336 protein-coding genes, 1 tRNA gene, 8 pseudogenes and 3 riboswitches (2 of these 348 only partly in view) are annotated in these 392,058 nt (G+C 74.2%); of the genes and pseudogenes, 197 read left to right on the top strand and 148 right to left on the bottom strand.

All coding sequences use genetic code 11. From position 1 onward, the window contains the following. The 5 genes from GQS52_RS20445 to GQS52_RS20465 form a co-directional block, all read right to left on the bottom strand. A protein-coding gene (locus GQS52_RS20445; RefSeq protein WP_182314803.1) for a DUF3320 domain-containing protein crosses the window boundary here: on the bottom strand, positions 1 to 2,507 show its 5' portion. 2,473 nt of this gene lie to the left of the window's left edge; only the first 2,507 of its 4,980 coding nucleotides appear in the window; its start codon is at positions 2,505 to 2,507; its stop codon lies off the left edge, out of view. Positions 2,508 to 2,714: 207 nt separating this feature from the next. Continuing rightward, positions 2,715 to 3,257, bottom strand: coding sequence for a hypothetical protein (locus GQS52_RS20450; protein WP_182314804.1), 543 nt, complete (start codon positions 3,255 to 3,257; stop codon positions 2,715 to 2,717). Further along, positions 3,254 to 4,447, bottom strand: coding sequence for an ImmA/IrrE family metallo-endopeptidase (locus GQS52_RS20455; RefSeq protein WP_182314805.1), 1,194 nt, complete (start codon positions 4,445 to 4,447; stop codon positions 3,254 to 3,256). The genes GQS52_RS20450 and GQS52_RS20455 overlap by 4 nt, the downstream gene beginning before the upstream one ends. Before the next feature lie 239 nt (positions 4,448 to 4,686). Next, positions 4,687 to 5,964: an NAD(P)/FAD-dependent oxidoreductase gene (locus GQS52_RS20460; protein WP_259370880.1), complete on the bottom strand. Its 1,278-nt coding sequence runs from the start codon at positions 5,962 to 5,964 to the stop codon at positions 4,687 to 4,689. Between the two features lie 265 nt (positions 5,965 to 6,229). Continuing rightward, complete coding sequence (locus GQS52_RS20465) at positions 6,230 to 7,117, bottom strand: TIGR01777 family oxidoreductase (RefSeq protein ID WP_182314807.1); 888 nt, start codon at positions 7,115 to 7,117, stop codon at positions 6,230 to 6,232. 96 nt (positions 7,118 to 7,213) lie between these two features. Here GQS52_RS20465 and GQS52_RS20470 point away from each other — a divergent pair, with 96 nt between their 5' ends. Further along, entirely contained in the window at positions 7,214 to 7,714 is a 501-nt protein-coding gene (locus GQS52_RS20470; RefSeq protein WP_182314808.1) for a GNAT family N-acetyltransferase, read from the top strand. 76 nt (positions 7,715 to 7,790) lie between these two features. On the opposite strand, the gene GQS52_RS20475 is transcribed toward GQS52_RS20470, so the two are convergent. Then, positions 7,791 to 8,306, bottom strand: coding sequence for a DUF4240 domain-containing protein (locus GQS52_RS20475; protein WP_182314809.1), 516 nt, complete (start codon positions 8,304 to 8,306; stop codon positions 7,791 to 7,793). 142 nt (positions 8,307 to 8,448) lie between these two features. Between GQS52_RS20475 and GQS52_RS20480 the strand changes: the two genes are divergently transcribed. After that, positions 8,449 to 9,375: an SDR family oxidoreductase gene (locus tag GQS52_RS20480; protein ID WP_182314810.1), complete on the top strand. Its 927-nt coding sequence runs from the start codon at positions 8,449 to 8,451 to the stop codon at positions 9,373 to 9,375. Positions 9,376 to 9,465: 90 nt separating this feature from the next. Here GQS52_RS20480 and GQS52_RS20485 read toward each other — a convergent pair whose 3' ends face one another. The 3 genes from GQS52_RS20485 to lpdA all read right to left on the bottom strand — a co-directional run bounded on the left by GQS52_RS20485 (position 9,466) and on the right by lpdA (position 13,802). Beyond that, a complete protein-coding gene (locus GQS52_RS20485; RefSeq protein ID WP_182314811.1) occupies positions 9,466 to 10,431 on the bottom strand; it encodes a YafY family protein in 966 nt (321 codons plus the stop codon). A 105-nt stretch (positions 10,432 to 10,536) separates the two neighbouring features. Continuing rightward, positions 10,537 to 12,360: a 2-oxoglutarate dehydrogenase, E2 component, dihydrolipoamide succinyltransferase gene (gene sucB, locus GQS52_RS20490; RefSeq protein WP_182314812.1), complete on the bottom strand. Its 1,824-nt coding sequence runs from the start codon at positions 12,358 to 12,360 to the stop codon at positions 10,537 to 10,539. Positions 12,361 to 12,413: 53 nt separating this feature from the next. After that, positions 12,414 to 13,802: a dihydrolipoyl dehydrogenase gene (gene lpdA, locus GQS52_RS20495; protein ID WP_182314813.1), complete on the bottom strand. Its 1,389-nt coding sequence runs from the start codon at positions 13,800 to 13,802 to the stop codon at positions 12,414 to 12,416. 292 nt (positions 13,803 to 14,094) lie between these two features. Between lpdA and GQS52_RS20500 the strand changes: the two genes are divergently transcribed. Beyond that, entirely contained in the window at positions 14,095 to 14,436 is a 342-nt protein-coding gene (locus tag GQS52_RS20500) for an oxidoreductase (RefSeq protein WP_182314814.1), read from the top strand. Between the two features lie 97 nt (positions 14,437 to 14,533). On the opposite strand, the gene GQS52_RS20505 is transcribed toward GQS52_RS20500, so the two are convergent. The 4 genes from GQS52_RS20505 to GQS52_RS20520 form a co-directional block, all read right to left on the bottom strand. Further along, on the bottom strand, positions 14,534 to 16,084 hold the full coding sequence (locus tag GQS52_RS20505) for a leucyl aminopeptidase (RefSeq protein WP_182314815.1): 1,551 nt from the start codon (positions 16,082 to 16,084) through the stop codon (positions 14,534 to 14,536). 315 nt (positions 16,085 to 16,399) lie between these two features. Continuing rightward, positions 16,400 to 17,287 carry an adenosylcobinamide-GDP ribazoletransferase gene (locus GQS52_RS20510; RefSeq protein WP_182314816.1) on the bottom strand — a complete coding sequence of 296 codons (888 nt, stop codon included), beginning with the start codon at positions 17,285 to 17,287 and terminating at the stop codon, positions 16,400 to 16,402. A gap of 177 nt (positions 17,288 to 17,464) precedes the next feature. Then, positions 17,465 to 18,616 (bottom strand): nicotinate-nucleotide--dimethylbenzimidazole phosphoribosyltransferase, encoded by a 1,152-nt coding sequence (gene cobT / locus GQS52_RS20515; RefSeq protein ID WP_182314817.1) that lies wholly within the window; start codon positions 18,614 to 18,616, stop codon positions 17,465 to 17,467. A gap of 87 nt (positions 18,617 to 18,703) precedes the next feature. After that, a complete protein-coding gene (locus GQS52_RS20520; RefSeq protein ID WP_182314818.1) occupies positions 18,704 to 19,903 on the bottom strand; it encodes a bifunctional adenosylcobinamide kinase/adenosylcobinamide-phosphate guanylyltransferase in 1,200 nt (399 codons plus the stop codon). 96 nt (positions 19,904 to 19,999) lie between these two features. Between GQS52_RS20520 and GQS52_RS20525 the strand changes: the two genes are divergently transcribed. After that, positions 20,000 to 20,206: a hypothetical protein gene (locus GQS52_RS20525; RefSeq protein ID WP_182314819.1), complete on the top strand. Its 207-nt coding sequence runs from the start codon at positions 20,000 to 20,002 to the stop codon at positions 20,204 to 20,206. A 115-nt stretch (positions 20,207 to 20,321) separates the two neighbouring features. On the opposite strand, the gene GQS52_RS20530 is transcribed toward GQS52_RS20525, so the two are convergent. The 3 genes from GQS52_RS20530 to GQS52_RS20540 all read right to left on the bottom strand — a co-directional run bounded on the left by GQS52_RS20530 (position 20,322) and on the right by GQS52_RS20540 (position 22,944). Further along, positions 20,322 to 21,326, bottom strand: coding sequence for an aldo/keto reductase family protein (locus GQS52_RS20530; protein WP_182314820.1), 1,005 nt, complete (start codon positions 21,324 to 21,326; stop codon positions 20,322 to 20,324). Positions 21,327 to 21,487: 161 nt separating this feature from the next. Beyond that, positions 21,488 to 22,345 (bottom strand): methyltransferase domain-containing protein, encoded by an 858-nt coding sequence (locus GQS52_RS20535; protein WP_346268255.1) that lies wholly within the window; start codon positions 22,343 to 22,345, stop codon positions 21,488 to 21,490. 2 nt (positions 22,346 to 22,347) lie between these two features. Beyond that, positions 22,348 to 22,944, bottom strand: coding sequence for a DUF3043 domain-containing protein (locus tag GQS52_RS20540; RefSeq protein WP_182314821.1), 597 nt, complete (start codon positions 22,942 to 22,944; stop codon positions 22,348 to 22,350). Positions 22,945 to 23,174: 230 nt separating this feature from the next. On the opposite strand from GQS52_RS20540, the gene GQS52_RS20545 reads away from it, so the two are divergent. The 5 genes from GQS52_RS20545 (at position 23,175) to GQS52_RS20565 (ending at position 29,834) form a co-directional block, all read left to right on the top strand. Beyond that, complete coding sequence (locus GQS52_RS20545; protein ID WP_182314822.1) at positions 23,175 to 23,975, top strand: PspA/IM30 family protein; 801 nt, start codon at positions 23,175 to 23,177, stop codon at positions 23,973 to 23,975. A 61-nt stretch (positions 23,976 to 24,036) separates the two neighbouring features. Further along, positions 24,037 to 24,315 carry a hypothetical protein gene (locus GQS52_RS20550; RefSeq protein ID WP_182314823.1) on the top strand — a complete coding sequence of 93 codons (279 nt, stop codon included), beginning with the start codon at positions 24,037 to 24,039 and terminating at the stop codon, positions 24,313 to 24,315. 121 nt (positions 24,316 to 24,436) lie between these two features. Then, positions 24,437 to 25,711: a histidine kinase gene (locus GQS52_RS20555; RefSeq protein WP_182314824.1), complete on the top strand. Its 1,275-nt coding sequence runs from the start codon at positions 24,437 to 24,439 to the stop codon at positions 25,709 to 25,711. Then, a complete protein-coding gene (locus GQS52_RS20560) occupies positions 25,708 to 26,382 on the top strand; it encodes a response regulator transcription factor (protein WP_182314825.1) in 675 nt (224 codons plus the stop codon). The genes GQS52_RS20555 and GQS52_RS20560 overlap by 4 nt, the downstream gene beginning before the upstream one ends. Positions 26,383 to 26,654: 272 nt before the next feature. Next, positions 26,655 to 29,834 carry an efflux RND transporter permease subunit gene (locus GQS52_RS20565; protein ID WP_182314826.1) on the top strand — a complete coding sequence of 1,060 codons (3,180 nt, stop codon included), beginning with the start codon at positions 26,655 to 26,657 and terminating at the stop codon, positions 29,832 to 29,834. 106 nt (positions 29,835 to 29,940) lie between these two features. On the opposite strand, the gene nadA is transcribed toward GQS52_RS20565, so the two are convergent. After that, a complete protein-coding gene (gene nadA, locus GQS52_RS20570) occupies positions 29,941 to 31,110 on the bottom strand; it encodes a quinolinate synthase NadA (RefSeq protein ID WP_259370881.1) in 1,170 nt (389 codons plus the stop codon). A 261-nt stretch (positions 31,111 to 31,371) separates the two neighbouring features. Between nadA and erpA the strand changes: the two are divergent. Continuing rightward, a pseudogene (erpA, locus tag GQS52_RS20575) lies at positions 31,372 to 31,724 on the top strand (iron-sulfur cluster insertion protein ErpA). 112 nt (positions 31,725 to 31,836) lie between these two features. On the opposite strand, the gene GQS52_RS20580 reads toward erpA, so the two are convergent. Then, positions 31,837 to 33,393, bottom strand: coding sequence for a hypothetical protein (locus GQS52_RS20580; RefSeq protein WP_182314828.1), 1,557 nt, complete (start codon positions 33,391 to 33,393; stop codon positions 31,837 to 31,839). Positions 33,394 to 33,546: 153 nt separating this feature from the next. After that, entirely contained in the window at positions 33,547 to 33,759 is a 213-nt protein-coding gene (locus GQS52_RS20585; RefSeq protein WP_182314829.1) for a hypothetical protein, read from the bottom strand. 162 nt (positions 33,760 to 33,921) lie between these two features. Between GQS52_RS20585 and GQS52_RS20590 the strand changes: the two genes are divergently transcribed. Then, positions 33,922 to 34,896: a carbohydrate kinase family protein gene (locus tag GQS52_RS20590; protein WP_182314830.1), complete on the top strand. Its 975-nt coding sequence runs from the start codon at positions 33,922 to 33,924 to the stop codon at positions 34,894 to 34,896. Positions 34,897 to 34,917: 21 nt separating this feature from the next. Here GQS52_RS20590 and GQS52_RS20595 read toward each other — a convergent pair whose 3' ends face one another. Next, complete coding sequence (locus GQS52_RS20595) at positions 34,918 to 36,402, bottom strand: cysteine desulfurase/sulfurtransferase TusA family protein (RefSeq protein ID WP_182314831.1); 1,485 nt, start codon at positions 36,400 to 36,402, stop codon at positions 34,918 to 34,920. 251 nt (positions 36,403 to 36,653) lie between these two features. Here GQS52_RS20595 and coxB point away from each other — a divergent pair, with 251 nt between their 5' ends. The 4 genes from coxB (at position 36,654) to GQS52_RS20615 (ending at position 41,139) form a co-directional block, all read left to right on the top strand. Then, complete coding sequence (coxB, locus tag GQS52_RS20600) at positions 36,654 to 37,628, top strand: cytochrome c oxidase subunit II (RefSeq protein ID WP_182314832.1); 975 nt, start codon at positions 36,654 to 36,656, stop codon at positions 37,626 to 37,628. Next, positions 37,625 to 39,427 carry a cytochrome c oxidase subunit I gene (gene ctaD, locus GQS52_RS20605; protein WP_259370882.1) on the top strand — a complete coding sequence of 601 codons (1,803 nt, stop codon included), beginning with the start codon at positions 37,625 to 37,627 and terminating at the stop codon, positions 39,425 to 39,427. The genes coxB and ctaD overlap by 4 nt, the downstream gene beginning before the upstream one ends. Beyond that, positions 39,424 to 39,822, top strand: a complete 399-nt coding sequence (locus GQS52_RS20610; protein WP_182314833.1) for a cytochrome c oxidase subunit 4 — start codon at positions 39,424 to 39,426, stop codon at positions 39,820 to 39,822. Before ctaD ends, GQS52_RS20610 begins: the two co-directional genes overlap by 4 nt. Before the next feature lie 120 nt (positions 39,823 to 39,942). After that, positions 39,943 to 41,139, top strand: a complete 1,197-nt coding sequence (locus GQS52_RS20615) for an Ig-like domain-containing protein (RefSeq protein WP_182314834.1) — start codon at positions 39,943 to 39,945, stop codon at positions 41,137 to 41,139. A gap of 67 nt (positions 41,140 to 41,206) precedes the next feature. Here the strand turns inward: GQS52_RS20615 and GQS52_RS20620 are convergent, their stop codons facing one another. Beyond that, positions 41,207 to 41,611 carry a hypothetical protein gene (locus GQS52_RS20620; protein ID WP_182314835.1) on the bottom strand — a complete coding sequence of 135 codons (405 nt, stop codon included), beginning with the start codon at positions 41,609 to 41,611 and terminating at the stop codon, positions 41,207 to 41,209. A gap of 244 nt (positions 41,612 to 41,855) precedes the next feature. Here GQS52_RS20620 and GQS52_RS20625 point away from each other — a divergent pair, with 244 nt between their 5' ends. From GQS52_RS20625 to trpD, 6 genes are all read left to right on the top strand, one after another. After that, entirely contained in the window at positions 41,856 to 42,476 is a 621-nt protein-coding gene (locus GQS52_RS20625) for a heme-copper oxidase subunit III (RefSeq protein WP_182314836.1), read from the top strand. A 56-nt stretch (positions 42,477 to 42,532) separates the two neighbouring features. Continuing rightward, entirely contained in the window at positions 42,533 to 43,342 is an 810-nt protein-coding gene (locus GQS52_RS20630; RefSeq protein WP_182314837.1) for a c-type cytochrome, read from the top strand. After that, complete coding sequence (locus GQS52_RS20635; protein ID WP_182314838.1) at positions 43,339 to 44,403, top strand: Rieske 2Fe-2S domain-containing protein; 1,065 nt, start codon at positions 43,339 to 43,341, stop codon at positions 44,401 to 44,403. Before GQS52_RS20630 ends, GQS52_RS20635 begins: the two co-directional genes overlap by 4 nt. Then, the gene (locus GQS52_RS20640; RefSeq protein WP_182314839.1) at positions 44,400 to 46,037 is read left to right on the top strand and encodes a ubiquinol-cytochrome c reductase cytochrome b subunit; all 1,638 of its coding nucleotides are present in this window, start codon (positions 44,400 to 44,402) and stop codon (positions 46,035 to 46,037) included. Before GQS52_RS20635 ends, GQS52_RS20640 begins: the two co-directional genes overlap by 4 nt. 136 nt (positions 46,038 to 46,173) lie before the next feature. Continuing rightward, positions 46,174 to 47,178 (top strand): hypothetical protein, encoded by a 1,005-nt coding sequence (locus GQS52_RS20645; protein WP_259370883.1) that lies wholly within the window; start codon positions 46,174 to 46,176, stop codon positions 47,176 to 47,178. A gap of 195 nt (positions 47,179 to 47,373) precedes the next feature. Beyond that, positions 47,374 to 48,438, top strand: a complete 1,065-nt coding sequence (gene trpD, locus GQS52_RS20650) for an anthranilate phosphoribosyltransferase (protein WP_182314840.1) — start codon at positions 47,374 to 47,376, stop codon at positions 48,436 to 48,438. A gap of 108 nt (positions 48,439 to 48,546) precedes the next feature. Here the strand turns inward: trpD and GQS52_RS20655 are convergent, their stop codons facing one another. Continuing rightward, positions 48,547 to 48,828 carry an Lrp/AsnC ligand binding domain-containing protein gene (locus tag GQS52_RS20655; RefSeq protein ID WP_182314841.1) on the bottom strand — a complete coding sequence of 94 codons (282 nt, stop codon included), beginning with the start codon at positions 48,826 to 48,828 and terminating at the stop codon, positions 48,547 to 48,549. A gap of 248 nt (positions 48,829 to 49,076) precedes the next feature. On the opposite strand from GQS52_RS20655, the gene GQS52_RS20660 reads away from it, so the two are divergent. The 6 genes from GQS52_RS20660 (at position 49,077) to GQS52_RS20685 (ending at position 56,373) form a co-directional block, all read left to right on the top strand. Then, positions 49,077 to 49,331 (top strand): hypothetical protein, encoded by a 255-nt coding sequence (locus tag GQS52_RS20660; RefSeq protein ID WP_182314842.1) that lies wholly within the window; start codon positions 49,077 to 49,079, stop codon positions 49,329 to 49,331. 256 nt (positions 49,332 to 49,587) lie between these two features. Beyond that, positions 49,588 to 50,889, top strand: a complete 1,302-nt coding sequence (locus GQS52_RS20665) for an NYN domain-containing protein (protein ID WP_182316602.1) — start codon at positions 49,588 to 49,590, stop codon at positions 50,887 to 50,889. Positions 50,890 to 51,148: 259 nt separating this feature from the next. Beyond that, positions 51,149 to 51,306, top strand: a riboswitch (cyclic di-AMP (ydaO/yuaA leader). 10 nt (positions 51,307 to 51,316) lie between these two features. Continuing rightward, a complete protein-coding gene (locus GQS52_RS20670; protein ID WP_182314843.1) occupies positions 51,317 to 52,342 on the top strand; it encodes a C40 family peptidase in 1,026 nt (341 codons plus the stop codon). A 323-nt stretch (positions 52,343 to 52,665) separates the two neighbouring features. Further along, positions 52,666 to 53,709 (top strand): C40 family peptidase, encoded by a 1,044-nt coding sequence (locus GQS52_RS20675; RefSeq protein ID WP_182314844.1) that lies wholly within the window; start codon positions 52,666 to 52,668, stop codon positions 53,707 to 53,709. A 61-nt stretch (positions 53,710 to 53,770) separates the two neighbouring features. Continuing rightward, a complete protein-coding gene (locus tag GQS52_RS20680) occupies positions 53,771 to 55,054 on the top strand; it encodes a hypothetical protein (RefSeq protein ID WP_259370884.1) in 1,284 nt (427 codons plus the stop codon). Then, on the top strand, positions 55,051 to 56,373 hold the full coding sequence (locus GQS52_RS20685; RefSeq protein WP_259370885.1) for a M48 family metalloprotease: 1,323 nt from the start codon (positions 55,051 to 55,053) through the stop codon (positions 56,371 to 56,373). Before GQS52_RS20680 ends, GQS52_RS20685 begins: the two co-directional genes overlap by 4 nt. Before the next feature lie 8 nt (positions 56,374 to 56,381). Here the strand turns inward: GQS52_RS20685 and GQS52_RS20690 are convergent, their stop codons facing one another. Beyond that, positions 56,382 to 57,569, bottom strand: coding sequence for a glycosyltransferase 87 family protein (locus GQS52_RS20690; RefSeq protein WP_259371167.1), 1,188 nt, complete (start codon positions 57,567 to 57,569; stop codon positions 56,382 to 56,384). 308 nt (positions 57,570 to 57,877) lie between these two features. Here GQS52_RS20690 and GQS52_RS20695 point away from each other — a divergent pair, with 308 nt between their 5' ends. Continuing rightward, positions 57,878 to 59,029 (top strand): glycosyltransferase family 4 protein, encoded by a 1,152-nt coding sequence (locus GQS52_RS20695; RefSeq protein ID WP_182314845.1) that lies wholly within the window; start codon positions 57,878 to 57,880, stop codon positions 59,027 to 59,029. A gap of 111 nt (positions 59,030 to 59,140) precedes the next feature. Here the strand turns inward: GQS52_RS20695 and GQS52_RS20700 are convergent, their stop codons facing one another. Continuing rightward, on the bottom strand, positions 59,141 to 60,937 hold the full coding sequence (locus tag GQS52_RS20700; RefSeq protein ID WP_182314846.1) for an AMP-dependent synthetase/ligase: 1,797 nt from the start codon (positions 60,935 to 60,937) through the stop codon (positions 59,141 to 59,143). Positions 60,938 to 61,263: 326 nt separating this feature from the next. On the opposite strand from GQS52_RS20700, the gene GQS52_RS20705 reads away from it, so the two are divergent. From GQS52_RS20705 to GQS52_RS20730, 6 genes are all read left to right on the top strand, one after another. Further along, positions 61,264 to 62,025: a metallophosphoesterase gene (locus tag GQS52_RS20705; protein WP_182314847.1), complete on the top strand. Its 762-nt coding sequence runs from the start codon at positions 61,264 to 61,266 to the stop codon at positions 62,023 to 62,025. 74 nt (positions 62,026 to 62,099) lie between these two features. Next, the gene (locus GQS52_RS20710; protein ID WP_182314848.1) at positions 62,100 to 62,537 is read left to right on the top strand and encodes an SRPBCC family protein; all 438 of its coding nucleotides are present in this window, start codon (positions 62,100 to 62,102) and stop codon (positions 62,535 to 62,537) included. A gap of 38 nt (positions 62,538 to 62,575) precedes the next feature. Next, a complete protein-coding gene (locus GQS52_RS20715) occupies positions 62,576 to 63,919 on the top strand; it encodes an ArsA-related P-loop ATPase (RefSeq protein WP_275946493.1) in 1,344 nt (447 codons plus the stop codon). Between the two features lie 188 nt (positions 63,920 to 64,107). After that, entirely contained in the window at positions 64,108 to 64,596 is a 489-nt protein-coding gene (locus GQS52_RS20720) for a DUF5304 domain-containing protein (protein WP_182314849.1), read from the top strand. A 75-nt stretch (positions 64,597 to 64,671) separates the two neighbouring features. After that, positions 64,672 to 65,613, top strand: a complete 942-nt coding sequence (locus GQS52_RS20725; protein WP_182316607.1) for an ROK family glucokinase — start codon at positions 64,672 to 64,674, stop codon at positions 65,611 to 65,613. Positions 65,614 to 65,633: 20 nt separating this feature from the next. Further along, a complete protein-coding gene (locus tag GQS52_RS20730) occupies positions 65,634 to 66,476 on the top strand; it encodes an endonuclease/exonuclease/phosphatase family protein (RefSeq protein WP_259370886.1) in 843 nt (280 codons plus the stop codon). 64 nt (positions 66,477 to 66,540) lie between these two features. Here the strand turns inward: GQS52_RS20730 and GQS52_RS20735 are convergent, their stop codons facing one another. Together GQS52_RS20735 and GQS52_RS20740 are read right to left on the bottom strand one after the other, a co-directional pair. After that, positions 66,541 to 67,296, bottom strand: a complete 756-nt coding sequence (locus GQS52_RS20735) for a hypothetical protein (protein WP_182314850.1) — start codon at positions 67,294 to 67,296, stop codon at positions 66,541 to 66,543. Next, positions 67,283 to 68,065 (bottom strand): alpha/beta fold hydrolase, encoded by a 783-nt coding sequence (locus tag GQS52_RS20740; protein WP_182314851.1) that lies wholly within the window; start codon positions 68,063 to 68,065, stop codon positions 67,283 to 67,285. Before GQS52_RS20740 ends, GQS52_RS20735 begins: the two co-directional genes overlap by 14 nt. Positions 68,066 to 68,211: 146 nt before the next feature. Between GQS52_RS20740 and GQS52_RS20745 the strand changes: the two genes are divergently transcribed. The 3 genes from GQS52_RS20745 to GQS52_RS20755 all read left to right on the top strand — a co-directional run bounded on the left by GQS52_RS20745 (position 68,212) and on the right by GQS52_RS20755 (position 71,156). Then, positions 68,212 to 68,994: a lysophospholipid acyltransferase family protein gene (locus GQS52_RS20745; RefSeq protein ID WP_182314852.1), complete on the top strand. Its 783-nt coding sequence runs from the start codon at positions 68,212 to 68,214 to the stop codon at positions 68,992 to 68,994. A 90-nt stretch (positions 68,995 to 69,084) separates the two neighbouring features. Further along, a complete protein-coding gene (locus GQS52_RS20750) occupies positions 69,085 to 70,452 on the top strand; it encodes a DUF5931 domain-containing protein (protein ID WP_182316609.1) in 1,368 nt (455 codons plus the stop codon). After that, on the top strand, positions 70,449 to 71,156 hold the full coding sequence (locus tag GQS52_RS20755; protein WP_182314853.1) for a response regulator transcription factor: 708 nt from the start codon (positions 70,449 to 70,451) through the stop codon (positions 71,154 to 71,156). Before GQS52_RS20750 ends, GQS52_RS20755 begins: the two co-directional genes overlap by 4 nt. A 68-nt stretch (positions 71,157 to 71,224) precedes the next feature. Here the strand turns inward: GQS52_RS20755 and GQS52_RS20760 are convergent, their stop codons facing one another. Beyond that, entirely contained in the window at positions 71,225 to 73,294 is a 2,070-nt protein-coding gene (locus tag GQS52_RS20760; protein ID WP_182314854.1) for an anthranilate synthase family protein, read from the bottom strand. A gap of 287 nt (positions 73,295 to 73,581) precedes the next feature. Here GQS52_RS20760 and GQS52_RS20770 point away from each other — a divergent pair, with 287 nt between their 5' ends. Then, positions 73,582 to 74,931 carry a 3-deoxy-7-phosphoheptulonate synthase class II gene (locus GQS52_RS20770; protein ID WP_182314855.1) on the top strand — a complete coding sequence of 450 codons (1,350 nt, stop codon included), beginning with the start codon at positions 73,582 to 73,584 and terminating at the stop codon, positions 74,929 to 74,931. A 134-nt stretch (positions 74,932 to 75,065) separates the two neighbouring features. Next, positions 75,066 to 75,338, top strand: coding sequence for a (2Fe-2S)-binding protein (locus GQS52_RS20775; RefSeq protein WP_259370887.1), 273 nt, complete (start codon positions 75,066 to 75,068; stop codon positions 75,336 to 75,338). A gap of 81 nt (positions 75,339 to 75,419) precedes the next feature. Here the strand turns inward: GQS52_RS20775 and bfr are convergent, their stop codons facing one another. Beyond that, positions 75,420 to 75,914, bottom strand: a complete 495-nt coding sequence (bfr, locus tag GQS52_RS20780) for a bacterioferritin (RefSeq protein ID WP_182314856.1) — start codon at positions 75,912 to 75,914, stop codon at positions 75,420 to 75,422. A gap of 165 nt (positions 75,915 to 76,079) precedes the next feature. On the opposite strand from bfr, the gene GQS52_RS20785 reads away from it, so the two are divergent. Beyond that, on the top strand, positions 76,080 to 76,703 hold the full coding sequence (locus tag GQS52_RS20785; RefSeq protein WP_182314857.1) for a sulfite oxidase-like oxidoreductase: 624 nt from the start codon (positions 76,080 to 76,082) through the stop codon (positions 76,701 to 76,703). 59 nt (positions 76,704 to 76,762) lie between these two features. Here the strand turns inward: GQS52_RS20785 and GQS52_RS20790 are convergent, their stop codons facing one another. The 5 genes from GQS52_RS20790 to thiO form a co-directional block, all read right to left on the bottom strand. Then, entirely contained in the window at positions 76,763 to 77,638 is an 876-nt protein-coding gene (locus tag GQS52_RS20790; RefSeq protein WP_259370888.1) for a deoxyribonuclease IV, read from the bottom strand. Between the two features lie 23 nt (positions 77,639 to 77,661). Beyond that, positions 77,662 to 79,677: a Stk1 family PASTA domain-containing Ser/Thr kinase gene (gene pknB, locus GQS52_RS20795; protein ID WP_182314859.1), complete on the bottom strand. Its 2,016-nt coding sequence runs from the start codon at positions 79,675 to 79,677 to the stop codon at positions 77,662 to 77,664. Positions 79,678 to 79,848: 171 nt separating this feature from the next. Next, positions 79,849 to 80,670, bottom strand: coding sequence for a thiazole synthase (locus tag GQS52_RS20800; RefSeq protein WP_182314860.1), 822 nt, complete (start codon positions 80,668 to 80,670; stop codon positions 79,849 to 79,851). 6 nt (positions 80,671 to 80,676) lie between these two features. Next, positions 80,677 to 80,877, bottom strand: coding sequence for a sulfur carrier protein ThiS (thiS, locus tag GQS52_RS20805; protein WP_182316612.1), 201 nt, complete (start codon positions 80,875 to 80,877; stop codon positions 80,677 to 80,679). A gap of 41 nt (positions 80,878 to 80,918) precedes the next feature. Then, complete coding sequence (gene thiO, locus GQS52_RS20810; RefSeq protein ID WP_182314861.1) at positions 80,919 to 82,127, bottom strand: glycine oxidase ThiO; 1,209 nt, start codon at positions 82,125 to 82,127, stop codon at positions 80,919 to 80,921. Beyond that, positions 82,124 to 82,238, bottom strand: a riboswitch (TPP riboswitch). (Overlaps the previous gene by 4 nt.) Before the next feature lie 50 nt (positions 82,239 to 82,288). Here thiO and GQS52_RS20815 point away from each other — a divergent pair. From GQS52_RS20815 to GQS52_RS20840, 6 genes are all read left to right on the top strand, one after another. Beyond that, complete coding sequence (locus GQS52_RS20815) at positions 82,289 to 82,636, top strand: hypothetical protein (protein WP_182314862.1); 348 nt, start codon at positions 82,289 to 82,291, stop codon at positions 82,634 to 82,636. Positions 82,637 to 82,704: 68 nt separating this feature from the next. Then, positions 82,705 to 83,907, top strand: a complete 1,203-nt coding sequence (locus GQS52_RS20820; protein ID WP_182314863.1) for an FAD-dependent oxidoreductase — start codon at positions 82,705 to 82,707, stop codon at positions 83,905 to 83,907. Positions 83,908 to 83,977: 70 nt separating this feature from the next. Next, positions 83,978 to 84,343, top strand: coding sequence for an Rv2175c family DNA-binding protein (locus tag GQS52_RS20825; RefSeq protein WP_182314864.1), 366 nt, complete (start codon positions 83,978 to 83,980; stop codon positions 84,341 to 84,343). A 68-nt stretch (positions 84,344 to 84,411) separates the two neighbouring features. Further along, positions 84,412 to 85,062 carry a thiamine phosphate synthase gene (gene thiE, locus GQS52_RS20830; protein ID WP_182314865.1) on the top strand — a complete coding sequence of 217 codons (651 nt, stop codon included), beginning with the start codon at positions 84,412 to 84,414 and terminating at the stop codon, positions 85,060 to 85,062. 97 nt (positions 85,063 to 85,159) lie between these two features. After that, complete coding sequence (metF, locus tag GQS52_RS20835) at positions 85,160 to 86,080, top strand: methylenetetrahydrofolate reductase [NAD(P)H] (RefSeq protein WP_182314866.1); 921 nt, start codon at positions 85,160 to 85,162, stop codon at positions 86,078 to 86,080. A gap of 45 nt (positions 86,081 to 86,125) precedes the next feature. Beyond that, positions 86,126 to 87,106, top strand: a complete 981-nt coding sequence (locus tag GQS52_RS20840) for a hypothetical protein (RefSeq protein WP_182314867.1) — start codon at positions 86,126 to 86,128, stop codon at positions 87,104 to 87,106. Here the strand turns inward: GQS52_RS20840 and GQS52_RS20845 are convergent. The 4 genes from GQS52_RS20845 to GQS52_RS20860 all read right to left on the bottom strand — a co-directional run bounded on the left by GQS52_RS20845 (position 87,100) and on the right by GQS52_RS20860 (position 92,690). After that, positions 87,100 to 88,665, bottom strand: a complete 1,566-nt coding sequence (locus GQS52_RS20845; RefSeq protein ID WP_182314868.1) for an NAD(P)/FAD-dependent oxidoreductase — start codon at positions 88,663 to 88,665, stop codon at positions 87,100 to 87,102. The two genes, GQS52_RS20840 and GQS52_RS20845, sit on opposite strands and share 7 nt — an antisense overlap. A 311-nt stretch (positions 88,666 to 88,976) precedes the next feature. Continuing rightward, entirely contained in the window at positions 88,977 to 89,594 is a 618-nt protein-coding gene (locus GQS52_RS20850; protein WP_182314869.1) for a TetR/AcrR family transcriptional regulator, read from the bottom strand. A 77-nt stretch (positions 89,595 to 89,671) separates the two neighbouring features. Next, positions 89,672 to 91,903: a YhgE/Pip domain-containing protein gene (locus GQS52_RS20855; RefSeq protein WP_182314870.1), complete on the bottom strand. Its 2,232-nt coding sequence runs from the start codon at positions 91,901 to 91,903 to the stop codon at positions 89,672 to 89,674. Next, positions 91,890 to 92,690 carry an ATP-binding cassette domain-containing protein gene (locus tag GQS52_RS20860; RefSeq protein ID WP_182314871.1) on the bottom strand — a complete coding sequence of 267 codons (801 nt, stop codon included), beginning with the start codon at positions 92,688 to 92,690 and terminating at the stop codon, positions 91,890 to 91,892. Before GQS52_RS20860 ends, GQS52_RS20855 begins: the two co-directional genes overlap by 14 nt. Before the next feature lie 185 nt (positions 92,691 to 92,875). Here GQS52_RS20860 and GQS52_RS20865 point away from each other — a divergent pair, with 185 nt between their 5' ends. From GQS52_RS20865 to GQS52_RS20875, 3 genes are all read left to right on the top strand, one after another. Further along, entirely contained in the window at positions 92,876 to 93,370 is a 495-nt protein-coding gene (locus GQS52_RS20865; protein WP_259370889.1) for an SAV_6107 family HEPN domain-containing protein, read from the top strand. A 59-nt stretch (positions 93,371 to 93,429) separates the two neighbouring features. Beyond that, the gene (locus tag GQS52_RS20870) at positions 93,430 to 94,209 is read left to right on the top strand and encodes a methyltransferase (RefSeq protein WP_182314873.1); all 780 of its coding nucleotides are present in this window, start codon (positions 93,430 to 93,432) and stop codon (positions 94,207 to 94,209) included. Between the two features lie 226 nt (positions 94,210 to 94,435). Beyond that, entirely contained in the window at positions 94,436 to 94,834 is a 399-nt protein-coding gene (locus GQS52_RS20875; RefSeq protein ID WP_182314874.1) for a DUF3040 domain-containing protein, read from the top strand. A 232-nt stretch (positions 94,835 to 95,066) separates the two neighbouring features. Here GQS52_RS20875 and GQS52_RS20880 read toward each other — a convergent pair whose 3' ends face one another. The 5 genes from GQS52_RS20880 to GQS52_RS20900 all read right to left on the bottom strand — a co-directional run bounded on the left by GQS52_RS20880 (position 95,067) and on the right by GQS52_RS20900 (position 100,648). Then, positions 95,067 to 95,381 carry a hypothetical protein gene (locus tag GQS52_RS20880; RefSeq protein WP_182314875.1) on the bottom strand — a complete coding sequence of 105 codons (315 nt, stop codon included), beginning with the start codon at positions 95,379 to 95,381 and terminating at the stop codon, positions 95,067 to 95,069. After that, entirely contained in the window at positions 95,339 to 97,573 is a 2,235-nt protein-coding gene (locus tag GQS52_RS20885; protein WP_259370890.1) for a transglutaminaseTgpA domain-containing protein, read from the bottom strand. Before GQS52_RS20885 ends, GQS52_RS20880 begins: the two co-directional genes overlap by 43 nt. Further along, positions 97,570 to 98,994 (bottom strand): DUF58 domain-containing protein, encoded by a 1,425-nt coding sequence (locus tag GQS52_RS20890; protein ID WP_182314876.1) that lies wholly within the window; start codon positions 98,992 to 98,994, stop codon positions 97,570 to 97,572. The genes GQS52_RS20885 and GQS52_RS20890 overlap by 4 nt, the downstream gene beginning before the upstream one ends. Then, complete coding sequence (locus GQS52_RS20895; RefSeq protein WP_182314877.1) at positions 98,991 to 99,995, bottom strand: MoxR family ATPase; 1,005 nt, start codon at positions 99,993 to 99,995, stop codon at positions 98,991 to 98,993. The genes GQS52_RS20890 and GQS52_RS20895 overlap by 4 nt, the downstream gene beginning before the upstream one ends. 125 nt (positions 99,996 to 100,120) lie before the next feature. Next, complete coding sequence (locus GQS52_RS20900; RefSeq protein ID WP_182314878.1) at positions 100,121 to 100,648, bottom strand: carbonic anhydrase; 528 nt, start codon at positions 100,646 to 100,648, stop codon at positions 100,121 to 100,123. A gap of 318 nt (positions 100,649 to 100,966) precedes the next feature. Here GQS52_RS20900 and mraZ point away from each other — a divergent pair, with 318 nt between their 5' ends. The 17 genes from mraZ to GQS52_RS20985 all read left to right on the top strand — a co-directional run bounded on the left by mraZ (position 100,967) and on the right by GQS52_RS20985 (position 119,757). Beyond that, entirely contained in the window at positions 100,967 to 101,407 is a 441-nt protein-coding gene (gene mraZ / locus GQS52_RS20905; protein ID WP_259370891.1) for a division/cell wall cluster transcriptional repressor MraZ, read from the top strand. A 278-nt stretch (positions 101,408 to 101,685) separates the two neighbouring features. Next, entirely contained in the window at positions 101,686 to 102,645 is a 960-nt protein-coding gene (gene rsmH / locus GQS52_RS20910; RefSeq protein ID WP_259370892.1) for a 16S rRNA (cytosine(1402)-N(4))-methyltransferase RsmH, read from the top strand. Further along, complete coding sequence (locus GQS52_RS20915; protein ID WP_182314880.1) at positions 102,642 to 103,139, top strand: cell division protein FtsL; 498 nt, start codon at positions 102,642 to 102,644, stop codon at positions 103,137 to 103,139. Before rsmH ends, GQS52_RS20915 begins: the two co-directional genes overlap by 4 nt. Before the next feature lie 302 nt (positions 103,140 to 103,441). After that, on the top strand, positions 103,442 to 105,445 hold the full coding sequence (locus tag GQS52_RS20920) for a penicillin-binding protein 2 (protein WP_182316614.1): 2,004 nt from the start codon (positions 103,442 to 103,444) through the stop codon (positions 105,443 to 105,445). A 44-nt stretch (positions 105,446 to 105,489) separates the two neighbouring features. Next, a complete protein-coding gene (locus GQS52_RS20925) occupies positions 105,490 to 107,142 on the top strand; it encodes a UDP-N-acetylmuramoyl-L-alanyl-D-glutamate--2,6-diaminopimelate ligase (protein ID WP_259371169.1) in 1,653 nt (550 codons plus the stop codon). An 82-nt stretch (positions 107,143 to 107,224) separates the two neighbouring features. Beyond that, positions 107,225 to 108,628 (top strand): UDP-N-acetylmuramoyl-tripeptide--D-alanyl-D-alanine ligase, encoded by a 1,404-nt coding sequence (gene murF, locus GQS52_RS20930; RefSeq protein WP_182314882.1) that lies wholly within the window; start codon positions 107,225 to 107,227, stop codon positions 108,626 to 108,628. After that, a complete protein-coding gene (gene mraY, locus GQS52_RS20935; RefSeq protein ID WP_182314883.1) occupies positions 108,625 to 109,689 on the top strand; it encodes a phospho-N-acetylmuramoyl-pentapeptide-transferase in 1,065 nt (354 codons plus the stop codon). The genes murF and mraY overlap by 4 nt, the downstream gene beginning before the upstream one ends. Beyond that, positions 109,686 to 111,131: a UDP-N-acetylmuramoyl-L-alanine--D-glutamate ligase gene (gene murD, locus GQS52_RS20940; protein WP_182314884.1), complete on the top strand. Its 1,446-nt coding sequence runs from the start codon at positions 109,686 to 109,688 to the stop codon at positions 111,129 to 111,131. Before mraY ends, murD begins: the two co-directional genes overlap by 4 nt. Positions 111,132 to 111,181: 50 nt before the next feature. Further along, positions 111,182 to 112,513 carry a putative lipid II flippase FtsW gene (gene ftsW / locus GQS52_RS20945; RefSeq protein WP_182314885.1) on the top strand — a complete coding sequence of 444 codons (1,332 nt, stop codon included), beginning with the start codon at positions 111,182 to 111,184 and terminating at the stop codon, positions 112,511 to 112,513. Between the two features lie 6 nt (positions 112,514 to 112,519). Further along, positions 112,520 to 113,614, top strand: coding sequence for an undecaprenyldiphospho-muramoylpentapeptide beta-N-acetylglucosaminyltransferase (gene murG / locus GQS52_RS20950; protein WP_182314886.1), 1,095 nt, complete (start codon positions 112,520 to 112,522; stop codon positions 113,612 to 113,614). Between the two features lie 170 nt (positions 113,615 to 113,784). Then, the gene (locus tag GQS52_RS20955) at positions 113,785 to 114,654 is read left to right on the top strand and encodes an FtsQ-type POTRA domain-containing protein (RefSeq protein ID WP_259370893.1); all 870 of its coding nucleotides are present in this window, start codon (positions 113,785 to 113,787) and stop codon (positions 114,652 to 114,654) included. Between the two features lie 282 nt (positions 114,655 to 114,936). Next, positions 114,937 to 116,190 (top strand): cell division protein FtsZ, encoded by a 1,254-nt coding sequence (gene ftsZ / locus GQS52_RS20960; RefSeq protein WP_182314887.1) that lies wholly within the window; start codon positions 114,937 to 114,939, stop codon positions 116,188 to 116,190. After that, positions 116,187 to 116,945 (top strand): peptidoglycan editing factor PgeF, encoded by a 759-nt coding sequence (gene pgeF / locus GQS52_RS20965; RefSeq protein WP_182314888.1) that lies wholly within the window; start codon positions 116,187 to 116,189, stop codon positions 116,943 to 116,945. Before ftsZ ends, pgeF begins: the two co-directional genes overlap by 4 nt. Continuing rightward, a complete protein-coding gene (locus GQS52_RS20970) occupies positions 116,942 to 117,670 on the top strand; it encodes a YggS family pyridoxal phosphate-dependent enzyme (protein ID WP_182314889.1) in 729 nt (242 codons plus the stop codon). Before pgeF ends, GQS52_RS20970 begins: the two co-directional genes overlap by 4 nt. A gap of 66 nt (positions 117,671 to 117,736) precedes the next feature. Next, positions 117,737 to 118,318: a cell division protein SepF gene (sepF, locus tag GQS52_RS20975; protein WP_182314890.1), complete on the top strand. Its 582-nt coding sequence runs from the start codon at positions 117,737 to 117,739 to the stop codon at positions 118,316 to 118,318. Between the two features lie 65 nt (positions 118,319 to 118,383). Continuing rightward, complete coding sequence (locus GQS52_RS20980) at positions 118,384 to 118,668, top strand: YggT family protein (RefSeq protein WP_182314891.1); 285 nt, start codon at positions 118,384 to 118,386, stop codon at positions 118,666 to 118,668. A 48-nt stretch (positions 118,669 to 118,716) separates the two neighbouring features. Further along, complete coding sequence (locus GQS52_RS20985; protein ID WP_182314892.1) at positions 118,717 to 119,757, top strand: DivIVA domain-containing protein; 1,041 nt, start codon at positions 118,717 to 118,719, stop codon at positions 119,755 to 119,757. A 126-nt stretch (positions 119,758 to 119,883) separates the two neighbouring features. Here the strand turns inward: GQS52_RS20985 and GQS52_RS20990 are convergent, their stop codons facing one another. Then, entirely contained in the window at positions 119,884 to 121,107 is a 1,224-nt protein-coding gene (locus tag GQS52_RS20990; RefSeq protein WP_182314893.1) for a DUF1266 domain-containing protein, read from the bottom strand. Positions 121,108 to 121,172: 65 nt separating this feature from the next. Next, positions 121,173 to 124,337, bottom strand: a complete 3,165-nt coding sequence (gene ileS, locus GQS52_RS20995; RefSeq protein WP_182314894.1) for an isoleucine--tRNA ligase — start codon at positions 124,335 to 124,337, stop codon at positions 121,173 to 121,175. Between the two features lie 452 nt (positions 124,338 to 124,789). Between ileS and GQS52_RS21000 the strand changes: the two are divergent. The 5 genes and pseudogenes from GQS52_RS21000 to GQS52_RS21020 all read left to right on the top strand — a co-directional run bounded on the left by GQS52_RS21000 (position 124,790) and on the right by GQS52_RS21020 (position 129,529). After that, positions 124,790 to 125,492 (top strand): annotated as a pseudogene (locus GQS52_RS21000) (TraR/DksA family transcriptional regulator). 174 nt (positions 125,493 to 125,666) lie between these two features. Then, the gene (lspA, locus tag GQS52_RS21005; protein WP_259370894.1) at positions 125,667 to 126,326 is read left to right on the top strand and encodes a signal peptidase II; all 660 of its coding nucleotides are present in this window, start codon (positions 125,667 to 125,669) and stop codon (positions 126,324 to 126,326) included. A gap of 72 nt (positions 126,327 to 126,398) precedes the next feature. Continuing rightward, positions 126,399 to 127,340, top strand: a complete 942-nt coding sequence (locus tag GQS52_RS21010; RefSeq protein ID WP_182314896.1) for an RluA family pseudouridine synthase — start codon at positions 126,399 to 126,401, stop codon at positions 127,338 to 127,340. Then, positions 127,340 to 127,843, top strand: coding sequence for a GNAT family N-acetyltransferase (locus tag GQS52_RS21015; RefSeq protein ID WP_182314897.1), 504 nt, complete (start codon positions 127,340 to 127,342; stop codon positions 127,841 to 127,843). The genes GQS52_RS21010 and GQS52_RS21015 overlap by 1 nt, the downstream gene beginning before the upstream one ends. A 99-nt stretch (positions 127,844 to 127,942) precedes the next feature. After that, entirely contained in the window at positions 127,943 to 129,529 is a 1,587-nt protein-coding gene (locus GQS52_RS21020) for a Na+/H+ antiporter (protein ID WP_182314898.1), read from the top strand. Positions 129,530 to 129,610: 81 nt separating this feature from the next. Here GQS52_RS21020 and GQS52_RS27960 read toward each other — a convergent pair whose 3' ends face one another. Beyond that, positions 129,611 to 130,027 carry a DUF3817 domain-containing protein gene (locus GQS52_RS27960; protein WP_182314899.1) on the bottom strand — a complete coding sequence of 139 codons (417 nt, stop codon included), beginning with the start codon at positions 130,025 to 130,027 and terminating at the stop codon, positions 129,611 to 129,613. Beyond that, the gene (locus GQS52_RS21030; RefSeq protein ID WP_182314900.1) at positions 130,024 to 132,240 is read right to left on the bottom strand and encodes an MMPL family transporter; all 2,217 of its coding nucleotides are present in this window, start codon (positions 132,238 to 132,240) and stop codon (positions 130,024 to 130,026) included. The genes GQS52_RS27960 and GQS52_RS21030 overlap by 4 nt, the downstream gene beginning before the upstream one ends. Before the next feature lie 138 nt (positions 132,241 to 132,378). Between GQS52_RS21030 and GQS52_RS21035 the strand changes: the two genes are divergently transcribed. Then, a complete protein-coding gene (locus GQS52_RS21035; RefSeq protein ID WP_182314901.1) occupies positions 132,379 to 132,981 on the top strand; it encodes a TetR/AcrR family transcriptional regulator in 603 nt (200 codons plus the stop codon). 60 nt (positions 132,982 to 133,041) lie between these two features. Here GQS52_RS21035 and GQS52_RS21040 read toward each other — a convergent pair whose 3' ends face one another. Next, positions 133,042 to 133,638 carry a dihydrofolate reductase family protein gene (locus tag GQS52_RS21040; RefSeq protein ID WP_182314902.1) on the bottom strand — a complete coding sequence of 199 codons (597 nt, stop codon included), beginning with the start codon at positions 133,636 to 133,638 and terminating at the stop codon, positions 133,042 to 133,044. 83 nt (positions 133,639 to 133,721) lie between these two features. Continuing rightward, positions 133,722 to 134,978, bottom strand: coding sequence for a mechanosensitive ion channel domain-containing protein (locus tag GQS52_RS21045; protein ID WP_182314903.1), 1,257 nt, complete (start codon positions 134,976 to 134,978; stop codon positions 133,722 to 133,724). A 162-nt stretch (positions 134,979 to 135,140) separates the two neighbouring features. Between GQS52_RS21045 and GQS52_RS21050 the strand changes: the two genes are divergently transcribed. The 3 genes from GQS52_RS21050 (at position 135,141) to GQS52_RS21060 (ending at position 136,695) form a co-directional block, all read left to right on the top strand. Further along, complete coding sequence (locus GQS52_RS21050) at positions 135,141 to 135,722, top strand: dienelactone hydrolase family protein (RefSeq protein ID WP_259370895.1); 582 nt, start codon at positions 135,141 to 135,143, stop codon at positions 135,720 to 135,722. A 132-nt stretch (positions 135,723 to 135,854) separates the two neighbouring features. Next, positions 135,855 to 136,037, top strand: a complete 183-nt coding sequence (locus tag GQS52_RS21055; RefSeq protein ID WP_182314905.1) for a hypothetical protein — start codon at positions 135,855 to 135,857, stop codon at positions 136,035 to 136,037. A gap of 97 nt (positions 136,038 to 136,134) precedes the next feature. Further along, positions 136,135 to 136,695, top strand: coding sequence for a DUF2231 domain-containing protein (locus tag GQS52_RS21060; RefSeq protein WP_182314906.1), 561 nt, complete (start codon positions 136,135 to 136,137; stop codon positions 136,693 to 136,695). A 47-nt stretch (positions 136,696 to 136,742) separates the two neighbouring features. Here the strand turns inward: GQS52_RS21060 and GQS52_RS21065 are convergent, their stop codons facing one another. Continuing rightward, positions 136,743 to 137,192, bottom strand: a complete 450-nt coding sequence (locus GQS52_RS21065; RefSeq protein WP_182314907.1) for a VOC family protein — start codon at positions 137,190 to 137,192, stop codon at positions 136,743 to 136,745. A gap of 174 nt (positions 137,193 to 137,366) precedes the next feature. On the opposite strand from GQS52_RS21065, the gene GQS52_RS21070 reads away from it, so the two are divergent. Further along, a complete protein-coding gene (locus GQS52_RS21070) occupies positions 137,367 to 137,870 on the top strand; it encodes an FBP domain-containing protein (protein WP_182314908.1) in 504 nt (167 codons plus the stop codon). A 55-nt stretch (positions 137,871 to 137,925) separates the two neighbouring features. Here the strand turns inward: GQS52_RS21070 and GQS52_RS21075 are convergent, their stop codons facing one another. From GQS52_RS21075 to GQS52_RS21090, 4 genes are all read right to left on the bottom strand, one after another. Then, positions 137,926 to 138,480, bottom strand: coding sequence for a hypothetical protein (locus GQS52_RS21075; RefSeq protein WP_182314909.1), 555 nt, complete (start codon positions 138,478 to 138,480; stop codon positions 137,926 to 137,928). A gap of 44 nt (positions 138,481 to 138,524) precedes the next feature. Continuing rightward, a complete protein-coding gene (locus GQS52_RS21080) occupies positions 138,525 to 140,222 on the bottom strand; it encodes an alkaline phosphatase D family protein (protein ID WP_182314910.1) in 1,698 nt (565 codons plus the stop codon). A 189-nt stretch (positions 140,223 to 140,411) separates the two neighbouring features. After that, the gene (locus GQS52_RS21085; protein WP_182314911.1) at positions 140,412 to 141,200 is read right to left on the bottom strand and encodes a thioredoxin domain-containing protein; all 789 of its coding nucleotides are present in this window, start codon (positions 141,198 to 141,200) and stop codon (positions 140,412 to 140,414) included. Between the two features lie 126 nt (positions 141,201 to 141,326). Then, positions 141,327 to 142,034 carry a hypothetical protein gene (locus tag GQS52_RS21090; RefSeq protein ID WP_182314912.1) on the bottom strand — a complete coding sequence of 236 codons (708 nt, stop codon included), beginning with the start codon at positions 142,032 to 142,034 and terminating at the stop codon, positions 141,327 to 141,329. 250 nt (positions 142,035 to 142,284) lie between these two features. Here GQS52_RS21090 and dnaE point away from each other — a divergent pair, with 250 nt between their 5' ends. Continuing rightward, entirely contained in the window at positions 142,285 to 145,914 is a 3,630-nt protein-coding gene (gene dnaE / locus GQS52_RS21095) for a DNA polymerase III subunit alpha (RefSeq protein WP_182314913.1), read from the top strand. A 73-nt stretch (positions 145,915 to 145,987) separates the two neighbouring features. On the opposite strand, the gene GQS52_RS21100 is transcribed toward dnaE, so the two are convergent. Both GQS52_RS21100 and GQS52_RS21105 read right to left on the bottom strand, forming a co-directional pair. Further along, entirely contained in the window at positions 145,988 to 146,440 is a 453-nt protein-coding gene (locus GQS52_RS21100) for a DUF1801 domain-containing protein (RefSeq protein WP_182314914.1), read from the bottom strand. A gap of 232 nt (positions 146,441 to 146,672) precedes the next feature. Then, the gene (locus tag GQS52_RS21105) at positions 146,673 to 146,837 is read right to left on the bottom strand and encodes a hypothetical protein (RefSeq protein WP_182314915.1); all 165 of its coding nucleotides are present in this window, start codon (positions 146,835 to 146,837) and stop codon (positions 146,673 to 146,675) included. A 222-nt stretch (positions 146,838 to 147,059) separates the two neighbouring features. On the opposite strand from GQS52_RS21105, the gene GQS52_RS21110 reads away from it, so the two are divergent. From GQS52_RS21110 to GQS52_RS21140, 7 genes are all read left to right on the top strand, one after another. Further along, positions 147,060 to 148,346 (top strand): NYN domain-containing protein, encoded by a 1,287-nt coding sequence (locus GQS52_RS21110; protein WP_182314916.1) that lies wholly within the window; start codon positions 147,060 to 147,062, stop codon positions 148,344 to 148,346. 173 nt (positions 148,347 to 148,519) lie between these two features. Beyond that, complete coding sequence (locus GQS52_RS21115) at positions 148,520 to 149,566, top strand: LacI family DNA-binding transcriptional regulator (RefSeq protein WP_182314917.1); 1,047 nt, start codon at positions 148,520 to 148,522, stop codon at positions 149,564 to 149,566. A 357-nt stretch (positions 149,567 to 149,923) separates the two neighbouring features. Further along, a complete protein-coding gene (locus tag GQS52_RS21120) occupies positions 149,924 to 151,219 on the top strand; it encodes an extracellular solute-binding protein (protein ID WP_182314918.1) in 1,296 nt (431 codons plus the stop codon). Between the two features lie 157 nt (positions 151,220 to 151,376). Further along, on the top strand, positions 151,377 to 152,324 hold the full coding sequence (locus GQS52_RS21125) for a sugar ABC transporter permease (protein WP_182314919.1): 948 nt from the start codon (positions 151,377 to 151,379) through the stop codon (positions 152,322 to 152,324). Continuing rightward, positions 152,321 to 153,235, top strand: a complete 915-nt coding sequence (locus GQS52_RS21130) for a carbohydrate ABC transporter permease (protein ID WP_182314920.1) — start codon at positions 152,321 to 152,323, stop codon at positions 153,233 to 153,235. The genes GQS52_RS21125 and GQS52_RS21130 overlap by 4 nt, the downstream gene beginning before the upstream one ends. A 54-nt stretch (positions 153,236 to 153,289) precedes the next feature. Continuing rightward, entirely contained in the window at positions 153,290 to 154,735 is a 1,446-nt protein-coding gene (locus GQS52_RS21135; protein WP_182314921.1) for a GH1 family beta-glucosidase, read from the top strand. A gap of 159 nt (positions 154,736 to 154,894) precedes the next feature. Then, a complete protein-coding gene (locus tag GQS52_RS21140; RefSeq protein WP_182314922.1) occupies positions 154,895 to 155,566 on the top strand; it encodes a hypothetical protein in 672 nt (223 codons plus the stop codon). Positions 155,567 to 155,692: 126 nt separating this feature from the next. Here GQS52_RS21140 and ybaK read toward each other — a convergent pair whose 3' ends face one another. The 4 genes and pseudogenes from ybaK to GQS52_RS21160 form a co-directional block, all read right to left on the bottom strand. Continuing rightward, positions 155,693 to 156,193 carry a Cys-tRNA(Pro) deacylase gene (ybaK, locus tag GQS52_RS21145; RefSeq protein ID WP_182316617.1) on the bottom strand — a complete coding sequence of 167 codons (501 nt, stop codon included), beginning with the start codon at positions 156,191 to 156,193 and terminating at the stop codon, positions 155,693 to 155,695. Positions 156,194 to 156,263: 70 nt separating this feature from the next. Next, positions 156,264 to 156,984 (bottom strand): annotated as a pseudogene (locus GQS52_RS21150) (LON peptidase substrate-binding domain-containing protein). Between the two features lie 11 nt (positions 156,985 to 156,995). Continuing rightward, positions 156,996 to 159,125, bottom strand: a complete 2,130-nt coding sequence (locus GQS52_RS21155; RefSeq protein ID WP_182314923.1) for a hypothetical protein — start codon at positions 159,123 to 159,125, stop codon at positions 156,996 to 156,998. A gap of 248 nt (positions 159,126 to 159,373) precedes the next feature. Beyond that, complete coding sequence (locus tag GQS52_RS21160) at positions 159,374 to 160,885, bottom strand: oxidoreductase (RefSeq protein ID WP_259371170.1); 1,512 nt, start codon at positions 160,883 to 160,885, stop codon at positions 159,374 to 159,376. A gap of 252 nt (positions 160,886 to 161,137) precedes the next feature. On the opposite strand from GQS52_RS21160, the gene hisD reads away from it, so the two are divergent. The 13 genes from hisD to GQS52_RS21225 all read left to right on the top strand — a co-directional run bounded on the left by hisD (position 161,138) and on the right by GQS52_RS21225 (position 171,917). Beyond that, positions 161,138 to 162,457 carry a histidinol dehydrogenase gene (gene hisD, locus GQS52_RS21165; protein ID WP_182314925.1) on the top strand — a complete coding sequence of 440 codons (1,320 nt, stop codon included), beginning with the start codon at positions 161,138 to 161,140 and terminating at the stop codon, positions 162,455 to 162,457. Beyond that, positions 162,454 to 163,578: a histidinol-phosphate transaminase gene (locus tag GQS52_RS21170; RefSeq protein WP_182314926.1), complete on the top strand. Its 1,125-nt coding sequence runs from the start codon at positions 162,454 to 162,456 to the stop codon at positions 163,576 to 163,578. The genes hisD and GQS52_RS21170 overlap by 4 nt, the downstream gene beginning before the upstream one ends. After that, the gene (gene hisB, locus GQS52_RS21175; protein WP_182314927.1) at positions 163,575 to 164,168 is read left to right on the top strand and encodes an imidazoleglycerol-phosphate dehydratase HisB; all 594 of its coding nucleotides are present in this window, start codon (positions 163,575 to 163,577) and stop codon (positions 164,166 to 164,168) included. The genes GQS52_RS21170 and hisB overlap by 4 nt, the downstream gene beginning before the upstream one ends. Beyond that, positions 164,165 to 164,323: a hypothetical protein gene (locus GQS52_RS21180; protein ID WP_182314928.1), complete on the top strand. Its 159-nt coding sequence runs from the start codon at positions 164,165 to 164,167 to the stop codon at positions 164,321 to 164,323. The genes hisB and GQS52_RS21180 overlap by 4 nt, the downstream gene beginning before the upstream one ends. Before the next feature lie 26 nt (positions 164,324 to 164,349). Then, positions 164,350 to 164,988: an imidazole glycerol phosphate synthase subunit HisH gene (gene hisH, locus GQS52_RS21185; protein ID WP_182314929.1), complete on the top strand. Its 639-nt coding sequence runs from the start codon at positions 164,350 to 164,352 to the stop codon at positions 164,986 to 164,988. 118 nt (positions 164,989 to 165,106) lie between these two features. Further along, a complete protein-coding gene (priA, locus tag GQS52_RS21190; protein WP_182314930.1) occupies positions 165,107 to 165,850 on the top strand; it encodes a bifunctional 1-(5-phosphoribosyl)-5-((5-phosphoribosylamino)methylideneamino)imidazole-4-carboxamide isomerase/phosphoribosylanthranilate isomerase PriA in 744 nt (247 codons plus the stop codon). After that, positions 165,847 to 166,251, top strand: coding sequence for a Rid family hydrolase (locus GQS52_RS21195; RefSeq protein ID WP_182314931.1), 405 nt, complete (start codon positions 165,847 to 165,849; stop codon positions 166,249 to 166,251). Before priA ends, GQS52_RS21195 begins: the two co-directional genes overlap by 4 nt. Next, a complete protein-coding gene (gene hisF, locus GQS52_RS21200; RefSeq protein WP_182314932.1) occupies positions 166,248 to 167,018 on the top strand; it encodes an imidazole glycerol phosphate synthase subunit HisF in 771 nt (256 codons plus the stop codon). Before GQS52_RS21195 ends, hisF begins: the two co-directional genes overlap by 4 nt. 121 nt (positions 167,019 to 167,139) lie before the next feature. Next, positions 167,140 to 168,471, top strand: a complete 1,332-nt coding sequence (locus GQS52_RS21205) for an MFS transporter (protein WP_182314933.1) — start codon at positions 167,140 to 167,142, stop codon at positions 168,469 to 168,471. A gap of 202 nt (positions 168,472 to 168,673) precedes the next feature. Then, entirely contained in the window at positions 168,674 to 169,504 is an 831-nt protein-coding gene (locus GQS52_RS21210; protein ID WP_182314934.1) for a DUF4397 domain-containing protein, read from the top strand. 239 nt (positions 169,505 to 169,743) lie between these two features. Next, positions 169,744 to 170,412 carry a class F sortase gene (locus tag GQS52_RS27965; protein WP_259370896.1) on the top strand — a complete coding sequence of 223 codons (669 nt, stop codon included), beginning with the start codon at positions 169,744 to 169,746 and terminating at the stop codon, positions 170,410 to 170,412. A 46-nt stretch (positions 170,413 to 170,458) separates the two neighbouring features. Further along, on the top strand, positions 170,459 to 171,022 hold the full coding sequence (locus GQS52_RS21220; RefSeq protein ID WP_259370897.1) for a sigma-70 family RNA polymerase sigma factor: 564 nt from the start codon (positions 170,459 to 170,461) through the stop codon (positions 171,020 to 171,022). Further along, positions 171,009 to 171,917 carry an anti-sigma factor gene (locus GQS52_RS21225; protein WP_182314936.1) on the top strand — a complete coding sequence of 303 codons (909 nt, stop codon included), beginning with the start codon at positions 171,009 to 171,011 and terminating at the stop codon, positions 171,915 to 171,917. The genes GQS52_RS21220 and GQS52_RS21225 overlap by 14 nt, the downstream gene beginning before the upstream one ends. Before the next feature lie 38 nt (positions 171,918 to 171,955). Here GQS52_RS21225 and GQS52_RS21230 read toward each other — a convergent pair whose 3' ends face one another. Together GQS52_RS21230 and GQS52_RS21235 are read right to left on the bottom strand one after the other, a co-directional pair. After that, positions 171,956 to 172,588: a TIGR03085 family metal-binding protein gene (locus GQS52_RS21230; RefSeq protein ID WP_182314937.1), complete on the bottom strand. Its 633-nt coding sequence runs from the start codon at positions 172,586 to 172,588 to the stop codon at positions 171,956 to 171,958. A gap of 20 nt (positions 172,589 to 172,608) precedes the next feature. Then, positions 172,609 to 173,580 carry a hypothetical protein gene (locus tag GQS52_RS21235; RefSeq protein WP_182314938.1) on the bottom strand — a complete coding sequence of 324 codons (972 nt, stop codon included), beginning with the start codon at positions 173,578 to 173,580 and terminating at the stop codon, positions 172,609 to 172,611. A gap of 132 nt (positions 173,581 to 173,712) precedes the next feature. On the opposite strand from GQS52_RS21235, the gene hisI reads away from it, so the two are divergent. The 13 genes from hisI (at position 173,713) to GQS52_RS21300 (ending at position 190,169) form a co-directional block, all read left to right on the top strand. After that, entirely contained in the window at positions 173,713 to 174,078 is a 366-nt protein-coding gene (gene hisI, locus GQS52_RS21240; RefSeq protein ID WP_182314939.1) for a phosphoribosyl-AMP cyclohydrolase, read from the top strand. 129 nt (positions 174,079 to 174,207) lie between these two features. Then, positions 174,208 to 175,725: an anthranilate synthase component I gene (locus GQS52_RS21245; protein ID WP_182314940.1), complete on the top strand. Its 1,518-nt coding sequence runs from the start codon at positions 174,208 to 174,210 to the stop codon at positions 175,723 to 175,725. Between the two features lie 280 nt (positions 175,726 to 176,005). Next, on the top strand, positions 176,006 to 176,587 hold the full coding sequence (locus GQS52_RS21250) for a TIGR02234 family membrane protein (RefSeq protein WP_182316619.1): 582 nt from the start codon (positions 176,006 to 176,008) through the stop codon (positions 176,585 to 176,587). Positions 176,588 to 176,677: 90 nt separating this feature from the next. After that, entirely contained in the window at positions 176,678 to 176,890 is a 213-nt protein-coding gene (locus tag GQS52_RS21255; RefSeq protein ID WP_182314941.1) for an HGxxPAAW family protein, read from the top strand. Between the two features lie 181 nt (positions 176,891 to 177,071). Then, the gene (locus tag GQS52_RS21260; protein ID WP_259371171.1) at positions 177,072 to 177,452 is read left to right on the top strand and encodes a DUF2752 domain-containing protein; all 381 of its coding nucleotides are present in this window, start codon (positions 177,072 to 177,074) and stop codon (positions 177,450 to 177,452) included. Between the two features lie 132 nt (positions 177,453 to 177,584). Further along, positions 177,585 to 178,394 carry an indole-3-glycerol phosphate synthase TrpC gene (gene trpC, locus GQS52_RS21265; protein ID WP_182314942.1) on the top strand — a complete coding sequence of 270 codons (810 nt, stop codon included), beginning with the start codon at positions 177,585 to 177,587 and terminating at the stop codon, positions 178,392 to 178,394. Positions 178,395 to 178,678: 284 nt separating this feature from the next. Continuing rightward, the gene (gene trpB / locus GQS52_RS21270; protein WP_182314943.1) at positions 178,679 to 179,947 is read left to right on the top strand and encodes a tryptophan synthase subunit beta; all 1,269 of its coding nucleotides are present in this window, start codon (positions 178,679 to 178,681) and stop codon (positions 179,945 to 179,947) included. Then, positions 179,944 to 180,762: a tryptophan synthase subunit alpha gene (gene trpA, locus GQS52_RS21275; RefSeq protein WP_182314944.1), complete on the top strand. Its 819-nt coding sequence runs from the start codon at positions 179,944 to 179,946 to the stop codon at positions 180,760 to 180,762. The genes trpB and trpA overlap by 4 nt, the downstream gene beginning before the upstream one ends. Before the next feature lie 185 nt (positions 180,763 to 180,947). Then, positions 180,948 to 181,712 carry a thioredoxin domain-containing protein gene (locus tag GQS52_RS21280; RefSeq protein ID WP_182314945.1) on the top strand — a complete coding sequence of 255 codons (765 nt, stop codon included), beginning with the start codon at positions 180,948 to 180,950 and terminating at the stop codon, positions 181,710 to 181,712. Positions 181,713 to 181,801: 89 nt separating this feature from the next. Next, positions 181,802 to 182,905, top strand: a complete 1,104-nt coding sequence (gene lgt, locus GQS52_RS21285; RefSeq protein WP_182314946.1) for a prolipoprotein diacylglyceryl transferase — start codon at positions 181,802 to 181,804, stop codon at positions 182,903 to 182,905. A gap of 175 nt (positions 182,906 to 183,080) precedes the next feature. Beyond that, complete coding sequence (locus tag GQS52_RS21290; protein ID WP_182314947.1) at positions 183,081 to 183,833, top strand: VIT1/CCC1 transporter family protein; 753 nt, start codon at positions 183,081 to 183,083, stop codon at positions 183,831 to 183,833. A 299-nt stretch (positions 183,834 to 184,132) separates the two neighbouring features. After that, positions 184,133 to 188,713: a glutamate synthase large subunit gene (gltB, locus tag GQS52_RS21295; protein ID WP_182314948.1), complete on the top strand. Its 4,581-nt coding sequence runs from the start codon at positions 184,133 to 184,135 to the stop codon at positions 188,711 to 188,713. Further along, positions 188,706 to 190,169 (top strand): glutamate synthase subunit beta, encoded by a 1,464-nt coding sequence (locus tag GQS52_RS21300; RefSeq protein WP_182314949.1) that lies wholly within the window; start codon positions 188,706 to 188,708, stop codon positions 190,167 to 190,169. The genes gltB and GQS52_RS21300 overlap by 8 nt, the downstream gene beginning before the upstream one ends. Positions 190,170 to 190,256: 87 nt before the next feature. On the opposite strand, the gene GQS52_RS21305 is transcribed toward GQS52_RS21300, so the two are convergent. Together GQS52_RS21305 and GQS52_RS21310 are read right to left on the bottom strand one after the other, a co-directional pair. Further along, entirely contained in the window at positions 190,257 to 190,637 is a 381-nt protein-coding gene (locus tag GQS52_RS21305; protein ID WP_182314950.1) for a VOC family protein, read from the bottom strand. Positions 190,638 to 190,724: 87 nt separating this feature from the next. Next, entirely contained in the window at positions 190,725 to 191,894 is a 1,170-nt protein-coding gene (locus GQS52_RS21310) for an amidohydrolase (RefSeq protein WP_259370898.1), read from the bottom strand. 279 nt (positions 191,895 to 192,173) lie between these two features. Between GQS52_RS21310 and pepN the strand changes: the two genes are divergently transcribed. The 3 genes from pepN (at position 192,174) to pyk (ending at position 197,054) form a co-directional block, all read left to right on the top strand. Beyond that, positions 192,174 to 194,612 carry an aminopeptidase N gene (pepN, locus tag GQS52_RS21315; protein ID WP_346268278.1) on the top strand — a complete coding sequence of 813 codons (2,439 nt, stop codon included), beginning with the start codon at positions 192,174 to 192,176 and terminating at the stop codon, positions 194,610 to 194,612. 91 nt (positions 194,613 to 194,703) lie between these two features. Further along, positions 194,704 to 195,417 carry an SIMPL domain-containing protein gene (locus GQS52_RS21320; protein WP_182314952.1) on the top strand — a complete coding sequence of 238 codons (714 nt, stop codon included), beginning with the start codon at positions 194,704 to 194,706 and terminating at the stop codon, positions 195,415 to 195,417. Between the two features lie 197 nt (positions 195,418 to 195,614). Then, entirely contained in the window at positions 195,615 to 197,054 is a 1,440-nt protein-coding gene (gene pyk / locus GQS52_RS21325; protein ID WP_182314953.1) for a pyruvate kinase, read from the top strand. Positions 197,055 to 197,154: 100 nt separating this feature from the next. Here pyk and GQS52_RS21330 read toward each other — a convergent pair whose 3' ends face one another. Beyond that, a complete protein-coding gene (locus GQS52_RS21330; RefSeq protein WP_182314954.1) occupies positions 197,155 to 197,919 on the bottom strand; it encodes a transcriptional regulator in 765 nt (254 codons plus the stop codon). A gap of 109 nt (positions 197,920 to 198,028) precedes the next feature. Next, positions 198,029 to 198,101, bottom strand: a tRNA-Leu gene (locus tag GQS52_RS21335). A gap of 160 nt (positions 198,102 to 198,261) precedes the next feature. Between GQS52_RS21335 and GQS52_RS21340 the strand changes: the two genes are divergently transcribed. Beyond that, a complete protein-coding gene (locus tag GQS52_RS21340; RefSeq protein WP_182316621.1) occupies positions 198,262 to 198,840 on the top strand; it encodes a response regulator in 579 nt (192 codons plus the stop codon). A gap of 115 nt (positions 198,841 to 198,955) precedes the next feature. Here the strand turns inward: GQS52_RS21340 and GQS52_RS21345 are convergent, their stop codons facing one another. The 7 genes from GQS52_RS21345 to GQS52_RS21375 form a co-directional block, all read right to left on the bottom strand. Then, entirely contained in the window at positions 198,956 to 199,672 is a 717-nt protein-coding gene (locus GQS52_RS21345) for an ABC transporter ATP-binding protein (RefSeq protein ID WP_182314955.1), read from the bottom strand. After that, positions 199,669 to 200,553: an ABC transporter ATP-binding protein gene (locus GQS52_RS21350; RefSeq protein ID WP_182316622.1), complete on the bottom strand. Its 885-nt coding sequence runs from the start codon at positions 200,551 to 200,553 to the stop codon at positions 199,669 to 199,671. Before GQS52_RS21350 ends, GQS52_RS21345 begins: the two co-directional genes overlap by 4 nt. Positions 200,554 to 200,561: 8 nt before the next feature. Further along, complete coding sequence (locus GQS52_RS21355) at positions 200,562 to 202,277, bottom strand: branched-chain amino acid ABC transporter permease (protein ID WP_182316623.1); 1,716 nt, start codon at positions 202,275 to 202,277, stop codon at positions 200,562 to 200,564. 5 nt (positions 202,278 to 202,282) lie between these two features. Then, positions 202,283 to 203,212, bottom strand: a complete 930-nt coding sequence (locus GQS52_RS21360) for a branched-chain amino acid ABC transporter permease (protein ID WP_182314956.1) — start codon at positions 203,210 to 203,212, stop codon at positions 202,283 to 202,285. 90 nt (positions 203,213 to 203,302) lie between these two features. Next, entirely contained in the window at positions 203,303 to 204,535 is a 1,233-nt protein-coding gene (locus GQS52_RS21365; RefSeq protein WP_259370899.1) for a branched-chain amino acid ABC transporter substrate-binding protein, read from the bottom strand. Between the two features lie 666 nt (positions 204,536 to 205,201). After that, positions 205,202 to 205,684, bottom strand: coding sequence for a hotdog fold thioesterase (locus tag GQS52_RS21370; protein ID WP_182314958.1), 483 nt, complete (start codon positions 205,682 to 205,684; stop codon positions 205,202 to 205,204). Positions 205,685 to 205,731: 47 nt separating this feature from the next. Next, positions 205,732 to 208,050 (bottom strand): FdhF/YdeP family oxidoreductase, encoded by a 2,319-nt coding sequence (locus GQS52_RS21375; protein ID WP_182314959.1) that lies wholly within the window; start codon positions 208,048 to 208,050, stop codon positions 205,732 to 205,734. Positions 208,051 to 208,212: 162 nt separating this feature from the next. Here GQS52_RS21375 and polA point away from each other — a divergent pair, with 162 nt between their 5' ends. Next, positions 208,213 to 210,942 (top strand): DNA polymerase I, encoded by a 2,730-nt coding sequence (polA, locus tag GQS52_RS21380; RefSeq protein ID WP_182314960.1) that lies wholly within the window; start codon positions 208,213 to 208,215, stop codon positions 210,940 to 210,942. Here the strand turns inward: polA and GQS52_RS21385 are convergent. After that, on the bottom strand, positions 210,873 to 211,850 hold the full coding sequence (locus GQS52_RS21385) for a DUF4184 family protein (RefSeq protein WP_182314961.1): 978 nt from the start codon (positions 211,848 to 211,850) through the stop codon (positions 210,873 to 210,875). The two genes, polA and GQS52_RS21385, sit on opposite strands and share 70 nt — an antisense overlap. A 199-nt stretch (positions 211,851 to 212,049) precedes the next feature. Between GQS52_RS21385 and GQS52_RS21390 the strand changes: the two genes are divergently transcribed. Then, positions 212,050 to 213,432: a lytic transglycosylase domain-containing protein gene (locus tag GQS52_RS21390; RefSeq protein ID WP_182314962.1), complete on the top strand. Its 1,383-nt coding sequence runs from the start codon at positions 212,050 to 212,052 to the stop codon at positions 213,430 to 213,432. Between the two features lie 274 nt (positions 213,433 to 213,706). On the opposite strand, the gene GQS52_RS21395 is transcribed toward GQS52_RS21390, so the two are convergent. Then, positions 213,707 to 216,430: an ATP-dependent helicase C-terminal domain-containing protein gene (locus GQS52_RS21395; RefSeq protein ID WP_182314963.1), complete on the bottom strand. Its 2,724-nt coding sequence runs from the start codon at positions 216,428 to 216,430 to the stop codon at positions 213,707 to 213,709. A gap of 67 nt (positions 216,431 to 216,497) precedes the next feature. Next, positions 216,498 to 217,403, bottom strand: coding sequence for a class I SAM-dependent methyltransferase (locus GQS52_RS21400; RefSeq protein WP_182314964.1), 906 nt, complete (start codon positions 217,401 to 217,403; stop codon positions 216,498 to 216,500). A gap of 322 nt (positions 217,404 to 217,725) precedes the next feature. On the opposite strand from GQS52_RS21400, the gene rpsA reads away from it, so the two are divergent. The 3 genes from rpsA to coaE all read left to right on the top strand — a co-directional run bounded on the left by rpsA (position 217,726) and on the right by coaE (position 221,114). Continuing rightward, positions 217,726 to 219,222: a 30S ribosomal protein S1 gene (gene rpsA / locus GQS52_RS21405; protein WP_182314965.1), complete on the top strand. Its 1,497-nt coding sequence runs from the start codon at positions 217,726 to 217,728 to the stop codon at positions 219,220 to 219,222. Positions 219,223 to 219,495: 273 nt separating this feature from the next. Further along, the gene (locus GQS52_RS21410; protein WP_259371172.1) at positions 219,496 to 220,407 is read left to right on the top strand and encodes a PAC2 family protein; all 912 of its coding nucleotides are present in this window, start codon (positions 219,496 to 219,498) and stop codon (positions 220,405 to 220,407) included. 92 nt (positions 220,408 to 220,499) lie between these two features. Further along, positions 220,500 to 221,114 carry a dephospho-CoA kinase gene (coaE, locus tag GQS52_RS21415; protein ID WP_182314967.1) on the top strand — a complete coding sequence of 205 codons (615 nt, stop codon included), beginning with the start codon at positions 220,500 to 220,502 and terminating at the stop codon, positions 221,112 to 221,114. Positions 221,115 to 221,301: 187 nt separating this feature from the next. On the opposite strand, the gene GQS52_RS21420 is transcribed toward coaE, so the two are convergent. The 3 genes from GQS52_RS21420 to GQS52_RS21430 form a co-directional block, all read right to left on the bottom strand. Beyond that, positions 221,302 to 221,586, bottom strand: coding sequence for a DUF6343 family protein (locus tag GQS52_RS21420; protein ID WP_182314968.1), 285 nt, complete (start codon positions 221,584 to 221,586; stop codon positions 221,302 to 221,304). 137 nt (positions 221,587 to 221,723) lie between these two features. Then, a complete protein-coding gene (locus tag GQS52_RS21425) occupies positions 221,724 to 221,894 on the bottom strand; it encodes a hypothetical protein (protein WP_182314969.1) in 171 nt (56 codons plus the stop codon). A 48-nt stretch (positions 221,895 to 221,942) separates the two neighbouring features. Then, positions 221,943 to 222,299 (bottom strand): PRC-barrel domain-containing protein, encoded by a 357-nt coding sequence (locus GQS52_RS21430; RefSeq protein WP_182314970.1) that lies wholly within the window; start codon positions 222,297 to 222,299, stop codon positions 221,943 to 221,945. Positions 222,300 to 222,488: 189 nt separating this feature from the next. On the opposite strand from GQS52_RS21430, the gene GQS52_RS21435 reads away from it, so the two are divergent. Further along, the gene (locus tag GQS52_RS21435) at positions 222,489 to 223,397 is read left to right on the top strand and encodes a helix-turn-helix domain-containing protein (protein WP_182314971.1); all 909 of its coding nucleotides are present in this window, start codon (positions 222,489 to 222,491) and stop codon (positions 223,395 to 223,397) included. A gap of 248 nt (positions 223,398 to 223,645) precedes the next feature. On the opposite strand, the gene GQS52_RS21440 is transcribed toward GQS52_RS21435, so the two are convergent. Next, the gene (locus tag GQS52_RS21440) at positions 223,646 to 224,539 is read right to left on the bottom strand and encodes a trypsin-like serine protease (protein ID WP_182314972.1); all 894 of its coding nucleotides are present in this window, start codon (positions 224,537 to 224,539) and stop codon (positions 223,646 to 223,648) included. Between the two features lie 175 nt (positions 224,540 to 224,714). Here GQS52_RS21440 and GQS52_RS21445 point away from each other — a divergent pair, with 175 nt between their 5' ends. The 7 genes from GQS52_RS21445 to GQS52_RS21475 all read left to right on the top strand — a co-directional run bounded on the left by GQS52_RS21445 (position 224,715) and on the right by GQS52_RS21475 (position 235,277). Then, positions 224,715 to 225,176: a type II toxin-antitoxin system PemK/MazF family toxin gene (locus tag GQS52_RS21445; protein WP_182314973.1), complete on the top strand. Its 462-nt coding sequence runs from the start codon at positions 224,715 to 224,717 to the stop codon at positions 225,174 to 225,176. Positions 225,177 to 225,334: 158 nt separating this feature from the next. Next, on the top strand, positions 225,335 to 227,464 hold the full coding sequence (locus GQS52_RS21450; RefSeq protein ID WP_182314974.1) for a SpoIIE family protein phosphatase: 2,130 nt from the start codon (positions 225,335 to 225,337) through the stop codon (positions 227,462 to 227,464). After that, complete coding sequence (locus GQS52_RS21455; protein ID WP_182314975.1) at positions 227,461 to 229,146, top strand: ribonuclease J; 1,686 nt, start codon at positions 227,461 to 227,463, stop codon at positions 229,144 to 229,146. Before GQS52_RS21450 ends, GQS52_RS21455 begins: the two co-directional genes overlap by 4 nt. A 102-nt stretch (positions 229,147 to 229,248) precedes the next feature. Further along, the gene (gene uvrB, locus GQS52_RS21460; RefSeq protein ID WP_275946481.1) at positions 229,249 to 231,339 is read left to right on the top strand and encodes an excinuclease ABC subunit UvrB; all 2,091 of its coding nucleotides are present in this window, start codon (positions 229,249 to 229,251) and stop codon (positions 231,337 to 231,339) included. Between the two features lie 228 nt (positions 231,340 to 231,567). Further along, positions 231,568 to 232,140 carry a TerD family protein gene (locus tag GQS52_RS21465; RefSeq protein WP_182314976.1) on the top strand — a complete coding sequence of 191 codons (573 nt, stop codon included), beginning with the start codon at positions 231,568 to 231,570 and terminating at the stop codon, positions 232,138 to 232,140. 123 nt (positions 232,141 to 232,263) lie between these two features. Continuing rightward, a complete protein-coding gene (locus tag GQS52_RS21470) occupies positions 232,264 to 234,027 on the top strand; it encodes a TerD family protein (protein WP_182314977.1) in 1,764 nt (587 codons plus the stop codon). Between the two features lie 272 nt (positions 234,028 to 234,299). Beyond that, positions 234,300 to 235,277: a TerC family protein gene (locus tag GQS52_RS21475; protein ID WP_182314978.1), complete on the top strand. Its 978-nt coding sequence runs from the start codon at positions 234,300 to 234,302 to the stop codon at positions 235,275 to 235,277. An 89-nt stretch (positions 235,278 to 235,366) separates the two neighbouring features. Here the strand turns inward: GQS52_RS21475 and GQS52_RS21480 are convergent, their stop codons facing one another. Further along, entirely contained in the window at positions 235,367 to 236,023 is a 657-nt protein-coding gene (locus tag GQS52_RS21480) for an MBL fold metallo-hydrolase (protein ID WP_182314979.1), read from the bottom strand. Between the two features lie 307 nt (positions 236,024 to 236,330). On the opposite strand from GQS52_RS21480, the gene uvrA reads away from it, so the two are divergent. The 11 genes from uvrA (at position 236,331) to GQS52_RS21535 (ending at position 248,865) form a co-directional block, all read left to right on the top strand. Then, on the top strand, positions 236,331 to 239,177 hold the full coding sequence (gene uvrA, locus GQS52_RS21485) for an excinuclease ABC subunit UvrA (RefSeq protein WP_182314980.1): 2,847 nt from the start codon (positions 236,331 to 236,333) through the stop codon (positions 239,175 to 239,177). A gap of 136 nt (positions 239,178 to 239,313) precedes the next feature. Beyond that, the gene (locus GQS52_RS21490; RefSeq protein ID WP_182314981.1) at positions 239,314 to 239,736 is read left to right on the top strand and encodes a Rieske (2Fe-2S) protein; all 423 of its coding nucleotides are present in this window, start codon (positions 239,314 to 239,316) and stop codon (positions 239,734 to 239,736) included. Positions 239,737 to 239,746: 10 nt separating this feature from the next. Further along, entirely contained in the window at positions 239,747 to 241,762 is a 2,016-nt protein-coding gene (gene uvrC, locus GQS52_RS21495) for an excinuclease ABC subunit UvrC (protein WP_182314982.1), read from the top strand. Continuing rightward, positions 241,759 to 242,676 carry an RNase adapter RapZ gene (rapZ, locus tag GQS52_RS21500; protein ID WP_259370900.1) on the top strand — a complete coding sequence of 306 codons (918 nt, stop codon included), beginning with the start codon at positions 241,759 to 241,761 and terminating at the stop codon, positions 242,674 to 242,676. Before uvrC ends, rapZ begins: the two co-directional genes overlap by 4 nt. A 17-nt stretch (positions 242,677 to 242,693) precedes the next feature. Beyond that, the gene (gene yvcK, locus GQS52_RS21505) at positions 242,694 to 243,704 is read left to right on the top strand and encodes a uridine diphosphate-N-acetylglucosamine-binding protein YvcK (protein WP_259371173.1); all 1,011 of its coding nucleotides are present in this window, start codon (positions 242,694 to 242,696) and stop codon (positions 243,702 to 243,704) included. Then, positions 243,695 to 244,672: a DNA-binding protein WhiA gene (gene whiA / locus GQS52_RS21510; protein WP_182314985.1), complete on the top strand. Its 978-nt coding sequence runs from the start codon at positions 243,695 to 243,697 to the stop codon at positions 244,670 to 244,672. The genes yvcK and whiA overlap by 10 nt, the downstream gene beginning before the upstream one ends. A 203-nt stretch (positions 244,673 to 244,875) precedes the next feature. Continuing rightward, the gene (gene gap / locus GQS52_RS21515; protein WP_182314986.1) at positions 244,876 to 245,880 is read left to right on the top strand and encodes a type I glyceraldehyde-3-phosphate dehydrogenase; all 1,005 of its coding nucleotides are present in this window, start codon (positions 244,876 to 244,878) and stop codon (positions 245,878 to 245,880) included. A 108-nt stretch (positions 245,881 to 245,988) separates the two neighbouring features. After that, positions 245,989 to 247,191 (top strand): phosphoglycerate kinase, encoded by a 1,203-nt coding sequence (locus tag GQS52_RS21520; protein WP_182314987.1) that lies wholly within the window; start codon positions 245,989 to 245,991, stop codon positions 247,189 to 247,191. Between the two features lie 9 nt (positions 247,192 to 247,200). Next, positions 247,201 to 247,980 carry a triose-phosphate isomerase gene (tpiA, locus tag GQS52_RS21525; RefSeq protein WP_182314988.1) on the top strand — a complete coding sequence of 260 codons (780 nt, stop codon included), beginning with the start codon at positions 247,201 to 247,203 and terminating at the stop codon, positions 247,978 to 247,980. A gap of 131 nt (positions 247,981 to 248,111) precedes the next feature. Further along, a complete protein-coding gene (gene secG, locus GQS52_RS21530; RefSeq protein WP_182314989.1) occupies positions 248,112 to 248,348 on the top strand; it encodes a preprotein translocase subunit SecG in 237 nt (78 codons plus the stop codon). 181 nt (positions 248,349 to 248,529) lie between these two features. Beyond that, positions 248,530 to 248,865, top strand: coding sequence for an RNA polymerase-binding protein RbpA (locus GQS52_RS21535; protein WP_182314990.1), 336 nt, complete (start codon positions 248,530 to 248,532; stop codon positions 248,863 to 248,865). A gap of 151 nt (positions 248,866 to 249,016) precedes the next feature. Here GQS52_RS21535 and pgl read toward each other — a convergent pair whose 3' ends face one another. The 5 genes from pgl to tkt all read right to left on the bottom strand — a co-directional run bounded on the left by pgl (position 249,017) and on the right by tkt (position 255,869). After that, the gene (pgl, locus tag GQS52_RS21540; RefSeq protein ID WP_182314991.1) at positions 249,017 to 249,820 is read right to left on the bottom strand and encodes a 6-phosphogluconolactonase; all 804 of its coding nucleotides are present in this window, start codon (positions 249,818 to 249,820) and stop codon (positions 249,017 to 249,019) included. Then, positions 249,817 to 251,010 (bottom strand): glucose-6-phosphate dehydrogenase assembly protein OpcA, encoded by a 1,194-nt coding sequence (gene opcA / locus GQS52_RS21545; protein ID WP_182314992.1) that lies wholly within the window; start codon positions 251,008 to 251,010, stop codon positions 249,817 to 249,819. The genes pgl and opcA overlap by 4 nt, the downstream gene beginning before the upstream one ends. After that, positions 251,007 to 252,530: a glucose-6-phosphate dehydrogenase gene (zwf, locus tag GQS52_RS21550; RefSeq protein WP_182314993.1), complete on the bottom strand. Its 1,524-nt coding sequence runs from the start codon at positions 252,528 to 252,530 to the stop codon at positions 251,007 to 251,009. The genes opcA and zwf overlap by 4 nt, the downstream gene beginning before the upstream one ends. Positions 252,531 to 252,618: 88 nt before the next feature. Then, on the bottom strand, positions 252,619 to 253,737 hold the full coding sequence (gene tal, locus GQS52_RS21555; RefSeq protein WP_182314994.1) for a transaldolase: 1,119 nt from the start codon (positions 253,735 to 253,737) through the stop codon (positions 252,619 to 252,621). A 29-nt stretch (positions 253,738 to 253,766) separates the two neighbouring features. Next, entirely contained in the window at positions 253,767 to 255,869 is a 2,103-nt protein-coding gene (tkt, locus tag GQS52_RS21560; protein WP_182314995.1) for a transketolase, read from the bottom strand. Positions 255,870 to 256,323: 454 nt separating this feature from the next. Here tkt and GQS52_RS21565 point away from each other — a divergent pair, with 454 nt between their 5' ends. Together GQS52_RS21565 and GQS52_RS21570 are read left to right on the top strand one after the other, a co-directional pair. Continuing rightward, the gene (locus GQS52_RS21565) at positions 256,324 to 257,265 is read left to right on the top strand and encodes a heme o synthase (protein ID WP_182314996.1); all 942 of its coding nucleotides are present in this window, start codon (positions 256,324 to 256,326) and stop codon (positions 257,263 to 257,265) included. Between the two features lie 96 nt (positions 257,266 to 257,361). Continuing rightward, positions 257,362 to 257,709, top strand: a complete 348-nt coding sequence (locus tag GQS52_RS21570; RefSeq protein WP_182316625.1) for a hypothetical protein — start codon at positions 257,362 to 257,364, stop codon at positions 257,707 to 257,709. Positions 257,710 to 257,812: 103 nt separating this feature from the next. Here GQS52_RS21570 and GQS52_RS21575 read toward each other — a convergent pair whose 3' ends face one another. The 3 genes from GQS52_RS21575 to GQS52_RS21585 all read right to left on the bottom strand — a co-directional run bounded on the left by GQS52_RS21575 (position 257,813) and on the right by GQS52_RS21585 (position 260,560). After that, positions 257,813 to 258,805, bottom strand: a complete 993-nt coding sequence (locus GQS52_RS21575) for a COX15/CtaA family protein (RefSeq protein WP_182314997.1) — start codon at positions 258,803 to 258,805, stop codon at positions 257,813 to 257,815. A gap of 61 nt (positions 258,806 to 258,866) precedes the next feature. Next, entirely contained in the window at positions 258,867 to 259,637 is a 771-nt protein-coding gene (locus tag GQS52_RS21580; RefSeq protein WP_182314998.1) for an ABC transporter permease, read from the bottom strand. Further along, positions 259,634 to 260,560, bottom strand: a complete 927-nt coding sequence (locus GQS52_RS21585) for an ABC transporter ATP-binding protein (protein WP_182314999.1) — start codon at positions 260,558 to 260,560, stop codon at positions 259,634 to 259,636. Before GQS52_RS21585 ends, GQS52_RS21580 begins: the two co-directional genes overlap by 4 nt. Positions 260,561 to 260,740: 180 nt before the next feature. Here GQS52_RS21585 and GQS52_RS21590 point away from each other — a divergent pair, with 180 nt between their 5' ends. The 9 genes from GQS52_RS21590 to dapD all read left to right on the top strand — a co-directional run bounded on the left by GQS52_RS21590 (position 260,741) and on the right by dapD (position 268,559). Next, positions 260,741 to 261,463 (top strand): helix-turn-helix domain-containing protein, encoded by a 723-nt coding sequence (locus GQS52_RS21590; protein ID WP_259370902.1) that lies wholly within the window; start codon positions 260,741 to 260,743, stop codon positions 261,461 to 261,463. Then, on the top strand, positions 261,460 to 262,872 hold the full coding sequence (gene sufB, locus GQS52_RS21595; RefSeq protein ID WP_182315001.1) for a Fe-S cluster assembly protein SufB: 1,413 nt from the start codon (positions 261,460 to 261,462) through the stop codon (positions 262,870 to 262,872). Before GQS52_RS21590 ends, sufB begins: the two co-directional genes overlap by 4 nt. Positions 262,873 to 262,932: 60 nt before the next feature. Next, positions 262,933 to 264,156: a Fe-S cluster assembly protein SufD gene (gene sufD, locus GQS52_RS21600; protein ID WP_182315002.1), complete on the top strand. Its 1,224-nt coding sequence runs from the start codon at positions 262,933 to 262,935 to the stop codon at positions 264,154 to 264,156. Continuing rightward, the gene (locus tag GQS52_RS21605; RefSeq protein ID WP_182315003.1) at positions 264,153 to 264,479 is read left to right on the top strand and encodes a non-heme iron oxygenase ferredoxin subunit; all 327 of its coding nucleotides are present in this window, start codon (positions 264,153 to 264,155) and stop codon (positions 264,477 to 264,479) included. Before sufD ends, GQS52_RS21605 begins: the two co-directional genes overlap by 4 nt. 7 nt (positions 264,480 to 264,486) lie before the next feature. Next, positions 264,487 to 265,251 (top strand): Fe-S cluster assembly ATPase SufC, encoded by a 765-nt coding sequence (gene sufC, locus GQS52_RS21610; protein ID WP_182315004.1) that lies wholly within the window; start codon positions 264,487 to 264,489, stop codon positions 265,249 to 265,251. 5 nt (positions 265,252 to 265,256) lie between these two features. After that, a complete protein-coding gene (locus GQS52_RS21615) occupies positions 265,257 to 266,516 on the top strand; it encodes a cysteine desulfurase (RefSeq protein ID WP_182316626.1) in 1,260 nt (419 codons plus the stop codon). Between the two features lie 19 nt (positions 266,517 to 266,535). After that, positions 266,536 to 266,982: a Fe-S cluster assembly sulfur transfer protein SufU gene (gene sufU / locus GQS52_RS21620; protein ID WP_182315005.1), complete on the top strand. Its 447-nt coding sequence runs from the start codon at positions 266,536 to 266,538 to the stop codon at positions 266,980 to 266,982. Continuing rightward, positions 266,979 to 267,389: a metal-sulfur cluster assembly factor gene (locus tag GQS52_RS21625; RefSeq protein ID WP_182315006.1), complete on the top strand. Its 411-nt coding sequence runs from the start codon at positions 266,979 to 266,981 to the stop codon at positions 267,387 to 267,389. Before sufU ends, GQS52_RS21625 begins: the two co-directional genes overlap by 4 nt. Before the next feature lie 180 nt (positions 267,390 to 267,569). Continuing rightward, on the top strand, positions 267,570 to 268,559 hold the full coding sequence (gene dapD, locus GQS52_RS21630) for a 2,3,4,5-tetrahydropyridine-2,6-dicarboxylate N-succinyltransferase (RefSeq protein ID WP_182315007.1): 990 nt from the start codon (positions 267,570 to 267,572) through the stop codon (positions 268,557 to 268,559). Between the two features lie 160 nt (positions 268,560 to 268,719). Here the strand turns inward: dapD and GQS52_RS21635 are convergent, their stop codons facing one another. The 4 genes from GQS52_RS21635 to GQS52_RS21650 all read right to left on the bottom strand — a co-directional run bounded on the left by GQS52_RS21635 (position 268,720) and on the right by GQS52_RS21650 (position 273,275). Continuing rightward, on the bottom strand, positions 268,720 to 269,865 hold the full coding sequence (locus tag GQS52_RS21635; protein WP_182315008.1) for a YihY/virulence factor BrkB family protein: 1,146 nt from the start codon (positions 269,863 to 269,865) through the stop codon (positions 268,720 to 268,722). Between the two features lie 159 nt (positions 269,866 to 270,024). After that, complete coding sequence (locus tag GQS52_RS21640) at positions 270,025 to 270,381, bottom strand: SH3 domain-containing protein (protein WP_182315009.1); 357 nt, start codon at positions 270,379 to 270,381, stop codon at positions 270,025 to 270,027. 88 nt (positions 270,382 to 270,469) lie between these two features. Beyond that, positions 270,470 to 271,144 (bottom strand): RNA polymerase sigma factor, encoded by a 675-nt coding sequence (locus GQS52_RS21645; protein WP_182315010.1) that lies wholly within the window; start codon positions 271,142 to 271,144, stop codon positions 270,470 to 270,472. A gap of 289 nt (positions 271,145 to 271,433) precedes the next feature. Next, entirely contained in the window at positions 271,434 to 273,275 is a 1,842-nt protein-coding gene (locus tag GQS52_RS21650; protein WP_182315011.1) for an endonuclease/exonuclease/phosphatase family protein, read from the bottom strand. A gap of 242 nt (positions 273,276 to 273,517) precedes the next feature. On the opposite strand from GQS52_RS21650, the gene GQS52_RS21655 reads away from it, so the two are divergent. Beyond that, the gene (locus GQS52_RS21655; protein ID WP_182315012.1) at positions 273,518 to 275,164 is read left to right on the top strand and encodes a hypothetical protein; all 1,647 of its coding nucleotides are present in this window, start codon (positions 273,518 to 273,520) and stop codon (positions 275,162 to 275,164) included. A 229-nt stretch (positions 275,165 to 275,393) separates the two neighbouring features. Beyond that, entirely contained in the window at positions 275,394 to 276,890 is a 1,497-nt protein-coding gene (locus tag GQS52_RS21660) for an alkaline phosphatase PhoX (RefSeq protein WP_182315013.1), read from the top strand. A 149-nt stretch (positions 276,891 to 277,039) separates the two neighbouring features. On the opposite strand, the gene GQS52_RS21665 is transcribed toward GQS52_RS21660, so the two are convergent. Continuing rightward, a complete protein-coding gene (locus GQS52_RS21665; RefSeq protein ID WP_182315014.1) occupies positions 277,040 to 278,200 on the bottom strand; it encodes a S8 family peptidase in 1,161 nt (386 codons plus the stop codon). 488 nt (positions 278,201 to 278,688) lie between these two features. Between GQS52_RS21665 and GQS52_RS21670 the strand changes: the two genes are divergently transcribed. After that, positions 278,689 to 279,792 (top strand): LuxR C-terminal-related transcriptional regulator, encoded by a 1,104-nt coding sequence (locus GQS52_RS21670; RefSeq protein ID WP_182315015.1) that lies wholly within the window; start codon positions 278,689 to 278,691, stop codon positions 279,790 to 279,792. A 206-nt stretch (positions 279,793 to 279,998) separates the two neighbouring features. Here GQS52_RS21670 and GQS52_RS21675 read toward each other — a convergent pair whose 3' ends face one another. From GQS52_RS21675 to GQS52_RS21685, 3 genes are all read right to left on the bottom strand, one after another. Continuing rightward, positions 279,999 to 281,243, bottom strand: a complete 1,245-nt coding sequence (locus GQS52_RS21675) for a TerD family protein (RefSeq protein WP_182315016.1) — start codon at positions 281,241 to 281,243, stop codon at positions 279,999 to 280,001. A gap of 122 nt (positions 281,244 to 281,365) precedes the next feature. Next, complete coding sequence (locus GQS52_RS21680) at positions 281,366 to 282,331, bottom strand: pseudouridine synthase (protein WP_182315017.1); 966 nt, start codon at positions 282,329 to 282,331, stop codon at positions 281,366 to 281,368. A gap of 180 nt (positions 282,332 to 282,511) precedes the next feature. Continuing rightward, on the bottom strand, positions 282,512 to 283,282 hold the full coding sequence (locus GQS52_RS21685; protein ID WP_182315018.1) for a hypothetical protein: 771 nt from the start codon (positions 283,280 to 283,282) through the stop codon (positions 282,512 to 282,514). 283 nt (positions 283,283 to 283,565) lie between these two features. On the opposite strand from GQS52_RS21685, the gene GQS52_RS21690 reads away from it, so the two are divergent. Beyond that, positions 283,566 to 284,777 (top strand): right-handed parallel beta-helix repeat-containing protein, encoded by a 1,212-nt coding sequence (locus GQS52_RS21690; protein WP_182315019.1) that lies wholly within the window; start codon positions 283,566 to 283,568, stop codon positions 284,775 to 284,777. Positions 284,778 to 284,974: 197 nt separating this feature from the next. On the opposite strand, the gene thpD is transcribed toward GQS52_RS21690, so the two are convergent. From thpD to GQS52_RS21720, 6 genes are all read right to left on the bottom strand, one after another. Next, positions 284,975 to 285,883 carry an ectoine hydroxylase gene (gene thpD, locus GQS52_RS21695; RefSeq protein WP_182315020.1) on the bottom strand — a complete coding sequence of 303 codons (909 nt, stop codon included), beginning with the start codon at positions 285,881 to 285,883 and terminating at the stop codon, positions 284,975 to 284,977. A gap of 83 nt (positions 285,884 to 285,966) precedes the next feature. Beyond that, complete coding sequence (locus GQS52_RS21700; protein WP_182315021.1) at positions 285,967 to 286,416, bottom strand: ectoine synthase; 450 nt, start codon at positions 286,414 to 286,416, stop codon at positions 285,967 to 285,969. Between the two features lie 84 nt (positions 286,417 to 286,500). Beyond that, positions 286,501 to 287,769 (bottom strand): diaminobutyrate--2-oxoglutarate transaminase, encoded by a 1,269-nt coding sequence (gene ectB, locus GQS52_RS21705; RefSeq protein WP_182315022.1) that lies wholly within the window; start codon positions 287,767 to 287,769, stop codon positions 286,501 to 286,503. 170 nt (positions 287,770 to 287,939) lie between these two features. Next, positions 287,940 to 288,482: a diaminobutyrate acetyltransferase gene (ectA, locus tag GQS52_RS21710; protein WP_182315023.1), complete on the bottom strand. Its 543-nt coding sequence runs from the start codon at positions 288,480 to 288,482 to the stop codon at positions 287,940 to 287,942. Between the two features lie 264 nt (positions 288,483 to 288,746). Beyond that, the gene (locus tag GQS52_RS21715) at positions 288,747 to 289,100 is read right to left on the bottom strand and encodes a hypothetical protein (RefSeq protein ID WP_182315024.1); all 354 of its coding nucleotides are present in this window, start codon (positions 289,098 to 289,100) and stop codon (positions 288,747 to 288,749) included. A gap of 1,125 nt (positions 289,101 to 290,225) precedes the next feature. Further along, the gene (locus GQS52_RS21720) at positions 290,226 to 291,368 is read right to left on the bottom strand and encodes an aminotransferase class V-fold PLP-dependent enzyme (RefSeq protein WP_182315025.1); all 1,143 of its coding nucleotides are present in this window, start codon (positions 291,366 to 291,368) and stop codon (positions 290,226 to 290,228) included. A 194-nt stretch (positions 291,369 to 291,562) separates the two neighbouring features. Between GQS52_RS21720 and GQS52_RS21725 the strand changes: the two genes are divergently transcribed. From GQS52_RS21725 to GQS52_RS21735, 3 genes are all read left to right on the top strand, one after another. Next, on the top strand, positions 291,563 to 292,654 hold the full coding sequence (locus tag GQS52_RS21725; RefSeq protein ID WP_182315026.1) for an amidohydrolase family protein: 1,092 nt from the start codon (positions 291,563 to 291,565) through the stop codon (positions 292,652 to 292,654). A 497-nt stretch (positions 292,655 to 293,151) separates the two neighbouring features. Continuing rightward, positions 293,152 to 294,126, top strand: coding sequence for a hypothetical protein (locus GQS52_RS21730; RefSeq protein ID WP_182315027.1), 975 nt, complete (start codon positions 293,152 to 293,154; stop codon positions 294,124 to 294,126). Between the two features lie 658 nt (positions 294,127 to 294,784). Beyond that, entirely contained in the window at positions 294,785 to 295,906 is a 1,122-nt protein-coding gene (locus tag GQS52_RS21735) for an SCO1860 family LAETG-anchored protein (RefSeq protein ID WP_182315028.1), read from the top strand. 99 nt (positions 295,907 to 296,005) lie between these two features. Here GQS52_RS21735 and cobC read toward each other — a convergent pair whose 3' ends face one another. The 18 genes and pseudogenes from cobC to GQS52_RS21825 form a co-directional block, all read right to left on the bottom strand. After that, positions 296,006 to 297,145, bottom strand: coding sequence for an Rv2231c family pyridoxal phosphate-dependent protein CobC (gene cobC, locus GQS52_RS21740; RefSeq protein WP_259370903.1), 1,140 nt, complete (start codon positions 297,143 to 297,145; stop codon positions 296,006 to 296,008). Continuing rightward, positions 297,129 to 298,079 (bottom strand): sirohydrochlorin chelatase, encoded by a 951-nt coding sequence (locus GQS52_RS21745; RefSeq protein WP_182315030.1) that lies wholly within the window; start codon positions 298,077 to 298,079, stop codon positions 297,129 to 297,131. The genes cobC and GQS52_RS21745 overlap by 17 nt, the downstream gene beginning before the upstream one ends. Next, positions 298,076 to 298,672, bottom strand: coding sequence for a precorrin-8X methylmutase (locus GQS52_RS21750; protein ID WP_182315031.1), 597 nt, complete (start codon positions 298,670 to 298,672; stop codon positions 298,076 to 298,078). The genes GQS52_RS21745 and GQS52_RS21750 overlap by 4 nt, the downstream gene beginning before the upstream one ends. After that, positions 298,669 to 300,426, bottom strand: coding sequence for a precorrin-3B C(17)-methyltransferase (gene cobJ / locus GQS52_RS21755; RefSeq protein ID WP_182315032.1), 1,758 nt, complete (start codon positions 300,424 to 300,426; stop codon positions 298,669 to 298,671). The genes GQS52_RS21750 and cobJ overlap by 4 nt, the downstream gene beginning before the upstream one ends. Next, positions 300,423 to 301,675, bottom strand: a pseudogene (cbiE, locus tag GQS52_RS21760) (precorrin-6y C5,15-methyltransferase (decarboxylating) subunit CbiE). The gene cobJ and the pseudogene cbiE overlap by 4 nt, the downstream one beginning before the upstream one ends. 180 nt (positions 301,676 to 301,855) lie before the next feature. Then, the gene (cobM, locus tag GQS52_RS21765) at positions 301,856 to 302,683 is read right to left on the bottom strand and encodes a precorrin-4 C(11)-methyltransferase (RefSeq protein WP_220472856.1); all 828 of its coding nucleotides are present in this window, start codon (positions 302,681 to 302,683) and stop codon (positions 301,856 to 301,858) included. 101 nt (positions 302,684 to 302,784) lie between these two features. Beyond that, positions 302,785 to 303,515: pseudogene (gene cobI / locus GQS52_RS21770) on the bottom strand (precorrin-2 C(20)-methyltransferase). Continuing rightward, positions 303,512 to 304,876, bottom strand: coding sequence for a cobyrinate a,c-diamide synthase (locus GQS52_RS21775; RefSeq protein WP_346268279.1), 1,365 nt, complete (start codon positions 304,874 to 304,876; stop codon positions 303,512 to 303,514). Before GQS52_RS21775 ends, cobI begins: the two are co-directional and overlap by 4 nt. 73 nt (positions 304,877 to 304,949) lie before the next feature. Further along, a complete protein-coding gene (gene cobO / locus GQS52_RS21780; RefSeq protein WP_182315035.1) occupies positions 304,950 to 305,546 on the bottom strand; it encodes a cob(I)yrinic acid a,c-diamide adenosyltransferase in 597 nt (198 codons plus the stop codon). Further along, positions 305,546 to 307,780, bottom strand: a pseudogene (locus GQS52_RS21785) (putative cobaltochelatase). Before GQS52_RS21785 ends, cobO begins: the two are co-directional and overlap by 1 nt. Continuing rightward, positions 307,777 to 311,435, bottom strand: a pseudogene (cobN, locus tag GQS52_RS21790) (cobaltochelatase subunit CobN). The pseudogenes GQS52_RS21785 and cobN overlap by 4 nt, the downstream one beginning before the upstream one ends. Before the next feature lie 113 nt (positions 311,436 to 311,548). Then, positions 311,549 to 313,078, bottom strand: coding sequence for a cobyric acid synthase (locus GQS52_RS21795; RefSeq protein ID WP_259370904.1), 1,530 nt, complete (start codon positions 313,076 to 313,078; stop codon positions 311,549 to 311,551). Further along, on the bottom strand, positions 313,075 to 314,121 hold the full coding sequence (locus GQS52_RS21800) for a cobalamin biosynthesis protein (RefSeq protein ID WP_182315036.1): 1,047 nt from the start codon (positions 314,119 to 314,121) through the stop codon (positions 313,075 to 313,077). The genes GQS52_RS21795 and GQS52_RS21800 overlap by 4 nt, the downstream gene beginning before the upstream one ends. A 138-nt stretch (positions 314,122 to 314,259) precedes the next feature. Further along, positions 314,260 to 314,394, bottom strand: a riboswitch (cobalamin riboswitch). 245 nt (positions 314,395 to 314,639) lie between these two features. Continuing rightward, on the bottom strand, positions 314,640 to 315,665 hold the full coding sequence (locus GQS52_RS21805) for an IS30 family transposase (protein ID WP_182316161.1): 1,026 nt from the start codon (positions 315,663 to 315,665) through the stop codon (positions 314,640 to 314,642). Positions 315,666 to 316,131: 466 nt separating this feature from the next. Further along, on the bottom strand, positions 316,132 to 316,353 hold the full coding sequence (locus tag GQS52_RS21810; RefSeq protein ID WP_182315037.1) for a hypothetical protein: 222 nt from the start codon (positions 316,351 to 316,353) through the stop codon (positions 316,132 to 316,134). A gap of 14 nt (positions 316,354 to 316,367) precedes the next feature. Continuing rightward, entirely contained in the window at positions 316,368 to 317,642 is a 1,275-nt protein-coding gene (locus GQS52_RS21815; protein ID WP_182315038.1) for an inorganic phosphate transporter, read from the bottom strand. A gap of 482 nt (positions 317,643 to 318,124) precedes the next feature. Beyond that, entirely contained in the window at positions 318,125 to 318,346 is a 222-nt protein-coding gene (locus GQS52_RS21820; protein WP_182315039.1) for a hypothetical protein, read from the bottom strand. 183 nt (positions 318,347 to 318,529) lie between these two features. Then, the gene (locus tag GQS52_RS21825; protein WP_182315040.1) at positions 318,530 to 319,927 is read right to left on the bottom strand and encodes an FAD-dependent oxidoreductase; all 1,398 of its coding nucleotides are present in this window, start codon (positions 319,925 to 319,927) and stop codon (positions 318,530 to 318,532) included. Positions 319,928 to 320,019: 92 nt separating this feature from the next. On the opposite strand from GQS52_RS21825, the gene GQS52_RS21830 reads away from it, so the two are divergent. From GQS52_RS21830 to GQS52_RS21840, 3 genes are all read left to right on the top strand, one after another. Beyond that, positions 320,020 to 320,688, top strand: a complete 669-nt coding sequence (locus GQS52_RS21830) for a class II aldolase/adducin family protein (protein WP_182315041.1) — start codon at positions 320,020 to 320,022, stop codon at positions 320,686 to 320,688. Positions 320,689 to 320,744: 56 nt separating this feature from the next. Continuing rightward, positions 320,745 to 321,848: a hypothetical protein gene (locus GQS52_RS21835; RefSeq protein WP_182316629.1), complete on the top strand. Its 1,104-nt coding sequence runs from the start codon at positions 320,745 to 320,747 to the stop codon at positions 321,846 to 321,848. A 223-nt stretch (positions 321,849 to 322,071) separates the two neighbouring features. Continuing rightward, positions 322,072 to 323,430, top strand: coding sequence for a hypothetical protein (locus tag GQS52_RS21840; RefSeq protein WP_182315042.1), 1,359 nt, complete (start codon positions 322,072 to 322,074; stop codon positions 323,428 to 323,430). 164 nt (positions 323,431 to 323,594) lie between these two features. On the opposite strand, the gene ligD is transcribed toward GQS52_RS21840, so the two are convergent. Continuing rightward, positions 323,595 to 324,512 carry a non-homologous end-joining DNA ligase gene (gene ligD / locus GQS52_RS21845; protein WP_182315043.1) on the bottom strand — a complete coding sequence of 306 codons (918 nt, stop codon included), beginning with the start codon at positions 324,510 to 324,512 and terminating at the stop codon, positions 323,595 to 323,597. A gap of 145 nt (positions 324,513 to 324,657) precedes the next feature. Here ligD and abc-f point away from each other — a divergent pair, with 145 nt between their 5' ends. From abc-f to GQS52_RS21860, 3 genes are all read left to right on the top strand, one after another. Beyond that, a complete protein-coding gene (gene abc-f / locus GQS52_RS21850; protein ID WP_182315044.1) occupies positions 324,658 to 326,256 on the top strand; it encodes a ribosomal protection-like ABC-F family protein in 1,599 nt (532 codons plus the stop codon). A gap of 440 nt (positions 326,257 to 326,696) precedes the next feature. Then, positions 326,697 to 326,921 carry a helix-turn-helix domain-containing protein gene (locus GQS52_RS21855; protein WP_182315045.1) on the top strand — a complete coding sequence of 75 codons (225 nt, stop codon included), beginning with the start codon at positions 326,697 to 326,699 and terminating at the stop codon, positions 326,919 to 326,921. 136 nt (positions 326,922 to 327,057) lie between these two features. Further along, a complete protein-coding gene (locus GQS52_RS21860; RefSeq protein ID WP_182315046.1) occupies positions 327,058 to 327,864 on the top strand; it encodes an enoyl-CoA hydratase/isomerase family protein in 807 nt (268 codons plus the stop codon). A gap of 151 nt (positions 327,865 to 328,015) precedes the next feature. Here the strand turns inward: GQS52_RS21860 and GQS52_RS21865 are convergent, their stop codons facing one another. The 6 genes and pseudogenes from GQS52_RS21865 to GQS52_RS27975 form a co-directional block, all read right to left on the bottom strand. After that, positions 328,016 to 328,777 carry an SDR family oxidoreductase gene (locus GQS52_RS21865; protein WP_182315047.1) on the bottom strand — a complete coding sequence of 254 codons (762 nt, stop codon included), beginning with the start codon at positions 328,775 to 328,777 and terminating at the stop codon, positions 328,016 to 328,018. 4 nt (positions 328,778 to 328,781) lie between these two features. Beyond that, positions 328,782 to 330,584: a glycoside hydrolase family 15 protein gene (locus tag GQS52_RS21870; RefSeq protein ID WP_182315048.1), complete on the bottom strand. Its 1,803-nt coding sequence runs from the start codon at positions 330,582 to 330,584 to the stop codon at positions 328,782 to 328,784. Positions 330,585 to 330,773: 189 nt separating this feature from the next. Next, positions 330,774 to 331,577: an SURF1 family protein gene (locus GQS52_RS21875; RefSeq protein ID WP_182315049.1), complete on the bottom strand. Its 804-nt coding sequence runs from the start codon at positions 331,575 to 331,577 to the stop codon at positions 330,774 to 330,776. 51 nt (positions 331,578 to 331,628) lie between these two features. Continuing rightward, the gene (locus GQS52_RS21880; RefSeq protein WP_182315050.1) at positions 331,629 to 331,880 is read right to left on the bottom strand and encodes a hypothetical protein; all 252 of its coding nucleotides are present in this window, start codon (positions 331,878 to 331,880) and stop codon (positions 331,629 to 331,631) included. 138 nt (positions 331,881 to 332,018) lie between these two features. Beyond that, complete coding sequence (locus tag GQS52_RS27970; RefSeq protein WP_259371174.1) at positions 332,019 to 332,882, bottom strand: TerD family protein; 864 nt, start codon at positions 332,880 to 332,882, stop codon at positions 332,019 to 332,021. A 213-nt stretch (positions 332,883 to 333,095) separates the two neighbouring features. Continuing rightward, positions 333,096 to 334,106, bottom strand: a pseudogene (locus GQS52_RS27975) (DEDDh family exonuclease); the annotation flags it as partial. 106 nt (positions 334,107 to 334,212) lie between these two features. On the opposite strand from GQS52_RS27975, the gene GQS52_RS21890 reads away from it, so the two are divergent. Beyond that, the gene (locus GQS52_RS21890; protein WP_182315052.1) at positions 334,213 to 335,067 is read left to right on the top strand and encodes a sterol desaturase family protein; all 855 of its coding nucleotides are present in this window, start codon (positions 334,213 to 334,215) and stop codon (positions 335,065 to 335,067) included. Then, positions 335,064 to 335,735, top strand: coding sequence for a lysoplasmalogenase (locus GQS52_RS21895; RefSeq protein WP_182315053.1), 672 nt, complete (start codon positions 335,064 to 335,066; stop codon positions 335,733 to 335,735). The genes GQS52_RS21890 and GQS52_RS21895 overlap by 4 nt, the downstream gene beginning before the upstream one ends. A gap of 225 nt (positions 335,736 to 335,960) precedes the next feature. Here GQS52_RS21895 and GQS52_RS21900 read toward each other — a convergent pair whose 3' ends face one another. Next, entirely contained in the window at positions 335,961 to 337,499 is a 1,539-nt protein-coding gene (locus tag GQS52_RS21900; RefSeq protein ID WP_182315054.1) for a S8 family serine peptidase, read from the bottom strand. A gap of 481 nt (positions 337,500 to 337,980) precedes the next feature. Here GQS52_RS21900 and GQS52_RS21905 point away from each other — a divergent pair, with 481 nt between their 5' ends. The 4 genes from GQS52_RS21905 to GQS52_RS21920 all read left to right on the top strand — a co-directional run bounded on the left by GQS52_RS21905 (position 337,981) and on the right by GQS52_RS21920 (position 341,562). After that, positions 337,981 to 338,379, top strand: a complete 399-nt coding sequence (locus tag GQS52_RS21905; protein ID WP_182315055.1) for a DUF485 domain-containing protein — start codon at positions 337,981 to 337,983, stop codon at positions 338,377 to 338,379. Positions 338,380 to 338,387: 8 nt separating this feature from the next. Beyond that, positions 338,388 to 339,998 carry a cation acetate symporter gene (locus GQS52_RS21910; protein ID WP_182316630.1) on the top strand — a complete coding sequence of 537 codons (1,611 nt, stop codon included), beginning with the start codon at positions 338,388 to 338,390 and terminating at the stop codon, positions 339,996 to 339,998. Between the two features lie 134 nt (positions 339,999 to 340,132). After that, on the top strand, positions 340,133 to 341,122 hold the full coding sequence (gene moaA / locus GQS52_RS21915) for a GTP 3',8-cyclase MoaA (RefSeq protein ID WP_182315056.1): 990 nt from the start codon (positions 340,133 to 340,135) through the stop codon (positions 341,120 to 341,122). A gap of 92 nt (positions 341,123 to 341,214) precedes the next feature. Continuing rightward, on the top strand, positions 341,215 to 341,562 hold the full coding sequence (locus GQS52_RS21920; protein WP_182315057.1) for a hypothetical protein: 348 nt from the start codon (positions 341,215 to 341,217) through the stop codon (positions 341,560 to 341,562). 72 nt (positions 341,563 to 341,634) lie between these two features. Here the strand turns inward: GQS52_RS21920 and GQS52_RS21925 are convergent, their stop codons facing one another. Both GQS52_RS21925 and GQS52_RS21930 read right to left on the bottom strand, forming a co-directional pair. Beyond that, positions 341,635 to 341,853 carry a hypothetical protein gene (locus GQS52_RS21925; protein WP_182316631.1) on the bottom strand — a complete coding sequence of 73 codons (219 nt, stop codon included), beginning with the start codon at positions 341,851 to 341,853 and terminating at the stop codon, positions 341,635 to 341,637. A gap of 216 nt (positions 341,854 to 342,069) precedes the next feature. Next, complete coding sequence (locus GQS52_RS21930) at positions 342,070 to 342,399, bottom strand: DUF3099 domain-containing protein (RefSeq protein WP_182315058.1); 330 nt, start codon at positions 342,397 to 342,399, stop codon at positions 342,070 to 342,072. 203 nt (positions 342,400 to 342,602) lie between these two features. Between GQS52_RS21930 and GQS52_RS21935 the strand changes: the two genes are divergently transcribed. Next, positions 342,603 to 342,884, top strand: coding sequence for a GlsB/YeaQ/YmgE family stress response membrane protein (locus tag GQS52_RS21935; RefSeq protein WP_182315059.1), 282 nt, complete (start codon positions 342,603 to 342,605; stop codon positions 342,882 to 342,884). Between the two features lie 104 nt (positions 342,885 to 342,988). Here the strand turns inward: GQS52_RS21935 and GQS52_RS21940 are convergent, their stop codons facing one another. Genes GQS52_RS21940 through GQS52_RS21950 form a run of 3 tightly spaced genes read right to left on the bottom strand, consistent with a single transcriptional unit; the run spans position 342,989 to position 346,542 of the window. After that, positions 342,989 to 343,567 (bottom strand): RNA 2'-phosphotransferase, encoded by a 579-nt coding sequence (locus GQS52_RS21940; protein ID WP_182315060.1) that lies wholly within the window; start codon positions 343,565 to 343,567, stop codon positions 342,989 to 342,991. A 3-nt stretch (positions 343,568 to 343,570) separates the two neighbouring features. Continuing rightward, the gene (locus GQS52_RS21945; protein ID WP_182315061.1) at positions 343,571 to 345,022 is read right to left on the bottom strand and encodes a metallopeptidase TldD-related protein; all 1,452 of its coding nucleotides are present in this window, start codon (positions 345,020 to 345,022) and stop codon (positions 343,571 to 343,573) included. After that, the gene (locus GQS52_RS21950; RefSeq protein ID WP_182315062.1) at positions 345,019 to 346,542 is read right to left on the bottom strand and encodes a TldD/PmbA family protein; all 1,524 of its coding nucleotides are present in this window, start codon (positions 346,540 to 346,542) and stop codon (positions 345,019 to 345,021) included. Before GQS52_RS21950 ends, GQS52_RS21945 begins: the two co-directional genes overlap by 4 nt. 182 nt (positions 346,543 to 346,724) lie before the next feature. Here GQS52_RS21950 and GQS52_RS21955 point away from each other — a divergent pair, with 182 nt between their 5' ends. Continuing rightward, the gene (locus tag GQS52_RS21955) at positions 346,725 to 347,879 is read left to right on the top strand and encodes a PP2C family protein-serine/threonine phosphatase (protein ID WP_182315063.1); all 1,155 of its coding nucleotides are present in this window, start codon (positions 346,725 to 346,727) and stop codon (positions 347,877 to 347,879) included. 57 nt (positions 347,880 to 347,936) lie between these two features. Here GQS52_RS21955 and GQS52_RS21960 read toward each other — a convergent pair whose 3' ends face one another. Further along, positions 347,937 to 348,995, bottom strand: a complete 1,059-nt coding sequence (locus tag GQS52_RS21960) for a helix-turn-helix domain-containing protein (RefSeq protein ID WP_182315064.1) — start codon at positions 348,993 to 348,995, stop codon at positions 347,937 to 347,939. Positions 348,996 to 349,210: 215 nt separating this feature from the next. On the opposite strand from GQS52_RS21960, the gene GQS52_RS21965 reads away from it, so the two are divergent. Together GQS52_RS21965 and GQS52_RS21970 are read left to right on the top strand one after the other, a co-directional pair. Beyond that, positions 349,211 to 350,158 (top strand): hypothetical protein, encoded by a 948-nt coding sequence (locus GQS52_RS21965; RefSeq protein WP_182315065.1) that lies wholly within the window; start codon positions 349,211 to 349,213, stop codon positions 350,156 to 350,158. 75 nt (positions 350,159 to 350,233) lie between these two features. Next, positions 350,234 to 350,722, top strand: a complete 489-nt coding sequence (locus GQS52_RS21970) for a peptidase inhibitor family I36 protein (protein ID WP_182315066.1) — start codon at positions 350,234 to 350,236, stop codon at positions 350,720 to 350,722. Between the two features lie 75 nt (positions 350,723 to 350,797). Here the strand turns inward: GQS52_RS21970 and GQS52_RS21975 are convergent, their stop codons facing one another. The 3 genes from GQS52_RS21975 to GQS52_RS21985 all read right to left on the bottom strand — a co-directional run bounded on the left by GQS52_RS21975 (position 350,798) and on the right by GQS52_RS21985 (position 353,024). Next, on the bottom strand, positions 350,798 to 351,769 hold the full coding sequence (locus GQS52_RS21975) for a hypothetical protein (RefSeq protein ID WP_182315067.1): 972 nt from the start codon (positions 351,767 to 351,769) through the stop codon (positions 350,798 to 350,800). Between the two features lie 164 nt (positions 351,770 to 351,933). Further along, positions 351,934 to 352,158 (bottom strand): DUF397 domain-containing protein, encoded by a 225-nt coding sequence (locus GQS52_RS21980; RefSeq protein ID WP_182315068.1) that lies wholly within the window; start codon positions 352,156 to 352,158, stop codon positions 351,934 to 351,936. Continuing rightward, a complete protein-coding gene (locus GQS52_RS21985) occupies positions 352,155 to 353,024 on the bottom strand; it encodes a helix-turn-helix transcriptional regulator (protein ID WP_182315069.1) in 870 nt (289 codons plus the stop codon). Before GQS52_RS21985 ends, GQS52_RS21980 begins: the two co-directional genes overlap by 4 nt. Before the next feature lie 197 nt (positions 353,025 to 353,221). On the opposite strand from GQS52_RS21985, the gene GQS52_RS21990 reads away from it, so the two are divergent. Further along, positions 353,222 to 353,719 (top strand): ATP-binding protein, encoded by a 498-nt coding sequence (locus GQS52_RS21990; protein WP_182315070.1) that lies wholly within the window; start codon positions 353,222 to 353,224, stop codon positions 353,717 to 353,719. 185 nt (positions 353,720 to 353,904) lie between these two features. Continuing rightward, positions 353,905 to 354,189, top strand: a complete 285-nt coding sequence (locus GQS52_RS21995; protein WP_182315071.1) for a hypothetical protein — start codon at positions 353,905 to 353,907, stop codon at positions 354,187 to 354,189. A 95-nt stretch (positions 354,190 to 354,284) separates the two neighbouring features. Here the strand turns inward: GQS52_RS21995 and GQS52_RS22000 are convergent, their stop codons facing one another. Together GQS52_RS22000 and GQS52_RS22005 are read right to left on the bottom strand one after the other, a co-directional pair. Further along, positions 354,285 to 355,172, bottom strand: coding sequence for an MBL fold metallo-hydrolase (locus GQS52_RS22000; RefSeq protein ID WP_182315072.1), 888 nt, complete (start codon positions 355,170 to 355,172; stop codon positions 354,285 to 354,287). Between the two features lie 238 nt (positions 355,173 to 355,410). Beyond that, a complete protein-coding gene (locus GQS52_RS22005; protein WP_220472785.1) occupies positions 355,411 to 356,616 on the bottom strand; it encodes an RNA-guided endonuclease TnpB family protein in 1,206 nt (401 codons plus the stop codon). A gap of 144 nt (positions 356,617 to 356,760) precedes the next feature. Here GQS52_RS22005 and GQS52_RS22010 point away from each other — a divergent pair, with 144 nt between their 5' ends. From GQS52_RS22010 to GQS52_RS22025, 4 genes are all read left to right on the top strand, one after another. After that, positions 356,761 to 357,714: a hypothetical protein gene (locus GQS52_RS22010; protein ID WP_259370905.1), complete on the top strand. Its 954-nt coding sequence runs from the start codon at positions 356,761 to 356,763 to the stop codon at positions 357,712 to 357,714. 142 nt (positions 357,715 to 357,856) lie between these two features. Beyond that, positions 357,857 to 359,635: a DUF885 domain-containing protein gene (locus tag GQS52_RS22015; protein ID WP_182315073.1), complete on the top strand. Its 1,779-nt coding sequence runs from the start codon at positions 357,857 to 357,859 to the stop codon at positions 359,633 to 359,635. 235 nt (positions 359,636 to 359,870) lie between these two features. Beyond that, positions 359,871 to 362,252 (top strand): lamin tail domain-containing protein, encoded by a 2,382-nt coding sequence (locus GQS52_RS22020; protein WP_182315074.1) that lies wholly within the window; start codon positions 359,871 to 359,873, stop codon positions 362,250 to 362,252. 209 nt (positions 362,253 to 362,461) lie between these two features. Further along, positions 362,462 to 363,328: a peptidoglycan-binding protein gene (locus tag GQS52_RS22025; RefSeq protein ID WP_182316634.1), complete on the top strand. Its 867-nt coding sequence runs from the start codon at positions 362,462 to 362,464 to the stop codon at positions 363,326 to 363,328. Between the two features lie 78 nt (positions 363,329 to 363,406). Here the strand turns inward: GQS52_RS22025 and GQS52_RS22030 are convergent, their stop codons facing one another. Both GQS52_RS22030 and GQS52_RS22035 read right to left on the bottom strand, forming a co-directional pair. After that, positions 363,407 to 363,610, bottom strand: coding sequence for a DUF397 domain-containing protein (locus tag GQS52_RS22030; RefSeq protein ID WP_182315075.1), 204 nt, complete (start codon positions 363,608 to 363,610; stop codon positions 363,407 to 363,409). Further along, entirely contained in the window at positions 363,611 to 364,462 is an 852-nt protein-coding gene (locus GQS52_RS22035) for a helix-turn-helix transcriptional regulator (RefSeq protein ID WP_259370906.1), read from the bottom strand. It lies immediately after the preceding gene. A 353-nt stretch (positions 364,463 to 364,815) separates the two neighbouring features. On the opposite strand from GQS52_RS22035, the gene GQS52_RS22040 reads away from it, so the two are divergent. From GQS52_RS22040 to fabI, 5 genes are all read left to right on the top strand, one after another. Next, positions 364,816 to 365,943, top strand: a complete 1,128-nt coding sequence (locus GQS52_RS22040; protein WP_182315077.1) for an ABC transporter permease — start codon at positions 364,816 to 364,818, stop codon at positions 365,941 to 365,943. Beyond that, positions 365,940 to 366,668, top strand: a complete 729-nt coding sequence (locus GQS52_RS22045; protein ID WP_182315078.1) for an ABC transporter ATP-binding protein — start codon at positions 365,940 to 365,942, stop codon at positions 366,666 to 366,668. Before GQS52_RS22040 ends, GQS52_RS22045 begins: the two co-directional genes overlap by 4 nt. 92 nt (positions 366,669 to 366,760) lie before the next feature. Then, on the top strand, positions 366,761 to 367,366 hold the full coding sequence (locus GQS52_RS22050; protein ID WP_182315079.1) for a TetR/AcrR family transcriptional regulator: 606 nt from the start codon (positions 366,761 to 366,763) through the stop codon (positions 367,364 to 367,366). Between the two features lie 277 nt (positions 367,367 to 367,643). Then, a complete protein-coding gene (gene fabG, locus GQS52_RS22055; RefSeq protein WP_182315080.1) occupies positions 367,644 to 368,363 on the top strand; it encodes a 3-oxoacyl-[acyl-carrier-protein] reductase in 720 nt (239 codons plus the stop codon). A 5-nt stretch (positions 368,364 to 368,368) separates the two neighbouring features. After that, positions 368,369 to 369,136: an enoyl-ACP reductase FabI gene (fabI, locus tag GQS52_RS22060; protein ID WP_182315081.1), complete on the top strand. Its 768-nt coding sequence runs from the start codon at positions 368,369 to 368,371 to the stop codon at positions 369,134 to 369,136. A 107-nt stretch (positions 369,137 to 369,243) separates the two neighbouring features. Here the strand turns inward: fabI and GQS52_RS22065 are convergent, their stop codons facing one another. Beyond that, the gene (locus GQS52_RS22065; protein WP_182315082.1) at positions 369,244 to 369,924 is read right to left on the bottom strand and encodes an FCD domain-containing protein; all 681 of its coding nucleotides are present in this window, start codon (positions 369,922 to 369,924) and stop codon (positions 369,244 to 369,246) included. A gap of 110 nt (positions 369,925 to 370,034) precedes the next feature. Here GQS52_RS22065 and GQS52_RS22070 point away from each other — a divergent pair, with 110 nt between their 5' ends. The 4 genes from GQS52_RS22070 to GQS52_RS22080 all read left to right on the top strand — a co-directional run bounded on the left by GQS52_RS22070 (position 370,035) and on the right by GQS52_RS22080 (position 373,885). Next, entirely contained in the window at positions 370,035 to 371,441 is a 1,407-nt protein-coding gene (locus GQS52_RS22070) for an MFS transporter (RefSeq protein WP_182315083.1), read from the top strand. Positions 371,442 to 371,465: 24 nt separating this feature from the next. Beyond that, the gene (locus GQS52_RS27980) at positions 371,466 to 371,588 is read left to right on the top strand and encodes an SGM_5486 family transporter-associated protein (protein ID WP_259370907.1); all 123 of its coding nucleotides are present in this window, start codon (positions 371,466 to 371,468) and stop codon (positions 371,586 to 371,588) included. Between the two features lie 208 nt (positions 371,589 to 371,796). Continuing rightward, the gene (locus GQS52_RS22075) at positions 371,797 to 372,315 is read left to right on the top strand and encodes a histidine phosphatase family protein (RefSeq protein WP_182315084.1); all 519 of its coding nucleotides are present in this window, start codon (positions 371,797 to 371,799) and stop codon (positions 372,313 to 372,315) included. A 334-nt stretch (positions 372,316 to 372,649) separates the two neighbouring features. Then, the gene (locus tag GQS52_RS22080) at positions 372,650 to 373,885 is read left to right on the top strand and encodes a PQQ-binding-like beta-propeller repeat protein (RefSeq protein WP_259370908.1); all 1,236 of its coding nucleotides are present in this window, start codon (positions 372,650 to 372,652) and stop codon (positions 373,883 to 373,885) included. Positions 373,886 to 374,109: 224 nt separating this feature from the next. Here the strand turns inward: GQS52_RS22080 and serB are convergent, their stop codons facing one another. Next, positions 374,110 to 375,381 carry a phosphoserine phosphatase SerB gene (gene serB, locus GQS52_RS22085; RefSeq protein ID WP_182315085.1) on the bottom strand — a complete coding sequence of 424 codons (1,272 nt, stop codon included), beginning with the start codon at positions 375,379 to 375,381 and terminating at the stop codon, positions 374,110 to 374,112. Positions 375,382 to 375,698: 317 nt separating this feature from the next. Between serB and GQS52_RS22090 the strand changes: the two genes are divergently transcribed. Then, positions 375,699 to 378,443, top strand: a complete 2,745-nt coding sequence (locus GQS52_RS22090; RefSeq protein WP_182315086.1) for an FHA domain-containing protein — start codon at positions 375,699 to 375,701, stop codon at positions 378,441 to 378,443. Positions 378,444 to 378,563: 120 nt separating this feature from the next. Here GQS52_RS22090 and GQS52_RS22095 read toward each other — a convergent pair whose 3' ends face one another. Further along, positions 378,564 to 379,316, bottom strand: coding sequence for a transglycosylase SLT domain-containing protein (locus GQS52_RS22095; protein WP_182315087.1), 753 nt, complete (start codon positions 379,314 to 379,316; stop codon positions 378,564 to 378,566). A gap of 420 nt (positions 379,317 to 379,736) precedes the next feature. On the opposite strand from GQS52_RS22095, the gene GQS52_RS22100 reads away from it, so the two are divergent. Both GQS52_RS22100 and GQS52_RS22105 read left to right on the top strand, forming a co-directional pair. Then, positions 379,737 to 380,915, top strand: coding sequence for a GAF domain-containing sensor histidine kinase (locus GQS52_RS22100; protein ID WP_182315088.1), 1,179 nt, complete (start codon positions 379,737 to 379,739; stop codon positions 380,913 to 380,915). Beyond that, the gene (locus tag GQS52_RS22105; protein WP_182315089.1) at positions 380,908 to 381,594 is read left to right on the top strand and encodes a response regulator transcription factor; all 687 of its coding nucleotides are present in this window, start codon (positions 380,908 to 380,910) and stop codon (positions 381,592 to 381,594) included. The genes GQS52_RS22100 and GQS52_RS22105 overlap by 8 nt, the downstream gene beginning before the upstream one ends. Before the next feature lie 141 nt (positions 381,595 to 381,735). Here the strand turns inward: GQS52_RS22105 and GQS52_RS22110 are convergent, their stop codons facing one another. Further along, positions 381,736 to 382,545, bottom strand: a complete 810-nt coding sequence (locus tag GQS52_RS22110) for a hypothetical protein (protein WP_182315090.1) — start codon at positions 382,543 to 382,545, stop codon at positions 381,736 to 381,738. 115 nt (positions 382,546 to 382,660) lie between these two features. Between GQS52_RS22110 and GQS52_RS22115 the strand changes: the two genes are divergently transcribed. The 6 genes from GQS52_RS22115 (at position 382,661) to GQS52_RS22140 (ending at position 388,951) form a co-directional block, all read left to right on the top strand. Further along, positions 382,661 to 383,452 (top strand): ABC transporter ATP-binding protein, encoded by a 792-nt coding sequence (locus tag GQS52_RS22115; protein ID WP_182315091.1) that lies wholly within the window; start codon positions 382,661 to 382,663, stop codon positions 383,450 to 383,452. Between the two features lie 160 nt (positions 383,453 to 383,612). Then, positions 383,613 to 384,035: an NfeD family protein gene (locus GQS52_RS22120; RefSeq protein ID WP_330166971.1), complete on the top strand. Its 423-nt coding sequence runs from the start codon at positions 383,613 to 383,615 to the stop codon at positions 384,033 to 384,035. Between the two features lie 149 nt (positions 384,036 to 384,184). Beyond that, positions 384,185 to 385,135: an SPFH domain-containing protein gene (locus GQS52_RS22125; RefSeq protein ID WP_182315092.1), complete on the top strand. Its 951-nt coding sequence runs from the start codon at positions 384,185 to 384,187 to the stop codon at positions 385,133 to 385,135. A gap of 107 nt (positions 385,136 to 385,242) precedes the next feature. After that, positions 385,243 to 386,049: a sulfite exporter TauE/SafE family protein gene (locus tag GQS52_RS22130; RefSeq protein ID WP_182315093.1), complete on the top strand. Its 807-nt coding sequence runs from the start codon at positions 385,243 to 385,245 to the stop codon at positions 386,047 to 386,049. A 127-nt stretch (positions 386,050 to 386,176) separates the two neighbouring features. Next, complete coding sequence (locus GQS52_RS22135; RefSeq protein WP_182315094.1) at positions 386,177 to 386,365, top strand: DUF1272 domain-containing protein; 189 nt, start codon at positions 386,177 to 386,179, stop codon at positions 386,363 to 386,365. 207 nt (positions 386,366 to 386,572) lie between these two features. Next, entirely contained in the window at positions 386,573 to 388,951 is a 2,379-nt protein-coding gene (locus GQS52_RS22140; protein WP_259370910.1) for a phosphoketolase family protein, read from the top strand. On the opposite strand, the gene GQS52_RS22145 is transcribed toward GQS52_RS22140, so the two are convergent. The 3 genes from GQS52_RS22145 to GQS52_RS22155 all read right to left on the bottom strand — a co-directional run bounded on the left by GQS52_RS22145 (position 388,952) and on the right by GQS52_RS22155 (position 391,232). After that, positions 388,952 to 389,539: an HNH endonuclease gene (locus GQS52_RS22145; protein WP_182315096.1), complete on the bottom strand. Its 588-nt coding sequence runs from the start codon at positions 389,537 to 389,539 to the stop codon at positions 388,952 to 388,954. Between the two features lie 232 nt (positions 389,540 to 389,771). Continuing rightward, positions 389,772 to 390,305, bottom strand: a complete 534-nt coding sequence (locus GQS52_RS22150; protein WP_182315097.1) for a YbhB/YbcL family Raf kinase inhibitor-like protein — start codon at positions 390,303 to 390,305, stop codon at positions 389,772 to 389,774. A gap of 144 nt (positions 390,306 to 390,449) precedes the next feature. Next, entirely contained in the window at positions 390,450 to 391,232 is a 783-nt protein-coding gene (locus GQS52_RS22155) for a sporulation protein (RefSeq protein WP_182315098.1), read from the bottom strand. Between the two features lie 353 nt (positions 391,233 to 391,585). Between GQS52_RS22155 and GQS52_RS22160 the strand changes: the two genes are divergently transcribed. After that, positions 391,586 to 392,058: the 5' portion of a DNA-3-methyladenine glycosylase gene (locus tag GQS52_RS22160; protein ID WP_182316637.1), read on the top strand. It continues 145 nt past the right edge of the window; only the first 473 of its 618 coding nucleotides appear in the window; the start codon lies at positions 391,586 to 391,588; the stop codon falls past the right edge of the window.

A 392,058-nucleotide genomic window follows, 5' to 3' on the forward strand; every position in this document is an offset into this window, starting at 1 on the left:
GCGAGGAGGCCGTCGACGACCTGCTGGGCCTGCTCGAAGCCGCCCAGCAGCAGGGGGGACAGCCGGGTCCTGCGGGCGGTGTCGAACAGCCCGCCCAGCGCGGTGGCGGCCTCGGACCAGCGGGCGGCCCGCTTCTCCGCCGCGCCGCACCAGGCCGCCAGGCTCTCCCGGGCGCTGCGGGCGAGCAGGGCCGGCAGGCCGTCGGAGTCGGTGCCGTCGGCCAGGTGGGCGGCCTGCCGCTCCCGGTCCCCGGCGCCGCGGGTCAGCTGCGCGATGCGGTCGGCGGTGGCCAGAGCCTCGTCCAGGGCGGGCAGGTCGTCCTGGGACCGCGGGGTCCAGCGGTCCAGCAGGGGCGCGTGCTCCTGCGCCAGGCGCGCCACCTCGGCGGCGGCCTCCTGCCAGGCCAGGGCCTGCTCCAGCCGCCCGGGCAGCGACTTGTGCCAGGCCCCGTCACGGGCCAGCGCGGCCACGGCCGCCCGGTCGGTCTTGAACTGTGCGGAGAACCGGGCCATCAGGCCGCGGTGCTGCTCGGCGAAGCGCCGGACCAGCCCGGGCAGGCCGTCGGCGGTGAGGACCTGCTCGCCGAAGGCGTCCCCGGCCGCGGCCCGCGCGCCGGCCTCGGCGTCGAGGGCCCCGCGCATCTCCTGCGCCGCCCGGTGGGCCCGGTCCAGGGCTCCGGCGCCGAACCACGCCGCCGGAGGACGCCGGACGGCCGAGGCCAGGTCGGCCAGTTCGAGGAGCGCGAACGCATCCTCGGGGGCCTCCGGTTTCGGCATGCCGAGCAGGTCGGCGAGCTGGGCCAGGGCCCCGGACAGGTCCTCCGGCAGGGCGGTGTCCGGCGCGGGGACGTCGTCCGGCAGCCCGGCGCGCAGGGTCCGGACGAGCTGCTCGACCTCCTTGGCCGTGCGCGGTTCGCCCAGCGCCGCGGGGAAGGGGCGCCGCCCGGCGGCGGTCCGCACGGCCTCCAGCGCGTCGGCCGCCTCCTCCGCCACGGAGATCGCCGAGGCGCCCGTCAGGCCGCGCCAGGCGAACCCCTCGCCCTCGGCCGCCGGACGCCAGGCACGGGCGACGGCCCCGGCGGCGGTCAGCAGCTCCTGCAGCACCCCGGCGCTCAGGCCGCGTGCCGCCTTCGCGTTCCCGGCGCTCAGCGTCAGCTGCGGCGTGCCCTTCTGCTCCAGGAGCACCAGCCGGCCCAGGACGTCGTGCAGGGTGCGTCCGAGCGGTTCGCGGACCGCGTTCATCGCGGCGGAGTAGGCGGACAGTTCCTCGCGCAGCCTGCGGGCCCGGTCCAGCTCGTGCTCGGCCGCGCCGGTCACCGGGACCTCGGTGGTCAGCACCCGGGCCAGTTCCGTGGCGACGCCCTTCTTGGAGGTGTTGCCGCTGTGCAGGGCCATGACGAAGTCGCCCAGGCCCACGCCGTGCAGGCGGTTGCGGACCACGTCCAGCGCCGCCGCCTTCTCGCTGACGAACAGCACGCTGCGGCCCGCGTGCATCAGGGCGGCGATCATGTTGGTGATCGTCTGGCTCTTGCCGGTGCCGGGCGGGCCGCTCATCACGAACGAACGCCCGTCCAGGGCGGCGGCCGTGCACTGGCGTTGCGAGGCGTCCGCGTCCAGGACCAGCGGCGTGCGCTCGGGCAGCTGGACCTCGTCGATCAGCTCCGGCGCCACCGGCTCGAAGCCGATCAGGTCCTCGGGCAGGCCCGCGTCGGGGCCCAGCGCGACGGCCCGCACCAGCGGGTGCGCCAGGATCCTCTCCTCGTTCTGCTGCAGGTCCTGGTACATCGCCTCCTTGTGGGAGGCGAACAGGCCGAGCACCACCCGCTCGTCGACCGACCAGCCGGCCCTGGCCGCGGCGACCCCGCGGGCGGCGGCGAGCACGGCGCGCGGATCGGCCGCGTCCGCGCCGGCGACCGGCGACCAGTCGACGTCCAGCCGCTCCAGCTTCACCGCCAGCGCCGGGTTGAGGATCCGGTCCTGGCCCTCGGCCGGGTGCAGCCGGGTGCGCCCGCGGCCGTCCCGCCGCAGCTCGACGGGGACGAGCAGCAACGGGGCGGAGCTGCACTCGTGGGCGCCCTCCTCGCGCCAGTCCAGCATGCCGACGCCCAGCCACAGCACCCACAGGCCGTAGTCGTTGAACATCTGCCCGGACTTCTGCCGCAACTGGTACACGGCCGCGTCCAGCGACGCCCGGGTGGTCTTCTGCGTCACCAGCCCGGACTGCCGTTCCCGGGGCTTCTTGTCGAGGCGGACGCCCCCGTCCTCCTCCGGCTCCTCCTCGACCGGGGCGAAGTCCCAGCCCCTGGCCAGGCCGGAGAGCACGGCCGCCGCGTCCGGGGACCTGAACTCCAGCGTGGAGGTCCTGGTGTGCTGGAAGTTCAGCAGACGGTTGCGCCCGCCCATGTCGAGCAGGGAGTTGCGCCAGTCGGCCAGGACGGCCTTCAGCCGGTCGAGACCGGGATCGCTGGTGCCGGGGCGCGCGGTGCCGGTCGTCGGCCGGTTGGGCATGCGGGTGTTACCTCCACGGGGCGGAACGTGCCACGGGGTGGTCCGTCCTGAAGGTCCCCCCGCACGCTGATTATCAGCAGAAGTCGCCCGCTGCGTCGTGAACTTAGTCTACCGATACCACTTCGTTGTCACGGGCCGCCTGCCGCGCCGACCGACGTGCAGGCGTGCGTGCCGGTCGGTCGGGTGCGGCGAGTGCTGTTCGGTGGTTCAGCGCAGAAGGTCGTCCGGCCCACGGGAGATGCGGTGCAGGTGACGGCCGCCCTCCGCCATCGCGTGCAGCAGCCGGTGCCCTTCCGCGGCTGTGACCAGGCCTCCGACGACCGCCTCGCCCATGAGGTCGAAGGTCTCCCGGGTGGTGATGTACCGCCGCCGCGCGAAGGCACCTGCCGACCTGTCGTCCGTGATCCACACGGAGTCCCGGAACTCCGCCCGTAACGTGATCAGCACACAGGTCTCCGCCTCGCCGAGATGCTGGGTCGGTGCGGCCGCGCTGCCGCCGAAGACCGCCCGGCGGACCCGGTCGACCTCTGCCACCTCCGCCTCGTCGCTGATCTCGACCGGCTCGCCCAGCCAGCCTGCTTCGGGGACGCCGCGCAGCCGCGGGTGGTAGGCGGCCGACCGCCCGGCCTCGTGGGCGACTGCCTGGGTCCAGCGGCCCCGGCCGTCGAGCACCTTCTCCAGAAGGGGGAGGCGGTCGACGGCCGCGAAGTTGCACAGCGCGGTGTTGTCGGGGAACCACCATGTCCTCATGGCTGGAAGACCAGGTCGCCTTCTTCGAGTTCCTCGAGGCCGACCGCCGAGGCCGGGCCCGTCGGCCCGGCCGGATCCAGCAGGTCGTGCAGCCGGTCCACCTCCACGTCGAGCAGGGCGGCGAGCGGGCGCAGCGTCGTGTCGCCCTGCCGGTACGCCTCGAACAGCTCGGACGCGACGCGGACCGGGAAACGCTTCGCGCAGGCCCACGACTCCTGCCGCTGGTACTCGGTCCACGAGCCTGTAAGCATGTGGCAGCTCTCGGTGCTCATGCGCCGGTAGCGGTTCCGCTCCACCGGGCCGACGAGGCCGAGCTGATGGAGACGGGCGGCCAGCGCGCTCGGCGACACCTTGAATTGCACGACCATCTCCTGGAACGCCTCGTCCGACAGAGCCCCTCCACCGTCCGCCGCGGCCCGGAAACGCTCCTCGACCTCGTCGGCGGACATCAGCAGGTGGGAGGCGAAGACGTTCGCCCGGATCTCGGTCAGGCCCTTCTGGCGGCCCGGCGCGAGGTGCGCCTCGGCGAGCAGGTCCTGGGCGTCCCGGGCCAGGATGTGTCCGATCTCGTGCGCCAGGGTGAACCGCTGCCTGGTCCACGTGCGTGTGGGCCGCAGCAGTACGAGCCTGAACCTCCCGGTCTGCCAGGCGAGACCGTCCGCTCCGCGCGGCAGCTCCTCGGTCGCGATGTCGACCCCGAAGCACTTCTCGAGGGCGGTGACCAGCATGTCGCTGCTCTGCTCCGCGGGCGAGCCGAGGCCGGCCCGGCGCAGTCGTGCGAGCGCCTCCGTGGCGAGCCTGTCGCCCTGGTCGACGAAACGGGGGAGGTCTTCCCGCGCTCCGGGCACCTCGGGCAGTTCCCGGGAGCGTCCCAGCAGCTCCAGCACTTCGTACGCGTCGGTGAACCGGCGGGCCACGGCCTCCAGAGTCACCCTGTCCGGTGCCGGGGCGGAGCGGGTGCGGGCGGCCACCGCGGGTCGAAGCGGTTCACGACCTGTGAGGATCCAGTCCACGGTCGTGCCGCCCGCCTCAGCGATCAGCGCCAGGTCGAGAGAGGTGAAGCGACGCACGCCCTTGAGCGACTTGGAGAGTTTGTCGGGGGTCAGGCCGACCCTCCCGGCGAAGACGGCCTGGCTCACCGAAGCCGTGTCGATGACTCTTCGTACACGGTCGATCACGGAGTCGTCCATGGCCCCACCATAGGCGGGGCTTGCGAATATCGCAATACTGGGGATGTTGGGAATGTTCTGTCCGGGATTGTTCAAAGAGGTCCAGGAACACCGGGCGGTGCTGTCCGCGGCGATTCGGGGGCGGACCTGAGGGTGGGGCACGAGAGGCCGGGCGCTCGCCCGGACGCCCCGGCGGCCGGTGGTGAACCGGCCGCCGGGGCGCCGTGCGTCCGACGTGCGCCGGGCCGTGCCGGGCGGGGTCAGGCCGCGGTGGGGACGGGGCGGGGGAGGGCCGGGAGGGGCGGGGTGACGCCCAGGTCGCGCAGGACCTGTTCGGCCGCGCGCCGGCCGGAGTCCAGCGCGCCCTGCGCGCTGCTGGTGTCGCGGTGGTCGCCGCACACGTACAGGCCGGCCAGCAGCCGCACCGGGCGGTGCATGTCGTGCGGTGCGCTCATCGACGGGAGTGCGAACGGGTCGTGACGCACCGACAGCAGCTGCCAGTCCCGGGTGGAGACGCCGTACAGGGCGGCGAGCCGGTCGCGCACCGTCCGGTCGAGCTCGGCGTCGCCGGTGTCGCCGCGGGGGCCGAGGAGGGTGGTGGTGACCAGGGTGCCGCCGCCGGGCGGCACCCTGGACGGATCGACCTCGCCGGCCGCCAGGGTGCGGCCGACCGGCCCCCGGCGGGCGGCCTCCAGGACCAGCGCGGGACCGTACGGCGGCGGGGAGCCGGCGGCGTGGTGCACCACGGTGACCGGGAGGAACTCCGGCACCCGCAGTCCCGGCAGCAGCCGTGCCGCCGCCCGTGCGTCGGTGGCGACGACCACCGCGCGGCAGGAGATGCGCCCGTGCTCCGCGGTGGTCACCGAGTCGGTGGCGACGGCCGTGGCGCACACCCCGAGCCGAATCGTTCCTGCGGGCAGCCCGGACGCCAGGAGCTCGGGCACCGTCGCGGCGCCCCCGGAGGGCATGCACAGGCGGCCGCGCGCGTAGCGGCGCAGGGCCAGGTCCGCGCAGCGGCTCGAGGTGGTCAGGTCGGGGTCGTGCAGCAGGGCGGTCAGCAACGGACGCAGGTAGCCGTCGGCCGTCCGGGGCGAGAGGCCGCGGGCCAGCGGGACCCGGGCGGCGGTCGTCTCCGGGCGGGCCAGCAGCCGGTGCTCGGGGACGGCGGTGATCCGCCCGAGCACGGCGTTCAGCCGCGCCCGGTCGATGGCGTCGCCGATGCGCCGGCCCGCCCTCCCCCCGCCGTCCCCCGCGCTGTCGCTGCTGCGGACGACCGGCCCGGCGGCCAGTGGCAGCAGCCGCAGCTTCTCCAGTCCCGACGGCTGTTCCGCCCCGGCGAAGGAGGCGTCGAGCAACTGGCCGCCCCGGTCCAGGCGGTAGCCGTCGACGGTGTCCGTGGCCATCCGGCCGCCCACCTCCTGCGAGGCCTCCACGACGATGACCGAGACACCGGCGGCCACGAGATGGTGGGCCGTGCGGAGGCCGGCGAGACCTGCGCCCACGACGACGACGTCCGTGTGCCGTGCAGATAAGAGCACGTTTCTCCTCCGAGGTCTGCTCCGTCCCCGCTGGGGAATTGCATTCCCCCCGCGGAAGGCGCCGATGCCTCGGGCCGAAGCCTTGACCCTGGCACGGGACGGGGGCATCGGGGCGCGGACGGCCGGGCCCGCCCCCGGGCCGGGCACGGGGAGAACGGGGACGGGCGCCGGACAGGGCGGAAGGAGCCGGGGCAGGCCAGGATTGGGGGCCTGGGCGGGGGAGTCGGAGCGGGGGAGGGAGTCGGAGGGGCGTGCCGGCCGGGCGTCAGAGGGCGGCGCGGATCGCCTCGTCGATCGCGGGGTGGGCGAAGGCGAAGCCGGAGTCCAGCAGCCGGCGCGGCAGCACCCGCTGACTGCCCAGCACGTCGGAGGAGAAGTCGCCGAGCGCCGCCCGCAGCACCGGCGCGGGCACGTGCAGCAGCGTCGGCCGCTTCAGCACGCGGCCCATGGCGGCGGTCACCTCGGCGTTCGTCACCGGCTCGGGGGCGGTCAGGTTCACCGGGCCGGACAGGTCGGAGCGTTCCAGGAGGTGTCTCAGGGCCGCGATCTCGTCGTGCATGGAGATGAAGCTCCAGTACTGGCGGCCGTCGCCGAGCCGGCCGCCCAGCCCCATGGAGAACAGCGGGAACAGCCGGCCCCACGCCCCGCCCTTCCTGGACACCACCAGTCCGGTGCGGGCGTGCACCACGCGGATCCCGGCCTCCTCCGCGGGGGCGGTGGCGCCCTCCCACTCCCGGCAGACGTCGGCGAGGAAGCCCTCGCCGGGCGGGGTGCCCTCGTCCACCGGCCGGCTCCCGGTGTCGCCGTAGATGCCGATGGCCGAACCGGAGACGAGGACCCGCGGCGGGGCGTCCATGCCGGCGAGGGCCTTCGCCACGGCACCGGTGCCGAGCACCCGGCTGTCCCGGATCTCCTTCTTGTACGCGGCGGTCCACCGGTGGTCGCCGACCCCGGCGCCGGCCAGGTGCACGACGGCCTCCGTGCCGGCCAGCCGTCCGGTGTCCACCTCCTGCCGGGCCGGGTCCCACCGCACCTCGTCCTCGCCGCGCGGCGGCCGGCGCACCAGCCGCAGCACGGTGTGCCCGTCGGAGAGCAGGGAGCGGACCAGGGCCGAACCGATCAGACCGGACGCGCCGGTGACAGCGATGCGCATGCGGCCATCCTGCCCCGTACCGGCGGGTCCGCACCCACCGGCCCGCCGTGCGCGATCGGATACCGGCGGAGGAACGGGCCGTGGCAGGGTGGGCGTATGAACGACGAGGTGATCATCCGGCCTGCGCGGGCCGAGGACGACCGGGAACTGGCCGAACTGGACCGCCGCTGCTGGTCCTGGCTGCACGCGGTGCTGCCCCCGTCCCCCGAGGGCAGCCCCTTCTTCCGCAACCCCGGGGACCACGAGGACTTCCTGGTGGCCGAGGCGGACGGCAGGCCGGCGGGCTACCTCAAACTGGTGCCGCCCACCCCGCTGGAGTGCAACCGGCACGTCCTGCAGATCCAGGGACTGGCAGTCGACACCGCCGTGCGCGGACGGGGCGTCGGACGCGCCCTGCTGGACGCGGCCGCCCGGCGGGCCCGCGAGCGCGGGGCGGTGCGCCTGACCCTGCGCGTGCTGGGGCACAACGCGCCCGCGCGGCGGCTGTACGAGGCCGCCGGCCTCGTAGTGGAGGGCGTGCTCCCGGGGGAGTTCCTCCTGGACGGGAAGTACGTGGACGACGTGCTCATGGGGCGGCGGCTGGACGGGGACGGCTGACGCAGCGGGCGGAACGGCAGGCCGCAGGCCGCCGGGGGCCGGGGCCGGGGTCGGGGGCCGGGGGAGCGGGCGGCGGTCAGCCGCTGAACCGCTCCCACAGGCGGGGGAAGCGGTCGGCCAGGGCGATCTCGTCCTCGAAGTCCACGACCTCGCCCTCGGGTTCCTCGGGCTCCCGGTCGCCGGTGTCGGGCAGCGGCTCGCCGGTCAGCTGCTCGTACGCCTCGTCGGCGGCGTAGCCGAACTCCTCGGCCTCGCCGTCGGTCTCGGGGTCGAAGTCCGGCACCAGCTCGGCCAGCCGGTCCGGCTCGTGCACGGCGCCCTCGTAGACGCGGCGCCCGCGCGAGACGAGCCAGCTGCGGAAGGAGTCGAAGGCGTCGTCGCTGGCCCCGTCGAGCATCACCGCCGCCGCCCCCCACAGGTCCCAGGTGTACGCCCGGCGGTAGCGGACGGCGAACTGCCGGGCGAAGTCGAGGACGGACTCCGGGTCCAGCTTCAGCAGGCGCCCGACCAGCAGGTCCGTCTGCTCCTCGGGGTCGCCGCCCGCGGCCTCCCGGGTGCTGTCGACGATCTCCCAGAACTCCGTCTCGTCCATCACCGCTCCAGCATCGGCCCTGGGACGGGTCGCCGCACGTCGTCCGCGCCGCACGGGGCCCTCCGGCGCCCCTTCCGCCGCCGCCCGGAATCCTTCGGGAAACCCGACAGAAGATGTCGGGTTTCCCGGGGATCCTCGTCCCATGAACACCAGCGACACCACCAGTACGCCGCGCGTCGCCCTGGTCGCCGGAGCGACCCGCGGCGGCGGCCGGGCCATCGCCGTGGAGCTCGGCGCCCTCGGCTCGGTCGTCTACGTCACCGGACGCACCACCGCCGCACGCCGCTCGGAGATGAACCGCCCCGAGACCGTCGAGGAGACCGCCGACCTGGTCACCGCCGCCGGCGGGCAGGGCATCGCCGTGCCCACCGACCACCTCGACCCCGCGCAGGTGCGCGCCCTCGTCGAACGGATCGACCGCGACCACGGACGCCTGGACGTCCTGGTCAACGACATCTGGGGCGGGGACCCGCTCACCGAGTGGGACAAGCCCCTGTGGGAGCACGACCTCGCCAAGGGCCTGCGCTCCCTGCGCCTGGGCGTCGAGACCCACCTCGTCACCAGCCACGCGGCCCTGCCGCTGCTGATCCGCCGCCCCGGCGGCCTGGTCGTGGAGATGACCGACGGCACCGCGGAGTACAACGGCACCCGCTACCGCAAGCCCTTCTTCTACGACCTGGCCAAGAACGCGCCGATCCGCATGGCCTTCGGCCTGGCCGAGGAACTCAAGGAGTACGGCTGCACCGCCGTCGCCCTCACCCCCGGCTGGATGCGCTCGGAAGCCATGCTGGAGGAGGCGTTCCACGTCACCGAGGAGAACTGGCGCGAGGCCACGAAGCAGGAACCGCACTTCTGCAGCTCCGAGTCCCCGGCCTACGTCGGACGCGCCGTCGCGGCCCTGGCCGCCGACCCCGACCGCGCCCGCTGGAACGGGCAGTCCCTGTCCAGCGGCGGACTGGCGCAGGTCTACGGTTTCACCGACACCGACGGCACCCGCCCCGACGCCTGGCGCTACATGGTCGAGGTCACCGAGGCGGGCAAGCCCGCGGACGACACCGGCTACCGGTAGACCCCGCGCCGGGCCCCGGCCCGGTTCCCCGCCCGGGCTGCGGCGGCGCGCCGCGCAGTGCGCATCGCGCACCGCCGCGGCCCGGGCCGCTCAGCGGTAGTTCTCCCGCATGCGGTCGGCCGCCCGGGCGAACCGCTCGCGCAGCCCGGCCGGCTCCAGAACCTCTGCCTCCGGGCCCAGCCCCAGCAGCTGGGAGAACGCCACCTCCTCGCTCTCGACGGGCAGGTCCACGGTCACCCGGCCCCGCCCGTCCGGGTCGCCCGCCTCCGCCAGCGCCTCGTGTGCCGCCGCCCGGTCGGTGACGTACGGCAGCAGGCGGGCCCCCTCGGCGGTCAGCCGCACCACCACCCGCTCCCTCAGCAGCGACCGGTTGAACTCCTCCGCCCGCTGCGCCCAGAACTCCGGCAGGTCGAAGTCCGGGTCCCTCACGAACGGCTCCCCGTACGCCGTCACGGCGGTGAACCGGTCCACCCGGTACACCCGCCACTGCACCGCGCGGCGCGCCACCAGGTACCACACCCCGGCCTTGAGGACGAGCCCGTACGGCTCCAGGTCCCGCACCACCTCGCGCCCGCCGCTCCGGTAGGAGGCCGACACGCACCGGTCGTCCCACACGGCCCGCGCCAGCGCCGGCAGCAGCTCGGGCGTGCGGGGCTCGTTGAACCAGCCGGGGGCGTCCAGGTGGAACCGCCGGGCCGCGCTCGACGGGGCGTCGCGCAGGTCCGGCAGCAGCGCGGCCGTCACCTTCAGCCGGGCCGCCGAGGCGACGTCGGCCAGGCCCATCTCCCGCAGCGCCTGCGGCACCCCGGACAGGAACAGCGCCTCCGCCTCGGTCCTGCCCAGCCCGGTCAGCCGGGTGCGGTAGCCGTCCACGAGCCGGTAGCCGCCGGCGCGGCCCCGCTCCGCGTACACCGGCACCCCGGCCTCGGACAGGGCCGCCGCGTCCCGGGCGACGGTGCGCTCGGACACCTCCAGCTCCCTGGCCAGCTCGGTGCCCGTCATGGAGCCCCGTGCCTGGAGCAGCAGGACGAGGTGGATCAGCCGCGCAGCGCGCATACGGGGCCTCCTGCGGTGGATACGGCAGCGCCCCCGGCCGCCGGCTCAGGAAGCCGGAACCGGGGGCGCTGTGCTGTGCCCTTGGGTGTGCGTACCCTACAGGCCCTACAGGCCGAGGTCGCCCTCGAAGGCGCCCTCCTCCAGGCGGGCCTTGACGGTGCCCAGGAAGCGGGCCGCGTCGGCGCCGTCCACGATGCGGTGGTCGTAGGTCAGGGCCAGGTAGACCATGTCGCGGATCGCGATGGTCTCGCCCAGCTCCGGGTGGGTGACCACGACCGGACGCTTGACCGTCGCCCCGATGCCCAGCATGCCGACCTGCGGCTGGTTGAGGATCGGGGTGTCGAACAGCGCGCCGCGCGAACCGGTGTTGGTCACCGTGAAGGTGCCGCCCGCCAGCTCGTCCGGCTTGAGGCCGCCGTCGCGGGTGCGGGCCGCCAGGTCCGCGGTCTTCTTGGCGATGCCGGCGAGGTTGAGGTCGCCCGCGCCGTGGATGACCGGGACGAACAGGCCCTTGTCCGTGTCCACCGCGATGCCGATGTTCTCGACGTCGTGGTAGGTGATCGTGTCGTCGTCGTTGACCTTGGCGTTGACGATCGGGTGGACCTTCAGCGCCTCGGCCGCGGCCTTGACGAAGAACGGCATCGGGGAGAGCTTGACGCCCTCGCGCGCCAGGAAGCCGGCCTTGGCCTGCTCCCGCAGCCGCATGACGCGGGTGACGTCCACCTCGATCACGGTGGTCAGCTGCGCCGACACCTTCAGCGACTCGACCATGTGCTTGGCGATGGCCTTGCGCACACGGGTCATCTTCACCGTCTGGCCGCGCAGCGGCGACGGGGTGACCGGCGCCGGCTGCTTGGCCGCGGGGGCGGCGGCCGGGGCCTGGGCCGCGGCCCTGGCGGCCTCGGCGGCGGCGAGCACGTCCTGCTTGCGGATCCGGCCGCCGACGCCCGAGCCCTTGACCGTGGACAGGTCCACGTTGTTCTCGGCGGCGAGCTTGCGCACCAGCGGGGTCACGTACGCGCCCTCGCCCGCACCGGCGGCGGGGGCCGCCGGGGCCTGCGCGGGAGCGGCCGGGGCCGGCACCGGCTCGGAGGGGACCGGGTACGAGGCGGGCGCGGACTCCTGCTGCGGAGCCGGGACGGTCGGCGCCTGCGGGGCCGGGGTGGTGGCCGGAGCGGGGGCGGGAGCCTCCTGCTTCGGCGCCTCCTTCGGTGCCTCCGGGGCCGGGGCCGGGGCCGGGGCCGGGGCCGGGGCCGGGGCCGCAGCCGGAGCCGGGGCGGCGGGCGCCTCGGCCGCGGCCGGCGCGGCACCGGCGGCACCGATGACGGCGAGCCTGGCGCCGACCTCGGCCGTCTCGTCCTCGTTGACCAGGATCTCCAGCAGGGTGCCGGAGGCCGGGGCCGGGATCTCGGTGTCGACCTTGTCGGTGGAGACCTCGAGCAGCGGCTCGTCGGCCGACACCTCCTCGCCGACCTGCTTCAGCCAGCGGGTGACAGTGCCCTCGGTGACCGACTCGCCCAGAGCCGGGAGGAGGACGTCGGTGCCCTCGGCGGAACCGCCGGAGGCATCCGGGGCCGGGGCCTCGGCCCGGGCGGCCGGCGCCTCGGCGGGGGCCGCCTCGGCCTGCGCGGGCTCGGGCTCGGCGGCGGCCGGGGCCGCCTCCTGGGCCGGGGCCTCGGCGGGGGCGCCGGAGCCGTCGTCGATGACGGCCAGCTCTGCGCCGACCTCCACCGTCTCGTCCTCGGCGACCTTGATCGAGGCCAGCACGCCGGAGGCGGGGGCCGGGATCTCGGTGTCGACCTTGTCGGTCGACACCTCGAGCAGCGGCTCGTCGGCCTCGACGCGCTCGCCCTCGGCCTTCAGCCAGCGGGTGACAGTGCCCTCGGACACGCTCTCGCCGAGCGCCGGCAGGGTTACGGAAACCGCCATTGCTTCAGTTGCTCCTCTGGTTGCTCATCTTCGATGCGTCTGCGTGTCGTCGGTCAGTCGTGGGCGTGCAGCGGCTTGCCCGCGAGCGCCAGGTGCGCCTCGCCCATCGCCTCGTTCTGGGTCGGGTGGGCGTGGATGAGCTGCGCGACCTCGGCGGGCAGCGCCTCCCAGTTGTAGATCAGCTGGGCCTCGCCCACCTGCTCGCCCATCCGGTCGCCGACCATGTGGACGCCGACCACGGCGCCGTCCTTGACCTGGACCAGCTTGATCTCGCCCGCGGTCTTGAGGATCTGGCTCTTGCCGTTGCCGCCGAGGTTGTACTTGTAGGTGACGACCTTGTCCGCGCCGTACACCTCCTTGGCCTTGGCCTCGGTGATGCCGACGGAGGCGACCTCGGGGTTGCAGTAGGTCACGCGCGGCACGCCGTCGTAGTCGATCGGCACCGGCTTGAGGCCGGCCAGCCGCTCGGCGACCAGGATGCCCTCGCCGAAGCCGACGTGGGCCAGCTGGAGGGTCGGGACGAGGTCGCCGACGGCGGAGATCGTCGGCACGTTGGTCTGCATGTACTCGTCGACCAGGACGTAGCCGCGGTCCATGGCGACCCCGGCCTCCTCGTAGCCCAGGCCCTGGGAGACCGGGCCGCGGCCGACGGCCACGAGCAGCAGTTCGGCCTCGAAGGTCTTGCCGTTCTCCAGGGAGACCTTCACGCCGGAGTCGGTGTACTCGACGCCGGAGAAGCGGGAGCCCAGGGAGAAGTTGATGCCGCGCTTGCGGAAGGCGCGCTCGAGGAGCTTGGAGCTGTTCTCGTCCTCGACCGGGACCAGGTGCGGCAGCGCCTCGACGATGGTCACGTCCACGCCGAAGGACTTCCAGGCGGAGGCGAACTCCACGCCGATCACGCCGCCGCCGAGCACCACGGCCGACTTCGGCACGCGGTCCATGACCAGGGCGTGGTCGGAGGAGATGACGCGGTCGCCGTCGATGGCCAGGCCCGGCAGGGACTTGGGCACCGAGCCGGTCGCCAGCAGGACGTGGCGGCCGGTGTAGCGCTGGCCGTTGACGTCCACCGACGTCGGGGAGGACAGGCGGCCCTCGCCGGTCACGTAGGTGATCTTGCGGCTGGAGACCAGGCCCTGGAGGCCCTTGTACAGGCGGGAGACGACCCCGTCCTTGTACTTGTTGACCCCGGCCATGTCGATGCCCTGCAGCGAGGTCATCACGCCGAACTCGGAGCCCTCGCGGGCGGTGTCGGCGACCTCGCCCGCGTGCAGCAGGGCCTTGGTGGGGATGCAGCCGCGGTGCAGGCAGGTGCCGCCGAGCTTGTCCTTCTCGATCAGGGCGACGTCCAGGCCGAGCTGAGCGGCACGCAGGGCAGCGGCATAGCCGCCGCTACCGCCTCCGAGGATCACTAGGTCGAAAACGGTGTTGGCGTCGTTCGCCACGTCACGTCCTCCATGCATGGGTACGCCGGAGCCGGTCTTGCGTTGACCGGGCGGCGGCTTCGATTCGGCCGCTTGTGCTTGCGCTTTTGTAAAGGTGGCCCTGTCGTGCCGAGACAACATCTTCGCACTTGTCGGAGGCGGACGGGACGCCGGGCCGGTCCGCGGCGAATCCGTTCTACGCCCCCGGAGGGTTACGCGCGAGTAGGAAATCGGGGCCCTCCGGCGGCGACCCCGGAGTGTCCGCAGGTCCTCGTAGAGTGGCGCGGTCACGGATGACCAGGGGGAGGGACCAATGGGACTGTTCCGGCGGATCAGGGGAGGCGGGGGTTCGCGGCCGGGCCGCGCCGGGCGCGGGGATCTCGCTGAGGGCGAACGCCACCTCACCGACTTCGCCCGCTCGCGGCGGGGAGTGGAGGCCTACGTCGAACCGCAGACCACTGTGACAGCGGTCACAGTTCTGCTGGTCGCGGGGGACGGGGAGTGGACCAGGCGCCGGGTCCCCGGCGTGCGGGCCGCCCACACCCTGGCCGGGAAGCTCGGCATACCCGCCTACGACGCGGCCGTCGTCGGCTACCCGCAGCGGATGCGGGACTACAACCGGCGGCAGAAGGAGCAGGGGGAGCAGAAGGGCTGACCGGCCGGCGCGGCGCGCGGCCCGGGAGCCGGGACCGCGCCGCGCCGGGCAGTGCGGCGGCCGGACGGTGTGCCCCGCCGGCCGCCGCGACCGGGGGTCAGACCAGCTCGCCGCCCGCGGCCTGCTCGGCCAGCGCCACCAGGGTGCGCACCGCGGATCCGGTGCCGCCCTTGGGGGTGTAGCCGAACGGCGCCGACTCGTTGAACGCCGGGCCCGCGATGTCCAGGTGGGCCCAGGTGATGCCCTCGCCGACGAACTCCTTCAGGAACAGGCCGGCGACCAGGCCGCCGCCCATCCGCTCGCCCATGTTGGCGATGTCGGCCACCTCGGAGTCCATGCCCTTGCGCAGGTCGGCCGGCAGCGGCATCGGCCACGCCTGCTCGCCGACGCTGCCCGCGATCTCGTGGACCGCGGCGCGGAAGTCGTCGTCGTTGGCCATGATGCCGAAGGTGCGGTGGCCCAGCGCCAGCACCATCGCGCCGGTCAGCGTCGCCACGTCGACGATCGCGTCCGGCTTCTCCTCGCTCGCCCGGGTCAGCGCGTCCGCCAGCACCAGTCGGCCCTCGGCGTCGGTGTTGAGCACCTCCACCGTCTTGCCGCTGTACATGCGCAGCACGTCACCGGGGCGGGTCGCCGAGCCGGAGGGCATGTTCTCGGCCAGCGCCAGCCAGCCGGTGACGTTGACCGGAAGGCCCAGGCGGGCGGCGGCCACGACCGCGGAGAAGACCGCCGCGGCACCGCTCATGTCGCACTTCATGGTCTCGTTGTGACCGGCCGGCTTGAGCGAGATGCCGCCCGAGTCGTAGGTGATGCCCTTGCCGACGTAGGCCAGCGACGGCTTGTTCTTCCCCGCCGTGTAGGAGACCCGCACCAGCCGCGGCTGCCTGGCCGACCCGCCGCCGACGCCCATGAGGCCGCCGTAGCCGCCCTTGACCAGTGCCTTCTCGTCCAGCACCTCGACCTTCAGGCCGTACTCCTTGCCCGCCGCCTGCACCTTCTCGGCGAAGGTGGCCGGGTACAGGTCGTTGGGCGGGGTGTTGATCAGGTCGCGGGCGCGGTTGACCTCCTCGCCCAGGACCGTGGCGCGCTCGACGGCTGCCTTGCAGGCGGCGTCGCGCGACTTGCCGCCCAGTACGACGGCCTCGGCCAGGGGGGCCTTGACAAAGTCCCCGGCGGCCTTGTCCTTCTTCTTCCCGTTCCCGCCGTTGCCCGCGGTGCGGTACTCGGTGAAGACGTACGAGCCCAGCAGCACGCCCGTGCCGACGGCCTCGACCGCGGCGGCGTCGGCGACGGGGAGGGCGAACGCGGCCTTCTTGGTGCCGCGGAGAGAGCGGGCCGCGACACCGGCGGCACGGCGCAGCGCCTCGGCCTCGTAGGCCTCGCCGTCGGCCGGGACGGGGCCGAGACCGACCGCGAGCACCACCGGGGCCTTGACGCCCGCCGGTGCGGGCAGCTTGGTGACCTCGCCCTCACCGCCGCCCGCCCCCAGGGTCTCCAGGACGGCGGCCAGCCCCCCGTCGACGGCCTGGTCCACGCTCTCGGCGCCGGGAGCCACGACCGGGCCCTTGTCGCCCTTGGCCACGCCCACGACGACGATGTCCGCGCGCAGCGTCGCGGCGGAGGAGGTGCTGAGTGTCAGTGCTGTCACGTTTATTGGTCCTGTTCCGTTGCGGTTCTCGACCGCGGGGCGAAGCCCGCGGCCGCCGGTGGCAGCGCTGCCTCCGGACGCGGGGCGGCTTCGGGCGCGCCCCGTGCATGGTATTCCGCCCCCGCAGGCAGGGCGGCGGCCCCTGTCGGAGGCAGCGGCCGTGCCGCCATTGTCCTGCGGGAGCGCGGACGACGCCCCTTCGGTGACCCCCCGACGCTCCGCCGGACCGGTCTTTTTCCGACGAAGCGTCAGAAGCTTTGTGAATCAACGCAGTTGGAGGAGGAGCGGTGGCGGGGCGGTCGCGGCGGGGCGCCGTCAGCCCAGGGCGGAGACGACCAGGGCGGCGGTGGCGGCCGTCTCGCACACCGCCCCGAAAACGTCACCGGTGACCCCGCCCAGCCGTGCGCGGCAGCGCCGCAGCAGCAGTTCACCGGCGGCCAGGGCCGCCGCCACCGCCAGCACCCCCCGCACCGCACCTGTCAGTGCACCCGGCAGCACACCCGGCAGCACACCCGGCAGTGCGCCCACGGCGCCCACGGCGTCCGCGGCGCCCGCCGCACCCGCCGCGGCGGCGAGGACGGCCACGGCCGCGGCGACGGCCGCCGCGGCCCCGGCCGGGACACCGCCGGCCACCACCGCGCCCAGCCCGTCCCGGCGGGCGGGCGGCACGCCGGTACGGCAGGCCAGCGTCATGGCCAGCCGCGAGGCCGCCCCCGCGACCACGGCGGCCGACGCCCCGGCGAGCAGCCCCCGGCCGTACAGCCCGGCCAGCGCGGCGACCTGGGCGAGGAGGACGAGGACGACGGTCAGCACGCCGAACGGGCCGATGTCGGACGCCTTCATGATCCGCAGCGCCTCGTCCGCGGGCTTGTTGCTCCCCAGGCCGTCGGCCGTGTCGGCCAGCCCGTCCAGGTGCAGTCCCCGGGTGAGCGCCGCGGGCACGGCCGTGCTCGCCACGGCGGCCAGCAGCGGACCCGACCCCAGGAGCAGCAGGGCCGAGCCGAGGGCGGCGGACGCGGCACCCACGGCGACCCCCACGGCCGGTGCGCACAGCATCCCGGCCCGCCCGGCCGCCCGGTCCCAGCGGGTGAGCCGCACCCGGAGCACCGTCAGCGTCCCGAAGGCGAACCGCATCCCCTCACCCGCCGAGGCCCTTCCCGCACCCTCGCCGGCCGAGGCCCGCGCCGTACCCTCACTGTCCATCCGCGCAGGCTACCGGCCCCGTCGCAGGGGCCGTCCGGGGGCTGTCGCGGGGGCCGGAGCGATGCCCTCCGGTGCCGTGGCACCGTGGCCCGCGGGAGCGCAGGAGGGGCGGCCGGAGCGGGTGGGGCGGCCGTGGCGGGTGGTGGCGCGATGGTCGGGCGGTGGCCAGACGGTGGGTCAGTGCGGCGACGCCTCCGCGGGACCGGCGTCCTCCGCCGGCTCCCCCGGGGCTTCCGGCGTCCCGGGAGATTCCGGTCCCTCCGGCGTTTCCGGCGTCTCCGGTTCCTCCGGGCGCTCGGGCAGTTCCGCGGCCAGGGCCGCGGCGGCCCTGAGCATCGGCAGTGCCAGCAGTGCGCCGGTGGCCTCGCCCAGCCGCACGCCGTGGTCCAGCAGCGGGTCCAGTGCCAGCCGGTCCAGCGCCTTGGCCTGCGCCGGTTCGCCCGTGGACTGGCCGGCCAGCCACCAGTCGGGCGCGCGGAACGCCACCCGCTGGGCGACCAGCGCGCAGGCGGACGAGACCACTCCGTCCAGCACCACGGGCAGTCTGCGCACCGCGGCCTGCAGCAGGAAGCCGGTCGTCGCCGCGAAGTCCGCACCGCCGACGGCCGCCAGCAGCTGCAACTGGTCGCCGAGGACCGGACGGGCCCGGCGCAGCGCGTCGCGGATCGCCGCGCACTTGCGCATCCAGGCCAGGTCGTCGATGCCGGAGCCGCGTCCGGTGACCACCGAGGCGTCGGTCCCGCACAGCGCGGCGGTCAGCACGCCGGCCACGGTGGTGCCGCCCACGCTGAGGTCCCCCAGCAGGACCAGGTCGGTGCCCGAGTCCGCCTCCTCGTCGGCGACCGCCATGCCGGCGCGGAACGCCTGCTCGGCCTCCCGGGGCGTGAGGGCGTCCTCGACGTCGATGCGGCCGGAACCGCGCCGCACGTGGTGGCGGGTGACGGCCGGGGGGAAGGCGCCCTCGTCGGCGTCCACCGACAGGTCCAGCACCCTGACGCGGGCACCGAACTGGCGGGCCATCACGTTCACCGCGGCCGAACCGTCCAGGACCGCGCGCACCATGGCGGCGGTGGACCCGGCCGGGCGTGCGGAGACACCCAGCCGCGCCACCCCGTGGTCCCCGGCGACGAGCAGGACCTTCACCCGCTCCAACGGCCTTGCCGGGCAGCGCCCCTGGGCGGCGGCGAGCCAGTCGCCCAGCTCCTCCAGCCTGCCGAGCGACCCGGCGGGCGGTACCAGGCGCTGCCGGCGCTCCTCGGAGTCGCGCTGGACACCCGCGTCGGGGCGTTCGACCAGGGAGGCGAAGTCGTCGAGATTCAGGTCGCTCATCGGCGGAAGGCTACCGCGTCACCGCCGCCCGGCAGCGTCCGCCACCGCACTCGGCCGACCGCGCTCCGCCGGCGGCGGCCGGTCGGCTCAACGCAGCGTCAGCACCTGGCCCGCCACCACCAGCAGCACCCGCTCCGACTCGGCGGCGACGGCCGCGTTGAGCCGGCCCAGCTCGTCGCGGAACCGGCGGCCGGACGAGGTCGCCGGGACGACCCCGCCGCCCACCTCGTTGCTCACGGCCACCACCGTCCGGCGGGTGCCGCGCCAGGCCGAGACCAGCGAATCGGTCCGGGAGCGCAGTTCGCGCTCCCCGCCGGAGAACCACACCTCGTCGTCCCACGCCCCGCACTCGTCCATGGCGCGGGTCAGCCACAGCGCCAGGCAGTCGACGAGCAGCGGCGGGCCGTCCCCCTCGGCGAGCAGCGGCAGCAGGTCGCAGGTCTCCACGGTCCGCCAGGACGCCGGGCGGCGCTCGCGGTGCACCACGACCCGCCGGTCCCACTCCGAGTCGCCGTCGCGCCGCCCGGCCGTGGCGACGTAGACCACGGAGGGGAAGGCGGACAGCCGGCGCTCGGCCTCCACCGACTTGCCCGAGCGGGCCCCGCCCAGCACCAGGGTGCGGCGCGGCAGGTCGGGCACGGCGTGGTACTCGCCGACCCGCAGCGTGGCGCCGTCCGCGACGGCGCGCGCCCCCAGGGCGGCCAGGCGCCGGTGCAGCTCCGCGCCGGGCTGCACGTCGTGGTCGATGTGCACGGCCACCACGTCGGTGGTCGCGGTGACCGCCCCGGCCCCGCGCAGCCGGGCCAACGCGTCGGGACGCCCTGGGACGTCGAGCAGCACCAGGTCGTACGGGTCCCCGCCGGCCGCGTCCCCGGCGGGCCCCGCGCCCGGAGGCAGGTACAGCAGGGTGTGCCCGTCCGGCCCGGTCACCCGGTAGCCGGTGCCCGGGGCGTCGACGGCCACCGCGCGCACCCGGTGCCCGCTGACCAGCACCAGCGACTCGCCGTCCGGGGTTCGGCCGGGCGCGGGCAGCCCCGGGGGCAGGTCGACCGGAGGCCCGGACTGCGGGTGGGACAGCAGGACGTGCCGCACGCCGCCGAGCGAGCGGCCCGCCCGTGCCGCGGCGAACGCCGGCCCCGGCGTCAGGTCCAGCAGCAGGGCGTCGTCCACCAGCAGGGACGCGGGGGCGCGCACGCCCTCCGAGGCGGCGGACGCGCACGCGGCGCAGGGGCAGCCGTGGCGGGGCAGCCCCTCGGGGCCTCCGGTGCCGAGCAGAGTCAGTTCCACACGTCAGATCGTCTCGCGTCCCGGCGCCCGGGTCTCGCCGGGGCCCACTACGCTGCGGACGTCAGGCAGACCAACGGGTGCTCGAGGGAGACGGACATGGCGTGGACGTGGCGGTTCGAGAAGGCCGACGGCACGGAGGTGGCCCCGGCGGTGCGGCCGGAGGAGTTCACCACGCAGGGTGACGCGGAGTCCTGGATCGGGGAGGTCTGGAAGGAGCTGCTCGAGGGCGGCGTCGACCAGGTGCACCTCTACGACGGCGACACGAAGGTGTACGGCCCGATGAGCATGCACGCCGAGCAGTAGCGGCCCGCCGCACGGGCGGGGGCGGGCGGCGTGCGGCCCCTGGCCGCCGCCCCGCGCCCGCGCCCGGGGCGGGGCGGCGGCCAGGTCCTGCTCCTGGTCCGGGGCCGAGTCCGGGTCAGGGACGCTGCTTCGGCGTCTGCGCCCGGGTCTTGGCCGGGTCGGTGACGGCGACCGGCTCCAGGATCTCGTCCGCCTTCGCCACCAGGGCGGGGTCCAGCCGCACGCCCGCGGCCTTGGCGTTCTCCGCCACCTGCTCGGGCCGGGAGGCGCCGACGATCGCCGCGGAGACGTTGCTGTTGTTCAGCACCCACGCCACGGCGAACTGGGCCATGGTCAGCCCGGCCTCGTCGGCCAGCGGCTTCAGCAGCTGGACGCGCTCGAGGACCTCGTCGCGCAGGAAACCGCCGATCATCCCGGCGCCGCCCTTGTCGTCGGTGGCCCGGGACCCGGCCGGCAGCTGCCCGCCGGGCAGGTACTTGCCGCTCAGCACGCCCTGCGCGATCGGCGACCACACGATCTGCCCGATGCCCAGCTCCTCGCAGGTCGGCACGACCTCGCCCTCGATGACCCGCCACAGCATCGAGTACTGCGGCTGGCTGGACACCAGCGGGATCCGCAGCTCGCGGGCGAGCCGGTGCGCGGCCCGGATCTGGTCGGCGCTCCACTCCGAGACGCCGATGTAGTGGGCCTTGCCCGAGTGCACCACGTCGGCGAACGCCTCCATGGTCTCCTCCAGCGGAGTGAAGGAGTCGAACCGGTGGGCCTGGTAGAGGTCGACGTAGTCGGTCTGCAGGCGGCGCAGGGAGTTGTCGATCGACTCCATGATGTGCTTGCGGGACAGGCCGCGGTCGTTCTTCCCCGGGCCGGTCGGCCAGTAGACCTTGGTGAAGATCTCCAGGCCCTCCCGCCGCTCGCCCTTGAGGGCGCGGCCGAGCACGGACTCGGCGCGGGTCTTGGCGTAGACGTCCGCCGTGTCGAAGCTGGTGATCCCGGCGTCCAGGGCGGCGCGCACGCACTCCAGCGCGGCGTCCTCCTCCACCTGGGAGCCGTGGGTGAGCCAGTTGCCGTAGGCGATTTCACTGATGACGAGGCCGCTGCGGCCGAGGTGTCGGTACTCCATGATCCCGAGGGTAGGGCGCGCCGCGCCCCGCACTCGAAGTCCCGCCGGGAGCGGGGCGGCAAAACGCAGAGAACCTGTCCGTTTCACCCTTTTGTTTCTACGGTTTGCCGCCACTGACCGCCACTGACCGCCACGGGCCGCCTGCCGCGGTGGCCCGGACGTCAGTCGCGGACGCCGAACAGGTGCAGCAGGCCGGCCACCTGCCGGTAGGGGTCCCGCCGTCCGGCCTCCTCCTCGGCCGTCAGCATCCGCTCCCGGACGGCCTCCGGGGCCGGCCCGGCGTCGCAGTCGGGGAGGCGGTCGGTGAAGACCTGCACGCCGTACCACTCGTGGAGCGGCACGCCGATGCCGCGCAGCGTCCCGGCCAGCGCCTCGCGGCGCGGGGCGGCGTGTTCCGTGCCGCCCGGCGGTCCGTACCGCTCGGGGTCGAGCGCGGCCAGCGCGCCGTCCCAGTCCCCGCACAGGCCCGCCCGCATCGCGGGCGCGTCCGCGTTGGGCACCAGCAGCGACAGCAGTCCGCCCGGGGCGAGCACCCGGGCCAGCGACGCCAGCAGCGCCTCGGTCCCGGTCGGCTCCGCCTCCGGGCCCGTCAGGGCGCCGTGGCACAGCACCACGTCGAAACTGCCCGCGCCGAAGCGCCGCCCGGCCTCCCCGGGGGCGGCGTCGAGGAACCGGACCCGCTCGCGGATGCCCTCCGGCTCCGCCGACAGGGCCGCGCACGCGGCCTCGAGCGCGTCGCCGCGGGACTCGGTGCCGGTCACCTCGTGGCCGGCGCGGGCCAGCCGCAGGGCGAGCCCGCCCCGCCCGCACCCGGCGTCCAGGACCTTCAGCCGCCGTCCGACCGGGAAACGCGCGTGGATCTGCTCGTCGAGCCTGCGGGCCAGCAGTTCCTCGCGCACGCCCCCGTTCGGCGCCTCCCCCGCCGGGGCGGGCGGCACCGGTGCCGCGGGCGCGGCGGTCCCCCCGTCGGCGTCCGGCTCCTGCGGCCCCTCGGCCGCGACCTCCCCCAAAGCCGCCACGGTCAGATCTTCGCCCCGCGCTCGACCTGCGGCTTGGGCAGGCGCAGGCGGCGCATCTGGAGCGTGCGCATCAGGGCGTAGGGCACCGCGCCGCGCAGGTTCTCGTTCGGGAAACGGGTCCGCAGCAGCTTCTTGAGGCGGAAACCGGAGACGATCGAGTCCAGCACGATCAGCACGATCACCACCATCCACAGCAGCAGCGAGACGTTCTTGACCGCGAGGCTGGGGAACAGGCTCAGGACCAGGATGACCACGGCCATCGGCAGGAAGAACTCCGCGACCGACCACTTGGCGTCGACGAAGTCCCGGGCGAACCTGCGCACCGGGCCCTTGTCGCGCACCGGCAGGTAGCGCTCGTCGCCGCTGGCCAGCGCCTCGCGCTGCCTGGTCAGCTCGGCCCGGCGGCGCTCACGCGCCTGCTTGGCGGCCTCCTTGCGGTTGGCCGGAGTCACCGCACGGGCCCGGCGCAGCGACTCTGCCTCGCTGCGCTTGGGGGTCGGGCGGCCCTTGGGGGCCTGGGGGTCACGGGTCTGCTGGAGCTGCTCGGCTACCACCGTGGTGGTTGCGGCCTGCTCGTCCTTGGAACGACGTCGGAACACACAGCAAAGATTACGTCGTGCGCGGGCATGGCCCCCAGTCCGGCAGGGAACGATCCCGCATCGGAGCCGGTCCGCCCTCATCCCTGGGCCGGATGCGGGGCCGCACCGGTCGTCCCGGAGGAGGAGGGCGTCGGCACCCGATCGGTGGGGTAATGGAACCGGGGCCCGTACTGTGGGGTCTGTAAGGGTGCTGGAGCAGGAAACCCGGACGAAGGGGGCGCGCGAGGCCCATGAGCGGTGTCATGAAGCGTATGGGGATGATCTTCCGCGCGAAGGCCAACAAGGCCCTGGACCGGGCCGAGGACCCGCGTGAAACCCTCGACTACTCGTACCAGAAGCAGCTGGAGCTGCTGCAGAAGGTGCGCCGCGGGGTGGCGGACGTCGCCACCTCCCGCAAGCGGCTCGAACTGCAGCTGCAGCAGCTGCAGAAGGAGGCCGACAAGCGCGAGGACCAGGGCCGCAAGGCGCTGGCGCTCGGTCGCGAGGACCTGGCCCGCGAGGCCCTGCAGCGCAGGGCCAACCTGCAGCAGCAGGTGGCGGACCTGGAGACCCAGCACCGGACGCTGCAGGCCGAGGAGGAGAAGCTCACCCTCGCCTCGCAGCGCCTGCAGGCCAAGGTGGACGCCTTCCGCACCAGGAAGGAGACCATCAAGGCCACCTACACCGCGGCCCAGGCGCAGACCCGCATCGCGGAGTCCTTCACCGGCATCTCCGAGGAGATGAGCGACGTGGGCCTGGCGATCCAGCGGGCCGAGGACAGGACCGCGCAGCTCCAGGCCCGCGCCGGTGCGATCGACGAACTGCTGGCCTCCGGAGCGCTGGAGGACCCCACTGGCACCCACAAGGACGACATCACCGCCGAGCTGGACCGCCTCTCCGGCGGCACGGACGTGGAGCTGGAACTGCAGCGGATGAAGGCCGAGCTGTCCGGCGGCACCCCCCAGCAGGCCATCGAGGGCGGAGAGCAGGGCGGGGCCCAGCAGTCCAGGGGCACCACCGCCGGGCAGGACGCCCCGCGGTTCGAGAAGTAGCGGCCCGTCACCCGGGGGACGGCCGTTCCCCGGGCCCGCGGACAGCGAGAGGAAGGCCCCGATGATCGTCCGGATCATGGAAGAGGGACAGCGCAGGATCGCAGACAGCGCCTTCCCGCGGCTCGAGGAGCTCGACGAGGCACTGCTCGCAGCCGTGGAGAAGGGCGACGAGCAGGCCTTCCGCACCACCTTCGGCGCCCTGCTGGCCGCGATCCGCGAGCTGGGCGAGCCCCTGCCGGACGACTCCCTGGAGCCGTCCGACCTGATCCTCCCCGAGGAGGGGGCCTCCCTGGAGGAGGTCCGGGGGCTGCTCACCGAGAACGGCCTCCTGCCCAACTGAGCCGCGGCGGCCGCCTGCCCGCCCGGCCCCCTCGGCCCGGTCCCGGGCCGGCCCCGCCCCGTCCCCGGGCGTCACCCCCGCGCTCCGGGGCCCGCCCGCGCCCGCTGTACGGTTTCGTGCCGTGGACCGCCTGCACTCCTGGCGCCGCCGAGCGCGGTCGCACCCCCACCTGCTGGACGGCGCCCTGGCGGCGGCGTTCCTGGCGCTCGTGCTGGTGACGGCCACGATCAGGCCGCACCGCCCGCCGCCCGTGCCGGTGTCCGTCGGCGCCTCCGGGCTGCACGCGTCCACCGTCGTCCTGGCCCTGGTGGCCTGCGCGGCGCTGGCGCTGCGCCGCCGACGGCCCCGCGCGGTGCTCGCCGTCACCGCGGCGGCCGGGGTCGCCGACCTGGCGCTGGCCCCCGACACCGCGCGCGCCCCGGTGATGATGACGGCGGTGGTGGCGCTGTACACGGTCGCCTCCCGCACCGACCGGCCCACCGCCCGGCGCATCACCGCGCTCACCGCCGGGGTCACGGCCGCCGCCGCCATGCTGCTGGGGCCCGGCCCGTGGATGTCCGCGGAGAACCTCGGCCTGCTCGCCTGGACGGGGCTGGCCGCCGCCGCGGGCGACGCGGTGCGCAGCCGCCGCGCGTACGTCGCCGCGGTCGAGGAGCGGGCCGAGAGGGCCGAGCGCACCCGCGAGGAGGAGGCCCGCAGACGGGTCACCGAGGAGCGGATGCGGATCGCCCGCGAGCTGCACGACGTGGTGGCGCACCACATCGCGCTGGTCAACGTGCAGGCCGGGGTGGCGGCCCACCTGATGGACTCGCGCCCCGACCAGGCCCGGCAGGCCCTGGCGCACGTGCGGGAGGGGGGCCGCTCGGCGCTGGAGGAGCTGCGGGCCACCGTGGGGCTGCTGCGCCAGAGCGGGGACGACGAGGCGCCCACGGAACCGGTCCCCGGCCTGTCCGACCTGGACCGGCTGGTGGAGTCCTTCGCCCGGGCCGGACTGCCGGTGTCGGTCACCCTCACCGGCGCCGCGCCCGCCGGTGCCGCGCCCGTCGGCAGCGCCGTCCCCGCCGGGCCGGCTGCTCCCGCCGCGCGGCCGGCGCCCCTGCCCGCCGCGGTCGGCCTGGCCGCCTACCGCGTGGTGCAGGAGTCGCTGACGAACGTGCACAAGCACGCCGGACCGCACGCCTCGGCGCAGGTGTCCGTGCGGCGCGGCCCCGAGGAACTGGAGATCACCGTGCTCGACGACGGGGTCGCGTCCGCACCGCACAAAGGGGCCGGGGGCCACGGGCTGGTGGGCATGCGCGAGCGGGCCGCCGCCCTGGGCGGCTCCTGCGAGGCGGGCCCGCGCCCGGGCGGCGGCTACCGCGTGCGGGTCGTCCTGCCGCTGGAGGAGGGGCGGTGACGATCAGGGTCCTGCTCGCCGACGACCAGGCGCTGCTGCGCGGCGCGTTCCGGATGCTGGTGGAGTCCGAACCGGACATGGAGGTCGTGGGCGAGGCGTGCGACGGCGCGCAGGCCGTCGAACTGGCCCGCCGGGAGCGCGCCGACGTGGTCCTGATGGACATCCGCATGCCGGGCACCGACGGGCTGGCGGCCACCCGTGCGATCTGCGCCGACGAGGAGCTGGCGGGCGTGCGGGTGCTGATCCTGACCACCTTCGAGGTGGACGAGTACGTGGTGGAGGCCCTGCGGGCGGGGGCGAGCGGCTTCCTCGGCAAGGGCGTCGAGCCCGGGGACCTGCTGACGGCGGTCCGCACCGTCGCCGCGGGCGACGCCCTGCTGTCCCCGGCGGCGACCAAGGGGCTGATCGCCCACGTCGTCGGCCGGCGGGCCGCGTCCGCCACCGGGTTCCGGCCGCCGTCGCTGGAGGCACTGACCGCCCGTGAGCGCGAGGTGCTCACCGTGGTGGCGGCCGGGCTGTCCAACGACGAGATCGCCGCACGGCTGGAGGTCAGCCCGCTGACGGTGAAGACGCACGTGAACCGGGCGATGGCCAAGCTCGGCGCGCGGGACCGGGCCCAGCTGGTCGTCATCGCCTACGAGTCGGGCCTGGTGCGGCCGCAGGGACTGTGAGCCGGCGGCGTACTGCGTTCGCTGTACGCCGCGGGGGCAAGGGCATGCCTGGGGTGGACGAGAGCGGTCCGGCCGCCGGGAGACACTGGACCGGCACACCGGCACACCGGCACACCGGCCTGCCGGGGCGGAGCCCCGTGCTCCCTTCCGCACGGCCCGGCGGACCGCCCGGTCCCGGTGGACCGTGCGGCCCGGGCAGCACGCACGGCCGCCCCGCGGCCGGCCCCGGCACCACGCACCCACCCGCAGACAAGAGAAGAGACCTCACCACGATGTCCTGGCTGTCCCGAATCAGCCTCGTACAGCGGGGCCTGATCGCGTTGATGGCGATCGTCGCCGTCGTCTTCGGCACGATCGCGATACCCCAGCTGAAGCAGCAGCTGCTGCCGTCCATCGACCTGCCCATGGTCTCCGTGGTCGCCCCCTACCCGGGCGCGGCGCCGGACGTGGTGGAGAAGCAGGTCGTCGAGCCGCTGGAGAACGCCGTCAAGGCCGTCGACGGCATCACCGGCGTGACCTCCACCGCGAGCGAGGGCTCCGCGGCCGTCGTGGCGCAGTTCGAGTACGGCAACGGCGGGGACCGGCTGATCACGGACGTCCAGCAGGCCGTCAACCGGGTGCGGGCCACGCTGCCCGACGGCGTCGACCCCCAGGTGCTCTCCGGCGGCACCGACGACCTGCCCACGGTCGTGCTCGCCGCGACCTCGCCGCGGGACCAGCAGGCGCTCGCGGACGCCGTCGACCGCACGGTGGTCCCGGTGCTCGACGACATCGACGGAGTGGGCCGGGTCACGGTCACCGGCGTGCGGGAGCGGGTCGTCACCGTCACCCCGGACGCGAAGAAGCTGGCGAGGGCGGGCCTGTCGTCCGCCTCCGTCGTCCAGGCGCTGTCCGCGGGCGGCAAGCAGGTGCCGGCGGGCTCCTTCTCCGAGGACGGCCGCAGCCTGACCGTCCAGACCGGGAGCGAGTACGGCTCGCTGGAGCAGATCGAGGACCTGCGGCTGGCTCCGGCCCCCGCACCCGCCTCCGCGGGTGCGGGTGCGCGCGCCGGCGCCCCCGCCGCGAAGCCGGTACGCCTCGGCGACGTCGCCGAGGTGAAGGAGTCGGACGCCAAGGCGGCCTCGCTGACCCGCACCAACGGCGAGCCGAGCCTGGGCATCAGCCTGACCCTGGACCGCGACGGCAGCGCCGTCACGGTCTCGGAGGAGGTCGCGGCGCAGCTGGCCGACCTGGAGCGCTCCCTGGGCGCCGGTGCCGAGCTGACCGTGGTCAGTGACCAGGGCCCGGCGGTGTCGAAGGCCGTCGAGGGACTGACCACCGAGGGCATGCTCGGCCTGGTGATGGCCGTCGTGGTGATCCTGGTCTTCCTCGCCTCGCTGCGCTCCACCGTGGTCACCGCGGTGTCCATCCCGCTGTCGGTGCTGCTGACGCTGATCGTGCTGTGGACCCGTGACCTGTCGCTCAACATGCTCACCCTGGGCGCGCTGACCATCGCCGTCGGCCGGGTCGTGGACGACTCGATCGTGGTCCTGGAGAACATCAAGCGCCACCTCGGCTACGGCGAGGAGCGCACGGCGGCGATCCTGACCGCGGTGCGCGAGGTCGCCGGTGCGGTGACCTCCTCGACGCTGACCACCGTCGCCGTCTTCCTGCCGATCGGGCTGGTCGGCGGCATGGTCGGCGAGCTGTTCGGCTCGTTCTCGATCACCGTCACCGTCGCGCTGCTGGCCTCGCTGCTGGTGTCGCTGACCATCGTGCCGGTGCTGTCGTACTGGTTCCTCAAGGCGCCGCGGCCGGCGGACACCGCCGAGGCCGAGGCGCTTCGCCGCGAGGCGGAGGAGAAGGAGGCCCGCAGCCTGCTCCAGCGCGCCTACCTGCCGGTGCTGGAGTTCGCCACCCGCCGGCGGGTCGTCAGCCTGCTGCTCGCGGCCGCGGTCTTCGCCGGCACGATCGCCCTGGTGCCCCTGCTGAAGACCAACTTCTTCGCCAACGGCGACCAGGACGCCGTCTCGATCCGGCAGGAGCTGGAGCCGGGCACCTCCCTGGAGACGACCGACGCGGCCGCGAAGAAGGTCGAGGCGATGCTCGAGGACCTCGACGGGGTGGCCGCCTACCAGGCCAACGTCGGGTCGGCCGGCATGATGGCCGCCTTCGGCGGCGGCAGCGGCACCAACCAGGTCAGCTACTCGGTGCGCCTGGAGGACTCCTCGCGCAGCCAGGAGATGGTGGAGGACCTGCGCGAGGGCCTGGAGGCCCTGGAGGGCACCGGCACCACCACGGTCTCCGCCGACGGCGGCTTCGGCGGCCAGGACCTGTCGGTCGTGGTCAAGGCCCCGGACGCGAAGACCCTGCGCACCGCGTCGGAGGCCGTGCGCGAGGCGGTCGCAGGGATGGACGACGTCACCGACGTCACCAGCGACCTCTCGCAGAGCGTGCCGCGCGTGAAGGTGAGCGCGAAGCCGGCCGAGGCCGCCCGCCTCGGGCTGACCGAGACCGCGATCGGGCAGGCTGTCGCCCAGGCGGTCGACGGCACCCGGGCCGCCACCGCGGTGCTCGACGACACCCAGCGCGACGTCCTGGTGCGCACCCAGGACGCCCCGCGGACGGTGGAGGAGCTGAAGGACCTGAAGCTGGCCACCGCGGCGGGCGAGGTCCGGCTGGAGAAGGTCGCGAAGGTCGCCGAGGTCCCCGGGCCGGTGCAGCTGACCCGGATCGACGGGGCCCGCAGTGCGACCGTCACCGCCACCCCGACCGGTGAGAACGTCGGCGCGGCCAGTACCGAGCTGCAGTCGGTGATCGCCGGCCTGGACCTGCCCGAGGGCGCCACCGCCGAGATCGGCGGTGTCTCCTCCGACCAGGACGAGGCGTTCACCAACCTCTTCCTGGCCATGCTGGCCGCGGTCGCGATCGTCTTCCTGCTGCTGGTGGGGACCTTCCGCAGCCTGGTGCAGCCGCTGATCCTGCTGGTCTCGATCCCGTTCGCGGCCACCGGCGCGATCGGCCTGCTGCTGGTCACCGGCATCCCGCTGGGCGTGCCGTCGCTGATCGGCATGCTGATGCTCATCGGCATCGTGGTCACCAACGCGATCGTGCTGATCGACCTGATCAACCAGTACCGGGACCAGGGCCTGGGCATCCACGAGGCGGTGGTCGAGGGCGGACGGCACCGTCTGCGGCCGATCCTGATGACCGCCCTGGCGACGATCTTCGCGCTGGTCCCCATGGCGATGGGCGTCACCGGCGGCGGGGGCTTCATCGCGCAGCCGCTGGCCGTGGTGGTCATCGGCGGCCTGGTCAGCTCCACGGTGCTCACCCTGGTGCTGGTCCCGACCCTCTACACGATGGTCGAGACCCGCAGGGAGAAGCGGCACGCGAAGAAGGAGGCCGCGCGGGCGAAGGCCGGCGCGGGAGCCGGCGAGCGCGAGCGCGACCCGGAGCCCGCCGGGGTGTGACCCGGTAGGCGCCGCAGGAAACAGGTACGGGGACGGGACCGCCCCGTCGGCAGTCCGGCAGCAGTGCCGGCGGCCGACGGGGCGGTCCCGTCGTTTCCGCTCCCCGCTACGGCAGGGCCAGCATGCGCTCCAGGGCGAGCTTGGCGAAGTGCTCGGTCTCCTCGTCGACCCGGATGCGGTTGACCACGTTGCCCTCGGCGAGGGACTCCAGAGCCCACACCAGGTGCGGCAGGTCGATGCGGTTCATCGTCGAGCAGAAGCAGACGGTCTTGTCGAGGAAGACGATCTGCTTGTCCGGGTGCGCGTTGGCCAGCCGGCGCACCAGGTTCAGCTCGGTGCCGATGGCCCAGGCCGAGCCGGCCGGGGCGGCGTCGAGGGTCTTGATGATGTACTCGGTGGACCCCACGTGGTCCGCCGCGGCCACCACCTCGTGCTTGCACTCGGGGTGGACCAGCACGTTGACGCCGGGGATGCGCTCGCGCACGTCGGCGACCGAGTCGAGGCCGAAGCGGCCGTGCACCGAGCAGTGGCCGCGCCACAGGATCATTTTCGCGTTCCGCAGCTGCTCGGCGGTGAGACCGCCGCCGGGCTTGTGCGGGTTGTAGACGACGCAGTCGTCCAGGGACATCCCGAGGTCGCGCACGGCGGTGTTGCGGCCGAGGTGCTGGTCGGGGAGGAAGAGGACCTTCTCGCCCTGCCCGAAGGCCCACTCCAGGGCCCGCTTCGCGTTGGAGGAGGTGCATATGGTGCCGCCGTGGCGCCCGGTGAAGGCCTTGATGTCGGCGGAGGAGTTCATGTACGAGACGGGCACGGTGTCCTGCGCCACGCCCGCCTCGGTCAGCACGTCCCAGCACTCGGCGACCTGCTCGGCGGTGGCCATGTCGGCCATCGAACAGCCGGCGGCCAGGTCGGGCAGGACGACCTGCTGGTCGTCGCGGGTGAGGATGTCGGCGGACTCGGCCATGAAGTGCACGCCGCAGAAGACGATGTACTCGGCCTGCGGGCGGGCCGCGGCGTCCCGGGCGAGCTTGAACGAGTCGCCGGTGACGTCCGCGAACTGGATCACCTCGTCCCGCTGGTAGTGGTGGCCCAGCACGAAGACCTTGTCGCCGAGCTTCGCCTTGGCGGCGCGGGCGCGCTCGACCAGGTCCGGGTCGGAGGCGGCGGGCAGGTCGCCGGGACACTCCACCCCGCGCTCGCTCTTCGGGTCGGCCTCGCGGCCGAGGAGAAGCAGGGCGAGCGGCGTCGGCTGGACGTCGAGGGGGGTGGCGGTCACGTCATGCACCTTCTTCATGGAGATCAGGCACCGCTTTTCGTCTAAATGACGTTATCTATGATAACCGCTTTGCGTCATGCTGACGATGCCCCTCGTGTCAATGTGACGCATCGCCCTGCGGGACCGCCCTCGCGGGCATGACCGGGCCCGGCAGGGTGTGCGAGCATGAGGACAGGAACATGCTTCTGCCCGGAATGAATCCGGGGCGCCGCGAGTTGAAGCCCGCGGCAGCAGTCCGTACAACCCGGGAGTGAAACCGAGATGACCGTTCAGGACGAGACGACCACCAACGACGGCATCATCCTGTCCGATGCGGCCGCGGCCAAGGTCAAGAGCCTGCTCGAGCAGGAGGGCCGCGAGGACCTGGCACTGCGGGTGGCCGTCCAGCCCGGCGGATGCTCCGGTCTGCGCTACCAGCTGTTCTTCGACGAGCGCTCCCTCGACGGCGACGTCGTCAAGGACTTCGACGGCGTCCGCGTGGTGACCGACCGGATGAGCGCCCCTACCTCGGCGGCGCCTCGATCGACTTCGTCGACACCATCGAGAAGCAGGGCTTCACCATCGACAACCCCAACGCCACCGGCTCCTGCGCCTGCGGCGACTCCTTCAGCTGACCCCGCCGCCCGGCGCCTTGCCGGGCACGCCCGCGCAGCACGCGCGAAGGGCGGCCGTCCCCCGGGGCGGCCGCCCTTCGCACGCCCCGGCCCCACCGGCCGGGGCGCCCCGTCAGCGGGCGTCCTCCCCCTGCTCCTTCGCGGCCCCGCCCGAACGGGCCGGGACCGGGTCGCCGCTGCCGGCCTCCACCACGGCCCGGTCGCCCAGCGGCTCGTCCAGCCGGACCTCCACCGAGGTGCGCTCGGCGATCATGATGCAGGCCCGGTCGGGACGGTCGGGCCTCCCGGAGATCTCCACCGTCACCCGGTCGGCCGACTCCTCGGCGACGGCCCGGTAGGTGTTGCACACCCCGCCCCAGAAGTACAGGGTCAGCGTCCGCCCGTCCGCGCTGTACGACAGCGGCTCCGGGGACGTGCCCGCACCGGCGCCGACGTCCCCGCCGGCCGGGGCCGAGGGGTCCTCCTGCGGCGGGACGTCGAGGTACCGCGGGTCCACTGCGATCTGCGCCACCGGGTGGGTCCGCTCCACCCCGGGCTGGGCCACGTCGAACAGCCAGGACGGCACCAGCGCCTGGCGCCCCTCCACGGACTGCGCCGACAGGCCGAACCTGGCGCCCCGCACCTCCTGCACCGGCGCCTTCGAGGGCACGCACGGTGCGACCTCGCCGGGCCCGGGCGCCTCCTTCTTCGGGTCGGAGGGCGGCGGCACGGGGGCCGAGGGACAGGAGGCGATCCCCAGGTCGTCACCGGGTGCGCCGGCGTTCAGCAGCTCCAGGGCCTTCTTCGCACTGATCACCGGGTAGGCGCCGGGCTTCTCCTGCAGCGCGGCCAGCATCCCGTGGGCGCTGACGACCTCCCCGTCCGGGCCGATCTGGGCCCCGGCCTCCCGGCCCTCGGTGGGCAGCCCGCCCACCTCGGGGGAGGCGGTCACCGTGCGCACCGCGCCAGAGGTGGCGGACGCGTCGACCTCCGGGTCCTGAAGTCCGAGGGCCTTCCACAGCGGGGCTGCCGCCCGCTCCGCCCGCTCGGCGGAGACCGGGTCGCCGCCGGTGGCGCCCGGCCGGGAGAACGTCCAGTTGCCGGGCGACCCCTCGGTCACCTGCAGGGAGGGGCCCTCGCCCGGGTCCCCGGGCAACGACCACGTGCCGTCGGCCAGCCGGGGGGAGCCCTTCAGGCCCAGGGCCTTCGCGAGCCGCACCACGTCCTGGCGCGGCACCTTCCCCGCGGTGGTGTACACGTGCGCGCTGTCCGGGCCCTCGGGCAGCTTGCCGGTGGCCCGGTAGACGGCCCCGTTCGGGTCGGGCTCGCCCGGGGCGATCTGCCCGGGCGGCCCCCCGGCCCCGGGCGGGCCGTCGATCCGCAGCGGCTCGGGCCGCTCCCCGCCCGCGGCGGGGGAGGAGGACCCGGCCGGGCCGCCGTCCGCCGTCGCCGCCCAGTAGGCGCTGCCCCCGCCGGCCAGCAGCACCGCCGCCGCGACGGCGGCCACCGTCGCCCGGCTCCGGCGGCGCCGGGGCGGGCCGGAGGCGGTGGCGGCGGCGGAAGAGGGCGAGGTGACGTCGTCGGTGCCGCTGCCGGCAGCCTCGGGGGCGGTGCCGGCGTCACCGGGGGCGGCGCCGGTGTCGGCGGGGGCCTCGTCCGGCCGGTCCTGGGGCGTCTGCTCGCTGGCCACAGTGGTGCTCCTTCGGTTCCGCGTCGATCCCGTCGGCTTCGTTCCCCTTGCCCGGGGCACGGGTTGGACGGGACGGCGGACCGGTCGGTTCCACCCGGACGGAGCAAGACGCCGGGAACGGACCGGAAGGCACCGGGGGCGGACCGGGAGGCGTCAGTCGCCGTAGTCGGACATGCCGTCCAGCAGGTGCGCGGACTTCTCCGGAACGGTGACCCCGTGGATGTGCGAGGGCGGGGAGTGCACGGGGCGCACGGGGGCGTGGGAGGTCCAGCGGGGAGCCATCCGGCGGCAGTCGCCGACCAGTTCGTCGAGGGACTCGGGATCGTCCGGAGCGGGGAACGAGGAGGACGTCACGTGCTGGGCCATGCGGAACTCCCACAGGGATCGGGGGTGATGTTCGTGACCCTACGCACACCCCATCCCCGAAGAAAGCCCTACTTTCGGGTAGTTTCGCAGGGTCGGAGCGGGTGGCGCCTGCGGGTAGCGTTGACCGGTCAGTCAGCCGCCCCGTCCCAGGAGCATCCCGTCGTGCGCATAGCAGTCACCGGCTCCATCGCCACCGACCACCTGATGACCTTCCCCGGCCGCTTCTCCGAGCAGCTGGTCGCCGACCAGCTGCACACGGTCTCCCTCTCCTTCCTGGTCGACACCCTGGACGTGCGGCGCGGCGGGGTGGGGCCCAACATCGCGTTCGGCATGGGGCTGCTCGGCCTGCGGCCGGTCCTGGTGGGCGCGGCCGGCGCGGACTTCGCCGAGTACCGCTCCTGGCTGGAGCGGCACGGCGTCGACACCGCCTCGGTGCACATCTCCGAGGTCCACCACACCGCCCGCTTCGTGTGCACCACCGACGACGACCACAACCAGATCGCGTCCTTCTACACCGGCGCGATGAGCGAGGCCCGCTCCATCGAGCTCCAGCCGGTCGCCGACCGGATCGGCGGCCTGGACATGGTGATCGTCGGGGCCAACGACCCCGAGGCGATGCTCCGCCACACCGAGGAGTGCCGCTCGCGCGGGATCCCCTTCGCCGCCGACCCCTCCCAGCAGCTCGCCCGCATGAGCGGCGACGACATCCGGCAGCTGGTCGAGGGCGCCGAGTACCTGTTCACCAACGAGTACGAGAGCGCGCTCATCGAGAACAAGACCGGCTGGACGAACGAGGAGATCCTCGGCCGCGTCGGCACCCGGGTCACCACGCTCGGCAGCAGGGGGGCGCGCGTGGAGCGGGCGGGCGAGGCCCCGGTGCTCGTCGGGTGCCCCGAGGAGGAGCGCAAGGTCGACCCCACGGGCGTCGGCGACGCCTTCCGGGCCGGATACCTGGCGGGCCTGTCCTGGAAGCTGGGCGCGGAGCGCTCGGCCCAGCTCGGCTGCATGCTGGCCACCCTGGTGATCGAGACCCTGGGCACCCAGGAGTACGAGCTGCGCCGCGGGCACTTCATGGAGCGCTTCGCCAAGGCGTACGGCGACGAGGCCGCCGCCGAGGTCCGGGAGCACCTGGGCTGACCGGGACGGCGCGCCCCGGGGTCACCCGTGGGCGCGCCGCACCAGGTAGGCGGTGCCCCCGCCCTCGGCGGGGGTCTCGCCCACGTACTCGTGGCCCAGCATCCGGCACCACTCGGGGACGTCCAGGCGGGCGGCCTCGTCGTCGGACAGCACGGCGACCACCCGGCCCGGCGGGACGTCCCCGATCCTGCGGGCCAGCTCGATCACCGGGATCGGGCACCGCTTCCCCCGGGAGTCGACGACCGCCGCGGCGCCGCCCGGTGCCCGCCCGCCCCCCTCCGGCGGTCCCTCCTGCTCCTGCGTCTCTTCCTGATCCGGCGACCCCTCCGGTGCCTCCGGTGCCTGCGGCGGGGCCTGCTCCCGCGGCCCGCCCGCGACGGGGGCGGAGAGGGCGGACCGGACCCCGGCCACGATCCCGGGCAGGACGCCGAGGAAGCGCTCGACGTCCTCCTCGGAGGTGCCGCGCGGCAGCGACACCCTGACGTTCCCCTCGGACAGCACCCCCATGGCCTTCAGCACGTGGCTGGGGACCAGGGTGTCGGAGGTGCACGACGACCCCGAGGAGACGGAGAACCCGGCCCGGTCCAGCTCCGTCAGCAGCGCCTCGCCGTCGACGTACAGGCAGGAGAAGGTCACCAGGTGGGGGAGGCGCCGGCCGGGGTGGCCGACCACCTCCGTGTCCGGCACGAGGGCGGGGACGCGGGCCCGCAGCCGGTCCACCAGTGCCCGCAGCCGGGCCGCCTCGTCCGCCGCCTCCTGCCGGACGGCCCGCAGCGACGCGGCCGCCGCCACCGCCGCGGGCAGGTTGGGGAAGCCCGGGAAGCGGCCCGACTCGCGCTCGTCCACCGGGCGGGCGGGGGAGAAGCGGGTGCCCTTGCGCACGGCCAGCAGCCCGATCCCCGGGGGGCCTCCCCACTTGTGCGCGGAGGCGGTGAGCAGCGACCAGCCTCCGGGCGGGGCCTCCCAGCCCAGCGACTGGGCGGCGTCGACCAGCAGGGGCACCCCCTCCTCCCGGCAGGCCGCCGCGGCCTCGGCCACCGGCTGCACCGTGCCCGTCTCGTGGTTGGCCGACTGCACGCAGGCCAGCGCGGTGCCGGGGCTCAGCAGGGAGCGGAAGGCGGGCAGGTCGAGCAGGCCGGTGCGGTCCACCGGGGCGAGGTGGAACTCTCCCCCCGCCTCCTCGTGGGCCTCGGCCGCGTGCAGCACGCACGAGTGCTCGACGGACGAGACGACCAGCCGGCGGCCGACCCGCCGCCGGCCGGCGAGGGCCCCTGCCATGCCCGAGTGCACCGCGGCCGTACCCGAAGGGGTGAAGACCAGCTCGTCGGGGCGGCAGCCGACCGCCTCGGCGGCGGTCTCCCGCGCCGCGTCCAGCAGCAGCCGGGCGCGGCGGCCCTCGCGGTGGAGCCTGGCGGGGTCGGCCCAGCCCTCGTCCAGCGCGGCGAGCAGGGCCTGCCGGGCTACCGGGTGCAGGGGGGCGGCGGAGGCGGCGTCGAAGTAGGGCACGTCGAGGAACGGTAGCCGAGGACTCCGGCGGGCTGTCAGAACTCCCCGCGGGGCGGGCACTCCACTCCTTCGAGGGGCCCGGAGAAGGCCGCCCGGCGCGTTAGCCCCACCTGCCCGCGCACCCTCAAATCGAGTCCAGTAGGGTTTGGTCCGCATAAACATCCACACCCTGCTCGCGCCCGGTACGGAACGTCAGCCCAACAGCCGGCGGCCGCCCCCGAACGCGGGCGAGACTCTCGGGAAGGCGCTACGTGAGTCCCTACGGCTCCGACCGCTCGTCGCGGCGCCCGATGCGGCGGAAGCTGCCGCAGGCGCTTGCCGCGGGCCTGGTCCTTGCGACCGCAACCGGTTGCACATACGAGGACTTCCCCCGCCTCGGAATGCCCAGCCCCGCCACGGAGCAGGCGCCTCGGATCCTGTCCCTGTGGCAGGGGTCCTGGGCGGCTGCCTTCGCTGTCGGCGCTCTGGTCATCGGCCTGATCCTGTGGAGCGTCTTCTTCCACAGGCGCAGCCGCACCAAGATCGAGATCCCCCAGCAGACCCGGTACAACATGCCCATCGAGGCGCTGTACACGGTCGTGCCGATCATCATCATCGCGGTCCTCTTCTACTTCACCGCGCGTGACGAGAACGAACTGCTCAAGACCTCCGAGAAGCCGCAGCACGTGGTCAACGTGGTCGGCTACCAGTGGAGCTGGGCGTTCAACTACATGGAGGACGTGGACGGGGACCCGGCCACGCCGGCCAAGACGCCCAGCCAGGTCGCCATGCTCCCGAAGACGATGCTCGACAACGCCCCGAAGGGCGCCGAGGGTGTCTACGACGCGGGCATCCCCGCCACCAAGGTGAAGGGCGCCCCGAGCCCCGGGCCGGTCCTGTACCTGCCCAAGGGCGAGACCGTCCAGTTCATCCTCAGCTCGCGGGACGTCATCCACTCCTTCTGGGTGCCGAACTTCCTGTTCAAGATGGACGTCATCCCCGGCAAGACCAACGTCTTCGAGGTGACCCCCAACAAGGAGGGCACCTTCGTCGGCAAGTGTGCCGAGCTCTGCGGCGTGGACCACGCCCGGATGCTCTTCAACGTCAAGGTGGTCTCCCCGGAGGAGTACCGGGCGCACCTGAAGACGCTGAAGGACAAGGGCCAGACCGGGTACGTCCCGGCGGGCATCGAGACCGTGGGTGCCGCGGAGGAGTCTGGCACCCAGCGGACGGAGAGTGAGCAGTGAGCATCCTCAAGGAATCCCAGGGTGCCGTCGCGGCCGAACCGGCCGCGCCCGCACCCCCGGTGCGGCGAAAGCAGCCCGGCAGCGCGGTCGTGAAGTGGATCACCACCACCGACCACAAGACCATCGGCACGCTGTACCTGGTCACCTCGTTCGCGTTCTTCTGCATCGGCGGCGTCATGGCGCTGCTGATGCGCGCCGAGCTCGCCCGCCCGGGCACGCAGGTGATGACGAACGAGCAGTTCAACCAGGCATTCACCATGCACGGCACGGTGATGCTGCTGATGTTCGCCACCCCGCTGTTCGCCGGCTTCGCCAACTGGATCATGCCGCTGCAGATCGGCGCGCCCGACGTGGCGTTCCCGCGGCTGAACATGTTCGCCTACTGGCTGTACCTGTTCGGCTCGCTGATCGCGCTGGGCGGCTTCCTCACCCCGCAGGGTGCGGCCGACTTCGGCTGGTTCGCCTACACCCCGCTGTCCGACGCCATCCGCTCGCCGGGCCTGGGCGCCGACCTGTGGATCATGGGTCTGGGCATGTCCGGCTTCGGAACGATCCTCGGCTCGGTCAACTTCATCACCACGATCATCTGCATGCGGGCCCCCGGCCTGACCATGTTCCGCATGTCGATCTTCACCTGGAACGTCCTGCTCACCAGCGTGCTGGTGCTGCTGGCCTTCCCGGTCCTGGCCGCCGCGCTGTTCGCCCTCGAGGCCGACCGCAAGTTCGGTTCGCACATCTTCGACCCGGCCAACGGCGGGGCGCTGCTGTGGCAGCACCTGTTCTGGTTCTTCGGGCACCCCGAGGTCTACATCATCGCGCTGCCGTTCTTCGGCATCATCAGCGAGGTCGTCCCGGTCTTCTCCCGGAAGCCGATGTTCGGCTACATCGGCCTGATCGCGGCCACCGTCTCGATCGCCGGCCTGTCGGTCACGGTGTGGGCGCACCACATGTACGTCACCGGCGGCGTGCTGCTGCCGTTCTTCTCCTTCATGACGTTCCTGATCGCGGTGCCCACCGGTGTGAAGTTCTTCAACTGGATCGGCACGATGTGGAAGGGGTCGCTGAGCTTCGAGACCCCGATGCTGTGGGCGATCGGCTTCCTGATCACCTTCACCTTCGGCGGTCTGACCGGCGTCATCCTGGCCTCGCCGCCGCTGGACTTCCACATCTCCGACTCGTACTTCGTGGTGGCCCACTTCCACTACGTGGTCTTCGGAACCGTGGTCTTCGCGATGTTCTCCGGCTTCCACTTCTGGTGGCCGAAGTTCACCGGCAAGATGCTCGACGAGCGCCTGGGCAAGATCACCTTCTGGACCCTGTTCGTCGGCTTCCACGGCACCTTCCTGGTGCAGCACTGGCTGGGTGTCGAGGGCATGCCCCGCCGCTACTCCGACTACCTGGCCGCGGACGGGTTCACCACCCTGAACGGCCTGTCGACCATCTTCTCCTTCGTGCTCGGCCTGTCGATGCTGCCGTTCTTCTACAACGTGTGGAAGACCGCCAAGTACGCGCCGAAGATCGAGGTCGACGACCCCTGGGGCTACGGCCGCTCCCTCGAATGGGCGACCTCCTGCCCGCCGCCGCGGCACAACTTCCTCACCCTGCCGCGGATCCGCTCCGAATCGCCGGCCTTCGACCTCCACCACCCGGAGATCGCGGCGATGGAGCTGGAGCAGAACTCCGACAGGGACGCACTCCGCCACCCGGAGACCGCCGCGCTGGAGCTCGAGGAGAAGGCCGACGGCGACAGCGGCACCCGTGCCGCCGGTGCCGCTGAGCGCAAGGAGGACCGGAAGTGAAGATCCAGGGCCGCATGTTCCTGTGGCTGTCCCTCTTCCTCCTGGCGATGGCCATCGTCTACGGACTGTGGTCCAAGGAGCCGGTGGGCACCACCGCCCTGTTCCTGTCGTTCGGCCTGAGCGTGATGATCGGCTACTACCTGGCGTTCACCGCGCGCCGGGTGGACACCGGCGCCCAGGACCGCGAGAACGCCGAGGTCTCGGACGACGCCGGCGAGCTGGGCTTCTTCAGCCCGCACAGCTGGCAGCCGCTCGCCCTGGCGCTCGGCGGGGCGTTCATCTTCCTGTCCGTCGCGGTCGGCTGGTGGCTGGCGTTCTTCTCGGCGCCCCTGCTGCTGATCGGCCTCTTCGGCTGGGTCTTCGAGTACTACCGCGGAGCCGACCAGCGCTACTGAGCAGGTCTTCCGCAGCACACGGGCCGGGGCCCGGGTCACCGCAGTCGCGGCGGCCCGGGCCCCGGCCCGTTGTCATGGTCATCTGATGCCGAAATGCCCTTCTGTTCCTAGCATGTGCCCATGGAACACGGATTCCGTCGCCGCACGGCGATCTGCTGCGCATTACTGGTGCCGTCCCTCGCCCTGGCGGCCGCGGGCTGCACCGGCCGCACCTCCACCGAACTGCGGGACGCCTCGGGCCTGGTCTCCTACAACGTCTCCGGCGACGGCGTCGACCCCGGCGAGACCGTACGGGTGACGGTGCGGAAGGAGGCCGGCGACAGGATCACCGGCGTGAGGGCCACCGACGGCTCAGGACGCCCCGTGGAGGGCGAACTGACCGGCGACGGCACCGCGTGGCGCAGCACGTCCGCCCTGGCCTCACAGGCGCGCTACACCCTCCGGGTGACCACCGTCGACGCCTCCGGCGCCCGGGGCGCGGCCGTCCACGAGTTCCGCACGGCCCGGGCCGGCAACCTCCTGGACATCGCCCTGGGCCCGGCCGAGGGGCTGTACGGGGTCGGGCAGCCCGTCACCGCGCAACTCAGCGCGCCCGTGGAGGACCGCCGGGCCAGGGCCGTGGTCGAGCGGGGCCTGGAGGTGACCTCGCGGCCGGCCGCCGCACAGGGCTCCTGGCACTGGGTCGACGACCGGACCCTGCACTACCGCCCCCGCACCTACTGGCCCGCGCACGCCACCGTCCGGGTGCGCGCGCAACTGGACGGCGCCCGCGTGGCCGGGGACCTGTACGCGGGGCCGGACCCGGAGCTGGAGTTCCGCACCGGGGCGAGGACGGAGGCGGTGATCGACGCCGCCTCGCACACCATGAAGGTCGTCCGCGACGGGAAGGTGCTGCGCACCTTCCCGGTGACCACCGGCAAACCCGGCTTCGAGACCCGCAACGGCGTCAAGGTCGTCCTCGCCCAGGAGCCGTTCGTGCGGATGACCGGCGCCAGCATCGGCATCCCCGAGGGCAGCCCGGAGAGCTACGACCTGCCCGTCGAATGGGCGGTCCGGGTCACCTGGAGCGGCGAGTACGTGCACGCGGCCCCCTGGTCGGTGGCCGCCCAGGGCGTGGCGAACGTCAGCCACGGCTGCACCGGGATGAGCACCGAGGACGCCCGCTGGTACTTCCACGAGACCAGGCCCGGCGACATCGTCCGGGTGGTCAACAGCGGGGGCGGCGAGATGGAGCCGTTCGGCAACGGCTTCGGCGACTGGAACCTGGAGTGGCAGCAGTGGCTCGCGGGCAGCGCGCTCGGCGGCGCCGACGCCTGACGGCCGGGCGGCGCGCCGGGAACCACCCGGCGCGCCGCGGGGCCGTCCTGGGCGCCGCCCGGGTCCCTCAGCCGACGGCGGGCGCCAGTCGGGCGCGCAGCAGCCCGGCGAGGGAGCGCGCCAGCGCCACCGGGTCCACCGGGAGGACCGCGGTGGCGTCCGCCCGGCTCCAGGTGGCCAGCCACGCGTCCTGCGGGCGTCCGATCAGCAGCAGCACCGGCGGGCAGCGGTAGATCTCGTCCTTGATCTGCCGGCAGACGCCCATCCCGCCGGCCGGGACGGCCTCGCCGTCGAGCACGCAGGCGTCCACGCCGCCCTGCTCCAGGGCCGTCAGAACGGCCGGCAGCGTCGCGCACTCCAGGATCTCCACCCGGGGCAGGTCCGCGGCCGGCCTGCGGCCGATCGCGAGCCGGACCTGTTGGCGGGTGTTCGCGTCGTGGCTGTAGACCAGCACCGTGGCGGTCGGCTCCATGGGACTGCGCCCCCTGATCGCTTCGTCGGGATCGGACCGGACGCTGCGGATGCTACTCCGGCGGAGCCACCCAGGAGGAGGGTTCGGGGGCCGCGGGTTCTCCCGCGGGGCCCGTCGCCACTGCTCAAGGCGCCCGGTTCGCTCCTTCGGGTGACCGCCGGAGGCCGCGGCGCGCGGTGCGCCGCACCCCCTTGACACTCCGAACGGGACCCCCGAAGTGAGAGCGGGATAAGGGACCGACATAATGTCGAGCGTGGCGACAGCAACTGCAGTAGAAACCGGGCACGCGCACCCGTCGGTCAACCGACCGAACCTCGTCAGTGTCGGAACCATCATCTGGCTGAGTTCCGAGCTGATGTTCTTCGCGGCCCTCTTCGCGATGTACTTCACCCTCCGATCGGTGACCGGCGCCGAGTACTGGAAGGAACACGCCGACGCGTTGAACTTCCCGTTCTCCGCGACCAACACCACGATCCTGGTGCTCTCCTCCGTGACCTGCCAGCTCGGCGTGTTCGCCGCCGAGCGCGGTGACGTGCGGAAGCTGCGCCTGTGGTTCGTGATCACCTTCATCATGGGAGCCGTCTTCATCGGGGGCCAGGTCTTCGAGTACTCGGAGCTGGTCAAGCACGAGGGGCTGACGATCTCGTCCGACCCCTACGGCTCGGCCTTCTACCTGACCACCGGCTTCCACGGGCTGCACGTGACGGGCGGCCTGATCGCCTTCCTGCTGGTCCTCGGCAGGACGTACGCGGCCAGGCGCTTCACTCACGAACAGGCCACGTCGGCCATCGTCGTGTCCTACTACTGGCACTTCGTCGACGTCGTCTGGATCGGCCTCTTCGCCACGATCTACATGATCAAGTAATAGCGAAGACCCGCCAGAAGACATTGACGCTGAAGATCCTGACACCGGGGTAATCCGTGAAAAAGCTCTCCGCACGACGGCGCCACCCGCTGGCGGCGCTGGTCGTCCTAATCTTCGCGCTCGCGGCCACCGGGGGGCTGTACGCCGCGTTCGCCCCCGCCGAGAAGGCGCAGGCCGACGAGACCTCCCAGTCCCTCGCCATCGAAGAGGGCAAGAAGCTGTACACCGTGGGCTGCTCCAGCTGCCACGGCACCGGCGGACAGGGGACCAGCGACGGTCCGTCGCTGGTCGGCGTGGGCGCGGCCAACGTCGACTTCCAGGTCATGACCGGTCGCATGCCGGCCCAGCAGCCGGGCGCGCAGGTGCCGCGCAAGAAGGTGGTCTACACCCAGGCCGAGTCCGACCAGCTCGGGGCCTACATCGCCTCCCTCGGCCCGGGCCCCTCCGTGCCGGAGGAGGAGCAGTACGACCCGGCCGGCGCCGACATCGCCAACGGCGGAGAGCTCTTCCGCACCAACTGCGCCCAGTGCCACAACTTCACCGGCAAGGGCGGCGCGCTGACCAACGGCAAGTACGCCCCCGCTCTCGATGGCGTGTCGAACAAGCACATCTACGAGGCCATGCTGGTCGGCCCGCAGAACATGCCCTCCTTCCCCGACGGCGTCATGCCCCCGGAGGACAAGCGGGACATCGTCGCGTACGTTGACGAGATGAACGGCAAGGAGGCCACCAACCCCGGCGGCCTCTCGCTGGGTGGGTTCGGCCCCGTCTCCGAGGGCCTGTTCGGCTGGATCTTCGGGCTCGGAGCCCTCATCGTCGTCGCCATCTGGGTCGCGGCCCGGACCACAAAGGCAAAGAAGTCATGAGCAGCGAGACTGGACCCAGTAAAGACGTGTCAGAAGAACACCTGCCGAGCGAGCGGGTCTCCCACGGCGCGGTGGAGCCTGCCGGCGACCCGTTCGCCGATCCGGGCCTCCCGCCCCACGAACACCGCCGCCAGGACGTCGACGAGCGGGCGGCCAAGTCGTCCGAGCGCACCGTGGCGCTGCTGTTCGTCGTGTCCATGCTGGCGACGATCGGCTTCATCGCCTCCTTCGTGGCCATCCCGGTCGACCGGATCACCTACATCTGGCCGATGGGGAACATCAGCGCGCTCAACTTCGCGCTGGGCATGACCCTGGGCATCTCCCTGTTCTGCATCGGGGCGGGCGCGGTCCACTGGGCCCGCACCCTGATGTCGGACGAGGAGCACATCCAGGAGCGGCACCCGATCGAGGCCACTCCGGAGACCAAGGCCCAGGTCCTGTCCGACTTCCGGATGGGTGCGGCGGAGAGCCAGTTCGGCCGCCGCAAGCTGATCCGCAACACGATGTTCGGCGCGCTGGCCCTGGTGCCGCTCTCCGGCGTCGTGCTGCTGCGCGACCTCGGCCCCCTGCCCGAGGACAAGCTGCGGCACACCCCCTGGGAGAAGGGCAAGCTGCTCATCAACCAGAACACCCACGAGCCGCTGCGCGCCGAGGACGTCACCGTCGGCTCGCTGACCTTCGCGGTGCCCGAGGGCCTGGAGCACGACGACCCCCACTACATGGAGGAGCTCGCCAAGGCCGCCCTGATGCTCGTCCGGCTGGAGCCGGAGGACATCAAGGACAAGCGTGAGCTGGACTGGTCCCACGAGGGCATCGTCGCCTTCTCCAAGATCTGCACGCACGTCGGCTGCCCGATCAGCCTGTACGAGCAGCAGACCCACCACGTCCTGTGCCCGTGCCACCAGTCGACCTTCGACCTGGCCGACGGTGCCCGGGTGATCTTCGGCCCGGCAGGCCACCCCCTGCCGCAGCTGCGGATCGGTGTCAACAGTGAGGGCTACCTCGAGGCGCTCGACGACTTCAAGGAGCCGGTCGGCCCGAGTTTCTGGGAGCGCGGATGAGTACTACGACCGCAGCCGACGACAAGCGTCAGCCGGCCGGCAAGGGCGAGAAGCTCGCCGACTGGGCCGACGGTCGCCTGGGCATCTACACGATCGCCAAGGCCAACCTGCGCAAGATCTTCCCGGACCACTGGTCCTTCATGCTGGGTGAGGTCGCGCTCTACAGCTTCATCATCATCATCCTCACGGGTGTGTACCTGACGCTGTTCTTCAAGCCGAGCATGCAGGAAGTCGTCTACGACGGCTCCTACGTGCCGCTGCAGGGCATCCCGATGTCCGAGGCCTTCGCCTCCACGGTGGAGATCAGCTTCGACGTCCGCGGCGGCCTGCTGATGCGTCAGGTCCACCACTGGGCGGCCATCGTCTTCGTGGCCTCGATGCTGGTGCACATGTTCCGCGTGTTCTTCACCGGAGCGTTCCGCAAGCCGCGCGAGATCAACTGGGTCTTCGGATTCCTGCTGCTCGTGATGGGCATGTTCGACGGCTTCCTGGGCTACTCCCTGCCGGACGACCTGCTCTCCGGCACCGGTGTCCGGTTCATGGAGGGCGCGGTCCTGTCGGTGCCGCTCGTCGGTACCTACCTGCAGATGTTCCTGTTCGGCGGCGAGTTCCCGGGCACCGACGTCATCCCGCGCTTCTACACGATCCACGTGCTGCTGCTGCCGGGCATCATGCTGGGCCTGCTGGTGGCCCACCTGTTCCTGGTCTTCTACCACAAGCACACCCAGTTCCCCGGCCCCGGCCGGACGAACAACAACGTGGTCGGCATGCCCCTGATGCCGGTCTACATGGCCAAGGCCGGCGGCTTCTTCTTCCTGGTCTTCGGCGTCATCGCCGCCATGTCGGCGATCGCCACGATCAACCCCATCTGGTCCCTCGGCCCCTACCGGCCCGACCAGGTGTCGACCAACGCGCAGCCCGACTGGTACATGGGCTTCTCCGAGGGCCTGATCCGCATCATGCCGGGCTGGGAGTTCGTCATCCCGGGCGGCTACACGCTCAACCTGGGCGTGTTCATCCCGCTGATGCTGTTCGGCCTGATCCTCACCGCCCCGATGTTCTACCCGTTCATCGAGGCGTGGGTCACCGGTGACAAGCGCGAGCACCACCTGCTCGACCGCCCGCGCAACCGGCCGGTGCGCACCGGTATCGGTGCCGCCTACATCAGCCTCTACCTGCTGCTCCTGGTCGGTGGTGGCAACGACCTGTGGGCGACCCACTTCCACCTGTCGATCAACGCGATCACCTGGACGATCCGGATCGGGTTCTTCGTCCTGCCGGTGATCACGTTCATCGTGACCAAGCGGATCTGCATGGCGCTGCAGCGCCGTGACCGGGACAAGGTCCTGCACGGCCGCGAGACCGGTGTGATCAAGCGACTGCCGCACGGCGAGTTCATCGAGGTGCACGCGCCGCTGTCGCAGGAGGAGCTGTTCACGCTCACCTCGCACGAGCAGCCCAAGCCCGTCGAGCTGGAGGCCGGCACCGACGAGAACGGTGTCGTCCGCAAGGCAGGCATGGCCCAGAAGCTGCGGGCGAAGCTGTCCCGCGGTTTCTACGGGGAGGACAACCAGATCCCCAAGCCCACGGCGGACGAGTACAAGGAGATCACCAGCGGCCACGGCCACCACTGATCCCACGCCGATCGACTGATCGCCACAGCCGAGGGCCCCGGTGCACCGCACCGGGGCCCTCGGTGTCTCTGGTAGAACCTTGGGGACCCGGCCGCACCGGTCGGCGCCGGGGGAACGGGGAGACGGGGAGACGGGGATGCACGGGCAACGGGGACCGGCCGCCGGCCGGAGGAACGCCACGGGCGCGGGCGGGGACGACGGAACGCCCCTGCTGCCGGTGTCGGGCGCGGTGCTGCGCGGCGATCCGCGGCTGGCGGAGAGCGTGCGGCGGATCGGCGCCGCGCACGGGGTGGACTACTTCGACGACGCGGCGGTCGCGCGGATGCTGGAGAAGCACCGCAGGACCGTGGGGAAGGCGCAGGAGGGCCCCGTGGTGTGGCTCGGTGCGCTGGTCCTGGCCGTCGGGCTGGTGTGGCTGCTCTGGGTGGGGCTCGGCGGGGCCGGCCGGACCGCCTTCGAGGACCCGGGAGCCGTCGCCGCCCGGTTCGGCCCCCCGACGGGAGTGCTGCTGCTGGGCGTCGCGGGCACGGTCGTGTTCCACCGGCGGGGGATGCGGGCGCTGCGGCACCCGGTGCTCGTCGGATACCGGCAGGTGCTGGCCACGGCGAAGGCGCACGGCGTGCCCCTGGTGTACGTCCCCGGTTGGCTGACCGGCAGCACCGGCACCCGGTCGGCGGTACCGCTGCCGGACGTGTCCGGCCCGGACGTGCCCGCTCCGGACGTGCCCGGCCCGGACGGGACGCCCCTGCCGGCCGGGGCTCCGGGGCACGCGGGGCACGCGGGGCACGCGCGGTCCGGCGTGGTGCCTGCCGTGCCCCCGAAGCCGGCCGAGGTGGCCGAGTACGAGCGGCTCGCCTCCGGCGGCGGATGGCACGACGAAGCGGGCTGGGTCCTGCTCGCCGCGGGTGCGGTTGCGGTCGGCTGGGCGGTGCTGGAGCGGGAGCCCGTCGGGTACGCGGGCGTCCTGCTCGGTGTCCTCGGCGTGTGGGTCTGGCTGGCGGGCGCCGCGCGGGGACGCAGGGAGCGGCGCCTGCGCGAGCACGCGGTCGCGTACGTCCGGCGGTTGTGGGAGGCGCAGCGGGTCGGGGCGGCGGTGCCGGAACTGTCCGCGCCGCTGCTGGAGCTCCTGCGGGAGGGGTGACGGCGCCCTGCCGCGGCGGCGCCCCGCGGGGACGGGGCGCCGTCACCGGGCGTCTCCGTCGTGCTGCGGACCGTCGGCCGTCGGTGCCGCGGCCGTCCGCACTGCGGTCGGCCGCCGCACGGTCGGCGGGCGCCCCGATACCCTGGCTGTGGGCGAGGAGAGCCCTTCGCGCGTACCGATTCCCAGGAGTGGACCATGAGCGTTGAGACCCCGGCAGGCGTCGGCAGCGTGGCGGCCCGCACCTGGCCGGACGTGCTGACGACCCTGCTGCGCGGCGAGCACCTGAGCGCGGACGACTCCGCGTGGGCGATGGACCGGATCATGCGGGGCGAGGCGTCGGACGCCCAGATCGCCGGGTTCGCGATGGCGCTGCGGGCCAAGGGCGAGACCGTCGGCGAGGTGTCCGGCATGGTGCGCGCGATGTACGGGCACGCCAACACCATCGAGGTGCCCGGCCCGAGCGTGGACATCGTGGGCACCGGCGGCGACCGGGCGCGCACCGTGAACATCTCCACCATGTCGTCGATCGTGGTGGCCGGCACCGGCGCGAAGGTGGTCAAGCACGGCAACCGGGCGGCCTCCTCCGCCAGCGGCGCCTCCGACGTGCTGGAGAAGCTCGGCGTCAACCTGGAGCTGACCCCGCAGCGGGTGGCCGAGGTGGCCGGCGAGGCGGGCATCACCTTCTGCTTCGCGGTGAAGTTCCACCCCTCCCTGCGGCACGTGGCGGCGGCCCGCCGGGAGCTGGGGGTGGCGACCACCTTCAACTTCCTCGGCCCGCTGACCAACCCGGCGCGGGTGAAGTCCCAGGCCACCGGTGTCGCGGACGCCCGCATGGCCCCGATCGTCGCCGGGGTGCTCGCCGAGCGGGGCACCTCCGCGCTGGTCTTCCGCGGCGACGACGGCCTGGACGAGCTGACCACCACCGCCACCTCCCGGGTGTGGGTGGTCCGCGACGGGTCGGTCACCGAGACGGGGTTCGACCCGCGCGACGTGGGCCTGGAACTGGTGCCGGTGGAGGCCCTGCGGGGTGCGGACGCCTCGTACAACGCGGACGTGGCGCGCCGCCTGCTGGAGGGCGAGCGGGGCCCGGTGCGGGACGCGGTGCTGCTGAACTCCGCGGCGGCCCTGACGGCCCTGGACCCGGGGAGCGGCACCCTGGAGGAGCAGATCCGGGCCGGCATGGAGCGGGCGGCGGAGTCGCTGGACTCCGGTGCGGCGCTGGCGGTCCTGGAGCGCTGGATCGCGGCCAGCAACGCCTGAACCGGCGGGGAGTGCGGCGGGGCGCCCGTCCGGCGGACGGGCGCCCCTGCCGGGCCCGGCGCGTTCCCGCTGCCGGCCCGGGCGCCCGGGCCGGCGCCTCCCGGGGGCCTAGGCGTCCAGGCCGATGGCGAACGCGGCCTCGAGGTCGTGCTGGGAGTAGGTGCGGAAGGCGATGTGGGTCTCGGTGAACTCCACGCCCTCCACCTTGCTGATCCGGCCGGGGATCACCTCGGCCAGGTCCTCGTGCCGGGCCACCCGGACCAGCGCGATCAGGTCGTAGGTGCCGGTGACCGAGTACACCTCGCTGACCCCGTCCAGGGCGGCGACGGTCTCCGCGATCTCCGGGATCCTGTCGACGCTGGTCTTGATGAGCACGATCGCGGTGATCACGACGGACTGTCTCCTCGGGTCGGGCCGGTTGCGTGTTTCAGACTATCCGCTCGCCCGGGGCGTGCCACGGCCCGGACGGGCCCCGGCCGCCCGTGCGGGTGCGCGGACGGGAGGGGCGCGCCCGCGCCGGGAGGCCCCGGTGGCACGGGGCGGTCATTTCGGGCACGGCGGGACTCGCTGTGATCCCGGCGGGCCCCAGGCCGTAGGGTTGCGGGTGAGTGCACCAGCCGAAAGAGAGGCACAGCCAGATGCCGGTTCCCCTGCCGACGGCAACCACCCGCTGGCGCTGCACCCTGTGCGGCAACCTGACCCGGTTCGACGTCACCCGCTCCACCAAGGCGGTCGAGTACGTCCACCTCGACCTGGCCGGCGAGCCGACGGTGGAGGAGCGCGAGGTCGTCAGCGAGACCGTGGAGTCCGTGCGCTGCCGCTGGTGCAACGCGGTGGACCAGGTCGAGCTGGTGGACCGGCCCGACGCACGTACGGAGACCGGGCAGGCCTGACGGGGGTCTTGCCACAATGGACGTCACCGGACAGGCCCCAGGAGGCGCCGGGCGGGACTGAGGAGCGGACGTGGTGGAGCGGACGGGTGAGCACCCGCCGGCGGACGGCGGCGCGGAGGAACCGCGGGACCGCCGTCCCGCGGCCGCGCCGTGCGACGGACCGGAATCCCGCGCGGCCGGCGCCCCGGAGGGTGCCGGCGGCCCGGAGGGCGCCGGCGGCCCCGGAGCGGCGGACTCGCCGGGCCCGCCGGACGTCCTGGAGCGGCCGCTGCCCGAGAGCGTCCGGCGCAAGGTGGTGGCCTTCTCGGCCGCCGAGCTGGGGGCCCTGCCGGCCGCGGAGCTGCCGTCCCAGCTGAGGCAGTACGCCCGCTTCGCCCCCGCGCGCCGCGCCCGGTTCGCGGCCACCGCGCTGGCCTCCTGCCTGGAGTCCGACGACGGCTTCCGCCTCCGGATGGCCGAACGGTTCCGTTCCGAGCAGCCCGAGCTGTCCGGGGCCCTGGAGGCCGGCGTGCCCCCGGCCGCGGCCGACCCGGTGGACGTGGCCGCGGCCGCGTACCTGCTGCGTCCGTCCGGCTGGGTGAAGCTCGTCGTGGCGGCGGGCGAGGAGGTGGACCGCGCGCAGGCCGAACGGGCCGGCGAGGAGACGGCCCGCGAGCTGGCCCGGCTGAAGGAGGAGCTCGCCCAGCAGCGGACCTCCGCCCGCCAGGAGGGCGAGCGGGCCCGGGTCGAGCTCGAGGCCGCCCGCAAGGAGGCGGACTCCCTCGCCCGCAAGCTGCGCAGCGCCACCAGTGACACCAAGCGCGCCCAGGCCGCCCTGCGCAAGACCGAGGCGGAGCTGGAGTCGGTGCGGGCCGCCTCGGCCGCGCAGCTCGCCGCGGCCGACAGCGAGGCCCGCCGGCTGCGGGCCCGGCTCGCCGAGACGGAGGCGGCCCTGGAGGCCGGCAGGAGGGCGGCGCGGGAGGGGCGCAGCATGGAGGACATGCGCCTGCGCCTGCTGCTGGACACCGTGCTGGACGCGGCCCGCGGTCTGCGCCGCGAACTGGCCCTGCCCCCGTCCCCGGGGCGTCCCGCCGACACCGTCGACGCGGTGGCGCCGGGATCGGTCTCGGTCAAGGACCTGGCCCACCGGGCGCTGTCCGAGGACGACCCCGCCCTCCTCGACCAGCTCCTCGCGCTTCCCCAGGCCCACTTGGTGGTCGACGGCTACAACGTCACCAAGACCGGCTATCCCACGATGCCGCTGGACAAGCAGCGGCTGAGGCTGCTCGGCGGGCTGTCCGCGCTGGCCGCCCAGAGCGGCGCCGAGATCACCTGCGTCTTCGACGGGGCGGAGCTGGCGGCCCCGGTTCTCCTGGCGCCGCCGCGTGGTGTGCGGGTGCTCTTCAGCAAGCCCGGTGAGACAGCGGACGAGTTGATCCGCCGTCTGGTGCGGGCCGAGCCGCCGGGCCGCCCGGTGGTCGTGGTCTCCACCGACCGCGAGGTCGCCGAGGGCATCGCCCGGGTCGGCGCCAGGCCCGTCGCCTCCGCTGTTCTGGTAAAGCGCCTGAACCGTGTCTGACCGCCCCAACAGTCCGTTCTCGCAGAGGAATTCCCTTTTGCCGGGGACAGTCGGGCCGGTGTGACGCGCGGCACATTTCCGTCCGTGCGGAGCGGGGTTCGGGAACCGAGAGTCGCACGTCCGTCACTGCTGGTGGAATTCGTGCAAAGAATTCCGGGAGGCGACGGTTTTTTCTGCGAGAGATTTGAACGGAGAGCGGCGCCGTCACTAAGGTCGGGGCCGAGTCTCTGCGCAGTCGACCGTCCATCCCGGACGGCAGCGGGGACTTCCGCCGAGTCCGACATCGCTCGGAGCCGGGGAACCACATCTCCGGGGTGAATCGGTGCGAGGGCTGCCCTGACGGGTGGTGACGCGTCGTAGGGCAGCTTCCGGCCCGAACCCGACAGCTCACCCGGTAGGCGGCCGGAGGAAGAAGGAGCTCGCCTTCGTGGCGTCCCACCGTCGTCCCAAGCAGCCCGGCAGAGCCCGTGTCACCGTGCTGACCGCCACCGCCGCGGCCGCCGTGGCCCTGACCGCCAACTCCGCCAGTGCGGCCCCTAAGGACTCCAAGACCGAGGTCAAGGAGCAGGTCGACAAGCTCTACGAGGAAGCGGAACACGCTACCGAGAAGTTCAACGGGGCCCGGGAGAAGCAGGACAAGCTCCAGGACCAGGTCGACGACATCCAGGACAAGGTCGCCCGCCAGCAGGCGGAACTGAACGACCTGCAGGACGAACTGGGTTCGCTGGCCAGCGCGCAGTACCGCTCGGGCGGCGTCGACCCGTCGGTCCAGCTGTTCCTCTCCTCGGACCCGGACGACTACCTCAGCAGGGCCTCCACACTCGACCAGCTGACGGCCAAGCAGGCCGGCGCGCTCGAGGAGATCAAGGAGCAGAAGCGGGCGCTGGAGCAGCAGCGCACCGAGGCGAGCTCCAAGCTCGCCGAGCTCGAGGAGACCCGCAAGGAACTGGGGGAGCAGAAGAAGGAGGTCCAGGCCAAGCTCGCCAAGGCCCAGAAGCTCCTCAACACGCTCACCGCCGAGGAGCAGGCCGCCCTCAAGAAGGAGGAGGAGCGCGCCTCCCGCGCCAGCACCTCCCGCGCCAGCCTGGGCAACGAGGGGTCCGCCACGCAGCGCGCCGCCTCGGCCTTCGCGGTGGCCCAGGGCAAGGTCGGCTCCCCGTACGTCTACGGCGCCTCCGGCCCGAGCTCCTTCGACTGCTCCGGCCTGACCTCCTGGTCCTTCGCCCAGGTCGGCGTGGCCATACCCCGGACCTCCCAGCAGCAGGCCAACATAGGCACCCGCCTGACGCAGAGCCAGCTCCAGCCGGGCGACCTGGTCTTCTTCTACAGCGACCTGCACCACGTCGGCTTCTACGCCGGCAACGGGCAGATCCTGCACGCCCCCAAGCCGGGTGCCGTGGTGCGCTACGAGTCGATCAACAACATGCCGTTCATGTTCGGCGTGCGCGTCTGACCGACCGTCGTCTTCTCCCGAGGGCCCCGCCGGTGCGACCGGCGGGGCCCTCCGCGTTCCCCGCCGCGGCGTGTTGCCGATTGCCGCGGCCGCCCGGCGCAGTGGCCCGGCGCAATGGCCCGTTCGGGGGAACGGTTTCCCCCGCGGCCGGCTGCGCCCCCGCCCCGACCTGCGGTTCCGTCAGGCAGGTCCGCGGTTGTCCACAGGGGCGCTTTGTACTCCTCGTGACGACCCGGCTACTCTCTGCCCGCGGATCCGCCGGGGTGTCCGCCCTCCCGGGCGGCAGGCGACGGTCCGCCCGGGAAGTGAGGAGGTGCGGACAGGTGGTCTCCCACCGCCCGACCGTGCGGCGAGGGCCCGGCCGTCCGGGCCGGGTCACCGGGATCTCCGCCGCCGCGGCGGCCGCAGCGGCCGTCCTGGCCCCGGCCGTCACCGCGGAGGCGGCCCCGCGCGACGAGCCGCGCGCGGTGAAGGCCCGCGTCGACAGGCTCCACGAACAGGCCGAGCGGGCCGCCGAGCGGTACAACGCGGCCAAGGAGCGCGAGGAGGGCCTGGAGGAGCGGATCGACGAGCTCCAGGACGAGGCCGCCCGGGGCCAGGAACGGCTCAACCGGCTCCGCGAGGGGCTCGGTCCCGTCGCCACGGCCCAGTACCGCTCCGGCGGCATCGATCCGGCGGTGGGCCTCGTCCTCTCCTCGGAGCCCGGCGAGTACCTCGACCGGGCCGCGACCCTGGAGCGCGTCGCCGGACGCAGGGCCGCGGAACTGCGCGAGGCGGTCGCCGCACAGCGCGAGGTGCGGCAGAAGCGCGCCGAGGCCACGACCACCCTGGACCGACTGGACGAGACCCGCGCGCAACTGGCGGCGCACCGCAGGGCGGTGCAGTCCCGGCTCGCCGCCGCCCGGCGGCTGCTCGACCGCCTCGACCCGGCCGAACGCGCCCGCCTGGGCCTGGGCCCCGGCGACGGGCGGGCCCCGCTCCCGGACCGGTACCAGGAGGGCCTGCGGACCGCGCCCGCCTCCGGCCGCGCCGCGGCCGCGGTGGCCGCCGCGCAGCGGGCCGTCGGCCTGCCGTACGTCTGGGGGGCCTCCGGCCCGAGCTCCTTCGACTGCTCGGGGCTCATGGTGTGGTCCTACCGCCAGGCGGGGGTGGCCCTGCCGCGCACCTCGCAGGGGCAGCTGAACGCCGGGAGGCGCATCCCCCTGGAGGAGGCCAGGCCGGGCGACCTGGTGCTCTACCGCGGCGACGCCTCCCACGTGGCCATGTACGTCGGCGGCGGGCAGGTGGTGCACGCGCCCCGTCCCGGCGCCGCGGTGCGCTACGACCCGGTCGACATGATGCCGGTCACGGGCGTCACCAGGGTGTGAGACCGGTCTCCGGGGCACCGGGCCCGCCCCCGCAAGGGCGCCGGCGCCTACGATCGGTCGGGTGACGGCTCGGCGTGCGGTGGTGTTCCGCCGGGCCGCGGCGACCGCCGCGGCCCTGGCCTGTGCCGTCGCGCTCCTTCTCCTGCCCGGGCCCGAGGGCCCGGCTGCGGGCGGGAGCCCGGGCGCAGGCACGGGCGCGGAGGAGCGGGCCGCGGTCCAGCGGCTGCTGGACCGGCGGGCCCGGGCCGTCCTGGACGGCGACGAGGAGGCGTTCCTGGCCGGCGTCGACCCGGCCGCGCGGGAGTTCCGGAACCTGCAGCGCAGGGAGTTCCGCAACCTGCGGCGCCTCCCCCTGGCCTCCTGGCGGTACCGGCTGGCCGGGACCGGCACCCGTCCGCTCCCGGGCTCCGGCGCTGCGCGGGGGGTCGCTGCCCGGGTGGTGCTGGAGCACCGGATCGAGGGCTTCGACACCGAGCCGGTCGCCTCCACCGAGTACTGGACGTTCACCCGCCGCGGCGGCGGCTGGGTCCTCTCCTCGGACACCGGCGGGCGCTCCGGGGGCCCGAGGGGCGCGGTCCACCTGTGGGAGCAGGGGGAGATGACGGTCGTCCGCGGGCGGCACAGCCTCGTCCTCGGACTCGGGGACCGCGACGGGACGAAGGCGTACGCGGACCTGGCCGACGCGGCGGTACCGGCCGTCACCGCCGCCTGGGGCGGGAAGTGGGCGGAGCGTGTCGTGGTCCTGGTGCCCGGCTCCCCGGAGGGGATGGCGGAACTGCTGGGCGCGGAGCCGGCCGCCTACCGGGACATGGCGGCGGTCACCACCGGGAGGCCGGGCGGCGCGCCGGGCGCGGCCGCCGACCGGGTCGTGGTCAACCCCGAGGCGTTCGGCGGGCTCGGCCCGCTGGGCCGGCGGGTCGTGACGGTGCACGAGGCCGCGCACGTCGCCACCCGCTCCGCGACCACGGACGCCACGCCGCTGTGGCTGTCGGAGGGCTTCGCCGACTGGGCCGGCTACCGCGGGACCGGTACCGCCCCCGCCCGGGCCGCCCCGGAGCTGCGCGCCGAGGTCGCGGCGGGCCGCCCCCCGGCCCGCCTGCCCGGCGACGAGGCGTTCGGAGGAGGGCGGGAGGGCCTGGCGACCGCCTACGAGGCGGCCTGGCTGGCCTGCCGGATGACCGCCGAGAAGTGGGGGGAGGACGCGCTCGTGGACCTCTACCGGGCGGTCGGCGCGGGCACCGGCCGCGCCGACCCGGTCGACGCCGCGATGCGCGAGGTCCTGGGGGTGGGCCTGGAGGAGTTCACCGAGGACTGGCGCGCCTACACGCTGGAGGAACTGTCGTGAGCGACGCACTGCCGTCCGGACGCCCCGTCCCCGGCCCTGCCGCGCGCCCCCCGCAGGAGGCAGGGAACGCGGGGGACGCGGCTGCCGCCGGGGCGCCGGAGGTGTTCACGCCGCAGGAGAGGGCGCGGGGGCGCGCACTGGCCAGGGCGCAGTGGATCCCGGTCCTGACGGCCCGCGCGGTCTCGACGGCCCTGCTCGCCGTGCTGGGCCTCACCCCGGCCGGGGCGCGGATCGTCGACGCGGCCTCCGCCCCGTTCGGCGACGCCCGGCCGGTGCGGGTGCTGTGCGGCGGGCTGGCGCTGCTGCTGCTCCTCGACCTGGCCCGGCTGCCGTTCGCGGCCCGGCTGCACGTGGTGCGCCGCGACGCCGGCCTGGACACCCGGGGCTGGGGCGGCTGGTCCGCGGACCTGCTGCGCGGCCTGGCGCTCTCCCTCCCCCTCGCCCTGGGCGCCCTCCTGGGCCTGCACGCGCTCCTGGCCGCCGCCCCGGACACCTGGTGGGCCTGGGCGGCCGCGGCGGCGGCCCTGGGCGTCACGGCCGTCTCCTGGCTCGCCCCGCTGCTGCTGGAGCCGGTCTTCAACCGCTTCACCCCCATGGAGCCCGGGCCGCTGCGCGACGCGCTCCTGGGCCTCGCCGCGGCGGACGGCGTCCGGGTGCGGGAGGTCCTGGTCGCGGACGCCTCCCGCCGCACCACGGCGCTCAACGCCTACGTCTCCGGTTTCGGCGCCACGCGCCGGATCGTGGTCTACGACACCCTGCTGGCCACCGCCCCGCCGCGCGAGGTGGAGCTGGTCGTGGCCCACGAACTGGGCCACGTCAGGCACCGGGACGTGGCGCGCGGCACCGCGCTGGCTGCCCTGGGCGCGGCGGCGGGGGTGTGCGCCCTGGCGGCCGCGCTGCGTCCGGGACCGCTGCTGTCGGCGGCGGGCGCCGACGGTCTCGCGGACCCGCGCTCGACGGCACTGCTGCTCCTGGCCGTCGCGGTGGGCGGCGCGCTCGCCGGGCCCTTCGGCCGCGCGGCCGGCCGCCGCGCCGAGGCGCGCGCCGACCGCCACGCGCTCGGGCTCACCGGTGACGCGGCGGGGTTCGTGGCGATGCAGCGGCGGCTGTCGGTGGCCAACGTCTCCGACGTCGACCCGCCCCGGCTGCTGCACCTGCTCTTCGGCACCCATCCCAGCGCGGTCCGGCGCATCGCCGCGGCGATGCGTGGGGACAGCCGCCCGTGCTGCCCGCCGGCGCGGGCGCGCGGCGGCGGAGCGCCCGCCGCCGGTACCGCGGGCGGCGGCGCGGGGGATGCCGGCGCGGGGGACGGCCGGTGACCGGGTGATCAGCCCGGGAGCGTCCCGGCGGGCGTCACAGCGGGCCTCCCGGCGGGTGTCACGGTGGAGCGCCACAGGCCGCGGCAGGCGGCCAGCGACGCGGCGACCAGCAGCCCGTTGCGCACCACCATCAGCGTGATGCCGGTCGCGTCGCTGGCGACGACGTGGGCGAACCCGAGGGGGAACTCCAGGAGCGTCACCGCCGTGGCGGCCAGCACCAGGGCGGCCGGGAGCCGCTGCGAGGTGCTGCGCACCGTCAGGCACACCGCGCCCAGCCCCACCAGCCAGATCATGTACTGCGGGCTGATCACCCGGCTGGTGGTGGTGAACAGCAGCACGGCGGTGAACGCCGCGTCGAAGGGCGTCGCGGCACCGAACTCCCGGGCCCGCAGCCGCCACACCAGCAGCCAGCCGAACGCCGCCGCGGTGAGGCCGAGGGCCGCGGCGCTGACCGCCTCCACGTACGGGCCGAGGAACTCCACCGAGCCGTAGTTGAGCAGCACCTGGCCCTCCCAGCCGAAGTGCCGGGCGACGTGGAACACCAGCGCCCCCAGCGACTCCACCTCGGTGCCGCGGTCCCTCTGGAAGGTGAGGAACGCGAAGGCCCCGGGCATCGCCCCGGCGAACAGGACGGCCAGCGCCGCGGCGGTCACCGCGGCCGAGGCCCAGGAGGCGCGGGTGCGGCGGCCGCGCTCCGTGCCGAGGAGCAGCAGGGCGGGCCAGACCTTGAGCATCGCCCCGAACCCCGCGAGCGCCCCCGACAGCCTCGGCGACCGGGCGGCGGCCAGCAGCGAGGCCACCGCCACCGCCGTCACCATCAGGTCGTAGCGGGAGAGGGCGGTGGGGCCGAGCAGCGCCACGCCCGCGATCCACGCCCAGGCCCCGGCGCCCGAGCGGCCCGGACGGCGCCCGGCCCGCAGGAGCAGCGCGAACGCCGCCGCGTCGGCGGCCAGGGCGAGGACGAAGAACGCCGTGGCGTACTCCAGAAAAGGCAGCAGCGCCGGGGAGAGCACGGCCAGCGCCGCGGCCGGCGGGTACTGCCAGGTGACGTCGTCCAGCGGGAAGGTGCCGGTGCGCAGCACCTCGTACCAGCCGCGGTAGATGACCGACACGTCGCTGGTGACGTCCGGGCCGGGGACCCGCACCAGGCCGAGCACCGTCGCCAGCAGCAGCGCCCGGGTGGCGGCCCAGGCCAGCACCGGGAGGGCCGCAGGGACGGCGCGGGGCGTTCCAGGGCCGGGCGGCCGGGCCCAGGACGGTCCCGGGCGGCCGTTCCCGGGCCGGGCGTCCTTCCCGGCGCGGGGGAACGCCCCGGTCTCCGTGCGGGCCGCCGGGCCCGCCGCTCGCTCCGCTGTGCCGCCGCTCACCGTGTCCACCTCGTCCGTCGCCGTCCGCCCGCACCGCCGGGCCGTGCCCCGGTGCGCGATGCCGTGCCGTCCCGGCCGTGCCGCCCCGGACGGAGCCGGTGCGGCGGCGCCGGGGGCACCGGGTACTGTCGGCCGGGATGGACAGGACCTTGATCGTCACCAACGACTTCCCGCCCCGCCCCGGCGGCATTCAGGCGTTCGTGCACAGCATGGCACTGCGCCTCGATCCCGACCGGGTGGTCGTCTACGCCTCCACCTGGAAGCACGACGAGGAGGGTGCGGCCGCCGTCGCCGAGTTCGACGCCGAGCAGCCCTTCCCCGTCGTGCGGGACCGTACCACCGTGCTGCTGCCCACCCCGGGGGCCACCCGCCGCGCGGCCGCGCTGGTGCGCGAGCACGGCTGCACCTCCGTGTGGTTCGGGGCGGCCGCCCCGCTGGGGCTGATGGCCCCCGCGCTGCGGAGGGCCGGCGCCCGCCGCCTGGTGGCCACCACGCACGGCCACGAGGCGGGATGGGCGCAGCTGCCCGTCGCCCGGCAGTTGCTGCGCCGCATCGGGGAGGGCACCGACGTCCTCACCTTCCTCGGCGAGTACACCCGCTCCCGGATCGCCCCGGCGCTGACCCCGGCCGCCGCCCGGCGCATGGTGCAGCTGCCCCCGGGCGTCGACGAGAAGACCTTCCACCCGGCCTCCGGGGGCGACGCGGTGCGGGCCCGGCTGGGCCTGGCGGACCGCCCGGTGGTGGTGTGCGTGTCGCGCCTGGTGCCGCGCAAGGGCCAGGACACCCTGGTGCGCGCCATGCCGGAGATCCTCGCCCGGGTGCCGGACGCGGTCCTGCTGGTGGTCGGCGGCGGCCCGTACCGGGCGGAGCTGGAGAAGCTGGCGGAGCGGACCGGCGTCGCCTCCTCGGTGCGCTTCACCGGACCGGTGCCGTGGGAGGAGCTGCCCGCGCACTACGGGGCCGGGGACGTGTTCGCCATGCCGTGCCGCACCCGGCGCGGCGGGCTGGACGTGGAGGGCCTGGGCATCGTCTACCTGGAGGCGTCGGCCACCGGCCTGCCCGTGGTCGCCGGGGACTCCGGCGGCGCCCCCGACGCGGTGCTGGACGGCGAGACGGGCTACGTGGTGCCCGGCGGCTCCCCCGGGGCCGTCGCGGAGCGCGTCACGGCCCTGCTGGAGGACCCGGAGCTGCGCCGGGCCATGGGGGAGCGGGGCCGGCGCTGGGTGGAGGACGCGTGGCGCTGGGACGCCCTGGCCGACCGACTCAAGGAGCTGCTGCACCACGAGTGACCCACCGGTGACCGGGGCCGGACACGACGGAGGAGGGGCGCCGCACCGCGGCGCCCCTCCTCCGTCGTGTCCTTGCGTGTCCGTGCGGCCGTCCGCCGGGCCGGCGGACGGTCAGCGGTGGTAGATCGCCTCGACCTCGTCCGCGTAGTCCTTGAGCACCATGTTGCGCTTGAGCTTCAGCGACGGGGTGACGTGGCCGGACTCCTCGGTGAAGGAGGCCGCCAGGATGCGGAACTTCTTGACCGCCTCGGCGTGCGAGACCGCGGCGTTGCCGTCGTCGACCGCCTTCTGGATCTCGGCGCGCAGCTCGGGGTCGTCGCGCAGCTCGGCCGGGGTGGCCCCGGCGGGCTTGCCGTTGGCCTCCAGCCAGCGCGGCAGGAACTCCTCGTCGAGGGTGATCAGGGCGCCGACGAACGGCTTGGCGTCGCCGACGACCATGCACTCGGCGACCAGCGGGTGGGCCCGGATGCGGTCCTCGATCACGGCCGGGGCGACGTTCTTGCCGCCCGCGGTGACGATGATCTCCTTCTTGCGGCCGGTGATCGTCAGGTAGCCGTCCTCGTCGAGGGTCCCTATGTCGCCGGTGTGGTACCAGCCGTCCTCGAGCGCCTCGGCGGTGGCCGCCGGGTTGTTCCAGTACCCGGTGAACAGGTTCTCGCCGTGCAGCAGGATCTCGCCGTCGTCGGCGATGCGGATCTTGGAACCGGGGAGCGGCTGTCCCACCGTGCCGATCTTGGGGCGGTCCCAGGGGTTGAACGCGGTGGCGGCGCAGGACTCGGTGAGCCCGTAGCCCTCCAGGACGACCAGGCCGATGCCGCGGTAGAAGTGGCCCAGGCGCTCGCCCAGCGGGGCGCCGCCGGAGATGGCGTGCCTGGCCCGGCCGCCCAGGACCGAGCGCAGCTTGCCGTAGACCAGCTTGTCGAACAGCTTGTACTTCAGCTTCAGGCCGAACCCCGGGCCGCCGGGGGTGTCCAGGGCGCGGCTGTAGGCGATGGCGGTGTCGGCCGCCCGGTCGAAGATCTTCCCCTTGCCGCCGGCCTGGGCCTGCGCCCGGGCGGAGTTGTAGACCTTCTCGAAGACGCGCGGCACGCCCAGCACCATGGTGGGGCGGAAGCTCGCGAGTTCGTCCGTGAGGTTCTTGATGTCGCTGACGTGGCCCAGCCTGATCGGCGCCATCATCGCGGCGACCTCGACCAGCCGGCCCAGCACGTGGGCCAGCGGGAGGAACAGCAGCACCGAGCACTCGCCGGTGCGGAACAGCGGCTCGAGCCGCTCCACGACGTTGCCGCACTCGGCGAAGAACGACCGGTGGGTCAGCACGCAGCCCTTGGGCCGGCCGGTGGTGCCCGAGGTGTAGACGATGCTCGCGGGGGAGTCGGCGTCCGCGACGGCGCTGCGCGTGTCGACCTCGGCGTCGGGGACGCCGGCGCCGGCCGAGACCAGGGCGTCGACGCCCCCCGCCTCGATCTGCCACACGTGCGCCAGCTGCGGCAGCCGCTCGCGCACCGACTCCACGATCCCCTCGTGCACGGCGGTCTCCACGAAGGCGGCCACGGCACCGGAGTCGCTGACGATCCATTCGACCTGCTCGGCGGAGGAGGTCTCGTAGATCGGCACGGTGACCGCGCCCGCGGTCCAGATCGCGAAGTCCAGCAGCGTCCACTCGTAGCGGGTGCGCGACATCAGGACGACCCGGTCGCCCGCCCGGACGCCGGAGGCGATCAGGCCCTTGGCGGCGGCGCGCACCTCGTCGAGGAAGGCGGAGGCGGTGACGTCCTGCCAGGCGCCGTCGACCTTGCGGGCGACCACCGGCACGTCGGGATGCTGAGCGGCGTTGCGGCGGACGAGGTCCGTCAGATTGCCGTCCGCGGGGACCTCGTACAGGGCCGGAAGGCTGAACTCGCGCAAAACTGCTGCTCCTCATCGGCGCCGGCGGCATTGTCGGCAGTGCGTGCTGCGTCGGCAGGGGGTCTGCTCGGCGGCAGTCCGTGAACAACGGAACGACATGGACCGCAGGGACGTTACCGATCAGTACAACGTTCGGGTAAGGGGGGTGCCCCCAGATGTTCCACGGGTCACACACGACCGGTCGTCCCTGCTCACTGTGCGTCCGCCGGGGACCGCGCACCGTGCCGGAACCCCCGGCCGCGCACCGTGCAGGAATCCCGGACCGCACAGGGCACAGTACGCCAAGCTCCTGGTGGGCCGCGCGCGACGGCTCGTAGGGTGGCGGCATGCGGGTCCACGTAGTCAGCGACGTCCACGGAAGCCATGAAGCCCTCGCCAGGGCGGGGGAGGGGGCCGACGCCCTGGTCTGCCTCGGCGACCTCGTCCTCTTCCTGGACTACGCCGACCACTCCCGCGGGATCTTCGCCGACCTCTTCGGCGCCGGGAACGCGAGCCGCTACGTGGAGCTGCGCACCGCCCGCCGCTTCGAGGAGGCCCACGAGCTCTCCGCCCGCCTGTGGGCCGGGATCGACCGGGGCGCGGCGGTCGAGGAGGCCGTGCGCCGGCAGTACGCCGAGCTGTTCGCGGCCTTCCCCGCCCCCACCTACGCCACCTACGGAAACGTGGACGTCCCCCGGCTGTGGCCGGAGTTCGCCCGCCCCGGCACCACCGTCCTGGACGGGCAGACCGTCGAACTGGGCGGCCTGCGCTTCGGGTTCGTCGGCGGCGGGCTGCGCACCCCCATGCGCACCCCCTACGAGGTCTCCGACGAGGAGTACGCGGCCAAGGTCGAGGCGCTCGGCGAGGTCGACGTGCTGTGCTCCCACATCCCGCCGGCCCTGCCCGAACTCACCTACGACGTCGTCGCCCGCCGCTTCGAGCGCGGCAGCACCGCCCTGCTGGAGGCGATCCGCGCCACCCGCCCGAAGTACGCGCTCTTCGGGCACGTCCACCAGCCCCTGGAGCGGCGGATGCGCATCGGCACCACCGAGTGCGTGAACGTGGGTCACTTCCGTGCGACGGGCACCCCTTGGGTGCTGGAGTTCTGAACCGGCGCGATAGCCTGCACCGGCAGGTATTCGGACGAGTTCGGACGAGACGAAGCCCCCGAGGAGCCACCGCGATGGCGGAACACACCAGGTCGAGCATCACGATCGAGGCGAGCCCGGCCGAGGTCATGGCTGTCATCTCCGACTTCGCCAGGTACCCGGAGTGGACCGGCGAGGTGAAGCAGGCCGAGATCCTCTCGAAGGACGCCGCGGGCCGCGCCGAGCAGGTCCGCCTCGTCCTGGACGCCGGCGCCATCAAGGACGACCACACCCTCGCCTACACCTGGATCGGCGACCACGAGGTCCGCTGGTCGCTGGTGAAGTCCCAGATGCTGCGGGCCCTGGACGGCGCCTACGTCCTCGCCCCGCTCGACGGCGGCACCCGCACCGAGGTGACCTACAGCCTCACCGTCGACGTCAAGATCCCGATGCTGGGCATGATCAAGCGCAAGGCCGAGAAGGTCATCATCGACCGGGCCCTGTCCGGGCTGAAGAAGCGGGTCGAGAGCTGACCGCCGCCGCTCCCGGGGGACGCCCGGCCCGGACCGTCCTGGTCACCGGGACCGGCGGGGCCGGCCGCACCACCGTCGCCGCGGCCACCGCGCTGGCCGCGGCCCGGGGCGGCGCGCGCACCCTGCTCGTCGCCACCGACCGCGGACCGGCGGCACACCGCGCCCTGGCCGGCGTGCCGGACGGCCCACCCGGCGGGGACGGCCCGCCCGGCGGGGACGGCCCGCCCGGCGGGGACGGCCCGCACGCCCCCGGTGCCCCGGAGGGGCCGCACGCCCCGGACTGCCTGTCACCTTCCGTCGCCGTCCCCGGGGTTCCCGGCCTGTGGGCGGCCCGCACCGACCCCGGCGGGCACTTCCGCGGCCGGGCGGCGGACCTCCAGCGCGCCGCGGAGCCCCTCCTGGCCCTCCTGGGCGCGGGGCCGCTGGACCCCGAGGAACTCACCGAACTCCCCGGCGCCGAGCAGCTCGCCCTGCTGGGCGCCCTGCGCGGGTCCGCGTTGTCCGGGTCCGCGCTGCCCGGGTCCGCAGGGGGTGCCGGGGAGCCGTCCGGCTGGGACACCGTCGTCGTCGACTGCCCGCCCGTGCACCAGGCGCTGGCCGCGCTCGCCCTGCCCGAGCAGTTCGACCGCTACCTGAACCGGCTGCTGCCCGCCGAGCGGCAGGCCGCCCGCGCCCTGCACCCGCTGCTCGCCGGCCTCGTCGGCGTCCCCTCCCCGCCGCAGGCCCTGTACGCCGCCGCGGAGCGGGCGCGCTCGGCCCTGGCGGGGACGCTGGCCGTCGTCCGCTCCCCGGCGACCACCGTGCGACTGGTCGTCGAACCGGGCCCGGGGGCCGCCGACGAACTGCGCCTGGCGCGCGCCGGCCTCGCCCTGTTCGGCCACCGCCTCGAGTCCGTGACCGCCAACCGCCTGCTGCCCGCCGCCTCCCCGGACCCGTGGCTGGCCGCCCTCGCCGACCGGCAGCGCGAGCACCTGGAGGAACTGCGCGGGGCCTGTGCGGAGACCGGCGCCGGGATCGGCGGGGTGCCGCACCTGGGCCGCGTCCCCCGGGACGCGGACGACCTCGCGCTCCTGGGCGTCGCCCCGCCGGAACCGGCCGGCGCCGTTCCCGGGGAGGGGCGCGCCGACCCGTGGACGGTCGAGGACCGCCTAGCCGGGGACGGCGTCATGGTCTGGAGGCTGCCCCTGCCCGGCGCGCGGCGGTCCGACCTGGACCTGGTGCGGCGTGAGGACGAGCTCGTCGTCGACGTCGGCCCGTTCCGGCGGATCCTGCCGCTGCCGGCCGCCCTGCGCCGCTGCACCGTCGAGGGCGCCTCCCTGCGGGACGGGGAGCTGTGCGTCCGGTTCGCCCCCGACCCCGGCCTGTGGCCGCGCCGCACCTGAGCCCCGGCCCCGCCCCTTCCGGACCCCGCCTCCGCCCCCGCCCCTGCGCCGCCCCGGGCCGGCCCCGGCGCCCCGGTTCCGGTGGAGGGGCCGCGCGGGCCGGCCGGCGCCTGCCCCGTACCGCTGAACGACCGGTGCCGTTCCGGTAACGTCGGAGAGGCCCCCTTCCGCCGCCCCTGGAGTCCACCATGAGCGAAGCCCCGGAGCCCCGCGACGAGCCCTTCGCCGGTCCGCGGCACCCCGAGCCCGAGACCGACTCCGACGCCTGGGCGACGGCCTGCGCCGAGGACCTGGCCCGGGAGAAGGCCCGCCGGGCGGGCCCCGGCTCCGGGACGGGCAGCGCGGCGGAGGAACTGCGCAGGCTGGCGGAGGCGGTGGCGGGCAAGCTCGGCGAGCTGGGCGGCCCGGCCTTCGGCGCCGCCGCGCAGAGCGCCGCGCAGAACCTGATCGGCCAGGTGAAGTCGGCGGTCGGGCCCGTCCGGGAGCGGAACCCGGACGTCTTCGAGCACCTCGCCGCCGCGGGCTCCGAACTGCTCTCCGCCTACCGTGCGGCCGTCCAGCGGCAGGAGTACCGCTGGACGGCGGGCGGCACCGCGGGCACCGCGGAAAGCGACGCAGGGAACGGCCGGCCGGAGGGGAGCGGCGGGAGCCGCGGCGAGCACATCGATCTCGACTGACTTCGGCGCGGGAAACCCCGCCCGGCCCGGTACGGTGGCTGCACAGCGGGGAACGACCGAATGACTGAGGGACATATGGGACTCACCATCGGTGTCGACATCGGTGGCACCAAGATCGCGGCCGGCGTCGTCGACGAAGAGGGCCGGATTCTCGAGACGAGCACGGTGCCGACTCCGCCGACCCCGGAGGGGGTCGTCGACGCCATCGCGGAGGCGGTGCGCGCGGTCAGCGCCGGCCACGCGGTCGAGGCCGTCGGCGTCGGCGCGGCGGGCTACGTCGACGACAAGCGCGCCACCGTGCTGTTCGCCCCCAACATCGACTGGCGCAACGAGGCCCTGAAGGACAAGGTCGAGCAGCGCGTCGGGCTCCCCGTGGTCGTCGAGAACGACGCCAACGCCGCAGCCTGGGGCGAGTACCGCTTCGGCGCGGGCGTGGGCCACGACGACGTCGTCTGCATCACCCTCGGCACCGGGCTCGGCGGCGGCATCATCATCGGCGGCAGGCTGCACCGCGGCCGGTTCGGCGTGGCCGGGGAGTTCGGCCACATCCGGGTCGTCCCGGACGGCCTGCTGTGCGGCTGCGGCAGCCAGGGCTGCTGGGAGCAGTACGCCTCCGGCCGGGCGCTCGTGCGCTACGCCCGGCAGCGCGCGGCGGCGACCCCGGAGAACGCGGAGCGGCTGCTCTCCCTCGGGGACGGCACCCCCGAGGGCATCGAGGGCAAGCACGTGAGCCAGGCGGCCCGCGAGGGCGACCCGGTGGCCGTCGACTCCTTCCGGGAGCTGGCCCGCTGGGCCGGCGCGGGCCTGGCCGACCTGGCCTCGCTCTTCGACCCCTCGGCGTTCATCGTCGGCGGCGGCGTCTCGGACGAGGGCGAACTCGTCCTCGGGCCGATCCGCAAGTCGTTCCGCCGCTGGCTGGTGGGAGGCCGCTACCGGCCGCACGCCCAGGTGCTCGTCGCACAGTTGGGCGGCAGGGCCGGCCTGGTCGGCGCCGCCGACCTGGCCCGCCAGGGCTGACGGACGAGGACGGCGCGCCCGTGGCACCCGACCGGACCGGCGGCCGACCGCACCCCGGTGCCGGCACGGCCGGTCCGGCCGGCACGGCCCGGGCCGCCGTCCCCCCGTCCCCGTTCCCGCTCCCGCCGTCGGGCACCGAACCCGACGGCACCGCGGTCGTCCGCGTCCTCGGCTACAACATCCGCTCCATGCGCGACGACACCGCGGCCCTGGCCCGGGTGATCCGGGCCTGCGCGCCCGACCTGGTCTGCGTCCAGGAGGCCCCGCGGTTCTTCCGCTGGCGCAAGCACGCGGCCCGGCTGGCCCGGGAGTCGGGGCTGGTCGTGGTCACCGGGGGAGCGACCGCCGCGGGCCCGCTGCTGCTGTCCTCGCTGCGCGTGCACGTCGAGAGCACCGAGGACGTCCTGCTGCCCCGCACGCCGGGCCTGCACCAGCGCGGTCTGGCCACCGCGGTGGTGCGCGTCGGGGGAGCCCGGCTCGCCGTGGCCTCCTGCCACCTGAGCCTGAGCGCCCCCGAGCGCCTCCGCCAGGCGGAGGCGCTGCTCGCCCACTCGGCGGCCACCGGGGTCCCGCACACCGTCGTTGCGGGCGACATCAACGAGCGGCCCGGCGGGCGCAGTTGGCGCCGACTCGCCGGGGAGCTCCAGGACGCGTACGCGGTCCGGCCGTGGGGCGGCGAGTACACCTCCACCGCTCGCAACCCCCACCAGCGCATCGACGGGGTGTTCGCCGGCCCGGGTATCGAGGTCCTCGGGTGCGGGGTCCCGGTGGGCCTGCCCGGCGTCACCGGGGCCGACCTCGAGGCCGCCAGCGACCACCGTCCCGTGCTCGCCGCCCTGCGCGTCCCGCCTTTCCCCCGCTGACCGCGGGGAGAGGGGGGCGGGGCCGGTGCGGGCCCGTACCGGCCGTACGGGCCCGCAGCGGCCTTCAGACGACGGCGCCGCCGCCCGGGTCGGGGTGGTCGTCGTCGTCCCGGTCCTGCATCCGCGCGACCAGGGTGCCGAAACCGCCCAGGAAGCCGCCGACGCCCAGGAGCGTCGCCCACCAGGTGAGCGGCTGGCGGAGGACCACGAAGGCCAGCAGGAGCAGCGGGCCGCCGAGCGCGCCGAGCCAGGCGAACTTCGTGGTGGTGTCGGCCTGAGGCAGCGGCGGGGGCTCCGGCGGGACGAAGTGCCCCTCGTCGTCGTCCTCCCCGGCGGCCTCCCAGTCGCGAGGGCCCGGGGACCGGCCGCTCTGCGCGCCGACCGCGATGCTGCGGGCGGCGTCCGTCCAGCGGCCGTCGAGCAGTCCGACCGCCCCGCCGCCGTCCTTCTTCCCGCCGTCCCCGGCGGGCCCGTTCCCGTCCGGCCCGCCGGTGTCCGGCCCGTTCCCGTCCGGTCCGCCGTCGGCGGCCTCCTGCGGTGACTGCCCGATGTCCTCGGCGTCCGGCCACGGGTGCGCCCCCGGCTCCGGCGCCGCGTCGAAGGACTTCACCAGCGCGTTCCACGCGGCGTCCTCGTCGAGCGGCGGCCGGGCCTCCCCGGAGCCCGCCTTCCCGTGTCCGGTGTCCCCGGGGCCCGCCTTCCCGTGGCCGGCGTCCTCCGGCCGGGCGTCCTCCGACGGGGTGTCCTCCGGCCGGGCGTCCTCGCTCCGGTCCGGCTCCCCGGTCACCGGTTCCTCCCGCTCCGGGTCATGCTCCGCCACTCGTGACCCCGTCCTTGCCCGCGCCCGGCGCCAGCCGCCGGACGAACTCCCAACTGCGGTCGAGGATCAGACCGGCGTCGTGGTCCAGGGTGGCCACGTGGTGGCTGCGCTCCAGCACGACCTCGGTGAGGTCGGCCGACGAGACCCGGGCCATGACGAGGTCGGAGTTGGACGGGTCGACCACGTGGTCGACCGCACTGCGCATCAACAGCACCGGCTGGGTGACCTGCGGCAGCGCGTCCCGGACGATCCGCCAGAACTGCGCGAGCGAGTGGGCCGCGTGCAGCGGGGTCCGGTCGTAGCCGACCTCCCGCTCGCCCTCCTTGGCGATGTCGCCGATCAGCCCGGCAACCGACGGCACCAGGTGGCGCAGGACCGGCAGCGCCTTGAGCAGGTGGCTGTCCGCCTTGACCGAGGGGTTCACCAGGCAGACGCCGTCGACGTCGTCGCCGTGCCGGGCGGCCAGGTACAGGGAGAGCGCGCCGCCCATCGACATGCCGCACACGAACACCCGGGTGCAGGTGCGGCGCAGCTCGCGCAGCGCCCGGTCCACCTCGGCGTACCAGTCCTGCCAGCCGGTGACCTGCATGTCCTTCCAGTGCGTGCCGTGCCCGGGGAGCAGGGGGAGGGAGACGGTCAGGCCGCGCTCGGCGAAGTGGTCGGCCCACGGCCGCATGGACTGGGGGGTACCGGTGAAACCGTGGACCAGCAGTACGCCGACCTCGCCCCCCGCGTGGTGGAACGGCTCGGCTCCGGGCATGAGCGGCACTCGTCGGCTCCTCTTCACTCGGACGGTAACTGAACAGTACGCGTAGACTTCCCTGCTCGGTAAGTCCTGACGGCGGCGCCGCCGCACGCACACCGCGGGCCGATCCCCGGCTAGGGTCTATGCCGTCAGACACAGGAGGTCCTCGGTTGTTCTACGGCGCGATGAAGCTGTCACTCGGCTCGCTTCTCAAGGTCACCTTCCGTCCGTGGGTGGAGGGGCTGGAGAACATCCCCAAGGAAGGGCCCGCCATCCTGGCGAGCAACCACCTCTCCTTCTCCGACTCCTTCTTCTTCCCGGCGATGCTCGACCGCAAGGTCACCTTCATCGCCAAGGCGGAGTACTTCACCTCCCCCGGGATCAAGGGGAAGTTGACGGCGGCCTTCTTCAAGGGCGTCGGCCAGCTCCCGGTCGACCGCTCCGGCGGCAGGGGCGCCGGCGACGCGGCGGTCCGCAGCGGCATCGAGGTGCTGGAGCGGGGCGAGCTGTTCGGCATCTACCCCGAGGGCACCCGTTCGCCCGACGGGCGGCTCTACCGGGGCAAGCCCGGCGGCCTGGCGCGGATCGCGCTGGCCACCGGCGCGCCGGTCATCCCGGTCGCCATGATCGACACCGAGAAGATCCAGCCGCCCGGCAAGCTCCTGCCGAAGCTGATGCGGCCCGGCATCCGCATCGGCAAGCCGCTGGACTTCAGCCGCTACCAGGGCATGGAGAACGACCGGTTCATCCTGCGCTCGGTGACGGACGAGGTGATGTACGAGATCATGAAGCTGTCCGGCCAGGAGTACGTCGACATCTACGCCACCGCGGCCAAGCGGCAGATGGCCGAGGCCGCCAAGGCCGAGGCCGCCAGGGCCAAGGCGGAGGCCAGGGCGAAGGCCGGCGGGGAGGCGGGAACGCCGGACGAGAAGGACGGGCGTCCCGGGGGCTGAGACCCGGGGCCCGCAGGGGGCCGAGGAGGGGGGACAGTGGCTTCGCGCATAGTGCGGCGGGTACTGGGCGCAGGGGGCGGGAGCCCGGGGATGTCGATCGAGCAGCCGCTGTGGCGCGCCCTGATCGCTTTCCGGCTGCTCGCGCTCGCCTACGCGGTCTTCCGCTACGCGGTGGCCTACGAGGAGTACGAGCACCCGATCGGGGGCTGGGCCTACATCGCGGTCCTGACCGCCTGGACGCTGGCGACTTTGGACCGCGTGGCGTCCTCCGAGCGCTGCACCCGGCCCTTCCTGGTCGCGGACCTGTCGCTCGCGCTCTCCGGGATCCTGCTCACCTCCGTGCTGGACAGCCAGGACCGGATCGCCGCCGGCCAGGCGACGCTCCCCACGATCTGGGCGGCCGGCTCCGTGCTCGCCTACGCGATCAAGGGCGGGTGGCGTTGGGGGGCGGCCGCCTCGGTGCTGGTCGGCGTCTGCAACGTCGTCGAGCGCGGCGACGTGACCGAGCGGAACCTGCACAACATCATCCTGCTGTTCGTCGCCAGCGCCGCCGTCGGCTACATGATCGAACTGGCCCGGGCCAGCGAGCGCACCCTGGCCAGGGCCCTGCAGATCGAGGCGGCCACCCGCGAGCGGGAGCGGCTGGCCCGGGACATCCACGACAGCGTGCTGCAGGTGCTGGCGATGGTGCAGCGGCGCGGCAACGAGATCGGCGGCGAGGCGGCGGAGCTGGGCCGCATGGCGGGGGAGCAGGAGGCGGCGCTGCGCACCCTGGTCACCGCCGGTCCGGCGCCGGCCGCACCGGCCGTGCCGCCCGGACGGACCCCCGCCCCGGCCTCCTCGGCACGCCGGAGCACCGGCGGCGGGAGCACCGGCGGCGGGAGCACCGGCGGGGAGAGCACCGGCGGCGGGAGCACCGGCGGGGAGAGCACCGGCGGCGGGAGCACCGGCGGGGAGAGCACCGGCAGTGGGAGCACCGGCGGCGCCGGTGGCGGGGAGCAGGACCTGCGCGCCCTGCTGGGGCCGCTGGCGGGGGCGAAGGTGTCGCTGGCCGGCCCGGTCGCCCCGGTGATGCTGGACGCGCACGCGGCCCGCGAGGTCGCGGCCGCGGTCGGCGCGGCCCTGGACAACGTCCGCCGGCACGCGGGGGAGCGGGCGAGCGCCTGGATCCTCGTGGAGGAGGAGGCGGACGAGGTGCTGGTGAGCGTGCGCGACGACGGGCCGGGGTTCCCCGAGGGGAGGCTGGCGGCGGCGGAGGCCGAGGGACGGCTGGGCGTCGCCCAGTCCATCCGCGGCCGGCTCCGGGACCTGGGCGGCAGCGCCGAGTTCTTCTCCGTGCCCGGCCAGGGCGCGGAGGTCGAGATGCGCGTCCCGCGCCGTGCGCGGGGCGGGGGACCGGGAACGGGACACGGCGCCCCGCGGGGGCGGACGCCGGACGGACGAGGAGCGACACGATGACGGGGCCGGACTCGAGCACGGCGCGGGAAGCCGCGGCGCCGGCGGGGGCGGTACGGGTGATGGTGGTCGACGACCACCCCATGTGGCGGGACGCGGTCGCCCGGGACCTCGACGAGGCCGGCTACGAGGTGGTGGCCACGGCCGGGGACGGGCCGGAGGCGGTGCGCCGGGCCCGTGCCGTCCGGCCGCACGTCCTCGTCCTGGACCTCAACCTGCCGGGCATGCCCGGCGTGCAGGTCTGCCGGGAACTCGTCGGGCAGGACTCCTCGCCGCGGGTCCTCGTGCTGTCCGCCAGCGGCGAGCACGAGGACGTGCTGGAGGCGGTCAAGTCCGGTGCCACCGGCTACCTGCTGAAGTCGGCCGGGCGCGACGAACTGGTGGAAGCGGTGCGGCGCACCGCCGCCGGCGACCCGGTCTTCACCCCCGGCCTGGCCGGCCTGGTCCTGGGCGAGTACCGGCGGCTGGCCGCCGACCCCGCCCCGGGCAGGCCCGACGACCCGGCCGCGCCGCGCCTGACCGACCGGGAGACCGAGGTCCTGCGCCTGGTCGCCAAGGGCCTGAGCTACAAGCAGATCGCCGAGCGCCTGGTCATCTCCCACCGCACGGTGCAGAACCACGTCCAGAACACCCTGGGCAAGCTCCAGCTGCACAACCGGGTGGAACTGGTCCGCTACGCCATCGAGCGCGGCCTGGACGGGGACTGACGCGCCGTCCGGCCCGGGCGCCGGGCCGGGATGCCGGGCCCGGCGCCCGGGCCGTCACCGGCCCCGGGTCACACTGCCGCCAGTTGCGCCACCAGTTCCGCGACGAGGGTCACCCCGTTGACCGTCAGGACCGACTCGGGGTGGAACTGCACCCCGGCGAAACCCGGGCCGCGCAGCGCGTGCACGTCCCCCGTCGCCGGGTCCCGGCACACCTCCACGCGGTGCATCGCCAGCTCCTCCACGACCTCCTCGCGGCACCGCGCGGTGTAGGTGTTGTAGAAGCCGACGGTCTCGGGGCGGCCGAAGAAGTCGATCCGCTCCTGCGCGCCCTGGAACGGGACGTCCTTGCGCACGATGTCCAGCCCCAGCTCGGCGGAGATCAGCTCGTGCCCCAGGCACACGCCGAGGAGCCCGTGGCGGTGCCCGCCGACCAGTTCGGCGGCCAGCGCGCGCAGCAGGCGCATCTTCGGGTCGGCGGTGTCCGCCGGGTTGCCGGGGCCGGGGCCCAGCACCACCGGCCCGGTGTGCTCCAGCGCGGCCTCCCGGAGCCCCGGCTCGTCGAAGCGGCGGACCGTCACCTCCAGGCCGGTGGAGCGCAGCAGGTGGGCCAGCATCGCGGTGAAGGTGTCCTCGCCGTCCACGATCAGCGCGTGGCCGCGCCCGTCGGTGTCCGGGGCCGCCACCGGTGCCGGGCGGTCCTGCATCCGCAGCCAGAACGGGGCCAGGTTCGCCCGCCGGGCGTCCAGCGCGGCCCGGACCCGGATGTCGTCGGCCAGGCCCGGCGTCCCGGGGCGGGCGGGGCCTCCCGGTGCCGGGCGCACCCCCAGCGCCGTCAGCACCCCCGCGGCCTTGGCGTGCGTCTCGGCGACCTCCGAGGCCGGGTCGGAGCGGCGCACCAGGGTGGCGCCGACCCCCACCCGGAGCGCGCCGTCCGGGGCGATGTCCGCGGTGCGGATCAGGATGGGGGAGTCCAGGGTCTGGGCCCCGCCCGCGTCCCGTCCGATCAGCGCCAGCGCCCCCGAGTAGTAGCCGCGGCCCCCGGGCTCGTGGCGCTCGATCACCCGGCAGGCGTTCTGGACCGGCGAGCCGGTGACGGTCGCGGCGAACATCGTCTCCCGCAGCACCTCGCGCACGTCCAGGGTGCTGCGCCCGCGCAGCTCGTACTCGGTGTGCGCGAGGTGGGACATCTCCTTCAGCCGGGGGCCCACCACCTGGCCGCCGAGGTCGCCGACCGTGCACATCATCTTCAGTTCCTCGTCGACGACCATGGTCAGCTCCTCCATCTCCTTGGGGTCGTGGAGGAAGGCCAGCAGGCCGTCGGCGTCCGGCCCGCCGGCCGGGTAGCGGTAGGTGCCGCTGATCGGGTTCATCACGACGGTCTCGCCGGACATCCGCACGTGCACCTCGGGGCTCGCGCCGACCAGCGTGCGCCCCGGGGTGTGCACCACGTACGTCCAGTACGCGCCGCGCTCGCCCTCCAGCAGCCGGCGGAACAGCGACAGCGCCCGGGCCGGCCCGTAGCCGGGGACCGTGCCCCCGAACGTCCGCCGGATCACGAAGTTGGCGCCCTCGCCGCGGCCGATCTCGTCCTCGACCACCCGCCGGACGATGTCCTCGTACTCCTCGTCGCCGATGTCGAAGGCGCCGTCCTCGACCGTGACGTCCAGCCGGGGCAGCGCCCCGAGCAGTTCCGCCAGCGGCACCTCGCGCACCTCGTCGGGGAGCAGCACGGCCAGCGGCGTGCCGTCGTCGCGCACGTCGAAGCCGCGTTCGCGGATCTGCCGGAAGGGGACCAGGGCCAGCGCGTCCGTGCCGGGGCCGGCCGCGGCTCCCCGCCCCGGGAGGGGGATGTCCGCCAGCCGCTCCACCTCCCGGACCGGGCCCGTCAGCACCTCCACCACGTCGCCGGCCTCCCTGCCCGGCGGCCGGCGGCGCAGCAGGGCGAACGGAGGGGCGCCGGGGGCGAGCAGCCGGGCGACGATCCCGGCGGCCGTGGCCGTGGCCGCGGCCGTGCCGCCGCCGGGCGCAGGGGCGCTGCCGGGTGCGGGGGCGTCGCCGGGCGCGGGGGCGTCGCCGGGGGGCGTGCCGCCGGGGGTGTGCGCGGGTGCCGGGGCGGCTGCGGGGCGGTCGAGGTCCATGGCGGGAGGTGTCCTTCCGGGGCGGGGTTGTCTTCCGCGGAGGGACGGACCGGCCTGCAACGCCGAAGGCCGCCCCTCGGGGCGGCCTTCGCGGTGATTACGGGTACGCGCGATCAGTGGGCCGCCGGGAGGGCGGTCCACCACCAGGAGGCGGTCTGCGGCGCGAACATGCGGCAACCCTAGCCCATGCCGGCCGGGCCCGGGGCGCGTGCGGCGACGGTGGGACATCCGTCTCACCCACTGGGCGCCTCTCAGAGGATCGGACTTCGCCCCGTAATGTGGGACTCGTGACCGTGAACGCTGACACCACAGCCGGTGGCAACACCTGGCGAGACCTTCCCGCGGCGCAGCAGCCCGAGTGGCCCGACTCCGGGGCTCTGCGTGATGTGATCGCGGACCTCGAGTCGTATCCGCCCCTCGTCTTCGCCGGAGAGTGCGACCAGCTGCGCGCGCGCCTGGGGGCCGTCGCCCGTGGCGAGGCGTTCCTGCTGCAGGGCGGCGACTGCGCGGAGGCGTTCGACGCCGTCTCCGCGGACCAGATCCGCAACAAGCTCAAGACGCTCCTGCAGATGGGGGCGGTGCTGACCTACGCGGCCTCCGTCCCGGTGGTCAAGGTCGGGCGGATCGCCGGCCAGTACTCCAAGCCGCGCTCGAAGTCGACCGAGACCCGCGACGGGGTGACGCTGCCGTCGTACCGGGGCGACTCGGTCAACGGCTTCGAGTTCACCGAGGCGGCCCGGATCCCGGACCCGGAGCGCCTCAAGCGCATGTACCACGCCTCGGCGTCCACGCTGAACCTGGTGCGCGCCTTCACCACCGGCGGCTACGCCGACCTGCGCCAGGTGCACGCCTGGAACCAGGACTTCGTGAAGTCCTCCCCGTCGGGGCAGCGCTACGAGGCGCTGGCCCGCGAGATCGACAACGCGATGAACTTCATGCACGCCTGCGGGGTGGACCCGGAGGAGTTCCGCACCGTGGAGTTCTACGCCTCCCACGAGGCGCTGATCCTGGACTACGAGTCCGCCCTGACCCGGGTGGACTCGCGCACCGGGAACCTGTACGACGTCTCCGGCCACATGCTGTGGATCGGCGAGCGCACCCGGCAGATGGACGGCGCGCACATCGAGTTCGCCTCCCGGATCCGCAACCCGATCGGGGTCAAGCTCGGCCCGACCACCACGGCCGAGGACGCGCTGGCCCTCATCGAGCGGCTGGACCCCGAGCGCGAGCCGGGCCGCCTGACCTTCATCACCCGGATGGGCGCGGACAGGATCCGCGACCTGCTGCCGGAACTGGTGGAGAAGGTCACCGCCTCGGGCGCGCGGCCGGTGTGGGTGTGCGACCCGATGCACGGCAACACCTTCGAGGCCGCCAGCGGCCACAAGACCCGCCGCTTCGACGACGTGCTCGACGAGGTCAAGGGCTTCTTCCAGGTCCACAAGGCCCTGGGCACGCACCCGGGCGGCATCCACGTGGAGCTGACCGGCGACGACGTCACCGAGTGCGTGGGCGGCGGCCACGAGATCCTCGTCGACGACCTGCACCAGCGCTACGAGACCGCCTGCGACCCCCGGCTCAACCGCAGCCAGTCCCTCGACCTGGCCTTCCTCGTCGCGGAGATGTACCGCGGGCAGTGAACCCGGACGGACCCGTGGGGCGCGGATCACACCGATCCGCGCCCCGCGGGCTTTTCCCGCACCGCCGAGCGAGTTAAGGTAAGGCATACCTCACCGCATCGGACGGAGGGGTTCCGCTTCTACCCGCAACGGGGGTGAGCCGCGTGTTCGTCTGCTCGTGCTTCGGCGTCACCGAGGAGCAGGTGCGCGAACACGCCGCCGCCGGTGCCTGCACGCCCCGGCAGATCGCCTCCTCCTGCAGGGCCGGCACCGACTGCGGCGGCTGCGTCCGCCGGATACAGGCGCTGCTGGGCCGGGGGGCCGGGCCCCGCCGGGCCGCGGTGGCCGCGGTCGCGGAGGCCGCCCCGGGCGAGAGGGCCCGGACCGCGGCGGAGGCCCTCCCGCGGGCGGGACGCGCCGCCGCCTGAGCGTACGGCGCCCCGGAGCGGGCGCCGCAACCAGGACCCGCGGCCGGGACCCGCGATCAGGACCCGTGACGGGGTTCCCCGTCAGGCCCCGGAGCTCTCCGGGGTCTGCTGCTCGATCTGCTGCGCGATGTAGAGCGGCTCGCCCAGCTTCTCCACCAGCTCCAGCTGGGTGTCGAGGTAGTCGATGTGGTGCTCCTCGTCGGCGAGGATGCCCTCGAAGATGTTGGCCGAGGTGATGTCGCCCTTGGCCCGCATGACCTCGATGCCGCGTCTGAGGCGGTCGATCGCCTCGACCTCCACCTCGCGGTCGGCCCGGAACATCTCGGTGAGCGTCTGCCCCACCCGCACGTGGAACAGCCGCTGGTAGTTGGGCAGGCCCTCCAGGAAGAGGATGCGGTCGGTGAGGACCTCGGCGTGCCGCATCTCGTCGAAGGACTCCGCGCGGGTGTGGCGCGCGAGCTTGAACCAGCCGTTGTGCTCCTGCATCTTCGCGTGCAGGAAGTACTGGTTGATCGCCGTGAGTTCCGCGGTCAGCTGCTCGTTCAGGAACTCGATGATCTCGGGATCGCCCTGCATGGCGCGTCCGTCCTCTCGGGGTGGTCGGCAAGGTGTGCGCATCCTCGCACCGAAAACCGGACAAGGTCCAGTAAGTGCGCACTCATCACGGTATGGGTGATTCGATGCTTCTGAGGGGTTTCCCGGTGGTCCGCAGCACGCCCTGCCGTCTGTCACCATGGAGGCATGGATCAGCCGGAAGCGCTCGGACGGAGACAGGGAGAACTGCCACCCGGCCAGCGCCTCCAGCGGGGCTGGCCGGTGCTGCACTACGGCCCCGTGCCCCGGTTCCGGCCGGAGCGGTGGGAGTTCCGGGTGTTCGGCGCCACCGCCTCGGGGGGCAAGCACTGCTGGAACCACGAGGAGTTCTCGGCGCTCCCGTACACCACCGTGGTGGGCGACTTCCACTGCGTCACCAAGTTCAGCATGCTCGACGTCGAGTGGGGCGGGGTCTCCACGTCCACCGTCCTGGAGCTGGCGCCCCCGGCCCCGGAGGCCACCCACGTGATGGTCTGGGCCGAGTACGGCTTCAGCACCAACCTGCGGATGGACGACTTCGCCGACGCGAGGACGATCTTCGCCACCCACAAGGGCGGTGAGCAGCTCACCGCCGAGCACGGCTTCCCGGTCCGCCTGATCGTGCCCCACCTGTACGCCTGGAAGGGGCCCAAGTGGGTGCGCGGCGTGGAGTACATGGTGGCCGACCGCCGCGGCTTCTGGGAGGAGCGCGGCTACCACAACCTGGGCGACCCCTGGAGGGAGCAGCGCTACTCCTACCAGGAGGAGCCCGGGGACGGCCCCGACCTGTAGGACCCGGCCCCGCCGCCCGACCCCGTCGGCCGGTTCCGCCCTCCGCTCCCGAAAGGGGGTCAGCGGTCGCGCAGGGACTTCAGCAGGGCGACGTCCGCCGCATGGCCCTCCTTGCCGCCGGGAGTCTCGATCACCAGCGGCACCCCCTCGGCCGCCGGATGCACGAACAGCTCGCCGAACGCCTCGGCGCCGATGCGACCGGCGCCTATGTTCTCGTGCCGGTCCTTGTGCGCACCCGCCACGTCCTTGGAGTCGTTGGCGTGAACCAGCCCCAGCCGTCCCTCGCCGACGGTCCGCACCAGCTCGTCCAGGACCAGCTTCGTCCCGCCCGGCGCCGCCAGGTCGTGCCCGGCGGCGAAGGCGTGGCAGGTGTCCAGGCAGACGCCCAGGAGCGGATGGTGCTCCAGGGCGTCGAAGTAGGGGCCCAGCTCCTCCACCAGCGAGCACAGCGATGCGCCCTGGCCGGCCGTCGGCTCCAGGAGCAGCCGGGGGCCCCGGCCTTCCCGGTCCGCCTCCTCCAGCAGGGGCAGCAGGTGTTCGTGCACCTGGGCCAGAGCCTTGGCGCGGGGCGCGCCGCCGGTGGCCGAGCCGGTGTGCACCACGACCCCCGCCGCGCCGATCCGCCCGCCGCGGCGCAGCGAGTGGCGCAGTGACTCCACCGACCTCTCCACGGTCGCGGCCGTGGCCGAGCCGAAGTTGATCAGGTAGGGGGCGTGCACGTACGCCGGGATGCCCTCCTGCTCGCAGCCGGCCCGGAACTCCTCGTCCTGGCGCGGGTTCCCGGTCGGTGTGGCCCAGCCCCGCGGGTTGGCGACGAAGACCTGCACGGCCTCCGCCCCTATCGAGCGGGCGTAGGCCAGCCCGGTGGAGGCGAGCCCGCCGGCCACGGGGACGTGGCCGCCGACGGGGTTGCGCGGGCGGCGGGAGGAGGTCATCGCCTTCAGCATGCCACGGCCGCTCAACGCACCCACAGGGTGACGGTGGTGTCCGCCGGGTGCCGGGAACCGGCCTCGGGGGTCTGGTTGAAGACCTTGTCGCGGCCGAGGGGGAAGTCGATCACGCTGACGGAGAAGCCCGCCTTCTCCAGCTCCTTCTTCGCCTTCTCCAGGTCCTTGCCCTCGACGTCGGGGACCTCGAAGGTCTCCTGCCCCTTGGAGAGGGTCAGCTCCACGGCCGTGCCCTCGGCGACCGTGCTGTCGGCCCGCACGGACTGCTCGGCGACGTCGCCCTCGCGGACCTCGTCGGAGAAGACCCCCTCCGGCGCGGTCCGGGCCTTCAGGCCGGCGTCGGCCAGCTTCTTGCGGGCCTTGCCCGGGGAGAGGCCGACCAGGTCGGGGACGCGCACCGCGGCGCCCTTGCTGACGACGAAGGACACGGCGGTGTCCGGGGCGACGCGGCGCCCGACCGCGGGATCGGTGGAGACCACGTCGCCCCGGTCCACGACGTCGCTGAACGCGTGCTCGGTCGTGCCCGCGCCCAGGCCCGCCCGCTCCACCGCCGCCCTCGCGTCGGCCGGGCTCATCCCCGCCACGTCCGGCACGGCGATGCGCTCCGGCCCCTTGGACACGACCACGGAGACGGTGCCGTTGCCGCGGATCCTGCTGCCCGGCGCAGGGTCGGTGGAGACCACCTTCCCCTCCTCCACCGTCTCGTGGAACGCGGCGCTGTACTCCGCGTCCAGGCCGGCGTCCGCGATCCGCCTCTCCGCCTCGGCCCGGCTCAGCCCGAGCAGGGCGGGCGTCCTGGTGAACTGCCCCTCGCCGACGTACCAGACGCCGGCGCCGGCGCCGAGCACCAGCAGCAGGGCGACCAGGGCCGCCCACGGCCTGCGGCGGACGGCGCGGCCGACCGCGCCGCCCGGCGCGGGGACGGGCACGCGGCCGCCGTCGTCGGACGGGTCGACCGGCCGGATCCGCATCCGGGCGGTCCGCTCGGTCCCGTCGCCCGGGGACTCCCGGACGGTGTCGCTTCCGACGGCCGCGGCCAGGGGGACCGTGCTGTGGACGGAGGGGAGCACGGTGGTGCGCTCCTCGCCGCTGCCGCTGCCGCCGTTGCTGCTGCCGCTTTCGCCGTCTCCGGAGCCGGAGGAGGCGTGCTGCTGCGGTGGCACGGCGTCCAGCTGCTCGTCGGTCAGGCCGCGGCGGGCCTCCTGGAGCAGCGCGAGCAGCTCGACCGCGTCGGCGGGGCGCTGCCGCGGGTCGCGGGCCGTGGCCCGGGCGACCAGGGCGTCCAGCTCCCCGGCGACGCCGGGCGCCAGCAGGGAGGGCGCGGGGACGTCGTGCTCGAGGTGCTGCCGGACGATCTGCGCCGGGGTGCTGCCGGTGTACGGCTTGGAGCCGGTCAGCATCTCGTACAGCAGCACCCCGCAGGAGTACACGTCGGAGCGGTGGCCGGTGACGCCGTGCTCGATCTGCTCCGGCGCCATGTAGGAGAGGGTGCCCAGCACGGAGCCGGAGGTCGTGGAGGTGTGGCTGCCGACGGAGCGGACCAGGCCGAAGTCTGCGACCTTGACCCGCCCGTCGTCGCCGATCAGGACGTTCTCCGGCTTCACGTCCCGGTGCAGCAGATCCGCGCGGTGGGCCGAGCCCAGTGCCGCCAGGACCGGCTCCAGGATGTCGAGCGCGGCGCGCGGGTGCAGGGCGCCGCGCTCGCGCAGCAGGTCGCGCAGGGTGCAGCCGGCCACGTACTCCATGGCCAGGAAGACGTAGGAGCCGTCGACCCCCTGGTCGAACACCCCCACCACGTTGGGGTGGTCCAGGCGGGCGACGGCCTTGGCCTCCAGGATGAACCGGTCCACGAAGGCCGCGTCGGCGGCCAGGGCCGGGTGCATCACTTTCAGTGCCAGCACGCGGTCCAGGCGGGTGTCCACGGCCCGGTAGACCGTGGCCATGCCGCCGACCGCTATGCGGGCCTGCACCCGGTAGCGGTCCTCGAGCAGCCGACCGACGAGCGGGTCCTGAAGGGTCGCGTCCACGGGCAGATTCTACGGTCGGCCGCCACTCCGCCCGCCCCCACGCGCCCGCACCGTGACGGGCCCGTGCGGTTCCGCGGCGAAACCGTGACCGGGAACGGCCTGGCCCGGCCGGGGGCTGCCTGGCCCGGCCGGGGGCTGCCCGGGGACGAAGCTCCCGGCGGCCGCTCCCGGTCAGCCGGCCGCGTCCGGCCGGAAGGCCGGCAGTTCGGGGTCGTGCCCGCCGAGGTCGGCGGTGCCCTCGGCGGGGGAGGAGGCGAGCGCGTGGTGGCGGCGGGGGATGCGGCCCGCCCTGCGGGCCAGCCGTCCGGCCTCGACCGCGCGGCGCATCGCCTCCGCCATCAGCACCGGCTCCTGCGCGCGGGTGACCGCCGAGGCCAGGAGCACCGCGGAGCAGCCCAGCTCCATGGCCAGCGCCGCGTCGGAGGCAGTGCCCGTCCCGGCGTCCATGATCACCGGCACGCCGGCCCGCTCGACGATGAGCCGGAAGTTGTGCGGGTTGCGGATGCCCAGGCCCGAGCCGATGGGGGAGCCCAGCGGCATGACCGCGGCGCAGCCGACGTCCTCCAGCCGGCGGGCCAGCACCGGGTCGTCGTTGGTGTAGGGCAGGACGGTGAAACCGTCGTCGACCAGGGTCTCGGCGGCCTCCAGCAGCTCGACCGGGTCGGGCAGCAGGGTCCGCTCGTCGGCGACCACCTCCAGCTTCACCCAGTCGGTGCCCAGCGCCTCGCGGGCCAGCCGGGCGGTGAGCACCGCCTCGCCCGCGGTGAAGCAGCCGGCGGTGTTGGGCAGCACGCGGATGCCCAGCCGCCGCAGGACGGACAGGACCGACCCCCGGACGGTCGGATCCAGTCGGCGCATCGCGACGGTGGTCAGCTCGGTGCCGGAGGCGATCAGCGCCTGTTCCAGCGACTCCAGGCCGGTGGCCCCTCCGGTGCCCATGATCAGGCGCGAGCCGAAGGTGGTCCCGGCGATGGTCAGCGGGTCGTCCGACACGGTGGTTCAGCCTCCTTGGACGGCGGTGACGATCTCGACGCGGTCGCCGTCGCCGAGAGTGGTGGACGGCCACTGCCCGCGCGGGACCACCGTCTCGTTCACCGCGGCGGCCACCCCGGAGGCGGCCCGGGTCAGGGACGCCACCACGTGGTCGAGCGCGGTGCCGGCGGGGAACCGGCGCGGTGCGCCGTTGACGCTGATGCCCACAGAGCCGGAAGCGGCGTCCGGGGAGGGGCCGGGGAGGGTGTTCAACGGGACGGGACCCCTTCCGTGAGGGTGTGCGGTTCTTCCGGGCGGGCGCCCGGGGCGCGGGAGAAGCGGGCGGGGGAGAAGGGCAGGGCCTGCTCCGGGTCCCCGCCGGTGACGATCTCCGCCATCAGGTCGCCGGTGACCGGGGTCAGCAGGATCCCGTTGCGGTGGTGGCCGGTGGCCGCCAGCAGGCCGGGCAGCGCGGTGCGCCCCAGCAGCGGCGCGTTGTCGGGGGAGCCGGGCCGCAGACCGGCCAGCGCCTCCGTCAGGGGCAGTTCGGTGATGCCGGGGACCAGTTCGTGGGCGTCCCGCAGCAGTTCGTACACCCCGCCGGCGGTCACCGCGGTGTCGTGGCCGGTCTCCTCGGTGGTCGCCCCGACCACCAGTTCACCGTCCTCGCGCGGCACCAGGTAGACGTGGCCGCCGCGCACCACCGCCCGCACCGTGCGGGACAGGAAGGGGGCGAAGGGCGCGGGAACCCGCAGGCGCAGCACCTGGCCCTTGACCGGGCGCACCGGCGGCAGCGCCTCCTCGGGCACGCCCTCCAGCAGGCCGCTGCGGCACCCGGCGGCCAGGACCACCTGGTCGGCCGGGACGGCGGAGCCGTCCGCCAGCACCACGCCCGCGGCCCGGTCCGCCACGACCGACAGCCGTCCGGCCGGCTGCCGCAGGAAGTCCACGCCGGCCCGTTCGCAGGCCCGCAGCAGGGCCGCGGCCAGCCTGCGCGGGTCGACCTGGTGGTCGCCCTCGACCCGCAGCCCGCCGCGCACGCCCGGCGCCAGCATCGGCTCCAGGCGCCGGCACTCACGCCCCGTCAGCCAGACCGACTCCAGCCCCAGAGCGCTCTGGAAGGCGTGCAGTTCGCGCAGTTCGGCCCGGTCGTCGGCGTCCAGGGCCACGGCCAGCGTGCCGCAGGCGCGGTAGCCGGTGGACAGCCCCGAGGCGTCCTCCAGCTCCTCCGTGAACGACGGGTACCGCCGCGCCGAGGCCAGGTTGAGCCCCAGCAGCGTCTGCTCGCCGTACTGCAGCTCGGTGACCGCGGCGAGCATCCCCGCCGCGACGTGCGCCGCGCCCCGCCCCGGCTCGGGGTCCGCCACCGTCACCGACAGGCCGCGCTGCGCGCAGCGCCAGGCGGTGACCAGGCCGACGACGCCGCCGCCGACCACGAGGACGTCCCGGCCGCGGCGGGCCCGGGGTTTCGTGTGCACGCTCTTCCCACCTCTCCCTTCGCCGGCATGACCCGGATCAGGTTCACAACGGTCGGGGGCCGGCCAGCCCCCCTCTCAGCCCGGTGCGTCCGGGCTCCCGCGAGTGCGTTGGTGCCACCACCCTAATATCCGGGTGACACCGGCAGGAAGGACCACCCCCCGTGGCCGCATCGCTCGACGGACGCCTCTTCGCCCCCGTGGCCGACCCGGAGGGGGGCGAGGTGGGCACCTCCACCCGCTTCCGCTACCACGAGCAGGACGGCCGGATCCGGGCCGACTACGACGGCGGCGACATCGAACGCGGCCACCTCCTCGGCACCCGCGACGGCGACCGCCTCGACTTCAGGTACGTGCAACTGCGCCGCGACGGCCGGACCTCCACCGGCCACTGCGTCTCGCGCGTCGTGGAACTGCCCGACGGCAGGCTGCGGTTGGAGGAGACCTGGGAGTGGGAGTCCCAGGAGGGCCGGGGCACCTCGGTGGTCGAGGAACTCCCCGCGCAGCGGTAGTCCCCGCGCCCGGCCCCTCGCGGCCGTCCCGCTCCGGCGGTCCGGTGCCAGGGCCTACCCTGGCCCGCGTGACGGAACAGCAGCGGATTCTTGTGGTCGGGGCGGGCATGGCCGGGGTGCGGACCGCGGTCGGCCTGCGGGAGCGGGGCTGGCGGGGCCGGATCAGCCTGCTCGGCGCGGAGACCCACCGGCCCTACGACAGACCCCCGTTGTCGAAGGCCCTGCTGCTCGGCACGGCCGACGGCTCCGCCTTCGACGTCGACTTCGAGGGCCTGGGCATCGAGCTGCTGCTCGGCCGGCACGCCGTCGCGCTGCGCCCGGCCGAGCGCGTGGTGGTCACCGCGGAGGGCCCCGAGCCCTACGACCGCCTGGTGCTGGCCACCGGCGCCGAGCCGGTCACCCTGCCGGGCACCGAGGGGCTGCCGGACGTCCACCTGCTGCGCACCCTGGACGACGCGGCCGCCCTGCGCCCGGTGCTGGAGCAGCGGCGGGACGTCGTCGTGGTCGGGGCGGGCTGGATCGGCGCGGAGTTCGCCACCGCGGCCCGCGAGGCCGGCTGCGCCGTGACGGTCGTAGAGGCGGCCGACCGGCCGCTCGCCGGTGCCCTGCCCGCCGAGGTGGCCGCCCGCACGGCCGCCTGGTACGAGGAGGCCGGGGTGCGGCTGCTCACCGGCGCCGCCGTGGCCTCGGTCGCGCCCGGCGAGGTGGTGCTGGCCGACGGCACGGGGCTGACCGCGGGGGCGGTCGTCGTCGGCATCGGGGCCCGCCCGGCCACCGGCTGGCTGGCCGGCTCCGGGGTGGAGCTCGGCCCGGACCGCGAGGTGCTGGCCGACGACCGGCTGCGCACCTCGGTCCCCGGCGTGTGGGCGGTGGGCGACTGCGCGTCCTTCCCCTCGGCCCGCTACGGCACCCGGCTGCTGGTCCACCACTGGGACAACGCGATGCAGGGGCCGGCGACCGCGGCCGCCAACGTCCTCGGCGGGGACGAGGTCTACGACCCGGTGCCGTACTTCTGGTCCGAGCAGTTCGGCCGCTTCGTGCAGTACGCCGGCCACCACGCCCCCGGTGACGCGGCCGTGCACCGCGGTGACCCGGACGGCGCAGCGTGGTCGGTGTGCTGGCTGAGGGCCGACGGGACGCTGTCGGGACTGCTCGCGGTCGACCGCCCGCGCGACCTCGTGCAGGGCCGCAGGCTGATGGAACGCGGTGCGGCGCTGGACCCGGAGCGGGCGGCCGACCCCTCCGTCCAGCTCAAGAACGCGGCGCTGTGACGGCGCGCCCGGGCGAATCCGGGGCCGCGCCCGGTGTCCGGCGGGTGGCGGGGGATGGCAGGCTTGTCCTGTGACCGAGATCGACACCAGAATCGACGCCCTCGTACCCTCCTGGCTCTACCTCCCCGACGTCGCCGAACAGCTCGGCGTGGAGATCACCCGGGTCCGGCCCCTCATCAAGGAGGGCCAGCTCATCGCGGTGCGGCGCGGCGAGAACCGCAGCCTGCAGGTGCCCGCCCTGTTCATCAAGGACGGCAGGATCGTCAAGGGGCTCCCCGGGACGCTGACCCTCCTCAAGGACGACGGGTTCACCGACGAGGAGGCCCTGGAGTGGCTCTTCACCCCGGACCCGAGCCTGCCCGGCACCCCGGCCCAGGCGCTCTACGAGAACCGCGGGACCGAGGTCAAGCGCCGCGCCCAGGCGCTCGCCCTGTAGGGTCGCGCAGCAGCCGCTAGACCGTCCGCGGCCCTCCGGGGCCGCGGCCACCCGGGGGGAGTACCGCCGTGTCCGAACCGCGCGCCGCACTGGGCGGAGCACGCCTGTACCTGTGCACCGACGCCCGCCGGCGGCAGGGGGACCTGCCGCAGTTCCTCGACGCGGTGCTCGCCGCCGGGGTCGACGTCGTGCAGCTGCGCGACAAGGGCATGGAGGCCGCCGAGGAGCTGGAGCACCTGGCGGTCTTCAAGGACGCCTGCCGCCGGCACGGCAGGCTCCTGGCGGTCAACGACCGCGCCGACGTCGCGCACGCGGCCGGCGCGGACGTACTGCACCTGGGGCAGGGCGACCTGCCGGTGCCGGCGGCCCGCGCGATCCTCGGCGACCGCGTCGTGATCGGCCGCTCCACCCACGCGGAGACGGAGGCGGCCGCGGCCGCCTCCCAGCCCGGCGCGGACTACTTCTGCACCGGCCCGGTGTGGCCCACCCCGACCAAGCCGGGCCGGCACGCCCCCGGCCTGCCCCTGGTGGAGTACGCCGCCTCGCTGGGCACCGCCCGGCCCTGGTTCGCCATCGGCGGGATCGACTCCTCCAACCTCGAGCAGGTCCTGGACGCCGGGGCCCGCCGGGTCGTCGTGGTCCGCGCGATCACCGAGGCCGACGACCCGGGAGCGGCCGCGGCCGAGCTGGCCGGGCGGGTGCGCGAACGCCCGCTGTAGCGCCGGGGCGTTCCGAGGGGCGGACAAGGAACCGGCGAAAGGGGCATAAGACCCCGTTCTTTCGTGGTCGGGGAGGCTTCCTGGCTAGCTTTGGCGCATGGCCCTTGGAACCTCCTCCGTCCGTACCGACCGCGCGGTAACCATCCGTGAGCTGCTCGCTTCCGGGGAGCGCTCCTACTCCTTCGAGTTCTTCCCGGCCAAGACCGAGCAGGGCGAGCGCACCCTGTGGGAGGCGATCCGCCGCATCGAGGCGGTGGGGCCGACCTTCGTCTCGGTCACCTACGGGGCCGGGGGCTCCTCCCGCGACCGCACCGTGCGCGCCACCGAGCGCATCGCCACCGAGACCACGCTCACGCCGGTCGCGCACCTGACGGCGGTCGACCACTCGGTGGCCGAGCTGCGCAACATCGTCGGCCAGTACGCCGACGCCGGGATCCGCAACATGCTGGCCCTGCGCGGCGACCCGCCGGGCAACCCGCAGGGCGAGTGGGTGCAGCACCCGCAGGGACTGCGCTACGCCGCCGAGCTCGTGCGGCTGATCAAGGAGTCCGGCGACTTCTGCGTGGGTGTCGCCGCGTTCCCCGAGAAGCACCCGCGCTCGGCCGACTGGGACAGCGACATCAAGCACTTCGTCGCCAAGTGCCGCGAGGGCGCCGACTACGCGGTCACCCAGATGTTCTTCCACGTCGAGGACTACCTGCGGCTGCGCGACCGGGTGCAGGCGGCCGGCTGCGACACCCCGATCATCCCGGAGATCATGCCGGTCACCAACGTGCGCCAGATCGAGCGCTTCGCGCAGCTGAGCAACGCCGACTTCCCCGCGGCGCTGGCGGACCGCCTCAACGCGGTCCGCGACGACCCGGCCGCGGTCCGGGCGATCGGTGTGGAATACGCCACACGGATGTCGGCCGAGCTTCTCGAGCAGGGAGCTCCCGGACTCCACTTCATCACCCTCAACCACTCGCCTGCCACACTGGAGATCTACCAGAATCTGGGACTGCACCAGAGGACGACGTAGTGGCCGGGGAGTCGGGCGGCCCCTGAGGACGAGGGAAGTGCACACATGGGGTACACGGTGCTCTACATCGCGTTCGGAGTGGTCGCGCTGTGGCTCCTCGGAGAGGTCCTCCTGCAGTACAAGGCCCGGCTGCGCTGGCGGGTGCTGGCCTTCGCCGGGTTCATGGGCGTGGTCACCGGGGTCGCCGCCCACTCGGTGGTCGTGATCTGCCTGGGCGCCGTGGCCTTCGGCACCGGGCAGACCTTCGTCACCCTGTCCTACCGCAAGGGGTTCTCGTCCGGATGGGCGCTCGGCGGCCGCCCCGGCACCAGCCGCCGCCGCCGGACGGAGGCGGCCCGTACCGAGCCCACCCTCGAGGTCTCCGGCATCGAGGAGGCCCCCGCCGCCCCGGCGCACGACACCGGCCATGACGCCCACGAGGCCTACGACACCGGCCACGACGCCCACGACGCCGGCCGCGGGGCGGAGCGGTGGGCCTCACCGGTGGACGGGGACCCGTACGGCGGGGACGGCCCCGGGACGGCCTACGTGCCGCAGCCGATGGACGACGACACCGGCGGCTACGCGGCCTACCGTCCGGCCGCGGCCGAACCGCAGTACCCCGGCGGCCCCTACGCCGGCACGCCCGCGTACCCCGCCTCCTACGACGAGCCGCAGCACGGCCGCCCCCAGGAGCCCGACTCCTACGGCTTCCCCGGCCCCGGCGGGGCCCCGGACGCCGGAGCCCCGCAGACCGGCGGGCAGGAGTACGGGCAGTCCTACGGCCAGGAGTACGGGCAGGACTACACCCAGGACTACGGCCGGCAGTACGAGCAGCAGCAGTACGGGCAGTACTACGACTACGGCCAGTACCCCGCGGCGCAGCAGCCCCAGCAGCCCCAGCAGCCCCAGCAGTTCGAGGACCCGTACTACGACACCCCGGCCGGCGGGGTGTGGGTGCCGCAGCAGCGCGAGGGCGAGCCCGGCGCCGCCCCGGTCCCCGAGCCGGGGCCCCACCCCGGCGGCTACGACCAGTACCGCTACTGACGCGCCCCCGTCCGCCCCGCCGCGGCCTGCCGGTCGCGGCCGACGAGCTCGGCGACCAGGGCCCCCGACATCCCCGAGTGCGGCAGGCCGCCGCCGGGGTGGGCCGCTCCGCCGACCAGGTACAGCCCCGGCAGCGGCCCGGTGTTGCCGGGGGCCAGGAACGCGCCACCCGCCCCGGCGAGGGACGGGGCGCGCAACGCGCCGCCCGGGGCGCCGGTCTCCCGCTCGGTGTCGGCCGGAGTGCGGACCTCGCGCCACAGCACCCGGTCGGCCAGCTCCGGGTCCACGGCCCCGACGGCCGCCAGGACCCGGTCGGCGCAGGACCCGGCCAGGCCGTCCGCCGTCCAGTCGACCGCACCGCGGGTCGTCCCGTGCGCCGGCACCGCGACCGACAGCACCGCGGTCGAGCGGCCCCCGCCCGGGCTCAGCGCCGGGTCGTCCGGGCGCAGCACCGTCACCGTGGGCCGTTCGCACACGGCGTCCGGGCCCCCGCCCTCCAGCGCGGCCAGCTCGGCCTCCCGGTCGGCCGCGTGCACGATCGTGCGGTGCACGGTGCCGGGCGGGCGGGCGCCGTCCAGGGCCAGCAGCACCGTGAGCCGGCCCAGCCGCGGGCCCGTCGCGTCCCCCGCCGGGTCGGGGGCGTCCCCGTCCGGGGCGTACCCGTCCGGCAGCAGCGGCCCGCAGGGCACCCCGCAGACCACGGCGTCCGCCTCCAGCCGGGTGCCGTCGGCGAGTTCGACGCCGGCGGCGCGCCCGCCGCCGTCCAGGACCCGCGCCACCTCCGCCCCGAGGCGGAACTCCACCGAGCGCTCCTCGCAGCGCGCCCGCACCGCGTCGGCCAGCGCCCGCATGCCGCCGTTCACGTACCAGGTGCCGAAGGTCTGCTCCATGTACGGCAGCACGACGGCGCCGGCCGGGGCCCGGCGCGGGTCGGCCCCGTACCGCAGGGCGTACTCCTCCAGCAGGGCCACGAGGCCCGGGCGGCGCAGCTCCCGGGAGGCCACCTCGGCCAGGGTGCGCGGGGCCCGGACCAGGCCCAGCCGTCCGGCCAGCCCGCGCGCGGGGGCCGGCATGTAGGGGTCGCGCGCCAGCGCCTCGCGGGCCTGCGCCCCCGGGCCGAGGGGCTCCTCCAGGAGCGGGCGGCGGGTGGACTCCCACACGCCCCGCCCGCGGTCGACCATCTCGTTCCAGGCCTCGCCCGCCCCGGCGCCGAACGCCCCGTCCAGCGCCCTGCCGACGCCGCCGCGCGAGGCGTTGGGCAGCAGCACCCGCGTGCCGTCGGCGAACAGGTGGAGGACGGCCGGGTCCACCTCGCGCAGCCCGACGCTCTGCTCCAGGGTCTTCTTCCCTGTCTTGATGAACAGGTCGCGGTAGACCGCGGGCAGGTTCAGCAGGCCGGGCCCGGTGTCGAAGGCGAACCCGTCGCGGCGGAACACCCCCGCCGAGCCGCCGTGGGTCCCCGACCGCTCGCACACCGTCACCCGGTGGCCCGCCACGGCCAGCCGGGCCGCCGCCGCCAGTGCGCCCATTCCCGCGCCGATCACCACAATCCGTGCCATGGGCCAGGACTCTATCCGCCGCCGCCCCGGCCCCGGACCCCAGGTGCCCCGGCAGTACCGCCCGGGTACTGAGTACACCTACTCAGTAGGGGAGTTGAGTATCCGAACGGATGGGCCGGCCCCGGCCGGCACGAAAGAGTGGAGGCCACGGGGGAGGAACGCCGACACCGCCGGCACGGGGCGGCGGAGCGGCAACACGGGGAAACGCCGACACCGCCGGCACGGGGCGGCGGAGCGGCGACACGGGGGAGGGCGCAGGGGCCCGGTGAGGAAGAGGATCGACGATCCTCGATCACCGGGCCCCCGCGCCTTCAGGGCCGCTGTGCCGCGCGGCCGGCGACCCGCCCCTGCAGCAGCAGCGACAGGGACGCGTGCACGTCGTCGATGCTGCGCTGCGGCTGGAACGCCTGCCAGTCCAGGGCGGCGACGAGCACCATCCCGAACAGGGCGGCCGCGGTCAGCGGCACGTCGATCTCCTCGCTGAGCTCCCCGCTCTCCACCGCGTCGCGCAGCACCTTCTCCACCACCGCGACGGCCTCCTGCCGCACCATCGTCAGCGTCGACTGCCAGGTGCGGTTGGTGCGCCACAGCTCGGCCACGTAGAGCTGGCTGAAGGACGGGTAGCGGGCGATGAAGGCCAGCCCGGCGCGGATCATCGCGTCGAGTGCGTCGACCCGGCCGCCGCCCCCGGCCAGCGTGCCCTCGGCCGCCTCGGTCAGCGAGGCGGTGAGCAGCCCGACGCCGTGCCGCAGCAGCTCCTCGAACAGCTCGGACTTGCTGGCGAAGTTGTAGTAGACGGTTCCCTTGGCGACGCCGGCCCGTTCGGCGATCTCCTCCACCGTGGTGGAGGAGAAGCCCTTCTCGGCGATGAGGGTGACGGCCGCCTCGTACAGCTTGGCGCGGGTGGCCTGGCGTCGTGTGCTGCTCATGGGCCGATTCTCTCCTGTCCGGCGCCCGGGGGACTCCCCGGGCGCCCGTCCGCGGCCCCGCCGGGGCCGAACTCCGCCTACAGGCTCAGCTCCGGGTGCAGCCGGTCCACGGTCCACACCTGCTTGCGGCGGGCGGACCACGCGGTGAGCGCCAGCGCGCCCGCGGTGAAGGCCAGCAGGACGATCACGGCCCGCCACACCGGCCACAGCCCGCCGCCGGTGATCAGGTGCCGCAGCCCGTCGACGACGTAGCTCATCGGCAGCAGGGGGTGCAGGACGTTGAAGAAGCCGGGGCTGGTCTGCACCGGGTAGGTGCCGCCGGCCGAGGTCAGCTGGAGCATCAGCACCGCGAGGACCAGGACGCGTCCGGCCGCGCCGAAGCGGGCGTTGAGCCACTGCACGATCGAGGAGAAGCACATCACCACCACGACCAGGAAGGCCACGGTGCCGGCCGCCCGCGCCATTCGGAGCCCCAGCCCCCAGTGCAGCACGGACATCAGCGCCGCCACCTGCAGGACACCGACGGCGGCGACCGGCAGCCAGCCGGAGACCGCGATCCGCCACGCCGGCGCACCGGCCGACAGGGCGCGCCGGTTCATCGGGGGGATGAGCATGTAGCCGACCATCGCGCCGACCCACAGGGAGAGCGGGATGAAGTAGGGGGCGAAGCCGGTGCCGTAGTTGGCGGCCTTGTGCAGGGAGTCCGAGGCCAGCCGCACCGGGTCGCTCATCACCTTGCTGCGTTCCCCGCGCTCCTGCGCGTCGTAGTCCGGGATCTTCTCCGCGCCCTCGTGCAGGCCGTCGGCGAGCCGGCCGGCGCCGTCGGTGAGGTCGCCCAGGCCGTCGGTCAGGCGGTTGCTGCCGTCGGCGAGCCGGTACATGCCGCCGTTGAGCGAGGCGGCGCCGTCGGACAGGTCGGTCACGCCGTGCTCGAGGGAGTCGGCTCCGGCCCCGGCCTTCCCGACGCCGGCGGCCAGGTCGTCCGCCCCGTCGGCCACCTTGTGCGCGCCCTTGTTGAGCCGGTTGACGTCGGCGACGGCCTTGTCCAGGCGTCCGGACAGGCCGGGGGCGGAGTCGGCCACCTTCCGCGCCACCGCGTTGAGCGAGTCCAGGTCCTTGCGCAGCCGGTCCAGCGACGTGGTGTTGTCCTCGACGAGGCCGTCGAGCTGCTCGGCCAGGCCGGCGGCCTCGTCCGCGGCCTCGGCGGCCTTCTTCAGCTCGGGGCAGGAGGGATCCGCTCCGAGGGGGGACTCCGGCAGGAGGGAGGAGCCGCCGGACCCGCCGGGCTCGGAGGAGCCGCCGGACCCGCCTGAGCCGCAGCGGGCGGCGTAGGAGGCGTCGAGGCGGTCGGAGGCGGTGCGGGCCTCCCGGGCGGTGCGGCCGGCGTCCGCCGGCAGGGCGTCGAGGTCGTCGCCCAGCCGCTCGGTGCCGTCGGCGACCGCCCGGGCGGCCTCCCCGATCTCCTTGCCGTGCTCGTCCAGCAGGGGCCCCGCGTCGTCGGCGAAGCCGTTGACCCTGTCGGCGACCTGCTGGGTGCCGTCGGCCACCTGCCGGGCGCCCTCGGCCAGGTCGCCGGCCCCGTCGTGGAGGCTGTCGAGCCCGTCGGCCAGGTCGCCGCTGCCCTTCTCGGCCTTCTCCAGGCCGTCGGCGAGCCGGCCGGAGCCGTCCTTGGCCGCGTCTATGCCGTTGCCGAGGTCCTTCGAGCCCTTCCGGGCGTCCCCCGCGCCGTCGGTGACGTCGTCCGCGCCCTTCGCGGCCTTCTCGGTGCCGTCGTGCAGGTCGGAGAAGGAGAGGAAGATCTTCTCGTAGAACTGCCGGGAGCTCTTGGCGGAGGCCGCCGAGCGCACCTCGGAGAAGACCGAGCGGGATATCTGGCCGACGACGTAGTTGTTGGAGTCGTTGGTGCGCACCTTCAGCGAGCCTGCGCGCGGGGCGGCCCCGGACGAGGAGGCGATGCTCTCGCTGAAGTCCTCGGGGACGGTCAGCGTCAGGTAGTAGCTGCCCTCCTCCAGGCCCTGGGCGGCGGTGCCGGCGTCGACCTGCTGCCAGTCGAAGGTCCCGCTGCCGAGCAGGCCCTCGACCAGGTCGTCGCCGGCCGTGACGCGCTTGCCGTCCGCGGTGGCGCCGCGGTCCTTGTTGACCAGGGCGACGGGGATCTTGTCGAGCCGGCTGTAGGGGTCCCAGAAGGACCACAGGTACAGGGCGCCGTAGAGGAGGGGGAGCAGCAGCAGCGCCGCCATCGCGGCGCGGGGCAGGCGTCCCCGGCCGAACCTCCTCAGCTCGAGCGCGGCCAGTCTAGGCGTCCGCATCCGCCGTCCCCTCCTTCTCGTCCGTCCCGTTGCCGTTGCCGTTGCTGTCGCTGTCGTCGGTGTCACCGTCGTCGCCGTCGGCGGGGCCGCTGCCCGGCCGGACCGTCACGTCGGCGTCCTCCGGGGCGTGGGCGCAGGCGGCCAGCACGGTGACGCCGGAGGAGGCAACGCCGCGCAGCATCCGCCAGGCCTGCGCGCGGTCGGCCCCGGACAGCTTGTGGTCCACGTCGTCCACGGCGAGCAGGCCCGGACGGCCCGTCAGGGCGAGCGCGGTCCCCAGGCGCAGCGCCTCCAGCCGGTCCAGGTCCCGCACGGAGGTGCGCAGCCCCCTCTCCAGCGAGTCCGGGACGAGGCCGGCCAGTTCCAGGGCCCGTTCCAGCCGGGCCCGCTCCCGGCCCGGGCGGCTGCCGTCGCGGCGCAGCAGCGCGGTCACGGACTCGCCGAACCGCCGCTGGTAGAGCAGCCGCTCGCGGATGTGCTCCTCCACGGTCAGGGCCGGATCGAGGTCGTTGACCCCCGGGGCCGGCCCCAGGGCGGTGATCCTGCGCACGGCGGCCATCCGCCGGGGCAGCTCGTACTCGCCGATCCGCGCGCGGCCCGAGGTGGGGCGCATCCGGCCGGTCAGGGCGAGCAGCAGGCAGGTGCGTCCGGAACCCGACCGCCCCTCGACGGCGACCAGGGCGCCCGGCGCCGCGGTGAAGCCGACGTCGTGGAACACCCGGCCGCGGGGTCCCTTCAGCCCGAACTCCTCCGCGGTGACCGGGAGCCCCTCCGGGGTGCTCTTCACAGCCTCTCCTTTGAACTGACTGGTCAGTGCAAAAACCAGTATGCAGCAGGGGGCGGCGCCCGGCGCAAATCGGCCCCCTCTCCGCAGGGCCTTGCCGGTTCGGCGTTTGTGCAGGTCGGGGAGGCTTGTCAGTGGTGTGCCCCACTATGGCCGGTGAGTGGTTCCGCGCTGAGAGGAGGCCCGACGTGAGCGTTCCCGCTGCCGCCCGCCGCCGTGCCGCAGGCACCGGCCGCACCCCGCCCTCCGACATCCACCCCGTGCTGCGCCGGACGGGCGCGCCGCCCGCAGCCCTCGACCTGCTCGCCCAGGCCCACCGGGGCCTGGAGGAGGCCGCCTCCCTGGAGGTCCCCAACGAGCGCTACGCCACCGCACACCTCGCCGCCCTGCGCACCGCCGCGGCCGTCCTGGCCGTGCGCGGCAGGCCGGAGGACACCCCCCGCCGCCGGCGCCGGATCCGCAGCGCGTGGGAGGTGCTTCCCGAGGTCGCCCCCGAACTCGCCGAGTGGAGCGCGCTCTTCGCCTCCGGCGCCGAGCGCAGGGCCCGGGCCGAGGCGGGCATCCGCGGCGCGGCCGGCCCCCGGGACGCCGACGACCTGGTGCGCGACAGCGCGATGTTCCTGCGCATCGTCGAGCGGATGCTGAGGATCCAGCCCCCGCTGACGGGCGGGGCCACCGGTTAGGGTGAAGATCCGCCGCAACCACCCGCGTCGCACGACGCCCCGCCCAGGAGCCGCCCGCCATGTCCCGTGAACAGGGTGTCGACCCGCTGCGTCCCCGAGCCTCCCTGCGTACCGCCGTGGTGTGGGACGTCCTGAGCGAAGCCCTGGACGGGCAGGCCGCGGCCGCCGGACGCGAGTCGCTGGACGTCCTCGACGCGGGCGGCGGCACCGGAAACTTCGCCGTCCGCGCCGCCGGCATGGGCCACCGCGTCACCGTGGTGGACCCCAGCCCGGACGCGCTGTTCGCCCTGGAGCGCCGGGCCGCCGAGGCCGGGGTCGCCGACCTGGTCCGCGGCGTCCAGGGCGACGCCCACGGCCTGCTGGACGTCGTCGGGGCCGGCGCCCACGACGCCGTGCTGTGCCACGGCGTGCTGGAGTACGTCGACGACCCGGCCGAGGCCGTGCACAACGTGGTCGGCGCGCTGCGGCCCACCGGCGTCGTCAGCGTGCTGGCCGCCAACCGCAACGGTGCGGTGCTCGCCCGGGCCCTGGCCGGCCACTTCGCCGAGGCCCGGCGGGGGCTGTCCGACCCGCACGGCCGCTGGGGCGACGCGGACCCGGTGCCCCGCCGGTTCACCGAGGACGGACTGGCCGACCTGGTCACCGCGGCCGGCCTCGAGGTCGCCGCCGTGCACGGGGTGCGGGTCTTCGCCGACCTGGTCCCCGGTTCCCTGGCGGACGCCGAGCCGGGGGCGACGGAGGCGCTCCTGCAACTGGAGGAGGCGGCGGCGGGGATCCCCGCGTTCCGCGCGATCGCCACCCAGCTCCACCTCCTGGCCCGCCGCGGCCGGGAGGCGTGACGGGCCCCGCGGGAACAACAGAACGGCCCGCAGAGTCCCGAACCCCTCCGCGGAACCGTATGATCTGGGTAAAGCAACTACGGCATGACCGCCAGGTGGACGGGGCAGACACCCCTCATCAGTGGTCGGCTGTGCGCAGTGGGGCGGATTACACGAACGCGTTCGACTGCCTATCCTGGTGGAAGACGCCGCGGTCGTCCCCGCGACCGACGAGTAGGAGGATTCCGTGCCGCTCTCGGAGCACGAGCAGCGCATGCTCGAGCAGATGGAGCGAGCGCTGTACGCCGAAGATCCCAAGTTCGCGTCGGCGCTCGAGGGAAGCGGGCTGCGCACCTATACCCGGCGGCGTGTCTACCAGGCGGTGGCCGGCTTCCTGCTGGGGATCGTGCTGCTCATGTCGGGCATGGTCGCCCAGCAGATCTGGATCAGCGTGGTGGGCTTCCTGGTGATGCTGGGGTGCGCGGTGCTGGCCGTCACGGGGTGGCGCAAGGCTCCCAAGCCCGGTGAACAGCAGCCCCCGCGCGGCGGACGGGACGGTCGCCGCCAGGGCAGGCCCCGCCGGAAGGTGATGGACCGCATCGAACAGCGGTGGCAGCGCCGCCGCGACGAACAGCAGGGCCCCTGACGGGGCGCGGCCCGTACGGGCCGGAACGTGACGGGCGGGGTCCCGCACCTTCGAGGTGCGGGACCCCGCCCGTTGCGTTTCCCACCGGAGCCGCCGCCCCGGCCCGCCGGGGGAGCGGCCCTCCGGCCCGCCTGGGGCCGGAGCGGCGGCCCGGTGTCCGCCCGTCCGCCTGCCTGCCCGTCCACCTGTCCGCCCGCCCGCCCTCCGGACGGACGGGCAGGCGGGCGGACGGTCAGGTCCGCTTCCCGGAACGCGGTCGCGGCAGCGCTCCGGTCAGCCTGCGGGTCGCGGCGGACCAGCGGACGAGGGTCCGCTCCCACGCGGCGGAGACCGCCCACCCCATCCGGGCCGCGGAGCGCGGCAGCAGGAGGGCGCGCAGTGCGGCCCGCCGCCCCGCGCTCGCGCGCAGCGCGGCCCCGACCCGGCGGACGTCGTCGCCCAGCCCGGCCGCCGGCCGCGGCCGCGGTGCGTACACCGCCTGCTCCACGGCGCCCGCCACCCGCATCACGGAGTCGGCGGCCGGGCCCTCCAGGCCGCCGGCCCGCACGATCCGGGCTCCCGCCCGGCGCGGGGTCCCGACGGGTCGGGGGTGATGCCGTAGTCCCAGGCGGTGTCGGACAGTTCCCGCCAGGCGGCCAGCGACCGGTCCCGTTCGGTGGCCGATCGCCCGTCCGCCTGCCCGTCCGGCCGCCCCTCCGCCGACCCGGCCACGGCACTGCCTGCCGGCGCCGGCCCTGTGCCCCGGGAGGGGGCCCGGGCCCGGTCGGCGCCGCCGGTCCGGCCGTTGCCGCCCAGGCGCCGTGCGCGCACCCGGATCCGCCACAGCATGGGCAGCGCCAGCAGGGCCGCGAGGAGGGCCGAGGCCGCCGTGACGAGCGCGGTCCGCGCCGTGAACACCCCCGGGTCCTGCGGGACGTCGGCCGAGGCGGCGGGGCCGCCGCAGGCCGGGTCGGTCGAGTCCGGGTCGTTGCACTTCCTCCTGTCACCGGTGTCCGTGCTCGGCGCGGCAGCGGGGCTCCGGGGGGCCTCCGGCTCGGCGACCTCGGGATCAGGGGCCTCCTGGCGGGCGTACTCCGGGACGCTGCCCCGGTCCGGGGTCGGTTCGAAGCGGGTCCAGCCGATCCCCTCGAAGTACAGCTCGGGCCAGGCGTGCGCGTCCTGCAGGCCCACCGACCAGGTGCCGTTGGCGTCCCGCACGCCGGGCGTGTACCCGACCGCCACCCGGGCCGGGACATCCAGGGTGCGGGCCATGGCGGCCATGGAGAAGGCGAAGTGGACGCAGAAGCCCTCCTTGTTCCGCAGGAACCGGGTGATGGCGGTGCTGCCGGTGCCGGACTCCACCTCGGTGTCGTAGCGGAACCCGCCGGAGGAGGCGAACCAGTCCTGGAGCCTGCGGGCCCGCTCGTAGTCGTCGGACGCCCCGGCGGTGACCCGCCGCGCCTGTTCGGCCACCTCGCCGGGGAGCGAGTCCGGGACCCGGGTGTACTCCTCGAGAAGGTCCGCCGGAGGGCGGGGGGCGTTCCGCAGCTGCTCGGCGGTGGGCTCCACCTGGAGGCTGGTGACCGTGTACCGGGCGCCGGCCGTGGTCTGGCGCCGGTCGCCCACCAGGGTGCGGCCCTCCGGCTCGAAGCGCCAGCGCCCCTCGATCTCCACCCCGGTGACCGGGTACGGCAGCGGCAGCCAGTTCTGCCGGTACCACTCGGCGGTGGAGAGGACGGTGGAGACCGGCGTCACGGGGACATCGGTGGCCAGGCCCGCGGGGAGGGGCCACCGCCGGGGCTCCGGGACGTCCTGCACCCGGCGTTCCGACGGCTTCCACGCGGTCCCGTCGAACTTGTCGAGGGAGACGAACCGCAGGTACAGGCCGGAGTTGCCGGGGGCGGTCGTGCGGTAGCGCAGGACCTCGCGGTCCTCCGGGCGGTTGAGGCTGTCCTGGAGGGAGACCAGCGGGTTCACCGCGGAGATGGTGCCGCTCCCGCCGCCGGAGCCCCCGTCGCCGGTGCGCTCGCCCAGCAGCCCCGGGCCCGTCAGGTCGGTGACCGGGACGATCAGGGCGATGCCCAGGGCCACCGCGCCGATCCGGCGCCCGGTGCGCACCGGGGCCGGCGGGCGGTCCGGCTCCGCCGCGCGGGGGCCGCCGCCGGAGCCGCCGAAGACCCTGCCCCAGCGGGAGAGCCGGTCGCGGCCCTCGGCCAGCAGCAGCAACAGGTAGCCCGCCGCCGCCAGGGCGAACCACTGCCACCCCGAGCCGTCACCGGAGAGCCCGGCCGCCACCGAGTACAGCGCCAGCATCGGCAGCCCGGCGGGCGCGGCGCTGCGGTAGGTCACCGCGAGGGCGTCCACGCACAGGGCGACCAGGGCGACCCCGCCCACCAGCATCAGCCGTATGCCCGGGGTGGCGGGCGCGGGCACGGCGTACTCGCCGATGTCCTTCGCGCCTTCTCCCAGCAGCCCGGTGAATCGTTCCACCGCCGCCGGGCCGGGCAGCACGCCGAGCACGGCGGCGTCCCGGACGAACAGCCACGAGAGGACCAGCAGCACGACCGCGGCCTGCGCCGCTACGGTCACCGGCCGGGGCAGCGGGGCACGCCGGGCCAGCGCCCCGGCCCCGGCCGACGCGGCCACCACCACGGCGGCCTGCACCAGCCAGGAGACGGAGGAGACCAGCGGCAGCAGCGCGCAGGCAGCCATCAGCGAGGCCGCCGCCGCGCACAGGGTCAGACGTATCGCACCGCTCACGGCGCCACCTCCGTGTCCTGGCGCGCCCCGAACCGGTCGGCACCGCTCCACAGTCCGGGAAGGGAGTCCTCCGGCCCGACCCGCAGCACCGTCCACCCGGCGTCGCGCAGCATCCTGCGCTGCCGGTCCAGGGCGTCGCCGTCCCGGTCCTCCTCCCCGGCCCACCCGCCGCGGGCCGCCCAGGCGGGCTCGTCCAGCAGGAACGCCACGGCCCCGCCGGCGCGCTGCCGCATCCGGGCCACGACCGAGGCGTCCTCCTCGTCCAGGGCGCCGAGGAACGCCACGACCATGCCCTCGTTGCCGCTGCGCAGCACGTCCTGGGCCCGGACCAGGCCCTCCCCGGCGGAGTGGTCCACCACGGCGAGGGCGTCCAGCAGCAGGTCCGCCGCGAGCCCGGCCCCGGCCCCGTCGCCCGTCGCCCCGGCGAAGCCGCCCGTGCCGCCGGGGGCGGGAACGGTGTCGCCGGTGTCGGTCAGCAGCCGCACGCCGTAGCCGCGCCGGAGCATGTGCACCGCGACCGAGGCGGCGCCGGAGACCGCCCACTCGAACGGGGAGTCCGGGCCGGCGCCGCGGTGGGCGGCCGCCCGGGTGTCCAGCAGTACCGTGCACCGGCTGCGCTGCGGCTGCTCCTCGCGCCGCACCATCAGCTCCCCGTAGCGGGCGGTGGAGCGCCAGTGCACCCGGCGCAGGTCGTCGCCGTGGCGGTAGCCGCGCGGGATCGCGTCGTCCTCGCCGGCCAGGGCCAGGGCGCGGGTGCGGCTGTCACCGTGCCCCGCGGCCTCCCCGGACAGCCGGACCGGGGCCAGCGGCTGCACCCTGGGCACGACCGTCAGCGTCTCCTGCCCGCTGAAGGAGCGGGTCAGCTCGCACATGCCGAACGGGTCGCTCAGCCGCAGCTGCAGCGGACCCAGCGGGTAGCGGCCGCGCAGGTCCGAGCGCACCCGGTAGGAGACCTCGCGGTACCCGCCCGGCTCCACCCGGTCCAGGACGAACCTGGGGCGCGGGCCCAGCACGTAGGGCACCCGGTCCTGGAGCATCAGCATGCCGGTGGGCAGCCGGGAGACGTTGTCCACCCGCAGGTGGACCCGGGCCTCCGACATCGCGGGCACCCGCGGGGGCACCAGGCGGCGGCTGCCCGCGACCCGGTGGCGGGAGCGGTGCAGCACCACCGTGCACACCACCGGCAGGACGGTCAGCAGCAGTCCGACCCGCAGCAGTTCCGGCTGGCCCAGCACGTAGGCGCAGCCGCCGGCCGCGAGGCCGGCCGCGAGGAAGGAGCGCCCCCTGGTGGTCAGGCCGCCGAAGGCCCGCCGCAGCCCGCCGCCGGCCCCCTGCGCGGGGCCGTCCGGTGCGTCGGGGGCGGCCGCGGGACCGGGGCCGGCGGCGGCTGTCGGGCCGGGGGCGTCGGTGCCGCCCCTCATCGCAATCTCCGGGCGCCGCCCGGCACGTCGGGGCCGTGTGCGTCGGGCACGGGGGTGCGCTGCAGGATCTCGGCCACCACCTGCTCCGGCGCGCGGCGGTTCAGCTGTGCCTGCGCGGTGGGCAGCAGGCGGTGCGACAGCACGGGGGAGGCCAGTGCCTGCACGTCGTCCGGGAGCACGTAGTCCCGGCCGTCGAGGGCGGCCGCGGCCCGCGCCGCCCGCACCAGGTGCAGGGTGGCGCGGGGGGAGGCGCCCAGCCGCAGGTCCGGGTGGCCGCGCGTGGCGGAGACCAGGGCCACCACGTAGCGGCGCACCGGGTCGGCGACGTGCACCGTGCGCACCGCCTCCACCAGCTCGGTGATCTCGTGGGCGTGCGCGACCGGCCGGACCTCGTCCAGCGCCGGCGTGCCCCCGTGCACGTCCAGCATCCGCAGCTCGGCCTCGGCGCTGGGGTAGCCGATGGAGATCCGGGCCATGAAGCGGTCCCGCTGCGCCTCGGGCAGCGGATAGGTGCCCTCCATCTCCACCGGGTTCTGGGTGGCGATGACCATGAACGGGCGGGGCAGCTCGTAGGTGCTGCCGTCGACGGTGACCTGGCGCTCCTCCATCGACTCCAGCAGCGCCGACTGCGTCTTGGGCGAGGCGCGGTTGATCTCGTCGCCCACCACGATCTGGGCGAAGATCGCGCCCGGCTTGAACTCGAACTCCCGCCGCTGCTGGTCGAAGACGCTGACCCCGGTGACGTCGGACGGCAGCAGGTCCGGCGTGAACTGGATCCGCCGGACCGAGCAGTCGACGGACCGGGCCAGCGCCTTGGAGAGCATCGTCTTGCCCACGCCGGGCACGTCCTCGACCAGCAGGTGGCCCTCGGCGAGCAGGACCGTCAGGGCGATCCGGACGACCTCCGGCTTGCCCTCGATCACGTGCTCGACCGATCTGCGCACCCGGTCGGCGGTGGCGGTCAGGCCCTCCAGGCCCGCTCGTTCGTCATAGGTGGTCACCCAGCCCTCCTCGGCCCGTTGCCGGCCCGGCGGCACGCCGCGGCCTCCCCCGCATTCTTGCCTTCCCGGGGGCTCCGCGTCACACGGGTGAGGGCGGAGGAGGGGGACTTGCCCGCCTTGGCGCCCTATGCGTCGATCTCCCGCAGGCTGCCGGTGTGCACGTCGAACACGAAGCCGCGGACGTCGTCGGTGTGCGGGATGAAGGGCGAGTTCCGGACGCGGGCCATCGACTGGCGGACGTCCTGGTCGATGTCGTTGAAGGTCTCCAGCGCCCACGACGGCCGGACGCCGACCTCGCGCTCCAGCTCCCCGCGGAACTCGTCCTCGGACAGGCCCTGCAGGCCGCAGCCGGTGTGGTGGATCAGGACGACCGACCTGGTCCCCAGGGCGCGCTGGCTGATGGTCAGCGAGCGGATGGTGTCGTCGGTGACCACACCGCCGGCGTTGCGGATCAGGTGGCTGTCGCCGAGGTCCAGGCCCAGGGCTGCGAACAGGTCGAGCCGGGCGTCCATGCAGGCGACCACGGCCAGTTTCTGGACCGGGCGGGCGTCCATCCCGGGGTCGGTGAACCCGGCGGAGTAGGTGCGGTTCGCCGCGACCAGGCGGTCGGTCACGGAGTCCTCGGTCTTGGTCTTCGTCTTCGGCTTGGACATGGCTCGAAACCCTAGCCGGGGGGGACGGCGGAAATCCCGTGGCGCCACAGTGATCTGCGTCAATCCGGGGATTCTCCTTGCGCCCTTCCCGTCACCCTCCCGGCCCGTCCCGTTCCTCCGCAGGAGTGAAATCCGGCCAGGGGCGCGTACAGGGGCGCGCGCACGGCCAGGATGCGCCGTGCAGGGTAGGGGGACCCCGCCCGGCCTGCGGTTTTCCCGGGCTCCGGAGTGGACCGGACGTGGTTGACCGTGGAGGGCAGTGGAGTACAGTGGCGCGAAGTGGGGCACGGACGCCCCGTCCGGAGCCGGCGGCAGGAGGTGCTCGGGTTGTTCCTCGGGACGTACACGCCCCGTCTGGACGACAAGAGCAGGCTCGTCCTCCCCGCGAGGTTCCGCGAGCAGCTGGCCCCCGGCCTGGTCGTCACCAAGGGGCGCGAGCGCTGCCTGTACGTGTGGCCGGTCGAGGAGTTCCGCGAGGTGACCGCCCGCATCGGCCGGGCGCCGGTGGTGTCCGAGGCGGTCCGCGACTACCTGCGGGTGCTGTTCGCCGGGGCCGTCGACGAGGTCCCCGACCGGCAGGGGAGGATCACCCTCCCGCAGCCGCTGCGGGAGTACGCCGGGCTGAGCCGCGAGTGCACCGTGATCGGCGCCAACACCCGCGTCGAGGTGTGGGACAGTGCCTCCTGGGACCAGTACCTGCTGGACCGGCAGGGCTCCTTCCCGGACCTGTCGCAGGAGGTGCTGCCCGGACTACTGTGAACCGCCTCCGTCCCAGACCCGTCCGTACGCGGCCCGAGGGCCGCACCCGTCCGAGACAGTGCGACGGCCACGTCTGCGCGCACGCACGGCCCGGCCTCCTCCCGCTCCCGGCCGACCGGCACCTCTTCCCCGGTGCCGGTCGACCTCCTTCCCCATCGTGAGCGGGCGGGGACCCGGCGGTGCGTTCCCGCCCGTCGCACCCCAAGAAGGGCACTGATGAGCACCACCACGCACTCCCGCCACGCGCGGCCGGCCGCGCACGACACCGGGGAGGTGCGGTGACCACTGAGCCCCGACACGTACCGGTCATGCTCCGGCGCTGCCTGGAGATGCTCGCCCCCGCCCTCGCCGCACCCGGCTCCGTCGTCGTCGACGCCACCCTCGGGCTCGGCGGGCACAGCGAGGCCCTGCTGACCTCCTTCCCCTCCGCGCGGCTGGTCGCCGTCGACCGGGACCCGGCCGCCCTGGAGCTCGCCGGGAAGCGCCTCGCCCCCTTCGGCGACCGCGCCACCCTGGTGCACGCCGTCTACGACGAGATCCCCGACGTCCTCGCCCGCCTCGGCATCCCGAAGGTCCAGGGCGTGCTGTTCGACCTCGGCGTCTCCTCCATGCAGCTCGACGAGGCCGGCCGCGGCTTCGCCTACGCGCAGGACGCGCCCCTGGACATGCGGATGGACCAGAGCACCGGGATCAGCGCCGCGGAGGTGCTCAACACCTACCCGGCGGGCGAACTGGTGCGGATCCTGCGCACCTACGGCGAGGAGAAGTTCGCCCGGAAGATCGTCGAGGCGGTGGTGCGCGAGCGACAGAAGGAGCCGTTCACCACCAGCGCACGGCTGGTCGAGCTGATCCGCGCGGCCCTGCCCCAGGCGGCCAAGCGCACCGGCGGCAACCCGGCCAAACGGACCTTCCAGGCCCTGCGCATCGAGGTCAACGGCGAGCTCGCCGTCCTCGAGCGGGCGATCCCCGCGGCCGTCGGCGCGCTCGCCGTGGGGGGCCGGATCGCCGTGCTGTCCTACCACTCCCTGGAGGACAGGCTGGTCAAGCAGGTGTTCGCGGCCGGTGCGGCGAGTACCGCCCCGCCCGGCCTGCCGGTCGTCCCCGAGCAGTACCAGCCCCGGCTGAAACTGCTCACCCGCGGCGCGGAACTGCCCACGGCCGAGGAGGTCGCGGAGAACCGGCGGGCGGCCCCGGCCCGGCTGCGCGGGGCGGAGCGGATCAGGGAGGACCCGGCGTGACGGCGAGGAGACGGGGAGCGGTCCCGCAACCGGGCGGCCCCGCCGCGGCCCGCACCCCGTTCGTGGTGCTCGTGGTGGTGCTGCTCGCCGGCGGCCTGATCGCCCTGCTCGTGCTCAACACCGCCGTCAACCAGGGCTCGTTCCGGCTGTCCGAGCTGCAGAAGGAGACCACGCGGCTCACCGACGAGGAGCAGGCCCTGCAGCAGCAGGTCGACGAGCACTCGGCGCCGGGCGAACTCGCCCGCCGCGCCCGGGAGCTGGGCATGGTGCCCGGCGGCAACCCCGCCTTCCTGGACGACGACGGCACCGTGCGCGGGGTGCCGGGCGAGTCCGGCGGGGCGCCGCCCGCCGTCCGCCCGCCCACGGCCGCGCCCTCCCCCACCGGATCGGTCGCCCCCTCCCTCGGCCCGGACACCGCCCCCGCGGCGGGCGCCGGGGACGGGGCGGGCCCGTCCGCCCAGACCCCGGCCCAGGCCGCACCCGACACCCGGTAGGTGACCGACGTGACCTTGCCCCGACCCCCGCACCCCGGACCGGCACCCGCGCCGGCCCCCTCCCGCGCACCGGCAGGGGGCGGCGCGTGAGCGGGGAGCGCGAACGGCCGGGGGCCGGGAAGCCGCGCAAACGCCCCGGGACGGCGAAGCGTCCGGCGGCGCCGGGGCAGGACGGGACCGCCGGCCCGCGCCGCCCCGCGCCGAGGAAGGCCGCACCGAAGAAGGCCGTGCCCGAGAAGTCAGCGCCGAAGAAGGCCGCGCCGAAGAAAGCCGTACCGAAGAAGGCCGCGCCCGGGGGGACAGTGCCGAAGAAGACCGCGCCGAAGAGGCCGCAGGGCTCCGGGGAGCCGAAGAGGGCGAAGAAGGCGGCGGCCCCCGCCGCGGGAGCGCGCGCGGGCGCGTCCCGCGCGGGCGCGGGAGCGCCCCGCCGCGCGCCCGCGCGCCCGCGCGGCCCGGTGTCGCCCTCCGGCGCGCCGCTGCTCCGGCTCGCCGGCGCCCGGCCGAGGCTGCGGCTGGTCAGCGTCCTGCTGACCGTCGTCCTGCTGGTGTTCGTCGGCCGCCTGCTGCAGGTGCAGGCGGTCGACGCCTCCGCCTACGCCACCAAGGCCGCCGGGAACCGCTACATGACCGTGACGCTGAGCGCCGAGCGGGGCACGCTGACCGACCGCAACGGAGTGGCGCTGGCGACCACCGTCGACGCCTACGACATCATCGCCGACCCCTCCATGTTCACCCCGGATCAGTCCAAGGTCCCCGATGCGCCGGCCCAGGCCGCCGAACTGCTGGCGCCGATCGTCGGGCAGGAGGAGGAGGCCGTCGCCCGCAAGCTGGCCGAACCGGACAGCCGCTACGTGGTCCTCGCCCGCAAGCAGACCCCCCAGGTGTGGAACCAGATCAAGGACCTCAAGGCGGCCCTGGCCGAGGAGGCCGCCCGCGACCGCAGGGGCGCGCCCGGCGTGCTGGCCGGGGTCTTCTCCGAGTCCACCAGCAAGCGCGTCTACCCCGCCGACGAGCTGGCCGCCGGGGTCATCGGCTTCGTCAACGCCGAGGACCGCGGGGGAGCGGGCCTGGAGGCCGCGCTGGACGGGCAGCTGGCCGGCAAGGAGGGGCTGCGCACCTACACCCAGTCCGGCGGCCGGCTGGTCCCCACCGCGGGGGTGCGGGAGAAGCCCGCCGAGCCCGGCACCGACTTCGAGCTCACCCTCGACCGCGACATCCAGTGGGCCGCCGAGGACGCGATCGGCGAGCAGGTGGCCGAGTCCGGCGCCGACCGGGGCTACGTCATCGTCCAGGACACCTCCAGCGGGGAGATCCTCGCCATGGCCAACGCCCCCGGCTACGACCCGGGGGACCTGACGCGGGCCGACCCGGCGGCGCTGAGCAACCGCGCCCTGGAGGACGCCTTCGAGCCGGGCAGCACCAGCAAGCTGATGTCCATGGCCGCCGTCCTGGAGGAGGGGGTCGCGGCCCCGGACACCCACGTCACCGTCCCCGGCACCCTGCCGCGCGCCGACCGGGTCTTCCACGACGACGTGGACCACGGCACCTGGTACCTGACGCTCAACGGAGTCCTGGCCAAGTCCAGCAACATCGGCACGATCCTGGCCGTCGAGCAGCTGGGGAAGACCCGCAAGGAGACCAACCGGATCCTGCACCGGTACCTGACCGGGTTCGGGATCGGCCGGCCCACAGGCCTGGAGTTCCCCGGGGAGACCCCCGGGATCCTCGCCGCCCCCGGCAAGTGGGACGCCTCCCAGCAGTACACGATCCCGTTCGGCCAGGGCCTGTCGGTCAACGCCCTGCAGGCCACCTCGGTGTTCTCCACCATCGCCAACGGCGGGGTGCGGGTGCAGCCGAGCCTGGTGCGGGGCACCACCGGGCCGGACGGGCGGTACACCCCGGCCGGGGAGCCGAAGCGGACCAGGGTGGTCAGCGAGAAGACGGCCCGGACGCTGTCGAGGATGCTCGAGTCGGTCGTCGGGGACGAGCAGGGCACCGGCGTCAAGGCCCAGATCGCGGGCTACCGGGTCGCGGGCAAGACCGGAACCGCCAACCGGGTGGACCCCGAGACCGGCCGCTACCGGGGCTACACGGCGTCCTTCATGGGCTTCGCCCCGGCCGACGACCCGAAGGTCACCGTCTCCTGCGTGATCCAGAACCCCACCAGGGGAAGCTACTTCGGCGGGCAGATCTGCGGACCGGTCTTCAAGGAGGTCATGGAGTTCGCGCTCAAGAGCCTGCACGCCCCTCCGTCGGGGGCCAACCCCCCCGCCCTGCCCGTCGAGTTCGACCCGGAGAAGCAGTGAGAACGATCACAGACGAGACGTCCGGGGACGACCCCCGCCGCCCCTTGTTTCGCCCCGGACGGGGAGCTGCGGGTACTCTCACGGCCGTGCCAAAAGCTGATCAGCCCACCTCCCGGCAGGACGCCCCCGCACGTCCCCCGGGCGCCCCGCGGCCGGACCGGGTCCGGCCCAAGCCGCTCGCGGAGCTGGCCCGCAGGCTCGGGACCCCCGTTCCCGCCGGGGCGGCCGACGACGCCGCGGCGACCGGGATCACCCACGACTCCCGCGCGGTCCGCCCCGGAGACGTCTACGCGGCCCTGCCCGGCGCCCGCTTCCACGGCGCGGACTTCGCCGTGCAGGCGGCCGGCAACGGGGCCGTGGCGGTCCTGACCGACAAGGCGGGCGCCGAGCGCGCCGCCGCGGCCGGACTGCCGGTCCTGGAGGTCGACGACCCCCGGGCCCGGACGGGCGAACTGGCCGCCTGGATCTACGACGGGCCGGGCGAGGACCTGCTGCAGATCGGGATCACCGGCACCTCGGGCAAGACCACCACCGCCTACCTGGTGGACGGCGGCCTGCGCGCCGCCGCGCGCGCCGCGGCCGCCGACGGCGGCCCCGCCGCCCCGACCGGCCTGATCGGGACCGTGGAGTCCCGGATCGGCGACGAGCGGCTCAAGAGCGAGCGCACCACCCCCGAGGCCACCGACCTGCAGGCCCTGTTCGCGGTGATGCGCGAGCGCGGCGTCACCGCCGTCGCCATGGAGGTCTCCAGCCACGCCCTGGTGCTCGGCCGGGTCGACGGCGCGGTCTTCGACGTCGCCGTCTTCAACAACCTCAGCCCCGAACACCTTGACTTCCACCCGGACATGGAGGACTACTTCCGGGCGAAGGCGCAGCTGTTCACCCCGCGGCGCAGCCGGGCCGGCGTGGTCAACCTCGACGACGAGTACGGACGCAGGCTCGTCGCCGACGCCGGGGTGCCGGTGACCACCTTCTCCGCGGAGGGCCACCCGGACGCCGACTGGCGGGCCGAGGACGTCGAACTGGGCCCGCTGGGCAGCACGTTCACCGTCGTGGGCCCGCAGGGCGCCAGGGTCCGCGCCGCGGCCCCGCTGCCGGGGCCGTTCAACGTCTCCAACGCCCTCGCCGCGATCACCGCCCTGGTGGTCGCCGGGGTCGACCTGCGCACGGCCGTCGAGGGCGTCGCGGAGGTGCCGGGCGTGCCCGGCCGCCTGGAGCGGGTCGACGCGGGCCAGGACTGGCTGGCCGTGGTCGACTACGCGCACAAGCCGGACGCGCTGGAGTCCGTGCTGCGCGCCGTCCGCAAGGTCACCGAGGGCCGGGTCCACCTGGTCGTCGGCTGCGGCGGCGACCGCGACGCGCACAAGCGCGGCCCCATGGGCGCCATCGCCGCCCGGCTCGCCGACACCGCGGTGCTCACCAGCGACAACCCCCGCTCGGAGGACCCGCTGGCGATCCTCGCGGCGATGCTCAACGGTGCCGCGGAGGTGCCGAGCCACGAACGGGGCGAGGTGCTGGTGGACGCCGACCGGGCCGCGGCGATCGCCGCGGCCGTCTCCCGGGCCCTGCCCGGGGACACCGTGCTCGTGGCCGGAAAGGGGCACGAGCAGGGACAGGACCTCGCAGGGGTGATCCGCCCCTTCGACGACCGAGAGGTGCTGCGCGCGGCGATCGAAGCCTCCGCGCCCCGCAGCTGACGCCACATGACCAGGGATGACTGAACGCAATGCGCGCACAAGCCCGGATCCGCCCGCCTGCCTCCACCGGCGGGGGTGAGCAGTGATCGCCCTCTCGCTCGGCGAGATCGCCGAGATCACCGGAGGAACCCCGCACGACATGCCGGACCCGCGGGTGCAGGTCACCGGCCCCGTCGTCATCGACTCCCGGGAGGTGCGGCCGGGCAGCCTGTTCGTCGCCTTCGTCGGCGAGCGGGCGGACGGCCACGACTTCGCCGCCGGCGCCGTCGCGGCCGGTGCGGCGGGTGTCCTCGCCTCCCGCCCGGTCGGCGTCCCTGCGGTCGTAGTGGACGACGTGGTCGCCGCCCTGGGGGCGCTGGCCCGGCACGTCGTCGCCCGCCTGGGCACCCCGCTGGTGGCGCTCACCGGCTCCTCGGGCAAGACCAGCACCAAGGACCTGATCGCGCAGGTCCTGGAGCACCTGGGCCCCACGGTGTTCACGCCGGGCTCGCTCAACAACGAGATCGGCCTGCCGCTGACCGCCCTGCGCGCCGACGACTCCACCCGGCACCTGGTGCTGGAGATGGGCGCCCGCGGCAAGGGGCACATCCGCTACCTCACCGGCCTGACCCCGCCGCGCATCGGCGTGGTGCTCAACGTCGGCACCGCCCACGTCGGCGAGTTCGGCGGCCGCGACGCCATCGCCGAGGCCAAGGGCGAGCTGGTCGAGGCGCTGCCGGCCGACGGGCTGGCGGTGCTCAACGCCGACGACCCGCTGGTGCGGGCCATGGCGTCGCGCACGAAGGCCCGCACGGTGCTCTTCGGCGAGGCCGCGGACGCCGAGGTGCGGGCTGAGGACGTGCACCTGGACGACCTCGGGCGTCCGGCGTTCACGCTTCGCACACCCACCGGGTGCGCCTCCGTGACCTTGCGGCTGTACGGTGAGCACCACGTGTCGAACGCGCTTGCCGCGGCCGCCGTCGCCCGTGAACTGGGCATGCCTGTCGACCGGATCGCCACCGCGCTCTCGGAGGCCGGCACGCTCTCCCGCTGGCGGATGGAGGTCACCGAGCGCGCGGACGGCGTCACGGTCGTCAACGACGCCTACAACGCGAACCCCGAGTCCGTGCGGGCGGCGCTGCGCGCGCTCGTCGCCATGGGCAGGGGCCGTCGCACGTGGGCGGTGCTCGGGGAGATGGCCGAGCTCGGCGGGGACTCCCTCGCCGAGCACGACGCGGTGGGACGGATGGCCGTCCGGCTCAACGTCAGCAAGCTCGTCGCAGTCGGCGGCCAGGCGGCCGCGTGGATGCGGGTGGGCGCCTATAACGAGGGTTCGTGGGGTGAGGAGTCGGTGCACGTGTCCGACGCGCAGGAGGCGATCGAGCTGTTGCGCACCGAAGTACGACCGGGGGACGTCGTGCTGGTGAAGGCATCCAGGGCCATAGGCCTGGAGAAGGTCGCGCAGGCGCTGCTCGCGGGCGCCGAGGGTGAGGCCGGCGCACGATGAGGCAGATCCTCTTCTCCGGCGTCATCGGCATGTTCCTGTCCCTGATCGGGACGCCGCTGTACATCAGGCTGATGGTCCGCAAGGGCTACGGCCAGATGATCCGCGACGACGGCCCGCAGGGACACCACAGCAAGCGCGGCACCCCGACCATGGGCGGCGCCGTGTTCATCGTGGCGACGCTGGCCGCCTACGCGCTCACCAAGGTGATCACCTCCAGCGAGCCGACCATCTCCGGCCTGCTGGTGCTGTTCCTGATGGCGGGCATGGGCCTGGTCGGCTTCCTCGACGACTACATCAAGATCGCCAAGCAGCGCAGCCTGGGCCTGCGCGCCAAGGCGAAGATGGCCGGCCAGCTGATCGTCGGCGTCGCCTTCGCGGTCCTGTCGCTGCAGTTCGCCGACTCCCGCGGGCAGACCCCGGCGTCGACGAAGCTCTCCTTCGTCCAGGACTTCGGCTGGTCGATCGGCCCGGTGCTCTTCGTCGTCTGGGCGCTGTTCATGATCCTGGCGATGTCCAACGGCGTGAACCTCACCGACGGCCTGGACGGCCTGGCCACCGGCGCCTCGGTGATGGTCTTCGCCGCCTACGTCGTGATCGGCGTGTGGCAGTACGGCCAGTCCTGCGCCAACATCCTGACCGCGGGCGAGGCCTGCTACGAGGTCAGGGACCCGCTGGACCTGGCGATCGTCGCCTCCGCGCTGATGGGCGCCTGCTTCGGCTTCCTGTGGTGGAACACCTCGCCGGCGAAGATCTTCATGGGCGACACCGGCTCCCTGGCCCTGGGCGGCGCCCTGGCCGGCCTGGCCATCTGCAGCCGCACCGAGCTGCTGCTCGCCATCCTCGGCGGCCTGTTCGTCCTGATCACCCTCTCGGTGATCATCCAGGTGGGCTCCTTCCGCCTGACCGGCAAGCGCGTCTTCCGCATGGCCCCCCTCCAGCACCACTTCGAGCTCAAGGGCTGGTCGGAAGTGCTCATCGTGGTCCGCTTCTGGATCATCCAGGGCGTGTGCATGATGGTCGGCCTGGGCCTGTTCTACGGAGGCTGGGTGACCGGCAAGTGACGTCCGAACCGTCCGGCCCCGAGACCTTCGAGGGGCTCCCGGTCACGGTGGCCGGCCTCGGCGTGAGCGGCGTCAGCGCCGCCCGCGCCCTGGCCGGCCTCGGCGCCGCCGTCACGGTCGTGGACGGCGGCGACGGCCCCGCGCAGCGCGAGGGCGCCGCGCGGCTGGAGGCGGAGGGCGTCACCGTCCGCCTCGGCGACGGCGACACCCTGCCCGCGGGGACGGCCCTGGTCGTCACCTCTCCCGGCTGGAGGCCGGACAGCCCGCTGTTCGCGGCGGCCGCGCGGGCCGGCGTGCCGGTGTGGGGCGACGTCGAACTCGCCTGGCGGCTGCGCGGCCCCGGCGCCGCCGACTGGCTGGCGATCACCGGCACCAACGGCAAGACCACCACGGTGCAGATGCTCGCGAGCATCCTCGCCGCGGCCGGGCTGCGCACCGCGGCCGTCGGCAACGTCGGCACCCCGGTGCTGGACGTGGTCCTGAGCGGCGAGAAGTACGACGTCCTGGCCGTGGAGCTGTCCAGCTACCAGCTCCACTGGGCGCCCAGTGTGCGCGCGCACTCCGCCGCGGTGCTCAACCTCGCCCCCGACCACCTCGACTGGCACGGCTCGATGGCCGCCTACGCCGCCGACAAGGGCCGGATCTACGAGGGCAACCGCGTGGCCTGCGTCTACAACACCGCGGACCCGGCCACCGAGGAACTGGTGCGGGCCGCCGACGTCGAGGAGGGCTGCCGGGCGGTCGGCTTCACCCTCGGCGCCCCCGGCCCCTCCGAACTCGGCGTCGTCGACGGCCTGCTGGTCGACCGGGCCTTCGTGGAGAACCGGCACAGCAGCGCCCAGGAGCTGGCCGAGGTCGCCGACGTCAACCCGCCGGCCCCGCACAACGTCGCGAACGCGCTCGCCGCCGCGGCACTGGCCCGCGCGTGGGGGGTGCCCGCCCGCGCGGTCCGCGACGGCCTGCGGGCCTTCCGCCCCGACGCCCACCGCATCGCCCACGTGGCCACGGTGGACGAGGTGGCCTGGGTGGACGACTCCAAGGCCACCAACACCCACGCCGCGGCGGCCTCGCTGGCCGCCTACGAGAAGGTGGTGTGGATCGCCGGGGGCCTGGCCAAGGGAGCCGCCTTCGACGAGCTGGTGGCCGGGGCCGCCGGGCGCCTGCGGGCGGCCGTGCTGATCGGCGCCGACCGCGCGCTGGTCCGCGAGGCGCTGGCCCGACACGCCCCGCAGGTACCGGTGGTCGAGCTGGACCGCACCGACACTGGGGCCATGGCGGCCGCCGTCGGGGCCGCAAGGGAACTGGCCCGGCCGGGCGACACCGTCCTGCTGGCCCCGGCCTGCGCCTCGATGGACATGTTCGCGAACTACAACCGCCGCGGCGAGGCGTTCGCCGAGGCCGTGCGGGCGCTGGCCGCGGACGGCCCCGGGCCGCAGGAGTAAGGGCGGGATCCCCGACACCGGGAGGTCCCCGGTGCACCACAGGAGGGGACATGAGCGCGCAGCAACGGACAGCGGGCCCGGGACGGAGGCCGACCGTCCCGGGCCCGCCGGCCCCGTCCCTGCGGCCGGCGGGGGGCCGCGGGCCCCTGGGCGGGGCCCGGGCCGCCCTGGAGCGGCTCAGGCGCGCCTGGGACCGTCCGCTGACCGCGTACTACCTGATCCTGGGCGGCGGCCTGCTGCTGACCGTCCTCGGCCTGGTCATGGTCTTCTCCTCCTCCCAGATCACGGCGCTGGCCCAGGGGCTGCCCTCGACCTACTACTTCCGCAAGCAGCTGCTGGCGGTGGCCATCGGCGGGGCGCTGATGCTGGTGGCCTCCCGGCTGTCCGTGCGGCGGCTGCGCGCGCTGGCCCGTCCGCTGCTGGTGGCCTCCGTGGTGCTGATGGCCCTGGTGCAGGTGCCCGGCGTCGGGATGGAGATCAAGGGCAACCGCAACTGGCTCTCCCTGGGCGGGCCGTTCCAGCTGCAGCCCAGCGAGTTCGGCAAGCTGGCCCTGGTGCTGTGGGGGGCGGACGTGCTGGCCCGCATGGTCGAGCGCGGGACGCTCGACCGGTGGAAGCACCTGCTGGTCCCGCTGGTGCCCGTGGCCCTGCTGCTGCTGGGGCTGATCATGCTCGGCGGCGACATGGGCACCGCGATGATCCTGGTGGCGGTCCTGTTCGGCCTGCTGTGGCTGGCCGGCGCCCCCACCAGGCTGTTCGCCGGGACGCTGGCGGTCGCCGGCCTGATGACGGCGCTGCTGATCGCCACCAGCCCGAACCGGATGTCGCGCCTGGAGTGCCTGGGCGCCACGGACCCGGGGAGGAACGACCAGTGCTGGCAGGCGCTGCACGGGATCTACGCCCTGGCCTCGGGCGGGTGGTTCGGGTCCGGACTCGGCGCGAGCGTCGAGAAATGGGGTGAACTGCCCGAAGCCCACACCGACTTCATCTTCGCCATCACCGGGGAGGAACTGGGGCTGGCGGGGACGCTGTCGGTCCTCGCCCTCTTCGCGGCTCTAGGCTATGCGGGTATCCGCGTGGCCGGACGCACGGAGGATCCCTTCGTCAGGTTCGCCGCGGGAGGTGTGACAACCTGGATCACGGCCCAGTTCGTGATCAACATCGGTGCGGTGCTCGGCCTGCTGCCGATCGCCGGCGTCCCCCTCCCGCTGTTCTCCTACGGGGGCTCCGCCCTGCTTCCGACCATGTTCGCGGTCGGCATGCTGATCTCCTTCGCACGGAGCGGGCCGGGCGCACGGGCGGCCCTGGCCGCACGCGGACCTGGGGTGATGACTAGGACCATGAGACGGATCGCCGGACGGCGGCCGTCGGGGAAGCGGTGAATTTCGGTGCATGTCGTTCTCGCCGGCGGAGGAACCGCCGGTCACATCGAGCCGGCGCTCGCCCTCGCGGACGCCCTGCGCAGGCAGGACCCGACCGTGGGGATCACGGCGCTCGGCACGGAGCGTGGACTCGAGACGAGGCTCGTCCCGGAGCGCGGCTACGAACTGGCGCTCATTCCCGCCGTCCCGCTGCCCCGCAAGCCCACGCCGGAACTGATGACCGTTCCCGGCCGGCTGCGCGGCACCATCAAGGCGGCCGAGCAGATCCTGGAGCGCACCGGGGCGGACGCGGTCGTCGGCTTCGGCGGCTACGTCGCCCTGCCCGGCTACCTGGCCGCCAAGCGGCTCGGGGTGCCGATCGTCGTCCACGAGGCCAACGCCCGCCCGGGCCTGGCCAACAAGATCGGCTCGCGCTACACCGAGTACGTGGCGGTGAGCACCCCCGACAGCAAGCTGCGCCACGCCCGCTACGTCGGCATCCCGCTGCGCCGCTCCATCGCCACCCTCGACCGCGCCGCGATGCGCGCCGAGGCCCGGGCGGCCTTCGGGCTCGACCCGAACCTGCCGACGCTGCTGGTCTCCGGCGGCTCCCAGGGCGCGCGCCGGCTCAACGAGACCGTCCAGGCGCTCGCCCCGCGGCTGCAGCGCTCCGGCGTGCAGATCCTCCACGCGGTGGGCCCGAAGAACGAACTGCCGCAGGTGGACAACATGCCCGGCATGCCGCCCTACCTGCCGGTGCCCTACCTGGACCGGATGGACCTCGCCTACGCGGCCGCCGACATGATGCTGTGCCGGGCCGGCGCCATGACGGTCGCCGAGCTGTCGGCCGTGGGGCTCCCCGCCGCCTACGTCCCCCTGCCGATCGGCAACGGCGAGCAGCGGCTCAACGCCCAGCCGCTGGTCAAGGCGGGCGGCGGCCTGCTGGTCGACGACGCCGAGCTGTCCGCGGACTGGGTGCTGGAGAACGTGCTGCCGGTGCTGACGGACCCGCACCGGCTCCACACCATGGCCCGCGCCGCGGCCGAGTTCGGCCGTCCGCACGCCGACGAGCTGCTCGTCGGCATGGTCCACGAGGCGATCGCGGCCCGGAAGGGGCGCTGAGCACCGCCCGGCGGTCCGCGGCCGGCCCTCCTCCCGCACTGCGGCGAGGGGGGCCGGCCGCTTCGCTCCGGGGCGGCCCCCGTGGCGCGCGGCCGCAGCTGGCCGCAGCTGGCAGGATCGGCCGGGCGGGCCGCTGGGGGGACGGGACGACGACATCAGGAGGGACCGGCATGGCCGTACCGGCGATCACCCGCCGCCGCGCGAGCGGCGGCACCGCAGCGACGGGCAGGCGCTCCCGGGCGCAGGACGGGCCCGGGGCCCCGGAGGGCCCGGAGCTCCCGGGCGGCTCCGGCGGCCCGGACGGCTCCGGAGGCCCGGACGGCCCGGACGGCTCCGGCCGCCGCCGGCCGGGCCCGCTGCCGCTGGTCGCGGCGGTCCTGCTGCTGGCCGCCTTCGGGCTGTGGGCGGTCTACGGGTCCCCCTGGCTGAGGATGCGCGGGGTGGAGGTCCTCGGCACGGACCGGCTCACCGAGCAGGAGGTCCGCACGGCCGCCGGCGTCTCCCCGGGCGGGCCGCTCGCCTCGGTGGACACCGCTGCGGTGGAGGAGCGGCTGCGCGGGAGGCTGCCGCGGATCGCCTCGGTGGAGGCGGTCCGGTCCTGGCCGGAGACCCTCGCCCTGGAGGTGACCGAGCGCGAGGCGGTGGCGGTCCTGGCCGGGGACGGCCGGTTCACCGAGGTCGACGCGGACGGCGTCGGGTACGCCACCGTCCGGGAGGCGCCCGGGGGCGTGCCGGTGATCCGGGTCGACCCCGCGGAGGGGGGTGCGTCGGCGCGCTTCGGCCGGGACCGGCTCGTCCGCGAGGCCGCGGCCGTCGCGGCCGGGCTCCCGGGGCAGCTGCGCGAGCGCACGCGCACGGTCGTGGTGCGCTCCTACGACGGCATCGAACTTCACCTGGACGGGGGGCGCACGGTGGTGTGGGGAAGCTCGCACGAGGGCGCACGGAAGGCCCGCGCGCTCCTGGCGTTGACGAAAGCCGCAAAAGACGCCGAACGATACGACGTGAGTTCCCCCGGTACCCCTGCTGCGACGGGGAGTTGACGATCCGGCCTGATCACGAGCACCCTGGTTCGTCTGCGGACCGAGTGATCACATAGGGTCAAAAGAAAAACGGGAGGTTCGGCGTGTTCGTTGAACGCGCACGGCTTGTCGACCTAGTGTCCTGTTCCAAAGCACCCCGTTGAACGGGCGCAACTGCAACCCTCAACCTCAGGGTTAGGGTTCGGGTCGGTGACCTCACGTACCGTCCCATCGGCATTTGTCGGCGCGGCGCGGAACCACCGCGCAGCGGCGACCCGTAACTCGAGGCGAGAGGCCTTCGACGTGGCAGCACCGCAGAACTACCTCGCAGTCATCAAGGTCGTCGGCATCGGCGGCGGTGGCGTCAACGCCATCAACCGGATGATCGAGGTCGGTCTCAAGGGCGTCGAGTTCATCGCGATCAACACCGATGCGCAGGCCCTGCTGATGAGCGACGCCGACGTCAAGCTCGACGTCGGCCGGGAACTCACCCGCGGCCTCGGAGCGGGCGCCAACCCCGACGTCGGCCGCAAGGCGGCCGAGGACCACCGCGAGGAGATCGAGGAGGTCCTCAAGGGGGCCGACATGGTCTTCGTCACCGCCGGCGAGGGCGGCGGCACCGGAACCGGCGGCGCGCCCGTCGTGGCCAACATCGCCCGTTCGCTGGGCGCCCTGACCATCGGCGTGGTCACCCGGCCGTTCACCTTCGAGGGGCGCCGCCGCGCGAACCAGGCGGAGGACGGCATCGCAGGCCTGCGCGACGAGGTCGACACCCTCATCGTGATCCCCAACGACCGCCTGCTGTCGATCTCCGACCGGCAGGTGAGCGTCCTTGACGCCTTCAAGTCCGCCGACCAGGTGCTGCTCTCCGGCGTGCAGGGCATCACCGACCTGATCACCACCCCGGGCCTGATCAACCTCGACTTCGCGGACGTGAAGTCGGTGATGTCCGAAGCCGGTTCGGCGCTCATGGGCATCGGCTCCGCCCGCGGCGACGACCGCGCGGTGGCCGCCGCCGAGATGGCGATCTCCTCCCCGCTGCTGGAGGCGTCCATCGACGGCGCCCGCGGGGTGCTGCTGTCCATCTCCGGCGGCTCCGACCTCGGTCTGTTCGAGATCAACGAGGCGGCCCAGCTGGTCAGCGAGGCGGCCCACCCGGAGGCCAACATCATCTTCGGAGCGGTGATCGACGACGCCCTCGGCGACGAGGTCCGGGTCACCGTCATCGCCGCCGGCTTCGACGGCGGCCAGCCGCCGGCCAAGGGCAGCCGCGACAAGGTCCTCGGCGGCACCGGCGGCACCGGCGGCGGCCGCGAGGACTCCGCCCCGGTCTCCGCGGCCCCGCGCCTGGCCCCGCAGCCCGACGCCGGCTCGCGCTCGTCCTTCGGCGGGCTGGGCAGCGTCGCCGCCCGCGACGAGAACCCGGAGCCCGCCCCGGTCCCGGCCCCGGTCACCGAGATGCCCGCCCCGCCGGTCGCCCCGCCGCACGTGCCGCAGGCCCGCCCGTACCAGGACAGCCCCGCCGAGGAGCTGGACGTCCCGGACTTCCTCAAGTGATAGGACACCGCTCCCGGGGGGACCGCGGCGTTCACTTCGCCTTCACCGACCGGTGGGGCGGGGTGAGCGCCGCTCCTCGTGACCGGCTCAACCTCGGCGGCGCGGTCGGCGACGACCCCGCCGCCGTCGCGGCCAACCGCAGGCTGGCGGCCGAGGCGCTCGGGCTGGACCCGGCCGCCGTGGTCTGGATGAACCAGGTGCACGGCCGGGACGTCGCCGTGGTCGACGGGCCGTGGCCGCCGGACGCCCCGGTGCCCGCCGTCGACGCGCTGGTGACCGCCCGCCGCGGGCTCGCGCTGGCCGTCCTCGTCGCCGACTGCACCCCGGTGCTGATGGCCGACCCGGTGGCCGGCGTCGCCGCCGCGGTCCACGCGGGCCGGCCGGGCCTGCTGGCCGGGGTGGTCCCGGCGGCACTGGAGGCGATGGCGGGACTCGGCGCCCGCCCGGAGCGGATCGTCGCGGCCACCGGGCCGGCCGTCTGCGGCGGCTGCTACGAGGTGCCGGAGGAGATGCGTGCGGAGGTCGCGGCGGCGGTGCCCGAGGCGTGGGCCACGACCCGCCGGGGCACCCCCGCGCTTGACGTCCCCGCGGGCGTGCACGCCCAACTGGCCCGGGCCGGCGTGCGGGTGCGGGAAAGGTCGCCGGTGTGCACGCTGGAGTCGCCGGACCACTTCTCCTACCGGCGCGAGGCCACCACCGGCCGCCTGGCCGGGTACGTCTGGCTGGACGAGCACGAAGGACCGAAGAGCACGTGAGCGCACGCAAGGACCAGCTGGCCGCGAACCTGGCCGCGGTCGAGGAGCGGATCGCCGCCGCCTGCGCGGCCGCCGGCCGCGCCCGCGAGGAGGTGACCCTGATCGTGGTCACCAAGACCTACCCGGCGAGCGACGTGAGGCACCTCGCGGAGCTGGGGGTGACCGACGTCGCCGAGAACCGCGACCAGGAGGCGGCGCCGAAGGCGGCCGAGTGCGCCGACCTCGGACTGAACTGGCACTTCGTGGGGCAGTTGCAGACCAACAAGGTGCGGTCCGTGGTCCGCTACGCGAGCCGGGTCCACTCGGTGGACCGCCCCAGGCTGGTCGACGCCCTTTCCGCGGCCGCGGCCAAGGAGGGGAGGGAGATCGGGTGTCTGCTCCAAGTCGCCCTCGAAGGAGGGCCGGAGGACTCCCCGCTGCCCTCGGGGCGCGGCGGGGTGGCCCCCGGGGCGGTGGAGGAGCTCGCCGCCGCGGTCGACGCGGCCCCGTTCCTGCGGCTCGACGGCGTCATGGCCGTGGCGCCCCTGACGGGACCCTGGGCGGGCCGGCCCCGGCCGGCGTTCGACCGGTTGGCCAGGATCGCCTCCGATCTGCGAGCATCCCGCCCGGCGGCCGCGATGGTCTCGGCCGGTATGAGCTCGGACCTGGAGGAGGCCGTGGCCGCCGGGGCGACACATGTGCGCATCGGTACTGCGGTACTCGGAGTCCGACCCGGGCTCGGGTAACGTCACCAAACAAGTCGGACCACACCAGAAAATATGGTCATTCCCCGCAACCGGAGGACGTAGAGCATGGCCGGCGCGATGCGCAAGATGGCGGTCTACCTCGGCCTCGTGGAGGACGACGGGTACGACGGCCCGGGGTTCGACCCGGACGACGACTTCGAACCGGAGCCCGAACCGGAGCGGGCCCGTCGTCACACCCCGCCGCCGCCCCAGGAGGAGGAGCCGGTGCGGGTCACCGGCACGCCGGTCCGACAGGAGCCGCCGCGGATCGCTCCCGTGGCATCCATCACACCCGAACGACGTCCCGAACCGCCGAGCCTGGAGAAGAACTCACCGGTGATCATGCCCAAGGTCGTGTCGGAGAGGGAGCCCTACCGCATCACCACGCTCCACCCCCGCACCTACAACGAGGCCCGTACCATCGGGGAACACTTCCGCGAGGGCACCCCGGTGATCATGAATCTGACGGAGATGGACGACACCGACGCCAAGCGTCTGGTTGACTTCGCAGCCGGACTGGTCTTCGGTCTTCACGGCAGTATCGAGCGGGTGACGCAGAAGGTGTTCCTCCTGTCGCCTGCTAACGTCGACGTAACGGCGGAGGACAAGGCTCGGATCGCCGAGGGCGGGTTCTTCAACCAGAGCTAGCCGTCGGCCGGAGCCGGCCACCGCACAGATGCGAAAGAACGACAGGCAGGGGAGAGGGAAGCACGATGGCCGTCGCGCAGCAGGTGCTCTACATCGTGCTGTACTGCTTCCTGCTGGTGCTCATCTTCCGACTGGTGATGGACTACGTCTTCCAGTTCGCCCGTTCGTGGCAACCGGGCAAGGCGATGGTGGTGGTCCTGGAGGCCGCCTACACTGTCACCGATCCGCCACTCAAGCTTCTGCGGCGATTCATTCCGCCGCTCCGCCTCGGGGGCGTGGCGCTCGACCTGTCCTTCTTCGTACTGATGATCATTGTCTACATCCTGATCAACGTCGTGGCCGGGCTGTGAACGATACGGTCTTGACCCATATGCCGACGATCACGTTGAGGTGAAGAGATGCCGCTGACCCCCGAGGACGTTCGTAACAAGCAGTTCACGACCGTCCGTCTCCGCGAGGGATACGACGAGGACGAGGTCGATGCCTTCCTCGACGAGGTCGAGGCGGAGCTGACCAGGCTGCTGCGCGAGAACGAGGACCTGCGGGCCAAACTCGCCGCCGCCACCCGTGCCGCCGCCCAGAACCAGCAGCAGGGCATGCGCAAGGAGCAGGAGCAGCAGCAACAGCAGCGCCCCAACGCGCCGGTGCCCGCTGCCATATCGGGCCCGCAGCCGGTGCCTCCGGGACAGATGGGCGGCCCCCAGCAGATGGGTCCGCCGCAGCTTCCCGGCGCTCCGCAGCTGCCCCCCGGCCCCGGCGGCCACCCGATGCAGCAGCAGGGCCCCGGTCTGCCCATGCAGCAGCAGGGCCCCGGCCCCGGTCACCCGATGCAGCAGCAGCAGGCCCCCGGCGGCGACAGCGCCGCCCGAGTGCTCTCGCTCGCCCAGCAGACGGCCGACCAGGCCATCGCCGAGGCCCGCTCCGAGGCCAACAAGATCGTCGGTGAGGCCCGCAGCCGCGCCGAGGGCCTGGAGCGCGACGCGCGGGCCAAGGCCGACGCGCTGGAGCGGGACGCGCAGGAGAAGCACCGCGTCGCGATGGGCTCCCTGGAGTCCGCGCGCGCCACGCTGGAGCGCAAGGTCGAGGACCTGCGCGGCTTCGAGCGCGAGTACCGCACCCGGCTGAAGTCCTACCTGGAGAGCCAGCTGCGCCAGCTGGAGAGCCAGGCGGACGACACGCTGGCCCCGCCGCGTTCCCCCGCCGCCCCCTCGCTGCCGGCCCCCACGGGCATGTCCTCGGCCGGCGCCAACGGGATGGGCCACGGCGGCGGTTACGGCGGCGGCCACACCGCCGGCGGCAACCAGACCTACGGCGGCCAGCAGCAGATGTCCCCGGCGATGACCCAGCCGATGGCCCCGGTCCGCCCGCAGGCCCCGCAGCCGCTGCAGCAGGCGCCCACGCCCATGCGCGGGTTCCTGATCGACGAGGACGACAACTGACCTGACTGCCGCTCGGGCGCCGGGCGCCCGGGAGCCCGGTACGACCGAAGGGCCGGGCCCGGAGGGGATCATCCCCTCCGGGCCCGGCCCTTCGGCGTTCCCGGGCAGCCGGGCGCCCGGGCACGGTCACCGGGCGGGCAGCCGCCAGTCCAGGCTCCGCCAGGGGCTGGCGGGATCGCCGGTGAGGACGCGGTGCGGGCCGAGCCCGTGCCCGTACCACTCGCCGAACTCCTCCTCGTCGAAGCGCAGGACGCGTCCGAGGACGTAGCCGGCGGAGAACGCGGCCCAGGACGTGTACCGGTTGCGGGCCATCCGCCCGGCGCGGAGCACCGCCTCCTCGGCGGCGGCGCGGTCGGCGTAGCGGGCGGCCAGGCCCCAGCGGGCCATGTTCACCGCGCGGCCGTAGTCGTACCCGCGCACGCTGGTCACGAAGCCGTCCGCGGGCAGGAGGCCGTCGGCGCGGAACCGCGCCTCGTAGCGGGCCACGCGCCTTGCCCGGGCCAGCAGTTGGTCCAGCGCCTCGGTCGGCAGCCCGGCCTCCAGGCAGACCAGCCCCAGCTGCTCGTCCCAGGCGTCGACGTCCCGGGGGCGGGAGCCGCAGGCCACCGCCCGCAGCCGGGCGACCAGGGCCACCTCGGTCGCCCGGTCGCCGCCGTGCCGGTCCAGCAGGTCGTCCACCGCCTTCCGCCAGCCCTCGGGGGAGTGGACCCCCCAGGACTCGCGCAGGAGTTCGCGGTCCTCCTCGTAACCGTGCCAGCAGTCGCCGAGCTCGTTCCACGGCAGGCCGTTGTGCACGGCGAGGTGGGCCCCGAGAGCCAGGGACTGCGCCAGGACGCCGTGCACCGGCCAGGAGGAGCGGTGCAGCAGGGCCCCGGTGTGCCCGTGGCGGCCGCCGTCGGGGTGCGGGCGCTCCCGTTCGAGCCGCAGCAGCGTCCGGTGGTTCTCGGGAGTGGCCGTCAGGCGGCGTTCCGCCGGGGTCTCCGGGGCCACCACGATCCGTCCGCCGCGCAGTTGCCCGAAGAGGCCGGCGCAGTCCCGGGAGAGGAACACGTGGCCCGGCTCCGCGGGAGGGAGGGTGCCCCGGGTCCACAGCGGCAGGGCCCGGTCCGTGCCGCGGGTGTGCAGCAGGTCCGGGCCGGGCGGGCGGTCCTCCCCGTCCGTACGGCCGTGGTCCGTGCGGTCGTGGGGCACCTGCACGAACAGCCTGCGGCCTGCGAGGAGTTGGAGGTAGGGCTCGTCGCTGCGCGCACGGGCGGCCTCGGTGAGCCGGGCCTCCAGGGGGCCGGGTGGCAGGAAGTCGGCCAGGGGAGGCGAGGGAGGCGTCCACTGGCGATGGCCCGGTCCGAACATGGGAGGAGACTATCCGGCCGCTGTCCCCGCCCCGACGGCGGGGACAGCGGAGGGTGTTCGTCCGGTCACAGCTCCTTCGGGGCGTCGGCCTTGCGCAGCGAGAAGCGCAGGTCCAGCGCCTCGTCGTGGAACGGCTCGCCCCGGCCGCCGGAGGCGTCGGCGGTGCCGCGGGCGAAGTCCACGGCCAGGACCTCGTCGGCGACCAGGCCGGCGTGCTCGGCCAGGGCCTCTGCGGTCTCGGCGCTGCCGGACTCCCAGCGCAGCGCGATGCGGTCCGCGACGTCCAGGCCGCTGTTCTTGCGGGCCTCCTGGATCAGCCGGATCGCGTCGCGGGCCAGGCCGGCGCGGCGCAGCTCGGGGGTGATCTCCAGGTCGAGGGCGACGGTCGCGCCGGAGTCGGAGGCCACCGCCCAGCCCTCGCGCGGGGTCTCGGTGACGATCACCTCGTCGGGGGAGAGGGTGACGGACTCGCCGTCCACCTCCACCACCGCCGAGCCGGTCTCCCGCAGCGAGGCGGACAGCGCGGCCGCGTCCGCCGCGGCGACCGCCTTGGCGACCGGCTGCGTGCCCTTGCCGAAACGGCGCCCCAGGGCGCGGAAGTTGGCCTTGGCCGAGGTGTCCACCAGGGAGCCGCCCACCTCGCTGAGGGACGCCAGCGAGGCCACGTTGAGCTCCTCGGCGATCTGGGCGCGCAACTGCTCGCCCAGGTCCTCGAAGCCCGCCGCGGCGATCAGCGCGCGCCGCAGCGGCTGGCGGGTCTTGACGCCGGAGTCGGCGCGGGTAGCCCGGCCCAGTTCCACCAGGCGCCGTACCAGCGCCATCTGCTCCGACAGCGCCGGGTCGACCAGCGAGGCGTCCACGGCCGGCCAGGAGGCCAGGTGCACCGACTCGGGGGCGTCCGGCGTCACCGGGCGGACCATGTCCTGCCACACCCGCTCGGTGATGAACGGGGTGATCGGGGCCATCAGGCGGGTCACCGTGTCGACGACCTCGTGCAGGGTGGCCAGCGCGGCCGGCTCGCCCTGCCAGAAGCGGCGGCGGGAGCGGCGCACGTACCAGTTGGACAGGTCGTCGACGAACGCCGAGAGCAGCTTGCCGGCCCGCTGGGTGTCGAAGTCCTCCAGCGCGTCGGTGACCTGCTCGGTGAGCGTGTTCAGCTCGCCCAGCAGCCAGCGGTCCAGCAGCGGGCGGTCCTGCGGCGCCGGGTCGGCGTCCGACGGCGCCCAGCCGCTGGTGCGCGCGTACAGGGCCTGGAAGGCGACGGTGTTCCAGTAGGTCAGCAGCGTCTTGCGGACGACCTCCTGGATGGTGCCGTGGCCCACCCGGCGGGCCGCCCACGGGGAGCCGCCGGCCGCCATGAACCAGCGGACCGCGTCCGCGCCGTGCTGGTCCATCAGCGGGATCGGCTGGAGGATGTTGCCCAGGTGCTTGGACATCTTGCGGCCGTCCTCGGCGAGGATGTGGCCCAGGCAGACCACGTTCTCGTAGGAGGACCGGTCGAAGACCAGGGTGCCGACCGCCATCAGCGTGTAGAACCAGCCGCGGGTCTGGTCGATCGCCTCGCAGACGAACTGCGCCGGGTAGTGGCTCTCGAAGAGCTCCTTGTTGCGGTAGGGGTAGCCCCACTGCGCGAACGGCATGGACCCGGAGTCGTACCAGGCGTCGATCACCTCGGGCACCCGGACCGCGGTCAGGGAGCAGCCCTCGGCGGTGCAGCCGAAGGTGACCTCGTCGATGTAGGGGCGGTGCGGGTCCAGGGAGGACAGGTCCCTGCCCGCCAGGGAGCCCAGCTCGGTCAGGGAGCCGACGCAGGTCAGGTGGCCCTCCTCGCAGCGCCAGACCGGCAGCGGGGTGCCCCAGTAGCGGTTGCGGGACAGGGCCCAGTCGATGTTGTTGTTCAGCCAGTCGCCGAACCGGCCGTGCTTGACCGCGTCCGGGTACCAGTTGGTCCGCTCGTTCTCCCGCAGCATCGCGTCCTTGACCTGCGTGGTGCGGATGTACCAGGACGGCTGCGCGTAGTACAGCAGCGCGGTGTGGCAGCGCCAGCAGTGCGGGTAGCTGTGCTCGTACGGCAGGTGCCGGAAGAGCAGGCCGCGCGCGTCCAGGTCGGCCACCAGCGCCTCGTCGGCCTTCTTGAAGAACTGCCCGCCGACCAGGGGGACGTCCTCCTCGAAGGTCCCGTCGGGGCGCACCGGGTTGACCACCGGCAGGCCGTAGGCGCGGCAGGCCTTCAGGTCGTCCTCGCCGAAGGCGGGGGACTGGTGGACCAGGCCGGTGCCGTCCTCGGTGGTGACGTACTCGGCGTTGAGGACGAAGTGCGCGTCCTCGATCTCCACCAGGTCGAAGGGGCGGCGGTAGGCCCAGCGCTCCATCTCGGCGCCGGTGAAGGACTGCCCGGTGGCCGTCCAGCCCTCGCCCAGGGCCTTGCCCAGCAGCGGCTCGGCCACCACCAGCCTCTCGGTGCCGTCGGTGGCCACGACGTAGGTCACCCCGGGGTGGGCGGCGACCGCGGTGTTGGACACCAGGGTCCACGGGGTGGTCGTCCACACCAGCAGCGACGCCTCGCCGGCCAGCGGGCCGGAGGTCAGCGGGAAGCGCACGTACACCGAGGGGTCGACGACCGTCTCGTAGCCCTGCGCCAGCTCGTGGTCGGACAGGCCGGTGCCGCAGCGCGGGCACCAGGGGGCGACCCGGTGGTCCTGGACCAGCAGCCCCTTGTCGAAGATCTGCTTGAGCGACCACCACACGGACTCGACGTACTCGGGGTCCATGGTGCGGTAGGCGTCGTCCATGTCGACCCAGTAGCCCATGCGCTCGGTCAGCTCGGCGAAGGCGCCCACGTGCCGCTGCACCGACTCGCGGCACTTCGCGTTGAACTCGGCGATGCCGTAGGCCTCGATGTCCTTCTTGCCGTTGAAGCCGAGCTCCTTCTCCACGGCCAGCTCCACCGGCAGGCCGTGGCAGTCCCAGCCGGCCTTGCGGGTCACGTGGTGGCCCCGCATGGTCTTGAAGCGGGGGAAGACGTCCTTGAAGACGCGGGCCTCGATGTGGTGCGCGCCCGGCATGCCGTTCGCGGTGGGCGGGCCCTCGTAGAAGACCCACTCGGGCCGTCCCTCGGACTGCTCCAGGGAGCGGGCGAAGACCTTGTGCTCGCGCCAGAAGCCGAGCACGGAGTGCTCGAGGGCGGGCAGGTCGACCTGGGCGGGTACCGGCTGGTACTGCGGCGTCATCGGCGGGGCCTCCGGCGGAAAGGGTCACTGCGCTGTCCGTCGGAGGGACGAGAGGCACCGCACCGTCGGCGGCGGCTCCCGCGGTACCACCCTCCTTGACCGCGGACGCGGACCCGCTGCGCGGGCGCCCGTCCCCGGCCCTCTCATTGGGGCCGCGTGCCGGTTCTACTCGCCCGCCCGCCCGCGCCGTGCGTCCGCCGGCGCGGTCCGGGGGCTTTCTTCCGGCGGCTCCGGGGTGATCTTCACGCCGTGCACACCCCCGGGCTCACACCGTCCCCGGGTCGCTCGCGGCTGCGTGCGGCGCTACTCGTCCCCATCCATGCCTGTCGCTGCGCCCAGTGTACGGGGCCGCCCGACCGGCTGCTCCGGAATACCCCGCCCGGCACTGGGCACAACGCATACCGGACGCGCTGCCGATCGGGCAGGGCCGACGGGGCGGGCGGCGTGCCCCGTTGCCGCGGGTCCGGAGTCGATTTATCGTTCCGGCACGATTCGCGAGCAGGATCACGGAATGCGAAGGGGGTGCGGTCGTGGCGGACGCGGCGACGCGGAGTGCGGCCGCACCCGCCGAGGGCGGTGCGCAGGAAGAGGCGGGCGCGCCCTCGCCCCGGCCGCGAAGAGGACCGCGGTCCCCAGTGGATGAAGACGGGAGCCAAGACGGTGGTGGCTAAGAAGACCGCGGCGAAGACCGTGGAGAAGAGCCCGGTGGCAGCCGGGGCGGGCACGGTGCCCGCGGTCGGCGGCACGGCCGTCACGAGCCCGGGCGACCTGGCCGTCAGGCCCGGCGAGGACCCCTGGACGGCCGAGGAGGTCGAGGAGATCAGGACCGGGCTGGCCGAGGAGGCCGAACGGCTGCGCCAGGAACTGGTGGCCTCCGAGGAGACCCTCTCCGGCCTGATGCGCGACTCCGGCGGCGGCGCCGGCGACGACGAGGCGGACACCGGGACCAAGAACATCTCCCGCGAGCACGAGCTGTCGCTGGCCGCCAACGCCCGCGAGATGCTCCGCCAGACCGAGCACGCCCTGGAGCGGCTGCAGGGCGGCACCTTCGCCCTGTGCGAGTCCTGCGCGAAGCCCATCGGCAAGGCCAGGCTCCAGGCGTTCCCCCGGGCGACCCTGTGCGTGGAGTGCAAGCAGCGCCAGGAGCGCCGCTAGCCGCCGGACGGGCGGCGGGCCGCGCGGTCCCGGCCCCGGGGCTCCCGCCGGCCCGCGCCCGGCGCCCCGCTCCCGCCGCCCCGCGCCCGGTGCCCGGCCCGCGGGGCGGCCGGTTGCCGTACCCTCGTGGCAGCCGGGTGATGCCCGGCGCTGGACACCTGGTGAGGGACTCACGTGACGAAGGCGGAGCCGACCATCGGTACCGGACCGGAGCAGCGGCCGCGGGGCGCGGCACGGGACGCGCAGGACGAGACGCCCGGGGGTGCCGCGAAGGAGGCCCCCGCGGGCGCGGATTCCGCGCCCGCCGACTCCGGGGACGCGGGCTCCGCGGACGCCCCCGCGCCCCGCGGCCCGCGGCGCATCCCCGCGCTCCTGTCGGTCGCCGTCGTCGCCTACGCGATCGACCTGATCACCAAGATCCTCGTGGTGGAGCACCTCGAGGGAAATCCGCCGATCGACGTCGTCGGCGAGTACCTGCGCTTCCACGCCATCCGCAACCCCGGGGCGGCGTTCGGCATCGGCGAGGCGCTGACCGTCTTCCTCACCCTGATCGCGATGGCCGTCGTCGTGGTGATCGCCCGCATAGCCCGCAGGCTGCACAGCCTGCCGTGGGCGATCGCGCTCGGACTGCTGCTCGGCGGCGCCCTGGGCAACCTCACCGACCGGATCTTCCGCTCCCCCGGGGTCTTCGAGGGCCACGTGGTGGACTTCATCGCCCCCGCCCACTTCGCCATCTTCAACATCGCCGACTCGGCGATCGTGTGCGGAGGGATCCTGATCGTCTGGCTGTCCTTCCGCGGGCTGGACCCCGACGGGACCGTGCACGAGGACTGAACGGGCGCGGGCGGGCCGCGGCCGTCCGGCCGCCTGCACCGGGGCCGCGCCGAGTCCGGCATACTCGACCGGGTGAGCACGATTCCCGAGATCCGAAACCTTCCCGTACCCGACGGCCTGGAGGGCGAGCGCGTCGACGCCGCCCTCTCCCGCATGTTCGGCTTCTCGAGGACCAAGGCGGCCGAACTCGCCGCCGCCGGCAAGGTCACCCTCGACGGCGCGGCCGCCGGCAAGTCGGACCGGGTGCACGGCGGCGCCTGGCTGGAGGTCGAGATGCCGGCCCCAGCCGCCCCCGTGCGGATCGTCGCCGAGCCGGTCGAGGGCATGGAGATCGTGCACGACGACGAGCACCTGGTCGTCGTCGTCAAGCCGGTCGGGGTCGCCGCCCACCCCAGCCCGGGCTGGACCGGCCCCACCGTGATCGGCGGGCTCGCCGCGGCCGGCTACCGGATCTCCACCTCCGGTGCCGCCGAGCGCCAGGGCATCGTGCACCGCCTGGACGTGGGCACCTCCGGCCTGATGGTGGTGGCCAAGTCCGAGCGCGCCTACACCGTGCTCAAGCAGCAGTTCCGCGAGCGCACCGTCGACAAGCGCTACCACGCCCTCGTCCAGGGGCACCCCGACCCGATGAGCGGCACCGTCGACGCGCCCATCGACCGCCACCCCACCCACGACTACAAGTGGGCCGTGGTCGCCGGAGGCAAGCCCAGCGTCACCCACTACGACCTGGTCGAGGCGTTCCGCGCCGCCAGCCTCCTCGACATCAAGCTCGAGACCGGCCGCACCCACCAGATCCGGGTGCACATGTCCGCGCTGCGCCACCCCTGCGTCGGCGACCTCACCTACGGCGCCGACCCCACCCTGGCCAAGCGGCTGCGGCTCGGCCGCCAGTGGCTGCACGCCGTCCGGCTCGGCTTCGAGCACCCCGAGGACGGCCGCTGGGTGGAGTTCGCCAGCGACTACCCCGAGGACCTCCGGCACGCCCTGGACACCGTCCGGGCGGAGAGCTCCTGATGGAGACCAGCGCCCCCGCCGCTCCCGCGGCCCCCGCTGCTCCCGCGGCCCCCGCCGTGGCCGTCGTCGGCGAGGACGCCCTGGCCGCGGTGCACGCCGTGCGCCGGGAGGTGTTCGTCGTCGAGCAGGGCGTGCCCGAGGAGGAGGAGTGGGACTCCTACGACGCCGGCGCCGTCCACCTGCTCGCCACCGGTCCCGACGGTCCCGTCGGCACCGCCCGCCTGCTGCACGGCGGGGTCGCCCGTGCCAAGTACGGCCTGCCCGCCGGCGTCGCGGCCCTGGGCCGCGTGGCGGTGCGCGCCGCCGCGCGAGGCACCGGCCTGGGGGCCGCGCTGGTGCGCGCCGCGGAGGAGCAGGCCCGGCTGCTCGGCGCGACGGGCGTGTACCTGGAGGCGCAGGTGCACGCGGTGCCGTTCTACGCCCGGCTCGGCTACACCGCCTTCGGCCAGGAGTTCGACGACGGCAGCGGTATCATGCACAGGGCCATGCGGCGCGGTCTCTAGCACCGGGAGGGGGCGGACCGCTCCGTGCGCGGCGGGCCGCCGGCCGGCCGCGGTCCGGGCTCCGAGCCCGTACGCCCCGCCCGCCGGAGAGTGCCGCCCGTGGACCAACTGGCCCTGTTGTTCGTCGTCCTGCTGGCCGCGGTGTGCATGGTGCCGCTGGGGGAGCGGCTGGGACTGCCCTCGCCGGTCCTGATGACGCTGTTCGGCGGCGTGCTGGCCCTGCTGCCCTTCGTGCCCGACGTCGAGGTGCCTCCGGACCTGATCCTGCCCCTGGTGCTGCCGCCGCTGCTGTACTCCGCGGCCCAGCGGACCTCCTGGCGGCAGTTCGCGGCCAACGTCAGGCCGATCCTCCTGTTGGCCGTCGCGCTGGTGCTGGTCACCACGGCCGCGGTCGCCGCGACCGCGCAGGCGGTGGTGCCCGCGCTGTCGCTGGCCGCCGCCGTGGCCCTGGGCGCGCTGGTGGCGCCGCCCGACCCGGTGGCCGCGACCGCCGTGGCCGGCTCCCTCGGGCTGCCCCGGCGCATGGTCTCCGTCCTGGAGGGCGAGGGGCTGTTCAACGACGTCACCGCCATCGTCGTCTACCACGTGGCGATCGCCGCCGCCGTCACCGGCACCTTCTCCGCCCCCGCGGCCGCTGGGCAGCTGCTGCTCTCGGCGGTCGTCGCCGTGGCCGTCGGCCTCCTGCTGGGCCTGGCGACCCGCACGCTCATGGGCCTGCTCGGCGATCCCACCCTGCAGATCGGCCTCAGCCTGCTGGTGCCCTTCGCCGCCTACGCGCTCGCCGAGGAGATGCACGGCTCGGGGGTCCTGGCGGTCCTGGTCACGGCGCTGTTCCTGGCCGAGCGCGCCGGTACCGCCGACGACGTGACGGCCCGCCTGGCCGGCCACGCGTTCTGGCGCGTCGTCGAGACCCTGGTCACCGGGGTCGCGTTCGGCCTGATCGGCCTGGAGCTGCACGCCGTGCTGGCCTCGTCCGAGGGCCACTGGCGGCAGTGGCTCGGGCAGGCCGCGGTCGTGGTCGCCGTGGTGGTCGGGGTCAGGCTGCTGTGGCTGCTGCCGGCGGCCTGGCTGGCCAGGCGGCTGCACCGGAACAAGGACGTCGACGAGGACGTGCCGATGAGCCCGCGCGAGGTCGTCGTCATGTGGTGGGCGGGCATGCGCGGGGTGGCCTCCGTCGCCCTGGTGCTCGCCGTGCCGCTCACGGTCGACGGCGGCCGGCCGTTCCCGGGGCGCGACCAGATGCTGTTCGTCGCCTTCGCCGTGGTCCTGGCCACCCTGGTCCTCCAGGGGCTGACGCTGCCGTGGCTGGTCGGGCGGCTCGGGGTGACCGGTGACGGCGCGCACGAGTACCGGACCGAGCAGCAGCTCGCCCGCCGCGCCTACCGGGCCGCCCGGAAGCGGCTGAAGGAGATCGAGGACGGCGAGGACCTCCCCGAGGAGGTCGTGGAGCGGCTGCGCACCCGGGCCTACGACATCGGGGCCCGCATCAACCCCGAGATGGCCGACGAGGACAAGCGCGACGCCTACCGGCAGCGCACCCGGCGGCTGCACGAACTGCGCCGCATCGAGGCGGAGATGCTCGCCGCCGCGCGGCACGAGGTCCTCGCCGCGCGCAGCGAGCGCGGCACGGACCCCGAGATCGTCGACCGGGTGCTGCGCCAGCTCGACGTGCGCAGCCTGCGGTAGCCCTGCGGTAGCGGGCTCCCCGGCGGCCGGTACGCACCCGCCCGGCGGCGGCCCGCGGGGGCCGCCGCCGGGCGAGGCCCGTCAGGCGGTGCCGGACCGGGACGCCCCGGACCGGGGCGTACGGCGTCCGCCCTCCCCGGGCGGCCGGGGGCCGGACGGGTCGAGCAGGCCGCGGCGCCGGGCCCAGGCCTCGAACACCACCGTCGCGAACGGCGGCACCGAGGCGGCCAGCGCGCACAGGACCGTCCAGCGCAGCGGCCACTTCAGGCGGACCGCCACCAGCACGGTGACGGCGACGTACACCACGAACGCGGCGCCGTGCAGGCTGCCGAAGATCCGCACGCCCAGCTCGGTGGTCTCCGGGACGTACTTGACGTACATCCCGGCCAGCAGCCCGGCCCAGGTGAACGCCTCGACGGCCGCGATCACGGAGAACCAGCGCACCAGGCGGCGCGTCGTCCGGTCGGGCGCCCCGCGGGACGCGTCGTCCGCGCTCATGCGGTCCTCCCCGGGGCCTTCGTCGCGGCCTCCGCCGGGGCCGCGGCGCCGGGCGCGGCCTGTGCCCGGGAGTGCGGCATCCGGGCGGGCCACAGGGCGCGGTCGCCGAGCAGCCGGACGACGGCCGGGACCAGGAGCGGCCTGATCAGGAAGGTGTCGAGCAGGACGCCGAGGGCCATCGCGAACCCGAACTGGAACAGCTCGCGGATCGGCTGGGTCGTCAGCACGGCGAAGGTGGCCGCCAGGATCAGGCCCGCGGAGGAGACGACGCCGCCGGTGCGGGTGACCGCAGTCCGGAGCGCCTGCACGGGCGGGGCCGTGCGGACCTCCTGCTTGAAGCGGCTCATGATGAAGATGTTGTAGTCGACGCCGAGGGCGACGAGGAAGACGAAGACGTAGGCGGTGACCCGGTTGCCGATGCCGTCGTCGCCGAGGACGGTCAGGGTGGTGAGGACGGTGGCGCCCATCGTGGCCAGGAAGGACAGGACCAGCGTCACGGCCAGGTAGAGCGGGGCGAGGACCGACCGCAGGAGCACGACCAGCACCGCGGTGACGACGGCCAGCACGAGCAGGACGACGGCCACCGTGTCGCGGTCGAGCGCGGAGCGGATGTCGGCCGTCCGGGCCGTCTCGCCGTCCACCAGGACCTCGGGGGAGACGACTCCGGCGCGCGCGGCCGCGGCCGCGGCGGATTCCTGCAGGGGTTCGACCGCGTCGAGCGCCTCCGGGCCGTAGGGGTTGCCGTCCAGGACGACGGTGAACGCCGCGGTGCGGCCGTCGCCGCTGAGCCGCGGGTGCTCGCCGACCCGGGCCACGCCGTCCGCGCCGGACAGCGCGTCGGCGATGCGGGCGGGGGCGTCCGTCGTGCGCAGGTCGCCGTCGCCGCGGACCAGGACGGTGGCGGGCGCGGTCTCCCCGGGGCCGAACGCCTCGGCGACGAGCTCCTGGCCGCGCTCGGACCCGGTGTCGACGCGGAAGCCGCTGACGAAGTCGAAGCTCTCCTGGTAGCCGGCCAGGCCGGCGCTCATCGCCAGGAGGAGGGCGACGACCGCCCCGGCGACCTTGGCGGGCGCGCGGGTGACGGTGTCGGCGACGCGGTGCCACACGGCGCCGCCGAGGCTGCGCTCCGCGGCCCTGGCGACGCCTCCCGGCCAGAAGACGGCGCGCCCCAGGAGGAGGACGAGCGCGGGGACGAAGGTGAAGGCCACCAGCGCCATGACCGCGACGCCGAGGGCGAGGTACGGGCCGAAGCCGCGCAGCGACGGCGAGACGGCGACCAGCAGCGCGAACATGGCGAGCACGACCGTCGAGGCGCTGGCCAGCACGGTCTCCCCGACGGACCGCATCGCGGTGTGCATCGCCCGCCAACGGTCGGGCTCGTCCAGCAGGGCCTCGCGGTAGCGGGCGGTGATGACGAGCACGTAGTCGGTGCCCACGCCGAAGAGCAGGACCGTCATGATCGAGGCCGTCTGGGAGCTGATGTCGATCCAGCCGGCGTCCGCGGCGAGGGCGCCGAGCGTCTCCGCCACCCGCATCGCCACCCCGGCGGCCACCAGGGGGACGAGGGCCAGCAGGGGCGAGCGGTAGATGGCGAGCAGCAGGACCAGGACGAGCAGGATCGTTGCCAGGAGCAGCACCTTGTCGCCGTTGCTGAACACCTCGACGGTGTCCGTGGCGATGCCCGCGGGTCCGGTGACGGCGACCTCGGCGTCACCGGCCCGGTCGGCGGCCAGCTTCCGGATCTTCTCGACGTCGGCCCGGAACGACTCGTCGGAGGGGCTGCCCTCCATCGGCGCGACGATCATCTGCGTCCCGCCGTCCTTCGAGACGAGGTCCGCCGCGGGGCCGGGGTTCTTGCCGGGCCCCCCGGCGGGGGAGAGCACGCCGGTCACCTGCCCGGGGCGGCCCGGCCCGGACAGGGCGGCGGTGATCCGCCGGACCGCCCGCTCGGCGCTGCCCCGGTCGCCGTCCGCGCCGCGCACCACGACGACGGCGGGGACCGCGTCCTGCCCGGGGAACTCCTTCCGGGCCAGTTCGCGGGCCCTCATGGAGTCCGAGGCGGCCGGGGGGAGGTTGGCGGAGGTGTTGTCCTGGACGGACTTCAGGTCGGGTGCGAGTTGCGCCAGGAGCCCTGCCAGGAGGACCCAGAACAGGACCACGGCGGCGGCGCGTTTCCTCGAACCCAGGAAGCATCGGAGAATGCTGGAGTACATGACGGGTGGGCAGCCTTCGTCGAAGAAGTTAGAGACAGGGGTGTCTCTAAGATGGCGCCAAGCTAACAGCCGTCTCCGAACACGGGCAACCCGGTGCAGCCGGGCGCGGTGCGCCGGCGCGACGATGGTGGGGAGAAGATGCCGAAGATCGAGGCGGGAAGCGTCCGCGAGCACCGCGCACAGCGACTGGAGCGGCTGATCGACGCGGCCGAGGCGATCGTGGCCGAGGAGGGGGTCGACGCCCTCACCGCCGGGGCGGTCGCCAAGCGGGCGGGGATCGCGCGCAACAGCATCTACCGGTACTTCGACTCCGTCGACGACCTGCTCCAGCTCGTCGTCACGCGCGAGTTCCCGGCCTGGATCGCCGCCGTCGACCGGGCCGTCGCGGCCGAACGGACCCCCCGGGACCGGGCCGTCGCCTACGTGCGGGCCAACCTCGAACAGGCCGCCCGCGGCACCCACGGCTGGCGCGCGTCGCTGTCCCGCGGCTCCCTGTCCGCCTCGGCCCGGCAGCAGGTGAGGGAACTGCACACGTCCCTGCACGCCTGCCTGGAACGGGTGATCGCCGAACTCGCACCGCCCCATCCCGTGCTCACGGTCGCGGTGATCCAGGCGGTCGTGGACACCTGCATCCGCAGGATCGACGAGGGCGACGAACCGGCCGAGGTGTTCGAATTCGCCGCCCGGGCCACGGAAAGGCTCCTCGCCCCGGACGCGGACCGGGGCCCGGACCCGGACTGAGCCCCGGACCCGGACCGGCCCCCGGGCGACCGCCGGCCCCCGGGGCGGGGCCGCCCCGGCCTACCCGGCGGCGACCGGACGGTAGGTGCACACGTGCACGCCCGTACCGCTGGTCACCGACGAGACCAGCTCGAGCGTGCGCAGCACGCCGTCGCCGGGGAAGATCGTCTTCCCGCCCCCGAGGATCACCGGCATGATCATCAGCCGGAGCTCGTCGACCAGGCCCTCGTGCAGGAGGGTGCGCACGAGCGCGGAGCTGCCCATCACCAGCAGGTCGCCGCCCTCTGCCCCGCGCAGTTCCCGGAGGCGGGCGACGGCCCCCTCGCCGGGGATCCGCACGGTGTTCCGCCACGTCAGGTCGTCGTCGCCCAGCGTGCCGGACACGACGTACTTCGGGATCGCGTTCATCCGGTCGGCGAACGGGTCGCCGGCCCGCCCCGGCCACGCCGCCGCCATCGTCTGCCACGTGCGGCGCCCGAACAGCAGGGCCCCGGCCCCGGCGAGCGCTTCGTCGAAGGCGCCGCCCACCGTCTCCGGGTCGAAGAACCGGCCCGACCAGCCGCCGTGGGCGAATCCGCCGTCGGTGTCCTCGCCGGGGCCGCCCGGTGCCTGCACGACGCCGTCCAGGCTCATGAACTCGACCACTACGATGCGCACGGGAACCGCTCCTCTTCGTCATGGGGTACGGCACCGAAGACTGCCACGAGGCTGTGACAACGCCGCGCCCCCGCGCCGCGCCCCTAGTCGCCGCGGGGGTCGCCGTCCCGGGAGGGGCCCTCGTGGCGGTCGTGCCCGTCGTGGCTCTCGTGGCGGTCGTGGCCCCCGTAACCCGGTGCCCGGACCGAGCCGGCCCGCTCCCCGGGCTCGCGCTCGCCGCCGGGCAGGCCGCGGTCGAAACGCCCGTCCTTGTCCAGGCGGGCGGCCCGCGGCGCCGGGACGCTCCGAGCCCCGCCCGGGGCGGGGGCGGTCGTGATCCGCGGCAGCGCGTACGGGTGCTCCTCGCGCAGCCACTCGATCAGCCTCTCGCGCACCTCGCAGCGCAGGGTCCAGATGTCGTCCGCGTCCCGGGCGGTGAGCAGGGCCCGCACCTGGATCGTCGACGGCGTGGTGTCGGTGACGACCAGGCTCCAGGCGCGCCGGTCCCACACCGAGGACTCCTCCAGGACCTCCTGGAGCCTGCGGCGCATCGCCTCCACGGGGGCGGAGTGGTCGAGGTGGAAGTAGACCGTGCCGGTCATCTGGGCGCCGTTGCGCGACCAGTTCTCGAACGGCTTGCTGGTGAAGTACGACACCGGCATCACGATCCGCCGCTCGTCCCAGGTCAGCAGCACCAGGTAGGACAGGGTGATCTCCTCCACGGTGCCCAGCTCCCCGTCCACCACCACCATGTCGCCGATGCGCACCATGTCACCGAAGGCGATCTGCAGGCCCGCGAACAGGTTGCTCAGCGTCGACTGGGCGGCAATGCCGGCGACGATGCCCAGCACGCCGGCCGAGGCCAGCATGCTCGTGCCGACGGTCCGCATCGCGGGGAAGGTCAGCAGCATCGCCGCCACCGCCACGGTGGCCACGATCGCGGTCACCACCCGCTGGATCAGGAAGACCTGGGTGCGCACCCGGCGCACCCGCGCCCGGTCGTGCGCGGCGGAGGCGTACCGGTTGTACGAGGCGTCGGTGACGGCGTAGGCCACCCGCACCACCAGCCACGCCACCGCGGCGATCAGCACCAGGGTCAGGAAGTGCCCGATCGCGTCGAGCGCCTCCCGGGACAGGCCCGTCTCGCGGGGGTTGGCGGCCCGGTAGGAGCCGCGCAGCAGCGCGGCGGCCAGGACCAGTTGGAGCGGGATGCGGCCGCGGCGCAGCAGCCGCCACAGCGGGGTCTCCGGGTGGCGGGCGTCGACGCGCTGCAGCACCTTGTCGACGATCCAGCCCACCGCCAGCGAGAGCAGCACCACCCCCGCCAGCACGAGCAGCGGCCGCCACACCTGTTCCGTCATCACCCAGGCCCCTCCGAGACATCGGCTCCAGGACACCGGCCGCCGGAGCGCCGGTCCGTACGCCGGCGGCCGCGGGGCGCGGCCGCAACTGGCACGATGGGGTGCGTACCCGTCCCGCCGCCGAACATTGCGGGACCCGCGCGTAAGGAAGCACACACCACCGTGGCCGTCATCGTCCTCTTCCACTCCTCCTACGGACTGCGCCCCGCGGTGCACGAGGCGGCGGAGCGCCTGCGCGCCGCCGGGCACGAGGTCCACGTGCCCGACCTCTTCGAGGGCCGCACCGCTGCGACCGCCGAGGAGGGCATGGCCGTCAAGGAGGAGATCGGCAGGGAGGAACTGCTGATGCGCGCCGTCACCGTCTCCGCGCCGCTGTCCGAACGGGGCCTGGTCTACGCGGGGTTCTCCCTGGGCGGCTCGGTGGCGCAGAACCTGGCCCTGGCCGACAGCCGGGCCCGCGGCCTGCTCCTGCTGCACGGCACCTCCGACCTCCCCGACGACGCCGCCACCGACATCCCGGTGCAGCTGCACGTGGCCGAGCCCGACCCGTTCGAGACCGAGGACTGGCTCAACACCTGGTACCTGCGCATGCGGCGGGCCGGCGCGGACGTCGAGGTCCACCGCTACCGCGGCGCCGGCCACCTCTACACCGACCCCGGACTGCCCGACCACGACGCCGAGGCCGCCGAGCGCACCTGGGCCGTCGCCCTGGACTTCCTCGCGGACACCGACGCGGACCGCTGACACCGTCCGCGGGGCGGCGGGGCCCGCCGCCCCGCCGCGACTGTGTCCGACCATCGGGACCAACCACCGCCAAGACGGTAGAATCGCCCGCGATCCGGACACCCCGGAGCTTCTACCGCGCGGGAGCGGCACATGACCGTGAGGTTCGCGAAGAGCGGCTCGAAGAAGGACATGACCCTCAGTGAGCTGGAGCAGTTCGTCCAGGCCGCCCGCAAGGCGGGTGCGCCCGGCGACCAGCCGGTCAAGGCGGTGGTGAGCACCTCGGGGAAGATCAAGACGGTGGAGATCCAGCTCCCGGAGCCTGCGGCCACCTGACTGCCACCCGGACGGCGGCCCTTCGGTTGCCGGGTTCCGGCGGTGCGGGAACGCTGGCGGAGTACCGTGCCCCGTACCCCCGAAGGGACCGCCCCCAGTGGAGCTCACGACCTTCAACGGGCCTCCCGCCCACGTCCTCCTCGCCCACTTCGTGGTGGTGCTCGTCCTGCTGGCGGCGCTCGGCCTGGTGGTCTGCGCGATCTGGCCCGCCGTCATGGCCCGGGCGGGGATCGGTCTGCCGCTGCTGGCCCTGGTGTCGCTGATCCTCGTCCCCCTGACCACCGAGGCGGGGGAGTGGCTGGAGGACCGGGTCGACGAGACCGCGCTGGTGGAGAAGCACGCGGAGCTGGGCGAGTCCCTGCTGCCCTGGGTGATCGGCCTGTTCGTCCTCTCGGCGGCGCTGTGGTTCTTCCGGCGCCGGGCGTCGGCGGCGGCCCCCGCGGCCGGCTCCGCCGACGCCCCGGCGCGGTCCGTGGCGTTCGCCGACAGCCTCCCGTTCCGGGTGGTGGCGGTGGTGCTGTCCCTGGTGGTGGGGATCGGTGCCGCCGTCCAGGTGTACCGGATCGGCCATTCGGGTGCCGAGGCCGTGTGGAAGGACAACTTCTCGCCCACGCCCCTCGAAAAGGGCGGCAACGAGGGCGGCGAAGAGGGGGATTGACGCGGCTCCGGCACCCCGGGGCGCGGGGCGCCGGGGCGCCGGGAGTGTCAGGAGACGCAGAACTCGTTGCCCTCGGGGTCGGCCATGACCGTCCACCGTCCGCCCGGTTCGTCCACCTCGCGCAGGACCGACGCGCCGAGCGACCCCAGCCGGGCGGTCTCCGCCTCCCGGCGCCCCGGGCCGGCGTGGACGTCGATGTGCAGGCGGTTCTTGGACGTCTTCGCCTCCGGGACCCGCTGGAAGAGCAGCCGGCGGCCCAGACCGGTGCCGCTCCCGGGGTCGAAGGGGTCCTCCGGGTGCCGGGCGGCGGCCAGGTCCCGCCAGGCGGGCCGGCCGTCCACGGTGGTCACCAGCTCGTCCCCGACCGCGCCGAGGTCGCGCAGCCGTTCGATCAGCGCGCTGTTGTCCTCGACGTCGTAGCCGAGCGCCTCGGCCCAGAAGGCGGCCTGCCGGTGCGGGTCCGCCGCGTCGATCACGAGCTTCCAGCCGAGTGCCATCGAATCCCTCTTCCCCTCGTTCCCGGACGCTCCTTCGTAGCGGCCGCACGGCGACGGACGCAACCGCTCCGGTTCCCGGCGGTACCGCCCCGGCCCCGCGTCCGCGCGGTGCCGCGCCCGGCCGCCGCAATAACCGGGTGACGCCGTTCCGCCCGGGTGTTAGCTTCCAGGACCGTGAGACCGATCGGCGAGAACGACATACGGGGATCCTTCGTCAACTGCTCCAAGGGCGAGGCGCGCAGGCTCGGCCTGCCCCGGGGGCTGGACGAACTCCCCTGGGGCGACCTGGACTTCCTCGGCTGGCGGGACCCGGGCGCGCCGGACCGCGGCTACCTCGTCGCCGAGCGGGAGGGCCGGCTCGTCGGCGTCGCGCTGCGGGCGACGCAGGGGATCCGCAGGAGCTTCACCAAGAGCACGGTCTGCTCGGTCTGCCTGACCGGCCACCCCGGTTCCGGGGTCGCCCTGTTCAGCGCGCGCAGGGTCGGCGCGGCCGGCCGGCAGGGGAACACCGTCGGCGTCTACCTGTGCGCCGACCTCGCCTGCCCGCTGTACGTGCGGGGCAAGCGGGTCTCGGGCCTGGGCGCCCGCTACCGGGAGACGCTCTCCCAGGAGGAGCAGGTCGACCGCATGCTGTCCAACCTCGGCGTCTTCCTGGACCAGGTCCTCCGCGAGGACTGAGCGCCCCGCCCCCCGCCTCGCCCCCGCCCGGCCCCGCCGGGCGGGGGCGAGGCGGTCAGTAGACGGATATGTGCACGTGGTCGTAGTGGTTGAGGGTGTTCGAGCCGCGGTCCTCCATGGGGGCGTTGCCCTTCAGGGGCCAGCGGCTGGACCAGATCCGCTGCTCGTGGATCACGTACCAGATGCCGTACTCGTCGGCGTTCTCCCGCACCCACGCCACGATCCGCCGGCCCAGTTCGAGGTCCTCGCCGGTGGCCTTCCTGCCGGCGTCGACCAGCATGACGTCGCAGGCGCGGCCCAGCGGGTGCTCGCCGCCGCCCGCTATGCCGCCGTCCTCGCGGTAGCAGCCCAGGTCCCCCTTGATGCCGAACTCCTTCTTCACCGCGTCGCGGACGGCCTCCATGCGCGGGGTGATGTTGTCCGGGCCGCGGGGCTCCTCCTTCTCCCAGCTCGCCGCGCGCATCTGGGCGCGCACGGCCACCCAGGCGTCGGTCGTGGGGATCCACAGGGCGAGCAGGCCGAGAGCGGCCAGGGGGGCGAGCCACTTCACGGTGAGGGGTATTCGGCGCCTGCCCCCGCGCGCCCGGCCCCGCGTCGTCTTCTCGTTCATCGACGGATGAACGCGGGACCGGGCGTCCGAGTGCCCGGGAGGGCTCAGCGCGCCGGGGCGTCGGCCCGCTCGACCTGCTGGGTGCCGGCGAGGGTGCGGTAGCCGCGGGACCAGGAGGCGGCGGAGGCCGGGTCGGAGCGGTCGGCGAGCACGTAGTAGTCCATCTGCGCGCGCTCGGCGGTGACGTCCAGGACGCCGAAGCCGTGGCGGTCCATGTCGATGTACTTCACGTGCCGGTTGGCGCTCTTCACGGCGCTCTCGGCGACCAGGGAGACGGTCCGCGGGGCGACCCGCAGGATGTCGTCGAGGTTGTCGGAGGTGACGGAGGTGACCACGAACTCGGTCGCCACCGGCGGGGTGCCGGGGTAGGTGGCGGCCTTGACCGGGACCTCGTTGGCCCAGGCCATGTGGATGTCGCCGGTGAGGAAGACCGTGTTGCGCACGGCGTTGTCCCGCAGGTGGGTCAGCAGCTCCCGGCGGTCGTCGGTGTAGCCGTCCCACTGGTCGACGTTGACCGCCAGGCCCTCCTTCGGCACGCCCAGCAGCTCGGCCAGCGGACCCAGGAGGTGGGCGGGGACGGAGCCGAAGGCCACGGGGGAGATCATCACCGAGGTGCCGACCAGCCGCCAGGCGGCGTCCGAGGCGGAGAGGCCCTTCTTGAGCCAGTCCAGCTGGGCCCGCCCGGTGATTGTGCGGTCCGGGTCGTCGACGTCGCCGTTGCCGATCGTGGACTGCTGGGACCGGAAGGAGCGCAGGTCCAGCAGGGACAGGTCGGCCAGGCGGCCGAAGCGCAGGCTGCGGTAGGTGGTGCCGGCGACCGAGGGGCGGACCGGCATCCACTCGAAGTACGCCTGCTTGGCGGCGGAGACCCGGGCCGCCCAGTCGCCCTCGGTGTCCGGCTGGTGGTTCTGCGCACCGCCGGACCATGCGTCGTTGGCGAACTCGTGGTCGTCCCACATGGCGATCACGGGGACGGCGGCGTGCATCGCCTGCAGGTCGGGGTCGGTCTTGTAGCGGCCGTGGCGGGCGCGGTAGTCGGCCAGGGTGGTGATCTCGTGGGAGGGCACGTGCGGGCGCAGGACCTTCCCGCGGCCCGCGTAGTCGCCACTGGCGTACTCGTAGATGTAGTCGCCCAGGTGCAGGACCGCGTCCAGGTCGGTGCGGGCGGCCAGGTGGCGGTAGGAGGAGAAGTAGCCGGCCTCGTAGTTGGAGCAGGAGACGACGCCCAGGCGCAGCGAGTCCACGGCGGTGTCGTGCGCGGGCGCGGTGCGGGCGCGCCCGGCGGGGGAGACGGCGCCGTCGGCGGTGAAGCGGAACCAGTAGTCGGTGGCCGGGCGCAGGCCGCGCACGTCGGCCTTGACGGTGTGGTCGCCGGAGGCGTCGGCGGTGACGGTGCCGGCGGCGACGACGCGGGCGAAGTTCCTGTCCTCGGCGACGGTCCAGGTCACCTGGACGGCCGGGCCGAGGCCCGAGCCGGGGACGGCCTCCGGGGAGGGGGTCACGCGGGTCCACAGCAGGACGCCGTCGGGCAGCGGGTCGCCGGAGGCGACGCCGTGCAGGAAGGCGGCGGCCGCGGCGTTCGCGGGGGCCGCGCCGGCGGCGCTCGCGGGGCGGGCGGCGGCGAGGGGGACGAGGGCGGCGCCCGCCGCGGCGGCCTTGACGACGGAGCGCCGGGCGGGGGTGTGCCGGGCGGCGTCGGGGGCGGGGGACGAGGGCGGGGTTGCGGATGCGGTCTCGGTCACGGCGGCAGATGCTACCGCCGGGTAATCCGAACGGACATACAACAAAAGGGAGTTGGCCGATCGGACACTCTTGCGCCGCCCGCCCGACGTCTCCGGTACTCCTCGGCCCCGGCCCGGCCCCGGACCGGAGGGGCAGGGGTGCGGGGTGCGCCGGACGGGCCCCGCCCGGCGCACCCCGCACCGTGCCGGTCAGCCCTTCAGCCGGTCCTTCACCTGCTTGGTGAACTCCTCGGGGCCGACGGGGCCGGTGCTGCCGAGGACCTCGATCTTCTCCCCGTTGACCTCGACCGTCGGGGTGCCGGAGATGTCGTTCTCGTTGAACTTCTCGCTGACCTTCGCCGCCCACGCCTCGTAGGTGCCGTCCTTCACGGCCTTCTCGAAGTCCTTGTTGCCCTTGAGCGCGGGCACCTTCTGCGCCAGCTCCACCAGGTACGCGTCGTCGCCGTACTTGTCGTCGGTCTCCTCCGGGTGGTTCTCGAACAGCACCTGGTGGTAGGCGACGAAAGCGTCGGTGGACTCGTTCAGCGCCGCGCCGAGCGCGGTGAGGGCGTTCGTGGAGCCCTCGCCGCCGGCGTTGCTGTCGATGAAGGTGCCGAAGTTGTACTCGACCTTCAGGCTCAGGGACTTGTCGTCGGCCAGCTTCGTCAGGGTCTCGCCGTTGGCCTGCTCGAACTGGGCGCAGAACGGGCAGCGCATGTCCTCGTAGACGTCGACGGTGTTCTTGGCCTTCTTGTCGCCGTAGACCACCGTCGTGCCGTTCTCGCCGGTGGCGTTGGCGGGCACGACCAGCGGCCGGTCGTCCTCGCCCATGGAGGCCACGGCCACGCCGACGCCGCCGGCTACCGCCAGCACGGCGACGACGGCGCCGCCGGCGAGGAGCTGGCGGCGCGTCCTGTCGCGCTTGGCCTGGCGCTCGCGCTCGATGCGCATGCGCTCGCGGGCCGACTGCTTGTTCTCCCAGTTGTTCCTGGAGCTCATGGTGTTGTCCACGTCTTTCCGTCGTGCGGTGGCGGGGGAGGGGCGGCGCGCGGACCGCACGGGTTCCGGCCGGCGTGCGGCCCGGGCACGGAGCACGGGCGGGCCGGCCGCGGCGGTGGCGCGCGGCTACGCGAATGCGGGGACCGCGTCCCGCGGCGGCCCCCGCCGCCCGACGGAATGGACCAGCGGCAGCCGGCGGGGCCCGGCCTCCGGGGCCCGCCCGCACCACGGCTGCGGCACGGCGTCCGGCACCGCGACGGGCCGGGCCGGCAGCGGGAACAGCGACCGGCGGGCGAGGGCGACGGCGGACCGCACGGCCCTGTGCAGGGCGGCCTCGCCGTGCCGCAGCCAGGCGGAGGCGGCCAGCCCGACGGCGACGTGCACGGCGAGCAGCAGCCACGGGGCCGCGTGCCCTCCCGCGCCGACGGCGGCGGAGGCGCCGGCCACCGGGGACACCGTGCCGGGAACGGCCGCCAGGGAGGCCCCCACGTCACCGCTGTCGCACAGCCAGGCCGCGCTCACCGACCTCCAGGGGCCGGTGACCGGCCCCCCGGCGGGCCCGTAGCAGCTGTCCCGGCCGGTGGTGAACACCGTGTCCACGGCCAGCTCCAGCGGCACGAGCAGGGCCGCGATCTGCCGGAAGCGGCGCTCGCGCCCGGCCAGCGCGTACGCCACGGCGAACACCGCGGCGGCCGCCGCGGCGACGGCCGGCAGCGGCAGCGGCATCCCGGACAGGAACACGTTCGAGGCCACGGACAGGGTCGTGCACAGCCCGGCGAAGAGCGCCGCGCGCAGCGCCCTCGCCGGTGGCGCCGAGGCCCACGTCCTGTCCATGGAGCCAGAGTGTGCCACGGCCGGGTGTAGGGATCCGCTAAAGGGTCCGGCGGGAGCGCGGAACCGGGCCCCGACACGGCCGGGGATCAGCCCCCCGCCGCTCGCCGTGCGGAGTGTCACAGGCGGGTGGAATGCTGGTCGGCAGTGGTGTCCTCGCCCCGCGCGGGCCGCCGGCGGCGATCCGCCGGGACGTCGACCCCCGTGCCGGAAGAATCCCTGCCGTCGGTCCGTCCGCAGGAGGTCCCGCGCCGTGGACGAGCAGCCCTTCACCCACCTGCACGTGCACACCCAGTACTCCCTGCTGGACGGTGCGGCGCGGTTGGAGGACCTGTTCGCCGCGTGCACGGAGCACGGCATGACGCACCTGGCCATGACCGACCACGGCAACCTGCACGGCGCCCACGACTTCTACCGGCAGGCCACGGCCGCCGGCATCACCCCGGTCGTCGGCATCGAGGCGTACGTGGCCCCCGGGTCGCGCCGCGACAAGCGCCGGACCCTGTGGGGCGCCCCGCACCAGAAGCGCGACGACGTCTCCGGCTCCGGCGCCTGCACGCACATGACGATCTGGGCGGAGGACAGGACGGGCCTGCACCACCTGTTCGAGATCTCCTCCGACGCCTGCACCGAGGGCCGGCTGGCCAAGTGGCCGCGCACGGACAAGGAAACCCTCGCCGCGCACTCCCGGGGCCTGACGGCGTCCACGGGCTGCCCCTCGGGAGAGGTGCAGACCAGGCTGCGGCTGGGGCAGTTCGACGAGGCCCTGGCGGCCGCGGCCGACTACCGGGACATCTTCGGCAGGGACCGCTACTTCGTGGAGCTGATGGACCACGGCGCCGAGGTCGAGCGCCGGGTCCGCGACGGCCTGCTGGAGATCTCCAGGAGGCTCGGCATCCCGCCGCTGGTCACCAACGACAGCCACTACACCTACCCGCACGAGTCGGCGGCCCACGACACTCTGCTGTGCATCCAGACCGGCTCCCGCCTCTCCGACCCGGACCGGTTCAGGTTCGACGGCTCCGGCTACCACCTGAAGTCGGCTGCCGAGATGTACGCGATCGACTCCTCCGACGCCTGGCAGCAGGGATGCGCCAACACCCGGCTGGTCGCCGGACGGGTGGACACCACCGGCTGGTTCGAGAAGCGCGACCTGATGCCGCGGTTCCCCGTGCCCGAGGGGTACACCGAGGTCACCTGGTTCCGGGAGGAGGTGGCGCGCGGCATGGCCCGCCGCTTCCCCGGCGGGACCGACGACGAGCACCGCCGCCGGGCCGAGTACGAGACGGACACCATCATCCGGACGGGGTTCCCCGGCTACTTCCTCGTGGTCGCCGACTTCGTCGTGTGGGCGAAGAACAACGGCATCGCCGTCGGCCCGGGCCGCGGCTCGGCGGCCGGTTCGATCGTCGCCTACGCCATGGGCATCACCGACCTGGACCCCGTCCCGCACGGCCTGATCTTCGAGCGGTTCCTCAACCCCGAGCGCGTGTCCATGCCCGATGTCGACATCGACTTCGACGAGCGCAGGCGCGGCGAGGTCATCCGGTACGTCACCGAGAAGTACGGCTCCGACAAGGTGGCGCAGATCGCCACCTACGGCACCATCAAGGCCAAGGCCGCGATCAAGGACTCCGCGCGGGTGCTGGGCTACCCGTTCGCCATGGGCGACCGGATCACCAAGGCCATGCCCGCGGACGTGATGGGCAAGGGCATCCCGCTGTCCGGCATCACCGACCCCGAGCACCCGCGCCACGGCGAGGCCGCCGAGGTCCGGGCGATGTACGAGAACGACCCGGACGTGCGGAGGGTGATCGACACCGCGCGCGGCGTCGAGGGCCTGGTGCGGCAGATGGGCGTGCACGCGGCCGGCGTCATCATGTCCAGCGAGCCGATCACCGACCACGTCCCCGTCTGGGTCCGCCACACCGACGGCGCCGTCGTCACCCAGTGGGACTACTCCGGCTGCGAGTCGCTGGGCCTGCTGAAGATGGACTTCCTCGGCCTGCGCAACCTGACGATCATGGACGACGCGGTCAGGCTGATCAGGGTCAACAGGGGCGTCGGCCTGGAGCTGCTCTCCCTGCCCCTGGACGACCCGGCCACCTACGCCCTCCTCGCCCGCGGCGACACCCTGGGCGTCTTCCAGTTCGACGGCGGCTCGATGCGCTCACTGCTGCGCATGATGAAGCCCGACAACTTCGAGGACATCTCCGCCGTCTCGGCCCTGTACCGGCCCGGGCCGATGGGCATGAACTCCCACATCAACTACGCCCTGCGCAAGAACGGCCGGCAGGAGATCACCCCGATCCACCCCGAACTCGAGGAACCGCTGCGCGAGGTCCTCGACGTCACCTACGGCCTGATCGTCTACCAGGAGCAGGTGCAAAAAGCCGCGCAGGTGCTGGCCGGCTACACCCTCGGCCAGGCCGACCTGCTGCGCCGCGCGATGGGCAAGAAGGACAAGGCGGTCCTGGAAGCCGAGTTCACCGACTTCCGGCGGGGCGCGCGGGAGAAGGGCTACTCCGACGAGGCGATCCGGGCCGTGTGGGACGTGCTGGTGCCCTTCGCCGGCTACGCCTTCAACAAGGCCCACTCGGCCGCGTACGGCCTGGTGTCGTACTGGACCGCCTACCTCAAGGCCAACTACCCGGCCGAGTACATGGCCGCGCTCCTGACCTCGGTCAAGGACGACAAGGACAAGATGGCGCTCTACCTCAACGAGTGCCGCCGCATGGGCATCAAGGTCCTCCCCCCGGACGTCAACGAGTCCGGGGCCGACTTCACGCCGCGCGGCGACGACACGATCGTCTTCGGCCTGACCGCGGTGCGCAACGTCGGCGCCAACGTCGTCGACTCCATCGTCAAGTGCCGCAAGGAGAAGGGGAAGTACTCCGACTTCCCCGACTTCCTCGACAAGGTCGAGGCCGTGGTCTGCAACAAGCGCACCATCGAATCGATGATCAAGGCGGGCGGCTTCGACGGCCTCGGCCACACCCGCAAGGGCCTGTCCGAGCGGTACGGGCCGATGGTCGACGACGCGGTGCGGGTCAAGCACAGGGAGGCCGAGGGGCAGTTCGACCTCTTCGGCGGCCCCGACCACCTCGGCGGGGAGGGGCCCGGCGGCGCCCCGGCCCCCGGCGCGGATGTGCGCTTCTCCGGCACCGAGTGGCACAGGGCGTACCTGCTGGCGCAGGAGCGCGAGATGCTCGGCCTGTACGTCTCCGACCACCCGCTGTCCGGCATCGGGCACGTGCTGGCGGAGAAGGCCGGCACGGAGATCTCGCAGCTGACCGGCGGCGAGCACCCCGACGGCACGGTCGTCACCGTCGGTGGCGTCGTCTCCGGGGTGCGGCGCAGGACGACCAGGCAGGGCCGCGCCTGGGCCACCGCCACCGTGGAGGACCTGTCCGGTTCCGTCGAGTGCGTGTTCCTTCCCGCCGTCCACCGGCTGGTCTCCGCCCGACTGGCCGAGGACGCGGTGGTCCTGGTGAGGGGGCGGTTGGACAGGCGCGAGGGCGCGCCCCGGCTGGTGGTGACGGAGCTGACTGTGCCGGACCTGACCGTGCCGGATCCGGCCGCCGCGGACCCGGGCGTTGCGGACCCGGGCGTTGCGGACCCGGGCGTTGCAGACCCGGCCGCCGCGGACCCGGGCGCGCCGGTGACGATCACCATCCCGTCGCCGGAGGTCACCCCGCCGCTGGTGGCCCGGCTCGGCGACGTCCTCGGCCGGCACCGCGGCAACACCGAGGTGCGGGTCAGGCTGGAAGGGGAGCGGTCGACCACCGTGCTGAGGCTGGACCGGTACCGGGTGAGCGCCGACCCGTCCCTGTTCGGCGACCTGGAGGCACTGCTGGGCCCCTCCCGCGTGCGGGCCGGGTGAGGGGAGCGGGAGTGCCGGGCCGCCGGGCGTGCGCAGAGGCCGCAGGCCCGGCCCCGCCGGCCGGGCGCGCGCCTCAGCCCGCCGCCCGCTTCACGAGCTCGGCGATCCGCGCCTCCACCTCGGGCGTCACCTCGGTCAGGGCGAAAGCGGTCGCCCACATCGCGCCCTCGTCCAGCTTCGCCGGGTCGTTGAACCCGAGCGTGGCGTAGCGCGCCTTGAACTTCCCCGCGCTCTGGAAGAAGCAGACGACCTTGCCGTCCCGTGCGTAGGCGGGCATCCCGTACCAGAGCTTCGGCGCGAGGGCCGGGGCGCAGGCGGTGACCACGGCGTGGACGCGCTCGGCCATGACCCGGTCCGAGTCCTGCATCCCGGCGATCTTCGCGAGCACGTCGCGCTCCGCCTGCGCCGCCTTGTCCGCCTGCGAGCTGCGGCGCGCCGCAGCCTTCAGCTCCCGGGCGTGCTCCTTCATCGCGGCCCGCTCCTCGGCCGTGAACCCCTCGTACGCGCTGCTCTCGGCACTGCTCATGACGGATCTCCCCCTTGAGGATCTTGATGCGCGGGACTTCGGGAGGGATCCTTCCCGGCCCACTGACATTGATAGCGGTACGCAGGTTCACCGGGACCGCCGTTTCCCCGACCGCTCGCCGGCCGGGTGCCGGCCCGCCCGGGAACGCCGGGAGGGGCGCCGCCCGGTGCGGGTGGCGCCCCTCCGACCCCTCCGGGCCGCGGGTGCGGTCCCGGGAGATGCGTCAGCGGTGTCAGTTGTGGCCGAACCTCCGGCGACGCTTGCGGCCGGTCTCCTCGGTCAGGACCGCCGTCTGCTCCTGGGCGGTCGCCTCGGTCTCCCTGGCCTGCCGGTGGGTCTCCTCCGCGGCGGACTTCCTGCGCTCGCCGGGGCCCTTGGAACGGTTGTTCTTGGCCACGATCTTTCCTCCTGTCGGAATGCCGAACGGTGGCGTGACCAGACTGACACAGTCGGTAATTGTTCGCATTCCGGGTGAATTCCAAACGTTCGTGGGCCGAGTGGCGGACACTGGAAGAACGATTCGCCACGCCGGTGATCGATTTCGGGTTCATAAGCCGCGGCGGGTCGGGCAGACTCTGGGGACATTCGTACCGGGGGGCGATCCGGAAGAGGGTGGAACGTGGACCGCTGCGTCGTCCTGGTGGACGCCGGATACCTGCTCGGTGCGGCCGCCAGCCTCCTGGCGGGAGAGCCGGCCCGCTCCCGGATCACCGTCGACCACACCGCGCTGATCCAGGGCCTGCGCGAACGCGCCGAGGCCGAGACCGGCCAGCCCCTGCTGCGCATCTACTGGTTCGACGGCGCCCCCGACCGGGTGCCGCAGCCCGAGCACCGCAGGCTGCGCGTGATGCCCCGGGTCACCGTCCGGCTCGGCGCCCTCACCCGCACCGACGGCCGGTGGGCGCAGAAGGGCGTCGACGCCGCCATGCACGCCGAACTGTCGGAGCTGGCCCGCAACCGCGCCTGCGCGGACATCGTCCTGATCACCGGCGACGGCGATCTGCTGCCCGGCATGATGTCCGCCAAGGAGCACGGCGTCGCCGTCCACCTGTGGGCCGTCCAGGCCGCGGACGGCGACTACAACCAGTCCGAGGACCTCGTCGCGGAGGCGGACGAGCGCCGCGTCCTGGACCGCTCCTGGATCACCCGGGCGGTCAAGGCCCGCGAACTGCCGGGCGTGTGCGTCCCGCCCACCCCCCGGCCCGAGATCGCGGCGATCCTCTCCGCGCCGCTGCCCGAGTCCCCCGCGAGCCCCCGCAAGCCCGCCGCCGGCTCCACGGCCGCGCCCGCGGCCGCGAGCGTGCCCGCGGCCCCCGGAACGGACGCGCCCCCGGACGGCGCCGCGCCGCGCCCCCGGCCCGCCACGCCCGCGGGCGCCGTCGCGGGCAGGGCCCACGTGCCCACCCCGAAGGACCTCGCGGGCCTCGCCTCCGGCCGGCCCGTGCTGCCCGCCGCCGCGGTGAACGGCGGCCCGCAGCCCAACGCCACCCTGCGCTGGTCCTCCGACCGGGGCTGGGTCGAGCGCGGGGGCCAGGGCGTCGGGGAGGGGACGGACGGCGCGCTGCCCACCCTGGCCCAGCTCACCACCGCCGAACAGCGGTGGGCGGACCGGGAGGAGGACATCACCGCGGTCAGCGGCGACCCCTTCGAGGTGGGTCAGGTCTTCGCCCGCCGCTGGGCGGCCCGGCTCGGGGACCGCGCCGTCCTGGCCCACCTGGCGGCCGAGGAGTACCCGCGCATTCCGCACCGCATCGACGGCGAACTGCTGCGCTACGCCGCCCGCTTCGGGCTGCTCGCCCACAAGGACGACCAGATCGACGAGCACGACCGCTACGCGATCCGCGCCGGTTTCTGGCGCGAGATCGACGCCCGCACCGGAACCCAACGCCCCGCCCCCGCGGAGTAGCCCGCCGCGGGCCGGACCGAAGGCGGCCCGGCCCGCGGCGGCCGGATCGGGGCGGCCCGAACGGCCGGATCGGCCGGAGAGGCGTGAGAGCGCTCTCACTCGGTCCGGGCAGGGGATACGCTGTCCCGTGCCCCGCCGCGCGGCCCGCGCGGCCCGCGCGAAGGAGCCCCTCGTTGCACGACCGGACAGCCGTGTCCCGGCCCACACTGGAAGCCGTCGCCGCCCGGGCCGGAGTCTCCCGGGCCACCGCCTCACGGGTGGTCAACGGGGGGCAGGGCGTACGGACGGCGCTGGTGGAGCGGGTGCGCAAGGCGGTCGACGAACTCGGCTACGTCCCCAACCGGGCGGCCAGGACCCTGGTGACCCGGCGCAACGACGCGGTCGGGGTGGTGATTGCCGAACCCGGGTCCCGGGTCTTCTCCGACCCGTTCTTCGCCCGGCACCTGCGCGGCATCAGCAAGGAACTGGCCGCCCACGACTCCCAGCCGGTCCTGCTGCTGGTCGAGGAGGCGGGCGACTACGACCGGGTCGGCCGCTACCTGGCCGGCGGGCACGTCGACGGCGCCCTGCTGTTCTCCCTGCACGACGACGACCCGCTGCCGGCCATCACCCGGCGCATCGGCATGCCGACCGTCTACGGGGGGCGCCCGGGGCGGGCGGACGCGGCCGGGGACCGCAGCCTGCTGTACGTGGACTCCGACAACCGGGGCGGCGCCCGGGAGGCGGTCAGGCACCTGGTGGGGCTGGGCCGGCGCAGGATCGCCCATATCGCGGGCCCGCTGGACCAGGTCGCCTCGGTCGACCGGCTCGACGGCTTCCGGGACGTCCTCATCGACGCGGATCCCCGGCTGATCGTGGAGGGGGACTTCACCCCGGGCGGCGGGGAGCGGGCCATGGCGGAACTGCTGGACCGGTGCCCGGACCTGGACGCGGTCTTCGCCGCCTCCGACCTGACCGCGTCCGGGGCCCTGCGCGTGCTGCGCGAACGCGGCAGGCGGGTGCCGGAGGACGTCGCGGTGGTCGGCTTCGACGACGTGGCCGAGGTCGCGGAGCTGACCGACCCGCCGCTGACCACCGTGCGGCAGGACATCGAGGGGATGGGCCGGTTGATGGCCAGGCTGCTGCTGCGCAGCCTGGAGGAGCCGGACGACCCGGCGGAGCGCCTCCCGCTGTCGTCCGTGATCATCCCGACCCGGTTGGTGCGCAGGGCCTCGGCCTGAGGCGCCTGGCCCGGCAAGCCCGGCCCGGTGCGCCCGGCCCGGGCCGGCACGCCCGGCCCGGTGCGCGGGCGCAGTTGCATGCGGCAGGCGCCGGGGGAGCTCGGGGCGGGGAGCCCGAGGTCCTTGGTGTTTTGCGTCGGCGACGGCGGCCTCTGAGAGCGCTCTCATCGTGAGGTGAACGTAAGGTCGCGGAAGCTCGAATGTCAGTATCCGGGAAATAACGGGTGATTCGAGGCGCGCCGAGACCAGGGTCTGCGTCGACTCTTGACGACGGGGCGACGGGAGGGCACTCTCCTGGGCATTGCTTGAGAGCGCTCTCAGAGTGTTCGTTCCCGTACTGAAGCCATGGAGGCCGCCATGACCGTCGCCAGAGCCGCCCGAACCGGGGCGGTGCTGCTCGCCGGGGTGCTACTGCTCACCGCCTGCGGATCCGGATCGTCGGGGACCTCCGCCGGCGGCACCGGGAAGGAGCCGATCACCCTCACCGTCGACCTGTTCGGCTCGTTCGGCTACAAGCAGGCCGGTCTCTACGAGAAGTACGAGAAGCTCAACCCCGGGATCACGATCAAGGAGACCGACACCGAGGACGAGGCCGACTACTGGAAGGCCCTGCAGACCCGCCTCGCCGGCGGCGGCGGCCTGGCAGACGTCCAGGGCATCGAGGTCGGCCGCATCTCCTCGGTCGTGCAGCGGCAGTCGGACAAGTTCGAGGACCTCGGCGCCTTCGGGGCGAAGAAGCTGGAGAAGGACTTCGCCGAGGGCAAGTGGTCCGCCGCCACCACCGCGGACGGCCGCATCCTCGGCCTGGGCACCGACGTCGGCCCCGAGGCGCTCTGCTACCGCAGCGACCTGCTGGAGAAGGCCGGGCTGCCCACCGACCGCGACGAGCTGGCGGAGAAGTGGTCCACCTGGGACGGCTACCTCGACCTGGGGCGGCAGTACAAGAAGAAGGCCCCGAAGGGCAGCCGCTGGATCGACAGCGTCGGCAGCCTCTACTCGATCATGACCGGGCAGGAGGAGGAGCGGTACTACGACTCCTCCGGCGAGTTGATCCACACCAGCAACCCGGCCGTGAAGAAGGCGTGGGACACCGCCGTCGACGCGGCGGAGGACGGACTCAGCGCCGAACTCGACCAGTGGTCCCCGGAGTGGAACCAGGCCTTCAGCAGCGGCTCCTTCGCCACCATCCCCTGCCCCTCCTGGATGCTCAGCTACATCAAGGGCCAGGTCGGAGAGAAGGGCGCCGGCACGTGGGACGTGGCGAAGCTGCCCGAGGGCGCGGGGAACTGGGGAGGCTCGTACCTCTCCGTGCCCAAGGGGGCGAAGCACCCGAAGGAGGCGTTCGAGCTGGTCAAGTGGCTCACCGCCGAGGAGCAGCAGGCTGAGCTCTTCACCGAGCAGGGGCTGTTCCCCTCCAACCTCGGGGCCATCGACAGGGTTCGGAAGTACGAGGACCCCTACTTCAGCCGCGCGCCCATCGGTGAGATCTTCGGCGCCGCGGCCGAGCAGGCCCCTGTCCAGGTGCTCGGCGTCCACGACGGCGACATCCACCAGCAGTTCACCAACGCGCTCAGCGAGGTGGAGAAGAAGGGCACTCCCTCGATGAGGGCGTGGGACAACGCGGTCAAGGGCGTCGACAACGTCCTGGGCTGACGCCGCGCCGGCCGGCACCCGGCCGCCCGCGCCGCGTGCAGCGCCCGCAGCGCGCACCGCGCACACCGGGCCCGGAGGGCGGAACGTCCGCCCTCCGGGCCCGGTCTCCCCTCCCCGCGCCCCGCACCACCCCCGACCGTCCGAAGGGCCCGACCCCATGACCCTCCACGCCACCGCGCCGCCGGCCGTGCGCACCCGCGCCGAACGGCGGGCCCGCGCCCGGCGGCGGCTCACCCCCTACGCCTACGTCGCCCCGTTCTTCGCCCTGTTCGCCGCCTTCGGCCTCTTCCCGCTGCTCTACACCGCCTACGTCTCCCTCTACCGCGTCGAACTGCAGACCCCGGGCGAGATGGAGTGGCGCGGGCTGGACAACTACACCGCCCTGCTGGGCGACGAGTTCTTCTGGACCGCCCTGCGCAACACCTTCACCATCGGCGTGATCTCCACCGTCCCCCAGCTGCTGATGGCCCTCGGCCTGGCGCACCTGCTCAACTACCGGCTGCGCGCCCGCGCGTTCTACCGGGTGGCGATGCTCCTGCCGTACGCGACCTCGGTCGCCGCCGCCACCCTGGTCTTCGCCCAGCTGTTCGGCCGCGACTTCGGCCTGATCAACTGGGTGCTGGGCCTGGCCGGCATCCACCCCGTGGACTGGCAGTCGGGCACCTGGAGTTCGCAGATCGCCGTCTCCACCATCGTGATCTGGCGCTGGACCGGCTACAACACGCTGATCTACCTGGCCGGCATGCAGTCGGTCCCCGCCGAGCTGTACGAGGCCGCGGCCATCGACGGCGCCTCGCGCCGGCAGCAGTTCCTCCACGTCACCCTGCCCGGGCTGCGCCCCACCATCGTGTTCACCGTGGTCGTGTCGACCATCGGCGCCACCCAGCTGTTCGGTGAGCCGCTGCTGTACGAGGGGAAGATCACCGGCGGCATCTCGCACCAGTACCAGACCCTGGGCCTGTACATGTACGAGCAGGGCTGGGGCTACTTCCACCTGGGCCGGGCCGCCGCCATCGCCTGGGTGATGTTCTCGCTGATCGTCCTGCTGGTCGGGGTCAACGCGGCGCTCGCCCGCCGGCGCAAGCTCCAGGAGGCCTCCCGATGACCGTGCTCGCCCCGCCGCCGCGCAGCGGCGCCCCCGCGAAGGACACCGCGGCCGGCCGCCCCTCCCGCCCCTCCCGGTCCACCGGCGCGGGCCGCCAGCACCACGGCGGCCGCCTGGCCCACGCGATCCTGATCGTCGCCGTGCTGTTCTCGGCCTTCCCCTTCTACTGGACGATCGTCGCCGCGACCCGCTCCAACGCCGACCTCGCGCAGACCCCGCCCTCCCTGCTGCCCGGCCCGAACCTGCTGCCCAACATCCGGGCGGTGCTGGAGGAGGCCGACATCGGGAAGGCGCTGCTCAACTCGCTGATCGTCTCCGGCTCGGTCACCGTCGGCACCGTGCTGTGCTCCACCCTGGCCGGCTTCGCCTTCGCCAAGCTGAGGTTCCGGGGCCGCGGCGCGCTGCTGGCGGTCACCGTCGGCACGATGATGATCCCGCCGCAGCTGGGGGTGATCCCGCTGTTCATGATGATCGCCGAGCTGCAGTGGGTGAACCAGCTGCAGGCGGTGATCCTGCCGGGCCTGGTCTCCGCCTTCGGCGTCTTCTTCATGCGCCAGTACCTCGTCCAGTCCCTCCCCGACGAGCTGATCGAGGCGGGCCGGGTGGACGGCGCCTCCACCGCCCGGATCTTCTGGAGCATCGTGGTGCCCGTCGCCCGCCCCGGGATGGCCGTCCTGGGAATGCTGACCTTCATGGCCTCCTGGAACGACTTCTTCTGGCCGATCGTCGCCCTGAGCTCGCAGGAGCCCACCGTGCAGGTGGCGCTGCGCCAGCTCGGCGGCGGCTACGTCAACGACCAGTCGGTGATCATGGCCGGCACCCTGCTCGGCACGCTGCCGGTGCTGCTGGTCTTCGGCCTCCTCGGCCGGCAGATCGTCGGCGGCATCATGCAGGGCGCCGTCAAGGGCTGACCCGGCCGCCCCTTCGCCACCCCGTACCCGCCCTCCGTTGGGAGCCCTCGACCGATGACCGCGATCGACGCCCGCCCCGCCTCCGCACCCGCCTCCGCGCCCGCGGGCCTGCGCTTCCCGCCGGCCTTCCGCTGGGGCGCGGCCACCGCCGCCTACCAGATCGAGGGCGCGGCCTCCGAGGACGGCCGCACGCCCTCCATCTGGGACACCTTCAGCCGCCGGCCCGGCGCGGTGCGCAACGGCGACACCGGGGACACCGCCGCCGACCACTACCACCGCATGCGCGAGGACGTCGCCCTCATGGCCCGCCTCGGCCTGACCGACTACCGCTTCTCCGTCTCCTGGCCCCGCGTGCAGCCCACCGGCCGCGGCCCCTCGGTCCGCAAGGGCCTGGACTTCTACCGCGCCCTGGCGGACGAACTGCTCGAGCACGGCATCCGCCCCGTGGCCACCCTCTACCACTGGGACCTCCCGCAGGAGCTGGAGGACCGCGGGGGCTGGCCCGAGCGGGACACCGCCGAACGCTTCGCCGACTACGCCGCCCTGGTCGCCGACGGGCTCGGCGACCGGGTGCACACCTGGACCACCCTCAACGAACCCTGGTGCAGCGCCTTCCTCGGCTACGCGTCCGGCGTGCACGCCCCCGGCCGCACCGAACCGGCCGCCGCGCTGCGCGCCGCCCACCACCTCAACCTCGCCCACGGGCGGGCGGTCGAGGTGCTGCGCGACCGCGTCCCCGCCGCCGAGGTCTCCCTCACCCTCAACCTGGCCGCCGTCCGCCCCCTGACCGGATCCGACGCCGACCGCGACGCCGCCCGCCGCATCGACGCCCTGGCCAACCGGGTCTTCCTCGACCCGGTCTTCCGCGGCCACTACCCGCAGGACCTGATCGAGGACACCGCGGCCCTCACCGACTGGTCCTTCGTCCGGGACGCCGACCTCGCCGCGATCAGCCGGCCGATCGACGTCCTCGGCCTCAACTACTACTCGCCCACCGTGGTCGCCGCCGCCGACCACGGGCAGGACGGCGGCGGGGGAGCGGACGGCACCGGGCCGTCCCCCTGGCCGGCCGCCGACGGGGCCGTCCGCTTCCTGCCCGCCCCCGGGCCGCGCACCGCCATGGACTGGCCGGTCGACGCGGACGGCCTGTACGAGATCCTGGTCCGGCTGCGCGACGAACTGCCCGGCACCGCGCTGATGGTCACCGAGAACGGCGCGGCGTACGAGGACTACGCCGACCCCGAGGGCGACGTCCACGACCCCGAGCGCGTCGCCTACGTGGACGCCCACCTCGAGGCCGTCCACCGCGCGATCGCCGACGGCGCCGACGTGCGCGGCTACTTCCTGTGGTCGCTGCTGGACAACTTCGAGTGGGCCTACGGCTACAGCAAGCGCTTCGGCATGGTCCACGTCGACTTCGCCAGCCAGCGCCGCACCCCCAAGGACAGCGCCCGCTGGTACGCGCAGGTGATCGCCCGCGGCGGGCTGCCGCCCCGCTGACCCGTGCGCCGCCCCGGCCGGACGTGCCCGCCCCGTCCGGCCGGGCGCGGGCCCACCCCTGCCCCGGCCGGACGCGCCCGGTGGCCCGCCCGGCGACCGTCCTGCGGCCCCTGCGGCCCGCGCGTCCCGCCCGCCCGCCGGACGTGGAACGATGTGGGGGTGACCACACCGCTTTCCCCGAACGACGTCCCGCACGAGCACGACCGGCAGCACGGCGAGAGCCCTGCGCAGCAGGTGCGCCAGGGCCTGCTCGTCGCGGCGGCCGTCGCCGTGCTGGGTGTGGCCGTGGGGCTGCTGTGGCTGTGGCTGGCCCCGAGGGTGCCGATGATCTCCGACGGCAAGGCCGTCTACCTGGCCAACTCCGAGGGCGAGGAGTCGATCGCGGCGGACGGCACCTTCGCGCTGCTGGGCGCGGGCGCGGGGGTGCTCGCGGCACTGGCGGTGTTCTGGAGGCTGCGCCGCGGCGGGATCGCGGCGGTGCTCGGCCTGGCGGCGGGCAGCCTCGTCGGATCGGTCCTGGCCTGGCAGCTGGGCGTGTGGCTGGGCCCCGACCAGGACCTGGTGGCCCTGGCCCGCGCGGCCGGCGAGGGCAAGGTCTTCGAAGGGCCCCTGGTCCTCAGGGCGGAGGCCGCGCTGCTGGTGTGGCCGTCCGTCGCGATGCTCGCCCACCTGGGCCTCACCGCGGCATTCGGCCCCGAGGACCCCGAGTGGGCGCTCCAGCCGATGCCCGAGGACTGGACCCACCGCAACCAGCCCCCGTCCGGCGGCCCGCACCCCCCGCCCGCGGGCCCGCACGCCTCCTGGCCCGCGCCGGACGGCCCGCGCCACTGAGGCGGTACCCCGCGCGGACAGCACCCGCAGCACCCGCAGCACCCGCAGCACCCGCGTCAGCCGCAGCACCCGCGGCCTCCGGCCCCGTACCGGCCTCCGGCCCCGTGCCGTGCGGCCCGGCGGGCCCTAGGGGCGGGCGACGGGGGCGGTGGTGGCGCCGGTGAGGCGGACCAGGTCCTGCGGGGGCAGTTCGACCTCCATGCCGCGCCGGCCGGCGGAGACGAAGACCGTCCCGTGCTCCAGGGCGGTGGCGTCGACCACCGTGCGCAGCCGCTTGCGCTGGCCGAGCGGGGAGATGCCGCCGCGCACGTAGCCGGTGGTGCGCTCGGCCGCGGCGGGGTCGGCCATCGCGGCCCGCTTGCCGCCGACCGCCGAGGCCAGCGCCTTGAGGTCGAGCGACCCGCTGACCGGGACGACGGCGACGGTCAGCGTGCCGTCGACGTCGGCGACCAGGGTCTTGAAGATCCGGGCGGGGTCGGTGCCCATGGCCTCGGCGGCCTCGCCGCCGTAGGAGGCGGCGGCCGGGTCGTGCTCGTAGGTGTGCACGGTGAAGGCGACGCCGGCCGCGGTCAGCGCCACCGTCGCAGGGGTTCCGGAGCCGCCCTTGGCCCTGTCCTTCTTGCCCACCGCGTCCAACCGCCTCTTCCGTGTCCTCGGGCCGTGTGCGTGTCCCCGTCGGCCGGCCGGGGCCGGCCGGTCAGTTGGGGCTGACCGGCCGCCGGGTCAGCTCGGTGGCCGGCAGTGACGGGAGCCTACCGATCACCGCGGCCTCGCGCCTGAGCATTTCCAGCTCGGCGCGCAGCCGGGAGGCCGTGTCGGGCGCCTCCAGCAGCCTGCTTGACCGGCAGTTCGGCGACGGTCGCGGCCGCGACGAGGTAGGACAGGACCGAGGGGTCGTCGGGCAGCTCCTGGGAGGCGGAGATGGTCCGCTCCCGCGCCCCGGCCAGGCGCTTCTGGTAGGTGCGGAAGGTGCGCAGCACGCCCGAGGCCAGCGCTCCGGCGCCCTCGCCGGGCACCTCCGGGAGGTCCTCGACCTCGGCGACCAGGTAGGGGCCGGTGGTGTCGACCGACAGCACCCGGAAGCGGGTCGTGCCGGTGGCGACCAGCTCGTACCGGCCGTCCTCCTCCTTCTGCACGGAGGCGACCTCCGCCGTGCAGCCGGTGAAGTACAGCGAGCGCTCCAGGTCGGGGCCGAAGCCCGACGTGGCGGTGGAGTCCGGCACCCCGGGGCCCGACGGCCCGGTCTCCAGGCCGTCGCGGATGCCCACCACGCCGAACCGGCGCGGGGCGTCGGCGGGCAGTTCCAGCAGGTCGGCGACGAGCGCCCGGTACCGCTCCTCGAACACGTTCAGAGGCAGCACGAGACCCGGGAACAGCACCGAGTTCAGCGGGAAGAGCGGCAGGCGCGCGGTGGTCACGACACCACAGCCTACGGCGCGTCGTGCTCCGCCGGGCCCCGGGCCCCGTCTCCGGCCCGCGCGCCGGGGACGCCGTCCGGGCCGCCCGTCCCGGCGCCGTCCGCCCCCGCGTCTCCCGGCGGCACGGCCTCCGGGGGCGCGGTCCGGGCGGCCGCGAGCCGGGTCCGCGCACCGAGCAGGGCACCGGCCGGACGCCCGGACAGGTACAGCGCCGCCCCGGTCAGCAGCAGCGGGCGCAGGACGCCCGGCCCGCCCCGGCCCCACTCCCACCAGGCGTGCCCGGCGGCGGCCAGCAGCACCAGCGCGGCGGCGGCCCGCGGCGCCCACCACCGGGCGGACGGAGGACGGGCCCCGGCCGGGCGAGTGGGGCGGGCGGGGGCCCGCCCGCCCCCGGCGGCCGCGGCGCCCCCGGGCCCGGCCGGGGCCGGCCGCTCCCGCAGCAGGTGCGCCCCGGGGACGTCCTCCAGCGTCCGCGCCGTCCGCCCGTACTCCTGCGGCGGGGGCGGCAGGCCGAGGGCGGCGAGCGCCTCCTCCTGCCTGCGGGCGGCGGGGAAGCCGTTGCTGCGCAGCACCGCGGTGAGCGGCCGGGCGTCTTCGACGCCGAAGGCGGACGCCAGGGCCCGCGCGGTTCGTGACGCCTCGGCGAAGTCGGGTATCCGCGACGCCGGGTCCCACCGGTGGCACGCCTGCTGCCCGCCCCCGCGCACCAGGGCGACACCGGCCCGGTCGCCGTCGCGGTGCAGCACCAGCACCGGCCATCCCTCCCCGGCGGTGAAGGACTCCGCGGCGGCGGTGAGCGGGTCCTCGCCCGGCGGGCCGGCCCGGCCCCGCCGGGACCCGCCCGCCGCCGGGCCGCCCGCCGCCTCCACCCACGTCAGACGTCCGTCCCCCGCCGGGGCCAGGCGCAGCGCGGCGCCGGACGCCGGGGCGGCCCGCGCCACCTCCGCGGGCGGGGCGGCGCACAGCGCCAGGACGTGCGGCTGCCACTGTCCGGCCTCCCGCGCCCCGGAGCGTTTCCGCGGCCCGGGGCGTTTCCGCGGCCCGGGACGGCCCCGCGCCCCGGGCCGCGCGTCCCCGCCCGTGCCGCCGTGCCGCGCGGACGGTGACGGCGGGGCGCCGAAGAACGGCACCCGGGAGGCCGCCTGCGTCCGCACCCCCGTGCGGAACCCGGCGAACTCCCGCAGCGGGTCGCCGAGGTGGGCCCAGGGGCGGCTGCGCACGTGGACGCCGACGGCGCGGAACTGCTCCAGGGACTCCTCCCACCGCTCCCGCACGGCCAGCAGCAGGGCGAGCTCGTTGCGGAATCCGGCCGCCTCCGGGTCGCCGGGCCCGTAGTGGGCGGACAGCTCCGCGGCGCGGTCGATCGCGGCGTCGATCCGGGACGGGGTGACGGCCGCGTCCGGCTTCCGCCCGGCGACCACGAGGTGCTCCACGGCGGCGGTCAGCGGCAGCGAGTTCAGCAGCGAGCCGGGCAGCGCGTCCTCGGCCGCCCGCTCGGCGAAGTCGAACGCCTCCCCGGGCGCGTCCCGTCCCGCGCCGCACAGGTACCGCAGGGCGGCCGCGTGGCAGCCGTAGTGGTGCGGGGCCCGGGCGACGGCCTGCTCCCAGTACGCGTCGAAGACCTCGCGGGGCGCCCGGAGGCCCGCGGCGTGGTCGACCGCCACCCGCCAGGGCACCGGGTCCGAGGGTGCGGCCCCGGCTGCGGCCCGCAGCACCGGGGCACCGTCGCGCAGCAGGGCGGCGGCCGCCTCGGACCGCTCGCGGGCGGCGTGCCCGGCCCGGTCCGGGGCGAGCAGCGCCCGGGCCCGGTGCACGCACAGGTCGGCCCTGACCAGGAGGGCGTCGGGATCGTCGGGGTCCTCCCGCAGCCAGGCGTCCAGCCGGCCCGGGTGGTGCAGGGCGAAGGAGGCCAGTCCGGCGGCGTACTCGCTGCGCAGCTCCCACCGGGCGCCCAGCCGGGTGTCCGCCAGCAGTTCCGCGGCGGGACGGAGGTCCCCGCCGCCGGCCGCGGCGAGCACGTCCCGCAGCCCCGGCGCCGGGGCGTCCAGGACGAGGTCCTCCTCGGGCGGGAGGCCGGCCCCGACGGAGGCACCGTGGCGCAGCGCGCGGGGGAGGGCGAGGAGGCGACGGAGTGCAGGCATGGATCCGCTCACTGGGACGGCGGGTGCGGCCCGGCGGGCGCGGCCGGTACGCCGGACCGCCGCGGGCACGGTGCGGCGTCCGGGCAAGGTTGTACCGCGCCGGGTCAACGGCGGGCAAAGCGCGCCGGCCGGGCACCCGCCCGGGGCCCGGGCCGTGCGTGCCGCCCGGGCCGTCCGCGCCGGCCGCCGCTGCCGGGGCGCCCCGGCAGCGGCGGGCGGCACGGACGGCCCGGCGGCCCGGCTGCGGGTCAGTTGCGGCTCAGTACCCTGGTCACGCCGGCGGCCACGGTGGTGGCCAGGACCCAGCCCACCAGGATCAGCGCGGTCGCCGCCCACTGGTAGGCGCCGGCCGGCCGCCAGGCGGTGTCCTGTCCCAGGTCGATCACGGGCAGCAGCAGGTCCAGCGAGTACAGGGCGGCGTTCCAGTGCGGGCCCTCGCCCGCCTTCATCGGCTCGGGCGGGTGCAGGGAGAACACCGCCGCGCCCACGCCCCACAGCACCGCCATCCACACCGCCGCCCGCCCGGGGCGGTAGCCGTAGGCGACGGTCCAGTCCTGCAGGTGGCCCCAGAGCACGGCGGCCGGCGACAGCGTCTCGCGCCGCCTGCGCTGCTTGGCCAGCAGCACCCGCCGGGCCTGTGCGTCCTCCCCGTTGGCCCGCAGGGCGGCGGCCAGCTGCTCGTACGGCTCGGGGTGGAACTCCGGGGTGGCCGAGGCCAGCCACTGCAGCCGCTCCCGCAGGGGGAACGGGCCCAGCGGGCTGAGCCGCTCGTAGGTGAACCCGGCCAGGTCGATGCCGCCGGGCCCGGGCCAGCTGCTCATCGAGTCCGTCAGGTTGCCGACCTTGGCGCTGTTGAGGTTGACCCGGCCGGTCGGCGGGGTGTCGACGGTGAACCGCAGGTCCGGGGTCTGGATGCGGCGCAGCGACAGCTCGGTGCCCGCGCCCAGCCGGAACCGGGCCCGGTCGATCACCACCGCGTTGCCGAACCGGCCGTCGTCCAGGCGCACCCCGCTGTCGACCGACAGGTTGCGGGTGCGGGCCCCGGCGGGCGGGGTGCCGCCGCCGGCCGGCCCGCCGGTCATCCATCCCGCGCTGAGGTAGAGGGTGTGCTCGACGGTGACCCGTGCCGCGTTGAGCGCGTACCGGCCCCGGGGGTTGCGCAGCCGCGAGCCGCGCAGGCTCAGCCGCCCGCCGATCTGGGCGCTGCGCAGGCTGATCTCCCCGGTGGAGTCGATCAGTTCGGCCTCCATGTCCTGGCCGACGGTCATGCCGTCCGCGGAGATCGACCTCCCGTGCCGGTTGCTGCCCACGGTCAGCTGGTTCAGCAGCACGTCGGTGCCGATGTGCGCGTCGGTGAGCCGTATGCCGCCGGGCACCGAGCACTGCGGCAGGTGCAGGTCGCCCTGGGTGGACAGCCGGGCGGCCTCCAGCCTCGGCAGGGCGCAGCGCACCATCCGCAGGGTGGTGAAGGAGCACTCGGGCATCAGCACGTACATCTCGAACCGGCAGTCGTGCAGCTCCACGTAGGGCCGCACCTCGCCGCCGGAGAGGTTCAGCTGCCCGGTGACGAACGCCCCCGACAGCTTCAGGGACGTCACCCGGCCCGGCACGGGCTCCGGCCCGTGCAGCAGCAGCCGTGCCACGACGTCGGCGCGCACCCGCCGTTCCGGCCCCCAGGGCCGGTCGGAGGCCGGGTCGTCCCGCTCGGGCACCCCGCTGCGCAGGTCGTGCACCTCGCCGCGCCGGAAGGCCTCCCACATCCCCCGTTCGGCCGGTGTCAGGTCGTCCGGCACCTGTTCGTCGGCCGCCTCGGTCACACGCGCCTCCCCGTCCTCCCGCGCACCCTGAACACCCTTGCCACCAGACGGTATCGGCAACGGCCCGCGCCCGGGGGAGCCTTCGGTGACGCCGGGTGCGCGGAGCGTTCCGGGCCGGCGCCCGCCGCGGTTCCGTTCGTCTCACCACGTGGCGCCCGTCCGTGTTCGTCCCGGGGCATCCCTACACTTGGGGGCGTGATCTCCCGAATCGATCTGCGCGGCCCCGCCTTCCCCGAGGGCGGGATCGACCGCGACCTGCTGCCCCGTGCCGAGCTCGACGTCGAGGCCGCCCTGGAGAAGGTGCGGCCCATCTGCGACGACGTGCGCCATCGCGGCACCGCGGCGCTGATCGACTTCGCGGAGCGGTTCGACGGCGTGCGGCTGGAGCGGGTGCGCGTGCCCGCCGAGGCCCTGGAGCGGGCCCTGCGGGAGCTGGACCCGAAGGTGCGGGCCGCCTTGGAGGAGTCGATCCGCCGCGCCCGCCTCGTCCACCGCGACCAGCGCCGCACCGACACCGTGACCGAGGTCGTGCCCGGCGGCACCGTCACCGAGCGGTGGGTGCCCGTAGCCCGGGTCGGCCTGTACGTGCCCGGCGGGCTGGCGGTCTACCCGTCCTCCGTCGTGATGAACGTCGTCCCCGCCCAGGAGGCCGGTGTCGGCGGCATCGCGGTGACCTCGCCGCCGCAGAAGGAGTTCGGCGGCCTGCCGCACCCGACGATCCTGGCCGCCTGCGCCCTGCTGGGCGTCGACGAGGTGTACGCGGCCGGCGGCGCGCAGGCGATCGCCATGTTCGCGTACGGCACCGACGAGTGCCGTCCGGTCAACCTGGTCACCGGCCCCGGCAACATCTGGGTCGCCGCCGCCAAGCGGCTGCTCAAGGGCCGCATCGGCATCGACGCCGAGGCCGGCCCCACCGAGATCGCCGTCCTGGCCGACGACACCGCCTCCCCCCGGGAGGTGGCCTCCGACCTGATCAGCCAGGCCGAGCACGACCCGCTGGCCGCCGCGGTCCTGGTCACCACCTCCGAGGCGCTGGCCGACGCGGTCGTGGCCGAGCTGGAGACCCAGGTCGCCGCCACCAAGCACGTCGAGCGGATCACCGAGTCCCTGGCCGGCCGGCAGTCCGCGATCGTCCTGGTCGACACCCTGGAGCAGGGCGTCGAGGTCGTCGACGCCTACGCCGCCGAGCACCTGGAGATCCAGACCGCGGACGCCGCTGCCGTGGCAGCCCGGATCCGCAACGCCGGCGCTATCTTCGTCGGCCGCTACGCCCCGGTGTCCCTGGGCGACTACTGCGCCGGCTCCAACCACGTGCTGCCCACCGGCGGCTGCGCCTGCCACTCCTCGGGGCTGTCCGTGCAGTCCTTCCTGCGCGGCATCCACGTCGTGGACTACAGCCGCGAGGCGCTGGCCGACGTCGCCCACCACGTCGTCACCCTGGCCGACGCCGAGGACCTGCCCGCCCACGGCGCGGCGGTCCGGGCGCGCTTCGACCGGGAGGTGCCCGGCGCGTGACCACCCCAGGCACCACCCGCATCGACGACCTGCCGATCCGGGACGAACTGCGCGGCCAGTCGCCCTACGGCGCGCCGCAGCTGGACGTCCCCGTCCGCCTCAACACCAACGAGAACCCGTACCCGCTGCCCGAGCCCCTGGTGCGGCGGATCGCCGAGCGGGTGGCCGAGGCCGCCCGCACCCTCAACCGCTACCCGGACCGGGACGCGGTCGAGCTGCGCACCGAACTGGCGAAGTACCTCACCCGCACCGCCGGCCACGAGGTCACCGCGGCGAACGTGTGGGCGGCCAACGGCTCCAACGAGGTCCTCCAGCAGCTGCTCCAGGCGTTCGGCGGCCCCGGCCGCACCGCCATGGGCTTCGAGCCGTCCTACTCGATGCACGCCCTGATCTCCCGGGGCACCGGCACCGGGTGGGTCTCCGGGCCGCGCGCCGCGGACTTCACGATCGACGTCGGCGCCGCCCGCGCCGCGATCGCCGAGGTGCGGCCCCACGTGGTCTTCGTCACCTCTCCGAACAACCCCACCGGCACCGCCGTCTCGGCGGAGACGGTGCTGGCCCTGTACGAGGCGGCCCAGGTCGCCCGGCCGTCCCTGGTCGTGGTGGACGAGGCCTACGGCGAGTTCTCCCACCGCCCCTCGCTGCTGCCGCTGATCGAGGGCCGGCCCAACCTGGTCGTCTCGCGCACCATGTCCAAGGCGTTCGGCGCGGCCGGACTGCGCCTGGGCTACCTGGCGGCCGACCCGGCCGTCGTCGACGCCGTCCAGCTGGTGCGCCTGCCGTACCACCTGTCCGCCGTCACCCAGGCCACCGCGCTCGCCGCGCTGGAGCACACCGATACGCTGCTGCAGTACGTCGAGCAGCTCAAGGCCGAGCGCGACCGCCTGGTCGCCGAACTGCGCGCGACCGGCTGCGAGGTCGTCGACTCCGACGCCAACTTCGTCCAGTTCGGCCGGTTCGGCAGCAGCCACGACGCCTGGCGGGCACTGCTCGACAAGGGGGTCCTCGTCCGGGACAACGGAATACCGGGGTGGCTGAGGGTCACCGCCGGGACCCCCGAAGAGAACGACGCGTTCCTCGATGCGGTGCGCGCGCTGATGAAGGAGAACAAGCAAGCATGAGCCGCGTGGGCCGCGTGGAGCGCACCACCAAGGAGACCTCGGTCACCGTCGAGATCGACCTCGACGGCACCGGCAAGGTCGACGTCTCGACCGGCGTCGGCTTCTTCGACCACATGCTCGACCAGCTCGGCCGCCACGGTCTGTTCGACCTCACCGTCAAGACCGACGGCGACCTGCACATCGACACCCACCACACCATCGAGGACACCGCCCTCGCCCTGGGCGCCGCCTTCAAGCAGGCGCTCGGCGACAAGGTCGGCATCACCCGGTTCGGCAACTGCACCGTGCCGCTGGACGAGTCCCTCGCCCAGGTGACCGTCGACCTGTCCGGCCGCCCCTACCTGGTGCACACCGAGCCGGAGAACATGGCGCCGATGATCGGCTCCTACGACACCACCATGACCCGGCACATCCTGGAGTCCTTCGTCGCCCAGGCCCAGGTCGCCCTGCACGTCCACGTCCCCTACGGCCGCAACGCGCACCACATCGTGGAGTGCCAGTTCAAGGCCCTCGCCCGCGCCCTGCGGTACGCCGCCGAGCGCGACCCGCGCGCGGCCGGCATCCTGCCCTCCACCAAGGGCGCCCTGTGAGCGGGGCCTCCACGCTGTTCATCGTCCTGGGCCTGTTCCTGCTCGGCGGAGTCATCTCCTTCTGGAAGCAGGGACTGCCCAAGAGCGTTGTCGTGGTGCTGGGCATCGGCGCCGCCATGTCGCTGGCCGCCGGCCTGATGCGCCTGGACCTGTAGCGCCCCGCCGAGGAGACCTTCCTTACATGAGCAACAAGCGCGTGGTCGTCTTCGACTACGGATTCGGCAACGTCCGCTCCGCCGAGCGCGCCCTGGCCCGCGCCGGGGCCGAGGTGGAGATCACCGCCGACTACGACACCGCCATGGGCGCCGACGGGCTGCTCGTCCCCGGCGTCGGCGCCTTCGCCGCCTGCATGGCGGGGCTGAAGCAGGCCCGCGGCGACTGGATCGTGGACCGGCGGCTGGCCGGCGGGCGCCCCGTGATGGGCATCTGCGTCGGCATGCAGATCCTCTTCGGGCGCGGCGTCGAGCACGGCGTGGAGACCTCCGGCTGCGACGAGTGGCCCGGCACGGTCGAGCCGCTGCGCGCCCCCGTCGTGCCCCACATGGGCTGGAACACCGTCCGCGCCCCCGAGGGGTCGAAGCTGTTCGCCGGCCTCGGCACCGACGAGCACTTCTACTTCGTGCACTCCTACGCCGTGCGCTCCTGGGAGCTGGAGACCGGCAACGAGAACATGACCGCACCCCTGGTCACCTGGGCCACCCACGGCGAGCCGTTCGTCGCCGCGGTGGAGAACGGCCCGCTGTGGGCCACCCAGTTCCACCCCGAGAAGTCCGGCGACGCCGGTGCGCAGCTGCTGCGCAACTGGATCGCCACCCTGTGACCCGGACCCCCGGCCACCGACCCGAACACCCGGCCCCGTCCGCCGCCCGCCCGGCCCCGCGCCGGCCGGACGGTGGACGCGGCCACCGCCCCCTCCCTCCTGACTAAGGCCAGCGACCATGACAGCCAGCGCCCCCGCCAACCGCCTCGAACTCCTCCCCGCCGTCGACGTCCGCGACGGACAGGCCGTCCGCCTGGTGCACGGCGAGTCCGGCTCCGAGACGTCCTACGGCGACCCGCTGGCCGCCGCCCTGGCCTGGCAGCGGGCCGGCGCCGAGTGGCTGCACCTGGTCGACCTCGACGCGGCCTTCGGCACCGGCGACAACCGGGCGAGGATCGCCGAGGTCGCCCGGGCCATGGACATCAAGGTCGAGCTGTCCGGCGGCATCCGCGACGACGACACCCTCGCCGCCGCCCTGGCCACCGGCTGCACCCGCGTCAACCTGGGCACCGCGGCCCTGGAGAGCCCCGAGTGGGTCGCCAAGGTCATCGCCGAGCACGGCGACAAGATCGCCGTCGGCCTGGACGTGCGCGGCACCACCCTGCGCGGCCGCGGCTGGACCCGCGACGGCGGCGACCTGTACGAGACCCTGGCCCGCCTGGACTCCGAGGGCTGCGCCCGCTACGTCGTCACCGACATCGCCAAGGACGGCACCCTGGCGGGCCCCAACCTGGAGCTGCTGCGCAACGTCTGCGCCGCCACCGACCGGCCCGTCGTCGCCTCCGGCGGCGTCTCCTCCCTCGACGACCTGCGCGCCATCGCCTCGCTCGTCCCGCAGGGTGTGGAGGGCGCCATCGTGGGCAAGGCGCTGTACGCCAAGGCGTTCACCCTGGAAGAGGCGTTGGAGGCTGTGTCCCGATGACGACCGACCCCGTGCGGCGCGTACCGGCCGGCAGTCCCTGGGAGGAGTCCGTCGGCTCCTCCCGGGCCGTGGCCGCCGGCGACCTGGTGCTGGTCGCCGGCACCATGCCGTTCACCGACGGCGACCTGCACGGGGAGGGCGACCCGTACGAGCAGACCCGGGCCGCGTTCGCCAACGCCTTCGCCGCCCTGGGCGAGTTCGGCCTCGGGCCCGCCGACGTCGTCCGCACCCGCATGTACCTCGCCCACAGCCGCGACGTGGAGGCCGCCGGCCGCGCCCACAAGGAGCTGTTCGACGCCGTGCGCCCGGCGGCCACCCTGGTCGTGGTCTCCGGGTTCGCCGACTCGCGCGTCCTGGTCGAGGTCGAAGTAGAGGCATACCGAGGAGCCCCCGCATCATGACCCTCGCGGTCCGAGTCATCCCCTGCCTGGACGTGGACAACGGCCGCGTCGTCAAGGGCGTCAACTTCCAGAACCTGCGCGACGCCGGCGACCCGGTCGAGATGGCCAAGGTCTACGACGCCGAGGGCGCCGACGAGCTGACCTTCCTGGACATCACCGCCTCCTCCGGCGACCGGGAGACCACCTACGACGTGGTGCGGCGCACCGCCGAGCAGGTCTTCATCCCGCTGACCGTGGGCGGCGGGGTGCGCACCGCGTCCGACGTCGACCGGCTGCTGCGCGCGGGCGCGGACAAGGTCGGCGTCAACACCGCGGCCATCGCCCGCCCCGAGCTGATCCGGGAGATCGCCGAGCGCTTCGGCCGCCAGGTGCTGGTGCTGTCGGTCGACGCCCGCCGCTGCCCGGAGGGCACGGTCACCGACTCCGGCTACGAGGTCACCACCCACGGAGGCCGCCGCGGCACCGGCATCGACGCCGTGGAGTGGGCCCACCGGGCGGCCGAGCTGGGCGCCGGGGAGATCCTGCTGAACTCCATGGACGCCGACGGCACCAAGGACGGCTACGACACCGAGATGATCCGGGCCGTCCGCAAGGTCGTCACCGTCCCCGTCATCGCCTCCGGCGGGGCGGGCCGGCTCGGCGACTTCGCCCCGGCGGTGGAGGCCGGCGCGGACGCGGTCCTGGCCGCCAGCGTCTTCCACTTCGGCGACCTGCGGATCCCCCAGGTCAAGCAGGCCCTGCGCGAGGCCGGCCACCCGGTGCGCTGAGCCCGCGCGGACGGGCGGGGCGGCCCCCGGGAGGGCCGCCCCCCGGGGCCGCCCCGTAACGTGTCGGGAAAGTTACCGGAAGCAACTCCGCGGGAATCCCGGGCCGTCTAGCGTGCCTGTCATGGCACCCTCAGGACAGTCACACGCCGCGGACCCGGAGAGGACCGCGGCCGCACTCCCCGCCCACCGCGACGGCAACGTGCTGCGCTGGCTCGCGGCGTACGGCCTCTCCGTGATCGGCGACAGCATCTACTTCCTCGCCCTGTCCTGGAGCGCGGTACGACTGGGAGACCCCACCCAGGCCGGACTGGTCATGGCCGCGGGATCCGTCCCCCGGGCCCTGCTGATGCTCGGCGGGGGAGTGGTCGCCGACCGGTTCGGCCCGCGGCGCGTGGTCATCGGCAGCGACCTGGTGCGCTGCCTGGCCGTCCTGACGGCCGCCGCCGCGGTGCTCGTCGCGCCGGGCCTGTGGCTGCTGGTGCCGCTCGCACTGGTCTTCGGCGTGGTGGACGCCCTGTTCATGCCCGCCATCGGCGCGCTGCCCCCGCGCATCACCACGGCCGGCGAGCTCGGCCGCGTCCAGGGCATGCGGACCGTCTCCACCCGCCTGGCCCAGGTGTGCGCCCCGCCCCTGGGCGGCCTCGCCTTCGCCCTCGGCGGCCCGTCCGCCGCCTTCGCCGCGGCGGGAGTGCTGTTCGCCGTCTCCCTGGTGCTGCTGCTCCTCGTCCGCCTCGGCCCCCTGCCCGGCGAAGGGGCCGGGAAGGCCCCCGCCTCCCCGGAGGCCGACGCGGACGCCGCGGGGCGCCCCGGCCCCGGCCCGCGGAAGACGGGATCCGTCGCCCGGACGATGGGGGCGGACCTCCTCGACGGGCTCCGCTACGCGCGTCGGCACCGGCTGATCGGGCCGCTGCTCGCCGTCCGGGCCTTCGGCGACCTGGGGTTCATCGTCCCGCTGAACATCGGGGCCGCGCTGCTTGCCGACGCCCGCGGATGGGGCGCGGCGGGCCTGGGCTGGCTCTTCAGCGCCTTCGGCGCCGGAGCCGCGCTCGCCGGACTGCTGGTCACCGTGCGCGGCCGGCTGCCGCGCGCCGGACTGCTGCAGAGCCTGCTGCTGCTGGTCGCCGCCGTCTGCTGCGCCTCGCTCGCCGTGGTGCCGACGCTGGCGGCCGCGGTCGCCGCCATGGGGATGGTCGGGCTCAGCGCCGGGGTGGCCGGCACACTGGGCAGCGCCCTGATCCAGACCGCCGCGGACCCGGCCTACCTGGGACGGGTCACCTCGCTGCTGATGCTCATGGCGGTGGGCCTGGCCCCGCTGATGTACCCCGTCGCCGGAGCCGCGGTGTCCCTGTGGGGGCTGGAGCCGGTCTTCGCGGTCTGCGGCGCCCTCGTCGCCGCGGCCGCCCTCGTCGGCCTGAGCTCGACGGCCGTGCGCGGCGCCGAGCTCCCGGACTGACGCACGCCGCCCGTCCCCCGTCCCGCCAGGCCCCCGCCCGCCCCGACCCCGCCCGCCCCCGTCCCCGGCGCCCCGGCCCCACGAGGCCGCGGCGCCGGGGCGGACTTTTTTCGCCCCGGGTGCATCCGCGGGGGCCGCGGGGCCGGAAGCAGGGGTGAGACCCCGCTGCCGAGCGGGGCACGGTGCGAAGGGATGTCCGACGATGAACCCGCGCAACGCCTCCCTGGCCCTGACCGTGGCCGGAACCTGCTGCCTCGGCCTCGCCGCCGCGACTCCCGCCGGCGCCGAACCCCGCGCCGAGGACGACCGGGCGTCCGTGTCCGTCTTCCACGGGATTCCCGGCCTCACCGTCGACGTGTACGCCAACGGCAAGGAACTGATCCCGAACTTCAAGCCCGGCACGCTCACCGAGCCCCAGAAGCTGGACGCCGGCAGCTACGACATCGAGATCTTCGCGGACGGCGAGGGCCCCGACGGCAAGCCGGCCCTGCAGAAGACCGTCGAGGTGGCCGCGGGCGGCAACGCCACGGTCGCGGCCCACCTCGACGCCCAGGGGAAACCCGCCCTCGACGCCTTCGTCAACGACGTCTCCGCGGTCGACCCCGGCAAGGCCCGGCTGACCGTGCGCCACATCGCCGCCGCGCCCGCGGTGGACGTCAGGGCGGGCGGCACGCCGGTCGTCCGGGGGCTGGAGAACCCCGACGCGAAGACCCTCGAGGTCGCCGCCGGGACCGTCCGGGCCGACGTGGTCCTGGCCGGCACCGGCAACGTCGTCCTCGGCCCGGCCGACCTGGACCTCGCCGAGGGCACCAGCACCGTCGTCTACGCCTGGGGCAGTGCCAAGGACGACAACCTGGCGCTGAAGGTGCAGACCCTCAAGGGCATGGAGACGCCTCCCGGCGGTGTGAACGCCGGCGAGTCCGACCTGATGGCCTCCGGCGGCGCCCTGCCTGCCTGGGCCTGGGTCGTCGCCGGCGCCGCGGCCCTGGGCAGCGGCCTCGCGGTCCGCAAGCTGGCCGTGCGACGCGGCTGACCCGCAGGCCCCGTGCCCGGGCCGGAATGGGCGGCCCGGGCACGGCCACCGTGGCGGTCCCGCAGGGCCGCTCCCGGAAGGGCCCTCCCCGGGAGCGGCCCGCGGGCCCCCGCACGGGCCCCGAACGGGCCCCGTGAATGTCCGAGCCCCCCTGCGGGCCGGGTGACTCCCTCCCCGCCCCGCAGGAGGCACCACCGCCGGCCGCGCCGGCGCCCTCCCGGCGAGGGGAGTGACCGCCCATGCACGGCAAGGGACCCTGGTGGATCCTGCTGGCGGTGTGCACGACGGTGCTCCTGGCCACGGTCGCCACCGCCCTCGTCCCGCAGGCCCCGCCCGCCGAGTTCGGCAGCCGCCCGGCCGCTCCGGCCCCCGCGGCGCCGTCCGCGGCGGGCGCCCCGCCCCCGGCCCCGCCCTCCCCCTCGCCCGGGGCCGGTGCGGGGGCCCGGGCGGAGCCGGCCGCCGAGCCGGTCCGCCTGGGCATCCCCGCCGTGGGCCTGGAGGCGCGCGTCGTGCCGGTCGGCGTGGCCACGGACGGCACCGTGCAGGTCCCGCGGGACGCGCAGGAGGCCGGCTGGTACCGCCACGGCCCGGCCCCCGGATCGCCCGAAGGGTCCGCGGTCCTCGTCGGCCACGTCGACTCGCGCACCGGGGACCTGGGCGCCCTCGCGGCCCTGTACCGGGTCCGCGAGGGGGACGAGGTGACGGTGGGGCGCTCCGGCGCCGCACCGGTCCGCTACACGGTGACGGCGCGCACGCTGTACGACAGGGAGCGCCTCCCGGCCGGGGAGGTGTTCCGGCGCACGGGGGACCCGGTGCTCACCCTCGTCACCTGCGCGGCCCCCTACGACCGCGACCGCGGCGGCTACCTGCGCAACCTCGTCGTGTCGGCCATTCCGGTGAGCGGCTGACATGGCGCGGGGACCGCAGCGCGTGCCCGCGGCTACGCTGGCGACCGTGCCCGGAGCCTCCCCCGACGAGGAGCTGGCCGCCGGATTCGCCCGGGGCGACGAGTCGTGTCTCGCCGAGGCCTACCGGAGGTGGGGAACCCTCGTCCACACCATCGCCAGCCGTTCCCTCGGCGATCCCACGGAGGCCGAGGACATCACCCAGCAGGTCTTCGTCGGCGCCTGGCACGGCAGGTCCGGCTTCGCCCCCGACAGGGGGTCGCTGGCCGGCTGGCTTGTGGGCATCACCCGCCGCAAGGTCGCCGACGCCCTGGCCGCCCGGGCGCGCCGGGCACGCCAGGCGGAGCAGGCGGGGCAGGCCGCGGCGGCCGCCCCCGGGAGCGGCGACCCGCTCTGCGACCTCGTGGTCGACCGGGTCCTGGTCCTCGACGAGCTGTCCGCCCTCCCCGAACCGCAGCAGCAGATCCTCAGGCTCGCCTTCTACGATGACCTCACCCAGGCCCAGATCGCCCAGCGGCTGGGCCTGCCGCTGGGCACGGTAAAGAGCCACGTGCGGCGCAGCCTGGAACGGCTCAGACGCAGATTGGAGGTGGACGGCGGTGGAGCACACTGACCCCGCGATGCTCGCGGAACTCGCCCTGGGCGAGCCGTCCGCCGAGGAGGCCGTCCGGGCACGGCAGCACGTGCGCGAGTGCGAGCGGTGCGCCGCCGAACTCGAGGCGCTGGAACGCGTCGTGAGCGCGGCGCGCGACGCCTCGCCCGCCGACGCCCCCGTGGCCCCGCCCGCCGGCGTGTGGGAGGCCGTGGCCGCCGAGCTCGGCCTGGGGAAGGGACGGGAGGAGGAGGCCGCGGACGCCGCCCCGGCCGCCCGGCCAGGGACGGAACCGCGGATCCCACAGCCCCAGCCGGAGCCGCAGCCCTCGGAGTCAGTCGCGGCCGGCCCGGTCCCCCGGGTCCGGCCCGCGGGCCGGACCCGGGGGACCGGGCACGTGCCCGGCCCGGCCGGCGGACCGCAGCAGGCCCCCGCGGCGCCGCTCCGGCTCCCGGCGCAGGCCCGCCAGCCCCGGACCCGGCGCTCCGCGCTCCTGCTGGCCGCGGTCGCCCTGGCGGTCGGGGCCGCGCTGGGCAGCAGCGCCACCTGGTGGGCGACGGGCCGGGACACCGCCGTCGTCGCGGCCGGGGAGCGGTCGGTCCTCGGCCCCCTCGCCGTGAAACGCGCCGAGGGGACCGCGCAGGTGGCCGACCGCGAGGGCGGCGCCCGGCTGCTGAGGATCTCGGTCGACGGACTCCCGCCCACCAAGGGCTACTTCGAGGTGTGGCTGATGGACCGCTCGCACACCAGGCTCGTCTCCCTCGGCACCCTGGGGCCCGACGGGTCGGCCGTCCTGCCGCTGCCGGACAACGTGGACTTCGCCGAGTACACCCTGGTGGACGTCTCGGACCAGCCCTTCAACGGCAGCCCGGAGCACTCCGGCAGGAGCGTGGTGCGCGGCCCGCTGCGCCTGTAGGGCACGGCGGGCCGCAGCACGCACCGGGTCGGGGGGCGTCAGATGCCGAGGTCGGCGTCGAGGAGGCGGGCCACCGCGTCCTTGTCGCCCCTGGTCTCCACCCGGGCCTCGGAGGTGCGGCCGAAGGCGAACAGGACCAGCTCGCCCGGCTCGCCGGTGACCGTGACCACCGGGGCGCCGCGGTGGGCCACGGCGGTCCGCCCGTCGGGGCGGCGCAGCACCAGGCCCACCGGGGACTTGCGGCCCAGCACCCGGGCCATCCTCTCCAGGCGCGTCCACAGCGCGTCGGCGAGGACCGGGTCCGGTTCGCGCGGGGTCCAGCCGGGCCGGGCCCGCCGCACGTCCTCGGCGTGGACGTAGAACTCCACCGTGTTCGCGGCCTCGTCCACCTGCTTGAGGGCGTACGGGGAGAAGCGGGGCGGGCCGGTGCGGATCAGCCGCAGCAGCTCGTCGTAGGGCTTGGCCGCGAACTCCTTCTGCACCCGTTCCAGACGGGCGGCCAGGGCTGGGATCACCAGGCCGCCCGCCGCGTCGGCGCGGCGTTCGCGCACCACGAGGTGGGCGGCCAGGTCCCGGGTGGTCCAGCCCTCGCACAGCGTGGGCGCGTCCGGACCCGCACCCTCCAGGAGATCGGCCAGCAGCAGACGTTCGCGTCGGGCATGAGTCGACATGCCGTCAGCGTACGTCCGTACTAGAGGGGAAGGGGGGAGGTGAGCTTGGGACCGTCCTGCTTGTTGCTCAGGGTCAGCGCGCACGCGACGTGGTCCTTGCCGCTGAGCTCGTAGGTGAGGAGCCTCGGGGAGATCACGTACGAGTAGTAGGTGCGGCCGTCCGTCAGCTTGTCGACGGTCGCCCGGGCGACCGGGTCGCACAGTTCGAACGCCTTGTCCTGCAGTTCGTCCTCGGTGTCGAACGAGCCGGTGAGCGTCTTGGTGCCGACCACCTCGCCGTCGTGGGAGGAGCCGCAGGGGACCTTCTCGATCTCGCTCACGCCGCTGTCCAGCGACGGGTCGTCGAAGCAGTCGCCGGTGTCGAGCCGGATGTAGGGCAGGTAGCTCTCGGAGGCCCCGGGCGTGGGCAGGGAGGTCGGCCAGTCGTCCGGGCTGCTCGCCTCCGGCGACGGCCCGTCCGTGGGCAGGCCGGTCTCCGAGGCCGACGCGCTCGGGGCGACGACCGGGTCGGGATCCTCCTCGGAGCCACCCACCAGCAGCAGGCCGCCGACGATCACCGCCAGCACCACCACCACGCCGATGACGACCGCCGCGGCCTTGGCGCCCCCACCGCCCCCGCCCCCGCCGCCGGGCGGCGGCCCCTGCGGCGGCCAGGGCCCGCCGGGCGGCACGCCCTGTCCGTAGCCGCCCTGGTTGTATCCGCCCTGTCCGTATCCGCCCTGGTTGTCGTAGCCCCCGGGGCCGCCTTGGCCGCCGTGGGCACCCTGCCCGCCGTATCCGCCGGGCGGCGCCCCGTACCCGCCGGGCGCCCCGTACCCGCCGGGGTCCGCGGGGGCGGGCGGCCCGCCGGGACCGGGGTAGCCGTAGCCGCCGGGCGGGGGCGCGCCGGCGGGACCGCCGACGGCGGGCGGTCCGAAACCCTGGGGAGGCCCGAAGCCCCCGCCCTGCTGCGGAGGCTGGCCCTGGTCCGGTGGCGGCGGAGGAACGCTCATAGCCCGAAAGCATGCCCCATCCGGCCGACAGCGGGATCCCCGGGCGGTCCCCGCGCGCACTACTGTGACCGAACGCTGACACACGGGAACCGCCCGTCCGGGAGCGGCCCGCCGACCGGGCACAATGGCTGCATGTCCGTACCCGCACGCCCCTCCGGTCTCGACCCCGCCGTCGCCTCCCGCCTCAAGCGGAACGCCGACGGCCTCTTCCCCGCCGTCGCCCAGCAGTACGACACCGGGGAGGTGCTCATGCTCGGCTGGATGGACGACGAGGCCCTGCACCGCACCCTCACCACCGGCCGCTGCACCTACTGGAGCCGCAGCCGCAACGAGTACTGGGTCAAGGGGGACACCTCCGGCCACGTGCAGCTGGTGAAGTCGGTCGCCCTGGACTGCGACGGCGACACCGTCCTGGTCAAGGTCGACCAGACCGGCGCAGCCTGCCACACCGGCGACCGCACCTGCTTCGACGCCGACGTCCTCCCACTCGGCCGCTGACCGTCCGGCCGCCGGCCGCCCGGGGGCCGAGTGCCCGGGGGCCGGCCGTCCGGCGGCCGAGTGCCCGGGGCCGTCCGGCGGCCGGACAGCACCCGGCGAACCGGCCCGGAGGGCCTAAGCTGTGCGCCCATGAGCACGGGCACCGTCATCCCCGACCTGCAGACCTTCCGCACGCTCGCCCGCGACCGCCGGGTCGTCCCGGTCACCCGGCGGTTCCTGGCGGACGGCGACACCCCGGTCGGCCTCTACCGCAAACTCGCGGCCGAGCGCCCCGGCACCTTCCTGCTGGAGTCGGCGGAGAACGGGCGCACCTGGTCCCGCTACTCCTTCGTCGGCGTCCGCAGCGCCGCCACCCTCACCGAGGACGGCGGACAGGCCCGCTGGCTGGGCACGCCCCCCGTCGGCGTCCCCACCGACGGCGACCCGCTGCAGGCCCTGCGCGCCACCCTCCAGGCCCTGCACACCCCCCGCGACCTGCACGCCGGCGGCACACTCCCGCCGTTCACCGGCGGCATGGTCGGCTACCTGGGCTACGACGTCGTCCGCCGCCTGGAGAAGGTCGGCGACAGCGCCGAGGACGACCTGCGCCTGCCCGAGCTGACCATGCTCCTGGCCACCGACCTCGCGGTGCTCGACCACCGGGACGGCACGGTCCTGCTGATCGCCAACGCGATCAACCACGACGCCCAGGACACCGGCGTCGACGAGGCGTACGCCGACGCCGTCGCCCGCCTGGACGCGATGGCCGCCGACCTGGCCCGCCCCACCGACGCCCGCCCCGCGGCACTGAGCCCCTCCGACGCCCCGGAGTTCACCGCCCGCTGGGGCGGGAAGGCGTACCAGGACGCGGTGGAGGAGATCAAGGAGCGGATCAGGGCGGGCGAGGCGTTCCAGGTCGTCCCCTCGCAGCGCTTCGAGGCCCCCTGCCCCGCCCCCGCGCTCGACGTCTACCGGGTGCTGCGGGCCACCAACCCCAGCCCCTACATGTACCTGTTCCGGTTCGACGGCTTCGACGTCGTCGGCTCCAGCCCCGAGGCGCTGGTCAAGGTCGAGGACGGCCGGGCGATGCTGCACCCCATCGCCGGCACCCGGCCGCGCGGCCTCACCCCGCAGCACGACGCCGACCTGGCCGCCGAACTCCTCGCCGACCCCAAGGAGCGCGCCGAGCACCTGATGCTCGTCGACCTCGGCCGCAACGACCTGGGCCGGGTCTGCGAGCCCGGCAGCGTCGAGGTCGTGGACTTCATGTCGGTCGAGCGCTACAGCCACGTCATGCACATCGTCTCCACGGTCACCGGCCGCATCGCCCCGGGGCGCACCGCGTTCGACGTGCTCACCGCCTGCTTCCCGGCCGGCACCCTCTCCGGCGCGCCCAAGCCGCGCGCCCTGCAGATCATCGAGGAGCTCGAACCCGTCCGCCGCGGCCTGTACGGGGGCTGCGTCGGCTACCTGGACTTCGCCGGGGACTCCGACACCGCCATCGCCATCCGCACCGCGCTGCTGCGCGACGGGACGGCGTACGTCCAGGCCGGCGCGGGGGTCGTCGCCGACTCCGACCCGGTGGCCGAGGACACCGAGTGCCGCAACAAGGCCACCGCCGTCCTGCGCGCCGTGGCCACGGCGAGCGCTCTCGAACCGCTGCGCTGACCGGGGACCGGCCGGACCGGACCAGAGCGGGCCGGTGCGGGCCGGTGCGGGCGGTGCGTCCGGTGCGGGCGGGGGCGGGTGGGAGCCGGCCGCCCGGCTGGGCGATAGTGGGGGTGTGAGTGCCGCTCCCGAACCCCGTCCCGCCGACGGGACCCCTGCAGGGGCCCCCGCCGAGTCCGCCGCCGACACCGGCCCCGCCGCCGGAGACCCCGCCGCCGGAGACCCCGCCGCCGGGCCCCCGTCCGCGACCGCCCGGGCCGGCCGGGCCGGGCGCCGCAGCCTGGCGGCCGCCTGGGCGCTGGGCGTCGCCGGGGCCGCGCTCGCCTTCTTCGCCGCGGGCCGGACCTGGGCCGAGGGCACGGTGGCCCTGGCCACCGGGAGCACGCGGGTCGCCGTCGAGGGGCAGGACGTGACCGCGGTGCCCTCGGCCATGGCGCTCGTCGGCCTCGCCGCGCTGGTCGCCGTCATGGCCACCCGGCGGGCCGGCCGCCTCCTGGTCTCCGCGCTCCTCGCGTTCGCCGGCGCCGCGGCCCTCGTCACCGCCCTGCTCGGCGCCGGTGACACCGCGGCCCTGGAGGCGGAGGCCGCCCGGGCCGCGGGCCTGACCGCCGTCGAGGTCACCGCCGTCGCCCGCACCGCCTGGCCGTGGGCCGCCGCGGCCGGCGGTGCCCTGCTGCTCGCGGCCGGCCTGCTGGCCGTGCTGCGCGGCCGCCTGTGGCCGGGCATGTCCAGCCGCTACGACGCCCCCGGCGCCGCCGGGGCGAAGGCGCGCCGCGGCTTTGCCGCCGTCGTGGACCCCGAGCGGCCCGAGGACGTCTGGAAGGCACTGGACCGCGGCGAGGACCCCACCGACACGGCCTGAGACCCCCTGTCGTACTCCTGCGGGGCGGTCGGCGACAATGGGCCGTGACAGCCCGCCGGGCATCATGAGCACTGAACTTGGGAGCTATTCATGGCCGGAAACAACCACGGACACACCACTGCCGCCTGGACCGGTGTGACCATCTGCTTCATCGGCTTCCTCGTCGCGGGTGCCGCCGTGGTGATCGCGCAGCCGATGCTGATGTGGGTCGGTGTGGCCGTCTGCCTGCTCGGCGGTGTCGTGGGCAAGGCGATGTCGATGGCGGGCCTGGGCCAGCCGCACGAGGCCCGGAAGAAGAGCTGAATCAGGGAGCACCGCGCCGTGGTGCGCCCGCGCCCGAGGCGGCGCGGCGCCGGGGAGTCCTCCCCGGACGCTGCGCCGTCGCCCGTCCCCGGGGGAGAATCCGAGCGTGACCCACACCACTGAGACCACCGGCCCCGCCGCCGCACCCGCTCCGGGCGCGGGACGCGGCCCCGCCCGCCGCCTGCTCGCGCCCGCCGCGACACTGGCCGGCGTGGCCGCCGCGTTCGCCTACGTCGCGGCCGTGGACCCCAACCAGCCCGGCCACTACCCCGGCTGCCCCCTGCTGGAACTGACCGGCATCTACTGCCCCGGCTGCGGGGGGCTGCGCAGCGCCCACGCCTTCGCCCACGGGGACCTCCCGGCCGCCTTCGGCGCCAACGCCGTCGCGGTCGTCGGCTACTTCCTGTTCGCCGCGCTGTGGTCGGTGTGGGTCTGGCGGGCCGCGCGCGGACGCACCTTCGCCCTCGCGCTGCGGCCCGCGCACTGGTGGGCGGTCGGGACCGTGGTGCTGGTCTTCAGCGTGGTCCGGAACCTGCCGTTCGGGTCGGCCCTGGCACCGTGACGACCGCCGCCGCGGCAGCTTCTGTCCAGCTTGTGGGACCGTGCGCCGCTGAATGATGGGTGTGCGCGGTTCGCCGGATACCATCGGCGGTGCCTGCGCTTTCCCGCCACTTTGCCGACAGGAGGAGCCCGCGTGAGTGTGCTCGACGAGATCATCGACGGAGTCCGTGCCGACCTCGCCGAGCGACAGGCGCGCGTCTCCCTCGAGGAGCTCAAGGAGCGGGCCGCCAAGGCTCCCCGGGCCAAGGACGGCGTGGCCGCCCTGCGCGGTGACAGCGTCAAGGTGATCTGCGAGGTCAAGCGGTCCAGCCCCTCCAAGGGCGCGCTGGCCGCGATCGCCGACCCGGCGGGCCTGGCAGCGGACTACGAGGCGGGCGGCGCGGCCGTCATCAGCGTTCTCACCGAGCAGCGCCGCTTCGGGGGGTCGCTCGCCGACCTGGAGGCGGTGCGCGCCAAGGTCGACATCCCCGTCCTGCGCAAGGACTTCGTCGTCACCTCCTACCAGCTGTGGGAGGCCCGCGCGTACGGCGCCGACCTGGTCCTGCTGATCGTCGCCGCGCTCGGGCAGGAGGCCCTGGTCTCGCTGATCGAGCGCGCCCGGTCGATCGGTCTCACCCCCCTCGTCGAGGTGCACGACGAGGAGGAGGCGGAGCGGGCCGTCGCCGCCGGGGCGCGGATCATCGGCGTCAACGCCCGCAACCTCAAGACCCTCGAGGTGGACCGCGGCAACTTCGCCCGGGTGGCCCCCGAGATCCCGGACGGCATCGTCAAGGTCGCCGAGTCCGGGGTGCGCGGCCCGCACGACCTGATCGCCTACGCCAACGAGGGCGCCGACGCCGTGCTCGTCGGCGAGTCCCTGGTCACCGGCAGGGACCCCAAGGCCGCCGTGGCCGACCTCGTCGCCGCCGGCGCCCACCCCGCGCTGCGCCACGGGCGGGGCTGACCGCACCGCCATGCCCCCGCACGCACCGCTGCCGGCCCCGGCCGCCGGCCTCGCCGCACCGATGCGCTGTGCGCCGCCGCGCTCCCTGAGGGGATGCCGGGCGCCGGCGCGCCGCGTGCTGGGCCGCCGCGTGCGCTACCACATCGGCTGCGAACCGGGACAGATCAACGGGCGGCGATGGCAGGGCTGAGCGCCCCGCGCCGGTTCCCCCGGGCCGCCCGGCCCGGTGGGGACCGGTGAGAACGCCCACGTCACCCGTTCCCTGTTCACCGGGAGTCAGTTTCATGTCCACCGACTTCTTCCTGCCCGACCCCCTGGGCCTGGTGCCCGACCCCGGGGGCTACTTCGGTGCCTTCGGCGGCAAGTTCGTGCCCGAGGCCCTGGTCGCCGCGATCGACGAGGTCGCGGTGGAGTACGCCAGGGCCAAGGCCGATCCGGAGTTCGCCGCCGAGCTCAACGACCTGCTGGTCAACTACACCGGCCGCCCCAGCCCGCTCACCGAGGCGAAGCGGTTCGCCGAGCACGCCGGCGGAGCCCGGGTCTTCCTCAAGCGCGAGGACCTCAACCACACCGGCTCGCACAAGATCAACAACGTGCTCGGCCAGGCGCTGCTGACCAAGCGCATCGGCAAGACGCGGGTGATCGCCGAGACCGGCGCCGGGCAGCACGGCGTGGCCACCGCGACCGCCTGCGCGCTGCTGGGCCTGGAGTGCACCGTCTACATGGGCGAGATCGACACCGAGCGCCAGGCGCTCAACGTCGCCCGCATGCGCATCCTCGGCGCCGACGTCGTCGCGGTGGCCTCCGGCAGCCGCACCCTCAAGGACGCCATCAACGAGGCGTTCCGCGACTGGGTGGCCAACGTCGACCACACCCACTACCTGTTCGGCACGGTCGCCGGCCCGGCGCCGTTCCCGGCGATGGTCCGCGACTTCCACCGGGTGATCGGCGTCGAGGCCCGCCGCCAGATCCTCGAGCGCACCGGCCGGCTGCCCGACGCGGTCGCCGCCTGCGTCGGCGGCGGCTCCAACGCCATCGGCATCTTCCACCCCTTCATCGAGGACGAGGGCGTGCGCCTGGTCGGCTTCGAGGCGGGCGGCCACGGGGTGGAGTCCGGCGAGCACGCGGCCACCCTGACCGCCGGCGACCCCGGCATCCTGCACGGCTCCCGCTCCTACGTCCTCCAGGACGACGAGGGGCAGATCACCGAGCCGTACTCGATCTCGGCGGGCCTGGACTACCCCGGCATCGGCCCGGAGCACGCCTGGCTCAAGGACTCCGGCAGGGCGGAGTACCGCCCGGTCACCGACGCCCGGGCCATGGAGGCCCTGCGGCTGCTGTCCCGCACCGAGGGCATCATCCCGGCGATCGAGTCCGCCCACGCCCTGGCCGGGGCGCTGGAGCTGGGGCGGGAGCTGGGCCCCGAGGGCCTGCTGCTGGTCAACCTCTCCGGCCGGGGCGACAAGGACATGGACACCGCGGCCCGCTACTTCGGGCTGTACGACGAGGCCCCCGCGGACGCGGACGGCGGCAAGGGGGGCGAGGGCCGGTGAGCGGCAACGTCGAACTGCTGGACAACGTGCTGGCCGCGGCCCGGAGCGAGAACCGCGCGGCCCTGGTGGGCTACCTGCCGGCCGGGTTCCCGACGGTGGACGGCGGCGTCGCGGCGGTCACCGCGCTCGTCGAGGGCGGCTGCGACGTCGTCGAGGTCGGCCTTCCGCACAGCGACCCGGTGATGGACGGCCCGGTCATCCAGACCGCCGACGACATCGCCCTGCGCGGCGGGGTCCGCATCGCCGACGTGATGCGGACGGTGCGCGAGGCCCACGCGGCCACCGGCGCCCCGGTGCTGGTGATGACCTACTGGAACCCGGTGGACCGCTACGGCCCCGAGCGGTTCGCGGCCGAGCTGGCCGAGGCCGGCGGGGCGGGCTGCATCCTGCCCGACCTGCCGGTCGAGGAGTCCGCGGCCTGGCGGAAGGCGGCCGCCGAGCACCACCTGGCCACCGTCTTCGTCGTCGCGCCCTCCTCGCGTCCCGAGCGGCTGGCCAGGATCACCGCGGCCGGCAGCGGCTTCGTCTACGCGGCCTCGCTGATGGGCGTCACCGGCACCCGCGAGAGCGTGGGGAACGAGGCGGCCGAGCTGGTGGAGCGCACCCGCGCCACCACCGGCCTGCCGGTCTGCGTCGGCCTGGGCGTCTCCAACGCCGAGCAGGCCGCGGAGGTGGCGCTCTTCGCCGACGGCGTCATCGTCGGCTCCGCCTTCGTCAAGCTCCTCCTGGAGGCCGGGGACGACCTGGACACCGGGCTGGAGCGGGTGCGGGAGCTGGCGGCGGACCTGGCCAAGGGCGTGCGCTCGCGCACCTAGCGGGACCCGCCGCGGGCCGGGGACGGCCCGCGGCCCCCACGTGCGGCGGGCGGCCGCAGGCACCGGTGCCTGCGGCCGCCCGCCGCGTGCGCGGGGACCGGGAGGACCAGGAGGCGTGTCCTTCGTTCGGGTGGTCCTGCCGCCGTGGTGCGTGGACTTGTCCGCCCGCCGTCGTTGGGCAGCCAGTGAGCCAGAAGAACCGTGACGGTAAGCGCGGCGCCCGTGAGCGCCTCCAGGAGCAGCGGCAGCAGGAGGCGGCCCGGGCCAAGCGAAGGCGGACGCTCGTGGCGGCCGCGGTGGTGGCGGGGGTCCTCGCCGTCGCCGCGGCGGTCGGGGTGGTGGTCGCCAACACCGGCGGGGAGGACGAGGGGCCGGTCGCCTCGCCGAAGGGCGCCGGGGGCGAGAACGGCCTCGTCCTGTCGAAGGGGCGGGCCGACGCTCCGGCGACCCTGACCGTGTACGAGGACTTCCGCTGCCCGGCCTGCAAGCAGTTCGAGGACACCTACCGCTCGACGATCGACTCGCTGGTGAAGTCCGGGGACCTCAGGGTGGACTACCACCTGGTGACGATCATCGACGGCAACGTGGGCGGCCAGGGGTCGACGCGGGCCGCCAACGCCGCCGCCTGCTCGCAGGACGCCGGGCACTTCCCCGAGTACCACGACGTGCTCTTCGCCAACCAGCCGCCGGAGACGGAGGACGCGTTCGCCGACAACGGCCGCCTGCTGAAACTGGCCGGAAAGGTGGACGGCCTGCGGAGCGGCGCCTTCGACTCGTGCGTCGAGAAGGGCACCTACGAGGACTGGGTGGCCCGGTCCAGCAGCACCCTCACCGACGACGGCTACAACTCCACGCCCACCGTGCTGCTCGACGGCAAGGACGTCTACTCGGGCGGCAGGCTGACACCGGAGTCGTTGAGGAAGCAGGTCGAGGACGCGGCCCGCTCCTGAACCGGGCCCGGCCCGGACCACTGCCGTTACCCACCCGTTGCCGGGGGTGCTGCCGCAGCGCCCCGCGGCACGGTAGCGTCGTCGGTGCCATGGACTCCCTCGCATTCATCCCCAGCCCCTCGACCGGGGTCCTCTACCTCGGTCCGGTCCCGCTGCGCGGCTACGCGTTCTGCATCATCCTCGGCGTCTTCGTGGGCGTCTGGCTCGGCGGCAGGCGCTGGGTCGCCCGCGGCGGCCTGCCGGGAACGGTCGCGGACATCGCGGTGTGGGCCGTGCCGTTCGGCCTCGTCGGCGGGCGGCTGTACCACGTCATCACCTCGTACGAGCTCTACTTCGGCGAGGGCCGCAACTGGGTCGACGCCTTCAAGATCTGGGAGGGCGGCCTCGGCATCTGGGGCGCGATCGCGCTCGGCGCGGTCGGCGCCTGGATCGGCTGCCGCCGGCGGGGCATCCCGCTGCCCGCCTACGCGGACGCGCTGGCCCCCGGGATCGCCCTCGCCCAGGCGCTCGGCCGCTGGGGCAACTGGTTCAACCAGGAGCTGTACGGCCGCCCGACCACGCTGCCCTGGGCGCTGGAGATCGACGAGGCGCACCGCCCCTTCGAGACGCCCGAGCTGGCCACCTACCACCCGACGTTCCTGTACGAGTCGCTGTGGTGCGTCGGCGTCGCGCTGCTGGTGATCTGGGCCGACCGCAGGTTCCGCCTCGGCCACGGCCGGGCGTTCGCCCTGTACGTCGCGGCCTACACCGTCGGCCGGTTCTGGATCGAGTACATGCGGGTCGACGACGCGCACCACATCCTCGGCCTGCGGCTGAACAACTGGACCAGCATCGTGGTCTTCCTCGGTGCCGTGGTCTACATGGTGCTCTCGGCCCGCAAGCGGCCCGGCCGCGAGGAGGTCGTCGAACCGGCCGCGGTCGCCGCGGCGGGAGCCGGCGCACCGGAGGCGGGCGCCGGGAAGGCCTCCGGAGAGGAGACGTCGGACACAGTCGCGGGCACCGGGGACGAGCCGGACGCCGAGTCCGGCAGCAAGTCCGGTGCCGGGGCCGACGAGTCCGGCAGCAAGCCCGACGCCGGGTCCGGCAAGGAGACGGCCGCAGACAAGCCCGTCGACAAGCCCGTCGACAAGCCCGCGGACAAGGCCGCGGACACGGCGGACAGCAAGGCCGGAGCGGACAGCAGCCGCGCCTGACACCCCGGACCGCACACCTTCCGCGGCCGCCGCGCCCCCACCGGGCACGGCGGCCGCCGCGCTGTCCGGGAGGGGCCGGGGGAGCGGTGCGGGAGGGGCCGAAGGAGGGATGCGGGCAGGTTCGGCCAGCCTTCCCTTGCTGGAAAGAGAAGTTCTTCGTGCATATCTTCAGGTCATGAGCATCGTCACGGGCAGTGAAGCGGCAGGGCCGGCCGGACCGGAGAAGGAGGCCCGCGCGGAAGTGCACCACGCCCACCGGGACGTCAACGGCGGCTGGCTGCGGCCGGCCGTCTTCGGGGCGATGGACGGCCTGGTCTCCAACCTCGCGCTGATCAGCGGCGTGGCCGGCGGCCGGGTCTCCTCCTCCACCATCGTGCTCACCGGCCTGGCCGGACTCGCCGCGGGCGCCTTCTCCATGGCGGCCGGCGAGTACACCTCGGTCGCCTCCCAGAGGGAGCTGGTCGAGGCCGAGCTGGACATCGAGCGGCGGGAGCTGCACCGCAATCCCGAGGGGGAGCTGCGCGAGCTGGCGGAGCTGTACGAGGCGCGCGGGGTGGAGCCGGAGCTGGCGGCCGAGGTGGCCCGGCAGCTCACCCGCGAGCCCGAGCAGGCGCTGGAGATACACGCCCGCGAGGAGCTGGGGGTGGACCCCACGGACATGCCCTCGCCGCTGGTGGCGGCCGGCTCGTCCTTCGCGGCCTTCGCCGTGGGGGCGCTGCTGCCGCTGCTGCCCTACCTGCTGGGGGCGACCCAGCTGTGGCCTGCGGTCGCCCTGTCGCTGGCCGGGCTGTTCGGCTGCGGGGCGGTGGTGGCGAGGATCACGGCGCGCAGCTGGTGGTTCAGCGGCCTGCGGCAGCTCCTCCTGGGCGCGGCCGCGGCCGGGGTCACCTTCTTCGTGGGGTCCCTGTTCGGCGCCACCGTCGGGTGAGGCGCGGCTCTCGCCGCGCCGCCGCGGCGAGAGCCGCACCACTTTTGTTACCCGCCGGTTTCGGCGGTCTTTCCGCCGGGAATCAGTCGATGGCGCCACGGGCAGCGTTGCCCGCCGGGCGCACCGGCCGGCCGGGCGCAGCCCCCGGAGCGGCCTTGGCACCCCCTCCGTGTCCACATGGTGGAATCGGGTATCCGTTCTCCGGTACTTCGACCATCATGTAACCTGCAAGAAATAGCACCGGGCCAGCGTCGTCCCAGTTGCATCTGTCATATGCCGCGACGACGACGGGAGAGCCGATGCGTTCCGCGTCCACGCACTCCGTGCCCGAGACCTTCCCCGGTCGGGCACACATGGACGGGCGCCCCGCGCCTCAGGGGATGTACGACCCCCGCAACGAGCACGACGCCTGCGGCGTCGGCTTCGTGGCCACCCTCACCGGCGAGGCCGACCACGCGCTCGTGGAGCAGGCCCTGACGGTCCTGACCAACCTCGAACACCGCGGGGCCACCGGGGCCGAGCCCGACTCGGGCGACGGCGCCGGAATCCTCGTCCAGGTCCCGGACGCGTTCCTGCGCGAGACCGCCGGGTTCGAACTCCCCGCCGCCGGCGCCTACGCCGTGGGCATCGCCTTCCTCCCGGTCGGTGACGACGACTGCGACAAGGCCAAGGACGCGATCGAGGGCATCGCCGCCGAGGAGAAGCTGGCCGTGCTCGGCTGGCGCGAGGTCCCGGTCGCCCCGGGCATCCTGGGCGCCACCGCCCGCTCGACCATGCCCCGCTTCGAGCAGCTCTTCGTCGCCGACGCCGAGGGCGCCCGCACCGGCCTGGAGCTGGACCGGGTCGCCTTCGTGCTGCGCAAGCGCGCCGAGCGCGAGGCCGACGTCTACTTCCCGTCGCTGTCCGCGCGGACCATGGTCTACAAGGGCATGCTGACCACCGGGCAGCTGGAGCCGTTCTTCCCCGACCTGTCCGACGAGCGGTTCGCCACCGCCATCGCCCTGGTCCACTCGCGGTTCTCCACCAACACCTTCCCGAGCTGGCCGCTGGCCCACCCGTACCGGTTCGTCGCCCACAACGGCGAGATCAACACCGTCATGGGCAACCGCAACTGGATGCGGGCCCGCGAGTCCCGCCTCGCCAGCGATCTCATCCCCGGCGACCTGGACCGCATCTTCCCCGTCTGCACCCCCGGCGCCTCCGACTCCGCCTCCTTCGACGAGGTCCTGGAGCTGCTGCACCTGGGCGGGCGCTCCCTGCCCCACAGCGTGCTGATGATGATCCCCGAGGCGTGGGAGAACCACGACTCGATGGACCCGGCCCGCCGCGCGTTCTACGAGTACCACTCCACGATCATGGAGCCCTGGGACGGCCCGGCCTGCGTCACCTTCACCGACGGCACCCTCGTCGGCGCGGTCCTGGACCGCAACGGCCTGCGCCCCGGCCGCTACTGGGTCACCGACGACGGCCTGGTCGTCCTCTCCTCCGAGGTCGGCGTCCTGGACATCGACCCGGCCAGGGTCGTCCGCAAGGGCCGCCTGCAGCCCGGCCGCATGTTCCTCGTCGACACCGCCGAGCACCGCATCGTCGAGAACGACGAGATCAAGGCGCAGCTCGCCGCCGAGAACCCCTACCAGGAGTGGCTGGACGCCGGCCTGGTCGGCATCGACGAGCTGCCCGAGCGCGAGCACATCGTGCACACCCACGCCTCGGTCACCCGCCGCCAGCAGACCTTCGGGTACACCGAGGAGGAGCTGCGCGTCATCCTCACCCCGATGGCGAAGGCCGGCGCGGAGCCGATCGGCTCCATGGGCACCGACTCGCCCATCGCCGCGCTCTCCGAGCGCCCCCGGCTGCTCTTCGACTACTTCACCCAGCTGTTCGCGCAGGTCACCAACCCGCCGCTGGACGCCATCCGCGAGGAGCTCGTCACCTCGCTGGTCTCGGTCGTCGGACCGCAGGGCAACCTGCTCGTCCCCGCCCCGGCTTCCTGCCGCAGCGTCACCCTGCCGTTCCCGGTGATCGACAACGACGAGCTGGCCAAGCTCATCCACATCAACGCCGACGGCGACATGCCCGGCATGAAGTCCGCCACCCTCTCCGGCCTGTACCGCGTCGCCGGCGGCGGCGAGGCCCTGGCCGCCCGGCTGGCCGAGATCTGCGCCGAGGCGGACGCCGCCATCGAGGCCGGCGCCCGGATCATCGTGCTCTCCGACCGGCACTCCGACGCCGAGCACGCCCCGATCCCCTCGCTGCTGCTGACCTCCGCGGTCCACCACCACCTGATCCGCACCAAGCAGCGCACCGACGTCGGCCTGATCGTCGAGGCCGGCGACGTCCGCGAGGTGCACCACGTGGCGCTTCTCGTCGGCTACGGCGCCGCCGCGGTCAACCCCTACCTGGCCATGGAGTCGGTGGAGGACCTCGTCCGGGCCGGCACCTTCCTGACCGGCATCGAGCCCGAGACCGCGATCCGCAACCTGATCAAGGCCCTGGGCAAGGGCGTGCTGAAGGTGATGTCCAAGATGGGCATCTCCACCGTCGCCTCCTACCGCGGCGCCCAGGTCTTCGAGGCCGTCGGCCTGGACCAGGAGTTCGTCAACACCTACTTCCACGGCACCGCCACCAAGATCGGCGGCGTCGGCCTGGACGTGGTCGCGGCCGAGGTCGCCGCCCGGCACGCCAAGGCCTACCCGGCCTCCGGCATCGCCGCGGCCCACCGCCGCCTGGACATCGGCGGCGAGTACCAGTGGCGCCGCGAGGGCGAGCCGCACCTGTTCGACCCGGACACCGTCTTCCGCCTGCAGCACGCCACCCGCACGCGCCGCTACGACATCTTCAAGCAGTACACCGCGCGGGTGAACGAGCAGTCCGAGCGCCTGATGACGCTCCGCGGCCTGTTCGGCTTCAAGGCCGGCGAGCGCACCCCCGTCCCGATCGACGAGGTCGAGCCGGTCTCCGCGATCGTCAAGCGGTTCTCCACCGGCGCGATGTCCTACGGGTCCATCTCGCAGGAGGCCCACGAGACCCTCGCTGTCGCCATGAACCGGCTGGGCGCCAAGTCCAACACCGGCGAGGGCGGCGAGGACCCCGACCGCCTGTACGACCCGGCCCGCCGCAGCGCCATCAAGCAGGTCGCCTCCGGCCGCTTCGGCGTCACCAGCGAGTACCTGGTCAACGCGGACGACATCCAGATCAAGATGGCCCAGGGCGCCAAGCCCGGCGAGGGCGGCCAGCTGCCCGGCCACAAGGTCTACCCGTGGGTCGCGAAGACCCGGCACTCCACCCCGGGCGTCGGCCTGATCTCCCCGCCGCCGCACCACGACATCTACTCCATCGAGGACCTCGCCCAGCTCATCCACGACCTGAAGAACGCCAACCCGTCGGCCCGCATCCACGTGAAGCTGGTCTCCGAGGTCGGCGTCGGCACGGTCGCGGCGGGCGTGTCCAAGGCCCACGCGGACGTCGTCCTGATCTCCGGCCACGACGGCGGAACCGGCGCCTCCCCGCTGACCTCCCTCAAGCACGCGGGCGGCCCCTGGGAGCTCGGCCTCGCCGAGACCCAGCAGACCCTGCTGCTCAACGGCCTGCGCGACCGCATCGTGGTGCAGACCGACGGCCAGCTCAAGACCGGCCGCGACGTCGTGATCGCCGCCCTGCTCGGCGCCGAGGAGTTCGGCTTCGCCACCGCGCCCCTGGTCGTCTCCGGCTGCGTCATGATGCGCGTGTGCCACCTCGACACCTGCCCGGTCGGCATCGCCACCCAGAACCCGGTGCTGCGCGAGCGCTACGCCGGCAAGGCCGAGCACGTGGTGAACTTCTTCGAGTTCATCGCCGAGGAGGTCCGCGAGCTCCTCGCCGAGCTCGGCTTCCGCTCTATCGAGGAGGCCGTCGGCCACGCCGAGCTGATCGACACCGGCCGCGCGATCGACCACTGGAAGGCCCAGGGCCTGGACCTGGCACCGCTGCTGCACGTGCCCGACCTGCCCGCCGGCGCCGCCCGCCACCAGGTCGTCGGCCAGGACCACGGACTCGACAAGGCCCTGGACAAGCAGCTCATCGAGCTCGCCGCCGACGCCCTGGAGAACGGCAACCCGGTGCGCGCCCAGGTCAAGGTGCGCAACACCAACCGCACGGTCGGCACCATGCTCGGCCACGAGGTGACCAAGCGGTACGGCGGGGCGGGCCTGCCCGAGAACACCGTCGACATCACCTTCACCGGGTCCGCCGGCCAGTCCTTCGGCGCCTTCGTGCCCAAGGGCGTCACCCTGCGCCTGGAGGGCGACGCCAACGACTACGTCGGCAAGGGCCTGTCCGGCGGCCGGATCGTCGTCCGCCCGGACCGCGCGGCCGACCACCTGGCCGAGTACTCCACCATCGCCGGCAACACCATCGGCTACGGCGCCACCGGCGGCGAGATCTACCTGCGCGGCCGCGTGGGCGAGCGCTTCTGCGTCCGCAACTCCGGCGCCACGGTCGTCGCCGAGGGCGTGGGCGACCACGGCTGCGAGTACATGACCGGCGGACGCGCCGTCGTCCTGGGCGAGACCGGCCGCAACTTCGCGGCCGGCATGTCCGGCGGCATCGCCTACGTGCTCGACCTCGACCCGGACAACGTCAACACCGGCATGGTCGACGTCGAGGCCCTCGACGCCGCCGACATCCAGTGGCTGCACGACGCGGTGCGCCGCCACAAGGAGGAGACCGGCTCCACCGTCGCCGAGAAGCTGCTCGCCGACTGGGGAACCACCCTCACCCGCTTCGGCAAGATCATGCCGAGGGACTACAAGGCAGTGCTCGCCGCCAAGGACGCCGCCGAGCTGGCCGGGCTCTCCGAGTCCGACACCGTTGCGAAGATGATGGAGGCGGCACATGGCTGACCCGAAGGGATTCCTCACCACGCCGCAGCAGCACTGCGAGCGCCGCCCGGTCGAGGAGCGCAAGCAGGACTGGAACGAGGTCTACGTCCCCGGCGGGCTGCTGCCCATCATCACCGAGCAGGCCGGCCGCTGCATGGACTGCGGCATCCCGTTCTGCCACAACGGCTGCCCGCTGGGGAACCTCATCCCCGAGTGGAACGACTACGCCTGGCGCGGTGACTGGAAGGCCGCCATCGAGCGGCTGCACGCCACCAACAACTTCCCGGAGTTCACCGGGCGGCTGTGCCCGGCCCCGTGCGAGTCGGCCTGCGTCCTGGGCATCAACCGGGACCCGGTGACCATCAAGAACGTCGAGGTCACCATCATTGACAAGGCGTGGGACAACGGCGACGTCGCCCCGCAGCCCCCCGAGCGCCTGTCCGGCAAGACCGTCGCCGTCATCGGCTCCGGCCCCGCCGGCCTGGCAGCCGCCCAGCAGCTCACCCGCGCCGGGCACACCGTGGCGGTGTACGAGCGCGCCGACCGCATCGGCGGCCTGCTGCGCTACGGCATCCCCGAGTTCAAGATGGAGAAGCGGCACATCAACCGCCGCATCGAGCAGATGCGCGCGGAGGGCACCAAGTTCCGCACCGGCGTGCAGGTCGGCACCGACATCGACGGCGACCGGCTCAAGCGCCGCTACGACGCGGTCGTCATCGCCGCCGGCGCCACCCAGTGGCGCGACCTGCCCGTGCCCGGGCGCGAGCTCAAGGGCGTCTACCAGGCCATGGAGTACCTGCCCCTGGCCAACAAGGTCCAGGAGGGCGACTACGTCACCCCGCCGGTCTCGGCCGAGGGCAAGCACGTGGTCGTCATCGGCGGCGGCGACACCGGCGCGGACTGCGTCGGCACCGCCCACCGCCAGGGCGCGGCCTCGGTCACCCAGCTCGAGATCATGCCGCAGCCGTCGGAGACCCGGCCCGCGCACCAGCCCTGGCCGACCATGCCGATGACCTACAAGGTCACCTCGGCCCACGAGGAGGGCGGCGAGCGCGTCTACGCCGTCAGCACCACCCACTTCGAGGGCGACGAGGACGGCAACGTCCAGTTCCTGCACCTGGTCGAGGTCGAGTTCAAGGACGGGAAGTTCGAGCCCAAGCCCGGCACCGGGCGGAGGATCCCCGCGCAGCTGGTCACCCTGGCCATGGGCTTCACCGGCACCGACCGGAAGAACGGCCTGGTCGAGCAGCTCGGCCTGGAGCTGGACAACCGCGGCAACATCGCCCGCGACGGCAACTACGCCACCAACGTCGACGGCGTCTTCGTCGCCGGCGACGCCGGCCGCGGCCAGTCGCTGATCGTGTGGGCCATCGCCGAGGGACGCTCCGCCGCCAAGGCGGTGGACGCCTACCTCACCGGCACCCCCAGCACCCTCCCGGCCCCGATCCGCCCCACCGACCGCCCCCTGACGGTCTGACGGCGGGACCCCGCCCGCGACACGCCGACGGCGCCCGGCAGCACCCGCTGCCGGGCGCCGTCGGCGTCCGCACGGCCGTGTCCCCGCTCAGCCCTGCCCGTAGCACAGGCAGAACGGGTGCCCGGCCGGATCGGCGAAGACCCGGAAACCGCGCTTCTCCCCGCCGCTGTCGTGCAGGAACACCGCCCCCAGGGCGAGCACCTGCTCCTGCGCCCGCTCCACGTCCTCGCGCGTGTCCACCTCGAGGTCCAGGTGCATCTGCTGCGGGTGCGCGGAATCCGGCCACTGCGGCGGGACGTGGTCGGGGGCCTTCTGGAACGCCAGGGGAGTGGTGCCGTCCCCGCCGGCCAGCGTCACCCACGACTCGTCGAGCTCCTTCAGCTCCCAGCCCAGGATCTGCTGGTAGAAGCGGCCCAGGGCGGCCGGGTCCGGACAGTCGATCACCATCACCTGCATCTTCGCGATCATCCGGCCAGTCTCACGCCCCCGCGCGGCACGCTCAACCGCCCGGCGCAGGCCTGGCCGAAAAGCGGCGCCCGGCCCCGGGAAGCCCCCTCAGCCGCGCAGCGCCAGGTAGTGCGCCCGGCGCTGCGGGTCACAGGCCAGCTCCACCGCGGCGAACGCCATCGCCAGCGCCCCCGCCCGCACCGCGTCGTCCGCCGCCGCGCCGCCCGCCAGCTCGGCGAACCGCGGCGTGTGCGGATCCGCGTCCGCCCCCGCCAGCCCCAGGTGCGGATGGATCGCCGGCAGCGCGTGCGTCACGTTGCCCATGTCCGTCGACGCGCCCAGCCGCCGCGGCCCGGCCGGAGGCGCCGGCACCTCCCGGCCCGCCGCGGCCAGGCCCCGCGCGTACGCGCCCATCAGCCACTCGTCGTTGCGCAGGTCCAGGTAGTCCGGCTGCGTCGCCCGCACCTCCACCCCGCACCCCGTGGCCGTCGCCGCCCCCCGGAAGCAGTTCAGCACCCGCTCCCTGGCCACGGACAGCTCCGCGGCCGTCGGCGTGCGCACCTCGTACTCCAGCACCGTCCGGTCCGGCACGATGTTCGTCCGCTCGCCCCCGTGCCGCACGATCCCCGCCACCCGGTACCCGTCCGGCAACTGCTGCCGCAGCTGGCCCACCGCGACCTGCGCCACCACCGCCGCGTCCCCCGCGTTGACCCCCAGGTGCGGCGCCAGCCCCGCGTGCGCCGCCCGCCCCGTGAACACCACCTCGAAACGGGCCACCGCCGTCGTCGACGACCGCGGGTCCACGTCGTCGGCCCGCCCCGGGTGCACCATCATCGCCACCGTCACGTCGTCGAAGACGCCCGCCTCCAGCATCAGGGCCTTGCCCCCGCCCTCCTCCTCGGCCGGCGTGCCCAGCAGCTTCACCCGCAGCCCCAGCTCGTCCGCCACCGCCGACAGCCCGACCGCCGCCCCGGCCCCCGCCGCGCAGATCACGTTGTGCCCGCACGCGTGCCCCAGCCCCGGCAGCGCGTCGTACTCCGCGCACACCCCCACCGTCAGGTCCCCCGAACCGCACACCGCGGTCAGCGCCGTCGGAAGCCCCGCGACCCCCCGCTCCACCGCGAACCCCGCACCCTCCAGCAGGCCGCCCAGCCGCTCCGCGGCCCGCACCTCCCCGAACGCCGTCTCCGGATCCGCGTGCAGGGCCCGCGCCAGCCCCACCAGCCGCCCCTCGTACCCGGCCAGCCGCTCCACGACCCGCTCCCGGAACCGGACCACGGAAGAAGACCCCGACGACCCCGACGACCCCGACGGCCCCGACACTGAAGACCCCGACACTGAAGACATCGCACCCGTCCCTCTCGCACGGCCCCGTTCCACCGGTTCCCAGCCTGCCCCAAACCCCGCTGCGACCGGCAACCGCATGCGGCAGCATGAGCCCATGCCAGCACTCACCCGCGCCGAGGCGGCCGAACGGGCCCGCATCCTCGACGTCCGCAGCTACACCGTCGACCTCGACCTCACCGGGGCGAGGAGACCTTCGGATCCACCACCACGATCCGCTTCACCTGCGCCGAGCCCGGCGCCACCACCTTCCTCGACGTCAAGCCCGGCCGCCTGCACCGCGCGGTCCTCAACGGCCGGGACGTCGACCCCGCCACCTGGCACGACGGCCGCCTCCCCCTGCCCGCCCTCGCCGCCGACAACCTCCTGCACATCGAGGCGGACATGCGCTACTCGCACACCGGCGAGGGCATGCACCGCTTCACCGACCCCGCCGACGGCCGCACCTACCTCTACAGCCACTGCTTCCTCGACGAAGCCCCCCGCATCTTCGCCGCCTTCGACCAGCCCGACCTCAAGGCCGCCTTCCACCTCACCGTCACCGCACCCGAGGACTGGACCGTCCTGGCCAACGGCACCACCACCCGCACCGCCCCCGGCCGCTGGCACGCCGCCCCCACCCCGCCCGTCAGCACCTACCTGTTCGCCGTCGCCGCCGGCCCCTACCACACCGTCCGCGCCGAACACGCCGGGCTGCCCCTGGGCCTGCACTGCCGGCGCTCACTCGCCCCCCACCTCGACGCCGACGCCGACGAGATCCTCGACATCACCCGCCGCTGCCTCGACCGCTACCACGAGATCTTCGACGAGCCCTACCCCTTCGACTCCTACGACCAGGCGTTCGTCCCCGAGTTCAACCCCGGCGCCATGGAGAACCCCGGCCTGGTCACCTTCCGCGAGGAGTACGTCTTCCGCTCCGCCGTCACCGACACCGAGCGCCAGACCCGCGGCGTCACCATCGCCCACGAGATGGCCCACATGTGGTTCGGCGACCTCGTCACCATGCGCTGGTGGGACGACCTGTGGCTCAACGAGTCCTTCGCCGAGTACATGGGCTACCGCGTCCTCGCCGAGACCACCCGGCACACCGGCACCTGGACCGAGTTCGCCGCCTCCCGCAAACCCTGGGGGTACGACGCCGACCAGCGCCCCTCCACCCACCCCGTCGCCCCCGACGACGTCCCCGACACCGCCGCGGCCCTGCTCAACTTCGACGGCATCTCCTACGCCAAGGGCGCCTCCGCCCTGCGCCAGCTCGTCGCCCTGCTCGGCGACACCGCCTTCCTCGCAGGCGTCAACGACCACTTCGCCCGCCACCGCTTCGCCAACGCCTCCCTCGCCGACCTCCTCGACTCCCTCACCCGCGCCTCCGGCCACGACGTCCACGCCTGGGCCCGGGCCTGGCTGCGCACCACCGGCGTCGACACCCTGCGCGCCGAACCCGCCGCCGACGGCACTGTCCGCGTCGTCCGCGACGGCACCCGCCCCCACCGCATCACCGTCGCCACCCACACCCGGCCGGCCCTCCCCGGCACCCCCGGGAGCACCGGCACCACCCGCGCCACCCGCACCACCGCCACGGGCACCCTCGACGACACCACCCCCGCCCTGGACCTGCCCGCCCCCGCCGGCCCCGCCGGAACCGCGCTGCTGCTGCCCAACGCCGGCGACCTCACCTACGCCAAGATCCGCCTCGACCCGGACTCCTGGACCACCGCCACCCGGTCCCTCGGCGAACTCCCCGACCCCCTCGACCGCGCACTGCTGTGGACCTGCGCCCGCGACATGGTCCGCGACGGCGAACTCGCCCCGGCCGACTACCTCGACCTGGCGTCCCGCCACCTCCCCGCCGAGACCGACACCTCCGTCATCGCGGGCGTCCTCGCCTTCGCCCGGGGCCCCCTCGCCGACACCTACCTCCACCCCGGCTCCCGTCCCCGCGCCCTCGCCGGCATCGGCGCCGTCTGCCTCCGCCTCCTGGACCGCACCGCCGCGGCCGAGGACGGCACCGGCGGACGGACCGGCGGCGACACCGCGGGCGTGCGCCTCAGCGCCGTCAGAGGGATCGTCGACGCCGCCCTCACCGAGGAGGACACCGCCCGGCTGCGCGAATGGCTCACCGACGGCCGCGTCCCCGGCGGACCCCCGCTCGACCCCGAACTGCGCTGGAGGACCCTCCTGCGCCTGTGCGTCCTCGGCGCCGCGGGAGAGGACGACATCGCCGCCGAACTCCGCCGCGACCCCAGCGCCACCGGTCACGAGGGCGCCGACCGCTGCCGCGCCGCCCTCCCCGACCCCCGGGCCAAGGACGCCGCCTGGAAAGCCCTCTTCGAGCACGACGAACTCTCCAACTACCGGCTCGTCGCAACCGCCCAGGGCTTCTGGCAGCCCGAGCAGGCCGACATCCTCGCCGCCCGGGTCCCCCACTACTTCCCCGCCGCCACCGAGGCCGCGGCCCGCAGGGGAGCCGCCGTCGCCGAGGCCCTCGGCCGCCACGCCTTCCCCGCCCACGCAGTCCACCCCGACACCCTCGCCGCCGGGGAGAAGTGCCTGCACGACGGCGGCACCGTCCCCGCCCTGCGCCGCGCGCTCGCCGACCGGCTCGACGACCTGAGCCGCGCCCTCGACATCCGCACCCGCCACCCGCACTGACCGGCCCGCCCCGGCCGGGGCGCACCCCCGGCCGGGGGTGCGCCCCGGCCGGGCGGCCGGCCCGCCCGTCCACCTCTCACGGAAGGCCCCCATGACCCACCCGCACGACACCGCCCCCGCACCCGACCCCCGCGTCAGCGTCCACGGCGAGGCCCACCTCGAGGTCGAACCCGAACTCGCCCGCATCGGCATCGTCGTCACCGCCCGCGGCACCGACCGCCGCCACACCCTCGACGACCTCACCCGCCGCAACAGCCGCTGCCTCGAACTCCTCCGCGGCTACGGGGACGCCGTCGAGTCGATCGAGAGCGGCGCCCTCCACGTCGCCCCCGAACTCGCCAAAGGACGCGGCGAACGCGTCCGCGCCCACCACGGCAGCGTCCGCATCAACGCCACCGTCACCGACTTCTCCGTCCTCGGAGAACTCACCACCCGCCTCGGCGACCTCGAACTCACCCACGTCAGCGGACCCTGGTGGTCGCTGCGCCCCGACAGCCCCGCCCACCGCCGCGTCCGCCAACAGGCGGTCCAGGAGGCCGTCCGGCGCGCCCGCGAGTACGCCGAAGCCCTCGGCTCCCGCCTCCTGACCCTCACCGAACTCGCCGACCCCGGAGCCGAAACCCCCTACGCGCCCAGGGCCGCCGGCTTCGCGCCCGCGCCCGCCGGGGCCGCCCGCGGCCTCGCGGCCGAACCCGCCCCCCTCGACCTCGAACCCCAGCGGCAGACCGTCCGAGCCCGCGTCACCGCCCGCTTCACCATGACCCCGCCCGACCTCGGCGCACCGGCCGGACAGCAGCCCGGCTGACGGACCGACGGCCCCGGCCGCACCGCACCGCCCCCCGGGGCCGGAAGGACCGCGGCCGGGCCCACGCTCCGGCGCACCCGTCCGGAGCACCCGTCCGCCGGACCCTCCCGACGCACCCGCAAAACCTCCACCAAGACGTCCACGCGCCGCAGCCGCGACAGAACCGTCTACCAACAGGTAGCACCTAGGCTCGACCCATGCGCCGAGCAAAGATCGTCTGCACCCTCGGGCCCGCCACCGGCACCTACGACCGGATCAGAGCCCTGGTCGACGCGGGAATGGACGTCGCCCGACTCAACATGAGCCACGGCACCCACGCCGAACACAGCACCCGCTACGACCACGTCCGTACGGCCTCCGACGAAACCGGACGCAGCGTCGGTGTCCTCGCCGACCTCCAGGGCCCCAAGATCCGACTCGGCACCTTCGCCGAAGGGCCCGTCCTCCTCGAGGCCGGCGACCCCTTCACCATCAGCTGCGAGAACGTCCCCGGCGACCGTCACCGCTGCAGCACCACCTACCCCAAGCTCTCCACCGACGTCGCCCCCGGCGACCACATCCTCGTCGACGACGGCCGCGTCACCCTCGAGGTCACCCGCATCGACGGCCCCCGCGTCCACACCACCGTCCTGGACGGCGGCATCCTCTCCGACCACAAGGCGATCAACCTCCCCGGCACCACCACCACCTCCCTCCCCGCCCTCTCCGACAAGGACGTCCGCGACCTGAGGTGGGCCCTGCGCCGGGGCGCCGACCTCGTCGCCCTCTCCCACGTCCGCAACGCCCACGACATCGACCACGTCCACCGCGTCATGGACGAGGAGGGCCGCCGGCTCCCCGTCATCGCCAAGATCGAGAAGCCCCAGGCCGTCGAAAACCTCCCCGCCGTCGTCGACGCCTTCGACGGCATCATGATCGCCAGGGGCGACCTCGGCGTCGAAACACCCCTCGAGGACGTCCCCCACATCCAGAAACGGGCCGTCAAACTCGCCAGGCGCAACGCCAAACCCGTCATCGTCGCCACCCAGATGCTCGACTCCATGGTCGACGCCTCCCGCCCCACCCGCGCCGAGGCCTCCGACGTCGCCAACGCCGTCATGGACGGCGCCGACGCGCTCATGCTCTCCGGCGAGACCGGCATCGGCGCCCACCCCGTCGAAGCCGTCGAGACCATGGCCCGCATCATCACCGCCGTCGAGGAGGAGACCCTCGCCGCCGGCCTCGCCCCCCTCGCCGCCCGCGACAAGCCCCGCACCCAGGGAGGGGCCGTCGCCCGCGCCGCCGCCGAGATGGGCGACTTCCTCCACGCCACCCACCTCGTCGCCTTCACCGCCAGCGGCGACACGGCCCGCCGACTCGCCCGCTACCGCCCGCCCGTCCCCGTCCTCGCCTTCACCCCCGAACCCGCCACCCGCTCCCAGCTCTCCCTCACCTGGGGCACCGAGACCTTCCTCGGGCCCGTCGCCGCCAACACCGACGAGATGGTCGGCCAGGTCGACGAACAACTCCTGCGCATCGGCCGCTGCAAGCCCGGCGACACCGTCATCATCACCGCCGGCTCGCCCCCCGGGACCCCGGGCAGCACCAACCTCGTCCGCGTCCACCACATCGGCGAACGCGCCACCCGCCGCGCCTGACCCGCGCCCGGCCCGCACCGCCCGCCGCGCGCAACCCGCGCCGCCCGGCACCGCCCGGCACCACCTGCGCCCCGACCGCCCCGCACCGGCCGGGGCGCGCTCAGTACTTGGCCCCCACGTGCAGGTCCATCAACGCCACCGACTCCCGCCGCGCCACGGAGATGTTGCGCGCCCCCGTGCGCTTCCAGGCGACGCCCAGCCGGTCCAGCGTCGCGGTGCACAGCCGCATGATGTCCTCCGACGCATTGGTGAAGAAGTACCGCGGGTACTCGTAGTGCCTGGGGCCGTCGGCGAGGTGCCGGACGATCCGGTTGGTCGTGCGGCAGCCGTCGGAGTGGAACAGCCCGCGGACCAGTTCCCAGGGGTGGGAGTCGGCCATGTCCTGCTGCCAGGGCTCCAGCCTGATGCGCCGGTGGTGCTTCCTGCCCGGACCGTGCTGGGGGAAGTGGCAGACCAGGTGCTTGGAGTAGACCTTGACGTAGGTGCAGCCGGGGGCCCGCACACGGCACACCCTGTTGCCCGGCCAGACCGCCTGCACGGCGCCCGCGGCCGCGTCGATGAGCCCGGGCCAGCGGTTGTCGCACGCGATGCGCAGGCACTGCACCCCCCTGCGGTGGGCGCTGATGCAACCGTCGCCGAGGTAGAGGCCGAGAAGGTAGACGTATTCGGCGGCGGGGGCGGGCGGAGACGGTGTTTCGGCACACAGGCCGCACGACGTCCCGCTTCTGCGGGGCAACGGCTCGATGCGCACCGTCCATTCCCGGATCGCGGAGCGGGATATGCCGGTGTGTCTGCTGACCGAGTTGAGGCTGCGGCCGTCGGAGAGGAGGGCGAGGGCGTGCCTGCGCGTTTCCAGGTCGTACACGGGCACGAGAATGGCCCGGGCCTTCACGTGACGGGCGGGATCGGGGGTTCGTTCACCCTGACCGGCGAAAGCCGTCTACATGTTGGATACCTTGGAATAAAAGGGAAAATGCCCCGGGTGGGATTCGAACCCACACTGAATACTGTTTGAGAGTATCGCCTCTGCCGTTGGGCTACCGGGGCTCCTTTGAAACGAAGGATAGCGGAGACCCTTCGTGCCTCAAACATACAGGAGCTGGGTACTCTCGTGGGGCACCCCTGCCCAGAAGCGAGGAGCACAGTGAGCACCGCTGACGCGCCCGATGAGCCCGCTGCCACCGACGAGCAGCAGCACGTCCCCCCGATGACCACCCGGGTCGTCATCGCCGAGGACGAAGCACTGATCCGCCTCGATCTGAAAGAGATGCTCGAGGAGGAGGGGTACTCCGTGGTCGGCGAGGCCGGTGACGGCGAGACCGCGGTCCGGCTCGCGGAGGAGCACCGCCCCGACCTGGTGATCCTGGACGTGAAGATGCCGGTGCTCGACGGCATCTCGGCGGCGGAGCGGATCGCGGGCGCGAGCATCGCACCGGTGCTGATGCTGACGGCGTTCTCCCAGCGCGAGCTGGTGGAGCGGGCGCGGGACGCCGGTGCGATGGCGTACCTGGTGAAGCCGTTCAACAAGAGCGACCTGGTGCCGGCGATCGAGATGGCGGTGTCGCGGTACACCGAGCTGCGGGCGCTGGAGCGGGAGGTCGCGGACCTGGCGCAGCGGCTGGAGACCCGCAAGCTGGTGGACCGGGCGAAGAGCGTGCTGCAGACGAAGTACGGGCTGACCGAGCCCGCGGCGTTCCGCTGGATCCAGAAGACGTCGATGGACCGGCGGATGTCGATGCAGGCGGTGGCGCAGGCCGTGATCGAAGAGGTGGCGGAGGAGAAGTAGTCGGCGCCCGGGCCGGGCGTGCACGAGGGCCCGTACCGGGTGGATCCGGTACGGGCCCTCGTGTCGTGCGTCCGGTGTGCGGTGCGTCCGGTCGGGTCCGGTCCCGCAGGGGTGCTCAGTCCTCGCCGAGGTAGGCCTTGCGGACGGACTCGTCGTGGAGGAGGTCGGCTCCGGTGCCGGAGAGGACGATCCTCCCGGTCTCCATGACGTGTCCGGTGTCGGCCAGGGAGAGGGCGGCCTGGGCGTTCTGCTCGACGAGCAGGATGGTGGTGCCCTGCGCCTTGAGTTCGGCGATGGTGGCCATGATCTTCTGCATCATGATCGGGGAGAGGCCCATGGAGGGCTCGTCGAGCATGAGCAGTTTGGGCTGCGACATCAGGGCGCGGCCCATGGCGAGCATCTGCTGCTCGCCGCCGGACATGGTTCCCGCGGCCTGCTTGCGGCGTTCCCCGAGGATGGGGAAGAGGTCGTAGGCGCGCTGGATGTCCTTGTTGATGCCGGCGGCGTCCCTGCGGAGGAAGGCGCCGAGGCGGAGGTTCTCCTCGATGCTGAGGCGGGGGAAGATGTGGCGGCCCTCGGGGGAGTGGGCGAGCCCGAGGGAGACCACCTTGTGGGCGGGGACGGACGCGAGGTCCTGCCCGTCGAAGAGGATCTTCCCGGAGAGGGGCTTGAGGAGCCCGGAGAGGGTGCGCAGGGTGGTGGTCTTGCCCGCGCCGTTGGTGCCGATGAGGGTGACGACCTGGCCGGCCTCGACGCTGAAGCTGATGCCCTTGACGGCTTCGATCTTGCCGTAGGCGACTCGGAGGTCCTCGACCTCGAGCAGTGCGGTCATCGCTGCTCCTCCTCGTCGGTGGTGGTGCCGGCCGCGGGGGTGCCGGTGCGGGTGGCGGCTTCGGCCGCTTCGACCTCGGCGGCCTCGGCCTGTCCGGGGTCGTCCTCCATGGGGGTGCCGATGTAGGCGGCGATGACGCGTTCGTCGCTCTGGACGGTGTCGGGGGTGCCCTCGACGAGCTTCTCGCCCTGGACGAGGACGGCGACGCGGTCGCAGAGGTTGAAGATGAACCGCATGTCGTGCTCGATGACGAGGACGGCGATGCCGCGGTCGCGGATGGCGAAGACGAGTTCCTCGGTGGCGCGGGTCTCCTGCGGGTTCATGCCGGCGGTGGGCTCGTCGAGGAGGAGCAGGCCGGGGTCGCTGGCGAGGGCGCGGGCGATCTCGAGCTTGCGCTGCTCGCCGTAGGGGAGGTTGCGGGAGAGGTGGTCGGCCTTGTGGGCGAGGCCGGTGAACTCGAGGAGTTCCATGGCCTTGTCGCGGGCGGCCTTCTCGGCCCGCTTGAACCCGGGGCCGCGCAGGAGGGCGGAGAAGAGGCCCTCCTTGGTGCGGGTGTGTCCGCCGACGAGGACGTTCTCCAGCACGGTCATGTTGGGGAACAGCCGGATGTTCTGGAAGGTGCGGGCGATGCCGGCGGCGGTGACGAGGTGGGGCTTGGGGGGCAGGACCTTGCCCCGGTAGGTGACGCTGCCTTCGGTGGGCACGTAGAGGCCGGTGAGGCAGTTGAAGAAGGTGGTCTTGCCGGCTCCGTTGGGGCCGATGAGGCCGACGATCTCTCCGGGGTTGACGGTGAGTTCGACGTTGCGGACGGCGGTGAGGCCGCCGAACCGCATGATGACGCCGGAGGCGTGCAGGAGGGGTGCGGTGGTGTCGGTGCTCATGGGGGTGTTCACGCCCCTGCCTTGGTGAGGCCGGCGGTCTCGTCCGGCGTCTTCTGGTCGGGGACGGTGGGCGGTGCGGTGTCCTCGTGGAACTCGAGCTGCTTGCGCCGGTCGGCGATGAGGCCCTCGGGGCGGAACCGCATGAGCAGGACGAGGGCCAGGCCGAAGAGGAGCAGCTGGTAGTCCTGCATGAACTGGAGCTTGGCCGGGATGAGGTAGAGCAGGGAGGCGCCGAGGAGGGGGCCGCTGATGGTGCCCATGCCGCCGAGGATGACGGCGGCGAGGAGGAAGGCGCTGTTGGGGGGGACGGGTCCGGCGAACAGGTACTGCTCGGGGACGACGGTGTAGGAGACGTGGGCCTGGACGGTTCCGGCGAGTCCGGCGAGGGCCGCGCCGAGGGCGAAGGCCATGAGCTTGAGCCGGAAGGTGTTGATGCCCATGGCGGTGGCGGCGGTCTCGTCCTCGCGGATGGCGACCCAGGCGCGTCCGATGCGGGAGTTGTTGGCGCGGGCGAAGACGAGGACGACGACGGCGGTGAACACCAGCATCAGCAGGTAGTAGTTGGCGAACCTGCCGAGGGTGATGCCGCCGATGTCGTGGGGCTGCCCGAAGTCGTACCCGAGGATGACGAGGTCGGGGATGTTGGGGACGCCGTTGGGTCCGCCGGTGATGTTGGGGCCGGAGGAGCCGTCCATGTTGTTGACGGCGATGCGGAAGATCTCGCCGAAGCCGAGGGTGACGATGGCGAGGTAGTCGCCGCGCAGCCGCAGGGTGGGTGCTCCGATGACGACGCCGAAGACCAGGGAGGCGGTGGCGCCGACGAGGACGGCGGCCCAGAAGGGCAGGTGGACGTCGAAGGGGGAGGCGGGGGAGCCGGAGACGAGGGCCGCGGCGTAGGCGCCGACGCCGAGGAAGGCGACGTAGCCGAGGTCGAGGAGTCCGGCGAGGCCGACGACGACGTTCAGGCCGAGGGCGACGGTGGCGAAGATGAGGATGTTGGCCGCGACGGAGGTGTACTGGTCGCTGGTCTGGGTGAAGGGGAACGCCGCCGCGGCGGCGAAGGCCGCGCCGACGGTGACGGTGCGGTGCTTGGCGGTGAGGGCGTTGAGCCTGGCGATGAGCCCGGACTTGCTCAGGGCGGCGGCGGTGAGGCCGACGGTGATCAGGTAGCCGGTGAACAGCTCGCCGTACTCGGTGTCGATGCCGTAGGTGATGACGTACAGGCCGGCGCCGAAGGCGGCGACGATGATCAGGATCTCGGCCCAGGAGCCCAGTTCGCGGGTGGCCGCGGGGGCGCGGGTGTCGTCGGGGAGGAGGAACGCCCCGGCGACGGGGACGGCGGAGGCCGCTGCGGCGACCCATGCGCCCGGTTCGAGGTGGACCAGGCCGCCGAGGGTGGCGGCGATGGAGACGACGGTGAACCAGGTGGTGCCCAGGCCGGCGAGGGCGCTCAGCCGCAGGGCCTTGGTGGTGCCTGCGGGGGCGAGCCAGCGCAGGCCCTTGACGCCGAGGGCGGCCAGCGCGAGGGCGAGGGTGATCAGGCCGGAGGCGAGGGTGAGGAGCTGGAGTCCGCCGGGGTACCCGTAGACGGTGAGGTTTCCGGGGTAGGCGGAGGTGTAGGTCCAGGCCAGCAGGGTGCTGCCGGCGGTGGCGAGTGCTCCTGCCGCGGTGATGACGCGGGCGGTTCCGGCGGGGACGGCCGGGCGTCCGGTGGTGGTGTTCATCTGCCTCACGCCCTGTCCGTGACGCGCTCGCCGAGGAGGCCCTGCGGCCTGACCAGGAGCACGACGATGAGGAGTACGAAGGCCCACACGTTGGCCCAGGCGCCGCCGCCGAGCTGCGACATGCCGGGGATGTCCTGGATGTAGGCGGTGGCGAGGGCTTCGGCGAGGCCGAGGACGACTCCGCCGAGCATGGCGCCGTAGATGTTGCCGATGCCGCCGAGGACGGCCGCGGTGAAGGCCTTGAGGCCGGCGATGAAGCCCATCATGAAGTCGACCTGGCCGTAGCGCAGTCCGTGGGCGACGGCGGCGACGGCGGCGAAGGCGCCGCCGATGGCGAAGGCGGTGACGATGATGCGGTCGGTGTTGATGCCCATGAGCTTGGCGGTGTCGGGGTCCTGCGCGGTGGCCTGCATGGCGCGGCCGGTGCGGGTCTTGGACACGAACATGCCGAGGACGATCATGCACAGCGGGGCGGCGAGCAGGAGGAACAGGTCGGCGGGCTGGAGGCGGATGCCGATGACGGAGAAGGCGTCGCCGTCGAACTGCGGGAAGGAGCGGGCCTTCTTGGCGTCGGGGTAGAAGGCCCAGACGATCTGCTGCAGGGCGATGGACAGGCCGATGGCGGTGATGAGGGGCGCCAGTCGGGGGCCGCCGCGCAGCGGGCGGTAGGCGAAACGTTCCGCTGCGGTGGCGGTGGCGACGGAGGCCAGGGCTCCGCCGACGAGCATGACGGGTACCGCGATCCACATGGATGTTCCGGACGGCAGGAACAGGAATGTGGTGAGGGCGCCGAAGCCCCCGATCATGAATATCTCGCCGTGGGCGAAGTTGATGAGCTGGACGATGCCGTAGACCATGGTGTACCCGATGGCGATGAGGCCGTACATCGCGCCGAGTATCAGGCCGTTGGCCAGCTGTTGCGGCAGTTCGTGCACCGCAGGCCTCCGATGAGTTTGTCGGACGGTATGCCGCGCGGGGGCGCTGGTGGCGCCCCCGCGCGGTTGGGTGGTGTGGGCGGTCCGGGATCAGCCGGTGTAGGTGCCGCTCTCGACGGACACCCACTCGCCGTCCTTGACCTGGTAGACGGTCAGCTGCTTGTTGGTGGTGTCGCCGAAGTCGTCGTAGGAGACCTTGCCGGTGACGCCGTCGAAGGAGACGTCGCTCATGGCCTCGACGACCTTGGAGCGGGCGTCCTCGGGGAGCTTGCCGTCGTTGGCCTCGACGACCGCCTTGACGGCCTCGATGATCGACCAGGCGGCGTCGTAGGAGTACCCGCCGTAGGCGGCGTAGGGGTCCTTGTAGCCGGCGGCGTTGTAGCTCTCGATGAACTCCTTGGCGGAGGGGAGCTTCTCGACGGGCTGGCCGACGGAGGTGGCGTAGTCGCCGTCGGCGTTGTTGTTGGCGAGCTTGATGAACTCGGGGTCGTAGATGCCGTCGCCGCCCATGACCGGGATGTCGGAGCCGGCCTTCTTGATCTGGTCGGACAGCGGGCCGGCCTCGGGGTACTGGCCGCCGTAGTAGACGGAGTCGGCCTTGGCGGCCTTGACCTTGTCGGCGATGGCGGAGAAGTCCTTCTCGCCGACGTTGAGGCGGTCGGTGCCGACGACCTTGCCGCCGAGGCGCTCGAACTCCTCGGCGAAGATCTTGGCGAGGCCGGCGCCGTAGGTCTGCTTGTCGTCGATGACGAAGACCTTCTTCTTCTTCGCCGTCTCGTAGTAGTACTTGGCGGCGAAGCGGCCCTGGATGATGTCCGTGGTGGCCGTGCGGAAGTAGGTCTTGAAGGGGCGCTTGAGGTCGCCGTCCGCCCACTTGCTGCCCTGGCTGAGGTCGGGGCTGGTGTTGGCGGGGGAGACCTGGGTGAGGCCCGCGTCGGCGAAGACCTTCTGCATGGACTGGGAGACGCCGGAGTTCAGGGGGCCGACGACGCCGAGGACGTCGGAGTCGGCGACGAGCGTGGTGGCGTTCTGCTGGCCGGAGGAGGGCTTGGCCTGGTCGTCCAGCGCCTTGATCTCGAAGGTGACGCCGGGGACTTCCTTGTTCTTGTTGGCCGTCTTGACGGCCAGGTCCGCGGAGTTCTTGATGCCCTGGCCCAGGGCGGACAGGTCACCGGTCAGGGGGGCGTCCACGCCGATGACGACGGTGGTGCCCCCGCCTTCCGAGCCGCCACCGGCGGAGTCGTCACGGGACCCGCAGGCCGTGAGGGTGAGGGCTCCGGTGGTGAGGATGCTGGTGAGAACGAGCAAGGAACGGTGACGCACGATCAGTCCTTTCCCAGGGCGCGGCTTCCTCCCATTGAGGTGCCGAGTCGCGCGCTTGTACCGAAAGGTTGGTCGATCCTTCGGCGCGGTGACTGGCGGTGACTCTAGGGGCGGGGCGGCCGGTCGGACAGAGGGGGACCGATGATGTGACTGTCTTGTTATGGCCGGTATTGGAGGTAGTGCTTCCGGATGGTCGGGGAAGAGCGCCTCGTTCGGTTCAACTTCCTTGATCCACAAGGGAGTTTGCAGTTCGGGCATCGGTCGGCGGCCGGGGATCCGGATGCGTGGTACACGCACCGGATGTGAGGTCTTTCGAGGTCACGCGCGTAGATTCCGCCCGGCGTCCTCCGGGACCCCCGCATTGCAGAAATGTTACACACCGTTACGGCGGCGGGTCGTGGCACCCCGACGGCCGGCCGTCCGGGGCCCCTCCGGGACCCGGCCGGAACCCGGTCGGGCCCTTCCCCGCCCGCCCTTCCCCGCCCGCCGGTCCGCGTCCGCTTCCGCCTGCCGGGTCCTGGAACGACGCCGCCCCGCACGGCGTCCGGCGCGGGCCGGGGTCGTGCGGGGCGGAGTCGTGCGGGGCGGGGGCGTGCGGGGCGGAGTCGTGCGGGGCGGGGGCGTGCGGGGCGGGGGCGCCCCGGGCGGGCCGGGGCGCGGCGGGCCTCAGCCGGCAGAGCCGTCCGGGGCGGGGACGTCGCGCAGTACGCAGGTCAGGCGGGCACTGCACACGCGCCGCCCCTCCTCGTCGCTGACGGCGATCTCGTAGGTGGCGGTGGTGCGGCCGGTGTGCACCGGGGTGGCGACCCCGGTGACCGTGCCGGAGCGCAGGCCGCGGTGGTGGGTGGCGTTGAGGTCCACCCCGACGGCGAGCTTGCGCGCACCGCCGTGCAGCATGGCGCCGATCGAGCCGAGGGTCTCGGCCAGCACGGCCGAGGCGCCGCCGTGCAGCAGCCCGTAGGGCTGCGTGTTGCCCTCCACCGGCATGGTGCCGACCACGCGCTGCGCGGACGCCTCGATGATCTCGATCCCCATGCGGGTGCCCAGGTGCCCGGCGGAGAAGAGGGCGTGGAGGTCTATGCCGAGGCCTGCGTACTCCTCGACGACCTCGGGCGGGAACTGGATCTGGGTCTGGGTCTGCTCGCCCACGGGCCGGGCTCCGATCCTCGATGTCCTTGTAGTGTGCAGCGTTTTTATCAGGTGGTAGTGGCGGCCTCCAACCGGATCACCACCGACTTCGACGCGGGGGTGTTGCTGGTGTCCGCCGTGGAGTCCAGCGGGACCAGGACGTTGGTCTCGGGGTAGTAGGCCGCTGCGCAGCCGCGGGCGGTCGGGTAGTGCACGACGCGGAAGCCCGGGGCGCGCCGCGTGCTGCCGTCGGTCCACTCGCTCACCAGGTCGGCGTACGAGCCGTCGGCGAAGCCCGCCGCGGCCGCGTCGTCGGGGTGGACCAGGACGACCCGGCGGCCGCCGGTGATGCCGCGGTAGCGGTCGTCCAGCCCGTAGACCGTGGTGTTGTACTGGTCGTGCGAGCGCAGGGTCTGCAGCAGCAGCCGCCCGGCGGGCACCTCCGGGTACTCCACGGGCGCGGCGGTGAAGTGCGCCCGGCCGGTGGCGGTGGGGAAGGTGCGCGAATCCCTGGGGCCGTGGGGGAGGCGGAACCCCTCCGGCCGGCGGGCGCGGGCGTTGTAGTCCTCGAACCCGGGGACCACCCGGGAGACCGCCTCGCGGATGCGGTCGTAGTCCGCCTCGAACTCCTCCCACGGCACGGTGTCGCCGGGCCCGAGGACCGCGCGGGCCAGGCGGGCCACCACGGCGGGCTCGGACAGCAGCGCCTCCCCGGCCGGCGGCAGGGTGCCGCGGGAGGCGTGGACCATCCCCATGGAGTCCTCGACGGTGACGAACTGCTCCCCGCCCGCCTGCACGTCCCGCTCCGTGCGGCCCAGCACGGGCAGGATCAGCGCGCGGGCCCCGGTGACCGTGTGGGAGCGGTTGAGCTTGGTGGACACGTGCACGGTCAGCCGGCAGCGGCGCATCGCGGCCTCGGTGACGTGCGTGTCGGGGCTCGCGGCCACGAAGTTGCCGCCCATGGCGAAGAAGACTTTCACCTTCCCGTCGCGCATGGCGCGGATGGAGTTGACCACGTCCAGCCCGTGGCGGCGCGGGGGCTCGAAGCCGAACTCGGCGCCCAGGGCGTCGAGGAAGGCGGCCGGCGGCCGCTCGAAGATGCCCATGGTGCGGTCGCCCTGGACGTTGCTGTGGCCGCGCACCGGGCACACCCCGGCTCCGGGGCGCCCGATGTCGCCGCGCAGCAGCAGCATGTTGACGACCTCGCGGATCGTCGGCACCGAGTGCTTGTGCTGGGTCAGTCCCATGGCCCAGCACACCACCGTGGCCCGGGAGGCGCGGATCATGTCGAAGGCCGCGTCGATCTCCTCGCGGCGAAGCCCGGTGGCCTCCAGCACCCGCCCGGGGCCGCCCGCGCGCACGGCGGCGGCGAACTCCTCGAAGCCGGCGGTGTGCTCCTCGACGAAGGCGCGGTCGACCACGGTGCCGGGGGCCGCGTCCTCGGCCTCCAGCAGCATCCGGTTCCACTCGCGGAACAGGGCCTGGTCGCCGCCGATGCGCACCTGCAGGAACAGGTCGGTCAGCGCGGTGCCGCCGCCGAGCAGGCCGCGCGCGGTCTGCGGGTTCCGGAACCGCTCCAGCCCGGCCTCGGGCAGCGGGTTGACCGTGATGATGCGGGCGCCGGCCTTCTTGGCCCGCTCCAGGGCGGACAGCATCCGCGGGTGGTTGGTGCCCGGGTTCTGCCCGGCGACGATGATCAGCTCGGCCTTGTACAGGTCCTCCAGGGACACGCTGCCCTTGCCGACGCCGATGGTCTCGGTCAGCGCCGACCCCGAGGACTCGTGGCACATGTTGGAGCAGTCGGGCAGGTTGTTGGTGCCCAGCCGGCGGGCGAAGAGCTGGTAGAGGAAGGCGGCCTCGTTGCCGGTGCGCCCGGAGGTGTAGAAGACGGCCTCGTCCGGCGAGGCCAGCGCGTTGATCTCCTCGGCGACGATGCCGAAGGCCCGCTCCCAGCTCACCGGCCGGTAGTGGCCGTCGCCGCCGGCGCCCGGCTCGCCCTCGTAGAGCACCGGCTCGGTCAGGCGGCCCTGCTGGCCCAGCCAGTACCCGCTGCGTCCGGCCAGTCCGGAGACCGGGTGGCGGGCGAAGAAGGCGGGCGTGACCCGTCGCAGCGTCGCCTCCTCGGCCACGGCCTTGGCGCCGTTCTCGCAGAACTCGGCGAGGTGCCGCTCGCCCGGCCCGGGCTCGGGCCAGGCGCAGCCGGGGCAGTCGAACCCGCCGGCCTGGTTGACCCGCAGCAGGGTCAGCGCGGTCCGCCTCACGCCCATCTGCTGCTGGGCGGCCCGCAGGCTCTTGGCGACGGCCTTCGCCCCGGCGGCCGCGTGCTGCGGGGCACCGACCTCGGGCGCGTCCTGTACGGGGTCGCCGGCGGGAGCCTTTCCGGCCATGGTCGTCCTCCTAGCGGTGCGGGCGGTGCGGTGCGTACCGCCGATCCTCCCGCAGCGCCCGCGGAAAGCGAAGCGGGCCGGGAACGGCCGCGGGACGGCGCGGGGAGCGGTCGGCCGTCGCGGTGGCGGCGGGCTGTCGGTGCGGCGGCCTAGGATCGGCTCGTGGCAGCTACAGCATCGAAGACGGCAACGACGGGCACCGACGCGGCGAGGGGGGGCCGGCCGCGCCTGCTGCTCCTGGACGGGCACTCCCTGGCCTACAGGGCGTTCTACGCCCTGCCGGTGGAGAACTTCAACACCTCCACCGGGCAGCCGACCAACGCCGTCTACGGCTTCGCCTCGATGCTGGCCAACACCCTGCGCGACGAGGCCCCCACCCACCTCGCCGTCGCCTTCGACGTCTCCCGCAAGACCTGGCGGTTCGAGGAGTTCCCCGAGTACAAGGCGAACCGCGCCAAGACCCCCGACGAGTTCCGCAGCCAGGTCGGGCTGATCGGCGAGCTGCTGGACGGCATGTCGGTGCCGAGGTTCGCGGTCGAGGGCTTCGAGGCGGACGACGTCATCGCCACCCTGGCCACCCGGGCCGCCGCCGAGGGCTACGAGGTCCTGATCGTCACCGGCGACCGCGACTGCCTGCAGCTGGTCACCGACGACGTCACGGTGCTGTACCCCACCAAGGGCGTCTCGGAGCTGACCCGCTTCACCCCGGCCAAGGTCGAGGAGAAGTACGGGCTGTCCCCGCAGCAGTACCCCGACCTCGCCGCGCTGCGCGGCGACCCCTCCGACAACCTTCCGGGCATCCCCGGGGTCGGGGAGAAGACCGCCACGAAGTGGATCAAGCAGTTCGGGTCCTTCGCCGAGCTGGTCGAGCGCGCCGACGAGGTCAAGGGCAAGGTCGGCGAGAAGCTGCGCGAGCACCTGGAGGCGGTCAAGCTGAACCGGCGGCTGACCGAGATGGTGCGCGACGTCGTACTGGACTGCACCCCGGGCGACCTGGCCCGCGCCCCCTACGACCGGGACGCGCTGGCCGCGGTCCTGGACGCCCTGGAGTTCCGCAACCCCAACTTCCGCGAGCGGCTGTACGCCGTCGACCCCGGCGCCGCCGAGGAGGAGGCCGCGGCCGGGGCCGCGGGCGTCGAGGTCGACGGCACCGTCCTCGGCACCGGGCAGCTGGCCGGCTGGCTGGCCGCGCACGGCGCCGGGCCGCTGGGCGTGGCCACCGTCGACACCTGGGCCCTGGGCAGCGGCAACGTCGCCGAGATCGCCCTGGCCGCGGCCGACGGCCCGGCCGCCCGGTTCGACCCGGCCGAGGCCGACGAGGCCGACTCGGCGGCGTTCGCCGCCTGGACCGCCGACGCGGACCGGCCCAAGGTCCTGCACGACGCAAAGCAGGTCATGAGGGTCTTCGCCGAGCACGGCTGGAGCGTCGCCGGCGTCACCCTGGACACCGCCCTCGCCGCCTACCTGGTCAAGCCCGGCCGCCGCTCCTTCGACCTGGAGGGGCTGTCCGTGGAGTACCTGGGCCGCGAGCTGACCCCGACCGCCGCCGACGGCCAGCTGGCCTTCGGGGTCGACGAGCAGGCCGAGGCCGAGGCCCTGATGGTCAAGGCCCGCACCGTCCTCGACCTGGGAGAGCACCTCGCCGCCCGCCTGGAGGCCGACGGCGCCCGCGAGCTCCTGCGGGACGTCGAACTGCCCGTCAGCGCCCTTCTTGCCCGCATGGAGCGGGCCGGCATCGCGGCCGACCGCGAGTGGCTGGACCGCCTGGAGCAGCAGTTCGCCGCCGCCGTCCAGCAGGCCGTCACCGAGGCGCACGCTTCCGTCGGGCACGAGTTCAACCTCGGCTCGCCCAAGCAGCTGCAGGAGGTGCTCTTCGGCGAACTGGGCCTGCCGCGGACGAAGAAGACCAAGACCGGCTTCACCACCGACGCCGACGCCCTGGCCTGGCTGGCCGGGCAGACCGAGCACGAACTGCCCGTGATCATGCTGCGCCACCGCGAGCAGGCCCGGCTGCGCAGCACCGTCGAGGGGCTGATCAAGACGATCGCCCCCGACGGCCGTATCCACACCACCTTCAACCAGCTGGTCACCGCCACCGGCCGGCTCTCCTCCACCGACCCCAACCTGCAGAACATCCCGGTGCGCACCGAGGAGGGCCGGGCCATCCGCCGGGCGTTCGTCGTCGGCGAGGGCTACGAGTCGCTGCTGACCGCCGACTACAGCCAGATCGAACTGCGCATCATGGCCCACCTCTCCGAGGACGAGGCGCTCATCGCCGCCTTCACCTCCGGCGAGGACCTGCACACCACCGTCGCCTCCCAGGTCTTCGAGGTCGAACCGACCGCCGTCGACCCCGAGATGCGCCGCAAGACCAAGGCCATGTCCTACGGACTGGCCTACGGGCTCTCCGCGTTCGGCCTCTCCCAGCAGTTGGGCATCACGCCCGAGGAGGCCCGCCGGCTGATGGAGAACTACTTCCTGCGCTTCGGCGGGGTGCGCGACTACCTGCACCGCGTCGTCGAGGACGCCCGCGTCACCGGCTACACCGAGACCGTCCTGGGCCGCCGCCGCTACCTGCCCGACCTCAACAGCGACAACCGGCAGCGCCGCGAGATGGCCGAGCGGATGGCGCTCAACGCCCCCATCCAGGGCTCCGCCGCCGACATCGTCAAGATCGCCATGCTGAGGGTCGACGACGCCCTGCGCACCGAGGGGCTGTCCTCCAGGATGCTGCTGCAGGTCCACGACGAAGTGGTCCTGGAGGTCGCCCCCGGCGAGCGGGAGGCCGTGGAGGAGCTGGTCCGGCGGGAGATGGGCGCGGCCTACCCGCTGCGCGCCCCGCTGGACGTCTCGGTCGGCGTCGGCCCCGACTGGGAGTCGGCGGCCCACTGACCGTCCGCCGCGCCGGCCGCCGGGGGCCCGTCCCGACGGCCGGCGCGGGCCCCCGGCGGCAGGGCCCGGCCCGCCCGCACCCGCGCCGCCCGCACCCGTGCCGCCCGCACCCGCGCCGCCCGCACCCGTGCCGCAGCGGCCAGGAGCAGCAGCCCCGCCGCCAGGCCCGCACCGGCCCCGAACATCGCCGTCGGCACGAAGTCCGTCGTCCTCGCGCCGTCGCCCAGCACGGCGGCGTAGCGCACGCACCGGTGCACCGCCCCGGCGGCCGCGCACCCCAGGACCAGCACCCGGGCCGCGGCACGGCCCCACGCCGTGGCGGGCGCGGCCCCCGGCGGCAGCGGCCCGTCCGGCGCCCGCCGCACCGCGCTCGCGCACCACGCCCCGAGCAGCGCCAGCGCCAGGGCCGACGACCCGTACTGCACCACCAGGTACGCGGGAACGCCCGCCACCACCGTGTCCAGCCCCGGCACCAGCCGCACGCCCCAGCGCCCCGGGTGCGTGAAGGAGTCCCACAGCACGTGCGAGGCCGCCCCCAGCACCGCCGAGAACCAGAACCACGCCGCGGCCGCCACGGGCGGCCGGCCGCGCAGGGGCCGGCCGTGCAGCACCGCGTACGCGCGCCCGGCCCACCGGCGCGACAGCAGCGCGGCCACCGGCCCGCGCAGGGCGAGCCACACCCCCACCAGCGCCGCCGCCACCAGCGGGTCCACCAGCACCGTGCCCCAGGGGGTGTGCGTCACCTGCCCGTGCACGAACAGCCCGCCCGCCGCCGAGGCGGCGAAGTACGGCACGTCCGGGGCGAACGACCCGGCGACCAGGGCCGAGGCCACCAGCGGCCCCCGTCCCGCGCCGTCGCGCCGCACCAGCGGCAGCACCGCCGCCGCATGACTCGCAGTGAAAGGCATCCTTCTCCCCGGCTCGTGCGTCTGATCATTGTGCGGGAACGCCCCGCGAGCCCCACGGTCCTGCGCACTCCTGCCACAGGCTTGTGACGAAGCGGTGGAGAGCCGCGTCGGGCCGGTGTTCCCGGGCATGGAGTTGGCGTACTGTCACCTGGACCCAGGGCCGGGCGACTCGGAGAAGGCAGCGGAGGGGAAACGACGAATGGCACCGCGGTTCGGACGACGGATGGGCAGGGGAGTCGCCGGCACGGCCATAGCGGCAGCGGCGATGGCGGCACTGACCGCCTCCCAGGCACCGGGCCTCGCCTCGGCCCAGCCCGCGAGCAGCACACCGGACCTGCCGCCGTCCGGCGCGCCCGACGGCGGCGGCGACTCCTCCTACTACACCGACCTGCCCCCGCTGACCGTCCCCGACAGCCCGGCCGCCGGCATCCCCGGATCGGTCAACAGCGGCGGCATACCCACCACGGTCCTGGCCGCCTACCAGCGCGCCGAGACCGCGATCGAGGGCAGCGTCCCCGAGTGCGGGCTCCCCTGGCAACTGCTCGCCGGCATCGGCCAGGTCGAGTCCAACCACGCCCGCGGCGGCAAGGTCGACGTCCACGGGACCACCCTCAGCCCGATCCGCGGCCCCCAGCTCAACGGCGAGGGATTCGCCGAGATCCGCGACACCGACGACGGCGAGTACGACGGCGACGCCACCCACGACCGGGCCGTCGGGCCCATGCAGTTCATCCCCTCCACGTGGGCGACCTGGGGCGCCGACGGCAACGGGGACGGCAGGCGCGACCCCAACAACGTCTTCGACGCGGCCCTCGCCGCCGGCCTGTACCTGTGCGCCGACGACCGCGACCTGGACGACGACGCCCAGCTGGACCGGGCCGTCCTCAGCTACAACCACAGCCGGGAGTACCTGCGCACCGTCAGGTCCTGGTACGAGTACTACCTCACCGGTTCGCACGAGACCCCCGACACCGCCGGGGACGGCTACGCGCCCGGGGACTGGGCGGCCCCCGCGGCCCCCGCAGTCCCGGCCCCCACGTCCGGCAGCAAGCCCGGGAAGGGGACGGGCGGTTCGGGCGAGGACTCCGGCCGCCCGGGCAAGGGCTCCGGCGGGAAGGGGAAGCCGGGCAGTCCCTCCGACCGGGAGACGCCCCCCGCCGAGGAGGACACCGCGACCCCCCGGCCCACCCCGTCCCCCTCCAAGAAGCCCGGCCGACCCACCCCCACGCCCACCGAGACCGGCGGCCAGACCCCCGCCCCCTCCCCGAGCTGCCCGGCGGAGACGCCGACCGCGACGCCGAGCGGGACGCCCACCGCGACGCCCACCGCGACGCCGAGCGGGACACCCACCATGCCTCCGGCCCCCACGCCGTCGGAGTCCACCACCCCCGCCCCCACCCCGCCCGGGGACGGGGAGGACGAGGACCCCTGCGCCGCACCGGCCCTCGGTGACGGGGCCGGCGAGGACGGGGGGACGGACGGCACGGACGCCGCGGACGGCGGAACCCCCGACGGCGGAACCCCCGACGGGACCGCCGGAGCGGCCGCCGACGACGCCGTCCTGCGCCGCGAGACCGCCTGACCGGCCGTCACCGGCCGCGTCCCGGCGCCCGGCCCGACGCCCGGCCCGGTGCCCGGACCGGACCGGCCCGGCCTGTACCGGCCCGGGGGCAGGGCCCCCGGGCCGGTGCGGGCCGGGCCTGCCCGCATCCGGTGCCCCGGTCCCTCCCACCCCGCCGTGCCGCCTCCCGGCGGCGGTGCGTCGCCCGCGCGGGTACGCCCCGCGCGGGCGCGCCGAGGCCGGTGGGGTCGGTGAGGCCGCGGGCAGCAGGAAGGACACGCCCGCGGCCCCGGTGTCAGCGGTGCCCGGCCGACCCGCGCGGGGAGACCCGGCGGGTCGGCTCGGCGCCGGCGGGGTCCTGCGGCCAGGGGTGCCTGGGGTAGCGGCCGCGCAGTTCGGCCCGCACCGCGCGGTAGCCGTCCCGCCAGAACGACGCCAGGTCCGCGGTGACCGCGGCCGGGCGTCCCGCGGGGGAGAGCAGGTGCACCAGCACCGGGACCCTCCCGCCGGCCAGCGACGGCCCGCGCTCCCACCCGAACAGCTCCTGCAACTTCACCGCCAGCACCGGCTGTTCGCCCGAGTAGTCGATCCGGATCCGCGATCCGCTCGGCACTCGGACGCGTTCCGGCGCCAGTTCGTCGAAGCGCCCCGCGTCGCCGGAGGCCCAGGGGAGCAGCCGGGCCAGCGCGGCACCCGCGTCGACCCGCTCCAAGTCGGACCGGCGCCGCGCCGCGGCCAGCTCCGGGCCCAGCCACTCGTCCGCCCGTTCCAGCAGCGCCGCCTCCGAGACGTCCGGCCACGGCTCGCCCAACTCGCGGTGGAGGAAGGCCGTCCGCTGCCGCACCCCCACCGCCTCCGCGGTCCAGCGCAGCAGTCCGGTGCCCTCGCGCCGCAGCCCCTCGGCCAGCGCGGCCCGCACGGCGGCGGGGTCGGGTGCGCGCAGCGGCCGCGAGGCCAGCTCCACCGCGCCCAGACGCTCCACGGCCCGGGCCACCACGTCGCCGTCCCCCCAGACGACCTCCTCGCCGGCGTCCAGCAGCGGTGCGGCGGCCCGGCGCGCGGTCCCCTCGTCGACCACCGCGGCCAGCCGCACCCGCGCCGACGCGGCGTGCGCGGGCCGGTCCGCGACCGCCACCGCCAGCCACGGCGCCCCGGCCAGGCGGGACCCCTCCGGCAGCTGCGCCGCCGTGCCCGACACCATCAGGTACGACCCGCCGCCGCGCGCACGCGCCACCCGCTCCGGGAACGCCAGCGCGGCGACCAGCCCGGCCACGCGGTCGTCGGACGCCCCGTCACCGGCCCCCGCCGGCGCGGAGCCCGCCCCCGCGGACCCGGTTTCGGCCCCCGCCCCGGCACCCGCGGTCGGCCCCGCGGCGGGCTCCGGGGCGGGCCCTGCGGCGGTGGGGCCGTCCACGTCCCGCAGCGCGCCGAGCAGCCGCCTCACCTCGGCGCGCCAGCGCGCCGCGTACCCCGCGTGCCGGCCGTCCCCGCCGCGGCGCACCGTGCGCCACACCTCGACCAGGTCCTCGCCGCCGGCCTCCCGCGGCGGCTCCTCCGACAGCAGCGCCACCACCTCGGCAGCCTGACGGGGGCCCACCAGCGCCGCGCCGTCCAGCAGTGCCCGGGCCAGCCGCGGGTGGAGCCCCAGGCGGGCCATCGCGGTGCCCCGCGCGGTCACCCGGCCGGCGGCGCCCGCACCGCCCCGTCCCCCCGCCCCTCCCGCACCGGGCGCGCCGACCGCGCCGACGGCCCGCAGTACCTCCCGGGCGGCGGCCAGCGCGCCCGCGGGCGGCGGGTCCAGCAGCGCCAGGCCGGCCCCGTCCGGGGCGCCCCAGCAGGCCGCCTGCAGGGCGAAGGAGGACAGGTCGGCCACCGCGATCTCCGGCGAGGGCCACCGGGGCGCCGACGCGTCCTCCGCCTGCGACCAGCACCGGTAGACCACGCCCGGCGCCTCGCGCCCGGCCCGGCCCGCGCGCTGGCGAGCCGCCGCCCGCGAGACCCGCACGGTCACCAGTGAGCCCAGGCCGCGGCCGTGGTCGGTCCGCGGTTCGCGCGCCAGCCCCGAGTCCACGACCACCCGCACCCCGGGCACCGTCAGGCTCGACTCGGCGACCGACGTCGCCAGCACCACCCGGCGCCGGCCGCCCGGGGCGGACCCCCGCAGCACCTCGTCCTGGACGGACGCGGGGGCCTGCCCGTGCACCTGGAGCACCTCGGCGTCCGTCCCGGCGAGCTGCCCGGCCACCGCCGCGATCTCGCCCACCCCGGGCAGGAAGCACAGCACGTCGCCGTCCCGCTCGCCCAGGGCCCGCCGGACCACCGAGGCGACGTGCCGGACCAGCGCCGGGTCGACCCTCGTCCCGTGGGCGGGGCGCACCGGCCGCGCGGGCGGCGCCCACACCACCTCCACCGGGTGCGAGACGCCCTGCGCCTCGACCACGGGCGCCGGCCCCTCCGCGCCCCCCACCAGCCGCGCCCACGCGGCGGTGTCGGTGGTCGCCGAGGCGGCCACCAGCCGCAGTTCCGGGCGCAGTGCGGCCCGCACGTCCAGCAGGAACGCCATCGCGGTGTCGGCGTCCAGGTGCCGCTCGTGGCACTCGTCGAGCACGACCGTGCCCACCCCGGCCAGTTCCTGGTCGCGCTGCAGACGCTGCAGCAGCACGCCGGTGGTCACCACCTCCACCACCGTCTCCCGGCCCACCCGCCGCTCGCCGCGCACGGTGAAGCCGACCCGCTGCCCCACGTCCTCGCCGAGCAGCCAGGCCATCCGCCGGGCCGCGGCCCGGGCGGCGATCCGCCGCGGTTCGGCCACCACCACCCGGCCGGGCGTGCCGGGCGGGGCCCCCGCCCCGCCGCCGGGGGAGGGCAGCAGACCGGCCAGGGCCAGCGGCACCAGGGTGGTCTTGCCGGTCCCCGGCGGCGCCGCGAGCACCGCGGTGCCGCGCTGCTCCAGCGCGTCGAGGAGCGCGGGCACGCAGGAGCGGACGGGCAGCAGGTCGAGGGCGCGGGTGCGGATCACCCGCCCAGTCTCCCAGCGGCGGGAGTCCCGCCGGCGGCGCACCGTGCCCCGCCCGGGCGTGCCGGGGTCAGTCCCGCAGGCAGACGAAGACCGCAGTGCCGGGGATCAGGCGGCCGCGCAGGGGGCTCCAGCCGCCCCACTCCTGGCGGTTCCACGCCGGCCACTCCGGCTCCACCAGGTCCACCAGGCGGAAGCCGGCGGCGGCGATCTCGCGCACCCGGTCGCCGAGGGTGCGGTGGTGCTCCACGTACTCGGTCCGGCCCGAGGGGCCCTGCTCCACGTACGGGGTGCGGTCGAAGTAGGAGGAGACGGCGGTCAGCCCCTCGGGCCCCGGCTCGTCGGGGAAGGCCCAGCGGATCGGGTGCGTCACCGAGAACACCCAGCGCCCGCCCGGCCGCAGCACCCGGTGGACCTCGCGCATCACCCCGGCGGCGTCGGCGACGAACGGCAGGGCGCCGTAGGCGGAGCACGCCAGGTCGAACGAGCCGTCGCGGAACGGCAGCGCCCCGGCGTCGGCCTGCACGACCGGGACGGGCGCGGGGGCGTCCCCGCCCGTCCCGCCCGCCCGCGCGGCGAGCCGGGCGTCGATGCGGAGCGAGTGCTGCAGCTGGCGGTGGGAGATGTCCAGCGCCACCGGGCGCGCCCCGCGGCCGGCGAGCCAGCGGGAGCACTGCGCCGCGCCGGCCCCGATCTCCAGCACCGACAGGCCCTTCAGCCGGTCCGCGGGCCCCAGCAGCCCGGCGGTCTCCTCGTCGAGGCCCTCGGGGCCCCACACGAACCGGTCGTCGCCGAGGAAAGCGCCGTGCTCGTCCTGGTACTCGTCGGCGTTGCGGTCCCACCAGGAGCGGTTGGCCCGGCTGCTCTCCGCCCCGCCGGCCTCGCGCCGCACGGCCTGCGCCTCGTCCGGGTCCGCCTGCTGTGCGTCCGCCGGCGGCCCGTCCGCGGGCCGGGGGGACCCCGGGTGTTGATTCATCGTGAGCGCCGCGTACCCTTACGTATCGACCTGTGGCTGCGGGGTGCGTCTTGCCTCGCCGCAGCATGGAACAACCAGTGTGCCGGGTGTGGGGCTTTTGCCCTGAGCGTGCTCTTCGCGCATTGACCGTGCCCGGCTGCCCCCGTATGCTACAAGTTGCGCTGCGGGCCTGCGCACCTCGGACGGAGCAGGCTGCGCTCGCATCTGTTGCAGGATGCAGGACCCCCGGTTTTCCGGGCGGGCTCACTCTCCAGCAGAGCGATACGGGCTCCTGGCGCTGCAGTACCTACGACTCACTGTCCGTACCGGAGCCCTTTTCCTAATGACGAGCAGCACCGAGGCCCCTCGTACCACCAAGCAGGTGGCGGTCAACGACATCGGTAACGAGGAAGCCTTCCTCGCCGCGATCGACGAGACGATCAAGTACTTCAACGACGGCGACATCGTCGACGGCGTCATCGTGAAGGTCGACCGGGACGAGGTCCTGCTCGACATCGGTTACAAGACCGAGGGTGTCATCCCCTCGCGCGAGCTTTCCATCAAGCACGACGTCGACCCCAACGAGGTCGTCGCCGTGGGCGATGAGATCGAGGCCCTCGTCCTCCAGAAGGAGGACAAGGAGGGTCGTCTGATCCTGTCCAAGAAGCGCGCCCAGTACGAGCGCGCCTGGGGCACGATCGAGAAGATCAAGGAAGAGGACGGCATCGTCACCGGTACCGTCATCGAGGTCGTCAAGGGTGGTCTCATCCTCGACATCGGCCTCCGCGGCTTCCTCCCCGCCTCCCTCGTGGAGATGCGTCGCGTCCGCGACCTCCAGCCCTACGTGGGCAAGGAGCTCGAGGCCAAGATCATCGAGCTGGACAAGAACCGCAACAACGTGGTCCTGTCCCGCCGTGCCTGGCTGGAGCAGACCCAGAGCGAGGTCCGCCAGACCTTCCTCACCACCCTGCAGAAGGGCCAGGTGCGCTCCGGCGTCGTCTCCTCCATCGTCAACTTCGGTGCGTTCGTGGACCTCGGCGGCGTCGACGGTCTGGTGCACGTCTCGGAGCTGTCCTGGAAGCACATCGACCACCCCTCCGAGGTCGTCGAGGTCGGCCAGGAGGTCACGGTCGAGGTCCTGGACGTCGACATGGACCGCGAGCGCGTCTCCCTGTCGCTCAAGGCGACCCAGGAAGACCCGTGGCAGCAGTTCGCCCGGACCCACCAGATCGGCCAGGTCGTCCCCGGCAAGGTCACCAAGCTGGTTCCGTTCGGTGCGTTCGTCCGCGTCGACGAGGGCATCGAGGGCCTGGTCCACATCTCCGAGCTGGCCGAGCGCCACGTGGAGATCCCGGAGCAGGTCGTCCAGGTCAACGACGAGATCTTCGTCAAGGTCATCGACATCGACCTCGAGCGCCGTCGCATCAGCCTCTCGCTGAAGCAGGCCAACGAGGCCTTCGGTGCCGACCCGACGGCGGTCGAGTTCGACCCGACCCTGTACGGCATGGCCGCGTCCTACGACGACCAGGGCAACTACATCTACCCCGAGGGCTTCGACCCGGAGGCCAACGACTGGCTGCCCGGCTACGAGAAGCAGCGCGAGGAGTGGGAGGCCCAGTACGCCGAGGCCCACGCCCGCTTCGAGCAGCACCAGGCGCAGGTCATCAAGGCCCGCGAGGCCGACGAGCAGGCCGGCGACGAGGCTGCTGCGGCTCCGCAGGGCGGCGGCGCCGCCGGCGGCGGCTCGTACTCCTCGGACTCGGGCGACACCTCCGGTGCCCTGGCCTCCGACGAGGCCCTGGCCGCGCTCCGCGAGAAGCTGGCCGGCGGCCAGAGCTGAATCCCGCGAGGCGCAGCATCCGCGAGGCTGAACCCGGCTGAGCGGCGCTGAACCGCACGAGGCCCCACCCAGTACGCCGGGTGGGGCCTCGTCGTGTCCAAAGCACCGCACCGCGACCCGCCCGGTCCGCCCTCCCGCAGGCCGCCGACCGGCGGGAATGCGAACGCCCTTCCGGGAGTTCACCCTCTCGGACCGGCGGACCGCCGGCCCGTAGGGCCCCGGGGCCCAGGGGAGGAAGGGAGCACGGTGCAGGATCCGCAGGAGTTGTACACGATCGAACCGGGGGCCGACGAGGCCGTGGCGCAGGCCGCCGGGGAAACCGGGCCGGTGCTGCTCCACCACCTGGAGGGGTTCATCGACGCCGGCGACACCGGCGCCCAGGTGGTCCGCAGGCTCCTGGACGGCCGGCCGCACCGGCTCCTCGCCCGTTTCGACACCGACCGGCTCGTCGACTACCGGGCCCGCCGCCCCCTGATGACGTTCGACCGTGACCGCTGGTCCTCCTACGCGGCCCCGCAGACCACCCTGCACCTGGTCGACGACGCAGCCGGCACCGCGTTCCTGCTGCTGTCCGGCCTCGAACCGGACACGGAGTGGGAACGCTTCACGGCGGCGGTGCAGCAGCTCGTCCGGCGCTTCGGCGTGCGGATCGCGGTCAACTTCCACGGCATCCCGATGGGGGTGCCCCACACCCGGCCCGTCGGGCTCACCCCGCACGGCAACCGCATCGACCTCGTCCCCGGTCACCGCGACTGGTTCGACGAGGCCCAGGTGCCCGGCAGCGCCGACGCCCTGATCGAGCTGCGCCTGACCGAGGCCGGCCACGACGTGCTGGGCGTCGCCGCCCACGTCCCCCACTACCTGGCCCGCTCGGTCTACCCGCCGAGCGCCCTCGCGGTCGTCGAGACGGTCACCGCCGCGACCGGGCTGGTCCTGCCCGACGTGGCAGCCGCCCTGCGCGCCGAGGCGCACCGGGTGCACGAGGAGATCGACCGGCAGATGGCCGACGGCGACCGGGAGCTCCTGCAGGTCGTCAGGGGCCTGGAGAGCCAGTACGACGCCGTGGCGGGGGCGGGCGGCCGCGAGAACCTCCTCGCCGAGCCGGCGGACCTGCCCTCCGCCGAGGAGCTCGGCGACGAGTTCGAGCGCTACCTCGCCGAGCAGGACCTCGACGGCGGATCGTGACCCGGCCCGCCGGGGCCGCCGGGCCGACCGGGGCCCGGCTGCCCGCGGGCCCGACAGCGCGCCCGGGCACGGCACCTCGTAGTCTGTCCGGCATGCTGAAGATCGGACTCACGGGCGGAATCGGCGCCGGCAAGAGCGAGGTCTCGCGCCTCCTCGCCTCCTACGGGGCGGTGGTCGTCGATGCGGACCGCATCGCCCGGGAGGTCGTCGAGCCGGGCACGGAGGGCCTGGCCGCGGTCGTCGCCGAGTTCGGCGAGGGGATCCTCACCCCGGAGGGGACCCTGGACCGGCCCCGCCTCGGCGCGGTCGTCTTCAACGACCCCGAGCGCCTGCGGGCGCTCAACGCGATCGTCCACCCCCTGGTCGGCCGCCGTTCCGCCGAGCTGGAGGCGGCGGCCGGTCCCGGGGACGTCGTGGTGCACGACGTCCCGCTGCTCACCGAGAACGGCCTCGCGCCGCTGTACGACCTCGTCGTGGTCGTCGACGCCTCCCCCGGGACCCGGCTGGACCGGCTGGTGCGGCTGCGCGGCATGACCGAGGAGGAGGCCCGCGCCCGCATGGCCAACCAGGCCACCCGCGAGCAGCGCCTGGCCGTCGCCGACGTCGTCATCGACAACGACGGCCCCCTCGAAGCGCTCGAACCCCGGGTCCGCGCCGTCTGGGACGACCTGCGCAGGCGCGCCCGGGCCGGCGGCGCGGCAGAGTAGCGGAAGCCGGAGGACCCACCCCCGCCCGGGTGATCGGCGCCCACCGCGACGAGCAGGTCGCGGCCTTCGCGCCGCACGTCCTGACCCGGCAGGAGGCCCGGCGCGCCGGCCCCGCCGGGCGGCGGCGGATGCGGCGCCGGGCGAAGCCGCCCCTGCCGCACCGGCGCCGCCGGTCCGCGGCCGCGGGCTACCGGCGTCGTCGTCGCGGCGGGGTGCCGTGGACCGGTTCGTAGGGCGGCACGTCCCGGCCGGGCTGGTAGTGGGCGCCCTGACGGATGCGACAGCCGACCACGAACAGGTCCACCAGGGCGATCAGCGCCAGCGCCGCGCAGGTCACCGCCCAGGCGGTGTTCCCGATCAGGGCGAAGGCCACCGCGCCCCCGGCGGTCCACAGCAGTCCCCAGACCGCCAGCACCCGCCGCATCCGCAGCGGACTGCGGGCGTGTATCGGCTCGTCCCCGGAACGAAGCATGGCAACGCACCTCCGTCCCGCGCCTACCCCCGCCCCGGGGGCCAACCCTTCCGGGAGCCGGCGGACGCGATCGAGGAGACCCTCGACGAGACGGCGGCGCCGTTCGTGCGAGGACCGCGGCAGGGCCGCGGGCCGGCCTAGCGGGCCGGGCGGCGGCCCCTGCGGCGGCCGAGCGTGGCGCCGAGCAGCACCAGGCTCAGGAGGAAGACGGCGATCCCGATGAACAGCAGGTAGAGCATGCCCTTGAGCGTGACGCCCAGGACGCCCAGGACGAGGGCGACCAGGAGGAGGAAGAGGAAGAGGGCCATGTCCGGGCTCCTCGCTGACGAAAATGGGGGGCGGGGCGGGGGCGGGAGTCACCGCCGGGCCAGGCGCCGCTCTCCGCCGGCTCCCGGCCGATGGGTCATGTTGTAGTGCTGGAAGACCGCGGGCTCCTCCTCGGCCGGCAGTTCGCCGTCGACGTCGATGGACGGGGCGCTCTTGACCGCCTTCCTGCTGTGGGCGACCTTCAGGCTGCCCGGGCCCACGACCGCCCCGTCCAGGGGGGCGAAGACCAGGCGGTGGCGGCCGAGCAGCCCGACCCGCACGGTGACGAACACCGGGCGGTCGGTGGCGGTGTCGACGTACACCGCCTCCAGCGTGCCGATCCTGTCCCCGGCGGGGTCCACCACGTCGTGCCCGCGCCAGTCGCGGACGTCCTCGGCCTCGATCATGGCCACCTCTCGGTCTCGTGCGGGTCCGTGCGGAAACAGCTGTCGTTACGTATCCCCCCGAAAAAGACTTAATACCCCGCAGGGGAGCGAAACGCCCGCGGGCCCGCCGCTGCGCCGCGGAGATGCTTCCGCCGGGCGCGGGAAGGCCGGGAGAATGCCCCCGCGGGGCCGGAGGCAGGGAGGAGCCGCATGAGGACCGAACGGGGAAGGACGGGCGACGAGGGCAGCTGGGAGATCCGGCAGGGGCTTCCCGATCCCCGCCTGCGTGGCCGCGTGCTCGGGTACCGCGGGCACCGGATGGACCTGGGAGGGCCCCGGCGGCGGCTCGAGGTGCCGGTGAGCGCGGTGACGCTGGTGGTGGAGTTCGAGAGCACCGTGCTGCTCACCGACGCGGCGGAGCCGGGCCGGAGCGCGACCCTGTCCTCCCTGGTCAGCGGAGTGCACCGGACCGCCACCGTCGGCGAGTACGCCGGGCGGCTGCACGGCGTCACGGTCTCCCTCACCCCCGCCGGGGCCTACGAGATGCTGGGCCCGGTGGTGGGGGACCTGGGCAACCAGTGGGCGGACCCGGCCGACGTCCTCGGAACGGACGGACGGGACCTGGCCGCCAGGCTGACGGACGCACCGGACTGGCCGTCCCGCTACCGCATCCTGGACCGCTTCTTCGTCTCCCGGCTCCTGGAGGGGACGCCGTGGAGGCCGGAGGTCGCCTTCGCGTGGAGGGAGCTGCACCGCACCGGAGGGACGGTGCCGATCCGCAGGCTCGCCGGGACGACCGGGTACAGCCTCCGCCGGCTGGAGACCCTGTTCCGCCGGCAGGTGGGACTGACCCCGAAGCAGGCGGCCCAGGTGCTGCGGCTGAGGCGGGTCCTCCAGATGTACGAGAGGGAGCCGGGGCTGGGCGGCGCCGAGATCGCGGCGCGCTGCGGGTTCTTCGACCAGGCGCACCTGGACCACACCTTCCGGGCGATGGTGGGGTGCTCGCCGCGCCGCTTCTTCGCCCACCGCTCGGCGGGCGGCCCCACGGAGCCGGTCGACAGGCTGGCCGGGACCGTCACCAGCGCGCTGCTGCCAACCGGGACGGCCGGGGCTCTGTGACCCGGGGCGCGGCGGCCCGGGTGCGGTGACCGGGGCTCTGTGACCCGGGGTGCCGCGGTCCGGGGCGCCGTCACACTGCGTGGCCGGCCGGACATGGGAGTTCGCTTTTTTACAAGTCCGGCGGAACGCCGCCGGTGGAAGCTTGTTCCAGGCCCTGCGCCACGGGGGGACGCAGGGCCGCCACCGTCACCGGGCCGCTGCTCCCGGCCCGGCCCCGGGGAGGGGCCGGGCCGGGAGCCGTCCGTCCGTCAGGGCAGGTCGACGAAGGGCGCCAGGAAGGCGCGGGCGCCGGGGGCGTCCAGGCGGTAGACCACGTTCGTGGCGTAGCACGGCGAGTCGCCGGTGATCGTCGTCGCGACCAGCACCCGCTTCCCGTCGAGCTCGGCGAAGTTGGGGCCGCCGGAGTCGCCGTAGCAGGCGCCGCCGTTGCCCTGGGGCTCGGTCATGGCGAGCCGTATCCAGGCGTCGTTGAGCGCGTTGAAGCTCACCGGGGCCTTCATCCGGACACCGCCGCCGGGGTGGGTGTGGCCCCCGGGGCCGCGGCGGGCCTCCTGGGTGCCGTAGCCGGCCACGGTGAAGTCGGTGCCGTCCAGGCCCTGCGGCCCGAGCGCGCCGAGCTGCCCGGCCCCGGGGAGGACGGCCGGTGTGAAGCTCCAGCGCTCCCGCATGTCCTGCGCCGGGACCTCGACCACCGAGATGTCGCGGGTGTCGGAGGCCGGCCCGGGGTATTCGGGGTGGCTGTGGGCGGTGCCCTCGACGGCCACCGCGGCCGCGACGGCCGCCGGGTCGCCCGGGTGCGCGGCCGCCGCCTCGTCCAGGGCGGACTGGACGTCCTGCTCCAGCGAGACGAAGAACCGCACGTTCTCCGGCCAGTCGGTGGTGCAGTGCGCGGCGGTCAGGAAGGTGTCCGCGTCGATCATGGTGCCCGAGCAGACCCAGTCGACCCGGTCCGGGGTCCGCGGGTCCGCGTCGTTGTCCCAGGTCGCCACCAGGGCGCCGACCTCGGTGCGCTCGGGCGCGGGGGTGGCGTTGTAGGAGCCGATGGCAGCGGCGGGCAGGGCCGCTGCCAGGGCCAGGGCGGTCGTGGTCGCCGCGAGGACGGACGCCCGGACCGTGACCGAGCGCGGATGGGTGGCCTTCACTGTGGTGGTGCCCCTTTCCTCATCGGCCGCCCGTTCGGCGGCGCGCAGGGCATTCAACCCCCTCGCGGTGCCCCGGCGACAGGGGTGCGCACGACCCGGCTCCGACTCGCTCGACGCCCCGGGGCGCCCGCCGACCGGTTCAACGCCCCGCGGGGCGTGGGGCTAGCGTGTCCGCGTGACGACATCGACCAACGAGCCCGCGGGCACCGCCGCTTCTCCCGGACGCTTCGGGAAGGAGGCCACCACCGAGGCCGACCCGAGCCGCGTGGGCCGGGTGCGCACGGCGTACGCGCCCGACCCGGACGGCGACCCGGACCCCGGCGAGATCGTCTGGACCTGGGTGCCCTACGAGGAGAACGACGGGCGCGGCAAGGACCGGCCGGTGCTGGTGGTGGGCCACGAGGAGGCCGGCACGCTGCTGGCGGTGCAGCTGTCCAGCAGGCGGCACGACGGCGACCACGAGTGGCTGCCGCTCGGCTCGGGCCCGTGGGACCGCTCCGGGCGGGACTCGTGGGTCGACCTGGACCGGGTCCTGCGGGTGCACCCGGGCGGCATGCGGCGCGAGGCGTGCGCCCTGGACCGCGCCCGGTACAACCGGGTGGTGCACAGCCTGCAGCTGCGCCACGGCTGGCGCTGACCGCCCGGCGTGCCCGGACGGCCCGGACGCCGGCGCCCGCCCGGCCCCGGGGCGCCCGCCCGGCCCCGGGGCGCCCACCCGGTCGTGGCACGGTTGCCCGGCCGGGCCGGAGCACCGAGAGTGGCGGTGACAGCCGCTCGTTCTCGGGAAGGGGCGCCATGGGACGCACCGACGGGAGCGCCTCCAGCGGCCTGGCCCTGGAGGTCTTCGACCCCGCGCCGGTCGCGGTGGCGGCCGTCCTGGGCCCCCTGCACCTCCTGGCGTACACCAACGCCGACTACCGCAAGGTGTTCGGGGCCCGTCCGCTGGGGGTGCCGCTGCGGGAGGCGTTCTCCGACCTGGAGACGCGCGAGTACTTCTCCCTCTTCGACCGGGTCTTCGCCGAGCGGGAGGGGGTGCGCGTGGAGGAGGCCCCCGTGGTCCTCGCGCGCGCCGACGGGACGTCCGAAAGGCACTTCTTCACCTTCAGCCTGTCCCCGCTGACCACCCGCACGGGGGAAGACGGGGTGCTGGTCGTGGCGGTCGAGACCACCCGGCAGACGGCTGCGGCGGAGCGCATCCGCGTCCTGTCCGAGGAGCGGCGCAGGGCCCTGCAGCGCTACCGCAGCCTGGTGACGGCCGGGGCCCAGGTCGTGTGGGTCAGCGACGCCGACGGGCGGTTCGTCGAACCCAGCCCGGGCTGGCAGCGCGTGACCGGCCAGACCTGGGAGGAGTACCGCGGCGACGGGTGGACGGAGGCCATCCACCCCCAGGACCGAGAAGCGGCCCGCCGGGCGCAGGCCGAGGCGCTGGAGCGGCTCCCCGACGTGTTCCGGTGGACCTACCGCCTGCGCACCGCGGACGGCGGCTACCGGCACTTCGCGGTGCGGGCGGTGCCGATCCGCGAGAACGGCGCCGTGGCCGAGTGGGTGGGCACCTGCACCGACGTCGAGGAGCAGTGGCGGCGCGACCGCCGCGAGGAGATCCTCGCCCGCGCCGCGGCGGCCGTGACCGAGACCATGCGGGTCCAGGACGCCTTCGCGGCGCTGGGCCGCGTGATCGTCCCGGACCTCGCCGACGAGTGCGCCGTCTACCTGGCCCTCGAGCCGGGCGACCCGCCCCCGGACCGGCCGGTCCTCGTCGAACGGGTCGCCGCCGTCGCCCGGGACGGCCTGCCGCCCGAACTGCCGCCCCGCCGCACGGAACGGTTCCCCCCGGACAGCGCGCCGGCCCGTGCGGTCCGGGAGCGCCGCCCGGTCCGCGCCGCCTTCCCGCCGGGGGCGGTGCCGCCCGGCACCGCCCCCCGGGGCAGCGTGCCGTGGCTGACCGCCGCGTCCGCGCACGGCATGGCGCTGCTGCCGGTCGTGGTCGACGGGGTGGTGACGGCGCTGGTGAGCACGGCGGTGTGCGGGGACCGCGACCCGCTGGGCGAGGAGGACGTCGAGCTGATGCTGGCCGTCCTGGAACGGGCGCACGGCGCCGTGAGCGGGGCCCTGCGCCTCCAGCGCGCCCAACGGGTGGCCCTGGCCCTGCAGCGGAGCCTGCTCACCGAACCGCCCCGGGTGCCGGGGGTCGAGATCGCCGCCCGCTACCTGCCCAGCCCGGCGGCGGCGGAGGTCGGGGGCGACTGGTACGACTCCTTCGTCCTGCCCTGCGGCGACCCCGTCCTGATCATCGGGGACGTGACCGGCCACGACGTGGAGGCGGCCGTCACCATGGGCAGGCTGCGCAACATGCTCCGGGCGCTCGCGGTCGACCGCAGGGAGGAGCTGCCCGGGGAGGTCCTGCGCCGGCTGGACCTCGCCCTCCGGGCCATGGCCCCCGGGGAGACCACCGCCACCTGCACCCTCGCCCGCGTCGAGCGGTCCCCGGACGGCGGGAGGCGGCTGGTCCACTCCGCGGCGGGCCACCCGCCGCCGCTGCTGGTCACAGGGGACGGGAACGCCCGCCTGCTCGCCGCGGCCCACGGCCCCCTCCTGGGAGTGCTCCCCGACGTGCCGCGCGGCAGTTCGGTGGACCCGCTGCCGCCGGGGAGCACCCTGCTGCTCTACACCGACGGCCTCGTCGAACGCCCGGGGGAGGACATCGACGAGGGCCTGGCCCGGCTGCTCCGGCACGCGGCCGGCCTGGCCCGCGAACCGGTGGAGGCGTTCTGCGACGAGCTGCTGGCCGCCGCGGACCCCACCGGCCACGACGACATCGCCGTGATCGCCCTGCGCCTGCCGGAGGGCCCCCGCACCGCCGGGGATCCCGCAGTGCCGGACCGGGGTGGGCCGCGGCCCGGGCCCTCGGGTAGCGTCGGATCATGAGCCATCCGCATCCTGAACTCGGTCCGCCACCCAGACTGCCAGCCGAAGGGCTGAGGATCGTCGCCCTTGGCGGCCTGGGCGAGATCGGCCGCAACATGACCGTCTTCGAGCACGCGGGGAAGCTGCTGGTCGTCGACTGCGGTGTGCTGTTCCCCGAGGAGCACCAGCCCGGGGTGGACGTCATCCTCCCCGACTTCACCTGGATCCGCGACCGCCTGGACGACATCGTGGCCGTGGTGCTGACCCACGGCCACGAGGACCACATCGGCGGCGTCCCCTACCTGCTGCGCGAGCGGGCCGACATCCCGCTGGTGGGGTCGAAGCTGACCCTGGCCTTCATCGAGGGCAAGCTGAAGGAGCACCGCATCCGGCCGAACACGGTGCGGGTCAAGGAGGGCGACCGGCGCAGGTTCGGGCCCTTCGACTGCGAGTTCGTCGCGGTCAACCACTCCATCCCGGACAGCCTCGCCGTCGCCCTGCGCACCCGCGCGGGTACGGTGCTGCACACCGGCGACTTCAAGATGGACCAGTTCCCCCTGGACGACCGGATCACCGACCTGCGGGCGTTCGCCCGGCTCGGCGAGGAGGGGGTGGACCTGTTCCTCACCGACTCCACCAACGCCGAGGTCCCCGGCTTCACCACCTCCGAGCGGGACCTGGTGCCCGCCATCGAGCAGGTCTTCCGCACCGCGCCCCGCCGGGTGATCGTCTCCAGCTTCGCCAGCCACGTGCACCGCATCCAGCAGGTCCTGGACGCCGCCCACGCCCACGGCCGCAAGGTCGCCTTCGTCGGCCGGTCGATGGTGCGCAACATGGGCATCGCCCGCGACCTGGGCTACCTGAAGGTGCCGGCGGGCCTGGTCGTCGACCTCAAGGCGCTGGAGGGCCTTCCCGACAACGAGGTGGCCCTGGTGTGCACCGGGTCGCAGGGCGAGCCGATGGCGGCCCTGTCGCGGATGGCCAACCGGGACCACCAGATCCGCATCGGCCAGGGCGACACCGTCCTGCTCGCCAGCTCCCTCATCCCCGGCAACGAGAGCGCGATCTACCGGGTGATCAACGGGCTGAGCCGGTGGGGCGCCAACGTGGTGCACAAGGGCAACGCCAAGGTCCACGTCTCCGGCCACGCCAGCGCCGGCGAGCTCGTGTACTGCTACAACATCGTGCGGCCCAAGCACGTCATGCCCGTGCACGGCGAGTGGCGTCACCTGCAGGCCAACGGCGAGCTCGCGATCCGCACCGGCGTCGACCCCTCCAGGGTGCTCGTCGCCGAGGACGGCGTGGTCGTCGACCTCGTCGACGGGCGGGCGTCGATCACCGGCAAGGTGCCGGCCGGCTACGTCTACGTCGACGGCATGACGGTCGGCGGGGCCACCGAGGCGTCGCTGAAGGACCGCCGCGCCCTGGCCGAGGAGGGCGTGCTCACCGTCGTGGCCATCGTCGACGCCGACACCGGCGCGCTGGCCGAGCCGCCGGACTTCCTGGCCCGCGGGTTCGTCCACGACGAGAACACCTTCGCCTCCGTGGTCCCGGTCATCGAGAAGACCCTGGCCAAGGCGGCCGAGGAGGGCGTGGGGGAGGCCCCCCGGCTCGAGCAGCTCATCGCCCGGGCCGTGGCCTCCTGGGCCTGGCGCGCCCAGCGCCGCAAGCCGCTGATCATCCCCGTCGTGATCGACGCCTGACGGACGGCGCCGGCCCCCGCCCCGGCCCGCCCCGGCACCGGCCCGGCCCCGCACCCGCGGGGACCGGCCCCGGATGTCGGTGCCGGCCCGTACGGTGGTGGCATGAGGCCGGTTTCCGACATCGAACGCAAGGTGGCGCCCTTCGAGGTCGTCAGTCCCTACAGCCCCAGCGGCGACCAGCCGGCGGCCATCGCCGAGCTGGAGCGCCGGATCAACGGGGGCGAGAAGGACGTCGTCCTGCTGGGCGCCACCGGCACGGGCAAGTCGGCGACCACCGCCTGGATGATCGAGCGCCTCCAGCGCCCGACCCTGGTCATGGCGCCCAACAAGACGCTCGCCGCGCAGCTGGCCAACGAGTTCCGCGAGCTGCTGCCGAACAACGCGGTCGAGTACTTCGTCTCGTACTACGACTACTACCAGCCCGAGGCGTACGTCCCGCAGACGGACACCTACATCGAGAAGGACTCCTCGATCAACGAGGAGGTCGAGCGGCTGCGCCACTCGGCCACCAACTCCCTGCTGACCCGCCGGGACGTCGTCGTGGTCGCCTCCGTCTCCTGCATCTACGGCCTGGGCACGCCCCAGGAGTACGTCGACCGCATGGTGCCGCTGCGCGTCGGCGACGAGATCGACCGGGACGCCCTGCTGCGCCGCTTCGTCGACATCCAGTACCAGCGCAACGACCTGGCCTTCACCCGCGGCACCTTCCGGGTGCGCGGCGACACGATCGAGATCTTCCCCGTCTACGAGGAACTCGCCGTCCGCATCGAGATGTTCGGCGACGAGATCGAGGCGCTGTCCACCCTCCACCCGCTCACCGGCGAGGTGATCACCGACGACCGGGAGCTGTACGTCTTCCCCGCCACCCACTACGTGGCCGGTCCCGAGCGGATGGCGCGCGCCGTCGCCGGGATCGAGGAGGAGCTGGCGCAGACCCTGGAGCGGATGGAGAAGCAGGGCAAGCTGCTGGAGGCCCAGCGGCTGCGCATGCGCACCACCTACGACCTGGAGATGATGCAGCAGATCGGCACCTGCTCGGGCATCGAGAACTACTCCCGGCACATCGACGGCCGAGAGCCCGGCTCCGCGCCCAACACGCTGCTGGACTACTTCCCCGACGACTTCCTCCTCGTCATCGACGAGTCGCACGTCACCGTGCCGCAGATCGGCGCCATGTACGAGGGCGACGCCTCCCGCAAGCGCACCCTGATCGACCACGGGTTCCGGCTGCCGTCCGCCCTGGACAACCGGCCGCTGAAGTGGGAGGAGTTCACGGAGCGGATCGGCCAGACCGTCTACCTGTCGGCCACCCCCGGCCCGTACGAGCTCTCCCGCTCCGACGGCTACGTCGAGCAGATCATCCGCCCCACCGGCCTGATCGACCCCGAGGTGGTCGTCAAGCCCACAGAGGGCCAGATCGACGACCTGGTGCACGAGGTGCGGCTGCGGGCCGAGCGGGACGAGCGCGTCCTGGTCACCACCCTCACCAAGAAGATGGCCGAGGACCTGACCGATTACATGCTGGAGCTGGACATCCGGGTCCGCTACCTGCACAGCGACATCGACACCCTGCGCCGGGTGGAGCTGCTGCGCGAGCTGCGGGCCGGCGAGTACGACGTGCTGGTCGGCATCAACCTGCTGCGCGAGGGCCTGGACCTCCCCGAGGTCTCCCTGGTGGCCATCCTGGACGCCGACAAGGAGGGCTTCCTGCGCTCGGGCACCTCGCTGATCCAGACCATCGGCCGCGCGGCGCGCAACGTCTCCGGACAGGTCCACATGTACGCCGACCGGGTCACGCCCTCGATGGAGAAGGCCATCGACGAGACCAACCGCCGACGCGAGAAGCAGATCGCCTACAACCGCGAGCACGGCATCGACCCGCAGCCGCTGCGCAAGAAGATCGGCGACATCCTGGACTCGCTCGCCCGCGAGGACGCCGACACCGACGAGCTCCTGGGCGGCGGGACCGGCCGGACGAAGGGCAAGGCCCCGGTGCCGGCCCTGTCGGCGGGGGAGAAGCGGGACGCGAAGAGCCTGCCGGCCGCCGAACTCGCCGAGCTGATCGCCGAACTGACGGCGCGGATGCACGCGGCCGCCGGCGAGCTGCAGTTCGAGGTCGCGGCCCGGCTGCGGGACGAGATCGGCGAGCTGAAGAAGGAGCTCCGGCAGATGCGCGAGGCAGGCATGGCCTGAGGGCACGCGGGCAGGGGACGCCGGGCAGGGAGGGACGGGCCCGGCGTCCGTCGCGCGCCCCCCGGCGTCCGTCGCGACCCCGGGACCGGCCGTGCCCGGAGTACCGCTGTGTCCCAGGACCGCCACAACGGGGCACTCGGACGCGCCGGAGGGCGTTCCCCTTGCGTAGGGTGCGGAACGACCGCACAACGGCCGGTGGTCGCGGCCACCATAGAGAAGGGACACGCCATGTCCGTCAGCCTCGTCAAGGGACAGCGGATCAGCCTGGAGAAGTCGGGCGGCGGTGAACTGAGCGTGGTCCGCATGGGTCTGGGCTGGGACGCGGTCAAACGGCGCGGCCTGTTCGGCAGGCGGGAGCAGGAGATCGACCTGGACGCCTCCGTGGTCCTCTTCGCCGACAACCAGCCGGTGGACGTGGTGTTCTTCCAGCACCTCACCAGCGACGACGGCTCCGTGCGGCACACCGGCGACAACCGCACCGGCGCCGGCTCCGGCGACGACGAGTCGATCCTGGTGGACCTGCAGCGGGTGCCCGTCCACATCTCCCAGCTGGTCTTCACCGTGAACTCCTTCACCGGCCAGACCTTCCAGGAGGTGGAGAACGCCTTCTGCCGCCTGGTCGACGAGTCCAGCGGCGAGGAACTGGCGCGCTACACCCTCACCGGCGGCGGCAACTACACCGCACAGGTCATGGCCAAGGTCTACCGCCACGGTGACGGCTGGAAGATGGCCGCCATCGGCGAGCCCGCCTCCGGCCGCACCTTCCAGGACCTGATGCCGGCCATCGCCGCACACCTGTAGGGCGGACCGGGGCCGCCCGCCGACGGCGGGCGGCGGCAGGGCCCGCCCGCGCGGACGGCGCGGGCGGAGGGCACGGCACGGACGGCGGCAGGGGCCGCCGCAGGAGCAGGGGGCGTTGCGCGGATGGCCGTCGAACTCGTGAGGGGCCAGAACCTTCCACTGCCCGGCACCCGCCTGAGGGTGGCGGTCCGCGCGGCGGAACCGGTGGTCGTGGCGGCGGTGCTGGCCGACGCGGCGGGGCGGGCCCGGGGAACGGACCGGGTGGCGCACCCGGGAGCCCCCGCGCTGCCCGGCGTGGCCGTGCCCGCCGGCGCCGCGGCGCGGCACGAGGTGGCCGTCGACCTGGAGGCGCTCCCGCCGGGGACGGAGCGGCTCGCCGTGGTGCTGGTGCTCCCCGGCGGCCGGTTCGGCGCGGCAGAGGCCCCGTACGCCTCGGTCGAGGACGCGGAGGGCGGCACGGTCGCCGGCTTCGCCCTCTCCGGGCTCGGTGAGGAGACGGCCGTGGTCGCCGTCGAGTTGTACCGGCGGCAGGGCGTCTGGAAGGTCCGGGCGGTGGGCCAGGGCTACGCGGGCGGGTTCGGCGAACTGCTTGCTGACCACGGCCTGGCCCGGGCCCCGCAGGTGCTCCGCGCGGTCGCGGACGCGGGCCGTGCGGTCGCCGCCCCGGCCGCCGGTGCGACCGGGGAGCACGGGGCGGTGGGCGGCGCGGCGGAAGCCCCTGCCGCCGGGGCCCCCGCCACCGGATTCCCCGCCACCGGGTCCCCCGCAGCGGGACCGGACCCCGGCCGGCCGACCGAGGAGCGCCTGTACCGCCAGGTCTGGGGGATGTTCGAGGACCTGGCCCGTGCGGTCGCCGCGTACCGCAGCGCGGTGGACTTCGCCGAGTCGCGGATGGAGCGGGAGCTGGAGCGGGTCCTGGACGACCCGGCCGCCCGGATCGGAACGGCCGCGGCCGCGGCCCGCGAGGCGGCCCGGACCAGGTGCGCCGAACTGGTGGAGCGGGCCCGGGCCGTCCTGGACCGTGACGTGCTGCAGCTGGCCGAGGAGGCCGACGAGGTCGAGCCCGCGCTGCCGGCCGCCCTCGCCCGGTGGGACAGTCCCGCATGGAGCGCGTTCCGCGCCCCTGCGGAGGCGCCCCGGGCACTGAGGCTGGGGGACCTGACGGTTCCCGAGGCCCCGGGACTGCGCATCCCGATGCTGGTGGCGCTGCCCCTGGAGCGCGGGCTGTGGGTGGACAGCGGTCGCGGGGAGGAGGGCGCGGGGGACTTCGCGCCGGAGGAGGCGGACGCCCTGGCGCTCGCGGTCGCGGTGGCCCTGGTGGTCCGGCTGACGGCCGCGCACCCGGCGGGCGGGCCCGCCCTGGAAGTGGTCGACCCGGCGGGCACGGCGATGCCCGCGCTCGCCCCGCTGCTGGCGGCCGGTGTGCTGCGCGAACCGCCCGCCCCGGGCGCCGCGGGGGTCTCGGAGACGCTGGAGCGGCTGGTGCGACGGGTCGACCTGGTGCAGATGGCGGTGCGCGGCGGCGCCGTCGACGCGCTGCCGCCCGGGCTGGACCCTGCGGGGCTGCTGCTGCTCGTGCACGACTTCCCGCACGGTTTCGACGACCGGTCGATCACCCGTCTGCGCTACCTGGCGGACGAGGGCCCCGCGGCGGGCGTGCACCTGCTGATGGTCGCCGACCGCGAGGAGGCCGCCGGCCACGGCCCGCTGCTGGACCCGCTGTGGCGGAGCCTGCTCCGGCTCACCCCGGTGCCCGAGGCGTACCTGGCCGACCCGTGGGTGGGGCACGCCTGGACGTTTCACCCGCTGCTCCCGGAGTCCGGCAGTACGGTCCTGGACCGGGCGGCCCGGGCCTCCGCCGAGGCCCGCCGGGCCTCGGGGCGCTGACCGCCGGGCCGCGCGGCCCGGCTCCCGGGGACCCGGCCCCCGAAGGCCCGGCCTCCGAAGGCCCGTGAGGGCTTTCACCAGGCTTTCTTTACCTTTTCATGGGGTCCCCTGTACTGTTCTTTGGGCGGAGGGGAGTATTCCCTGCTGCGACGAGCCCGTCATCACGGTGCCCCACGGCACCCGGGCCGTCGGCCCGGCGCACGCGTCCGGGTGGAAGAGACCTCCGGCAGCGACGACGCTGACACTTGCCGTCTCAATCTGCCGGAGGAGCAGTGGACGTTTCCCTGAGTGCATGGGTGCTGACCGTGGTCGGTCTGGCCGCCCTCATCGCCGTGGACTTCTTCATCGGCCGCAAGCCGCACGAGGTCTCCATCAAGGAGGCCGGCATCTGGACGATCGTCTGGGTGGCCCTGGCGGTGGTCTTCGGTATCGGACTGCTCGTCCTCGGCGGCGGGCAGCCGGCCGGCGAGTTCTTCGCCGGCTACATCACCGAGAAGTCCCTGAGCGTCGACAACCTCTTCGTCTTCGTGCTGATCATGGCGAAGTTCTCGGTGCCCCCGATGTACCAGCAGCGCGTGCTGATGATCGGCGTGCTGATCGCGCTGGTGCTCCGCGCCGGGTTCATCGCCGCGGGCGCCGTGATCATCTCCACCTTCTCGTGGGTCTTCTACATCTTCGGCGCGTTCCTGATCTACACCGCCTGGAAGCTGATCCAGGAGGCGCGCTCGGGCGACGAGGACGAGGAGTTCGAGGAGAACCGGCTGCTCAAGGCCATCGAGAGCCGCTTCCCGGTGGCCGACAGGTACCACGGCACCAAGCTGTTCGTCCGCGAGAACGGCAGGCGGCTGATCACGCCGATGCTGATCGTCATGCTCGCCATCGGCACGACGGACATCCTCTTCGCCCTGGACTCGATCCCCGCGATCTTCGGCCTCACCCAGGACCCGTACATCGTCTTCACCGCCAACGCCTTCGCCCTGATGGGCCTGCGGCAGCTGTACTTCCTGATCGGCGGGCTGCTCAAGAAGCTGGTCCACCTCTCCTACGGCCTGTCGGTCATCCTCGGGTTCATCGGCGTCAAGCTGCTGCTGCACGCGATGCACGAGTCGGGGCTGCACGTGCCCGAGATCGGCATCCCGTTCTCGCTGGGCTTCATCGTCCTGGTCCTGGCGGTCACCACCTTCACCAGCCTGCGCGCCTCGCGGAAGCAGGCCGCGGAGGAGGAGCGGGCGGCCGGCGGCCCCGTCTGACGGCGTCGGGCCCCGTCCGACGGCCGGGGCCTTCGTGCGGCACCGGTGCCCGTGCCGGGGGAGCGCCCCCGGCACGGGCACCGTCCGTGCTACCAGCCGCGCTCCCGCCACTCCTGCAGGTGGGGGCGCTCGGCGCCGAGCGTGGTGTCCTTCCCGTGGCCGGGGTAGACCCAGGTCTCGTCGGGCAGCGGGCCGAAGAGCTTGGTCTCCACGTCGTCGACGAGCGAGGCGAACGCGCGGGAGTCGCCGAAGGTGTTGCCGACGCCCCCGGGGAAGAGGCAGTCGCCGCTGAAGACGTGCGGGTGGCCGTGCGGGTCGTCGTAGACCAGCGCGATGCTGCCGGGCGTGTGCCCGACCAGGTGCCGCGCGGTCAGCTCCACCCGGCCCACCCGCACCGTGTCCCCGTCGTCGACGAGCACGTCGGTGGGGACGGGGATGCCCTCCGCGTCGTGCCGGCCCGCCAGGGTGCGGGCGCCCGTGGCGTCGACCACGGCCCGCAGGGCGCCCCAGTGGTCGCCGTGCCGGTGGGTGGTGACCACCGAGGAGATGCCGTCGTCCCCGATCAGCCGCAGCAGGGTCTCCGGCTCCGCGGCGGCGTCGATCAGCACCTGCTCGCCGGTGGCCCGGCAGCGCAGCAGGTAGGCGTTGTTCTCCATGGGGCCGACCGCGACCTTGGTGATCACCAGGTCCGCCAGTTCGTGCACGTGCGGCTCCCCGCCGACACGGACGTTGCCGTCGTACGCCATCGTGGTGTCCTCGTCTTCCTCGTGGCCCGTGCCGATGCCCGGACCCTTCCCGGGACGCAGTCTGTCAGCCCGGCCGTCACCCGGCCGCCGTCACCCGGCCGCCGTCGGCCGTCGCCCGGTCGCGCCGCCCGGGACCGGTGTCGCTCGTAAGGGTGAACCGGGCTCGCGGCGCACGGAAATCGAATGTGCGTGCTATAGGGTCGGATCCTGCATCAGGAAGAAAAGCCGAGGGCACCCTGTTTAGGCTGACCGGGGGGTGCCCTGTCACTCCCACAGCTCAAGCTGTCCAAGAAAGGTGCCTGCCGGCGTGGCCGATCGACTCACCGTCCGTGGCGCTCGAGAGCACAACCTCAAGAACGTCTCGCTCGACCTGCCCAGGGACTCCCTGATCGTCTTCACGGGGTTGTCCGGCTCGGGCAAGTCCTCCCTGGCCTTCGACACCATCTTCGCCGAGGGGCAGCGCCGCTACGTCGAGTCGCTCTCGTCCTACGCACGGCAGTTCCTGGGCCAGATGGACAAGCCCGACGTCGACTTCATCGAGGGCCTGTCGCCCGCGGTGTCGATCGACCAGAAGTCCACCTCGCGCAACCCGCGCTCGACGGTGGGCACCATCACCGAGGTCTACGACTACCTGCGCCTGCTGTTCGCCCGCATCGGCAAGCCGCACTGCCCCGAGTGCTCCCGCCCCATCTCCCGCCAGTCGCCGCAGGCGATCGTGGACCGGGTGCTGGAGCTGGAGGAGGGCAGCCGCTTCCAGGTGCTCTCGCCCCTGGTGCGGCAGCGCAAGGGCGAGTTCGTCGACCTCTTCGCGGACCTGCAGACGAAGGGCTACAGCCGGGCGCGGGTGGACGGGAAGACGGTCCAGCTCTCCGACCCGCCGGCGCTCAAGAAGCAGGAGAAGCACACGATCGAGGTGGTCGTCGACCGCCTGACCGTCAAGGCCGGCGCCAAGCGGCGCCTCACCGATTCGGTGGAAACGGCGCTGGGGCTCTCCGGCGGCATGGTCGTCCTGGACTTCGTCGACCTGGCGGAGGACGACCCGCAGCGCGAGCGGATGTTCTCCGAGCACCTCTACTGCCCCTACGACGACCTGTCGTTCGAGGAGCTGGAACCGCGCTCGTTCTCCTTCAACTCGCCCTTCGGCGCCTGCCCGGACTGCACCGGCATCGGCACCCGCATGGAGGTCGACCCCGAGCTGATCGTCCCCGACCCCGAGAAGTCCCTGGACGACGGCGCCATCGCCCCCTGGTCGCACGGCCACACCCGCGAGTACTTCGCACGCCTGGTCGGCGCCCTCGCCGACGAACTGGGGTTCCGCACCGACATCCCCTGGGCCGGACTGCCCGCCCGGGCGCGCAAGGCCCTGCTCAACGGCCACAAGACGCAGATCGCGGTCCGCTACCGCAACCGCTACGGCCGCGAGCGCTCCTACACCACCTCCTTCGAGGGCGCCGTGCCGTTCGTCAGGCGGCGCCACTCCGAGGCCGAGAGCGACTCCAGCAGGGAGCGCTTCGAGGGCTACATGCGCGAGGTGAACTGCCCCACCTGCGAGGGCACCAGGCTCAAGCCGGTCATCCTCGCCGTCACCGTCTCGGGGAAGTCCATCGCCGAGGTCTCCGCCATGTCGATCAGCGACTGCGCCGAGTTCCTGCGCGCACTGAGGCTGACCGACCGGGAGAAGACCATCGCCGAGCGGGTCCTCAAGGAGGTCAACGAGCGCCTGGCCTTCCTGGTCGACGTCGGCCTGGACTACCTCTCGCTCAACCGGGCGGCCGGCACCCTCTCCGGAGGCGAGGCCCAGCGCATCCGCCTGGCCACCCAGATCGGCTCCGGCCTGGTGGGCGTGCTCTACGTCCTGGACGAACCCTCCATCGGCCTGCACCAGCGCGACAACCACCGGCTCATCGAGACCCTGGTGCGCCTGCGCGACATGGGCAACACCCTGATCGTCGTCGAGCACGACGAGGACACCATCCGCACCTCCGACTGGGTCGTCGACATCGGCCCCGGGGCCGGCGAGCACGGCGGCGAGGTCGTCCACTCCGGGCCGCTGGCCGAACTGCTGGCCAACGACGCGTCGGTGACCGGCCAGTACCTGTCCGGCAAGCGGTCCATCCCGACCCCGCGGGAGCGGCGGCCGGTGGACCGCAAGCGCCGGCTGACCGTGCGCGGCGCCCGCGAGAACAACCTGCAGGACATCACCGTCTCCTTCCCGCTGGGCGTGTTCACCGCGGTCACCGGCGTCTCCGGGTCCGGCAAGTCCACCCTGGTCAACGACATCCTCTACACCCACCTGGCGCGCGAGCTCAACGGCGCCAGGGGCGTCCCCGGCCGCCACACCCGGGTCGACGGCGACGACCTGGTCGACAAGGTCGTCCACGTCGACCAGTCGCCCATCGGCCGCACCCCGCGCTCCAACCCGGCGACCTACACCGGGGTCTTCGACCACGTCCGCAGGCTCTTCGCCGAGACGGTCGAGGCGAAGGTCCGCGGCTACCTGCCCGGGCGCTTCTCCTTCAACGTCAAGGGCGGCCGCTGCGAGAACTGCTCCGGCGACGGCACCATCAAGATCGAGATGAACTTCCTCCCGGACGTCTACGTGCCGTGCGAGGTCTGCCACGGAGCCCGCTACAACCGCGAGACCCTCGAGGTGCACTACAAGGGCAAGTCCATCGCCGAGGTGCTGGACATGCCCATCGAGGAGGCGATGCACTTCTTCGAGGCGGTGCCCGCCATCGCCCGCCACCTGCGCACCCTCAACGACGTCGGCCTCGGCTACGTCCGCCTCGGACAGCCCGCGCCGACCCTCTCCGGCGGCGAGGCGCAGCGGGTCAAGCTCGCCAGCGAGCTGCAGAAGCGCTCCACCGGCCGCACGGTCTACGTGCTCGACGAGCCCACCACCGGACTCCACTTCGAGGACATCCGCAAGCTGATCAACGTCCTGTCCGGACTGGTCGACAAGGGCAACTCGGTGATCGTCATCGAGCACAACCTGGACGTGATCAAGACGGCCGACTGGATCGTCGACATGGGCCCCGAGGGCGGCAGCGGCGGCGGGCTGGTCGTCGCCGAGGGCACCCCGGAGCAGGTCGCCGCGGTCCCGGCCAGCCACACCGGCAAGTTCCTGCGGGAGATCCTCGCCCCGGAGGTCTGAGGGAGGGCGGCACCGCCCGCCCGTTCCCCGCCCCGTACCGCTCCGGCGGCCGCTTCGGGCAGGCGGCCGCCGGGGCGGCGAAGCCCTCGCATAGGGTCGACAGCAGGTACCGCACACACCCGAAGGACCACCTGCGATGAACGACACCGCCCCCGCCGGACCCCGCCGCCGCACCGTGCTGTGCGGAGCAGCCCTGGCCGGCGCCGCCGGCCTCGGCCTGACCGCCTGCGGCTCCGGGAGCGGCTCGGACGCGCTGCCCGCCCGCCCGGTGGAGCTCGGCCCCGCCTCCGACGTCCCTGTCGGCGAGGCCAAGCTCTACCGGGACAAGAGGATCCTCGTCGCGCGCACCGCCGAGGACGAGTACAAGGCGTTCAGCGCCGTGTGCACCCACCAGGGCTGCCCCCTGGACGAGATCAGGGACGGGCTGGCGAACTGCCCCTGCCACCGCAGCCTGTTCGACCCCGCCACCGGCAGGGTCGAACAGGGGCCGGCGGTCGACCCCCTGCCGTCGGTCCCCGTCCGCGTGGAGAACGGCAGGCTTGTCGCAGGCAGTCAGTAGGGTTGGGGCCATGGCCGACCCTTCGAGCTACCGACCCGCGCCGGGGCAGATCCCGGACTCGCCCGGGGTGTACAAGTTCCGCGACGCCCACGGCCGCGTCGTCTACGTGGGCAAGGCCAAGAGCCTGCGCCAGCGGCTCTCGTCGTACTTCCAGGACGTCGCCGGCCTGCACCCGCGCACCCGCACCATGGTCACCACGGCCGCCTCGGTGGAGTGGACGGTGGTCGGCACCGAGGTCGAGGCGCTCCAGCTGGAGTACTCCTGGATCAAGGAGTTCGACCCGCGGTTCAACGTCAAGTACCGCGACGACAAGAGCTACCCCTCCCTGGCGGTCACCATGGGCGAGGAGTTCCCCCGCGTCCAGGTGATGCGGGGGCCGAAGAAGAAGGGCGTGCGCTACTTCGGCCCCTACGCCCACGCCTGGGCCATCCGCGAGACCGTCGACCTGCTGCTGCGGGTCTTCCCCGTGCGCACCTGCTCCAACGGCGTCTTCAAGCGCGCCGCCCAGGTCGGCAGGCCCTGCCTGCTCGGCTACATCGACAAGTGCTCCGCCCCCTGCGTGGGCCGGGTCACCCCCGCCGAGCACCGCGAACTCGCCGAGGAGTTCTGCGACTTCATGGCCGGTCGCACCGGCGCCTACCTGCGCCGCCTGGAACAGGCCATGAAGGACGCGGCGGCGGACATGGAGTACGAGAGGGCGGCCCGCCTCAGGGACGACATCGAGGCCCTCAAGCGCGCCATGGAGAAGAACGCGGTGGTCCTGGCCGACGCCACCGACGCCGACCTGATCGCCCTGGCCGAGGACGAGCTCGAGGCCGCCGTGCAGATATTCCACGTCCGCGGCGGCCGGGTGCGCGGCCAGCGCGGCTGGGTCACCGACAAGGTCGAGGCCGTCGACACCGCGGGCCTGGTCGAGCACGCCCTCCAGCAGCTCTACGGCGAGGAGAGCGGCGAGGCCGTGCCCCGGGAGGTGCTCGTGCCGGCCCTGCCCGACCCCGTCGCACCGCTCGCCCAGTGGCTCGGAGAGCGCCGCGGCTCCCGGGTCGACCTGCGCATACCGCAGCGCGGCGACAAGAAGGACCTGATGGACACGGTCCGCCGCAACGCCGAGCAGGCCCTGGCCCTGCACAAGACGAAGCGGGCCTCCGACCTGACCACCCGCTCCCGCGCACTGGAGGAGATCGCCGAGGCGCTCGGGCTGGACTCCGCCCCGCTGCGCATCGAGTGCTTCGACATCTCCCACCTGCAGGGCGACGACGTGGTCGCCTCCATGGTCGTCTTCGAGGACGGCCTGCCCCGCAAGGGCGAGTACCGCCGGTTCCAGATCAAGGGCTTCGCCGGGCAGGACGACGTCCGCTCGATGCACGAGGTGGTCTCCCGGCGCTTCCGCCGCTACCTGAGCGAGCGGCAGCGCACGGGCGAGTGGGAGCCCCCCGCGGAGGACGCGGCGGCCGACGGTGCGGCGGCCGACGGCGCGCCCGAACCGGCCGGCGGGCCCCTGGACCCCGAGACCGGCAGGCCCCGCCGCTTCGCCTACCCGCCGCAACTGGTCGTCGTCGACGGCGGGCAGCCGCAGGTCGCCGCCGCGAAACGGGCCCTGGACGAGCTGGGCGTCGACGACGTCGCGCTGTGCGGCCTGGCCAAGCGGCTGGAGGAGGTGTGGCTGCCCGGCGAGGACGACCCCGTCGTCCTGCCGCGCACCAGCGAGGGCCTGTACCTGCTGCAGCGCGTGCGGGACGAGGCGCACCGGTTCGCCATCTCCTACCAGCGCTCCAAGCGCTCCAAGTCCATGACGGCGGGCCCCCTGGACGCCGTCCCCGGCCTGGGCGAGACCCGCCGCCGGGCCCTGCTCAAGCACTTCGGCTCGCTCAAGCGCCTGCGCGGCGCGACGATCGAGCAGATCTGCGAGGTGCCCGGGGTGGGCCGGACCACCGCCGAGGCCGTCGCCGCGGCCCTGGCCGGATCCGCACCGGCGGCTCCAGCCGTGAACACCGCCACGGGCGAGATCATCGAGGAAGAACAGTGACCACCGGCACGGAAGGTGATGGAGAGAACGTGAGCACCGCCGAGACCGGCGAGGCCATCCCCGAACTGGTGATCATCTCGGGGATGTCCGGCGCCGGACGCAGTACCGCGGCCAAGTGCCTGGAGGACCTGGGCTGGTTCGTCGTGGACAACCTGCCGCCCGCCCTGATCCCCACCATGGTCGACCTGGGGGCCCGTTCCCAGGGCAACGTCGCCCGCATCGCGGTCGTCGTCGACGTGCGCGGCCGCCGGTTCTTCGACAACCTGCGCGACTCGCTGGCCGACCTGGCTGCCAAGGGGGTCCGGCGCCGGACCCTCTTCCTGGAGGCGTCCGACGACGCCCTGGTGCGCCGCTTCGAGAGCGTGCGCCGCCCGCACCCGCTGCAGGGCGACGGCCGGATCGTGGACGGCATCGCCAAGGAGCGCGACCTGCTGCGCGAGCTGCGCGGCGAGGCCGACCTGGTCGTCGACACCTCCAACCTGAACGTGCACGAACTGCGCGCCAAGATGTCCGCCCAGTTCGCGGGCGAGGAGGAGCCCGAGCTGCGGGCCACCGTGATGTCCTTCGGCTACAAGTACGGCCTGCCGGTCGACGCCGACCTCGTGATCGACTGCCGCTTCCTCCCCAACCCGCACTGGGTCCCCGAGCTGCGCCCCTTCACCGGGCTCAACGAGCAGGTCTCGGACTACGTCTTCGAGCAGCCCGGCGCGAAGGAGTTCCTCGACGGCTACGCCGAGCTGCTGCGGATCGTCGAGGCCGGGTACCGGCGCGAGGGCAAGCGCTACGTCACGGTCGCGGTCGGCTGCACCGGCGGCAAGCACCGCAGTGTGGCGATGTCGGAGAAGCTCGCCAGGCGCATGGCGGCGGACGGGGTGGAGACCGTGGTCGTCCACCGCGACATGGGGCGGGAGTGAGGGGACAGGTAGGCCGCCTGACGCGGCTGGTCGGGGGCCGGGCCCGCGGGGGCCGGCCGAAGGGGGTCCAGCCGAAGGTCGTGGCGCTCGGCGGCGGCCACGGGCTGTCCGCCTCCCTGGCGGCGCTGCGCCGGATCACCGGCGACCTGACCGCCGTGGTCACCGTCGCGGACGACGGCGGCTCCAGCGGCCGCCTCCGCGACGAGCTGGGGGTGCTGCCCCCCGGCGACCTGCGCAAGGCGCTGGCCGCGCTGTGCGGGGACGACGAGTGGGGCCGCACCTGGGCGCGGGTGATCCAGCACCGCTTCGCCGGCCGCGGGGACCTCAACGGCCACGCGGTGGGGAACCTGCTGATCGTCGCGCTGTGGGAGCAGCTGGGCGACCCGGTGGCGGCCCTGGAGTGGGTCGGCCGGCTCCTCGGCGCGCACGGCCGGGTCCTGCCGATGTCCGCGGTCCCGCTGGAGATCGAGGCGACGGTGCGCGGCCACGACCCGCGGTCCCCGCAGAAGGTCTCGACGGTCCGAGGGCAGGCCACGGTCGCGGCCACCCCGGGCACCGTGGAGGAGATCCGGCTGCTGCCGCAGGACCCTCCGGCGGTGCCGGAGGCGGTCGCGGCCGTGCTGGAGGCGGACTGGGTGGTGCTCGGCCCCGGCTCGTGGTTCACCAGCGTCCTGCCCCACCTGCTGGTGCCCGAACTGATGGCCGCCCTGACCGAGACCAAGGCCCGGAAGGTCCTCGCGCTCAACCTCGCGCCGCAACCCGGTGAGACGGAAGGGTTCTCCCCGCAGCGTCATTTGGAGGTTTTGGCCGGACACGCCCCTAAACTCGCCCTGGACGTGGTGCTGGCCGACGAAGCCGCCGTGCACGACCGGGAGAGCCTCGCAACGGCTGCGGGCCGGTTGTCCGGTGCGGTGGAACTGGCCCCGGTCGCCTGCCCGTCGGGAGCCCCCCGACACGACCCGGAGCTGCTGGCGGCCGCGTACGACCGGATTTTTCGGATGCATGGAAGGATCGGCCCATGGCGATGACGCCAGCGGTGAAGGACGAAATCAGCCGGCTGCCCGTCACCCGGACCTGCTGCCGCAAGTCGGAGGTCTCGGCGATCCTTCGGTTCGCGGGTGGCCTCCACCTGGTGAGCGGGCGCATCGTGATCGAGGCGGAGCTGGACACCGGGATCGCGGCCCGCAGGGTCCGCAAGGACATCCTGGAGATCTTCGGCCACCCCTCGGACCTGGTGGTGATGGCCCCCGGAGGGCTGCGGCGCGGCAGCCGCTACGTGGTGCGGGTGGTCGCCGGCGGAGAGCAGCTGGCCCGGCAGACCGGTCTGGTGGACGGCCGCGGCCGCCCGATCCGCGGCCTGCCCCCGCAGGTGGTCTCGGGGGCCACCTGCGACGCGGAGGCCGCCTGGCGGGGCGCGTTCCTGGCGCACGGCTCGCTCACCGAGCCCGGCCGCTCCTCCTCCCTGGAGGTCACCTGCCCCGGCCCGGAGGCGGCCCTGGCCCTGGTCGGCGCGGCCCGCCGCCTGGGCATCGCGGCCAAGGCCCGCGAGGTGCGCGGGGTGGACCGCGTGGTGGTCCGCGACGGCGACGCCATCGGCGCGCTGCTGACCCGGCTGGGCGCCCACGAGTCGGTGCTCGCCTGGGAGGAGCGCCGCATGCGCCGCGAGGTGCGGGCCACGGCCAACCGCCTGGCCAACTTCGACGACGCCAACCTGCGCCGCTCGGCCCGCGCGGCGGTCGCGGCCGGCGCCCGGGTGCAGCGGGCCCTGGAGATCCTCGGCGACGACGTCCCCGAGCACCTGGCGGCGGCCGGGCGGCTGCGGATGGACCACAAGCAGGCGTCCCTGGAGGAGCTGGGCTCCCTCGCCGACCCGCCGCTGACCAAGGACGCGGTGGCCGGCCGGATCCGGCGCCTCCTGGCGATGGCCGACAAGCGCGCCGCCGACCTGGGCGTGCCGGGGACGGAGTCCAGCCTCACCGAGGAGATGGTGGGCTGACGGCCGCCGGGGGCGGGGCGGTTTCGCGCCGCCCCCGGCGGGGCATGCGGGAACCGCTGGAGGGCCGTCCATGAGCCCGTGCGCCCGCGGTGCGGTCAATGTCACAGCGGGCGGCGATGCGCGGTAGGGTCGGAGACGGTCAGGGACAATCTCATACACCCCGCTGGTTCCTGCAACCGGCGTACCAACGAGGAGATCCGTTCGTGGCGATCCGCGTAGGCATCAACGGCTTCGGCCGTATCGGTCGTAACTTCTTCCGAGCCGCCCTGGAGCAGGGTGCGGACATCGAGATCGTCGGTGTCAACGACCTGACCGACAACGCTACCCTGGTCCACCTTCTCAAGTACGACACCATCCTCGGCCGCCTCCGCGAGGAGGTCTCGCACACCGACGACACCATCACCGTCGGCGGCAGGACCTTCCGGACCATGGCGGAGCGCGACCCGGCAGCCCTGCCCTGGGGCGAGCTCGGGGCCGACGTCGTCATCGAGTCGACCGGCATCTTCACCAAGGCCGCCGACGCCTCGAAGCACATCGCGGCCGGCGCCAAGAAGGTCATCATCTCGGCGCCCGCCAAGGGCGAGGACATCACGATCGTGATGGGCGTCAACCAGGACAAGTACGACCCCGCGCGGGACAACGTGGTCTCCAACGCCTCCTGCACCACCAACTGCGTGGCGCCGATGGCCAAGGTGATGGACGAGAACTTCGGCATCGTCAAGGGCATGATGACGACGGTCCACGCCTACACCAACGACCAGCGCATCCTGGACTTCCCGCACAAGGACCTGCGCCGCGCCCGCGCCGCCGCGGAGAACATCATCCCGACCTCGACCGGTGCCGCCAAGGCCACCGCCCTGGTCCTGCCGCAGCTCGAGGGCAAGCTCGACGGCATCGCGATGCGCGTCCCGGTCCCGACCGGCTCGGTCACCGACCTGGTCCTCGAGCTGGAGCGCGAGGTCACCAGGGACGAGGTCAACGCCGCCTTCCAGAAGGCGGCCGAGGGCCGGCTCAAGGGCATCCTGGAGTACACCGAGGACCCGATCGTCTCCTCGGACATCGTCAACTGGCCCGCCTCCTGCACCTTCGACTCCTCCCTGACCATGGTTCAGGGCAAGCAGGTCAAGGTCGTCGGCTGGTACGACAACGAGTGGGGCTACTCCAACCGCCTGGTGGACCTGACCACCTTCATCGGCAGCCGGCTCTGACACGTATCGTCACCGTCCGGACGGCATGATGCGACGAGGACGGGGCCCGAACGACGCGAAGGCGCCGTCCGGGCCCCGTCCCTTGCACAACCAAGGAGTAGCTCAAGCATGAAGACGATCGACGACCTGCAGGTCGCCGGCAAGCGGGTCTTCGTCCGCGCGGACCTCAACGTCCCGCTCGCGGACGGGGAGATCACCGACGACGGCCGCATCCGGGCCGCCGTGCCCACCATCGCGAAGCTGGCCGGGGCCGACGCCAAGGTGATCGTGGCCTCCCACCTGGGCCGCCCCAAGGGCGCCCCCGACCCGCAGTTCTCCCTCGCCCCGGTGGCCCGGCGGCTGGGCGAACTGCTGGGCGAGGACGTGGCCTTCGCCACCGACACCGTCGGCGAGTCCGCCCGCGGGGCCGTGGCCGGCCTCGCCGACGGCGGCGTGGTCCTCCTGGAGAACCTGCGCTTCAACGCGGGCGAGACCGCCAAGGACGACGCCGAGCGCGGCGCCTTCGCCGACGAGCTCGCCTCCCTCGCCGACCTCTACGTCGGCGACGGCTTCGGGGCCGTGCACCGCAAGCACGCCTCGGTCTACGACCTCCCGGCCCGCCTGCCGCACGCGGCCGGGGGCCTGATCGCCACCGAGGTCGGGGTGCTCAGGAAGCTCACCGAGGACGTCGCGCGGCCCTACGCGGTCGTGCTCGGCGGGTCCAAGGTCTCCGACAAGCTCGGCGTCATCGACCACCTGATGGAGCGGGCCGACCGCATCCTGATCGGCGGCGGCATGGCGTACACCTTCCTCAAGGCCCAGGGCCACGGGATCGGCAGGTCGCTCCTCCAGGAGGACCAGATCCCGGCCGTCCTGGAGTACCTGGAGCGGGCGAAGGCCAAGGGTGTGGAGTTCGTCCTGCCGGTGGACGTGGTGGGCGCCCCCGAGTTCCCGGACCTCAAGACCAAGGCCCCGGCGAACCCGTCCACGGTCGACGCCGCGGACATCCCGGCGGACATGCTGGGCCTGGACATCGGCCCGCGGACCTGCGAGCTGTACGCCTCGAAGCTCGCCGACGCGGCCACCGTCTTCTGGAACGGGCCCATGGGCGTCTTCGAGCACCCCGACTACGCGGAGGGCACCCGGGCGGTCGCGCAGGCGCTCGCCGACAGCTCCGCGTTCACCGTCGTAGGCGGCGGCGACTCCGCCGCCGCCGTGCGCACGCTCGGCTTCGACGAGGCCGCGTTCGGCCACATCTCGACCGGCGGCGGCGCCAGCCTCGAGTACCTCGAGGGCAAGACGCTCCCCGGCCTTGCCGCACTGGAGGACTGAAGAACCGTCATGACCACCACCCGCACCCCGCTGATGGCGGGCAACTGGAAGATGAACCTCAACCACCTCGAGGCCATCGCCCACGTCCAGAAGCTCGCCTTCGCGCTCACCGACAAGGACCATGACGCCGTCGAGGTCGCGGTCCTGCCGCCCTTCACCGACCTGCGGTCGGTGCAGACGCTGGTCGACGGCGACAGGCTGAGGATCAAGTACGGCGCCCAGGACGTCTCGCAGCACGACGCGGGCGCCTACACCGGCGAGGTCTCCGGCCCGATGCTGGCCAAGCTCAAGTGCACCTACGCGGCGATCGGCCACAGCGAGCGCCGCCAGTACCACGGCGAGGACGAGAAGATCGTCAACGCCAAGGTCAAGGCCGCCTTCCGCAACGGCATCGTGCCGATCCTGTGCGTCGGCGAGGGCCTGGACGTGCGCAGGGCCGGCGAGCAGGTGCCCTTCACCCTCGCCCAGGTCGACGGCGCGCTCGAGGGCGTTCCGGCCGAGCAGGCCGCGACGATCGTGATCGCCTACGAGCCGGTTTGGGCCATCGGCACCGGCGAGGTCGCCACGCCCGAGGACGCGCAGGAGGTCTGCGGCGCGATCCGCGCCCGGCTGGCCGAGCTGTACGGCCAGGAGGTGGCCCAGCAGGTGCGCGTCCTCTACGGCGGCTCCGTCAAGGGCTCCAACGCGCCGGGCATCATGGCGCAGCCCGACGTCGACGGTGCCCTGGTCGGCGGCGCCGCACTGGACGCCGACGACTTCGTGAAGATCGTCCGCTACCGCGAGCAGTAGGCCGACGGCCCGTTCGCGTCGTAGTCTGTCGGGGGCCGGGAACCAGCACCGCGCTGGCCGCCCGGCCCCCGCGTCGTACCCGTCGTACGTCCTCGAAGCAGCGTTCCGCACACCAGAGAGTTGGTCCGGCAGTGGTCCTCGGTTTCTCCATCGCCCTCGTCGTCTTCAGCCTGCTGCTGATGCTGCTGGTGCTGATGCACAAGGGGAAGGGCGGCGGTCTGTCCGACATGTTCGGAGGCGGCATGCAGTCCTCCGTGGGCGGTTCGTCCGTCGCGGAGCGCAACCTCGACCGGATCACGATCGTGATCGGTCTGATCTGGTTCGCGATCATCGTCGTGCTCGGGCTGCTGCTGAAGTTCCAGAGCTGACCGCGGGGCGGGGAGGCGTTCCCCGCCGCCGCTGTTCCCCTGCGCGGGACGAAAGCTGACGCCCCGTCGGTGCCGCGGCTTATCATGAAACGGCGTCGCGCCGGAGACGGCCACTGGCCATTCCATAAGGTCTCCGTAAACTATGACGACCGCGCAGCACCATCACGCAGGGAGTTACACCGTGGCAAGTGGCAACGCGATCCGTGGAAGCCGGGTCGGTGCGGGGCCCATGGGAGAAGCAGAACGGGGCGAATCGGCACCCCGGCTGCGGATCTCCTTCTGGTGCTCGAACGGGCACGAGACCCAGCCGAGTTTCGCATCCGACGCGCAGGTGCCCGACACCTGGGACTGTCCCCGTTGCGGGTTCCCGGCCGGCCAGGACCGGAACAACCCGCCGGACCCGCCGCGCACCGAGCCGTACAAGACGCACCTGGCGTACGTGCGCGAGCGGCGCAGCGACGCCGACGGCGAGGCCATCCTCGCCGAGGCCCTGGCCAAGCTCCGGGGCGAGATCTGAGGTCCGGCCGGCGGACCGGCCGCGGAACGGGGCGGGCGGGACGGGCGGGCCTCCGGGGGCCTTCCGGGCAAGTCCGTACGGCGACGGCCCGGTGCGGTGGAGAACCCACCGCACCGGGCCGTCGCCGTTCCCGCACCGTCCCCGGGGGCGGTCAGACGAGCAGCGCGGGGCGCACGGAGTCCGGGAGGTGCGCGGCGGCCGGCCGGTCCAGCAGCCACAGGGTCCGCTCGCTCCCGCGGGCGCCCGCGGCCGGGGCCTGGAGCTCGCCCGCCCCCGACAGGGCCAGGCCCACCGCCCCCGCCTTGTCCTCGCCCGCGGCCAGCAGCCACACCTCGCGGGCGGCCCGGATCGCGGGCAGGGTCAGCGAGACGCGGGTCGGCGGCGGCTTGGGCGCCCCGTGCACCCCGACGACGTACCGCTCGGTCTCGCGCACCCCCGGGTGCTCCGGGAAGAGCGACGCCACGTGGGTGTCCGGGCCCACGCCCAGCAGCAGCACGTCGAACGCCGGCACCGGGCCGGCCGGGGCGCCCGCCCCGGCACCGGCCCGGGCGGCCTCGGCCAGCTCCGCTGCGTAGGACTCGGCCGCCGCCTCCGGGTCGTCGCCGAACCTCCCGCCGGAGGCCGGCATCGGGTGGACCCGGGCCGGGTCCACCCCGACCGCGTCCAGCAGGGCCCGCCGGGCCTGGACCTCGTTGCGCTCGGGGTCGCCCTCGGGCAGGAAGCGCTCGTCGCCCCACCACAGGTCCAGCCGGGACCAGTCGACGGCGTCCCGGGCCGGGGACTGCGCGACGGCGGCGAGCAGGGCGTTGCCGTTGCGCCCGCCGGTGAGCACCGCCGAGGCGGTGCCGCGGGCGGCCTGGGCGTCCACCAGGCGGGTGATCAGCCGGGCCGCGGCGGCCCGGGCCATCAGCTCCTTGTCGTGGTGGACGACGATCGAGGTGGCGGGGTCGGTCATTTGGTGCTCCGCTTCGGGTTGGCGGACCGGTCGGGCGCCTGCCTGCGCCCCGCGGCCTTCTTCGCGGACGTTCCCCGGGCGGTGCGGCTCCCGGCCGCCCCCGCGCCCCCGGCGCCCTCGGGGGCCTCCTCGGCCTCCTCCGGTCCCGGAGCCCGTGCGGGCTCCGGTGCCTGCGCGGCCTCCGGTGCCTGCGCGGCCTGCGCGGGCTCCGGTGTCTCCGCGGTCCCGACGCCGTCCCCGCCGTGCGGACGCTCCTCGGTCAGGCCCTTGGACAGGCGGTGCACGCCGAACTTCACCGCCGCCGCGTACGCCTCGTCCGGGTCGAGCCGGCGCAGTTCCTCGGCGATCAGCTCCGAGGTGCTGCGGCGGTGGAGCGCCACGTGCCGGTCCGGCTGGCCGGGCATGGCCAGCTTCGCCAGCGAGCCGTCCGCCCGGTCCAGGCAGATCTCGCCGTCCTCGGTGTGCAGGCGCACCGCGGTCAGACCGGGGCCCTCGGAGACCTTCCGCTCCACCGGCACGCCCAGGCGCTCGGCCAGCCACAGGGCCAGCAGTTCGTTGCTGGGGTTGTACGCCTCGCCCTCGACCGTCGCGCCCGTGATCCGCGAGTGCCGCTGGTCCAGGGCCGCGGCCAGCACGCTGCGCCACGGGGTGATCCGGGTCCAGGCCAGGTCGGTGTCGCCGGGGGAGTAGGAGTCGGCGCGCAGCCCGAGGTTCTCCACCGGGTCCTCGGTCGCCGCGGCGTCGGTGATGCGCCGGGCGGCGAGCTGGCCCAGCAGGTCCTGGGAGGGGTTGTCGGGGGCGTCCTCGGGCCACCAGACCACGACGGGCGCGTCGGGCAGGAGCAGCGGCAGCACCACCGAGTGGGCGTGGTGGGCCAGCTCGCCGTGCAGCCGCAGCAGCACGGTCTCGCCGGTACCAGTGTCGCCGCCGACGCGGACCTCGGCGTCGAGGCGGGCCATGGCCCGGTCGCGCGGCGAGCGCCCGTGCCGCTTGATGATGACCAGCGTGCGCGCGGGGTGCTCCTTGGACGCCTCGCTGGCCGCCTTGAGCGCGTCGTAGTGGTTGCCCTCGTCGGTGACGATGACCAGGGTGAGCACCATGCCGACGGCCGGGATGCCCGAGGCCCTGCGGGCCTTCACCAGCGCGGAGTTGATCCGTCCGGACGTGGTGTCCGTGAGGTCGATGTTCATGGCCGGCGCCAGCTCCTGCCGTCTCGTGCGAGCATCTCGTCCGCGGCCGCCGGGCCCCAGGTGCCCGCCGTGTAGGGCTCGGGGCTGCCGTGCCGCTCCCAGTGGTCCTCGATCGGGTCGAGGATCCTCCAGGACTCCTCGACCTCCTGGTGGCGGGGGAAGAGGTTGGCGTCACCGAGCAGCACGTCGAGGATGAGGCGCTCGTACGCCTCGGGGCTGGACTCGGTGAAGGACTCGCCGTAGGCGAAGTCCATGGACACGTCGCGCACCTCCATCGAGGTGCCGGGCACCTTGGAGCCGAAGCGGACGGTGACGCCCTCGTCCGGCTGCACCCGGATGACCAGCGCGTTCTGGCCCAGCTCCTGGGTGTCGGTGGTGTCGAAGGGGGAGTAGGGGGCCCGCTGGAAGACCACCGCGATCTCGGTGACCCGCCGCCCCAGCCGCTTGCCGGTGCGCAGGTAGAAGGGGACCCCCGCCCAGCGGCGGTTGTCGATCTCCAGCTTTATGGCGGCGTAGGTGTCGGTCCCCGAGTTCGGGTCGATGCCCTCCTCCTCCAGGTAGCCGCACACCTCCTCGCCGCCCTGCCAGCCGTGCGTGTACTGGCCGCGCACGGTGTGGGCCCCCAGGTCGGCGGGGATCTTGACCGAGCGCAGCACCTTCAGCTTCTCGGTGACCAGGGAGTCGGCGTCGAAGGCGACGGGCTCCTCCATGGCGGTGAGGGCGAGCAGCTGCAGCAGGTGGTTCTGGATGACGTCGCGGGCGGCGCCGATGCCGTCGTAGTAGCCGGCCCGGCCGCCGATGCCGATGTCCTCGGCCATGGTGATCTGCACGTGGTCGACGTAGGAGCGGTTCCACAGGGGCTCGAACATCGTGTTGGCGAAGCGCAGCGCCAGGATGTTCTGGACCGTCTCCTTGCCCAGGTAGTGGTCGATCCGGAAGACCTCGTTGGCCGGGAAGACCTCGTGGACGACCTGGTTGAGGTCCTGGGCGCTGGCCAGGTCGTGGCCGAACGGCTTCTCGATGACGGCGCGCCGCCAGGACCCGTCGCGCCCCTCGGAGAGTCCGTGCTTCTTCAGCTGCCGCACCACGGTGGGGAAGAACTTCGGGGGGACGGACAGGTAGAAGGCGAAGTTGCCGCCGGTGCCGCGCGCCTTGTCCAGCTCCTCGATGGTGGTGCGCAGGGTGTCGAACGCCTCGTCGTCGCCGAACTCGCCGGGGACGAAGCGGAACCCCTCGGCCAGCTGCTGCCACACCTCCTCCCGGAAGGGGGTGCGGGCGTGGTCCCGTACGGCGTCGTGGACGACCTGGGCGAAGTCCTCCTGCTCCCAGTCGCGGCGGGCGAACCCGACGAGCGAGAAGCCCGGCGGGAGCAGACCGCGATTGGCGAGGTCGTAGACGGCGGGCATCAGCTTTTTCCGTGACAAATCGCCCGTGACGCCGAAGATCACCAGGCCGGAGGGTCCCGCGATGCGCGGCAGCCTCCGGTCCTGGGCGTCACGCAGCGGGTTCGTGCTGCTCAAGGGTTCTTCCTCCACTGCGCGGATGATCCGGTGGGTGTCCGGTGCGCCGGCGGCCGCGGGGTGGCGGCCGCCGGCGCGTCGGTCGCGCTCAGGACTTCTCGGGGGCGAGGCGCTTCAGCTCCGCCTCGGTGGACTTCAGAAGGTCGTTCCAGGACGCCTCGAACTTCTCCACGCCCTCGACCTCGAGGAGCCGGACGACGTCGTCGTAGTCGACGCCGACGGCGGCCAGGGCGTCCAGGTCGGCCCTGGCCTGCTCGTAGGTGCCGCGCACGGTGTCCCCGGTGACCTCGCCGTGGTCGGCGGTGGCCTCCAGGGTGGCCTCCGGCATGGTGTTGACGGTGCCCGGGGCGACCAGATCGGTCACGTACAGGGTGTCCTTGTACGCCGGGTCCTTCACACCGGTGGAGGCCCACAGCGGGCGCTGCTTCTTCGCGCCGGCCTTCTCCAGGGCCGCCCAGCGGTCGGAGGAGAAGACCTCCTCGTAGACCTGGTAGGCCAGACGGGCGTTGGCCAGCGCGGCCCGGCCCTTGAGGGCCTTCGCCTCGTCCGAGCCGATCTTCTCCAGCCGCTTGTCGATCTCGGTGTCCACCCGGGAGACGAAGAACGAGGCGACCGACTCGATCTCCGACAGGTCCAGGCCCCGCTCCTTGGCCTTCTCCAGGCCGGACAGGTAGGCGTCCGTCACGGCGCGGTAGCGCTCGAGGGAGAAGATCAGTGTGACGTTGACACTGATGCCCAGGCCGATCACCTCGGTGATCGCCGGCAGCCCGGCCTCGGTGGCCGGAATCTTGATCAGCGTGTTCGGCCGGTCGACGAGCCAGGCCAGCTGCTTGGCCTCGGCCACGGTCGGCTCGGTGCTGTGCGCCAGCCGCGGGTCGACCTCGATGGAGACCCGGCCGTCGCGGCCGTCGGTGGCGTCGAAGACCGGGCGCAGGACGTCGGCCGCGTCGCGCACGTCGGCGGTGGTGATCATGCGCACCGCCTCCTCGACCGTCACGCCCCGCACGGCGAGGTCGCGCAGCTGCCGCTCGTAGCCGTCGCCGCCGGAAATGGCCTTCTGGAAGATCGACGGGTTGGTGGTCACGCCCACGACGTGGCTGTCGTCGATCAGCTCGGCGAGGTTGCCCGAGGTGATCCGCCTGCGGGACAGGTCGTCCAGCCAGATCGCCACACCCTCGTCGGACAGGCGCTTGAGTGCGTCAGTCATAGGTGTTGCATCTCCTCCTGGTAGTCGGGTCAGCGCGAGGCCGCGGCGATCGACTCGCGGGCGGCGGCCACGACCGCCTCCGTGGTCAGGCCGAACTTCTCGAAGAGCACCTTGTAGTCGGCGGAGGCACCGAAGTGCTCGAGGCTGACGATGCGGCCGGCGTCGCCCACGAAGCGGTGCCAGGTCAGGCCGATGCCGGCCTCCACGGCGACCCGGGCCTTCACGCTCGGCGGCAGCACGCTGTCGCGGTACGCCTGGTCCTGCTCGTCGAACCACTCCACGGACGGCATCGAGACCACGCGGGTGGGCACGCCCTCGGCCTGGAGGACCTGCCGGGCCTCCACCGCCGTCTGGACCTCGGAACCGGTGGCGACGATCACGACCTGCGGCTGCCCGCCATCGGCCTCGGCCAAAACATATCCGCCCCGGGCGGTGCCCTCGGCGGGGGCGAACTCGCCGGACTCGCGGTCCCACACCGGCAGGTTCTGCCGGGTCAGGGCCAGGCCGTGCGGGCCGGTGCCGGGGACCGAGTGGCGCTCGAGGATCGTGCGCCAGGCCACGGCGGTCTCGTTGGCGTCGCCCGGGCGGACGATGTTCAGGCCCGGGATGGCGCGCAGGCTCGCCAGGTGCTCGACCGGCTGGTGGGTCGGGCCGTCCTCGCCCAGGCCGATGGAGTCGTGGGTCCACACGTAGGTGACCGGCAGCTGCATCAGCGCGGCGAGCCGGACGGCGGGCCGCATGTAGTCGGAGAACACCAGGAAGGTGCCGCCGTACACGCGGGTGTTGCCGTGCAGCGCGATGCCGTTCATGGCCGCGCCCATGGCGTGCTCGCGGATGCCGAAGTGGACGGTGCGCCCGTACGGGTCCGCCTCCGGCAGCGGGTTGCCCTCCGGCAGGAAGGAGGAGCCCGCGTCGATGGTGGTGTTGTTGGAGCCCGCCAGGTCGGCGGAGCCGCCCCACAGCTCCGGGACCACCGCGCCGAGGCCCTTGAGGATCTCGCCGGACGCCTTGCGGGTGGCCACGTCCTTGCCGGCCGGGAAGACCGGGACGGCCTTCTCCCAGCCCTCGGGCAGGTTGCCGGCCTCGATGCGGTCGAACTCGGCGGCGCGCTCCGGATTGGCCGCGCGCCACTCCTCCGTCCGCTTGTTCCACTCCGCGCGCGCCTCGCGGCCGCGGGCGACGGCGGCCCGGGTGTGCGCCAGGACCTCCTCGGCCACCTCGAAGTGCTTCTCCGGGTCGAAGCCGAGGACCTTCTTGGTGGCGGCGACCTCCTCCTCGCCCAGCGCCGAGCCGTGCGAGGCCTCGGTGTTCTGGGCGTGGGGGGCCGGCCAGGCGATGATCGTGCGGGCCGCGATGATCGAGGGCCGCGAGGTCTCGGCCTGCGCCGCGCGGAAGGCGTCGTACAGGGCCTGCACGTCGAAGTCGCCGTTCGGGGCCTGCTCGATGCGCTGGACGTGCCACCCGTAGGCCTCGTACCGCAGGAGCACGTCCTCGCTCAGGGCGGTCTCGGTGTCGCCCTCGATCGAGATGTGGTTGTCGTCGTACAGCGCGATCAGGTTGCCGAGCTTCTGGTGCCCGGCCAGCGAGGACGCCTCCGCGGAGATGCCCTCCTCGATGTCGCCGTCGGAGACGATCGCCCAGATCGTGTGGTCGAACGGGGAGGTGCCCGGCGCGGCGTCGGGGTCGAACAGGCCGCGCTCGTAGCGGGCGGCCATCGCCATGCCCACGGCGTTGGCGATGCCCTGGCCCAGCGGGCCGGTGGTGGTCTCGACGCCGACGGTGTGGCCGTGCTCCGGGTGGCCGGGCGTGCGCGAGCCCCAGGTGCGGAAGGACTTGAGGTCGTCCAGTTCCAGTCCGTAGCCGGCCAGGAAGAGCTGGACGTACAGGGTCAGGCTGGTGTGGCCGGGGGAGAGGACGAAGCGGTCCCGGCCCGTCCAGCCGGGGTCCGACGGGTCGTGGCGCATCAGCTTCTGGAACAGCAGGTAGGCGGCCGGCGCCAGGCTCATGGCCGTACCCGGGTGGCCGTTTCCGACCTTCTGTACGGAATCCATGGCCAGGACCCGCGCGGTGTCGACTGCCCGCTTGTCCAGTTCGGTCCACTCGAGGGAGGTGGTGGTCGGCTCGGTGCTCACCCTGGTCAGGGCTCCTTCCCACATCTCGGACGCCGGTGACGGAGTGCCTACCGGGCGATGTCGAGCCTACCGGTGCAGAGGCGGGCGGCCTTGCGCGTCCACGGGCGCGGAGAGCGACGGAACCGTGACGGGGGGCCGCCGGGGGATCCGTGCGCCGGACGCCGTCCCCCGCGTCCGGCCGGGGCCGCGGAAGGGCACAACGTCCCGGTTCCCCTGTGCATTCCGCCACATGCCCCGCAGCCGCCCCGCCACACGCCCCGGGGCCGCCCCGGGGCCCGGCCCCGCGTTCCCGCCCCCGTCCGCGGTCCGGCGCGGCGGGCGGCGGGCACCGACACGGGTGACCCCGCGAGGGGCCGGTCATTCCCAAGGTCTAGAGTGGCGTGGTACGCGCAAGACCCGCCGGGGACCGCTGCCAGGCCCCGGTTCTTGCTGGACTTTCTCTACAGGGGTGCTCGTGACGGCCGTCGAATCGCGACCTGCAGGGGTCATCGGAACGGGCACCGCGCGCCGGCCGTTCGGGGCCCGTGCGAAGGGGTTCGTGGCGCTGACGAAGCCACGGATCATCGAACTGCTGCTCATCACCACCATTCCGGTGATGTTCCTCGCCGCGCAGGGGGTTCCCGACCTGTGGCTGGTCTTGGCCACGGTCGTCGGCGGCTACCTCTCCGCGGGCGGCGCCAATGCGCTGAACATGTACATCGACCGCGACATCGACGCGCTGATGCACCGCACCGAGCAGCGTCCGCTGGTCACCGGACTGATCACCCCGCGCGAGTGCCTGGCCTTCGGCATCGGCCTGGGCGTGGTCTCCACCGCGTGGTTCGCGCTCCTGGTCAACCCGCTGTCCGCGGCGCTGTCCCTGGGCGCCTTCCTGTTCTACGTGGTCGTCTACACGATGATCCTCAAGCGGCGCACCGCCCAGAACATCGTCTGGGGCGGCATCGCCGGCTGCCTGCCGGTCTTCATCGGCTGGTCCGCGGTGACGAACTCCCTGTCCTGGGCCGCGGTGATCCTCTTCCTGGTCGTCTTCTTCTGGACCCCGCCGCACTACTGGCCGCTGTCGATGAAGGTCAAGGACGACTACGCCCGCGTCGGCGTGCCGATGCTCCCGGTGGTCGCCTCCAACACCGTCGTCGCCCGGCAGATCGTGATCTACAGCTGGATCATGGTCGGCGTCTCGCTGCTGCTGTGGCCGCTGGGCTACACCGGCTGGTTCTACCCGGCCGTGGCGATCGGCGCCGGCGCCGTCTGGCTCAAGGAGGCCCACGGCCTCCAGCGCCGCGCGAAGGCGGGCGTGACGGGCGCCAAGCTGAAGGAGATGAAGCTCTTCCACTGGTCGATCACCTACGTCTCGCTGCTCTTCCTGGCCGTGGCGATCGACCCCTTCCTGCGGTAGGCGGGACCGGACCCGCGACGACGGGCGGTCCGCGTGGGCAACACCACGCGGACCGCCCGTCGCCTGTTCGAGTACCCGCCGGTAGCATCGGTGGCCATGGAGACCAAGCAGGCTGAGGAGACCGGCCGGGACGCCCGCGCCGAGAAGAAGGCCAAGCGCCTCGCCCACCAGATCGACGCCTTCGCCAAGGGGCACGGCGGTGGCGCGGAGGGCCAGCTGGCGCACATCGGCCGGGGCGTCACACGCGTCGCCCTGGTCGGCAGCAACGGCGAGTGGGGCAACCTGGTGGCCCCCTCGTACGAGATCGCGCAGCGCGCCGTGGAGATCGCCGGCATCACCGTGCACGAGGATTTCGGCGGGGAGATGGCGGCCAGGGTGCGCACCGGCCGCTACGAGTGGTCGCGCATGGCCGGCATCCAGGTGGGCGGCCCGTCCAACGACTGACCCGGACGGGGCCCGGACGGGGCCGGACGGGAAGAGGACGAAGGCCCCGGCGGCCGGCTGCGGATCCGCAGCCGGCCGCCGGGGCCTTCGAGTGTTCCCGGGCTCAGACGCCCGCCGGCACCGGGGCCTGCTGCTCCGGCGCCTCCGGCTCCCCGGACGCCTCCCCGGCCGCCGGGAGCTCCGGGTGCTCCCGCAGGGACAGCGCCACCCGCAGCACGGCGATCCACACCAGGCACGAGCCGAGCATGTGGGCGCCGACGACCAGCTCGGGCAGCCCGGTGAAGTACTGCACGTAGCCGATCGCGCCCTGGGCCACCAGGACGACCAGCAGGTCCCTGGTGCGGGCCCGGGGGGCCGCCGGGGCGCCGACCGCGCGCAGGACGAACCACAGCGCCACCGACAGGCCCAGCACGAGGAAGACGAAGTCGACGTGCAGCTGGGTGATCTTCTCCCAGTCGATCGGGATGCGGTGCACCCTGTTCGCGTCGCCCGCGTGCGGGCCCGCGCCGGTCACCACGGTGCCCAGCACGGTCAGCACGCCGGTCGCCCCCACCAGCAGCCACGCCAGCTGCCGCACCGGCCGCGGGGCCAGGCCGCGGGCCGGGCCGTCGCCCTCGCGGGAGCGGTGCCACATCACCGTCGCCACCGTCAGCAGCGCGGTCGACAGCAGGAAGTGGGCGCTGACGATGTAGGGGTTCAGCCCGGTCAGCACGGTGATCCCGCCGACGATCCCGTTGGCCGCGATGAGCCAGAACTGGTACCAGCCCAGCCGGGTCAGGCTGTGCCGCCAGGGGGCGCGGGAGCGCGCGGCGACGATCGCCAGGCCCACGAACGCGCACAGCACGTAGGTCAGCAGGCGGTTGCCGAACTCGATGACGCCGTGCACGCCCATCTCGGCGGTCGGGGCCAGGCTGTCGGCGGTGCACCTGGGCCAGGTCGGGCAGCCCAGGCCGGATTCGGTCAGCCGCACGGCGCCGCCGGTGACGACGATGAGCACGGCCATCACCACCGTGGCCAGTGCGGCACCCCGCACGAACCTCGCGGAGGGCTGCCAGCGGCGGGCGATCAGTTCGAGGGGATTGAGCGTGTTCGGCACACGACCATCGTAAGCGGGTGCTTGTGCATCCGTTCACGAGGGGTCGGGCGCCGGCCCCCGCCTACTCCCACTTGAAGAAGCGGGCCGCGGCCCCCAGGCCCAGCACCGCCCACACCGCCAGGATCCCCAGCTGCTGCCACGGCACCCCCGCGCCGTCCTGCAGCACGTCCCGCAGCCCCTCGGAGAGGGCCGAGATCGGCAGCAGCCCCAGCACGGCGGCCGCCCCGTCGGGGAAGCGGTCCAGCGGCACGACCACCCCGCCGCCGATCAGCAGCAGCAGGAAGACCAGGTTGGCGGCGGCCAGCGTCGCCTCCGCCCGGAGGGTTCCGGCCATCAGCAGGCCCAGTCCGGAGAAGGCCGCGGTGCCCAGCAGCAGCAGGGCCGCCACGGTGAGCGGGCTGCCCTGCGGGGACCAGCCCAGCGCGAGGGCGATCACCGTCAGCAGCGTCACCTGCAGGGCCTCGGTGAGCAGCACCGCCCCGGTCTTGGCGGTCATCAGGGCCCAGCGCGGCAGGGGGGAGGCGCCCAGCCGCTTCAGCACGCCGTAGCGGCGCTCGAAACCGGTGGCGATGGCCTGCCCGGTGAAGGCCGTGGACATCACCGCCAGGGCCAGGACGCCCGGGGCGAGGAAGTCCACCCGGGACCCGGTCCCGGTGTCCACCACCGGGACCGAGGAGAACAGCACCAGCAGCAGCGCGGGGATGACCACCGTCAGCAGCAGCTGCTCGCCGTTGCGCAGCAGGATCCTGGTCTCGAAGGCGGTCTGCGCCGCGATCATCCGGCCGATCGGGGCCGCGCCCGGCCGGGGGGTGAAAGTGCCCGTGGCGGTCATGCGCGCAGCTCCTTGCCGGTCAGGTCCAGGAAGACGTCCTCCAGGGTGCGCCGCTCCACCGCGATGCGCTCGGGCATCACGCTGTGCTGGGCGCACCAGGAGGTGACGGTGGCCAGCATCTGCGGGTTCACCTCCCCCTCCACGCGGTAGTTGCCGGGGCCGGTCTCGCTCGCGGCCGAGCCGGGGGGCAGGGCCTTGAGCAGCGAGTCCAGGTCCAGGCCCGGCCGGCCGGAGAACCGCAGGGTGTCCTCGGCGCCGCCGCGGCACAGCTCCTCGGGGCTGCCGTGGGCGATGACCCGGCCGCCGTCGATGATGGCCACGTCGTCGGCCAGCTCCTCGGCCTCCTGCATGGAGTGCGTGGTCAGCACCACGGTGACGCCGTCGGCGCGCAGCTCGCGCACCAGCTCCCAGGTGGCGTGCCGGGCCTGCGGGTCCAGTCCGGCGGTGGGCTCGTCGAGGAAGACCAGCTCGGGGCGGCCGACGACCGCCATGGCCAGGGAGAGCCGCTGCTGCTGGCCGCCGGACAGCCGCCGGTAGGGGGTGCGGCCGCACGAGCCCAGGCCCAGCCGCTCGACCAGCAACGCGGGGTCGACGGGGTGGGCGTGCAGCTTCGCGGTGTGCCGCAGCATCTCCTCGGCGCGCGCGCTCGAGTAAATGCCGCCGGACTGGAGCATCACGCCGATCCGGGGCCGCAGCCGCCCGGCGTCGGCGACCGGGTCCAGGCCCAGGACGCGCACGGTGCCGGCGTCGGGGCGCCGGTAGCCCTCGCAGGTCTCGATCGTGGTGGTCTTGCCCGCGCCGTTGGGGCCGAGCACGGCGGTGAGGGTGCCGCGGGCGACCTGCAGGTCGAGCCCGTCGACGGCGGTTTTCGCGCCGTACCGTTTGACCAGGCCGACGACCTCGACCGCGGGTGAGTTCTGCATGTCCCGGAGTCTACGAAGCCCGGCGGGCCTCGCGGGCGAGCGGGGCCGACGGAAGGCGCGCGCCACGTGCCCGCCGGCAAACCCCCCGGTCAAGGTTAGGTCTGCCTTAGTGACGGAATCCACCGGGGGTGAGGCGGACCTCGCTTGTCCGTCCCCGGTGAATTACGCAACAATGGTGTTGTGAAAAACGCCGACGAGGTTCTCGAGGAAGGGCGAGGCACCCGCAACCGGGTGGCCCGCTCGATTCTCGACCACGGCCCGTCGACGGCGGCGGACCTGGCCGAACGGCTCGACCTGACGGCCGCCGCGGTCCGCCGGCACCTCGACGCGCTGGTGGCCGAGGGGATCGTCGAACCCCGCGAGAAGCGGGTCTACGGCAACCGCGGCCGGGGCCGCCCGGCGAAGGTGTTCGCGCTGACCGACTGCGGGCGCGACGCCTTCTACCAGGCCTACGACCAGCTCGCCGCCGACGCCCTGCGCTGGATCGCGCAGTCCGCCGGCGGGGGCGGCACGGGGCAGGCGGCGGTCGCCGCCTTCGCCCGCGCCCGGGTCGCCGCCCAGGCGGAGCGCTACCGCCCCGCCGTGGAGGCGGCAGCCCCGCAGGACCGGGCCAGAGCTCTCGCCGAGGCGCTGACCGCGGACGGGTACGCTGCCACGGCGCGCAGCGCTCCCGGTTCCCAGGGCCAGCAGCTCTGCCAGCACCACTGCCCGGTGGCGCACGCCGCCGAGCAGTTCCCGCAGCTGTGCGAGGCGGAGACCGAGGTCTTCTCCAGCCTGCTGGGGACCCACGTCCAGCGTCTGGCCACGATCGCCCACGGCGACGGGGTGTGCACGACGTTCGTTCCGCAGTCGATCGACCGCGATCCATCATCTGCAAGTACGGCCGGGAGGAACCCCGCATGACCACGACCGCTCACCCGGAGCTCGAGGGTCTGGGCAAGTACGAGTACGGCTGGGCCGACCCCGACGTCGCGGGTGCCAGCGCCCAGCGCGGTCTGTCCGAGGCCGTCGTCCGTGACATCTCGTCGAAGAAGTCCGAGCCGGAGTGGATGCTGAAGACGCGGTTGAAGGGCCTGCGGCTGTTCGACAAGAAGCCCATGCCGACCTGGGGCTCGGACCTGTCGGGCATCGACTTCGACAACATCAAGTACTTCGTGCGGTCCACCGAGAAGCAGGCCGAGTCCTGGGAGGACCTGCCCGAGGACATCAAGAACACCTACGACAAGCTGGGCATCCCGGAGGCGGAGAAGCAGCGCCTGGTCGCCGGTGTCGCCGCCCAGTACGAGTCGGAGGTCGTCTACCACCAGATCCGCGAGGACCTGGAGGAGCAGGGCGTGCTGTTCCTGGACACCGACACCGCGCTCAAGGAGCACCCGGAGCTCTTCCAGGAGTACTTCGGCACGGTCATCCCGGCCGGCGACAACAAGTTCGCCGCGCTGAACACCGCCGTGTGGTCCGGCGGCTCCTTCATCTACGTGCCGCCGGGCGTGCACGTGGACATCCCGCTCCAGGCCTACTTCCGGATCAACACCGAGAACATGGGCCAGTTCGAGCGGACCCTGATCATCGTCGACGAGGGCGCCTACGTGCACTACGTCGAGGGCTGCACCGCGCCGATCTACTCCTCCGACTCGCTGCACTCGGCGGTCGTGGAGATCATCGTCAAGAAGAACGCGCGCTGCCGCTACACGACCATCCAGAACTGGTCGAACAACGTCTACAACCTGGTGACCAAGCGCGCCGTGGCCTACGAGGGCGCCACCATGGAGTGGGTCGACGGCAACATCGGCTCCAAGGTGACCATGAAGTACCCGGCCATCTACCTGATGGGCGAGCACGCCACCGGCGAGACCCTGTCCATCGCCTTCTCCGGCGAGGGCCAGCACCAGGACGCCGGCGCCAAGATGGTCCACATGGCGCCGAACACCAAGTCCAACATCGTCTCCAAGTCGGTGGCGCGCGGCGGCGGCCGCACCTCCTACCGCGGGCTGCTGGAGATCGCCGAGGGCGCCCACGGCTCCAAGTCCAACGTGCTGTGCGACGCGCTGCTGGTGGACACGATCTCCCGCTCGGACACCTACCCCTACATCGACGTCCGCGAGGACGACGTGTCCATGGGCCACGAGGCGACGGTCTCCAAGGTCAGCGAGGACCAGCTCTTCTACCTGATGTCCCGCGGCCTGAGCGAGGACGAGGCCATGGCCATGATCGTGCGCGGCTTCGTCGAGCCGATCGCCCGCGAGCTCCCCATGGAGTACGCCCTGGAGCTCAACCGGCTGATCGAGCTCCAGATGGAGGGGGCCGTCGGCTGACGCCGCACCCCGCCCGACGAACCCGTACCGCTGAACCAGGAAGCGAGCACTACGACAGCCATGGCTGCTGACGTCAACACCCCGGCGGGCTCCACCACCGCCGGCTCGGTCCAGGTGGGCACCGCAGGAGCGGGCGCCCCCCTGGCCGGCCCCGGTACCGGCCGCACCCAGCCGATCGACGCGCGGGTCAGCGCGATCGCGTCCTACGACGTGGCCGACTTCCCCGTGCCGCACGGCCGCGAGGAGGAGTGGCGCTTCACCCCGCTGGAGCGCCTGCGCGGCCTGCACGACGGCACCGCCGCCGCGACCGGCGGCGTCAAGGTCGCGGTGGAGGCCCCCGAGGGTGTCACCGTCGAGACCGTGGACCGCGACGACCCGCGCCTGGGCCGCTCCGGCAAGCCCGTCGACCGGGTCGCCGCCCAGGCGTACTCCTCCTTCGAGAAGGCCACCGTCGTCTCGGTCGCCAAGGACACGGTGCTGACCGGGCCGGTCCGCGTCGCCGTCCACGGCGAGGGCGGCACGGCCTTCGCCCACCTGCTGGTCGAGGTCGGCGCCTTCGCCGAGGCCGTCGTCGTCCTGGACCACACCGGCGGCGCCGTCCTGGCCGCCAACGTCGAGTACGTCCTCGGCGACGGCGCGAAGCTGACCGTGGTCTCCGTGCAGGACTGGGACGACACCGCCGTCCACGCCGCCCAGCACAACGCCCTGGTCGGCCGCGACGCGAAGTTCAAGTCCGTGGTCGTCACCTTCGGCGGCGACCTGGTCCGCCTGCAGCCGCGCGTGCGCTACGCGGCCCCCGGCGGCGAGGCCGAGCTGTACGGCCTGTACTTCACCGACGACGGCCAGCACCACGAGCACCGCCTCACCGTCGACCACGACACCCCGCACTGCCGCAGCAACGTCGCCTACAAGGGCGCGCTGCAGGGCGAGGGCGCCCACGCGGTGTGGATCGGCGACGTCCTCATCCGCGCCGCCGCCGAGGGCACCGACACCTACGAGCTCAACCGCAACCTCGTCCTGTCCGACGGGGCGCGGGTCGACTCGGTCCCCAACCTGGAGATCGAGACCGGCGAGATCGTCGGCGCCGGCCACGCCAGCGCCACCGGCCGCTTCGACGACGAGCAGCTGTTCTACCTGATGTCCCGCGGCGTCCCCGCCGAGGAGGCCCGCCGCCTGGTCGTGCGCGGCTTCTTCGCCGAACTGCTCCAGCAGATCGGGATCCCCGAGGTCGAGGAGCGCCTGCTCGCCAAGGTCGACGCGGAACTGGAGGCGTCCGTCGCATGAGTGAATCCGGCTTCGTCCGCGCCTGCTCCCTGAGCGAGCTCGAGGACGACACCCCCAAGCGGGTCGAGATCGGGTCCGTCCCGGTCTCCCTCGTGCGCACGCAGGGCGAGGTGTTCGCGATCAACGACATCTGCTCGCACGCGAACGTCTCCCTCTCTGAGGGCGAGGTGGAGGACTGCGCCATCGAGTGCTGGCTGCACGGCTCCCGCTTCGACCTGCGCACCGGCAAGCCGTCCGGCCCGCCGGCCGTGCGCCCCGTCCCCGTCTACCCCGTCAAGATCGAAGGGGACGAGGTCCTCGTCTCCGTCACCCAGGAGTCCTGAGCACCCCATGGCAACGCTTGAGATCCACGACCTGCACGTCTCCGTCGAGGCCGAGAACGGCCCCCGGGAGATCCTGCGAGGCGTCGACCTGACCGTGAAGCAGGGCGAGACCCACGCCATCATGGGGCCCAACGGCTCCGGCAAGTCCACCCTGGCCTACTCGCTGGCCGGCCACCCCAAGTACACGGTCACCGGCGGCACCGTCACCCTCGACGGCGAGGACGTCCTGGCGATGTCCGTCGACGAGCGGGCCCGCGCCGGCCTCTTCCTGGCCATGCAGTACCCGGTCGAGGTCCCCGGCGTCTCGGTCTCCAACTTCCTGCGCACCTCCGCCACCGCCGTGCGCGGCGAGGCCCCGAAGCTGCGCACCTGGGTCAAGGAGGTCAAGGAGGCCATGGCGCGCCTCCAGATGGACCCGGCCTTCGCCGAGCGCAACGTCAACGAGGGCTTCTCCGGCGGTGAGAAGAAGCGGCACGAGATCCTCCAGCTGGAGCTCCTCAAGCCGAAGATCGCCGTCCTTGACGAGACCGACTCCGGCCTGGACGTCGACGCCCTGCGCGTCGTCTCCGAGGGCGTCAACCGGGTCCGGGAGACCGGGGAGGTCGGCACCCTGCTGATCACCCACTACACGCGCATCCTGCGCTACATCAAGCCCGACCACGTGCACGTGTTCGCGGCCGGCCGCATCGCCGAGTCCGGCGGCCCGGAGCTGGCCGACAAGCTCGAGGCCGAGGGCTACGAGTCGTACGTGAAGGGTGGCGCTTCCGCGTGACACAGCTGCCGGGCCTCCTCCCGGGCCTCCTCGACACCGAGGCGATCCGCAAGGACTTCCCCGTCCTGGACCGCCAGGTCCACGAAGGACACAAGCTCGTCTACCTGGACAACGCGGCGACCTCCCAGAAGCCCCGCCAGGTGCTCGACGCACTGAACGAGTACTACGAGCGCCACAACGCCAACGTCCACCGCGGTGTCCACGTGCTCGCGGAGGAGGCCACGGCGCTGTACGAGGGCGCGCGCGACAAGGTCGCCGCGTTCGTCAACGCCCCCAGCCGCGACGAGGTGATCTTCACGAAGAACGCCTCCGAGTCGCTGAACCTCGTGGCCAACATGCTCGGCTGGGCGGACGAGCCGTACCGGGTCGACCGGGACACCGAGATCGTCATCACCGAGATGGAGCACCACTCCAACATCGTTCCGTGGCAGCTGCTGGCGCAGCGCACCGGCGCGCAGCTGAAGTGGTTCGGCCTGACCGACGAGGGCAGGCTCGACCTGTCCGAGATCGACCGCGTCATCACCGAGCGGACCAAGGTCGTCTCCTTCACCCTGGTCTCCAACATCATGGGCACCGTCAACCCGGTCGAGCAGATCGTGCGGCGGGCCCAGGAGGTCGGCGCCCTGGTGGTGGTCGACGCCTCCCAGGCCGCCCCGCACATGGTGCTGGACGTCCAGGCGCTGCAGGCCGACTTCGTGGCCTTCACCGGCCACAAGATGTGCGGGCCGACCGGCATCGGCGTGCTGTGGGGCCGCCAGGAGCTGCTGGAGGACCTGCCGCCCTTCCTCGGCGGCGGCGAGATGATCGAGACCGTCTCGATGAGCTCCTCCACCTACGCCCCGGCGCCGCACAAGTTCGAGGCCGGCACCCCGCCGATCGCCCAGGCGGTCGGGCTGGGCGCGGCCGTGGACTACCTGACGTCGATCGGCATGGAGCGCATCGCCCGCCACGAGCACGCGATCACCGAGTACGCGGTGCGGCGCCTGAAGGAGGTGCCCGACCTGCGGATCATCGGACCGGCCACGGCCGAGGACCGCGGCGCGGCGATCTCCTTCACCCTCGGCGACATCCACCCGCACGACGTGGGCCAGGTCCTCGACGAGCAGGGCATCGCCGTGCGCGTCGGGCACCACTGCGCCCGGCCGGTCTGCCTGCGCTACGGCATCCCGGCCACCACGCGGGCGTCGTTCTACCTGTACTCCACGCCCGCCGAGGTCGACGCGCTCGTCGACGGCCTCGAGCACGTGCGGAATTTCTTCGGGTGACGGGGGCGCTGAGGCAACCGTGAAGCTGGACTCGATGTACCAGGACATCATCCTGGACCACTACAAGAACCCCCACGGCAAGGGCCTGCGCGACGGCGACGCCGAGGTGCACCACGTCAACCCCACGTGCGGTGACGAGATCACCCTGCGGGTGCGGCTGGACGGCGGGAAGGTCGCCGACGTCAGCTACGAGGGCCAGGGCTGCTCGATCAGCCAGGCCAGCGCCTCGGTACTCAACGAGCTGCTGGTCGGCCGCGAGCTGGACGACGCCGTGCGGATCCAGGAGGCGTTCCTGGAGCTCATGCAGTCCAAGGGGCAGGCCGAGCCCGACGAGGACGTGCTGGAGGACGCCGTGGCGTTCGCCGGCGTCTCGAAGTACCCGGCCCGGGTCAAGTGCGCCCTGCTGAGCTGGATGGCGTGGAAGGACGCGACCGCGAAGGCCCTGTCCGAGAAGGAGACGGCATGACGACCGAGAACACCACGCAGGAGCAGGTCCGCGAGCCGGAGGCGGCAGGCGCGGCCGAGGCGGCGGAGCCCGCCGCGGCGGCGGCCACCGGCACCTCCGTCGCCACCGAGGAGGAGCTCCGCGAGGCCCTCTACGACGTCGTCGACCCCGAGCTGGGCATCGACGTGGTCAACCTCGGCCTGGTCTACGGGGTACACATCGACGACTCCAACGTCGCCACCGTCGACATGACGCTGACCTCGGCGGCCTGCCCGCTGACCGACGTCATCGAGGACCAGGCCCGCTCCGCCACCGACGGCATCGTCGCCGACCTGCGGATCAACTGGGTCTGGATGCCGCCGTGGGGCCCGGACAAGATCACCGACGAGGGCCGCGAACAGCTCCGCGCCCTCGGCTTCAACGTCTGAGCCCCGGCTCCGGCGCTTCTCCGGGCCGCCGCGAGCCCCGGAACCCCGCTCCACCAGGACGCCCCGTGCACCCGCCGTGCACGGGGCGTCCTGCCGCACGGGCCCCGCTGTCCCCGCAGGTCTGTCCGGCGCGGCCGCCCGGTTGGCACTGCGGGCGGCCGTCCGGCTAGCGTTCGGTCCGTGACCGAGAACTCTGCACCCCGCCCCACCGGCGCCGTTGCCGCCGGGCTCGCCACCGTCGCCGAGGACGGCACGGTCCTGGACACCTGGTTCCCCGCCCCCGAGCTCGTGGCCGACCCCGGCCCGGCCGGTACCGAGCGGCTCACCGCCGAGCGCGCCGCCGAACTCCTCGGCGAGGCCGCCCCGAAGGCGCTGGGCCCCGACCCGCGCCGCGGCGTGGAGGTCGTCGCCGTGCGCACCGTCGTCTCCTCCCTGGAGGACAAGCCGCTCGACGCGCACGACGCCTACCTGCGCCTGCACCTGCTCAGCCACCGCCTGGTGCGCCCGCACGGCCAGAACCTCGACGGCATCTTCGGCCTGCTGGCCAACGTCGCCTGGACCAACCTGGGCCCGGTGCCGGTCGCCGAGGTCGAGCGGGTGCGGCTCGCCGCCCGTGCCGAGGGCCTGCAGTTGTCGGTGACCAGCATCGACAAGTTCCCGCGGATGACCGACTACGTCGCCCCGTCCGGCGTGCGGATCGCCGACGCGGACCGCGTCCGGCTCGGCGCCCACCTGGCCTCCGGCACCACCGTGATGCACGAGGGCTTCGTCAACTTCAACGCCGGGACCCTCGGCTCCTCCATGGTCGAGGGCCGGATCAGCGCGGGCGTCGTCGTCGGCGACGGCAGCGACATCGGCGGCGGCGCCTCGATCATGGGCACCCTGTCCGGCGGCGGCAAGCAGACCATCTCCATCGGCGAGCGCTGCCTGCTCGGCGCCGAGGCCGGCATCGGCATCTCGCTCGGCGACGACTCGATCGTCGAGGCCGGCCTGTACGTCACCGCCGGCACCCGGGTGACCCTGCCCGACGGCCAGGTCGTCAAGGCGCTGGAGCTCTCCGGCGCGAGCAACCTGCTCTTCCGCCGCAACTCCACCACCGGCGCGGTCGAGGCGCTGCAGCGCTCCGGCTCCTGGGGCGGCCTGAACGAGGCCCTGCACAGCAACGACTGACGGGGGCGGTCGGCCGTCCGCCGTGCTCCCGCCGCGGCCGGCGGCGTTGCGGCCGGCGGCGCCGCGGCGCACGGAGACCGCTCACGGCCGGGCGGCCGCACCCTTCACGGGGTGCGGCCGCCCGGCCGTGCACGGTGGCGGGCCCGCCACCGCCGGGGCGCTACTGCTGCGCCGCCTCCTCCTTCTGCAGGCGGGCGCGGCGGCGCCGCTTGAGGGAGGCGGGCCACTTGCGGGTGTCGCGGGGCTCGACGTAGGGCTCCTCGTCCTCCGGGAGGCCGCCGACGATGGCGCGTTCCCGGGCCATCTCGGCGTCGAACTCCAGGCCGAGGAGGATGGCGAGGTTCGACAGCCACAGCCAGATCAGGAAGATGATCACACCTGCGATGGAGCCGTAGGTCTTGTTGTACGAGCTGAAGTTGCCGACGTAGAGGGCGAAGCCGGCGGAGGCGATCACCCACAGCACCACGGCGAGGAAGCCGCCGGGGCTCAGCCAGCGGAAACCGGCGTCGTTCCTGGCGTTCGGAGCCGCCCAGTACAGCACCGCGATCATCAGCACGACCAGCAGCACCAGCACCGGCCACTTGGCGATGGACCAGACGGTCAGAGCGGCATCGCCCAGGCCGATCATCCCGCCGACCCGCTGGGCGATCCCGCCGGTGAACACCACGATCGCCGCGCTGACGCTAAGCAGGACCATCATCAGCAGCGTCACCCCGAGCCGGACCGGCAGTACCTTCCACACCGGCCGGCCCTCGGGGATGTCGTAGACCTCGTTCGCGGCCCGGATGAACCCGGCCACATAGCCGGAGGCCGACCACAGGGCGCCCAGCAGGCCGACGACGGCCAGCAGGCCGCCCGCGCCGCTGCTGTTCTGCAGGTCCTCGACCCCGGTCCTGAGGATGTCCTGCGCGCTGCCCGGGGCGAGCTTCTGGAGGTTGTCCAGGATGGTCTTCGTCGCCTTCTCCCCGGCCACGCCCAGCAGGGAGACCAGGACCAGCAGGGCGGGGAAGATCGACAGGACGCTGTAGTAGGTGAGGGCGGCCGCGCGGTCGGGGAGCCCGTCGTCGAGGAACTCCTTGCCGGTGCGCTTGAGGATCGCCTTCCACGAGCGGGGCCGCAGGTCGCTCAGCTCGTCGGGGGCCGCCTCCTCCACCTGCCGGTCCGGGCCGGGGCCCGCGCCGGACTCGGGGCCGGGGGCGGACTCGGGGCCGGACGCGGGCGCGGGCCCGGAGGCGTCCGCAGGGCCGGACGCGGGGTCGGGGCGGTGGGTGCTGCGGCGGTTTTCTCGGTCGTCCGGTGTCGTCATGGTCCGCTCTCCTCGGGGGCACCCGTCCTCCGGCGCCCTGTTCCGGACGCGTTACCCGAAGTCGGCGGGCCATGCATGGCGGCGCCGCCCGGGCGGTGGGCCCGGACGGCGCCGGCGGGCCGTCGGCGGACGCGCACGCGCAGCGCGTCGCCGGCGGGGTCAGCACTTGTTGCGCACGCCGCCGTAGCGGTCCCCGGTGAGGGCGATCGCGGAGACGTAGCCGTTCTCCCGGGGCCAGGTGCGGTCGAGCTTGACCCAGATGTTGCTGGTGCGGCCCGCCAGGTTGATGTTCTTGCCGTAGGTCCAGCAGATGGCCGAGTACGAGCCGTTCGGGGTGACGTAGCTGATCCTGCGGCTGTCGTCGGTGGCCTGCGCGTGGACACCGGTGTGGTACCAGGCGGTGACCTCGGTGTTGGCGGCCCGGGCCGGGGCGGCCGCGGCGGCCGGTGCGGCGGCCAGGACCGTGCCCGTGGCGAGGGCGGCGAGGGCTCCGGCGAGGATCTGACGAGCGTGCATCGTGAACTCCTGGAGTGTCGTGCGGACCGTTCCCCCGGCACACGAATCACAGGGGCCTCCCGTATGACGCGCGAGAATGTGACGTGCGTCACATCATTGGTCCCTCCGGTTCGATCCGGCCCCGTCCCGTCCTCCTCGGCCGCGGCGTCCCGTGCTGCCGGGGGGTGCGCTGCGGGGGGACGCGCCGTGCGGACGCGGCGGGGCCTGGGTCAGCGGGGCCGGGGGCGGCCAGTGCGGTGCGCAGCCTGTCCAGGGCGCGGGCGCGTGAGCGGGCCGCCGTGCCCCGGTGGACGGACAGGATCCCCGCCGCCTGGTCGATGGTGTAGCCGTAGAGGTCGACCAGGACCACCACCGCCGCCTGCCGGGCGGTGAGCCCGCCGAGCAGCCGCAGCGTCTCCAGCTCGGCGATCCGCTGCTCCACCCCGCCGTCCCAGGAGCCGCCGGGGCCGTGTGCCGGCTCGTGTCCGCGTGCCGGGGGGAAGCGGCGTTCTCCCGGGCCGGGCGCGGAGGCGCCGACCGGTTCCAGCCTGCTCTCCCGCCGCCAGGTGTCGCGTGCGACGCTCAGCAGCGCGGAGAAGGCGTAGGCGCAGGGCTCCGGATGGGCCAGGAGCCGGTCGGGCCGGGCCGCCAGCTTGAGGTAGGCGTCGTGGACGATGTCCCCGGCCGTCCCCCGGTGCCCGGTGAGAGCTGCGGCCCTGCGGTACAGCCGTGCCAGCAGGGCGCAGAAGGCCTCGTCGAAGGCGCGGCCGGGTCCGGTGTCCATGGTGTTGCACATGATGCGAAAAACTCCCCGTTTCCCCGTGTGGCACGGTTGTGCCGTTGTTGCACGGTTACCCCTTGTGCGGGGCGGCGGTGCGCGGGGGAGGGGGCGGCCGGAGGCGCGGGCCGGGCGCGGTGCGGCGGACGCGCGCGGAGAGGTGCGCAGCGGCGTGCGAGCACAGGGCGGAAGACGCCGCACCGCCCGTCCTGCGCTGTGCGCGGTGCGGGCGGTGCGGCGTCCCGGCGTCCCGGCGACGGGGCCTACGGGTGACGGGACTTGCGGGTGGCGGGGCCTACGGGCGGATGCGCAGCACCTGGGGGTCGTGGTCGGACGCCTGGTCGGCGAACTCGGCGTTGACGTGGACGATGTCGTAGTCGTACCGGGAGACCGCACGGCTGACCAGCATGTGGTCCAGCGCCTGGGAGTTGCCGTTGTAGACGTAGCTGTAGCGCTCGTCCTTCGGCAGGGTGTCGGCCAGGTTCTTCAGGACGTTGCCCTCGGTGAGGGCGTCCATGGCGGGGGAGAAGGAGAAGTCGTTGAGGTCCCCGGCCACCACGACCTTCGCCCTGCGGTCGACGGCGAGCAGGGAGTCGACGAAGGCGTTGACCGCCTCGGCCTGCGCGACGCGCTGGGTCTCCGAGGAGCGGGCGGGCGGCTGGAAGCGGCTGTCCAGGCCCTGGTCGCCGCCCTTGGAGTTGAAGTGGTTGGCGACGACGAAGACCGTCTCGCCGCGGAAGACGAACTCGCCGGCGAGCGGCTTGCGGCTGTCCTCCCACGCGGGGTTCGCCGGGTCGATCCGGCCGGGGGACGCGGACAGGGCGGCCTTGCCGTCCTCGCCCGCCACGGCCCGCACGGGGGTGGTCGCGTCGCCGCCGGGGGTGTCGGTGAAGGAGACCCGCTCGGGGTTGAACAGGAAGGCGACGCGGATGTTGCCGCCGGGCTGCCCGCCGTCCCGGTCGTCCTCCGGCGCGATCTCGCGCCAGGAGTAGGACGGCCCGCCGGCGGCGGATATCGCCGCGGTCAGCTTCTTCAGGGTCTCCTCGCCGGAGACGAGGGAGTCGTTGGTCGGGCCGTTGCCGTCCTGCACCTCCTCCAGGGCGATGATGTCGGGGGAGGCGAGGTTGTCCACGAGGGCGGAGGCCAGGCGGGAGAACTTGGCCGCCGGCGTCTTCGGGGACAGGTTCTCCACGTTGTAGGTGGCGACGGACAGTTCGTCCTCGCGCTGGGGGCGCGTGGTCTCGCGCTCGAGGCCGTTGTCCTTCAACTCGCCCATGACGGTGGCCGTGAGGGTGTAGCCGCCGTAGTTGTCGTAGTCGAGGGGGCCGGCGGTGGTGCCGGTCAGCTCGTCGCCGGCGTCCGCCTGCGGGAACGGCTGCTGCGCGTAGGGGATCAGCGACTCGACCTTGATCCGCCCGCCGTTGGGGGAGTCGTAGGAGCCGTACAGGGTGCCGCCGCGCTCGGTGCGGTGGCGGTTCGGCTCGGCGGTCACCCACACCTCGCCGTGCGAGGTGGTCGGGCCGACGACCCGGGCGTCCTGGACCCGGACGGTCATGCCCTCCAGGGACTCGTACAGGTCCAGGGCGTAGGAGCGGGGGCGCAGCGGCAGGTCCTCGATGCTGCCGTCCCCACCGTCGGCGGCCTGCGGCGCGTAGCGGTTGGGCACGGTGGAGGGCCTGAGGGCGAAGGCCTCGGGCAGGTCGTTGCCGGAGGAGACCACGGTCCAGGAGGCGCCGGTCAGTTCGGTCAGCGACTGGCCGCCGCCCGCGGCACCGCCCGGGTAGTACTCGGAGACCTTGCCGGAGACCAGCACCGAGTCGCCGACGGCCACGGCGGGGGTCTTGGAGCCGGTGAAGACGAACAGGCCCTCGCTGGTGGCCGGGTCGGCGTCCGGGTTCGGGTCCTGGATCCAGAAGCCGCGGGAGGAGCCGAAGGAGCGCACCGCGGTGACCGTGCCGGGGACCTCCGTCACGGCCTGTCCGTCCAGCGGGGAGAGCCGGGTGCTGCCCTGGATGTCGTGGACGCGCACCTCGGCGGCGGCCGCGGACTGAGGGACCGCCAGCAGGCCGGCGGCGAGCGCGGCGGTGGTGAGCGCGCCCAGTGCTGCGGGGGTGCGCAGCGGACGACGACGGATCACGGGTCCTCCCCGGTGGTGGGATCGGTTGGTGCGGGGCCCTGCCGGGGGAGTTGTAGCGCTCCAGGGTTGCCCGGAAGTGGCCGCAGGGTTTCTACGCGCGTCAATGTCCTGGGTTGGCGGTGCACCTGTCAAGGCGGGCGGGAGTGATCGGGAACACGCGCCGCGTCGGCCGCACTACGCTGGGACGCACATCCCGATCCGCGGCGAAGAGCCGCGCTCTGCCGATGAGAAGAGTTCCCGCCATGGCCGCCCCCACACCGACCCTCCCCCCGGTGCGCCTGCTGCCCGCCGCCCGGCTCGCCGCGGCGGCCCGGGAGACCCCGCTGCTGGACGCCGCCGTCCGCCTGGCCCGCTGGACCCGGACGGAGGGAGGGCGCGCCGTCGACGACCGCGGCGGCCTCGCACCCGGGGAACGCCGCGCGGCGGCGGCCGAACTGGGCCCGGCCTCCGGCGGCGCCCCGGCCTCCGGCCCGGTGTCCGACGCCTCCGGCTGCACGGAGGAGGGCGGCCGGGAGGCGCCCGGGGCGCTCGCGGCGGCCGGGGAGCTCGACGAGGCGTGGGACCTGGCCGGGTACCTGGGGCTGGTCGACGTCGACCCCGGCATCGAGGTCGTCGAGGACCGGCCGGACGACGGGCGGGCGGGCCGGCCGGGCGACGGCGGGACGCGGCCCGCCGGGGGGACGGTCCGGCGGGGAGGCGGGGGCCGGGCGGTCCCCGGGCCCGCCCTGGAGCAGGCCGAGACCGGCAGCCCCGACGAGGTGCTGTCCCTGTGGCAGGACGCCGTCGGGTACGTCGTCGCCCGGACCGTCGGCCCTGACCCGCAGGGGCCCGCCGCACCGTCCGGCAGCGCAGTTGGGGGCGCGGCCGGGCACGATCCCGCCTCCGCGCAGGCGTTCCTGGACGCCGCACTGGAGAACCTCTACGTCATCTCCGCCCTCGAACCGTCCGGCGGACGGCGGGAGGCGGGGGCCGCTCCGACCGGCCCCCGGCCGCCCGGCGCCCCCGCTCCCGCCGGCACGGCGGACGGCCCCGCGGCGACCGGCCCCGCGGTGGACGGTGTCACGGCGGCAGTCCCCCTGCCGGTGCTCGCCGCCTCGCTCGTCGTGCCGGACGGCACCGACGAGCCCACGCCCGAGGTGCTGGAGGAGCTCACCTCGGTGATGGCGCGCCTGGACGACCTGTTCGCGCCCCTCGCGGCCGTCGGCCTGGTCGACCACAGCCCCGCGGGCCCCCGCCACGGCTCGGTCCGCCTCACCCCCCTCGGCGTGTACGCGGTGCGCCGCCGCCTCCTCGACGCGGGCTACGACGCACCGGCCCTGGGCGACGCGGCGGAGCGGGACGCCGCGGCCCTGCTGACCGTCCTCGCCCGCTACCCCGAGGAGGCGGCCCGCACCGAGACCGCGCGGTGGCTGGCCCGGCGCTCCCCGGCGGGGGCGGCGGAGCAGCTGCTGGACGCCGCCCGCGGCGACGACCCGCAGGCCCCGTTGCGCAGGCTGTCCTGCCAGCAGGTGCTCGCGATGCTGGGGCCGGTGGCCGAGCCCGCGGTGCGCGCGGTGCTGGACGACCCGCACCTCGGCGGCCTCGCCCGGGTCTGGCTCGCCGAGCACGGTGCGGCCGGTGTGCCCGGCCCGACGGAGGAGACGGTGCTGTGGCTGACCGTCGACACCGTCGCCGCGCAACTGGGCGCGGAGGACGAGCACATGCTGCGGGAACTGGTCCGTGACCTGGTGGTGCGTCACGAGAGCTTCTTCAACGCCGCCTGGCGGGTCGACCACCCGGCCACCGCCGAGGTACTGGAGGCGATGGGCCGGCTCCACCCGGACCGGGACGTGGCGAAGGAGGCGCGCAGGGCCGCCTTCCGCGCCCGTTCCCGCCACCGGGCGCACTGAGCCTCCGAGGCCCGGGCCTCCTTCCGGCCCGGGCCCTCGGCTCGAACCTCCTGCGGCTGCTCCCCCGCCCGCCCGGCCTGCCCGGCCCGCCCGGCGGCCGAAACCATCGGCGGCCCGCTGCCTTCCGGACGCGCACGGTTCAACCGGTGTTTGCCGGTTGCCGACAGGGTGTGCGCCAGGTTTCCGGCGCAGGAGCACCTGTGCAGAAGCACCTTTCAGGAGGGCAACCATGCCGCTGTCCCGCAGAGAGCTCGTCCGGGGGTCGGCGATCGCCGGGGCCGGCGTCGCGCTGGCCGGCAGCGTCGAGGTCCTGGCCACGGCGCCCGGCGCGCTGGCCGCGGACCCGCCGCCGGAGACGGCCGGCGCCCCGGACGGCGGGGACGGGCACGGCGGGCCGGACGGCGGCAGCGGCCCGCGGCTCGGCCACGGCCCCCTGCTCGACGACCCCGAGGGCGTCCTCGCCCTGCCGGCCGGCTTCTCCTACCGGGTGCTCACCCGGGCCGGCGTCACCCGGCTGGAGTCGGGCGAGCCCACGCCCGGCCGGCACGACGGGACGGCCGCCTTCGAGGGCCCCCGCGGCTCGGTGCTGCTGGTCAACAACCACGAGCTGGGCGGGCCCCGGTCGCGCTGGGAGCACCCGGTGCCCCTGGCCGAGGACCTGGTCTACGACCCCGCGGCCTCGGGCGGGTGCACGGTCGTGGAGGTCTCCCGGGACGGCCGCGAGGTCCGCGAGCGGGTGGGCATCGCCGGCACCTCCACCAACTGCGCGGGCGGCACGACCCCCTGGGGCACCTGGCTGACCTGCGAGGAGACCGAGGACCGGGCCGGCACCAACGGCATGACCAAGGACCACGGCTACGTCTTCGAGGTCGACCCGCTCGACCCGCGGGCCAACCGCTTCCCGAAGCCGGTCAAGGCCCTGGGGCGTTACGCGCACGAGGCGGTCGTGGTCGACCCCTCGCGCGGCCACCTCTACCTGACCGAGGACGCCTCGAAGCCCAACGGCCTGCTCTACCGCTGGGACCCCCCGGCCGGCTTCCGCCACGGCCGCGGACGGCTGGCGGCCCTGGCCGACGACGCCGGCCGGCTCCGGGCGTTCAGGTGCTTCGACTCCGGCGGCCGGTTCGTCGACGACCTCTCCCGGGCGGACCGCACCGGCACCGTCTACGGGGTGGACTGGGTGGACGTGCCCGACCGGGACGCCCGCGAGGTCCCGGTGCGCAAGCAGTTCACCGGCGACGAGGTGACCCGGGCCCGCAAGCTGGAGGGCATGTGGTGGGGCGACGGCGGGGTGTACGTCGTCTCCTCCTACGCCCGCGCCGAGAGCCCGGGGACCCCGCACGACGGCCAGGTTTGGTTCTACGACCCCCGGCGCCGCACCCTCACCCTGAAGGTCCTGCTCGGCAGCGGTGCGGGGGAGGGGCCGGACGGCCCGGACAACATCACCGTCTCCCCGCACGGGGGCCTGGTCCTGGCCGAGGACGGCGACGGCGCCCAGCACCTGTTCGGCGCGCTCGCCGACGGCCGCACCTACCCGATCGCCCGCAACCAGGTGAACATCGGCACCGCCGAGGAGCCTCGTTACAGCGAGTTCGCCGGGGTCGCCTTCTCCCCGGACGGCCGCACCCTGTTCGCCAACATCCAGCAGCCGGGCCTGCTGCTGGCGGTCACCGGCCCCTGGCGCCGTCGCGGCGCCGGAGGCCGGGGCGCCCCCGGAGGCCGGTGAGCCCGGCCCACCGGGGCGCCCGTCCGACGGCGCGACGGCCGTGCGGCCCGCGTCAGGAGGCGTGAGAGAGAGGACGCGGGCCGCACGGCGGTTCGACGGGGCCGGGCGGTCCGCGGACGCCGTTGTCCGCGGGCCGCCCGGCGGGCGGGTCAGAGGCCGGACTTGAACAGCAGGCGGTTGGGCGTGCCGCTGTAGTTGCCGCTGATCACGTAGGTGGTGGAGTTGTTGACGATCCAGCTGTTGACGGTCGAGGAGGAGGCGTCGCCGTAGTTCGCCTTGTACAGCGCGGCGACACCGGCGACGTGCGGGGAGGCCATCGAGGTGCCGCTCATCGCGGTGGCGCCGCCGCCCATGCGGGCGGAGGTGATGGACACGCCGGGGGCGTAGAGGTCCGTGCAGCTGCCGTAGTTGCTGAACGACGCCTTGCGGTCGCCGCTGTCGGAGGCGGCCACGCTCAGGGCGCCCGGGGCGCTCGCCGGGGAGTAGTTGCAGGCGTCCTGGTTGTCGTTGCCGGCCGCGACGGACAGGTGCACGCCGGAGTTGGCCAGGTTGGTGGCCGCGTTGTTCACCGCGGAGGAGTAGCCGCCGCCCAGTGAGGCGTTGGCCACCGCGGGCTTCACCGCGTTCTGCCGCACCCAGTCGAAGCCGGCGATGATGCCCGAGTAGGAGCCGCTGCCCTGGCAGTCGAGCACCTTCACGCCGCGCAGCGCCACGCCCTTGGCGACGCCGTGGGTGCTGCCGCCGACGGTGCCGCCGACGTGGGTGCCGTGCCCGTTGCAGTCCTGGCCGTTGCCGCCGAAGGCGTCGAAGACGTTGCGGGCGCGGCCGCCGAACTCGGAGTGGTAGGTGTCCAGGCCGGTGTCGATGATGTAGGCCGTCACCCCCGCGCCGTTGCGGTTGTAGGTGTAGCTGCCGCTCAGCGGCAGGTTGCGCTGGTCGATCCGGTCCAGGCCCCAGGTGGCGCTGTACTGGGTGGCCGAGGCGGTGACCTTCTGGTCCTCCTCGATGGCCAGGACGGCGGAGTCGCGCTGCAGCGACTTCAGCTGGCCGTCCGTCAGCTTCGCGGCGAAGCCGTTGAGCACCTCGGAGTAGACGTGGCGGGGCGAGAGGTCCTTCGCCTCCGTCAGGTCCTCGGCCTCCACGCCGGACTTGAGGGTGACGATGTAGTTGCCCTTCACGGCCTGGCCGGCCTCGGCCTTCTGGACCGCGACGACCGGGGTGGCGGCCTCGGCGGCGGACGCCGTGCCGGCGGCCGGTATCAGGGCCGTCGGGGCGGCCAGGAGCAGGGCTGCGATCCGGAAACGCTTCATCGTGGGGACGAACCTTTCGTGGGGTGCCGGACGCCCGGGCGGTACCGGGCGCCCGGTTCTGCGGGGGCAGGAGGGGGCTGTGCAGGGCGGGCGCCGCCGCGTGCGGGCAGCCCTCCCGGACACCGGTCGAAGGACCGGTGCCGGGACCTGCGGGTGGGGACGGACAACGGTCCGGACGCCTGGTGGCGCACACGCCCCTGGCGGGAGCACGCGGACCTGGCGGGAACACGCGGACCGGGGGACCGCACGCGTGCCTCGCGATGCACGCGCGGGTCCGGTGCCCCGGTCGCGACCGGCGTGTGGGGGCTTCCGCGGCAGGACCGCCGGGCGCCACCGGGACGGGACGAAAAGCTAACGCCGGTAACAGGTTCGCGGGAGGCCTTGGCCATGGCCGGATCGGGCGTGGCCGATCGCGGTCAGCGCCTCGGCCGTACGGCCGGGGTTCAATCACTGGAAAACCGCAGTGCGCCGAACGTATGGTCTGGCACATGCCTGCCGAGCAGGGCCGTCCCGCTGACGGCCCCTCCGACCAGCGAGGAGGGCCGCCGGTGTCCGGCGGACCGCCCCGCGGAGAAGCGCCCCGCGGAGAAGCGCCCCGCGGAGAAGCACCCCGGGACGACACGGCCCGCGAGGAGGCCGGGGCGCAGGCGCGCGCCGTCTACGCCGCAGCGGTGCGGCGGGCCGGGAACCCGCGCGGGGGAAGGGAGTTCGCGGTACCCGACGGGACGTCGGCCCGGGTGCGCGACTGGCTGGCCGAGCACCGGCTGATCGGCGCCGACGGCACCGCGCTCAGCTCCCCCGAGCGGGCGCTGCGGACGCTGCTGGGCGACCAGGAGCGGCAACTGCGTTCGGCGGTCGCACTGCTGGAGCAGAACATCCACGCGCTCGACGACGTCGTCGGCCTGCTCGCCCTGAACCGGCTGGGCGGCCGGGAGGCCGTGCACGTGGAGTTCTTCGAGGACCGGGGCCGGCTGCGCAAGCGGCTCGAGGACGTCGACGCGCTCAGCCGCGAGGAGTACCTGGCCATGCGCAGCTCCTTCCCGGAGCCGGAGGTCCTCGACGCGAGCCTGGGGGCCGACCTGGAGATGCTGGGGCGCGGGGTCGATCTGAGGATGCTGGTCTCCGCCGGCGCCGTGCGGCGGCCGGGCGCGGCCCGCTACCTGGGCACGCTCGCCGAGGCCGGGGCCGAGGTCCGCGTCACGGCCTCCCTGCCGCTCTACCTGAGCGTCGTCGACCGCTCCCTGACCGTCATGTCGCTGGAGGGGGACGCGCACGGCTCCGGCGGCGACGTGATCCTGCACAGCCACCTGGTGGCCACGTGCTTCACGCGCGTCTTCGAGCACAACTGGGCCGCCGCGCGCCCGTACCCGGTCCGCGCCGGCCCGGCGGACGCGGACGGGGAGTACTCGCCGCAGGAGCGCGAGGTGCTCACCCTCCTCGCCACCGGGGCCAAGGACGAGAGCATCGCCCGCCGGCTCGGCTGCTCCGAGCGGACGCTGCGGCGGATGCTGACCCAGTTGATGGAGAAACTGGGCGCGGAGAGCCGCTTCGAGGCCGGGGTCCGCGCCGCCGGCCTGGGACTCGTCGACTGACGCCCGCCCGCCGTCGGGACCGGGCCCGAGAGAGCCGCTTCGAGGCCGGGGTCCGCGCCGCCGGCCTGGGACTCGTCGACTGACGCCCGCCCGCCGTCGGGACCGATCCCGTGCCCGGGCCCGTACCGGGGCCCGCGCCCGCGTCCGGACCCGACGCGGCCCGGGACGCCACCGCGCCCCGGGCCGCCGCACCGGTCCGGCGGGGGCTACAGCGCCGCGCCGCCGGGTTTGACCATGCCCCGCACGGTGCGGGCGTCGACGAACTCGCCCAGGGCGGTCATGTCCCACTCCCCGGAGAACTGCCGGACGAGCTTGCACATCAGCACGCCGGTGCGCGGCTCGGCGTTGGTCAGGTCGAAGCGGACCAGTTCCTCGCCGGTCGCCGCGTCGAACAGGCGGCAGTAGGCCTTGGCGACGTCGGTGAACCTCTGGCCGGAGAAGGAGTTGACGGTGAAGACCAGACCGGTGGCCTCGGCGGGGAGCCGGCCGAGGTCGACGCTGATCACCTCGTCGTCCCCGGCGCCCTCACCGGTGAGGTTGTCGCCGGAGTGCTGGATCGCGCCGCCGAGGATGGACAGCTTGCCGAAGTAGGCGTTGCCCAGCGACTTGCGCCGTGCGTCGTAGGCGATGACCGAGGCGTCCAGGTCGATGTTCTTGCCCCGGTACGCCGGCTCCCAGCCCAGTCCCATGCGGACGGTGCTGAGCACCGGCCTGCCGCCCTTGACCAGGGAGACGGTCTGGTTCTTCTGCAGGCTGACCCGGCCCTTGTCCAGGTTGACCTTGCCCCCGACCGCGGGGGCTGCGGGCGCCGCGGGGGCCGCGGGGGCCGCGGGAGGAGGCGGCGGCCCGAACCCGGTGGGCGGCGCGGGCGGTGCGGGTGCCTGCGGGGCGGGCGGTGCCTGCGGGGCGGACGGCGCCTGGGGCGCGGGCGGAGCCTGCGGGGCGGCGGGGGCGGAGGGCTCCTCGACGTTCACCCCGAAGTCGGTGGCGATGCCGCCCAGGCCGTTCGCGTACCCCTGGCCGACCGCGCGCACCTTCCAGGCCCCGGCCCGGCGGTACACCTCGACGACCACCAGCGCGGTCTCGGTGCCGAGCCGGGGCGGGGTGAAGGTGGCGAGGACGCTCCCGTCGTCGGCGTTGCGCACGGTCGCGGTCGGTTCCGTGCCGGCGAAGGTGGCGCCCGGGGCGTCCAGGCTCGCCGTGACCACGACCTTGTCGATGTCGGCGGGCACGGCCGCGGTGTCCACCACGATCGCGTCGGGCGAGGCGCCCGCGCCGGCCCGGTGGCTCACACCGGGGCCGGCCGGCTGGTTGTAGAAGACGAAGTCGTCGTCGGAGCGGACCTTGCCGGCGGGGGTGAGGAGGAGGCCCGAGACGTCCAGCCGCTGCGGGGCGGTGACGTCCACCACCACCCTGGGAACGGGGAGCGGGAGGTTCGAGCCCGGTGTCATCCGGTTCATGCAACCGGTAACGACCGGCTCCGCTTTGCGGTTCCATTACCGCGAGCCGGCCCCGCCGCTGCCCCCGCCGCTGCCCCGCCACTCGGCCCGCCGCGGCCCCCGCCGCGCGCCCGTCAGGGCCCGGACCGGCCGCCGGCACCGCCGCCCGCCCAGCCCTCGTAGGAGGACCAGGCCTGCAGGGTGCGGCGGCTCTCGAAGCGCCGGAGCTCCCCGGTGACCGGATCGGTGAACTCCACCACGTCGGCCAGCAGCTGCAGGGGGCGGCCGAAGTCGTCCGGCGCGGGGTCGGTGACGACGGGGTAGACGGGATCCCCCAGCAGGGGGACCCCGAGGCTGCTCATGTGCAGGCGCAGCTGGTGGGTGCGGCCGGTCAGGGGCAGCAGGCGGTAGCGGCCGAGCCCGCCGCGCCGCTCGGCCAGTTCGATCCGGCTCTCGCTGTTGGGCGGGCCGGGGACCTCCCGGGCGGCGATGACGCCGCGCTCCTTGACGATCCGGCTGCGCACCGTGCACGGCAGGACCAGGCCGGGGGCGAACGGGGCGACGGCCTGGTACTCCTTGCGGACCCGCCGCTCCTGGAAGAGCATCTGGTAGGCGCGGCGGTGCTCGGGCCGCACGACGAACATGGCCAGCCCGGCGGTGAGCCGGTCCAGGCGGTGCGCGGGGCTGAGCTCCGGGATCCGCAGGTCGCGGCGGAGCCGCGCCAGGGCCGTCTCGGCGACGTGGCTGCCGCGGGGCGTGGTCGCCAGGAAGTGCGGCTTGTCCACGACCACCAGGTTCTCGTCGTGGTGCAGGACGTCGAGGGAGAACGGAACGGGCACCTCGTCGGGCAGGTCGCGGTGGAACCAGACGAACGCCCCGGGCACGAAGGGGGCGTCGGGGGCCACCGGCCCGTCGGTGCCGACGATCCGGCGTTCGCGCAGCATGGCGTCGATCGTCCCGGGGCCCGCCGCGGGCAGCCGGTCGACGAGGTGGTCGCGGACCGTCGTCCAGGGGCCGCCGGGGGGCAGCCTCAGCCGTACCGGGTCCACTCCGTCCCGCTGCGGCAGGGGCGCGGGCGGAACCTTGGGCTTGCGTCTCATCGGGACCAGCGTAGGAGGCGCCGCTCCGGCTCCGCGGCCAGGGACGGGCCCCGGCCCGCGGAACCCGCTCCGGCGGAGCCCGCCCCGGCCGACGGCCCCGGGCCGGACCTGTCCTACTCGGGCCGGATCTGCCCTGCCCTGCCCGGCCCGGTCCGGGGCCGTCCGGTCGGCCGCGGGTGGTCAGTCCACGGGTTTCCAGGTGCCGCAGGCAGTGGTCGAGAACGAGCCGTCGGTGGCCCGGACGGTCACGGTGAGGGGCCCGTCCGGGGTGCGGCCGCTCGCCGTGACCGGCCCGCTGTCGAGGACGGCCCCGGAGGCGTCCCTGCGCTCCCAGCGGCAGTCCCGGCTCCGGTTCCCGGTGCGGTAGGTGCCGGGGACGATCAGGGAGGAGTCGCCCGGGGCCGGTTCGCCGATCTCGAACTCGCCGTCGGCGTACCAGCGTTCGTAGACGCCGTTGAGGGCGTTCACCACGGTGTCGGCCCACCGGGGGCACAGGTCGCTTGCGCCGGCCCGCAACAGGGCCCTCCGGTCGGCGTCCGGCCTGTGGACCTCCGTCAGCCACTGGCCCCGGCTGCGGGTTTCGTCGCCGTCCCGGGACGCGAGCGTGTCGCACACCTGGTGCACGTACGCGGCGGGGGAGGCGTACCCGGCTCCCGCCGTCCAGCCCTTCTGCCCGGCGAGGGCGTTCAGCCGGCCCTCCGGCGAGTCCGGGGGAGGACTGCTGCCGCGCCCCGGCGCGGTACCGCCGCTGCCGCCGCCCGTGTCACCGCCGCTGCCGCCGTCGTGTCCCGGCGCGGAGGTGGACGGTCCGGAGGCGGACGGCGCGGAGGTGGAGGGCGCGGAGGCCGAAGAGTCCGGCGGCCGTGGCCCGTCCTTCCCGCCGTCCGAGCAGCCGGTCACCAGTATCAGCCCCGCCGCCGCGGCGGCCCCTGTCGTCTGCAGACGTCCCATGACGCGAGACTTGCACCATTGCGGGCACCGGAAACACATTCCTGCCGTACCGGGGGAGTTGACGGCGAGTACCGGCCGGCTGCGGGCGCGGGCGCGCGGTTCCCGGAAAGAGGGAATCTTCCGCGACCGCGGCCGAAACGTTATCCGGCGTCGGTAGACTCCGCGGACCGTGGGCCCGGCCCCTTCCGGGGGCCGGCGGCAACAGGCGAACAGGGAACGGAAGTACAGGGAACGGACCGAGTACCGCCCGGCCCACGGGCAGCTCACGAGAGAGGCAATCACCGTGTCGCGCAGGCGCAGACGTGGACGTCACCGCCGCCCCCGTACGCTCTCGCTCACCGCGGTCGCCGTGGTGGCCTCGGCCGCCGCGGGCGTGTACCTCACCGCCTCGCCCCGGGACGCCGGTGCGGCCGAGACCACGGTCGTCGTCTCCCCCGACGGGGACGACGCCAACACCGGCAGCGTGGGCTTCCCGTTCAGGACCCTGGAGAAGGCGCTCTCCGTGGCCCGGCCCGGCACCACCGTCCGGGTCCGCGGGGGCACGTACCGCCCGTCGGAGACGCTCAGGAGCAGCGTCGACGGCAGCCCGGAGCAGCGGATCACCGTCGTCCCCCACGGTTCGGAGGACGTCAGGGTCGACGGCTCCGCGCTGCCGGACGGGGCGTCGCTGCTGGAGCTGTCGGCGGACTACTGGACGGTCTCCGGCATCGAGTTCCGCAACGCCCCCGGCCGGGGCGTGGTGTGCACCTCCTGCACCGGCGGCCTCTTCGAGGACCTGGCCGTGCACGACAACGGCGGCAACGGGTTCACCCTGCGCGGCCACGGCACCGACGACAACCTGGTGCGGAACCTGGACTCCTACGGCAACCACGACGACGCCACCGGCGGCCGGCGCGCGGACGGCATCGCCTTCACCTCGGGGTCGGGCACGGGCAACCGGATCACCGGGGCGCGGGTGTTCGACAACTCCGACGACGGTGTCGACCTGTGGATGTGGGCCGACCCGGTGACGGTCGAGCGCACCTGGGCGTTCGGCAACGGCAAGGACCGCTGGGGCATCCCCGGCTTCGAGGGCGAGGGCAACGGCTTCAGGCTCGGGGGCGGCGACCCGGCCCCGTCCGCGGCGCACGTGGTCAACGACTCGGCCGCCTGGGACAACGCCCTGCACGGGTTCACCGAGAGCGGCAACACCGGTGGACTGCTGCTCGCCCGCACCACCGCCTACGCCAACGGCGCCCGCGGCTACTACTTCCCCACCTCCGCGACCCGCCTGGTGGAGAACCTCGCGGTCGCCAACACCGCCGGCAAGGCGACCACGGGCGACGCGGTCCTCTCGCAGGGCAACAACTGGGACGAGGGCGTCGGCACCCCGGCCTTCGCCGGCACCGACGCCACCGCGGTCCGCGGCCCCAGGGCCGCCGACGGCTCCCTGCCCGACACGGGTTTCCTGCGGACCGACGGCGAGGAGGCCATCGGGGTGACCGGGGGACTGTGAGGCGTCCCCGCCGTGCGCGAGCGGCCGTCCGGCAATCCCCGGCAATCCCCGGCACGGACGGTAGCGGACGCGGGAACGCCGCGGCCCCGCGGTGACCGCTGGTCACCGCGGGGCCGCGGCGTTCCCGGAGCCGTCGGACGGCGCCGGCCGTCCGTGCCCGGCCCGGGGCCGTGCCCGGCCCGGGGCCGTGCCCGGCCTCAGGCCTTGCGGCTGACGGGGGTGAAGTCGCGGGCGCCGATGAACTCGGGCCTGCGCACAGGGGCGGCGAAGGGTTCGACCGCGGCGTTCTCGACGCTGTTGAAGACGATGAAGACGTTGCTGCGCGGGTAGGGCGTGATGTTGTCGCCGGAGCCGTGCATGGCGTTGCAGTCGAACATCGTGGCCGAGCCGGCGGGGCCGGTGAACAGGCGGATGCCGTGGGCGTCGGCCATCCTCGTCAGGGCCTCGTCGGAGGGGGTGCCGGCGTCCTGCATCTGCAGGGACTTCTTGTAGTTGTCCCGGGGGGTCTCGCCCGCGCAGCCGACGAAGGTCCTGTGGGAGCCCGGCATGATCATCAGCCCGCCGTTGGTGGGCAGGTTCTCGGTCAGCGCGATGGAGATCGAGACGGTGCGCATGCGGGGCAGGCCGTCCTCGGCGTGCCAGGTCTCGAAGTCGGAGTGCCAGTAGAAGCCGCTGGCGCCGAAACCGGGCTTGACGTTGACGCGGCTCTGGTGGACGTAGACGTCGGAGCCGAGGATCTGCCGGGCGCGGTCGAGGACGCGGGGGTCGCTGACCAGCTCGGCGAAGACCTCGCTGACCTTGTGGATCTCGAAGATCGAGCGGATCGACTCGGACTTGGGCTCCACGACGGAGCGCTCGTCGGCCCGCATGACGGGGTCGGCGCACAGGCGGTCGAGCTCGGCCTTGTAGCGGGCGACCTCGTCGGGGGCGAGGAGCCGGTCGACGGTGAGGAAGCCGTCGTGCTCGAAGCCGGCCAGGTCCTCCGGGGAGACGGGGCCGGGGGTGCCCGGGGCGGACCAGACGACCGGGTCCTGTCGGGCGGTCAGCACCTCGCTCGTGCCACGGGTGGGATACAGGTCCGCGATGCGTTCGGGTGCCGTGGTCATGAGGGTGTCCTCTCCTTCTTGCTGATGACGGGAGTCTGCGGGGCCGGGGCCCCGGCCGGCCCGGCCGGGGCCCCCGGGCGCAGTCAGGCGGAGGCGGCCTCCGCGGCGTGCGCCGCAGCGGCCTCGGCCCGCTCGGGAAGGGGCTCGGTCAGCAGGGGGTACACGCCGTTCTCGTCGTGGACCTCGCGGCCGGTGACCGGGGGGTTGAACACGCAGACGAAGCGCAGGTCCGTCTTGGGCCGCATCGTGTGCTTCTCGTGGCCGTCGAGCAGGTACATGGTGCCGGGGGAGATCCAGTGCTTCTCGCCGGTCTCGTCGTTGGTCAGCTCCCCCTCGCCCTCGACGCACAGCACCGCCTCGTAGTGGTTGGCGTACCACATGGAGGTCTCGGTGCCCGCGTACATCACCGTCTCGTGCAGGGAGAAGCCCACGCCCTCCTTTGCCAGGACGATGCGCTTGCTGCGCCAGGTGCCGGTCTCGGCGGTCACGTCGCGGTCGGTGCCCTCGATGTCCTTGAAGGAACGAACGATCACGTTTGATGCACTGCCTTTCTGTGGCTCTCTGTGGTTGCGTCTGCCCGCCGTGCCGGGAGGAATGCCCGGCCGGACGGTGCCCGGTCAGACGGTGTCGCGGACGGCGCGGGTCAGGATGCGCAGGCCCTCGTCGAGCTCCTCGGGGGTGGTGGTCAGCGCGGGCAGGAGCTTGACGACCTCGCTCTCGGGACCGGAGGTCTCGATCAGCAGGCCGAGTTCGAAGGCGCGGGCGCTCACCTTGGCGGCGCGGGCCTTGTCGGCGAACTCCAGGCCCCAGACCAGGCCGCGGCCGCGGTGCTCGACGACCTCGGAGCTGTGCTCGGCGGCGATGGTGCGCAGCGCCTGCTCGACCTGCTCGCCGCGGGCCAGGGTCTGCTTCTCCATCTGCCCGTCGGCCCAGTAGGTGTCCAGGGCGGCGGTGGCGGTGACGAAGGCGGGGTTGTTGCCGCGGAAGGTGCCGTTGTGCTCGCCCGGCTCCCACAGGTCCAGCTCCGGCTTGAACAGGGTCAGCGACATGGGCATGCCGTACCCGCCGATGGACTTCGACAGGGTGACGATGTCCGGGGTGATGCCGGCCTCCTCGAAGGAGAAGAACGGCCCGGTGCGGCCGCAGCCCATCTGGATGTCGTCGACGATGAGCAGCATGTCGCGGCGCTCGCACAGGTCGGCCAGGGCGCGCAGCCACTCCGGGCGGGCGACGTTGATGCCGCCCTCGCCCTGGACGGTCTCCACGATCACCGCGGCCGGGTGGTTCAGGCCGGAGCCGGAGTCCTCCAGCAGCCGCTCGAACCACAGGAAGTCCGGGACCTTGCCGTCGAAGTAGTTGTCGAACGGCATGGGGGTGCCGTGGACCAGCGGGATGCCGGCGCCGGCCCGCTTGAAGGCGTTGCCGGTCACCGCCAGCGAGCCCAGCGACATGCCGTGGAAGGCGTTGGTGAACGAGACGATCGACTCGCGCCCCTTGGCCTTGCGGGCGAGCTTGAGCGCGGCCTCGACGGCGTTGGTGCCCGTGGGGCCGGGGAACATCACCTTGTAGTCGAGGTCGCGGGGCTTGAGGATCACCTCGTCGAAGGACTCCAGGAACGCGCGCTTGGCCGTGGTGGACATGTCCAGGCCGTGGGTGACGCCGTCGTGCTCGAGGTAGTCCAGCAGGGCCCGTTTCAGGACCGGGTTGTTGTGCCCGTAGTTCAGGGCCCCGGCGCCGGAGAAGAAGTCCAGGTAGACGTGGCCGTCCTCGTCGAACATGCGGCTGCCCTGCGCGCGGTCGAACACGGCCGGCCAGCTGCGGCAGTAGCTGCGCACCTCGGACTCGAGGGTTTCGAAGACGGCGGTCGCGGGCGGGGTGATGGTCACAGCCGGTGCACTCCTTGGGTGAGAGGGGTCGTGCGGATTCGTCGTACGGAGGGGCGTCGCGTGCGCGGCGGCGGTCCGGGCGTGGGCCGTCCGGGTGCCGGGCGCGCGGCGGTGCGGCGGCGGGCCGCAGGGGAGGCGGCCGCCGTGCCGGTGGTCTCGGGGGCCGGGCGTCAGTCCCGGGCGAGCGGCCCGATGCGGTACAGCACCTCGGGCTCGTGCTCGTCGGGGAACAGCCCGCCGTGGAACAGCACCTCGCGCTCCACGGCGGCGCGGTGGCGCTCGCCGAAGGAGGTGAAGAGCCGGTTGGAGGCGGTGTTGTCGGGGGAGATGGTGGTCTCCACCTGCCGCACGCCGTGGGGGCGCAGCCGCTCGGCCAGCGCGTCGAGCATCGCGGCGGCCAGGCCCCGGCCGCGCTGCGAGTCGTCGACGGCGACCTGCCAGACGACCAGGGTGTCCGGCCGCTCCGGGCGGATGTAGCCGGTGGTGAAGCCGACCGGCTCGCCGTCCGCCCCGCGCACCACGACGGAGGTCCGGGCGAAGTCCCGGCACCACAGCAGGTAGGCGTAGGAGGAGTTCAGGTCCAGTGCCCCGGAGTCGCGGGCGATCCGCCAGATCGCGGCTCCGTCCTCCACCCGGGGCCGGTCCAGCTTCGGTTCCGTGTCCGTTCCGTCTGCATGGCGATCGTGTGCGAGTTCAGCTTGTGCGGCGGTCATGCGTAATGAACTTACCCAGCAAAAAAAGAGAATGCATCGGGGAAAGCCCTTTCGCAAAAAGCGGGGAAGTGTTATCGCGCGGGCGTGTGCGGCTGCGCGGAACGGCTCACCGACGGGCTTTTTGCCCGGATATATCCGGGTGCAACGGGCCCCCTGTTGTGTGCGTCACAGTTGCGTAACGTCCACAAAATCTTCCCTGTTTAGGGCCTCGGATGCTGGGCATAAGATTTACGGGAGAATGCCCTCGAATTCACGGTGAATTCATTAGTGGAAATCACCGCGAACGGACACGTCCCCGGCCGGCCCGCCGCCCTCGGCGGAATAGGAGTCGCCCCCGGCGTCCCGCTCGCCCGCGGCGTGCTCGTACTGCACCGCGAACACGTGCTCGCCCTCCGGCACCCGTGCCCCCTCCGCGAGGACGAACCGGAAGACCAGCTCCCCGCCCTCCTCGAGCACCGAGGTGCGGAAGTCCCCGCCGGGCAGCGAGGTCCACGAGCCGGGCCGCCCGACCCCCTCGGTCAGCGCTATGCGCACCGTGACGGTCAGCTCGTCCATGGGCTCCCGGGTCTTGAGCGTGACGTCGCTCTGCGCCCAGTAGTCGTTGCTCTGCGGGTCCACCGCACCGTCCGACCACAGATAACCGTCCTCGACCCGGTTTCCGGAGGCGGCCCGGGGGAAGTCCCGGCGATGGAGGTCTTCGGAGCGGGCGAGGAGGAGGCGGGAGGTGTCGTCGTGCGTTCCCGGGCGGGCCGCCCGGCCGCGTCGCCGGCGTCCTTCCCGCTGCTGCCGCCGCCGTCCGTCCGCTCCGGCCCGGAGGACGAGGACGAGGGCGAGGGACGCGGTGCGGAGGGGGACGGGGCCGGCGGGAGCGCCGCGGGCGCCGTCGGCCCGGCCGTCCCGGCCACCGTTTGCGGAGGCCCGGCCGCGTTGTCCGTCAGCGCCACCGTCAGCCCGCCGACGCCCAGCACGCCCACGATCCCGCTCGCGGCCCCGGCCGTGCGCATCCACGGCGGCAGGACCACCCCGGCGGGCAGCAGCGGGCCCCGGAAGCGCCGCGTGCGCCGCGTGCGCCGGGGGCGGGAGGACGGGCCCGCGGCCGCCGCCTCCTCCTCCGCCCGCGCCGGCGTCCGCTCGCCGCCGGGCCGGTGCTCCTCCGCGCCCGGACGCAGTTCCCCGTGCAGGTCCCGCGGCTCGCCCGCGGAGTCCGGACGCTGCTCGTGGCCGCCCATCAACCGATCCTTCCTGCCTGGCCCGCGGCCGTCCGGCGGGGCCGGTGCCCGCCCGGGGGAGCCGTCACCGGGATCCCGGCCGCCGTCCGGTCCTGCGCCGTCCGGTTCCGTGCCGCCCGGTCCTGCGTCCTCCGGTCCTGCGCCGCCACCGGGGTGTCGGCGGCCGGGGTCCTTGCGCCGTCCCCGCCGCCGGGCAGCAGGCGGGCCGGACGCGCCGGTCCCGCGCGGCGGGCCCCGGAGAAGCTGCGGAACCCGGCAGCGGCGGCATCGTCGGTGGACACGACCAAGGGTGACCTCTCCTGCCTGGGTGCGCACCGGCGCGCCAGGTGCCCGGCGGACGGAGTGGGTGAGCGTAGCAGCGCCCCGAGGCTCCGGAGAAGTTCCGGCCCCCGAACCGGCGCGGACGGCAACACGGCTCTCCCGCCCGGGAGTTGACCCCGGCGGGAGGGGGAAGCATTCGCGCGCCCCGGCCCCGCCCTCCACTACGCGCCGCGGGCGGCGGCCGGGCCTGCGCCTACGCCGACGCGGCCGTCCACGCCGCCTCCGCGGCGGCCCCGGCCGCGTCGGCGTCGGCGGGCAGGCCGAGGGACGACGAGGCCGCGGCCAGGGAGTCGAGGACCCGCGCCACGGTCCCGAAGGAGGCGTCGCGGCCGTAGTGGTTGACCCGGACCATTTCCGCGGCCAGGGCCCCTCCGCCCGCCGCCAGCGGCAGCGCGGTCCGTCCGCCGGGCGCGGCGGACAGGGCCGCGGACACCAGCTCCCGGGCGTCCGCCCCGGCCGGGACGCGCAGCGTGGTGGCGACCGGCGCCGCGTACCGGGCCTCGGCCACCCAGGGGCTCAGCGCCCGCCCGTCCGGCGCGCCCTGCGCCATGGCGAGGACCCCGGCACGGGTCGCGGCGGCCGCCGCCCGGTGCCGGGCGATCACCGCCTCCAGGCCCTCCTCCTCGATCCGCTCCGCGCACGCGCCGAGGGCGAGCATCTCCAACTGCGCCGGGGCGTGCGGCAGGACGGTGCGGCCCGCGTCGATCCAGCGCTCCTTCCAGTCCAGCAGGGACAGGTAGGAGCGGCGCGGGGCCCGCGGGTTGGCGCGGATCCGCTCCCAGGCGCGCTCGCTCACCGACACCGCCGAGACCCCTGCCGGGCCGCCCATGGCCTTCTGCGCGCCGACGACGCACAGGTCGACCCCCCACGCGTCGGTCTCCAGCGGCTCGGCCGCCACGGAGGCGACCGCGTCCAGCATCAGCAGCGCACCGTGCCCGCGGACCACCTCGGCGATCGCGGCCACGGGGTTGGTGTTGCCGGTGGCCGCCTCGGCGTGGACCAGGGAGACCAGCTCGGTCCGCGGGTGCTCGGCCAGCGCCTGCGCGATCCGCTCGGGGGTCACCCCGGTGTCGTAGGGCACCTCGACGTCGACGACCTCGGCCCCGCAGTCGCGCAGCCAGCCGCCGAAGGTCTGCCCGTACGGGCCGGTGACCACGTTCAGCGCGGTCGAGCCGGGACGGGCGGCGCCGCGGATGCAGCCCTCGAGCGGCAGCAGCGCCTCGCCCTGCATGACGATCACGTCGCCGGCGGTCCGCAGCACGGAGGCGACCTGCCGCTCGACGGCGGCGAAGCGCTCGGCGGTGAGCGGTTCGAGGTCCAGGAGGGGGTGGGTCACGGGGGCGGCTCTCCTCGGGACGGTGCGGACGGTGCGGGCGGTGCGGGTGGCGCGGACGGTGCGGGCCGACGCGGCGGCCCCGGCGAGCGTACCCCGCGGCCCGGGGGACGCCTGTGGCCGCCCGAGGCCGCTCCTCGGGGCCGCTCCCCGGGGCCGTCTCGGAGCGGCGGGAGGGGACGCCTAGCATGCGGGGCATGACCGATGACGTGGTGCTGCACATCGATGGACCGGTGCTGGTCGGACCGGAGGACGTCCGGGACGGGCTGTGGGTGGTCGGGGGGCGGGTGACCTTCGAGCGGCCGAACGGCGCGGGGGACGTGCGCACCGTGCGCGGCTGGGCGCTGCCCGGGTTGGTCGACGCCCACTGCCACGTGGGCCTGGACGCCCACGGCGCGGTGGACGCGGAGACCGCGGAGAAGCAGGCGCTGACCGACCGCGACGCGGGCGCGCTGCTGCTGCGCGACGCCGGTTCGCCCTCCGACACCCGCTGGGTGGACGACCGGGAGGACCTGCCGAGGATCGTCCGGGCCGGGCGGCACATCGCCCGCACCCGCCGCTACATCCGCAACTACGCGCACGAGATCGAACCGGAGGACCTGGCCCGCTGCACCGCGGCCGAGGCCCGGCGGGGGGACGGCTGGGTCAAGCTCGTCGGCGACTGGATCGACCGCGAGCAGGGCGACCTGGCGGCCTGCTGGCCGCGGGAGGCGCTGGTGGAGGCGATCGCCGCGGCGCACCGGGAGGGCGCGCGGGTGACGGCGCACTGCTTCGCCGAGGAGTCGCTGCGGGACCTGGTCGAGGCCGGGATCGACTGCATCGAGCACGCCACCGGGCTGACCGAGGAGACGATCCCGCTGTTCGCCGAGCGGCAGGTGGCGATCGTCCCGACCCTGGTCAACATCGCCACCTTCCCGTCCCTGGCGGAGGGCGGCCAGGAGAGGTTCCCGCGCTGGGCCGACCACATGCGGCGCCTGCACGAGCGCCGCTACGACACGGTGCGGGCCGCGTACGACGCCGGGGTCCCGGTGTACGTGGGCACCGACGCCGGCGGGTCGCTGGCGCACGGCCTGGTCGCGCAGGAGGTGGCCGAACTGGTCGCGGCCGGCATCCCGGCGCTCGACGCGCTCTCGGCGACGGCCTGGGGCGCGAGGCAGTGGCTGGGGCGGCCCGGGCTCACCGAGGGAGCCCCGGCCGACCTGGTGGTCTACGAGCAGGACCCGCGCGAGGACGTGCGGGTCCTGGCGGCCCCGCAGCGGATCGTGCTGCGCGGGCGGGTGGTCGGCTAGACCTGTCGGGCCGGCCGTGGGACTGCTCCGTGTCCGGGCCGCCGAAGTGGGCACGGGGCAGGGTGATCCGACAGGTGCCGAGTGGGAACGGCGGCGGCCGTTCCCACCGGTCGGCGACGGCCGCTGCGTGAAGTCGTTGGCCGGCAACTTTGGTTGTGCGGTCCGACCCTGTTGTTCCGGGTAGCCGGGTAGCCGGGTAGCCGGGTCGGCGGGGGCGGGCACGGTCGGAGCTGCCGTTGCCGACCGGCGCGCCTTTCCGACCCAGGATCGGGGATCCGTCGATTCATGCCAATTTCGGCCATGGAAAGACGATTTGACCATGCCGCGGATCAGGATTCCACTGCAGGTCGCCCCCTCGGCGCTGTGAGATCCGGCCAAACCGGATTCGGTGCTTCTTTGCGGGTGTATTGACGGGTGCTGCGCCCCTGGCAGCGATTGGCGTGTCCATGATGAAAAAATCTGCGAGGTGACGTATGTCAGGTACTCGTCATAGATGCATGCTCGTCGTCGGTGCGGTCCTCGCCCTGGTCCTCGCGCCCTCGACGGCCCAGGCCGCCGAGGTGCGGTCGCCGGGCGCCTCGGTCTCGCACGCGGTCGAGACCGTCGGCGTGAACAGCGTCGAGGAGTACTGGACTCCCGAGCGCATGGCCTCGGCCATACCCGTCAAGGCGTCGGACGGCCTTTCCCGGGGCGCGGCGGCCAAGACCCGGACACCCGCACCGGAGGAGCCGGTCGGCCCTCCGACCACGGGGGCCGAGCCCGTCACGGGTACGGCCGAGGGCAGTGGGGAGATCGGCGCGGCAGTGACCGCGACCCAGGTCGTGGGCAAGGTCTTCTTCACCGGCTCGGACGGTCTCAACTACGTCTGCTCCGGCTCCGCGGTCAACAGCGCGAACAAGAACATGGTGTTCACCGCCGGGCACTGCGTCCACGGCGGCCCCGGCAAGTCCTGGTCCACGAACTGGCAGTTCGTGCCCGGCTACAGCTACGGCAGCCGGCCCTACGGAACCTGGAGCGCCGAGACGCTCGTCTCGTTCAACGGATGGACCGGCAACGGCAACTTCGGCTACGACGTCGGCATCGTGATCATGGCTCCGAACTCGTCCGGAACAGAACTGGTCAACGCCGTCGGCGGCCTGGGAATCCAGTGGAACCAGAGTAAATCGCGGTTCATGACAGCCATGGGCTACCCGGCGTCCGGCAGCTTCGACGGTCAGCAACAGCGCTACTGCCAGGCCAACACTTCCCAGCTGAACCTGTTCGTCACCGACCAGATCAAGATGGCCTGCAACATGACCGGCGGTTCCAGCGGCGGCCCCTGGATCTACGGCAAGGACGACAACGTCTACTACAGCGGCTACGTCAACGGCGTGAACAGCAACGTCAACAGCGCGACCAGCCCCACCGAGATGCGGTCCCCCTACTTCGCCACCTGGGTCGGGGACGCGTACAACAAGTACTCTGCGTACTGACCGGTTCCACTGTCCGGAAGGCGGTGCGGCTTCATGGCGGATCCCACGCGTGCCGGGCTGTGCGTCGCCGTGCTGGTCCTCGCGAGCGCGTTGGCCGGCTGCGCGGCCGACGGAGCCCCGGGTGGTCCGGCCGCTCCCTCGGGTGATTCGGGGAAGAGTTCCGGTCGGGAGACGCCGTGCCCGGCCGTCCCCTCGCCCTCCGGCCCGTCCCGGGGCGCGGAGCCGACCCCGGGAGCCCCGGGGGACAGCCGTGAGCACTCCCTCGCCCCGGGGGACGACTGCATCATCGAAAGCGGAATCCCCACCATGCCCGTGCAGCCCTGAGAGGCCGTAAGGACCCGTGCCGCCCGCGGGCGGCACGGGCGGCACAGGTTTTTGGTCCGGTGGTACGGGCGGACCCGCCCGTACCACCGGACCAGTGCCTGACGGGGGATCATGCACCGGGCCCGTCCCTGCGGACGGCGAAGGCGGCGCGCCGGTTCTCGAAAACACCCCATTCGCACGTGAAGGCGAAACTCACTCTTTGGAGTGAAGAAACCCTCTGCGGTCAAACGATGACCGTCAGTACGTAAATATTGCGGAGTCGTTGTCGTCGGCGGCCGCGCGGTCCCCGTGCGCGGCGCCGGCGATCCGTGTTCCTCAGTGGGGGTTTCCTACGTTGTACAAGAACGTTTTCGGCGTGCTCACCGCAGGCGCCCTGGTCTTCGTGCCCGTGTCCCCGGCGCACGCGGCCGGCTCCGAGGGAGCCGCCGGCAAGGCGTCCGCGTCCACGCTGCAGGCGGACCTGGACGTCGAACTGCTCAACAAGGGGATCCAGGTCCCGCTGGACGTCTCGCTCAACAGGGTCGACGCGCCCGAGACCTCCGCCAACAGCCTGCTGAAGGCCGAGGTGCAGGGCATGCACCGGGGCGGCACCTTCACCATGGTCAGCGCGAAGGTCGCCACCACCCGCGCCACCGCCGAGAAGGGCGTGTCCGAGGGGTACTCCAACCTGGTCGACGCCAAGGTGCACCTGCCGGGCCTGCCCCTCACGCCGCTGCTGAGGATCAAGGAGGCCACCTCCACGGCGACCTGTGAAACGGGCGGGAAGCCGAAGGCCTCCGCCAACCTCCTCGGCGACGTGGTCGTCCTGGGCAAGAAGGTCTCGCTGAGCACCGCCGGACCCACCACGGTGGACGTGCCGGGCGTCGGAAAGGTCGTGCTGGAGCTGTCGAAGACCTCCACCACCACCGACACCGCCGCCGCCTCGGCGCTGGAACTGAACGTGGACGTCGACCCGCTCGAGCTCAACATCGCCGAGGTCACCGGCAAGGTCGCCCTCGTCACGGCCTCCTGCAAGACCGGTGGCGGCTCCACCGGCGGCACGACGGGCGGCTCGACGGGCGGCACCGGCGGCTCCACCGGGGGCAGCGGCGGCTCGACGGGCTCCACCGGGGGCAGCGGCGGCTCGACGGGCTCCACCGGCGGCAACGGCGGTTCGACCGGGGGCTCCACCGGAGGCAGCGGCGGTTCGACCGGCGGCTCCGACGCGGGCACCACCACCGGTGGCTCCACCGGTGGTGACTCGGGCGGCGACACCGGCTCCAAGACCTCCGGCGGCTCCTCCGGCGGCAACGAGCCCGGCCCGCAGACCGGCGACGGCCCCGGCGGCAACCTCGCCGAGACCGGCAGCAGCTCCGGCACGCCCTACGTGGCGGCCGGTGCGGGCGCCCTGGTCGTCGCAGGCGGCGCGGCCCTGTACCTGGTCCGCCGCCGCAAGGGCGCGCAGGCCGACGCCTGACCGGGCGCCCTCCCTGCGCGGCGGGGGCGGGGCGGGGTCTTCCCGTCCCGCCCCCGCCGTACTTCCAGGCCCCGGCCCAGGCCCCGGCCGGTCAGCCGGTCAGCCGGCCGTCCGTTCGTCCGTACGGCCGGACGTGCGGCGCGTCTGCGCCAGCACCTCGGACAGTGCCCGCACGAACCGCTCGCAGGTCGGGACGTCCCGCACCGCCAGGCGCAGCCAGTCCGGCCCCAGCCCGGGGAAGGTGTCGCCCCGGCGGACGGCGAAGCCGCGCTCGCGCAGCAGCGTGCGCACCCGCGCGGCGCCGTCCGTGCGCACCAGCACGAACGAGGCGGCCGGTGTCCCGTGCACCTCCACCCCCGGCAGGCCGCCGAGCAGACCGAGCAGGTGCTCCCGGTCCGCGGCCGTGCGCCGCGCGGCCTCCTCGGCCTCGGCCAGTGCCGACGGTTCGCAGCAGGCGGCCGCGGCGGCCAGCGCCGGGGCCGAGACCGGCCACAGCGGCTGCGACCGCTCCAGCCCGGCGATCACGTCCGGGGCGGCGAGCACGTAGCCGATCCGCAGCCCGGCCAGCCCCCAGGTCTTGGTGAGGCTGCGCAGCACCACCAGTCCCGGGACCCGGTCCACCGCGTCCGCGAGGGACTCCGGCTCGCCGGGCACCGCGTCCATGAACGCCTCGTCCACCACCAGGGTCCGCCCCGGCCGGGCCAGGGCGGCCACCGCCCCGGCCGGGTGCAGCACGGAGGTCGGGTTGGTGGGGTTGCCGACGACGACCAGGTCCGCGTGCTCCGGCACGGACCGCGGGTCGAGCCGGAAGCCGTCCCCCGGTTCCAGCAGCACCCGCTCCACCGCGTGGCCCGCGTCGCGCAGGGCCGCCTCCGGCTCGGTGAACTGCGGGTGCACCACGACCGCGTGCCGCGGGCGCAGGGTGCGGGCCAGCAGGACGAACGCCTCCGCGGCGCCCGCCGTCAGCAGCACCCGGTCCGGGGCCAGGCCGTGCCGCCGGGCCACGGCCGCCCGGGCCTCCCGGCCGTCCGGGTAGGCGGCCAGGGAGTCCAGCGTCGCCGCGATCCGCTCCTTCAGCCAGCGCGGCGGGGTGCCCGCGCGGACGTTGACCGCGAGGTCGACCAGCCCCTCGCCGACCTCCGCGTCGCCGTGGTGCCGCAGGTCGGGCCCGCCGGGGGCGTCGGGCCCGACCGGGCGGGGGGCGGTGGGGCGGACGGCCGGGTCAGTGGGCGTGTGCATGGCTTCCATGGTGATGGTGGTGGTGGCCGTGGCCCCCGGCGGGGTCGTCCGGGTGGTGGTGCGGCTGCTGCGGGGCCCCCACCTTGTCCTCGAAGCCGGGCAGGGAGATCCGGTAGACGCACGAGTCGCAGTTCATCCGCAGGTCGCCCTCGATCGCCTCGCGGTACCGCTCCATGACCAGCCCCGCGAGTTCCGGCGTCGCCCCCATCACGTCGGCGCAGCGCACGTCCAGCTCCGGGTGCGCGTCCGCCCACTCCCCGGCCTGCGCGCGCACCCGGTCCGGCAGGATGCCGGTGAACAGGAAGTACGGCAGGACGACGATCCGCTCTGCCCCCAGCCTGCGGCAGCGCTCCAGCCCCGCCGGCACGTCCGGCGCGGCCAGCGAGACGAACGCGGTCTCCACGCCGGCCAGGCCCCGGCCCTCCCACAGCAGCCGTGCCGCCTTGTGCACCTCGGAGTTGGCGTCCGGGTCGGTGGAGCCGCGGCCCACCAGCAGCACCGTGGTGCCTGCCCGGTCCGCGCCGTCCAGGGCCTCGTCGAGCCTGCGCTCCAGCACGCTCAGCAGCGCCGGGTGCGGGCCGAGGGGGCGGCCGTAGGTGTAGGTGATCCCGGGGTGGCGCTGCTTCTCGCGGGCCAGCGCGGCGGGGATGTCGCCCTTGGCGTGCCCGGCGGAGACCAGGACCAGCGGCACCGCGGCGAACGAGCGCACCCCGCGCTCCACCAGCTCGGCCACGGCCTCGGCCAGCGGCGGCGGGGACAGCTCGATGAAGCCGCCCCCGACGGGCAGCTCCGGCTCGGCCCGGCCCAGCTCCGCGACGAACGAGCGGAACGCCTCGGCCCCCGCCTCGTCGCGGGTGCCGTGTCCGACGAGCAGCAGGGCGGGCGGGGTGCCACCGGAGGGGGCGGCGGTGGACGGACGGGAGGGGGAGGTCACTGGTTCTCCTCGGTGCGGTCGGGGGCGGAGGTGTACAGCAGGGCGTTGAGGGCGGCGGCGGCCACGGCCGAACCGCCCTTCTCGGAGACGTTGCTGACGGCGGGCAGCCCGGAGGCGCGCAGCGCCGCCTTGCTCTCGGCGGCGCCGACGAAGCCGACCGGCAGGCCGATCACCAGCGCGGGCGCGGCGTCGATGCGCAGCAGCTCCTCCAGGGCGGTCGGCGCGCAGCCGACCACCCACAGCGCGCCGGGGCCCACCTGCTCGAAGGCCAGGCGCACCGCGTGCGCCGAGCGGGTCAGCCCGGGGCCGGCCTTCGCTTCGGACAGCCGGCACACCGCCCGCCGGGCGGTGATGCCGGAGGCGACCATCTCCACGTCCGCGACCACCGGCGCCCCGGCGTGCAGGGCGGCGTGGGCGGCCGTCAGGGACGCCTCGTCGCAGACCAGGTCGGTGGCGTACTCCAGGTCCGCGCTGGAGTGGATCACCCGCTCGACGACCGCCCGGGTCAGCGGCGGCAGGTGCGAGGTGTCCAGCCGGGAGCGCAGGATCCGGTACGACTCCTGCTCGATGGGGTGGACCGTGGCCCGGGTCACTGCTCGCCTCCTGCGGTTCCTGAGGTTCCCGCGGTTCCCGCGGTCTGCCAGCGGTAGCCGCGCGGGGTGACCATGCGGCCGGCCACGTTGCGGGTGGCGGTGTTGCCCACCACCACGACCGTCACCATGTCCACCTGCTCCACGTCGAGGGCGGCCAGCGTGGTGACGCAGCTGCGCTCGTCGGCGCGGGTCGCCGCGTGCACGATCCCCACCGGGGTGGTGGGGGAGCGGTGCCCGGCGAGGATGTCCAGGGCCTTCGGCAGCTGCCAGTGCCGGCCGCGGCTGCGCGGGTTGTAGAAGGTGACGACCATGTCGGACTCGGCCGCGGCCCGCACCCGCCGCTCGATCACCTCCCACGGGGTGTGCAGGTCGGACAGGCTGATCGACACGTGGTCGTGGCCCAGCGGCGCGCCCAGGATCGCGGCGGCGGCCAGCGCCGCGGTCACCCCGGGCACGCCGGCCACGTCGATGTCGTCGGATGCCTCGGCCAGTGCGGGGGAGGCCATCGCGTAGACCCCGGCGTCACCGCTGCCGATCAGCGCCACGGCGTGCCCGGCGCGGGCCTCGGCGACGGCCGTGCGGGCCCGCTCCTCCTCCGCGCCCAGGCCGCTCTCCAGCACCCGGGTGCCCGGCCGCAGCAGGTCGCGCACCTGGTCCACGTACTGGTCCAGGCCGACCACGACCGAGGCGCGGCGCAGTTCCTCGCGGGCCCGCGGGGTCAGCAGGTCGCGGGCGCCGGGGCCCAGGCCGACCACGGCCAGCCGTCCCCGCGGCCGCCTGCGGGCCACCGCCGCGGTGCACATCGCCGGACGGCCTTCGGGCGCCGACTTCCGCTTCGGGACGATCAGTTCGCCGCCGGGCGCGCCGGCCAGCGCCGCCGCCTCGGCCACGCTGGGGGTGCCCACGGCGGCCAGCGGCGCCTCGGACGGGTTGGGCACCTCGACGGCCGCCAGGACTTCGGCGGGGTGCGTGACCAGCGGTACGCCGAGGCGGGCCGAGGCCTCGACCAGCCCGGCCTCGTCGGCCTTGGCGTCCACGGTGGCCAGTGCGGCGACCGAGCGCGGGGACAGCCCGGCGTCGGCGAGGGTGCGGGTGATCAGTTCCAGCACCTCCTCGGTGCCGGCGCCGCGGCTCGCGCCCACCCCGACGACCAGCGTCGGCGGCCGCAGCACGGCGGTGCGGCCCTCCCCGGGGACCTCCCGGTCGGTCACGCGCAGGGTGAACGCGGCACCGTCGGCGGTGGCGCCGCCGGCGGCGGGGGAGACGTTCGGCGGCAGGGCGGGCAGCGGGTGGACGGCGTCCGCGTCGAGGCGGACCGGAGCGCCGTCCAGGACGGCGCGGCCGACCGCGGCCACCGCGCCCTCCACCGGCCACCCCAGGGTGTCCAGCCCGGGGACGTCGACCGCGTCGGTGGCCGTGGTGACCACCGGGGCGCAGCCGAGCACGTCGGCGACCTGCCGCGTCAGCTCGTTGGCGCCGCCGCCGTGGCCGCCGACGAGGGCGACCGCGTGCCGCAGCGCCTCGTCCACGCACACCACGCCGGGGTCGGCGGCCTTGTCGGTCAGCAGCGGCGCGACCAGGCGGACGGCCGCCCCGGTGGCGAGGAAGCACACCAGCCCCTCGCACTCGGCGAACGCGCGGGCCACGGCCTCGCGCACCGGTCCCTCGTAGACGCGGCACCGGCCGGGCCAGGCGGCGGTCAGCCGCTCACCGGCGATGCTGCCTGCCGCGGTGGCGGCGATCAGGCCGATCAATGGTCTGCTCCTTCGGCGGACGACGGCCCGGGGGAAGCCCCCGGACCGGGTTCGGGGGAAACCCCCGGTGAGGATTCGGGGACGGTGCCCCACAGGACGAAGACGGGATTGCCGGCGGCGAGCCGGGTCACGTCGCCCGGCAGCGGCGCCAGCCGGGAGGACTGCAGCAGGACACCGTCCGTGCGCAGCCCCTGCGCGGCCAGGGCGCCGCGCACCGCGGGCACCCGGTCCAGCGCGGCCAGGGTCACCACCACGCACCGCCGCGCCCGGCGGGCGCAGGCGGTGACGATCCCCGGCAGGCCGGCCCCGCCGCCGCCGACGAAGACCGCGTCCGGGTCCGGCAGGTCCTCCAGCGCCTCCGGCGCGGCGCCGTGCACGACCTGCACGTCCACGCCGTGCGCGGCGGCGTTGGCGCGCACCCGCTCCGCGCCGTCGGCGGTCCGCTCCACGGCGACCGCGGCGGCGCCCAGCCGGGCGCACTCCACGGCCACCGAGCCGGAACCGGCGCCGACGTCCCACACCAGGTCGCCGGTGCGCGGGCCCAGCCGGGCCAGGGCCAGGGCCCGCACCTCGTACTTGGTGACCATCGAGTCCCGGTGCTCGAACGCCTCCTCCGGCAGCGCCCAGCCGGCGGGGGCCGACGGGGATCCGGCCGGCCCGGCCACGCGGCGAGCCCCGGACTCGGCAGGCCGCCGCGGGTCCAGGCACAGCACGACGCTCACCTGCGGCGGCCAGTTGCGCCCGGCCGCCTCGGCGGGGGTCAGCCGCTCGACGGCCTCCTCGCCGGTGCCCAGCGCCGAGGCGACGACCAGCACCCGCTCGGCCCCGGCCCGGTGCAGGGCGGCGCCCAGCTCGGCGGGCCCGGCCCCCGGACCGGTGAGGACGGCGGCCTTCGGATGCGCGCGGCAGACGTTCACCGCGGTGCGCGGGTCGCGCCCGTGGGCGCTGACCACGACCGCGTCGTCCCAGGACAGGCCCAGGCGGGCGAAGGCCACCGCGACCGACGGCGAGGACGGGTGGACCTCCAGCGCGTCCGCGCCGAACCGCTCGGCCAGTGCCCGGGTGATCCCGAAGAACCCCGGGTCGCCCGAGGCCAGCACACCACCGGGCCGTCGCCCGACTCCCGGTGGGCGGCGACGGCGTCCAGCGCCGGGGCGAGGGGGCCGAGCACGACGCGCCGAACCGCGGGCGGCAGCGGCGCGGCGTCCAGGTGGCGGCGGGCGCCGACCACCAGCGCGGCGTCCGCCAGCGCCGCCGCGGCCCGGCCGGCAGCCCGGACGGGCCGGTGCCGGTGCCGGTGCCGGTGCCGGTGCCGGTGCCGATGACGGTGATCACGCGGCCGGCCTCCGCACCCGGCCCCGGAAGCGCGCCCGGGCCCGCACCCGCACCGGCGGGCGGCCCGCGCCGGACGCGCCCGCGCCGGGCCGGCTCACGCCGTGCCCCCGGCGCCCCCGGTGCTACCGGCGCCGCCCGACGACGCCTGCCGCAGCGCACGGCGCGCCGCCGGGTCCGCCCTGCGGAAACCGTGGAAGTGCCCCGGGTGGTACAGGTGCGAACGGGTCCCCGAGGCGCCCAGCGCCGGGCCGACCAGGAACAGCGTGTGCTTCCACAGCTTGTGCTCCTTGACGGTCGCCTCCAGCGTGCCCACCGTGCAGCGCAGCACCAGCTCCTCCGGCCAGGTCGCCTGGTAGGCGACGACCACGGGGGTGTCCTCGCCGTAGCCGCCCTCCAGCAGCTCGGAGGCCAGCTGCCCCGAGCGCGCCGCGGACAGGAAGACCGCCATGGTGGTGCCGTGCCGGGCGAACTCGCGGACCTCCTCGCCCTCCGGCATCGGCGTCTTGCCGCCGCCCAGGCGGGTGAGGATCACCGACTGCGCGACCTCCGGGACCGTCAGCTCGCGCTGCGCGATCGCCGCGACGGCGGAGAAGGAGGAGACGCCGGGCACGATCTCCACCTCGACGCCCAGCTCGGCGCACCGCTCCAGCTGCTCCTGGGTGCCGCCCCACAGGGCCGGGTCGCCCGAGTGGATGCGGGCGACCCGCAGTCCCTCGGCCGCCGCCCGCTCGTACACCACGAGCACGTCCTCCAGCGACATCGTCGCCGAGTCCATGACCTGCGCGTCCTCGCGGGCGTGCTGCAGCACCTCCTCCTGCACCAGGCTCGCCGCCCAGATCACGACGTCGGCCTCGGCGATGGCGCGCGCCGCGCGGAAGGTCAGCAGGTCGGCGGCGCCGGGACCGGCCCCGACGATCGTCACCTTCCCCCGGCCCGAGGTCCCGGCGGTGCCGTCCGTGCCGCCCGCGGCGTCCGTACGGGCGTCCGTACCGGCGTCCGTACCGGCGTCCGTCTCCGTGGTGCTCAAAGCTTTCCTCCTCGGCCGCCGTCCCGCCGGGCGGGGGCGATCAGTGTCGACAGGTAGGGCAGCGGCCCGTTCTCCAGGTCGGCGGCGGGCCGGATCGACTCCTCGGGGAGCCCCAGCGAGGAGCCCCACACGGCCCCCTCCAGCCGGCCGGTCGCGCGCAGCGCGTCCACGACCTCGGCGGCCTGCCGCCCGAACTTGTAGGCCACGACGGTGCCCGGGCCCTCCAGGGCCTCGCGCAGGGTGTCCGAGCCGGCCGTCACCGGCACCAGCACCAGCGGTTCGGTGCCCTCGGTGAGGACGGCCCCGCTGCGCGCGGCCAGGTCCTGCATGGCGGTGATCCCGGGGACGGTCTCCACCACCGTGCCCGGCACCAGCTCGGTGATCGTCTGCGCGAGGTAGGTGAAGGTGGAGTAGACGTTGGGGTCGCCGATGGTGGCGAACGCCACCGTGCCGCGCTCGCGCAGCAGCCCGGCGACCCGCTCCCCGGCCGCGTCCCACGCCGCCTCGCGGCGGGCCCGGTCGGTGCGCTCGTTGAGCGCGAAGACCACCCGCACGATCCGCTCGGGCGCCACGTGGTGCAGCACGGTCGCCTCGGCGCGCCCGACGTCCACCCCCTCCATGACGGGGACCACCACGGCGTCGGCCGCGCGCAGCGCGTTCACGCCCTTCACGGTCACCAGCTCGGGGTCGCCGGGGCCCACCCGACACCGATCAGACGAGGACTCATACGGCCGGCCTCCCGGAACAGTTCGACACGAGGCGGCGGGCCACGCCCGGCGCACCCGCCCAGTGGACATGCAGGTAGGAGGCGTGGACATTGCCCGCGGCCCAGCCCTCGACACGCCGTACGGGATGCATGAACCCCCAAGCCGGCCCCCCGCCGGCCGCGGTGCCGGTCCTCCCGCCCGCCGCCGGTTCCACCGCGGTCCGGTGGAACTCGTGTCCGCGGACGCGGGTGCCGGCGGCGGCCAGCACGTTGTCGCCGACGGCCACGGCCTCCCGGTAGCCGAGGGTGAGGCGGTCGGTCATGCGGGCCTCCGCGTCCAGCACCCCGCACATCGGCTTCCCGTCCAGCGACCGCGCCAGGTACAGCAGGCCCGCGCACTCCGCCGCCACCGGGGCGCCGGAGGCGGCCAGGGCGGCGACCGCCGCGCGCAGCGGCTCGTTGGCCGACAGCTCCGGCGCGTACACCTCGGGGAACCCGCCGCCGACCACCAGCCCCGCCGTCCCCGCGGGCAGTTCCTCGTCCCGCAGCGGGTCGAAGGGGACCACCTCGGCGCCGGCGGCGGCCAGCAGTTCGGCGTGCTCGGCGTAGGAGAAGGTGAACGCGGGCCCGCCCGCCACCGCGACCACCGGCCGCGACGCGGCCGCGCCGTCGGTCCGGGACCCGGCGGATCCGGCTGCCCTGTCGGCCTCGACGGCCCCGACGGCCTCGTCGGCCGGGTCCCAGGCGGGGCCGGGCAGCGGCGGGGCGCTGCGGGCCAGCGCCAGCAGCGCGTCCAGGTCGCAGCCCGCCCGCACCCGTTCCGCCAGTTCCCGCACCGACTCCACCGCCTGCGCGGTCCGTTCGGCCACCGGCACCAGGCCCAGGTGGCGCGAGGGCGTGCTCACCGGCTCCGCCCGCCGCAGGACCCCGAGCACGGGGACGCCGGACTCGTCCAGCGCCTCCCGCAGCAGCTCCTCGTGCCGGTCGGAGGCGACCTTGTTCAGGATCACCCCGCCGACGCGCACCTGCGGGTCCCACGAGGCGAAGCCGTGCACCAGCGCGGCCACCGACCGCGACTGCGAGGAGGCGTCGACGACCAGTACCACCGGGGCGCGCAGCAGCTTCGCCACGTGCGCGGTGGAGGCCAGTTCGCCCTGCCCGGCAGCCCCGTCGAACAGCCCCATCACGCCCTCGACGACGGCCAGGTCCGCCCCGCGCGCGCCGTGCAGGAACAGCGGGCCGATCCGCTCCGGGCCGCACAGGTACGCGTCCAGGTTGCGGCCGGGGCGTCCCGCGGCGAGGGCGTGGTAGCCGGGGTCGATGTAGTCCGGGCCGACCTTGTGCGGGGAGACCGCCAGGCCGCACGAGGCGAACGCGGCCATCAGCCCGGTGGCCACCGTGGTCTTGCCGCTGCCGGAGGCCGGCGCGGCGACGACCAGGCGGGCACGGAGGTGCTCACCACTCGATGCCTCTCTGGCCCTTCTGGCCGGTGTCCATCGGGTGCTTGACCTTGGACATGTCGGTGACCAGGTCGGCGTGGTCCACCAGTGCCTGCGGGGCGTTGCGGCCGGTGATCACCACGTGCTGCGTGCCCGGGCGGTCCCGCAGCACGGACACCACCTCGTCGGTGTCCACCCAGCCCCAGTGCATCGGGTAGGCGAACTCGTCCAGCACGTACAGCCGGTACGTCTCGGCGGCCAGGTCGCGCTTGACCTGCTCCCAGCCCTCGCGGGCCGCCTCCTCGCTGGAGGCGATGTCGCGCTGCACCCAGGACCAGCCGTCGCCCATCTTGTGCCAGGCCACGGTGCCGCCCTCGCCGGAGTCGCCGAGCACGCGCAGCGCGCGCTCCTCGCCGACCTTCCACTTGGCGGACTTGACGAACTGGAACACCCCGATCGGCCAGCCCTGGTTCCAGGCGCGCAGCGCCAGGCCGAAGGCGGCGGTCGACTTCCCCTTGCCGATCCCGGTGTGCACGACCACCAGGGGCCGGTTGCGGCGCTGGCGGGTGGTCAGGCCGTCGTCGGGGACGACGGCGGGCTTTCCCTGCGGCATCAGGCAGCACTCCTCACGTGGCGCACCAGCGAAGCGACGCTGTCGGCGCGCAGTTCGTCCAAGGTGACGGCCGTTCCGGCCAGGTCGCGGGCGAGGGCGCCCGCCAGTCCGAGCCGGACGGGGCCCGACTCGCAGTCCACGACCACCGACGCCGTTCCGTCGGCGGCCAGCAGCCGGGCGGCGCGCGAGGCCAGCGCGACGGCCCCGCCCGAACCGGCCCCGCCCGAACCGGCCCGGCGCGGGCCGTCGGCCGTCGTCCCGGCGGCGGGCGCCGCGGCCGGGGCCGGGCCGGTGCCGGTGGTGATGCCGGTGGCGGTGCTGGTGGCCCGGCCGTCGGTGACCACGACCAGCAGCGGACGCCGCGAGGCGTCGCGCATCCGCTCGACGCGCAGCACCTCGCGGGCCTTGAGCAGCCCGGCGGCCAGCGGGGTACGGCCGCCGGTCGGCAGCGACCGCAGGCGCGCCGCGCCCGCCTCCACCGAGGAGGTCGGCGGCAGCGCCACCTCGGCGCCCGCGCCCCGGAAGGTGACCAGCCCCACCTTGTCGCGGCGCTGGTAGGCGTCGAGCAGCAGCGACATCACCGCGCCCTTGACTGCGCCCATCCGCTGCCGGGCGGCCATCGAGCCGGAGGCGTCCACCACGAACAGCACCAGGTTGCCCTCGCGGCCCTCGCGCACCGCCTGCCGCAGGTCGTCGCGGCGCAGCACCAGGCCCGGGCCGCTGCGGCCCCGGGCCCGCTGGTGCGGGGCGGCGGCCTGCACGGTCGCGGCCAGGTGCAGCGAGGTCAGGGCCCCCCGGGGCGGCGGGCGCGGGTGGTGCGGCCGTGGTCGGTCTCGGCGCGCGAGCGCCGCCCGGCGGCGCCGCTGCCCAGGCCGGGGACGGTCAGAGTCCGCGCCCGGAACGGTTCGTCGGCCGCGACGGCCTCCTGCTCGCCGCCCCCGGGGCGTCCCGGACGGTCCTCGTCGCGGCCGTCCGGCTTCCGCCGCCCGGACGCCCCGGCCGGCTGCTCCTGCTCCTGCGAGGACTGCTCCTGCGAAGGCTGCTGCTGCGGCTGTTCCTGCGGCTCGGGGGCCTGCGGGTCGCGGTCCGCCCCGCTCTGCGGGGGGACGGTGTCCGGGGCGTCCTGCCGCGGTGGGCGGCCGCCCCGCCGGGGCCCCCGTCGTCGGGGCCGTCGCCGCCGTCACCGCCGCCGGGGCCGCCCGGGTCCGGCTCGTCGTCCCCGCCGCCGTGTTCGCGCAGGGTCTCGTCGAGCTTGTCCTCGTCCAGGCCGGGGGCGTCGAACGGGTTGCGCCGGCGGCGGTGGGGGAGGGCCAGCAGCGCGGCCCGCCGCACGTCCTCGGCGGTGACGTCCCGGCGCCCCTCCCAGGCGGCGAGCGCGGTGGCGGTGCGGGCGGTGACGATGTCGGCGCGCATGCCGTCCACCTCGAACGCCGCGCACACCGCCGCGATCTGGTGCAGCGCCGCGTCGCCGAGCCGCACCGACGGCAGCAGGGCCCGGGCGGCGGCGATCCGCTCGCGCAGCGCCCGCTCCTCGTCCGCCCAGCGGGCGGCGAAGCCGGCGGGGTCCTCCTCGAACGCCAGCCGGCGCCGCACGACCTCCACCCGTTGGCGCGGCTCGCGGGAGGCGGCGACCTCCACGGTCAGGCCGAACCGGTCGAGCAGCTGCGGGCGCAGCTCGCCCTCCTCCGGGTTCATCGTGCCGACGAGCAGGAACCTGGCGGCGTGCCGCACCGACACGCCCTCGCGCTCGACGTGCGAGGCGCCCATGGCGGCCGCGTCCAGCAGCAGGTCGACCAGGTGGTCGCCCAGGATGTTGACCTCGTCGACGTAGAGCACGCCGCGGTGCGCCGCCGCCAGCAGGCCGGCTCGAACGCCTTCTTCCCCTCGGCGAGGGCGCGTTCGATGTCCAGCGCGCCGAGCAGCCGGTCCTCGGAGGCGCCGACGGGCAGCTCCACCATGCGGGCCGGGCGGGCCTCGCCGGCCGCGGTGTCGTGCGGCCCGTCCGGGCACTGCGGGTCCGGGGCGGCCGGGTCGCAGGAGAACCGGCAGCCCGGCACGACGGGGACGTCCGGCATCAGTGCGGCCAGCGCCCGCACGGCGGTCGACTTGGCGGTGCCCTTCTCGCCGCGCACCAGCACGCCGCCGACGGCCGGCGACACGGCGTTGAGCAGCAGTGCCAGCCGCAGGTCGTCCATGCCGACGATCGCGGTGAACGGGTAGGGGTGGCTGCTCATGCGTCGCCCTCCAGGTCGCCCTCGAGCTGCAGGTAGGTCTCGCGGAGCCGGTCGAGCGTCTCCTGCCCGGGCCGCTCCCACAGGCCGCGGTCCGCGGCCTCCAGCAGGCGGGCTGCGATGCCTTGCAGCGCCCACGGGTTGGACTTCTCCATGAAGGCGCGGTTCTCGGGGTCGAAGACGTACTCGGCGGCGAGCTTCTCGTACATCCAGTCGTCGACGACCCCGGCGGTGGCGTCGTAGCCGAACAGGTAGTCCACGGTGGCGGCCATCTCGAAGGCGCCCTTGTAGCCGTGGCGCCGCATGGCGGCCATCCAGCGGGGGTTGACCACCCGGGCGCGGAAGACGCGGTGCGTCTCCTCGCCGAGGGTGCGGGTCCGCACCTGGTCGGGGACGGCGGAGTCGCCCACGTACGCCTCGGGGGAGGAGCCGGTGAGGTGGCGGACCATGGCGACCATGCCGCCGTGGTACTGGAAGTAGTCGTCGGCGTCGACGAGGTCGTGCTCGCGGGTGTCGACGTTCTTCGCCGCCACCTGGATGCGGCGGAACGCGGCCTCCATGTCGCCGCGCGCGGCCCGGCCGTCCAGGCCGCGCCCGTAGGCGTAGCCGCCCCACACCGCGTACACCTCGGCCAGGTCGGCGTCGGAGCGCCAGTTGCGGGCGTCGATCAGCGGCAGCAGGCCCGCGCCGTAGGCGCCGGGCTTGGAGCCGAAGATGCGGGCGGTGGCCCGGCGCCGGTCGCCGTGCTCGGCGGTGTCGGCGTCGGCGTGCGCGCGCACGTGGTTGGATCCGGCGGGCTCGTCCAGTTCGGCGACGGCCCGCACCGCGTCGTCGACGAGGGCGACCACGTGGGGGAAGGCGTCGCGGAAGAAGCCGGAGATGCGGACCGTCACGTCGATCCGGGGGCGGCCGAGCTCCTCCAGGGGCACGATCTCGAAGCCGGTGACCCGGCGCGAGGCGTCGTCCCACACGGGGCGGCAGCCCAGCAGGGCCAGGATCTCGGCGATGTCGTCGCCCTGGGTGCGCATGCAGCTGGTGCCCCACACCGTCAGGCCCACCGACCGCGGGTACTCGCCGGTGTCGGCGAGGTGGCGGGCGAGCAGGGAGTCGGCCAGGGCCTGGCCGACCTCCCAGGACAGCCGGGAGGGGATCGCCTTGGGGTCGACGGAGTAGAAGTTGCGGCCGGTGGGCAGCACGTTGACCAGGCCGCGGGTGGGGGAGCCGGACGGGCCGGCCGGCACGTAACCGCCGTCCAGGGCGTGCAGCACGTTGCCGATCTCGTCGGTGGTGCGCGCCAGCCGCGGCACGACCTCGGTCGCCGCGAACTCCAGCACGGCCACCGCGTCCGGCAGTTCCGCCCGCCGAGCACCTCGCGGACGAGGCCGTCCGCCGCTCCGGGCGCCCAGCCTGCGGCCTCCATGCCCTCGGCGAGCCGGCGGCACAGCTGCTCCAGCAGGTCGACCGCGTCCGCGGCCGACCGGGCGGGGCCGTCCACCAGGGCGGTCAGCTCGGAGGGGACCTTCGCCGCCGCGCCGGGCGCGGCGAGCAGCTCCTTCTCCTCCAGCCCGAAGTGCCGGGCCAGGCAGGCCCGCAGGCCGGGCAGGGCGTCGGCCCTGCCGCCCCACACCTGGGCCGAGCGCAGCACGGCCAGCACCAGGTTGACCCGGGCCTCCCCGGCCGGGCCGCCGCCGAGGACGTGCAGGCCGTCGCGGATCTGCACGTCCTTGATCTCGCACAGGTAGCCGTCGATGTGCATGACGAACTCGTCGAAGGAGTCGTCGTCGGGCTGCTCGTCGACGTGCAGGTCGTGGTGGAGCTCGGCGGCCTTGACCAGCGTCCAGATCTGGGCGCGCACCGCCGGGGCCTTCGCCGGGTCCAGGTCGCTGACCAGGGCGTACTCGTCGAGGAGCTGCTCGAGCTTGGCGAGGTCGCCGTAGGTGTCGGCGCGGGCCATCGGCGGCACCAGGTGGTCCACGACGGTGGCGTGGCCGCGCCGCTTGGCCTGGGTGCCCTCGCCGGGGTCGTTGACGATGAACGGGTAGACCAGCGGCAGGTCGCCCAGGACCGCGTCGGGGGCGCAGCCGGCGGACAGGCCCAGGCCCTTGCCGGGCAGCCACTCCATCGTGCCGTGCTTGCCCATGTGCACGACCGCGTCCGCGCCGAACCCGCCCTCGGACTCGGGGGTCTCCAGCCAGCGGTAGGCCGCCAGGTAGTGGTGGGACGGCGGCATGTCCGGGTCGTGGTAGATCGCGATGGGGTTCTCGCCGAAGCCGCGCGGCGGCTGGATCATCACCACCACGTTGCCGAACCGCAGGGACGCCAGCACGATGTCGTCGCCGTCGACGTACAGCGAGCCCGGCGGCTCGCCCCAGTGCTCCAGCATCCCCTCGCGCAGCGCGGGGTCGAGCCGGTCGAACCAGCGGCGGTAGTCGTCCAGCCGCACCCGCGCCGGGGCGGCCCGCAGCTGCTCCTCCGTCAGCCACTCCACGTCGTGGCCGCCGGCCTCGATCAGACGGTGGATCAGCTCGTCGCCCTCGGCCGGGTGCCCCTCGACCCGGTAGCCGGCGTCGCGGAGCGCGTCCAGCACCCGCACCGCCGAGGCGGGGGTGTCCAGGCCGACGGCGTTGCCCACCCGGGAGTGCTTGGTCGGGTAGGCGGTGAAGACCAGTGCGATCCGCTTCTCGGCGTTCGGCCGGTGCCGCAGGGCGGCGTGCCGCACCGCGATGCCGGCGACCCGCGCGGCCCGCCCGGGGTCGGCGACGTACACCGGCACGTCGTCCTCGCCGGTCTCCTTGAAGGAGAACGGCACGGTGACCAGGCGGCCGTCGAACTCGGGGATGGCCACCTGCATGGCGGCGTCCATCGGCGACAGCGCCGCGTCGGACGCCTCCCAGGCGGCGCGCGAGGAGGTCAGGCACAGGCCCTGGAGCACGGGCACGTCGAGGGCGGCGAGCGCGCCCACGTCCCAGGTCTCGTCGGCGCCGCCGGCCGACGCCTCCTGGGCGACGGTGCCGCCCGCGGCCAGCACGGTCGCCACGATCGCGTCGCAGCCGCCCAGCAGCTCGTACAGCCCCTCGGGGGCGCCGCGCAGCGAACCGCAGAACACCGGCAGGGCGTTGGCGCCCTTGGCCTCGACCGCCTCGCACAGCGTACGCACGAAGGCGGTGTTCCCGGACAGCTCGTGCGCCCGGTAGAACAGCACGCCGACGGTGGGCCGGCCCTCCGCCCGGGGCCGCTCCCCGCAGGCGGCGCTGACGCCGAACGGCGGCATCGGCTGCGGCGGGGCGAAGCCGTGGCCGGTCAGCAGCACGGTGTCGGACAGGAACCGGGCCAGTTCCGCCAGGTTGCCCGGGCCGCCCTCGACGAGGTAGCCGAGCGCCTCGGCGACGACGCCGGCCGGCACCGTCGACTCGGCCATCAGCTCGGCGTCGGGCACGGACTCCCCGCCCAGCAGGACGGTCGGCAGCCCGCTGGCCCGCAGCGCGGCGAGCCCGTCCTCCCAGGCGCGCTTCCCGCCCAGCAGCCGCACCACGACGACGTCCGCGCCGTCGAGCAGCGCGGGCAGCTCGGCCCCGACGTCCACCCGGGTCGGGTTGGCGATGCGGTAGCGCGCGCCGCAGGCCCGGGCGGCCAGCAGGTCGGTGTCGGCGGTGGACAGCAGCAGGACGGTCGCGCCGTCCTCCTGGCCCGCCCCGCTCCCGCCGCCGGGCTCGGTGCCGGTGTCGGGCTCGGTGGCGGCGTCGGGCTCGGTGTCGGTCCGGTTCTCAGTGCTCACGGTGCCCCCGGGGGAACGAAGGGAAGGCCGGCCGGTACGCCGCCCTCGATCAGGCGCATCAGTGCGCCGGTGTCCGCGTGGTGCTCGATCAGGTCGCCGAGCCGGTCGAGCTGCTGCTCGCGCAGGCCGACGAAGCAGGTGTCGGGCGCGGGCACGAACGCCCGGCCGGCGTCGGCGGCCACCCGGCGCAGGAAGGCGCGCCGGAAGCCGTCGTTCTCCAGGGCGCCGTGCCAGGTGGTGCCCCACACGGCGCCCTGCTGGCAGCCGTCCAGGGGCGTGCCGCGCCCGTCGCGGAAGAGGGGCTCGCCGCCGAGGACCTCGACCACGCCGTGGTGGATCTCGTAGCCGTGCACCGTCTCGCCCAGCGCGGTGCCGACCGGCCGGGCCAGGGTCTTCTCCGCGGCGAAGACGGTGCGCGTCGGCAGCAGTCCGAGCCCTTCGACGGCCCCGGCCCGGGACTCCACGTCGTCCTCGACGCTCCGGCCGAGCATCTGGTGGCCGCCGCAGATCCCCAGCACCGGCCGCCCCTCGGCGGCGCGGCGGGCCACCGCGTCGGCCAGGCCGCGCGAGCGCAGCCACTGCAGGGCGCGCACGGTGCCGCGGGTGCCGGGCAGCACCACCAGGTCGGCGTCGGCGATCTCCTCGGGCCGGTCCACGAAGCGCACCACGACACCGGGTTCGGCGGCGAGCGCGTCCACGTCGGTGAAGTTCGACATCAGCGGCACGGCGGCGACGGCGACCCGCAGCAGCTCCGCCCCGTGCGGGGGCGCCGCCGCACTCTCGCGGACCGCCCCGCGCAGCGGGACGGCCATGCCGTCCTCCTCGTCGATGCCCAGCCCGTCCCGGAAGGGCAGGACCCCGAGGGTGGGGCGGCCGGTCAGGCCGCGCAGCATCTCCAGGCCGGGCTCCAGCAGCGAGACGTCGCCGCGGAACTTGTTGACGACGTACCCGGCGACCAGCGCCTGGTCCTCGGGGGACAGCAGCGCGGTGGTGCCGAAGAACGAGGCGAACACCCCGCCGCGGTCGATGTCGCCGACCACCACCACCGGGATCCCGGCGGCCCTGGCCAGGCCCATGTTGACGATGTCGGAGCGCCGCAGGTTGATCTCGGCGGGGCTGCCGGCGCCCTCGCACACCACCACGTCGTGGGTGCGCCGCAGTTCGGCCAGGCAGTCGATGACGGTGCCCAGCAGCCGTTCCTGCTTGCCGTCGTGGTAGCCGCGGGCGCTCAGCTCCCCGACCGGCTTCCCCAGCAGCACGACCTGGCTGCTGCGGTCGCCGCCGGGCTTGAGCAGCACCGGGTTCATCAGGGCGGTGGGCTCGACGCGGGCGGCCGCGGCCTGCATGGCCTGCGCCCGCCCGATCTCGGCGCCCTCGCGGGTCACGAACGAGTTCAGCGACATGTTCTGCGCCTTGAACGGCGCCACCTTCACGCCGCGCCGCGCCAGCCACCGGCAGATGCCCGCGGTGACCACGCTCTTGCCGGCGTCCGAGGTCGTCCCGGCCACCATCAGCGCACCGCTCACGCGTTCCTCCCCATGGCGGCCCCGCGCCGCCCCGTCCCCGCGCCGTCCTCGGGCCCGCCCGCCGCCGCACCGGCCGCCGCGCCCACCGCGAGGCGGGCGGCGACGCAGACGGCCAGGGCGCCGGCGTTGACCCGGCGGGCCAGGCGCACCGCGCGTTCGATGTCGGCGGGGACGACCGGGCGGCCGCCCCCGTTGAGCACCGGGCGGTGCTCGGTGCGGCCGCCGTACGACAGGGTGCCGCCCAGCCGGACGCCCAGCGCGCCGGCGAAGGCGGCCTCGACGGGCCCGGCGTTGGGGCTGGGGTGGCGCCGGCCGTCGCGCCGCGCGGCCCGCAGCGCGCCGCGCGGGTCGGGGCCCAGGAGCGCGGCGAGCGCGGCGGTCAGCCGGGAGCCGGGGAAGCCGGCCACGTCGTCCAGCCGGGCCGACGCCCAGCCGAACCGCAGGTGGCGCGGCGAGCGGTGGCCGACCATGGCGTCCAGGGTGTTGGCGGCCCGGAAGCCGACCAGCCCGGGCACGCCGGCGGCCGCGCCCCACACCAGGGCGCCGACGACCGCGTCGGAGGTGTTCTCGGCGACGGACTCCACCACGGCGCGGGCGATCTGCTGCTCGTCCAGGGACTGCGGGTCGCGGCCGCACAGGTGCGGCAGCCGGGCCCGGGCGGCGGCCAGGTCGCCGGCCTCCAGCGCGGCGGCGACCGCGCGGGCCTCGCGGCCCAGGGTGGTCCCGCCCAGCACGGCCCAGGTGGCGGCGGCGGTCAGGGCGACCCGCGCGGAGTCCCCGGCCGCGGCGGTGGCGCGGTGCGGGCTGCGGGAGGCCCGGCGGGCGGCCCCGGCCAGTGCGGCGGCGGCCGCGGTGGCGCCGCCCGCGCACACGGCGGTGTACAGGGCGCCGGAGCCCCGGTGGTCGCGCCACAGGCGCTGCTCGACGGCTGCCGCGGCACGGCCGAACACGGCGACGGGGTGCCCGCGACGGGGGTCGCCGAGCAGCAGGTCGCCGAGGTGGCCGAGAGCGGCGCCGAACGCGAAGACGTGATCGGCACGCATCGGGGTCAGCCGGCCGTTCCGCCTCGGAGGGACGGGCGGGGGGTCGACGGGGGCGTCGACGGCGTACGGCGGCGGCTGCCGGGCATGGTGGTGTCCTCACTCAGGGTCCGCGCCCTGGATCGACGTGACCGGCGGTGAGAGTCTCCTGGCTCCCGGATCGGCACCCCTCCGCTGCCTTCCCGTCCCGCGCTGCGGGACAGTGGCGTTCTGCCGGGAGGGGCACTCCCCGGTGACAGTGGCGGGACCGCGCCGGATTCTCACCGGACTTCCTCTCCTGCCGCCGTTTGGCACGGGAAGTCCACCACGCTCCGTCATACCCGTCAACCCGGCGTTGACCTGCGGAGGGAAGATGTGCGCAAGGACATATCCCGGCCGGCCACCCGCAACGCCGGCCACCCGCAACGCCGGCCACCCGCAACGCCGGCCACCCGCAACGACGGCTGCCCGGAACGGCGGGAGGCCCCGCCGGCCGTCCGGCGCGTCTTGGGTTCAAGGGGTCGTCGCAACACCACTTGGTTTCAGGTGGTGAGTAGATCACGTAGACGCTCGGCTGGGGTATCCCAGCCGAGCGTCTTGCGTGGGCGGCCGTTGAGTTCCTGGGCGACGTGTTCGAGGTCTTCGGGACTGTGGACGCTCAGGTCGGTGCCCTTGGGGAAGTACTGGCGCAGGAGTCCGTTGGTGTTCTCGTTCGAGCCGCGTTGCCAGGGCGAGGCCGGGTCGCAGAAGTAGACGGGCATGCCGGTGGCCATGCTGAACTGCTGGTGGCGTGCCATCTCGCTGCCCTGGTCCCAGGTGAGGGAGCCGCGCAGGTGGGCGGGCAGGGTCTGGACCGTGGTGACGAGGCCGTCGCGGACGGTCTCGGCGTCGTGGACGCCGCCCGGCAGGTGGACCAGCATGGTGTACCGGGTGCTGCGCTCGACCAGGGTGGCGATCGCGGAGCGGCCGCCCGCGCCGATGATCAGGTCGCCTTCCCAGTGCCCGGGCACGGCCCGGTCCTCGACGTCGGCGGGACGGTCGCTGATCATCACCATGGGGTCGGTGAACCGAGGGGTGCGCCGCTGGGGGTCCCGGCGTGGTTTGCGGCGGGTGCGGCCGGAACGGACGGCGGCCTGGACCTCCCGCTTCAGGCCGCCGCGGGCCTGGAAGTACAGCGCCTGGTAGATCGTTTCCACGCTCACCCGCATGCTCTCGTCGTCGGGATGCTCCTTGCGTAGAGCGTGGCAGACCTGCTCCGGTGACCACCGCCGGCGCAGTCCGTCCCGGACGAAGCGGCGCAGCCGTCCCGCGCGCAGCAGCTTGCGCTCCTTGGGCCGGGGCCTGCGTGCGGCGGCCGCGCGGTGGGCGGCGTAGGGCCGGTAGCCCTCGGTGCCGGAGTTCGCGTCGATCTCCCGCTTGACGGTGCTCGCCGGCCGTCCCAAGGCCCGTCCGATCGCCCGCAGCGACTGCCCCGCCGCACGCAGATCACGGATCTTCTCGCGCTCGGCGAGCGTCAGGAATCGCGGGTGAAGCTGCTTCTCCAGGGCGGTCAGGCCCACCGGTGGCATGGTCACACCGCACATCGTGACGGTCCCGGCCGCGTAGTCGACACGGCGCCCGTCCGGATAGATGCGCGAAGAGCGGGTCTTCTTGACGCCCCAGTCCCAGTCCTTGGCCGTGCGCTCGTTCACACCGACCTGCCGGGCCGCAACCCGGCGTGCGACACCGGCGGCCCGAAGCCGCTCGTACTCGTCCCGCCGGGGATGCCGGCGCGGCCGGCGCTCCGAACGCCGCCCGGCCTTCCGGGCCCAGCCGAAGGCAGTGTTCCGGTTCACCCCCAGCTCCCGGGCCACCACAGTCACGTTCCCCACGACGTCCAGCCGCGCAAGGAAACGCTCCCGCAGCCCGGAAAAATCATCACGCTCAACGCCCACGGTCCCCGCAACTCCCACAGATCGCGGGTGTTGCGAGGACCGTTAGAACCCAAGCGTGCGCCGGGGCCGGCGGGGCCTCCCGCCGTGCGTGTGCGTCCCGTCAGGACGCGATGAGGTAGATCCCGAAGCCGACGCCCGCCGTGCAGGCGGCGAAGGCGGCGTAGGCGCCGAGGCGGGCCGGGAGCCGGGAGGTGCCGTTGCGGCCGGCGGCCGTGGCGGCGGACAGGGCGCTGATGCCCAGGGTGAACATGCCCACGAGGGCAATGGTCACCACGAGGCTGACGCCTGCGACGGTGCCGAGTGCGGCCCAGTCGATCTTCATCGGGTCCTCCTGCTTCAGACCGCGGTGGCGGCGGGCTCGGAGCCGGCGTCGCCGGCCGTGGCGGGGGCGCCCCCGGCGATCGGGGTGAGGGCCGGGGCGCCGTGCGGGCCGCCCTGGGCCGGGACCGTGACGATCTGCGCGGCCGGGCAGGCCGGGGCGGCGGCGGCGGTGGCCGGCGCGTCCAGGTCGTCGGCGGTGACGTTGCTCGCGTCGACCGGCTTGCGGCGGGAGATCAGGTACATCGAGCCGGCGCCGGCGACCAGGATCGCTCCGACGGCGATGACGCCCCAGTCGCCCTGGCGGGCGAGGAACTCGGCGGCGGCGGCGACGAGGCCGGCGGCCGGCAGGGTCAGGCCCCAGGCGGCGGCCATCCGCCCGGCGGTGGACCAGCGGACGGTGCCGCCCTTGCGGCCCAGGCCCGCGCCCATCACGCTGCCGGAGCAGACCTGGGTGGTGGACAGCGAGAAGCCCAGGTTGGAGGAGGCCAGGATGACGGTGGCGGCGCTGGTCTGGGCGGCGAAGCCCTGCGGCGGCCGGATGTCGGTCAGGCCCTTGCCCATGGTGCGGATGATGCGCCAGCCGCCCAGGTAGGTGCCCAGCGCGATCGCGACGCCGGCGGAGGTGATGACCCAGGTGGGCGGGTTGGAGCCGGGGGCCAGCGCGCCGACCGTGATCAGGGTCAGGGTGATGACGCCCATGGTCTTCTGCGCGTCGTTGGTGCCGTGGGCGAGGGAGACCAGGCCGGCCGAGGCGATCTGCCCGGCGCGGTAGCCCTTGCCGGAGACCTTCTCGTCCGCGTTGCGGTTGATGCGGTAGGTCAGGCGGGTGGCGGCCCAGGCGGCCAGACCGGCCACGATCGGCGCGGCGATCGCGGGGAGCAGGACCTTGGACATGACGGCCCCGGCGTTGACACCGGAGGTGCCGACGGCCATCAGCGTGGCGCCGATCAGACCGCCGAACAGGGCGTGGGAGGAGCTGGAGGGCAGTCCCAGCAGCCAGGTCAGGAGGTTCCACAGGATGGCGCCGACCAGTGCCGCGAAGATCACCTCGGGCTGCAGGCCTGCGCTCTCGTCGATGATCCCGCCGGAGATGGCCTTGGCCACCTCGACGGACAGGAATGCGCCGACCAGGTTGAGGATCGCGGACATCGCGACAGCCACCTTGGGGGACAGCGCCCCCGTCGAAATGGTGGTCGCCATCGCGTTCGCGGTGTCGTGGAAGCCGTTCGTGAAGTCGAACACGAGGGCCGTAATGATCACGACTCCGACCAGAAGCGTGATGTGTTCCATTCACCCAGGCAATCGTTCGGGAGGTCAGGGGGCTTGATGGACAGTAGGTATCCAGGGTGAACGGAAGGTGAACTGGGGCCGTCGTTGTGGTGCTGGGTTTCCCTGTCCGCCGCAGGCGAACGGGGAGGGGCGGAGCGCCGGGCCGTCGCACACTTCCCGGGCACCGGGGGGAGGACCCTCGGGCCCTCCTGCCACTGCCGGTATGTCCATTATCGCCAAGCGGAAGGGGTGGTTCCGGCGATTGTGCGCCGGGTCCCGCCGCCGGTGCGGCCCGGATCCCCGCGGGGGCCGGACTCCCTGCCGTTTCCCCGGGTTTCACGCATCGTCGGGTGTGATGCGTATCACGCGGTGCGAGGTGCCCGGGGTCTCCGGGAGGACACCCCCGAGGGGACCGGCCGGCGCCGTGCCCCCTCCGCCGCCCGGGCCCGCCGCCGCCCGGGCGTACTGCAGGTGCCGACGGGCGTGCCGGGGTGCTACCGGGGCTACCGCCCCTTCGCCTTCTTCGAGGCGCCGAGCATGACCGTCAGCCCGCTCGTGGCCACCACGAGCCACGGGAGGCCGTAGGCGAGAGGGTGGACGTCGAAGCCCCTGAGGCGGACGATCGCGACGATCAGGCCGAGAACGGCGAACTGGGACGCCGCGTAGACCGTGACCCTGCGCCGCGTGCTCCGCGCCCGTACGTGTTCCGTGTCGTGCCCGCCCATGGCTCCGCCCGTCCTCTCCGGTCCGTGGTGACGACGCACAGTCTGGAGCGCCCGGCGTCCGCGATCACCGGGCCGGCCCGGCAACGTGACCGTCTGTTCGCTGCCGGTAACCGGTAACCGGTAACCGGCCCGCCCCGGAGCGGTGGGACCGGAGCGGCGTCGGCGGGGTCCGGAGGGGCCGGTCTAGCCCCGGCCCGCGATCCGGTCCGCGATCCGCGCGATGCGGTCCGTCTCCGCGGCGAGCCCGCCCGCCTCGCGCCGGTCGGCCGCCCGGTAGGCGGCGTACAGCCCGTGCACGCCCAGCCACCGCAGCGGCTCCGGCTCCCAGCGGCGCACCCGGTGCCCCGTCCACGGCAGCCGGGTCAGCTCGGTCTGCCCGCCCTGGCCGGAGTCCATCCGCACCAGGTCCCGCAGGGTGCGGGCGGCCAGGTTCGCGGCCGCCACGCCGCTGCCGACGTACCCGCCGGCCCGGCCCAGCCCGGTGGAGCGGTCCAGGTGCACGCTCGCGCACCAGTCCCGGGGCACCCCGAGCACTCCGGACCAGGCGTGCTCGACCGCCACGCCGGCCAGCTGCGGGAAGAGGCGCACCAGCAGCTCCCGCAGTTCCTCCACGGTCTCCGGGCGGGTCCGGCCGTCGTTGTCGGTGCGGGAGCCGAACCGGTAGGGGACCCCGCGGCCGCCGAGGGCGATCCGGCCGTCGGCGGTGCGCTGGGCGTACATGTACGAGTGCGCGAAGTCGCCGAGCGTCTCGTGCCCGGACCACCCGACGGCGTCCCACTGCCGCTCCGACAGCGGCTCGGTGACGATCATCGAGGAGTTCATCGGCAGCCAGGTCCGCCGCTCCCCCTTCAGCCCCGCCGTGAAGCCCTCGGTGCAGCGCAGCACGTACGGGGCGCGCACCGTGCCGTACGGGGTGACGGCGCGCCGGGGCGCGATCGCGCCGACCGGCGTCGACTCGTGGATCGTCACCCCGAGCGCCTCGACCGTGCGGGCCAGGCCCTGCACCAGCTTCGCCGGGTGCAGCCGGGCCCCGTGCGGGCTCCAGGTGCCGCCGGCCGCGTCGCAGACCCGCACCCGCTCCGCGGTCTCGCGGGCCGACAGCAGCACCCGGCCGGTCTCGCCGAACTCCGTCTCCGCGGCGTGGAAGGCGCGCAGCCGGGCGAGCTGGGCGGGGGTGCGGGCGACCTCCAGGACCCCGCCCGCGCGGATGTCGGCGTCGATCCCCTCGGCGGCCGCGGTGCGCACCACCTCGTCCACCGCCCCGTCCATCGCCCGCTGGAGGTCCGCGGCCGCCTGGCGGCCGTGCAGCTTCGCGTAGCGGTCGCGCCCGGCGACGCCGTTGTACAGCCAGCCGCCGTTGCGCCCGGAGGCGCCGTAGCCGCAGAACCTGGCCTCCAGCACGGTGATCCGCAGGAACGGCACGGCCTTCTTCAGGTAGTAGGCGGTCCACAGGCCCGTGTAGCCGCCGCCGACGATGCACACGTCGGCGGTGGCGTCCCCGGGCAGGGGCTCGCGGGGAGCGGGCAGTCCGGTCTGTGCGTACCAGAAGGAGATCCCGCCGTTGGCGGTCGTCGGTGCCATGCTGCCACCCCTGTTCGAACCCTTGTGTGGCCGGGACACTACTGTCCGCCGGAGAACGGCGGCAACGAGCGACATGGCTATCCTTCGCCGCCATGACTGACGAGATGGAACTGGACCGAGCCTGGCAGCGCGTGGCCGCCACCGCCCGCAGGGCGGTCGCCGACGGACTGGTCGTCGGAGCCGCGGGCAACGTCTCGGAACGGGTCGGCGACCTCGTGGTCGTCACCCCCAGCGGCGTCCGCTACGGCGACCTGGGCCCCGAGGAGCGGGTCGTCGTCGACCTGGACGGCCGGCAGGTGGCGGGCCGGCTGCGGCCCACCAGCGAACTCGCCCTCCACCTGGGCGTCTACCGCACCATCGGCGCCCGCGCCGTCGTGCACACCCACGCCGTCCACGCCACCGCCGTGTCGGCCCTGGTCGACGAGGTGCCGCCGGTGCACTACATCACCGCCGAGCTCGGGGGAGTGGTGCGCGTCGCCCCGTACGCCACCTACGGCACGCAGGAACTGGCCGACCACGTGCTCCACGCCCTGCGGGACCGTGCGGGCTGCCTGATGCGCAACCACGGCACCGTCACCCACGGCCCGGACCTGGAGACCGCCTACGAGCGCACCGCCCACCTGGAGTGGATCTGCCGGGTATGGCTCCTCGCCCGCGGGGCAGGGAATCCCTCACTGCTGTCCCACGAGGAGATGGACCGCGTCGTGGAGAAGTTCCGCGGCTACGGCCAGCCCGGCCGGGGAGAGGGACGAACCGGTTGACCCGGCCGCCCCGGCCCGATGGCCGTCCGCCGCCCGGCCCCGGAGACTGGACGATGATGCGCTGGACCACAGCGGCGGCGGTCGCCGCCACAACCGTGATCGGTGCCGGCACGGCCGCGGTGGCGGCCGGCCGGCACGTGTCCGACCTGTCGCTCAAACCCTCCGTCGACGGCCCCGGCACCGCGGGGCCCCTGACCGTGCACTGGGCGGACGACGAACGGGTCGCCCTCACCCGCACCGTCGAGTCCCTGCGGCCCGGCCGCTACGGCCTCACCGGCCGCGGCGTCCACGCCGCCGTGGGCGAGCTGCTGTCGACCGCCGGCGACACCGTCACCCGCCGCCTGGAACGGGTCCAGCGCGGCCTGCTCCGGCCCGGCACCGAGGTCCGGATCACCCCCCAGGTGTACGCCGGGGACCCGGGCGGCACCCTGGGCCTGGACTTCGAGAACGTGGCGGTCGCCGGCGAGCTGGGCCCGATGCCCGCCTGGCTGGTGCCCGCGCCCCGCGACGTCTGGGTGATCACCGTGCACGGCCTGGGCACCACCCGCGAGCACCCCATGGTCGTGATGCCGGCCCTGAACCGCCTGCGCCTGCCCGTGCTCGACATCTCCTGCCGCAACGACCCCGGCGCGCCCCGCACGGCCGACCGCATCAGCCACCTCGGGGAGGCGGAGTGGCGGGACGTCGACGCCGCGATCCGCCACGCCGTCGACCACGGGGCCCGGCGCGTCGTCCTGTACGGGTGGTCGGTGGGCGCGACGGCGGTGCTGCACGCCGCCGAGCGCTCGCCGCTGCGCGAGAGGGTCGCCGGGACGGTGCTGGACTCCCCGGTCCTCGACTGGCGGGCCGCGCTGCGGGCGACGGCCCGGGGCCACGGGGTGTCCGGGGCGCTCGTCGCCCTGGGCGTGCGCGCCGCGCAGGGCCGCGCCGGGCTGGACGCCGGGCCCCCGGCCCTTCCCCGGCCGGCCGTGCCCGCACTGCTCGTCCACGGCCCCGACGACCGCATCGCGCCGTTCGAGACCTCCCGCCGCCTCGCCGAGCTGTACCCGGACCTGATCAGCGTGCGCACCGTCCCCCGGGCCGGCCACCAGTGCATGTGGAACGCCGACCCCGAGGCGTACGAGACGACCCTGCGGCGCTTCCTCACCCCCCTGCTCTGAACCACCGGGCACCGTCGGGGGCGCGGGCCGAACCCCCGCGCCCGCCCGCCGGCGCACCGCCCCCACCTCCCGGGGCCGGGCCCGGGCGGGAACCCCGGGCGGGAGTGCCGCCCGGGAACCCCGGCCGGGAACCCCGCCCTCCGGTTCTCCGGCAGGGCCGTTCGCCGCCCATTGCGACCACCCCGTTTTGGGTTTCCGGGCCGTCACCCGGGACACTGCTGCCGTGACGTCCCGTACACCGCGAGAGACAGCACTGCGCCTCGTCCCCCGTAGGCCCATCGCCGCAGCCCGGCAGGCCGCCGAGATCCGCAGGTCCCGGCCGCCGAAACCGCCGGAGGGCACTCCGCCCACCCGCGAGCTGGCCCGCATGGCCCGCGCCGTCCTGGCCGACGCGGTGCTCCTGGCCCGCTGGACGGACAGCACCCTGCGGCCCGGGCCCACCGGCATACTGCCCGACGCCGACGTGCGCCGGGCGTCCGCGGCCCTGGAACTGACCGGACGCCAGGTGCGCAACGCCTGGGACCGGGCCCGCCTGGCCGGCCTGGTCGAGCTGAGGGACGGCTCGGTCCGCCACGGCTGGCGGCTGCGCGTGTGGAACCACGACGACGCCGCCGTGCTCCGCGGCTGGGTCGCGCTGTTCGACGCGTGGTCGCTCGCCCGCCCCGCCTGGTCCCACCGGGCCTCCGCGGACGCCGACCCCGGCCTGGTGGCCGAGGCCGTCGAGGCCGTCCCCCAGCTCCTGTCCCTGCTGCACCTGTCCTCCGGGCCGGTGCCGGTCGACACCCTCCTGGACCTGCTGCGCCAGCGGGTGGCCGAGCTGCGCGCCGAGCGGGACGAGCCGCCCGCGGCCGGTGACCGCGACCCCTACCCGGCCCTGCTCGACTGGGTGATAGAGGCCCTCGGCTCCGTCGGCGCGCTGCGCCCCCGGGCCGACGACGAGGTCGCGGTGACCCCGCTGGGCAGCTGGGCGGTGTGGGTCAAGCTCGAGCAGATCTGCCTGGCGGCCCAGACCACCGAGGGCCACACGGAGAGGCCGGCCGAGGAGCTGCTGCGCGCCTGCGCCCGCTACTCGCCCGGCCCGGCCCGCGCCGAGTACCGCGCCTGGCTGGCGGCCCGCCCCGTCGGGCAGGCCGTCGCCGAGCTGCTGGACGTGGCCCGCGGCGACGACCCGCTGCTGCGCGGCCTCGCCTTCGAGGCGCTGCGCGTGGTCGGGGAGCCGGCGGCCCCTGCGGTCCGCGCGGTGGTCGACGAGCCCTACCTGCGCCCCTACGCGGTCCTGTGGCTGGGCGAGCTGGAGGACGACGAGCACGCGGAGAGCCGCCTCACCCGCGAGGAGGCCACCTGGCTGTGGGTGGACACCGCGGCCGCGGTCTCCGACCACGGTGAGGGGCACCTGCTGGTCAGCCACCTCGAGTCGGCCGTGCAGAGCACCGTGCCGCAACTGCTCGCCGAGGTGCGCACGGTCGACCACCCGCGCACGGTGCAGGTGCTGGTGGCGCTGGCCGCCGCGCACCCCGACCCCAAGCTGTCCAAGGCCCTGCGGCGGGCCGCCTTCCAGGTGCACACCGGCGGCAGCGACTGACCGCGCCCCCGCGCCGCCCCCGCGCCGGACCCGCGCCGGACCCGCGCCGGACCGGCGCCGGACCCGCGCCGGACCGGCGCCGGACCCGCGCCGGACCGGCGCCGGACCCGCGCCGGACCGGCGCCGGACCGGCGCGGGAGTGCGCGGGGCCCGGGCGGCCGGGCTCAGTGCGGCAGTTCCTGCCGGGCGTCCTCGACGTCCGCCATCGGGTCGCCGTCCCGCCCGACCCGGGCGAGCACCTCCTCGGGCGGGAACCTCAGCTCCTGCGGTGAGCGGCAGGCCCCGACCTCCTCCCAGGACACCGGCGCGGCGACCACCGGCTCCTTTCCGGCCCGCAGCGAGTACGGGGCGACGGTGGTGCGCGCCGGGTTGTTCTGGTTCCAGTCGACGAACACCCGGCCCCCGCGCAGCGAGCGGTCCATGCGCGCCACCACCAGGTCCGGCTCCTGCCGGGCGAGCCGCTCCGCCAGCGCGCGGGCGTAGCGGGCGGCCCGCGCCCCGGTGGCGGAGGCGACCGGCACGTACAGGTGCAGCCCCTTGGAGCCGGAGGCCTTCGGCCAGGCCCGCAGCCCGTCCTCGGCGAGCATCCGGCGCAGCTCCAGCGCCACCCGGCAGCACTCCACCACGGTCGCCGGGGCGCCGGGGTCGAGGTCGAACACCAGCAGGTCCGGCCTGCGGACCCCGCCGCGCGGCCCCACCCGCCACTGCGGCACGTGCAGTTCCAGGACCGCCTGCCCGCCCGCCCACAGCAGTGTGGGCAGGTCGTCCACGACGACGTACTCCACCTCCCGACGGCCCTTGGTGCTCCCCGGCGAGGGCAGCACGACGGTGCGCACCCAGTCCGGGGTGCCGCGCGGTGCGTTCTTCTGGAAGAACCCCTCGCCGCCGGTCCCGTCGGGGAACCGCTTGAACGAGGCCGGCCGCGACCGCACGTGCGGCAGCAGGACCGGGGCGATCCCCTCCAGGTACCGCAGGAGGTCGCGTTTGGTGAATCCGCTCGGGTACAGCTCCTTGCCGGGGTTGCCGACCGTCAGGGTGCGCCCGCCGGCCCCGAACCGTTCTTCGGTGTCGTGTTCCGTCATGGGGTGCGGCTGCCCGGCCGGACGGCGGAAACACGGTTGCCCGGGCCGCTAGACTGGCGTCCATGGCAGCTCTCCTCGCGCATTAGACGGCGCACGCACCCGTCCGCCCCCGCCGTCCGTCCACGCCCAGGAGTGTTTCCCCCGCATGATCACCGCCACCGGCATCGAACTGCGCGCAGGCGCGCGCGTCCTCATCGAGTCCGCCTCGTTCCGCATCGCCAAGGGCGACCGCATCGGCCTGGTCGGCCGCAACGGCGCCGGCAAGACGACTCTGACCAAGGTGCTGGCGGGCGACGGCATCCCGGCCGCCGGCACGGTCACCCGCTCCGGCGAGGTCGGCTACCTGCCCCAGGACCCGCGCACCGGCGACCTGGACGTCCTGGCCCGCGACCGCATCCTGTCCGCCCGCGGGCTGGACGAGGTGCTGCGCAAGATGCACGAGGCCGAGCAGCGGATGGCCAGCGCGTCGGGCAACACCCGCGACAACGCCATGCGCAAGTACTCGCGGCTGGAGACGGAGTTCCTGACCAAGGGCGGCTACGCCGCCGAGGCCGAGGCGGCCACCATCGCGGCCAGCCTCAACCTCCCCGACCGGGTCCTCGGCCAGCCCCTGCACACCCTCTCCGGCGGCCAGCGGCGCCGCGTCGAACTGGCCCGGATCCTCTTCTCCGACGCCGACACCCTGCTGCTGGACGAGCCGACCAACCACCTCGACGCCGACTCGATCCTGTGGCTGAGGGACTTCCTGAAGACCTACCGCGGCGGGTTCATCGTGATCTCCCACGACGTCAACCTCGTCGAGGAGGTCGTCAACAAGGTCTTCTACCTGGACGCCAACCGCTCGGCGATCGACGTCTACAACATGGGCTGGAAGCAGTACCTCCAGCAGCGCGAGTCCGACGAGAAGCGCCGCAAGCGCGAGCGGGCCAACGCCGAGAAGAAGGCCGCCGCGCTGAACTCGCAGGCCGACAAGATGCGCGCCAAGGCCACCAAGACCGTCGCCGCGCAGAACATGGCCCGCCGCGCGGAGAAGCTGCTCTCCGGCCTGGAGTCGGAGCGCGCCTCCGACAAGGTCGCCAAGCTGCGCTTCCCCGAGCCCGCGCCCTGCGGCAAGACCCCGCTGACCGCCGAGGGGCTGTCCAAGTCCTACGGCTCCCTGGAGATCTTCACCGACGTCGACCTGGCGATCGACAAGGGCTCGCGGGTGGTCGTCCTGGGCCTGAACGGCGCGGGGAAGACGACCCTGCTGCGCCTGCTGGGCGGGGTGGAGGAGCCGGACACCGGAAAGGTCGTGCCCGGCCACGGCCTCAAGCTCGGCTACTACGCCCAGGAGCACGAGACCCTGGACCCGGACCGCACGGTCCTGGAGAACATGCGCTCGGCCGCCCCCGACATGGACCTGGTCGAGATCCGCAAGATCCTCGGCTCCTTCCTGTTCTCCGGGGACGACGTGGACAAGCCCGCAGGCGTCCTCTCCGGCGGCGAGAAGACCCGTCTGGCCCTGGCCACCCTGGTGGTCTCCTCGGCCAACGTCCTCCTGCTGGACGAGCCCACCAACAACCTCGACCCGGCCAGCCGCGAGGAGATCCTGGGCGCGCTGCGCACCTTCACCGGCGCCGTCGTGCTGGTCACCCACGACGAGGGCGCGGTGCACGCGCTCCAGCCGGAGCGGATCATCCTGCTGCCGGACGGCATCGAGGACCTGTGGAGCGAGGACTACGCGGACCTGGTCTCCCTCGCCTGACCGGCCCGCGGCGGCCCGGCCCGGACCGTCCGGCCTGGCCCCGTCCGGCCCGCGCCCGTACCGGCCCCGCGCGCCCCGCCCCGTCCCGTCCCGGTCCCGCCCCGTCGTGGCCCGTTCGGCGGACGGGGCGTCCGTCATCCGGCCCATTGCGGCTCGTACGGTGTCCACCCGCGCCGTTTCTCCCCCCGGACCGGCCTGCCGGGGGAGTGCCGCGGCCGTGTTCCTCCCCCCGCCGCACTGACCTGCTGCTTCCCCCGCCCCGCCCGGCCGTCCGGCGTTCCGCGGCCTCCCGGAGCGGGGCGTTCCGCGCGGTCGCGGACGGTGCCCGGCCGGTCCAGGGAGGGAAATGTTGTGGCACCGACCTTGCCGAAACGGTGGCCAGGAAGCACGGTAGGGGTGATCATGAGAGTCCAGAGCGCACTTCCCACGAGGAGGCACGGGTGGCCGAGACTCTGAAGAAGGGCAGCCGGGTTACCGGCGCCGCGCGTGAAAAGCTCGCGGCAGACCTGAAGAAGAAGTACGACTCCGGGGCGAGCATCCGGGCGCTGGCCGAGGAGACCGGCCGCTCCTACGGCTTCGTCCACCGGATGCTCAGCGAGTCCGGGGTGGCCCTGCGCGGACGCGGCGGGGCGACCAGGGGCAAGGCCAGGGCCGCCGCTGAATGACGGCACGGGCTCTCCGGGCGCGGGCCCGGGGCGGGCTCCCGACCGAGTGGTGCACCCGCCCGGGGCTTCGGCAGACCGGGAGGTTACTGTTCGGTAGGGTAATCGCCCCGGACCCGTGCCCAGCTCGGAGGTGCCCATGACCAGCGCTGCGGAAAAGCCCGAAACCCTGCAGTTCGAACGCGACGGAGTGCGGCTGGAGGTCGACGGCGCCGTCGCCGTCGTCACGCTCGCCAACCCCAGCAAGCGCAACGCCCAGAACTTCGCCATGTGGCGGGCCCTCACCGAGGCGGGCCGGACCCTGCCCGGCAGCGTCCGCGTGGCGATCCTCAAGGGCGAGGGCGCCTCCTTCTCCGCCGGCCTGGACCGGCAGGCCTTCACGCCCGAGGGCTTCGAGGGCGAGCCGTCCTTCATCGACCTGGCCCGCAGCACCGACGAGGAGCTGGACGCGGCCATCGCCGGCTACCAGGAGGCGTTCACCTGGTGGCGGCGCCCCGACGTCGTCACCATCGCCGCCGTCCAGGGCCACGCCATCGGCGCCGGCTTCCAGCTGGCCCTCGCCTGCGACCTGCGGGTCGTCGCCGACGACGTGCAGTTCGCCATGCGCGAGACCAGCCTGGGCCTGGTGCCCGACCTGACCGGCACCAAGCCGCTGCTCGACATCGTCGGCTACTCCCGTGCCCTGGAGATCTGCGCCACCGGCCGCTACGTGCACGCCGACGAGGCCGTGCGGATCGGCCTGGCCAACATCGCCGTGCCGCGCGCCGAGCTCGACGCCGCCGCGAACGACCTGGCCGCGGCCCTGCTCGCCGCCCCCCGCGACGCGGTCGTGGAGACCAAGGCGCTGCTGCAGGGCGGTACGACCCGCTCCTACGACGAGCAGCGCGCCGCCGAGCGCGCGGCCCAGGGCCGCCGCCTGCGCGACCTGGCGGGCCTGGGCGAGTAACCGCGGGCGACCCGCACCCGGACCGCTGCGCCCCGGCGCACGGCCCGCCCGGGTCCCTGCCGGTCCCCGCCCCGGATCCCCACGCCGGATCCCTGCGCCGGGCCCCGCACGATGCGGAGGCCCGGCGTCCGGCGTCCGGCGTGCACCGAGGTCAGAAGCCGTGCCGGAGGCCGCCGTCGACCGGGAGCATGATCCCGGTCAGGTAGGACGCCGCGGGGGAGAGCAGGAAGGCCGCCGCGCGGCCGAACTCCTCCGGGGTGCCGTAGCGGCGCAGCGGGATCGCCGCCTCCTGCGCGGCCCGCGCGCCCTCCGGGTCGCCGCCGCGGGCGTCCAGTTCCCGGAGCCGGTCGGTGTCGATGCGGGAGGGCAGCAGCCCGACCACCCGGACGCCCCGCGGCCCCAGCTCGTTCGCCAGGGTCTTGGCGTACCCGGCCAGTCCCGGGCGCAAGCCGTTGGAGATCGCCAGCCCGGGGATCGGCTCGTGCACCGAGCCGGACAGCACGAACCCGATCACCCCGCCCTCCCCGAGGACGCCGGCGGCGGCGCGGGCCAGCCGCACCGCGCCCAGGAAGACCGACTCGAACGCCTCCTGCCACTGCTCCTCGGTGACCGCGTCCGACCGCCCGGCCGGCGGGCCGCCGACGCTGACCACCATCCCGTCCAGCCCGCCGAAGTACTCGAGGGCGGTGTCCACCAGGCGCTGCGCGGAGCCGGGGTCGGCGTTGTCCGCGCCCGCCCCCAGCACCCTGTCCGGCCCGCCGAGCCCCTGCGCGGCCGCTGCCGCCGAGGCGTCGGAGCGTCCGGTCACCACGACCTTCGCGCCCTCCTCCAGGAGCACGCGCGCCGTGGCCAGGCCCAGCCCCCGGGTCGCGCCGGTGACGATGTACACCCGGTCCTTCAGTCCAAGATCCATGCCCTCATCCTGCCCTGCCCCGTCCGGAGAGCAGCAGCGCGGTGTTGACCAGCCCGAGGTGGCTGAACGCCTGGGGGAAGTTGCCCAGCTGCCGGCCGGCGGCCGCGTCCCACTCCTCCGAGAGCAGACCGACGTCGTTGCGCAGCTGGAGGAGGCGCTCGAAAAGCTCCCGGGCCTCGGCCCGCCGCCCGGTCACCCACAGGGCGTCCGCCATCCAGTACGAGCACACCACGAACGTGCCCTCCCCGCCGGGCAGGCCGTCCACGCTGTGGTGGGCGTCCGTGCTGTAGCGCCGCACCAGGCCGCCGTCGGTCTCCAGCTCCGCGCGGACCGCGTCGACCGTGCCGACGACCCTGGGGTCGTCGGGCGGCAGGAAGCCGGTCAGGGGGATCAGCAGGTTGGCGGCGTCCAGCTCCCGCGAACCGTAGTACAGGGTGAAGGTGTTGCGGTCCGGGTCGTAGCCCTTCTCGCAGACCTCCCGGTGGATCTCGTCGCGCATCCGCCGCCAGGCGCCCACGTCGCCCTCGAGGCCGTACTCCGCGCCGTGCGCCTCCAGGGTGCGCACCGCGCGGTCGGCCGCGACCCACGCCATGATCTTGGAGTGCACGAAGTGGCGCCGGGGGCCGCGGACCTCCCACAGGCCCTCGTCCGGTTCGCGCCAGTGCTCCCGCACGTACTCCACGAGGACCCGCTGCAGTTCCCAGGCGTGGAGTTCGTGCTCCAGGCCCTGCTCGCGGGCGTAGTGCAGGGCGTCGAGCACCTCGCCGTACACGTCCAGCTGGAACTGGTCGACGGCGGCGTTGCCGATGCGCACGGGCGCGGACCCGGCGTATCCCGGCAGCCACTCCAGCTCCGTCTCGGGCAGCCGGTGCTCGCCGGTCAGGCCGTACATGATCTGCAGGTCGGCGGGGCTGCCCGCGACGGCCCGCAGCAGCCACTCCCGCCACTCCTGCGCCTCCTCCAGGTACCCGCAGGCGACCAGGGCGTTCAGGGTGAGGGTGGAGTCGCGCAGCCAGCCGTAGCGGTAGTCCCAGTTGCGCACCCCGCCGATCTCCTCGGGCAGCGAGGTCGTCGCGGCGGCGGCGATGCCGCCGCTGGGGCGGTAGGTCAGCGCCTTCAGGGTGATCAGGGAGCGCATCACGGCCTCCCGGTGGGGGCCGTCGTAGGTGCACAGCGCCGACCACTTCTCCCAGTCCTCCAGGCTGTGCCGCAGCGCCTCGAACGGGTCGACCGGGGCGGGCCGGTCCTCGTAGGAGGGGTGCCAGGTCATGACGAACGCGACCTCCTCGCCGGCGGAGACGGCGAACCGCGAGTGCGTGCAGAAGTCCTCGCCCCAGGTGTCCGCCGCCGGCTCGCTGCGCAGCCACACCGAGTCCGGCCCGGCCACGGCGACCCGGTGGCCGTCCGCCCGCCGCACCCACGGCACCAGGCGCCCGTAGTCGAAGCGCAGGCGCAGCGCGCTGTGCATCTCCACCCGCCCCGAGACCCCCCGCACGATCCGCACCAGGTCGGGGGCCCGGTCCCGCTGCGGCATGAAGTCGGTGACCACGACGGTGCCGGAGGGCGTCTCCCAGACGGTGTCCAGGACCAGGGTGTCGCCGCGGTAGGAGCGGCGGGTGCACACGGGAGGGCCGTCCTGCGGGGCGAGCCGCCAGTGCCCGTGCTCCTCGTCGCCCAGGAGGGCGGCGAAGCAGGCGGGGGAGTCGAAGCGGGGCAGGCACAGCCAGTCGACCGATCCGTCGGTGCCCACCAGCGCGGCGGTCTGCAGGTCGCCGATCAGCGCGTAGTCCTCGATGCGTCCGGGCACGGAAAGCAGCCTCCCTCGCCGGCCCCGCGGAGGGTGCGGGGGCCTGTCAGGGCGGCGTCTTCCCCGACCCCGCACGCTCAAGCCGGGAGGGACCGCGGGGCGCGGGCGCCCGGACGCGGGGCGTGGGCACGGGGACGCGCGGGGCGTGGACGCAGGGGCGCGGGGCGTGGGCGCAGGCCCGTGGGCCGGTCAGCCGGCCGGGGCCGGCTGACCGTCGCGCTGTTCCTGCGCGGCCCGCTGCGCGAGGAGGTCCTTGCGCTCGCGCCGCACCAGGATCACCCAGCCCACCGGGACCATGGCGGCGAACAGCCACCACTGCAGGGCGTAGGCGAAGTGCGCGCCGATGCCGGAGTGGTCCGGCTCGGGGACGGGATCGGGCTGCCCGCCCGACGGCTCCGGCTCGGTCCCGGTCAGTTCGACGTAGCCGCCGAGCACGGGCGCGCCCAGGTCGGCGGCCCGCTGTTCGCTGTTGATGAGCATGACCTGGCGGTCGGGCATGCCCGGCTTGTCCTTGATCCCGCTGTTCGCGGTGGTCTCGTCCGCCCGCAGTCGGCCGGTGACGGTGACCTCGCCCGCGGGGGCCTGCGGCACGTCGGGGAACCGGGTCAGGTTGCCCGGGGCCGGGATCCAGCCGCGGTTGACCAGGACGGCCCGGCCGCCGTCCAGGCGCAGGGGGGTGAGCACGTAGTAGCCGATGCTGGCCCCGTCGGCGCCGGTGCGCTGGCGGACGACCACCTCGTGGCGGGCGTCGTAGCGGCCGGTGGCGGTCACGGTCCGCCACACGTCCTCGCGCCGGACCTCCGCACCGGGGGAGGAGAGCTCGGTGACGGGGACGGCGGGATCCGCCAGGTTCCTCGCGATGAGCTCGTTGTTGGCCACGCGCCGCTCGTGCCGGTGCATCTGCCAGAAGCCCAGCTCGATCATTCCGGGGATGAGCAGCAGAGCCACCAGCGTGAGGATCACCCACTGGCGGGACAACAGGAAGCGGTACACGCACCGACGGTACATGCCGCCCGCCCCGTCCCCGAAGGCCGGGTCGGACGGTCAGCCCGCCGGAATGCTCCCCACCCGGTCGACGAGCCGGGCCTCGCCCTCCGCCTTCGCGCAGTGCGCGCAGCAGTACCAGCGCCCGTCCGCCTCGACCCCGTGCCCGACGATCTGCACCCGGCAGTGCTCGCAGATCGGCGCCATCCGGTGGATCGCGCACTCGAAGCAGTCGAAGACGTGGACCGCGCCCTGGGCGTGGACCTCGAAGCTCATGGAGTAGTCGTTTCCGCAGACCTCGCAACGTGCCATGCACCCAGCGTGGGCAGCAGCGGCCGATGCGGCAACCGGAGGGGGGACGGCAGCGCGGCCCGTCACCCGTCCGGCGCACCCGGCCGGGCGTGCCGGACGGCCGGGCGTGTCGCCCGGCCGGGCACGCCCGGTCCGGCGTCACCTGGCCGACGACACCCCGTGGGCGCGGGCCACCTCGTCCAGCTCCTCGCGGTAGCCCTGCCCCCAGGAGCGGAAGCGCCAGCCGCCGCCGCGCCGGTACACCTCGGCCAGGACCAGCACCCGCTCCTCGGTCGCCGCGTCGAGCACGGTGCGCGCGAACACCTCGCCGCCGCGCGGCCCGATCCCGACCTCGACCGGGCCGACCGCGCCGAAGCCGGCCCCGGCGCCGCGGGGCAGGGCGAGGGCGACCGCCATCCGCTCGGCCCCGGCGGGGAGGGCGTCCAGGCGCAGGGTGAGCGCGGCGGCGGCCCGCGACGCCCCCTCGATCGCGACCGCCCCGGACGGGTGCGCGGGGTGCTCCCGGGTGACGAAGCAGGAGTCGTCCGGCACGCGGCCGTCGGGGCCGAGCACGAGGGCGACCAGTTCGGGGGCCGGGTCGCAGTCGTCGCGCCACAGGGCGGAGAGGGTCCAGCGCCGCCCCGAGGAGACGTCCGGAAGGTCCGCCACGCCTCCGCGGACCAGTTCCAGGGGCCCCGGGCGGTCCGCCGGGGCGGGATCCGCCGCTCCCGCGGGGCTCCCGGACGCGTCGGTGCTGAACAGCACGCCGCTCTCCTCGGCGCCCGCCGAGGGGTCGCGCCAGGTGCCGGCCGCGGCGGGCGGGAGCAGGGAGGCCGGGTCGATCCTGGGCAGGCCGGCCGCGGCGGCCCGTGCGGCCCGAGGGTCGTCCTCCCCGCCGGGGAGCACGACGACGGCGTCCACGGAGCGGGTCAGGTTGACCCGCACGCGGTCCCCGCGCGCGGCGAGCAGGCCGCGGACCCGTTCCGCCTCGGCCCGCTCCCCGGGCCCGGAGAGCACCAGCACCTGCCGTCCCGCGGCGGGGGCGCCGTCGCGGTCCGCGGGACGGGCCGGGGCCGCCCCGCCCGCCTCGCCCGGGGTGGGGCCCGCCGCCGGGAGCTCCGCGGCGGCCTCCCCGGCCCGGCCGTCCGCCGCTTCGGCTGCGTCCGCCGCTTCGGCGATCTCGGTGTCGCCGAGGGCGTCCGGGGGCGGGGACTGCGGGGCGTCCAGCGGGGTCCCGGCCGGGGCGATCGTGGCCAGCAGCTGGAGGAAGGCCGCCTCGTCCACCACCGGGGTACCGTGCTCGCGGGCCTTGACCACCTTGCCGGTGGGGGAGTCGGGGTCGTTGGTGACCAGCAGGCTGGTCAGCCTGCTGACGCTGCCCGCCACGTGCAGCCCGGCCTCCGAGGCGCGGTCCTCCAGCAGTTCGCGGTCGGTCTCGGTGTCCCCGGAGAAGGCCACCCTCATGCCCTGCACCAGCGGCCCGTTCGGGTGCAGCCGGCCGGGGTTGGGGTGCGGGCACGGCGGCCGCTTGCGGGAGGGGCGCCAACTGCGCCACGACCCCCCGCCGTACGCGGACGACCCGTACGCGGACGACCCGTAGGCGGACGGCCCGGACGCGGAGCGGCCGGACGCGCCGCCGCCCGGCGCGGCGGGCGGACGGCAGGCGTGCAGGGGCAGGCGCAGGCCGGAGGCGGCGGCCAGGTGCAGGCTCGGGCGGAACGCCTCCGCCAGCACCCGCGCGTCGTCCAGCGCGTGGTGGGCGCGCCGCTGCCGGACGCCGTAGTGCGCGGCCAGCGACTCCAGCTTGTGGTTGGGCAGCGGCAGGCGCAGTTCCTTGGCGAGCACGATGGTGCACAGGCGGTTCTCCACCGGGGGGCGCCGGCCCAGCCGCGCGTACTCGGCGGAGACCATCCGCCAGTCGAACAGCGCGTTGTGGGCCACGAAGACCCGGCCGTCCAGCCGGGCGGAGAGCTCCTCAGTGATGTCCGCGAAGAGCGGGGCCGACTCCAGCACCTCGCTGGTCAGGCCGTGGATCCAGACCGGTCCCGGGTCGCGCTCGGGGTTGACCGGGGTGTACCAGTGGTCCTCCACCTCGCCGCGCGCGTCGAGGCGGTAGACGGCTGCGGAGACGATGCGGTCGTCCCGCTCCAGCCCGGTGGTCTCGACGTCCACCACCGCGTAGCCCGCGGGGTAGGAGTCGGGCCAGGGGAACGGTTCGGCGCTCGCCGAGAAGCGGTCTTCCAGCATGGTCCACGAGGATACGGGCCCGCGCCGACAGCCCCCGGCGGCGATTCTTTTACTCGTCGGTAAGTAACTCTGTTCAAAGGCTTCCTGGGCGTCTATGTTGCCGCTCATGCCGAACCTGCCAGACGTCGTCCTGTGGTCGATACCGGCTTTCGTCCTGCTCACCGTCGTGGAGATGGTGTCCTACCGGATCCACCCGGACGAGGACGCCGCCGGCTACGAGGCCAAGGACGCAGCCACCAGCGTCGGGATGGGCCTGGGCAGCCTGGTCTTCGACGCGCTGTGGAAGATCCCGGTCCTGCTGGTCTACTCCGCCGTCTACGCCCTGACCCCGCTGCGCGTGCCGGTCGAGTGGTGGACGCTGCTGCTGATGCTCCTCGCCCAGGACTTCTTCTACTACTGGTCCCACCGCGGCCACCACGTGGTCCGGATCCTGTGGGCCTGTCACGTCGTCCACCACTCCAGCCGGAAGTTCAACCTGACCACCGCGCTGCGCCAGCCCTGGACGAGCCTCACCTCCTGGCCGTTCTACCTGCCGATGATCGCCTGCGGCGTCCACCCGGCGGCCCTGGCCTTCTGCTCCTCCGTCAACCTCGTCTACCAGTTCTGGATCCACACCGAACGGATCGACCAACTGCCGCGCCCGGTGGAGTTCCTGCTGAACACCCCCTCCCACCACCGGGTCCACCACGCCTCCCAGGGCGGCTACCTGGACCGGAACTTCGGCGGCATCCTCATCGTGTGGGACCGCCTGTTCGGCTCGTTCGCGGCCGAGACCGAGCGCCCCGTCTTCGGGCTGACCAAGAACATCGACACCTACAACCCGTTGCGGGTGGCCACCCACGAGTACGTCGCGATCGCTCGCGACCTGGCGGCCGCGACACGCTGGCGGGACCGGGCCGGCCACCTCCTCCGGGGGCCCGGCTGGCAGCCGGCGGCGCGCCGGGACGGGAGCGCCGGATGAACCGCGACCGCACGGCGGCGCTGCTGCTCGCCGCCTTCGCCGCCGTCTCCTTCGTCCACCTGGCGGCCCTGCTCGCCGGTGCGGACCTGCTCGGGCAGGCGACCAAGCCCGCCCTGATGCCGCTGCTCGCCGCCTGGGCGGCCGTGCGCGGCGGGCCCCGCGCCCTGGTGGTGGCCCTGCTGTTCGGCTGGGGAGGGGACACCCTGCTGCAGGTCGGCGGGGAGGTGCCGTTCCTGGCCGGTATGGGCTGCTTCGCGGCCGGCCACGTCTGCTACGTCGTCATGTTCGTGCGGCGCGGGGCGTTCGCCGACCGCCGCAGGGCCCTGGCCGCCACCGCCGGGTACGCCGCGGCCTGGGCCGCCGTGGTGACGCTGCTCTGGCCGGACCTGGGCGACCTGCGGTTCCCGGTCGCCGTCTACAGCCTGCTGCTCACCGCCACCGCGGTCACCGGGGCGGGCACGGGGGCCGCGGCGGGGCTGGGAGGGGCGCTGTTCCTGCTCTCCGACACCCTCATCGCCACCGGCCTGGCGGACTGGCCGCAGCTGCCGGCCCCGCAGTTCTGGATCATGCTCACCTACATCGCGGCCCAGTACCTGCTGGCCCGCTCCCTGGCGGGCCGGGCCGCCGGGGCGCGGTCCCCGGAGCGGGAGGGCGCGGCCGGCGCCTGAGCGGCCGCACGCCCGCCGGGTCCCGGCACGAGGACGCGACCGCGGGCCCGGCGTTGTCCTCGCCGGGCCCGCGGTCGCGCTGTGCCGGTGCCGGTGGACGGGGGCGGTGTCACGGCGGACCCCGCAGGGATCCTCCGTGACGGCCCGTCACCCGCCGCCCCGGCGGCCGGTCGACCGGCCGCCGGTCAGCCGGTCAGCCGGTCAGCCGGCCGGCCGGTCGCTTCTTCACTTCCGGACGGCGTCCAGGGCGTCCACGATGCCGTGGCCGTAGAAGCTGTTGTACTCCTCGGTGCCCTCGCACTCGGCGTTGGCCTGGCCGTTGCCGTCGGGGTCGTAGAGGTCGGTCGGGCAGCCCGGGTTGTCGGCCTGGGCCTTCAGGCGGTACTGCAGCTCGCCCGGACCGGCCTTCGGGTGCGTGCTCTTGAGCAGCGCGGCGACGCCGGCGACGTGCGGGCCGGCCATCGAGGTGCCCTGCAGGTACTCGTAGCCGCCGCCCGGCATGGTGGACAGGATGCGGCCGTTCTTCGACTCGGTGTCCGGGATCTGGTACTTGTCGCCGCCGGGGCCCGCGACGTCGATCTGGCCCAGGCCGTAGTTGGAGTAGTACGACTTCAGGTTCTGCACGCCGGTCGCCGAGACGGTGACCACGCCCGGCAGCTGCGCGGGCACGTCGAGGCAGACCGACGGGTCGATGTCGCGGTCGACGGGGGTGGTGTCGTTCGGGCTGGAGCCGTCCGCGATGGAGTCGGCGGCCAGGTCGAAGTTGGAGTTGCCCGCGGAGGCGACGTTGAGCAGGCCCTTGCGCTCGGCGTACTTCGCGGCGCGGCCGACGGCGTCGACGATGGCCTTCTGGTCGAGGTCGTCCGTGCAGTTGAACATCCACGGGTCGACGTAGTAGCTGTTGTTCGTGATCTCCACGCCGCTGTCGGCGGCGAAGACGAAGGCGCAGACCACGGCCTCGGCGTAGAACAGGCTGGTGTCCGGCTCGCTGACCTTGATGGAGGAGACCTTCACCCCCGGCGCGACGCCGGCCACGCCGACGCCGTTGCGGGCGGCGGCGATCTCGCCGGCCACGTGGGTGCCGTGGTAGTCGTCGTTGGTGTAGGGGCGCCAGGCGCCCGCGGAGGTGTCGGCCTTGCCGCCGACGCAGTTGGCGGACTGCTCGGCGGAGAAGTTCGGCGCCAGGTCCGGGTGGGTGTCGTCGACGCCGGTGTCGATGACGGCGACGGTGACCTTCTTGCTGCCGGTGCTCTCGCGGTGGGCCTGGTCGGCCTTGATGGCCGGCAGGTCCCACTGCAGGGGCTCGAGCGGCTCCTGGGCGTCGGTGGCCCGCGAGGCCGCCTTCTTCGCCTCCGCGGCGGACAGCTCCTGCGGGGCGCCCTGCTCGGTCGTGGTGGCCGCGGCCAGCGGGGCCGTCCGGCTGGCGCCGGCGGAGTCCACTCCGCGGACCGCGCGTATCCTCTGGGCGAAGTCGCTCACCGCGGAGTGCACGACGATCGTGCCGGTCTGGCGGTAGGTCTGGACGACGGTCCCGCCGTTGAGGACGACGGCCCGCTCGACGGCCTTGAGCACGCGCGGGTCGGTCGAGGTGTTGACGACGTAGCTGAGCTTCGGCCCGTCGGCGGCCGGGGCGGCGGCCGGGGTCTCGGTCTGCCCGGCCGGCGCGGCGGTGGCCGCGCCCGGCAGGAAGGCGAGGGAGGCGGCCAGGGCCATGCCCGCCGGCACGGCGACAACTCGTCTGCGACGGGACACAGGAACGGACATGGAGTCTCCAGTTCGTTTGCGCGACCGCCCGGAGGCACAGTGCCGGCGGGCGGGTGCACGGCGAGCAGGCCGGAGTCGGAACGATGCGGCGCTCAACAACCGTGCATGAGGATCATGTGACATTAAGAGCTCTGTGTCAGCCGTACGTGCCACCCGATTTCCGTATTGCTCCGAAAGAGAGTTGACGGTTCGCCGGAAATAGGGATTCCCCCCGGTCTGCTGTCCGCGAACCCCGGTGCGGACGGGCGGGTTCCCTGTGGTAGTGCGCCCCCGTGCCGATTCCCGCCCCTCCCGCCCCCCGAAATGGGATGCTCGCCCGGAATCGTCCCTGCGGGCCCGACGGGGCGGGTGCTCTCCGCTGTCGCCCGGTAACGCTGGAAAAACACTTGGTCAGACCTCTTTTGCATCCACCCGGTCCGACCTAGCATTCCCGCACTGCCACCGACGTGATCTGCCACACGTCCCTTCAGAGGAGCCGCACGTGGACACCGCCCCTCCGCCCCCCCAGGCATCACCGCCGGAACCGAACGTCTACGCCGAAGTCCAGGCCGGTGCCGAGTTCGGTGCCCTCCGCCGGTCCTTCCGCGGCTTCGCCTTCCCCCTCACCGTCGGCTTCATCGCCTGGTACATGCTCTACGTCCTGCTGTCCAACTACGCCGGCGGGCTGATGGGCACCACGGTGGTGGGCAACATCAACGTCGCCTTCGTCCTGGGCCTGCTCCAGTTCGCGACCACCTTCGGCATCGCGTGGCTGTACTCCCGCCACGCGGGGGCCAAGCTCGACCCCCGCGCCGAGGCCATCAAGGCCGACATCGAGGGCCGCCCCGCACGGGCAGCGGCGGAGAAGGCCGCACCGGCCGGGAAGGGCGGTGCCGCGTGACCGGCACGATGCAGCTCGCGGCCGAGGGCGCGAGCGACCACCGGGGCCTCATCATCGGCCTCTTCGGCGCCTTCGTCGTGGCCACCCTCGCCATCACCGTGTGGGCGGGGCGGCAGAACAAGGACGCCGACGACTACTACGCCGGCGGCCGCTCCTTCACCGGTTTCCAGAACGGCCTCGCCATCTCCGGCGACTACATGTCGGCGGCCTCCTTCCTCGGCATCGCCGGCGCCATCGCCCTGTACGGGTACGACGGCTTCCTCTACTCCATCGGCTTCCTCGTCGCCTGGCTGGTGGCCCTGCTGCTGGTCGCCGAGCCGCTGCGCAACTCCGGCCGGTTCACCATGGCCGACGTCCTCGCCTACCGGATGCGTCAGCGCCCGGTGCGCACCGCGGCCGGCACCTCCACCATCGTGGTGTCGATCTTCTACCTGCTGGCCCAGATGGTCGGCGCCGGAACCCTGGTCGCCCTGCTGCTGGGCATCGACGGCGAGGCCGGACGTCGCTGGGTCGTCGTCGGCGTCGGCATCGTCATGGTGCTCTACGTCACCGTGGGCGGCATGAAGGGCACCACCTGGGTCCAGATGATCAAGGCCGTCCTGCTGATCGCGGGAACCCTGCTGATCACCGTCCTGGTGCTCAACAAGTTCGGCTGGAACATCTCCGCCCTGCTCGGCGCCGCGGCCGAGTCCAGCGGCAAGGGCACGGCCTACCTCGAACCCGGCCTGAAGTACGGCATCAGCGACCTGTCCAAACTGGACTTCATCTCGCTCGCCGTCGCCCTGGTCCTGGGCACCGCCGGCCTGCCGCACATCCTGGTCCGCTTCTACACCGTGCCCACCGCCAAGGCCGCCCGGAAGTCCGTCAACTGGGCGATCGGCATCATCGGCGCCTTCTACCTGATGACCATCGCCCTCGGCTTCGGCGCCGCGGCCCTGGTCGGCCCGGACAAGATCATCGCGTCCAACGCGGCCGGCAACACCGCGGCCCCGCTGCTCGCCGAAGCGGTCGGCGGCGGCCCCGGCTCCACCGGCGGCGCGATCCTGCTCGCGGTGATCTCCGCCGTCGCCTTCGCCACCATCCTGGCGGTCGTCGCCGGCCTCACCCTGGCCTCCTCCGCCTCGTTCGCCCACGACCTGTGGGCCAACGTCATCCGCAAGGGCAAGGCTTCGGAGAAGGAGGAGGTGCTCACCGCCAAGATCGCGGCCATCGCCATCGGCGCCGTCTCCATCGTGCTGGGCATCTTCGCCGACAAGCTCAACACCGCCGCCCTGGTGGCCCTGGCCTTCGCGGTCGCCGCCTCGGCGAACCTGCCCACCATCCTCTACAGCCTCTTCTGGAAGAGGTTCACCACCTCCGGCGCGCTGTGGTCGATCTACGGCGGCCTGGCCTCCTCCGTCCTGCTGGTGGTCTTCTCGCCGGTCCTCTCCGGCTCGGAGACCTCGCTCTTCCCCGACTCGGACTTCGCCTTCTTCCCGCTGTCCAACCCCGGCCTGGTCTCCATCCCGCTCGGCTTCCTCCTCGGCTGGCTGGGCACCGTGGTCTCCAAGGAGAAGGCCGACCCGGCCAAGTTCGCGGAGATGGAGGTGCGTTCCCTCACCGGCGCCGGCGCCCACTAGCGAGGACGCCGTGGGCGCCGCCCCGGCGGCGCCCGCGCGGCCACTCCTGCGCCGCCCGGAAGGCGGTCCTGGCCGGGACCACTCTTCCGGGCGGCGCTTTTCGCGTACGGTGGACCACAGGGAGGAGGTGGACCGTGCTCGTCGACACCTACGGCCGCGTCGCCACGGACCTGAGGGTCTCGCTGACCGACCGGTGCAATCTGCGGTGCACCTACTGCATGCCCGAGGAGGGCCTGCAGTGGCTGGCCAAGCCCGAATTGCTCACCGACGAGGAGGTCGGCCGCCTGGTCCGGATCGCGGTCGCCGACCTGGGAGTGCGCGAGGTGCGGTTCACCGGCGGCGAACCGCTGCTGCGCCCCGGCCTGGCCGGCATCGTCGCCGCCTGCGCCGCCCTGGAGCCGCGCCCGAGGATCTCGCTCACCACCAACGGCATCGGGCTGGCCCGGACCGCCGACGCCCTGCGCGACGCCGGCCTGGACCGGGTCAACGTCTCCCTCGACACCCTGCGCCCCGACGTCTTCCACACCCTGACCCGGCGCAGGCGCCACCACGACGTCCTCGCCGGCCTCGAGGCGGCCCGCGCCGCCGGGCTCGCCCCGGTCAAGGTCAACGCCGTCCTGATGCGCGGCGTCAACGACGACGAGGCCCCCGACCTGCTCGCCTGGGCCCTGGACAACGACTACGAGCTGCGCTTCATCGAGCAGATGCCGCTGGACGCCCAGCACGGCTGGCAGCGCAGCGACATGGTCACCGCCGACGAGATCCTGCGCAGCCTGGCCACCCGCTTCTCCCTCACCCCCGAGAAGGAGGACGAGCGCGGATCGGCCCCGGCCGAGCGCTGGCTCGTCGACGGCGGCCCGGCCCGGGTGGGCGTCATCGCCAGCGTCACCCGCCCGTTCTGCCGGGCCTGCGACCGCACCCGGCTCACCGCCGACGGCCAGGTCCGCACCTGCCTGTTCGCCCGCGAGGAGTCCGACCTGCGCGGCGCGCTGCGCTCGGGCGCACCGGACGAGGAGATCGCCCGGCTGTGGCGGGCCGCGATGTGGGGCAAGAAGGCCGGCTCCGGCCTGGACGACCCCTCCTTCCTCCAGCCGGACCGCCCGATGTCCGCCATCGGCGGCTGACCCGCGCCCGCCGCGGGTACGCGCACCGGCACGGGCGGATCCCGCCCTCCCGCCACTGCGGGGCCGGACGAGGACGAGCGAGGAGGACGGCGGTGGAACGCGGACTGCACATGACCGGCGTGCGGATCACCACGGGACGGCTGTGGCGCCGGCTGCTGACGCGCGCCGGCCAGGTGCTGCTCCGGAACGGGCGGCTCGTGCTGCTCACCAGCCGGGGCGTGGAGATCGACGGAGCCCCCGTGCACCGGGTGCGCGTGCGGGAGTCGCTGCGGGCCGGGCGCCGGTGCGTCCGGTTCGTCCTCAACGGCTCGCGGTACGTCGTGGACCTCGGGCGCGGGCCGGGCCCGTCCGCCGCGCCGGGCCCGCGCGGCGGCGCCCCCGCCCTCTCCGTCACGGACCTCGTCGCCGCCGTGCGCACGGCCGGGGCCGCAGTGCGGTGACCGCCCGCCTGCCGGGGGACCGCCTGCCGGGGGACCGCCCGCCGGGGGACCGCCCGCCGGGGGCGGAGGGGGTCAGCCGCCCCACTCCTCCAGGCGCACCACGTCCCGCAGGAAGCCGCGCACGCCCAGGAACTTCGACAGGTACTCGCGGTGGTCCTCGCAGGCCAGCCACGTCTTGCGCCGCTCCGGCGTGTGCAGCTTGGGGTTGTTCCAGGCGAGCACCCACTCCGCCTCGGCGCTGCAGCCCTTCGCCGAGCAGACGGGAACGTCGGGATCGGGGGGGATCAGCATGGGGTCGTTCACCTGACAAGCGTGGGATCGACTGGCCGGGGCACGCACGGCCCGGACGGGAAAAGGGCGACGCCGGGCAGCCACGGGGGGAGCCGCCCGGCGTCGGTCCGTCGCTCCGACGGGGGATGCGGAGCGCCTACGAAGTATGGCACGGGCGCGGGGCGGTCCGTCAGCCGATCGGCGCGATTCATCTGAGCTTTTCTTGAGCTTGGCGTGTCACTGCTGCTCAGGAGGGCGCCGGCCCTCCTCGAGCATGGGCCTACTGGGCGTTTCGATGAAGGCCGAGGGCAGCGAAGGGGCGTTCTCCCGGCCCGCATTGGCGATCACCACCGAGACGTAGGGCAGGACCAGACCCAGGGCGAGCGCCACCACCGACAGTGGCCGCCACACGTTCCACAGCGTTGCCGCCGCGATGAAGGACAGGGTGCGCACCCCCATCGAGATGATGTAGCGGCGCTGCCGCCGGCGCACGTCCTCGGCGAGCCCGCTCCTGGCCCCCGTGATCCGGAAGACCTGCTGGGACTTGCCGCGATGCTTGAGGATCACCGTCCACCGCCCGATCGAACCGCCGGGGGACTCCCTGCCCCGGCACCCCTTCAACGGTACGCCGCCCGGAGCAGCGCAACGAGAGCGGGTCCGCGACCCGGCGGGCACGCGGCGTGACCGAGGACGTCACCCGTACGGCCCTGCGGGCATGCCCCGGCCCCCGGCGGGCCCGAAACTGGCCCCACGACACGGAGGAGACTCGCATGAGCTGGATCTGGGCAATCATCGTCGGTCTGATCCTCGGTGTGATCGCCAGGGCGATCCTGCCGGGCCGCCAGAACATCCCCATCTGGCTGACCGCGCTGCTCGGCCTCATCGGCAGCCTCCTGGGCAACGCCCTGGCCAACGCGATCGGAGTGGGGGAGACCAAGGGCATCGACTGGATCCGCCACTTCTTCCAGCTGGCCGGGGCCATCGTGATCGTCGCGCTCGGGGCGCCGCTGTACGCGAAGGCGAAGAGCCACCCCCGCGGCACCCACCGATAGCGGCCGGAGCGGGCCGCGGCCCCGCCAACCTTGTCCCGCCCTGCCCGCCCGGCCCCGCCCTGCCCCGCCCGACCGGGCGCCCGACAGGGCGGGGCCGGCCGGGCTCAGGGCGTGTCCGGCAGCACCCGCAGGAACTCCGGCGGCACCCGGTCGGTCAGCCACACCCCGTTGGCGCTGACCCGGAAGGCGTGGCCGGCGCGTGCCGCCGCGGCCGCGTCGACCGCCAGCACCACCGGACGCCCGTGCCGCGCCCCCACGCGCCGTGCCGTGGCCGCGTCCGCCGACAGGTGCACGTCCTGCCGGGACATCGGCCTCAGCCCCTCCCGCAGGACCAGCGGCAGGGCGCGCGAGGCCGTGCCGTGGTGGAGCACCGCGGGCGGCTCCACGGCGGGCAGGCCCAGGTCGACGTCCACCGAATGCCCCTGGCCGGCCCGGATCCGGCGGCCGTCCGCGGAGAGGGCGAAGCGCTTCTTGTCGCTGGTCGCCACCACGTGCTCCAGTTCGGCCCGGGTGAAGGGGCGCCCCGCCGCCGCGCAGGCGCGGATCAGGACGTCCACCTCCACCCAGCCCTCCCGGTCCAGGACGACCCCGGCCGCGGCCGGATCGTGCCGCAGCACCAGGGCGAGGAACTTCGAGATCCGCACCGCCCGCTTCGCGTCCGCTCCCGCACCCCCCGACGGCATCCGCTACACCCCCCGGCTGACCGAGCTCATGTTGAAGTCCGGCACCCGCAGCGGCGGCATCGCGGCCCGGGTGAACCAGTCGCCCCACTCGCGCGGCAGGGTGCGCACGGTGGCCCCCGCCTCGGTGGCCCGGCCCAGCAGGTCCACCGGCGACTCGTTGAACCGGAAGTTGTTCACCGCGCCCGTCACCTCGCCGTTCTCCACCAGGTAGACGCCGTCCCGGGTGAGCCCGGTCAGCAGCAGGGTCGCGGGGTCGACCTCGCGGATGTACCACAGGCAGGTCAGCAGCAGCCCGCGGTCGGTGCGGGCCGCCATCTCCTCCAGCGACTGCTCCCCGCCCCCCTCCAGCACCAGGTTGTCCACCTGCGGGGCGAGCGGCAGGCCCGTCAGGGCGGCGGTGTGCCGGGTGGTGGACAGGTTCGCCAGCACGCCCTCGCGGATCCAGTCGGTCCGGCCCAGCTCCAGCCCGTTGTCGAACACCGACGCGTCACTGCCCGAGGAGTGGGCGATCACGAACGGCGCCGACTCGATGCCCGGCTCGGCCGGGTCGCTGCGCAGCGTCAGCGGCAGCCGCGCCAGCCGCTCGCCGACCCGGGTGCCCCCGCCGGGCCGGCTGAAGACGCTGCGGCCCTCGGCGGCGTCCCGCCCCCCGGCGGACCACATCTGGTAGACCAGCAGGTCGGCCACGGCCGACGGCGGCAGCAGCGTCTCGTACCGCCCGGCGGGCAGTTCCACCGTGCGCCGCGCCCACTCCAGCCTGCGCGCCAGGTCCTCGTCCGTCGCCAGCGGGTCCACGTCGCGGAAGTCCGAGGTGGCCTGCCCGGCCCAGGCGGAGCGCGTGCGGTCGGGCGACTTGGCGTTCAGCTCCAGCGTTCCCGTCGGCTGGTCGTGCCGCAGCCGCAGGCCCGAGGAGGTGCCCAGGTAGGTGGAGGTCATGAGGTGGTGCGCGAAGCCGTACAGCTCCCGGCCGCCGGAGCGGGCGCGGGCGAACGCCTCGCCCAGGGCCGGGGCGAAGGCCGCGAAGACCTCCCCGGAGGTCTCGGCCGGCGGCTCGGCGAAGTCGGGGGAGGACGGCCGGGAGGGCGGCAGCGGCTGCGCGTCCTCGGCCGGGCCCGCCTCGCGGGCGGCCGCCTCCGCCGCCCGCACCAGCGGCTCCAGCTCGTCGGCGGTCACCGCGGAGCGGGACACCACCCCGGAGGCGGTGCCCTGCGTCCCGTCGACGGTGGCGATCACGGTGAGCGTGCGGCCGCGGGTGACGCCGTTGGTGGTCAGGGCGTTGCCCGCCCAGCGCAGGTTCGCCGACGACTCCTCGTCGGCGATCACCACGCAGCCGTCCGCGCGGGACAGCTCCAGCGCCCGCTCGATGATCTCCGACGGGGAGACCGGACGCGCCGTGCCCGCGGCGCCCGCCGTCCGCGCCGTGCCCGTGGCGCCGTTGCCCGTGCTGCTGTTCATCGGCCTGCCTCCTGAGCGGTGTTGAGGATGGTGACGTCGCGGAACAGCGCGGACGGGCAGCCGTGCGAGACGGCCGCGACCTGCCCCGGCTGGGCCTTCCCGCAGTTGAACGCACCGCCCAGCACGTACGTCTGCGGGCCGCCGACGGCCTCCATCGAGCCCCAGAAGTCGGTGGTCGTCGCCTGGTAGGCGGCGTCCCTGACCTGACCGGCCAGTTCGCCGTTCTCGATGAGGAACGCCCGCTGCTGGGTGAACTGGAAGTTGTAGCGCTGCATGTCGATCGACCACGACTTGTCGCCGACCAGGTACAGCCCCCGCTCCACGCCGGAGATCAGCTCCTCGGTCGAGGGCCCGTCCGGCGCGGGCCTCAGCGAGACGTTGGCCATCCGCTGCACCGGCACGTGTGCGGGGGAGTCGGCGTACGCGCAGCCGTTGGAACGCTCGAAACCGGCCAGCCGGGCGATCCGGCGGTCCAACTGGTAGCCGGTGAGCACGCCGCCGGTGACCAGGTCCCACTCCTGCGCGGCCACGCCCTCGTCGTCGTAGCCGACGGTCGCCAGACCGTGCTCGGCCGTGCGGTCGCCCGTGACGTTCATCAGCTCCGAGCCGTAGCGCAGCGTGCCCAGCCGGTCGAACGTGGCGAACGAGGTGCCCGCGTACGCCGCCTCGTAGCCCAGGGCCCGGTCCAGCTCGGTGGCGTGCCCCACCGACTCGTGGATCGTCAGCCACAGGTTGGACGGGTCGACCACCAGGTCGTAGCGGCCCGGCTCGACCGACGGCGCCCGCAGCTTCTCCGCCAGCAGGCCGGGGATGCGCTCCAGCTCGCCGTCCCAGTCCCAGCCCGTGCCCGTCAGGTACTCCCAGCCGCGGCCCGCCGGAGGGGCGAGGGTGCGCATGGTCTCGAACGCGCCGGAGACCGCGTCCACCGCCACCGCGGTCAGCTCCGGGTGCAGCCGCACCCGCTGCTGGACGGTCGTCGTGCCGGCGGTGTCGGCGTAGAACTTGTTCTCCTTGACGGTCAGCAGCGAGGCGTCGACGTGGGAGACGCCCTCGGCGCGCAGCAGCCGCGAGCTCCACTCGGCCAGCAGCGCCGGCTTGTCCGCGTCCGGCACCGCGAACGGGTCGACCTCGTAGGAGGAGACCCAGCGGGCGTCGGCGTGCACCGGCTCGTCCGCCAGCTCCACCCGCTCGTCCGACCCGGCCGCCGCGATCACCTGCGCCGACAGCCGCGCCATGGCCACCGCCTGCTCGGCGACCCGCGCGGCGGCCTCCGCCGTCAGGTCCACGCCCGAGGCGAACCCCCACGCCCCGCCGTGCACGACGCGCACGGCGAAACCGGTGTCGGTGGTGTCCGAGGAGCCGGACGGGCGCGCGTCCCGCAGCCGCCACGCGGCGTTGCGCACCCGCTCGAAGCGGAAGTCCGCGTGATCGGCCCCCAGCTCCCGGGCCCGGGTGAGCGCTGCGTCCGCCAGGCGCCGCAACGGCAACGTCAGGAACGTCTCGTCGATCTGATGGGGCACGGCATCCTCCCGTGGGTCGCGGCCGTCCGACCCGATCATGCCGCACCCGTCCCGGCCGCCGCCGCAGGAGGCGGCGGGCAGGGAGCGGGCGGGAGCGGGCAGGGAGCGGGCGGGAGGCGGACGGACTGGGGGCGGTCCGGGTCCGCAGGAGAAACCGGCCACTCGGCGGTAGCTTTTCAGACATGGCATCTGGCGACCCCGGCGAGCGCTCCCGCGCCGTACGCCTGTGGCGCCACCCGCGGTCGATCACGGCCATGATGCTCGCGTTCCCGCTCGGCCTCCTGGCGATAGAGGAGTTCACCACACCGGACATCCGTCTCGGCCCCCTCATGGCTGCCGGGCCCGCCCTGGCCGCCGTCTTCTGCAGCCCGATGGGCGTGCTGGTCGTCCTCGCGGTGACCCTGCTCTGCGTGGCCGGGGCGGCACAGGCGAACCTGCAGCTGTACGAGGCGAACTTCGTCGTCCAGATGGTGACCACCGTGCTGATCGGCGCGGCCGCGATGTGGGCCGCCGGCGTGCGCCGGCGCAGGGAGAAGGAACTGGCCCAGGCGCGCTGGGTGGCCGAGGTGACGCAGAAGGTCCTGCTGCGGCCGCTGCCCCGCAGGCTGGGCTCCCTGGAGATCGCCTCCCTGTACCTGGCGGCCGACGACGAGGCGGCCATCGGCGGCGACCTGTACGCGGCCGCCCGCGTCGACGGCACCGTGCGGCTGATGGTCGGCGACGTCCAGGGCAAGGGAATGGACGCGGTCGAGGCGGTGAGCTACCTCCTCGGCGCCTTCCGGCAGGCGGCCCGGTCCTGCGTGGCCCTGCCGGTGCTGGTCCCCTACCTCGAATGCAGCTTCCGCGCGGACGTGGAGGAGGCGGCCGAGGCCGAGCGCCGCATCTCCGGCGGCAAGGGGACGGAACGGCGCATGCAGGAGGGCTTCGTCACCGCCCTCGTGGTGGACGTGCCCGAGGACGGCGGCCCGATCCGCCTGGTCAACCGCGGGCACCCGCCCCCGCTGCTCCTGCGGCACGGCAAGGTCCTCCCGCTCGACCGGGAGGTCCCCGACCTCCCGCTGGGGCTGGGCGACCTGGACGGAACCCTCGGGGGCGCCCCGACGGACGTCGACACGGTCGACTTCGAACCCGGCGACACCCTGCTCCTGTACACCGACGGCGTCAGCGAGGCCCGCGACGAGCACGGCGTCTTCTACCCCCTCGCCGACCGCCTCGCCGACTGGACCGGGTACGCCCCGGACGACCTGCTGGAGGCCGTCCGGGGAGACCTGCTGCACCACGCCCGCTCCCGCCTCGGCGACGACGTCGCCCTCGTCGCCGTCCGCCGCACGGCCTGAGGCGCCCCGGGGAGGCCCGCGCCCCGACGGGCGGGGGCGGGCAGGCCCCGCGAGCCGTCAGACGGGAGGCCGGGGAACGAGGGCCTCCACCGGGCGGCGGGGCGCGCGCAGCAGGGCCCGGCCCTCCGGGGTGATGGTGTGCAGGACGTGCTGGGCCTTCCGGGAGCTGACGAGCAGCCCGGCGTCGCGCAGCACCGCCACGTGCTGGCTCACCGCCGACGCCGACACCCCGAGGTGCCGGGCGAGGTCCCCGGTCGAGCACCCGCCCCGGACGGCGTCCAGCAGCGCCGCGCGGGTACGGCCGATCAGCGGCCCGAGCCCGCCACCGGCCTCCCCGTCCCGGGCACCGCCCCGGGCACCGTCCCGGGCGCGCGGCGCGCCGCCGGGCGCGTCCTCCAGCCAGCCGGGACCGGGCCGCACGGGGTAGACCAGCACCGGCGACAGGGCGCCGTCCACGAACGTGACCGGCATGCGCCAGCAGAAGAAGGACGGCTGCAGCAGCAGCCCGCGCCCGTCGAGGTGGAGGTCCCGCTCCACCGGGTAGTCGGCCTCCAGCACCGGCGACCGCCAGCGGAACGCCGGCCCCAGGGACCGCAGCACCCCCTCCACGCCGCCTGCGAGGAACGCCTGGCCCCGGGCGGCCCGGTCGGCGTCGACGTGGGCCCGGATCCGCGACCAGACCGGCGCGACCGCCTCCCGGTGGCAGACGCGGAACGCTTCGCCGAGCCGGTGCAGGGTCTCCGCCTCCCCGGCCGCCAGCGCCGACACCCACGGCGGCAGCCTGCGTTCGGTCGCCAGCACGGCCAGGTCGTGGCGCAACTGCCGGCGCGGGGTGGAGGCGATCGCGTCGATCGCGGCCTCCAGGCCCGGGCCGCCGGGCAGCACCGGGGTGAGGAAGTCCGGGAAGTACCCGTACGCCGGCAGCAGCGGGGCCAGCATCCGGCTGCCCGCCGACGACAGCCGCGGCCCGGTGAGCCGCCGCCACTGGCCGAAAACCGTCGCGGCCTCGCGTTTGCGCAGCAACTGGAAGCCGTTCACGGTCTCCCACAGCGGGTCCGCGGTCGTGGCGATCCGCACCCGCACCAGATCCTGGGCAGTGAAGTGCACGCGCAGCATGGTTCGTCTCCCCCGTCCCCCGACGCGCAGCAGCGCCCAGTGTGCCCACCGGGCGGACGGATCGCGCGCCTGTTTTCGGACGGTCTGCCGCGCTCGGCGGCCCGTGTCCGGGTTCATCTGCGCGTTTAAGGCAGAACTGCACTGCATGGCGGCGCGGACGCGTCCGGCCACATCCTGGCGTCCGGTCGGCACACCGACGGACCAGGGAGGGCACCGTGCCGGAAGAACCGGACGTGACACGGCGCACCGGGCGCCTCGCGCGGGGAGCGGTCTCCGCGCTGTTGTGCCTCGCGGCCACCACGGGATGCGGTGGCGCGGGGGAGGCCGGCGGTGCGGCCCGGAAGGACGGCGCGGCCCGCGAGGCCGACGGCACGGCCCCGCGACCGCTGACAGCCCGGGAGAAGTCGCTGTTGTACGACGCCGAGCAGACGCTGGTGCAGCAGTGCATGCGCGAGGCGGGCTTCCGGCTGTGGAAGACCCCGGAGAACCCCCTGCCCGAGCACCGGGACTTCCCCTACGCGGTGGACGACGCCGACTGGGCCCGCGAACACGGGTACGGCAGCGGCCTGCGGCAGCGCGTCGAACGCCTGCGCGCCGAGGACCCCAACCGCCGCTACCTCCAGGGCCTCTCCCCGCAGCGCAGGCAGGCCGCCGTCACCGCGCTCAACGGCACCGACCCGCAGGACGGACCGCACGCGACGCTGCCCATGGGGGCGCAGGTCAGCAGGAGCAGCGAGGGCTGCACCTCGGCGGCACAACGCGAACTGTACGGCGACCTCGACGCCTGGTTCACCGCGCAGATGATCACCGACACCCTCCCGTCGATCCGGCGGGCCAGGGTGCTCGACGACGCCGCCTATACGACGGCGGTGGGCAAGTGGTCCTCGTGCATGCGACGGCGGGGCCACGACCACGCCGACCCCGGCGAGGCCCGCGCCGCGTTCGCGGAACCGCACGGGACGGCGCCGTCGCGGCGGGAGGTGCGCACGGCGGTCGACGAGGCCGAATGCGCCGCCGACAGCGGCCTGGCCGCCACTGCCCGCCGCCTCGACCGGCACCACGGCCGACGACTGGACGAGCAGTACCGGGGCGAAATCCGCGACAGGACCCGCCTGGAGAGGGCGGCGCTCCCGCGCGCCCGGTCCGCCGTCCGAGCCGGGTGACCCGCCCGGCCCACAGAGCAGCCCGCCCGGACCCGGGCGGGCGAGAAGGAACGAACCCACCGAAGGAGACCACGCATGTCCACCACGAGGCTCAAGACCGCCCTGGCCGCCCTGGCGCTGGGCGGAACCGCCGTCCTCGCCGCGCCCGCCGCCGCCGGCGCCACCGGCACGGGGGCGTCCGCGGCCGCCTCCACCTCCGCTTCCCCGGCCGAGTCCGGCACCGTGGGCGCCCTGGCGGACGGATACCTGTACGCCTACGAGCACATCGACCGGGGAGGCGCCCACTGCCGCTGGTACGGGGACGACGCCGACTGGAGCACCTGCTCGCCCGGCGGGAACATGCGCAACAAGGCATCGTCCCTGTGGAACAACGGCTACCCCGGCTCCTACGACGACGTCCTCCTCTACTGGGGCGTCAACTACACGGGTGCCTCGGCCTGCCTCCGCAACGGCGTCTACTGGAACAACCTGACCGACCTGCACTTCAACAAGCCCGGCTACTCGGGCCACGGGCAGACGCTCAACGACAACATCTCGTCCCACAAGTGGGTCAACAGCTGTTGAGACCGCCCGGGAACACGTGCCGGGTGCGGACGGGCGGGGCCCGTCCGCACCCGGCACGTCCCGGAACCCGCCGCCCTACTGGGTGTTCAGCCGGAGGGGGTGGCCGATGTCCTCCGGGCACTGGAAGACCTGCAGCCTGCCGCCCCTTCCGATGACGAGTCCGGGAGCGTCATCACTGTCGATCGTGAGGAAGAGCCGCATCCGGCTGCCGCAGACGCAGTCGATCTCCTCCAGATCGGTCACACGCCAGGTCGGCCACCCCCCGAGCTTCCAGCCCTGCACACAGGCGAGGTCGTAGTAGTCCGTCCGTCCCGCCCCGCCGCGCCACCGCTCCACCCGCTCCCACAGGTCCGGCGGCAGTTCGTCGCGGTCGGGAAGATCCAGGGATTCGACGGGGGCCACCGTGCACGGCCGGGGCAGGTAGTAGTGGTCGGCGGTCCGGCAGGGTGCGGGCGGGGAGGCGAGCACGTCCCGCACGTCGCCGGCCCTGCGTCGGCGCAGGGCCACCGTCGGGCCGAAGTAGTACGGCTCCTGGCCCGGAGGGGTGTCGTGGTCGTTGGGACACCACAGGATTTGCAGCAGGTCCGTCCCCTCGGGCCACTCGACGCCGGGCACGTCCCCGGCGAACAGTTGGAGCACCGGAACCATCGCCACACCTGTCGCAGGCGTCTCCGGGCGCAGCGAGTGCACCTGCCAGGACACCGTGTCGATCACTCCGCCCCGGGCGGAGATCCGGTCGTAGGCCGAGGCCTCCTCCTCGGTGAGCACGCTGTTTCCGCCGCTGCGGCGTTCCGCCCCCGTCCGCCGTGCTCCTTCGAGCACGGACCGCTCCTCGGCGGACAGGTCCTCGTGGTGGCCGACGAGGTGGTCCTCCTTGCACACCGGCCACTCCTCGTCCGCCGGCCACAGCAGCGGGCCGCCGACGGAGCTTTCGTGCGGGCCGGGCTCGCCGGGCTGCGGTTCGAGGAGCAGCGCCGTCCGGAAGTACTCGCGCAACTCCGGGAAGGAATCAACCAGTTCGGCGACGAGGGAAGAACGTTCGGGCATCACGGGCGAACCGTAGCGCCTGTGGACGACAGTGGTTCGCCCGTTCCTGTTTCCGTTCCCGGGCAACGGGCCCTGGGGCCATCGACCGCAGATCCTCCGCCCGGCGAACACGGAGGCCGTCTCCCGTGACGGACGGGAGACGGCCCCTGCGGTGCCCGGCGGGATCAGAGTTCGCCGGCTATGACACCCCGGCGGAACGCGTCCCACTCGGCGGCGGTGTAGCGCAGCGGCTCCATCCCGGGCCGCTTGGAGTCGCGCACGGCGACCCCGCCACCGGGAAGCTCGGCGATCTCGACGCAGTTGCCCTCGCCGCCGCTGGCGGAGGACTTGCGCCACGTGGCGCTCGAAAGGTCGAAGGAGTACAGCTCCGCCTTGTGATCGTCGTTCACTTCCGGCTTCCTTCTTCCATACGGGAGATGAGAGCCAACGAGTCATCTGTCGGTAGAGCGGCTGCGACGATGCGCTCGAAGGCGTCGGCGAAGACCTGTACTTCGTCGACCCCCTCAACGTAGGCGGATCCGAGGAGATTCTCCAGAAGCACGACATCGGGCATGGGCCCGGGAAAGCCGACGAGGCTGAACCCGCTCACGCTACCGGGGTGCGGGGTCGCGTTCAGGGGCATGACCTGGATCGTGACGTTGGGCATCTCGGCCGCGTCGAGCAACCTGCGCAGTTGTTCGCGCATGGTGTGGGGGCGTACCGCAAACCTCTGGTGAAGGGCGGCTTCGTGGATGACCGCCCACAGTTTCAAGGGGCGTTCCGGGCGTGCAAGGACGGACTGACGTGCCAGCCGAACCTCCGCCAGGGCGATGACTTCTTCCGGGCTGCGGGTGATCGCGTTTGCGGCGATGGTCTCGCGTGCGTAGGAGGCTGCCTGGAGAAGCCCCGGGACCAGCAGAGGGGCGAACTCACGCACACAGTCGGCGTCGGACTCCAAGGAGATGTAGTCCGCATACGTGGGTGACACGACACCGCTGTACGTCTGCCACCAGCCACGCTTTCCCGCGTCCTTGGCCAACCCCTCCAACGCGGCAATGACCTCGGGGTCGTCCATTCCGTAGACCCGGAGCAGGGCTGCCACGTCTGCGGGGCGGATGTGTGCGTTTGCGGTCTCGATCCGGGAGAGCTTGGGAGCTGTCCACCCCACAGCTTCGGCAGCTCTGTCGAGCGTCATACCGGCTTCACCGCGAAAGCGGCGCAGGGTCTGCCCCAAGCGCCTACGTCGGACGGTCGGGGCCGGACGCGCGTTCGGCATGAAGAGAGTCTTCCGTTCTGGAGTTCACGAACCCATGGAACAAAAAGGCGATTCCATGAGGAGGGTGACAATCTTGCGTGTTCGATTTCCAAAAGGGCATGCTGTCGCGAAAGTTACGTCACGCATCGTAGAACGATGCGTGCGAAGCGTGGTCACTTGAGAGTTTGCGCGGCCCCGCGCCGCAGTCTGGAGGCGTTGTGCCTGCCCTTGTGGAGGAGGAGGTCCGGGAGCGGACCGCCCCCGGCTTCTACCTGCGGAGCGGACCGTCGGGATTCGTCCTGCACGTGAACGCCTCGGCGCAGAGCCTCGCCCTGGTGCGGGAGTTGGCCGCCGAAGTGCTCGTCGCGGCCGGTGCCGAGGGGGCCGCCGTGGACGTGGTGCAGCTCGTCGTGTCCGAGCTGGTCGGCAACGCGGTGCGCGCCTGCGGGGCGCGGGCGCCGCTGGTCGTGGGGGTGGAGGTGCGACCGGCCACGGTGTCCGTCAAGGTCCACGATCCCGACCCGGACCGACTGCCACGCCTCGCCACCCCGGCCGAGGGCGACGACACGGCCGAGTCGGGCCGGGGCCTGCTCCTGGTGGAGAACCTGGCCCTCGCCTGGGGCACGCGCATGCTCCCCGACGGGATCGGCAAGACCGTGTGGGCGAACGTCGCCCTGCGCAGCCGGACGGCGACCGCGCCGGGGGAGGGGTGCTGACCCCGGCCGCCCGGCAGGCTCCGCGTCCGCGCCCGCGTCCGCGCCCGCGTCCGGCCCCTGACCCGTCTCCGGGCCCTGCCCCTGCCCCTGCCCCGTGTCCGACCCCGTGCCCAACCCCGGGGCAGGGACCGCCCCTGGGGTCCGGGGCCGCCACCGGTGCCGGCTACCGGTGCGACGCCGTTGCGGTGTCGGCCCGCGGCGATCTGGCGTTCGCCCTGGGCTCGTACCGCACTCGCTCGCCGTCCTCCGCCCTCGGCTGGCTGCTCCTGCGCGGCCGGGACGTGGCCGACCAACTCGCCCCCGCCGCCGCCCGCCCGGTCCGTCACTGGTTGCGCGACCGCCACGAGCACGAACGCGCCCTGGCCGCTCTGGCGGACGGCGGCACCTACACCTTCACCGCCCACGAGGACGGCGTCCGCTACCTCCTCACGGCGGGTCCCCGCGACCGGGCCTCGACGTCCCGCCCGTAGAACGTCCGCAGCGGATCGTCCGTGGTCCGTCCGCGGCCCGTACTCGGCAGCGTTCGTGCGGCCGGGTCACGCCCTGGCGTCCGTCCGTCCCGTCCTCACCAGCGCACGGCGGTGAAGTCGACGGGCCGGGGGCGCAGCGCCCGGGCGCGTTCGGCCAGGGAGCGCAGGCGGCGGGACATCTCCGGTGCGGGCAGGCGGTGGCGGTCGCCGTGGCCCGGGAGGATCCACTCGAAGCGGAGCCGGGCGGCCACGCGCCCCAGGGAAGCGGCGAGCGCGGTGACCGACCACCAGGTCACAGTGTCGAACACCTCCAGGTCGGCGGTGGTGCGCGACCAGTAGAGGCTGTCGCCGCTGAAGCAGTACCGGTCGTCGGCCACGTACAGGACACTGCCCGCGGTGTGGCCGGGGAACGGAAAGGCGGTCAGGCCGTCTCCGACAACGGCCGGTTCGGTGCCGCGCAGGACGCGGTCGGCGTCCGGGGCCGCGTCCAGGTCGCCCTCGTGGATCCACAGGCGGGCGCCGAGGCGGTCGGCCCAGCGGCGGCCGTGCGCGGCGTGGTCCCGGTGGGTGAGCAGGACGTCGGTGACCGGTCCCGCCAGCGCCTCGTACCGCGCGGCCAGGGCCTCGCTCCAGCGGGGCGTGTCCACCATCACCGCCCCGGACGGGCGGCGCAGCAGGTACGAGTTGGCCCCCGCGGTGCGCTGCGAGTTGTGCCCGCACAGGTACAGGCGGTCCTCCTCCAGGGGCAGGGGGAACGGATCCGGTACCGCGACGATCCTGCCGGAGGCACGGCGCACGGACCGGGTGTGGCAGGCGTGTGCGGCGGCGTGCATCCTGCGCTCCTCCGCCTCGTCGCGCGGCTGTCGCAGGACCACCGCGCGGCCGTCCGCCTCCCCGATCAGACCCGGCGCGAGCTGCCGGGCGGCGTCGCAGTTCGTGCAGCGGCCGTCCACGTACCAGTCGGCCCCGATGTCGTCGGTCATCGTGCACTCCTCTCCCCGTCGTTCCCACCAGCCTCCCCCGGCACCCCGGCGATCGGTAGCGGGACCCGCCCTTGTACTTCGTCTGCCGGACCGTTCTCCCCGCCCGTGCCCCGCGTTGTCGTACCCGTCCGCGACCATGGCGCCCGGGCGTCGGGCGACGCCCCCGGGAGGAGCCGTCATGGACTTGACTCCTCCTCCTCGTGAACGAGGAGGATTCCTGGCTCACTCCGCCCGGCACCTAGCAGGTGGCAGGTCTTACAAGATCAGCGCCAGCCGGGTCGAGACCGGCCCGGACGAGCATCACGCGGGCGGAGTTCTTGTCCCTGGGCGAGACGGCTCCGCACGCGGCGCACGTGTACGTTCGCTCGGACAGCGGGAGTGCGTGCTTGGATCTCGCTCCGCACCGTGCGCAGTCCATGGTGGTGTGCGCGGGGTGGACCAGGTGCACGGCCCGGCCGTGCTTGCGGCCCATCTCCACCAGCGCCGCCTTCGTCGCGCCGATCGCGGCGTCGGCCGCCTTCCGCGCCATCGTGGTCCTGGCGAGGAATTTCGGGCGGAAGTCCTCCACCGCGACCGCGTCATGGTCACGGACGACGCGCTTGGCCCACTTGCGGGCGGTGTCGGTGCGCTGCCGCGCCACCTTCTTGTGCAGCCGCGCGGCCCGGCGCCGCGCGGTCCGGTACCCGGCGGAGGCCGCCTGCCCGCGCGCCGGGCGGCGCCGGGCCATCATCCGCTGATAGCGGGCCAGCCGCTGCGCCGCGGCCTTGCCGTGCCCGGGGTGCGGCAGGTCGTGGGCGTCGGAGGTGGTGGTGGCGATCACCGCCACGCCCCAGTCGACGCCGAGCACCCGGCCGGTGGCGGGCAGCGGCTGCACCGCGACAGCCACCACGAACGAGGCGTACCAGTGCCCCGGACCGTCCCGGTAGATGCGCACGCTCGTCGGATCGGCAGGCAGGTCCCGGGACCACACCACGGTCAGCACGATCCCCCCGGCCAGATGCAACCGGCCGTCCTTGAGCCGGAACCCGCGCCGGGTGTAGTTCAAGGTCGGATCAGCCTCGCGCTTCTTCCTGTGCCGCGGCATCCCGGCCCTGCGCCGTACCGGCAGCCCCGCCCGGAGGTCCTTCAGGGCCTTGGCGCGGGAGGCGGCGAAGTCCCGCACCGTCTGCTGCTGCGGGACGGAGGCGCCCTCGCGCAGCCACGGCAGCTGGGCGCGGGCCGCGGTCAGCATCCGGTCCAGCTGCGCCGGACCGCACGTGGCCCTCCCCCCGGACGCCTTGTTCAGGGCGTGGATCCTGCGGGAGACGGCCACGCACTCGTTCCACACCCACCGGCACCGCGCCCACTCCGCCTCCAACCGGGCGAGCGCGGTCGACGACACCCGCAACCGGTACGTGTACCGGGCACACCCCGCCACACCGCCGGCCACCGCTGCTGTCATCATGGCCGGAAACCTAGGCCCCCCCACTGACAACGGAAGAAAGCCCAGGCCGGAACAGATGCGCACAGAAATCCGCCGCTTCGCGGCTCCGTGCCAAGGACCCATTCCTCCCCGGCCTGAAGGCCGGGGCATCCTGGGAGAAGTCAGGTGAAGGACGTGCGGGGCCTCGCGGCCCACGATCTGCTGCCCCTGCTCGGTGACGCCGACGAAAAGGTCGCACAGGAGGCGGAGGACGCACTGGAGCGGCTCGGGGAGGAGGCCGTCCCCCTGCTCCGACGCGCCCGGGAGGAGGGGCCGGGCCGGCTGCGGGCACGAGCCCTGACCGTGCTCGCCCGGATCGGCGGGGAGGCGGCGCTCTCCCGCGCCGACGTGGCAGCGGTCGAGCGGCTCGTCCGCGTCAGGCTCTCGGACGACCGCCCCGGGACGTTGGAAACGTGCTGGAGCCGCTGGATCGCCGTTCCCGGGGGAGACCGGGACGGCGTCGTCGAGGCCTTGGGCCTCGCCCGCCCCAGGCCCGCGACCTTCGCCCTCGCCCGGGACGTGCTCGACCAGGACGTCCACCACCGTCCTGTCGACAGCCCCCGACGTTACGGGCGGGTCTTCGTCACGCCCGAACTGGACGGCTGGACCCTCGTCCTCGGCGCCTGGTGCGATCCCTGCGGCGAGGAGCGCGCGGAGGACGTGCTGCGCCTGTGCACGCAGCTCAGCGCCCGCTACGGCCGTGCCCAGGCGTACTACTACGGCTCCCAGGGGGACGGCTCCGCGTGGCTGATCGCCGAGGCCGGGGCCGTCGTGCGGCGCTACTGCGAGACGGGGGAGGGCGAGGACGAACTGCTCACCCTCGGCGAGCCCCTGCCGCTGGAACGGGCACGCCGCCTCGAACTGGGTCTGTCCCCCGAATGGGACGCGGCGCAGGAGAGCGAGGAGGACGAGGAGGAGTGGCAGTGGGCCGCGTCCGGTCTGGCGCCCGAGATCGCCGCGGCCCTCGGAGTCAGCCCCCTCGGCCTCGGACCGGACACGCCCTCGCGCGGCACCGGCGTGCTCGCCCTCACCCCGTACGGCACGGCCCACGGCGTGCCGCCGGGCGCCTACCGCGTCTGACGGGCCGCCCCGGACGGGGGAGGCTCCGGGGCGGGCGGCCCGTACCCGTACCACTCGTCGGCCCGGAGGAGCTTCGGGCACATCCAACGGCCCAGCGGTAAAGGCAGGGCCGCCGGGCGGTCCCGTGCGCCAGGATGGCGGGATGACCGATGAATCGATCGCCGGCCCCAACGACCCGGCCGCTCCCACGACTTCCGCGGACTCCACCATCCCCGCCGAGTGGGCGACCCCGCGGCGCGTCGCCGACGCCTACGTGCAGGCCCTCGCCTACCTCGACCCGCTGACCGCCGTCTACCTCGGGCTCAACCCGGAGGACACCCGGCTGCCCGACCTGTCCCCGGACGGCCTGGAGGCCGTCGCCGACCTGGGCCGCCGCACGCTCGCCGAGCTCGACGCGGCGGAGAAGGCCATGGTGGAGAAGGCCGCGGCGGGCGACGCCCCCGGGATCGACGCCGTCGCCGAGCGGCGCTGCGCCCGGCTGCTGCGGGAGCGGCTGACCGCTTCCCTCGCCGTCCACGACGCGGGGGAGGGGCTGCGGACCGTCCGCAACCTGGCGTCCCCGCTGCACGAGGTGCGCGACGTCTTCACCCTCGTGCCGACCGCCACCGACGAGGACTGGGCGCGGATCGCCCGCCGCCTGGAACGCGTCCCGCAGGCCCTGGACGGCTACCGGGCCACCCTCGCCGAGGGGATCAGGCAGGGCCTGCTCTCCGGTCCGCAGCAGGTCACCACGGTGATCGGGCAGCTCGCCGAGTGGCTGGGCACGGAGTCGGGCAACGGCTGGTTCGCCGACTTCGCCGCCGGCGGGCCCCAGCCCCTGCGGCCCGAACTGGACCGGGCCGCAGCCTCCGCCACCGCCGCCCTCACGGACCTGCGCGACTGGCTGCGCGACGTCTACGCCCCCGCCGCGGCCGACACCCCGGACACGGTGGGCCGCGAGCGCTACGCCCGCCTCGTCCGCCACTGGAACGGCGCGGACGTCGACCTCGACGAGGCGTACCACTGGGCCTGGGGCGAGTTCCGCCGCCTGGAGGCCGAGATGCGGGCCGAAGCCGGACGGGTCCTGCCCGGCGCGGACCCGTCGGAGGCCATGAGGTACCTGGAGGAGGAGGGCCCCGCGATCCACGGGGCCGAGGCGGCCCGCAGCCACCTGCAGGACCTGATGGAGCAGGCGATGCGGGACCTCCAGGGAACCCACTTCGACCTCGCCGAGCCCGTCCGCCGGGTGGAGTCGATGATCGCCCCGCCGGGCAGCGCGGCCGCGCCCTACTACACCGCGCCCTCGCTGGACTTCTCCCGCCCCGGGCGCACCTGGCTGCCCGTCCGCAGCCACGACCGCTACCCGCTGTGGGACCTGGTCAGCACCTGGTACCACGAGGGGGTCCCCGGCCACCACCTGCAGCTCGCGCAGTGGAACTACGTGGCCGGCAGCCTGTCCACCTACCAGGTGAGCCTCGGTTCGGTCAGCGCCAACGTCGAGGGCTGGGCGCTGTACGCCGAGCGCCTGATGGACGAGCTCGGGTACCTCACCGACCCCGGGGCCCGCCTGGGCTACCTCAACGCGCAGATGATGCGTGCGCTGCGGGTGATCGTCGACATCGGCATGCACTGCCGCCTGGACTTCCCCGACGACTCCCCGTACCTGCCGGGCGAGCTGATGACGCCGCGGGCCGCCCGCGAGTTCTTCGGCCAGTACTGCGGTCTGGCCTCCGAGGTCCTCGACAGCGAGCTGGTCCGCTACCTGGGGCTGCCCGGCCAGGCCATCGGCTACAAGCTGGGCGAGCGGGCCTGGCTGGCCGGCCGCGAGGCGGCCCGCCGGGCCCGCGGCGACGCCTTCGACCTCAAGGCCTGGCACATGGCCGCCCTCTCCCAGGGCTCCCTCGGCCTGGACGACCTGGTCGAGGAGCTGTCCCGCCTCTGACCCGCCGCCGACCCGCACCGGCCCCTCCCGCCCCGCCGCCCCGGCGGGGCGGGAAGGACCGCCGGGCAGGCAGGGCCGGGGGTATGACAGGGCCCGGGGGAGTGGGGTGGGAAGAAGTTTCCGAGGGTGTCATGGACTCGTCATGAACGTCTACCATGCTGCACGTCTACACGCGTAACACCCCCCAGTGGCACGTCGGTCGTGCATCTCCCTCCCCTCCCAGGAGCACCCACCCATGTCCCTGAAACCCCCACCGGCCCGCGGCCGTCACCGCGCCCTGGCCGCGGGCTGCTCGCTCGCCCTGGCCGGCACCGCGCTCTCCCTCACCGGCGGCGGCGCCGTGCAGGCGGCCTCCGCCGACATCGTCATCAGCCAGGTCTACGGCGGCGGCGGGAACTCCGGATCCCCGTACACCCACGACTTCGTCGAGCTGTACAACCGCGGGACCGGCCCGGTGTCCGTGACCGGCTGGACCGTCCAGTACGCCTCCGCCACCGGCTCCTCGTGGACGAGGACCACGCTGTCGGGCACCATCGCCCCCGGCGCGTACTACCTGGTGCAGCAGGCCGCCGGCACCGGCAGCGGCTCGGCGCTGCCCGCCGCCGACGCCACCGGCAGCACCGCGATGAGCGCCACGACGGGCAAGGTCGCCCTCGTCACCGGCGGCACGGCGCTGACCTGCAGCACCGGCTGCGCCTCCAGGAGCGGGGTGAAGGACTTCGTCGGCTACGGCAGCAGCGCCTCCTCCTCGGAGACCTCCCCGACCGCCACCCTGTCCGCCACCACCGCCGCGGTGCGCGCCGCGGGCGGCGCCACGGACACCGACAACAACGCGGCCGACTTCTCGGCGTCCGCCCCGACCCCGCGCAACTCCAGCCACAGCGGCGGCGGTGGCGGTGGCGGCGGCACCCGCATCCGCGACGTCCAGGGCGCCCGCCACGTCTCGGCGCTGGCCGGGAAGAGCGTCACCGACGTGCCCGGCGTGGTCACCGCGGTGGGCGCTGCCGGCTTCTGGATGCAGGATGCCGCCCCGGACTCCGACCCGGCGACCAGCGAGGGCATCTACGTCCACGCCGGTTCGGCGCCCGGCGTCTCGGTCGCCGACTCGGTGAAGGTGTCCGGCACGGTCACCGAGTACCGTTCCGGAGGCAGCGCCTCGACCTCCCTGACCCTCACCGAGATCACCTCCCCGGCGGTGACGGTCCTCGCGTCCGGCGCCGCCCTGCCCGCCGCGACGGTGGTCGGCTCCGGCGGCCGGGTCCCGCCGGGCGCCGTGATCGACGACGACGCCACCGGCGACGTGGAGACCTCCGGCACCTTCCAGCCCGCCACGGACGGCATCGACTTCTGGGAGTCGCTGGAGGGCATGCGGGTCCGGATCGACGGCGCCGCGGTCGTCGGGCCCCGCTCCTCCTACGGCGAGGTCCCGGTCGTCCCGCAGGGCAGCGGCACCCGCAGCGCCCGCGGCGGCATCGTGGTGCAGTCCGGCGACCACAACCCCGAGCGGGTGATCCTGGACGACGTCCTGGCGCCCACCCCGACGGTGGACGTCGGCGACACCCTGACCGGCTCCACGGTCGGCGTCCTCGACTACGGGTACGGCAACTTCAAGCTCCTGCCCACCGCCACCCCCTCGGTGACCAGAGGCGGGATCACCGCCGAGACCACCGCGGCACCCTCCGCGGACCAGCTGTCCGCCGCCACGTTCAACGTGGAGAACCTGGACCCGTCCGACCCGCAGGCCACCTTCGACGCGCTCGCCCGGACGATCGTGAACAACCTCAAGGCCCCCGACCTGGTGGCCCTCGAGGAGATCCAGGACAACAGCGGCCCCACCGACGACGGCACCGTGGCGGCCGACCGCACCATGGCCAAGCTGACCGCCGCGATCAGCGCCGCCGGCGGGCCGGGCTACTCCTACCGCCAGATCAACCCGGCGAACAACCAGGACGGCGGCCAGACCGGCGGCAACATCCGCCAGGTCTTCCTGTACCGCACGGACCGCGGCCTGGCCTTCACCGACCGCCCCGGAGCGACGGCGACCACGGCCACCTCGGTGACCGGCACCGGCGGCGTGCCGGCGCTGACGTACTCCCCGGGCCGCGTCGACCCGTCGAACTCGGCGTTCTCCGGCAGCCGCAAGCCGCTGGCCGGCGAGTTCACCTGGAAGGGCAAGCCGGTCTTCGTCATCGCCAACCACTTCAACTCCAAGGGCGGCGACGACCCGCTGTTCGGCCGCAAGCAGCCGCCGACCCGCTCCAGCGAGACCCAGCGGCACGCCCAGGCCGCCGCAGTGGACGCCTTCGTCGACCGGATCCTGGCCGTCGACGCCAACGCGCGGGTGATCGTCCTCGGCGACATCAACGACTTCGAGTTCTCGCGCACCGCCGACATCCTGACGGCCGGCGGATCCCTGGTGGACCTGCCCCGCACGCTCCCCGCGGCGGAGCGCTACACCTACGTCTACGAGGGCAACTCCCAGGTGCTGGACCACATCCTGATCTCGCCGTCCCTGGCCTCGACGGCGTACGCGTACGACATCGTGCACGTCAACAGCGAGTTCGCCGTCCAGATGAGCGACCACGACCCGCAGGTCGTGCGCATCCCGCTGCCCTGACCCCGGACGGGCGGGGCGCGTCCTCCCGGGCGCGTCCCGCACCCGCCCGTCCCGCACCTCTCCTGCTGTTCACGCTGTCCATCACTCACGAGGAGAAAACGATGCGCATTCGGAACAGTGAGGCAACAGCCCGGTCACCGCGTGCGGCCCGGCCCGTCCCGGGAGTGTCCCGGCGCACCCTGCTGGCCGGCCTGGGCACCGGTCTCGGCATGTCCCTGGCGGGCCTGGCGGGCCCGGCCGCGCGGGCGTTCGCCGCGACGCCGAAGGACGCCCGCTGGTGCAACCCGGCCCTGGGGCACTTCCCCTCCGGCGGGCACTACGGGGCGCCGCGCGGCAGTTACCCCCACGCCGGGCAGGACATCACGAACTCGGTGGGCACCGCGGTCTACGCGGCGGCCGCCGGAACGGTGGTCCGGCGGGGCACGGGCGTGCTCACGGGCCGCACCGGCTACGGCCTCGTCATCGCGCACGGCAACGGGCAGTACACCTACTACGGGCACCTCAGCGTGTTCCGGGTCGCCCTGAACGCCACGGTCGCCGCCGGGCAGCGCATCGCCGACATGGGGGCCACGGGCAACGTCACCGGGCCGCACCTGCACTTCGAGACCCACTCGGGCGGGCTGGGCTCCACCGTCGACCCGGTCGCCTTCATGGCCGCCCGCGGTGTCGACCTGGGCGGCGGCTGGCCGCGCATCGACCCGGGGGCGAACGGCGAGACCGTGAAGGTGGTCCAGTACCTGATGAAGCAGCACGGGTACGCGCTGGAGACCGACGGGTACTACGGACCGGTGTCGTCCGACGCGGTCAAGAGGTTCCAGGCGTCGCGCGGCCTGGTCGCCGACGGGCAGGTCGGCCCGGCGACGTGGCCGAAACTGGTCTACACGCTCCGGCAGGGCAGCAGTGGCTCGCACGTGCGGGCCCTGCAGGTCGCGCTCAACAAGCGCAGCGCCGGACTGGTGGTCGACGGCGGCTTCGGCTCGGTGACCTACACGGCGGTGCGGAACTTCCAGAGCGTCAACCGGCTCCTGGTGGACGGCGAGGCCGGCCCGGTCACCTGGGAGGCACTGGTCGGCTGACGACCCGTACGGGCCCCCACGGCGGACTCCCGGCGCACGTTGCCGGGGAGTGCCCGCCGTGGGGGCCCGTGCGCGGCGTCAGGTGTGGGGGAAGGCGCTGCGTCTTATGCCGGCCACGAAGGCGCTCCAGGCCAGGGCGGGGACGGTCAGGACCGGCCCCGCCGGATTCTTGCTGTCGCGGAGGGCGACGACCCCCGTTATGTTCCGTGCGACCTCTATGCACTCCCCCGTGGCTCCGCTGTAGCTGCTCTTGCGGAACTCGAACCCCGTTGGGTCGGTCACCTACATCTCCTCGGTCAGATCGCTTATCAGGGTGCGGGACTCGTCCGGCGACAGCGCGGACCTGCACACGTTGTCGAACAGCCCCCGATGACGCTCCGCGTCCTCCTCGCTCTCCAACCACAGTGTGGTGCCGGCGGTCTCCACGTAGACCACGTCCAGCGAGGTCGGCTCGTCGAACCCCACGATGACGAACGGCCCGGTCATCGAGGCGTGCGCCCCCGCGCTGAACGGCAGGACCTGGAGGGTGACGTTGGGCATGGCGGAGGCTTCCACCAGGCGCTGGAGCTGGAATCGCATCGTGGTCCGGCCGCCCACCTGCTGGCGCAGCGCGGCCTCGCAGACGACGGCGTGCAGTTGCAGGGGGTTCTCGCGGGTCAGCCGGGCCTGCCGTGCCAGCCGGGCCTGGACGAAGTGCTCGACCTCGTCGGCGTCCTGCCACACGTCGTCGGCGGAGGCGACGGCCCGCGCGTACTGGGCGGTCTGGAGCAGGCCGGGGACCAGGTGGTTCTGGTAGGTGCGGATCGTGGACGCGCCGTCCTCGAGCTGGATGTACTCGACGAGGTCGCCCAGGGCCGAGTACTCCTTCCACCAGCCCGAGGCGCGGCGGCGCTGGCGGTCCGCGTGGGCCAGGGCGAGGAACCGGTTGCGCAGGGGGCTGTTGCGCGCGACCCCGTACAGGTCGCACAGGGTGTGCAGGTCGGGCTCCCGCACGGGGGAGACGCCCCGCTCGATCTTGGCGATCTTGGTCTGGGTGGCGGTCAGGGCGGCCGCGGCCTGGGGCTGCGACAGGCCGCTGGTGTCCCTGAGCCGGTGCAGTTCGCCCCCCAGCTTCCGGCCGAGGACGGTTGACATGCGCCCCGCGGGCGCTTGGCGGTGTGGCATGGGTGTGAACCTCCCTGACGAGCGGCCACAGTCTGTAGCCGTTCGTGTGTGCTGCGCAAGCGAGGCCCTGGCATCTCACTCCCGGGAATGAATTCCCGGGAGCGGTGTGCGAATCGGGGCGGGCGGAGCGCTCCGGGGGCGCGGGGGCGGGGTGCGCCGTACGGGTTGCCGACAGTCGTGTCGATAACGTGCCCTATGATGCCGACAGGAGTGTCGTCAAGGTTCGGCAAAGTGCTGCCCGCGCCGGTACCGCCGTGCCGCGTGCGGACCCGCCGTCCCCCGCCCACCCCGTGTCCTGTGCCCCCCGTATCCGGGAGTCCCCCGTGTTCCTCGCACTACGCGACCTGCGGTTCGCCCGCGGCCGCTTCGCCCTCATGGGAGCCGTGGTCGCGCTGATCGCCGTCCTGGGCGTGCTGCTGTCCGGCCTCGCCTCGGGTCTGGCCGACGCCGGCATCTCCGGCCTGCGCGCCCTGCCCAACACCCACATGGCCTTCGACGCCAAGGCCACCAGCGAGCAGTTCTCCCGCTCCACGGTCGAGAAGGAGGACTGGCGGGCGTGGGCCGCGGCACCCGGCGTCGAGGAGGCCGTGCCGTTCGGCAACACCCTGGCGAACGCCGTGGTCACCGAGGGCCGGAAGAAGGGCGCCGACGTCAACCTCGCCGTCTTCGGCATGCCCTCCGACTCCTACCTCGCCCCCGAGCCCACCGAGGGCAAGGGGATCGCGGCCGGCAGCAACGGCATCGTCATCAGCCGGGAGATCGCCGACGAGGGCGTGGAGGTCGGCGACGAGCTCACCGTCGACAAGAGCGACATCCGGCTGACCGTCGTCGGCACCGTCGACGAGACCGCCTCCTACGGCCACATCGGCGTCGTCTACGCCGACCTGGAGACCTGGCGCCACCTGCACTACGGCCTCCCCGGCGAACTGCCCGCCTCCGCCCGCGACCAGGCCACCGCCGTCGCCCTGAAGCTGGCCCCCGGGGCCGACACCGCCGCCGTCGAGAAGGCCACCGGCACCCGCGCCGACGACAAGGAGGCCACCTACGGGGCCTCGCCCGGCTACACCGCCGAGTCCAGCACCATGGCGCTGATCCAGGGCTTCCTCTACGCCATCTCCGCCCTCGTCGTCGGCGCGTTCTTCACCGTCTGGACGGTCCAGCGCAAGGCCGAGATCGCCCTGCTGAAGGCCCTCGGCGCCTCCACCGGCTACGTCCTCAAGGACGCCATGGCCCAGGTCGTCACCGTCCTGGTCGTGTCGACCGCCGCGGGCACCGGGGTCGGCCTGGCCCTGGGCAGCGCCATGATCGGCAAGGCCCCCTTCTCCCTCACCGCCGCCGCCGTGGGCACCTCCTCCGGCCTGCTGATCGTCCTGGGCGTGATCGGCGCCGTCGTCGCCGTCCGCCGCATCACCGCCGTCGACCCCCTCACCGCGCTGGGAGCCAACCGATGACCACCCCCGCCACCACCGCCGCCGACGGCCGGGAGGGAACCGGCCGGGAGCAGTCCGGCCTGCGGCTGACCGGCGTCACCCTCGTCCTGGGCGACGGGGACACCGCCGTCACGGCCCTGGACGGCGTCGACCTGACGGTGCGGCCCGGCGAGTTCGTCGCCGTCGTCGGCCCCTCCGGCTCCGGCAAGTCCAGCCTGCTCGCCGTCGCCGGCGGCCTCCAGCGCCCCACCTCCGGGACCGTGCACGTCGACGACACGGAGCTGACCGCGCTGAACGAGCGCGGACGCACCGCCGCCCGCCGCCGCCACATCGGCTACGTCTTCCAGCAGTCCAACCTGCTGGCCTCCCTCACCGTGCGCGAGCAGCTCCTGCTGCCCCTGCACATCGACGGACGCCTCGACGCCGCCGCCCGCAAGCGCGCCGACGAGCTGATCGCCGCGGTGGACCTCACCCACCGCGCCGGCGCCCGGCCGCACCAGCTCTCCGGCGGCGAGCGCCAGCGGGCCGGCCTCGCCCGCGCCCTGATGGCCTCCCCGTCCGTGCTGCTCGTGGACGAGCCCACCTCCGCCCTGGACCGGGCCCGCGCGGCCGAGGCGGTGCGGCTGCTCGCCGAGCAGACCCACGCGCAGTCCACCGCCACCGTCATGGTCACCCACGACACGGCGACCCTGGACGCGGCCGACCGCGTCCACGAGATGATGGACGGCAGGCTGACCCGCGCCTGACCCGGTCGGCCGCCCCGGCGGTCCGGGCCGGCCCCCGCGGCCGGCCCGGACCGCCCGTACCGACCCGACCAGTCAGCAGGAGTCCGCCCGGCATGCCGAAGATCACCGCCGCCACCGTCGCCGAACACCACGCCCAGCGGCGCCGGGCGCTGATCGACGCGGCCGTGGACATCCTGGTCGCCGAGGGCGCCTCCGCGGTGACCCCCGCGGCGGTCGGCGCCCGGGCGGGCCTGGCCCGCTCCAGCGTCTACCAGTACTTCGACTCCACCGCGGCCCTGCTGGCCACCGTCGTCGAGGAGGCGTTCCCCCGTGCGAACGCCGCCCTGGCCGAGGCCATGGAGGGCGCGGCCGGCCCGGGGGAACGCCTGGACGCCTACATCACCACCACCGTCCGGCTGGCGGCCGAGGGCGCCCACCGGCCCGCCGCGGCCCTGATGGCCGCCGACCTCCACCCCGCCTGCCGCGAGAGGATCGTGGAACTGCACCTGGAGCAGGTGGCGCCGTTGACGGAGGCCGTCCGCGACCTGGGCGTCCCCGACCCCGACCTCAGCGCCGGCCTGGTCGGGGGAGTGGTGCAGGCGGCGATGGCGGCCGCCGAGGGCGGCGCCGACCCCGGGGCGGTCACCGCCCGGGCGCTCGACCTGGTCCACCGGGGCCTGGACGCGCAGAGGACGCAGAAGGCGCCGGACGGCCGGTGACCCCGGAGCCCCGGAGTCCCGGGCCCGCCGGGCGTTCCCGGGCCCGTCCGGTGCCTCTCCCGCGCGGCCTCCGGGTCCCTTCCGCGTGCCTTCCGTGTGCTCCCGGTTCCCCTCCGGCGCCTCTCCGGCGCCCTTCCGCGAGCCGGCGCCCGGCGCCGCCGACTGTAGGAATCCCACAGGGTCTCGGTGACGGCGCTGTGGAAGGCCGGTTCTTCCTCCCGCCGTCCGGACCGATAGCTTTCGGGAGGAAGAGTCGACAACAGAGAAGGGTGCTCCCTTGAGCCGCTCGGTACTGGTCACCGGAGGAAACCGGGGAATCGGCCTCGCCATCGCGCGCGCCTTCGCCGAGAGCGGCGAGAAGGTCGCCGTCACCTACCGTTCCGGCGAGCCCCCTCAGGAGCTGACCGACCTGGGCTGCCTGGCGGTCAGGTGCGACATCACCGACCCCGAGCAGGTGGAGCAGGCCTACAAGGAGATCGAGGAGAAGCACGGTCCGGTGGAGGTGCTGGTGGCCAACGCCGGCGTCACCAAGGACCAGCTCCTCCTGCGGATGTCCGAGGAGGACTTCACCTCCGTGGTGGACACCAACCTCACCGGCACCTTCCGCGTCGTCAAGCGGGCCTCCCGGGGGATGCTGCGCGCCCGCAAGGGCCGCGTCGTGCTGATCTCCTCGGTGGTCGGCCTGATGGGCTCGGCCGGGCAGGCCAACTACGCCGCCTCCAAGGCCGGTCTCGTCGGCTTCGCACGCAGCCTCGCCCGCGAGCTCGGCTCGCGCAACATCACGATCAACGTCGTCGCCCCCGGTTTCGTCGACACCGACATGACCAGGGCGCTGGGCGAGGAGCGCAGGGCCGAGATCGCCGGGCAGATCCCGCTCGCCCGCTACGCGGAGCCGGCGGAGATCGCCGCCTCGGTCCGCTTCCTCGCGTCCGACGACGCCGCATACATCACCGGAGCCGTCATTCCCGTCGACGGCGGATTGGGCATGGGTCACTGATCACCATGAGCGGACTTCTCAACGGCAAGCGGATCCTCGTCACGGGCGTCCTCCTCGAGTCCTCCATCGCCTTCCACACCGCCAGGCTGGCGCAGGAGCAGGGCGCGGAGGTCGTGCTCACCGGCTTCGGCCGGCTCAGCCTGGTCGAGCGCATCTCCAACCGGCTGCCCAAGCCGGCCCCGGTGATCGAGCTGGACGTGCAGAACCAGGAGCACCTGGACACCCTCGCCGACCGGGTGCGCGAGCACGTCCCCGGCCTCGACGGCGTCGTCCACTCCATCGGCTTCGCCCCGCAGGACGCCCTCGGCGGCAACTTCCTCAACACCGGCTGGGACTCCGTGGCCACCGCCGTGCAGGTCTCGGCGTACTCGCTGAAGTCCCTGACCATGGCCTGCCTGCCCCTCATGGAGAACGGCGGCTCGGTGGTCGGCATGGACTTCGACGCGCAGGTCGCCTGGCCGCAGTACGACTGGATGGGCGTGGCCAAGGCGGCGCTGGAGTCCACCTCCCGCTACCTCGCCCGCGACCTGGGCCCGCGCGACATCCGGGTCAACCTGGTCTCGGCCGGCCCCCTCAAGTCGATGGCGGCCAAGTCCATCCCCGGCTTCGAGGAGCTGGCCGGCGTGTGGGAGACCCGCGCCCCGCTGAAGTGGGACCTCACCGACCCCGAGCCGGCCGGCCGCGGTGTCGTCGCGCTGCTGTCGGACTGGTTCCCCAAGACGACCGGCGAGATCGTGCACGTCGACGGAGGCCTGCACGCCATCGGCGCCTGAACCCGACGGGCCCGCGGCCCCGTCCGTGCCGTTCCCGCGGCGCGGACGGGGCCGCGGCGCGTTCCGGGCACGACGGGGGCCGGGGGAGCGGCCGGGTGCGGCCGGGGTCAGGCCGGGGGAGCGGCGGTGCGGCAGGGCGCGGAGTGGGAGCCGGCCTCGGCGGCGGCCAGGTCCGCGTCCCCCGCGGCGATCGCCTCGACCAGCCGGGCGTGGTCGACGTGCTCCTCCGGCCGCAGTTCCTGCCCCACGTCCAGGCGCAGGAACGCCCGCAGCACCTCGCCCAGGTCCGCGTACAGCGCGGTCATCACGTCGTTGTGCGAGGCGGCCACGACGGCCATGTGCAAGGTGGCGTCGGCCTCGACGAACGCCTCCGCGTCGCCCGACCCCCACGCGTGCTCGCGCCGCTCCAGCAGCGTCCGCAGGTGGTTCACGTCCCGCTCGGTGCGGCGCAGCGCGGCGGTGCGTGCCGCCGCCGCCTCCAGGGCGCTGCGCAGTTCCTGCACGTGCCGCGGGTCGGCGTCGGCGAACCGGCGGTGCATGACCCCGGCCAGCTCGCTGGTGGCCAGCACGTAGGTGCCCGAGCCCTGCCGGATGTCCAGCAGGCCGTTGTGGGCGAGGGCGCGCACGGCCTCCCGCACGGTGTTGCGGGCCACCCCCAGCTGCTCGACCAGTTCGGACTCGGTGGGGATGCGGGATCCCACGGGCCACTCGCCCGAGGCGATCTGGGCGCGCAGCTGGGCGATCACCTGGTCGGCGAGGGGGGAGCGCCGGGGCGAGGTCAGGGTCATGGTCTGGTTTCTCCCGAGCGGAGCGGGCCGGTCACGGCCCCATCATCCTGTACGGCCGTCACGGGGAGTGAGGTGTCCGTACATTCATCCTATGATTCTATGATGGGCTCATGCGTGACGACCAGGTGCCGACACCGACCGCGGAACCCACCGGAGCAGGCCCCGTCGACGCGGATCCCGCCGAAGCGGACCCCGCCACCAGGGATCCCCGGGCCCGCCGACCCGGTAGGCGCATCCCGGCCTCGCGCGCCGCCGCCGGGGGAGCGCTCGCCACGGCAGGACTGCTGCTCGCCTCGCTGAACCTTCGTCCCGCCATCACCAGTCTCGGCTCCCTGCTGGAGGAGGTGCGCGTCGGGCTGGGCCTGAGCGGCACGGTCGCCGGTCTGCTCACCTCGCTGCCCGCCCTGTGCTTCGCCGCCTTCGGTCTGGCCGCGCCCCGGATGGCGCGCCGCTGGGGGCCCGCGGTGGTCGTCGCCTCGGGGACGGCCCTGATCACCGCCGGGCTCGTGCTGCGCCCCCTGGCGGACAGCACCGCGCCCTTCCTGCTGGCCAGCGCCGTCACGCTCGCCGGCATAGCGCTGAGCAACATCATGATGCCGGTGGTGGTCAAGCGGTACTTCCCCGAACGGGTCGGGTCGATGACCGGCCTCTACTCCATGGGCCTGTCGGCAGGCACGGCGCTCGCCGCGGGCCTCACCGTCCCCGTCGCCGAGGCGTTCGGCGGCAACTGGCGGGCGGGTCTGTGGGTGTGGGCGGTCCCGGCCCTGGCCGCCGCGCTGCTGTGGCCGGCGATCGCCCGGGCCGACCGCGCCGGCCGCATCGGCCGCACCGGAGGGGAGGGCCGCCCCGGTGCCGGGACGGGCCGCGACGGTGGGACCGCCCGCGACGGCGGGACGGACGCGGCGCCGGCCGCCGCACCGCTGCGCATCACCCGGAGCCGCACCGCCTGGGGCCTGGCAGCCTTCATGGGGCTGCAGTCCACCGCGGCCTACGTCACCATGGGCTGGCTGCCCCAGATCTTCCGGGACGCGGGCACCTCCGCCGCCACCGCCGGCCTCCTCCTCGCCTGCGTCATGACGGTGAGCGTCCCGATGGCCTTCGTCCTGCCGGCCCTGGCCGCCCGTTCGAGCAGCCAGGGCCGGTTCGCCGTCGTCCTGGGGCTGTGCGGGCTCTCCGGGTACGCGGGCCTGTGGACCGCTCCCGCGGCCGCGCCGTGGCTGTGGGCCCTCCTGCTGGGACTGTCCAACTCCGCCTTCCCGCTCGCCCTGACGATGATCGGGATGCGTGCGCGCAGCTCCGCAGGCGTCGTCCGGCTCTCCGCCTTCGCCCAGAGCACCGGCTACCTCATCTCCTTCCCCGGGCCGATCCTGATCGGCGCCCTCTACCAGCGCACCGGCGGGTGGGACCTGCCGATCGCCCTGATGGCGGCGCTTATGGTCCCGCAGATCGGCGCCGGCCTGCTCGCCGGGCGCAATCGCCACGTCGAGGACGAGGCCCTACCCCGGGGAGGGGCGTGAGGGGACGGGTGCGAGACTGGTTCCATGCCAGTCCTCGAACCGAATCCCCAGGGCGGCGGCAAGAAGCTGCTCGCCGTGTTCGGCGTCATGGTCGGGATCACCGTGGTGATCGCGATCATCGCGAGCGTCGCGGCGAAGCTCGGCTGACCGCTCCCGGCCCCGCGGCCCACGGCCCGGGTCCCGCGCCCAGGGTTCCGCGCCCCGGGTCCTGCGACCCGGGCAGGCTCCGGGAAACCTCGGTGCCGCCCGGCGCGGGCACCGGGCAAGTCCGGCGAGCCGTCCCCCTGATGCTCCGGCCGTTCCGAACCGGCACCACCCCGCGCCCGGCCGCGGATTTTCTGCAAAGCTGAGAGTCATGAGCGTCGAAACGCCCCGAAGGATCGTCCTCCTCCGGCACGCGAAGGCCGACTGGCCCGATGTGTCCGACCACGACAGGCCGTTGGCCGACCGAGGCCGCAGGGACGCCCCCGTCGCCGGACGCTGGCTCGCCGGGACGGGAATCCATCCCGAACTGACCTTGTGCTCCACCTCCGAACGCACCCGCGAGACCTGGAAGCTCGTCGCGCACGAGCTGCCTCACCGCCCCCGGACCGTCTACGAGGAGCGGCTGTACGAGGCCACCCTCGGAGACCTCCTGGCACTGATCAACGAGACGCCGGACGACGTCGCCGACCTGATGATCGTCGGGCACAACCCCGGCATGCTCGCGCTGGCCGACGCGCTCTCGGGCGAGGCCGAGGCCGACCTGCTGCCGCGCCTGCGCAGGGGCGGCTTCCCGACCGCGGCCGTCGCGGTGGTCACCTTCAACGGTTCCTGGAAGTCGGTCGAGCACGGCGTCGGCCGCCTGGTCGCCCACTGGACCCCCAAGGACTGACACCCGGCCGGCGGACGGCCGGCGGTGAACGCGGCGGATGCCGGTGCGCGAGGGACACGCACCGGCATCCGCCGTCGTGCGGGCAGGGGAACGGGCGCGTCCTTCAGGCGCTCCGGTGCCCCGCCGCTCCGGTGCCCCGTCGCCCAGGAGACCCGCTGCCCGGGAGACCCGCTGCCCGGGAGACCCGCTGCCGCGATCCGCTTGTGACCGGCCGGCCACAGGGCTGTCCCGATCCCGTTCCGCCGCGGGTCCGTCCGGAACACGCTGGCTAGTCTGGTCCGGCTCGAAGGGACCGACCGAACGGGCGTCCGGAACGTGCGGGCGCCGCAGAAGGATGGGGGAGGACACCGTGGCCGGAGACGGACTGCCGCGCAGACAGGCCGTGGCGATGCTCGGCAAGGGGCTGGGGCTCGCACTGCTGGGGGCCGCCGCGTGGGGGTGCGGGCCGGAGGAGCAGCCGGCCCCCGGCCCGGGACGGGAGGCAGGCAAGGACAAGGGCAAGGAGGGGGACACCTTCACCACCCCGCCGCCTGGCACCGCCCCCGAGGCCCTGTGGCGGACCGGCACGGCGAACGACGGCCTGGCCGGCATCTGGACGCTCGCCGTGGCCGGCAGCACGGTCCTGGTGTCGGGGGACCCTCTCGTCGGGCGTGACATCGCCACCGGTGAGGAGGTGTGGTCGCGCGAGGGGGTGGCCGTCCCCGGCGCCGCGCTGCTCGTCGGCGGCGGGACCCTCTACCTTGCCAGCGCCGAGTACGACGGGGACGTCGTGGGCCTGGACCCCGCCACGGGCAGGGAGACCTGGCGCAGCCGCCTGGGTAAGAAGTACGACCAGCCCCGCCCGATCGCCGCGGACGACGGTCACGTGTACGTCCTCGCCGGAATCCTGGAGGAGGACTTCTCCACGCCGAACAACGTGATCGCGGCGATCGCGACCGGAACCGGCAAGGTCGTCTGGCGCGAGCAGCGCGACGCCGGAACGGACGAGAGCGGCGTCACCGCGGCGGTCGCCGGCAACCGCATCGTCTACACCGATTTCCGGGAGAACCTCACCGTCCGCGACACCGCGACCGGGCGGCAGGTGTGGACGAAGAAGATCGGCCGGTCCAACAACCGCAGGCTCGCGGTCCACGACGGCCTGGTGATCCTCGCCGACGGACGGCGGCTGCGCGCGTTCGACCTGGCCGGGGGCGGGGAACGCTGGTCCCTCGCCACGGACGGGTTCAGCGTGTTCAGCGATCCGGCGGTCCTGGACGGGGTCCTCTACGCGGCCGACAGCGGGCGCAGCCTGTGGGCGGTGGACCCGGCGACGGGAAAGAAGATCTGGCGCAACGAGGACCTCGAGGACGCCGCGGCCCCCTGGCAGTTCGCCAAGGTCGGCGACACCCTCTACGGGGCGACGGAGTTCGACGAGGACGGCGGCGTCCACGCCTTCGACGCCGACGGCGGGAAGCTGCGCTGGACGTACAACGACGGCACCGGCGACCTCCAGAAGTGGCACCTGGTTGCCTCGGGGAAGCGGTTGGCGGCCCTGCACGGGAAGCGGATGACCGGCCTGCCGGCCGTGTGACCCGGCCCGCCGCCGCGCAGCCGTGCGGCGGCCCCACCGCCGTGCGGAGAGCGGCAGGGCCGGGAGGCGAGGTCAGGAGGCGGAGCCAGGGGCCCGGGCGCGGGGCCGGGAGGCCGGGCGGAGGACGGGGCGGCGGGCCGTCCTCCGCAGCCGGAAGCGCGGCCGGAAGCGTCCGGGAGCGCCGAGCCCGCCTCCTGCGCGCCCGCCCCCTGCGCGCCGGCTTCCTACGCGCCCGCCTCCCTGGCCTGCGCCTCCTCGGCCCGGATCTCCTCGGTCTCGATCTCCTCGACCTCTTCGCGGGTGATGCCCAGCAGGTAGAGGACGGTGTCGAGGAAGGGCACGTTCACCGCGGTGTCGGCGGCCTCCCGCACCAGCGGCTTGGCGTTGAAGGCCACGCCCAGCCCGGCCGCGTTGAGCATGTCCAGGTCGTTGGCGCCGTCGCCGACCGCCACCGTCTGCGACAGCGGCACCCCGGCCTCGGCGGCGAACTGCCGCAGCAGACGGGCCTTGCCGGCCCGGTCCACGACCGCACCGGTGACCCGGCCGGTCAGCCGGCCGTCGACGATCTCCAGGGTGTTGGCGGAGGCGAAGTCCAGGCCCAGGCGCTCGCACAGGTCGTCGGTGACCTGCGTGAAACCGCCGGAGACCACCCCCACCTGGTAGCCGAGCCGCTTGAGGGTCCGCACCAGGGTGCGCGCGCCCGGCGTCAGCCGGACCTCGGCGCGCACCTTGTCCACGACGGATGCGTCCAGCCCCGCCAGCAGCGCGACCCGGGCGTGCAGCGACTGCTCGAAGTCCAGCTCGCCGCGCATCGCGGCGGCGGTCACCTCGGCCACCTTGTCCTCGCAGCCCGCGTGGGCGGCGAACAGCTCGATGACCTCGTCCTGGATCAGGGTGGAGTCCACGTCCATGACGACCAGCCGCTGGGCGCGGCGGTGCAGCCCTGCCGAGACCACGGCCACGTCGACCCGGCGTGCGGCGGCCTCGGTGGCCAGCGCGGTGCGCAGCGGCTCGGTGGGCACCCCGGAGACGGCGAACTCCACCGCGGTCACGGGATACTTGGCCAGGCGGTGAATACGGTCGATGTTGCCGCCCGCCCCGGTGATGGTGGCGGTTATGGCGGCTGCGGACTCCGCGGTCAGCGGGTGCCCCAGGACCGTGACGATCGAGCGGCCCATCCCGCGGGGCCGGTTGTCACCGGTGCCCGAGAGGATCTCGGCCTGCATCTTCATGGACTCGGCCCAGGAGTGGACCGTGGCGCGCAGGGCGCCCTCTGCGGAACCGCCGGCCGGTGCGGTGACCAGGGCGCACAGCACGATGCGGCCGCGGGTCACCACCTGCTCGATGTCGACGACGTCCACGCCGTAGGAGGCGAGGGTCTCGAAGAGACCGGCCGTGATACCGGGGCGGTCCCTGCCGAATATCTTGACCAGCAGGGTGGGGGCGTCGTCGGCGGGAACGGCGGTCGGCACGCGGCCTGGCTGCATGTCGTTCATGGTGGCTCCACGGTATAGGGCGCACCTGAACCGGCCGTTAACAGGTCCGCCACTCGGACACGGCCGACGGTCCGCCCGCCGTACTGCGCCGGATGCTCCTGCCTGCCATGGTCGCGGACGGCGCCCGCGGCGGCATCCGGGACGGGGTCCCGGCACCGGTCCCGATCCCGGTCCCGGCCGGAGCCCCCGGGGGCCGCGGTGGAGGGGGAAGGAGGGGCGGGCGGCCGGAAGTCCCCCGGGGTGCCTCGGGTTTCCGGTCGGACTGCCGATCCTGGAATAGTGCCTCCCGATGTTCGCCATCCCTAGACTCCCCCTCCATGGGGGATTACTCGGGGGACAACCTTGTGGGGCATGGAGTGCCGGAACTCGTAGTCGAATTGAACGGACAAACCTGGGCACTTGACCCGTCCAGGTCCTTCGCGCTCGGCCGCGACCCGCAGTCGGACCTCGTGTTCGACGACGCGCGGGTCTCGTGGCGCCACGCGACGATCAGCTTCAACGGGCGTGCGTGGGTCCTCGAGGACCACGGAAGCACGAACGGCACGTACGTACGGGGGCAGCAGGTCCTGCAGACGGAAGTCGGCCCGGGGACGGACGTCCGCCTGGGCAACCCCGCCGACGGGCCGAGGCTCGCCTTCGGCGCGCCGGCCGGGCAGGCGGAGGCGGGGAACGCGCACCGGGGAGGGATTCCCGCGCAGGCACAGGCGACCGACCGGGCCCGGACGCCCGAGCAGGCACCGGCCCAGGCGTTCCGGGGCGGCGGCGAGGGGCACCCCGGGGCGCACGAGGCGCAGGACTTCCGGGTCCCCCCGCAGCCCGACCAGTACCAGCACGAGCAGTACCAGCAGCAGGGACAGCACCAGCAGCAGGGGCAGTACGAGCAGTACGCGCAGTACGAGCAGCAGGGCGGCCACCGGCCGCAACCGCAGCACGCGCACCGGCCGCAGGGCGTGCCGCCGCAGGCGCACGGTCCCGGTCCGGCGGAGAGGCCCGTACAGAAGGGCGGCGGCGCGTCCTCCGTCCACGGCGCCCCGCCGGCCCACGGGGGCGACCGCAGCCCCACGACCTTCCACCAGCTCGCCGTCGGCCGCGTGATGCGGATCGGCCGCGCCCTGGAGAACGAGCTGGTCGTCTCCGACCTGCAGGTCTCGCGGCACCACGCCGAGTTCCACGCCCACCCCGACGGCCGCTTCGAGATCGTCGACCTGGGCAGCCACAACGGCACCTACGTCAACGGCCAGCCGGTCCAGCGGCACATCCTGGGGCCGGACGACATCGTCGGCGTCGGCCACTCCACCTTCCGCCTGGTCGGCGACCGGCTGGAGGAGTTCGTCGACACCGGCGAGGTCTCCTTCTCCGCCCGCCGCCTGACCGTGAAGGTCAAGCAGGGCGGCGCCGACAAGGTCATCCTCAACGACGTCTCCTTCGGCGTCCCCGAGAAGTCCCTGGTCGCCGTCATCGGCCCCTCCGGCTCCGGCAAGTCCACGCTGCTGCGCGCGCTGACCGGCTACCGCCCGGCCGACCACGGCGAGGTGCTCTACGACAACCGCAACCTGTACAAGCAGTTCGCCGAGCTGCGCCAGCGCATCGGCCTGGTGCCGCAGGACGACATCCTGCACGCGCAGCTGACCGTGCGCACCGCCCTGCGCTACGCCGCCAAGCTGCGCTTCCCCGGCGACACCGCCGAGGCCGAGCGCAACTCCCGCATCGAGGAGGTGCTGCGCGAGCTGAAGCTGGACATCCACGCCGACAAGCGCATCACCTCCCTCTCCGGCGGCCAGCGCAAGCGCGTCTCGGTGGCCCTGGAGCTGCTGACCAAGCCGTCGCTGATCTTCCTGGACGAGCCGACCTCCGGCCTCGACCCGGGCATGGACCGCGACGTGATGCAGCTCCTGCGCGGCCTGGCCGACGACGGCCGCACCGTGCTGGTGGTGACCCACTCGGTCGCCGAGCTGGCGCTGTGCGACCGGCTGCTGGTGATGGCCCCGGGCGGCTCGGTGGCCTACTTCGGCCCGCCGTCCGAGGCGCTGAACTTCTTCGGCTACGAGTCGTGGGCCGACGTCTTCCAGGCGTTCGAGAACTACCGCGACTACGACTGGTCGGGCCGCTGGCGAGGCTCGCAGCACTACCAGACGTACGCCGCGGACCTGGAGAACGCCCCTCCGCAGGCGGCCCCGGAGCAGGTGCAGCCCACCCGCCCGCCCAAGCCGCAGAGCTGGGGCTCGCAGCTGTGGACGCTGATCCGGCGCTACCTGTCGGTGATCGCCTCCGACCCCGGTTTCATCGTCCTGATGTTCGCCCTGCCCGTGGTGCTCGGCATCGTCAGCATGGTCATCCCGACCGAGTACGGGCTGGCGGCGCCGCCGCTGCGCAAGTTCAACAGCAACGCCGGCGTGATCATCCTGATCCTCGCGATCGGCGCGTGCTTCTCGGGCGCCGCCAACTCCGTCCGCGAGCTGATCAAGGAGCGGGTGATCTACGAGCGGGAACGGGCCACCGGCCTGTCCCGGTCCGCGTACCTGATGTCCAAGGTCATCGTGCTCGGCGTGATCACCGCCCTGCAGGGCGTCGTCATCTGCGCCCTCGGCTTCGCGATCCGCGAGCTGCCCGCCCGCGGGCTGCTGCTGCGGGAGTACCCGGCGGTCGAGATGACCATGGGCATCTCCATGCTGGGCATCACCTCGATGATGATCGGCCTGATCATCTCGGCCCTGGTCAGGACCGCCGAGAAGACCATGCCGCTGCTGGTGATGTTCGCCATCGTGCAGGTGGTCTTCACCGGCGTGCTGTTCCAGATCTTCGACACCCCCGGCCTCGAGCAGTTCGCCTGGCTGATGCCCTCGCGCTGGGGCGTCGCCGCGGTGGGCGCCACGCTGGACCTGGGCAACGTCATGCCGCCGTGGGACCGCGACAACCCCACCAACGTCGACCCTCTGTGGGACGCCACGCTCGGCCAGTGGGGCTTCAACATGGCGGTGCTGCTCGTCATGTCCGTCGTCTGCGGCTTCGTGGTGCAGCGCCTGCTGCGCCGTCACGAGCCGGAGGTCATGCGCGAGCGCTGACCCGCGGCAGCGGCCGCGGTCCCGGCCGCGGTCCCGGTCGTGAACGCGCCGAGGGCGCCGTCCCCTTGAGGGGGGCGGCGCCCTCGGCGCTTCTGTGCTCCGCGGCGCGGGCCGGCCGGATCAGTACCAGTTGTTGGCCTGCCAGAACGTCCAGGCCTCGCACGGGCTGCCGTAGCGCTCGTTCATGTAGTTCAGGCCCCACTTGAGCTGGGTGACGGGGTTGGTCCGCCAGTCCGGGCCCGCCGAGGCCATCTTCTCCGCCGGCAGGGACTGCACCAGGCCGTAGGCGCCGGAGGAGGGGTTGGTGGCGGTGACCCGCCAACTGCTCTCGTGGCTCACGATGTTGGAGAAGCACTGGAACTGGGTGTCGTTGGGCACCATCTGCCGGGCTATCTGCTGCGGGGTGCCGGAGTACTGGGCCGCGGTCTGCGCGGCGACGGTGGTGACCGATGCGCGCTGGGCGCTGCGGGCGGCAGCGGTCGAGGCCGCCGCGCGCTCGGCACGGGCCTCCGCCCGGGCCTTCTCCTGCGCCTTCTCGGCCTGCGCCTTCTCGGCCGCGGCCTTCGCGTCGGCCTTCGCCGTGCCGTTGCCGTCCGCCCGGTCCGCGGTGGACAGTTCGGCGGTGCCGGGGGCGGCCACCGGAGTGCCCAGCCGTTCCGCCGAGCCGACCAGCGAGACGGACTCGGGGGCGGGAGCGGTCAGGGAGGACACCGTCAGGGGGGCGGAGCCGGCGGCGAGTTCCCCCGGCGCTCCGCCGTCGCCGCTCGCAACGCCGGCCGTTCCCAGGGCGAGGGCGGCGGCTGCTGCGGTGCCGAGGACGCCGATCGTGCGGTTGCGGGAGGGGCGGCGGAACGAGGAGAAGGTCGAAGGCATGCGCAGTGATCCTCTTTCGGGAGCGGGGGATGCTGCGCCGGGCGGACACCGCCACGGCCGAGCAGCTCGACCATTCTTGGCATCCGTCCCGATTTGAAACAAAAAGCCCGAATACTAAGCGCCTTCGTCGGACGGCCTCCGCCCGCGGCGCGACCCCGCATCCACGGGGGACCGGCGCGGTCGCCTCCTCCTAATCCCCTTCGTATGTGATCTGCGTCCTGTGCGGGGCTTCACATCCGCACCGCGCCGGTGTCGCAACCGGTCACCGCCGCCTCACCGCGGGAGACCGCCCCGGGAGGCCGCCCTGCCGGCGGCGGCCCGCCGGCGGCAGACCGCCCCCGGGTCGTACGTCCGCGGACGGAGGGGCGCCCCTGCCCGGGGCCGATCCCGGCGCGCCGGGCACGCCGGTACGGTGACCGCATGTCCCACAGCGCGCGGGGGATCGACGCGGTCGGCGCCGCGGTCCTCGCCATGAGCCGTCACCTGCAGGTGCAGGACGTGCTGCAGACGATCGTCGCCTCGGCCCGCGAACTCCTCGGCGCCGAGTACGGTGCCCTCGGCGTCCCCGACGACCACGGGGGCTTCGCCCAGTTCGTCGTGGACGGGGTGGACGAGGAGCAGTGGAAGGCCATCGGCCCGCTGCCCCGTCAGCACGGGATCCTCGCCGGGATGCTCCGCGGAACCGCTTCCCAGCGCCTCGCCGACGTGCGAGAGGACCCGCGCTTCGAGGGCTGGCCGGCCGCCCACCCGGAACTGTCGGACTTCCTCGGCGTTCCCGTCGTCGACGGCGACGAGGTCCTGGGCGCGCTCTTCCTGGCCAACAAGAAGTGCCCCGGGGCCGGCGGCCCCCCGGCCGGCGGCCGGGGCCGGGACCCGGTGCGCGAATGCGGCTTCACCGAGGAGGACGAGGCGCTGCTGCGCACCCTCGCGGCCCACGCCGCCATCGCCCTGACCAACGCCCGCCTGTACGAGCGCAGCCGGGAGCTGAGCATCGTGGAGGAGCGCACCCGCATCGCCCGCGAACTCCACGACGCCGTCTCCCAGAAGCTGTTCTCCCTGCGGCTCACCGCGCAGGCGGCCTCGGCCCTGGTCGACCGCGAGCCGCAGCGCGCCAGGGACGAACTGCGCCGGGTGGCCGCCCTGGCGGCCGAGGCCGCCGACGAACTCCGCACCGTGGTGGTCGAGTTGCGCCCCGCGACGCTGGAGGAGGAAGGGCTGGCCGCGACCCTGCGCACCCAGATCCAGGTGCTCGACCGGGTCCACTCGGCCCGGGTCTCCTTCACCGCGCACGCGGTGCGGGCCCTGCCCGCCGCGCAGGAGGAGGCCCTGCTGCGGGTGGCCCAGGAGTCCCTGCACAACGCCCTGCGCCACGCGGACGCGACCGCCGTCGAGGTCACCCTGGCCGCGTGCGGCCGCGGGGCCGTGCTCCGGGTCGCCGACGACGGCCGCGGGTTCGACCCGGCCGCGGTGCGCGGCGCGGGGCGGCGGCTGGGGCTGGTGTCGATGAGTGACCGGGCGGCCGCGGTGGGCGGCTCGCTGACCGTGCAGTCGGAGCCCGGCCGGGGCACCGTCGTGGAGATGGAGGTACCCGGTGGCTGAGACCCCCGTTCCCGCCCCCGCGCCCGCCCCCGCGCCCGCCCCGATCCGCGTGCTGGTGGTCGACGACCACCAGGTGGTCCGGCGCGGTCTGCGCACCTTCCTCGAGGTCCAGGAGGACATCGAGGTGGTGGGGGAGGCCGCCGACGGGGACGAGGGCGTCGCCCGGGCGGAGGAACTGGACCCGGACGTGGTCCTGATGGACATCAGGATGCCGGGCTCGGACGGCATCGCGGCGCTGCGCACGCTCCGCGAGCGCGGCGTCCGGGCCAGGGTGCTGGTGGTCACCAGCTTCACCGAGCGGCGCACCGTCGTCCCCGCGCTGCGCGAGGGCGCCGCCGGCTACGTCTACAAGGACGTCGACCCCGACGCGCTGGCCGCCGGGATCCGCTCCGTGCACGCCGGGCACGTCCTGCTCCAGCAGGAGGTCGCCGAGGCGCTGCTGTCGCCGGAGCGGGACGACCCGCCGCAGGGGCGGGGCGGGACGCTGACCGAGCGCGAGCGCGAGGTCCTGGCGCTGATCGCCGGGGGCCGCTCCAACCGCGAGATAGCCCGGGCCCTGGTGCTGTCGGAGAAGACCGTCAAGACGCACGTCTCCAACATCCTGATGAAACTGGACCTGGCGGACCGCACCCAGGCGGCCCTGTGGGCGGTCCGCCACGGCGCCGACCGGCTCCGCTGACCGCCCCGGCCCCGCCTCCGCCGACGCCGGGCCTGCGCCGACGCCCCGCCTCCGCCGACATCGGGCCCCTGCCGACGCACGGCGCCCCTCGCCGACGCCCGCGCAGGGCGGGCGCCGACACCGGGCGCCGTGCGTCCCGCGTCACATCCCCTGCCGCTCCAGTTCCTCCACGTACGCGTTGTACGCCGCCACCTGGGCCCGGCGCGCGGTCCGCTCCACGGGGGCCAGCGCCTGGGCCCGCGCCGCCATCTGCGAGGCGCTCACCGCGGCCCCGTGCTCGCCCGGCGCGCCCGCCCCGCCCGGACGCACGCCCGCGATCGCCAGCAGCGCGCCCACCCGCTGGGCCAGTTCCAGTACCCGCACCGCCCGCGCCGGATACCCCGGCGCCAGCACCCGGCGGCTCCGCCGGGCCCGGTAGCCCTCCAGGGCGGCCTGCGCCCCGGGCCCGGCCCCGGCCACGTCCATCCGGGTCAGCACCTCGGTCGCCTCCCGCAGCGCCAGGGTCAGCTCGCGTTCGGCCTCGGCCAGCGGGGGGACGTCCGCGGGAGGCGCCTGCCGCACCGGCAGGCAGTGCCAGAGCACCTCGGTCCGGCGGTCCCCGGCCGGCCCGGCGGAGGAGACCTCGGGCACCAGCCCCACCGCGGGACCGCCGACCGCGACCACGGCCTCACCGGCCGCGAGCGCCCGCTCGTTGAACGGGGCCGGCCCGCTCAGCCCCAGCGGGTGCCCCGGCGCGGGCAGGGCCACCCGCAGCCCCCGCGCGCCCAGGGCGCGCAGCCGCCCCAGGCCGAACGCCACGGCCACCGGCCGGTCCTCCCCGGGGAGCCCGGTGATCCGGTGCACGGTGTCGTCGCCCACGGCCTTCTGCGCCGCGTCGTCGGGTGGGACAAGTCCGGCGAACATCGCGTTTCCCCATGCCGCCAGCCGTCCTGAACGTGGTTCGTCGAGCATGGGAACCAGGGTAAGGAGGGCGCAGCCCGGGCCGTGGCGTAGGTTTGCTCATGGCGACCGCGCCCACAGGCACGGAGCCACAGGCCCGCACTGCGTATGGGGAGACAACACGCTCATGAGCGATGTTCTGGAGCTGGTGGACGTATCCGTGGTCCGCGACGGCCACGCCCTGGTGGACGAGGTCTCCTGGTCGGTCGCCGAGGGCGAGCGCTGGGTGGTCCTCGGACCCAACGGAGCGGGCAAGACGACGCTGCTCAACATCGCCTCCAGCTATCTGTTCCCGACCACCGGGACCGTGCAGATCCTGGGCGAGAAGCTCGGGGGCGTCGACGTCTTCGAGCTGCGCCCGCGCATCGGCATGGCCGGGATCGCCATGGCGGAGAAGATGCCCCGCCGCCAGACGGTGCTCGAGACCGTCATGACCGCCGCGTACGGCATGACCGCGCACTGGCGCGAGGACTACGACCGCTCCGACGAGGAGCGGGCCCGCGCCCTGCTGGACCGCCTGGGCATGGCCGAGTACACCGACCGGAGGTTCGGCACCCTCTCCGAGGGCGAGCGCAAGCGCACCCTGATCGCCCGCGCCCTGATGACCGACCCCGAGCTGCTGCTCCTCGACGAGCCCGCCGCCGGGCTCGACCTCGGCGGGCGCGAGGACCTGGTGCGCCGCCTGGGCCGCCTCGCCCGCGACCCGATGGCCCCCTCCATGATCATGGTGACCCACCACGTGGAGGAGATCGCCCCGGGCTTCACCCACGTCCTGATGATCCGCCAGGGCAAGGTCGTCGCCGCCGGCCCCGTCGACACCGAGCTGACCTCGCGCAACCTGTCCCACTGCTTCGGCCTGCCGCTGGTCGTCGAGCGCAACGGCGACCGCTGGACCGCGCACGGCCTGCCCCTGCAGTAGGAGGGCCGTCCGTCACCGCGGCGCCCCTCCCCGCGGTGCCCGTCACCGCGGAGGGCTCACGGAGCGTGGCGGCCGGGCGCGTCCGAAAACCGTTCCGCCCGGCCCGCCTGCGCCTCACGCGCCCTGTCCCGCAGAGGGTGTGCCCCCCTACCATGACCGTGTGGACGCATGGTTGTGGTGGTTGATCGCTGCTGTTGCCCTGGGCATCCCGCTGGTGCTGACGGCGATGCCCGAAATCGGGATGTTCGCGGCCGGCGCCCTCGCCGGCTCGGTGGCCGCGGCCCTGGGCGCGGGGATCGTCGTCCAGGTCGTGGTGTTCGTCGTCGTCTCCGTCTCGCTGATCGCCGTGGTGCGCCCGATCGCCGCGAGGAACCGCAAGCAGCAGCCGGCCATGCGCAGCGGCGTCGACGCGCTCAAGGGGCGGCAGGCCGTCGTCCTGGAGCAGGTCGACGCCGACGGCGGCCGCATCAAGCTGGCCGGTGAGACGTGGTCCGCCCGCGCCCTGGACTCCGGCCAGGTCTTCCGCCCGGGGGAGAAGGTCGACGTGGTGGAGATCGAGGGAGCGACCGCGGTCGTCATGTGAGCCCGCGGAGCCGGGACGCGCACCCGGGCCGAAGGGGCCCGGTGCACCGCGCGGCCTGGCCGGGAATCTCCCGAACCAGGGTGTGGCGGCGGGGGATTCTGTCAGAATCGATCATGTCCTGAGGCAGGCGAACAGCACGAGGAGCGGCCGTGACGCCCATCATTATCGTCCTGATCATTCTGGTGGTGCTCGTAATCATCGCCCTGATCAAGACGATCCAGGTGATCCCCCAGGCCAGCGCGGCCATCGTGGAGCGCTTCGGCCGCTACACGCGCACCCTCAGCGCGGGCCTGAACATCGTCGTGCCGTTCATCGACACCATCCGCAACCGCATCGACCTGCGCGAGCAGGTCGTGCCGTTCCCGCCCCAGCCGGTGATCACCCAGGACAACCTGGTCGTCAACATCGACACCGTCATCTACTACCAGGTCACCGACGCGCGGGCCGCCACCTACGAGGTCGCCAGCTACATTCAGGCCATCGAGCAGCTCACCGTCACCACGCTGCGCAACATCATCGGCGGCATGGACCTGGAGCGGACCCTCACCTCCCGCGAGGAGATCAACGCGGCCCTGCGCGGCGTCCTCGACGAGGCCACCGGCAAGTGGGGCATCCGCGTCAACCGCGTCGAGCTCAAGGCGATCGAGCCGCCGACCTCCATCCAGGACTCGATGGAGAAGCAGATGCGCGCCGACCGCGACAAGCGCGCCGCGATCCTCACCGCCGAGGGCATCCGCCAGTCCCAGATCCTCACCGCCGAGGGCGAGAAGCAGTCCGCGATCCTGCGCGCGGAGGGCGAGTCCAAGGCCGCCGCCCTGAAGGCGGAGGGCGAGGCCCAGGCCATCCGCACCGTCTTCGAGTCCATCCACGCCGGCGACCCGGACCAGAAGCTGCTGGCCTACCAGTACCTGCAGATGCTGCCGAAGATCGCCGAGGGCGACGCCAACAAGCTCTGGATCATCCCCAGCGAGCTCGGCGACGCCCTCAAGGGCCTCGGCGGGGCCATCGGCAACATCCCCAACATCCCCAATGCCGCAGCCGGCGGCGGTGACGGCGGCGCCGTCACCCGCCGCGAGGCCCCGCGCTTCGACAAGGACTGACCGGCAAGGCCAGAACCGCCCCGACGGGCCCGGCACCCGCGCCGGGCCCGTCCGCCGTTCCCGTCCGTAAAACGGACCCGCCTCGTCCGGTCCGGACGCACTCCGGCATGATCGGTGCCCCCACCACCGATCGGGAGAGGCTCACCGTGACCCTCTGGGAATCACTGGCCGTCCTGGCCGCCGGCACGGGCGCCGGGGCGATCAACACCATGGTCGGCTCCGGGACGCTCATCACCTTCCCCGTCCTGCTCGCCGTCGGGCTCCCCCCGGTGACCGCCAACGTCTCCAACACCCTCGGCCTCGTCCCCGGGTCGCTCAGCGGGGCCATCGGCTACCGCCGCGAACTCAGGGGGCAGGGACGCCGCCTGCTGGCCCTGGCCCCCGCAGCCCTGATCGGCGGCCTCGCCGGGGCCGTCCTCCTGCTCGCCCTGCCCTCCGCCGCCTTCGACACCATCGTCCCGGTGCTGGTGGCCCTGGCCCTCGTCCTGATCGTCCTCCAGCCCCGCCTCTCCCGCGCCGTGCAGAGCCGCCGGGAGCGCGCGGGCGCCGCGGCCCCGGGCAACGGCGGGCCGCTGCTGTTCACGGGCATACTGCTGGCCAGCGCCTACGGCGGCTACTTCGGGGCCGCCCAGGGCATCATCTACATGGCCCTCATGGGCGTGCTCCTCCACGAGGACGTCCAGCGGATCAACGCCGTCAAGAACGTCCTCGCGATGGTGGTCAACGGCGTCGCGGCGGTCTTCTTCGTCTTCGTCGCGGACTTCGACTGGGCGGCCGTCGGACTGATCGCACTGGGGGCCGCCGTGGGCGGGCAGATCGGGGCGAAGGTCGGCCGGAGGCTCCCCCCGGCCGTACTGCGCGGGCTGATCGTGGCGGTCGGCCTGGTCGCCATCGTGCAGCTGGTCACCGGCTGAGCACCCGCCCGGCCCCGCCGGAGTGATCCAGGTCGTTGCCCGGCCGGTCCGGGCGTGATTGTCTCCGGGAGCCCTGCGGCGACGCGGGCCGACCCGTGACCCGCACCGAGAGGAACAGGACCCGACCATGGCTCTGGAGATGCGCGACCACTGCGAGGCGTGCGACGTCGTACTGACGATGGAGGGACCGGCCTGGATCTGCTCCTACGAGTGCACCTTCTGCGCGCCCTGCGCCGCCGCCTGCGACGACGTCTGCCGCAACTGCGGCGGCGAACTCGTCCGCCGCCCCCGGCGGGCCGAACCGGCCGTCGGCTGACGCGCGGCCCCGGCCCGGCCGGGAAGCCGCCGGCCGGCGGGGCCCTGCACCCCCCCGGCCGGCGCCGACCGCTTGCCGCCGGGAATGAGCGGTCCCAGGGTGGGAAGGGCAGTCCGAAGCCGAAAGACGCCGAAAGACGCCCGCCGGCCCCGGCCCCGGGAGCGTCCGGGCCGGGACCGGCGCCGCAGCCGACCCCGGGAGCGTTCCGTGGCAGCCACCGCCGCCAGGCCCCTCGACCGCGCAGACCTGGAAGCCCTCGACGCCTACTGGCGCGCGGCCAACTACCTCACCGCCGGACAGATCTACCTCCTCGACAACCCCCTGCTCACCGAGCCGCTGCGGCGCGAGCACATCAAACCCCGCCTCCTCGGCCACTGGGGGACCTCACCCGGCCTCAACCTGGTCTACGCCCACCTCAACCGCGTCATCAGGGCCCGTTCGCTGGACGTCCTGCACGTCACCGGCCCCGGCCACGGGGGACCGGCGGCCCTGGCCTGCTGCTGGCTCGACGGCAGCTACTCCGAGGTCTACCCGGACGTCCCCCGCGACGGGGAGGGCATGCGGCGCCTGTTCCGCCAGTTCTCCTTCCCCGGCGGGGTCCCCAGCCACATCGCCCCCCAGACCCCCGGATCGATCCACGAGGGCGGCGAACTCGGCTACTCCCTGTCCCACGCCTACGGAGCGGCCTTCGACAACCCCGGCCTGACGGTCGCCGCGATCGTGGGGGACGGCGAGGCCGAGACCGGCGCCCTGGCGACCGGCTGGCACGGCAACAAGTTCCTCGACCCGGTGCACGACGGCGCGGTCCTGCCGATCCTCCACCTCAACGGCTACAAGATCGCCAACCCCACGGTCCTCGGCCGCCTCCCGCACGGCGAGCTCGACCAGCTCCTGATGGGCTACGGCCACGAACCCCACTACGTGGAGGGCGACGAACCGTTCGCCGTCCACCGGGCGCTCGCCGCCGCACTGGACAGGTCGCTGGACCGCATCGCCGACATCCAGCACACCGCGCGCACCGGCGGACCGGGCGCGGGCACCCGCCCCCGCTGGCCGATGATCGTCCTGCGCACCCCCAAGGGCTGGACCGGGCCGGAGAAGGTCGACGGGCTGCCCGTGGAGAACACCTGGCGCTCCCACCAGGTCCCCCTGCCCGGGGTCCGCGACAACCCCGAGCACCTCGTCCAGCTCGAGGAGTGGATGCTCTCCTACCGCCCCGCCGACCTCTTCGACGAACACGGGCGCCCCCGCCCCCAGATCCTGCGGCACGTCCCCGACGGCGACCGGCGCCTCGGATCCAACCCGCACGCCAACGGCGGCCGGCTCACCCGGTCCCTGCCCGTCCCCGACATCCGCGGCCACGCGGTGGAGGTCACCGGCCGCGGCACGTCCGCGCACTCGCCCACCGGCGTCCTCGGCGGACTGCTGCGCGACCTGACGGCGGCCACCGCCGACCGCAGGGACTTCCGCCTCTTCGGTCCCGACGAGACCGCCTCCAACCGCCTCCAGGCCGTCTACGGGGCGACCGCCAAGAACTGGCAGGAGGAGATCCTCCCCACCGACGAGCACCTCGCCCGCGACGGCCGGGTGACGGAGATGCTCTCCGAGCACAACTGCCAAGGCTGGCTCGAGGGCTACCTCCTGACGGGGCGCCACGGGATCTTCTCCTCGTACGAGGCGTTCGTCCACATCGTCACCTCGATGGTCAACCAGCACGCCAAGTGGCTGAAGGTCTCCCGCGAACTGCCCTGGCGGATGCCCGTTCCCTCGCTCAACCACCTGCTGACCTCGCACGTGTGGCGGCAGGACCACAACGGCTTCTCCCACCAGGACCCAGGCTTCGTCGACCACGTCGTCAACAAGAGCCCCGAGGTCGTGCGGGTCTACCTCCCGCCGGACGCCAACTCCCTGCTCGCCGTGGCCGACCACGTCCTCGCCACCCGGGACCGGGTCAACGTCGTCGTCGCCGGCAAGCAGCCCTCCCACGACTGGCTGGGCATCGAGGAGGCGGTCGACCACGTCGACCGCGGAATCAGCGTCTGGGAGTGGGCCGGCACCGACACCGGCCGCGACCCCGACGTCGTCCTCGCCGCGGCCGGGGACGTCCCCACCACGGAGGTCCTGGCGGCGGCCTCGCTCCTGCGCGAGCACCTGCCCGACCTGGCCGTCCGCGTCGTCAACGTCGTCGACCTGATGCGCCTGGCCCCCGCCGCCGACCACCCCCACGGCCTCGGCGACCACGACTTCGACGCCGTCTTCACCACGGACAAACCGGTGATCTTCGCCTACCACGGCTACCCGTGGCTCATCCACCGGCTCGCCTACCGGCGCACCGGCCACCCCAACCTCCACGTGCGCGGCTACAAGGAGGAAGGGACCACCACGACCCCGTTCGACATGGTGGTCCTCAACGACCTCGACCGGTACCGCCTCGTCATGGACGTCGTCGACCGCGTCCCGGGCCTGGCGCTGCGCGCCATCGGCGTCCGCCAGCGCATGGCGGAGCTGCGCAACAGGCACCGCAGCTGGATCCGCGAGCACGGGGAGGACATGCCCGAGGTCCTGGAGTGGACCTGGCCCGGCTGATCAGGCCGACCGCAGCATCCCCCCGGCCGACGCACCGGCCCCGGCCCCGGTGACGGTCCCGGTGACGGCCCCCGCCCAGGAAACGGTTCCGGCCCCGGCGGCCTCCCCGCTCCCGGGGTCCTCCGGCGCCAGCCCCAGGGCCAGCACCAGGGCGTCGGCGGGGGTGGGCTCGAACGGCTGCACCAGCAGCCGCATCCCCGCCTGCTCCGGGGTCCGGTCAGCCTTGCGGTGGTTGTCCTCCGAGCACGCCGCCACCGTGTTCAGCCAGGTGTCCCGTCCGCCGCGGGACCGCGGCACCAGGTGGTCCACCGTGGTCGCCCTGCGCCCGCAGTACGCGCACCGGTGCCGGTCCCGCACCAGCACCCCCCGCCGCGACCACGGTGCCCGTTGTCGGAACGGCACCCTCACGTACCGGCAGAGCCTGATCACCCGCGGCGCCGGCAGTTCCACCTGCGCCGCGCGCACCCGCAGGCCGGGATGCGCCCGCTCCACGACCGCCTTCTCCTGCAGGACGAGGACGACCGCCCGCTTCAGCGACACCGACGACAGCGGCTCGAAGCTCGCATTCAGAACCAGCGCCTCACGCACCCCGATCACCTTCCGTGAACCCCCGCGCACAGCCGCGAAGTGGGTCCACCATGCCGATGGGGGCCCCGCCCGGACAACGGAATTTCACCCGTGCCGCGACGCGGGAGCGCCACGCCCCGGGAAACCCGGGGCCAACAGGAGGGGAAGGGCGTCCGGGGCCCCGCCGCACGGCGCGGCTCCAGCCGCACGGCGCGACCGCGGCCCCGGACGGGAGGCGCGGGAGCGGCCGGCCTCAGCCCTCGGCCGCGTACTCGCCGATCACATGGGCCCGGGCGAGCGTGTGGAAGCGCAGGTTGAAGCCCACCGCCGCGGGGGAGGCGTCCGCGTCCGGGCCCAGCTTCTCCGTGTCCACCGCGTACACCGTGAACACGTAGCGGTGCGCCGGGTCCCCGGCCGGCGGGGCCGCGCCGCCGAAGTCACGCGTCCCGTAGTCGTTGCGCACGTGCACGGCGCCCTCGGGCAGGTCCTCGAAGGGAGCCGTGCCCGCGCCGGCCGGCAGCTCCGTCACCGAGGCCGGGATGTCGAACAGCGACCAGTGCCAGAACCCGCTGCCGGTGGGCGCGTCGGGGTCGAAGCAGGTCACGGCGAAGCTCTTCGCCCCCGCCGGGAACCCCTCCCAGCGCAGGTGCGGGGAGGTGTTCCCCTTCGCGTACACCTGGGCGTCGCCCAGCGTCGCCCCCGGCGCCACGTCGTCGCTCACCACCGTGAACGACGGCACCTCGGGCAGGAAGTCGTGGGGAAGAGGAGCCCTCTTCGGCTGCGTCACGTCGGTACCTCCTGGTAGGGAAAGATCACCTTCCCCGACACCTTAGGGCCCGCACCCGCCGCGCCGCCGGTGCCCGGGCGCGTCACCGCCCCCGGGCGCCGGCCGCCGCCGCGGACCCGGCGGATCCGGCGGATCCGCGGGGGGTCAGAGCCAGTTGCGGCGCCCGCCGACCTCCGCCAGCCACTGGTTGAGGTAGGCCGCCCAGTCCGTCTCCCGGTACGAGGACAGGCTCACGGTGAAGGCCCGGTAGCTGTCGTTGCCCTCGCCGAACAGTCCCGGCTTCTTGTCCATCTCCAGCACGACGTCCATCTCGTGGGCGTCCGCCACGAAGCTCAGCTCCACCTGGTTCAGGCCCCGGTACTGCTGCGGCGCGTAGAACTCGATCTCCTGGTAGAACGGCAACCGCTGCCGGGTGCCCCGGATGTGACCGCGCTCCAGGTCCGCGTTCTTGAACCGGAAACCCAGCTGCCCGAACGCGTCCAGGATCGCCTGCTGGGCCGGCAGCGGGTGCACGTTCACCGGGTCCAGGTCGCCGGAGTCCACGGCGCGGGCGATCGCCAGCTCGGTGGTCACCCCCACGTTCATCCCGGTCAGGTGCTGCCCCATGAACGTCGTCACCGGGGTCTCCCACGGGATGTCCAGCCCGAACGGAACGGTGTGCACCGCCCCCGGCTGCACCTCGAACGTGCCGCCGAGCTGCTGCTTGTGGAACTGCACGTCCTGCTTGTACTCGCCGTCGTTGGACTCGACCTCGACGCGGGCCTGGAGCCCCACGGACACGCTCTCGATCTGCTGCGCGACCGAACCGCCCTGGATGCGGACCTCGCCCTGCACCACACCGCCCGGCACCACGTTCGGCTCGGTCAGGACGGTCTCCACGGACGCGCCCCCGGCACCAAAGGCTGCCATCAGCTTCTTGAAGCCCACGGTTGTTCCTCTCCACACAGGCGGATCTCTGAAGTCCCTATTCTCCTGATGCTTCAGAGCGCGGGACACACCCCCGCGGTTCCATCCTCCTGCCGACAAACCTCGGCGGGAGCGGGCGACCCCTCCCGAACCCGGACCGCCCTCTAGCCGCCCCCTGCGAGTGGGCCGGGCGCAAGCGGGAAGCATGACGGGCAGAGCGAGCACGAGCAGCCCCGTGCGGAAGAAGCGGGACCCGCAACCCACTTCGGGACGATCTACCCCGACCGTCCCGGCGGGCACCGACGGACAAGACGAACAAGACAAGCAAGACGGACAACAGGAAGACGTACCGGAACGTGGACATCGGCGACCTCATGCCCAGAGACTTCTTCGCCCGGCCGGCGCACCTGGTCGCCCCCGAACTCCTCGGCCGCGTCCTCCTGCGCCGAGAACCCGGGCAGACGATCGCCCTGCGCATCACCGAGGTCGAGGCGTACGAGGGCACCACGGACCCCGCCTCCCACGGCTACCGCGGCAAGACCCTGCGCAACGCCACGATGTTCGGCCCCGCCGGTCACCTCTACGTCTACTGGATCTACGGAATGCACCACGCGGCCAACCTCGTGTGCGGCCGGGCCGGCGAGTCCAACGGGGTCCTGGTACGGGCCGGGGAGATCGTCCGGGGACACGCCCACGCCGCCTCGCGCCGCCACACGGCGAAGAACCACCACGAGCTGGCCAAGGGACCCGGCAGGCTCACTCTCGCGCTCGGCATCGACCGCAGCCTGGACGGAACCGACGTCTGCGCCCCCGACTCCCCGGTCCAGGTCCACGAGGGCACCCCGGT

Origin of the sequence: Streptomyces sp. SCUT-3, from assembly GCF_014083985.1 — a bacterium.
GTDB lineage: Bacteria > Actinomycetota > Actinomycetes > Streptomycetales > Streptomycetaceae > Streptomyces_H > Streptomyces_H thermolineatus.

Coding starts and splice junctions, on each gene's coding strand:
- GQS52_RS22100 (WP_182315088.1), top strand. CDS start 379,737: ATGTCCCACAGCGCGCGGGGGATCGACGCGGTCGGCGCCGCGGTCCTC.
- rpsA (WP_182314965.1), top strand. CDS start 217,726: ATGACGAGCAGCACCGAGGCCCCTCGTACCACCAAGCAGGTGGCGGTC.
- GQS52_RS21255 (WP_182314941.1), top strand. CDS start 176,678: ATGGCCGGAAACAACCACGGACACACCACTGCCGCCTGGACCGGTGTG.
- bfr (WP_182314856.1), bottom strand. CDS start 75,914: ATGCAGGGCGATCCCGAGATCATCGAGTTCCTGAACGAGCAGCTGACC.
- GQS52_RS21935 (WP_182315059.1), top strand. CDS start 342,603: ATGAGCTGGATCTGGGCAATCATCGTCGGTCTGATCCTCGGTGTGATC.
- GQS52_RS22095 (WP_182315087.1), bottom strand. CDS start 379,316: ATGCCTTCGACCTTCTCCTCGTTCCGCCGCCCCTCCCGCAACCGCACG.
- GQS52_RS20790 (WP_259370888.1), bottom strand. CDS start 77,638: ATGACCTCCTCCCGCCGCCCGCGCAACCCCGTCGGCGGCCACGTCCCC.
- GQS52_RS21210 (WP_182314934.1), top strand. CDS start 168,674: ATGAACCCGCGCAACGCCTCCCTGGCCCTGACCGTGGCCGGAACCTGC.
- GQS52_RS20750 (WP_182316609.1), top strand. CDS start 69,085: ATGTCGATCGAGCAGCCGCTGTGGCGCGCCCTGATCGCTTTCCGGCTG.
- uvrC (WP_182314982.1), top strand. CDS start 239,747: ATGGCCGACCCTTCGAGCTACCGACCCGCGCCGGGGCAGATCCCGGAC.
- GQS52_RS21230 (WP_182314937.1), bottom strand. CDS start 172,588: ATGTCGACTCATGCCCGACGCGAACGTCTGCTGCTGGCCGATCTCCTG.
- GQS52_RS21205 (WP_182314933.1), top strand. CDS start 167,140: ATGGCACCCTCAGGACAGTCACACGCCGCGGACCCGGAGAGGACCGCG.
- GQS52_RS21940 (WP_182315060.1), bottom strand. CDS start 343,567: ATGCCGTCGGGGGGTGCGGGAGCGGACGCGAAGCGGGCGGTGCGGATC.
- lgt (WP_182314946.1), top strand. CDS start 181,802: ATGGACTCCCTCGCATTCATCCCCAGCCCCTCGACCGGGGTCCTCTAC.
- GQS52_RS22135 (WP_182315094.1), top strand. CDS start 386,177: ATGGCTCTGGAGATGCGCGACCACTGCGAGGCGTGCGACGTCGTACTG.
- GQS52_RS22075 (WP_182315084.1), top strand. CDS start 371,797: ATGAGCGTCGAAACGCCCCGAAGGATCGTCCTCCTCCGGCACGCGAAG.
- GQS52_RS21640 (WP_182315009.1), bottom strand. CDS start 270,381: ATGCACGCTCGTCAGATCCTCGCCGGAGCCCTCGCCGCCCTCGCCACG.
- GQS52_RS27965 (WP_259370896.1), top strand. CDS start 169,744: ATGCACGGCAAGGGACCCTGGTGGATCCTGCTGGCGGTGTGCACGACG.
- GQS52_RS20550 (WP_182314823.1), top strand. CDS start 24,037: ATGATCGTCCGGATCATGGAAGAGGGACAGCGCAGGATCGCAGACAGC.
- GQS52_RS21055 (WP_182314905.1), top strand. CDS start 135,855: ATGACCGTGAGGTTCGCGAAGAGCGGCTCGAAGAAGGACATGACCCTC.
- sufB (WP_182315001.1), top strand. CDS start 261,460: ATGACCACGACCGCTCACCCGGAGCTCGAGGGTCTGGGCAAGTACGAG.
- GQS52_RS21960 (WP_182315064.1), bottom strand. CDS start 348,995: ATGCTGCGCGTGCACTTCACTGCCCAGGATCTGGTGCGGGTGCGGATC.
- GQS52_RS21675 (WP_182315016.1), bottom strand. CDS start 281,243: ATGACACCGGGCTCGAACCTCCCGCTCCCCGTTCCCAGGGTGGTGGTG.
- GQS52_RS20695 (WP_182314845.1), top strand. CDS start 57,878: ATGGACAGGACCTTGATCGTCACCAACGACTTCCCGCCCCGCCCCGGC.
- GQS52_RS20855 (WP_182314870.1), bottom strand. CDS start 91,903: ATGCGGACGCCTAGACTGGCCGCGCTCGAGCTGAGGAGGTTCGGCCGG.
- GQS52_RS20640 (WP_182314839.1), top strand. CDS start 44,400: ATGAGTACTACGACCGCAGCCGACGACAAGCGTCAGCCGGCCGGCAAG.
- GQS52_RS21085 (WP_182314911.1), bottom strand. CDS start 141,200: ATGAGCTCCAGGAACAACTGGGAGAACAAGCAGTCGGCCCGCGAGCGC.
- GQS52_RS21345 (WP_182314955.1), bottom strand. CDS start 199,672: ATGACCGCACTGCTCGAGGTCGAGGACCTCCGAGTCGCCTACGGCAAG.
- GQS52_RS20635 (WP_182314838.1), top strand. CDS start 43,339: ATGAGCAGCGAGACTGGACCCAGTAAAGACGTGTCAGAAGAACACCTG.
- GQS52_RS20900 (WP_182314878.1), bottom strand. CDS start 100,648: ATGTCCAAGCCGAAGACGAAGACCAAGACCGAGGACTCCGTGACCGAC.
- GQS52_RS21825 (WP_182315040.1), bottom strand. CDS start 319,927: ATGGCACCGACGACCGCCAACGGCGGGATCTCCTTCTGGTACGCACAG.
- GQS52_RS21820 (WP_182315039.1), bottom strand. CDS start 318,346: ATGGGCGGGCACGACACGGAACACGTACGGGCGCGGAGCACGCGGCGC.
- pyk (WP_182314953.1), top strand. CDS start 195,615: ATGCGCCGAGCAAAGATCGTCTGCACCCTCGGGCCCGCCACCGGCACC.
- hisB (WP_182314927.1), top strand. CDS start 163,575: ATGAGCCGCGTGGGCCGCGTGGAGCGCACCACCAAGGAGACCTCGGTC.
- hisI (WP_182314939.1), top strand. CDS start 173,713: ATGTCCGTACCCGCACGCCCCTCCGGTCTCGACCCCGCCGTCGCCTCC.
- GQS52_RS21090 (WP_182314912.1), bottom strand. CDS start 142,034: ATGGACAGGACGTGGGCCTCGGCGCCACCGGCGAGGGCGCTGCGCGCG.
- GQS52_RS21400 (WP_182314964.1), bottom strand. CDS start 217,403: ATGAATCAACACCCGGGGTCCCCCCGGCCCGCGGACGGGCCGCCGGCG.
- GQS52_RS27960 (WP_182314899.1), bottom strand. CDS start 130,027: ATGAGCGCGGACGACGCGTCCCGCGGGGCGCCCGACCGGACGACGCGC.
- GQS52_RS22070 (WP_182315083.1), top strand. CDS start 370,035: ATGCGTGACGACCAGGTGCCGACACCGACCGCGGAACCCACCGGAGCA.
- GQS52_RS21155 (WP_182314923.1), bottom strand. CDS start 159,125: ATGCCTGCACTCCGTCGCCTCCTCGCCCTCCCCCGCGCGCTGCGCCAC.
- GQS52_RS22065 (WP_182315082.1), bottom strand. CDS start 369,924: ATGACCCTGACCTCGCCCCGGCGCTCCCCCCTCGCCGACCAGGTGATC.
- GQS52_RS20980 (WP_182314891.1), top strand. CDS start 118,384: ATGGCCGTCGCGCAGCAGGTGCTCTACATCGTGCTGTACTGCTTCCTG.
- GQS52_RS22045 (WP_182315078.1), top strand. CDS start 365,940: ATGACCACCCCCGCCACCACCGCCGCCGACGGCCGGGAGGGAACCGGC.
- ileS (WP_182314894.1), bottom strand. CDS start 124,337: ATGACGCCGCAGTACCAGCCGGTACCCGCCCAGGTCGACCTGCCCGCC.
- thpD (WP_182315020.1), bottom strand. CDS start 285,883: ATGACCACGGCACCCGAACGCATCGCGGACCTGTATCCCACCCGTGGC.
- GQS52_RS20850 (WP_182314869.1), bottom strand. CDS start 89,594: ATGAGCAGCACACGACGCCAGGCCACCCGCGCCAAGCTGTACGAGGCG.
- GQS52_RS20870 (WP_182314873.1), top strand. CDS start 93,430: ATGTCCCGTGAACAGGGTGTCGACCCGCTGCGTCCCCGAGCCTCCCTG.
- GQS52_RS21030 (WP_182314900.1), bottom strand. CDS start 132,240: ATGTACTCCAGCATTCTCCGATGCTTCCTGGGTTCGAGGAAACGCGCC.
- GQS52_RS21730 (WP_182315027.1), top strand. CDS start 293,152: ATGCTCGTCGTCGGTGCGGTCCTCGCCCTGGTCCTCGCGCCCTCGACG.
- GQS52_RS21130 (WP_182314920.1), top strand. CDS start 152,321: ATGACCGTGCTCGCCCCGCCGCCGCGCAGCGGCGCCCCCGCGAAGGAC.
- GQS52_RS21970 (WP_182315066.1), top strand. CDS start 350,234: ATGTCCACCACGAGGCTCAAGACCGCCCTGGCCGCCCTGGCGCTGGGC.
- GQS52_RS27980 (WP_259370907.1), top strand. CDS start 371,466: ATGCCAGTCCTCGAACCGAATCCCCAGGGCGGCGGCAAGAAGCTGCTC.
- hisF (WP_182314932.1), top strand. CDS start 166,248: ATGACCCTCGCGGTCCGAGTCATCCCCTGCCTGGACGTGGACAACGGC.
- GQS52_RS21300 (WP_182314949.1), top strand. CDS start 188,706: ATGGCTGACCCGAAGGGATTCCTCACCACGCCGCAGCAGCACTGCGAG.
- GQS52_RS21975 (WP_182315067.1), bottom strand. CDS start 351,769: ATGCCCGAACGTTCTTCCCTCGTCGCCGAACTGGTTGATTCCTTCCCG.
- GQS52_RS21810 (WP_182315037.1), bottom strand. CDS start 316,353: ATGAAGATCGACTGGGCCGCACTCGGCACCGTCGCAGGCGTCAGCCTC.
- opcA (WP_182314992.1), bottom strand. CDS start 251,010: ATGAACATCGACCTCACGGACACCACGTCCGGACGGATCAACTCCGCG.
- GQS52_RS20990 (WP_182314893.1), bottom strand. CDS start 121,107: ATGTTCGGACCGGGCCATCGCCAGTGGACGCCTCCCTCGCCTCCCCTG.
- GQS52_RS21450 (WP_182314974.1), top strand. CDS start 225,335: ATGGGACGCACCGACGGGAGCGCCTCCAGCGGCCTGGCCCTGGAGGTC.
- GQS52_RS21680 (WP_182315017.1), bottom strand. CDS start 282,331: ATGAGACGCAAGCCCAAGGTTCCGCCCGCGCCCCTGCCGCAGCGGGAC.
- priA (WP_182314930.1), top strand. CDS start 165,107: ATGACAGCCAGCGCCCCCGCCAACCGCCTCGAACTCCTCCCCGCCGTC.
- GQS52_RS21635 (WP_182315008.1), bottom strand. CDS start 269,865: ATGACGACACCGGACGACCGAGAAAACCGCCGCAGCACCCACCGCCCC.
- GQS52_RS21660 (WP_182315013.1), top strand. CDS start 275,394: ATGCCGCTGTCCCGCAGAGAGCTCGTCCGGGGGTCGGCGATCGCCGGG.
- GQS52_RS21490 (WP_182314981.1), top strand. CDS start 239,314: ATGAACGACACCGCCCCCGCCGGACCCCGCCGCCGCACCGTGCTGTGC.
- GQS52_RS20480 (WP_182314810.1), top strand. CDS start 8,449: ATGAACACCAGCGACACCACCAGTACGCCGCGCGTCGCCCTGGTCGCC.
- ligD (WP_182315043.1), bottom strand. CDS start 324,512: ATGACGGAACACGACACCGAAGAACGGTTCGGGGCCGGCGGGCGCACC.
- GQS52_RS21425 (WP_182314969.1), bottom strand. CDS start 221,894: ATGGCCCTCTTCCTCTTCCTCCTCCTGGTCGCCCTCGTCCTGGGCGTC.
- GQS52_RS22035 (WP_259370906.1), bottom strand. CDS start 364,462: ATGTCAACCGTCCTCGGCCGGAAGCTGGGGGGCGAACTGCACCGGCTC.
- GQS52_RS21120 (WP_182314918.1), top strand. CDS start 149,924: ATGACCGTCGCCAGAGCCGCCCGAACCGGGGCGGTGCTGCTCGCCGGG.
- gltB (WP_182314948.1), top strand. CDS start 184,133: ATGCGTTCCGCGTCCACGCACTCCGTGCCCGAGACCTTCCCCGGTCGG.
- GQS52_RS22130 (WP_182315093.1), top strand. CDS start 385,243: ATGATCGGTGCCCCCACCACCGATCGGGAGAGGCTCACCGTGACCCTC.
- sufC (WP_182315004.1), top strand. CDS start 264,487: ATGGCAACGCTTGAGATCCACGACCTGCACGTCTCCGTCGAGGCCGAG.
- GQS52_RS21725 (WP_182315026.1), top strand. CDS start 291,563: ATGACCGATGACGTGGTGCTGCACATCGATGGACCGGTGCTGGTCGGA.
- GQS52_RS20530 (WP_182314820.1), bottom strand. CDS start 21,326: ATGGAGTACCGACACCTCGGCCGCAGCGGCCTCGTCATCAGTGAAATC.
- GQS52_RS21160 (WP_259371170.1), bottom strand. CDS start 160,885: ATGTGGGAGGCCTTCCGGCGCGGCGAGGTGCACGACCTGCGCAGCGGG.
- GQS52_RS21900 (WP_182315054.1), bottom strand. CDS start 337,499: ATGTCCGTTCCTGTGTCCCGTCGCAGACGAGTTGTCGCCGTGCCGGCG.
- GQS52_RS21830 (WP_182315041.1), top strand. CDS start 320,020: ATGACTGACGAGATGGAACTGGACCGAGCCTGGCAGCGCGTGGCCGCC.
- GQS52_RS21895 (WP_182315053.1), top strand. CDS start 335,064: ATGAACCGCGACCGCACGGCGGCGCTGCTGCTCGCCGCCTTCGCCGCC.
- GQS52_RS21670 (WP_182315015.1), top strand. CDS start 278,689: ATGCCTGCCGAGCAGGGCCGTCCCGCTGACGGCCCCTCCGACCAGCGA.
- cobO (WP_182315035.1), bottom strand. CDS start 305,546: ATGCCGCAGGGAAAGCCCGCCGTCGTCCCCGACGACGGCCTGACCACC.
- GQS52_RS21655 (WP_182315012.1), top strand. CDS start 273,518: ATGGCCGCCCCCACACCGACCCTCCCCCCGGTGCGCCTGCTGCCCGCC.
- GQS52_RS21420 (WP_182314968.1), bottom strand. CDS start 221,586: ATGCTTCGTTCCGGGGACGAGCCGATACACGCCCGCAGTCCGCTGCGG.
- GQS52_RS20705 (WP_182314847.1), top strand. CDS start 61,264: ATGCGGGTCCACGTAGTCAGCGACGTCCACGGAAGCCATGAAGCCCTC.
- GQS52_RS21470 (WP_182314977.1), top strand. CDS start 232,264: ATGGCCGTCGAACTCGTGAGGGGCCAGAACCTTCCACTGCCCGGCACC.
- GQS52_RS20660 (WP_182314842.1), top strand. CDS start 49,077: ATGCCGGTTCCCCTGCCGACGGCAACCACCCGCTGGCGCTGCACCCTG.
- GQS52_RS20525 (WP_182314819.1), top strand. CDS start 20,000: ATGGCGTGGACGTGGCGGTTCGAGAAGGCCGACGGCACGGAGGTGGCC.
- GQS52_RS22090 (WP_182315086.1), top strand. CDS start 375,699: ATGGGGGATTACTCGGGGGACAACCTTGTGGGGCATGGAGTGCCGGAA.
- GQS52_RS21955 (WP_182315063.1), top strand. CDS start 346,725: ATGGCATCTGGCGACCCCGGCGAGCGCTCCCGCGCCGTACGCCTGTGG.
- GQS52_RS21135 (WP_182314921.1), top strand. CDS start 153,290: ATGACCGCGATCGACGCCCGCCCCGCCTCCGCACCCGCCTCCGCGCCC.
- GQS52_RS20890 (WP_182314876.1), bottom strand. CDS start 98,994: ATGAGGGGCGGCACCGACGCCCCCGGCCCGACAGCCGCCGCCGGCCCC.
- fabI (WP_182315081.1), top strand. CDS start 368,369: ATGAGCGGACTTCTCAACGGCAAGCGGATCCTCGTCACGGGCGTCCTC.
- GQS52_RS22025 (WP_182316634.1), top strand. CDS start 362,462: ATGTCCCTGGCGGGCCTGGCGGGCCCGGCCGCGCGGGCGTTCGCCGCG.
- GQS52_RS21045 (WP_182314903.1), bottom strand. CDS start 134,978: ATGACGGAACAGGTGTGGCGGCCGCTGCTCGTGCTGGCGGGGGTGGTG.
- GQS52_RS21245 (WP_182314940.1), top strand. CDS start 174,208: ATGAGCACGGGCACCGTCATCCCCGACCTGCAGACCTTCCGCACGCTC.
- trpD (WP_182314840.1), top strand. CDS start 47,374: ATGAGCGTTGAGACCCCGGCAGGCGTCGGCAGCGTGGCGGCCCGCACC.
- GQS52_RS21835 (WP_182316629.1), top strand. CDS start 320,745: ATGCGCTGGACCACAGCGGCGGCGGTCGCCGCCACAACCGTGATCGGT.
- uvrB (WP_275946481.1), top strand. CDS start 229,249: ATGAGGCCGGTTTCCGACATCGAACGCAAGGTGGCGCCCTTCGAGGTC.
- GQS52_RS21355 (WP_182316623.1), bottom strand. CDS start 202,277: ATGAACACCACCACCGGACGCCCGGCCGTCCCCGCCGGAACCGCCCGC.
- GQS52_RS20475 (WP_182314809.1), bottom strand. CDS start 8,306: ATGGACGAGACGGAGTTCTGGGAGATCGTCGACAGCACCCGGGAGGCC.
- GQS52_RS21195 (WP_182314931.1), top strand. CDS start 165,847: ATGACGACCGACCCCGTGCGGCGCGTACCGGCCGGCAGTCCCTGGGAG.
- GQS52_RS22115 (WP_182315091.1), top strand. CDS start 382,661: ATGAGCGATGTTCTGGAGCTGGTGGACGTATCCGTGGTCCGCGACGGC.
- coaE (WP_182314967.1), top strand. CDS start 220,500: ATGCTGAAGATCGGACTCACGGGCGGAATCGGCGCCGGCAAGAGCGAG.
- tal (WP_182314994.1), bottom strand. CDS start 253,737: ATGACTGACGCACTCAAGCGCCTGTCCGACGAGGGTGTGGCGATCTGG.
- GQS52_RS20955 (WP_259370893.1), top strand. CDS start 113,785: ATGGCCGTACCGGCGATCACCCGCCGCCGCGCGAGCGGCGGCACCGCA.
- GQS52_RS20455 (WP_182314805.1), bottom strand. CDS start 4,447: ATGGACGACTCCGTGATCGACCGTGTACGAAGAGTCATCGACACGGCT.
- GQS52_RS20510 (WP_182314816.1), bottom strand. CDS start 17,287: ATGGACAGTGAGGGTACGGCGCGGGCCTCGGCCGGCGAGGGTGCGGGA.
- GQS52_RS21235 (WP_182314938.1), bottom strand. CDS start 173,580: ATGAGCGTTCCTCCGCCGCCACCGGACCAGGGCCAGCCTCCGCAGCAG.
- pgl (WP_182314991.1), bottom strand. CDS start 249,820: ATGACCGACCCCGCCACCTCGATCGTCGTCCACCACGACAAGGAGCTG.
- GQS52_RS21015 (WP_182314897.1), top strand. CDS start 127,340: ATGGAGACCAGCGCCCCCGCCGCTCCCGCGGCCCCCGCTGCTCCCGCG.
- GQS52_RS21865 (WP_182315047.1), bottom strand. CDS start 328,777: ATGGATCTTGGACTGAAGGACCGGGTGTACATCGTCACCGGCGCGACC.
- cobC (WP_259370903.1), bottom strand. CDS start 297,145: ATGCACACGCCCACTGACCCGGCCGTCCGCCCCACCGCCCCCCGCCCG.
- GQS52_RS21800 (WP_182315036.1), bottom strand. CDS start 314,121: ATGCGTGCCGATCACGTCTTCGCGTTCGGCGCCGCTCTCGGCCACCTC.
- sepF (WP_182314890.1), top strand. CDS start 117,737: ATGGCCGGCGCGATGCGCAAGATGGCGGTCTACCTCGGCCTCGTGGAG.
- GQS52_RS21685 (WP_182315018.1), bottom strand. CDS start 283,282: ATGGGACGTCTGCAGACGACAGGGGCCGCCGCGGCGGCGGGGCTGATA.
- GQS52_RS20450 (WP_182314804.1), bottom strand. CDS start 3,257: ATGAGGACATGGTGGTTCCCCGACAACACCGCGCTGTGCAACTTCGCG.
- GQS52_RS20845 (WP_182314868.1), bottom strand. CDS start 88,665: ATGGCACGGATTGTGGTGATCGGCGCGGGAATGGGCGCACTGGCGGCG.
- GQS52_RS20585 (WP_182314829.1), bottom strand. CDS start 33,759: ATGGCCCAGCACGTGACGTCCTCCTCGTTCCCCGCTCCGGACGATCCC.
- abc-f (WP_182315044.1), top strand. CDS start 324,658: ATGATCACCGCCACCGGCATCGAACTGCGCGCAGGCGCGCGCGTCCTC.
- GQS52_RS22015 (WP_182315073.1), top strand. CDS start 357,857: ATGACCGATGAATCGATCGCCGGCCCCAACGACCCGGCCGCTCCCACG.
- tpiA (WP_182314988.1), top strand. CDS start 247,201: ATGACCACCACCCGCACCCCGCTGATGGCGGGCAACTGGAAGATGAAC.
- GQS52_RS20465 (WP_182314807.1), bottom strand. CDS start 7,117: ATGCGCATCGCTGTCACCGGCGCGTCCGGTCTGATCGGTTCGGCCCTG.
- GQS52_RS21580 (WP_182314998.1), bottom strand. CDS start 259,637: ATGACCGCCACGGGCACTTTCACCCCCCGGCCGGGCGCGGCCCCGATC.
- GQS52_RS21385 (WP_182314961.1), bottom strand. CDS start 211,850: ATGCCTTTCACTGCGAGTCATGCGGCGGCGGTGCTGCCGCTGGTGCGG.
- GQS52_RS20615 (WP_182314834.1), top strand. CDS start 39,943: ATGGAACACGGATTCCGTCGCCGCACGGCGATCTGCTGCGCATTACTG.
- GQS52_RS20485 (WP_182314811.1), bottom strand. CDS start 10,431: ATGCGCGCTGCGCGGCTGATCCACCTCGTCCTGCTGCTCCAGGCACGG.
- GQS52_RS21585 (WP_182314999.1), bottom strand. CDS start 260,560: ATGCAGAACTCACCCGCGGTCGAGGTCGTCGGCCTGGTCAAACGGTAC.
- GQS52_RS21290 (WP_182314947.1), top strand. CDS start 183,081: ATGAGCATCGTCACGGGCAGTGAAGCGGCAGGGCCGGCCGGACCGGAG.
- GQS52_RS21390 (WP_182314962.1), top strand. CDS start 212,050: ATGGCACCGCGGTTCGGACGACGGATGGGCAGGGGAGTCGCCGGCACG.
- ectA (WP_182315023.1), bottom strand. CDS start 288,482: ATGACCGCCGCACAAGCTGAACTCGCACACGATCGCCATGCAGACGGA.
- GQS52_RS21815 (WP_182315038.1), bottom strand. CDS start 317,642: ATGGAACACATCACGCTTCTGGTCGGAGTCGTGATCATTACGGCCCTC.
- GQS52_RS21945 (WP_182315061.1), bottom strand. CDS start 345,022: ATGAACAGCAGCACGGGCAACGGCGCCACGGGCACGGCGCGGACGGCG.
- GQS52_RS20565 (WP_182314826.1), top strand. CDS start 26,655: ATGTCCTGGCTGTCCCGAATCAGCCTCGTACAGCGGGGCCTGATCGCG.
- GQS52_RS22050 (WP_182315079.1), top strand. CDS start 366,761: ATGCCGAAGATCACCGCCGCCACCGTCGCCGAACACCACGCCCAGCGG.
- GQS52_RS21645 (WP_182315010.1), bottom strand. CDS start 271,144: ATGGACACCGGACCCGGCCGCGCCTTCGACGAGGCCTTCTGCGCCCTG.
- GQS52_RS21910 (WP_182316630.1), top strand. CDS start 338,388: ATGCAGCTCGCGGCCGAGGGCGCGAGCGACCACCGGGGCCTCATCATC.
- sufD (WP_182315002.1), top strand. CDS start 262,933: ATGGCTGCTGACGTCAACACCCCGGCGGGCTCCACCACCGCCGGCTCG.
- GQS52_RS21350 (WP_182316622.1), bottom strand. CDS start 200,553: ATGAGCACCGACACCACCGCACCCCTCCTGCACGCCTCCGGCGTCATC.
- sucB (WP_182314812.1), bottom strand. CDS start 12,360: ATGGCGGTTTCCGTAACCCTGCCGGCGCTCGGCGAGAGCGTGTCCGAG.
- GQS52_RS21035 (WP_182314901.1), top strand. CDS start 132,379: ATGCCGAAGATCGAGGCGGGAAGCGTCCGCGAGCACCGCGCACAGCGA.
- GQS52_RS22020 (WP_182315074.1), top strand. CDS start 359,871: ATGTCCCTGAAACCCCCACCGGCCCGCGGCCGTCACCGCGCCCTGGCC.
- GQS52_RS20985 (WP_182314892.1), top strand. CDS start 118,717: ATGCCGCTGACCCCCGAGGACGTTCGTAACAAGCAGTTCACGACCGTC.
- whiA (WP_182314985.1), top strand. CDS start 243,695: ATGGCGATGACGCCAGCGGTGAAGGACGAAATCAGCCGGCTGCCCGTC.
- GQS52_RS20710 (WP_182314848.1), top strand. CDS start 62,100: ATGGCGGAACACACCAGGTCGAGCATCACGATCGAGGCGAGCCCGGCC.
- GQS52_RS20785 (WP_182314857.1), top strand. CDS start 76,080: ATGGATCAGCCGGAAGCGCTCGGACGGAGACAGGGAGAACTGCCACCC.
- GQS52_RS20620 (WP_182314835.1), bottom strand. CDS start 41,611: ATGGAGCCGACCGCCACGGTGCTGGTCTACAGCCACGACGCGAACACC.
- GQS52_RS21925 (WP_182316631.1), bottom strand. CDS start 341,853: ATGCTGATCCCCCCCGATCCCGACGTTCCCGTCTGCTCGGCGAAGGGC.
- GQS52_RS21340 (WP_182316621.1), top strand. CDS start 198,262: ATGACCACCCGGGTCGTCATCGCCGAGGACGAAGCACTGATCCGCCTC.
- GQS52_RS20840 (WP_182314867.1), top strand. CDS start 86,126: ATGGGGTACACGGTGCTCTACATCGCGTTCGGAGTGGTCGCGCTGTGG.
- GQS52_RS21860 (WP_182315046.1), top strand. CDS start 327,058: ATGACCAGCGCTGCGGAAAAGCCCGAAACCCTGCAGTTCGAACGCGAC.
- GQS52_RS22080 (WP_259370908.1), top strand. CDS start 372,650: ATGGGGGAGGACACCGTGGCCGGAGACGGACTGCCGCGCAGACAGGCC.
- GQS52_RS22110 (WP_182315090.1), bottom strand. CDS start 382,545: ATGCTCGACGAACCACGTTCAGGACGGCTGGCGGCATGGGGAAACGCG.
- GQS52_RS20645 (WP_259370883.1), top strand. CDS start 46,174: ATGCACGGGCAACGGGGACCGGCCGCCGGCCGGAGGAACGCCACGGGC.
- hisH (WP_182314929.1), top strand. CDS start 164,350: ATGAGCAACAAGCGCGTGGTCGTCTTCGACTACGGATTCGGCAACGTC.
- GQS52_RS21805 (WP_182316161.1), bottom strand. CDS start 315,665: ATGCCACCGGTGGGCCTGACCGCCCTGGAGAAGCAGCTTCACCCGCGA.
- GQS52_RS21430 (WP_182314970.1), bottom strand. CDS start 222,299: ATGATCGAGGCCGAGGACGTCCGCGACTGGCGCGGGCACGACGTGGTG.
- GQS52_RS20755 (WP_182314853.1), top strand. CDS start 70,449: ATGACGGGGCCGGACTCGAGCACGGCGCGGGAAGCCGCGGCGCCGGCG.
- GQS52_RS21775 (WP_346268279.1), bottom strand. CDS start 304,876: ATGGCCGCGTTCGCCTCGTGCGGCCTGGCGGTCTCCCCGCACAAGGTC.
- GQS52_RS20500 (WP_182314814.1), top strand. CDS start 14,095: ATGGGACTGTTCCGGCGGATCAGGGGAGGCGGGGGTTCGCGGCCGGGC.
- metF (WP_182314866.1), top strand. CDS start 85,160: ATGGCCCTTGGAACCTCCTCCGTCCGTACCGACCGCGCGGTAACCATC.
- ftsW (WP_182314885.1), top strand. CDS start 111,182: ATGAGCGCGCAGCAACGGACAGCGGGCCCGGGACGGAGGCCGACCGTC.
- GQS52_RS21320 (WP_182314952.1), top strand. CDS start 194,704: ATGACCCACCCGCACGACACCGCCCCCGCACCCGACCCCCGCGTCAGC.
- GQS52_RS22005 (WP_220472785.1), bottom strand. CDS start 356,616: ATGATGACAGCAGCGGTGGCCGGCGGTGTGGCGGGGTGTGCCCGGTAC.
- GQS52_RS21435 (WP_182314971.1), top strand. CDS start 222,489: ATGAGGACCGAACGGGGAAGGACGGGCGACGAGGGCAGCTGGGAGATC.
- serB (WP_182315085.1), bottom strand. CDS start 375,381: ATGAACGACATGCAGCCAGGCCGCGTGCCGACCGCCGTTCCCGCCGAC.
- GQS52_RS20725 (WP_182316607.1), top strand. CDS start 64,672: ATGGGACTCACCATCGGTGTCGACATCGGTGGCACCAAGATCGCGGCC.
- GQS52_RS21570 (WP_182316625.1), top strand. CDS start 257,362: ATGGAGACCAAGCAGGCTGAGGAGACCGGCCGGGACGCCCGCGCCGAG.
- GQS52_RS20625 (WP_182314836.1), top strand. CDS start 41,856: ATGTCGAGCGTGGCGACAGCAACTGCAGTAGAAACCGGGCACGCGCAC.
- GQS52_RS21465 (WP_182314976.1), top strand. CDS start 231,568: ATGTCCGTCAGCCTCGTCAAGGGACAGCGGATCAGCCTGGAGAAGTCG.
- GQS52_RS21890 (WP_182315052.1), top strand. CDS start 334,213: ATGCCGAACCTGCCAGACGTCGTCCTGTGGTCGATACCGGCTTTCGTC.
- GQS52_RS20545 (WP_182314822.1), top strand. CDS start 23,175: ATGAGCGGTGTCATGAAGCGTATGGGGATGATCTTCCGCGCGAAGGCC.
- GQS52_RS21520 (WP_182314987.1), top strand. CDS start 245,989: ATGAAGACGATCGACGACCTGCAGGTCGCCGGCAAGCGGGTCTTCGTC.
- GQS52_RS20720 (WP_182314849.1), top strand. CDS start 64,108: ATGAGCGAAGCCCCGGAGCCCCGCGACGAGCCCTTCGCCGGTCCGCGG.
- GQS52_RS21065 (WP_182314907.1), bottom strand. CDS start 137,192: ATGGCACTCGGCTGGAAGCTCGTGATCGACGCGGCGGACCCGCACCGG.
- GQS52_RS21480 (WP_182314979.1), bottom strand. CDS start 236,023: ATGGCGTACGACGGCAACGTCCGTGTCGGCGGGGAGCCGCACGTGCAC.
- cobT (WP_182314817.1), bottom strand. CDS start 18,616: ATGAGCGACCTGAATCTCGACGACTTCGCCTCCCTGGTCGAACGCCCC.
- GQS52_RS21880 (WP_182315050.1), bottom strand. CDS start 331,880: ATGGCACGTTGCGAGGTCTGCGGAAACGACTACTCCATGAGCTTCGAG.
- GQS52_RS22000 (WP_182315072.1), bottom strand. CDS start 355,172: ATGACCGACGACATCGGGGCCGACTGGTACGTGGACGGCCGCTGCACG.
- GQS52_RS21455 (WP_182314975.1), top strand. CDS start 227,461: ATGAGCCATCCGCATCCTGAACTCGGTCCGCCACCCAGACTGCCAGCC.
- mraY (WP_182314883.1), top strand. CDS start 108,625: ATGAGGCAGATCCTCTTCTCCGGCGTCATCGGCATGTTCCTGTCCCTG.
- GQS52_RS21075 (WP_182314909.1), bottom strand. CDS start 138,480: ATGAACGAGAAGACGACGCGGGGCCGGGCGCGCGGGGGCAGGCGCCGA.
- GQS52_RS21985 (WP_182315069.1), bottom strand. CDS start 353,024: ATGCCGAACGCGCGTCCGGCCCCGACCGTCCGACGTAGGCGCTTGGGG.
- GQS52_RS20760 (WP_182314854.1), bottom strand. CDS start 73,294: ATGGACCTCGACCGCCCCGCAGCCGCCCCGGCACCCGCGCACACCCCC.
- GQS52_RS21625 (WP_182315006.1), top strand. CDS start 266,979: ATGACGACCGAGAACACCACGCAGGAGCAGGTCCGCGAGCCGGAGGCG.
- GQS52_RS21665 (WP_182315014.1), bottom strand. CDS start 278,200: ATGAAGCGTTTCCGGATCGCAGCCCTGCTCCTGGCCGCCCCGACGGCC.
- GQS52_RS21125 (WP_182314919.1), top strand. CDS start 151,377: ATGACCCTCCACGCCACCGCGCCGCCGGCCGTGCGCACCCGCGCCGAA.
- GQS52_RS21305 (WP_182314950.1), bottom strand. CDS start 190,637: ATGATCGCGAAGATGCAGGTGATGGTGATCGACTGTCCGGACCCGGCC.
- GQS52_RS21375 (WP_182314959.1), bottom strand. CDS start 208,050: ATGGCCGGAAAGGCTCCCGCCGGCGACCCCGTACAGGACGCGCCCGAG.
- GQS52_RS21605 (WP_182315003.1), top strand. CDS start 264,153: ATGAGTGAATCCGGCTTCGTCCGCGCCTGCTCCCTGAGCGAGCTCGAG.
- GQS52_RS20470 (WP_182314808.1), top strand. CDS start 7,214: ATGAACGACGAGGTGATCATCCGGCCTGCGCGGGCCGAGGACGACCGG.
- GQS52_RS21100 (WP_182314914.1), bottom strand. CDS start 146,440: ATGAGCAGTGCCGAGAGCAGCGCGTACGAGGGGTTCACGGCCGAGGAG.
- trpB (WP_182314943.1), top strand. CDS start 178,679: ATGTCCACCGACTTCTTCCTGCCCGACCCCCTGGGCCTGGTGCCCGAC.